The organism is Aerococcus vaginalis, assembly GCF_053762225.1.
In genome coordinates this window covers 57,672-452,297 of the sequence record NZ_JBSMYC010000001.1, presented here as the reverse complement: position 1 = coordinate 452,297, position 394,626 = coordinate 57,672, and the positions used below count along the sequence as shown (strand labels likewise).

Sequence of the window (394,626 nt, the reverse complement as noted above, 5' to 3'; positions counted from 1 at the left end):
AAGATGGTGAAGTTACTGACTTGGCTCGCTTGGCAGGACAAGCACAGTTAGACTACATCGATCGTGAACAGTACGAAGGTAATGCCTACGAAGATGGTGAAGTTACTGACTTGGCTCGCTTGGCAGGGCAAGCACAGTTAGACTACATCGATCGTAAACAATACGAAGGTAATGCCTACGAAGATGGTGAAGTTACTGACTTGGCTCGCTTGGCAGGGCAAGCACAGTTAGACTACATCGATCGTAAACAATACGAAGGTAATGCCTACGAAGATGGTGAAGTTACTGACTTAGCTCGCTTGGCAGCACAAGCCCAATTGAACTACTTGGATAGCTTAGAAAACAAAGCGCCATACGAAGGTAATGCTTACAAAGATGGTGAGGTTACTGACTTGGCTCGCTTGGCAGCGCAAGCACAGTTAGACTACATCGATCGTAAACAATACGAAGGTAATGCCTACGAAGATGGTGAAGTTACTGACTTAGCTCGCTTAGCAGCACAAGCCCAATTGAACTACTTGGATAGCTTAGAAAACAAAGCGCCATACGAAGGTAATGCTTACAAAGATGGTGAGGTTACTGACTTGGCTCGCTTGGCAGCGCAAGCCCAATTGAACTACTTGGATAGCTTAGAAAACAAAGCGCCATACGAAGGTAATGCTTACAAAGATGGTGAAGTTACTGACTTGGCTCGCTTAGCAGCACAAGCCCAATTGAACTACTTGGATAGCTTAGAAAACAAAGCGCCATACGAAGGTAATGCTTACAAAGATGGTGAAGTTACTGACTTGGCTCGCTTAGCAGCACAAGCCCAATTGAACTACTTAGACAGCTTAGAAAACAAAGCGCCATACGAAGGTAATGCTTACAAAGATGGTGAGGTTACTGACTTGGCTCACTTGGCAGCGCAAGCCCAATTGAACTACTTGGACAGCTTAGAAAACAAAGCGCCATACGAAGGTAATGCTTACAAAGATGGTGAGGTTACTGACTTGGCTCACTTGGCAGCGCAAGCACAACTGAACTACTTAGACAGCTTGGAAGATAAAGCACCGGTTGCTGATCATGTCGGGACTGGTGTTGTAGAAGCTGAGGAAAATGTTGACGCTACTATTCCAGGTGAAGCAGTTGCAACTGAAGCTTCCGCAACGTCGAGCTTGCCACAGACTGGTGTTGCGCTTGCAGGTTTAGGTCTCGGCTTGTTAATGACAGGGGCAGGTACTGCATTCGCATTCAAAAAGAGAAACTAATTGATGATTAGCGAATAAATTAATCCCAAAATGAATAATAAGAAAGTGTCATGTCTTCGGACGTGGCGCTTTTTTTTTGTTTTGAGGGTGGGACACTTTAAAACCGTGTGGAATATGCTATACTGTAAACTTTGTATGGGTTGTCATGTACTTTAAGTGATGCAAAGCATGTGAGGTTGTTGTCACAAGAACACTCATATGCTTTAAATAGCTCAGAATGTTATGAATTTGTATAAAATTTTGTTGTGACATCGTATGTTTAGGGTATAATAGAGCCCAAGTGTATCGGCACTGAAAGTAACCGGCGCAGATCCGCCATGGGAGGAATAAATATGAAGAAAGATCAAGTCGATCAGCCGAGCGAGACGAATAAGAAGTTGACATGGTCGAATGTGCTGATCGTTATTATGCTGTTTATTCATGCAGCGACGATGGCCATTGTCAGTATCCTAATGGGGGTTGTTATTGATGCCGCCACGAACAAGACGATGGACAAGTTTGTGCTATACATCGGCATTAGTGTTGCCTTAGTGATTATCGGGTTCTTAGCACAGACATGGGGTTACCGCCTCATTTATACCAATTCTGGTAAGAAATTATTAGCCGTCAAAAACAAGTTATTGAAGAAAGACTTAGTAAAAGACGGTTGGAAGAACGTGGACTACAGTACCAATTTGGATATTGTTTATGCGAACCGTTACGTTGCGATTTTCATGTCGATTGATATGGTGATTACGTTAATTCTGTCGATGTTCACGCTATTCTCTATCGATTGGCGTGCAGTGATTATTGGTGTGATTGGGGCGATGATTCCGCTCTTGTCACCACTGTTGACCCAGAAACGGATCCGCCAAAATGCCGATAATTTTGCGAAGAAATCACAACTCTTCCAGCGCTTTACTTATGAACATCTAAATATTAAAGATGAAATTAACCGTTATAACGTTGAAGATCGTGTGATTGATAAATACAAAGATAAGAGTGTGGTTCAGGAACAAGCGCGTTTCAAATTGGAAAATTTGATGTATTTTGCGCAGATTTTCAGTAGCGCGCTCGGGACAGTTTCAGTATTAGCTGTGTTATTATTGGCTGGACTGATGGTGTTCTCAGGTGCGCTATCCGTCGGGATGATGATTTCTGTGATGCAGTTGACTTCAAGTTTGGTCGCGCCAGTGATTCAGTTGTCGAATACCAAGGCGATATACGAATCTTCACGTCCGATCTTCAATAGTTTCCACTTCGATCAGGAGTACGAATTCAAAGCACCTGAAAAATTACCAAATGGGGACTTAGAAGTTAAGGATATTCACTTTGCGTATGATGAAGGCCCAGAACTCTTCGACGGCTTTACGAAGACCTTCGAACAGGGTAAGAAATACTTGATTCGTGGAGAATCGGGACGTGGAAAATCGACACTTGCAGGGATTATCGCTGGTGAAATTGAACCTGATCAGGGCGGCGTTTATTTCAGTGGCACGAAGATGAATCGCGAGAACATTAAGAATAGGAATATTGGGTACCAGAACCAAGCGAATAAAATCTTTACGGGAACGGTATTTGAAAATATTAACTTCTATCGTGGTTATGATCGCGACACCATTCAAGCGATGCGTGATAGCGTCCACTTGAAACCTGGAATTGATAAAACCGTTGAATTGAACCATGGTTTATCTGGTGGTGAGAAGACGCTGGTTGCCGTGTCTAGAGCTTTGATGGAATCACGCGACGTTATGATCTTCGACGAACCGACAACCGGTTTGAATGATGAATTATCAGAAATGATTACGAAGCGTATTCTTAACTTACCATCAACTGTCATCATGATTTCTCATATCAGTGATGATGAGTTCTCATCCCAATTCGACGAAGTCATTACATTAAAATAATTAGAATGAAAAGTGCTGTTAGTCAGCACTTTTTTTATGCGTTTTATAAATATTAAGAAAATTATAGACAAACAAAATATTTTTACATACAATAAATACATATAACGAATATATAGAATTGAGGGAGATACAATGAGCGAAACATTGGATCCAAAAACAATTGATTGGGATAGTTTAGGTTTTGACTATGTCAAAACAGACTATCGTTTCATCTCACGTTGGAAGGATGGCGAATGGGATGACGGTCAATTAACAAAAGATAGCCAAATCACACTGTCAGAAGCAGCAACGGTCATTCATTACGGTCAACACTGTTTCGAAGGATTAAAAGCCTATCGAACCAAGGATGGGGACATTCAATTATTCCGTCCAAATTTGAATGCTGAACGTATGGCAGAAAGTGCTGAACGTTTATTGATGCCTGCATTTCCTGAAGATAAGTTCATCGACGCAGTGAAAGCTGTGGTTCGTGCTAATCATGAATGGGTGCCGCCTTATGGGTCAGGTGCTTCTTTATACATTAGACCGTTTATGATTGGTGCAGGGGAAGAGTTAGGGTTACATCCAGCATCAGAGTATATCTTCGCGATTTACTGTTCCCCAGTCGGTCCTTACTTCAAAGGTGGTATGACACCAACACGCTTTATTGTGACTGAATACGATCGTGCTGCACCGCGTGGAACGGGCGCAAACAAGGTCGGCGGTAACTACGGTGCGAGCCTATTGCCGGGTGAGGAAGCCCACGCAGCAGGATTCAGTGATGCGTTGTATCTCGATGCAGCAACGCATACGAAGATTGAAGAGGTCGGTGCTGCTAACTTCTTCGCAATCACAAAGGATAACCAATTTATTACACCGAAATCACCATCAATTCTACCAAGTATTACGAAACGAAGCCTACTCGAATTAGCTGAAAAACGATTGGGGTTAGACGTCGCAGAAACCGATGTTTATATCGATCAGATTGATGAATTTGTTGAGGCGGGTGCAATGGGCACAGCGGCGGTTATCTCACCAATTGCTGGGGTGCAGTATAAAGGAGAGTACCACCCATTCTATTCTGAAACAGAAGTAGGTCCAATCAGCAAACGTCTCTACGGTGAATTATATGGTATTCAGAACGGTGATGTGGAAGCACCTGAAGGCTGGATTTATCCCGTTGAATTAGATCATTAATCATCAACCATAAGCACTTGTGGTAGTCATATCTGCCGCAGGTGTTTTTATCTATGCAGAGAAAAGTGCACAAAAAAACGTGATGCGCAAACATCACGTTTCTCATTGTATAATAGAAATCGTTATCGTGGACTAAGCCAATTGTTGGAGTAAGTCTGGACGGAATCCAAAAAATGGCTCAATATCATCTGTAACGACAACTGGAAGAGATTGGAATCCCATTTCCTTTACTTCGTTCAATGCTTCCTCAGATGCTGTAACATCAGAATCTACGAAATCGATGTTGTTGTCCGTTAAGAATTTTTTAGTAAAGTTACATTGCATGCAACCTGGTTTTGAATAAACTTTGACCATGTCAAACGACCTCCTCTTGTATTACCGAAAGTTTTCAGACACAATATATAGTGCCTCAACTGATATATACAATATATAGCGGTCATGACTAAATGTCAAGCACAAAATAGAGTGGTTAGTCTCAGAATGGAGGAGAATCATTGTGGTAGAGCGAATACCCTGGGATCAATATTTTTTAGCACAGAGTCTAATGTTGTCATTGCGAAGTACGTGTGAACGTCTGATGGTGGGGGCGGTTATCGTTCGTGATAATCGGATTATTGCGGGTGGATATAACGGTTCTGTATCCGGTGACGAGCATTGTATCGATGTCGGTTGTTATGTTGAAGATGGTCACTGCATGCGCACGATTCACGCTGAAATGAATGCCTTGTTGCAATGCGCAAAATTTGGCGCTTCAACTGATGGCGCTGAGATTTATGTTACACATCGTCCATGCCTGCAATGTACCAAGAGTTTGCTTCAAGCAGGTATTCAACGGATTACTTACCTCTATGACTATCATAATCATCCGTATGCCGAGAAATTGCTCAAACAACAGCGGGTGACGATTCAAAAAGGTGAAATTCCTGAGAATTTTTTCCAGATGTTTGAACAGATGCATAGCGCCAATGTGAAAAAAGAACTGGCAGAGCAGCAAGTAAGTAATAAACAGGATGAGCGTGACACTAAATGAAAAAGGAACCGTTAACACTAGTGCATTTTAAACAATGGCTCCCTGTACGTCCTGAGAACAGCTATAAAGGGGATTATGGTCGGGCACTGCTGATTGGTGGCAATCGACAAATGGGTGGTGCAGTACAAATGAATGCGCAAGCTGCCGTGTACGCAGGTTGTGGGCTCGTTACAGTAGCTAGTGATAAAGCTAACTTACCAGCAGTTCACGCCTCGCTTCCTGAGACGATGTTTATTGACTGGGATGATACTGAAGCGTTAGAACACGCGATTTATCAAAGCGAGATTATTGCGATCGGTTCTGGAATGACCCAGTCAGAGCAATGTTACTTTGATATTTTGATGGATACGTTATCAGAAGCGATGAGGCTTCAAACTTTAATTATCGATGCCGGGGCCATTCAAATGTATGGCGAGGTAATTAAAAAACGACCAGATCTTTTTATCGATCGACAGTTGAACATCGTCCTCACGCCACATTTGGGTGAATGGCGACAATTAACAGAGGGAAGCGTGGATAGCCGAGATCCAAAAGCTATTCAACGTTTTGTCGATCAGAGTCATGCGATTGTGGCACTCAAAGGCGCACCTACGCGGATATTTGCTCCAGACAAAGGGACCTATTATGAGAATATATACGGTAATCCAGGACAGGCTATCGGAGGTATGGGTGATACATTAGTCGGTGTCATTGTTGCGATGGTCGGTGTGATTGATGAACCATTTCATGCGGTGGCAGCGGGTGTATTACTACATAGTTATACAGCTGACCGTATCTATGATTCGCAGGCAATTGTGGTACCGACACGATTAGCACATGAATTACCACGGGCACTTAAACAAATTATTAAATAATTAGGAGTGAATGCTTTCGTCAGACGAGAGCATTTTTTGTTTGACGAATTTACACTGTAAGTGCAACGAATGCACAAAAAAAGAACCGCTACGAGAGCAGTTCTCTAATGCTTCTTAATTGAGATCTTCCTGTGCACGTGGTAATAATTGACCAAAATCTGTGTAGTAGGATGGATAAGCGAGATAGACAGTGATAACTGCTGAAATGGTAGCGACTGCCATCATCGCGAAGTAGAACATGATCTGATACATGATCGCTTCTTTCGGGAAGTTACCAACGAATAGAATGCCCGTCATCAATCCAGGTAAGATAACTAAACCGACTGTTTTGGTAGTATCAATTTGTGGTTGCAAACTGTTACGAATGGAATCGCGAATCACATTTTTTGAAGCTTGCTTGGTCGAAGCACCGAGCGCTAACTTTTCATTAATTTGCTGACGCTGGTTATCGATCGTCTGTGCCAAGTTAGTAAAACTGAGACCTGTGATGTTCATAGCTACACCAATCAACATACCATTCATTGGAATAACTTGGTTTGGCACGTAAACCATCGCATCGGTTAATACCAAGATAGCGAGGGATACGATACTACTACCGAAGACGGAAAGCATAGCAATTGCGAAGTGGCGTTTGATACCCTTGCCACGTTTTTGTGCTGTCCAGGCAGCGTTGATATCCATGATACCGACAATTACCGTCGTCAGTAACCAATTATCGACCTGGAAAACGAATATCAACAAGTAACCGACAATGGTTAGCTGTAGTGACATGCGGAAGATAGCAATCAAAATGTCCTTAATCAGTCCGAGGTCTTCTTTCCAGGAAATGATTAGGGAAATGACAACCAGTGAAAAAGTTGCCAGTAGGGACCAAAGATTAATCGTCATTGTTTCAGCCATTTACGGTTACCTCACTTTCCTCAGATGTTTTTGCTTCAGTTGATGCATCCAAAGCGGCATCATCTTCATCAAAATCAGGTACGGCACCTTCAGTGACTGTAATTGATCCGTCGCCATTGACCATGATCGTTTGTTTTGGATCAGTAATTTCTATCGCATGGTGCGCGATCCAAATTAGCGTTGTACCATTTTGATCGGCAAAATCTTGCAGAACTTTTTCTACAGCACGCTGATTTTTCTTGTCCAAAGCGGATGTAATTTCATCGAGCAATAACACTTGTGATGGGATGACAAGTGAACGGATCAACCCAACACGTTGACGTTCACCACCAGATAATGTGGAGATATCGGTATCGAGTGAAATGTTTTCCATGTTGAGTGCACGCATGAGATGATCAATCGCTTCGTCGTCGACCGCTTGCCCTCTAATCTCAAACGGGAAGTAGAGGTTTTCGCGAACGGTATGTCCAAATAATTGTGGGGTCTGCGTGACATAGGCGACACGCTGTCTAAGTTCACGATAATCGTAATCATAGAGCGGTTTGCCTTCGAATGTAATTTCCCCATCATCAAAACGTTGTAAGCCACAGAGAATTTTTAGTAGGATACTTTTACCACTACCGGAGTGCCCTTTAAGCGCTGTGTGCTGTCCCTGAGCAATGGAAAAATCGACATGATCATAGATCGTATGCTTGCCGAAGGTGAGACTCAGGTCTTTGACATTAAAAAGTTCTTTCATACCATGCGCTTCCTTTCTTTCTATTTATTTAGAACAATTCTATTTTAACAAAGTATACACAAAATACAATTAATCACTCGGATAAATACTATTTTCAGTGATTACCATATTTACTGATTGATCGTGTTTTTCGATCGGAATCTCAGAAACCATGAGTTCATCGAAATAGGGTAGGATCGAAAATGCTGAATACTTTGTCAACCAACGATCATAGAAACCACCGCCGTGCCCGAGACGCTGTCCGCTATGTGTACAGGTCACACACGGGACGATGACGATATCTACAGTGTGACTATCTATAATGTTATCAGGCGTAGCAATAGGTTCTTTGATATTAAAACTTCCGTACTGCCAACCGTCGTCCCTTTCCGGATAGGTACAAAGTATCATCTGATGTGATTTGATATCGCTGACCGGTAATACGACATGTTTTTGATGTTTTCTGGCAGACTGTATCAATGAAGCCGTATCGAATTCATATTCCAATGAATGAAACATAAAAATTGTTTTAGCTTCTTTCCAAGCAGATGATTCAAGAATTCTCTGAGTAATTTTTTTATTTGCTTTTTGATAATAGTCCGCAGATAATTGTGTTCGCTTGTTCAAAATCTGTTGTCGCAATATTTTTTTAGTCTCGTGAATGTTAGTCATAAAAACGCTCTCCTTAATCATTGTTCAGTGTATCAAAGGGCGTTGCGAGTGTCAGTGATCACGTGATACAAAAGAACGATCATGAAATAAAACAGTGCACAATGTACTATATCTAGTGGAGATATCGATTGTGAACTACTAAATATAGTTGACCGGTTATAAATGCGCTGATAGAATAAACACCAAGGGATGCCACTCATTATATATTAGTGAGTGGCAATACGTATGTTTATGGGAGGAGATCATTGTGTTACTCGTCTACATGTCCATTGTTGGCAATACACGGCGTTTTATCGAAAAGCTAGAGATGCCGAGTTTGGAGATTACTGAAGAGAACTGTTTTACAGAAGTCCATGAGCCATATATTATTGTGATTCCAACGTATGATATTGAAACCACAGATCCGATGAACGATTTTATTGAGACGGGTGCTAATCAGTCACTTTGTCGCGGTATCATTGGTGGCGGTAATCGTAATTTTGGTAAAGATTTATTCTGCTATACAGCGCAGGATATTGCTTTAGATTACGATGTGCCAGTTTTACATCGTTTCGAATTCATGGGATCATCAAATGACGTTAAAAAGGTAAAGGAGATTGTCAGACAAATTGAAAACACCGAAGCCACAGAAGCCTGATGAAATGACTTACTTCAAGCTGAATAATGAATTAAATATTCCGGTTGACAATAAAATACCGTTAGAAAAAGACAAGGAAGCGGTTCGCGCGTACTTCTTGGAACATGTGAATCCGAATACGGTCTTTTTTTATACCATTGAAGAAAAGATTAATTATTTATTAGATAATGACTACATCGAAGAAGAATTTATCAACAAGTATGACCGCCAGTTCGTTTACGATTTATTGCAGTCTACTTACGATAAAAAGTTCCGCTTCAAATCATTCATGGGTGCGCATAAATTCTATTCACAGTATGCACTGAAGACAGATGATGGCAAGCGTTATCTTGAACGTTACGAAGATCGTATAGTTTTCAATGCGTTATATTTCGCAGATGGTGATGAGAAACTAGCGACACAATTACGTGATGAAATGATTACGCAACGTTTCCAACCAGCGACACCAACATTCTTGAATGCTGGACGTAAGCGTCGGGGGGAAATGGTTAGTTGTTTCCTAGTACAGATGACAGATGATATGAACTCGATCGGACGTACCATTAACTCCGCGTTGCAGTTGTCTAAACGTGGTGGTGGTGTTGGTATTAACTTGAGCAACTTACGTGAATCTGGCGCACCAATTAAGAAAATCGCGAATGCCGCATCAGGTATCGTACCAGTCATGAAGTTATTTGAGGATTCGTTCAGCTATGCTAATCAATTAGGTCAACGTAATGGCGCAGGGGTTGTGTACTTGAACGCCTTCCATCCAGATGTCGTTAACTTCTTATCAACGAAGAAGGAAAACGCAGACGAGAAAATACGTGTCAAGACGTTATCCCTCGGTCTCGTTGTACCAGATAAATTCTATGAATTAGTTGCTAACGATGATGTGATGTATCTCTTTAGTCCGTATGATGTCGAACGTATTTACGGTAAGCCGTTCTCATACGTCAATATCACCGAAGAATACGAAAATATGGTCAACAATCCAGAGATCAAGAAATACCGCATCCAAGCGCGTGAATTGGAGAATGAAATTAGTCGTCTCCAGCAAGAATCTGGATACCCATACATCATTAATATTGATACGGTAAATGAAGCTAATCCAATCGATGGGACAGTGGTAATGTCTAATTTGTGTTCTGAAATTTTACAGACACAGACACCATCCACACTGAACGATCGTCAAGAATATGAAGTATTAGGGCGAGACATTAGTTGTAACTTAGGTTCAACGAATATGGTGAATATGGTACAAAGCCCTGATTTCGCAAAATCTATTGAAACATCAGTTCGCGCATTGACTTATGTTACAGATCACACGTCAATCGGTGCTGTACCATCCATCGAAAATGGTAATAAGTTGTCTCACTCTATCGGCCTCGGTGCGATGGGCTTGCATACCTTATTTGCACTTAATGAAATTCATTACGGATCTGATGAATCGATCGAGTTAACGGAAGCATACTTCTATGCGATGAACTACTGGTCACTCGTTGCTTCCAACAAAATCGCGGCAGAACGTAATGAAACATTCTACGACTTTGAAAACTCAGACTACGCTTCTGGTGAATACTTCGATCAAATGATTGAGGATATTCCAGAAATCACCTCTGATAAAGTCAAAGAAGTTTTGAAGAATGTGCCGTTGCCAACTGCTGAAGATTGGGAAGCGTTGAAGAAAGATGTTCAAGCACATGGGCTATACCATGCGTATCGTTTAGCTGTTGCACCGACTGGTAGCATCAGTTATGTCAATGAAACGAGCTCATCATTACAGCCGATCATTCGTCTAATTGAAGAACGTCAAGAGAAGAAAACGGGTAAGACTTACTATCCAGCGCCATATCTCTCAAACAAGACGATGCCGTACTATCAATCAGCCTATGACTTAGATATGCGTAAAGTCATTGATATTTATGCAGCTGCTCAGCGTTACGTTGATCAAGGAATGTCCATGACATTATTCATGCGTTCAGATATTCCAGAAGGATTGTATCCATGGAAGCAACCTGGAGAAACCAAGATGGATACGCGTGACTTAAATATCTTGCGTAACTATGCATGGAATCAGGGCGTGAAATCTATCTACTACATCCGTACCTTCACTGATGACGGTGATGAAGTCGGTAGTAACTACTGTGAGAGTTGTTCAATTTAATAGCTAAGCCATAAAAGGAGGAATTGTGCAGTGGATAAACCAAATAAAAAATTTCTGGAATTAAATGCTGAAGAAAAGGCTGCGCGCATTGATCAATGGAAGCGCGGACAATACAAGGCAATTAACTGGAACAATATTGAAGATGATATTGATAAACAAACTTGGGAAAAATTAACAAGTCAGTTCTGGTTGGATACACGCATCCCAGTATCTAACGACTTAGATGACTGGCGCATGCTATCAACAGAAGAGCGTCGTGTGGTCGATTTAGCGTTCGGTGGATTGACACTCTTAGATACTTTACAGTCGCAAGATGCGCTGAACATTTTGCGTCGTGATCACCGCTCGCCACAGGAAATCGGTGTCTACAACAATATCGAGTTTATGGAAACTGTCCATGCCAAATCGTACTCAACGATTTTCATTACGTTGAACTCAACGTCACGTATTAACGAGATTTTTGACTGGACGGATACGTATGAGAATTTGCAATATAAGGCGAACCGTATCAATGATATCTATCAGAACGGTTCAGCACTTCAGGCAAAAGCTGCTAACGTAATGTTAGAAACGTTCTTGTTCTATTCTGGGTTCTTCGCACCGTTGTGGTATCTCGGTAACAACAAATTGGAAAATGTAGCTGAAATTATTAAATTAATTATTCGTGACGAATCTGTTCATGGCACGTATATCGGCTACAAATTCCAGAAAGGGTATCTCGCATTAAGTGATAAAGAACGTGAGCAGATGAAACAGTGGGTCTTCAATACTGTTTACGAATTGTATGAAAATGAAGAGAAGTATGCACGATACATTTACGGCGAAGTCGGCTGGACAGATGAAGTGTTGACATTCTCTCGTTACAATGCGAATAAGGCTTTACAAAATCTTGGTTTTGATCCATTGTTCCCAGATACAGCGGAAGATGTTAACCCGATTGTTATGAATGGTATTTCAACGGGTACATCTAACCACGATTTCTTCTCTCAGGTTGGTAACGGATACTTGCTCGGTAATGTATCTGCGATGGCTGATGAAGACTACTCGACGTGGTCGATGTCTCAACGTAAAGAACAGCGTATGGCTTATCGCAAACGTAAAGCAGAAGAACGTGCGAAGAAAAATCACAAATAATCAATATACAAAAAAAGCAGGCGCCAAAACGACGCCTGTTTTTTTGTGTTAAGAAGAAGTTGTTTTTAATGAATAATCAGCACGTTCGTCTCTGCATGCATTAAGACATATTCAGAGACGGAACCGAGGATTAAACGTTTGACGCTACCTTTACCGGAAGCACCAATCACAATCATATCCACTTTATTCGTCTGTGCGAATTTTAGGATTTCTAAACGTGGATCACCATCAATCACATGAGTCGTCATGGTGATATCGCGATTGTCATCATATTTCGCAGCGATTGGACGGAGAAAATCTTCCGCATCTTGATGTAATTGATCGTGGAAATCTTGGAAATTGTAAGCTTTACTGTAGAATCCAAAGTTTTCAGTAACTGTTAACAAATCAAGATTGCTTTCCCACGCTTTACCGAGTGAGATACCAAGTCGTAGTGCGCGTTTTGATGGTTCAGATGCGTCGGAAGGGATGAGTATTTTCTTCGTAGCTTCTGGACTATGTCGAACAAGCAATACCGGGACAGGGGAGTGTCGTGCAACAAATTGGGCTACTGAGCCAACAACGACACGTTTGAAGGCACCTTTACCTGTCGCACCCATTACGACCATTTGATAATCGCCTTCATTAAGGAGATTGAGAATACCTTGACGTGCATCGCCAAATAGAATCTTATCTTCCGTTTCAATGTCAGGATAGATTTCCAGCGCACGTTTTTGGAAATCTTTTAGCAATTGCTCGCGTGCTTTGATCAGCGCATCACGTTCATCAGTAGTTAAAATATGCGCTAAACTTTCGTTTTCTCGAATAACGTTGAGAAAGATCAGCGATGCATCACAGGCTTTTGCTAAATGGGCGGCTTGTTCGCATGCATTAGCTGCTTGTTTTGAATCATCAATGGGCACTAAGATTTTATGAATAGTATCTAACATTGGAATCCCCTCCTATTCTTTAGGCTTAGTATACCAAATATATAAACCGCTTACAATATGTTTTCATCAGATTGATCGATTAAAAGAGTCCCGATAGCGGTTTAATTTTTGGTACAATGGACACAACGTATAGATACAAATTGAGGAGGATACCACCATGCAGGAAGGCACAACAATTTATTTTGTACGACACGGACGCACATTTCTTAATAAATATCATTGCATGCAAGGATGGTCAGATACACCATTGACCCCTGAAGGCGAAGAGGGCGTCATTCAAGCAGGTAAAGAAATGGCCAACTTATCTTTTGATGCGGTGTATACGAGTGACTTATCGCGTACCATGCGTACAGCGAAGTTATTATTGCAGGAAAATCGTGCAACGGATCCTAACATTAGGATTACGCAAATGCCAGAATTCCGCGAAGTTTTCTTTGGTAGCTTCGAGGGTAAGGACGATGTGTGGACATATGACTATGTCGCGAAGAAAAATGGTTATGAAAGTGCGGATGATATGCGCGCACAACTTAATCACGCGCAAATCGTTAATGCGATTCACCGTGCTGATCCATACCACGATGCAGAGACATTTAGTAACTTCTGGCATCGTGTGGAAAGTGGATTAATTCAGTTGATTCAACGTCATCGTGTGAATGAAGATAAAATTTTAGTTGTTTGTCACGGTGCCTGCATCAAATATATCCTCGAAAATATCATTCCAGAGCCGAATATCTCTAATAATTTACCAAATGCTGCGGTGTCTAAAGTGCGTTACCACGATGGTCAATTCCATTTAGACTACTTTGCGAAAATAAATAATTTTTTACCTGAAGGTTAGAATTATCTCATCACTCACGCATAATTGTAGAATATGCTATAGTAACTATACATCGATAAAGAGAGGATGCTTGTAATGATTGAAACAGTATTTACAGTTTACTGGGAAAATAAACGTGATGAAGTACGTAAAAAACATGGTACATTCAACACTGAAGAAGACGCAATGAACGGCATCAAAGCCTGGTGGGAACTTCAAAAAGAAGAATACGATCAAATTAAAACAGAACGTACGAATTCCGGTGCGCTAGAAATTCAATATCTCTCCCATGATAGTAACTACGTTTACCGTATTGAAGAAGAACCAAACGAAGGTACTTTGCCACCAACAACTTACAAATTGCGCTCTGAAAAAGAAATTCAAGCATTGCGTAAGAAAAATGATTTAGATGATGATTATTACTTATTCGACGAATTGGCAGAACCATACCGTGATCGTTTGATTGTTGCGATGAATGATAGTAACAAGGCGAGAAAATATGCCTACGATCAACGTGGTCGTATCATCAAAGAATTAGATTTGTAATTTTAATGAATCATACAATTAAAAAAGGACGTCTGAGAACGTCCTTTTTTGTGTTTTAGATCATATCGATAATTAGTTCAAAGATACCCAGTCGCCATCATTTGCGAAGATGATACGTTCAGCCAAGTTCGTCGAGTAATCGGCAATACGCTCGAGGTTAGCGGCAATGAACAAGTACTGTACACCGCTGCGCGTTAATTCAGGGTCATCCTTAATGGCTTGAATCGTGCAATCAGTAATATTCTTGTAGTAGCTGTCGATCATATCATCGTGATGCGCAATAACACGAGCATCATCAGCATCCATTTCAAGCAATGTTTTAACGAGTGCTTCTACCATATGAGAGACTTCGCTACCCATAGTTTGTAATTCTTTCTCGATCTTTTCATCCTGTTTGTGGTGGTTGATCGTTAGGCTAGCTTTACTGATGGAAACTGCGTGATCACCAATACGTTCCAAGTCGGCACTGGCTTTCAAGTAAGAAATTAATAAACGTAATTCGTAGGCTACAGGGGATTGCAGACCAACTGTACGGTGAAATTCCTGTTCGATATTCTTTTCGAGACGGTTAATTTCAATGTCACCAGTAATGACACTTTCAGCGAGTTGTGCATTATGTTTAGTTAGCGCCGTCATGGTGTCATTAATTGCTTCAGTCGTTTTATCTCCCATTTTAGAGAGGGTATCCGTCATATGTTCGATTTCTTTTTTAAATTGAACGCGTAATTCAGTTTTCATCAGCAGTCCTCCTACGTTATCATTAACAATCAATTCTTAATTCATATAATAATGTATCTTATGATTGGCTTCAACTGAACATTCACTTTCAGCGCTAATTATTGCAAAAAATTAAGAATTATTTTATGTTAAATATACAGAAAATTAAGAACAGGAGATGCGTGTGTATGACAAATGAAGAAGCACTAGAATTACTTAAAAAAGTTATTAATGTTGAAACTGTTGATGGTAATGAACGAAAAGTCGCAAAAATGTTAGCAGAAGTATTCGAAGCGCATGATATTCCTACTAAAGTTGTACCATTCACCGATGATCCTGATCGCGCACAATTAATCGCAACCATTGAAGGTAGCGAACCAGGTAAAACGATTGCGTTATCTGGACACATGGACGTTGTACCAGTAACCAAGAAAGCTTGGAAATATGAGCCATTTAACGCTATTGAAGATGATGGCATATTGTACGGTCGTGGTGCTGCCGATATGAAATCTGGTTTAATTGCACAAGTTGCATCATTGATCAATTTGAAAGAATCCGGTATTCCTTTCAAGGGAACGATTAAATTTATCGGCACCGATGCAGAAGAGGTTGGCCTTTTAGGTGCTTATGACCTTTCAGATAAAGGTTATGCTGATGGTATCGATGCTATGATTATTGGTGAGCAAACGAGTATGCATATCGCCCGCGCTAATAAAGGGGTCTTTGACTTCAAGATTCGTACAAGTGGTAAAGCAGCACATAGTTCTTCGCCAGAGTCCGGTGTCAATGCTATTGATAACTTATTATTGGCATTGAAAGCGATTAAAGAGAAATTAGAGATTACAGATGTTGAAGATGACATCTTAGGCAAAGCATCTATCAGTTTGAACCAAATTTCTGGTGGTGTCAGCAACAACGTAGTGCCTGATGAAGCTGAAGCTTTCATTGATATTCGTACTGTCGCTGGTCAAGACTCAGAAGTTTTACGTGAACGGATCAAAGCAATTCTTGACGAATTGAAAAAATTACATGATGGCTTCGACTATGAATATGAACAGGTGTACGATATTTTAGCTGTCGCAACACCTGATGATGATCCGTTGCTCGCGTCGACGCAAAAAGCGATGGCTAACCATGGATATGACGATGAGTTACTCTTTGTTAAAGGTGGAACGGATGCTTCTGCTTTCCGTACCGCTAACAAAGACTTCGGTATGGTGATTGTTGGCCCAGGTAACGCATTGAGTGCGCACCAGACGGACGAAAATGTTAAGGTTGAAGACTACTACAACGCTATTGAAGTATATCAAGAAATCGTCAAAGATTACTTAGGCATGGAAGAATAATCGATCGTTTGAATGAATACGTCAGCGAATAGCTGGCGTATTTTTTATTTGTAAATATACGATATATTCTTGCTCAATAAAGGTTAGAAAGGTATGATACGCAATAGAGTATTTGTATAGCGAAGGAGCGAGCTTATGATGGCGAGTTTGGAGACAAAATTTGTAGGTAAAACGTTTGAAAATCCATTCATGAACGCATCAGGTGTTCATTGTATGTCAGCTGAAGAATTAGATGAGTTAGCTGAATCAGCAGCAGGCACATTCATTATGAAGAGCGCAACGGCTGCAGCGCGTGAAGGTAATCCGACACCACGCTATCAAGATATCCCATACGGCAGTATTAACTCAATGGGGCTTCCAAATCATGGTGTGGACTTCTATTTGGATTATGCATCTAAATATCAGACAGCATACCCGGAAGCTGCACCAATTTTTTGCTCCATCTCAGGTATGGGAGGAGAAGAAAGCTTAGCCATTTTAGATAAAGTCGAAAAAAGTGATTTTGCTGGGATCACGGAATTAAACTTATCTTGTCCTAACGTGGTGGGTAAACCTCAGATTGCCTATGATTTTGAGACGACAGAACAGCTGCTCGACCAAGTGTTTGAAAAATTCACCAAACCGCTCGGGGTAAAGTTGCCGCCTTACTTTGATTTAGTGCACTTTGATCAAATGGCTGAAATTTTGAACAAATATTCAATCAAATATATTAACAGTATCAATAGTATTGGTAATGCATTATTCATTGATCCAATGACAGAAACAGTCGTCATTAAACCGAAAAAGGGATTTGGCGGTCTCAGTGACGAGTATGTTAAACCAACCGCGCTCGCTAACGTCCATGCGTTCTATCTTCGATTAAAATCTGATATTCAAATTATTGGGACAGGTGGTATTCAAACAGGACAAGATGCCTTGAACATCTATTAGCAGGCGCTTCCATGCTTCAGATTGGAACAGCGCTGCATCAAGAAGGGACAGAAATCTTCGCACGTGTGATTGATGAATTAGAAACCATTATGAGTGAAAAAGGCTATCAATCCATTGATGACTTCCGCGGAAAATTGAAACATATTGAAGGATAATCGCAGAATAGAAAAAATACCACTTGGGAGAGTGGCGTTTTTGTTTGAAATTAATTGAGAAACTGACAATTATAATTATAAGTGATAGGATAATTTTAATAATTTCTAGTGAAAAACGCACTTGTGGTGGAGTCGAACTAGTCCTATTAATCGCTTTACAGAGCCATTTTATAGACCGAAAACTTAAACAATGCAAAATTAATGCAAAATGTTTAAGCCATTAGCTCAGTAAAATTCTTTTCTATTTTTCCATTTTCTTTGTCTTCCATTTCGTCAATAATATGATCGTATACAGAGTAAGTGATTGAGATATCAGAGTGCCCTAAACGCTTACTAATGTATCTGATATTTAACCCTTTATATATCAATAACGAACAATGTGTGTGATGCAGAGCGTGCATAGTAACTGTTTTTATTCCTGCACGCTCACATGCTTTTCTTAGCGCTTTATATTACACCCCGTATTTGATATTGTGGGATTGCCTATGCTATCAATGAAAAGATAGACTGGATGTCGTTTTTGATTAGCTATCTTGTATTTTTGAAGCAGGCGTATAGTAACACTATCAACAACAATCGTACGAATTGATGAAAAAGTTTTTGTTTCTTTGATTTGCTTAGTGACCACGTGGTCGAACGACTTGTTCACTTTAATTGTTTTACTATCAAAATCAATGTCTTCCCACGTTAAAGCAAGGATTTCTGAAAAGCGCATACCGGTTGCCAATGCAATCAAAATCACATATCTTGATTCCCATGTTGGTTTTAACCTGTTATTGACTTCTGCAATTAATTTCTCAGTTTCGCTCGCATTAAGGAATTTTAGCTTTTCGTCCTTACCTTTTTTATTTCCTTTAACGGTTACCTTATAGGTCGGATCACTTTCGATCACTTTGTCATTGAAAGCATCTTGCAAACATGCTTTTGTATAATTATGAACTTTTTTAACGGTTGCATAGGCATGATTTTCTGCATACCAGTTGATAAATGCTTGATACTCATAACGGTCAATATCTTTAATTTTACTATCTTTAAAGTATAGCGAAGCAACACGTATTGCATTCTCGATCGCTTTATCGTTTCTAGAACTATAGCGGCCTTTCTTAAATACTTTGTACCATTCTTTCATATAAGAAACGAATACAGGATTGTAATTTATCCGTTCTCCTTTTGAAATTTTATCTTCTACCTTACGTGCAGCAATCTCAGCTTCTTTCTTTGTCCTAAAGCCGTTGCCGTTCTTTGTCCGGTACTTATCACCATCCTTGTAAGATATACGATACTGCCAACCGGTCTTTAATTTTTTAAAGCTAGCCATCTTTACCTCCTTATTCTAATAATGGTAGAATAAGGGCAGAGCCCTTCTACCATAGGGTCTTGCTTATGCCGTCACTCAAACTTTGGTCGGGGAGAGTGGTGGCTTTTTGTCTAACATCGAATAAAAAATTATGCTAGAATGAAACAAGGAGGGGATCATATGTATAAACAAGCAATTAGGCTTTTCAATCAAATGAAAAAAGATTTTGATAATCGAGAAAAGCAATATGAAAAAAATCGTTTAATCCATGATCGCCACACCGAGTCATTGCGAAAAGGATTTGATGAGCAAAAAGAAAGAGTTAAAAATAGACTTAATACTATCCAAAGTAAATAGCTACAGGTCTCGCTACATAGTCTCCTTTTTTGCTTAAGTTAAAATTATCCAGTAAAATATCCATCATTATAGTAGGGGCTGATGCTGCGATTGTTTCAACAGGTATTTCTTCAATCGTTCCGTCAGCTTTTTCTTTTATATAGCTATCTTTTCTCTGGTATAACTTTATAGCTAGGCAGTTAGCTTTCTTATCAGTTTCATTAAATAAAGTAAGACTAGCCTCATTTACTCTAAAATTTTCTTTAGGACATACCATCAAATAATTATTTATTTTAGCAAGACAACTATTAGGATAAAGTGCATCGCCTAATTTTCCAAAGTTTCTAACAATATCAAAATTAACCAGATTATTTGGATCGTCATTTTTAAGTTTTGAACGTAATTCTTTGATCTTGGTGTTAGCTATCTTTTTATCAAGTTTAGAATTCTTAATTCTATTAATCTGATTAGATAGATTTTGATTGTAAGAATGACTATCATCAAACATATCGATAACATCTCTATCCATAATGTGCTTGATACGATCAAAATTATACAATCTTAATGACCCATCTATTTCTTTAAAATCAATATTTAAATCTTCATTCTTTCTGATTTTATCTAAAAGAATATCTAAGGCGAAATCATCAAATGCAATCTCTTGGCTTTCCAAGTTGTTTTGATGATAAGAGTAACTATTACTACCTTTAACCATTTTTGAAGCTTTTGCATTGAATATGCCAGCTGATATTCCTGTTTCGAAAGAATTCCCATTTTCATCTGCCTGTTCTTCTATATTTCCAGTCTCTAATGAGCTGATCATTCGATTGATCAGCCCCTTATCAAACTGAGCTAAGAAAGAATTAATAAGCTTAGTATCTAAATAAATAATTTCTTTCATAATTATCACCTCAACGCAACTATACCAAAAGTTCACTATAAATTCGGTGCAAAAGAAAACACCCTTATCTACTAAGATAAGAGGTGTCTTCCTGGCCACATCCGTAGCTATTTAACTTCTCCCATCCTAATTAGAATTAAAGAAACTGTCAATTACATTAATCAAAAAGGAGAGCCCAAATAGACTCTACCTTCCTTGCTGGAAGCCCAGCATCTCAAAACGATTAACCATTACTATAACATGATCATCATTTGATTTAGAGGAATCTTTTTATTATCAATATCGTTTATAGATATCACCACGGTTATTAATTTCGATGACATCAATAACCGTTAATTGCTCATCATAAATCACACGAAAATTACCAACTCGCAATCGGAAATAGCCAGTATTACCTTTCATCTGCTTAACATCACCTTGCGGCAAATGATCGATAGCAGTCATTATACGCTTAGCTGTTTTAGGCGTTTGTTTCTTCAAAAACTTTAACGCCTGCTTGGATAAATTAACTTGCTTCATAGTCCGAGCTCTTTCATTGCCTGATCGAATGGAATACGTTCTTCGTCTTTTTCTTCTTCACTTAAGGTATCCCAACGATCAATTGCTTGCTGTTCTTGCGGTAGCGGTTCTTCTTCCCAAGAATTAATCATTGCTTCAACGACAGCGAGTTGTTCATCGGTGAGGTAATCAATCTTAATCTTTAACTGTTCCTTTGTAGACATGGTAAACCTCCTAAATACAATTCTTATACTACTCAGACTTTGGTCGGGGAGAGTGGTGGCTTTTTTATGTTATAGACTATTGCTCAATATCAAAACTGAAATCGATTTGTTCTCCTGATGGGTTGTATTCTTCATCATGTGGCGCATCAACAATATAACGGATGTTATTAACCGTTTCAGGGTCATCATCAAACAAGAATGTCACTTTGCCGCTTTTAGTTGCATTGCCGAAGAAGTCGCCACCAATTTCGTCAGAAGGGAAGATATCAGCTTCAATCTGACTGCCGTTATTAGTTACAATCGTCCCTTGATCAGGGTAGATACTTTCTGTGCTATCAGCATTATGAGTAACGTCCATTTCGAGCACTAAAGAAGTTACTTGGTCGCCTTCCACACCTAGCATTTGCTTAACGTCATCATTTGGCTTCAGTAAGGATAAACCAGCGCTCTTTAAGTTGATATCGAAGTTACCAGACGTCACCGTTTGATTGATATCTTGGATAGCATACAGGGTGGACTCACCAAACTGCGGATCATTTTCAGTTTCGCCAACTTTCATACCGTTATCGGCTGTTTTAACTTCTTCTTTTTCAGCTGCTTGCTGTTCTTGCTTAGGTTCAGCGTTATCAGACGGTTGCTCACTACTATTGCCACATGCACCTAACAACAGCGCAGACAAACCAACAAAAACTAATGCATTCTTCTTCATGATAATTCCTCCTAAAATCTAAAAATCAACTTTCATACTAACAGCTTTACCGACAATACGTGCTGGATGTTCAGCATCCACAACATACGGCTCATAAGCCTCATTGATAGCTTCTAATAATACATAATTACTGAACTTATGAACTTTCTTAAGGGTTGCCTCCTCATCACCGTTGACAAGCACCGCAGCAATCTCACCGTTCTCGACATCAGGCTGTGCATGACAGAGTACTTTTGAACCATCTGGTATTTTCGGTTCCATACTGTCACCTTTTGCATTTAAGTAGAAGAGGTCACCAGACGGCAACCCTTCATCTAACGTTGCTACATACTCATCAATGTTTTGTTCAGCAGTAATTGGCTCACCGCAAGCGATAGTACCGATGAGTGGGATGTTTCTGATTTTTGCTGGGTGGATGTTGGTAGGGATTGATAAATCAGTATGAACTAAATCATGCATTGTGACGTTAAAAAAATCAGCGAGTTTACTTAAGTGACCCGTTCGTGCTAAATTAGTTCCTCTTTCCCAATTAGTGACGGAAGTTGCACTTTTTAATCCTAAAAAAGTAGAAATATCTTTTTGCTCTAGTCCCCTTTTTTCTCTCAGGTATTTCAAATTAGAGCCGAAAAAAATATCGGATATTGTAATCACCTCCAAGTTAAAAATAACAATAACTGACTTACTAAGGACATATTACTACATAAATATAAGAAAATAAATAACAAAAATCAGTTTTTCTGATAAAAAACGTTTACATCAGTAAAACTGAGTTATATAATAAATATAGAAAGTTGAGAGGAGGGAAAAACATGAGTAAGAAAAATGGCAAAAATAAAAAGCCTGACATGATGCTTACAGTAGCTTTGGTCGTGATCTTCTCCCTACTAGAAATCATCAAAGACCTACTTGACATCATAATCAAGCTAATCGATCTACAATAGATCGGCAGGAGGGCTAGGCAACTAGCCTAGCTTTCCTGTACCTATTTTACCATTTTTTCATCTCATGTAACTACTATGAGAAAAGAAATAAGGCTTATCAATGGGCTACTCGTAACAATGATAGTTCTAAAAGCAATAACGATAGTTATTCAACTAATAAGCATGTTTAACTAGAAAGGAAGATAAGATATGCAACTAACTCTTGGGGCTTTAAGAGAAAATTACTCTGTAAATGGCAAAGAGGTTGCTAAAGCAGTAGGTATCTCATATCAAACACTACTCAAGTATGAGAGAGATAGTAGCAACATACCGATTAATTTATTAAATAAATTTTCACATATGTATGGAGTAAAAGCTGACGATATTTTTTAGGTAATAAATACGAATTAAAACGTAAATTTGGTGCTAAATGAATGAATTGCAACTATCAGACAACCTGAACCAGATTGAGATGGAAATCAACGGTTACAAAAATCTAGCAGATCAATCGATTTGGGAAATTGGCAGGCGTTTGAATCACGTCAAAGAGAACGATCTAGCGCATGGGCAATTTGGTAATGATTAGAACATATGGAAATCAGTGCCAGAGCAGCACAACAGTTCATGAAAATTGCTAGAGAAATACCAAATACGAAGACGTCTTCGCATTTAGGAAGCCAAATTTTATATGAAATTTCAACCTTACGTGACGACCAGAAACGCCAACAGCTCAAGCGAGCAGAAAATGACGATGCACCTACTGTGCGAGAACTCAAGCGCAAGAACCGCGAACAAGAACAACGGATCAAAGAGCTTGAAAATTGAGAACCAGAGAAGGAAGTTGTCGAGAAGCGCGTTGAAGTCGCACCTGATGACTATGAGCGACTCAAGCGTGAGAACCAATCTCTGAAGCTAGAGAATAGCACGCTTCAAGAAAAGGAGCGGATTGCACGTGAGGGCGCTGAGTACGTAGAAAGAGAACGAAATCGAATTCTCAAAGAGCGTGAAGCAATTAATAAGAAGTCTGAGGAGTACGACCAGCTGACGAAAGACATCGAGAGCTTAGAACGGTCAAAGAGTCGAGCACTGCAGCAAATCGCAGCGATTAAAGATTTTAGGAAATTCGAAGAAGACATCAACGAACTACTAGCGAAGCTGTCACCGCTGATTTATCAAGAAGCCCTCAGCGCACTAGACGCTAACGGCATCGACCGCCACCAATACGAGATGCTAGTCCGTAAGGTCGAAGACTGGTGTCATGACATGCACCAGAAACTGAATCGACTAGAAATTAAGGAAGCGGAAATTGTGGAATAAGGAGGAAAACGAAAATGAAGAAAAAAATGTTTTGGATTGCGGTTATTTTCATTATTAGCCACATTCATATCAAAAAAATACCGGTTCCTACGGTTAAGCAGGAACCGGATGGGACAAAAACCTATATAAATTTCAAGAAGAAACTAATCATTTGGTAATTGTCTCAGACGCGCGGTTACTAATGCGGCATCTCCAGCTACATCAGCGCAAACGGTAAGATAAGTCAGCAGACGCTTCAAGAGATTGCTTCTTTCATCGATGAGCAAAAAGAAAATGAACGCTTGCAGAAAGAGGAGAAAGAGAACGCACGCATGCAGCAAGATTTAGAACGAACTAACCGCATGAGCGATAATTATTTATTCAATGGTCAGGAGTCGTTAAATGATGAAGAATCAGAAACTGATGAACGACAATAGGAGATATTGGCAGCACAGACTGAATGAAGCGGAGAAACAGAGACAGAAGCGAGATGACCGCCTAGACCGCCAAATGCAACGCATGTACGACAAAGCTTATAGAAGAGACATTCAAAAGGAATTAGACGCGTTCTATGGGCGATATATGAAACGCACAGGGCTATCCGCTGAAGAGGTACGCAAAGCGGCGAAAGACTTAGACATCAAGGCGTTTGAAGAGCGCGCGAAGTACTATGTGGAGAACCGCGACTTCTCGCCAAGAGCAAACGCGGAACTGGCACTGTATAACTTCAAAATGCGTTATAACCAGTTGGAATTACTTCAAGCAAACCTAGACTTAACGCTGATTGAGCTAGGTGCAAAAGAAGAGTCAGCAATCAAGAAAGCGAAGCTAGAAGAAATTAGGCGGACGTACAAAGCGAACGCAGGGATCTTAGGTCTATCTGTACCATCAGAAGAACGGATGAAGCAAGTGGCGCAGAGTGCAATTAACAAGCTGTACTATGGCGCACACTTCTCTGAGCGTATCTGGGCAGGGCATATCAATCCACTGCGGAAGTATCTGAATGATCGCGTGTCACTCACCATCTTAGCGGGGCAGTCACCTGAGCTCTTAGCACGTGATTTAAAAAAACGATTTGATGTAACGACAAACGAAGCAAGGCGCTTAGCCGTTACTGAAGTTGGATTTATGGAAACGGAAGCACAGAAGCTGTCATATGTAGATGCAGGGTTCGAACGCTATGGGATACAACCTGAACCGAATGCTTGTCCGCAGTGTCGAGCGATTGTGGACGAGTGCGAAGCCGAGAGAAGATTTCTCGTTGCAGGAATGAATCCAGGACTCAACGCACCGCTATTTCATCCGTGGTGTCGCTGTGGGACGTATCCGATTGTGCCACGTGATGAACTTGATCAATTGATGGAAATGAAAATAGTAATAGAAAAATTAATCGAGAAACAGTAATAGATAAAAATTATATTGAATCTAATCGATTTAGAAGGCTGTTTGACAAATTGGGTGAGGATATTAATACCACTAGGACGATATATAATGCATCGAAAGATATGCTATATCATCGGTCTGGGACACAATTTGAAGATATAGCTATGATAGTTCCTAATGGTAGAAAATATTTAATACGTAAAGACTATAATCATAAGAGTCAAGCGATGCCAACTAAAAAAATAAAAGAGTTAGTTATCAAAAATCCTAAAGAAGTTATTGTCATTCATAATCACCCAAATAGTTCGATACCTAGTTATCCAGATTTAGTAAATGCTATTAATTACAAATATAAATACGGATTGGTTATAAGCCATGATGGCACATTGTATAGATATCGCCCTAATTACGTTAGATCTTTAAATGAATCTATATATAGGGCGCGGGTTGCTGATGTTGATGCTAGTGGATATAATGAAAAAGAGATGTTCCAGTTAATAGAAGCGTTAAAATATTTTGGTATCGATCTGGAGGTGTTCAAATGATTGATATGGAGAAGATAATTATCAAAAAATTAGGATTTGATCCATTTAATGATGGATTTAAAGAGGAAGAAATTATTCCATGGCTTCATGATGATCGAGAAAAGCTTAATCCTTTCTCAAAATTGACTAAAGAAGAGATTAATTTCTTTATTGATGAAAAAATCCGAAGAACACTTCTAGAAGAAGCGAATAGATAGATCAAAAATGGAAAGTTAAATGACTATATTACATTTTGTCGTGTGGCCGATAGTAATTGTCATTGCCTTACCATTTATTGGTGGCAGTTCTGGGATCGCCTGCGCACTATGGAAGACATTTCAGACAGAAACCAAGCGCTATTTTAAGCATAGGCGTTGATCCGATGTATCTCATGTGATTGACACGCATGTAAAAATTGAACACTGAAACTCAGGGCGGAAACGCCTTTTTATTTTGTCCAGACCTTGTGGAAGACACTAAAAGCTACATGAGATTCGTTGGAGGTATACAACGTAAAAAGCGTAAAGGTCGGAAGTACTTGAATGATCGCATATCACTCACTATCCTATTTGGTCAGTCATCTGAACTCTTAGCGCGTGACTTGAAAAAACGTTTTGATGTGACGATAAATGAAGCAAGGCGCTTAGCCGTTACTGAAGTCGGCTTCATGGAGACGGAAGTACAGAAGCTGTCGTATGTAGACGCAGTGCCGAGCGATTGTAGACGAGTGCGAAGCCGAGGGAGGATTTTTCGTTGCAGGAATGAACCCGGGGCTCAACGCACCGTTATTTCATCCGTGGTGTCGATGTGGAACGTATCCAATCGTACCACGTGATAAGGATTATGCTCCTGCGTCAGATGAAGATATTAATGAATTTCAACGTTTGAGCGATGAATTATATTCCAGTTTGTCTGGCATTGAAAAAAGCGCAATTGATAGTTATACTCATTTTGGTTATGAAGATATAAATACGTCGCTTATATCTGAGAAGGTTCAGGATAAAGCTCATATCATTGATAGAGTGATTGATAGGTATCAAATGCCTAAAAATATTATTTCTTATAGAAGCGAAGAATTAAGTTTCATAGCGGATAAAAAAATTAATGATGGTTTTAAAAGGGATGCATTTATATCTACTAGCTTGAAGAAAGATGTTGCAAAATGCTATTATTATGATAGTGAAAATAACAAAATTCCTGCTGTCATGTTAGAAATCAGGGTTCCGAATACAGCTAGTGCTATGTATATCGGTGATAATAGTTCATTTCCAGATAATGAATACGAACTATTAATAAATCGCAATACCACTTTTAGAGTCATTGATAAAAAAGAGCATAAGATAGTACTGGAGGTGCAAGAAAATGAAGATGGAAGATTTAGACATGAAATCTAGAAGACGCTTCCATTTCTTGAGGCATGTTCCTAATAATGTTAAGACTGATGAGCAGTGGAAAGAATATCTAAAGTACTACGAGATGATGGGGTGGGAGACGCCTGATCGCAATGAACCTAATAGACCGCTTAGCTACGGTAGACCTAAAAGAAAGAGAACTAAATTTCACTCAAAGATATAAGCAGGAACATCCTGCTTTTTTTGTATATTTTTATACAGTGATTAAATAATATAAGAGAATATATTAGAGGTGTTCAAATGAAAGATAAATTAAAGGACATTATCAAAAAGCTCGGATTTAATCCAATTACAATTAAAAGACAAAAAAGTAATAGTAATTCGTGGTTAAATGACGATACTGAAAAAGAGACTCCTTATGATAAATTAACAAAAGAAGAACTTGATTATATTGTTGAAGAAAGACTTAAATATATTGAGAGACAGGAAAAAAATAGATATTAGGTAAGGGGCGATTACATGACGCCATTCCAGTTTATAGGCTAGGCTTTACTGATAGCACTAATGATATTTATTGTTGGTATCAGTTTTAGCCTAGTCTATTTTATATACACGGCTATGAAAGAATTAGCCAATACATATTCTTACGAAATAAAGAAATTAGTGTCAGACAACAACAGGCGGTGACCCTATGTATCTCATGCTATTGACACACATGTAAAAACTGAACACTAAAACTCAAGGCGGAAACGCCTTTTTATTTTATCCAGACCTTGTGGAAGACACTACAAGCTACATGAGTATCGTTGGAGGTATGCAACGTAAAAAGCGTAAAGAAAGGAAAATTCATAATGGACGAAAACAAAGAATTGACTGTTGATACTCAGACGGAAGCTAGCACAGAAGAGCAAACAACCGATATTGACCGCAAACGGGCGTGGACAGTGAAGAGTCTAAATGGTGATGGAAGTATCAGTATCACAACTACAGCAACACCGAAAGCGGAGTACTTTATCTTAGACAAAGATATTGATCGGATCGAACCTGTAAAGAATGCTAGCGAGCCACAGAAACTCGCAGACAACGAGGTGCGGCTCGATGGGGTAGTGTACAAGATCGTTAAGAAATAGGTGAAGTCATTGCAAAATTAGTCGATGATATATAATATGGGAAGGAGAGGAAAGAGGGTGGGATACATGGTTCATATGAATTATCTGCCAGCAGTATCAAATCTGACATTGTATGCTAATGGTGAGCCAATAGATGGAGGGATCGTATTACACGATAACGATGAAGTTAATATTGATGTTAAGCTAACGTTATCTAACCTTTCATTTATTAAGCAACCGCAAGACGAAACCATTATCGAACCATTGTTTTTATATCTTATGCACTACACACAACGAGGTCAAAGAGATATTGTTTTGCATCATATTGAAGAGTATCCTTTAACTGTTGATAAACTCAGCCAAGATACAGTAGAGATCCAATACAATATTGGCAAATTCAATAAACCATTCATCTTCTCAGGTGAAGATTATGAATTTAAGTACGATTTAATTGAAAATATCCTTTTCTTTAAAGTCCTATGTTCTAAATCACGAATGGATTCTGATAACGAGATCATATTTGATAGCGACGCCCCGTTACTATTAAACATTAAAGTGCCAATGGTGATGCAAGATGGAAAATAAACAAAACAGAGATTTAACAGTGATAACTGGTAACGGTGGTGGAAACGATGGTGGTGGAAATCAGCCGGTTACACAGCGGGAATTCGATATATACAGAGAAAATGTTAATAATCAGTTCGACAGATTAAATGAAAAAATAGATAACTTAGATAAAAGATTGGATAAACGACTAGATAAAATGGATGAAACAAAGCGATGGGTTATCGCCTCCATTGTCCTTCCTATTGTTCTAGAAATGTTTAGATATTTTACTAAATAAAATTAATAGCGGTAGCTCCTTATTGTAGGGGTTACCGCTATTTTTTTGTGCTCATGCCGACGAAAAGAAAAACATATATAAAACGTTTTAAAACGCAAATTTGAGCTTCTAGTAATCATTTAAATTACAAACTATCTATATACATGTTAAGGTCTTCTAAAATTTTATCTTTAGGATATTTTTTCATTTCACTATCAAATTTCTTAAAGCCCATATCCTTAGCAGGATATTTTATACCATATGCTACAGAAAGTATATCTTTTCTAGGGCTCTTATCATGTAACGATTTAGCCTTATTTATCAATCTAATTCTCTCTTTTTTTTGTTCTTCTATAAGCTCTTTTCTATATTCTTCCCTTTGCTCTTCTATCCTCGCTTGTTCTTCGTAATATTCCGATAGACTTTCATAATAATTTTCACCTATCACGTTATGCATTGTTTTTAATATATCAAACGCCTCTTGAGGAACTAAAAAAGATTTTTTGTAACAATTTTTCATCCATTCTCTATTAGGAATCATTTTACGAAGATACCACTCTTCAATAATTCCCGCTAAATATACAATAAATCCTGGAGCACCAAATTTCGAAGAAGATTCTTTCGCAATCAAAGCATGCAAAATAGAATGCTCGATTAAATCGCAATAAACTAATCGCTCTTTTTTCTGATATTCGAATGGAATTTTATTTTTTTTACAAAAATCTTTATCTGATATTTTAAGCATTCTATTTTCATCTATGTGATGACAGTATAAACCGTCACTTGTTCTCGAAAAATTTCCTCTTGTAATATTTTTTATTTCGTTATTCATAAATCTTTTATATGATTTTTCTTTAAAATAATCATCTTGCGCTGAACCATACTTTTGAAGCAAAAAATCAACTGCTTCATCATAATTTTTCGATAACAAATCCTGATATTGTTTATAATTACCCATATACATCTACTCCTAATAAATATTTAATGATAAGCAACAACCCTTATTAATTTAACAAATGAAGAAAAATAAGCAAAGGGCGCACTTATACACGATTTTCAATCTTGTATATTTCTAACGAAATCGCGCACCAAAAAAACTTCGTTGTACTTGACGACTACCGCTTTTTTTTATTCCAAAATGACACGTAAATCGAGACGCTAAGTTTTGAATGGTACGAGTTCGTCTCATCATATCATCCGATATGAGACGATAGGGGAAGGATAAATAAAAAAGACAGCATGTGAATGCTGCCTTGAAGCCCTTATTTTTACCATGAAATAATGTACCGATAATGTACTGATTATTTATTTTCTATGATTTACTTTGACTTTCTAATTCTTGAAAACCGCTTAAAATCAACGTTTCTAGTTAACTTTAACTTTCTAAAATCTTTTAAAAACGCACTCGTGGGGAGTCGAACCCCAATTATGAGAACCGGAATCTCATGTGATATCCATTACACTACGAGTGCAGACTGCTACGTAAGCGATTATACATAAATTGTGCAGATATTGCAATCGCATGAGATATTCAATAATGTATACGCAATCATATCATTTGCAACTTTTGATCATCACTAGTAAGGTAAGCGTATACAAGGGGATGTTGTTGATATTTCCTTGTTGTGAACCAGAACGTCTGATCAGAGGAGGACATCATAATGTTTATTAGAAAATCCAAGTTACAGTATCATGCAAAACCGGAAAAAAGCAATCCGCTCCTTGCACGTCGTTTACAAGAAATGTTAGGCGGCCAATGGGGTGAAACGACAGGTATGTTGGCATACATGATGCAAGGGTGGAACTCAGTAGGTAATGAAAAATATAAGGACCTATTGTTAGACACCGCAACTGAAGAAATTGGTCATATGGAAATGCTTACCACAATGATCAACGACTTATTGCACGATGCACCAACAGATACGATTGAACAATTCGCTGCAAACAGTGATCCTTCTACTGCAGCTGTTTTAGCAGGTATGGATCCACAACACTTAATCGTTAGTGGGTTAGGTGCCACATTGAAGGACTCTAATGGTAATCCTTGGACAGCAAATTATGTAACATCTAGTGGTAATTTGCTTGCAGATATGCGTTTCAACGTCGTTCGTGAATCACAGGCACGTCTCCAAGTGAGTCGTAACTTCCTCTTGACGGAAGATAAAGGTGTTAAGGACATGCTCAGCTACTTAATGGCGCGTGAAACACAACACCAACTCCAATTCTTAAAAGCTTGCGAAGAATTAGAAGAGAAATATGGTCCAGTAGTGCCTCATGGTGTCAAAGACCTTCAAAAACAAGGTAAAAAATATACACACACCATCTACAACTACTCTGAAGGTGAAGCTTCTAAAGCCTTTGAAGGTGAAGTGGCACGTGATGGTGAAACCTTCGAATACAGTAGTGAACCATTGATGGAAGGTGGCGATGCGGACCTTACTGCATCTCCTGAAATCCTAAGAAACACACCGCCAGAAGATCCTAACACTGTTGTCGAAGAAGGACGCAAAATGTTAGAAGATCAATAATTGAGATAACGAGACTTTTGAATGGATGCTCATGTTTAACATCTCCTGTACTTGTTTGATAGGTGCAGGAGATTTTTTGTAAGAATAAAATAGTTTTATAGCAAGGGTGTTGACATTCCATCACATTAATATATAATTACTAATTGACACATTTAGGGGCTGTTATTGGATTCGACAGGCATGATTCGGAGTATAGCCACTGCTCGGAGGTTACGTCTTCGTCACGAACGTTACCTTAAATTTAATTGACGAAACTAGTCAATCTAACTTGGCTTTAGCTGCCTAGTCAGCTAAGTCAGATCTGCCTGGTATCGCCCATGTGTCAGTCGCAGGTCTTATTGCAGTGGGATACGTCTTCGGACTTCAATCCGGAGTCCGGGAAAGAGATTAATCGGATTCGCGAGCAAAAATGGTAAGTTTATCTACCTTTTGTGAGCTAAATCGAATCGGTAAACTATAGTGGTAAACGTTATACGATCCGACATGTTTGGACAGGGGTTCAAATCCCCTCAGCTCCATTTCAAGGTCATCAAAGTATGACCTTTTTATTTTGCTTTTTTATTTGTATTCCGCTTGGTTGAGCGGTTCCTATCAAATTTTATGAAAAATAAAGAGTCATAAAAAATCAGAGTTAATCAAAAGTTTTTGCATTCATTTTGCATTTTAATGCTCATAATTTGATGATATTTATAATGGATATATTAAAATTGTTACATGTAAAAACGCGATTATCTACAATCTTTGCACTAGAAATAGATGTAACGGTTAGTATTATATAAATTAGAAAACGGCAGCCTGACGCTGCCGTTTATATTAGTTTCATTTTATTGATCTTTTCGGTCCATAATAATCATCAAAAGATTAAAAGCTATTAATCCAAAAGCAAATAAATAAAACAAGATGCACATCTCCTACCATTTGTATTCATAAAAAGCATTAGTTATTGATTTTTCGTTTCTTTTTAAATGATAATCCCAAATCGATAAGTGCTAGTCCAGCGGAAATCGCTGCTAACACTAATAAAAATAGCATCTTGCGATATTCTTTCTTTTCTTCTATTTCCATACGCTCTTCAAGTGGACGTCTCATATAACTTCGTGTACGTATGTGATTGGACTGTCGTCTCATTATTTCATCTCATTTCTCAAATAAATTATTTATATATAGTATAGCGGATATATCTTCTCACTTCTAATCTGGATAATAATATATATTAAAAACGAACTTTTATAAACAATGTATACCTATTATTCACTATATGGTACAATAACCACATTGTTTAATCATTTTTAACGATAGAGTAAGGAAATTGCGTGAAGTGCTGAATGGATGGGATGTTGCCTTCAGACGAAAAAGCTTGAGCTTTGCGATAATTTCCCGCATCCGCTTGGCGTTAATTATAGTTATAATTTCGTTTAAGCGGAACTCTTAGAAAGGGAGTTCCGATATGAATAAATCAAACAACAATCGTTTTCGTTTCACACCATTGCAAATTGCACTGGTTGCTTTGTTTATGGCACTGAATATTGTGCTGACACGTTTTTCAATTCCACTTGGTCAGAATAACCGTATTAGTTTTGGTTTTCTATCTTCCGTATTATTAGGTTTTTTCTTTGGCCCTTGGGTTGCAGGTTTTGCGGTGGCAGGGAATGATTTATTGAAATCGTTTTTATTTGGTACATCCGGTGGCTTTTTCATTGGTTTTACACTGAATGCATTCCTCGGCGGGATGTTCTACGGATTGTTTTTACATCGTAAAGAAGTCAAGTGGTATCATATGGCACTGGCAGTACTCTGTAATTCAGTGATTACGAACATCATTCTCGGTACATTGTGGATTCATATCATGTATGGCACGCCGATCATTGCGTTACTTGTCACACGTGTACCTCAGAATATTATTATGGGTATCGCGCGTTTTGTGATCATGTTTGTGGTGATCAATATCTCGCAATTTAAATCTTATTTTGATAAGTATCGTACAATTTAATATTAAGAAATGATAACAAATAAAAATCCCAGCAGATGAATCTGTTGGGATTTTTTAGATTAGTTACGTGCTGCTTTCACTACAATTAACGCGACGGCAGCAATAGCGAGTAATGGTAATAGAATAGAGAAGAGGGATCCTGCACCGAAAAATAGGATAACGATAATCCCCAAAACAATGCGGTACCATCCAAATGGCTTGAAGTCATTCGTTTGGATGAAACGAAGTAAGAATTTGATGGTTACGACTGAAACTGCGAATGCGACCACACAGCCGACTGCCAGTAATACTAATTCGTAACCGGTGAAGCGAAAACCATTGAGGAATACGGCTTTGACAACACGTAGACCACTCGCACCAAACATGACGGGAATACTCATGAAGAAACTGAAATCAGCGGCAACTGGACGAGAAGTACCGAGGATCATCGCCCCGAGGATAGACGAACCAGAACGGGAAGTTCCTGGAACGATTGATAATGCTTGGAAGAAACCAATACCTAGAGCTCTACCATAGCTCAATTCTTTCATATTCTCGACGCGCATCGGCATTTGATGACGACGATTTTCGATAATGATGAAAAGTACCCCGTAAACGATTAATGCAGCAGCAACAACCCACGGCGACATGAGATTTTCATCCATCCAATCATCGAGAAGGAAGCCGAAGATGACCGCTGGAATACACCCAACAGCCACTTTGAACCATGTCTCCCAAGTATCTTTACGCTCTTCCTTTGTTTTAGAAGGAGAGAAGGGATTCAATCGATGGAAGTAGATGAGAATTACAGCGAGGATGGCGCCCAATTGAATGACGACGAGAAAAATGGCCCAAAATTCAGGACGGAAGTCAATATTAATGAGTTCCTCAAGTAAAATCATATGGCCCGTGCTGGAAATTGGTAGCCATTCGGTGATTCCTTCAACGATACCGAAGAGGATCATTTTAATGATGTCAATAATCATAAGCGATATGAGTATCCTTTCTATATTAATGGTTAAGATTTAGTGCCCCAGAATTGGTAATAATCTGTTTTCAATGCACCATTGTATATTTTACGCTTTTTAGTTGCTTTCATTTTATAAAATTTTTCAAAATCTGGATCGGCTGAAATGATATATTTACTCCAGGTTGGCATCTTGTTGTAGATGGTCCCCATTTCTGCATACAACTGATGCGCGTATTTCTGATCTTTGAGTCGCTCACCGTATGGCGGGTTGGCGATAATAATACCAAATTCCTTATCGGTTCTGAAGTCAGCAACTTGCATTTGCTTGAAGGTGATTTGATCGAGGACACCAGCTGCTTTCGCATTTTCTTGGGCAATAGCGACCATTTGCTGATCAATATCACAAGCAAGAATATCCATCTTGATATCGCGCTGAATAAAATCACGTGCTTCCTCGCGTACCAGATCAAATTCTTTAGAGAAAATATCCCAATCTTCAGCTAAGAAGTGGCGATTAAGACCAGGAGCGATGCGCATGCCTTTATGTGCGGCCTCGATAGCGATTGTGCCCGAACCTGTTGTTGGATCGTAGAGTGGACGATCCGGGAACCAAGTCGTGAGGTCGATAAGTGCTGCAGCGAGGTTTTCTTTGAGTGGCGCAGCACCTTTATTGACACGATATCCGCGTTTGAATAAGCTATCACCAGTCGTATCTAAGGTGATGGTTGCGACATCTTTATCAATACGAATATTAATAGGGTAAACCGCACCAGTCTCAGGTAAGAAACCCGTATGGTGGTAAAAGGCATTGAGACGATCGACAATAGCTTTTTTACCCATTTTCTGTACAGTAGGTACCGCATGAAGCTTAGATTTAACTGATTTTCCAGATACAGGGAATGAGGCATCCATCGGTAGGATTGTTTCCCATTCGAGTGACTTCACAAATTCATAAAGTTCGTCAAAACTGGTGACTTTGGCTTTGCCCATGACGATTTTGACGCGATCTGCTGTACGCAGCCAGAGATTTGTTCTAGCGATATCAGCTAATCCACCTTCAAAGAAAATTCGACCATTCGCATTTTTAGGGTGGTAACCCATTTTTTTCAGTTCGCGATTGACGGTGGATTCGATACCTGCAGCACAGGTAGCCACCAATTGAAAAGTTTGCACGTTGATACACCTCTTTAATCATTCTGATCATAAAATAAAAGGAGGTACTAAGACCTCCCACTGCCGCTGTAAATTTCTATAAGCCATGTTCTGTCTCCAAAATGCTTGGCAAAGTGCAATTTGGAGGGTAATCATCTGTCTGTCTGAGACAAATTGTTCAAACCTCAAAGGTTCGTTCATTTCCTACAATACTTTGAGTGCCCTTACCAATATGTTTAGGTTGCTCTCTCGAGGGGTTTACCGCGTTCCACTTCTATGGTTTCCCATAGAACTTCGTCACTGTGGCACTTTTCAGAGTTACTCGAGCATGGTATAAACTTTAGCTGTTTCACTCGCCATCAAGCCTTTGCTTATTGTTTCGCAAAGCACGAACACTACAGACATCTCAGTCTGTGAGAGCATGGACTTTCCTCAGGCAAGAAATATTGCCCGCGATTACCCGAAATCTACATGCACGCCGGTTATTATACACAATGTCTATAGGATTGAAAAGACTAACCGCGATAAATTTGTGTTTCTTCTGTACTGTCAGAAGCCGTATTGTCGTCCATTTCTAACTCAACCGTATCTTCTTTAACGTCAACGTCTTCAATGGTTTCTGTTGTTTCGCGATGATTAGTGACGCCGTAGACAGTCTTTTCTAAGCGTGCGAGTCGTTTAATAATATCGTAGTTTGTGGTTGATGCGACGCGCTGTTTATCGTCAGGATCAGCTGTATTGCCGGATTTGCTATGATCTAAGCGTTGTTTCAGACGTTCGTTTTGAGATTTTAAATAGGCGATTTCGCGATCATAAGATTCGTAGTCACGAATAACTAAGTTCAAGAATTCATCTACTTCCTGCGTATTGAACCCTCTGAGTGCAGGCTTAAATTCTTTTTGTAAAATATCTTTCGATGTTAAATTACGATTTGACATATGTACACCCCAATTAAAAGACTTTCATAAAAAACAGTATATCATATCGATTGCTAATTGCTGAATGGATATCCGTGACTTTGTGCAATTTTCTATCTCATGCGTTCATTACGAAAATAAGTTATACTAAAAGCGTTATGCATTAGAATGGAGGCGCACCATGCAAATTAATTTATATACTTATTTAGAAAAGAAAATGGCAAAAGAAATGTGGCAATCCGAATGGCGCATCATTGAGGATGAACGTCTGGAAGAAGTAACGGTGCAACTCTTTTTGCCTTTGGATGAGATACTAACTGAGGAAGAATTAGAAACTTTCGAGCAGCATTCAGCTGACACATTATCATCCTACTTGATCCAAGTACAATTCGGTCCAGTTGTAACCAATGAAGCTAATGCTGATGGTTACTATTATTTTTCTCCAGCAATGTACGATGGTGAATTTATGAAGACAAATATTGATGTTATTCTCGAAGGGTTACACCAATTGGAAATTTCAGCGACTTCACAATTACGTGATATCGCAAATGGGCGTAGTGAGTCGTTGTACTTACCATGGCCTGAAAAATTTGAAGCATCACGTCTCCATACGTTGAAGACAGCAGGACGTTTCGAAGCTATTCCTGTGAAAGGTCACGCCTAATGTTTGAACAATGCTATGAAGTGACAATCGCTACGACAACGCAGCAAGCAGAATTTGTGAGTGATCTGTTGATGGGGATGGGGTCATTGGGGGTATCAGAATCTACTGATGATACCGCCGTTTTCCCACAAAAATTATTAGCTTATTTCCCGGTAACAGAAACACCAGAAGAATTGCGAGCTAAGCTAACACAACAGCTCTCACAAGCGGGAGTAAATGTCAAAGATACAACACTATCTGTATCTATTATTGGTGAAATGGACTGGCAAAATCGTTGGAAAGATTATTATCACGCGCAAGATGTGATGCGCTGGTTAACGATTGTACCAGAATGGGAACATGTTGAATCTGAAGACCGTTTAACGATTTATCTCGATCCAGAGGTGACATTCGGCACTGGGTACCATCCGACGACACGTCTCGCTTTGGGATTCTTAGGTGATGAATTGATGCCAGATGATACGGTGATTGATGTTGGTACAGGTTCAGGTGTCCTCGCAATTATTGCGGATCTACTCGGCGCTTCACAGGTTTATGCGTTTGATAATGATCCAGCGTGCGAACAAGCTGTGGCGCATAATTTATCGCTCAATACCAGAGCAACACATACAACATTTGCCGTGAAGGATATGCTGCATGATGTATCTGAAACAGCAGATATTATTGTAGCCAATATTCTTTCAGAAGTTTTACTGCCCTTAATTCCACAAACTGTTGAGCATCTCAACCCTGATGGAAAGCTCATTCTATCTGGAATATATAAGGATCAGTATGAAAATATCCAAGCACAATTGACGGCATATCATTTCGAAATTGTAGAATCCAGAAAACGTGGCGAGTGGTATGCAGTACTCGCTATGCAATCAGAAGAAAAATAGTGTAATTGTTAAGATGATAGAATTGAGCTAAAATTATAAACAATATTAAACCAGAGATAAGGGGGAGTGCACAATGTCTGATATACCTAATAAAACTGAGGCTGAGGTACTCGAACGGTGTGCAGAATATATGACCGAAGAGAAGTTTGCGGTTGTGAAGAAAGCAGCGAAAGTAGCGAGTCGTGCGCATCGTGATCAACGCCGTAAATCAGGCGAACCTTATTATGTGCATCCTGTACAAGTTGCCGGTATTTTAGCGGATTTGAAGATGGATCATGAAACTGTAGCTTCAGGATTTTTGCATGATGTGGTTGAGGATACAGGATTTACACTAGATGACATTGAATTTCTCTTCAATCCAACCATTCGTCATATTGTTGATGGCGTGACAAAACTAGGTAAGGTAAAATATCGCTCAAAACAAGAACAGCAGGCGGAAAATCATCGTAAAATGCTGTTAGCGATGGCGAACGATCTACGCGTTATTATGGTAAAACTTGCCGATCGACTACATAACATGCGGACTTTACAATTTCACCGTCGTGAAAAACAGGTTGAAATTGCGACAGAAACATTAGAAATCTATGCACAGCTTGCCGATCGTTTGGGGATCAGCCAGATTAAATGGGAGCTTGAAGATACGTCGTTACGTTACATTAATCCCGAAGAGTACTATCGTATTGCGCATTTGATGAATTCTAGACGTGAAGATCGTGAACGTTTTATCGATCAGACGATTAGTGTCATGAAACAGTTTATCGATGAATCTGTCAGCGGCGACTATGATATCTATGGGCGACCAAAGCATATTTATTCTGTCTATAAGAAAATGAAAGGACAGAATAAGAGTTTCGAAGATATCTACGACTTGTTGGCTATTCGTGTATTAGTGCCAACATTGAAGGACTGTTACGCAGTGCTTGGCGTTGCACATACGCACTGGCGTCCACTGCCGAATCGCTTCAAAGATTATATCGCTATGCCAAAAGCAAACGGCTATCAGTCGCTTCATACAACAGTCCTGGGACCAAATGGAACACCTGTCGAAATTCAAATTCGTACGTTTGAAATGCATGAAGTTGCAGAATACGGCATTGCAGCGCATTGGGCGTACAAACAAGGAAAGACTGACAAAGTTGAAAAGGATGAACTTGCTTCACAACTTGAATGGTTCAACCAAATTGAAGATCTACAGTCGGATAGTACGAGCGCCACAGACTTTATGGAAAGTGTTAAAGAAGACATTTTCAAAGATAAAGTTTATGTATTTACGCCAAAAGGGGATGTCCACGAATTACCAGCGGGTTCGGTACCGCTAGACTTTGCGTATGCCATTCATTCCGAAGTGGGGAACAGTACAGTCGGTGCCAAAGTTAACGGTAAGATTGTGCCGCTATCCCATCAATTAAAGAATGGTGATATTGTCGAAGTCATGACTGCCAAAAATTCGGCAGGTCCGAGTCGTGACTGGGTACATTTAGTGGCTTCTAATAAGGCCAAGAATAAAATTCGTCGTTACTTCAAAGTCAAGGATCGCGAGAAGAATATTGAAATTGGGGAGCACGCGGTAGCCGCGCAGGTTAATGAGCTCGGCTTCTCTATGAGCGAAGTTTTAAATAAACGCACGCGTCAGGATTTACTCGCACGCTTTAACTTTAAAACGATGGAAGATCTGTATGCAGCAGTCGGTTTTAACGAATTATCAGCACATGCGGTGGCATATCGTTTGAAACGACTAGTGCGACCAGCCAAAGAAGAACCGGTGAAAGTTGCGGATGTTTCAGATAAGGCGACTGAAGCGGCGCAACGAGCACATCTCACGCGTGTCGAACCGATGCGCATCAAGCATAACAACGGTGTGATTGTCGAAGGTGTCGATAACTTACTATTCCGTCTAGCAAAGTGCTGTAGTCCGGTTCCGGGTGATGCGATCGTCGGTTATATTACTAAAGGACGTGGGATTACCGTTCATCGCCAGGATTGTCCGAATGTTCAAGGACAGGATGATGAAACCGAAGCACGCTTGCTCCCCGTTGATTGGGAAAACGAGGCGAACCATGATAATAAGAATTATGAAGTGGGTATTGAAATCAACGCCTTCGATCGTCATGAAATTGTGAATGATGTCCTCGAAGTAATGTCACCATTGACGGATCATGTGACAGGGATCAACGCAAATACAAATCATAAGACGAATACAGTAACGGTTAAGTTGCGTTTCTTCGTTCGGGATACCTCACAACTCGAACGTGTCATTGTGAAGCTCAAAGATATTCCAGATGTGGATCAAGTGAAACGTGTATAGAGGATAACTTAGTCAGGGAAGGAGAATCATTTTTGAAAGTTGTTGTACAGCGAGTCAGTGAAGCTTCTGTGTCGATTGATGATGAAGTCGTTGGTTCAATCGGTCGCGGATTTATGTTACTCGTTGGGGTTGGCCCTAACGATACTGAAGAAGATGTTAAATATGTTGCGCGTAAAGTCGCAAAGATGCGTGTCTTTACAGATGAGAATGATAAGATGAACTTGTCACTCGATCAAGTGGATGGAAAAGTACTATCTATTTCTCAATTCACACTTTTCGCAGATACGCGGAAAGGTAATCGCCCGAGCTTTACGGGGGCAGCAGATCCTGAACTTGGTGATAAACTGTACCAGGCGTTTAACCAAGAACTTAGAGAAGTTCATGGTTTAGCAGTCGAAACTGGTCAATTTGGTGCGGATATGCAAGTGTCTTTAGTTAATGACGGGCCAGTTACAATTATTGTGGATAGTGCTGATAAATAATAAAAGATAGACAAAAAAGAGCTTCGTCACAGCTGTGACGAAGCTCTTTTCATATATTTGTTATTCAGAGATATCACCTTGGTTATTAGGATATGTCTGAATGGCATTTGGGTCGGGTTCCAAGTCAACAGTTTCACTCGACGGATTTTCTGGATCGAGCTGTTCGAGTAAGCTATCGGTTTCTGAATTGAAGAAGATGGTTAAACCATCTGTGATAGATTTCGCAACGTGTTCATAGTAGCTGTCTTGAGTAAACACGGCAATGTCATTCAAGTTAGACATGTATCCAAGCTCAATTAACAATCCAGGCGTCTGTGAGTCACGGATAACTTGGAAGTCGCCAAATTTAATGCCCGTATTCGGCAACTGACCTTGTTCCATTAACTGTGCCTGTACAGCAATGGCTAATGGTGTTGAGTCATCGCCATACTGGTAGACGGTTGAGCCGCTCGCACTCTGGCTATTTTCTGCAGCATCGTAATGCAAACTAATGAATGCATCGGCGTTTTGTTGATTAGCAATAGCAGGTCGTTCAGATAAAGAAACAGTTTCATCACCATCGCGTGTCATAATCACTGTCGCTCCGGCTTTTTCCAATGCCTGCTGAACAGCTTGTGCCGTTTTGAGCGTGATATCTTTTTCATATAGTGATTCATCATCTGAAATGGCCCCTGGATCCTCGCCACCGTGACCAGGATCGAGCACAATCGTCTTGGAACGGAGTGTTGTTGTTGATTCGGCTTGTTTAGCAAGTGCTTGCATTGCTTCCGAATCACTAGTAGCTACCCAATTGGCAATATAACCAGTTGTGCCATCATCTGTTCTGACGTGGTAATAGGCGCCAGACTGCCCAAGATAAGCGAGTGGTTCCTTGCGTTTAGCTTCATAGACGATACTGCTACTGGTATCTGGTGCTTGACGAATATGTGCACCTTCTGCCTCAACGATTACCTGGTAGTCGTAGTCTTTCAGGAAATTACTGTCAAAAGATTCCGTCGTACCTTTAGTGACTGGTGGGGCAGGCACACTACCAGGTGTAATCTCAATCGTTTCCTGTTTAACCCAACCAAGACCAGAATCTAGCTGTAATTGTACCCAGCCGTTCTCTTGGAAGATAATATTGTATTTATCATTTTTCTTTACGTCCGATACTTTGTTAGAGGATTCATCAGCAGATTCATAAGCTGATGTCTCTTGAAGCATCGTTGCGAGATAGCCTGTACCGACTGGATTTTCAGTACGAATGGCTTGAATACTATCAGATAACCAATCCGCTAACCAACCCACACGACCGTCGTTTAGTAGAATTTTTTGCCAGCCATTCTGTGTGCTGACAATACGATAGTCTGTGCCTTTTTTTAGCTGAGACGCAATATCATATGAGATACCAGGACCTTTACGCATATTAACCACATCGGCAGTGATCGCTTGGGTACGATTATGTTCCGTTAACCAAATTGAACCCCCACCAATGAAGAAAAAAAGTGCCACAATCCCAAAATAACGCCACTGCGGAGGGATGTTTTTTAGAGTATTTATATAAGTTTTATCCTTTTTTTGATCTTTCATGAATCGGCTCCTCATCACCGCATAGTTAGTATTAGTTTAGCTGATTGTAGACATAAAATAAAGCAATTCAAAGGAATAGCGTGAGGAATTAGTGACAAACTATTGACTTAAAGATAAATATTCGCTAAAATTCTCATAAAATCTGGTTTTATCTGTTGACGGAGCAGTGTTTTCGTGTCTCTTTTACAGCGAGAATGGACGGTGCAAGCATTCAAGAGCACGAAAACAGAAAAGAACACTCTCGAGGAAGACAGGCAAAAGCTGTCTCGTTAATGCGCGTTAAGCATAGAGTACTGTTTTTACAGTTAAAACTAGGTGGTACCGCGAATGCAATCGCCCTTGTCCCGTATTTTCGGGATGAGGGCTTTTTTTGTTAAAGGGGGAAATCACATGATTCAAAGACCTAAAGGAACGACTGATATTCTGCCTGAAGAAGGTAAAAAATGGCAGTTTATTGAAAAGACAGCGCGCACTATTTTAGAGAACTATCGTTTTTTTGAAATTCGTACGCCAATTTTTGAAAGTTTCAAGTTGTTCAGTCGTGGTGTCGGCGAAACAACTGACGTAGTTACAAAAGAAATGTACGATTTTAACGACAAAGGGGATCGTCATATTGCACTACGTCCAGAAGGTACCGCACCGATTGTTAGAGCATATATCGAAAATAAATTATTTGGTCCTGAACATCCAACACCATATAAAGCTTATTATATAGGACCAATGTTCCGCTATGAACGACCACAAAGCGGTCGTCAACGTCAGTTCCACCAATTAGGTGTGGAAGTATTCAACGGTGAGGGAGCATGGACGGATGCTGAGACATTAGCGCTCGCATATGATTTACTTAAAGCTTTTGGGTTGAAAGACGTCAAATTAGTTATCAACTCACTCGGTAGTACAGAAGATCGTAAACGTTATCGTGAGGCGTTGATTGATTATCTAAAGCCACATGAAGCAGAACTCAGTGAGGATTCCAAACGTCGTTTCATCGATAATCCGTTGCGTGTACTAGATAGTAAGGAAGCAAAAGATCAAGAAATTGTTAAGGATGCGCCGAGTATTCTCGATTACTTGTCACCAGATTCTGAAGCGCGCTTCCAACTGGTGCAAGACCTGTTAACAAAGATCGGCATTCCATTTGAAATTGATGCCACCATGGTTCGCGGTCTTGACTACTATCAGGAAACGATTTTTGAATTTATGACGGAAGATCCGGTATTCGGTGCTGAAACTACTATTTGCGGTGGCGGGAATTATTCTGGATTAGTCAGTGAGTTATCTGACGGCAAAGTCGAAGCCCCAGGTTTTGGTTTTGCGATTGGATTAGAGCGTTTGATACTTCTGATGGATGCTCAGGGCGTTGAGATTCCTGAACAATTACCACTAAATGCTTACTTTGTAGCGATTGGTGATCAGGCTTTTGAGGCAACATTCGAATTAAGTCAGAAATTACGTCAGCAAGGTTTCAGTGTTGATCGTGATTTAACGAAACGCAAACCAGGTAAACAGTATCGAGAAGCTGATAAATTAGGTGCTGAACTAGCGATTACACTTGGTGATCAAGAAATTGAACAAAATATCGTAAGAGTGAAACGTCTATCTGATGGGATGGAGCAATCATTCCCAATGAATGAATTAGAAACTAACTTTAGTGAAATATATCAAAATATGATGGGAGAGAAGTAGTGTGGAACGCACAACATACTGTGGATTAATTAATGAAGAACACGTTGACCAAGAAGTCACCGTCAAAGGTTGGGTACAAAAGCGTCGCGACCTCGGTGGGGTTATCTTTGTTGACTTACGTGACCGTGAAGGTTTAGTACAAATTGTCTTTAACCGTGAATACATTGATGATCAATTCCAAGTAGCAGAAGAATTACGTTCTGAATTTGTTATTGAGGTAACGGGTAAGGTTGTTAACCGTGCCGAATCTGAAATCAACTCTAAATTACGTACGGGTCATTTCGAAATTATGGCAACTTCCTTAACAATTTTGAACCGTTCAAAAACACCGCCATTCCCGGTAGAAGATGACATCGATGTTAATGAAGATAAGCGTTTAGAATATCGTTACATTGATTTACGTCGTCCAAAAATGTTGAACAATTTATGGATGCGCTCAAAAGTGACCCATGCTGTCCGTCGTTACTTGGAAGGTAAAGGTTTCTTAGATATCGAAACACCGAACTTAACCAAATCAACGCCAGAAGGTGCACGTGACTTCCTCGTGCCTTCGCGTATCCATCCAGGTGAAACATATGCATTGCCACAATCGCCACAGTTGTTCAAACAGTTATTGATGGCTAGTGGTTTCGATCGCTACTACCAGATCGTTAAATGTTTCCGTGATGAAGACTTGCGTGGTGACCGTCAACCAGAATTTACGCAGATCGACTTAGAAACAACGTTCCTCGAAGAAGGCGATATTCGTGATATCGTTGAAGGTATGTTGAAATACGTTATGAAAGACGTAAAGGGTCTTGAATTTAATGATGCTTTCCCTGTGATGAGCTATGACGAAGCAATGGATCGTTACGGTTCAGATAAACCGGACACACGTTTCGGTATGGAATTGACCGATATTACAGACATCGTTGATGATTACTCATTCAAAGTCTTCAACATGGCAAAAGAAAATGGTGGTATCGTTAAAGGTATTAACGTTAAGGGTGCGGCAGATCAGTACTCACGTAAAGACCTTGATAGTTTGGCTGACTTTGTTGCTGACTTCGGCGGCAAAGGTGCGGCATGGATCAAAGTTTCTGATGAAGGATTGACTGGTCCAATCGGTAAATTCTTCCGCGACAACCCAGAACCATTGGTAGAGCGTTTGGATGCTGAAGCGGGCGACATTTTGATCTTCGCAGCAGATAAGAAAGCTATCGTTGAACGTTCATTAGGCGAAATTCGTTTGAAATTTGGTCGTGAATTAGGCTTGATGCCAAAAGATCAATTTAACTTCTTATGGGTTGTGGACTTCCCATTATTAGAATGGGACGAAGATGAAAAACGCTACACCGCAATGCACCATCCATTCACTATGCCTAAACGTGAAGATTTGGATAAATTAGAATCCAACCCAGGTGAAGTTTACGCGGCAGCTTATGACATCGTTTTGAACGGTTATGAAATCGGTGGTGGATCCATCCGTATTAACGAACGTGATATTCAGGAACGTATGTTTAAAGCACTTGGATTTACTAAGGAGAGTGCTGAAGAACAGTTCGGTTTCTTACTTCGTTCATTAGATTACGGTTTTCCACCACATGGCGGTTGTGCAATGGGGTTAGACCGTATCGTGATGTTGTTAGCAGGTGAAGATAACATTCGTCAAGTGATGGCATTCCCTAAGAATGGTCGAGCATTCGATCCATTGACAAGTGCGCCTAGTGAACCATCTGAAGGTCAATTAGCTGATTTGGGTCTTCAAACAATCGACTTAGATAAAGACTAAAATTATTAAGAAATTTCTAAAATAAGTGTCCACGATGATTCGCGGGCGCTTTTTTCGTTGTATGCGTTATCTTATTTGTATTGACAATGCTATAATTAATTTAAATATAGGGAATGGAGGAAATGATGATGACGACTATTTATGATTTTGATGTGAAGACAGAGACTGGTGAAAGCTATTCACTCGATAAATATCGTGGTGACGTGTTACTGATTGTCAATACCGCCACAAAGTGTGGCTTAGCACCACAATTTGAAGGTTTAGAAAAACTATACGAAGCCTATCGTGACCGTGGACTAACTGTCTTAGGATTTCCGTCTGATCAATTTATGCAAGAAGTAAAAGATGGCGAAGAAGCAGCAGCTATTTGTCGGACAACTTATGGTGTGAGCTTTCCAATGCATTCTGTTGAAAAAGTTAACGGTAAAGATGCCATGCCGTTGTTCAAGTACTTAACCTCAGAAGCACCAGGAAAACTAAACAAGAGTATTAAATGGAATTTTACTAAATTTTTAATTGATCGTGATGGTCGGATTGTAAAACGGTATGCGCCGGCCACTGCGCCTGAAAAAATTGTGAAGGATATTGAACCTTTATTAGCTGAAAGCGAGGCGTAGTAACATGAATCGGAAGCGTTGGTTACTTGTCGGTTTCGGTGTGATTGTTTTGATTTTGGGTGCGCTATTTAGTGGATGGCGAGAAGCCGAAAGTAATGCTTTTCAAAAAGCCATTAATCAAACAGTTAATGATGATCTCACTATTCGTGAAGGGAATATGGATCAAAAGGTTGTCGTTATTCCTATTCACGGTACCATCGCGTCGCAGAGTACTGGCGGATTCTTGGCAGATAACACTGCCTATGATCAACAACGCTTACTCGAGGGCATTGAGGCATTGAAAAGTGATTCATCTCTCGCAGGAATTATCCTAGAGGTAGATTCCGGTGGAGGCGAAGTATATGCCAGTGAAGAAATGTACGATGCGATAAGACAACTCAAGACAGAACGCGATGTGCCGGTGTATGTGAATATGAAATCTGTGGCGGCCAGCGGTGCTTATATGATTTCAATGGCTGGCGACAAACTATACGCACATCCTGAAACGTTGACGGGATCGATTGGAGTGATCCTCACACAACCGAATTACAGTGCATTAGCTGATAGAATCGGACTCTCTCAAAATATCTATAAATCAGGGAAAGTTAAGGATGCGGGGAACGCCTTCCGTGAACCGACTGACGAAGAAAAACAGATCTTCCAAGGAATTATTGATGAATCTTATGATAATTTTGTCAAGATTGTATCAAAAGGACGAAAAATGCCTGAAGCTGATGTGCGTCAATTGGCAGACGGCCGTGTATATACCGCAAAACAGGCAAAAGAAAATGGATTGGTAGATGAAATTGGCGATCAAAGTCAAGTCATTGATCAAATGATTAAAGATTTAGATCTAGATGCACCTAATGTCTCTTATATGCCGATGACTTCTAGCCAATGGGACAGTGTTGCTAATCTCTTTGGGCAAGCAGTAGAACGTCTAGGTCAGATTGTTTCACCATATGCGGAGAAAGAATCACCGCAGAATTTGAACAGATTGACACATCAATCTCATAGTCCGATTGTGTGGGCGATTTATGGAGGAGTGACAGAGTAATGGCACGTTCAGAATTATCGATTTCACATTGGCCACGCGGGATCTTCGGAGGCTTCTTTTCACGTGTGATTGCTTTCTGGATTGATAAGTTACTCATCGATGCTTTCCTATCTATTGTTATGTTTGCAGTGGATTTTATGTCGTTATCCAATGCCATGGCTAGTGGGATAGAGACCGTCTGCCAAGGGCTTATTGCTGTCACGTACTTTACATTGTTAACTTATTTAACAAATGGCTGGACGGTAGGTAAGGCAATTATGGGCTTACGTACAATTGCTTTAGATGCTGATCGGTTATCATTTAGCACCGCATTTGTTCGCGAAGGCATTGGAAAAATGATACTGATGCATTTTTCTTTTCTCGGTATCATCGTTCTATTCAGTGAACAACGTGAGAACTTTATGGATTTCTTTACCGACACTCGCGTAGTTTCAGAACATCGTCAAAAATTAGTGAAGCAATGGCAAACAATGAAAGAGGATTGATAATTAATGATCATAGGCTCACATGTTTCAATGAAAGGTAAAAAAATGCTATTGGGTGCTGTTGAAGAAGCAGCTTCATATGGTGAAACAGCGTTTATGATTTATACTGGTGCGCCTCAAAACACCAAACGTAAACCGATTGAAGATTTAATGATTGAACCAGGAAGAAAATTAATGGCCGAAAAAGGCATTGAATCGATCGTTATTCATGCGCCATACATTGTCAATCTCGCAAATCCAAATAAACCGGAGAACTTTGAATTTTATGTTTCATTTCTAAAAGATGAAATTAAGCGTGCGGAAGCTATCGGAGCCAAGCAAATTACTTTCCATCCAGGATCTCACGTGCAAACTTCGACTGAAGAAGGGATTAAGGCACTTGTAAAAGGATTAAATGCCGTATTAACAGGCGATGAGAAGGCTCAGATCGCGATTGAAACCATGTCTGGTAAAGGTTCTGAGATAGGTGTGCGTTTTGAAGAAATTGCTGCGATTATCGATGGGGTCACACATAATGAATCGCTGTCAGTCACAATGGATACCTGCCATATGAACGATGCGGGATATGACATCAAAGATCATTTTGATGACGTACTAGAGGAATTCGATCGTATTATTGGATTAGATCGTTTGAAAGTTATGCATATCAATGATTCGAAAAATCCACGTGGCGCTCATAAGGACCGCCATGCAAATGTTGGTGAGGGGACTATCGGTTTTGAGGCGCTAAATCGTATCGTGAATCATCCAGCGCTTAAAGATTGTCCGAAAATCTTAGAAACGCCGTGGGTTCAATATGACGATAATAAACGGCATAAGAAACCACCGTATAAACTTGAGATTGATATGTTCCGAAATAATCAATACAATCCAAACTTGATGTCAGAAATTAAAGAACAATAGATAACATAAGAAAACCTGCTCACTGAGATTTTACAATGAGCAGGTTTATTGATTTTAAAATTATAGTTCAGGACGTTTGAGATCTAGTAGTAAGGCGATTAATGTGGCGGTTTCTTCAATACTACGCTCAGCAACATTAATCACAGGACAGTTTAACTTGCGGTAGATTCCATCGGCATAACACAGTTCATTCGTAATGCGGTCTTCATTATTGTATTGTCCAGAGTCTTCTAAACCGAAAGCGCGCAACCGTTCTTTTCGATAACGGTTTAGCACTTCAGCATCAGTTGTCAGTCCCACAATCTTTTGTTTATCTACATTGAAAATTGCGTCGGGAATACGTGACTCGGGCAATAATGGTAAATTAGCGACTTTGTATCCTTGGAAAGCAAGATAGATACTGAGTGGTGTTTTACCTGTACGTGAGATACCGAGTAGGACGATGTCAGCTTCACCGAATCGATCGGGATTCTGGCCGTCATCATTCGCTACTGCAAATTCTAAACACTCAACGCGGCGATAATAGCTATTATCCAGTGGCGTCTTATTACCAGGTTGCTGTAGTGCGTGAATATTCGTTTGATCTTCGACGGTACGTATGACAGGTTGCATGACACTGGTATAAACAAGATCATAAGTTTCACAGAATGATTTCGCGAATTGATCAAATACTGGATCAACAAAACTTCCGAAAACATTTGCTTTTTGCTCGCGAGCTTCTTCTAATGCTGTTTTTAGTTGATGATGGTATTGAATAAATGTACAGTTCTTAACCTGAAAATGTACAGTAGGAAATTGCACCATGACACTATTCAAATAGTTTTGATTCAACTGGCCAGCCGCATCTGAGAGTAAGTAGTAAACAAGTGTAGCTTCGAACGGTTTATCATCGGGATGTTCATTTAAACTTGAATAATTACTACGCATGGCAATCGTCCTCCTTTTGTGACTAGTATAACAAAATTTCTATGAACATTATACGTTGATATAGAGATGCTTGACGTTTTTGATATAACGTACTATTCTCTCTATAAGCAGGTAAATAGGAATGCTTATGATTTATAAAAAGGATGTGACGATTCACATGACGGATTTTGTAAACGAATCGATGACAAAATTATCAAATAAAGGCTATAAGTACACACAACGGCGTGCTGATTTGTTAGCACTCTTTGACGAAGACGAGAATCGTTATTTCTCAGCAAAAGAAGTGCAACAACGCATTAAAGTTGTGTACCCAAAGATGAGTTTTGATACGATTTATCGTAACTTGAAGTTATTTACTGAAGAGCAAATGTTAGAAGAGACGGAATTTGATGGTGAAATGATGTTCCGTAAGCACTGTGATCCTGAAATTGGCCATCATCATCATTTTATCTGTCGCAATTGCGGCAAGGCATTACCGGTTGAAACATGTCCGCTCGATTTCTATGAACGTCAATTACCTGGTGTGCAAATTGAAGAACATCAATTTCAGTTGATCGGACTCTGTGCAGAGTGTGCAGTAAGTTAATCGTAATTTTTTGCACATTTCATAATCTTGATTGACGCAAGGAGCGAAAATCGCTATAATGTCCGTTGTACGTTTCTATGTGAAGAAACGATTGATATGCACGAGGGGAGGTAACACACATGGCTAAGACCGTTGTTCGTAAGAACGAATCCCTTGAAGATGCTTTAGGACGATTCAGACGACAAGTATCTCAATCAGGTACTTTACGAGAAGTACGTAAACGTGAATACTACGAAAAACCTTCAGTTCGTCGCAAGAAAAAATCTGAAGCTGCTCGTAAACGTAAGAGATAATGCGTGTTTGAATTGAGGAGAGAGTGGTATGACGTTAACTGAACGTTTGAATTCCGATCTCAAAGAAGCAATGAAAGCCAAGGATAAAAAGCGCCTAAGTGTTATCCGCATGCTCAAAGGAGCATTGCAGAAGAAAGAATTAGATAATGGTGGCGAATTGTCTGAAGCGGATGCTTTAGCAGTTATCGCTAAAGAACGTAAACAGCGTTTAGATTCAATTGAAGAATTTACATCTGCTGGCCGCAACGACTTGGCTGATGAAGCACGTCAAGAGATTGAAGTGGTTGAAGCGTATCTTCCCGAGCAATTATCTGAAGAGGAAATTGCGACTAAAGTACAAGAAATTATCGAAGAGTTAAACGCTGATTCTATGAAAGATTTCGGAAAAGTGATGGGTAAGGCAGCGGCCGCAACTAAAGGACGCGCTGACGGCAGTGTCGTTCAAAAAGTTGTGAAGCAACAACTCAATCACTAATCATAAGTTGAAATCATAGTAAAAATGATTGTTGATCACTGTATCTTCAATCATTTTTTTGTATCCAAAGATACCGATTATTGAAAAATAGGAGGTGACAATTGAGATGAAATGGAGTATCCCAACAAGATTAATTGAAGCAGGACGCCAGTTAGTTGACGAGCAAGCAATTAAACGGGTCATTCCGGATACTAATCGCCAGACATGGTATGCAGAAGTTTTCGATGAACAGTGGTTTTATGTTGGATTAGATGGCACAGCACGCGAAGAAGATCGCTGTCAGTGTGATATGTGGCAACAAAAAGGCTATTGTAAGCATACGGTTAGCGTGGAACTCTTCTTGAAGGAACACAAGGTGTCACGTCATCTGTCTGAAAAAACGAAAGATCCTTTTTACTATCCAGAAATACTCGGTCAGCAAACTATTGATGTTCATGCGCTCTATCGAAACTATGCAGAACGTTATGGTGTCGTTACTTTTGAAAATACTTTGCCGGAACAAATTAAACCATTAAAAATTAAAATTAATGTGAGTGATGAATCGTCTAATCATGCATTGTTATCAGATACCAAATTGTTGAATGCACATTTATGGATCAAGAGTGATCGTTGGTATGAAGTTAGTGATTGGCAGCTGTTTATGGATACCTTTATTCATGAGAAAAATTATTCACTGACACAACAGGGAGATAAAACAGTTTGGCTAGTTAAAGAAGCTTTCAGTCAGTCAGCTTATGCGTTGATTAGTGCGCTCGCATCTTTGTCAGGAGATCAGACATATACCTCAGGCAAAGAGCAACTATTGAATGCCTCAATGCTAGACTGTTTGCTTCAAAGTATTAAGGCAGATGAGCCGTATACTAATTGGTACCTTAACGATCAGGATGTTACACTCACTGTTCATGATTGCGATGATCGACCATTAATATTTGCGATTCAGTCATTAGATGCAGAACAGTGGCAAATTCAAATGGCGGATCAAGTGCATTTTTATCGTTATTACCATGCGATTGTTGTAAATGATGAATGGTATCCCATTACAGCGGATGACAGTTATTTTGATGCGATTCACAATCTCAATGAATTGTTTTATTTACATCAAAACCGCTTAGAAATGCCTGAGATGGCGTTCTTTCAATTCATATCCTATTTCGGTTTTGTGATGATGCAGCACACATTAATCAAAAATATCGTATCTGTGCCACTGGTAGAGCCGATCGAACCACTGACAGTTAGAGTTTCGGTAGATATTATCGATAAAACGCTCCATGTCAATTTACACTATGACTATGGTGACGTGACGGTTAATGATGATATTCAACAATCAATGGATCGTGTGTTGTTACGTGACATTGATGGCGAGATGACTGCAAAGGCTTTTTTAATCAAAGATGGATTTAATGAAGGGACTGAAAGTTTCTACAAAACCTATTCGTCATTACGACAATGTTTGATTGGATTGGAACATTTCTTGAAGCTTCGCCCGAGAGATTGGGTTGTGCAGTATTCAGAACGGTTATCGCAGTTAGGGAAACAAACGCTGACGGCTAGTATTCAAACGACTTCAAGCTTTTCCAATCGTTATTTGAATATTACCTTTGATGTTGAAGGCGTGACCGATCGGGATATTAATCGCATTCTTAAGGCTATTGCGGAAGACGATAATTATATTAGTTTGTCTGATGGCCGTATTATTTCAGTTGATCAATTAACAACGGATGATCAGCGCCATATGCTCAAAACGTTACAGGATGACTCAGAGCAATGGCAAAACGGTGATGCGGTGTTGACCTATCAAGCACTTAGTTATGCAGATACTTTAGGTCAGAGTGAGGCTTTCCAGGCGTTTTATCATGATATTACGCATTTTAAATCAGAAGATTATCAGCCACCTTCAACGTTGAGAGCAGCGTTAGCTGATTTTCAAAAGTATGCGGTGCAGTGGTTAAACATGTTATCTCGTTATGGTTTAGGCGGTATTTTGGCAGATGAGATGGGGTTAGGAAAGACTGTCCAGACCATTGCGTTTTTATTAGAGTATCGCGACAAAAATCCAGATGCCAAAGTGTTAATTGTTGCGCCAGCTTCCGTGCTTTACAACTGGAAACATGAGATTGAACGCTTCGCGCCTTCGCTGCAGTCTGTCATCATCGATGGCACACAAGAGATGCGCGAAACGCTGCGTCAAGCGCATCAAGAGGCCATTTGGATTGCTTCCTATCAGAGTTTTCGTAATGATCGTGAGATATATCATCAATCAAACTTTGATGTCTTAGTAATGGATGAAGCACAAGCATTAAAAAATCCTAGAACGCTACTTTATCAAGCGGTGGAGGGGCAGCCTGCAACGTTACGTATCGGCCTCTGTGGAACACCACTTGAAAACAATCTACAAGAGTTTTGGGCATTGATGCAGTCGGTATTACCAGGTTTATTCCCAGATACTAAAACATACAGCCAATTGTCGATTGACGACATTCGCTATATGAGTAGTCCATTTGTTTTGCGACGTACGAAAAAAGATGTGGCGTTACAATTGCCGGATAAAACGCAGTATGATCGTTATCTATCATTAAATAATGATCAGAAAACACGGTATCTTGCATATTTGGAAGATATCAAGCAACGTATCACGCAATCTGAACAATCGGGGCAACAAGCGATGTCTCAGTTAGAAATCTTATCAGCAATTACGCGCTTACGCCAAATTTGCTGTCATCCTAAATTAGTGGATGAAGATTATACAGGCGAATCCTCAAAATTTGAACATCTAAAACAATGGTTGTCTGAAGCATTGACTAATGACCGACATATATTGATCTTCTCTCAGTTTACAAAGATGCTGACATTGATTGCAGGTTATCTTGATGAAATAGGTGTGCCGTATTTTGAAATTACAGGTGAAACCAATAAAGAGATCAGACAGCAACAAGTGGATGCGTTCAATCGTGGCGAACGGAAGATTTTCTTGATTTCACTGCGAGCCGGCGGTGTTGGATTGAATTTAACCGGTGCTGATACCGTATTGTTATATGATTTATGGTGGAATCCATCGGTAGAAGAGCAAGCGATTGGACGTGCACATCGTATCGGACAGCAAAATGATGTCATGGTGTATCGTTTGATAACTGAAGGCACTATTGAAGAACGTATTGCTGAGCTCCAAGAGGAAAAACGACAACTTTTCCACCAATTATTGGATCAGTCAGATATTCGCGAAATGCCAAGTCTATCTATAGATGATTTGAAGTTTATTTTAGGAATGAAAAATTCACTATAAGAGTTGCAATCAAAGTCATGAATATAGTATGATAATCAAGTGTGCTTAGCACATAGATCACACCTCATGAATTGATCGAACGCGGTGCTCACTATTGAGTTGTTCGATTTTGAAATGAGGGCGGAAAAACCGAATGGAGGAATATTATGTCAGTAGTATCTATGAAACAATTATTAGAAGCTGGGGTTCACTTTGGACACCAGACACGTCGTTGGAACCCTAAGATGGCACCTTACATCTTCACAGAGCGTAACGGTATTTACATCATTGACTTACAACAAACTGTTAAGTTGATCGATCGTGCGTACAACTTTGTTCGTGAAACAGTTGCAGAAGGTGGATCTATCTTATTCGTTGGTACTAAGAAACAAGCACAACAAGCTATCCAAGAAGAAGCTGAACGTGCTGGTGAATTCTTCATCAACCACCGTTGGCTCGGTGGTACGCTGACCAACTGGGAAACAATCCAAAAACGTGTACAACGTATGAAAGACATTGACAAAATGGAAGAGGACGGAACTTTCGATGCATTGCCTAAGAAAGAAGTTCTTGATCTCATGAAAGAACGCGAAAAATTGGAATTAAACTTGGGTGGTATTTCCGATATGAAGGAACAACCAAGTGCTATCTTCGTTGTTGATCCTCGTAAAGAAGCGATCGCTATCAACGAAGCACGTAAATTGAACATTCCAGTTATCGCTATGGTCGACACTAACTGTGACCCAGATAACATTGATTACGTTATCCCTTCTAACGACGACGCAATCCGTGCCGTTCGTTTGATTACGAAGACATTGGCTGACGCTGCTTTAGAAGGTAAACAAGGCGATGAAGATCAACAAGTAGAGCAGACAGAAGAAGCTGTTTCTGATGCTGATCTTGAAAAAGTTGCTGCTAAATTATCTGGTGACTCAGCCGACAACGGTGAAGACGCAGAATAATAAGCCGATTGACAGTTGAGATGATACATAAATCATTGTATCATTGAATCACGGTGGTTTTGCCTGATAGGGACTTGGCGAAAAATGGCCGGTACTTATCAGGCATTTTTTATAACAGAATTAAGTAAATTAAACACTTTTGGGAGGAATTATAAGAATGGCAATCAGTGCAAAACAAGTAAAAGAATTGCGTGACCGTACCGGTGCCGGCATGATGGATGCTAAACGTGCATTGGAAGCAACAGATGGTGACATTGATAAAGCAATCGACCACTTGCGTGAAACAGGACAAGTAAAAGCTGAGAAAAAAGCAGGCCGTATTGCTGCTGAAGGTTTAGCTAAAGTTGTTGTTGAAGGTAATGACGCTGTTATTTTGGAAGTTAACTCTGAAACAGACTTCGTTGCTAAAAACGAAAAATTCCAAACAATGATCGATACTATTGCGCATGCATTGTTAGCTGACAAACCAGCATCTGTTGAAGAAGCATTGGAAAACGTTACTATTGAAGGTGACAAATTATCCGACTACATTACACAACAGATTTCTGTCATTGGTGAACACTTAGTATTACGTCGTTTCACGATCTTTGAAAAAGGCGACGACGAATTATTCGGTCAATACGTACATATGGGCGGTGCAAACGCAACATTGGTACAGTTGAAGACTGATAAGGAAGATGTAGCACGTAACGTTGCATTGCACGTTGGTGGTATTGCACCTAAATACGCTACAGAAGCTGATGTTCCAGAAGACGTTAAAGCACACGAACGTGAAGTGTTGACTCAAGAAACAATTAACGAAGGTAAACCAGAGAAGATTATTGACCGTATCGTTGATGGTCGTATGCACAAATTCTTCTCTCAAACAGTATTAGTTGACCAAGACTTCTTGATCGACGACAGCCAAACGGTTGGTGAATACCTCAAAGCAAACGACTCTGAAATCGTTGACTTCCGTCGTTACGCTGTTGGTGAAGGTATTGAAAAACGCCAGGAAGACTTCGCTGCTGAAGTTGAAGCACAGATGAAGAAATAATTTAGTCAGATTGAAGACTTATCTGATGGGATGAGGCTGATGAGGTTGGGAATTCCCAACCTTTTTGTTTAAGGAGAGAAGTATGTCAGAACAAGTTAAATATAAACGTGTGGTTATGAAATTAAGTGGTGAAGCACTAGCTGGTGAAAAAGGCTTTGGTATTGATCCACAAACCATGAAAAAAATTGCAAAAGAAGTCGAAGAAGTTCATGCATTAGGTGCAGAACTCGCGATTGTTGTCGGTGGCGGAAATATCTGGCGTGGGCGTACTGGTGAAGAAATTGGTATGGAACGCGCACAAGCTGACTACATGGGAATGCTTGCGACTATTATGAATGCGCTTGGCCTCCAAGATTCCTTAGAAAACCTCGGCGTTTCAACGCGTGTGCAAACAGCGATTGAAATGAGTGAAGTTGCAGAACCTTACATTCGTAGACGTGCGATTCGTCACTTAGAAAAGGGACGTGTGGTTATTTTTGCTGGTGGTACAGGTAATCCGTACTTCTCGACCGATACAACCGCTGCATTACGCGCCGCTGAAATCGATGCTGATGTGATTTTAATGGCGAAGAACGGTGTAGACGGTGTATACAGTGCTGATCCGAACATTGATAAAACTGCTGAAAAATATGAAGAGTTAACGCACTCCGATATCATTGAGAAGCATTTACAAGTCATGGATTCAACAGCTAGCTCATTGAGTATGGATAATGAAATTCCATTGGTTGTGTTTGACTTAAATACACCTGGTAATATTCGTCGTGTAATGCTTGGTGAAGAAATCGGAACCGTTGTGAAAGGATAATCAAAAATGTCAATGAAAGATACAATGAATGACACCAAACAACGTATGCAGAAGACAGAACAAAGTCTTCGTGATGAATTAGCACAGATTCGTGCAGGAGTGGCTAACGCTAGTTTATTAAACGGTGTAACTGTTGATTACTACGGTGCGCCAACGCCATTGAATCAGATTGCTTCTATTACGATTCCGGAAGCACGTATGTTGATGGTAACACCTTACGATAAGACCGCATTGTCTGCGATCGATCATGCCTTACAACAAGCAGACCTCGGTGTATCACCAACGAACGATGGTGATAAAATTCGTATCATTATTCCAGCTTTAACGAAAGAACGCCGTGAAGAATTAACAAAAGTTGTCGGTAAAGCTCTCGAAAAAGCAAAAGTAGCCGTTCGTCATATTCGTCGTGATGCGAATGACGCGATCAAAAAAGCGGAAAAAGCTAGCGAAATTACGGAAGATGACCGTCGTACTTATGAAGATGATATCCAGAAATTAACAGATAAAGCGATCGCTGACTTAGAAGAAATCGCTGAAACAAAAAATAACGAAATTCGTGAACACTAATTCATCTAGTCAAACGTCTGTAACAGAGAAGCGCTCTGTACAGGCGTTTTTATTATGCTTTTTGAATTTGATACCCTTTAAATAGGGTATTTTATTGTTGCAACGCGACAACTATACTATAATGAAAGGTAATGAATAAAAAGTTAACAAGAATAGAGAGGAATTTAGTTGATGAGGGAATTTGACCCACAAGGTGTTATCCCCAAGCACGTGGCCATCATTATGGATGGGAATGGGCGTTGGGCAACCGCCCGCCAGTTGAAACGTACGGACGGGCATCGTGAGGGACTGCAAGCAGTTCGCCGTGTCGCAACTGTCGCAGCAAAAATGGGAATTGAAGTACTTACCCTCTATGCATTTTCTACAGAAAATTGGAAGCGTCCAGTTTCAGAAGTACGCTTTTTGATGAACTTGCCGAAATATATGGAAGAAGAGGTTCTACCTGAACTGATTGAAAATAACGTTCAAGTGCGCATGATGGGGTTTACGACGGATATTCCTAAAAATACTTTAGAAGCTATACATCGTGCCGAACACTTAACGGTTGATAATGATGGTTTACTGTTAAATATTGCTTTTAATTACGGAGCAAGAGCAGAGATCGTTCAAGCTGTACAGAATATTGGACAGGAAATCGCACAGCAAAAGTTATCGCCAGCTCAAATCGATGAAGCACTCATTTCTAAACATTTAATGACTGCGGAATTAGGAGACAATAGTGATCCAGATTTCCTTATCCGTTCCAGTGGTGAAGTAAGATTGAGTAATTTCCTTTTGTGGCAACTCGCTTACTCGGAATTGTATTTCATAGACCGTTTTTGGCCTGATTTTGATCAGGAATTGTTTACGCACTGTATCGGCGAATTTCAGCATCGCAAGCGTCGTTTTGGCGGATTGACAGGATAGACCGATGAAGGGAGCATAGACAGATGACAGAACGTATCATCACAGCAATTGTTGCTGCAGCGATCTTCTTTCCGTTTGTAATTATCGGTGGCTTACCATTTGAGATCTTCGTTTGGGCTATTGCATCAATTGGATTTTTAGAGTTAATTCATATGATGGCTATTAAATGGCACAGTATCGAAGCGTTAATCGGCTATATCGTTATGATTTACAGTCTTTTTCCGTTTGGTGTGATTCAAATACATCACTTAGACAGTATGCCAACTTGGTTTTCCTATTTGAGTTTTTTGGCATTAGCTGCAGTAACTGTTTTTAAAGCAGATCAATTTACGTTTCCTAGAGCGGCAGCGCTTGGGAGTGGGGCAATGTATATCGGTATGGGATTCCGGTTTTTAATTGAAACACGTGACATTAGTCTGTCTAGTATTATCTTTATCTTATTTGTTTGTTTCGCTAACGATACATTCGCTTACTTTACAGGTGTGATGACTGGGAAACATAAATTGGCTCCTAAAATTTCGCCGAACAAAACAATCGAAGGCTCACTCGGTGGTATTGGAGGTGCTGTCGTGATTAGTATTATTTTGATGCTTATCCCATACTTTCATGATCCTTTCCCAACATTGACATTATTGCAGTTAGTGATTGTAACGATTGGGTTAGCGATTTTCGGACAGCTCGGCGATCTTCTAGAATCCGCCGTAAAACGTTACTATGATGTGAAGGATAGTGGACATTTATTACCGGGGCATGGCGGTATTTTAGATCGCTTTGATAACATGCTCTTAGTATTGCCAATGTTTCATTATCTATTAATGTTAGTGATTTAGTAGGAGTTAGTTATGAAAGCAATTATTATTTTCATTCTTATCTTCGGTATTTTAGTGATTTTTCACGAATTCGGTCATTTTATTATGGCTAAGCGTGCGGGAATTTTTGTTCGCGAATTTTCGATTGGTATGGGGCCGTTGCTTTTCCATTATGAGGGTGAAGAAACAACGTACAGTCTAAGGTTATTGCCACTCGGTGGTTATGTGCGGATGGCCGGTTTAGAAGAAAATAGTGAATATTTCACCCCAGGACAGCCGATCATCATTGGATTCAATGATGCGCATGAAATTGATCGCATATCTTTTGATGAAGATGAGGATATTGTGGATGGATTGCCAGTAGAGACGATCGAAGGTGATATGGATCAAGCATTTACATTAAAAGCGATTCCTTATGGTGAAACCGACCCTGTCACCTATACGATTAGTCATCAAGCGACGGTTATTGAATCGGACGGCAATATTGTGCGTGTTGCACCGCCAGAACGTCAATTTCAATCAGCAAAATTATTTGATCGACTATTAACAAATATTGCAGGACCTATTCAGAATTTTATTCTAGGAATTTTAGCCTTTGTGCTGATTGCTTTCTTGCAGGGTGGCGTTCCCTCAAATAGTAATACGCTAGGGAATATTCAGGCAGATTCCCCAGCACAAGCTGCAGGGTTAAAGGAGGGCGATCAGATCATCCAAGTTAATCAAACCACAGTCGATAGTTTTACAGCGATTCAACAAGAAATTCAAAAATATCCGAATCAAGAAGTGACGGTGACATTATCCGATAACCAAACAGTCACAGTAACGCCAAAAGCTCAAGAACTTTCTAACGGGGAGACGGTTGGTTTGATGGGGGCTGAGCGTACCATTGAACAAGGTTTTTGGAGCAAGATTAAATATGGCTTCACACAAGCTTGGACAATTATTACAGGTGTTATTGGTGTGATCGTTTCAATGTTTAAAACAGGATTTGATATCAATAATTTTGGTGGTCCTGTCTACATGTACCAAGCGACCACACAAGTCGCAGATATTGGCTTTACGGCAGTGTTATCCCTACTCGCCTACCTAAGTATCAATTTGGGTATGGTTAATATGTTGCCTTTCCCAGCACTTGATGGGGGGAAAGTCGTTCTTAATTTGATCGAATCCGTTCGTGGTAAGCCATTGAGCGCGAAAACAGAAGGTATGATCAATTTGGCAGGTGCTATTGGGATTTTGATCTTATTCATTGCCGTGACGTGGAACGATATTATGCGTTTCTTTTAGGTATTAAAGAAAGTGATATGTACAAGCACAAACAACAGTGAGGCATATCACTTTTTTCATTGCAGAGGAGAGTTCAGTAAACGAATGAAACAATCAGAAGAGCAATTATTTCAAGTTTTGATGACACAGCTAGGCTGGCAACCAGATGACCAAAATATGCAGAGTGGTCGCGTGGCCGATGTAACGATTCATACGCATTCCAGACGATATACGTTCCAATTGCGGTTTGAGAGACGACTCAGTGCGGCTCAAGCGAAACGTTTGATTCACGGGATTCAAAAGAAATTTTTAGGTATTGCGGCGACTGAAGTTGAACTCACTTATGAGGATGAGCGCTTCCCTACGGAAGAAGAATGGGAGGCTTATTGGCCACTGGTTGTTGAGCGTGAAGCTTTAAATGATGGCGTCGCTAAGCAATTATTGTGTCAGCAGCTGCCGACCATTGATCTAGAACAGCGCGCCATTACATTACGTGCTGAAAATCAACAAGTACAAGCAACGATTGAAAATCGCTATGCTCAATCTATAGTGTCAGGCTATCGCAAACTGGGCTTTCCAGATTTTCGTTTAAATGTCATTGTTGATACTGAGACGGTCAATGATCGCATGGAAAACTTTAACTCGCGTAAAGAAGCACTTGAAAAAGAGCAACAAGAAATTGCGAAAAAAGCGATTGAACGTCAAGAACAGCAAGCAAAAGAACCTGAAACGATTATCCCTGATAAAATCAATATCGGTCGTGATATTCCGAATGACACACCACTTCAACCGATGTCCTCTTTCAAGGAAGAGGAACGTGGTGTCATTATGGAAGGGGTCGTTTTTGAAGTTGAAGTCAAAGAGTTGAAGACAGGACGCTGTATCCTTAATGCTAAAATTTCAGACTATACGAGTGCGTTTAGTATTTCTAAATTCTCAAAAAATGATGAAGAAGTAGCTATATTCAAAGCAATTAAGACGGGAATGTGGCTGCGTGTACGCGGTGACATTCGTATGGATGACCGCTTCCTTAGAGATTTAGTACTCAATGTGTATGATCTTGAAGAAATCAGCAAAGACGTACGGCAGGATACGGCTGAAGAGAAACGTGTAGAATTACATTTACATACGAAGATGAGTGCGTTAGATGCGACGAATACCATTACCGATTATGTCGAACAAGCTAAAAAATGGGGAATGTCTGCGATAGCTTTAACAGATCACGGCGGAGTGCAAGCTTTTCCGGAGGCGAGCCGTGCTGCAAAAGCGAATGGCATCAAAGTATTGTATGGAATGGAAGCCAATGTGGTGGATGATGGTATTCCAATTGCCTACCAACCACAACACATCAATTTGGAAGATGCGACCTATGTTGTCTTCGACGTCGAAACGACAGGCTTATCGGCGATCTACGATAAAATTATCGAACTATCAGCCGTGAAAATGGAAAAGGGCAATGTGATTGATGAATTTAGTGAATTTATCAATCCTGGTCATCCTCTGTCAAAATTTACGACGGATTTAACAAGTATTACGGATGATATGGTTGCGGATGCCAGACCAGAAGAAGATATCATTAATGATTTCAGAAACTGGGCAGAGGGTACGATTCTTGTCGCTCACAATGCCACATTCGACATGGGCTTTTTAAACACAGCTTATCGTCGCTATGGCTTACCAGAAGCGGATAATGCGGTGATCGACACGTTAGAATTTGCACGCTTCCTTCATCCAGAATTTAAATCTTACCGCTTGAATACACTCGCTAAACATTACAAAGTCAATCTTGAACAACATCACCGTGCGATTTACGATGCAGAATCAACGGGGGCGTTGGCTTGGATCTTCGTTAATGAAGCGAAGGAAGATCATGGCTATCGCTATCACGATGAATTGAATAACGACCTCGGTCAAAATGATGCGTATAAAAACGGACGTCCTTTCCACGTCACCTTACTCGCAAAGGATCAAGAGGGATTAAAGGATATGTTCAAGCTCGTCAGTGCCTCGAACGTGAAATACTTCTATCGTGTGCCGCGTATTCCGAGATCTGTATTGAATAAATATCGAAAACATCTCCTCGTAGGTTCTGCATGTGCCGAAGGTGAAGTGTGGGAAGCCGCCATGCAAAAAGGAAAATCACAGGCGAGTGATAAAGCTAAAAAGTATGATTTTCTTGAGATTCAGCCTAAAGAAGTTTATCAGCCGTTGCTTGATAAGAATCTTGTACATAATGAACAAGAATTGGAAAAGATTATTAAAAATATCTTAGAGATTGGAAAAGATCTGGACATTCCAGTCGTTGCAACAGGTGATGTGCATTATCTCAACCCAGAAGATAAGATTTATCGCGAGATCTTGAAAAACTCAGATAAGAGTCATCCGCCGATGAAATCTTTCCCAGAAGCACACTTCAGAACAACTAATGAGATGCTAGAAGCTTTTAGCTTTTTAGGAGAGGAAACCGCACATCGTATTGTTATTGAAAACTCCCAAAAGATTGCGGATATGATCGATGAGATCGAACCAATCCATAATAAGTTATATACACCGCATATTAACGGTGCCGAGGAAGCAATTAGAGATGATTCTTACCAACGAGCTCATGATATTTATGGAGATGAACTGCCAGAAATTGTGAGTGAGCGTTTGGAACGTGAGCTCAAAAGTATTATTGGTAATGGGTTCTCTGTGATTTACTATATCGCGCAGAAACTGGTAGCTAAATCGAATGATGATGGCTATATCGTTGGTAGTCGCGGTTCTGTCGGGTCATCATTTGTGGCGACAATGTTAGGAATTACCGAAGTTAACCCACTGTCGCCGCACTATGTCTGCTTAAACTGTCATCACAGTGAATTTTTCACGCATGGTGAAATTGGTTCAGGGTTTGATTTACCGGATAAGAAGTGCCCGGAGTGTGGCGAACTGATGATGAAAGATGGGCATGAGATTCCATTCGAAACATTTTTAGGTTTCCATGGTGACAAGGTGCCGGATATCGATCTGAACTTCTCCGGGGAGTATCAAGCAGATGCGCACGAATATACCAAAGTCTTGTTCGGAGAAGATCATGTGTTTAAGGCTGGAACCATTTCAACAGTGGCTGAAAAAACAGCATATGGTTATGTACTTGGGTATGATCGCGATAATAACTTAAACTTACGCCCAGCCGAACGTGATTTTTATGCGAAAGGTGCGACAGGTGCAAAACGAACCACAGGACAGCATCCAGGAGGGATTATTGTTATTCCAGATGATATGGATGTTTTTGATTTTACTCCTGTACAGTATCCAGCTGATGAACAGAATGCCTCATGGCGGACCACGCATTTCGATTTCCATTCTATCCATGATAATGTGCTGAAGTTAGACTGTCTGGGCCACGATGATCCAACGGTTATTCGTAAATTGCAGGATCTTTCAGGCATTGCGCCGACAGCTATTCCGACCGATGATGCGGAAGTTTATAAGATTTTTAATGGTACGGATGCGTTGGGAGTGACGCCGGAACAGATTTTCTCTAAAACAGGAACATTTGGTATTCCAGAGTTTGGGACACGTTTTGTCCGTCAAATGTTAGAAGATACGCATCCGAGCACCTTTGCGGAACTCGTGCAAATTTCTGGGTTATCACATGGTACAGACGTATGGCTTGGGAACTCACAGGTGCTTGTGCGTGAAAAAGGTTTGGAATTGAAGGAAGTTATCGGGTGTCGTGACGATATCATGATGGACTTAATTCATATGGGCGTGCCGACGAGTGACTCTTTCCAAATCATGGAAAAAGTACGTAAGGGTAAAGGTTTATCAGAGGAACACCGTGCGATTATGAAGGAACATAATGTACCAGAATGGTTCATGTGGTCATGTACAAAGATTAAGTACATGTTCCCAAAGGCGCACGCTGCAGCATATGTTTTGAATGCGTTACGTGTGGCATGGTTTAAAGTACACAAACCACTTTACTATTACTGTGCGTACCTCAGTGTTCGTGCGTATGATTTCGATCTGCCGAACATGTCAGGGGGACTTGAGACATGTAAAGGGCGTCTAAAAGAGATTATGGCAAAAGGCAATGATGCGACGAAGAAAGAGCAGGATCTACAAATTGTGTTAGAACTTGTTAACGAAATGTGGGAGCGTGGCTATCGATTTGAAATGGTAGATCTCGAGAAATCCGATGCTGAAAGTTTTATCATTGATGAAGAAAATAAAGCATTGATTGCTCCGTTCCGCGCAATCCCAGGTCTCGGGACGAGTGTTGCACATCAAATTATTGCGGCACGCGAAGAATCACCATTCTTATCCAAAGAAGACCTCAAAAAACGTGCGCATGTATCACAGTCAACCATTGACTTCATGACACAGTATCATATGGTGGATAATTTGCCAGATGAGAACCAATTGAGCTTATTTGATATGTAATTAGTATATTATTTGAGGTTACTGCTAGCTTTCGTTATAGTAGTAATAGGTTATAAAGTAGGATTCGTACACGAGTATCAGGTACGAATCCTGCTTTTTTGTAGCAAGAATTAGAGAGGAGATCCATATGACGGAGAAAAATGTCATGTTAACCGCAATTGTTGACCGTGAAATTGGACGTGATGTCCTTAAGGTTGCACGTCAAAAAGGTGCAGTCGGCGCAACCAGTCTTCATGGACGTGGAGGGTTAGAAATGGCTGATGTCGATAACGCATTACACGTCCCAATTGATCCACAAAAAGATATTGTCGTAATGGTTGTTCCAGAAAGTCAAGCGTCCACGATTTCTAAAAGTATCTGCCAAGCATTAGATTTCGAAAAACCTGGTACAGGTATTATCTTCGGTGCGGAGGTTAACCAAGCAACTGGTTTGTATAACAAAGGGATTAGCGAAGAAATCGAGGAATTTTAATGCAACTACTTTACGATAAATTAAAAGAAACGATGACATCGGTACTTCCGATCGTCGTCATTGTGTTTCTCTTGTCACTCTTCATGGTTGACATTCCTGGCGATATGATGATTCGATTCATCATCGGCGCGGTATGTTTAATCCTCGGTTTGACCATTTTCTTACTCGGTATTGACGTTGGGATGACGCCAATCGGTGAAAAGATGGGGGAGTCAATCGTCAAAAGTTCGTCGATTAAATTTATACTGTTTCTGACTTTCCTGATTGGATTCAGTGTGACAGTTGCTGAACCAGATTTAGCTGTTCTCGGTGAACAAATTGCTGAGGCAACTGGAGGTATGTTATCAGCAGGATTGATTATTTCAGTTGTTGGTATCGGTGTCGGAGCTATGGTATCGATGGGGATGGTTCGTGTCTTAAAGGGGATCCCATTGAAATACTTCTATACAGCGACCTATGGATTGATCTTCGTCATCTGCCTACTCGCATCCACTGACTTTATTGCCATGGGATTTGACTCTTCAGGATCAACGACAGGTGCATTAACCACACCATTTATTTTGAGAATCGGTGCGAGTGCATCCGCATTGAAATCCGGCGAATCGTCTGAAAAAGACTCGTTCGGGCTAGTTGGGGCGATGAGTACAGGACCGATTATTGCGGTGATGCTGATGTCGCTGTTTGTGGCTACAGATCTGAGTGGTACAGGGTCCGCCTATGAATATACACAAGGCATTTTTGAACCATATATCAACTCATTTGGTCCAACCATTTTAGAAACATTATTATCGCTCGCACCGATTATGTTGATTTTTTGGGCGATGAATCACTTCTATTTCCATACCGAAAAGGAAGAACTTGGTGATATTCTCAAAGGGATCGCCTATACATTCATCGGTTTAGTGCTGTTCTTAACAGGAGTCAATCAGGGATTCTTTGATATGGGGCATTATCTTGGTGAGCAGTTATCTGAAGGGTTTGAGAATTGGCTACCTGTTGTCTCGGCAGTATTAGGATTTGTGGCTGTATTAGCTGAACCAGCTGTCCACGTTCTCGGAGATCAAGTTGAAGAAATTACAGGTGGTTTCATCAATCAGAAACTATTGATCGGCACCTTCTGTCTTTCTGTCGGCGTCGCTGGTGCGTTGGCCATGCTGAAGATCATGATTCCTGCGTTAGAACTCTGGCATTTTGTTCTCGCATTCTTTGGTTTATCACTTATCCTGACATACTTCGTAGATGATTTGTTCACAGGTATCGCATTTGATGCCGGTGGGGTAGCGTCAGGGCCAATGACAGCAACGTTTATTCTAGCATTCTCTCAGGGGGTTGCTGAATACTTACCACAAGCTGATGCGGTCAGAGATGGCTTCGGAATTATTGCGATGGTTGCAATGGTTCCAATTACCATGGTATTACTATTAGGATTAATCTTTACGATTAATATGAAAAAAGATGAACAAGCAAAAAATGAAACGGAGGCGGAATAATGGCAGAACAATCGTCATCATTAGTTGCCTTTATCGCAATTATCAAAAAAGGAATTACTGCAAAATTTGTTAAGCATCTGAAATCGGTGGACTTTCACGGAGCAACGGTGATTCAGGGTAAAGGCACCGTTGCCGATGCGTTTACTAACCGTTTAGGTGTCCACGATAGTAGTCGTGAAGTGGTAATTACGTTAATTGAGAAGAAATATGAAGAAAAAATTCATCAAGTTGCTGAAGAAAAATTTCATATTTCAGCAAAAGGTCACGGTATTCTCTTTTCTTTAGATGTTACCAGTTGTTATGGTAAGCGTGAGTACGACTACGCCTTCGATGATAGTGCTGAGCAAGAAGATCATCAATTACTCTGGACAATTGTTGACCGTAATCAAGGGGCTAAGGTTGTTAAGTTGGCGACTGAAGAGGGCGCAAGAGGTGCGACAGTACTGCATGGACGCGGTATAGGTGATAAGAATGCACGTAAGATTTTTAGTATTCCAATCGAATTGGAACGCGATATCGTGTTACAAGTGATTCCGTCTGATATGTTAGTTGATATTGCAGATCATATCGATACTGCTTTGTCGTTGAATACCCCAGGGCACGGCATTCAGTTCACAACACCGGTGAATGGGTCACTTGGTATCAGTAGTATTCATTCAGCGGATGAACACTTGTCTTGATATTGCACTTCACATAATAGTTTGATATGATTAGCTGAGAGAAGGCGAGAGGAGTGAGCGGAGACGCTCGCTCTTTTTATTGAAAACACAATGAGAGGGGTGTTGGGAATGTCAAAAATTACGGAAGCTGCTCAAACGGTGATTGAGCCGGAGCTTTCGGCGATGGGATTTGAATTATTTGATTTGCAGTTTGCCAAAGAAGGCGGTGATCATTATCTGAGAGTTTTCATTGATAATGACGCCGGTGTTACTTTAGATGACTGTGTGGCAGTGAGCGAACGTCTCTCTGTTGTACTCGATGAGAAACCAGATTTAATCCCGAGTGCTTATTTCTTAGAAGTGTCCTCACCTGGAGCAGAGCGTCCATTGAAAGATGACCGCGCACTTCAGAAAGCGATTGGCGATTGGGTGCATCTCAATTTCTATGCACAAATCGATGGGGTGAAGGAAGTCGAAGGGCGTTTGTTAGCCTATGATGACTCAACATACACCCTCGAAACAAAAGATAAAACACAACGTATTGAAAAGAGTTATGAACGTAAGAATGTGTCATTAATCCGATTAGCGATCGAATTTTAAGAGAAGGGGTTTAAAAACGGTGAGTAAGGAACTGGTCAACGCTTTTGATATTCTTCAAGAAGAAAAGAATATTTCAAAAGATACGATTATTGAGGCCGTAGAGTCTGCATTGATTTTTGCATACAAAAAGAATTACGACCAAGCACAAAACGTTGAAGTTTCATTTGATGAGAAAAAAGGCGAATTTAAAGTATACGCTGTCAAAGAAGTTGTCGATACAGTGATGGACTCCAATTTGGAAGTCTCATTAAAAGACGCTTTAGCCATTCACAGAGCCTATGAAATTGGCGATCATATTCATTTCGAAGTGACACCGAAGAACTTTGGGCGTTTAGCTGCACAAACTGCAAAACAAGTAATCACACAACGTTTACGTGAAGCAGAACGTGCGAAGATTTACGAAGAATATGTTGATTATGAAGACGACTTATTAACGGGTGTTGTAGAACGCCATGATCGTCGTTTTGTATATGTCAATTTAGGACGTATTGAAGCGGTATTGACACATGAAGGTCAAATTCCTGGTGAACAGTTTACGCAACATGAACGTATCCAGGTATACGTTGAACGTGTGGAAAACACGACAAAGGGACCACAAATCTATGTGAGTCGTACCCATCCGAATATTATCAAGCGTTTGTTCGAACAAGAAGTGCCAGAAATTTATGATGGTACTGTAGAAATCAAAGCCATTGCGCGTGAAGCTGGTGATCGTAGTAAGGTTGCAGTGTACTCGCATGATCCAAATATTGATGCGGTAGGTACTGCGGTAGGACAGAGAGGACAACGTGTTCAGACAGTTGTCAATGAGTTGCGTGGTGAAAATATGGATATCGTCGAATGGGACGAAGATCCAGAAATTTTCATTAGTCATGCTTTAAATCCAGCACAAGTTTTAGAAGCACATTTCGTACCGAACGAAAAATCAGTTGTCATTGTCGTGCCTGATGATCATTTATCGTTAGCAATTGGTCGTCGCGGTCAGAATGTTCGTCTAGCCGCTCGATTGACAGGATACAAGATTGATATTAAATCAGCGAGCGAATGGGAAACTTTCCAAGATTCACCAGAGTATGATGAATTGTTCGTGGTGATTGATGCTACAGCTACGGATGCAGAAGTTCAGTCCGATACAGAGGTGACTGAAACCTCACTGAATGATATTTCTCTGGATGAATTATTTGATGAATCTGCGGAAGAGAATACAGTTGATGAAGAGGCTTTGATTGATTCAACGGTTACTGATGAGGAAACATTAGATTAGGGGAGCGATCTCTAATGAAAAAACGCAAAATACCGATGCGAAAGTGTGTCGTAACGGGTGAACAGTATCCTAAGAAAGATCTCGTTCGCATCGTTCGTACACCAGAACAAGAGGTGGCGATTGATCCGACTGGAAAGATGAACGGTCGAGGGGCTTATATTGTAATGGAGCCTGAGGTTGTTAAAACCTCACAAAAGAAACATATTTTAGATCGTCATTTAAAAGTTCAAATTTCTGATGAGTTTTATCAGGAACTCTATGAATATGTTGATCACCAAAAGGCACGTAAAGAGATTATGCCATGAATGATCGACGTTTAAATTTATTAGGTTTAGCGCAAGTTGCAGGTGGTTTAGTGAGCGGTAACGATCAAGTCGTCGAAGCCTTGTTAAATCGACAAGCCAAACTTGTGATCATAGCATCTGATGCTTCAGAATCAACCAAAAAAGATTTTCGGTTGAAGTGCGAGCGACAGCATATCGTATTGAATGACGATTTTTCAACGATAGAATTGAGTCATGCGCTCGGAAAGAAACGTAAAGTCTGTGCATTGACAGATAGCGGTTTTTCACGATCGTTTTTAGAGAAGTCAAAGAATATTGAGGTATCAGATATGAATTAATGAGTGGGAAAGGTGATGTTATGTCCAAAAAGAGAATTTATAAATTTGCAAAAGAAAATAACATGTCAAGTAAGGAAATGCTAGACGCATTGCAGCGTGCTGGCTTTACCTATAAGAGTCATATGGCAATGATTGGGGATGAAGAGATGGATAAAGTAAAATCATTCATTCATCAAAATGGAACGCCTAAACAAGAAACTGCGCATGCAGAGAACAACAATCAATCATCTAAAAACAAAAATGCAGCGCACGGTGGTCAGAATAATAACGGACATTCACATCAATCACATGCAAACAATGGTAAAAAAACACATACAAATGGTTCTCACCAACAGAAAGATGCGGCTCACTCATCTAAAACGCAGGATAGCAATGACCATCGCCAAAACAAAAATAATCATAAGAAAAACAAGAAAAATCAAAATCACCAAGATAGCCACAAGGGTGGTAATCGTTCTGACAACAATGCGCAGAATAATAAATCAAATAACAAGAAGAAACGCAATAAAAAGGATAAAAAACAGCGTAACAAGCAAAAATTCAATCCTAACATGCGTAAAACTATTCACCGTGACCAACCGAAAGCTAACGGACCGAAAGAACTCCCAGACAAGATTGAATATACTGAAGGCATGACGGTTGCGGAATTAGCGAAGAAATTACACCGTTCACCTGCCGAAGTCGTTAAAAAATTATTCGGCATGGGTGTGATGGCAACGCAGAATGATTCACTTGAAAGTGATGCCATTGAATTAATTTTGGATGACTATGGCGTACAGGCTGAAGAAAAAGTCCAGATTGATGAAGCTGATTTCGATGTTTACTTCGAAGAAGCTGAGAATGCTGATGCTGATCAGAAAGATTCACGTCCACCAGTTGTGACGATCATGGGTCACGTTGACCATGGTAAAACGACTTTACTTGACTATTTACGTCAAGCCAATGTTGTTGAAGGTGAAGCGGGCGGAATTACTCAGCATATCGGTGCTTACCAGGTGCGCGTTGATGATGAACGTTTAGTAACATTCTTGGACACGCCAGGACATGAAGCCTTCACGACAATGCGTGCACGTGGTGCCGATGTTACTGACGTTGTTGTTATCGTCGTCGCTGCAGATGATGGTGTAATGCCTCAGACGATTGAAGCGATCAACCACGCCAAAGCAGCTGAAGTACCGATTATTGTGGCTGTGAATAAAATTGATAAACCAAATGCTAACCCAGATCGCGTGAAACAGGAATTAATGGAATATGAATTGATTCCTGAAGAATGGGGTGGCGATACTATCTTCGTTGAAATTTCAGCAAAATTCGGTCAAGGTATTGATGACTTGCTTGAAATGATTACGTTAGTATCCGATGTCCAAGAGCTTGAAGCGGTTCATGATCATCTCGCTATGGGATCTGTTATTGAAGCGCGTTTAGACCCACATCGTGGTTCTGTAGCTACAGTATTAGTTCAATACGGGACATTAAATCACGGTGATGCGATTGTTGCTGGGGATACTTTCGGACGTGTACGTACGATGACCAACGACCAGGGACGCCGTATCCAAACAGCTGGACCTTCAACGCCAGTAGAAATTACAGGTCTTCAGGAAGCACCATCTGCCGGTGACCGCTTTGTCATTGTTAAAGATGAAAAAACAGCGCGTGCGATCGGTAGTGAGCGTGCAATGCGTGCACAAGAAGCGCGCCGTAACCAGTCTACTAAGGTAACGCTCGACAACTTGTTTGATACCTTGCAAGAAGGTACGCTCAAGACAGTTAATATCGTCCTGAAAGCTGATGTTCAGGGATCGGTTGAAGCAATCAAAGGTTCGTTGAACAAAATTGATGTTGAGGGCGTTAAGGTGGATATCATCCATGCTGCTGTCGGGGCGATCAATGAAAGCGACGTTTCTTTGGCAAGTGCTTCCAATGCCATTATTGTTGGGTTTAACGTACGTCCAACAACGAATGCACGCCAAGAAGCAGAAACAACTGAGACTGATATCCGTACGTACAATATCATTTACGATTTGATTGAAGATATTGAACACGCGATGAAAGGACAATTAGAACCAACCTTCCGTGAAGAAGTAACAGGTGAAGTAACGATTCGTGAAACGTATAAAGTCTCTAAAGTCGGTACGATCGGCGGGGGTATCGTTAACGAAGGATACATCACCAACAAGAGTCAGATCCGCGTATACCGTGACAATGTGAAGATTTACGAAGGTGAATTAGCATCATTACGTCGTTACAAGGATGATGTGAAAGAAGTTAAAAAAGGTTACGAATGTGGTTTGACAATCCAAGATTATAACGACATCAAAGTCGATGACGTAATTGAAGCGTACCACATGGTTGAAGTGAAACAATAGGAGGCAGCTAATGGCCAAATATCGTGTAGAGCGTGTATCACAACAGATTATGCGTGAAGTAACAGATATTTTAATGCATGAGGTTAAGGATCCAGGCGTTAAGGATGTCACGATTACTGATGTACATTTAACGGGTGATTTACAAGATGCGACAGTTTACTACTCAACGCTGAACGATGATGAAGAATCGAAGCGTGCTGTAGCGGAATCTTTAGATAAGGTTAAAGGTCTCGTGCGTAGTAAGGTGGGCGAACGCATTCATATTTACAAAACCCCTGATATTCGTTTTGAACGTGACCAATCGATCGCTTACGGACAACGTATTGATGAATTATTAAATCAAATTCATAAAGATGACAATAATGAAGAATAGTTAGTTGATAGGATCAGCCATTGGCTGATCCTATTTTTTTGTATCAGATATAGTTCTATAGTTAAACTGTTTGACTTACAAACTACTTTAAGATACGATAACCACGTCATTGATTATTGATGAAAATAACAATCTATTGAGCAAGCGAGATATAGCGTATAGAAAGGTGGTTAGACGATGAGTGTCATGAAAGCAGACGAGATTATGACTTTGCTTCCAAATCGGTATCCGACATTATTTATTGATCGCGTTGATGAGTTGGTTCCAGGCGAATCGATTACTTGTGTGAAGAATGCATCAGTTAATGAGGAATTCTTTCAAGGGCATTTTCCTGATAATCCTGTAATGCCTGGTGTATTGATTATTGAAACACTTTCTCAGGCAGCATCAATTTTGATTTTAAAGACGGAAGATAACAGTCAAAAAGCCGTTTCACTACAGTCGGTGGATCGTGCCAAATTCCGCCATGTCGTATTGCCTGGCGATGTGTTGACTGTCAATGTAACAGTGCGGGAAGCAACAGCGGACACCGTGAAAGTTAACTGTGAAGGAACAGTTGATAATCAAACCGCGTGTTCCGCCGTATTAACGTTTGCGATTTCAGATAAGTAAGAGTGGAGAAAAGAGGACGGTTAGTGTGACGAAAAACGATTGGGAGCGGTGGAAAAGTTATACAGAAGTCAAACAATTATGGCTTGAAGTTTATGATCAAATGATCCGAACGGAAGAATATGCATTAAGGCATAGCCAATTCAATGACATCACACCGAAAGAGTTACATGTGATTCATGTGATTGGATTACACGGTGATAAACGTTCCACTGATGTCGCGAGACGCCTATCCGTGAGTAAGGGGACCCTAACAGCTAAATTAAATTCACTCGAACGAAAAGGTTACGTTGAACGCGTACACGATAAAAATGACCGTCGTGTAACTTTTCTAGCATTAACGAATAAGGGGCGATTATTGTATCGCGCACATAATGCGATACATAAAAAGATTATGACCCCTTATCTCAGAGGGCTTGATGACGATAATATTGCGAATATCAAAAACGCATTAATTGATGTCGAAAAAGTCATCAAAGAGGTTAGAGAGTAATTGCTCAGCAACGTTTATCTGAGCTTGCATTGTAAATCATTCTTGAACGGTTTGATATGAATGATTAAGAACAATATGTTATGGTAAACAACGTTGTCGCTTAGCGATAGCTAATTGTTAAAATAAAAATTTTTTGGAGGTATTTGTAATGACTAAAGAAGAAGTATACAGCAAGATTAAAACAATTTTGGTAGAAGAGTTAGACGTTGAAGAAGAAAAAGTTACACCAGACGTTAATATTCAAGAAGACTTAGAAATTGATAGTTTAGATCTCTTTGATGTGATTGATAGTTTAGAAGATGAATACGATATCGAAATTGATACTGATGAAAACGAAGATCTTCAAACATTGGATCAATTATCAGAATACGTTTTAACCCAAATTAATAACAAATAATGATCAAAAGCGATTGCCACATTCATTTTGAATTTTCTACGTGTGTGAATGCATAAACGTTTCAATTTGGATGTAGCGAGCGATTCAAAATTAGGAGAGTATTCAACCGTAATGGTGTTTGGGATACTCTCCTTTGTGCATATAACTCTTTTTTATTGAGAAATGCATCAGAAGACAAATTTTCTTAAAAAAGGAGTTGTGACATCAATCGTAAATGATGATAGCAAACGAACGGAAGAAGGGGAGTCATTGTGACTGAACAAAAAGTAGCCATTGTTACAGGTGGCGGAAAAGGAATCGGTTTAGCCGTTTCAAAACGTTTATTAGCTGATGGACACTTTGTTGTGATCAATTCCCATCATGAATTAAGTGACGAAGCTATTTCAGAACTGGCCGAATACGAAGGCTCATATACCAATATTTTGGGTAGTGTGACTGAAGAAGATGATGTCAAAAAAATTATCAATGAAACAACTGATAAGTATGGACGCATTGATATTTTGGTAAATAATGCAGGCATCACACGTGATATGCTATTCCCACGTATGAAATCAGAAGATTTTAAGGCGGTAATCGATACAAACTTGTTTGGTACTTTCTTAATGAGTAAATACGCCTTCAAAAAAATGCAACGTGCCCGTACTGGTGTCATTATTAGCCTTGCAAGTATTGTTGGGTTACACGGTAATATGGGACAAGCAAACTATGCAGCTAGTAAGGCTGGTGTCATTGGTTTGACAAAAACAATGGCCAGAGAAGGTGCGCGCCGTGGTGTTCGTGCAAATGCGATTGCCCCAGGTATGATTAAGACGCAAATGATTGAATCGATGAACGATAGACGTCAGCAAGAAATTTTGGATAATGTGCCATTGGGCCATTTTGGTACCCCAGAAAATATTGCAGATACGGTGGTATTTCTTGCTAATAACGATTACATCACAGGTCAAGTGATTACAGTAGATGGCGGCGTAACGATTTAGTAATTAAAGGAGTAGGTTATGAACAGAGTCGTAGTTACTGGTATGGGCGCAATTGGCGCAATTGGTAATGATAGAGAAACTTTTTTAAATAATTTGTTCGATTCGACAGTAGGTATTGATACCATCACTGCATTCGATGATTATGAAGAAACAGGTATCACGGTTGCTGCTGAGGTAAAGAATTTCGATCCAAGTGAACGACTCGATAAACGTGATGCGCGTCGTAATGATAAATTTATCAATTACGCTCTATATACCACTGCAGAAGCGTGGGAACAATCTGGTTTAACAGAGGATAGTGTAGCGCCCGAAGATCTCGGTGTGATGTGGGGATCCGGTATTGGTGGTTTACTAACTATCCAAGAACAGGTAACCAAGATGTTGAATAAAGGATCAAAACGCGTTTCACCATTCTTTATCCCTAATGCCATTATTAATATGGCTGCGGGTAAGTTATCCATCGCTTACAATGCAAAAAATACTTCACAAGGCATTGTTACTGCTTGTTCATCTGCGACAAATGCGATCGGGGATGCCTATGAATGGATCAAAGCAGGCAAAGCTAAAGTCATGATTACAGGAGGATCGGAAGCGCCGATCGGTAAAGCTGGCGTCGCTGGTTTCGCGGCATTAACAGCTTTGACAACTGAATCAGCCCCAACGAAAGCAGCGATTCCTTTTGATAAAAATCGTAGTGGTTTTGTAATGGGTGAAGGCTCGGGAACATTAATATTAGAAGATTACGAACATGCAAAAGCCCGTGGTGCCAATATTTTAGCGGAAATCACAGGTTATGGTTCAACGAGCGATGCTTATCATGTCACTGCACCGGATACTGAAGCAGCTGGTGCTAAACGCGCCATGGCGATGGCTGTTGAACAGTCAGGCGTATCATTGACAGATTATGACTACATCAATGCACACGGAACAAGCACACAGGCGAATGATAGTACCGAAGCACAGGGTATTCATGAATTATTTATAGATAATGATCATCTTCTTGTCAGCAGTACAAAAGGGATGATGGGACATGCCTTGGGAGCCGCTGGTGCATTGGAAGCTATTGCGACAATCGGTGCGCTTGTTCATCAGCAATTACCAGTCAATGTGGGCGTCAACGAGCAAGATGATGCCTGCCCAATCACACTCGTCAATGATGAAAATAAAAAATCTCCTGTTCGCTATGCGTTGAGTAACTCACTCGGTTTCGGTGGACATAATGCTGTGTTAGCTTTCAAGAAATATGAGGCATAACATGGAATTAAAAGATGTCAAAGAGTTATTGAAGACATTTGACCAATCAGATGCGATGGCGCTCGATTGGTCAGAGGGAGATTTTCAGATTCATTTAAGTAAACGTGAACAGAGCGATACTTTGATTTCAGGTGATACATTGCATCAAGCATCCGCTAGCGATTCGACAGCAGAGGTCGTTGAATCTGGTGCTTTAGAGCAACATGAAAAGACATCGGTAGTTGATGATCAGGAACTAGACACTGGTCAGATGATCAATTCGCCAATGGTTGGCTTGGTATACCTGTCACCATCACCAGATGATGCTACGTATAAAGCGATTGGTGACACCGTTGAAGTTGGCGATGTGCTATGTACCATTGAAGCGATGAAGATGTTTACAGAAGTAAAAAGTACTATAAAAGGCACATTAACAGAAATTCTCGTTTCAGATGGTGATATGGTGGAATATGACCAACCATTAATGAAAGTGAGTGAGACAAAGTGAGCATGACGTTTTCAGCAGAGGATTTACCACAGAAATATCCAATGCGAATGGTTGATGAGTTTTTAGAAGTAACACCAGGTAAAGGTGCTAAAGCAAAAAAAGTTGTTCAAGAAAATGATTACTTTTTAGCGGATACAGCTACAAATGATAAGGCACTTTTGCGTCCGGTAATCCTAGAAGCATTGGCACAAACTGGCGTTTCTGCGATTCTTTCCCTTCCTGAAAATCAAGAGAAGAATGTATTCTTCGGAGGGATTAAAAAAGCTGTATTTCATGATGATTTTAGAGTCGGTGATGAGCTGATTCTATCAGTCGAAATGCAAAAATTCCGTCACACAGTAGGGACAGGACACTGTACGGTCACGCGTGATGAAGAAATCATTTGTGAAGCGGATCTATCATTTATTATTGTTGATCAATAACGGAGTTATTAGATAAAAGGTGAAGTATGTTTAGCAAAGTATTAGTGGCTAATCGTGGTGAAATTGCTGTACAAATTATACGCGTGCTGCATGATATGGGTATTAAAGCTGTTGCAGTGTATTCAACAGCTGATCGCGACAGTTTATTTGTACGCTTGGCAGACGAGGCAATATGTGTTGGCGATGCATTGCCCAAAGATTCTTATTTGAATATGCAGAATATCTTGAGTGCTGCCGTGCTGACGGCCTGTGATGCCATTCATCCAGGTTATGGTTTCTTATCCGAAAATCCTAAATTTGCTGAACGATGTGCGGAAAGTCAGATAACTTTTATTGGTCCGGATGCTGAATTGATGGCTATTATGGGAGATAAGGCACGTGCGCGTGAGACTATGCAAGTAGCAGGTGTACCTGTAATTCCAGGGAGTGAGGGTGTAGTTCGTTCTGTAGCAGAGGCTGAGCAGATTGGGCATGCGATCGGTTTTCCATTATTGCTAAAGGCAGCGGCTGGCGGTGGTGGTAAGGGTATCCGTCGTGTTGAAGATATGTCAACGTTGAAAGTTGCATTCCAAGAAGCGCAACAAGAAGCATTGGTTTCTTTCGGCGACGATAGTATGTATATCGAAAAAGTCATCACACAAGCGAAGCATATTGAAGTGCAAGTTGTTGCAGATACTTTTAGTAACATTGTAACTTTGCCGGAACGCGATTGTTCAATGCAACGCAAACATCAAAAAGTCATTGAGGAATCGCCATGTTCACTCCTTACAGATGATGAACGTCAGCGATTAATGCAGACCGTTTCTCGTGCAGTAGCACATATTGGCTACACTAATACAGGAACATTTGAGTTTTTGATGGATGACACGCATCAGTTCTATTTTATGGAAATGAATACGAGACTTCAGGTGGAACACACGATATCTGAAGCCGTCACAGGCTTAGAATTGATTAAGGCACAACTATTAGTAGCAGCCGGGGAACCGTTACCATTTAAACAATCAGATATTCAACTGTCAGGTCATGCGATTGAATGTCGCTTAAATGCGGAGGATCCAGCACAAGATTTTATGCCGCAGCCGGGGAAGCTTCAGCATCTCTATTTCCCAGTTGGTACGCTCGGTGTACGTATTGATTCTGGGATTGTTGCTGGTGATGTGATTCAACCATTCTATGACTCAATGATTGCAAAATTAATTGTACACGGTGAGACGCGAGAAGAAGCCATTGCTAAGATGCAACGCGTACTCCAGGAAACGACGATCGATGGTGTGAAAACCAATAAAGCTTATCTTTCACAGCTATTGATGACCGATGATTTCCAGAATGGTCGTCACTTAACGACAACCATTGAGACACTAAAATCGTTACCTCTGTTAGTAGATAATGTAGATGTTTCATTGGATCATCAACAGTTACAAACGCAGATGAATCAAGTTCCTGATGAAATGATGACACGCTGTCCAAAATGTCACCAGGATTGTTTTACTAGAGAGCTAGGTAAATATAAAACCTGTCCTAACTGTGGTTACGGTTTTAGATTAACAGCCTACGAGCGTGCAGACTGGTTATTCGATAACTATCGAGTGATGGATGACGCGTTAACGGTACCTGAGCAGTTTTTAGAAGACGGTGCCTATCAGCAAAAAGTTGCTGTAGGCAAAGATAAGACAGCACTTAATGAAAGTGTCATGACAGGCATTGGAAGTATCGACGGTTTGTCAACAGCATTTGGGATTATGGATCCATTTTTTGTCATGGGAAGTTTAGGTAGCATGACAGGCGAAAAGATTACTCGATTGTTTGAAACGGCGACGGCTCAGCGTTTACCTGTCGTAATGTTCACCGCTTCTGGTGGTGCTCGCATGCAAGAAGGCATCCATTCACTGATGCAGATGGCAAAAACATCGCAAGCGGTGGCTAAGCATCACGAAGCAGGACTGTTTTATCTCGTTGTGCTTTGTGATCCGACCACTGGTGGTGTCACAGCAAGTTATGCCATGCAGGGGGACATTATTTTGGCTGAGGCGCAGGCACTAGTTGGTTTTGCGGGAAGACGTGTCATTGAACAAACGACACTCACCACACCACCTGATGACTTCCAATCTGCGGAAACCGTGTTGAAAAACGGCTTCATTGATGCTGTTCTTCCGAGAGAAGATATCCGTTCAGCAGTTGTGCAGTTGTTGCAATTTCATCACGAGAAAGAGGTGGCGATGGATGAGTAATCATGCGTATGATAAAGTGTGCGCAGCACGCAGCCGAGAGAAAATACAAACCCAAGCACTGATTCATCAATTAGTCGATCATTTCTTTGAGTTGCATGGTGATCGTGCGTACGCAGATGATCCTGCGGTTATTGGCGGTCTCGGTTATTTAAATGATCAACCATTGACAGTGATAGGCATTCAAAAAGGGCAAACACCAGCTGAAACGATTGAACGTCATGGTGGTAGCCCAACGCCTGCAGGTTATCGAAAAGCATTGCGATTAATGAAGCAAGCTGAGAAATTTCATCGTCCGGTACTCACGCTTATCAATACGCCCGGTGCGTGGTCTGATGCAGATGCGGAGTATAAAGGTGTGGGATCTGTTATCGCACAGTGCTTAAAAGAAGGTCTACGCTTAAGTGTACCTTACCTTACAATTATTGTGGGAGAAGCAGGTAGTGGCGGCGCGTTGGCATTGGCGTCAGGAGATCGTGTTTGGATGTTTGATGATAGTATCTACTCCGTGATCTCTCCAGAGGGATATGCGAGTATCCTTTTCAAAGATGCTTCGCGCGTTGAGGAGGCTGCCAGCACACTAAAATTAACACCGGAGGATTTACTCAAAGATCAAATCATTGAAAAGGTGATTCCTGAATATCATAATGGTGATGATTTTACTGTGCTGAAACAAGAAATAACAGAAGCATTACAGGAACTGGGACAGTTATCAGAAACAGAATTATTAACGCAGAGATATCAGCGATTTAGACGGTTTTAGTCAATTTTGAGGAGGACTGTAAATGAGTGGTTTTTTATCTGGAAAAACATTTGTAGTAATGGGTGTCGCTAATAAGAAAAGTATTGCATGGGGAGCTGTGCAGTCAATCTTAGCACAAGATGGTAAGGTTATTTTGACATATCAGAATGAACGTTTACTAAAGAGTTTGAAACGTTTTGTTCCAGAAGATATTCCGATGATTGAATGTGATGTCGCTGAAGATGAAAATATCGAGAAAGCTTTCAGTGAAATTAAAGATGAATATGGTAAGGTTGATGGTATTATGCATGCCATCGCGTTCGCTGATCGCGATACCTTAACACAGGGGCTCATTCATACGACCAAAGAAGGCTATAACTTAGCGCAGGATATCAGTGCTTATTCCTTCATCGCTGTGGCACGTTATGCACGTGAGATCTTGAATGAACATGGTAGTTTAGTGACCATGACGTTCTTCGGTTCCACACGCGCCATTCCGAACTACAACATGATGGGGGTTGCGAAGGCAGCACTCGAATCAAACGTTCGTTACCTCGCTTCGGAATTAGGACAGGAAGGTATCCGTGTTAATGCCATTTCAGCTGGTGCTGTGAAGACTTTAGCAATTACAGGAATCAAACAGCATAGTACGTTGCTGAAGGCTTCTGAAGAACGTACCATCGATAATAAAGGTGTCACGACAGAACAGATCGGTAATGTGGCGGCTTTCTTATTGAGTGATTTAGCAAGTGGTGTTACTGGTGACATTATTTATGTTGATAAGGGTGTACATTTAGTCTAATAACGGACGTCACATGCAGAAGGACACGGGACGGTGCGTTCCGTGTTTTTTATTTGTATATTATTCACGATAGTGGTTTTGAAAGTTATCGCAAACTATAATAAAATGGTGAAACGATACGGAGGGAACGAGATGGATGGAATCATTCCAGTGTGGAAAGAACGTGGTATGACGAGCCATGATGTAGTTTTTAAATTGCGTCGTATATTACATGAGAAAAAGATTGGTCATACGGGTACACTCGATCCAGATGTTGATGGTGTGCTGGTATGCTGTGTCGGTGAAGGGACCAAGTTAGTCTCATTGATGACTGATAAAGTGAAGGAATATGTCGGTGAGATTACGTTAGGGTTTAGTACTGATACTGAGGATGCAAGTGGTGAAATCATTGCGTCTGAACCATTGAATGTACCAGTATCTGATCAAACAATTCAATCACAGATGCAGACGCTAGTCGGTGAGATTACGCAGATTCCGCCCATGTACTCTGCCGTCAAAGTCAACGGACGCAGACTTTATGATTATGCACGCAATGGTGAAACAGTTGAACGCCCAAAGCGGCAGATTACTGTACATCAATTTGACAAGACTGATGTCTCGATCTTCGATTCATCAAAAGGCCGTCAGACATTTTCTTTTCATGTTGTGTGCGGTAAAGGGACATATGTTCGGACCTTGGCCACTGATTTAGGAAATAAATTAGGTATCCCAGCAACGATGACTCGTTTAACACGACAAGGGGTTAAACCGTTTGATGCAGCAGACTGCCTAACATTGGATGATATTTCAGACAAAATGGCGAACAATGATCGGTCGTTCCTTCACCCTGTTGAACAGGCGTTAGCCGATTATCCCGTTTGGCACGTTCCAGACTCGCTTGTGCGTTTAGTAGAAAATGGTGCAGTGCTACATAGACATCAATTACCAGACACTTTACCTGTTTGTGCATATATTGGTGAGCATCTCAAAGCGATCTATGATGTGCATCCGACGCAGGTAACAGAAGTTAAACCAGTTAAAATGTTTCGATAGTAGAAGGGAATTTCATGGAAACAATCAGATTACATCATCCGATTGATAAAAATGCGGTGAGTAGAGGCCCAATAGTCATGGCACTCGGATTCTTCGATGGCGTGCATCGTGGGCATCAAGCCGTCATCAAACGTGCGCGTCAGGAAGCATCGAAGCGAAATTTGCCGCTCGCTGTGATGACATTCGATGTATCACCTAAAACCATTTATCAAGAGATTAAACCAGAAGATATTAATTACTTAACGTTGCTGGAAGAAAAGCAACAGTTGATGAAAGAATTGGGTGTTGATATTTTCTATGTTGCTGAAATGACTAGTGCGTTTTCAGTGCAATCGCCCGAAGCGTTCGTGGACAATTATCTCGTTGATTTAGATGTCGTCGTCGCAGTGGCGGGTTTTGATTACACATACGGAAAGCGTACAATCGCTAATATGGAGACACTTCCCGAGTATGCGAAGGGACGATTTTCAGTTATTACAGTACCGCGTCAAACGATAGATCATGAGAAAATTGGCAGTACGCATATTAGACAACAGTTATTAGCGGGAGATGTTGATCAGGCAAAAGAAGCGTTGGGCTATCCTTATTTCTTCACGGGACGTGTAGTCAACGGAGAGCATCGCGGACGGACGTTGGGTTACCCGACTGCCAACTTATCGGTTCCCGAGAATACATTAATTCCTGATGTCGGTGTGTACACTGTTGAATGTGTATTAAATCATCAGGTCTATTGGGGGATGGCGTCGGTCGGTTATAATATTACGTTTAATGAACCACAACGCCAAACTGTTGAGATACATCTATTTGATTTTAATGAAGAAATATATGGCGAATATCTGAAAGTATACTGGCATCATTTCTTACGTGGTGAAGAAAAATTTGATAGTGCAGAGGCATTGATTGCGCAAATGCATAACGATCAAGCGAACAGTCTAGCTTATCGCGATGAATACAATTCAGATATGACGTAAATCAACCAATCGGTAACCTTGTGTTATCGATTTTTTATTGAGCAAATTTAGTCAAAAAATAGTTTGACTTTCATTGACATTAGTAAAGACGCATGATATAGTACAGACTGTTAGCAGTTGGAACTGGCAAGTGCTAAAAGAGGTGATTATATGTCATTGGAACGACGACATCAGGTTCTGAAAGGAATTATCGATGCTTATCAACGCAGCGGTCAACCTTCAGGATCAAAGTTCCTTAAAGAGCATTATCATATCTCTGCTAGTCCTGCGACCATTCGAAATGATATGGCTAAGCTCGAAAGTGCGCATCTCATAGAGAAGACGCACTCAAGTTCGGGGCGTGTGCCGACCGAAGCGGGATATCGTTATTATCTAAATCATATCGTTCCACAAATTGGTGGCTACATTGATTTAGAGATTGCGCCTAGCGATCGACAACGGCTGAACGAGATTTTTGCACAACCATATCTTGGATTGGCTGAAGTGATTCATCGCGCAACGATTGCGTTAGCAGAATTGACGAATTATGTGGCCATTTCGGTGGCACCGACACTGGATGATTACCATTTGTCTGCCTATCGTTTTGTGCCACTGACAGATCGTCAAGCTGTATTGATTTTAATGACCGAAGAAGGGACGGTTGAAAATCAAATTATCCATTTCCCAAGTAGTGTCAAAATGGCACAAGTAGAGGAAGTGGTTTATTGGATCAATCAGTCACTAGCTTCGAAGTCATTGACTGAGGCATTCGCAGAATTAAAGCAGATGATTGATCATGAACGAAAAGATCAAGCATTTGTTTATCCGTTCTTGAATCACTTGATTACTAAGTTATCAAGTCATCAGGTTGAGGTTCATGGCAAAACGGCTTTTCTCAGCTATCTTGTCAATCGTCAAGGGATACACCAGGCGATTGCCTTTGATCAACTATTGAAGAGCCGTGATGCGGTCATTCAGCTCATGCCAATGAATAAGTCTGGTATCCAATTTCGGATGGGTGATGAGATCGTTGGTGATGCATTGCAAGAAATGACGATCGCATCCCAGTTAGTCATCGAGGATGAATCTCCAGGTAAACAAGTCACGCTTGCCTTGATCGGACCTGAGAATATGTCTTATGTTCGAACTGCCCAGCTATTCAAAGCTGTTAAATATGAAATTAACCGATATCTTGAAAACTATTCATAATGAAAGGAGTGCATCAAGTGGCTAAAGACGAAGAAAAAGCAATGACTGAAGAAGAAGCAGTTGATGCAGAAATTGAAGCACAAGAAACTGTTGATTCAGAAGTTGACGAAACAAATGAAGAAACTGCGCGTATTGAGGCATTGGAAGATCAATTAAACCAAAAAGAAGATCAAGTGCTTCGCTTATCCGCAGAAATTAAAAATATGCAAGCACGTGCAGCTAAAGAACGTACACAATCTGCAAAATTTCGCTCACAATCACTTGCGAAGGAACTCTTACCAGTGATTGATAGCTTAGAAAAAGCATTAGAGATTGATGCAGCTGATGAAGCTTCAACACAACTCAAGCATGGTATTGAGTTGGTACATACTAACTTTTTAAAGGCGTTTGACGCTGAAGGGATCAAAGTGATTGATCCAGCTGGTGAAACTTTCGATCCAAATTATCATCAATCTGTCAGTTCAGTACCAGCAGATGATGATCATCCTGCTGACACGGTTGTTCAAGTCTATCAAAAAGGTTATGTCTTGAATGAACGTGTGCTACGTCCAGCGATGGTTATCATTGCGCAATAATTGGCACTGAATCGTTTAATTATTTTAAAGGTAAAGGAGCATACAAATAATGAGTAAAGTAATTGGTATTGACTTAGGGACTACAAACTCTGCTGTTGCCGTATTAGAAGGTGGCGAGCCGAAAATCATTCCTAACCCTGAAGGTAATCGTACAACGCCTTCTGTTGTTGCATTCAAAGAGGATGAAACACAAGTCGGAGAGGTGGCGAAACGTCAGGTTGTAACCAACCCTAACAGTGTAAGCTCAATTAAACGTCACATTGGTGATGACAATTACACTGTTGAAATTAAAGGTGAAACTTACAAACCGCAACAAATTTCAGCGATGATTCTTCAACACTTAAAAAGCTACGCTGAAGATTACCTCGGTGAAAAAGTGGATCATGCAGTGATTACTGTACCTGCTTACTTTAACGACTCTCAGCGTCAGGCGACAAAAGATGCAGGTAAAATTGCAGGTTTAGAAGTTGATCGTATCGTTAACGAACCAACTGCCGCTGCATTAGCTTATGGTTTAGATAAACAAGATCAAGACGAACAAATCTTAGTCTTCGACTTAGGTGGTGGTACGTTTGACGTTTCCATCCTTGAACTCGGTGACGGTGTCTTCGAAGTATTATCAACATCTGGTGACAACAAACTTGGTGGGGATGACTTCGACCAACGTATCGTTGATTACATGGTAAAAGACTTTAAAGATCAGAATAGTATTGATCTTTCTACCGATAAGATGGCAATGCAACGTTTGAAAGATGCTGCCGAAAAAGCGAAAAAAGACCTTTCTGGTGTAACCTCTACGGAAATTTCCTTGCCGTTCATTTCTGCAGGTGAAAGTGGTCCATTGCATTATGAAACTTCTCTTTCTCGTGCGAAATTTAATGAACTGACTAAGGATCTGGTTGAACGTACGACTAAGCCAGTGAAACAAGCATTATCTGATGCCGGTCTATCTAACACGGACATCAACCAGGTGATCTTAGTCGGTGGTTCAACACGTATTCCAGCTGTAGTTGACCATGTTAAAGAACTAACGGGTAAAGAACCTAACCGTTCTGTGAACCCAGACGAAGTTGTTGCTTTAGGTGCAGCTATTCAAGGTGGGGTTATCTCTGGTGATGTTAAGGACGTCGTATTGTTGGATGTTACGCCATTATCACTCGGTATCGAAACTATGGGTGGCGTGTTCACGAAGTTGATCGACCGCAATACCACAATTCCGACTTCAAAATCTCAAGTATTTTCTACCGCTGCTGATAATCAGCCAACCGTAGACATTCATGTCCTTCAAGGTGAACGTCCGATGGCAGCTGACAACAAGACGCTTGGTCGTTTCCAATTAACAGGCATCAACCCAGCGCCTCGTGGTGTACCTCAGATTGAAGTATCCTTCGATATTGACCGTAACGGTATCGTTAACGTTAGTGCCAAAGACCAAGGTACTGGTAAAGAACAATCTATTACGATCAAATCCAGCTCTGGATTATCAGATGACGAAATTGATCGCATGATGAAAGATGCTGAAGCGCATGCTGAGGAAGATGCAAAACGCAAAGAAGAAGCTGATCTCAAGAATGAAGTAGAACAGCTATTGCACCAGACAGACTCCACACTTAAGGATGTTGAAGGTAAAGCAGATGCCTCTGAAATCGAAAATGCGAAATCATTGAAAGATGAACTTCAAAAAGCCTTCGACGACAATGATGTTGATGCAATGAAAGAGAAGAAAGATTCTCTACTCGAAGTGCTTCAACAGTTGAGCGTGAAATTATACGAAGCGCAACAACAAGCACAAGATACATCAGCAGACACTAATGATGATGATGGTTCAGTTGACGGTGACTTTGAAGAAGTTAACGATGATGACGAATAATCATTTCAATTCGGTACAAATCGGTATTGAATGCTGAAATGTCAAGTGAATAACCCCGTCTCGTTGCAGACGGGGTTTTATTCCGCTAAGATAGCATATGTGCAATGAGGAGGACAGGTAAATGGCTGGTAATCAAGATTATTATGACATTTTAGGTGTCTCAAAGGATGCCTCACAACAAGAAATCAAGAAAGCCTACCGCAAACTTGCCAAAAAGTATCATCCAGACTTAAATGATTCTCCAGAAGCTGAACAGAAATACAAAGAGGTTAATGAAGCTTTTGAAGTATTGAGTGATGATCAAAAACGTCAGCAATATGATCGTTTTGGTTCAGCAGGTATGGGCGGTAACGGTGGTTTCGGTCAAGGAAACTATCAATCATACAGTTCAGGTGGTTTCGGCGGCTTTGAAGATATTTTCAATGATATGTTCGGTGGTGGATTTGGCGGCTTCGGCGGTCAACAACGTCGTAACCGTGCGCGTCGTGGTGAAGATTTACAATACACTGTGACATTAGAATTTGAAGAAGCCATTTTTGGTAAATCAACAAAAATTAAATATAAACGTGACGAAACATGCCATGTCTGTGACGGTGATGGTGCAAAACCGGGTACAGGAAAGACAACATGTTCACGTTGTGGCGGTTCGGGAATCATTCGTGAGACACGTCAAACGCCGCTCGGTCAAGTACAGACGCAAACCACATGTCCTGTCTGTGATGGTACAGGTGAAGAAATTAAAGATAAATGTACCAACTGCCAAGGCTCAGGTCATGAACGTAAAACCCATACGGTCAAAGTCAATATCCCTGCTGGTGTTGATGATGGTCAATCCATGCGTCTTTCAGGTCAAGGAAGTGCTGGAGAAAACGGTGGCGGCTACGGCGATTTATACGTGGTCTTCAAGATTAAGAAATCGGATCTCTACACGCGTGAAGGCCGCGATATTAAGATTGAGCTGCCGGTTAACTTTGCTCAGGCTGCTCTCGGCGATGAATTGGAAGTGCCTACTGTCTACGGTAAGGTCAATATGAAGATTCCGGCCGGGACACAATCGGGCGCTGTCATTCGTCTCAAAGGCAAAGGGGTTCCTGAAATTCATGGCGATCGTACGGGGGACCAGAGAGTAACGATTAAAATCATTACACCAAAGAAATTGAATAGTGAACAAAAAGAAGCGTTAAAAGCTTTCGCAAATGCATCCGGAGATAGTGTGACACCAGAAGAGAAAAATTTCTGGGATAAACTCAAAGATAAATTCACGAATTAACGAAAGTAGAGGTTCTAATCTGGCGACTTCGCCTTAGAACCTCTTTTTATTACTAAAGTATTGTTAGAAATATGGTACAATGACTAGATAGAGTAGCAGAAAGGAAGAACGTAAATGACCAACAGAGACGAATTATTGGATCGCCAACGCCGGATTCGTAACTTTTCGATCATTGCGCACATTGATCATGGGAAATCAACACTAGCTGATCGTATCTTGCAGAAGACAGGAACGATCTCGGAACGCGAAATGCATGACCAAATGCTTGATTCTATGGAATTGGAACAAGAGCGTGGGATTACCATTAAGTTGAACGCTGTCGAATTGAGATATAAAGCCAATGATGGGGAAGAATATATTTTCCATTTAATTGATACACCGGGACATGTCGACTTTGCGTATGAGGTGTCACGTAGTTTAGCAGCCTGTGAAGGGGCCATTTTAATTGTGGATGCTACGCAAGGTGTTGAAGCTCAAACGCTCGCCAATGCTTATCTCGCGGTAGACAATGACTTAGAGATTTTGCCAGTGATTAATAAAATTGATCTTCCATCTGCGCAACCTGAAGAAACACGATTAGAAATCGAAGATATTATCGGCATTGATGGTGAAAATGCACCATTAATCAGTGCTAAAACAGGTCAGGGAATCGATGAAGTACTTGAACAAATTGTTCAAACGTTCCCAGCACCATCGGGAGAGATCGATGATCCCTTACAGGCATTAATTTTCGACTCAGTGTACGACCCATATCGCGGTGTCGTGTTGAGTGTTCGTATTAAGAGCGGAATGGTGAAAGCGGGGGACCGCATTCAACTAATGAGTAACGGTAAGAAATTCGAAGTTACTGAAGTCGGGATTATGTCACCTAATGCGATTGTTCGCGATGAATTGATTGCGGGGGATGTTGGCTATATTACTGCGTCCATTAAAACCATTCAGGATACTAAGGTCGGTGATACTGTAACCAATGCTGATCGTCCCGCAGATAAACCGCTCCAAGGATATCGTCCGATGGTTCCAATGGTGTATTCCGGTCTCTATCCAGTAGATTCTAAAGACTACGGTGACTTACGCGAAGCGCTGGAAAAATTACAGCTTAACGACGCCTCATTGACTTTTGAAGCAGAAAGTTCGCAAGCATTAGGCTTCGGTTTTCGCTGTGGTTTCCTCGGTATGCTGCATATGGACGTCACACAGGAACGTTTGGAACGCGACTTTGGTATTAATTTGATTATCACAGCACCGAGTGTTATCTACCATGCTTACCAGACAGATGGCGAAATGGTGACGGTGACGAACCCTTCTGAGTTACCTGATAATACTTTAATTGATCATGTTGAAGAGCCGTACGTCAAAGCTGAAATCATGGTTCCGGAAGAATTTATCGGAAAAGTGATGGAATTAGCTCAGGAAAAACGTGGACAATTTGTGACGATTGAATACCTTGATGATGTGCGTGTGAATGTCATTTATGAAATGCCGTTATCAGAAGTTATCTATGACTTCTTCGATCGTTTGAAATCAGGTACCAGAGGTTATGCATCGCTCGATTATGAATTGATCGGTTACCGCACAAGTAACTTAGTTAAATTGGATGTAATGATTCACGGTGATGTTGTCGATGCACTGAGTGTGATTATCCACAAAGACTTTGCTTATCAACGCGGGCGTCAATTAACTGCTAAATTGAAGGAAGTTATTCCACGTCAGCAGTTTGAAATTCCAATTCAAGCAGCAATCGGGCATAAGATTATCGCGCGTTCTACCGTTAAAGCCTATCGTAAAGATGTTACTGCTAAGCTATACGGTGGGGACGTGACGCGTCGTCAAAAACTCTTGAACAAACAAAAAGAAGGTAAGAAACGTATGAAAGCCATCGGATCGGTTGAAGTGCCACAAGATGCCTTCTTAGCTGTTTTAAACATGGGTGAAGACGATAGTTCCAAATAACTTCTATAAAGAATTATCTCTAAAAGCATCTCGCGTGAGATGCTTTTTTATTGTACGTAATGTATGAACAATTTTGAATAAATTTACTTTGTGAAAATTGTTTAAACTTAATAATTTTAATGATAGAATTTTACTTTACGAATTCATTTACTCGAAAGGGGTAGAACCATGAATACCAAGCAGTTGCGATGGTATAACCTGATTTTTATTTCATTTACAGCTGTGTGGAGTATTGGGAATGTAGTCAATAACTATGCACAACAAGGCCTTCCAGTCGTCTTTTCCTGGATACTTGTAATGCTTCTCTACTTCATCCCATACACCATGGCGGTTGGACAACTCGGTTCAACGTTTAAAGGTGAAGGAGGTGGGGTATCCGCTTGGGTGCGTGCCACATCAAGCCGATGGATGGCTTACTTCGCTGCCTGGATTTTCTGGGTGATCAATATTCCGTATATCGCTCAGAAACCACAGATGATTCTAATTGCTTTAGGGTGGTTATTTACGGGAAATGGTAATTTAATCCACGATCTTCCTACGACAACACTTTCTTTGATGTCATTAGCGATCTTCTTAATTTTCTTATGGATATCTTCCAAAGGGGTCTCCGCATTAAAGATTATCGGTAGTATGGCAGGTACTAGCATGTTTATCATGTCTATTCTCTTCATTCTCATTACGGTGGCGGCACCTGGATTGACAGGGGCTCCGATTGAAACGGAAGGGATGAACCAGGTATCAACATACCTACCAACTTTTGATGTTAACTATTTCTCTACGCTGTCAATGATGACCTTTGCGTTGGCCGGGGTAGAAATGATTGCACCATACGTCAAGGATACAAAGAATTCTGAACGCGAATTTCCACTCGCCATGTTAGTGATGGCTGGTATGGTGATTGTGAGTGCAATCTTTGGTTCCGTTGCGATGGGGATACTGTTTGATGCAACAAATATTCCAAATGACTTAATGGCCAATGGTGCCTACGAAGCGTTTGATCGTCTCGGTAATTTCTACGGGGTCGGTAACCTATTTGTCATTTTTTATTCCATTGCGAATGCCTTATCTCAAAGCTCAGCATTAGCTTTGACTATCGATGCACCGTTAAAAGTTTTATTATCGGATGCGGATAGTGAATTTATTCCAAATAAATTAGCGAAAAAGAACAAGAAGGGTACACTAGTGAATGGTTACTGGCTGACAGGAATCCTTGTGTCATTGGTGACATTATTACCACTGTTTGGAATTAAGAATATGAATGAAGTCTACAATTGGTTGATGAATCTTAATTCGATTCTCACACCACTACCAGGATTGTTTGTATTCTTTGCTTATATGTTAATCAATAAGCACGCTGATCAATTTGATTCGAAATTTAAATTCATTAAAAATACTAAAATTGCTTATTTCGTTGGATTAGGCTGTTTCTTATTCTCTGCGTTTGCAGGAATTATGGGTATTCTGCCAAAAATTGAATTTCAATCCGATCCATCGGGTTGGATATTCCAATTATCGCTAAATATCCTTATGCCGCTTGCATTAGTCGGTTTAGGCTTTATTTTACCGATGATTGCGAAACGTACTAATAAAAAAGTAAACGCTTAGTGTGTGTAAACGTTATTGTATTAATTGCTGAATAAGCGTATGGTGAAAGTATCTTCTCTTACATATGAAGATACTTTTTTGCTTTAATGGCAACTGCCAAAGGAGGAATTGGCAATGGAAGTAAATAGTTTTGTTGCGTTAGAAGAAGCGCTATTGGCGCATGAAGATGTGATTTCAATTACACGTAGTATGACAGCAACACATAGTATCATTCTACCTCCGAATACAACACTCGAAGGCAAAGTACAAGAAAATGGTATGCGTCCATTACTTATGTTTGAACGCGGTGATGGGGTCGGTGTAACGGCCGATAACGAAATCAAAGATTTCGTTATCCAAACACCAATAACACAACGTGCCGTGTTTAATGCGGGTTATACTGAAAAACTGGGCCATTTTAAATTTAGTCATTTAATGGTGAGTGGTCAATTTTCATTTATTATGCGTGATATGAGTCAATCTGCAGATATTAAGATGGACGATGTACATGTTTTTGCTGCAGATACTCGCGGTTATCTAGAGCAACCTCAGAAGTACGGTGTGAATGTTCTGCAAGGGGCATTGACAATTTATAACTTTAATCCGGATCCAGAGAGTTTGATTACAGTATCAGCCACAAATATCGCTATCGGTGCTAAAGAAAACCCAGTCGTTGGTTCAGGTATCTTTATTGCTGGATTTGGTGATAAAGGTGGCCGCGTAGAAGTAGAACTGCTGGAAACCACAACGGTGTACAGTACGGGGTGCTTGCCAGCTGGTATCGCAGATATTATTACTGCAGCGGTCTTCATTGTAGATGGTGTACATGCCAAAGAAGTCATTCATACTGGTGAAACTGTCACTTACGGTGTAAATGACATGGTATTGGATGCATGGGGCATGGTTGACCACTGGTTAGCCAAAGATCGCGTCACTTCCTACGGTCCTTCTGGTATCGGTTTTGTTAACTTCGGAACAGTGAAGTTATTTGAAGCTGAGGCTCCAATTGAAACGTATGGTCTAGGCGCACGTGGTTACAATCAATACGATGGCACATTGAAAGAGGGACGCTTCCACGCTGTACGTACATTCGGTGATGGTTCAGTCGGTGTTCAGATTTCTAAACATGTTGGTAAGATCACTATTGATGGTGGTATTCATACCAAGGGTGGTGTCGGTAATTCTCTTGTTAAAGGTGTTAATATGGAATTACCTGCTTACGCTCTCAGTGTCAAAGATGGTGGTGACGCTGAAGCAATAGAAATCAAAGGTGATCTATCGACAGAAGGTGCGGAAGTAACGACCTTACACATTGAAGAGGGCGGCCATTTATCTTCCTTGGCGATAGATGGGCAGTTGCTCGCAGAAGGTGAACAAAGCCAACGTTACACAATCGAAGACGAATCACTCAAAGAGCAATTAAATATTGAATAATAGGCACTAAAAAGTAGAGATCGCTGGTATCAGCGGTCTTTATTTTTATAATAAAAACGAACGATATTTATTTTGATAAATAAAATGTTCTTTATTTAACTTATATAATAGATATATAACACTTTTATAAAAATAACGTTTGTTTTTATTTTTGTTTCTAGTATACTTGGTGTATCGAATCTCGTTGGATGTGGGATATAGATAAGGAGTATGCGCGAATGTTAACAGATATTGAAATTGCACAACAGAATCAAGGTTTACCCATTGAAGAAATTGCTAAACAGGTCGGGTTAACCCCGGCAGATATTAATCCATATGGACATAACAAGGCAAAAGTTAGCCAAGAAGCAATCAATAATCTTCAAGATAAGGAAAACGGTCATCTCATCCTAGTAACAGCGATGAACCCAACGCCAGCTGGTGAAGGAAAAACGACCACTTCCGTTGGGTTGTCGGATGCATTGTCGAAATTGGGTAAAAACACCATGGTGGCATTGCGTGAACCATCATTAGGACCAACGATGGGGTTAAAAGGTGGTGCAGCCGGTGGTGGTTATGCACAAGTTGTACCGATGGAAGATATCAATCTGCATTTTACCGGCGATATGCATGCTATTACGACTGTTAACAATTTGTTAGCAGCGATTATCGATAACCACATCAAACAAGGGAATGAATTGGATATTGATGTGCGTCGCATCACTTGGAAACGTGTGGTTGACTTAAATGACCGCGCACTTCGCGATGTTGTGATTGGCCTTGGAGGACCAGGTAACGGTTACCCGCGTGAAGATGGCTTTGATATCACTGTAGCCTCTGAAATTATGGCTATTCTCTGCCTCTCTAAAGATTTAGACGATATGCAAGAACGTTTCGGTAATATTGTGATCGGTCAAAACACTAAGCGTGAGTACATCAAAGCTAAAGAGCTCGGCTGTGAAGGGGCAATGACGATGTTAATGAAGGATGCAATCCTTCCTAACTTAGTACAAACGCTCGAACATACGCCAGCTTTAGTGCATGGCGGACCATTCGCAAATATTGCACATGGTTGTAACTCAGTTATTGCAACTCAGACAGCATTGAAACTTGCTGATTATGTTGTGACGGAAGCAGGATTTGGCGCAGATCTCGGCGGCGAAAAATTCATGGACATCAAGGTTCCACAGTTGAAGCAAGCGCCAGAAGCTGTGGTTATTGTTTCTACGATTCGTTCATTGAAGATGCACGGGGGAGTTTCTAAAGCAGAGGTCAACAACGGTGAAGAAAACATTGAAGCTGTTGAAGAAGGGGTTGAAAACCTCAAGAAGCATATCGAAACGATGCAATCCTATAACGTACCGGTTGTTGTGGCGTTGAACCACTTTACTCAGGATACGGACGCTGAAGTCGCAGTGGTAACTAAGGCCTGCGAAGAGCTTGGTGTTGAATTTGCTTTTAGTGATGTATGGGCAAATGGTGGCGATGGTGGTGTTGAACTCGCTGAAAAAGTATTAGCGGCTATCGATAACAACCAATCCAACTTCCATCCGATTGTCAGTGGAGAGATGACAGTCCAAGAAAAAATTGAAACCATCGCACAGACGGTTTACGGTGCATCTGGTGTAGAATTTTCAGCGAAAGCGATGAGACAATTGAAGAAATTTGAAGGGAATGGATGGGGACATTTGCCAGTATGTATGGCGAAGACACAATACTCATTGTCTGATGACGCAACATTGCTAGGTCGTCCGACTGACTTTAAGATCCATGTTCGCTCTCTAGAACCGAAAATTGGTGCCGGCTTTATTGTGGCTCTTACTGGTGATATTTTAACAATGCCTGGTTTGCCAAAACGTCCTGCAGCAATGAATATGGCTATTGATAGCGACGGAACGATTACAGGATTATTCTAAAAAACAGACAGTAATATGGATATAGGAGTGGCTGTAGGAAGCAGTCACTCTTTTTTTATTTATGCTTTAGATTATGTAACAGTTGTTGAATAGTTTAGGATACTTCCACTAAAATAGACAATGAATTTAACAAATGGAGTGAACAAATTTATGCGCGATTTCAAAGCAATCGGCTGGAATAAAACATACGGTGAACGTCAAATCTTAAAAGATGCGTCTTTTTTAATTCGTGAAGGAGAGCATATTGGTTTAGTTGGGCCGAATGGGGTTGGGAAAAGTACATTGTTGCAACTTATTAATGATATAGAACTCCTAGATAGCGGCGAAGTAAACTGTGCGGACGACTTTACTATCGGCTTAGTTGATCAAGAGACTGCCTTGGATCCAGAGCATTCAATTTTTGAGGCTGTTGCGACCGGTAATAGTCCTAAAATCAAAGCTGTGATTGAATATGAACAAGCGACCGCATTATTCAGTGCAAATAGTAATGATCCTAAAGCAGAGAAACGCTACAGTAAAGCAGAAGCTGAAATGACACGTACGGATGGCTGGCAACTCGATACAACGATTCGTACGATTTTGACGAAACTTGGTTTCTCCGATGTCTATCGTCAAGTAAGTACATTGAGTGGTGGTGAACGCAAGCGTGTCAGTCTTGCGAAAGTGTTGATCGATGAACCAGATTTATTGCTGCTAGATGAACCGACCAACCATATGGACTTCAAAATGGTCGATTGGCTAGAAAATTATTTGGCAACGTACAAGAAATCAGTAGTAGTTGTCACGCATGACCGCTATTTCTTGGATCGTATCAGCCATCATATTTTTGCCTTGCATAATGGTTATCTTAAACAATACGAAGGTAATTATCAGGATTATTTAGATAAATTGGTGATCGAACAGGAAATTGCTGATGCGACGCTCAAAAATAAGAAAAAACTTTATCAGCAAGAGCTGACATGGATGCGCCGTGGTGCGAAGGCACGAACAACGAAGCAACAGGCGCGTATTAATCGCTTTGAGAACTTAAAAGATGAAATCAAACAAGACAATACGGTGTCGCATCTCACCATCGATCTCGAGGAATCACGTCTGGGCGACAAGGTTATTCAGTTGAAAGATGTTTCGGTAGGGTATGATAAGCATCAACCGTTGATTCAATCAGTCGATCTTTTAATTCAAAAACGAGAAAAATTAGGTATCATTGGGGACAATGGTTTGGGGAAGACCACATTACTCAATACGATTTCTGGAGATCTCACGCCATTATCAGGCGAGGTAACGATTGGGGAAACTGTCAAAATGGCCTATTTCAAACAAATTCCAGAAGTCCTCCCCGAGGATAAGCGTGTGATTACTTATTTGGACGAAGTTGCTAAGGAATATCATTACGATGATGGCCGTCAAGTGAGCACATCGCAGTTGTTGGATCAATTTCTTTTTCCACGTGATCGACAAGGTGAATATATTTATAAACTGTCAGGTGGTGAGAAAAAGCGTCTATACTTGCTTCGTATTTTAATGCAGCGTCCGAACGTATTGTTATTAGATGAACCGACGAATGATTTGGATATTGAAACATTAAATATTCTGGAAGAGTATCTTGATAGCTTCAATGGTACGGTTATAACAGTCAGCCACGATCGTTATTTCCTAGATAAAGTGATTGACCGCTTGCTATATATTGATGCTAGTGGGCAGTGGCAACTCTTCTATGGTAATTATTCGCAATTTATGGCCTCGAAGAAAGAAGCAACGAAGACACAGCGTACGACTTCAGTCAAAAAAGCGGATGCTGTAACTGTTGATAATTCGGAACCTAAAAAGAAGAAAATGAATTATAAACAGAAAAAGGATTGGGAAGTGATCGAGGATCAGATTGCGGCGTTAGAAGAAGAGATCGCGCAAATTAAATCTGATATGGAAGCAAATGGCAATGATTACAGCAAGTTATCTGAGTTGCAATCAGAATTAGATAGCAAAGAAAACGATTTGCTTGAAAAGATGACTTACTGGGAAGAATTAAGTGAATTAGCGCGGTCTTAAATTGTTTCGTGTAGCATAGGGCCATGACAGAAAGGATATCAACATTATCAGTTAGTAGTAATCGCTCATTATTTAATATTCAATTGATTGATTATGTGTCTGATGGACTAATTAAAGCGCCAGTTGCAGTTTAGGAGGGAATAAAATGCTAATTGCTATATTTGCATATGATCAAAACCATATAATAGGAAATCAAAAACATTTGCCTTGGCACTTGCCGAATGATATGAAATTCTTCAAAGACCAAACAACAGGGCATCCATTGATCATGGGACGTACGACATTTGATGGTATGGGACGTAAACCATTACCTAATCGTCATAATATCGTTATTACACATCATCCTGAAGTGTATGCTAAGGAAATCGCAATGTACGACAATTTGGAAGTAGTAACGCGTTCAGAAGGTCTTGCAGATCGTTTTAAGGATACGACAGCATATATCAGCGGTGGTCGCCAAATCTTTGAAGCGTTGTGGGACGAAACAGATGAATTACGCATTACACACATTAATGGCACGTTTGAAGGGGATACATATTTTAACCCCAATTTAACTGGATTTGAATGTTATCAGGTGATTGAAGGTGTCGTTGATGAAAAAAATAAATACCCACACCGTTTTGAATTTTGGCGTCGGAAATTATGAGGGTGTAGCGAGATGTGCTATAATCGCTCAATATTTTAATACAGATAGAGAAGGGGCATAAGTGTGACTATTCCTTTTTATCAATTTATTCAGCGGTACCGTAATAGTAGCAAAGTCGTGGATCGCCGTGCTGAATTTGCGGAACTGGTGTATACAGATGGTGAATTCCCACGTTCAGAAACAGCATTCGATCCGATCAGTCGCCATATCGAGATGGACGATCGTTATATTCACTATGTTGATGTCTTTGATGATGTGTGGGACATATATAACCAATAAATAGAAAAGTGGTAACTAAGATGACAGATGTATCCGAAAATGAAATAGCAGAAGTCGAAAAAGACACTCCAAACTCTGAAAGAAAGTCTATCGTTTATAAACGTCGTGAGGGATTGCCGACATTCTTTTGGATTGTTTTATTAATCGTTAGTGTTTTATTGACTTTTAGTATCACAAATTATATAGCGACAGGGCGTCTGCCTTGGGAGTGGGGACATACGCAAAATGTATTGACCAATAACGATTTTAGAGATTTTCAACGCACTTATCGTTTACTTTCTTCTAATTATTACGGAGAGATTGATGATCAAAAGCTCATCAATCAAGGGATTGCTGGGATGACGGAGGCAGTTGACGACCCTTATACAGGATTCTATTTCGATAGTGATAGTGCTGCCCTTCAATCTTCTATTAATGCAAAGTTTGAAGGAATTGGCGCAACCGTACAAGAAAAAGACGGTAAAATTGTGGTTGTAAGTCCGGTCAAAGATTCCCCTGCTGAAAAAGCTGGTCTGAAACCTAATGATATTTTGTTATCTGTTGATGGCAAGCCGTTAGACAATGTTTCTACTGAAGAAGCGGTCAAGCATATTCGCGGCAAGGCCGGAACAACGGTAAAATTGGAAATTCAGCGCAGTGAGGAAATATTTAATGTCTCTGTTAAGCGTGCAGAAATTCCGATTGAGACTGTTCATAGTGCGATAGATGACAATGATTCAGAGGTCGCTGTCATTCAAATTACAACTTTTTCAGAAAATACTGCGGATGAATTTAAACGAGCTGTTGAAGCGATGCGACAATCGGGTGCTAAACGTTTTGTCGTTGACTTACGAGGTAATCCTGGCGGGTTACTGGCATCTGCATTACATATTGCTAATATGTTCTTAAAAGATGGTGAAACGATTGTCTCTGTGGTGGATAAGTATCAAAATAAGGAAACTTATCGAGCAGATGACGAACAATACGGAACGTTTAAAATCACTGAGCCAAGCGTTGTACTGGTCGATAAAGGAAGCGCCAGTGCGTCAGAGATTATTGCTGGGGCGTTACAGCAATCTGCGAATATACCGATTGTGGGGACACAGACATTCGGTAAAGGTACGGTTCAGAGCGTTATTCCTTATGAAGCCGATGAATCACGCGAACTAAAAGTAACGACAGCCCACTGGATGACGCCGAATGGTGAATGGATCAATGAAAAAGGAATTACTCCAGATCATCCGGCGATGGGCAACGATGAAGAGCTATGGCTTATTGATACCTCTCAAACTTATCAGCAGGGGGATCAATCCAAAGCGATCGAAAATATTAAAAAAATGTTTGCAACAATCGGTCGTTTGGACAGTAACGAAGTGAATGAGCAATTTGATGAATCATTAACAGCGGTTGTTCGTTCTTTCCAATCGGAGCAGGATTTAGAAGTATCGGGCACTATTGATGCTGATACAGCTAAGGCCATAATGCAAGCAGCTCAAAAAGCGCTCTTTGCGAATGATGAACAAACACAGCAAGCAATCGAAATATTAAATGCATCAGTCGGAGGCAACACTAATGAATAAAATGAAAGAATTTTTTACATCGTTTATCCTGCCAATGGTTATTACATTGCTCGTTTTCCTTGGTATCTGGCAGTTTGTCGGCGCGCCTGTAACGATAAGCGGTGCATCCATGGCGCCGACATTGCAGGACGGTGAACGCGTTTGGCTTAATAAGCTGGCAAACACCTATACGCATGGGGATATTATCGTGTTCGATGCACCAGACGGTTCTGGCGATGAATATATTAAGCGAGTGATCGGTGTTCCTGGTGATACGGTAGAGTATCAGGATGACACATTGTATGTTAATGGACAGGCAGTCGAAGAACCCTATTTAGAAGCACTTCGCTCAACTAACCCCAATGCACAGCTGATGCCGAATGAATCACTTGAAACCTTACCAACGACACAAGCTGAACGCGTGCCAGAAGGGAAGCTTTTTGTTTTGGGTGACAATCGCCCAATTTCCAAGGATGGCGAAGAATTTGGATTTATCGATCAATCGAGTGTTCAGGGGAATGTGCCATTGAGAATATGGCCACTGCGAAAAATCGGTGGTATTGAACCAGTTAGTCCAAATGAAATAGCAGTGGCACGATCACAACCTGCGTAAAATACTGGGAGGAGGATCTTTATGGCAGATATTCAATGGTATCCGGGACATATGGAAAAAGCTAAGCGCACGATTCAAAAGAATCTCTCATCGATTCAATTAGTCATTGAATTGGTTGATGCACGCTTACCACATAGCAGTCAGAATCCAATGCTAGAGGAATTAACTGAGAACAAATTACGTTTATTGGTACTTAATAAGGCTGATGCAGCTGATCCGGAGGTAACGGAGGATTGGTTGGACTATTATCAGTCGAACGGACAGGAGGCAATCGCTGTAAACAGTTTGAATACAAGTGACATGAAGCGATTCCGTAATAAGGTTAAACAAATGACAGCTCCTATTCGTGAACAATGGCAGCAAAAAGGGATGAAGCAATCAGTTGTCCGATTATTGATTATGGGTGTGCCGAATGTAGGAAAATCAACATTTATTAATCAATTAGTTCGCAAACGCATTGCCTCTGTCGGTAATCGCCCTGGGGTGACAAAAGGGGAACAATGGATTAAAATTGATCAGGATTTTGAATTATTGGATACACCAGGGATTCTTTGGCCAAAATTTGAAGATCAGAACGTTGCGAACCGTCTAGCACTTATGGGGGCAATTAAACCAGATCATTATTACAGTGATGATATTGCACTGTTCTCATTAGAGTATCTATATCAGTACTATGCAGATGCGTTGTTTGACCGTTATCCAATATCGGCGGATGATTTTTCAGTATCTTATCCAGAGGGATTGATGACTTTGACTGAAAAATTGGGCATGAAAGATGACTATGAACGTGCCTCAGAGCGCTTAATCCGTGATATTCAAAAAGGAAAATTAGGCCGTCTAACCCTCGAACATCCAGAAGATCTTGAGATTGATGAGGCTACTGATTATGTCGAATGATCAGTTAGCACATCTTTCTTTAAAGGCGCTTGATGAATGGGCACGGACGTTAGAAGTTCCAATTTCTGAAGCGATTATTGAAGAGCTTCAAAATGATCAACGCGCGGGTGCACAACGTCTGGCTAAGCGTCTGAGCAATCAAAACGCGCGATGGCAGGAAGAACAGTCAATGATTCAAAAATTGCAAGAGCCGGAAGAGATGCTACATCAGAGCGGTTATCATTGGATTGCAGGGACAGATGAAGTGGGGCGCGGTCCTTTGGCTGGTCCAGTGGTTGTCTGCGCGATAGTTTTTCCCGAGAAATTACCGCATATCTATCTTAATGATTCAAAGCAATTGTCTCATGCGAGACGTCAGGATATTGTTGCAGCGATCGAAGCAGAGGCGGAAGATATCTCAATTCAAGTGATTGATAATGAGATTATTGATAAAATTAATATCTTAGAAGCTTCACGATTGGGGATGACACGTGCTGTTCAAGCATTGCATCCCACACCTGATTATGTGATCACAGATGCGGTACATCTGCCACAAATTACTATCCCGCAGTCTAACCCTATTAAGGGCGATGCTACTTGCTATAGTGTAGCTGCAGCAAGTATCTACGCAAAAGAATATCGTGATCGGTTGATGTGTGAGTATGCTAAAGAGTACCCAGAGTATCATTTTGATCAGAATGCCGGCTATCCGACCAAAGAACATTTGACAGCTATTGAACGCTATGGCATTACGCCGATTCATCGCCGCAGTTTCGCACCGGTCAAAAAAATATTGGATAGACACTAATCGGACAATTTCTCTCGTATTTAATAAGCGAGAGGAGTTGTCTTTTTTGGAAACATTACATGATACGAGATGTTGGTTAATTTATTTATATGAGAGCGGATTGTTTACGCCAAAACAATTATATCAATTCTTGGAAGAACTTAAGTATACAGACTTAGTGCAAGCCGTTCATCATTTATTGGTGCGCACAAAACGGGAAGAGCTCTTTTATCGCTGGCAAGCGAAATATCCGAGACATCATTTTGAGGAATTATATCGCCTTAAACGCATCTACCCGTTAACGGTATTAGACGATGACTATCCCAAACGATTATTGGAGATTTATCAAGCACCACCCGTTTTATTTGTGCAAGGACATAAAGAGTGGTTACCTCTGCCATCACTCGCAGTGGTAGGGTGTCGGGAATGTACAGCTTATGGTAAGCCTTGCATTACGAAACTCATTCCAAAGCTTTCCAGACAATTGCCGATTGTGAGTGGGCTAGCGCGTGGTATTGATAGTCATGCACATCGTGCAGCCATTCACGCGGAGGGGAGAACTATAGCAGTGATTGGTACAGGACTCGCTAAAACGTATCCGAGTGAACATCGATCATTACAAGCGTATATCGCAGCAAATCACTGTCTGATCAGTCCGCTTCCTTACTACGCGGGCGTTAGGCGCTATCATTTTCCGTTTCGTAACCAAGTGATTGCGGGAATTTCAGTTGCGACATTGGTTATTGAAGCAAAACTACAGAGTGGCAGTTTGATTACCGCGAATTACGCTCTGCAATACAATCGGGAAGTGATGGCTGTTCCAGGTCGTTTGACAGATCTATATTCTGAGGGATGTAATGCATTAATTCAGGCAGGTGCTGCGACTATTAATCAGCCAGAAGACATCCTTCAGACACTAGAAAATCTTATTTTGAATTAGATGGTGACTGGGATGATAGTTGACAACTCAGTAAAAATAACCTAATATTTCCATCGTTTACATCAGTGCAACAACAATTTATGCTGAGAGGAAGTGTCAGCTATGGCAAAGAATTTAGTCATCGTGGAATCACCGACTAAAGCAAAGACCATCAGTAAATATCTCGGACGCTCATACAAAGTGATGGCTTCAAAAGGCCATCTGAGGGACTTACCGAAGAGTCGTATGGGTATTGCGATTGAAGATAATTATGAACCGGAATACATCACGATTCGTGGTAAAGGTCCAGTGATTAAAGAAATAAAAAAAGAAGCTAAAAAAGCAGATCATGTGTATCTCGCATCTGACCCGGATCGCGAAGGTGAAGCAATTGCTTATCATTTAGCTTACATTTTAGGGTTAGATCCTAATGATCCCATCCGTGTGACTTATAATGAGGTAACTAAAGACGCGGTTAAGGATGCGATTAAACACCCACGTGCAGTTAATCAACAGCTAGTGGATGCACAGCAAGCACGTCGTATTCTGGATCGACTTGTCGGTTATAATTTATCTCCAATGTTATGGAAGAAAGTCAAACGTGGCTTATCTGCTGGTCGTGTGCAATCTGTGACGCTCAAGATGATTATTGACCGTGAGAAAGAAATTAGAAATTTCAAACCGGAAGAATACTGGACGATTGATGGGAAATTCAAAAAAGGACGCCAACAATTTGAAGCAAATGCCTTACGCTTTAAAGGCAAGAAGTTGGATCTTAAAAATGAAAAACAGACGAATGAAGTACTAGATGCTTTAGATTCGGATGAATTTACGATTTCTAAGGTAGATGCTAGTGAACGCCGTCGTTACCCACAGAAGCCATTTACTACTTCTTCACTGCAACAAGAAGCGTCTAAGCACTTACGCTTCCGTACTGGAAAGACGATGATGATTGCACAGCAGTTGTACGAAGGGATTAAAATCAAATCTGGTTCATCTCAAGGGTTAATCACATACATGCGTACGGACTCTACACGTATCTCACAAGGTGCAGCTGAACAAGCAGCAGCAGTGATTACTGAGCAGTATGGTAAACAATATCTCGGTAGTCAAAAACAAGCGAAGGGTAAGCAGGGCATGCAGGATGCACATGAGGCCATTCGACCAACTGATCCCTCACGCTTGCCAAAAGATATCGAACAGTATCTGACAAAAGATCAATTTAAATTATACGCATTGATCTGGTCACGATTCATGGCTAGTCAAATGGCACCGGCAGTTTTCGATACGGTGAAAGCAGATATTGAGCAGAACGATGTGGTTTTCCGTGCAAACGGTTCAAAAATTAAATTTGATGGCTTCTTAAAGGTTTATTCCTACTCTAAGGATAAAGATAATATCTTACCTGAGCTTGAAGTCGGCGATACGGTAAAAAGTGTCAAAATTGACCCGAAACAACACTTTACCAATCCGCCAGCTCGCTATACGGAAGCCTCACTCATTAAAGCGTTAGAAGAATTGGGCGTTGGTCGTCCTTCGACTTACTCACCAACTGTTGAGACGTTACTGAAACGTTACTACGTGCGTTTAGAAGCGCGTCGTTTTGAACCAACAGATTTAGGAATGATTGTTAATGATTTGATTTCTGAATACTTCCCAGAGATTGTTGATCCTAAATTCACTGCAGAGATGGAGGATCAATTAGATAAAATCGAATCTACGGATGTTAAGTGGCAAGAAATCATTGATCGTTATTATCAACCATTTTCTAAAGAAGTTCAAAAAGCAGAAGAAAATATCGAGAAAGTCGAAATCAAAGATGAACCTGCTGGTTTCGACTGCGATGTGTGCGGTCATCCGATGGTGATTAAAGTTGGGCGTTACGGTAAATTCTACGCATGTAGTAATTTCCCTGATTGCCGTAATACGAAGCCGTTCGTTAAGGAAATTGGTGTGACTTGTCCAAAATGTGGAAAAGGACAGGTTGTTGAGCGTAAATCAAAGAAGAATCGTCTATTCTACGGTTGTGATCGTTATCCTGACTGTGATTTCATCAGTTGGGACAAACCTGTTGGTCGTAATTGTCCGAAATGTGAACACTTCCTCGTCGAGAAGAAAAAACGCGGTAGTAAACAAGTGATTTGTCCAAATGGCGATTACGAAGAAGCTGTACAGCGTGGAGATGACTAAAGGAGAAGAAGGAGTCGCTAGTTTAGCGATTTCTTTTTTATTTGTACGATAGTGTCATAATTGTACAGTTTTTAGTGTATAATGAGTCTTTTTTGAACAATTGGATGATAGTTAATTGTTCAGACATTTGATTGCTTATTATTATTTCCTGTGATAAAGTAGGTTTGTGGAGGAAGAAGAATGATATGTTAGAGGCTTATCATCGCTTTGAGAGTTACTTGAGAGACGAGAAACATTATAGCGAACAGACGATTATCGCTTATATGGCCGATCTCAAGCACTTTGGACAATTTATGGATAATGCAGGAATTTTATCATTTAATGATGTGACTTATCGAGATATTCGTCTGTATCTCGGAGAGCTTTATGAGAAACAGCTGTCTCGACACAGTATCGGTCGTCATTTGAGTAGTTTGCGTACTGCTTTTCAGTACTTTATGGATCAGCGGATGATTACTGATAATCCGTTTATCTATGTTAAGACAGCAAAAGCGGGTACACAATTACCGAGTTTCTTTTATGAGAGCGAGTTGCAGCCCATTTTTGATAGTTTTACCGAGCGTACACCGTTAGCTTTGAGAGATCGTGCGCTGTTTGAGTTTATGTATGCAACAGGTGCGCGTGTGAGTGAGTGTACAGGTTTAACACTTTCGGCGTTAGATATGACAACTGGTATTGTGTCTCTACACGGTAAAGGCAATAAGGATCGATATGTCCCGTTTGGCTCCTTTTGTCAGGATGCATTACACGACTATTTGGAAAACGGACGTCGTGAACTGACACAAGATGAGGAAGAACAACATGTCTTTCTTAATTATCGTGGTGAGCCATTGACGAGTCAGGGTATATCCTATATTCTGAATCAGATTATTAAGCGAAGTGCATCGAACTTATCGATTCATCCACATAAATTGCGTCATAGTTTTGCGACGCATTTATTGGATCATGGCGCAGATATTCGCACAGTCCAGGAATTGCTTGGACACAGTAGCTTATCAACCACGCAAATTTACACACATATTTCGAATGAATCGTTGCGGAAGAGCTATTTAGATGCTTTTCCGCGCGCTAAAAGACAGTAAATACAAGAATCGCAGCAGATAGAGAACGGAGTGAACGTATGGCAAACACGGAAGCATTGTTAGCAAAAATCCGACGTATTAACGAAGTGATTCGTGATGATAGTGTCAAAAATATTGAATTAGAAAAAGATTTTCCTTTCCAAAATTTAGTGTCATTTTTTGGTGAAATCATTGATTCTAATGTTTATTTGATTTCAGCAAAAGGACGCGTACTCGGCCACTATTCAGCATACTTATCATTGAATAGTGAACGTACGGAGGAAATGATCGAAGCAAGACAACTCGCCCCAGAGTATATCGATGGTCTGAGACACCTTGATGAAACAGAATCCAATATTGCGATTGACGATGATCGTACAGTCATTGCATTAGAAAAACGTGGAGAATCTCAGGGGATTACGACGATTATTCCGATCTACGGCGAAGATAAGAAGTTAGGCTATCTTTTGTTTGCACGTCCGGAACCAGAATTTACTACTGAAGACCTTATTCTAGCTGAATATGTTGGTACAGTATTAGCACTTGAAATGCAATTCTTGAACCAACAGATTGAAGAAAAAGCTGAGCACCAACAAAAATTAGTGGCCTCAGCTGTTCAATCGTTGAGTTTCTCTGAAATTGTAGCGTTACAAGCAATCTTCCGTCACGGCGACCAACCAAAATTCCGTATCACTGCTTCACGTATTGCTGAAGAAGAACAGATTACACGTTCTGTAATTGTTAACGCATTGCGTAAAATGGAATCTGCTGGGGTTCTCGTTTCTCATTCATTAGGTATGAAAGGAACATTCATCGATGCCTTGAATGAAGATAACTTTGCTGAAATTAAAAAGCAATTGAATAACTTCTAGTACGAATCGGTTCTACACCTAGAATGGAGGGGATAATGTTTATCTCCTCTTTTTTTGTGAGAAGACGCGGGATTCAGTACCGTTGATGATGCGTTTCAAATTATCCTTATGGCGAATGATAATTAACACCGTGATGACATAGACGATTACTCTAAAGATTAATGATGTTCCTGGGATAAAAGTTGCCATCAAGCTTGCGGCAATCAACGCAATAACGCTTGCCAGTGAAACCATTCGGCTCAAAAAGAGCACAACGAAAAATACACTAATCGCAGCAATTGCAAATAGTGGCGCGTAAGCGAAAGCGGCACCAAAACTTGTTGCAACGGCTTTGCCACCTTTAAATTTCAAGAAGAAAGAGAAGGTGTGTCCAAAAATTGCCGCAATCCCGAAAATCAATGGATTCCATGTGAAGATCGACAGTAGCTGTGCAATCCAAATAGCCAAACTACCTTTCATCATATCTAAAAAGAACACGAGAAAACCGCCAGCAGGACCGTAAACACGAAACGCATTGGTTGTACCGATATTACCGGATCCATAATCTCTCAGATCCTTGTGGTAAAATTTCTTACCGACAATCACACCGAAAGGAATGGAACCCATTAAATATGAAAAAATTACAAAAACAATATTTAGTAAAAATTGTGTCATGTGATAATAACCACCTTTAGTCATAATTCTGATAGTAGTATACCGTACTTCACAGAATTTAAGGAAAAATAATTGAGATTTTGCATTATGCGAATGAATTATTGTAGTATGTCAGAGAAACTATTCAAAGAGAGGAACAGCGAACAGTATGGTTCAACAATCGAATACGGAACAATATAACGAGAATTCGATTCAAATACTTGAAGGTTTAGATGCGGTGAAGAAACGTCCGGGAATGTACATCGGTTCAACCGATTCCCGTGGATTGCATCACCTTGTTTATGAAATCGTCGACAACTCTGTGGATGAGGCGCTTGCCGGTTATTGTGATCATATTAGTGTCACAATTGATAAAGACGGTGCGTGTATCGTTCAGGATAATGGTCGCGGGATGCCAATCGGGAAACATGCTACAGGACGTCCAACGGTTGAAGTCATCTTAACGGTACTTCATGCGGGTGGTAAATTCACAGAAAATGCCTATAAGACGTCTGGGGGGTTACACGGGGTTGGTTCCAGCGTTGTTAATGCGTTATCTAAAGAATTAGAAGTCGATGTCGTCCGTGATCATCAGCGTTACCAGCAAAGATTTGTGAATGGTGGCGAGCCTCAAAAACCGAAACATGCCAAAGTGAAAACCAATAAGACGGGAACCACCATTCGTTTCATTCCGGATGATAATGTTTTTGGCAATGCAAAATTTAATTCCGAATTGTTGATTGAACATTTACGTGAAGAAGCATTCTTGATCAAAGGATTGACCATTGATTTTAAAGACGAACGTGTTGAACCGATGATTGAAGAATCTTTCCATTATGACGAGGGGATTGTCGCTTTCGTTAAATACTTGAATGAGAATAAAGAAAGCTTGCACGAACCTTTATACTTCAGTGACAAAGATGAAGCGACAGGCATTGAAATGGAGACCTCTATTCAATATAACGATGGTTATTCTGAAACCATTCTATCCTTCGTCAATAATGTGCGTACACCGGATGGAGGGACGCATGAAACAGGATTGAAGACGGGAATTACCAAGGTGTTCAATGAATACGCCAGAAAGGTTAATCTGATTAAACCAAAAGAAAAGAACCTAGAAGGTAGCGATGTCCGTGAAGGTTTCACTGCTATTCTATCTTTGCGTATTCCTGAAGAAATCCTCCAATTTGAAGGCCAGGTTAAAGGAAAACTCGGAACGAAAGAGGCACGTTTTGCGGTTGAAAATCTGATTACCGAGCAATTAACGATTTACTTTACCGAAAATGGTGAAATGGCTCAGTCGCTCGTTCGCAAGTCATTACGTGCAAGAAAAGCGCGTGAAGCCGCACGTTTAGCGCGTGAACAGTCTCGTAAAGGGAAAAAAGGGCAGAAGCGAGATGTCCTATTATCGGGTAAATTAACGCCAGCTCAAGGCAAAAATGCTTCGCGTAATGAACTTTTCCTTGTCGAAGGAGACTCAGCCGGAGGATCAGCTAAACAGGGACGTGATCGTCGCTTCCAAGCAATTTTGCCGCTTCGAGGTAAAGTGCTCAATACAGAAAAAGCTGGGATTGAGGATATCCTAAAAAATGAAGAATTAAGTACGATTATCTATACGATCGGTGCAGGTGTTGGTGCTGACTTTAATCTAGAAGATGCCAATTACGATAAAATCATCATCATGACCGATGCGGATACGGACGGAGCACATATTCAGGTGCTATTATTAACATTCTTCTATCGTTACATGCGTCCGCTTGTCGAAGACGGTCGTGTCTATATTGCGATGCCACCTCTCTATAAAGTCAGCAGTAGTCGCGGTAAGAAAGCACGGACAACTTATGCGTGGACAGACGAAGAATTAAAAGAAGTTACTCAAAATGCAAACAAAGGGTACACATTGCAGCGATACAAAGGTCTCGGTGAAATGAACGCCGATCAGTTATGGGAAACGACAATGGATCCAGAAAATCGCACATTAATACGTGTGCAAGTTTCTGATCAGGCATTAACCGAAAACCGCGTGTCAGTATTAATGGGGAATAAAGTGGAACCACGTCGCGATTGGATTGAATCACATGTCCAATTTACGATGGATGAATCCGATAACTTGCTTGAAAAATCGGACGATGCCCAACTGACACAGACAGAAATACAAGCATCATTATGGGATGAGGGTGAATAGCTGTTGGCTACTGATATTCAAGAACTTAATTTAGAAGAAATTATGGGGGATCGTTTTGGACGATACTCCAAGTACATCATTCAAGATCGCGCGTTACCTGACATTCGCGATGGGTTAAAGCCTGTACAGCGTCGTATCCTATATGCGATGTTTATGGACAATAATACGGCTGAACGGCCATTTCGAAAATCAGCCAAAACAGTTGGTAATGTCATTGGTAATTACCATCCGCATGGCGATAGCTCGGTATACGATGCTATGATTCGTATGAGTCAATCGTGGAAGAATCGTGAACCGTTAATCGATATGCACGGAAACAATGGATCGTTAGACGGCGATCCAGCAGCCGCAATGCGTTATACGGAAGCGCGCTTGAGTCCTATCGCGATCGAATTATTGAACGATCTTAACAAAAAGACAGTCGATACCATTCTAAACTTCGATGATACCGAAGAAGAACCAACCGTATTACCATCTGCATTTCCTAATTTACTCGTTAATGGGGCACAGGGAATTTCAGCAGGTTATGCGACCGAAATTCCAACGCATAATCTGGGTGAGGTCATTGATGCGGTAATCTATTTAATTGATCATCCAACCGCAAAAGTCAGCACACTAATGAACTATTTACCAGGCCCCGATTTCCCAACTGGTGGTATCGTCCAAGGCAAAAAAGGTTTGGAAAAGGCCTATAAGACAGGTAAAGGACGTATTGTCATTCGCGCGCGTCATGAAGTAGAGAAATTACGTGGTGGTCGCGAACAGATTGTGATTACTGAAATTCCTTTTGCTGTTAATAAAGCTGAATTAGTACGCGAGATGGATCAATTGCGTTTGAATCGATCGATTGAAGGTGTTGCAGAAGTTCGTGATGAAACGGATCGTAACGGTTTGCGTATTGTGATTGAATTGAAGCGAAATGCGAATAAATCACAAATCATGCAGTACTATTACAAACATTCGAACCTTCAAATTAACTATCATTTCAACATGGTAGCGATCAATCATCGCCGCCCAGAGCAGGTTGGCTTAGTACCGATGCTATCTTCTTTTATTGAACATCGACGCGAAGTGGTTATTCGTCGTACGCGCTATGATTTAGATAAAGCCAAACATCGCTTGCACATTGTTGATGGGTTGATTCAGGCGATCTCAGCGTTAGATGAAGTAATTCGTATTATTCGTGCTAGCAATAATAAAAAGCAGGCAAAAGAGAATTTGATCGATGCTTTCCAATTCACAGAGATTCAAGCGGAAGCAATTGTGTCATTACAGTTGTATCGTTTAACCAATACAGATATTCAATCCTTGCAGGAAGAAAAGGAAACGTTGACACAGACGATCGCAGACTATGAAGCGTTGTTATCTGATGCCAAAATTCTTGAAAAACAGATCAAGAAAGAGTTACGTGATGTGAAGAAAAAATACGCCTCTGATCGTCTGACAACTATCGAAGATGAAATTCAGGAAATTAATATCAAGAAAGAGTTCTTAATTCCTGATGAGACAGTCTACGCAGCTGTAACAACGAATGGCTATATCAAACGTGTTAGTCAGCGCAGTTACATTTCATCTAACTTTGAGGATTTTGGTTTGCGTGAAGGCGACCACGTTCTGTATCTTTCAGAGCATTCCACGCTTGATAATCTGGTAATGGTCACTAATCGCGGAAATTATATCTTCCAACCTGTCTATGAAATCAATGATCTTAGATGGAAAGATCTCGGGGAACATATTTCACAGCGAATTAGTCTAGAGGATGACGAAAAGATTATTGCAGTATTTCCAGTCGAAAAAGATACTAAGGATGAGTTGCTATTAGCATCTAAAGCGGGACAAATTAAACGCTCCGCACTGAGTGAATGTCATGCTTTCAAAGGCTACAAACATAAGACTGCGCAGATCATGAAGCTTAGTGGCAGTCGCGATGAGCTCGTCGGCGTCTCTCGCGTGAAAGCAACGGATATGGACACTGAGGCAGAAGTATTATTGATTACACGATTTGGCTTTGCGTTGCGCTACACAATTGAAGAAATCAATACACTCGGTCTTAAAGCAAAAGGGGTTAAAGCAATTAACCTTAAAGACAAAGACTACGTCGTTGCGGCGTTGTATAATCCAAAACCATCTAGCAATGATCAGTGGTTGTTAATGACGCAACGCGGTAATATGAAGCGTATGCGTTGGGAAGAAGTGTCATTGTTGAAACGCGCAAAACGTGGATTAGTGGTACTCAAAGAACTGAAGGGTAGACCTCATCGTGTGACTAACGCATATCCTGTTGAACGTCTCGATCAGAATTATGAATTATACGGTGCGAACGGAGATCTCAAGATTATTCAATCACGTGATGTCCCAATCAATGAACGCTATAGTAATGGTAGCTCGATTATTGATGAGGAAAGTTTTGGTGAATTAATCGCTGTCACACCGTTGTTTAATCAGCCGGAAGATAAAAAATAACACATGTGATTACTACACGACTTAGTGTTGAATTGTGCTATACTTTGAGTAAATACGTAGAGAGAAGGAGATTATATGAGTAAAATTTTAGTCTTTGGTCATCAAAATCCAGATACAGATGCGATTACATGTTCAATTACTTATAGCCATTTATTGAATGAATTAGGAGAAACCGCTGAACCAGTTGCTTTGGGTGAAGTTAACAAGGAAACCGCGTATGCACTGAAGCAATTCGGCTTCGAAGCACCTCGTGTGATTGAAAAAGCGGGTGACGAAACAGATACGGTGGCATTGGTAGACCATAATGAGTTCCAACAGTCTGTAAGTGATATTAAAGATTTAACCATTCATTCTGTTGTTGATCACCACCGTATCGCTAATTTTGAAACGGCGCAACCTCTTTACTTTACCGCAAAGCCTTTAGGTTGCTGCCAGAGTGTTACCTACGGATTGTATGAACAATACAATGTTGAAGTAACACCAGAGATCGCTGGTTTAATGTTGTCAGGTTTAATTTCTGACTCATTGCTATTCTCATCACCAACGTGCACAGAATATGATAAAGAACTCGGTAAGAAATTAGCTGAGATTGCTGGCGTTGATAGTGAAGCTTACGGTACAGAAATGCTTAAAGCTGGCGCAAGCGTTGATGACAAGAGTGCGGAAATGATCGCAGAAGGTGACGCGAAATCCTTTACAATGGGTGACTACCAGATGCGTATTGGCCAGGTGAACGTTGTTGACGTTAATGATGTATTGGCACGCAAACAGGAAATGGTTGACGAGATGACATCACTATCTGCGGCTAATGGCTACGATGGTTTCTTGCTCATTGTGACTAACATCTTAACGAATGATTCAGAAGGATTGTTTGTCGGTAACGAAGCTATTATCCCTGGATTGGAAGAAGCTTTCGGTATAACCGTTTCTGATCAACAATTACCATTAAAGGGTGTTGTATCTCGTAAGAAACAGGTAGTACCACCATTAACAGACGCTTTAGCTAAATAATCAATAGGAAGCCAAACAGTACTGGATCAGTGCTGTTTTTTAATATGCAAATAAATTTATTTGACAAACGACTCAGTGAGGTCTATTTTTAATTGAGATCAATTCAAAAGTAAAGAAGGAAAACTTTATGACAAAAATTATTGAAATTCAGGACCTTCATAAATCATATGGTGAGATCGAAGCTGTCAAAGGTATTAATTTGCATGTCAATGCGGGAGATCTTTATGCGTTTCTCGGTCCGAATGGTGCCGGTAAAAGTACGACGATCGACATGATTTGTACATTCCTAACCCCAGATAGTGGACGTATTACTGTAAATGGACATGAAGTTGGTAAAGAGGATGCAGCAATTCGAGAGACAATTGGTGTCGTCTTCCAAGGAAGTGTCTTGGACGCTGAGCTAACCGTTGAGGAAAATCTATTATTGCGAGGACAACTCTATGGTTTAAGTAAACAGACATTAAAACATGCCGTTCAACAAGCGTTAGAACGCACACAGTCGAGTGAATTCAAAGACCAAAAATATGGACAACTTTCCGGTGGTCAACGACGTCGTGCAGATATTGCGCGGGCTTTAATTCATGATCCAAAAATTCTTTTCTTAGATGAACCAACGACAGGCTTAGATCCTAAAGCGCGTCAGATGGTTTGGCAGACAATTATGCAAATGAAAGCTGAGCAGGGGATGACAATTTTCTTAACGACACATTATATGGAAGAGGCTGCCAATGCTGACTTTATTACTATTATGGATCATGGTGCAATCATTGCTGATGGTACGCCGACAGCATTAAAAGACCAGTACGCGAAGAATGTGCTAAAACTATCTGGTAATTATCTGACAAAAATCACGCAACAGCTTGAAGCATTGGGTGTTCCATACGATATGCAAGTGGATCAGATTATCGTGAAATTGGATTATACAAAGGACGCGTTAAGTGTACTCGATCGGGTGCGTCAATATATCACCAGTTTTGAAGTAGTTAAAGGGTCGATGGATGATGTATTCCTGGAAATTACGGGAAGGGAGTTGAACTAATATGTGGTCATTAACTAAAAGACATTTAAAATTATTTTTTAGAGATAAATCAGCAGTATTCTTTTCAATTTTATCGAGTTTACTAATGATTGGTATTTATTTCCTGTTTTTAGGAGATAATCTCACTTCACAGTTCAGCGGACTCTCAGATGCGCGCGATATTATGGATAATTGGTTAATTGCTGGATTGCTGGCCATTACATCTCTTACTACGTCATTAAGCGTGTTCGGTATTAAAATTGACGATAATTTGAATGGAATTAACAAAGATTTTTATTCTGCGCCAGTATCAAAGACAGCTATTGCGGGTTCATATATCGCCAGTGCCTTTTTAATTAGTTTGATCATCACAGCGATTACTTTTATGCTCGGGGAAATTTTTGTTTTCTTCCGCGGAGGCGTCGTGATGAACTTCAAAGAACTGTTACTCGTTTTCATTATTGTTTTAATTGCTGACTTTACCAACTCTGCGTTGATGTTCTTTATTACTTCACTATTCGAAAGTCATGCAGCATTTGCAGCGGCATCGAGTACGATTGGAATGTTGATTGGTTTTGTTACGGGGATCTATATTCCGATCGGCTTCCTACCGAATTGGGTACAGTGGTTGATCAAATTATTCCCAACCTCACATGCAGCATCGCTATTGCGTCAGATTATGATGACGCGACCGATTGAAGAGAATCTTGGGACTACCGCTTCGCCAATTGTCGATCGTCTCTCAGAAACAATGGGGATGACATATCATTTTGGTGAGTATACGGTGTCTAATATCGTCAGTATTCTCACTTTGATTATTGTAGGAATGATTTGCTATGGACTTGGTGTTTGGAGTCTTAGCCGTAAACAAAAGAATTAATTGATTATTAAACAGTTGCCAGAGAATAAATTGGCAACTGTTTTTTTTATAAACGAAACACGAGCATTTTCAGTAAGTAAGCGTTATTATAATTAATAAGGGTTAGCACTCTATAAAAAGAAATGCTAATTTACCCTTGACTAATTTTGACTTACGCACTATACTTACTTTTAGTTAGTGATTAAGATTGCTTAACGCAATGAACAAGGAGGTTCATATAATGATTAAAACAGTATTAGTTAATGGTGCGAGTGGGGTACTCGGTTCACAGATTGCCTTACAAACAGCCGTTAGTGGTTTTGATGTCATTGTTTACGGTCGTTCAGATGGCAGTATCGAACGTGCTAAAACAAAGATGGAAAGTTACATTCCACGTTACAAAGATGAATCAAACGTTAGTCACGACGAAAAAGATGTTCAAAAAGCTTATGAAGAAAATGTCACTTTCTCAACAGATTTAGAAAAATCTGCTAAGGAAGCTGATTTGATTATTGAAGCTATCTTAGAAAAAGAAGAAGCAAAGAAAGATTTCTTTAAACAGTTATCTGAAATTGATATTCCAGAAGAAACAATCTTTGCAACAAATACATCTTCATTGCGTCCATCTAACTTCATGGAAGCAACGGGACGTACGGATCGTTTCTTAGCACTTCATTTCCAGAATGAAATTTGGAAACGTAACATTGCTGAAGTTATGGGAACATCCGAAACGAGTGATGATGTTGTGAAGACAATTGAACAGTTCGCTAAAGATATTGAAATGGATCCGATTGTTATGAAGAAAGAACAACCTGGATATATTAACAATACCGTATTTATTCCATTCGTTAATGAGAGTTTACGTCTCTTCGGTACTGGCGAAGCTACACCGTTCGACATTGACCGTGCATGGCTGAAAGCAACTGACAATCCGCAAAGTCCAGCACCGTTCTCCGCTATCGATATTGTTGGTTTTGGTACGCCACCAGCAATCGCAGAAGAGCTGGTCGAGAAAGACCCTTCACTTTCCGATGAAGATCGTCAAGGCTTAACTTATGCTGCGCGTTTCCTAAGAGATTCTATTCAATTGGGTCGCGGGGGTAAAGTTCAAGGTGAAGGTTTCTATCACTATGGTGACAATAAACCTGAGTTCTTGGATGATGACTTCTTGAAGGATTATCCAGACATCTCAATTGAAGATTACGGAACAGAGACTGGCGATGAAGATAAGGATAAAGCGATTTACCTCTTCACACGTGTTTCTACTGCTTTGATTTCTGGTGCATTAGAGCTTTACGCTATTGATGCAGCTGACGTTGAAGATATTGATAAAGTTTGGCGTTCTTCTTCACAATCAGACTTAGGTCCATTCGACTTAATCAAGAAGATTGGTGCGGATAAAGTCTACGACGTTCTAAGCAAATCATTCGCCGACATCAAAGACGATCCACAGAAAGAATTACACGATAAGATGCTTTATGCATTGAAAGAAAATAAGTTTTAGTTCAATAAATCTTCACTTTTAGCGCAAGTAGCATACAAGTAGCATATTAGATAAAAAGTTAATGAATTGAACTGAGGGAGGTTCATGCAATGATTAAAACAGTTTTAGTTAATGGTGCCAGTGGGGTACTAGGTTCACAGATCGCATTGCAGACAGCCGTTAGTGGGTTTGATGTTATTGTCTATGGCCGTTCTGATGGGAGTATCGAACGTGCCAAAGCGAAAATGGAGAGTTACATTCCACGCTACAAAGAGGAATCTAACGTCGATCATGATGATGAAGACGTTAAGAAAGCCTATGACGAAAATGTAACGTTCTCAACAGATTTAGAAGAAGCTGCAAAGCGTGCCGATTTAATTATCGAAGCAATCATGGAGAAGCAATCCGTAAAAGAAGCTTTCTTCAAGCAGTTATCTGAAATTGATATTCCAGAAGAAACGATCTTTGCGACAAATACATCATCCTTGCGACCATCTGATTTTATGGAGGCTACCGGACGCCCAGATCGATTCTTAGCATTGCATTTCCAGAATGAAATCTGGAACCATAATGTTGCAGAAGTTATGGCAACGTCTAAGACAAGCGATGACGTCGTAAAAACAGTGACTCAATTTGCAAAAGACATTGAGATGTATGCTGTGGTCATGAAGAAAGAACAGCCAGGGTATGTCATTAATACCTTGTTCATTCCGTTCCTCGAAGTCAGCTTGAATCTCTTTGGTCAAGGCAAAGCGCAGCCATTCGATATTGACCGTGCATGGATGAAGACCACTGGGACTTCTCATGGCCCATTCGCTTCGGTAGATACCGCAGGGTTTGGTACACCGGCACAAGTCATGCAAGCACGTATCGATAACAATCCGTCATTGACTGATGAACATCGCAAAGGCTCAGAGTACGTTATTCGTTTCTTGAATGACAACGTGAAATTGGGTCGTGCTGGTAAAGTTGCTGGTGAAGGCTTCTACCATTACAACGATACAACACCAGAATTCTTGAAGGGAGATTTCTTGGCTGATACGCCAGATATCTCTATTGAAGACTATGGTACGAAGACCGGCGACGAAGATAAGGATAAAGCAATTGCGCTTTACACGATTGTTGCTAGCAGTATCATCTACGGTGGATTAGAATTATTCGTTAAAGACGCTGCTGAGTTTGAAGATATTGATCGTGTATGGGAGATTGCCTTCGAAGTAGAATTCGGACCATTTAAGTTATTGAAACAGATTGGTACGGATAAGGTATACAAGGTATTAAGTCAATACTTCAACAGCATCAACAATGATCCAGAGAAGGAATTGCACGATAATATCCTTAAAGCATTAAAAGAAAACAACTTCTAGTAAACAATAATACATTGTTTTATTAGACAAAATTTTGGAAAATTAATTCCCGCATTTCCAAGTATGCACAACAATTTCAACTATCACTACCAATAACATGTAAATGTGTGCTCATCATTCATTAAGTGGCCGCCAAACGAAATTGGCGGCCACTTTTTCTTTATCTTTAAATAAATTAACAGTATAATCGTTTATTGGTATGTAAAAAAAAAAATCAATTTAAAGGAGCGAGAATCGTTGCAGCGTCGTCATATTTATCTCGGTTTAGTTCCGAGAATCATATTAGGAATTGTTATTGGTATTTTGATTGGACAATTGCCATTTATTAATGAGCCGATCATGCGCGGGTTGGTCACCTTATCTACAATGTTCAGCACGTTCTTAAGCTTTATTATCCCACTGATGATTATTGGTTTTGTTGTTAAGGGGATTGCTGAGCTGGCAGAAGGCGCCGGAAAGTTGCTTGGGTTAACTGCCATCATCTCTTATCTTTCTGGAACGCTTGCAGGGCTGTTTGCCTTCGTCGTCGTAACTAATTTGTTTCCCTATTTCATTACCCCAGAGGTTCAACAAAAAATTGTCGGTGTAGGAGAGGGTGTCGAGCCATTCTTTACGCTACCACTCGAACCGATGTTAGACGTTACTGCCGCGCTGGTATTCTCATTTATTATGGGACTCGGTATTTCTGTTTTTCGACGTAACAATCGCGGTAACGTTCTCTTTGAAGCGTTTGATGACTTTGGGAGTATTATTGTCAAAGTACTAGATACTATTATCGTACCATTGATGCCGTTCTATATTGGCATAAACTTTGCGAGCATGAGCTACAGTGGCACTGTATTCACCATTCTATCCGTATTCTGGAAAGTACTTTTAATCGGTATCTTGTTACAAACCCTCTATATTGGGGGTTTATTCATTGTTATGGGATTGTATGCTGGTAAGAATCCTTTTGTTCTAATGAAAAATCAAATTCCAGGGTATTTGGTTTCGCTCGGGACACAATCTTCAGCCGCTGCAATTCCTACTAATTTAGAGTGTGCCAGAAAAAATGGGGGATCAGAAATGATTCGTCAATTCGTTATTCCGTTATGTTCAACAATTCATCTTTCTGGTAGCATCATTACCATAACGACGAATGCTACTGCTGTTTTACTGTTATTTAACATTCCGGTAGATAACAAGGTCATGCTGGCGTTCGTATTTACATTAGGTATGGTAATGGTAGCTGCACCTGGTGCACCAGGTGGGGCAATTATGTCAGCTTTACCATTCTTGCCGATGGTGGGAATTACGACTGACGCCATGCAGCAGCTCATGATTTCATTACATATTGCGCAAGACAGCTTTGGTACAGCCGCCAATGTTTCCGGTGATAATGCAATCGCTGTGGCGGTCGACCGTGTATATGAGAAATACATCAAACCTAAAGAAAACCAAACGAAAGCTACAACCGTAGAAGAATAATTTTACTTAAAAAGCCTATCAGACATCGTAATTTGATATCTGATAGGCTTTTTCTTATAGTATGTATTCATTTTTAATCTTCCAAAGCATACTTTAGCCATTTGCTAGTCAATGTATTTGCATTGAGCATATCTTGAGGTCGACCTTCAAAAACGATTTGTCCACCATTTTTACCACCTTCAGGGCCCATTTCAACCACCCAATCACTGGCAACCAAGAAATCAAGATTATGTTCAATTAGAATGACAGTATTGCCTCTACCGACAAGACGATTGAATAGCTTCAATAAGTGATCGTTATCTTGCGGATGTAAACCACGCGAAGGTTCATCAAGAATATAAATTTCACCTTGATGTTGTAATTCGCTCGCCAATTTCAATCGCTGTAACTCACCACCGGATAAAGTACTAGTGGACTGACCGAGTGTTAAATAGGAGAGTCCAACATCATCTAATGCCTGAACTTTACGAACAATTTTATCTTGTTTGAAATAGTCTAAGCTATCTTCAACAGTGAGCTCAAGCATCTCAACAATATTCTTACCCTGGAAAGTATAAGAGAGCGCTTCGTCAGAGAAACGCGTGCCATGACACGCTTCACAGACCAATGTGACGGGATCTGCAAAGGCGGTATCTGGTTCAATATAACCTTTACCACCACAGACAGGACAAGCACCTTTAGAGTTAAAGCTGAAAAGGCCTGGTTCTTGATTATTCGCTTTAGCAAATTGCTTACGGATATCATCCATAATCCCCATGTAAGTTGCTAGAGTAGAGCGAGTAGAGATTCCTATACTTTTTTGACTCACAACAATCGCTTCTGGGTGTTGCTTAGCAAATTCGTCGATCATCAAAGAACTTTTTCCAGAGCCAGAAACGCCAGAAACCGTCATTAATACGTTCTTAGGAATATCCAGCGTGACATCTTTCAAGTTATGACTATTCGCATGTTCAATTGTAAAGTGATCAGTAATTTCGCGTGTATCTTCTTTCAGTTGACGGATTTCTTGTAATGCTTTTCCAGTAGGGGTATCACTTAAATGTGCTGCATCCCCTTGATAAATCACTTCACCACCGCGACTCCCAGCTTCTGGTCCCATTTCAACAATTTGATCGGCTTGTTTTATGATTTCTGTGTTATGTTCAACAGCAATCACGGTATTGTGCTGTTCTTTCAGTTTCATCAAAATATCTACTAATTGCGAAATCTCTTCAGGATGTAAACCAACACTCGGTTCGTCAAGAATATAGGTTTGATTATTTAAATTTGAGCCCAACTGACTAGCAATTTTTAATCGTTGTGCTTCACCACCGGAGAGTGTAGCTATTTTACGATCGAGTGTGAGATATCCGAGACGCATATTGATAATTTGTTCAATAATTGGGAGTGCTTGTTCAACGAGTGATACCCCGAACGGTTCATCAATTTGCTTCATTACATCGAGTAGATCAGTGAGTTCCATTTGATAGAAATCAGCGATGTTATATCCTAAAATTTTTGATTTGAGCACTTCAGGATTTAATCCTGTTCCTTGACATACAGGGCAGAGAGTGACTTTGCTCATCGATTTGACATCATCCTGATTGACCTCTTTAAGTTTAGAGATATCACGTTTGATGTATAGACGTTCAAAACGTGGGACTAAGCCGTCCCATTTACTCTGATGATCACCATTTTTAGTTTTAAATGGCATAATCACTTCTTTACCGTCAGGATCGCCATATAAGAATAATTCGCGTTTGTCTTTTGGCCAATCTTTAATTGGTGTATCAGGGTCAAATAAATCGCCAGTAATCATCCAACGACCTTGCCAACCAGCAGGAGAGAGCGGCTTAAATTGTACCGCATAATCTTTTAAACTCTTATTGAAATCCACGAGTTTATCGAGATCGGGTTCGATAACTTCACCATTTCCGTAACACCGCTTACATTTTCCAAACGAACTATTTGAAGAAAAATCAATTGCTTCACCGACATGCGGTTTACCAATTCGTGAAAAAATTAACCGAATCAATGGTCCGAGTTCCATATAACTCGCCACGTTTGATTGTTGATTTCCTTGAATCTGGCGTTGTTTAATCACAATCGCTGATGTTAAATTCTTCATTAAATCAGCTTCCAAATCAGCTTCCGGACGCTCATGTAGTTCCATATGACGTCTAAGATATTGTGAGTAATTTTTCTCCATCTGTCGTTGACTCTCAGCAGCTAGAATATCAAAGACTACGGAGCTTTTTCCGGAGCCAGATAATCCAGCAAATGCAATAATCTGTTCCTTAGGCAACGTCAGATCAATATTCTTTAAATTATTTTCGCGTAGGCCACGCAGAATAATTTCATCTGTCATTATCTAAAACCTTTCGTTTTGTTGTAAAACTGTTTTATCTTATTTATGGTATGACAGCCAAGAGAGGAGTGTCAAAAACGAGCTATTTAGTGGAATATTATTACTATTTTTTCTATTCAATTACTTTCAATAATGTATATTATGTAAACTAAAAGAAATGAAAAATGTAAGCAATCATTAAGCCTATAAATTCCTAGTATTTTTGTCCTCCAACCGCCCTCATTTGATTAATTACACTGATCAGCAATCATCGCTAACTTTTGGATATGTCTTTTGATGATGTTTTATCTTATTCTTCATCTAAATATATAAATAGCTATATCTGATATCACTATTTAAGCCATATCAATAAGTTTGCGCTGCATTTATACTTATCTTTAATTGCTGTTCATTAAATTAATATATTTTAACCAATAATATCTATATCGATATCATTTCATAGCTATAACGACTGTATATGCACCAATAACATCATACAGTGTCACTGTTGCGGCTATTTCCCGTAGTTTATAAGCTAAAACCTTGAGACAACCTCTTATTACTTATCGTGAACCTTTTTTATTACTTAAAGATTAAATTGGGTTCTATAGGTACAAAAAGTTGCATCTTTGCTAGCGCTAACTTACTATAAAGGATAAGGATTTAATATAAGAAGTTACAGTCGATATTTAGAAAGGATGATTAAATGAATATCCTCATGTTTATACTGGCAATAGGTCTAGCACTATTGGCTGGTAAGCTCATTCAGCAATTAAACCTTCCAGCGCTGTTAGGATGGTTGATTGCCGGCGTTATTGTTGGTCCAAATGTATTAAATATTCTCTCGGAATCAACAATGGACGCGAATTGGTATGGCATTTTAGAGACCATTGGACAGATGATCGTCGGTGTCATGATCGGTTCGAACCTAGAATGGAAGAAAATCAAAAAAGTTGGTGGCCAAATACTACAATTATCACTTTGGCATATCGCCATGATTTTCATTGTGGTAACTGCAGGATTCAGTGTTGTAGCAGTTATTAAAGGTGTGCCGTTGATCATGGCAGCAGCGTTTGGTTTGGTTGCTTTTGCCGTTGCGCCAGCACCAGTACTATCTATGATCAATGAGTACGAGACAGATGGGCCATTGACGCAAGCGACCATTCCAGCCAGTGTGATGAATACGACTTTGGGTGCGGTAATATTCTTCTCAATTACCTCAATCGTACAATCCGCATTCTCTGGTTCTGATGAGTCTATCTTGTTGACATTAGGACTAAAGTTAATTGTGCCGATTTTTGCAGGATTCCTTATCGGTTTCTTACTCGCAAAAACGACACCACACGCAATGAACAGTCGATTAGAGACCGTGATCTTTACGATCGTATTAATCGTGTACGGTGCGGTACTCATGTTCTTGGATCATAATGTTTATCCTGATCCAACGACCAACTTTATTATGGCGGGTGCAGGTTTTGCTGCAGGTTTCATTAACTTTACTGAAGATGAGCAGCAGGAGGATATCGGCGACTACTTCGATGACATTCAGACGCTAGGATTAGCCGTAGTTATTGTTTCACTCGCCGCCCCACTCGATCCAAGTTTATTGTTGACAGCAGGTATCTGGGCAGTCGTTTATGTTGTCTTGCGCTTTATTGGTTCTTGGCTCGGTGGTTTCATTGGTGGTAAAGCTGTGAAAGCCGATGAAAATGTTCAAAAATATGTTGGTATCACACTCACCCCACATTCTGGTATTTCACTCGTTCACAGTGGTGTGGCAGCAGAAGCGCTAAGTGCTGTTGTACCAGAATATGCCGTGTTGCTACGAACAATTATTCCTGCTGCTGCATTGATTAACGAAATTATTGCGATCCTTATTTCTAAGAAAGCATATGATTGGACTGGCGAAACGTCTGGTCATACGGACCAAGAAGATGACTTTATCGGTGCAAGCAGTTCGTACCACCGCGAATCACGCGCGACACGTGTGTACCAAAACAAACGTCACCCACATAGTCAACCTGTTCACTTTAAGAAACAACCATTCCAAACGAGCCCTGACGATGATTAATCTATAATAGTCATGAGAGGAAGGATATTATGACGAACAAGAATCCAAATATTGTATTAGTTTTTGCAGATGATTTAGGTATTGGTGATGTTTCTGCCTTTAATCCAGAAGCGCAATTCAAAACACCGAACATTGATAAGTTAGCAGAACGCGGTATGAAATTTACCGATTCTCACGCAACTTCCGCATTATGTACACCATCTCGTTACGGTTTATTGACCGGACGTTACAACTGGCGTTCCCGTCTGAAAAGTATCGTAGCTCCTGGTGATGCTCTGACGCTTATCGAAAAAGATCGTCGTACCCTTGCGCAACTACTCAAAGATAATGGCTACAATACAGCAGCTGTTGGTAAGTGGCATTTAGGTCTAGAATGGGAACTCACTGGTAATAGAGATTATGAAGCGTATGGTTTGGATCGTGAATCTAATGAAGCTAAAGCTGCAAAACTTCAAAAAGGTCGCGAATACTTTGGTAACTCTACTGGTGAATCTGCGGTTCGTGGGTTAGATATCGACTTTACAAAACCTATTCAATTTGGTCCAAATGAATATGGTTTTGACTATTTCTATGGAACACCAGCCTCCCTCGATCAAGGGCCATTCGTCATTATTGAAAATAACAAAGTATTAAGTACACCTGCTAATGTCATGGGAAATGCGAATATTTCGCGTGTGAAATCGGATACGATACGTTCAGTAGAAATGGCAGTAGCTGCACCAGAATTCAGTCCATATCATATTCCAGATATCATGCAGGATAAAACGATGGAAGTATTAGAAGATTTATCTGAAAAAGACGATCCGTTCTTCCTCTACTACCCTAACCACTTAGTACATGGCCCAATTATCCCACAGGAACGTTTCCGCGGTAAATCAGGTATTGGTGATTACGGTGACTTCGTATTGCAGTTGGATAGCTATGTCGGAGAGATGATTGATTTCTTGGATGAAAAAGGCATCTTTGATAATACGATCTTCATCTTTACGTCAGACAACGGCGTCAGCTCAATCATTGGACTCGATGAGTTGAAAGAAAAAGGTCATGATTCTAGCGCCGGTTATCGTGGACACAAGATGGAAATTTGGGAAGGTGGACACCGTGAACCAACCATCGTCTCCTACCCAGAGATGATTGATGCAGGCTCAACATCCAATCACATGGTATCGCACGCCGATTTCTATGCAACGATTGCTGAAATGTTAGGTGAAACTTATGGCGATGATGTCGCAGAGGATAGCTACTCTAACTATGCATTATGGCAAGGTAAGGATGAACCGGTTCGCCAAGATATTGTCTACTCCAGCGGTAACGGTGGCTTCTCCATTCGTCGCGATTTTTGGAAACTGATCCTAGTGACAGATGGTGGTGTCAATCGTGGCTATGAGCGTACACGTGAGTCTTATGAAGATACCTTTAAGCCAACTGAGTTATACGACTTGCGAGATGATATTAGCGAAACAAATAATATCATTGATGAACATCCTGACGTTGTCAAAGAACTGATGACGTCCTTGGGTGACTACATTAAAAATGGTCGTTCGACAGAAGGTACGAAGCAAGATAATGCACCGGATGAACCGACAGGCGATTGGGAACAGATCGTCTGGATGGATGGTTACGACGAGTATATTAAAGAATTGAATCAAAAGACAGACAAGTAATAAAAGCGAGTGAATGACATGACGAATGAAATGATTGCCCTACCTGGTGGAACATTCATGATGGGGACAGATAGCACTGTTGGCTTTGAAGCAGATCGTGAAAATCCGAGATTGCAGGTTACCGTGGAGCCTTTTGCGATTTCAAAATATACGATTACTAATGAAGAATTTTTACAGTTTTTCTTAGATACGGGTTATATCACAGATGCAGAACGCTTCGGTAGCTCAAATGTGTTTCACCTACTGTTAGATGAAGAAACGAAGCAAAATCTGACACCGATTAGTGAAGACTCCCCCTGGTGGTATGAAGTACCAGAAGCCAATTGGCGTAAACCTGAAGGTCCACATTCTGATATCTCTGATCGTATGGATCATCCAGTGATTCATGTCTCTTGGAATGATGCGAATGCCTATGCTGCCTGGGCTGGCAAACGTCTTCCAACTGAAGCGGAATGGGAATTTGCCGCACGTGGTGGTAAGGAGAACCTCACTTTTCCATGGGGCAATGAATTGGAACAGGATGGCAAATTTATGGCTAACACCTTCCAAGGAAAATTCCCCAATTACAATGCTGAATCAGACGGCTTCTTAGGGACTGCGCCTGTCCATCACTTCGAACCGAATGACTATGGTTTATATCAAGTGATTGGAAATGTATGGGAATGGTGTTTAAATCCAGGACGTATCCCATTGGAAACTTTCCAGCAGAAGAGTCGTGATGATTTTATTCGCGAAAATCATCAGTATAGTGAGGATTTATATGCGCTTAAAGGTGGCTCGTTCCTCTGTCATTGTTCCTACTGCCAGCGCTATCGTATCGCTGGACGAAATTCAAATACTGCGCTCTCCTCAACAAGCAACACCGGTTTTCGTGTGGTAGAGAGTTTATAGAATCAAAGTCAAAACACTTCTGAGTTATCAGAAGTGTTTTTTATTGAAAAAATTAATTTACAAGTCATAAAGTGTAGCTATTGATAGTTTTGTTTTAACAGTTAGCTGTATTACAGCAATTTTCAGAAAATTTATAAAAAGAGTTTAATTTTCCCTACGTATCTGTTAGAATAATCGTTGTCATTTATAATATAGGCAAAATATTCTGAAATTAGAGAGTTGAGGTAGCACAATGAAACGACGAGATATTTTTGTTGTTGGATTTATGTTGTTTGCTATGTTTTTTGGGGCTGGAAATTTGATTTTTCCTGTTGGTTTAGGATATGAGGCAGGAAATCACTATTTGACTGCAATTATTGGTTTCATGCTTACGGGGATTGGGCTCCCTCTTCTGACGATGATTGCAGGTAGTTTTGCGTCTAACGGATACCCTGCCATTCTGAAACAGATTAATCCGATTTTCTCAACAGTATTTTTAACAATTGTATATATCATGATTGGTCCATTTTCTGGAATTCCAAGAACAGCCTCAACTTCCTACGAGATGAGTGTTATACCTTTGATTGGTGATTTCGGACGTTGGCCACTATTTATTTTTTCTGTTATTTTCTTTGCGATTGTGTTGTTTCTTGCATTATCGCCTGATGACTTGTCAAATGCGATCGGAAAATACTTAACGCCTGCATTATTACTTACAATTGCGATTTTGATCATTCGCAGCATTATGATCTACCACACAAACGGTTCATCAGTAGCTGGCGAGAGATTTAACCAATCACCAGCAATGACAATTGGTTTTTCAGAAGGATACTTAACGATGGATTCAATCGCTGCTCTTGCTTTTACTTTAGTATTGAGTAGCACCATTAAACAGCTTGGCGTAACAGATAGAAAGCAAGCGTTCATCGGTTCGCTTTGGTCATCACTATTGGCTAGTGGCCTATTGGGTATTATCTATTTCTCATTGGGATGGGTTGGAAATCATACGAATGTCATGAATATCCCATCTGGTCAGAACGCAGGTACTTATTTACTTGTTAATGCAGCAACAGAAGGTTTTGGGTATATTGGTATGATTGTGCTAGGTCTAGTTGTTTTACTTGCGTGTATCACCACTGCTACCGGCTTAATTTCATCTGTTGCTAGTTATCTTCACGGGTTATTGCCACAATTGAGTTATCGCGGACTCGCAATAGGTATTACCGTTGTATCTTGCATCCTTGCTAATCTCGGATTAAATCAAATCCTTAAAATCAGCACACCAATGTTAGAGATTGTATATCCTATTACTATAACTATCGTATTTGCTCTATTAGTTTTGCGTTGGATACCTGGATCAAAATTAAGCATGCAATTGGCGATTGCTGTAGTAACAATCATTAGTATCTTATCCACACTCACGAGACATGGCATGCCAGGTTTCCAATGGTTGACAGCATTACCGTTATTTGAAATGCAGTTAGAGTGGCTGCCATTTATGATTATCGCATTTCTTATCGGTCATATTATTGGAGCCAAAGAGAATCAATTGTCTTTTAATTAATATTATCATGCAACGTGTATAGAGATATACACGTTTTTTTTGTATAATGAAGATATTGGTAGAACCGGATTAGATTGAGGTGTCAACTATGGAACAACGAACAATTGATACACATGCGCATTTATGGTCAGAGACGTATCTGGATAAACTAGAAGCACTCGGTGCACCGGATACAGCTGTAGCAAGGGATATCGGCGCTGGGTGTGATGAAGCATCCTTGAGGAAACGTTTCAAAATGATGGATGATGCGGGGGTGAAGCAGCAAATCCTCTCTGCTACCCCACAGGTTCCTCAATGGGGAGATGAAGCAGAAGCTTTTGAGCTTGCGCAATTCTTAAATGATGAATATGCATCGCTTTGTGAAACTTATTCCGAGCGTTTTGTGGCATATGCAGCTGTGCCACTTCCTTATGTTAAAGCGGCAATCAATGAAGCAAAGCGTGTCCTTTCTAAGCCTTACTTTAAGGGGATCGCCTTACCTACATTAGTTCGTAATGAAATCCCGCTAACAGATGATCGTTTTGCGCCATTTTTTAAAGCAATGAATCAGCTAGCAACAACAATCTATATCCACCCCACTGGCACTGGGGCACGCAGTCCTCTTGTGAATGATTTTGGGTTGGAATGGGTCGTTGGCGCGCCGATAGAAGATATGCTAGTCACGCTCCAATTACTTAAAGCTGATTTCCCAAAGAAGTATCCAAATCTTAAATTCCATATTGCACATTTAGGAGGCGGTATCAGCTTCCAATTACAACGTATTAAAGACAACTATACCGATTGGCAGGCATTTAGTGAAGATCCTATTGAAAATTTAAAGAAGCACTTTTGGTTTGATGCTGCTAATTTCTCGACGTTAGCACTCAAAAATATAGCAGATAACCTAGGAACAGATCACCTATTCATGGGTAGTGATTTTCCTTACTTTCAAGATGACAAATATGTGCGTGCAGCAACGTATATCTCAGACGCTGGATTCAATCATTCAGAAACACAAGCCATCCTATTTAACAATGCGAAAACTTTTTTCAAACTCGATTAATATGATCAATTGAATATTTACTAACTAGACTGATGGACAACAATAGCTCATCAGTTTTTTTATTTTACTATCTTCTATCATTCAGCAATTAAAAAAGAGAATGATTCGCACCATTCCCTCTTTACAGTTGTTATTAATAATAGATGATCAATTAGTTTCGAAATTAGATAATCTTGAAGTTTTCACCCAAGTCTTCAATGGTATTGCTCTTCATCATGTTAAAGTTGTAGTCTGCTAATTCTTCGATATCTTGTTTAATGAAATATGTTGCAGATTGGGCAACCATCAAGTTAATGTGGATTTCTTTATCCAAGGAATCGCCGTGAGATAAGAATACTACAACGGCTGGTTTGTGGTTGGCCGTCATGAAACCTAATTCCATGTTGCAACCTTCATCTTGTTCATCAACATCCATTAAGAACACACCTAAATCAGCAGTTCCCATACCATTACGGTCGTTTTGGTAAGTTTTTACTTGCCATTCGAAAGAACCGAACATTCCAGTGGTGTCATCGATGTCAACGTCCTTGTATTGGTTAGCCCATGGGTTGTAGATATTTCCGATTGTTGGGTTCTGTTCCAAGGCCTCAATCGCACGTTTGACCCACTCTGCCTGGTAGTCATTGTAGTTAGAACAGGCTAAATAAATGTCCATGTCATAGATACCTCAATTCTATAGAATAACCGAATTATAGCATAAATCGGAACATTAACAAAAAAATAGAACCGATAGTGAAAAATTTTTAGATAATCTTAGAAAGGTGATTGTAATTATAAAAATGAAGACTATAATCATGATGGATCGATTGATCTAATCTCCAGGTAAAGGTGGGATGATAATGGATAAAACGATTAACCGACTTTTTCAAATTGAACGTGAATCAGATGAAGTGGCTGTTCGCCTCTCTGAAGAAAAGAAAAAGTTGAAAGCCAAGTACGATGAGCGAAAAGCAGAATATCTCTCCTCTACGCGTCAACAATTAAATGCCAAACTCGATGAGATGAAGCATGATTTTGAAGTGGAACGACAGCATCGCGAAGCGGCCATTAATCAGAAATACGAAGAGAATGTTAATAGTATCGAACGTATCGTTGACGAAGACGAATATCGCTTTGTGGATCAATTCTTAGAAGGATTGATGAAGTTAGGAGTCGCTAGAGATGAATAGATATACTGCACTTAACACTAAGATTCGTGGAATGATCAGTCATCTATTAGAGGAAGAACAATGGGCGCAACTGCATCAAGCAGATTCTTTGCGTACGATTCACCAGATTCTTTCTAGTAATGCGACCTACCAAGAAGTCTTATCTTATTTGAATTCAGAGCGATTATCCGTACCACTGATGACAGAAGCGATTATTGAAGCGTTATTCATCGACTTTCATAAGATGTATCTCTTCGCTGATCAAGGACAAAGAGAAGCGTTCCGCATCTATGGCCTAACTATGGAATCAGATTTTATTCATCGTGTGATGAAATATAAGGAAGCTGGCCTGCCTTTGCGTTTGCTTCATCCGAAATATATTCATTATCTTGATCATCACGGCGGATTTGACACCACACAAGCGCTGTTGAGTTCTAATATTCAGCAATTAGTCCAAACATTTCAGGAAACTGATTTCTCAGCTTTTTTCGAAGAGACACGTGAATTATTTAATGAAGATAATTATAATCACCACCATTTCGAAGAATCTTTTGAACGTTACATCTATACATTAATCCTTAAAAAGATTAAGCAACGTTTGGAAGGCAGAGAACAAAAAGAAATGTTGAAGCTGTTTGGCACAAGAATCGATATTGATAATTTAGCGATTACCTATCGTTTGAAATTCTACTATGAGCTAACTGCTGACGAGATTCGTCCAGAGCTATTGCCTTATGGTGCTAAACTAAACGAATTAGTGATCGAAGGTTTATTGCAAGCGCCGGATTTACAGACGTACAATCGCTTGGTCCAAGATGCCGGCTACGGTGACTTAGTGGATCAAAATTCAGAACATATTATTTCTAGGAAGCAAGAGAACGAATGGCTTCAAAGTATTCAAGAACGTATGATCCGACAGATGCCGAATTCCCTATTCCCATCGATTAACTATCTTGAATACAAACGACAAAACGAAATCCTACCTTTGATTCGTATTATTGAGCATGTGGGATTCCATATTTCTTAATTATAGAAAGGAGTGTTAAATGTGATCACAAAAATGAGTGTCGTGAACATTATCGGTCCTAAAGACGACATCGATCGTATGGCAGATAAATATTTGAGACATTACGATTTCCATCCCGTCAATACGTTGAAGGAGTTATCCGGGGTAGAAACGTTAAAACCTTACACAAGTCCAAACCCATATGAACCCTATGAACAACGGATTGACAAGCTGCTGTCAGTTATAGAAGTGGACGATACAGTGCCAAGCGACATTGATGAATCGATGACATTTGACTACATCAAATCACTTGTGGACGGGACTGAACAACGACTGAAAACAGAATTAGATGAGCTTCATCAGGTGAATGAGCGACTGACTGAAGCTAGAGAAAAATACAACAGATATGAACCGTTCTCGGGAATTGATTATCCATTAGAACGTATTCTGCAGTTAAAACATATCAAATTCCGTTTTGGTCGTTTTACGTCAGATAACTTCTACAAATTTAAAAAATATATCAACGCAGATGTGCCATGTATCTTCATACCATCTAAGGAAGAGGATGACTATATTTATGGGGTGTACTTCACCCCTGAGGATATGCGTCAACACATCGACGCTCTCTTCTATTCATTGTCTTGGGAACGTATTCGTTTAGATGATGAGCATGGGACACTCGCCGAGATTGCATCACGTCAGAGTGCGATCATCAAGGAACTGCTGAAGCATGAAGATATGATCGATGGTTATCTCAGTCAATCGATTGCGCCGATTGCTGATAGATTATGTCAGGCAAAAGCTCGTCTTCAGGAATTATCACAGGCCTGGCAAATTCGTAAATATGCAGCAATTACCCGTAATGAATTTGAGAAGAAAGAAACACGCTATCTCATTATCGGGTGGATGTCGACAAATGATGCCCTTGCTTTAGCTGAGGATGTCAAAGATGACAAAGATGTAACGATCGTCATCGAAGATGATAAAGATAATCGTCATCTCAAACCACCAACGAAATTAAAGAATAATTTCCTATTCCGCCCTTTTGAGATGATCACTAAGATGTACGGTTCGCCTAACTATAACGAATGGGATCCGACAGCCTTAGTGGCGGTTTCATATTCTATCTTGTTCGGGGCAATGTTTGGTGATTTTGGTCATGGTATTTTGTTGTTACTACTCGGGATCTTCGGTTATCTCGTACCAAAGTTAAAAATGGCAAAACTTTTTGTACCAGTGGGTTTGAGTTCAATGATCTTCGGTTTACTATATGGCAGTATCTTCGGATTTGAAGAATTGATTCCTGCATTATGGCTCCGACCAGCTGAACATATGACAAATATCCCCTTCTTCGGAACATTAAATACGGTATTTATTGTGTCTGTTGTCTTTGGGATGTTCTTATTACTTGCTAGTATGTTCATTAATGTTATCGAACGTCTCAAACAAGGTGATACGCTCGAAGCAATCTTCAATAAAAATGGGCTGATGGGCATGATTTTCTACGGTGGTTTAGTATTCTTAGCGATTTTCTATATGGCGAGAAATCCACTACCAGGTACGATTTTCTTCTTGATACTGATTGCACTCAGTTTCTTGGCCATCGCATTCAATGAACAGATTATGCGTTTCATCGAGCGTCGTAAGGAAAAAGCAGAAGAAGCGGATGAGATCGGTATGCAACTCGTCACAGTATTCTTCGAGTCATTTGAAAATCTACTAACCTACTTCTCAAATACGATTTCATTCGTCCGTGTCGGCGCTTTTGCTATCAGTCACGGGATTATTATGAATGTGGTATTGATGTTTGCCAATGTGGAATCTGGCTCACCAAATTGGTTAGTTTTGATTCTCGGTAACTTGTTTGTTGTCGGATTTGAAGGACTTGTCGTCTTTATTCAGGTATTACGTTTGGAATACTATGAGTTATTCTCTCATTTCTTCCAAGGTGACGGCATTTCATTTAAGAGCTTATGGTCAGAAAATAAATAGAATGGAGTATATGATAATGAACTTTGATGTAATGATTCGCTTAACAATGATTGCTACTTTGGTATTGGGCTTTGTATTGCCATTTGGATATTACTTCCTAGGTAAGAAGAGCCGCAATCGCTATAAGAATGCATTAACTGCGAATGTTTTAGCCGTTTTTACGGGTGTGCTTATTTCTTTGATTTTAGCCTATCAACCTTCACTCGCCGCTGAAACTGCTGCTACAGACGGCTTTGCTAGTGGTATGGGATTCATTGCAGCAGCTTTGGCTACCGGTTTATCTTGTATCGGTGGTGGGGTTGCCGTTGCGTCTGCTGCCTCTTCCGCATTAGGAGCTATCTCTGAAGATAACTCTATCTTCGGTCGTTCATTGATCTTCGTTGGTCTTGCTGAAGGTATCGCCCTTTACGGTTTGATCATCTCCTTCTCCATCTTGGGTCGTCTCTAATGAAAAGTTTTGTTTTGACAGACCACGTGCGGACGTTAACGGGTATGCGTCTTGCTGGTGTTGGTGGTGAATACATCGAAAATAACGACCAATTTGAGAAAGCTTTTGAAAAAGCAATCAATGATTCATCTATCGGGATTTTGATGATCTCCGCACATCTCATCGAAGTACATCGTGAATTAGTGGATGATATACGTTTTAATCGTTCACAACCGTTAATTGTTGAAGCACCCGAAGATCAACAAGAAAGCAGTACATCCATTGCTGAAATTATCCAAAAGGCAATTGGATTATCGTTATAAGAGGAAGATTGATAATGAAAACAAGAGAAAAAATTGCGTTTTTTGAACAGAATATCCTCGAAAATGCTGAGAAGGATCTACGTGCACAATTAGATAACTATGAAGAACAGCTTCAGGCTGATTATCAAAAATTTGTTGAAGAAACGGATCAATCGAATAAAGAACGTTTCGAGTCAGAATCCAATACGATTCGAAAAGAAAACAACAAAATGTTATCTGAACTACAAATTCGCTACCAACGTGACCTCTATCTTAAGCGTTCGAAATTGAAGGATAAAATTATTGATCGCTTTAAAGAGCGTCTTAAGGAATACAAACAAACAACAGACTACAAAAAACAGTTATTAGCTATGGGTCAAAGTATTCAAGCACTCGCACAAGATGAACAATATGACTTATATATTGATCCGTCTGATGCAGCGCTATTATCAGAATGCGAAGCCGTTTTAGAACATCCGGTGATCATCTCTGACCGCCCCCTACTTGGTGGTATGCGTGGCGTACTTCGTAAACGTGATGTACTGATTGATGACTCATTCATTACATACTTGGAAGACTGGAGCCAGAATTTTGACATTATTGGAGGCGATGGGCATTGAGTCAAGTAGAAACCATTTATTCAATTAATGGACCAATCGTTAAGATCAAAGGTCAGACACGCTTATCAATGCAAGAACTGGTTTATGTTGGTAATGCGCATCTTGTTGGCGAAGTCATTAAGATTGACAGTCAGAGCACGACGATTCAAGTTTACGAAGAAACTGCTGGTATTAAACCTGGCGAACCAGTCATCGGGTCAGGCTCCCCATTGTCTGTCACGCTAGGACCAGGGATGCTAAATAATATTTATGATGGGATTCAACGTCCCTTAGAAAAAATATCTGAGAAAATGGGTTATCAGATTTTTCGTGGCGCACAAGTGAATCCACTTGATGTTGATAAAAAATGGCCTGTGAATTTCAAAGTTGCTGTGGGCGATCAAGTCCAAGGTGGTTCAATTGTTGCAGAAATTCCTGAAACGAATGCTATTATGCATCGCGTAATGATTCCGCCGCGTGTGATCGGTGAAGTCGTCGAGGTCATGCCTGAAGGTGAATACACTGTCGAAGAAACTATTATAAAAATTAAAACCTTCGATGGAACCATTTATGAAGTGAAACCGGCACAGCGTTGGGCGATTCGTACGCCGCGTCCAGTCATCAAACGTATGGAAGCCAATAAACCATTACTTACTGGACAGCGTATTATTGATACGGTCTTCCCTATTACTAAGGGAGGAACAGCAGCAATACCTGGTGGGTTCGGTACTGGTAAAACAACGATGCAACATCAAATTGCACGTTACGCGGAAGCGGACGTTATCGTCTATATTGGTTGTGGCGAACGTGGAAACGAAATGACTGAGGTGTTGGAAGACTTTAGTAAACTGATTGATCCACGTACAGGTGCTTCATTAATGGAACGTACCGTATTAATCGCAAATACATCCAATATGCCGGTAGCTGCACGTGAAGCATCTATCTATACTGGAATTACGATTGCGGAGTATTACCGCGATATGGGATATGATGTTGCGATCATGGCTGACTCTACATCGCGTTGGGCTGAAGCGTTGCGCGAGTTATCTGGTCGTTTGGAAGAAATGCCAGCTGAAGAAGGTTACCCTGCGTATCTAGCGAGTCGTATTGCTACCTTCTATGAACGTGCGGGTGAAATGATGACGCTAAATCATGATAGTGGCTCAGTTTCTATTATCGGTGCCGTATCACCTCAAGGTGGGGATTTCTCCGAACCCGTGACACAGAATACTAAACGTTTCGTCCGTTGCTTCTGGGGATTAGATGCAAACCTCGCTCACATGCGTCACTACCCTGCCATTAACTGGATGGAGAGTTACAGTCAATACGTGGATGACCTCTCGGGTTGGTTTGCAAAGAATGTAAGCGATCATTTTATCAATAATCGTGCGACAATGATGGCTCTTCTCCATGAAGAGGATGAATTGAATGAAGTTGTGAAATTGATCGGTGCTGATGTCTTACCTGAAAGTCAAAAATTAGTGCTTGAGATTGCACGTGTTCTGCGACTCGGTTTCTTACAGCAGAATACATTCCATGATATCGACTGTGCAGTCCCAATTGAAAAGCAAGACAAGATGCTCGAAACAATTATTTATCTCCACCAGCGTTGTAAACAGCTAGTACAATGGGGAATGCCAGTGAGCTACTTGAAGAAGTACACGATCTTCTCCGACGTGATTAATATGAAATATAATGTGCCGAATGATGATCTATCTGTTTTCGATGACTATAAACAAAATATCGATAACTTCTACGATCAAGCAATGGCAGAAAATGGTTAGAAAGGGGAATCAAAAATGGCTATAGAATATCTTGATCTACGTGCAATTGAAGGTCCCCTAGTAACCGTTGATGGTGTTAGAGGCGCTGCGTACGGTGATATTGTTCGTTTCCGTGTCAATCGTACAGAAGAAAAGCTCGGACAAATTATTACAATGGAGGGAGAGCGTGCCCTCGTTCAGGTGTTCGACCAAACGGCAGCTATGTCTCTGGATAATACGCATACAATCTTTACCGGTCATGGGATGGAAATCACCTTGAGTCCAGAAGTCTTAGGGCGTACGTTCGATGGTATCGGTCGTCCGATTGATGGCTTGGGTGCTATTCACTCTGATATCCATCGTGATGTTAATGGCGCCCCGTTGAATCCTGTCTCACGTATTTATCCACGTGACTACATTGAAACAGGATTCAGTGCGATTGATGGATTGACCACCCTGATTCGTGGTCAAAAATTACCTATCTTTTCTGGTGATGGTATGCCTCACAATGAGCTTGCCGCTGAGATCGTGAAGCAATCTAAACTTGGTGACAATGTCGAAGGTGAATTTGCGGTTGTCTTTGCGGCAATGGGTGTGAAGAATGACGTGGCCGATTTCTTCAGACATCAATTTGAAGAATCTGGCGCTATCGATCACGTATCGATGTTTATTAATACCGCAGATGATCCCGTGATGGAACGTCTGATTACACCACGAGTCGCATTAACAACAGCAGAATATCTTGCTTATGATTTAGGTTATCATGTCCTCGTCATATTGACGGATATGACGAGTTTCTGTGAAGCGTTGCGCGAAGTGTCCAATGCAAAACAAGAAATCCCTTCACGTAAAGGTTATCCAGGCTACCTTTACTCTGAGCTCGCTTCGATTTATGAACGCGCAGGGATCGTTAAGGGACATCAGGGATCTGTGACACAGATTCCGATTCTGACAATGCCGAACAACGATATTACCCATCCGATCCCTGACTTGACAGGTTACATTACTGAAGGTCAGATCGTATTAGATCGTGAACTCGAAGGTAAAAATATTTATCCGCCGATCAATGTGCTACCTTCCCTCTCTCGTTTGATGAAAGATGGAATCGGTGAAGGTTATACACGAGAAGATCACGATGCGGTTTCTAATCAATTGTTCTCTGCTTATTCTGGTGCACAGGAAGCGCGTAGTCTAGCTTCTGTTATCGGTGAAGAAGAACTCTCTGACTTAGATAAGAAGTACCTCACATTTGGCGAAGACTTCGAGCAAACCTTTGTCGGTCAGGGTTCAGATCATGCGCGTACGGTTCAAGAAACACTGGATTTGGGTTGGAAACTATTACGTCAATTCCCTAAAGAAGAATTGACACGAATGGATACCGCTATTCTCGATAAATATTACGATCAAATGCCGACAGAAGGTGAATAATCGTGCAAGTTAATCATGCGCCGACGAAAGGTAATCTACAACAAGTTCAAAAGTCGCTCAAATTATCTAAAAACGGCTATGAACTGATGGATCGCAAGCGAATGATTCTCGTTAACGAAATTTCAAGTTTGATGCAGGAAGCGCAGGCTGTTCAAGAAAAATTGGATGTTGCCATCAAAGAAGCCTATCAGACTTTAGATATTGCAGACGACGATATGGGATTGGTTCGAATGTATAATGCTGCATTAGACGTACCGATTGATGATACTGTACAAGTTCAGATTCGTAGTATTATGGGTACTGAAGTGCCAAATATTAAATATGATGAACAGCAGATAAAGCCAGCTTATGCATTATCAACCACAAGTGCTTATTTGGATAAAGCGCGTATTGCATTTGAAAAAGTTAAAACTTTACAATTTCAACTCGCGCAACTTGAAAATGCAGCCTATCGTTTAGCTGCGAACATCAAGAAAACGAAAAAGCGTGTTAATGCCTTGCAAAATATCACGCTCCCTGCACTTCAAAGTGTTGAAAAAGAAATTTCATCTGCGCTCGAAGAAAAAGAACGCGAAGAATTTATTCGTCTCAAAGTCGTTAAGCGTATCTTGAGTGAAAAAGCAGAATCATCAACGATCTAATTTATTGAAGGACTATCGCAATAAGGTAGTCCTTTTTATATACAAGTATACGAAGCGATAAATATGTTAAACTAATAACAATTGAACCAACATGGAGGTCTTTTCATGAAATTGATCTTAATTCGACATGGACAAAGTGAGTCAAATTTAAAATATTTATTTACTGGTTGGGCTGATCCAGCGCTGACACCTAAAGGCATTGCAGAAGCTAAACAAGCTGGAAGATTATTAAATGAACAGAATATCATCATTGATGAGGTTCATACGTCTCTCATGACACGTACGAATCAGACAACCTTTTACTTACTGCGCGAAATGGGTTGTCTATGGCTTCCAGTACATAAACACTGGCGCCTCAATGGCAGACATTACGGGAGCTTAGAAGGTCAAAACAAACAAGTCATGTCTGAAAAATATGGCGAAGACCAAATTATGTGTTGGCGTCGCAGCTATGATGCTGTACCACCGCAAATCGACTCACCCGATGATGATCGACGTTATCGTTCGTTGGATAGCCATTGTCTTCCGACTGGCGAAAGTCTCAAAGATACTCAGGCCCGTTTGTTGCCGTATCTGGAAGAGGCTATCTTTCCAACTTTGAAACACGGCCAAAATCTACTGATTGTAAGCCATGGTAACCTACTTCGCGCATTGACCATGATATTGGAAAATATTGCGCCGGAAGAAATCAATCAAATTGAGATCAATACGGCCGAACCGATTATCTATGATATGGATGAATCACTGCATATCCTCAATAAACAGAGTTATCATCGGTCATAACTGACTTGTGATAGATTTCTTATTGAACCTAGTCGCTGAATCGAGTAGAATAATAGCAGTGTTATTTAATGAGGTATTAATTTAAGGAGGAACGATTCTATGAAATTAGTCTTTGTCCGTCATGGTCAGAGTCAGTTGAATCTTGAAAATGTGTTCACTGGTTGGTTAGACCCACAATTGAGTGAAGATGGTATCAAGGAAGCAAAACACGCTGGTCAAGCATTAAAAGAAACTGGTATCAAATTTGATCAAGTACACACTTCTGTATTGACTCGTGCGTTGGAAACTTCTTTCTATGTATTAGATGAACTTGGTCAATTATACTTGCCAATCGAAAAAAGCTGGCGCTTGAATGAACGTCACTACGGTGGTTTGCAAGGTTTGAATAAGAAAGAAACTGCTGAAAAACACGGTGATGAACAAGTTCATATTTGGCGTCGTAGTTACGATGTTCGCCCTCCTCGTGGTGAAAACAACTTCGACCGTCGTTACGACAACTTGGATACCGACCGCTTGCTCCCTGGTGAATCCTTAAAGGACACTTTGGGACGTACTCTACCATACTGGGAAGACCACATTGCTCCAGACTTGAAACAAGGTAAGAACGTTTTAGTGGTTGCTCACGGTAACAGTTTGCGTTCATTAACTAAATACTTGGAAAAAATCTCTGATGAAGATATTCCAAACCACGAATTAGCTACCGGTCAACCAATCGTTTATGACATTGACGAAAACCTCAATGTGACAAACAAAGTCGTTTTAGACAAATAATTGTCATTCTACTGAGTTATAAATCTAATCTAAAAAGACAACGCTGCGCAGTTATTGTGTCGCGTTGTCTTTTCTTTTGTATTGGTTTTAATTCACTAGATTTTTAAACTGACTATTATACAAATCATAGTAAGCGCCGCGTCGGCGAAGAAGTGTGTCATGATCACCCTTTTCAACAATTTGACCATGTGACATCACTAGAATTGTCGTCGCATTTTGAATCGTCGAGAGACGATGGGCAACAACAAATGCCGTTTTGTCTTTCATCAAATCGTCAAAAGCGCGCTGGACTAAACTACTTGTCATCGTATCAAGGAAGCTCGTCGCTTCATCTAATATCAACATTTTCGGCTGTGTCAGGATAATACGTGCGATACAAATTAGCTGCTGCTGCCCTTCAGATAAGTTAATCGCATGATCACCAATGACTGTATCGTAGCCATCATCCAACTGTTTAATAAGTTTATGACAGTGGGCTTGTTTCGCTGCTTCAGCCACCTCTGCTCGTGAGGCGTTCGGCTTACCATAACGAATATTGTCAAAGATCGTTCCGTTGAATAACCAGGCATCTTGAAGAACCATTCCAAATAAACTGCGTAAATAATCGCGCGACATCGCTGTTGTGCGCACACCATCGATCACTATCTCTCCACGATCGACCTCGTAGAAACGTAGTAATAAGTTGATCAACGTCGTTTTTCCAGCGCCTGTTTCACCAACGATAGCAACCGTATCCCCAGCATTAACATCCAAATTGAAATCTTCAATAAGCGGTTGATCGCTAGAATAACTAAATGCAAGATCTCTAATACTAATTTGGCCCTCGAGCGTGTCAATCGTCTGCGTATTTGATGATTCAACAAGCGGTTCATTGGCTAAGAACTCAAAGATACGTTCAGCCGCAGATAATGCATTTTGCATTTCATTGAGTACATTTGAAATTTCATTAAACGGTTTCATGTATTGATTGGCATAGGTCAAAAAACTCGTAAATGCACCGATAGACAAGCTCCCAGAAATTACAGCCAGACCCCCAGAAATACCAACTGTAAAGTATACGAAGCTATTCGCTACACGCGTCGTAGGATTAATCAATGCTCCTGCAAATTGTTGTTTAACCCCACTTTCATCTTCTCTTGCATTAATAGCTTCAAATTTTTGTAAACTAGCTTCTTCGAATCCCATTACTTTACTCAGCAATTGATTGGACGCCATCTCAGAAATAAAGCTACTCATCTCACCACGAATCGTCATTTGTTCATTAAAGTAACGATAAGTTCGGTTGGAGATAACATTCGCTAAAACGATCGATAATGGTGTTAGTAGCACCACAAGTGCTCCGATCCAGAAATTCAACCATAACATCATGATTAGAATACAGATAATCATACCGATACCTGAGAACAAGCTTAAAAACGATTGCTGGAGACCCGTTCCAATGCTTTCAACATCATTAATCGCTCGTGCAACAATATCACCCGGTGCATACTGATCGAGTGTACTTAATGGTAAATGGTGCATACGTTTGAATACCGCTGTTCGCAAATCATTCGTCACACGATACGTTAAACGATTCGTTAATTCGTTTTGGAAAAATTCAGCAACTGAAGATACTATTGCCAATAGCAATAAATATTGAATAGCTACCCAAACACTTGAAAAGTTAACGGCATTGACACCAACAATCTGATTAACCGCTTGACCGATAATGATCGGAATCAATACTTGTGCGACGACCATTATTAAGGACGACACTAAGATACTTAAAGTCAACCATGGATAATGTAGACAGTAAGCGACTAATTGTTTAAACGTTTGACGGCGCATCGAATGCCTCCTCTCCAGCTGGGAATTGTGATTGATACAATTCTTGATATGTTTCATTCTCTTTTAATAAGTCCTCATGCGTACCTATAGCATCAATCTTTCCATTCAACATTACGATAATGCGATCCATTGATTGTAAGGATGAAATCCGTTGCGAGACAACAATTAATGTCGTTGGTAATGCGAATAATGATTGGTATAGTCTCTGCTCCGTTGCATAATCCAACGCACTGGCCGAATCGTCGAGTATCGTTAGTGGTGCCTTTTTGACTAACGCACGCGCAATAGTCAATCGTTGGCGCTGACCACCAGAAAAGTTAGTCCCCGCCTCAGCCACTTTAGTCTCTAATTGCTTAGGGGATGACTGAATAAAGTCAGCTGCCTGTGCCGCTGTCAGCGCTCTCCATATTTGTTTATCTGTAATTTTTTCATGTCCCATCTGCATATTTTCACGCACTGTACCACGCAATAATGTTGTTTTTTGCGGAACATAAGCAATTTGCTTACGGAGTTTGTTCAATGGCCAATCTTTAATATCTACACCATTAATCCGTAACTGACCGCTATGCGTTTCAAATAATCGCATGATTAAAGCGACCAATGTTGATTTACCGGAGCCAGTACCACCGATAATACCGATACGTTCACCTGGGGTCACGTCAAATTGAATATCTTCGAGTACATCCTTTTTCCCATAACCAAATGAAATATTATCAAATGATAATGCTATACCTTTATCAGAAGTAGTTATCAAGGAGTCAACTGATTGATGATCTGTAATCGTAGGTTCTAACGCTAGAAAAGTATCAATCCGTTTCTGACCGGCAAAACCGCGACTCATGATGGTAATCACGTTGACGAGAATTTGTAGTGATTGCATAATAATATTCATATAATTAACGAGTGCGACAACTTCTCCTTGTAAAAATTGTCCATCATTAACTAATCCTGAGCCAAACCATAAAATACCACCGATAGCGATATTAACGAGCATCGAACTCATCGGCATAGCTGCCGCTTGCCAACGCCCAGCAGCGGTCTGCTTATGCATCAATTGATCATTATTATATTCAAATTGCCGCATTTCTTGATGTTGGTTGGCAAAGGCGCGAATCACACGAATACCACTGATATTTTCACGTAAACGCTTCGAGAGATGATCTAACTTTGCTTGGATACGCGCATAGTATCGGTTAGTCACCAATGTGACTATCGTTAGTAAGACAGCGATTATTAATGCTGTAACAATAAAGATTGGCGCTAAGTCTGCACTTACCTTTATCGCTAAAATAATAGCACCTACTAATAGAATCGGTGCACGACTGACCAATCTTAAAGCCCTCGCCACAGCATCTTGAATATTAATCGTATCGTTCGTCATCATCGTTGTAATCTTTGATGGCGTAAAATGCTGGATTTGACGGAGATCTAACCGCAACATATGTTCATAGATTAATTGACGAATTTCAGTTCCAGATTTTTGTGCCACAAGTGAAGCATTCCACTGACAAATCAATGCGAAGATATAACCGATGATAGGCAGAATGATCAACAAACTCCCTTTTAGCCAGACGCCTGTCACATCGCCAGTTTTTACACTGTTATCAATCAGACTCGCCATGACTAAGGGAATCAATAACTCGAGAATCGATTCTGTGGTCTTCGATAGGAAGGCGAGACTCGCTCTCTTTTTATTTTTAAGTAATATATCTCTAACTTTCACATATAATCCTCCAACTCTATCCTCCTATCATACCTGTTCGTTTAAAAAAATAAAAATTGCATACATAAAAAGCTTTCGCGAACGTGCGAAAGCTTCTCTGTTAATCTTTACTTAGTGAATAAAAAACGATTGCTTTGCTTTTTTTCAAAATGATAGTTAAAGAACATTTCAATAGCCTGTACCATATAAGCGGGATCTTCTACCCCTGCGGTCTCATAGGCAGAATGCATGGCTAATTGCGGCAGACCAACATCAACGGTATTGATGGACGCTTGTCGCATCATCAGATTTCCGAGTGTAGACCCTCCACGTTTATCTGAACGGTTAGAGAAGTATTGTACGGGAACATTGGCTTGTTCGCATAACCATTTAAAGACAGCAATACTCTGCGCATCAGAAGTGTAATGTTGTTCAGCATTTGACTTCACAACAATTCCTTGATTCAAGTATGAACGATCTGTGTCATCATGCAACTCTGGATGATTTGGATGCACAGCATGTGCATTATCAGCACTGACCATGAAGCCATTTGCTAATGCACGGAAGTAATCCTCCATCGAGCCACCAAGTGTGTAAATCAGTCGTTTCAAAACATCTGGTGCAAATGTCGATAATGCGCCTTGTTTTGTTCCCGAACCGACTTCTTCATTATCAAATAACAAATATACATTAATATTTTGTTCATTATGACCTCGGATGAACCCCTCAAAAGTCGTATAAGCAGACATGAGATTATCGAGTTGGCGACTTGAAAAGAACTCATTTGATATTCCCCAAATTGTGCCAGGAGTGCGATTATACAATGAAAGATCCGTTCCTAAAATTTGTTCAGGAGTGACACCCGCTTCGTCTGCCAGTAATTGATTGAATCGTTCCTCATCATTATCGCCATGTAATCCCAATAATGGTACGAGATCAATATGTGGCTGGTAATTATGGCCACCTGCCTGATCACGCAATAAGTGAATCGCTACATTAGGAATAGTTAACAAATCACGATCAATATTTACGAGACGACTTTCAACACCTTGGTCAGTTTTAACAATTATTCGACCGGCGAGCGATAATGGGCGGTCTAACCAGCTAGATACAATCGCGCCGCCATAATTCTCAGTATTTAATCGTAAATAATGCTCGTCTGGTATAATTTTATTGTTTTTGAGACGGAAAGTCGGCGAATCACTATGACTAGCTACCATTTGGAACGTGGGTGTTTCAACATTTTCCCCGATCTTTACAGCAATCAGACTAGAATCGTTACGTGTAACAAAGTAATTACCACCTCGTGAGACATCCCACGCTTCACCTTCAAAAAGTTCTTGAAAACCTTCTGATTTCAGACGCTGTTTAATTTGATCCACTGCATGGAATGCGGATGGACTGTGTTGAATAAAATCCATTAATTGTTCTGCTGTTTTTTGCATTGTATTTCCCCCTATTCTACAAGGTATAATTAAAACCAAGACTCCTCAATCCGCATATCGCTTAGATTTTCGTTATAACTGATCATCTGCCATTCACCATTATGATACGTCATGCGACCGACACCGCCATTTTGGACACTTTCATAAGCAATATCGCTCGGAAACATGACTGTGTAGAATGTACGAATCATCATCCCATGAGACACGACAAGGACATCATCATTTGATTCATCATGTGCCTCAGCAATCGCTGTCATTGCCGAGATAATTCGTTTGGTAAACATTTCAAAGTCTTCAGCTTCACCTTTTGGATCGTAGTGAAGAATGCTATTGATATATGCCGATAATTCATCTTTAGGCGTTTCGTATGGATACACACCTGACTGCGCGTAATTATCCAGCAATTCTTTCATTGCTGGGCCAAAAGCACCCTGATTGGTACCGAATGATACTTCACGTAAATCCTTTTTTATTATGAGTTCATCTGGCGATAAGAACTCGTTTTTATTCAAAATATGTCTTGCTGTCTCCGAAGCGCGACTTAAATCACTCGAATAAGCCGCACGGAAAGGGACATGACGTAACTTCTCACCGTCAGAGTCTGCAACCGCAATCCCCGCGTCTGTAAGCCCTGAATCTGCCCATCCCTGTACAATTTGAGCGCGATTTGCTGTTGTCTGTCCATGCCGTACTAAATAAATCGTTGCTGTCATTATTTGACCTCCCTCATCATTCATATTATACCGAGTGAATCCTAATAATTAAAGAAAGCGTTAATTTTTATTGAATTTGTGCCACAGTTACCAATCTATGTTAAGATAACGACTATCCTAGTAAGAGAAAGGAGTCATTTACTCATGTCTAGACATTATTCACTATTAGCTTCACTATCAATTGGGATGTTATTAGTTTCAGGTTGTGCTTCGAGTCAGTCAAATGATGAACCGATGTATGCATCCAAACCAGAAACAACGATCCAATCTGAAGATAAACAATCAGCTGATGATAAGGATAAAACATCGGCCGCAAATGACGAAGCAACAGTCGATAATGATGATAGCCAAATTGAAAACGAAACACCACAAGTAGAAACTGTTGACACACTTATCGAAGATGTGACGGTTGAAGGTGCAACTTGGGCAGAACAAACTGAAACAGTTAATAGTCAACTAAACACTAATGATTTAGCAACCATTCGTAGTGAAATCGAAACGACAAAAGCAACACCAGACTTAAATGCAGAGCGTACTGTAGAAACGACTGCATCATCTGAAGACGATGATTCTGAAACGACCAATCAACCTCAGGATAGCGCAGAATCTACAGTTAACGAGCAGGAAACTGTCCCTGAGCAAACCGCCAATCGTTTGATTATTGCGAAAGTGAACGGTTTGGATATTCATGCATTGGATCAATACAGTGATGCTGAAATTTTAGCAGCTAGACAAGCTGCTGAAGCAATTGGTTCGGATGCTGGTTATTCTTACCAGTACTTACAAAACAATCACTAGGAAACTAATCGTCTGAATATCAAAAAAAGTCATCGCAGATTGCGATGACTTTTCTATTATCGTGATATTTCATTCATCTTCAACTGGTTCATCCCATATGGAGAAATCTGGTCCTTTAGGGATAACTTCACTACGGAATAAACGTTTACCTGTTTTTCCAGTGAAGAAGCCCTTCTGAATTTCGTGGAAATCAGTACTATCTTTGAATGCTGGCATTTGGTATAGACGACGTGCGTAACGCCATAAGTTTGGATAATCCGTTAAGCGCGCCTTATTGAGTTTACCAGTTAACGCAAATGCTGCATCGAAACGTGCGAGTGGCGTATACAAAATCACATCAGCTAACGTCAGTTGATCATTAACTAGGAATTGATGATCTGCAAAGAATTCATCAAGTTTCTCGAAGGTGTTAAATAATGTATCGTAAGCCTCATCATATACAGCTTGATCTGTGGCGCCCGATGCGTGTTCCATTGCCATCAATACATTTTCGACATAGTAATCCATTGCCTCATCAATATCATCACGCAAAGCTTCTGGATAGAGATCCGGTGCATCATCTGGTGCAATTTCTTTAAATCGGGTTGCTAAATCACGCGCAATATCCATTGATTCTTGGTTAACTACATTTCCTGTCTCTGTATCTACAAGAATAGGAACAGAATATGGACCATTGTAATCAGGATCTGTATTGTGGTAAATTTCAGTAATATCCTCAGCACCCAATACGGCTTCTTTGCCACCTTCTTGTTCTGAGAATGACCAGTACTCTGTTGTTTTGTTACTGTTCGTTAAACCTTCTGAGATCACATCATCTAACTTCATCAAACGACGAACGATCGTGGTACGGTGGCCGAATGGACAGGTGTAAGCAGAAATCAAGCGGTAACGATTAGCTTCAACTGGATAATCGAAATCTTTTTCATATACTGTAGCCATAGTATAGACTCCTTTCCTAAACGTTTAAATATCTATATCTCTATTATACGGCATCGTAAATTAAATTGCGAAAATCGCCTTTTACAAAAAATTAACTGTTTTTATAAAATCATGGTATAATATACTTATCTTAAACATGTTATATAATATAACATACAAAGGAGGATACCCTTATGATGACTATTCATATGAATATCATCCAAACAACTGGGTTCGCGGTAATTATTGCTGCCATTGGTGCACTTATCCAACGCCGCGTGTCAATTCTTCGACGATTGACAATTCCAGCACCAGTTGTCGGTGGTGTAATATTTGCTATCGTTCATACGATTTTGCGTATGACTGGCGTCCTACAATTTGAGTTTGATCAAACACTCCAAGAATTTTTCCAGACATTGTTCTTTACAACTGTAGGATTTACAGCCAGTGTTCAAATGCTAAAAAGTAGTGGTTCGCAAGCAACGAAGATGTTAATATTAACAATTATTTTGATTGTTTGTCAGAACTTGTTAGCTATTGGAATGTCTAAAGTTGTCAATATCCCCCCACTGCTTGGGATATTGATGGGCTCATCATCCATGGTCGGTGGTCCTGGGACGACAGGAGCTGTCGCACCATCAATTGCTGAGTTGGGCTATAATTCAGCGCTCACCGTTGGATTCGCAGCAGCAACATTTGGTATTGCTGCAGGATCTCTGATCGGTGGCCCATTTGCCACCTGGAAGATTAATTCCAAAAATGTTGAAACTAGTGGCGAAGCAATCGATGAAAATCAATTTAAAGATAATATCGATGCGCTCGATGGTTCCAATGACAAAATTTCTGGTTCACATTTGATTAGTATGTTCATGCTGATTTTAGCGGTAACTTTCTTCGGCACATATTTAACGCAGTTCTTTAACTATTTGTTATCACATGTTATCTCAGCTGTACAGTTACCTAGCTATCTCGGCGCATCGCTTTTAGCATTTGCTATCCGTAACATTTCCGATAAAACACCGAAGTTTACGATTCAAATGGATGAAATGAACACGATCTCTTCACTCGTGCTTAAAATTTTCTTAGCCATCGCACTGTTAAACTTACAGTTATGGGAATTAACAAATATAGGTATTCCAATGTTGATTATTCTGTTCACGCAGGTGCTCTTCATTTTCCTATTTGCGAACTTTGTAGTGATTCCGATTTTCGGTCTGAACTATGACTCCATCGTTACTACTACAGGATTGCTAGGTTACGGCTTAGGTGCATCCTACAATGCCGTAGCCAGTATGAGTGAGGTGACGCATCGTTACGGTAATGCATCCACATCAGCGATTATTATTCCGTTAGCGACGTCCATTTTCTGTGACTTCGTCAACGTAGTTGTGATTTACTCATTCATCGGTTTCATTCAGTAATTGATAATCGAAAAAAGACGGTTTCATCCGTCTTTTTTATTTGCTTAAATTTTTGATTGAATTTGCTGATTGATTGTTTCATAAAGTCTATCTGCTAATGCGATGATCTCTGATTTATCATGATCAATCATTGACAGATAATGCACTTTAAGCTGCGAATCTTTGATAGATTGAATATTGATGTAAAGATTTGTAACACTGGATAAATAAGCCGAACGTAGCATTTGTATGCCTACCGCAACATCACTGATAATCTGCGGATGAACGGACGGGAGAATCCGCTCAGAAAGATGTAAGACAGCAATGGCATACTGATATAGTAAGATTTGTGGTTCAATCGCTACTAATGTCGTTTTTTGAACGGCTTGTGTGCGTTGCTGACGCTCATTAGTTGTCGTTTTAGGCAAGCGATAAGCTTTTGATAGCGATTGAAAAGCTTCTACATCGTCATCAATTAATTCGAGAAATGTCTGTTGATGGCTTTCCAATTCATCGATTAGTGATTGCTCTTCAACGGTTATTTTATTTTTCAAAGAAATACGTACAGCCATTAAGATGCTACTAACACCTAAAGCAGCATTTAATGCCGCCGCAGCTCCACCGCCAGGCGTTGGACTGTCAGAACCTAATTCGTCCATAAATTGCGTAATTTTAGCGTTTCTCATCTATTAACTCCTTTACACGATAAATAAAAAAGATTGCCCCTTAAACAGAACAATCTTTTTTGTTTCTATTATTTACGCTTGTTTCTCGTCAAGAATACCGTGGCTATCTGTTTCATTCACATCAACACGGCCAATCTTAGCGCCTAATTTACGTAACTTACCTTCAATATCGTGATAACCACGATCGAGATATTGTAAGTTCGTCACACGTGTAGTACCTTCAGCGCGTAAACCTGCGATGATCAACGCTGCAGCAGCGCGTAAATCAGTCGCTTCAACAATCGTACCTTGCAAGTCGGTTGGCCCTTCAATCGTTGCAGTATCACCAGATACTGAGAACTTCGCATTCATACGGCGGAGCTCTTCTAAATGCATAAAGCGGTTTTCAAATACCGTTTCTTTCATTTTAGAAGTACCATCCGCTAAGATTTGCAAAATAGTCATCTGGGACTGCAAATCAGTTGGGAAACCTGGGTATGGCAAGGTCTTCACATCAACCGGTTTAATTGTTTCAGGGCCAATTACACGAATACCATTTTTCTCATCAATAACTTCAGCGCCTATTTCACGTAGTTTAGAGATTAACGGTAGGTTGTGTTCTGCAATCGCATCTTCTACAAAAACATCACCTTGAGTCGCTGCAGCAGCGATCATGAATGTTCCAGCTTCAATACGATCAGGAATAACAGCGTGATCTACACCGTGTAATTTCTTGACACCCTCAACATGAATTTCATCTGTCCCAGCGCCTGAAATTTTAGCACCCATTTGATTTAAGAAGTTCGCTAAATCAACAATTTCAGGTTCTCTGGCCACATTTTCAATAATGGTTGTGCCTTTAGCAAGTGTTGCAGCCATCAAGATGTTTTCTGTGGCACCTACACTTGGGAAATCCAAATAAATATGCGCACCACGTAATTCATCAGCAAACGCTTCAACGTAGCCGTATTCAGTGTTTACAGTTGCACCGAGTGCTTCGAAACCTTTCGTATGCAAATCAATTGGTCGAGAACCAATGGCACATCCACCAGGCATGGCCACTTTCACATGACCAAAGCGAGCTAATAATGGTCCCATTACCACAATAGATGCACGCATCTTGCTAACATATTCAAATGGCGCATCAGTCGTTAGATCACCCGTCGCATCAGTAATAATTGTGTTTTCTTCCTCATTGAATGACACATCAACGCCTAAGTGTTCTAAGACATGATTCATCAAATAGACGTCGGAGAAAAGCGGCGCATTACTGATACGGTTTGTACCTTCTGATGCGAGAAGACTGGCTGCCTGAAGCGGCAATACAGCATTCTTTGCACCATCAACAGTTACTGTACCTTTAAGACGCTGACCGCCTTGTACCATCATCTGTTTTGTCATCTTTTTGATTCACCTTTCATTCTGAACTGTAAGATTACAGTGTTCCGAATAAACGATCCCCAGCATCACCTAAACCAGGTAAGATATACCAATCTTCATTCAAACGTTCATCGAGCGCAGCAGTATAAATATCAACTTCTGGATAACGTTCTTGCATTGCTTTCACGCCTTCTGGTGCGGAAACTAAGCATAAGAATTTAATGTTTTCTGGTTTCACATTGCGTTTAACTAATGCATCGATAGCGAGTAATGCACTACCACCTGTCGCTAACATTGGGTCAACGACAAAGACTTGACGTTCATCAATATCTGCTGGCATTTTGAAGAAGTATTCTTGCGGTTCTGCAGTTTCTTCATCACGGAACATACCGATATGTCCAACTTTTGCAGCAGGAACGAGTGTTAACATACCGTCAACCATACCGATACCAGCACGCAAAATTGGAGCAATCGCTAATTTCTTCCCTGCAATCATCTTTTGTTTGGTCGTTGTCATCGGTGTTTTAACCGTGACTTCCTCGAGAGGTAAATCAGAAGTTGCTTCATATCCAATAAATAGTGTAATTTCGTTAACTAATGCTCTAAATTCTTTAGAACCTAAATTTTCATCACGAAGTAACGCAATTTTATGCTGTACTAACGGATGATCAATAACATGTAATTCTCCCATGACTTACCCCTTATCTTTTCAATACAATAATAGACAAAAATTTTTCACATTCGATTTATTTCCACTATCGGAAATAGAATAACATGAAACAACCATTTTATTCAAGGATAGTATTGAATAAAATGGTTGTTCACTGACTACAAAACGCGTAACGACGCGGTTTTATATACTTACTTTTTTATAGTGGATGCTGCTTTCAGCAAGCGATTGCGGTATGCTTGATTTTCTTCTGTATCTGGCAATAATTCAATAATTAGCGTTGTGATTTCAGAACTATCATCAAACGCACGCAGAGCTGCAAACAATTGATGCGTAGCGCTAGTCGCATCTTTTCCCAGTGAAAACATTTGATATGCGGGATCAATATGAGATAACACTGCATCCGTTGCTGCGACAGCTGTTGTCTGTGCACTATGCTGTTTAACTTCTTGTGCTATCCCCTGATGTTCGATTGCGATAACCTCAAGATCAGGACTATAATGGCGATATTTCATCCCAGGTGCTTTGGGCGTCTCATCAACACCTAAGACTTTGCGTTTTGATGAAATATGTATACCTGGAACAGCAGATTCAATCATTGCCTTTGTGTAGTATCCAGGTCGTAAAATATAAATTCCATCTGGATCGCTTAAATCAATGACCGTAGATTCAACACCAATACGTGTCGGGGCGCTATTTAACACACCAGCAATTTTGCCATTAAAATCATGCATTACATGATCTACCGTCGTCGGACTCGGCTTACCCGAGAGATTGGCAGAAGGACCTACCAAGGGAAATTCAGTCGCTTCAATGAGCTTCAATGTTAATGGATGATCAGGCATACGCAAACCAACCGTATCGAGGCCACCGGTTACTGTAGGATTGAACATCCCTGCTTTAACAGGTAACACCATTGTTAGTGGTCCTGGCCACAATTTATCAGCTAATTGTTCAACAAGTTGCAATCGGTCTTTAGAAATATCACCGATATATTCTCGCCACGCTTCTTTACTATGAATATGAACGATTAACGGATTATCAGAAGGTCTTCCTTTAACTTTATATACATTTTTTACCGCTTCTTCATTATTGGCAATGGCACCTAAACCAAAAACTGTCTCAGTTGGGAAAGCAATTAATTCCCCTCTTTGTAATTGTTCAGCCGCCTGGTCTATATTTTTCTCGGTATAAATTTTCGTCATTCTTATCACGTCCTATCAATAGCTTCTAGCGTTACAAATCGTTCAATACCTTCATAATCTTTAATAATACTAACTTTATAATGTGGATACACTGTTTGCATATGCGATGCAATCGTTCTTGCCTGTCGGTAACCACATTCAGCCATAAAGAATCCATTCGGTCGCAGAAGATGACGCAATTTTGGAATTAATCGCTCATAGATTGCATAGCCTAAATCATCAGCAAAAAGTGCCAGATGCGGTTCATATTTAATGACATCCGTCCCCATCACATCCGTTTCAGTAGCCGCAATATATGGCGGATTAGTTACGATAATATCGAATGTTTCGCCTAATATCGGTTGATCGAGATCGCCTTCTAGAAAACGAATTGATAGATCGTGCTTTTTAGCGTTCATTTTCGCAACAGTTAAAGCATCGACGCTGATATCTGTCGCCGTAACTTGTAATGTCGGCACTTCATGTTTAAGCGCAATAGCGATCGCACCGCTCCCGGTACCGATATCTAATACCTGCGCGTCACTAGGAAGTTTACCAGAATCAATGTTTTTGATAATAGTCTCAATAATTCCCTCTGTTTCTTGGCGTGGAATGAGCACATCTTCTGTGACTTTTAGCGGCAATCCATAAAACCAAGCTATTTGAGAGACATACTGGTAGGGATAATCATCTAATGCGATACGCTTAATTCCATTGATAAACAGATCTAAAATATCTTCTGGAACCATTTTTTCACTATTAGTGAGTCTATCATTCAGCGACCACTGCATTAAGTCATCCATTAAAAATTGTGCAATCACACTATCTTTATGATTTTGCTTTAGAAAAAGGGAAGCTGTTTGAATAGCTTCCCCGAACGTTTGATTAGATATTGTCATTATTCAATGCCTCTAATTTCTTCGTTTGATCCGCCAAAACGAGCGCATCAACAATGGCATCTAATTCACCCGATACAATGCGATCTAATTTCTGGATCGTTAAACCGATACGATGATCAGTCACACGGTTTTGTGGGTAATTGTAAGTTCGGATACGTTCTGAACGGTCCCCAGTCCCTACTAAATCTTTACGTTCATTTTCATACTGTTCTTCATTCTGTGATTCATAGTAATCATACACACGCGCACGCAAAATCATCATTGCTTTTTCACGGTTTTGTTGCTGTGAACGTTGATCCTGCATGGCAACAACAATTCCTGTAGGCTCGTGCGTTAAACGAACGGCTGAACTTGTTTTATTGATGTGCTGTCCACCGGCACCACTTGAACGATAAACATCTGTACGAATATCTGATTCATCAATTTCATAATCGATCGCTTCAAACTCTGGCATTACTACTACTGTAGCAGTTGATGTATGCACTCGTCCTTGCGATTCCGTTTTCGGTACACGCTGCACACGATGTGCACCACTCTCAAACTTAAGCTTGGAGAATACTTTTTCACCGGATATACTAATAATGATTTCTTTGTATCCTCCGACATCATTTTGGGATGCTGAAATGACCTCCACACGCCAGCCCTGTGATTCGGCATAACGTGAATACATATTATATAGATCAGCGGCAAAGAGTTGCGCTTCATCCCCACCAGCAGCACCACGAATTTCCATAATGATATTCTTATCATCATTAGAATCAGTTGGAATCATCAAACGCTTAATATCTTCCTTGAGCGTTTCTTCTTCAGATTCGAGTTCGCTTAGCTCCATCTTTGCGAGTTCGCGCATTTCATCATCTGAGTCGTTATCGTTTAAGATTTCTTTAGCGCCGTTGATTTGTTCTTCGACATCACGATAATGCTTGAATGCGTCTACCTTAGGTCTAAGATCAGCTTCTTCACGTGATAAATCACGGAAACGTTTTTGATCACTGATAACATCCGGATCACTTAACATTTCTGCGACTTCTTGGTAACGAGCCACAAATGTATCAATTTGTTCATCAATATTTAACATTTATTTTTTTCTTCCTCCATATTAGCCGGATAACTGTTCAGATGTTATTCATCGAACGGTGGATGATAGTAATGTTTACGACAAACGGGATAATAAGCTTCATTCCCACCCGTTTGTATCTGTTCACCTTCATATACAGGCTTACCGTCATTCATTCGTAGGTTCATAATTGCTTTGCGACCACAAAACCAACAAATTGTTTTAACTTCTTCAATCTTTTCTGCAAGTGTCAATAGCGCTTCGGACCCTTCGAAAAGTTCATTACGAAAATCATTCTTTAATCCAAAAGCCATGACCGGGATATCTAATTCATCAACCACACGTGCACAGGCTTCTACCTGATGTTTGGGCAGGAATTGTGCTTCATCGACAAGGACACAGTATACTTTCTCTTCTTCGTTAGCGCGCTTGACGATATTAAAGATATCTGTCTGACTATCAATTTCAATCGCTTTTCGTGATTCACCAACACGACTTTCAATCATGCCAGCTGCACTGCGATCATCGATAATACTTTTCATTGTAAGGACGCGCTTGTCTTGTTCTTCATAGTTGTGTGCAACTTTAATAATTTCAAACGTCTTTCCACTATTCATTGCACCATATCGGAAAAATAACTGTGCCATGATGACCTCCCCTTTTACTTAACAATTATTAATCTTAGCCAAGGGTTCTGCGGTTGTCAATCTTACAATAAGTTGTGCTAAAATGTAGTGTATTGATAGGAAAGGAGGTTCCCGATGAGTTTAAAGGGTACCTTAGCTAAAAACGTCGCTCAGCTATCGCAATCAATGCTTAAAAAATATGCAGGCGGTGGCTCGAGCTTTCCCGGTAAAATTGCCGAAAAAATTGACCCTGAGATTCTTGGTGAATTAGGCAAAAACTATGATGTAGTTATTATTACCGGTACGAATGGGAAGACGATGACGACTTCTCTTACTGTGAATATTCTGAAACAGAAATTTCAGCATGTATTAACGAATGATACTGGATCTAACCTCAAACAAGGAATTATTGCAACATTTGTTGGCGATAATATCCCTGAGTTAGGCGACGAGAATGAACGTCCAATCGCTGTACTTGAAGTCGATGAAGCGACTGTTCGTCACATCACTAAATACATCCAGCCAAAATTAATTGTGGCTACGAATATCTTTAGAGATCAGATGGATCGCTATGGTGAAATTTATACGATTTTTGATTTCATTAAAGAAGGGGCAGCGTTAACCCCAGAAACACCGTTGTTGTTAAATGGCGATGCGGCGATCTTTAATGACACATCGATCGATAATCCAATGTTCTACTTTGGTTTTACCAATGACGATTTAGAGACAGATAAGCGTGCACATTACAATACCGATAATGTGTTATGCCCTGTATGTCATCATTTATTGCATTACCACGCAATCACATACAGTAATCTTGGGGACTACTTCTGTCCGAATTGCGGATTCAAGCGTCCATCCTTGGCCTACCAAGTCACTGATATCAAAGAATTGACACCTGATTCCTCAATGTTTGATTTGAACGGTGCGACTTACCAGCTGCCAGTTGCAGGTACATACAATATTTATAATGCTTTAGCAGCTTTCTCAATAGGCAAATTCTTTGGATTATCTGACGAAGATATTCGCGAAGGCTTCCGTTCTGCAAGTCGTGTCTTCGGTCGACAGGAAGTCATTGCTATTGATGGCAAAGTGGTTCGAATCAATCTCATTAAGAATCCTGTTGGTTTCAACCAAATCACTGAGATCATTAAATTACAGGAGGATGCATATACAATGATCACCCTACTTAATGATCAACCGGCTGATGGTCAAGATGTCAGCTGGATTTGGGATTCTGATTTTGAATCTCTTGCTCAAATGCCAGAAAATACACGTCAAATTATTGGTGGTCAACGTCGTGAAGCGTTGAAACAGCGCCTATTAGTGGCTGGATTCAAACCAGAGACGATGTACACTGTTAATTCGATGGATGGGGTTATCCATGCGATTCAAGAGGCCCCAACAGAAACTGTCAATATTTTAACGACTTATACAGCAATGCTTGCACTACGTAAAACATTAGCTGAAAAAGGTTATGTGAAGGAGCGAATGCACGCATGACATTAAGAATTTGCCACCTATATGGCGATTTAATGAACACGTACGGCGATAATGGAAATTTATTAATGCTCGAGTATCTAGCCAAACAACGTGCTGGCTCAGTCACCACTGAACTTGTTTCTTTGGAAGAAGACTTCGATCCCGAGCGTTACGATCTTGTTTTCTTCGGTGGTGGTCAAGATTTCGAACAAACCGTTGTTGCTAAGGATCTCGTCAATAAAGCCGATGGTATCAAAGCATACATTGAAAACGATGGTGTTGTCCTAGCAATCTGTGGTGGTTTCCAATTATTAGGAGAACAATACGAAACGATTGGCGGAATGACATTAAAAGGTGTTGGTGCAATCGACTACTATACGACGAGTCAGAAACAGCGCTTAATTGGTGATTTATCCATCTATAATCAGCGTTTTGATCAAACTTATCACGGCTATGAAAACCATGCGGGGCGTACTTACCTCGGTAAAGATGTCCAACCGCTCGGCCGTGTAACTGCTGGATATGGTAATAATGGCGAAGATCTCACAGAAGGTGTCATGTATAAGAATACCTTTGGATCATATTTCCATGGCCCATTAATTGTCAGAAATCCATCACTCGGTGAACAGATTATCGATCTCGCCATGAAAAATTAATGAGACGAAATGAAAAACCCGCTAACGCGGGTTTTTTGCTATCTTATATAAATTTTCTAATCGTTATCACTTGGTGTTTCAGCAATAGTTTCGTTTTGTCTTTTCTCTCGCTGCGCATTCTCGTCGAACGGAAAAATTTCCTGACCATTCTCATCTTCATACAATCCAGATACATCATGATACCAGCGGAAAATATAAATGAAAATCACCTTTAATACCGCGTAAATTGGAATGATGAAAATGATACCTGGAACGCCCCACATATTACCCCCAGCAATTAACAAAAGCATAATTACAACTGGATGAATATGTAAATTAGATCCCAAAACGAGTGGTGAAATAATACGGCTTTCAATACTCTGTTCAATCGCAAATACTAGTAAGACTTTAACAAGCATTAACGGACTATCAACCACTGCAACGATAATCGCAGGTACCATCCCAATAAATGATCCGAGATATGGAATAACATTCAAAAGACCAGCACTCACACCAATGATTAATCCGAAATCAAGACCAATAATGGTATAACCGATCACAAACATAATAGTAACAGCTACCGCAACAAGAATCTGCCCTCTAATGTAACCAGATACCTGATTATTCATATCACTCAACATATCCAGAGTCGTTTTGCGAATTTTCACTGGGATGAACGGCGCCACTGTCTTTTTGATTTTGGGTGCATCTTTCAGCATATAAAACAGGATAATCGGCGCTGTTAATAATGCAACGGCTATCTGTGTCACAACGCCCAAAATCGATGTCAAACTACTCCATGTATTGTTAAATAATCGGCTCCAATTCCAGTTTAAATTGTAAACATAGTTAAATATCTTATCGAAGTTTAATTGAATATCTGAGAAGATATTCTTTGGTAGATAATTGATTAACTGTTCTTGATAAGTCGCCCAAATATCTCCCCACTGCAACAGGAAATCTTTAGCCTGCTCAACGATAACCGGTATCCAAGCCACAAAAAGACTAATTAAAATCGCTAACAAAGCCAATACAAACCATGTACCGTAGATTCGTTTGATACCTTTTCGCTCTAAAAAATTCACGATTGGAACGGTCAAATAGTATAAAACCGAACCGAGGACGATTGGCAGCAAGATCGTCTTAATAAATCGCCAAAGTGGATTAATAAAGACATTTACCTTTGTCAGCAACAACAATAATAAACAGACGAGTATCGCAACCGTCAGCATTAATACATAACGGCTATTTAATACTTTTGTGAAACGATCACCCAATAATATACGCGCTTCAGTTTGTCTACGACGTTCAGGTCTTTCTTTCATTCGTTTCCCTCCCTTAGCTAAAGTTCATATACCAACCTACCACACTTTGTAGCCAATGGATATTAAGTTTCCACTAAATCTGCAGCTTGATGGATACTTCATAATTCACTATGATGAAAGGTGAAAATGTAATCAGAAAGGACAATGACTATGGAAACACTCTACCTCGGAGGCTATACGCGCTCCGAAAATAAAGGTATACACACGTTGGAGTTAATGGACGACGGCACGTTTGGTAATCATCGCCTTATTATCGAAGAATCCAATCCAACATACTTTGTGCTATCTCGTGATCAAAAACATCTTTTTACATTGAGTCAATCAAATGATCAACCAGGTGTAGCACATTACCAAAAAAAGGATACCCACTTTGAATTTGTCGATCGCGTGGCGTTTTTAAACGCTAATGGCTGTTACTTGGCATTAGATGAGGAACGCCAGCTTATCTATACAGCAAACTACCACGACGGTAAGCTCGCAGTAATTAAAATTGAAGCTGATGGTACATTGACTTTAATGAATATTACTTCCCATCTGGGACATGGTGCTACAGAACGTCAGGAAAGTGCACACTGTCACTTCATTGATCTAACGCCTGACGGTTATTTGATCAGTTGTGATCTCGGTACTGATGAAGTATCAACATATGAATTGACAGCGGATAACAATCTTCAACTCAAAGATACCTATCATGCTGAAGCTGGCACCGGTGCACGGCACCTTACTTTCCATCCTGATGGGCGTATTGCTTACGTCATCGGAGAATTGTCAAATACTATCGATGTATGTGACTATGCGGACGGGCATCTCACCCTTATTGAAAGACATAGTACGATTGACGCTACTGAGCAATTCGCGGGCTCAGCAGCCATTCGTGTCTCATCCGATGGACAATTCCTATACACTTCCACGCGCGGTACGGATGAATTGACTATCTTTGCTATTTCAGAAGATGGTGCTCATCTCTCTCGTATCCAAAATATCAGTACAGGTGGACAATCACCGCGTGACTTCAATTTTAATCAGAATGAAGATTTCATAATCGTTGGTCACCAGGATTCCGCAAATATTACGTTGTTCGAACGCGATAAGCAATCAGGCACATTAACCGCACTGCCAGCCCACGCTGCTATACCAGAAATTGTTTGTATTAAACACAGTTAATTTCCTATAAATGCACTAAAAAGACCGAGAGATAATCTACAACTCTCGGTCTTTCTTGAGCGAAATAAGGAAGTGAATTTCACAAAACTATTTGTGGTTGTACTATCTACAGTTAAATACTAGAGACGTGCATCAATCTCTTGCTTGATACTAAACACCAGATGTTCAAAATCATCAGATAAATCAAGCGTTTCACCTCGATAGTCACGAATTAATAATGTATGGAAGAAGTCAATCACAGCGAAACTCATGAATGTCTCTTCATCCATAAATGGGTAAATATAAGCACAGAACAATCCCCACTCGAGAAGTAATGCCTCATGTGCTATGGGATCATTCTCAAATTTTTCACCAATGTATTGTACGCCCGATCGATAGTATGATGTATTAGTTAAAGGAAGTAAATCAACGGTACTAATGGAACGTCTATCGTTCTTGTAGTCGACAAACGTCAGTAGTTTATCAGTATGATTGAATTGTAAAAAATCAGCTATCAAGTCTGAGCGAACAATGAAATCCAGTGATGGGTTCTCCAATGCCTTCTCAACCACCTGCTGTTGATCATCAGATGGTAATTGTTTAACACGATTGAGATATTGATTCTGTTCTGACAATGATAGACGTTGTAAATACGGTGCCATTGTCATAAGATCCAAAAAGTCTGCTGATTGAAAGCGACCAGTATTCACAATTTCTGGACTGTCATTATTCAGTAGAATTGTTTCAATATCTTCTGGTAACGGATTTTCTAAATTGTCAACATCATATGTACAGATTAATGACTCATAACCTTTTAACACAGATTCAAAGCGTTGAATGTCTTCTTCTGTACCCGACAGCAGTGCATCAATCAGAGCGAGTGCATCCGCAACTGCCCCATTCACCAGCAGTTCACGAATGAACCGATTTTGAAAAATATCTAATTGATTCTTTTGAATATAAGCTTCTTTGACCGCCATTAACAAAGAAGCGCAATTATCAAAGTCCTCACTTAGATAATACTTTACAGCGTTCTGAATTGATACGTCGTATTCTTGAGCGTTTCGCGCTTGTATCATTAGGAAACTCCTATAAATACATTTACATCTAGTTAAGCGAATGACTAGATGTTATACAGCACATTACTTGTTCTCGTCAACATATTTGACAAGGTCTTCGATGGTGTGCAATTCTGTTTCATCTTCATCAATTGTCACACCAAATGTATCTTCAATATCATTTAAAATTTGAAAAAGATCCAGACTATCCGCTTCTAAATCTTCTGCTGGACGAGTCGTCATCGTGATCTTTTCTTTATCGATATCGAGTTGTGAACTGATCATTTCGCGAATCTTTTCAAATGTATTCATTCAAACGGCTCCCTTCTAAATCCGTGCTTATTTATCCTCTTCGGTTTCTTTTTTACCGGCTTCAACAAAGTTATCGATGTCTTTAAAGTTTACTGCTGTACGCTCTTCAAGAACATCTAACATTGCTTTATCCGATTGATCCCAAAAGATTTTAACAATCGCCGAATTGTTTAATAATTTTTCGATTTCACCGACGATTTTGTAGTCTCTAAAGGTAAATTGAATGACATCGCCGACTTCTGGTCGAACGTTCTCTTTCACAGTTTTGATGACTTCAACCGCTTCATCGTATGGGATATCGAGCAATGTTGCAATACGTGACTTACTCGTCCCTCTGCGAAGTTCGGTTTCTACCAAATTCTGTGTTTTCTTATCAATCTTTTTACTTGCTTTACTTTTACTCACAAGATCACCTGAAATCCTCTCTATAATACTTGATACTGAGCAGTTTGACTAGTGTTAACCCTTTAACTTAACACTTTCTTAAACTATTTTTTCTTTGCTTGATGCTTTCTCAACTCTTCTTCCGGATCATATTTATAGTTCGGATCTAGCAATTTATCCATTTTATCAAACGCTTCAGCTATTTGCGCATTAATCGCTTTGTTATCGTCATGCGTCATACGTCTTTTATCCGGAAGTTCGATTGGCGCACCGATCGCTAATTTCACTCGATGCGAACGTTTGCGTGATACGAGTCCTTTAACTGTGAGCGGTCCTTGATACACAACTGGCAAAATAGGCACACGTGCTAATCGCGCCAATGTTACAGCACCATCTTTTATTTCTGTCGAGAAACGTGACCCAGTTGGAAAAATGCCTAGATGATGCTCACCGTTTTTAATTTCCTTCACTATTCGTTTCATCAACTTACGATCAGGGTGTTCGCGATCAATTAAGAACACGCCACCGCCATCTTCCATTAGAAATTGTGTGAGCTTATTTGTTGCCAATTCTTTCTTAGCGACAAATCGCACTTTCGGCTGATGAAAGTTAATACCGATCATCACAGGATCCAACCACGTGCGGTGCGGTGCAACCACAATATATTTTTGATCCGGTTGATATGCTTTGTAGGCTTCATCAACCTCTATAATCATCTTACCATTAAAAATACGCAAACCTACTCTAATTAAAAATGAGAGTATAACGTATAACCACATATCTCATTTCTTCCCTTCTATAAACTCACGAGAAATTAATGTGAGAAAGACTGTAATTGATACATGGTGCGATAGTAACCATCATGTGCCAATAATTCATCATGCGTCCCTGACTCAATGATGTGACCATGCTTCAATACATAGATTCTATCTGCATCTTTGATTGTTGACAATCGGTGAGCAATCATAATCGTTGTTCGACCACGACGCAGATTTTCCAATCCTGATTGAATACGTTGCTCTGTTTCTGTATCAATATTAGCGGTTGCTTCATCAAGAATCAAAATCTTAGGTTCACGCAAAATTGTTCGAGAAAAGCTAATGAGTTGCTTTTCACCCGTTGAGAATGCTTTCCCGCCCTCGATAACTTTAGAATCATAGCCATTCTCTAAGCTACAGATAAATTGATCAGCATGTGCAAATCTCGCCGCTGCATCTACTTGATTCATTGGATAGTCCCCGTGCAATCGGATATTGTCTGCGACGTTGCCATAGAACATAAAACTGTCTTGAAGTACCAGACCAATGCTTTTACGAATATTATCCATGGAAATATCCCGAATATCTTGTCTATCAATTTGCACATCTCCAGAATGATATTCGTAGAATCGCATTAATACATTGATAATCGAGCTCTTTCCAGACCCAGTCTGTCCAACAAAAGCAATAGTTTCGCCGGGATTCGCAACAACATTGATGTCATGAAGCACATCGTTCTTACCATCATATGAGAAATTCAAATGTTTAATTTCTACTTTACCTTCTGTAATTTCCCCTGAAGCATCAGGATTAGACTCTGGGGCATGAACATCTTCACGCATCATTAAATTACGGACACGAGAACCAGATACTAAACCATCCTGATAGATACTCAAGCTATCTAGCATCGCACCAATTGGCGCAAAGAATGATTTAGAATAGGAAACAAAGGCGTACAGAATACCGACGTCCCACGCAGCGTTCGATAGAACTTGAATACCAAAGTAATGCAGTACTACGGTTAAGGCAATTGTTTCTAAAAAATTCACAGCCGGTTGTAAGAGTAAGGCATTCATCGCGAACATACGCTTACGCCATTTGACGTAAGTCTGGTTCACTTCATCAAACTCTTCAGCCATTCGTTTCTCTTGGCCAAACTGTTGAATGATCCCCATTCCTGAAATGCTTTCACTGAGCTTAGCATTCAAACGACTGAGTGCCTCGCGCATTTTACTATACACAATCGTACTAAGTTTTTGATAAATATATACCAGGATCAATACTGCTGGCATGAAGGCAACAAATATCCATGCCATTGATTTATTTAGTGAGAACATCGCAATCGCAATCGCGACCACGTTACCAACATTCTCAACAACGACCAAGAATACACGCCAAAATTCGACAATGGTTTCAGTATCATTGGTGACACGTGATACCACCGTCCCATTCGGCACCTGATCGAAATAACGCATTCCAAAATGAATCAATCGATCGTATAGTTCCTGTCTAAGCCCCGCAACGGATTGTTGGCTTGCTAATAGGAACAAATAATCTTTGTAGTACATAATCACACTGTCAATTGTCATTAGTACAAAGTATAAGCCAACCGTCCAAGCTGTTACTTGGAAAGAAACATTCCCAGCTGCCAACTCACCGTCGATGTAATTTTTAATGATTACTGGTAAATACGCCACAATCGCTGCATTAGCTAATGTAAAAACTAATGACAACACAAATTTCAACCAGTATGGTTTGGCATAGGAGAACAAAAACTTCAGAATTTGATTTTGTTCAGAAAGTGAAAACTTAATTGAACGTGATGATTTTTCCATCATTAGTCCCCCTTCCCTTGTATCTTCTGTTCAAGCTGCTGTTGCTCAAACATATCATGATACCAACCGTTATTATTCGTGAGTATCTCATGTGTGCCGCGTTCGGCAATTTTTCCATTATCAACAACAACAATTTCATCTGCATGCATAATTGAACTTAAGCGATGCGCAGCAATAATTGTTGTACGATCCTGACGTACTTCCTTTAAGTTTGCAAGAATTTCAGATTCTGTCTTTGCGTCAACTGCTGATAGCGAATCATCTAAGATCAAAATCTCTGGATCTAATGCCAACGCACGCGCCAAGGCGATACGTTGTTTCTGACCACCAGATAATGACACACCGCGTTCCCCTACTTCGGTATCGTAACCTTCTGGGAAATTAATGATATCTTCATCAATATCTGCAATGCGCGCATAATAGCGAACATCTTCTTCTGTCAAATCCGGACGACCGAAACGAATATTTTCACGAATCGTTGTCGAGAAGAGGAAATTATCCTGCGGTACATAACCAATAGATTGTGACAAGCTATCACTTGCATATTGGCGCACATCAATATCATCGTATGTGATATCGCCTTGATAATTATCATATTCATGCATCAACAATTTAAAAATTGAACTCTTACCCGAACCAGTACGTCCAGCAATTCCCAATGTCTCCCCGGCATTCAATTGGAAATGAACATCCGAAAGGTTCTGCTCATCACCATCTGGATATTGGAAAGATTTAATATCGAATGAGATATTTCCTTTGAGTCGTTTCAGCACTGGATGCTTAGGCTGTTCAATGTGAGAAACTTCATCGAGCAATTCTGAAATACGATCATACGATGCATTCCCACGCTGTAACGTATTCACTAAACGTCCGAGCGCGATAAATGGCCATTGCATCATTCCTAAATAGCTAAAGAATGAAATTAACTGTCCAATAGTTAATTCATTACCAGAAATGAGATGCGTACCGAAGATAATAGCGATACAGTAAGTCAATCCCATAATCCATTTAATCATTGGTAAATTAATCGCATCTACCTTATAAACTTCTTTATTGGCCGCGACAACTTGTTCGGTCTCACGTTTAAAGTCACGATTATCATCGGCTTCTTCACCAAATGATTTGATAACTTTTACCCCACCGACACTTTCTTGAACATGATTATTCATATCAGAAAAAGCTGCTAGTGCTTTACTGTAACGGCGATTGACAACTTTTCCGATAATTTGCGTAATTAGCATCAACAATGGCAACGGCAAAATAGTTAACAACGTTAAACGCCAATCGATCAATAAGATCATACTAAGCAGCGTAACCCCACCTTGAGAGAAAGTATCTGCAATTGATATGATCCCACCACCAGCAACGAACTTCAAAGCATTTAAATCATTCGTCGCATGAGCCATCAGATCACCAGTACGATATTTATGGTAGAACTGACTATCCATCTTCGTAAAATGGTCAAACAAACGATTTCTGAGGATCGACTCCAACAATGTTGAATTGCCAAAAATCGCATTACGCCAAATAAAACGCAAACCATACATCATGACCGCAAGCACGACAATTAATATCACTTCTATTAATAATAGTTGTCTTGTGAGCACACCAGCGATCACTTGGTCAGTCACTTGTCCGACAATGTATGGCACGGCTGCATTAAAAATAGCCGTCAGAAATAAACACAGCACAGCTATCCCATACGTCTTCCATCGTAATTTGAAAAACCAGGATAGCTTTTTCAAGATATCAAACATAATGGCCTTCCTTTCATTGTCCAAGAATAAAAAGAAAAGACCGGTATCACTACCAGCCTTAATCAAAAGACTCTATTTTTTATTAACCATTCGCATTGATTTAACAATTTGTTGCACTTTTTTCTCGGATGGTTTTTGTCCCATTTGAGCCATCATTACACGAATCATGTCAGGTGAAATTGGTGGATTCTCTTGGAAGTAATTCATAATGTATTTACGTGCGATAAAGAATCCTAAAATCATTCCAACAATCAAGGCAATAATAACAACAAAGATCCATGCACCTGTTGTCATACTATCTACTCCTCTTCTGTCTAAAGATTATCAGTGTTCATGATACTAAAAAAATACCTATTTAACAATATCTATCACGCCTTGCTCTCCCATTCCGAATGCAACTGATCAACTACGGATTGGAAGGTAGAAGGTAGCTCACTCTCAATCACGAGCGGTTCACCAGTAATCGGATGTTCAAAAGCTAATCGATAGGCGTAGAGTAACTGACCCTTGTTTGAGAAGAAACGCGGCTGATATTCTGTTGCATACAACGGATCATCGCAAATCGGATGATTGATATAACGCGTATGTACACGGATCTGGTGCGTACGCCCTGTTTCTAATTGGAAAGCCAGTAACGATAATCCTTCCTGATATTGTTTTAAGACTTCAAAATGTGTTACAGCCGGTTTGCCCGAAGGTATTGCTTTGAAACGTAAGCGTTGCTTTGGATCTCTTCCGATTGGTGCATCGATGGTCCCATTAGTTTCAGTAAAAGTGCCATAAACAAGCCCTAGATAGGTACGTTGTACTTCGTGATATTTAAATTGCTGAATTAATTCATGATATGCTTTGTCAGATTTTGCGATAACCATTAATCCACCAGTATCCTTATCTAATCGATGAACGATACCCGGTCGAAAAGTTTCAATACCGACTGGTAACGAAAAATGATTGGTTTCAGCATAACCAAGCAAGTCATTCACTAATGTTTCATTATCATGTTCTTCAGACGGATGAACGACCTGACCTTGACGTTTGTTCACTACTAACAAATATTCATCTTCATAACGGATATCGAGCGACTGGTGTGTCGCAATTAATGGTGCATTCTCTTTCGCTGTCTCATCGAAAACTAAAGTAATCACATCGCCCACCTGAATTTGAACACTCGGTTTCACTTTTTCATGATTAACTGTCAAGTTGCCCGCTTTGATGGCTTTTTTGATCTGACTACGACTCAAATCAGTCCATTCATTTGAAAGATACTGATCGAGACGTTGAGTGTCAGCTATTGAGACTGTATGTGTACGTTGTTTCATTAATGTATCTCACCATCTTTTCCAAGTAACAGACTGATTAGCAGTAGAATGACACCGCACGTAATCGCAATATCTGCCACATTAAAGATAGGAAAATCAATAAATTCGGTCTTAAACATATCCACCACGTATCCAAGACACATACGATCAATAAAATTACCGATAGCACCTGCAATGATCAATGCTAAACTAAGTGAATACCATCGCTCTTCAATCGTTTGTGTATGAAGCATCCATAGTAAACAGCCAACGACTACAACTGTTACGATGAAAAAGAACCACATTTTCCCTTCAAAAATACCCCAAGCAGCACCGTGATTTTGGATATGGAATAACGATAACACACCTGGAATTAGGGGTTGTCCACTACCAACAGGAAATTGATGAACGGTCAACCATTTCACTAACTGATCGAGACCGATGATAGCGATCATCACGATATAATAAATCCACATATACCATTACGCCTCCTTTGCACCATTTTTTGCTAAACGATCAGCATATTCATTATAGTATATTCCTTCGTGCGCAGGCACTTTAACAAATTCAATTGCGATGCGCTGCGCCGCTTTCTGCATATATTCATGATATGACTGCGTATATTCATTATTGCGTTTCCATTCACCCTTCGCCCATGCGCGAATACCTTTGTAGTCATAAAAGAGTGTAATTTTCTTCATACGATTCTTTATCGCATCTTGAACCGCACGCATTGCAGCAGACATCTCCCCTGCAACATTACGTAACTCTACAAGCGCTTTATCTTTACTTCCACCATTAAAAGCATGCTGGCGATCAGAATAAATCAGGACACCACCGTAACCGTAAGCCTTTTGATCGGCAATAAAGCTACCATCAATAAATGCCCAGCACTCATTCTCAGGTGGTATATCACCTTTATCTGGTATCTCTGCATTGACATTACCTGCTGCTAAATACTGTTCAGCTTCTTTTACTGTTTTAAATGATTTATATTCTGCTTCCTTGTAATGCATGATTTGTTTTTGACATTCTGACCATGTGCGATAGATTCCTGGATTGCGACCAATACGCACCGCATAAAATTTTTGTTTTGTTCCCATAAACTCACCTATAAAAAAGAGCCGTGTCAAATTACACAGCTCATTATCTTTTCTATTCTAAGCGGGTAACGAGAATCGAACTCGCGACGATAGCTTGGGAAGCTATAGTTTTACCACTAAACTATACCCGCAACATTAACGACAGAGAATATTATAGCACTTTTTATTTGAATGCGCCACCCTGCCGTTAAAAATGATTAAAGGTCTAATCTATCTGTTGGATAATCAAACGCTTCGAGTGTATCGAGTGAAATGAGAACATTGTGTGTGACTTTTCTCTGTAAAGCACTCTCTAATGCCTGATGATAGATAGATAGCTGTAGCTTATAGCGTTTCAACAATTGATTACGTACCTTTTCTCTGTCTAACTTACCCATGTGATCGGTTTTATAATCAAAAAGCCATACTTCATCATGATCAATGAAGAATCCATCAATAATACCGTGGATAATCATGCGATCGTCCTCAGCCATTTTCTTCCCCATCTGATTCGTCCATTTCGCATACTGCTCCGCTGCGATGCTCAATGTGAACGGCTGCTCACGATACAACCTAGACACATTATCAGAAATACGTCGTCCCATTTCGTTTTCCATAAAGAATCGTGAAAGCTTCTCAAAGTCAGACTTAGTATAAATATTTTCTCGCACTTCATTCGAAGCTACTAATTCTTGTGCCAGTTGATAGAAATCCGCGTAATTCGGTGCTTTGCCTTCTTCCAAGGCGATTTTTTGCATAAGTAAGTGAACGGCTGTACCGTGTTCTGCTGCACTACGCTCTTTTTCAATTTTTTTGAATTCAGGTTCCGACCAGTCTTTACTTAAATATTCTCCGCTCGTCACACTATCCGTTTGTTCCTGTGTCTTATCTTTCTTCCCACTATTTATCCATTCCTGCTCTTTCGTCATATGTGGGTCATCAAACCGCAATGATTGGCGTTTTAAATCACTCACGGAGCCATTACTATCCATTGTTGTGGCTGAGTCGTATGGATAATTAAATGTTATCGGAGAGTATTTAATTATCTGTTTAGTCGATGATACAGAGGACTGCTGATTATCAACGGTAGAGTCAACATTTTCTTTAGAGATTTCTCGATGAACCTCTAATGTAGCAAAAGATGTACCATCAGATTTAAGTTCATAGATAGCATCCTCTTCTTTCAGAGACAAGTATGGTTTGAGTGCTGCCACAATCCAGCCCCAGTTGTTCCCTGCCGCCAATCGTTCACTTTTTGAGAGAATTGGCGTATCATCCGTGGGCGTCATATCCATACTCTTTGCCGCCGAGACAATGATTAATTTCTGCTCCGCACGTGTCAACGCCACATAGAGTTTACGCATCTCTTCAGAATAACTCTGCTTTTTCTCATCGAGTTTTGCCATTTCAAAGATCAATGAATCAATGACTCGAATGTTCTTTCGATCAAACCAACGGAAGCCCAAACCGTATTTCTCACTGACAATGTATGGTGATTGCTGATAATCCTGTTTATTGAAACCGTGGGACGCATCAAAGTAAATGACAACAGGATATTCTAAACCCTTACTGCTATGAACTGTCATTAATTCCACAGAATTACTGTTTGGATTGAGATCTTGAGGCGTTTCAATATCCTTCTTTTGACGAGAAATCTCTTCGATGTAACGCACGAATTGGAATAATCCTCGTTGCCCCTGTTGCTCAAAATCATTCGCCAATTGGATCAAACCGTACAAATTGCTGCGGCGCTGTTCACTATGTGATTGTGAACTGACCGTTACTAAGTACTCTGTGTCACGATAAATACGCCACAACAGCTCGCTCAAACTTGCCGTTCGTTGGTATGTCCGCCAACTATTCAATTGTTTAAAAAATGACTTAAGAGCGTCAGCAATCTCTTTATCTTCTGTTCCGAGATTGTCTTGCTTCTTGTTCATTTTACAGTTAAACAAATTCACCGCACTGAAAAATGGCTGTCCCTTTGTAGAGGAAAAGTCATCCTTTTCATTTTCAGGTGTGTAATTATCACCAAATGAACGAATTCGTGCTAATTCTGGTTCTTTAAGGCCTACAATTGGTGAACGCAAGACAGCAGTGAGCGGAATATCCTGATTCGGATTGTCCACTAACTTAAGTATTGAAACCATAGTCATAATTTCAGTTCGCGTAAAGTAATCTTCACGCTTATCTTGATGAATCGGAATACCATACTGATTAAATACGTTTTCAATCTCGCTATAACTGCCACGCGTATTTGTCAGAATCGCAATATCTGAATATTGAACAGCTTTCTCTTGTCCAGGAAATGTTTGACCAATCAATGATTGAATACGTTGTGCTGTAATATGTGCTTGTCGTTCAACTTTAGATAACTTCTCTTTTTTCTTTGATTCTTCTGATTGATCATCTGTTTTTTCTGATTTATCTTCCTCTTTCTCTGATTGATCAACCACGTGAATCTCTGGAAGAAATGGTTCAAGCGGTTCAGCTGTCTTACCAGACTCTAAATTCGCTTTTGAGTAGTCAATACCTCCCAATTCATCATCCATCAAACGATTAAAAATCATATTTACAAAATTTAATACTTCTGGACGACTTCGGAAATTCTTCTGTAATTCGATTAATTGACTTGAATTCTCATGACTCTGATAATCATGATGCTTTTCGCGGAACAAATCTGGATTAGAGTATCGGAAACGATAAATACTTTGTTTCAAGTCCCCTACCATGAAGCGATATTGATGTTTATCATCTTCACCGATTAATTTCAGAATCTGTTCCTGCAAATCATTCACATCTTGATACTCATCGATAAGAACCTCATCGATACGTTCATGATAGTAATCGCGCGCTTCATAGTTTCCATCATCATTAGTAGCATTTAGAATTTCCAACGCCTTCAATTCAATACCCGCAAAATCTAGCACATTTTTTTCAGCCATTGCTTCATCAATTTTCTCAAGGAACGTTTGAACGAGTAATATTAAGCGATCTGCAATGACACCCACCTGTTTGATAATTTCATCTAGTATTTCAGGTGAAAAACCGAAGAATTTGTCGTACTTCTTTTTGATTTTATTATCATAAATTTTATTAATACGCTTAATTTCTTCTTTGAAGTTTTCGAAATCTTCTTTATATTCCTCTTTATCTGTTGGTCCCTTAAAAGAGTTTAGCCTTATCTTATTAGGTTTATGATTATGAAGTATTGCATAATCTAGCTTTCCCTCATGGTACGATCTACATAGCTGTTGGTTATCACCCATAGACAGAATTTCTTCATTTTTACTACGCGCTTCTGTATCGAAGATATCTGGAATAGCAACATTCTGATACTGTTTCGTAACCGCTTCTAGTTCTTCAATAAAGCGACCAATAATATCATTCTTAACAACAGTTGATTCTACGAATGGTTGGTATGCATAACTATCAGATAAATGTTCTAGCCATTGATTAGGATTAGCATGTGATCGCGCTTTATCAAATAGCGAGATAATCATTTGATATAGCCTATCACTACTATGTTGTCGGCCATCACTAAAATTTTTAGCGACGGTTTCGTACGCTACCCTTAAAGGATCATTTTCTTCTCGCGAGAGTGCATCTGAAACTAATTTTTCCCACACATCTTGCTTGAGTAACACTAATTCTGTTTGATCACTCAACAGTCGATAGTTAGGATCTAACCCAATGAGATAATAGAATTGATTCACAATTTGTCGACAAAAAGCATCGATAGTTTGAATATTTACGATCGGTAATAACCCTAATTGTTCTTGTAAAAAACGACGCGTCTCATAGTCAGTTTCATTACTAATTGCCTCTTGCAGTGCTTTTTCGAGACGTTCTTTCATTTCTTTAGCTGCTGATTCGGTAAAAGTAACCACGACTAATCGATCAAGTGAAATACGATTCTCTTTATCACCGGTTAAAATTTTTTGGATAATACGCTCAATTAATACACGCGTTTTTCCTGAACCTGCTGAGGCTGAAACGAGCACATTACCAACTTGACGATGTGCTTTAGGAACATTTCCAGACACTATTGCTTGTTGCTGTTCTTCTGTAAATGACATCTTTCCAGGTTGATTACTCATTGTCATCCTCCTCTTTTTCTTTTGACTGCTCTTTCTTTAGAAAGTCCTTTAGAATATCCTCATTGCTTTCATCACATGGTGAGCGTTTTTCGATATGATCTTCAGTTGGATCATATCGTGAAATTGATTGATAGTCTGTTAACGATGGCAGGAGTGCTGTATAGTTATCAAACGTTAATGGTGATAATTCAATGTCCCCCTCCATAATACTATCGACTGTTTGCGCAATACGGTCATTGACAATTTGTCTAAGACTACTAAATTGTTTTTCCGTCAATCCTTTTTTGTCATTTGTGTAAAATACGCTATCCTTTTTAAGCTTTATATGATAAATGGTGTCTAACGGTACCGTAGATTTAATGTGAGGAACCTGACCGCTCCTTTCATCTTTAAGAATATATCCCTTAAAGCGTGCATTTGTAGATTTATCAGTAATTACTTCCTCTGTATTTATATCTTTTTTATACTCATCATCATTCGTTATTTGAATATCTTTGCTAATTAAATTACTGATTTCTTGATAGAAGAATCCTATTGGCAATATTTTTTTCTTATCGTCTTCTAATTTCTCCCATTCCTGTACAAAATATGTAAACAACTGCAAACTACTACCATCCATTAATTTGGATAACTTCAAATTATTAGAGTTATCAGATGACTTATAATCAATTACCTGAAAACCTAATGCATCTTTGTTTGTCTGGGTATCTTTTGCTAAATTGAATTGATCGACACGATCGATTTTTCCTCTTAATTGATATTGATTACCCTTAGACGACGTTTTAACTTCAGTCTCAAAGTTTTGCTCGGTTTCGATATTGGAAATGTTCAACGCCTGTAATCGCAACGTTTCATAGCGGGCAAGCAGTTTCAGTGTATCGTCTAACTGCTGACGTCTGAAATTAAAATCTTTATGGTCTTCAGTACGTTTAAAGACTTCAAATTCCTCAACAGTTTCCTTCAATACATCGATCATTTTCGCTTCATCAACTTTTGGCCAGACTTTGAAGTAAAGTTCCAAAACCCTATGGAAGTAATTCCCAGTCTGTAGTTGATCTACCTCAAAGCGTTGACGCTCTTTGAGTTTCAATCCATAGCGCAAGAAATAACTGAAAGGATCTTTATTAAATAACTCTAGCTGTGAAATAGAGAATTTCGGTACTTCACCGTAAAGTGCTTTGGCACCTTCTTGACCTAAATTAGTAAATGTATTTTCAAGTTCTGACCGATCAAGTAATTTTTCATTCAGCGTTTTTTCTTCGGTTTCATTTTCATTCTTAACTTTCTGATCTGCAACTTTTTGCCAGTTTTCTGGTAATTTATCAAATTGCTGCTGTTTAATCGCTAATTGCTGAAGCTGCTCATTACCATTTCCTAATATCCATTCACTCTCGCAGTCAACCGGCTGTTCGACATGCAATGTGGCTTCCATTTCAAAATTATCCAACAGCAATGCTAAAAATGGTGAGACTTTTTCATTTTTACTTGACGAATTATATGGATAGCTTAAAATCAAACGCTCAGTGGCAGATGTTAATAACTGATAGAATGTGAATTTTTCGTTGTTATATTGTTGCTGCGCATTTGGATCTAAGAAATGCAATTCCTTTCCAAATTGTGCCATTGTCCCTTCTGCAGTCATCGCTTGATTCAACCAGTCACGAGTCGTTTCATCGAGTAATGACTTACGTGTCATCGTTTGTGGGAGCGCTTGATCCGTCATTCCTAAAATGATACTGAATTTTCGAGGAACAATCGAAGCATCCTTATACTCCGCAATACGTACACTATCCAACGTTGGTGGCACCATACGATAATAATTATTTTCGAATGCTGATAACAAGACTGAAAAGAAACTTTCAGGATCAAATGTTTTCTCACCAAATAACAGGACATATTCATCTAATGTCTGCACAAAACGATTCCATACTTGTTCTTGTCGATTAGCGCGTTCGATAGCCTCTTGATCATCTTGTTTTTTAAGATAAATTTCCCATTTTTGCATGCAAATCATTGGACGATTATCTTTTGTCATGAAATCATAAAAATCTGAAACAGCTTCTCTCACAGTAGGTTTATCTTTCCAACCGTCGAACAATGCTTGAATCGGTTGATAAATGCCATTTCTAAATTGAATAATGGTGCTATCTTCGGTGAACTTAATCGCTTCTTCATAACCGTCAAAATACCAGTGTTCTTTCTCTGACCACCATAATCTTCCTTGATAGTCTTTCGCTAATACGATATTTTCAACGCGATCCAGTATCCTTCTAAAGGATGGCACAGCTTCTTCTTTAGAATTTTGTGTGTCGCTCCCCTGTTCATTATCACGATATGCGAGAGGAACCTTAAATAGCTCTGTCTTCAACATGCTGAAGACATCTTCATACCGCCAATTATATTTATAAACGTTATATAACGAGGATAGAAAACGTGTGAGCGGATGCTTCGCCATCGATTCTGGACGATCAATATAGTAAGGAATACCATTCTGCTTCAGCGATTCAACCAGTAAAGATTGATAGTGGTCAAAATCACCAACAAAAATTTGAAAGTCTTTGTAGCGATAATCCCTTTCTCCCTCGCTAACTTCATGGTAGATAGCACTGGCCGCTTGATCGGCTTCCACACGTACAGATTCACTTTGCCAAACATCTACCGCTGTCTTGACACTGTTTTTTTGTTCTGCAATTAAATGATTATGGCTGAAATTTTGTTCACGCCACCACTGCTCTAAAGTCTGAATCCCTTTAGCATACGAACTTTCTTCAGTATCTCCGTGGAACGATTCGATAGTCGCTTGATACGGTAATAGTTGTGAAAGTTGATGATAAATGTAGTGAGCACCTGTAAAGACGGATAGTGTGGGATCATAATCTTCTTGATTGATATCTTTACTCTCTGCTAATAGCGATAGTATGACGGTATGCGTTTGCTCAATCAATGCTTTAACGACGCTGTATTCACTAGCTTTAAAGTAATCAAATCCATCGATCACAATCATCGTATGAGATAGATCCGTCTGTTCAATTACTTTGACTAGGTCTTCGTAAATATTGACATCTTGTAATTTTTGATTCTTTAGATAGGCATTGTATTCTTTATATATATCAAGAATCTCTTCCAATTTTCGATATTCATTGCGCTTGAATGTGCTATTTTCAATCGTTTCGTCATCCGCTTTGAGTTGTACTAACAGATATTTCAGATACTCTTCCGTCATATTACCACGGTCAAATTCCGCAAATAATTCATAGAGTTGTTCTTGGAAACTCAAGTATTGGCGTTCTTTTTGAAAAGCTGTTAAACCGCCTTCCAGTTCTTCCAAAACTTTTTTGATAACCATAGTTAGACCGATTTTAGAGATGGTTTCTTTGTTCTTGATGCCTAGGTACCATGCCATACGCTTAAAACTGAACACTTGAAGGCGCATAATCCCCATAGTGTTTCCTGAAATATTATTCGTCTGTAATGCCTCTAATTGATTCAGTACTTCAAACTCCATAGTGAGCTGTTGATTATCTGGCACGATATAGAACACTTGACGATTGAGATCTTCCGATAAAAATTGTTTCACCGCTTGAATGACAGATGATCGTTTCGTCTGTGCCGCTGTTTCTAAATTTAAAACAAGACTCATAAGCCCTCCTCAACTAAAAAGAAAAACACCGCTCCCTAAAAGAAGCGATGTCTATTGTGACCGCTCAATTAAAATTGCTCATAATCTTTTGCTAAAGATGCAATGCGAACAATAATTTCTGCCATCTTCATCATCGTTTCGAGTGATACATATTCAAAACGTGCATGCATATTTTCGCCACCTGCGAATAAGTTTGGCGTCGGTAAGCCACGGAAAGTCAAAATTGAACCATCTGTACCACCACGAACGGGTTGAATATTTGGTGTCACACCTGCTACTTCATAGCCTTTTTCTGCTAGTGTCACTGGACGCATGTCTTGTTCGAGAATTTCACGCATATTGCGGTATTGATCAATGATTTCGATATCAATCACTTTCTGTGGATATTTGTCGTTGATAATTTCTGCAATTTTAGCCATCTGGTGTTTACGGTATTCGAAAACATGCGAATCATGATCACGAATAATGTAAGCCATCGATGCTTCATCTGAATTACCAGTAATACCATCGAGGAAGTAGAATCCTTCGCGTCCTTCAGTATGTTCTGGACGATCAAATGCGGAAATGGCATTGTGGAATTCAATCGCCACTTGTAAGGCGTTAATCATAATGTTTTTAGCTTCAGATGGGTGGACACTCTTACCCGTAATCTTCAAATCTGCCTGTGCTGCATTGAAGGTTTCATATTCTAAATCACCGAGTGGACCGCCATCAACGGTAAAAGCAAAATCGGCACCAAAGCGTTCTACATCAAAGCGCGTCGCACCCATACCGATTTCTTCATCTGGACCAAATGCCACCTTAATATCACCATGTTTAATTTCTGGATGATCAATTAAATAAGCGATTGCTGTCATGATTTCTGCAATCCCTGATTTATCATCAGCACCTAATAACGTGCGTCCATCCGTTGTAATTAATGTCTGCCCCTTGTATTTATTTAATGATGGGAAATCTTCAGGTGATAATTCATAGCCAGAATCTGACAACGGGATTACGCCGCCATCATAATTCTCAATAACTTGTGGCTGAACATTGTCAGCATTGAAATCTGCGGTGTCACGATGTGCAAAGAAGCCAATTGTTGGGTAATTGTTTCCCGTATCATTGGCAGACAATGTTGCTGTGACATAACTATCGGCTTCGTTATAGTAAACATCATCTAATCCCAGTGTGTTTAATTCGTCCTCTAGTTGGTGTGCGAATTCCACCTGGTTTTGAGAAGATGGAATCTGATCTGCATTTTCTGGATTAGAACGCGTGTTAACCTTAACGTAACGTAAAAAACGTTCGAGTAATGCTTCTGAAGATAGCTGAATATCCATAATACGTAAACTTCCTTTCGATACTTTTAATAATGATTAGTCACTAAATAAATTGAAATGGATCCGTGTTGAGCTCACTTTCAATCACTTCAACAGAGCGATCGTCTTGCTGAGATAGCCATCCGTCAATCAGCGATTTTAAGTGTGGTTTGCAGACACTCTCCATATGATGACCAGGATCAATGACTGATAGACCTGACGCTAGCATATCGTGTGCTGTATGGTAATAGACATCTCCAGTAATATAGATATCTGCTTCCTTGGCTAATGCCTGCTGATAGAAACTACCACCATCGCCGCCTAAGACAGCCACACGTTGGATTGGTTTATCCATATCATCAGCGACTACGCGTAATCCTGCTAATCCATGTACTGATTTAATCTTCTCTGCAAATGCACATACGGTCATCGATTCAGAAAGATTTCCGATACGTCCCATACCGACCAATTCACCGTTTGCATTTTCAACAGCCGGAGATTTAGGAACAAGCACTTCCGTGTCTTCAATCCCATACAATGCTGCGAGCCAATCATTCATCCCACCTGGGGCATTATCGAGGTTAGTGTGTGCACTATAAACACTAATACGATGACGAATAATCTCGGCATACATCTGCTGCTGTGGATCGTGTTCTGTCAATGTTTTCGGCTGACGGAAAATTACTGGATGATGCGAGAAAATAAAATCGCATTCTTTATCAATAGCTTCTTGCACCACCTCTGGACGCACATCGAGTGTTACGAGTATGCGATGAACTTCTCGATCAAAGCGACCGAAGTGTAAACCAATAGGATCACCATCTTCCGACCAAGATTGCGGACAAAATGATTCAAAAGCATCAACAATCTCTTTAACAGTTGTCATGAGTTCTCCTTTCCAAAATCAAAATGCCGTTCTATCATCTCCGCATATGCACGTTGTTTCTCACCTGACGCTGGATGATTGCTGGCACCGATACGTGATAGAATTTTTTTTGTTTTTTGATATTCGCGTTCCCAATACTGTTGATAGATATCAGGATCATTTTCGGCTGTAAAATGTCCAAGTAACAATTCATCTGCTTCATAACGCCATCCCTCATCAGTTGGTGTCGCATGGATCATTTCGTAGTATTTACCACCATCATATACCATGCCTTCATCTAGCACTGTATAATCATGATTCATCAGCCATTCTCTAACCAATGATGCTTTTCGGTTAGGCTGTAGAATTAATTTTGCTTCTTTTGGTAGTAAGGATTGCGCTAACGCACGGTCGAGAATCGCAGCGATTAATTCACCACCCATTCCCGCCATAACTGCAACATCGATCTCATCCTCAGTCGTCAGCACTTCAAACCCATCACCAAGGCGTACTTCAATCGTATCATCAAAGCCCTCAGTATGTACTTCCTCAACACTGCGCTGATAGGGACCTTCAGTAATTTCCCCCGCAATACCGTGCGCTAGTCGCTGTTGTTTCGCAAGATGCACAGGGAGATAAGCGTGATCGGAGCCAATATCTAAGAGATGCGATCCTGGTTGCACCCAATCTGCCAAGCGTTGTAATCGTTTAGATAAATGATTTGCGTCCACTATTCTCTCTGACTCCTTACTCATATACTCTATTCTAGTTTATCATATTTATCTTGGTAATCCGATGTCAATTTAGCAGTAATGACTCTACTTTAATTTCTCATACTTAAGCGTTTCTCAATTTTTAAGCGTTTACTTCTTTAATAAATAGGAATTATACTTATTCTCCTTAAGAAGAGATATCGATGTCATTTAATATATTTTAAATCGAATTATAGGAGAATATTTATGATATCCAAAAGGCAGAAATTGAATCGATGGCAATCATTAATTGCTCAATCACTCGAAAATCCGGATATCCAACAAATTTACTCTTTACAAACTTGTTTACGGTGTGTATAATAATTCTTGTTGTTCGTCACGAATAACTTATTCGCCGGCTTAGCTCAGTTGGTAGAGCATCGCATTCGTAACGCGGAGGTCGTAGGTTCAAGTCCTATAGCCGGCATCACAAACGCCCATTGGTCAAGGGGTTAAGACGCAGCGTTCTCAGCGCTGAATCATGGGTTCGAATCCCATATGGGTGATTTTTTATGCCCATAGAAAATGAAAGTTAACTAGAAACGTTGATTTTAAGCGGTTTTTAAGAATTAGAAAATCAAAGTAAATCATAGAAAATCAAAACATTTTGCATTATCAAACAGTAGAACTAAGGGCTTCAAGGCAGCATTCACATGCTGTCTTTTTTATTTATCCCTCCCCTATCGTCTCATATCGGATAATACGATGAGACGATAGTCGTGATAGTATATAGCAAAATTTTCTGGATATTTTTGAAAACATTTAACTACGTAACCTTGGTGATTTATAATGTATAGATGAGATAATATTGAAAAGACATAGATCATATATGATAAGGCACATAAAATAAAAATAGCTTTAGGATTATCCAAATCGTAATTCTAGTCTTAACGATAATATCCCAAGCTATTAACTTAATAAATGCGATAGTTAATTAATCACAATCGAGAGGAGCCATTGATCCTCTCGCTTCTTTATTGTATATAAAATTAGGAGGCTATTCAAATGAAATTAGAAACTAAGTTAGAAATTATTAAAATTGTATTGTTGGTTATTGTACTGATTTTAAGTTTATTAAATTTATTTATTGGTGGATAAGATGGATATAATCCAAGGATTAAAGTAACAGATTAATACCCTGCTAAAAAGCAATGAGTCAGCACATAGTATCGGAAAAAAGACTGGTGTTGATGCATCTCAAATCCAGCAATTACAATCTGGAAATAGAGATTTAGAGAAATACAGTTTACTACCGTTGAGAAATTATATAAATATGCTAAGACATCTAGAAAATAATAATCATTACACATAAAAACAGCACAGTAGCGAAGACTGTGCTGTTTTCAATTAGTTGTCTAAAGCCGCTTTTTTTAATTCCTGATACGAGCTAAAGTCAGTATGCTGATCAATGTAATGATCCAATATCTTCATATCCTCCGGTGTAAGATCAGCTTCATATTGTCTTAGTTCCACTGGTGATTTTAATACAAAATCTGTATATGTCCCAAAAGATGTATGATTTTGAATGAATTCTGGCGTCAATGGCAATGAAGATAGACTCTGGTCATCTTCAGCCTCATAATCATCTGCCACCTGTTCAGGTTGGATCAGTCGATCAAAAATATCTTCAACAGATTGTTGTTCACGACTATTAAAACGGAATCCCATAGTATCCCCCTTCATTTCTAAATAAAAAAATTAGTCGCCATTACAGCAACTAATTTTAAGAACTTTCATTTAAAAAATCAATTAACTATCTTCTAAGAAATCACGCAATTGTTTCAAACGACTTGGATGGCGTAGCTTACGCAATGCTTTTGCTTCAATCTGACGAATACGTTCGCGCGTTACACCAAATTGTTTACCGACCTGTTCCAATGTCTTAGTTTGACCATCATGCAAACCGAAACGCAAACGTAATACATTTTCTTCACGGTCAGTTAACGTTTCTAATACTTCATCGAGCTGTTCTTTTAATAATTCAGCATTCGTGTAGTCATCCGGTCGTGTCGCTTCTTGATCTTCGATAAAGTCTCCAAGATGTGAGTCATCTTCTTCACCGATTGGCGTTTCTAGTGAAACTGGTTCCTGTGAAATCTTCATGATATTACGGACTTTTTCCGTTGGTAAGTCCATTTCAGCGCCGATTTCTTCTGGAATTGGTTCACGACCTAGATCTTGAAGTAACTGGCGTTGTACGCGAACCAGTTTATTAATGGTTTCGACCATATGTACTGGAATACGAATGGTGCGTGCCTGATCGGCGATTGAGCGCGTAATTGCCTGACGAATCCACCATGTCGCATATGTCGAGAACTTGAAACCTTTCGTATAGTCGAATTTCTCGACAGCTTTCATGAGCCCCATGTTGCCTTCTTGGATCAAATCTAGGAAACTCATCCCACGTCCGACGTAACGCTTGGCAATAGATACGACTAAACGTAAGTTGGCCTCAGCCAATTCTTGTTTCGCTTCTGGATCGCCCTCTTCGATACGTTTAGCGAGTGCCACCTCTTGCTCAGCAGTTAATAAGTCAACCTGACCAATTTCCTTTAAGTACATACGTACCGGATCACTTGTATTGATCATCTTCGCCGCTGTTGGGTTAGCTGCTTTGTGCTCAGCAACCACTTTGTGTGACTCTGTCTGATCCGTATTCTCTTCTTTTGCTACGATTTTAGAGACGTCAGCGACATCTGAACTATCAACTGTTTCAACATCGTCTTCAACGTTTTTAATTTCTTCACGTTGGAGCTGGCGGTTTGTCGGGCCACCATTCTCATCAACAACTGCGACTCCGCCATCTTCAAATTGATCAATCAATTGATCCATCTGTTTATCGTCTAATGCGTAAGGCTGAGCAATTTTATCACTCAATTCACTGTAGCGGATGGAACCGAGCAATTTTTTTTCTTTGAGCAATTTTTCTTTCGCTTGTTTCAGCGTTAGACGTTTACCTTTATTATCGGTTTCTGCCAAGACGATAACCTCCTGTATTATGTCTTACCTACTTGTTCTTCAAACGACGCAAATTATCGATACGTTGACGATTCAACGCCTGCATTTCTGCAAAGTCATTAATCTTCTGTGCCTGAGCTATCTTTTCTTTTAGTTGATCATTTTGTTTTTGTATGTCTGGTACAACCGTTAGTTTTCTAATCAAATCATCAATCTCACGTGTGGTCCACTCTGGTGGCAATTCCAAATTAATGATCTGCAAAAAGCATTGACGTGCTTGTTCACTACGCAATTCATTATAAAACACTGAAGTATCAATAACTTGTAATTCTTGACTAGTTATCTGATCTACTAATAGTAAATAAATCGTTTCAAGCGCTTCAGTTTCAAAGTCAATAAATTGCGTTGATCCTTCAATATATTGCCACACTTCCGGATGATAAATCAACCGGTTCAGCAGCTGCATTCCTACCAACTCACCCACTGTCAATGCTTTAGTATCCTCACTCGTGAGTGTTTCTTGGATATAATTATCAGAAGATGGCTCATTCCAGCGCGATGAATGTTGTTTCTTCAGTAATTCCAGTTGCCCAGCGAGTACATCTGTTGCAATGCCTGTATCCTCGCTTAATGTATTGATTTGAATACTTTCAACCAACTCTGAAGCATTCTCTGCAATCTTTGAAAGCATCTCTTGAATATAACGCAACTTCTCTTCGTCATTATTCAATGAATAAATCTGCTGATAGTATACGCGATAAAATTGCATCGGTGATAACCGCTGCGCATTCAAAAATTGCTGAAAACGATCTGTGCCATGGCGTTGAATAAATTCATCAGGATCGAGTCCTTCAGGAAACAGCACAATCGTTAATTCTTGCTTTGATGCATGTTGTTGGAAATGCTCAACAGCACGTTTTGTGGCTTTAAAGCCCGGTTGATCGCCATCATAGGCTAATACAATTTTCGGGGTGCGCTTCGATAAAATCATGACTTGATTATCAGTGAGAGAAGTCCCCAATGAAGCTACCCCATTCATAGTCCCTGCTTCATAAGCGCTAATCACATCCATGAATCCTTCGAAAAGGATCAGTTCTTTTTTTGCTTTTTGTTTTGCTTGATCCAAATTGAATAGGAAGCGATTTTTTTGAAAAATCGCAGTTTCAGGACTATTTAAGTACTTCGCACGTTGCTGTGTGTCTTCTGTCCATACACGCCCAGAAAATCCTACTGTATCGCCATATTCATTACGTAGGGGAAAAGCGATACGACTCGCAAAACGATCGCGCGTTGGATAGTCATCCAAAAAGATACCACTCGAACGTAATTCTTCATCTGTAAACTCTTTATTTTTTAGATAGCGATAGGTCATTCCATGATCAGCTGGTGATAGACCAATATTGAAAATTTCAATGGTTTCTTGACTTAAACCACGCTGTCTAAGATAAGCTAATGCCGGTTCTCCCACTTTAGTTGTGGTGAGCACGTAGTGATAGAAATTAGCCGCTTCTTCATGGACCTTAATGAGCCGGAGATCTTGGGCTTTATATTGTTGTTTTTCTTGAATACTATCAAAATCAAAAGCTACGGAAGCATTCCCCATATCAGCTACTTTTTGAACGGCATCTTTAAAACCAACGCCTTCTTTTTCCATTAAGAAACTAAAGACATTACCACCACGACCGCAACTGAAACATTTAAAAAACTGTTTCTCTGGTTCGATGGTAAAAGATGGCGTGCGTTCATCGTGGAATGGACATAAACCGACATAGTTTTTACCACGTTTTGTTAAATCAACGTAATGACTAATAATATCAACGATATCTACTTGATTTTTGATATCATCGATGACTTGTTCTGGAATTCGATTCGCCAACTCTACCAGCTCCAATTATTGATTATTCCGTGAATTCACCATTCAGAACAGCTGTAATAATTTCCCATGCCTCATCTAATCCCTGTTTCTCCTTAGATGACACAGGTAAAATCTGGTCCACACTCACAAGTCCTAATGTATCTTTGATTAACTGCAATTGTTTCTGATGTTGGTTGCGCTTAACTTTATCTGATTTTGTTGCAATCACAAAGTACGGTACTTCTTCTTCATTAAGTTGATCAACCATCATTATATCTTCTTTGCTCGGCTGATGTCTAAAGTCAACTAATACGAGTGTCAATACCAAGTTTTCGCGCTCAGCAAAGTATTTATCCATCTGAACTTTCCAACGTTGACGTTCTTTTTTGCTAATTTTGGCATATCCATATCCAGGCATATCAACGAAGTACCACGCATTATCGACGTCGAAATAGTTCAATTGCTGGGTCTTTCCCGGTTTACTCGATGTTCTAGCTAATGCTTTACGATTAAATAATGCATTAATGAAACTACTTTTACCAACATTTGAGCGACCGCACAGCGTGACTTCAGGTTTATCAGGCACTGGATATTGTGTTTCTGATGCTGCACTTAATAGAAACGTTGGTGTATGTTGTTTAGGTATCATAGCTTCTCCTTAAGTAAGAGTCAGCGGCAAACACTATTCAGAGAGTTCTTTTCCCTCTTTATCCAACAATGTTGGTTTAGCATCATCCGTAATAACCGCTGCTTCAACCACAACTTTAGAAATATCTTCGCGACTCGGAATATCAAACATAATATCGAGCATCGCATTTTCAATAATAGAACGTAGACCACGCGCACCCGTACGGCGTTCCATCGCTTTTGTTGCGATAGCTTCTAATGCTTCATCAGTAAAGCTGAGTTCCACATCATCCATCGCAAGCAAGGCTGCATACTGTTTAACCAATGCATTCTTAGGTTCTTTAAGAATATGAACTAAGTCCTCCGACGTTAACTCATCCAACGTAGCAGTAATTGGCAGACGACCAATAAATTCTGGAATTAAGCCGAAGCGTTGTAAGTCCTCTGGAATAACATTAGCACCTGTAATGCGTTCACCTTCAGTATCTGCTTTCTGTCCAAAGCCAATCACATTCTTACCAACACGTTCTTTGATAATTTCTTCAATACCATCGAATGCCCCACCAACGATGAATAATATATTTGTCGTGTCAATCTGAATCATTTCCTGCTGTGGGTGTTTACGACCACCTTGAGGCGGCACATTCGCTTGCGTACCTTCGAGAATCTTCAACAGCGCTTGCTGTACGCCTTCACCACTGACATCACGTGTAATTGATACATTTTCAGCTTTAGATGCAATCTTATCAATTTCATCGATATAAACGATTCCGTGTTCTGCTTTTTCCACGTCAAAATCAGCGGCTTGTAGTAACTTCAACAACACATTTTCAACGTCTTCACCCACATAACCTGATTCTGTTAATGTGGTAGCATCTGAAATAGCAAATGGCACTTGAAGGATACGCGCTAATGTTTGTGCAAGATAGGTTTTACCAGATCCAGTTGGTCCAACGAGAAGGATATTACTCTTCTGTAATTCTACGGGATCCTCTTCATTTTGATTGTATTGGCCACTAATACGTTTATAGTGATTATAAACGGCCACAGATAACGTCTTCTTAGCCATATCTTGACCAATAACATAATCATCAAGTATTTTTCGAATTTCTTTAGGTGTTGGCAATTCGATCATTGTATCGTCTGAAGTTGAACGATTTTTTTCGTCCTCTTCAATAATGCGGCTACACAATGCGACACATTCATTACAAATGTATACATCTGGTCCTGCAATAATTTTATCGACTTGATCCTGTGATTTTCCACAAAACGAACAATGCAACTTTGTTTGCTCTTCTACCATGATAGCCTCCATCTCTAAATTCTTGTTTATTCTGGCAAAAACGGCTATTAAAGTCAATCTAACATGCTGCTACAGCGGGATATAAAAAAGCACTCGCAGGCAGCAAGTGCTTTCGTATCTTACAGACAACTCATGCTATCAGCAAATAATTAGTCTGCTTCTACAGCTGAATCAGTAATGATAGCCATTGCTTTCTTCAAGCTAATGTCATGTTTCAACATGTCTTCAGTCACTACTTTAGAAACTTGTTCAGCTTCCATGTCGTAAGCTTTAGCGAGATCATCAATTTCGCTCTGAATTTCTTCTTCAGTAGCATCCAAATCTTCAGCTTCACGGATAGCTTCTAACAACAAGTCTGTCTTCACGCGAACATCTGCATCTTCAGAGAATTCTTCGCGTAATTTTTCACGGGAAGAACCAGTGATGTTGAAGAACATTTCTTCAGAGATGCCTTGACGTTGCATTTCGTTGAGGTAGTGATCCACTTGGCGGTCGATTTCTTCATCGATCATTGCTTGCGGTACGTCGCCAAATTCTGCATTGTCGATCGCTTTACGGATAGCTGCTTCTTCAACTGCTTCTTTTGCTGCAGCTTCTTTACGTTCAGCAATTTCTTTGCGGTATTTTTCACGCAATTCGTCTAATGTTTCAACTTCTTCATCAACATCTTTTGCGAATTCATCGTCTAATTCTGGCGTGATTTTTTCTTTAACTTCGTGAACAGTTACTTTGAATTCAACTGCTTGACCAGCTAAATCTTCCGCTTGGTAATCTTCTGGGAAAGTTACGTCGAGCGTTTTTTCATCGCCTTCAGAAGCGCCAACCAATTGTTCTTCGAAACCAGGTACGAATGAACCGGAACCTAATTCTAAGGAGAAGTTTTCAGCAGAACCGTTGTCGAAAGCTTCGCCATCTTTGTAACCAACAAAGTCAATGACAACTGTATCGCCTTCTGCTGCTGCGCCTTCTTTAACAGCTAATTCAGCCAAGTTGCTCTGTGCATCTTCAATACGTTTTTCAACGTCTTCTTCAGCAACGTCACGATCTTGTTTAGGAACTTCTAATCCTTTGTATTCACCAAGTGTAACTTCTGGTTTCAATGCAACATGTGCAAGTAATTTCCAATCTTTACCTGGTTCCACTTGTTCAATATCAAATTGTGGACGACCAACTAATTTGTCTTCGTCAAGTTCAGATTCTTTGATTGCTTCTGGGAAAGCTGTTGGCAATACAAAGTTAATGGCATCTTCATAAAGTGCCTGTTCACCAAACATTTTCACGAAAACATTGTAGCTGATTTTACCTTTACGGAAGCCTGGAACGCTAACGCTGTTTTTCACGCGTTTGTAAGCACGTTTTAATGCTTTCTGAGCTTCTTCTTGGCTTACAGTAAAATGTAAAGTACCTTCATTTTTATTCTTTTCTTCGTAAGTTACAGTCATTAATCATTCTCCTACCTTGTTATTTTCTTGACTCAGCTTATAAAAAGCCGTTAACACTCGAACACTATACTATAATCTCCGGTTACTGTCCATCCCAAGCCGTGAAATAACGACTTTTAGTGTTATTTAACGTCGTTGTCCCTGTGGCTGACGCGGTGGCATTCCTCCACCATTATTAGCAGGTGGTGCAGTATTCTGATTCTGGTTAGGGGCTGTTGGCGTATTGCCATTACCACTATTACCCGTTGGCGATTGCGGTGCTACTTGCCCTTCGCCTTCAGCTGGTGTGTTATTCGGTTCATCCGTCTCAGGAATTTCATCTGGCTGTTCTTCTGTCTCAGACGACTCTTCCTGGACGTCGGTATCTGGTGTCACAGTGTTCTGATTAGTATTGTAATTATTATAGTTATTGTCACCCTGTTGGTTTGTAGTGTTCTGAGAGGTCGAGCGACGTTCATTCGTTGCTTGACCATAACCACGTGACATTAATTGTTGATACAGTTCATCATTAACCAAATCAGTTGTCGTATTGCCACCACTAGACTGCGAAATACGCAAAGGATTTGACCCAGTAATCAAGTTTACTTGATGAACACTATCTGGTTGTTGCCAGTCATCTTGATGACTACCATTCGTGATGAATTCCATCAAGTTTTGATATAACGCTCGTGCGATGCTTTGATCACTCAATGTCAAGTAGCCATCCGATGAATATGGACTATCGTATCCGACCCAGATCGCAATGGCATAATCCGTGGTAAATCCAGCCATCCAGGAGTCTGGAGAACCATCGCTTGGAATGCCGTACTGTGCGAGCTCACCATCTGTATAGTTTGTCGTACCCGTTTTACCCGCTTGAATAATATTTGGATTGGCATTTGATGCCGCAAGTCCACCTGGTTTAAATGTGCCTTTCAAGACATCAGTTAGCATATATGCCGTTGAATCTTTCATCGCACGATGACTATCACGGCTCACTTCAACTTTTTCACCAGCTTTGGTTACAAAGTAATCCACTGCACGCGGTTGATTATATTCACCGTAATTACCAATTGTTGCATAGGCAGCACTTAAACCTAACGGCGTGACTTCACCACCAAGCGCATTCGATTCATAAATACCAGCATCACCATTTAAATGGATATTCATCTTAGCTAAGAAATCATTAACGTTTTGAGGATCAGACGCCTGGATCATCTTCAATGCTGGGATATTACGCGAGCGAACCAGTGCTTCACGTAGTGTGAGCGTCCCCATATAGCGACCTTCGTAGTTCTTAATTTCAGTCCCATCACTATAGGAATGTGGTTCATCTTCGACAGTCTGCCCCGGACTGTAATTCAGGAATTCAAATACTGGTCCATAAGCCGTTAATGGTTTCATTGTCGAACCAATCGAACGATTCAATTCTGTTGCGCGGTTAAAGCCTAATTGTGCTTCCTGATTACGTCCACCAAATAATGCCGCAATATTACCTGTCTTCGTATCAAGGATCGATACAGCTGATTGCATTGCACCGTTAGGGAAGTAGACACCATTAGCATCATTCACTGTTTCATATAAGTGACGTTGGATATCCATATTGAGATGCGTATGAATTTCTAATCCATCTTCGAAAATGTTATACCCAGCATCTTGAACATCTTTGATGACTTGCTTGACATAGGCATCAACCATACGATTGTTCGTTCTACCCTCTTCTTGTAGTTCTTCAAGAGGTTGCAAGCCTTCATCAATCGGTTCATTCTTCGCTTCTTGATATTCACTTTCTGAGATCTTTTCATTATCTAGCATTGCACCTAGAACGAGATCACGACGTTCTTTAGCATTTTCTGGGTTAACGTACGGGTTATACTCGTTAGGAGCTTGTGGCATACCAGCTAATAATGCCACTTGAGCAAGTGACAGCTCATTTAGCGGTTTACCATAATACATTTCAGCAGCCGTTCCGATACCGTACACACCATTTGCCATGTAAACCTTGTTCAAGTAATACTCAAAAATTTGCTGCTTCGAGTACTCTTGTTCAATCTGACGGGCCAGATGCATTTCCTGAACCTTACGCTTATAGGTTCGATCTTCTTCCTTAGTAGAGAAAACCGATAGCTTCACTAATTGCTGTGTCAGCGTCGATCCGCCTTGTGCAATACCTCCCGCACGCAAGTTGGCAAGGAATGACGAAAAAATGCGGCGTAAATCAATACCATTGTGATCCAAGAAGCGACGATCTTCAATTGAAGTCACCGCATCGAATGCTTGTTGCGAGATTTGATCAGAATCGATAATAATCTGCTCATTCTGTGTGGTCTTATATACTTCCTCGCCAGATTGATCATAAACGACAGAAGCAACTGAACCCTCAAGATCACGCTTAGTAATTTCCGGACTATCGCTAATCCAAGATACGGCGATCGCTGTTCCTGTGACGCCCACAGCCAACATCACAAGTAGTGCACCGATCAACACCATCTTTAAAACACTATGTGATTCATGGGCATGATCTGGTTGATTCCCTGATTGCTTTCCACTTTGGTATTGTTGTCGTGCACCATTAGTCATCTTGGGATTCGATCCAGATGTGCGACGTTTACGATTCGTTTGTGACGACTGATGACGTCGCTTGGGTGTTTGATGTTGATTATCATTTTTGTCCAAATGATTCACTTCCTCTACATTGCAATTGTTTAATATATTGATCAACCGCTGGCAGATAGTCGATATCCGGAAAAGCACCTATTGCAATCGAAATACCATCCGAACGAATGGCATCAATCGGTATTGATGCGCGCCCTTCCTTTCGGCAATAACGCCACCAGTAGGTTTGTAATGCGTCAAACGGGTATAAATAGGCTTCGTTCAAATGCGAAAACAGCATAATCACAAAACAAATTCCCCCTTGATCCTGGCATGCTTTCATGTGTTGGATCTGATGCTCATGAAAATTACTCAGCGGGAAACGTGTAACCTCTGCCGTTTGCTTCGCTTCAAAATCGAGATAATGACCGTTATATACACCATTGTAGTCAGTAGTAGAAGGTTGACGATAATAGGCTTCCTTAATTTTTGCCTTCGCGCGTTTCGGATAGTCGACAGAAACCACTTGTATCGGTGTCGGTTTCTTATAGATAACCGCACGCTCTCGAGCGAGGTACCACTCATTTGAATGATTTAACATCGTCTCTAATCGCATACCACGGTGAGCCTGTGTCTCATGTTTTCGTGATGCTGCGACTGATTCAGATGTTATTTTACGATGATAATTTCTACCATCCGGATACCGCATATCGTTCCCCCCATTTAATATTAATTACGTTCCATTATAGCAAATTATATGAAGATAAGCATTAACACCGCTAGCTATTAATACTTAAAAATTTATAAATTTTTAAGTATTAATAGCTAATCACTTAACTGCCAATTGATGGGTTCTTGTCCTTTTTCCTCCAGTAGCTGATTTGTTTTTGAGAACGGTCGAGAACCAAAAAAACCGCGGTAAGCGGATAATGGACTCGGGTGAGGGGATGTCAGTACCGCATGTTTGGATTGATCAATCAACGTCATCTTTTTTCGTGCTGCAGCTCCCCATAAAATAAAAACCACACAATGGTCAATATTGTTTAACTCGCGAATCGCGTAATCAGTGACCGCTTCCCAGCCTCTTCCACGATGAGAATTTGCTTGTCCAGCCCTCACTGTAAGTACACTGTTCAAAAGTAAAACGCCCTGTTCTGCCCACTCGCTAAGATTCCCATGGTTAACAGGTTTAAAATTAATGTCAGTTTCTAATTCTTTATAAATATTTTGAAGAGATGGCGGCACCTTAACACCACGTTGAACCGAGAAACTTAGACCGTGCGCCTGATTAGGGCCATGGTATGGATCCTGACCAAGAATAACCACCTTCACTTGATCGAACGGCGTTAGCTTAAACGCTTCATAGATATGCCACATGTCAGGATAAATCGTCCGGTCGTGGTATTCATTTTTTAGGAAATCATGGAGCTGTTGGTAGCCTTTTGAATCAAACACAGGTTGAAGATGTGCTTGCCATTCATTAGGAATAAATTCATGTGTCACAATAACGCCTACCTTCTATACCTAATATATTCACTATATCATCATTTGAGTGTGGGTTCATCAGTTCAGAAATGACGTTATTATCATTTCGTGTTAAACTAATCACAAATGTTGTTGTCGCTAATTGATGATTATATTGTTGAGGTGAATTGAACAAATGAAACTGCCGTGGAATAAACGAAAAAAACGTATTCTCTTTGTTTGTTTAGCAAACATTTGTCGTTCACCTTTAGCTGAAAATTTACTGGAAGATGCATTAAAAAAACACCATCTCCATCGTCAAGTCAGCGTCGACTCTGCTGCCATTGAAAACTGGGGTGTTGGAAGACCGATGGACAAGACATTGCAGTCATTTCTATCCGAGGATGACATCGCCATTAAGAAACATCGCTGTCGTCCATTAACAGAAAAAGATGGTGAGCGTTTTGATTATATTATTGCTTTCGATACATTGACACTGAATGCTTCAAAGCTACGTGTTGGTGAGACCAATGCATCAAAAGTATCATTATTCTCTTCATATCAAGAAAACCCTGAGCAATCAACAATTATTGATCCGATTGAAACACGCGATTTCAAACAATGCTACCATGATATCAAGGAGGGAATTCCTGACATTATCACTGAAATTGAAAAAGTTCTCAAAACCTAAACTAGTAAACGAGGGAGACAATATCGATCAATTGTGTTACGACAGCAAACGCCATATCACGAACTTCATCCGTTGGTTCTCGGTGGTCTGGGATCATAATTGTTTCCGTACCTGAACGATAGCCGGCCTCCACACCTTGGAATGAGTCTTCAATAATAAACGCTTCTGACGCATCGACGTCCGCAACCTCTAATGCACGATTAAAGATTCCTGGATGTGGTTTAGAGTGTGACACATGATCACCAGCAACGATCCCCTCAAAGCGGTCAATAATTTTAACGTCGTTTGATAGGATACGGCGAACAACATCTTCTGTCGATGATGAAGCGACAAATAAGCGCAATCCTTGATCCGCCAACGCATCCAATGTTTCAATCAATGTTGGTTTTGGCTCTACACCCTGCTCAATCTTTTGGAAGTAAAGCTCACGCGCACGGTCAATCACTTTTTTGGCAATCTCATCATTTTGGATTTTCTTACCTAGACGTTTTTCATTCTCTGCTACTTTTCCACCTGCATAGTTATTGAAATATTCATGCTCAGACATGGAAACGTTATATTCTTCGCAAGCTTGACTCAAACTTAGAAAATACGGATATTCTGAATCAATCATCGTACCGTCCATATCAAAAATAACAACTTTCTTTTTCATTAGATGCATCGTCCTTCCCTCTTTTTCGACAACTATCCCATCAATGCGCTTTAAAATCAAGAGATAGCTGTTATTTATTCTTCTTTCCTCTATTGTTATTAGCTTGTTTGCGTTATCATTTATGATATATGAAATATTTTGACAGATTAAGGAGAGACTTATGAAAGAACGTATCGGACTGATTGATATCGGATCAAATAGTATCCGTCTCGTGATTTTTCAAATTTTTGATAACTTTACCATGAAAGTACTTCAAAATATCAAAGTTCCTGCGCGTATTTTTCAATATTTAGATGATGATAATGTCATGTCAGAAAAAGGAATTACTGTACTCTGTGATGTACTCTCTGGGTTAGTCAAAGAGGCTGAACTATTTGAAACAGATCGCATTCTCGCAAAAGGTACAGCTGCCATTCGTCAGGCAAACAATCGGGACGCTATTGTTAATACCGTCAAGGATAATATTGGACTAACGATTGATGTCGTGCCTGGTGAACAAGAAGCCTACTACGGTGTCAATGCTGTTTTCCATTCGTTATCACTAGCAGACGGCATTACACTCGATATCGGCGGTGGTAGTAGTGAAGTGACGCTATTTCGTGATAAGGAAATTATTGAATCATATAGTTTCCCGTTTGGTGCCGTCACGCTAAAGGACAAATTCTTTGCAGGCAAAAACCATAATGATAAAGAAGCTATTGAGAATACAAGACAATTTATTCGTGAAGCTTTCGATAAGCATCCCTTTATGAAAAAAGCTGAATTACCATTAATCGGTATCGGTGGTGCCGCACGTAATCTTGTCCGTGTCTATCAGAATAACATCGATTATCCTCTAGCTGGACTACACAATTTTGAAATGAAACGGGATGCGCTTGATACTGTATTTAATCGCTTCATGGAAGCCTCTTCTCAAAAAGAAATGAAAAAAATCGACGGCCTAAGTAGCGATCGCGCGGATATCATCGTCCCTGCGATGCTTGTTTACCTCGAACTTTATAACTACATCAAAGCACCTTTCTTCCGTTTCAGCCAACGTGGATTACGTGAAGGGATCATTTTTGACTATGTTCAGAATAAATATCCTGATGCTTATGATATTAAACATATCGCTCGACAAACGATCGAGCGTTTACCTGCTGTGTATCATTTCAATACTAGCATTGCTGCACAACGCATGGTGCTCGCCACAAAACTCTATCACGCCTTAAATGAGGAAGATCAATTAACGTTGAAAGCGTCCGAGCAAAAACTCCTTGCTTACGGTGCATTCTGCTATCACATCGGTGAAATGGTTGAAACCAATAGTGCTTCACAACATACGTTCTATCTCCTGTCGAATACTAATTTAGACGGTTTCACTCACCATGAGCGTGTCGCGTTGAGTTTAATCGCTAGTTACAAAAATCGTTCCTTATTTAAAACCTACCTCTCTTTATTTAAAGATTGGTTCCCTGATAAGGAAATGAAACTGATTCAAACTCTCGGTAGTATTGTTAAATTCGCCAACTGTTTGAACGGCTCTAATCAAGCAATGATACAAACGATCGATTTCGTTCATCAAAAAAACACGTTAATTTTACGTATTTTTTACAAAGGAAAGCTATTATCGGAAGTGAACCAATGCGAAAACCAGAAGAAACATATCGAGCGTATCGTTGGCGAAGATATTCATTTGGAATTTATTAACCAAAAAGATTATACCCGCGTTTGATTACTCTAAATTGAAAGGGAGTTTTTTGAATGACAGAAAATCAGAGTCCTGATCTCAATAATCCTGATTTCTATGAAAATCGCGAAATTTCTTGGCTGTCTTTTAATTTACATGTTATTAAAGAGGCTGAAGATGACCTGAATCCATTACTTGAACGTCTAGGATTCGTTGCAATTGGCAGTTCGAATTTGGATGAATTTATGATGGTGCGTGTCGCCGGTCTACAGGATCAGAAACGTTATGAGCCTAAAGCCCGCGATACCAAGAAGCAATGGTCAGCTGATCAACAATTGGAGGCTATTGCCGAGAAAAACCATCAAATTGTGGATTATCAATATGAAGTATTTAATCGTCTGGTTGAAGAATGTCGTGAAAACAATATCTTTTTTGAAGACGATCAAATTCTGTCAGGAGAAGCGCGACAAAATCTCAAGCGCTACTTCTCTGAAGAGATTTATCCAACATTAACCCCACTAGGCGTTGATGCGTATCGCCCGTTCCCAAGTCTCGGTAATAAAATTACCAATGTATTCGTTAATTTAGAACGAGATGGACAAGAAGAAATTGCGATTGTACCTATTCCAGCGCTCGTTGAACGTTATTTCTATCTTCAAGACGGCGATAAACATATTCTCATTGATGTATATGAAGTCATTGAACATTTTATTACCGCCCTATTTGACGGCTACAACGTGACAAGTACTTTTCTCTTTAGAGTAACACGTAACGCTGATATGGCACTCAATGAGGAAGGCGCTGAAGATTTACTCGTTTCAATTGAAGACTTCCTGATTAAACGTAAAAAAGGACAAGCGGTTCGTTTAGAAATTGATACACGTCATTCAAAACGCGAGTTATTAGCCAAAGATGTTCAGTGGCTCGTTCAAAACTTAGAGCTCTCACCACGCGACGTCTACGCGATTAATGGACCACTCGACCTCACAGCACTTAACGAAGCAAAGAACAAATTAGAAGATGCTTTTCCTAAGCTCACCTATAAACCTTTCCACTCTGTCTATCCACCAGAGCTTAAAAATATGGGGGTATTTGACTATATTAAAAAACATGATTTGTTCCTATTCCACCCATATGATTCCTTCCAGCCGGTTGTAGACTTCATCGTAGATGCAGCAGATGATCCAAATACGATTGCGATTAAACAAACGCTCTATCGCGTGTCCTCTAATTCACCAATCGTCAAAGCGTTAATTCGTGCTGCTGAAAAAGGCAAACAAGTCACTGTCTTAGTTGAATTAAAAGCACGCTTTGATGAACAAAATAACGTCGAATGGGCAAAACAACTAGAGGAAGCCGGTTGCCAGGTTATCTATGGTAAAAATATGCTGAAGACACACAGCAAAATCACACTTATCATCAAGCGTGAACGAGGTGCACTGAGACGTTATGTCCACCTCGGTACAGGAAATTACAACGATAAGACGGCCAAACTTTATACGGATAATAGTCTTTTGACGAGTGATCCTGAGATTACTGAAGATGCGACAAACTTCTTTAACTATCTGAGTGGCTATTCCGATCAGCCAAAATATCATAAGTTGTTTGTTTCGCCAGACAATATTCGTATTAATTACTTGAAGGCAATTGACCAAGAAATTGAAAATCAAAAACAATACGGTAACGGCCATATTATCGCGAAGATGAACTCATTAACCAGTAAAGGTATCATCAAAGCACTGTATCGCGCGAGCCAAGCAGGTGTTAAAATCGATCTTATTGTTCGTGGTATTTGTTGCTTGGTTCCGGGTATTGAAGGAATCAGCAATAATATTCGAGTGATTAGCGTCATCGGCCGCTTCTTAGAGCATAGCCGTGTGTATTACTTCTACAATAATGGTAACACTAAGGTTTACTTGTCGAGCGCTGATTTAATGACTCGTAACTTAGATCATCGCGTCGAAATTGCATTTCCGGTGGATAATCCAGCGATTCATCAACGTGTCATTGATATTTTGGATACCTACCTCTCCGATAACATCAAAGCACGTTACAAAAAACCGGATAACACCTATGACTATGTCTCCAATACCGATAAAGCATTAAATGCTCAGGAATTCTTTATCACACGCGCCAAATCACGTGTCCCAGATATTCTTCCTAAGACATCTGATGATACTTCTGCACGCTGGTGGCAAAAATTATTAAATCGTGGCCATAAATAATTTACAAATCTACTGATTGCAAAGAAAAAAGGGATCTTGTTCATTTTTGACAAGATCCCTTTTTAATTAATACTCTGTCTATTTGATAGTCGTTTTCAGGTTTGTCTCTTCTTCTTTCACCCACGTGGTGTCATGCTCAACACCTATCCCTTTCTGTTTCAACGTATAGTTAACATTTTCAGAAAGTAATTGATAAATGATAGAAGTGATTGGCACACTCAGTAGCATACCGACAATACCAAATAACGCACCAAATACTGTGACGGTCAGCAATGTCCAAGTGGTTGGAAGTCCAACACCTTTGCCGACAACATGTGGATAGATTAAGTTACCTTCAATTTGTTGGACTACAATAATAAAGACGATGAACCATACACCACCCCAGAAATTCTGAGCACTGATCAAGATAGCGCCAAGACCACCACCGATAAACGCCCCATAGATTGGGATAAAAGCTGATGCGCCGGTTACTACTGATACAGATAGTGCGTATGGAAAACCGAAAATGAGCATACCAACATAAGTCAGTAACCCCAAGGCAATCGCTTCGAAGAATTCGCCGCTCACAAAGTTTTTAAATGTCGTATTTGAGACCTTTCCTAAACTAGTCACAAAATTAGCCCAGCGTAGTGGGAATATGGCATAAACAAATTTCTTGAGTTGACGAACAGTCGTTTCCTTCGCAAACAATAGTGATAACGCAAACACAAATGCGATCACAATATCAAATACAAGCCCGAATAATCCAAATGTCACACCAAATAGTGACTGTAGCGTGAAGCTAGCAAAGTTAAAGGCATTGTTCAACAACCCTCTCACATAACTTTGAATTTGCTCTGGCGTAATATTGATACTCATAATCGCCCGAACAAACTGTGGATGATTATTAATTTCTGCATTAATCCAATTTGCCAAGCGATAGATGCGATCAGGAACGATACTAACAAATTGTGTTAACGTATCTCTTAAATCTGGAATGACCAAGAACATCATTAAATAAATTCCCAACACAAAGAGTAATAGCGAAATTAAAATACTGACGGGACGCACCCAACCGGCTGTTTTGCCTAGCCATTTCGCCATTAAATTTTCAAAAAACTGTGATGGAATACTTAACAAGAAAGCCATCGTAATACCAATAATAAATGGTCTAAATACTCCTAGCAATAATTGCAATAGATCTGTGACACCTTGGAGATATATCACACCCATGATAAAGAGCACGATAACGATCACGATAGCGAAGAACTTCTTAAAGTCAAATCGCTTATTCATCAAAGATCCTCCTTTCATTGACTAATACTTTTTGATCCATAGAGAATCAACATAATGATTCTCCTGCTTATGAATTAGGATTTCTGCACGATTACGTGTTGGAAGAATAAATTGTTCCAAATTAGGAAGGTTGATATTCTCCCAAACCCCTGAGATATATTCATCCTGTGCCTCAGAGGACATATTTCCCATTTCATAGTAGTAATTATCAGGATCATCAGCAGATTCGTCAATTAAAAATTTCGATCTTTTTTTGAACCAGCGTTCAATATTTTTTGTATCCGCATCCACATAAATTGTCACATCAGAGAAATCGCCCACAAAGAAATTCGCATCCTCGGTCATCTGTAACGCATTAATTCCCTCAATAATTAATACTTGTGGGGCGGTCAGCACTTCATACTCACCAGGAATAATGTCGTATTGCTCATGCGAATATTTTGGAACTTTAATATCGCTCTGATTATTCTTTACTTCCAACAAGAATTGACGCAAGCGATCCATGTTATAACTTTCAGGAAAGCCTTTGCGATCAAGGATATTATGTTCCTCTAAATATTTGGTTGGATACAAAAAACCATCCGTCGTAATCAGATCAACATTAATATTCGGTAACAATTGCGAAAGCACTTCACGGAGCAAACGAGCCGTTGTACTCTTTCCAACGGCTACACTTCCTGAAATACCAATAATAAATGGCGGAAAGTTTCCCTCAATCCCTAACAAATGATTGCGGTCTTGAATGCGACGAAAATAATGCGAGCGATAAAGCAACAATAACCGTGCAAGTGGCTCATAAATTTCCTTCGCATCTGTTAGGGTTAAATGATCGTTAACTGATACCAAATTCTGTAGCTGTGATTCTGTCAGATGCCACTCTGGCTCCATCCGACGTTCCTGCAGATAATGGTTCCATTCCATACGATTGACAATATAATACTTATCCGTTTCTTTCATAGTTGTCTGAATTCCAGATAGGAATTACTCCTCTTCATTTTTTGCAATGAAATGATAAATTGGCTGTTCCTTTTCTTCATCAAAATCAACTTCTAAGTCATAGCCATTAAAGAACCAATCATCGTTTTTATCTGTAAAGAAACGGATACCATCAACCGTATTTTCGCCTAATAGCTCATCATGCGGTTCTTCAACGCGAAGTGCTACAGACAATCCTTCGTGTACTTCTGTTTTACCGTAGACTTTAGAAGTAAAACGCACACTCTGTCCTTCACCTAATCCCATTTCATCTTTAAAAAATTTCATCGCTGCTTCAGTTAGTGAAATATTCATTATTTATTTTCCCCTTCCATATAGCTGTCTAAAACGTTTTATTCTCTACTATTATATCGATAAGTATAAGAAACTCAACGTTTTGTAACTATATTGACTTCACAATGATTTGTCAACAGACCTTATTTATAATAATTCTAATTTATGCTATAATATCTCTGGAGGAGGTAATAAAGATGTCAAATAAAGCAAAGCTCGGAAGCATCGGTGTCATTGCTCTATTATCGCTATTTTTTGAGTTTGTCCTCGGTAGACCATCGTGGGCATTCATATTGATTGCAATCGCTGGTGGTTTACTCGCCTTTTCAATGTTTTTGGAAATGATCCAAACACTCAAGGAAGGTCGCTACGGTGTCGACTTACTAGCGATCACAGCAATTGTTTCCACATTGATTGTTCGCGAGTACTGGGCATCATTGATGATTTTGTTAATGTTGATCGGTGGTGAAACTCTCGAAGATTACGCTGCTAATCGTGCGAGTCGTGAATTGAAGTCATTGATTGAACGTGCGCCAACACGTACCAAACGTCTAACCAATGGTAATTGGGAAGATATTGCTATCCAAGAAGTACGTATTGGTGATCGCTTACTCGTTCGCCCTAACGAAATCATTCCAGTCGACGGGACAATGACTTCAGGTCATGCCTTTATTGATGAATCATCTATTACAGGTGAATCGAAACCTGCTGAAAAAACACCAGGTGATCAACTATTATCTGGGGCTATTAATGATGATAAACCAATGGAAATGGTTGCTGATAAATTACCAGAGGATAGTCAGTACCAGGCCTTAGTTCGTTTGGTTAAAGAATCTACAGACCGTCCCGCTAAATTTGTCCGTATGGCTGACCGTTATGCGGTACCATTTACATTAATCGCTTATATTATCGGTGGTTTTGCGTGGTTTATCAGTAAAGACCCTGTCCGTTTCGCACAAGTTATGGTTGTGGCGTCCCCTTGTCCATTGATTTTAGCTGCACCAATTTCAATGATCGGTGGTATGAGTCGTTGTAGTCGTCACGGTATGATTGTTAAGAGTGGTGAAACACTCGAGAAGATGGAACAGGCCAAGACCGTAGCCTTTGATAAGACAGGTACTTTAACACAAGGAATTCTAGCGGTTGATCAAATTCACGTTGATAATTCTGAGTTGTCTGAAGCTGACTTTATTCAATTGGTCGCTGGTATGGAACAATCATCCATGCACGTCATTGCGCGTTCTGTCACTGATTACACAAGCATCCATAAGATCAAACCTTTAAGCATTAGCGATGTTAGTGAAGTCACAGGCGCTGGGCTCATCGGTCACTACGATGGTAGAGAAATTAAACTAGGTAAAGCATCATTTGCCGGTTACACCTCAAATGATACATACGATACTGCCCTCTACGTCAGCATCGATGATCAGCCAACTGGATGGGTAACCTTTGAAGATGTGGTTCGTGATGAATCGCGTGAAGTTATCAATACATTACGTCAAAACGGTATCAACAAAGTCGTTATGCTGACAGGTGACCGTCAAGAAACTGCTGGTCGTATTGGTCAAGCATTACAAGTTGATGAAGTTTACGCACAGTTACTTCCACAAGATAAAATTGCATTCTTGAAAAATTTAGATAGCGAGGAACGTCCAGCATGTATGGTCGGAGACGGTGTCAACGATGCCCCAGCTTTAGCCATTGCTGATGTTGGGATTGCCATGGGTGCTCACGGTGCAACCGCAGCGAGCGAAAGTGCTGACGCTGTAATTCTTCGTGATGATTTATCTGGATTGAATCAACTCTCTAAGATCTCCAAACAAACGATGAGTATCGCCCGTCAATCAGTATGGATTGGTATCATCGTCTGCTTGGTATTGATGGTTATCGCTGCTACCGGTATCATTCCAGCATTTATCGGTGCAATGTTCCAGGAGATGGTAGACTTGATTTCCATCTTGTGGTCAGTTCGTTCACTATCTGACCGCTAATTTTCATCGTTTTCGTCGTACAGTTATGGTACACTTAGTTAATCATAACTAGAGAGGAAGTAACTGATGGAAGAAAAACATTATAAGCAGCAATCCGTGTTTATGAATCAAGATATCCTAGACTCATGGTCTTACCGTGTGACTAGTGCCGTGTTCAACGCTGTCACACACGGTATAGGGTTGATCTTAGCGATTATTGCAACCATATTCTTAGTCATGAAGGGTGTACAGACTGGCGGCTCACTGGAAATTGTCGCCTACCTGATTTACGGTTTATCGATGTGTTTACTGTATTTCAATTCAATGATGTATCACAGTCTATCGTTCACCGCTGTTGCCCCACTCTTCAAGTTTTTTGATCATTCGAGTATCTACTTCCTGATTGCAGGAACCTATACACCGTTCACCCTAATTGCCATTCAAGGTGCACTCGGTTGGACCGTATTCATTCTAGAATGGGTACTTGCACTGACGGGTTTCATCGGTGAAATCACAGGTTCAGCTTTCATTAAAAAATACTCACTTTGGTTTTACTTAGGTATGGGATGGCTCGCTATCATCACGCTAATTCCGTTGATTCGTAATGTCGCGCTTCCCGGATTAATCTATCTGGTTATCGGCGGCATCCTTTACTCGATTGGGACCTACTTCTATAAATATGATGATAAAGTGGCTTATTATCATGTGCTATGGCATATCTTTGTCATGCTAGCGAGTGCAAGTATGTTCGTAGCCATTTTCTTCTATCTCTAGTACTTCAGCTATTAAATTAATCTTAAAATGCGTTAAGTTTTAAACTTAGCGCTTTTTTTGTGAAAGCATCCGTTTTCTTTCATATCGTATGTTGAGATTCTCTGCTACGGTTTGTTAGAATATGATCATTCTTTAGAGGAGGGATAGTATGTCATCAATTGTTGATTCTACCCATCGCGGTAAACAACTTTTCTGGATTACTTTAGGTGTATTTTTTGTAAACTTTGGAATGTATTATTTCCTACTACCAGATAATATCGCTGGTGGGGGGGCTGCAGGTATTGCCATGGTCCTAACTAACTTCCTACCTGTTCCCTTCTCAGTTGTGAACTTAGTGATTAATGCAGTATTGCTAGTCTTGGGTTTTATATTTATTGGAAAATCATTTGGTGGCTGGACACTCTATGCAACAGTACTCGGTACAGGATTGATGCCATTATTTGACCTCATCTATCCGATGACACAACCGTTCACCGATAATTTACTGCTCAATATGATTGTCGGTAATGCTATCTGTGCATTTGGTGTTGGTTGGGTGTTTAATGCAAGTGCTTCGACCGGTGGAGTTGATATCGTTGCCAATATTATTAAAAAGTATACCAATAATCGTTTAACGTTTAGTCAGGCATCCGTGGCAACAAATACAGCGATTTTAGCCGTAACTTTTACGACATTTGGATTAGAACGAGGATTAATCGCAACCATCGGGATGTTTTTCCAAGCATCACTATTGAACCGTATTATCTTTGGTGGCGAAGGACGCTTCTCAATTACGATTATGACATCAAAAGTTGAGGAAATTAATCAATATATTATTAATACCTTAGATCGTTCAACAACGCTGTATCATGCTGAGGGTGGCTTCCAACGACAGCCACGTTTAGTGATTAATTCCATTGTGGATGGACGTCAATTAATTAAGCTTAAACGTTTTGTCCGTGAAACAGATCCTTACGCATTCTTCTATATGTCTACTATCCACGATATCGCTGGTTTAGGTTTTACTTGGAGTCCAAATATTCCGAGTGCAATGAATCAGGGCGATAGCGAAAAACGCAAAAAACAACGTAAACGCGCATTACGCCTTGAAAAAGATGAACGCAATGCTAAACAAAATCAACCTCAGGATCAGCTAACGCCGCGCAGCAAAAAACGTCAACAAATGCATAAACAATCTGATGGAAATACAAATATGACTAATAGTCATTCATCTAGACGTCCATAGTTTGAAGGCCTATAGGCGAACACTTGGATTGCTTGATTAATGCCCATAGCTACAGTAAAATTAAAAGACGAGAAACGAGGATTTTGGGAGCATGATGTGCGACTCATTACAACAAACTATTGAGACATTCATTCGTCACCGTTACCCTGACTGCTGCGTTGAACATCACGCAACAATCACTAGTACGAATGATCGCTGTTTTGAACTTCTTGAAGAAGAATATCAAACAGTCGTCGTACTAGCTGATCATCAGACAAATGGCAGAGGGCGAATGGGACGCTCATTTTTCTCACCGACATCTGGTATTTACCTGACTGTCGGTTTTTTAGTCAAAGACAATCTAGAGCAGTTATCGCACTTGACAGCACATGCTGCGGTAGCTGTTCTGCAAATGGTTGACCAAGTGACTAAAACGACTAATGCTCAGATCAAATGGGTGAACGATATCTATCTTCATCACCGCAAAATTGCTGGTATTCTAGTACAAACAGAACAAAGCCAACAATCACCTGAGAATTGGAAGGTTATCATCGGTATAGGCATCAATTTGGTAGCACCAGAGGAAGATTTTCCTGAAGACTTACAGACAAAAGCTGGCGCCCTATTCGATAACACTATCAATGATAAACAAAAAACAGACTGCGTTATCACGTTACTGGCGGCATTCGATGAATGGTTGGATTTGGATTCCACCCTCAATATGGAGGCACTTAATATTTATCGTGAGCGACAACTATTATCTGATAAAGTTGTAAATTATCAGTATGATCGCAAAGAGTATACTGGTCGCGTGATTGGTATTGATGAACACTTTCGATTAATCATCCAATCAGAGACTGGTCTACTGCATACCCTAGATTCTGGCGAAGTCCATATTTTAAATTGGCAATAATGATTTAAAAACACGTTTGATAAAAAGGAGTTATATATGATTTATAAAGTACTATATCAAGAAAACGCAAATGAACCTGCGATTCGCGAAAACACACAAGCGCTCTACATCGAAGGCGAAACGATTCGCGAAGTTAGACAAAAAATTAACGCCCACAGCTCTGTACTTATTGAAAACATCTTCCCGCTTGATGAAGCACACCTTGCATATGAACAGCAGTCTGAAGATTTTCATTTAACGGAGTATGATGATTAATGGCATGGGATGTAAAAAATAACGAAACAGCCGTTTTTGCTATCGGTGGATTAGGCGAAATCGGTAAAAATATGTACGCCGTCCAGTTCCAAGATGAAATCATCGTGATGGACGCTGGGGTTAAATTCCCAGAAGATGAGTTGTTGGGGATTGACTATGTCATCTCAGATTATCACTACCTTATTGAAAATAAGGATCGTGTCAAAGGTGTATTCATCACTCATGGTCACGAAGATCATATTGGTGGCATTCCCTTCTTGTTAAAACAAGTTAATTTACCGATTTATGCGGGGAAGCTATCGCTTGCCCTGATCCGAGGTAAATTGGAAGAACACGGCTTACTGCGTCAGACTGAACTTCATGAAGTCGATGAGGATTCTGTGATTTCTTTTGATAAAACCTCAGTGAGTTTCTTCCGTGTGACACACAGTATTCCAGACCCTGTCGGTATCGTCGTTAAAACGCCAAGCGCTCGTATTGCCTTTACTGGTGACTACAAGTTTGACTTTACACCAGTTGGTAAGACAGCAGACTTGCATAAGATGGCACGTCTCGGTGAAGAAGGTATTACCCTTTTACTCGGTGATTCTACGAACTCTGAGGTGCCTGGCTTTACTAAATCTGAACATGTCGTCGGTGAGGCTTTAGAAGAAATCATCTCTAATATTAAAGACCGTGTGATTTTTGCGTCGTTCGCATCGAATATCTCGCGTTTACGCGAAGCAGTAAGTATCGCACGTCGTAACGGTCGAAAAGTGGTTGTTTTTGGACGATCGATGGAGAACGCGTTCAAAAACGCCAGTGAAATTGGTTATTTCGATTTCCCAGAAGATACCTTTATCGATAAGAGTGAAATCAACCGCTATTCGGATGATGAAATTATGGTCATGTGTACGGGGTCTCAAGGTGAACCACTAGCTGCCCTAAGCCGTATTGCGAACGGTACGCATCGTTATGTATCTATTCATCCAACTGATACGATTGTCTTTTCTAGTTCACCTATTCCAGGAAACTATCGTGCCGTTAATAATCTAATCAATCGGTTATTAGAATCCGGTGCAGATGTTATTCATGGAAAGATCAACGACGTTCATACTTCCGGACACGGTGCGCAGGAAGAACAAAAGTTGATGCTTCGTCTATTAAAACCTAAATACTTTATGCCCGTTCACGGTGAATATCGCATGTTGAGTATTCAAGCAGAAACAGCTGAGATGGTCGGTGTGCCTCGCGAAAATACCTTTATTTGTGGTAATGGCGACGTTCTCGCCGTGACAGAAGATTCTTGTCGTCACGCCGGACATATTCCAGCAAGTGATGTCTACGTGGATGGTAAAGGTATCGGTGATATTGGAAACATCGTCTTGAAGGACCGTAAACACCTCTCTGAGGACGGCATCGTCATTGTGGTTGTATCGGTTGACTTCAATAACCACGAGCTTGTCACAGGTCCTGATATCATCTCACGCGGCTTTATTTATATGCGTGAATCCGAGGTATTAATTAAAAATGCTCAAAAAGTTATCCAGACTGCTGTGATTGGCCAGTTAAATTCTGGCAAACCAGTCTCTGATAAAATCTTACGTGATTGTATGCAGAATGCATTGGGACCTTTCTTATACAAACGTACCAAACGTCAACCGATGATTTTACCAGTTGTAATGTCCCTATAATTGAAACGAAAAAGAGGCACACATGAGTGAAGTAAAACTCATGTGTGCCTCTTTTTGTATATACTTCTATAGTTATATTCTAAGCCGTTTCTACTGCATCAATATGAACAGTGAATTTTCCACCTGGTGTTTCAATATCAACATCTTCACCGACTTTACGTCCAATTAATGCTTTAGCGATTGGTGACTCATTAGAAATGCGTCCACTCATTGGATCAGCTTCTGCTTTACCAACGATTTCGTATTCTTCCTCATCACCATCTGGAACTTCAGAAAAACGTACGCGTTTCCCTAAGCTGACAGTATCTTTTTCGATTGATTCTGGATCAACAATCTGTGCGTAGCGAATCATACGCTCTAATGTTGAGATGCGTCCTTCAATGAAGGACTGTTCATCTTTTGCTGCTTCGTATTCGGAGTTTTCAGATAAGTCCCCGTAACTACGCGCGATCTTGATACGATTCACAACTTCTTTACGCTTATTAATTTTGAGATCTTCTAATTCTTCTTCTAATCGTTGTTTACCTTCAACGGTCATTGGATAACTTTCTTCTGTCATCGCTAATTCCCCTTTTAGTTATATTTATTTAAAATTGAATGAACTTACTTACACTATCACGGTTATCCCAATAATTCAAGACGATACCGTGCGATATCTTACTCTTGGTTTGGTTGCTGCTGATTGAGATTAGCATCTTCTTCAGAAACATAATTGTCAACTTTTTCCATATGTTCCTCGTAAGTCTTGGAATAGTATACCTGTCCCGTCTTCAAATCTGCAACAAAGTAAAGATAATCATTGGCTTCAGGTTTCAATGCTGCTTCGATACTTTCTTCACTCGGTGAATTGAATGGTCCTGGTCCTAAGCCAGTATTCTGGTAGAGATTATATGGTGAATCGGTTTGTGTCTCTTCAATCGTGACATATGTCGAATGCGTGCGGTTAGCATAATTGACCGTAATATCTGATTGAATTGGCATGTCCTGTTCAAGACGATTTCTGAATACACCAGAAATTAAACGACGATCTTCACCTGTCCCAGCTTCTGCTTCAATGAGAGAAGCTAATGTCAAGAGATCATGTAATGACATATCGGATTGTGCAATGTATCCCTCGTACTTCTGACGAACTTGATCCATTGCAGCAACCATCATCTCAATTACAGACTCCGGCGTATCTTTTTCCGTTAATGAATACGTTGATGGGAAGAGATAACCCTCTAATTTATAGCGAACATCCGCATCCTCAACAACGCCTTCCATTAACTGCGGATAGGCTTCGCTCAAGCGTGTCACAAATGCATTGTCATTCATCAATTCTAGCATCTGCTCTTCAGTTACATTGAATTGCGCGGCTAAAATACCAGCAATATCTTCAACATTAGAACCTTCCGGAACTGTCACACGACCAACAACTTCATCACCACTGTATCCCTCATTCAGTTGTTGCTTAACATCTGGGAAACCGCTTGAGGTTGTAAAGTGATAGCGACCACTACGGATATTATCCCCGCCACCGGTCAAGCGCAAGTACGCTTTAAATAATGTGCTGTTGAAGACAACGTCGTTATCCTCCAAAATATTCGCTACATCCGTTTGTGACGCACCTTCTGGAATCATGACTTCAACTTCTTTTTCTTCGCCAAAGCCGCCCGTTGCAATGACAAAGGTAAACATGCTACCCAATAAAAGTAATAGTAAGAATAGCGAGAGAATCAGCCACTTCACCCAGCGACGTTTTTTCTTCTTTCGTGGTTCAGGCTTTGCTGTCTGATGTTCATGAATCGATTCTTGTGACTCATATTCAAATTCATTGTGCGACGTATGCGCTTTTGACTGTGGTTGGTATTCGTCCTTTTTACGATGTGCCTCTACTTCTGGTTGATGCGACGCTGCTTTAGACGATGGTTTACTATCAGATGGTTGCATCACAACCGGTTTACGTTTCTTTTTAGGTTTTGACTGCTGATCGTGTATTTCAGAACGACGCGGAGTGCGATTCATCTCACGTTTTTCTTCCTCACGTCTCTGCTCCGCCATACGACGGCGTCGAGCAGCCATTCGGCGTCGTTTTTCCTCTTCGGTCAATGGCCGACGTCGTTTGCGTGGTTCATTCTGTTGATCTCTTGACATTCTCTTGCTTTCCCTCCCTCATGATACGAAAGAGAAAGGGAAGATAGAATACCTTGCATTCTAATTCCCTTTCTCATTACTAGAGCGCTGTGCGCAACTATTTACATGTTATTGCATATCTGGATCTGATAAGAAGGTATTTAGTACTTCCTCAATCATATCCCACTCTTCGTCACTTTCAATTTCTTCAAGTGAGCCAATTTCTTCTGATTCATTTTCAGAGGTATATGCATAAGCTTCAACACTTACTTCTTCCTCATCTGACTCGTCTTCTGGAACGATCAATACATAGGAACGATCATAATCATCAGAATGGAAAGTAAACAAGATGTGATATGCTTTCTCGTTACCTTCTTCATCTACTAATGTAATCATATCTTCTTCTGACATAATAACCTCATTTCACACAAGTGTTCAAAGAACTACATACTTATACGATCAAGATAGTTCTGCAAAATTAATACCGCAGCCAGCTTATCGATGACTTTTTTTCGCTTTTTGCGGCTAATATCCGCAGACTCAACAAGCATTCGCTCTGCTTGAACCGTAGTTAAACGTTCATCTTGATAATCAACTGGTAAATGGAAATGCGCTTCAACCATTTCCCCATATTTTCTGGATGCCTCTGCGCGAGGACCTTCTGTATTATTCATGTTTTTCGGTAGACCAATAACTACACGTTCAACACGATATTCATCGAGCAACACTTTGAGACGATCAAGTCCAAATTGCTCCGCTTCCTCATCGATTGGAATAATCTCAACGCCCTGAGCAGTCCATCCAAACGGATCACTGACAGCAACACCGACCGTGCGTGATCCGACATCTAGCCCCATAATTCTCATTGATTATCCGTCTTAGAGTGTTTCATATAGGATTCAATGAGTTCTTCAAGTATCTCATCGCGTTCATGGTAACGAATTAAATTACGTGCATGATTGTGGCGTGGAATGTACGCAGGATCTCCTGAGAGCAAGTAGCCGACAATCTGATTGACTGGATTGTATCCTTTCTCAATCAGTGCACCATAGACAATATCAAGTGTTTCCTTGATATCTTTGCCTTTGTTGTCATCGAAATGAAATAATACTGTTTCGTCTTTGGCACTCATTGTGTCACCTCCAAAAATGACATAAAACTGACCATATTGTATACAATGGCGATTAGAATAACAACAAACCGCTGTTTTTTTACCAAAAATTAATTTTCTTGTAATACAACCGAAACCATTTCAAGTGCTTTAGCGATACCAGCCGGATTCTTACCACCTGCTTGTGCTAAATTCGGACGGCCACCACCACCACCGTTAATTTCTTTGGCGAGTGATTTGATCAAGTCACCTGCTTTCATGCCTGCAGCGACCGCTTTGTCAGAAAGTGCAACTAATAAGTTAGCTTTATCACCCGATCCTGTTGCCAGCACTAAGACATCAGATGGTGATTTCTGTTTCCATTCATCGGAGACCTTACGTAAATCATCCATCGTACGGTTGTCCAGCTGTTCAGCAATAAACGTCCAGTCACCCGCTGTCTGTACATGGTCAAATAATTCTGTAGCAGAAGCTTGATTCATCTTTTGATGAAGTGATTCAATTTCTGAACGTAGCTGACGGATCTCTTCATTTTGAGAAGACAAACGTCCTAAGATATTATCTACCGATGTCGCTTTCATAGCATCAGCAACTTCATGTAACAATTTATCATGTGCTTTAAGATAATCCTGTGCGCCTTTTGAAGTCAATGCTTCAATACGTTTTACACCAGAACCAACACTTGAAATCTGAGTAATGATAAATTGTCCGATTTCAGCAGTGTTTTGAACATGGGTACCACCACAGAGCTCGACAGACCAGTCAGAGACACTAACCATGCGTAACTTGTCTCCGAGCTTGTCATATTTATCACCGAATAAGGCCATCGCACCTTTATCTTTGGCTTCTTCAATCGTTGTTAATTCGGTAACCACTGGAATCTGTTCATAAATCTTGTCATTAACAATTGCCTCAATTTGAGCAACAGCTTCGGAAGAAATCTGTCCGAAGTATGTAAAGTCAAAGCGCAAGTAATTTTCGTCTAATAGAGATCCCGCCTGGTTAACCTCATCTCCTAACACATCCTTTAACGCCTGATGTAAGAGGTGTGTGGCTGTATGATTCTTACGAATAAATTGACGACGCTTGCGATCGATAACCAATTTAACTGCATCGTGCATAGCTAACGGTCGTACCGTTTCGATCGTATGTAAGTTCTGATCATTTGGTGCATGTTGCACATCGATGACATGACCGATTAATTCGCCGTCCATCGTGTAGACATCACCTGTGTCACCAACCTGTCCACCACGTTCACCATAGAACGGTGTACGGTCAGCAATAAAGTAAGCTTTTTCGCCAGCTGGTACTGCTTCAACCATTTCATCATTATGGATCAAAGCAACAATTTCGGCGTCTGCAGAATCTTCAGTGTAACCGGTAAAGATACTTTGAACGTGAATATCACCGAGCACTGTTGATTGAACGGCTAAACCGCCAACCTTTTCACGTGCATTACGTGCGCGTTGTCTTTGTTCATCCATCGATGCGTTGAAGCCTTCGTGATCTACCGTAAATCCGTCATCTTCGAGTAATTCTTCCGTCAATTCTAATGGGAAACCGTAAGTATCAAACAATTGGAAAGCTGAAGCCCCATCAAGTACCGTTTCATTAGTTGCTTTTAATGCTGCCATTTTTTCACGAAGGATCTTCTCACCTTCAGAAATTGTACTGTGGAAGCGTTCCTCTTCATCTTTGAGTACTTCAAGAATTAGCGCTTTATTGTCACGTATTTCTGGATAGAAATCACCCATGATATCCGTAATGATCGGTAATAATTTCCCTAAGAATGCCCCTTTGATACCAAGCTTACGACCGTGCATCACTGCGCGACGAATCAAACGACGCAGAACGTAGCCTGCCCCTTCATTTGAAGGTAATGCATGATCTCCTATAGCAAAAATAACTGCACGTGTGTGATCCGCAATTACTTTGAAAGAAACATTCGTTTTAGCATCATCACCGTATGACACGCCGTCTGCCAATTTTTCAATTTCTTTAATAATTGGCATAAACAGGTCTGTTTCAAAGTTTGTTTCGGTCTCCTGCATGACACTAGCGATACGTTCTAGTCCCATACCAGTATCAATATTTTTATGTTTCAAATCAACATATGTATCATCTGGCATATGATTCCATTGTGAGAAAACGATATTCCAAATTTCTAAGTAACGGGCATTTTCTCCACCAGGGAACATTTCTGGATCATCATTTGGAAGATCTTGGAATTTTTCTCCGCGGTCAAAGAAAATTTCTGTATCCGGACCACTCGGACCTGCACCGAGGTCCCAGATATTATCCTCTAATGGGACAAAGTGATCCTCAGAGAGTTCAGTCACTTTTTGCCAGATTTGGTGTGTGGTTTCATCATCTGGATAGTACGTCATGTAGAGGCGTTCACTATCCAAATTCAACCATTCTTCTCCGGTTAAGAATTCCCAAGCCCATGGCAACATTTCTTCTTTGAAGTACTCACCGATGGACCAGTTTCCTAACATTTCAAACAATGTTTGGTGACGTGCGGTATGACCGACGTTTTCAATATCATTGGTACGAATACATTTTTGCGCATTAGCAATACGTGGATTTTCTGGTACCTGAGAACCATCTAAGAATGGTTTAATTGCTGCTACCCCAGAGTTAATCCAAAGTAAGGTAGGGTCATTTTTAGGAACGAGTGAGGCACTCTCAAAAATATCATGATCTTTGCTTTCCCAAAATTTTAACCATAATGTTCTAATTCGATTGCTCGATAGTGCCTGCATACTGCTGTTCCTCCATACGTTTTAATAGTTTTAAATAACTGTCTATAATTATTTAGCCAATGCTTAAATTATATCTAAGTGATTTTCAAGCGTCAATTATCGCATCAATTGTGTTGTCGCATTTTTCAGCTTCCACACCGAGTTCGGTAAATTTATCCTCAATGTTTAATTTTTTCTTGATATCTTCAATCAATTCGACCATACGTTCAACACCTTCTTCAGTGTCATAAGTTGTATGATCAACGATTCCTGCCATTCGTGCATAACGCTTAGCGGTCTCTTCTTGGCCTGTCGTTTCATAACGCCCCATACCGGCATTAAACTGAACAATATCAGATAACAGTAAGCTGTTAATACGCCCATGAACGAGTTTCAAACGCGCGCCCATGGAATGAGAGATTCCGTGAACAGCACCTAAGCCCGCTTTAATGAATACCAGGCTAGCGATCGCAGATGCATGAAGCATCTTACGACGAGCATCCAAGTCGTCTGGATTTTCAACTACTTTCGGTAAGTTTTCCAATACCAATGGCACGGCCTTCTCCGCCCATGGATCAGTGAATGTGGCGTGACCACGGAACGCTGGATCCATGGATGCAGCAACGTAAGCCTCTAAGGCATGCGTGAGAACGCCCATCCCTGAATTGATTGTAGTTGCTTCCGGCATGGATACCGTTAATTCTGGTAGTAAGTACGCCTTGTCTGGTTGGTAATCGTCATCCAATTGCGGCATCTTTAATCCGGTATCGTCATCTGTAGCAACAGCTAAGTCATTCACTTCAGAACCCGTACCGCTTGTCGTTGGGATAGCGATAAAATCACCATCGAATGCAGCATCTACCTTCATACCTTTCGCAGCGTCCATTGCAGAACCACCACTGAGTGCAAAAATCACACTTGGTTCAAGTTCTTTAATCTTTTCTGCCCCCTTCGCAATAATGCTCAACGGTGGATCAGATTTTACTTCATTAAAGACATGAACTTCGTTGTTAGATTCTGCCACTTTTACGAGTTTTTGTGCACCATCAGGATCCGCACCATGACGGCTAGTAATGATCACGATGCGTTCATCTGAGTAGTTTTTAAATTCTTCAAATACTTCTTCTTCAAAGAAAATCTCTGTTGGGAGGTATAGTGGTTTCATTCTTGTTTGACCTCCTCTTTTGAATAGCACTTTCGTATTTCTAGCAATCGCAATTGCTATGTCTAAAACTATAGGAGGAAAATCAACACTCGTCAAAACTGAACTTTTTGTCAGTATGGCAAAACCCTATCATATCAAGGTATAATCACAATCACTTATCTCCGTTAGTCGCTAATGGTATACTCTACCCTGCGATTTGTATTGTTAGTTCCCATAAGGAGGGAGACTCATGTCATTTTTCTATCGAAATAAAGAATTCTTTACCGAAATTGGTCTGGCACTGTGTGCTATCAGTGGTAAAGTCAAACCAGCGATTCTCTATGAACTCTTACAAGAATCCCCTTTGCGGCTCAGTGAAATCGAACGCAAGCTACCTGATATCAATCAGCGTATGCTCATTCGTCAGATCAAAGAACTCGAAGCGGATGGATTGATTAAACGAACGGAATACCCTGTTGTGCCTCCAAAGGTTGACTACCAATTAACAGATTTAGGTGAGACGTTACGTGCATCGCTTGAATCACTTCATCAGTGGGCGCATACCTACTATGAACAATGAAAGACAAAGGTATCGAATCTGAATGGCAAATAGATTAATCAAAAAAGGATACAGCGTCAGTTGTGACGTTGTATCCTTTTTACTATGCTTTCGATTACTCACTAACTATTTTTTGCGTTTAAGTGCAAAAGCAGAACCTGCAGCAGTCATTAATAGACCGAGTGATAAACCAGCCGTTGCAACACTTGTTTGTGGTAATTGTGATGTTGCTTCAGTTGCTTTAACAGACTCAGACTTAGCTGATTCGCCTGTCTCAGTTTCAGTTTGAGCTACATTGTTATCTTTCTTAGCCTCTTCAACGTGAGCTGTTAAGCGGTCGATCCATTCCGCTTTAACTTCTGATCCTTCAGTTTGTTCGTCTAATTTTTCTTCGACGATCTCGTCAGGAAAGATGTCATCCGCCCATTCGGCGTTTTGTTATACAGTTGGTTCCGGTGTTGGAGTTTCGTTGTTATTATCTTCATCAGGAATTTCCTGATCTTCGGTATCTTCTGAGAAATCAATTTGTTCTTCTGTTAATTCGCTAATAACAGCGTGTCCTAATTCATAAAGAACTTGGAAAACACCATCTCCAACTGCTGGTGTCATATTATAGGATGTGCCATCAGGATTTTCTTTTTGAACTTGCTTCGTTGCTTTTGCGAAGAATTCCTCGAATTTTTCAATAGTTGATATAGAGACTTTGTCATTTGCATCACCTTGATAGTGTCGTGCAAAATCAATTAAGTCCATAGCCACTAAGTTATTCTTAGCATAAGCTGATGCAGCATCAATCCACGCTTTTGAATCATCGTAGAAACCTTTAACTTTAATGTTTTGGAGCGTTTCAGGCAATTTCGCAATTAATTCAAGATGTTCACGTAAATTAGTGGCTGATTGTTGATATTGCGCTTCATCAGGATTCTGCAAGACAGTCTTGTACGCATTCACAAAAGCTGAGAGTACTGGCGCACGCCAATCTTCCTCTTCAAAATCAACTTCATCATAGAACTTATCATATGGTTGCCAACTTAAGTTCAAGTCTACAAAGGCAGCAACACTCTTCTGCAATTCGACATCTTGACCAGCGATTTCAATAATTGTTTCGTTCAAACCTTGAATTGGGTCGTACGTTGTTGGTGCCCAGGTGTAATCAGCATAGGACTTAATCCCTGGCCATGAAGCATACGGTTCAACCATTGGGTTCGCAGTGAAACCATCTGTCAATCCCCCTAATTCTGCTGCACGACCGAAAATTGGACGCATAAATAAGCGATTGCTTGCCTGGTCATTTACTGGATAATTATCCCATAGGAAGACATGATCAGAACCATATGATTTCTTAGCTGCTTCAATTTGTTCTGGGGTAATTTCTGTCGCAAAGACACCCATACCTGTCCATTGGATACGAATATCTTTATTTAGATATTTAGTCATACCTGTACGATATGGCGACTCTGAAGTTCCTGCATAGTCTGTTGGAACAAACCAGAGATCTGGCAAGTTATGCCCCTGGATATATTCCTCTTGTAGTCGGTTCAAGTATTCTGTTTGAGCTTGTGCATATTTTCTGCTGATTTTATATGTAATGTTTTTCCCATATTTCTCAGCATCTTTACCTTTTAGTGGAACGTCCCAAAGGTCATCAAGTGCGATGTAGAATTGCGTAACCCCTAGTGCACGCAATTGGTCGAATTTCTGAACGGTAATTTGATAATCTTCGTCTGAAGTATATTCAATATCTTTTCCTGGCGATAATACATAAACGAAATCCACATGATTCTTACGTGCGGAGTCGATCAAGGATTTTAATTTTTCTTGTTCTTCTTCTGGGTAAAGATCTCTCTATTTATCTCTCAAGTAAGGGTCATTCTTTGGAAAGTAAATGTATGTATTCATACCATGTTTACCCATGAATTCGAACATATCTTTACGCGCTTCATCGGACCATGGTTTACCGTAAAATCCTTCGATAACTCCACGAATTGGCATTTCTGGTGATTCAACACGGGATTCTTCAGTAATCTGTCCGTATTCGATCTTGTTCAGGATATCGTTAGCACCGTAGAACAAACCGTCCGCATCTTTACCGACAACGGATAGATTTAATTTCTCCCCATCTTTGACGATATTAACCGTATATCCCTGATCATTCGTTTCGATCGTTTCGTCAACCGTGAAAGAAGCCTCACCGAAATGTTCATCAAAGATCGGTTGTTTTGATTCAAAGAATTCCTTATCTGTCTCTTCAACATCAACAACTTCATCCGTGATTTCTTCCTCAGTTGCTTCTGTTTCTTCCGCTGCTGGTGCTACTTCTTCAGCATCAGATGCAGCATACAAAGCAGCTGTTGGCACTTCTGGTTCTTCAGCTTCTTCTGGTGTTACCTCAGCTTCTTCCTGCTCTGGAAGAACAACAGATGCCATTTCAGTTGCTTCTGTTTCTGTTGATACAAATTCACTCACAACTGGTGTCGTTGCTGCTGTTTCCTCCGCTAAAACTGCCGGTGCTTCTAGCGATAAACCGATTAATCCCCCTAGTGTCACACTAGAAATACCAAATCCTACACGTGTTAATGTACGATATTTCTGATCCCTTCCACATACCCCTCTGTAAATATTGTGCAATATTTTTCAAAATCAATATATATCATATTTTTGTAACGCTTTCAATATGGTAAAAAAGAAAAACGCGCATCCTAAGACACGCGTTCAATTGTATTGTCTGCTGTTGTTTTATTCTTTCGATAAGAAACATATAAATTCCAAGCTGTATATAATACGATGCCGGCAATCAACCATTTCAACCAGTATGTTGGAATTGATGTGACGAATTTGGAACCGAGCAGTACACCGGGAATACCACCGATAAAGATACCCATAGCGACTAATCGATTATAAGCACCAGACTTAATAATTGGGATACTAGAGACCGGTTGGATAAAGGCACATGCACAATACATGATGGGAAATGCAGCAGTTGGGGCCATGCCCAAACTGTATAGCAATACCATACACGGCGCAAATAGCCCCACACTAAAGTTCATCGCAATCCCTAAGAAGAAGATAACCACCATCGCAAAGATGAGTGCGCCCCCTTCCAACCCAATCGCTGTTCCACCAATAGGAATTAAGCCTAGTTGTCCGATAACAATAAGGAATGACACAATGGTTAATGAAATTGCCATTAATATTTGTACGGTGGACTCAGAAACCTTTGTCAAAAATTTGGCACCAATATAAGCACCAATGGTTGATGGGATAACCAAACTCACTAAGGTTAGCGCCGAAACATCAACAGAGCGGATATAGACAATTGCACCGATTGCTGCAATTGCAGATGTTCCTACCATCATCGAACCCGGCAGCTCGCGATCAGGGACCATACGTGTAGTCTTTAAAATCGCTGACAATGTCCCAAAACTACCGATGCCGATCGCATCACCGAATAAGGCGATAAATCCTGAAATACCAGATTTTGCTGCTGTTTTCTTTTCTTTGGGATCTACTAACTTTCCCTGTGACCGACGATAATCTACGAGCTGTATCCATGCTTGCACCACTAACACAATGATCATCGTCAATATTACAAACCATTTGAACATATCTAACCGCTCTCTATCTCATTAAACTATTTGTAACAATCGTCTAGCAATATCGATGACACTACCAGTTGGCCAGTAGATATTAGATATTGCGTATGAGAATGTTGTCCGCATTCCCGTCATCACAAACTGTATTCCCACATGAACCGCTACAGTCACTAACATGACTGTAAATACCAACTTTTGTATGCGCCACAATTTATCATAGAAACGATATTCTTGATGCGGTACACGCACTACATGATCGAGTAGATATTTTGAAATGTAAAACGCTGCGACATAAATGATGGCGATAAATAAATTAAATTTGAAAAAGATCCCAACAATCAATGCGACCGTTGCAATCAATACTGAAGCACGTGCTCCCCACAAAGCGATATCACTATTAGCTGATAAAACAGGTTCTGTTGTTTCATTCTCTTGATAATACCCTTGTTCATGAATAGATTGGCGTTGATATTCACGATCATTCGGCACACGATGTTCTCTGTGTGACATCCGTCTTTTGCCTGCACGTTGCTTATTATCTGTATCTGTTGTCTGTGCTTTGCTGTATGTTTTAGTATGCGCTTCAGATTGTCCACGTAATGGTTGCGACTCTCGCGTTTCCTCAACCGTTTGCTGTTCTGATGTTTTCTGTGTCGATTGTGGTAAACGTTGACCACATTCCATACAAAATTTCTGCGGTGGAATAAATTGGGTTCCACAGTTCGGACAATACTTTATCTGTTTTTCAGTCATGGTCTTGCCCCTCTTTCTTCATTAATTGCTGAATAATTATATCACGATGATAATAATAAAAAAGTATAAAGTTGGTTTCTTTACATTTAATTAAACAGATAACTAAAAAACACCCGATGTTTAAATCATCGAGTGCCTCAGTCGTTATTATTATTCGCTAATCAATTAGTCAATATATACCTTTTCATGTCTATTCAACCAACCATAACCGACACCGATGATTAATCCACCACCGACAAAGTTACCAATAAAAACAATTAACCAGTTCAATAGCGCACCACCAAGAGTTAAGCCGGCTTCCCCAGCAAGTCCGCTAAAGTAGGTCAATGGGAATAATACAAAGTTAGCAATAACGTGCTCATCGCCCAATACAGCAAACATGAAGACTATAAAGATAATTGACCATGCACGACCATCACCATTAATCATTCTGTTTGACGCAACAATTGCGGTAGTCACAGCGACATTAGCAAAAATCCCCTCAAAAAATAATGTGATTGGTGTTTTTGCCATCTTTCCACTAACCGTTTGTACTAAGAAGTGATCTGCTGACAAATTTTGAAATGCAGTAGTCTGAGACATAATCCAAGTGAAAATTAAAGCCCCAACCAAATTAAATATAGTACACGTTAAAACAATCTTAACAGCTTTACTTACAGAAATATATTTTTGTTTAACTCCCATAGACATAAACATCATATTTGCTGTTGTTAATTCAGCAGCCATATAAACAATAATTACCAAGGCCCAAGCAAATAAGAAGGCAAAAAACATTTTTCCGAGACCAGGTGCGATATCGTTACCAACCTGAGCAATAGTCAGAGCAGCAGAAGTACCTAAGGTCAAAAATAGTGTTGCTAAAATACTTCGATAAGCAAACTTTGCAAAATGATTTGTAATTAAATCATCTTTTTTAGCAACAGCTTCTTTGCACACAACGCCAAACGTTCCTAATTTTTCAATTTTATTTTCTGGATTTATTATCATAATTTCCTCCACACTTCCAATCTAATCTCTGAATAAAAATAACACATAATTACTATATCATAGTAACTCCAAAAAATTAAGCGCTTTATTAACTTTTTTTGAGATTTCATAGCGCTTCAAAAATCATAAGGCGTAATCCCTTCCATCCCTATCATAGGACTGATCATTCCGCCACTAACCAATGCTGGGGTTAACACCTTTGAATAGTTATTATCATTTTGTGATAATTGTCCTTCATCGCTCGATTTATAAGCCTTTTCATGATTTTTAGTTTCTTGATTCTTAGTGGGCGCAACGTCATCCAATACATCAAGAATTAGGTGATAGAGTTGTGTATGTCGTTGATTTCCTTGATTTTGAATCGCTGTCTGGAACGCCTGTGGGTCACCGCATAAAATGAGTGATTGGCGTGTACGTGTAACGGCTGTATACAACAGATTACGCTGCAACATACGTCGGAACTGACGTACCAATGGAATAATCACAATTGGAAATTCACTTCCTTGTGATTTATGAATCGAAATACTATACGCCAAAGACAGCTGATTCCATTCTGAACGCAAATAAGTGATTTCTTTATCTTCATACGCTACGACAATTTCATCGCTTTTTGTCTCGGTCTCTTTTGCATAGAAGATCGCAATAATCTGCCCTAAATCACCGTTAAAAACACCTTTTTCTGCATCATTTTGCAGCTGTAACACTTTATCATTGACGCGGAACACCGTATCAAATGCTGTCACTTCACGACGTTTCTGGCTATTAGGATTTAAACGCGCCTGCATCACCTCATTAATGCGATCAATCCCTGATTCTCCTTTATACATCGGCGCAAGCACCTGAATATCTTTGATATCGTACCCCGCCTTGAGCGCTTTCTGTGCGATATTAGCCACGAGATTAGGGATATCTGTCGTCTGAATGTGGAAGAATGAGCGATCTTTCTGATTCTCTGTCAGGTTCAGCGGTACCTTGCCATTCTTAATATCATGTGCGAGATAAGTAATGGTAGATCCATCATTTTGTCTGAAGATCTCATCTAATTCGCGCGATGGAATTTTTCCAGTTCGTAAAAAATCAGCGAGCACTTGCCCGGGACCAACTGATGGCAACTGATCCTGATCACCGACAAAAATCACTTGCATATCTTCCGGGATGTTAGAGAGGAGTTGATGACAGAGCCATGTATCAATCATTGACATCTCGTCAACAACTAATAATTTACCGTCTAACATTTCGCCATAAATGCGAAAACTGTCATGTTCATCGCGGCTATCACTATCTTCTTCTCCCGTCAGATGTAATAATCGATGAATCGTGTAGGCGGGAATGCCGGTAAGTTCTGTCATTCGTTTGGCTGCTCGTCCGGTCGGTGCGGCCATCAATATCGGAAATTCATCTGCTTCAGTCGATGTTAGATCAATATCATGAATCTCAGAATAAATATGTACGATAGCGTTTAATACTGTTGTCTTACCCGTTCCTGGCCCGCCGGTTAAAATATACGTATTATTCTGTAAGGCTTCTTTGATCGCTGTACGCTGCGCTGTGCCGTATTTCAATCCGGTGGTTTCTTCTACAGCTTTGATCTCAGCATTAAGATCTGCACCATCTAATTCTGGTTGATAATGACTATTGATGCGTTGTTCAATTGCTCGCGCAATACTATGTTCAGCTGCATACAAACTTGACATCGCCACTATATCTTCAGTTAAGAAGATTTGATTAGTGTCTGATAGATGCTCGAGAACAATGGTGAGTTGCTGCTCAGGAATTGTGGGTTCCCTGCCATTATTTGTTAGTAATTCATCCAAAGCGTGCAATAATAATGCACGCGACATATATGTATCACCACTCTGAAAGGAATAGTTATTAAGTAAGTAATGGATCGCACCGCTAATACGTGCCTCACTATCACGCGCAAGCCCTTGATCGAGTGCTATTCGATCAATACGACGGAAGCTAAATTCTTTAAAATCAGTAATCAAACGATAAGGATCTTCCCGAATCATATCAATCGTATCTTCAGCGTACTTGGCATAAATCTTTGCTGCCACTTGATTAGAGAAACCCATTTCATTGAGCTGTAGCTGAATAGCCTGGCTTCCGTTGCTATGCTTCAATTTTTCAACGAGCATGGTCTGCTTATTGGAAGTTAATCCCTTAATAGACTTCAAAGCCTCTGGATCATTAATAATCTTATCAATAGCTGAAATCCCTAAATGATCAACAATCCGCTTGGCTAGCGTTTTTCCGATGCCAGGAAATTCTTCACCAGATAGATAATTAATCACACCTTCAGTTGTTGTAGCACGATAACGCTGATACTGATTCACTTTAAATTGAATACCGTAGCGCGGATGATTCACCATATCACCAAAAAATTGATACGTTGCGCTCTCTTCCAATTCTAAAAAAATACCAGTGACCACAATTGATTTTTCCGAATACAATGTATTCGTTTCACTAATACTAATTTTAGCAACGTGATAATAGTTATCGGGATTTGAAAAGAAAATCGCTTTGACTTCTCCGACAAAATAGTCTTTTGTGTCTTCCACTACTGCCCCTCCTCTCTGAGTAAATGATATTACATATAGAAAAGAGCCTAAAATAAGGCTCTATCGTTAATCTTTTTATTGATATTGGCAGACTTGATCATCTTTATAAGCACGGTCGATGATCCCGCCACCGAGACATTCTGAGTCGTTGTAGAATACCACAGCTTGTCCTGGCGTAATCGCACGAACAGGTTCTTTGAAATCAACACGTGCAGTCCCGTCACCGTTCAATGTCACATGAACGGTGACATCCTGCTGGCGATAACGGAATTTAGCTGTGCAGTCGAATTCTGTCTCCGTCCAATTTTCACTAGTAAATGAAATCTCACTAGCTTCTAAGTAATCGGAATACAGTGCTGGATGGTGGTACCCCTGACCAACATACAATTCATTTTTGGCTTGATCTTTACCAATAACGAACCATGGTTCATTATCTGTGCCGTTCACACCGCCGATACCGAGACCACGGCGCTGTCCGATAGTGTAGTACATCAAGCCTTCATGTGTGCCTATCTCTTGACCATCATCAGTAATCATTTTACCCGGTTGTGCTGGTAAATAATTTGATAGGAACTCCTTGAAGTTACGTTCACCAATGAAGCAAACACCGGTCGAATCTTTCTTTTTAGCGGTTGATAAGTTCGCTTCTTCCGCAATTTTACGGACATCTTTTTTCTCTAAATGCCCAATTGGGAACAAGGCTTGCTTCAATTGTTTTTGTGACAGCTGACTCAAGAAGTAAGTCTGATCTTTATTGTCGTCTGCACCACGTAACATATGCACGTTACCATCGTCATCTGTCTCAGTCTGCGCGTAGTGTCCCATCGCGATGTAATCAGCACCTAAGTTCATGGCGTAATCTAAGAAAGCTTTGAACTTAATTTCCTTGTTACACATCACATCTGGATTCGGCGTACGATCTTTTTTGTATTCATCGAGGAAATATTTAAAAACTGTATTCCAGTAACGTTCCTCAAAGTTTACAGAATAGTACGGAATGCCGATAGTTTCGCAGACATCGCGAACATCTTTGTAGTCTTCCGTGGCGGTACAGACCCCATTTTCATCTGTATCGTCCCAGTTCTTCATGAACAAGCCAATCACATCATAGCCTTGTTCTTTCAATAACAATGCACTTACACTTGAATCGACACCACCACTCATGCCGACTACGACACGCGATTTCTTTGTTTCTACCACAACATCACCATCTTTCCATCAAAATTATACGATTGAAGGTCGTACATTTTGTTGTGTAGAACTATTGCTAAAGTAGCAACGGAGGGTATTATAACGAGAATTCGCGTCAGTGACAACTTATTCATTAACTTGTGCTAACACGTTCTGTTCAATCAGATAGTTCAACGCATAAGTTAACGGTTCGATAAAGTCAGCAAATTCATCATTATTGTAAACATCAATGGCTTTAAAGCCCTTCTCAGTAGTCACTGAAATATCCAAACCATCTAATGTTTTATTGACTTTAATAATCAATGTAATGGCGCGCGGATCATCGAAAGAAGGACGAACTTGATGTTTTAATTGATAATTACGTGCCGCAGTTTCAACAAAATTATTATCACGCAAAGTGAATTTTTTACAGTTTTCGTTGATCTGATATTTAACTGGTGAGCCTTTCGGTGCAGCAGTCGGTTTAAATCCCATAAAACGCTCTCCTCTTTTCTAATTTAATTAATTTCTTCAAAAACATCTAATGCACGATTAAGCATCGCCTCTGTGGTTTGTTCTCCAAACGAAACACGTAAACTTTCCTTGATTCGTGGACTATCAGAGCCATACATATCAACCAACACACGGCTCGGTTCCAAACTACCAGCCGTACATGCAGATCCGGCAGATAGATAGATGTGATGCAAATCCATTTGAATCAATACTTGGTCACTGGGATGTCCTGGCCAGTAAATATTCAAAATATGTGGCAATTCTGCGTCAGATGGTCCATTAATTTCGAATTCGAGTCCGCGCTTCTCAGCCTCCGTCAAGAAATACTGTCGCAACTGTAACAGTTTGGCTGTATGTGTTTCCCCATTTTCTAAGAACCATTCAATGGCAGTTCCCATCCCAACAATTGCCGGAACATTTTCAGTCCCTGCACGATGTTGATTTTCCTGATCACCGCCAGGAATAAATGGTTTGAAGTGTTGTTTAGCCTTTCTATAATAAAGAAAGCCAATGCCTTTCGGTCCATACAATTTGTGAGCAGATAGCGATAAGGCATCAATATGATACTTTTCTACATCAATCGGTACATTCATATAAGTCTGTACGGTATCTGTGTGGAAGAAAACATCGGCGTCATCGCACAAATCGCCAATCGCTTGCAGATCTTGCAAGGAACCAACTTCATTATTACCAGCCATAATTGACACCATAATCGTTTGTGGTGTCATCGCTTCTTTCAATTCTTCAAGAGAAATATGACCTTCTGTATCAACACTCAGTGTAATAATTTCAAATCCTTCTGAGGCCAATTGCTTCATCGTTTTGTAAACACTGGAATGCTCAATCGCTGTCGTAATGATTTGATTGCCTTGATCCTTAAGTCGATGCGCTGTTTGTAATAACGCACTGTCATTTGCTTCAGTCCCACCACTTGTAAAAATGATATCTTCGCGATCCGCATTCAATGTACCTGCGATTAAACGACGCACATTCTCGATTTTTTGTCTTGAACTGCGACCAATGGTATAGGTTGTTGAGGCATTACCGTAATCTTCTTTCATTGATTGTGTCATTGCTTCAATGACTACATCACTCATCGGTGTCGTTGCGGCATAATCTAAATAGATTCCCGCATCTGCTGTTGTCATTCGACTGTCATTCCTTTCTCTGGAAACAGAAACGCAAGCAAGGCTTTAGTCAGCGGTCTACCCTTACCTTCTTCTGGGTACATATGCATCATCATCATAGGATTAAAATTACTTTCAATGATGGCATAATTTGTTTCGCCATACTTCGCATTTGCTGGTTGGTGGCGATCTGTAATAATAATATCCAATCCCGTGACCGCTACACCTAATGCGCTTGTTGCTTCTCTAGCAATATCGAGATAACTCTCATCCATATCATCTGTCACATCAATCGACGTACCGCCTGTACTGATATTAGAATTATCACGCAGACGCACACGCTCTCCCTTTGGTAAGACTGTTTCTAAGGTAACTCCTTGCCGTTTCAATGTTTCCTGTTCTGTTTTACCTTTTTCAATAAGCGTTAACGGTGTGTAGTGACTCTCACCACGTAATGGTGAGTCATTTTTTTGATCAATCAATGCTGAAATCGTATGCTCCCCATCGCCAACCACAGTTGCTGGGACACGGTTTAAGACAGCGAGCACCTTATCATTCATTACAAAGAAACGATATTCAGTACCAGACACATAACGCTCTAATAGTACACTATCATCTGATTCAAACGCTTCATCAATCGCTGCGTTCAGTTCATCCGCAGTTGGCTCATCCGTGAATATCGAAATACCGATCCCATAATTGGTCGATTTCGGTTTAACAACAGTGGGCTGTCCAACGAAGTAATTAATAACCGCTTCGCGCGACTCATCACGATTCAAAATTGATGATTCTGGTACCACAAAACCATTTTCAGCTAATAGCTGTTTGGTCACTGGCTTGTCCGCTTGGAGATAATGGGAAATATAACTGTCTTTGGAGGTAATATTTCCTTGGCGTACATATTCTTGATGCCCTTTGTAGGTTAATCTCAAAAATTGATCCTGGCGATCGAGAATCTCAATGTCAATTCCCTGCGCAATAGCATCAGCGATGAGTAACTGTGTCGATAGCTCCATATCATGGAACGCTCCCAGTGCATATGGACGCGCCGTCGCTTCAGCAAGGAATTCTTCAGCCAAGCCTTCGCCTTTTTCGAGCCACGCTTCAACAGTTGGTGTATCCTCAAGCGTCTGTGCTGCTGGCGTTAACTCTGGATGTGTCATGCGTTCTAGCAATTTTGTAACAATACGAACAATCTCGGCATCTGCCTCAAGTGCGTTAACAAAGTCCAGCATCCCTTCAAGGATTTGTACACCTTCAGCTTCAAACGCCGTATGCGTAGTAGCCACCTCTTCAGCTACAACAATTTCGCGGCGCATTCCTTCCTGAACTTCTGCATCACTTGCATCTTCAGCCATATATAGCATATACAGTGCAAAGTACTTCATGAATGCCACTTGTTCAGCAGTGATCCCTGTAAATGATTCTCCCTGGATATCAAACATACGCATTTCGATATATTTAATACCATTCTCAATTAACGCTTTAGAATCTTTACCACCACGTAAGCGAACGGACGCATAATTTTCCATTTCTGCACTGAGTCGTCCAGCTTCAATGTTTTCAGACAAGCTGTCGTGATAGGCCTCTAAGGAATCATAAGAGATTCTGACATCCTTTGAATTATGATACCCATAACGTGAATTACGAATACTACGCACCGGATGATCAAAGCCATCTGTTGACTCACGGTAGAAACTCTGATCCGTTAACGGTGAATTACCGAATAGATAAACAATCAGCCATTGATATTTCAAAATGTTACGCGCCATTTTAAGATACAAATCATCCTGAAATTCTTTTTGAGATTGTTCAGGTTGTAAGGTATGGTAGGCTTGTTCAATAAATTTAGTGTGAAGCCCAAAGTTAAAGTGCAAACCACTGATCGTCTGCAATTTCTTACCATAAACTTCTGCTAAATATGAGCGATAGCTACCTGCCGCTTCACTGTCGCCAAATGAAGCAAGATCAATCTCGTCTTCTGAGTGAATAACCGGTGGCATGCTGTAAGGCCACATGCGTTCATCGTTTTCTAAATGACGCAATGCCACGCGATGGATGCTATCGAGCCAGTCCATCAATTCACTGACAGAATACACGGGAGGCGTCACTAGTTCTAATTGTGACTCTGCAAAATCACGTTGAATGATGTGATTTGCTCTTGTGCTATCAACAGTCGTAGGATGCACGGTTTGGGCGAGCGATCCATCCGGTGTAATCCGGTGATCCTCACGTTCCACTCCTAACGATGCTTTTTGGAACCACAAACGATTGTGCGGATCCAAAACGTAGGATTGAAACTTATTCATAATGATTCCTCCTCAGTAACTTTTAGTCATTATTCCGATTAATCATAACACGATATGACACTTTTTTCTTTAAAGTTGCATAAATTGCCCTGGAACTCTCTATAATTCATACATATGCTATAATAACTGCGCATGTGAAATATAGAAAGGATGGGGACGAGATGAACATTAACGAACCGCTCGCTTATCTAATGCGACCACGAACAATCGATGAAGTGATTGGCCAGTCGCATCTGATCGGCCCTAATAAAATCATTCGTCGTATGGTCACAGCTAAAAAATTGACATCGATGATCCTCTATGGTCCGCCAGGCACAGGTAAAACAAGTATCGCTAGTGCGATTGCTGGATCTACTGATATGGCTTTCAGACAATTAAATGCGGCCACTGATACAAAAAAAGATCTACAAGCTGTTATCGAAGAAGGCAAATTTTCATCTGGCGTTGTGTTATTGCTCGATGAAATTCACCGTTTAGATAAGACAAAACAGGACTTTCTCCTGCCACATTTAGAAAGTGGCACAGTTATTCTTATTGGTGCAACAACGGAGAATCCCTATATCAATATCAATCCTGCGATTCGTTCGCGCACGCAGATCTTTCAAGTTAAAGAATTGACTGAGGAAGATATTATGTATGGCGTTAAGCGCGCTTTAGAAGATACAGAACGTGGATTGGGCGCATATCATGTCCAATTAGACGAAGATGCACTTAAACACTTTGCACACGCATCTAACGGCGATCTCCGCAGTGCACTCAACGCCTTGGAATTAGCTGTATTGAGTACAGAGGTTGATACTGATGAGCGTATTCATATTACGTTAGATGTCGCCGAAGAATCATTGCAGATGAAAGCTTTCGATTATGATTCGGATGGCGATCAACATTATGACGTGATTTCAGCTTTCCAAAAAAGTTTACGAGGTAGCGATGTCAACGCCGCATTGCATTACGCCGCTCGTTTGATTGAAGCGGGTGATCTTCCTTCCCTGCATCGTCGTCTTATGGTCTGTGCCTATGAAGATGTTGGATTAGCGAATCCCCAAGCGGTTGCACGTACGGTTCTTGCGGTTCAAGCTTCAGAAAAAATAGGTCTTCCAGAAGCCCGCATTCCGCTTGCCAATGCCATCATTGATATCGCCCTATCACCTAAATCCAACTCTGCAATCAGTGCGATTGATGCTGCTTTGGGTGATGTTCGCTCAGGTCGAAGCGGTCAAATTCCCGATTATCTCAAAGACGCACACTATAAAGGTGCAAAAGATCTCGGACACGGTAAGGGCTATCGATTCCCGCACAACTATCCGGGACATTGGGTTGATCAGGAGTACTTGCCCGAAACTTTACGCGATCAACGCTATTTCCAAGCGGCTGATACCGGAAATTATGAAAAAGCATTAGAAAATCAACGCCGTCAGCATGAAGCGCAGAAAAAACGTTAATCAGCTGAAGTAAGGAGAAAATCAAATGTTAAATGACTATCCATATATTATGGCACCTGTCGATGGTTCGGCAGAAGCAGAACGTGCACTCAAAAAGGCCGTGCAGCTCGCTCGAGTGAATCAATCACAGTTATTGATTGTCTATGTTCAAGATAATACAGAGACGACTGAACTAACGCGTCGTATGAAACAAATGAAAGAATTACTCGAAAGTTATTCAGCGTATGCCAAAAAACAACATGTAGAAGTCGTCCAAATTCGCACTATTGAAGGTTCACCTAAACAACAAATCGCTAAAATAATCCCTGAATCAGAGTCGATTAATTTAATTGTTATTGGGGCTACAGGACGAAATGCTTTCGAACGTTTGATGTTAGGTTCCATTACAGAGTATGTCGTTCGAACAGCGCCTTGTGATGTCCTTGTGGTTAGACCATCTACTAAATAATTATCTCCATATAAAAAGCTCCCTCGCAATTTACATGCCAGGGAGCTTTCCTTATATCTTTAATTATTCACTAATGTTTCCTAGACGTACTGTATCTTCAACAATGACTTTTTCTTCATCTGTTGGGATCACTAATACTTTTACTTTAGAATCTTCGGAAGAGATGATTCCTTCATCAACAGTTTCATTGAGTTGTTGATCCACTTCGATGCCCAATGCTTCCATGTTGTCAGTAACACCTTTACGGAAGCGATGAGAGTTTTCGCCGACACCTGCTGTAAATACCAATACATCCGCACCATTCATTTCAGCGAAGTATTGACCGATGTAACGTTTGATAGATTGGTAGTAAATCTTCAACGTCATCTGTGCACGTTCGTTACCTTCATCAGCAGCCTGTTCAACATCACGCATATCGCTAGAGATACCGGATAAACCAAGCAACCCGGATTCCTGGTTCAAAATACGAACCATTTCATTGTAGTCGATACCTTCTTTATCCATGATGTATTGAAGTAATGAAGGGTCAACATCACCAGAACGCGTACCCATTACGACACCAGCAAGTGGAGAGAATCCCATCGACGTGTCAACCGATTTACCACCTTCAACGGCAGTTACAGAAGCGCCGTTACCGATGTGTGCAGTGATCAATTTCAAGGATTCAACAGATTCACCTAAAATTTCAGCCGCACGTTCAGCAACATATTTGTGTGACGTACCATGTGCGCCATAGCGACGTGCTTGGTGTTCTTCGTAGTATTTGTAAGGTACACCATAGAGGTAAGATTCTTCTGGCATATTTGCGTGGAATGACGTATCGAATACACCGACAGTTGGTTTACCTGGCAATACTTTACGGAAAGCACGGATTACTTTAGCTTCTGCTGGATTGTGCAACGGTGCGAAATCAGCTAAAGATTCAACCTGCTTGATTTCTTCTTCTTCAAGCAAAGCAGAATCTTTGAAAAGTTCCCCACCGGCAACGATACGGTGACCTGAACCAGAAATTTCATCAAAGTTTTCAATAATACCGAGTGCTTTGATTTTTTCTAATAAGTATTCAGTTGCTTGCTCGTGTGTATCGATATCTTTTACTTCTTCAAATTTTTCACCATTGTATTTAATTTTAATATTTGAAGCCCCAATCCCAATACGGTCAATTAAACCAGAACTAATAACCTCTTCTTCTGGCAATTGGTAAATAGAGAATTTCATACTGGATGATCCAGCGTTAACAGCAAAAACTTTTGACATTACATGTTCTCCCTTCGTCATTTCGTTTTATCGCTTTCATTCATTTGTGCACTCATTTTATCACAATTAATATACGGTTTCATACCCCAACGATTGAATTTTTTTCACAAAAAAAGAGCGAAGTCCATAGATCTCGCTCTTTTCCCAGACAAGGGTTGATACTGTTCACATCAATATCAACCAAGCGCTTAACTACTTCCTGTAGCGGCAAAATTGCCCACGCTCTCTGTGACCTCACATAGACTTACTGTTATGCTATGTTATGTCGCCTCATCGCAGGAAATATATTATCAAATTTTATTGTACGGGTCAATTTGAATAAATAGATTAAACACTCATATTATCGTTTTTAATACCTAATTAAAAAATTCAAAAAAAGTGTAGACAAACATCATCCATTCGTGCTAGAATACTTATTGTTGTTGAATAAAAGACATTTAATACGCGGTCATGGCGGAATCGGCAGACGCGCTAGCTTGAGGGGCTAGTGGGAAATTTTCCCGTGGAGGTTCAAGTCCTCTTGGCCGCATTGTTGGGCTGTTTCACTAACTTTGAGGTGTGGAACGGCTTTTTTATTGGATTTTTAGCCTTCGATTTTCAAATATTATTGCTATTTTCTGGCGTTTATTCGTGAGGTTTTCGCCATGTTCCGACGTTTTTTGAACAAACTTCCGTATGACTTTAGAACAATACACGCCTTTAAATGGACGTGTTTTTTATGTTTTTTTTCGCTAAACATTGATATATCGCTATTTATAGATAGCTTTGCCTCACTCTTGCGGCCCTTCTCCCTTCACGTATCTTGTTTAATTATGATCTATCCATCCAGAATTCTATATCCGTTCAAGAAATATGCTCCTCACAGCAACGTATTTGTACGACGAATTTACACTGTAAGTGCAACGAATGCATAAAAAAGACCCATAGTTTTCTGATAAAGAGGAACAACAATATCTATCAGTATATACAACACTAACGAATAGAAGTAAAGAGAAAAGAGAAACAAAAAGATTATGGATCTTTATAAAAAGGGTATGAGTATAAAAGGTACTGCTAGAGGACTAGGCCTAAGTAAAAATACAGTGAAGAAGGTAATTAGCCACAACCAATAAAAGCGAGTGTGTAAGGTATACCCTATGTAGTCATTTTTATAGTAAAATATGATTAAGAAAACTTTTAAAGGGCTATATATGAGATATGATGATAACTGGGAGCCGACTCCCTTATGGAAAAAACTGGTCTTAACCATTTTTGGTATGCTACTAGGTGCTGTGATTGCCTTGGCAATGTATCTTAATTAGTGGACTTCTTGAATTTCGCCCCAATTTACATATGCGAATTTCAAAAAGTCTTCTGCTTAAAAAAGAGAATATCAATCTGAAAAAAGCTGATTCTTGCTCGTCAAGTATCAGCTTTTTACTTGTTTTCTATATGTAATGCTAGCTCTAGTTGCTCTACTTGAGGTTGATTTTCTGTTTGCGAGATTGTATCTTCCTTATCTATTTCAATATAATTGTATCTCACATCATAAAATCTTTTAGCTATGGTTTTTATAGCTACTTCAGAACTATCTATACCTATCCATTTCCTACCTAGTTCTTGAGCTGCAAGTAGTGTTGAGCCACTACCAGCAAAACAATCAAGTATAACAGAGCTTTTCTTAGAAGATTGCTGAATGATCATTTTAAGCATTTCTTTATTTTTTTCTGTAGGATATAAAGGGTTAGATGGGTCTTTATACTCCCAAATATCTTGCATTTTCTTTCCTTTATGTCCGTCAGCGTAGTTCTTTAGTCGTGGGTTACCTGTAGAAGACCACTCAATCAAACCTGCTTCATTTAGCTCTGTTAGCTTGTCTGGATGGTATCTCCAATGCCTTCCCTCTGGTGGAGTAATGCCATTCCACTCCATTCCTGTAGTTCCATTTTGAGTTTCCCCAGGTGCATGGATAGGAACTGTCGTATATCTTCCTAATTTATCGACTTTTTCAAATCTTTTTTCTATTTCTTCTTCTGTAAGCGGAATTTTTATATTATTAAAAATATTCTTCTTATAGTTCTTAGAATAGAATAAAATCATATCTTTATAATTTCCGTAAGCTTTTCTTCCGAAATTTTTAGGGTTCGATTTTATCCTAGATATATCATTTTTGAAGTTTTCCCCACCAAAAATTTCGTCCATTATTATTTTTACATAATGTCCCATTTTACCATCTATATGAAGATATATAGATCCTTCCTCTGATAAAAGTTCTCTTAATAAGATAAGTCTTTCCCTTAAAAACTCTATATATTCTTCTTTTTTTAGGTTATCAGAGTAAGCCACCTCACCATTAGAAGCATTGCTTATGGTAGAACTTCTTCCCTCTGATACAGTAAAAACTCTATTAGTATTATAAGGTGGATCGATGTATATTAAGTCGATTTTTGACTTATACTGTTTTAAAAGTTTGGATAAAGCTATAAAATTATCCCCTTTTATTAAAGTCGATTGCTTTTCATCTAAAGAAAAAGCTTCAAATGTACCTGCTTTTTTTAATATATCATTTTCATTTTTTTTGTTCTTATATTGTAAAAACATATCTATCCTTATAAGCTATATAAATAGTCCCTAAGCAATACTGCTGAAATTATAACCTCATCATCTTTAAAACCTTCTGTAATTTTTTTATACATTTTGTGTTTTCCTGGAATATATAATACTCCATCAAGTATTGAAATAACTTTTACATTATTATCAGTTTTTTTCATTTCATACCTCATAGTAGAAACAGCATCTTCAAATTGTGCGTTTTGGTGTCCACCAAAGTCAGTTAGAAATTTTGCTTCGCCTAAAATATAGGTATTGTTAAACTTCCCTATGAAATCTAAGCCTTTATCCCTTGCATACCCTAAATGTTCGCTAGCAAATTTAGCCATTGCAGCGTCGTTGGTATTGTAAATTATATTGTCATTTGAGTTTAAAAACTTCTCAGGATCTTTTGTAACTTCACAACCCAAAGTCCTACTGTTTATCCAATTTTCAAAAAGAGGACCGATTTGCCTATTAGTTTCTTTAGGCGCACTTGTTTTTTCTATAATTTCATCGATTCCCATTTCATAAAGTAGTCCTGTTAGTCTGGCCACCGTATTAGGGTTTCTTTCAATAGCTGTTTTATCCCTTTTAAGGTAAGCGACATAAGAGTCTTTAATAGGAAATACCTTTTGTTTTAGTAAAATTTTTACAAGTTCTTTATCATTCCTAGAATTAAATGCTCTTTCTAGATTTTCAATAGTTTTAGGAGATAACTCTCGCCTTAAATTAACCAACATCGGATATACTTTATATAATAAGTCAAGATAATTTCTTTGGTTTGCCAATTCTATACTTTTTTCAGTCCAGTAATTCATATTCTTATCCTCTTTTTCTTTCTCGAAATATTTTTTCCATTGTACTCGGTATGTTCCAGATCGATCACTTCCCAACCACCATACTTGTCAATATACTGCCTTTTAAGCTCATGATACTCTTCATCGTTTACATCTATAGTATCATACTCACTATAGTAATAAAAAGCCTTGCTGACTTCTTCAAACTCGCCTGAATCTTCATCATAGATTCAATTATATTTTTCTTCTGGTACAGCATTATCTATAACTTTACGCCTGTCTTCAGAAAGCCGCTACTAGGCAATCTTCCAAATTCCCTCTTGTCTTTTTAGCTGCTTTATTTTCCAATCTCTAATTGCTTTTTGATAAAGTCTTATTTCTCTTTTTTCAGCTCTTATAAGTTCTTTTTCCTTTACTGTTAGCTCTACTGTATAAGAATGATGTAGAGAGACGTGGAAAATTCGCAATTTCGAATACGATCGTCGATCGCCCACAAGCAGCTAATCGTCGAGAACGGCTCGGCGATTGGGAGGCAGATACAGTCGCTGGAAAAACAGGTAAAGCTTGCTTAGTGACACTGACCGACGACCGACCGCAAGGGTCGTTATTTACTCTGTAAACGTGTGCCTAAAAAGACGTCTAAACATATTTCTGAAGCGATCGTTGAGTTATTAAAAAACCGGCCACTTGAAACAATTACACCTGATCGTGGGAAAGAATTTAGTCGTCATCGTGAAATATCTAAGCAACTCTCTCTAGTAGAATTCTATTTCCCATTACCACATCACCCTTGGCAACGTGGAACGAATGAGAATATAAATGGTCTACTGCGCGAATATTTCCCAAAGACAACAGATATTAATCAATCAGATAATTACATCGCTGAAAAAGTCAGAGAAATTAATCTTCGTCCCTGTAAATGCCTGAATTGGAAAACACTATATGAGGTCTATCATTCTCAGTCGTTGCATTTGACTTGATAATTCGTCACATTAAAAAACCGAGAAATCAACATAACTGTCAATTTCTCGGTAAGCTATTAAATGATACTAGCTGATTAATCCGATTCTTTATCTAAGAATTCAATAATTCTTGGTGCAATGTCTTCAGCGTTGTGTAATGGCAAAAAGTGCGCACCATCTTCAACACCAAATGTTTCAAATTCACCCTCAACATAGGTATCAGATTTCTTAATCTGTTCTGGTGTTAATGAGAGGTCCTTATCACCGTAAATGGCTAAAACATCGGATTCAATGGTTCCGACCGTTGTCATAATATCCTCACTGTATTCAGGATTCAAGTTTGCACGGTAGATGTTCATTGTTGATGTCAAACGGCCATCACGTTTCAAGTCAGGCAACCAGTATTCATCGAAACCATCAGCACCGAAGTAAGTCTTAAATAATGACCAATCATCAGCAAAGAATAATTGTTCAGCTAAGTGATTGTCATTCAAAATCAAAAGCACGTACCATGCTTTGGTTAATTGACTAAAACCGCCATCTAAGTATGACGATGGATGACCAACACTCAGTGCTATAAAGGATTTGATGTCTTCCTTGTAACGATCTGCAAAGAACCAGGAAGCCACCGCACCCCAGTCATGACCCATTAAGTGTACCTTACCTACATTTAATTCTTTTAAGAATAAATGTAGGATTTCAGTTAAACGATCCAAACGCATCATTTCTAAATCTGGAATTTCACTTTCACCAAAACCTGGAAGATCGATGCGAATCGTACGGTACCCTGCGTCATTCAAAAGTGGATATAACTCGCGCCATGTCTTCAATGAATCTGGGAAACCATGAATCATGAAAACCAGTTCGCCACTTTCTGGTCCGTCAATTTCGTAATTAATATCGATACCTTTAATTGTTTTAACTGACATATCAATAACTTCCTTTCCTTTTATACTCACTGAATAGTACAGCGTGATCGTCGGTAAGTCAAAGAAAGAACATCACTATTTAGCGATCAATTCATTATTATCGTTATTACATGATTGTGAACATATTTGTCATTGAAACCTATTTCCATTTGTTTACAGATAACGGTTACATCATATATTGTAAAACGTTTAGAAACTATGAGATGATGGAGGATTTATTAGAATGAGAATTGAAAAAAATGTTCCAGATAAATACATCATGGCATACCAAGGCGGCATTGCTGTTGGGAAATCTGATATGATTGCTTTCCCTGAATCTACTGAAGATGTACAGGAAATCGTTAAACGTGCAAACGAAGAAGATGCTAAAATTGTGCCGATCGGTTCACAGACTGGTTTAGCAAAGGCATCCTATCCAAATAATGGCTCTTGGTTGATTAGCACGAGTGAAATGAATAAGATCCTTTCATTTGATGAAGAAACGCTGACATTGAATGTACAAGCCGGTGTTCGTCTACAAGATGTTATCGACTATCTGGCAGACACCGATTACTTCTACGCACCAGATCCTGGGCAAAAACGTGCTACAATCGGTGGTAATGTAAACACGAATGCTGGGGGAATGCGTGCCGTTCGCTACGGAGTAACGCGCGACAATATTCGTGGCTTTGATGTGGTATTGGCTAATGGTGAAACAATCCATTGTGGTAGTTTGAATAATAAAGATGCTTCAGGTTATGACTTGAAAGATTTATTCATCGGGTCAGAAGGTACTTTAGGGATTATTACTGAACTCCAATTAAAAGTGATTCCTCGCCCACGCTATGAAAAATCTATTCTCATCGGCTACAACAATGTGACTGAATCTGCACCTACAGTGGGCAACGTGCTTAAATCCACCCTACGCCCTGTAGCCATCGAATTATTAGAAGCGAACGGTGTCAAATTTTCAGAAGAATATATTAGCGAAAAAATTCCAGAAATTGCTGGTGGGGCTCAGATCCTTGTCACTTTAGCTGGTAGTAGCAAGAAGGATATTGATGATCAAATTGACGAATTGCTAAGCATTGCTACAGCAAACAATGCGATCGAGCATAAAGTCCTAGAGGACGAAGAACATGTCAGAACATGGAAGGTTCGTGACAATATTCTTACGGGTATTGCTGCAGCCGGAACTTGGAAAATGTACGACCCTTGTGTACCAACGAATCACTTTACCGATTTAGTTGCTGATGCGAAGAAGCTCGGTGAAGAATTAAATATCGACAGTGCCTTCTTCGGTCATGCCGGAGATGGTAATATCCACATCTGTGTGCTCCAACACGATTATTCTGATGAAGAATGGAAAGAATTATTAAGGACGTATGAAGATCGTCTCTACGATATGATTCGTGATTTTGGTGGTTTACCATCAGCTGAACATGCGATTGGTCGCGAGAAAAAACCATATTTCAAACGTTTCCACAACCAAGCTTACTTCGATGTACTATTAGCTGTTAAACATGCCTTAGATCCTAAGAACATGCTTAACCCAGGTGTAACGTACACGGATGACTAATATAGCAATTCAGTAATAGCAAATGAAAAGGACACTGAAAAAACAGTGTCCTTTTTGTTTACTTTCTTATTTGCGCTATTAATCAAAGTTATTCAACTGGTTGAAGCTATCAAGATGGTAGTGACCATCTTGATAGCGTACGATTGAGACACTCCCATTATCTAAAAATGTATCGAGCGAAAACTCCGGAATTAGCTCATGCAACATATTGCGAATCGTCATGCCGTGACTAACGATCAAGATATTCTGATCGGTTTCACGATGGCGCTGTGTGACTTCAATCAGGCCTTTTTCAACACGTGCCCAGAAGGTTAAGAAATCCTCAGCTTCGTGTTCAGGATCGATATCATGAAACCCATCTACCTGCCGACGAACCCGCTCATTGTCTGTCATTAACGCCGGATTAAAATGTGCACTAATGTATGTCGCCATATCGGCCCATATTGGTTCTGCATCTAATCCTTCCAGACTACCGAAATATTCCTCACGAAATTCCGGTAGCTGCTGTATCGAAATATCATCGGCTGTTGCAACGTTATGTGCAAGTATAATCTTCGCTGTTGCTACTGTTCGACTCAAATCACTCGTATATACGGCTGAAAATGGTACGTATTGCAATGCCTCACCCATTTTTGCGAGGGATTGTTTGCCTTCTTCCGTCAGCAACGCATCTGACCAGCCTTGCATACGATTATAGCGATTTAAGATCGTCTCACCGTGACGCATAAAATATAATTTGACACCTTTTGACATGGGCGCCCCCTTTCTTATCCTTGACTAATAATTCTTTAGCGCGCGATCAACCGAACGTTTCATATCGCGTTCTTTTAACGTTTGACGTTTGTCATACTGTTTCTTCCCTTTACCAATACCAATCAATACTTTAGCGTAACCGCGTTTAATATACATTTTCAATGGTACTAAGGTATAGCCCGTCTCCTGTGCTTTTTTGTCTAATTTTTTAATTTCACGTTTTTTTAATAGCAGTTTGCGCTGGCGCATTGGGTCGGCGTTAAAGATATTCCCTTCTTTGAACGGACTGATATGCATACCATACAGCCAAACTTCATTATCTTCAACGCGCGCAAAACCATCTTTGAGATTAACTTTGCCATTGCGCACTGATTTGATTTCAGTACCCGTCAGCACAATTCCTGCTTCGATTGTTTCTTCAATGGTAAAATCGTGTCGCGCCTTACGATTCGTCGCGACAACATTATCCTGTGTATGTGATTTTGCCATTTAATTCATCTCCTCTAATGTTTGCGTCTCGGTTTACCACCTTTACGCTGCGAAGAGTGGTTTGAACGCTGTCCATGTTGGTTACGTCCATGTCCACCTCTGGAACCATGCTTCCCTGTTCCTTTTTGATTAGCATGGCCGTGATTATTTGAGCGTTTGTGGTTAGATGGCGCATTGCCGTTTTCGTCGACCAATTGGAAATCAATCTGGCGAGACTCTGGATCCGCATCGATTAATTTCACTTTGATTGGTTCTCCAATGCGATAGATTTTACCTGTACGTTCACCAATTAAGAGTAAGTGATCTTGATCGAAGTTAAAGTAGTCTTCTTTTAATGTTGAAATATGAATTAATCCTTCAACTGTATTCTCTAACTCGACGAACATTCCAAAACCAGTGATGGAAGAAATAATTGCATCGAATGTTTCACCAATTTTATCGACCATGAATTCACTCTTCTTCATACTGTCAACTTCACGTTCGGCATCGATACTGCGGCGTTCCATCGTTGATGAGTGCTCTGCATTCTCTGCAATCTGTTCTGCCCATTTCTCCTGTGTATCATTATCAGGAACCTCTGTGAGATATTTGCGGATCAGACGATGAACCGTCAAGTCCGGATAACGACGAATTGGCGATGTGAAATGCGTATAGTCTGGTGCAGCCAACCCATAGTGTCCGAGTGGATCTACGGCGTATTTTGCTTGCTGCATGCTACGCAACATCATCATTTGAATAACTGGTTTAACCGGCTTTCCTTCAACATCCGCTAGCGTCTTTTGTAAATCCTTAGGCATTACTTTGCCATCCGTACTAGGGATATTCACACCTAATGCCTGTGCAAAAATCTTGAAGTCTTTGATACGATCCTCTTCAGGATGTTCATGAACACGATACATCATTGGCAGGTGACGTTTGGTATATTCACGAGCAACTGTCTCATTGGCCGCCAGCATAAATGACTCGATCATTCGTTCTGCGACACCACGGTCACGCACTTTAATATCGATCGGATGCCCCTCATCGTCAACAATAATCTTAGCTTCCGGTCTATCAAAATCAATAGCACCGCGACGATGACGCATCTGTTCTAAACGGCGATGCAATTCAGCCATATTATGCAATAAATCAACAATATCACTGTATTTCTCCGATAAAGCTGGATCAGCTTTTTCAACGATCGCATTAACATCATCATAGGTCATACGGTGATCAGAACGGATCAAACTTGGGCCAATCTTATAATCGAGAATATGACCAGAATCATTAATTTCCATCACACAACTCATTGCGAGGCGCTCTTGCCCTTCATTCAAAGAACAAATACCGTTCGACAAACGCTGTGGTAGCATTGGGACGACACGGTCGGTCAAATATACACTGGTGCCTCGCTCATAAGCTTCCTGATCAATGCCGCTACCTTCAGTGACATAATAGGAGACATCAGCAATATGGACACCGAGTTGATAATTCCCATTAGTTAGCATATTCAACGACACCGCATCGTCCAAGTCTTTGGATTCTGCCCCATCAATAGTAATGGTCATTTCATCGCGATAATCCGTACGTCCTTCACGGTCCTGATCGGTAATGTCTTCTGGTACGAGATTTGCTTCCTTTTGAACATCTTCTGGAAACTCGCTCGGAATATCGAACATCGATAATACGGCTAAAATGTCAGAACCTGGCGCATCTTTTGAGCCGATAATTTTATTAACGACCGCCTCGACACGCAATGGTTGATCGCTGTTCGGGAACTTATTGATATCACAAACTACAATCTCACCATTGACAGGATGTAATCCCTCCGCAGAGATGAAACATTCCATATTCTCGCAGCCTTTGTTTAGTGGACGAACCGTACCAATAAAACCTGTTTCACGTTTTGTGCGATCATCAAGTAAGGTAAATTCACCAGTCAATCGCGTATTTTTACGTTCAACAATAGCGACAATCTGTCCTGCAGGGTTAACGTTTTTTACATCATCGCCCTCTTTTTTGACTAGGACTTTGACGGTATCCTGGTTCATAGCACCGAACGTGTCGAATTTACCAACAAAAATATCGTTCTCTGATTCTTCGACACGAACGAAACCGAAACCTTTTTTATTCTGTCGGAAAGAGCCTTCTAATGTCTGTCCCGTTAATGGTAGATGCATCGTGCCAGCGCCACTAATGACAATTTCACGATCATTATCCATTGCTGCTACAAGACGTGCTAATCGTGTATATTCCTGACTCTCCTTCATTTGAAGGTGTTCGCTCAGTTGATGTAATGTTACGGGTTCATCCTGTTCGGAAAGGTATTGAATAATTTTTTGTCTAATTTCTTTATTTTCCACGATTTCACTTCCACTCACATTGCGCTAAAAAACTTAGCAAATCTTCTTGAAGTTGTCTGTGTGCACTTCCCACCGTCATGGCATGCTTACTTTCTGGATAGCGGTGGTGAGTAACGGGCACTTGGCCATCGAGTGTATCAGCAATTTCATCCACAATATCTGGATCTACCATCTCATCTTCACCCGCTGACGCTACGAAATACGGCTGTACCAAACGATGCAGATCTGTCTGAAGCGCATTAGTACATTCTGTAATCCGTTTTAATGATTCTAAGACACGCGGACGGAAAGATTCCAACTTCTCTTCCATCTCGTCATTATCGACTTTTTGTTGCTTCATCTGCATACGTGCAATTTCAATGAATCCCTCTGGCACATTGCTGTCAGCAGCATCGTGCTGCATGATTGGTGAACTGAAATTTCCGCCTGCAACTAAATTTGAATCATCAATTAACAGACGTGTGGCGATCATACCTCCGAGCGACAAACCAAACACAGCGATGCCATCCACATCATCCATCGCACGTAATTCTTCGACAGCTGCCTTGGCATCAGTAATCCATTCCTCTGGTGTAGCATCGAGGACATCACCGATATTACCTGTGCCATGTCCCGTAAAGTTAATCGCTTTGACAGTATATCCTGCACGGTTTAATGCTTTTGCTACTAAATTATGATCTACGCAGTTACTTGCGAAAGCATGAAGCAAAAGGACTGCGTGATGATTTTCACCTTTTAATGTAAATGGTGACATATTATTCCCCTCTCAAAAATAAAGCTCGGAAACTATTCCGAGCTGCATCGATTCTATACGGCTAATTTTGCTAATATCAGTGCTACAATCATAAATACTAAACCGAGAACACGAATCACTCGATCCATCGCTGCCTCAAAGCCTCTTGCTTTGCGTCGGCCACCGAGCGCTTGAGTTGAACCGGTAATATTGGCAGATGAGCTATTCTTCGATGGTTGAACAGCAACCGCTAATATCAATAGCACTGCTAATACGATAATGGTAATCGTTAATATTTCTTGCATGCTCTAATCCTCACTCCAGTCGAATCACTATCAAATTCTAACATACCGGCTCAGTAGACTCAATCATTACTGTGCCATTACGTTATCCTTTATAAGAAACAATCCAGCGTTTAATCAGATATATCGATAAACAGTCTATCCCAATAATCATCAATGCGCATAAAGCGAAAAAATACTCTGGCAAGATACGAATAATGGGATCCGTTACTGGGTTAAATAACCAATCATTATTATTAAATAACAAGTGATGAAAGGCGACGAACCATGTATTGAAATTAAATAAGGCGAGTATTGCGATCATTATTGGCGCAACCATTAGACTGCTCAATAAATACTGAGTGGTCATAGTCACATAGCGCTGTCGCCAATGCTTCACTAAAACATAAATGATCGGTGTTAATATCACGAAAACAATCAAAGCAATCATAAATAACTGTTTGACTTCCGCAAAGTGTGAAAGTGCTGATTGACTGCTCGGAAAGTCTGGCATTTCAAGTGTAGAGCGCCAGGGTAACACGAGATACCAAAGCATCTCCATATAATTGCTAAACATTACCCCAAACGACCATGGTAAACTTTGACTATCTCCGCTCAGCCATAAGGATAACGCCCATAATAGCGGTGAGACAACGATCGTTATAAATAGCCCCAACAACAGTGCCCATAGCCCGAGTGATAGTGCTTTAGCGGTGTTCATCAGCACACGCTGCATTATTTTTGCCACCAGGCGCTGAGCGCCTCGTAATCTTTGAAGACATGTGTCGGTTCAATACCTAACGTTTGAATGTCTTCTCGTGAATTGACACCTGTTTCAATCATCAATGTCTGAATGTTACTATTAATTCCAGCTTGAATATCTGTCTTTAAATTATCGCCGAGTAACATCGCTTCGTCTTTTAAAATTCCGAGGCGATCTAATGCCCCCTGGATAAAATTCTTCGACGGTTTCCCACAATTAATGTAGTCAACACCGCTTGTGGTCTTCAATAGTTCCCCAATTGAACCATTTCCTGGTAAAAATCCGTCTGCGGAAGGTAACTGTAAATCGGGATTAGTCAATAAGTAGGTGGCTCCTGATTGTAACGCCAATCCTGCCTGTGACAGCGTGCCATATGATGAATTAAAATCCATCCCTACCACGACGAAATCTTCATGTTTGGTTGTTTCTTTACGATTAACGGTCATTCCAGCATTTATCAACGTTTCATTGAGGTAGTCACTGCCGACTAGGAAAACTTCTGTGTCATCAATAGCTTTGTCTTCAGATTTGAGTATTTCCTTTGCGGTGAATAGTGTCGCATCAACGCTCGTATAGATGATATCTGCCGAAACGTGGATATCATGTTTCGTTGCTAAAGCTTCTTGAACTTCTTCAGGGCTACGCGATGCATTATTTGTCACAAATAGGAAAGGTGTCCCTTCGTCTTGTAACTGACGGATAAAATCAGCTGCACCTGGAATACGTGCATCGCCACGATAAATCGTACCATCCAAATCAATCAATAATGCTGTCATAACTTTATGATTCCTTCCTATCTAATGGATCTTAAAGGCTTGATGCTTATTATAATCTTTTGAGCGTCGTTTTTGACGTTTGCCTTTGTTGTATTTCTTCTGATAATTGCCATCATCATATTTATCATGGTATTTAAACTTCGGTTTACCATGTGACTTATGCTGTTTCTTTTTCTTCTTTTTATTATAGTTCTTACGTTTATGCGCTTTTTTCTTATTCTTTTCTTTGATCGATTCACTCTGCGCGATACGTTCATCGTTATCTCGTTCATGTTTCAATACAAAATACTCGCAGCCAAAGCTACAGTATTCTGTTAAGTAATCCTCAAGATAACGAATATCTTTATCAATCGGTGTGTCCGGTTGATTACCTTCATAAAATCCCTTCAATCGCAATTGACCGCCACTCCAATCGCCGACAAGGTAATCGTAGACATCAAACAGTGAGACGTAACGTTCGGAGAGATCCTCCAGTGAGAGCGCCTCTTGACTAGTAGCAGTCAAAATTGAGAAATATTGATCCTCAATATTCAAATGTTTATCATCACGCATTTTGACATGTGCTTTCGTATAATGCGTGGCTGTTGATGATTCAGTGCTCACACTATTCCCCCTTTACGGTTTGATGATGAATATATTGACCTAGAACGTCACGTAAAAATAGATCGCTCCAGATTTTTCCTGGTGTCTGATGCAACACGCTGAAAAACGGCAAAAACGTGAGATGGTCGACCGTTACCAGTCGATACATACGAGTAGGTACAATTGTATTTTCAGTGATTGGATCAGAAAACATTAACTCTCCGAATACATTACCACGGAACCCCAGACCAATAATCTGTTGATACTGCAGATCATCATGTAGCGTCTGCACAGCAGGCATGAGATTATTCAATAGTTGTTCACCACTAACTTCCAATTCAATCAGTCGCATCGGATGTGGCAAACAATCATGCAGCATCTGTCGATTAATTTCGCCCTTAGGTAAGGATGTTAAAAATAACCCAGAATGCAATAGAGCAATATCTGCACCTGTTTCTTTTTTGATTGCATGGACAGTGTATTGCTGTAGCAGATTTAATTTTGTTTCGTTATTTTTTAGCGCTTTATCTATCTCACCCACGACAGATTGTACTAATTTTTGATCCCCTTTTGCATGCCACGAAGCGACAATTTCAGCTTCGTCAGGGACAGCTGGTAAATCCTTTAGTGGTAATAATACTTCCGAGAGTGCTTGATCCCGAGACCCATGTAAGAAGTCATCGTAATCAATTGTTAGATGCCCGAGATAGGTGCCAAATTTCCCGCCACCTGTCAATAAAGTATCATTGATCCACTCACCATTTTCAAGCGTATGATGCGTATGCGAACCAAAGATGACATCGATTTCTGAGAATTTCTGTGCTAGACGTTCATCCTCTTTAATTCCTAAATGACTCAAAAATAGAATCATATCTGGGTGTTCCTGGTTTTTAATATCCGTTAACACATCTGTAATTGTCTCATCAATGGCAGTTTGATCCCATCCCAGAACATCATAAGAGAGCGGATAAATAGCGGTGAGACCAAATACCGCAACCTTTATGCCTGTTGGTAATATCAGGATATGATACTTTTCAGTAAACGCTGGGCGTTCCTGTGTTTGATGGTCAAATAAGTTACTCAATACAACGGGAAACTCAGCATCATCATATAAATGAACTAATTCATCATGAGATAGTCCGATGCCTTCATTATTCCCAATCGTCGCAGCGTCGATGGGCAATTCATTCAGTAATTGCACCATATTTTTACCCTTTTCAGCTTCTGTCCATGATTCAAAACGGTCCATACAGTCACCGAGATCAAAAAAAAGCACATCATCTCCCTGCGCTATCAGTCGCTCTTTTTCGTGCTGATAGTAGTCCTGAACGCGTGGCCAATAATCGAGATGTGAATGCCAATCATTGGTATGAAAAATATGTATCTGATGACTCAAGAATGACCATCCTTCGGACAACTATAATCTATTCTGTGATGCGTGACTCAGCAGCAGTCTTATAGAATACTGCATCAATAATGTAAAAGCGAATCATCATTCCGATAGTAAAGACTACCATTAGCACAGAGCCGATGACCAATACAAGATTTGGTAACCACTGATTAATATTTCCGAGTATGCCACCTAGTAATGCTGTCATACCGAAAACAATAAGATTCCCTGCGACTAATTGCAAAACAAGTACTAACTCTAAACCAATATACTTCAATACATGTCCTTTGATCGTATTAAAAGCAGAACGAATCACTTCAAAAGTGCCAAGATTCATTTTATCTTTTAAGACAAAATCCGTAAATGCCATAATTGCATTTAACCAAATTGAACTGACTATGATCGCAGCTGCCATTAAGATAGCAAAAATCAATACGATCCCCGCACCTATCTCCACATTGCCACTGATCAATAAGGTTGGACCACCAACTAGCCCAAAAATGATCGTACCAATAATCACGGGCAAACTCACAATGATCCCCTTAACCAGTACAACTAAAACATTTCGAACAGGATGTTCAGTGATTGGTGCAAAAAATGTTTTAATATTGAAAGGCTCCTTATTAGCGAGATTTAAAAAATTCCATTTGAATCCCATGCCAATGAATAAGCGTGGTAATCCTCTCAATAGTAAAAAGATAATGACACTTAACGTTTGAGTAAACAGGCTATCAAAGTCACTGATCATCGATCCTGTAGTAATCACTAAAAAACCGCTAAACATTGATTGAATAACAATCAATAGTAAAAACATCAAGACACTTTTTGACACGACAGATCCCCATTCATCTTTTAGGATACGGTCGGCGGTATGACGAATTTCATTATTCTTCAACATGATGTTCACCTCTCATAAACACTTGGAAACGAGTTATCATATTTATTGTAGGCACTATCAATCGATCGTGTCAATCAATTAGACAATACAAAAAACGCGACCACATATTAATTGTAGCCGCGTTCGTATTAGTCATTATGGACTAACTTTTAAAAATGTTTATTGCTTATTTGTTTAAGTTGTAGAATGATTTCACACCATCATACTGTGCATTTTCAGCCAATTCATCTTCGATACGGAGTAATTGGTTGTATTTAGCAATACGGTCAGTACGTGATAATGAACCAGTCTTAATCTGACCAGCGTTTGTAGCTACTGCGATGTCAGCAATTGTTGCATCTTCAGTTTCACCAGAACGGTGTGAAACAACTGCAGTGTAGCCAGCGCGTTTAGCCATTTCGATAGCATTGAATGTTTCAGTCAATGTACCGATTTGGTTAACCTTGATCAAGATAGAGTTAGAAACGCCTTTTTCGATACCGTCAGCCAAACGTTTAGTGTTAGTTACGAACAAGTCGTCACCAACCAATTGTACTTTGTCGCCTAAGCGGTCAGTTAAAACTTTCCAGCCTTCCCAGTCATCTTCGTCCATACCGTCTTCGATAGTGATTAATGGGAATTTTTCAACGAGAGAAGCGATGTAGTCTACTTGTTCTTCAGCAGAACGTTTAGGAGCGTCAGCACCTTCGAACTTGCTGTAGTCGTAAACACCGTTTTCGTAGAATTCAGAAGCTGCAATGTCCAAACCTAAGAAGATATCTTCACCTGGTTTGTATCCAGCAGTTTCGATAGCTTTAACGATTGTTGCCAATGCGTCATCAGCACTGTCAAATGCAGGTGCGAAACCACCTTCGTCACCGACAGCAGTTTCTAAACCACGTTCAGATAATAATTTCTTCAATGTGTGGAAAGTTTCAGCACCCCAACGTAATGCTTCTTTGAATGAAGGTGCGCCTGCAGGAACGATCATGAATTCCTGGAAAGCGATAGGTGCGTCAGAGTGAGAACCACCGTTAACGATGTTCATCATTGGTGTTGGCAATACTTTAGCGTTGAAACCACCGAGGTAGTTGTAAAGTGGCAAGCCAACTTCTTCAGCAGCTGCACGAGCAACAGCTAAAGATACACCCAAGATAGCGTTCGCACCGAGTTTACCTTTGTTTTCAGTACCGTCCAATTCAATCATTGTTTGGTCGATCAAAGCTTGTTCAGTAACTTCTAAACCGATAACAGCATCAGCGATTTGTTCGTTAACGTTATCAACAGCTTTGGTAACACCTTTACCCATGTAGCGGTCTTTGTCACCATCACGAAGTTCTACAGCTTCGTATTGTCCAGTAGAAGCTCCAGAAGGAACCATACCGCGACCGAAAGCACCTGTTTCAGTAAGAACTTCAACTTCGATTGTTGGGTTACCACGGGAGTCTAAAACTTCGCGTGCGTAAACATCTGTAATTAATGACATATTAGCTATTTTCCTCCTAAATGTTTATTTCAGTGAATTTTCTTATTCAGCAGCATTAACCAAAGCAGTGAAGCTGTCTACTTCAAGACTAGCGCCACCAACTAAAGCGCCGTCAATGTTTTCCTGTACGAGAATATCATCAACAGTAGCTGGTTTAACAGAACCACCGTAAAGAATGCGAGTTTCTTCTGCAACATCAGCGCTGTAGATATCAGCAACAACTTCACGAATTGCTGCACAAATTTCTTCAGCATCTTCTGGAGAAGCACTCTTACCAGTTCCAATTGCCCAGATTGGTTCGTAGGCAATAACAGCTTCTTTAGCTTGTTCTTCTGATAAACCTTCTAAAGCTGCACGGATTTGGCCAGAGATAAATTCTTTCGCTTCGCCTGCTTCACGTTGTTCTAAGGTTTCACCACAGCAGATGATTGGTGTTGCACCTTCAGCAAAAATAGCTTTAGCTTTCTTGTTGATATCTTCATCCGTTTCACCGAAGCCTTGACGACGTTCAGAGTGACCGATAATGATGTAGTCAACACCGAGATCAGCTAATGCTTCTGGACTTGTTTCACCAGTGAAAGCACCGCTCTTTTCAAAGTAAGCGTTCTGTGCTCCAACCTTGATTTGGGTATCTTTTGTTTCTTCAACAAGGTGTTGGACAAACAATGTTGGTGGGCAAACTAATACTTCAGCTTTCTTTTCAGAATCAAGTGCTTCTTTTAAGCCGCTGATGAAGTCATGTGCTTCAGCAGCGTTTTTGTTCATTTTCCAATTGCCGGCAATTAATACACGACGCATAAATTGTCCTCCTTCAAGTGACTATCAAGTGACTATTTATTAGATAATGCAGCGACACCAGGTAATTCTTTGCCTTCCAAGAATTGCATAGATGCGCCCCCACCAGTTGAAATGTGAGAGAATTTATCAGCAAATCCGGAATTCTTAGCAGCAGATGCAGAGTCCCCACCACCAACGATAGAGATAGCATCAGAATCTGCGATCGCTTTGCAGACACCGTTAGTACCTTTTGCAAAAGCGTTCATTTCGAATACACCCATTGGTCCGTTCCAAACGACAGTCTTCGCGTCATCCAAGATTTCCTTGAATGCCTCAACAGTAGCTGGACCACAGTCCAACCCTTCCCAGTCATCTGGAATTTCGTTAATAGCAACAACTTTAGTATTAGCGTCTTCAGAGAAGTCATCAGCTACTACAATATCGCTTGGTAATACTAATTTGTCACCTGCACGTTCTAACAATTCTTTAGCTAATGGGATCTTATCTTCTTCAAGCAAGGATTTACCGATACCGTAGCCTTGAGCTTTAAGGAAGGTATAAGCCATCCCACCACCAATTAAGACTTTATCAGCTTTTTGGAGTAATGATTCGATCACATCAATCTTGTCAGAAACTTTTGCACCACCTAAAATGGCAACGAATGGACGTTCTGGGTCATTAACTGCATCACCCAAGAATTTCAATTCTTTTTCTAACAAGAAACCTGCAACAGCTTCATCGATATTTTCAGAAATACCAACATTAGAAGCGTGTGCACGGTGAGCGGTACCGAAAGCATCATTGACGAAAACGTCACCTAAAGATGCCCAGTATTTACCTAATTCAGGGTCATTGCCTGATTCTTTCTTATCATCGATGTCTTCAAAACGTGTGTTCTCAAACAAGAGAACTTCACCTTCGCTAAGTTCATCGATTGCGTTTTCAAGTGCTTCACCACGTGTTTCTGGCACAAAACGTACCTCTTGACCGAGAAGTTCAGACAAGTGTTCTGCAACGGGTGCCATACTCTTGCCTTCTTTGTCTTCTTCTGTTTTCACACGACCTAAGTGTGAGAAGAGAATCAATTTACCTTCGTGATCTAATACGTATTTGATGGTTGGTAACGCTTGTACCATACGGTTGTCATCGCCAACAGCTCCATCTTTCATTGGGACGTTGAAGTCCACACGCATTAACACTTTTTTGCCTTTTAATTCAATATCTTCAATGGTTTTCTTAGCCATTAAAAGACAACCTCCTTCAGATGTGATCTATCTGTTCTACAAAAAAAGCGAGAAGCGCGAAGCTTCCCGCTTTTCGTTGTGTGTCAAGCTATCTTATCGAAATTAAGCTTGTGAACCGAATTCTTCAAGCGTACGAACCATGTTCGCAGTGAATCCAGATTCGTTGTCGTACCAAGCAGCAACTTCAACTAATTGAGTACCGTCATCAGCTGTCAATACAGTTGTTTGGGTAGCGTCGAAGATAGAACCAACTTGAGTACTGATTACATCAGAAGAAACGATTTCGTCTTCAGTGTAAGCAAATGCTTCGTTAGCATATTTCTTAACAGCTGCGTTGATTTCTTCAGCAGTTAAGTCTTGTTTACCTAATACACAGTAGAAGGTACAAATAGAACCAGTAATTGTAGGTACACGGAATGCTGCACCGTCAACTTTACCGTTTACGCTAGGGATAACTTTACCAGTTGCTTTAGCGGCACCAGTAGAAGCTGGGATAATGTTGGCAGCACCTGCACGGTTTTTACGTCCACCTGGTTTGTCCTGAAGTGCTTGGGTAGAAGTGTAAGAGTGGATAGTTGACATGTTACCAACTTTAACACCGAATTCTTTTTCCAAAGCGTTAACTACTGGAGCCAAGCAGTTTGTAGTACATGAAGCTGCAGAGATGATCTTGTCATCAGCAGTGATGATGTCGTTGTTAACACCGTAAACGATAGTCTTAGTTACATCATCTTTAGCTGGAGCAGAGATCAAGACTTTCTTAGCACCTGCGTCTAAGTGAGCTTGAGATTTTTCAGCTGAAGTGTAGAAACCAGTTGATTCCAACACGATGTCAATGTCCAAGTCTCCCCATGGGCAGTTAGCAGCATCGCGTTCTGCGAATACTTTAACTTCTTTGCCGTCTACAACTAAAGCGTCATCTTTAGCTTCGATGTCGTGTTCGAAACGTCCGTGAGCTGTGTCATATTTCAACAAGTAAGCTAAGTCTTCTGGAGCGGTCAAGTCGTTGATTGCAACAACTTCGATGTCGCTAGAAACTTCAGTAATACGACGGAATGCCAAGCGTCCGATACGTCCAAAACCATTGATTGCTACTCTAACCATGAATGAATTTCCTCCTTAAGAAAATTAACATGCAATAAACATTTTATTTTAGATGGGTCTCCCCATTTAAAACCGATTGAGCGCACGTTTCATCGATAAAAATTACCGATTGTGGCGGTGCGAGCCGTAAATAAGCAGCCAAGGCATCAGCTTTTTCCTGACCGACTGCCACTAGAATAGGTAATGCAACTGACTGCAAGTCCTCTAAATGCATCCCAATTCTAGGAATACTGTATAGGATATTACCCTGCTTGTCAAAGAAACTACCGAACACCTCACCAACCGCATTTTGCTGGGTGATCTCTTCAATAACTGACGTTGACAAGTGACGTCGTGATGCCATCTGATGTGCATCACCAACACCATAGAGTACAACATCTGAGCGTTTCAGTAATTGTAGTGTTTCCCCGATTGCAGGTTCACGCTCTAACACTTTAACGCTCTCTTCACTCATCATTTCTGGGCTATATAACACGTGTGCCTGACCGTTCAAACAGTCTGCTAATCGTTCTGTGATTGTATTAGCCTGTATATCAGTCGTTTCCGGCAAACCACCACGTGCTGCGACGACGTCAAACGTGCGATTCTGTCGCAATAAATCTCCAGAAATTTTTGAGACCATTTGACTGAGTGTTGTCCCACCAGCCACAGCGATCGTGCAGTGCCCAGCATCGAGCATCCGATCCATATATCTAGACACTGCAATCCCCATCTGTGACCAAATACCTACCGCATCTGAAGCATCACTAGAAATTACATAAAATTCAGAGTGATCGAATCGTTGACGGCAAGCCTGCTCGAGACGATGATTTGTCATTTGAGAACCTGAATCGAAGAGCACTAACTCAGCGACTAGCTGGCGACCACTCTCCGTAATCGTCATGCCGTTGACTGTAACTGAAATTAGCCCCTGCTTCTTCAATAGGTCGATATCCTTCCTGAGCGGACGCTCCGTCACTTCAAGCATTTCTGCAAGTAACTTACGTCCAATTGGGCCGTATCGAATCACTGTTTGAAGAACCTTCATTCGCCGTTGATAGGCTGCCGATAACTCCGGCACAATCGTTGTTAGATTTTCAAAATCCGCATTCATTCTATCACTCTCTGTAATGTCGTGGGCAGATGTTGTCCTATAGGTCATTTTTTGACCAGCAGTGTGAAAATTTTTTGAAGAGTCGAAGCTCCTCTCATTCACACGTTTAGTATATCAACTCTTGTTCAGAGTTGCAAGTTTTTTCACGAAAAAACGCGCATTGCACATGCAACACGCGTTTGATGAAGATCAATTAGTTTTCTTTTAATTCACTATTATTAACCATGATGTGGTCAATAATACCGTATTCCTTGGCTTCTTCTGCCGTTAGCCAGTGGTCACGATCGGTATCCTTTTCAACTTCTTCTATAGATTTACCCGTGGATTCAGAAATAATACGGTGTAAGTTCTTCTTCGTTTTTAGGATATGCTCTGCTGCGATTTCAATTTCTGTCGCCTGACCTTGTGCACCGCCCAATGGTTGGTGGATGAGTACTTCTGAATTAGGTAATGCATAGCGTTTACCCTTAGTACCAGCCATTAAGAAAATAGATCCCATCGATGCGGCCATACCTGTTACGATAGTTACAACATCAGAATTAATGAATTGCATCGTATCGTAAATGGCCAAGCCAGCTGTTACTGATCCACCTGGGGAGTTAATGTAGAGATAAATATCTTTATCTGGAGATTGGGCATCTAGGAATAGTAACTGTGCAATAATTGAGTTAGCGAGGTCATCATTAACTTCGCCACTCAACATAATAATACGGTCTTTTAATAAACGTGAGTAAATGTCATAAGCACGTTCCCCACGAGATGATTGTTCAATAACTGTTGGAACTAAATTCATCGGTTATTCCTCCTTAAATCGATTACTACATGAGTTAGTATAGCTAATTAGTCAATAATGGTCAAATAATATTGATTAATCCTTTAATTTTCTTTTTGCTTTTGCCATTTTGTGACCTCTTCTCGAAAATCGCTGATTAAGTATAAAGAGCCGTAACATAGCAACAAGTCATCGGATTGCAAATGCGTCATTGCTTGCTCAAATGCTGTCGACACAGAATCACAGACATGCACAGGACGATCAGAATAAGCACTAATTTTTTCCTTTAATATGCTAGGATCTAGGCTGCGCGGTAAATCCTGAACTGATAGTACATAATACTCATCAATCAGCGGCGCCATCTGCGGTATCATATCATCAATAGCTTTTTCCTTCATCGTAGCAGTCACACCAATAATGCGCCTATCACTGTAATATTGTTTCAAAGTGTGCACCAAAGCTTCGATACCCTGAGGATTATGTGCACCATCAACAATAATCAACGGCTGTTCATTCACGCACTCCATACGTCCCGGCCAACGCGTGTTGCGAATACCAGTATGAATATGCTCAGAAGAAATATCAAAAATCCCCTTCTCATTCAATAATTGTAATGTCTCAATTGCTGTAAGCGCATTGATGATCTGATGATCGCCCAATAAGTTTAATTGGAGCTCAGATAGTTCTTTATAGTCAAAGGTTTGGCCAGCAACCGTTTGCGCATGAATCGTTAACTGCTCATGATCCGGGACAATATATTCCGATTGATGAGATTCAGCTGTCGTACGGATAACATGCATCACCTCTTCATCCTGTGGGTAACACACAACGGGTACGTGCGACTTGATAATGCCTGCTTTTTGTTCAGCAATGGCTTCAATCGTCTCACCTAAAATTTCCATATGGTCGTATCCAATGTGTGTAATAACCGAAACTAACGGTTGATCGATAACATTTGTTGCATCGAGTAATCCCCCAAGACCGACTTCTATAATCGCAACATCCACTTGCTTGCGATAGAAATACCAAAATGCCAAAACAGTGAACCACTCAAACTCACTGAGTTGTACATTTTCTGGTACTAATTGTTCACGCATTTCATCAGAGTAGCGTGCAATATCTGCATCAGAAATATATGTTTCATTAATACGTATACGTTCATTGAATTCATAGAGCGATGGTGATGTAAAAAGTCCAACACGATAGCCAGCATTTTCCAAAACCGTCTGCATCATTTTAGCGGTCGATCCTTTACCATTTGTTCCTGCAATGTGAATTGTTTTGATACGGTTTTGCGGTTCACCTAAAATATCGCACGCACGACGAATCTCTGTCATCCCTTGGCGTTGTTCCGGGTGATCTGGAATATTCATCGCTTTAACTGCTGTATCATAATCCATAAGCTACTGCCTACCTCCACTCTAAATTTTGTACTCCTTAACTAACACTTTGTCATTATAATACAATTTTAATTGGTTTTTTACGTATTTTCTGCTACAATACCCAAGATGATAGATAAGAAATCTTGTAGGGGAGTAACCAGCAGTTATGCTGCGATAGTATCAACAATAACATGCAGTTTTTACTGCTGGTACTATCTGAAAAGGTAAGACCTGCGATATCCGATCGGTGGGTATCGCAGGTCATTTTTTATCTTAAATCTAAATTTGTATATAAGGAAAAGGAGTGATGTGGAATGGCAACAGAATCGTCTAATGAAAAGTATTTTACCGTTGAAGCTGATGCTGCATTGAAGGCCTTCGATGTTACTGAAGAGGGTCTATCTAGTAGTGAAGTCGAGCAACGTAAAGAAAAATACGGGACTAATGAGATTCAAGAAGGCGAAACGCGTTCTACCTTCCAGAAATTCATCGATCAGTTTAAAGATGCGATGATTATCATCTTATTAATCGCCGCTGCACTATCCGTTGTTTTAGAAGGACTTCATGGGTTAGTTGACGCAATCGTTATTTTAATCGTTGTTATTATCAATGCGGTATTGGGGGTTATCCAAGAAAACCGTGCAGAAGATGCGATTAATTCATTACGTGAGATGTCATCACCTAAAGCAAAAGTAAGACGTGATGGTGACACTAAGTCAATTGACTCTAGAAATATTGTACCTGGTGATATCGTGGTGTTAGAAGCTGGGGATATTGTACCAGCAGATATGCGTTTGATTACATCTAATTCACTACAAGTTGAAGAAGCTGCATTGACCGGTGAATCTGTACCAGTCGACAAAGATACTAACGTTGTTGATGCTGAGGCTGGTATCGGTGACCGTATTAATATGGCATTCTCTTCAACAAACGTGACATACGGTCGTGGTATCGGTGTAGTAACCGCTACGGGTATGGATACCGAAGTCGGTAATATCGCTACGATGATTGAAAACTCTGAAGAGAAACAAACACCACTACAGCGTGATATGGCACGTTTGACCCGCTTCTTAACATGGGCGATCGTGATCATCTCCGTCGTAATCTTCGGTATCGGTGTATTGGAAGGTCGCGAATGGATTAGTATGTTATTGACTGCTATTTCCGTTGCAGTGGCTGCTTTACCAGAAGGTTTACCAGCCATCTCTACGATTATCTTGGCTTTGGGTACGCAAAAAATGGCTGACCGCAATGCCCTGGTACGTAAATTACCAGCTGTTGAAACGCTCGGTGGTACACAGGTCATTGCCTCAGACAAAACAGGTACCCTAACACAGAACAAGATGACCATCGAAAAAGTTTACTACAATGGTGAACTTCACGATGCGAACGAAGATATTGATTTCGATGAACCAATCTTCAAAATTATGAACTTCGCAAACGATACAACCATAAGTAACGACGGTTCATTAGCTGGTGACCCAACAGAAACAGCAATGATCCAATTCGGTATTGATAAAGGCTTTGACCTCAAAGCTGCGCTCGATGAACGCCCACGTGTTGGCGAGATCGCTTTCGATTCTGCGCGTAAAATGTCAACAACGATTCACCCAGCGAAAGCTGAAGATGAATCTAACGGTAAGTTCGTTGTCATGACAAAAGGTGCGCCGGATGTCCTACTCGACAACTGTACGCAGTACTACCACAACGGTAAGGTTGAGCCTTTGACAGATGACGTCCGTGACCAAATCTTGAAACAAAATGAAGAGTTGGCACAGGACGCTTTCCGCGTGTTAGCAATGGCATTTAAGTTCATCCCTGAAGAAAAAGATAAGTACATCTCCGAAGAGGAAGAACGCGACTTGATCTTTGCAGGTATGGTTGGGGAAATCGACCCTGAACGTCCAGAAGCTAAAGATGCCATCGCGCAAGCAAACAGTGCAGGTATTCGCGTGGTAATGATTACTGGGGACCACCCTGTGACAGCTTTTGCGATTGCTAAACGTCTCGGTATTGCTGAAGAAAGCGACGCCTTTGAAGACGTTGTTATGACAGGTAAAGAACTCGATAAACTTTCTGACGAAGAGCTTCAAGAACGCGTGGCTGAATATAAAGTTTACGCACGTGTCGCACCTGAGCACAAAGTTCGTATCGTTAAAGCATGGCAGTCTGACAAACACAACAAGATTGTAGCCATGACTGGTGACGGTGTTAACGACGCGCCATCCTTGAAGCAAGCTGATATCGGTATCGGTATGGGTATCACGGGTACAGAAGTATCTAAAGGTGCTTCCGATATGGTCTTAGCGGATGATAACTTTGCAACTATCGTTACTGCTGTTGAAGAAGGACGTAAAGTCTTCTCCAATATCCAAAAAGCTGTGCAATACCTATTATCTGCTAACTTAGGTGAGGTATTGACAATCGGTGTTGCAACATTGATCGGTTGGGAAATTTTGGAACCAATTCATATTTTATGGATTAACTTGGTAACTGATACGTTCCCTGCAATTGCTCTCGGACTTGAAAAAGCTGAAAATGATGTGATGGAACATGAACCTCGCGGACAGAAAACTAACCTTCTATCTCGAGGTGTTATGCCAAGTATCTTCTATCAAGGATTGTACGAAGGTGGTATTACTCTCTTCGTTTACTGGTTCGCCCTCAACATTTTAAATGTCGAAATGATTGATGGTATCTATCCTGACGCTGAAGCAATGGCCTTTATGACCCTATGTTTCATTCAGTTAGTCCACGCTTTCAACTGTAAGTCTGTGTTTAAGTCATTGTTTGCGAAGAATCCATTCGACAACAAGTCATTTAACATTGGTATTGTAGTTTCTACATTACTCTTGTTAGTGACTGTGTTTGTACCTGGTATCAACGATATCTTTGGTACAAACCATCTCATTGATGACCCAATGGCTGGTAAAATGTGGTTAGTTATTATTCTTTCTGCCGCATCTATCCTGGTATACGTCGAAGTGATTAAATGGATTATGCGTGCTTCTGGCTACGCTGAACGTGCTGAACATTAATAATTAATAGTTAAATACTGAGATAAAAGAAAATGCGAGAAGAGCTGATGACTCCTCTCGCATTTTTTGTATGTTTTTTATCTTTCGTTATATTAGCGCATCGTAACAAATTCTTCACTGCTGGTTGGATGAATTGCAATAGTACGGTCAAAGTCCGCTTTCGTTGCGCCCATCTGAATCGCTACAGCGAAGCCTTCAATCATTTCAGCGACATCGCTACCGATGCCCCAGAGTCCAACGACACGTTCATCTTCACCGACCGTAACAAGCTTCATAATCGTCTGCTCACGATGATCACCTAAGCCGGTACGCATTGTTGTAAAGCGACTACGATAGACTTTAATTGGTTGGTCGGCATATTTCTCACGCGCCTGTTCTTCACTCAATCCAACTTTACCAATTTCTGGGTGCGTGAAGAGTACAGTTGGTACACCTTCATAATCCACACGGAAAGGTTCAGCATCATTAAATAGTTCATCCGCCAACGTACGTCCCGCTTTAATAGCGACTGGGGTCAAGTCAGCTTTACCGATAATATCCCCTAAGGCATAAACACCTTCAACGTTCGTACGGTGATACGCATTAACTTTCACGTGACCGCATTCCGTTAACTCCACATCTGTATTTTCAATACCGATTCGATCTGTATTTGGTCGACGTCCAACGGCATACAAGACCCGTTCGGCATCGACGCTGTCACCTTCTTCAAATGCGACGGTGTAGCCTTTATCTTGTTGTTTAATGCTGGACACATTGTGGTTCTTCAAGATATGAATACCAGCACCTTCCATATGCTCAACCAATTTCTCAATAATTTCTTGATCGAAACTACGCATTGGTAAGTCATGGCGAATAACTAAGGTCGTATCAACACCAAGCCCATTTAACAAGCCGGCAATTTCCAACGCCACATAACCTGCACCGACTAATACCACAGATTCTGGTAAGTCCTCCCACGTAAAGAAATCATCAGAAGTCTCTACATACTCAATTCCTTCCTCATCTGGCAAGGCAATATGTGAACCAGCTGTGATGGCGATATGTGGTGCTGTATAAGTCTCATCTCCGACACGAAGCGTATGATTATCTACAAATTCAGCATGACCTTTCAAAAATTCAGTACCGCGGGATTCAAAACCATTAAAATATGATTGATGCGTACGTGCAATATATGCTTCACGATTCTTCTTCATTACATGATAGTCAAAGCCATCAATAGTGGATGTAATCCCGAAATCTGCAGCGTATAAACGCGTATTATTTATCAATTGTGAACCAAACCAAGCAATCTTTTTAGGAACACAACCACGGTTTACACATGTCCCACCGACTGCATCTTCCTCAATAATTAATGACTTTGCGCCATATTCAGCAGCACGGTTAGCAGAGGCAATTCCCCCACTCCCGCCGCCGATAACGATAAAATCATATGTCTTCATATATTTCACCTCGCTCCTAGTGTAACACATTTTCATTCAATAATTTTCAAGAGAAGTTTTCACAATCATTTCTTAATATTCCTTGAAAATTATCAAAAACACTTTGCCGATTCACTAAAAATCGAGTAAAGTAGATAGGACCGATTATTTTTACGCAAAAGGTGGCTAATTGTTTCATGGAACCAAAATTGTCGTGGCATTTACAGCATATCTTGCTGATCTTATTATTAATTGGGTTAATGCTACCCTTTTATATGGGATTGATCATTTTTTTGGTTATCTTAGCGATCCTATTCTTTTCACATATGCTCTCAGACAGTTTGCTGCCTGAACAACCACTCGAAACCATTCTCTGGTTATTTATTTTCTATAGTTTGGTCATCGCGATTATTAATTTGAATGCGGCCGGTGTGCTTGTTTCACTCGCTGTACTCGTTGCGATGATATTTTTCAATTACTATACGAAAAATGTACGGCCGTCCTTTCTAGAAACGCTAATCGATTTCCTCGTTGGCGCTAGTATGCTGCTATCCGTATTTGCAATACTTGAGTACCTAAAGGTTATTCCGCAGTGGAACTATACATTCATCTCTGAAGCTTTAGCACGTACATGGAGTAATCGTTCCGAAGCAACCTTTTTTAATCCGAATTACTACGCAATGATGCTGGAATTTTTCCTAACCGCTATCATTTATCGTTTTGTCGAATCCAAGAATAAAAAGCATAAACTCGCTTATCTACTAATTGGTAGTCTAAACGTGACAGCAGTGTTACTGACTGGTAGCCGAACACCATTCATGGTCATCCCAGTCGTCATGTTCATCTTCCTATACATTACTGGATATAAGAAGCAAGCGATCGGCGGTGTCGGTGCTGTCGCACTGCTACTTGTGATTGCTGGTATCCTCGGTTACTTGCCACGTATTGATAGTATTGAATGGGCGCTCGCCGATCGTATAAGTATCTGGATCAATGCCTTACGAGGTATTCGCGATAATTTTTGGTTTGGCCAAGGATTCATGCCATATATGCATTTATCAACGTATTATGGTTATCCTTTCAAACCCCATTCTCATAATCTCTATCTTGAGATCTTATTGAGTTTTGGTGTCATCGGTTCATCCCTATTCGCCATGCCAGTTGTACATATGACTCGCTTAATTAATGCGCTACGTGCCTATCCGACACTCAGGCCACAGCTCGCACTCTATTGTAGTATGATCGCTTGCGTGCTTGTGCACGGAATTATGGATGTGCCTATTCTATGGTTCCAAACAGGCTTCGTCTTCTTATTTGTCATTCTCACCGCACCGAACGTGTATCGCTATGCCAGTACACATCAACTCGGTGATGACCCCTATCCATTACGTCACTTAGATGAGTGATCAACTAACCAAAAAAGGCTCCTGCAATCAGCGCAGGAGCCTTTTCTGTGTTGTTTGTATTGTTTTTGTTGTTAGGTTTGTTAAGTATTTGTTGTGTTGTTATGAGTGATAGATATTAGTTATTATTGGTCATTCGCATTAGACAAAGGTTTAAACTTCCAATCCTTCACTTCTGGGAGGTCTTCGCCATATTCACGGATATATTTACGGTGTTTAGCAAGCAGTGCTGCTTGTTCATCGATAAAAGCTTGCTCTTCTGAACCGTAGATAATTTCCGCTGCCTGTTTTGCTAAGTGGAAACGATCTAATTCATTAAGTACACGCATATCGAAAGGCGTTGTAATATCCCCTTCTTCTAAGTAGCCGTGAACGTATAATGAACGATTGTGGCGCTTGAAGAACGCTAATTTGATCATGTCCGTGTAACCGTGGAAACTAAAGATTACAGGGACATCAGCAGTAAAGAATTTATCGAACGTTTCATCATCAAGACCACGTGGGTCGTCAGATGGATGACGCAATTTCAATACATCCTGAACATAGATATAACGGATCTTCAAATCTGGGAATGCTGCGTTCAAAATTTGAATCGCTGCGAGAGCTTCCATATTTGATTCCACACCTGATGCAGCGAAAACAATGTCTGGTTTTTCACCATTATCGGTAGATGCCCAATCGACCACCATCAAACCGTCTTTAGCTAGCTGTTCAGCTTCTTCAATAGAATAGAATTGTGGACGTAAATGTTTAGAACCAACGACTAAGTTGATACGTTGCTTCGTATCTAAGACATTTTCTTTCATCAAGGCAAGCATCGTATTGGTATCTGCTGGCAAGTATTCACGAATGAATTTCGGCTGCTTCTCAGATAAGTGTGTCAAGATACCTGGATCCTGATGCGTGTAGCCATTGTGATCCTGTTGGAACGCATACGATGTTGAGATCAAGTTCAACGCATTGTACGGTTGACGCCATTCCAATTCGTCAGACTGACGCATAAATTTGAAATGCTGCGTAATCATTGAGTCAACGACACGTAAGAATGATTCGTATGAATCAAAGATACCGTAACGTCCTGTCATCGTATATGTTTCCAACAAACCTTCTGCTTGGTGTTCAGAAAGCTGTGAGTCAATGACACGACCTTCTGAACTGATGTTAGAATCGTAATCTGCTTTGATACCTTCTAACCATTGACGTTGTGTGACACGCCATACTGCACTCAAGCGGTTAGAGTCATTTTCGTCTGGTGAGAACATACGGAAGTTGTCCGGATTTGCTTCAATAACTTTTGCGAAGTACTCACCCAGCGATGTCATGTCGGAGTTATCCACTTTACCACGTTCAGAGACATCGATAGCTAAATCTTTCCAGTCTGGTAAAACCAATGGCTTAGGATCGATTCCACCATTAACAAGTGGGTTCATCGCCATACGTTTGGTGCCTTGCGGTGCAATTGATGTCAAAATTTCTTTTGGACGGCCCTCAGCATCAAATAATTCTTCTGGACGGTATGATTTCAACCATGCTTCTAATTCTTCTGCACGTCCAAAGTCATTTTCAGAAACGGCAATCGGCACTTGGTGTGCACGGTAACCACCTTCAATACGTTCATGATCACTACCTTTAGGACCTGTCCATCCTTTAGGTGTGCGTAATACCAATACTGGCCAATGTGGCATCGTCTGTTCAGAAGCTGGTTTCTTAGTCGCTTCTTCTTTGATGGATTGAATTTCTTCAACAATCTTGTCCATCGTTTCCGCCATGATCGGGTGAATTTTCTCTGGATCTTCACCTTCAACGAAGTATGGTTTCCATCCTAAGCCTTCAAGGTAAAGACGTAATTCTTCATCAGATTTACGTGTAAAAATGGTTGGGTTCGCAATTTTAGCACCGTTCAAGTTCCAAATTGGTAATACAACCCCGTCGTTTACCGGATTCAGTAAAACGTTGATCAACCAACCAGCTTGAAGTGGACCACTTTCAGACTCACCGTCACCGATCACCGCTGCTGCAATTTGATCTGGATGATCGAGCACTGCCCCCGCAGCATGACTCAAGACGTAACCGAGTTCCCCACCTTCGTGAATTGAACCCGGTGTTTGAGCTGTTGCGTGTGATCCAATACCTCCTGGGAATGAGAAGTGCTTATTGAACTTGTTCAATCCCGCTTCATCCTGCGTATATTCAGGGTAACGTTCAGTGTAAGAGCCATCTAAGTAAGAATTCGCAACCATTACCTGGCCACCGTGACCTGGGCCTTCAAAGTAAGACATATTGAGGTCGTATTTATTGATGACACGGTTCAAATGGGCATAGATAAAGTTCTGGTTAGCGAGCGTCCCCCAGTGACCAATCGGATTTCTTTTTACATCGGATGGTTGTAATGGACGTTTTAATAGTGCATTATCTTTTAAATACATTTCGGTAACGCCCAAAAAGTTAGCGGCGCGCCACCAAGCATCAACTTGTTTTAAGTATTCTTCAGAATCAAAATTCATCATGACTGATCCCTCCCAAATTTCAGTTCACTAGTATTGTAATGGAATTTTTGTAATTTGTCAAAGCTGTTGTCAAATGTTAAAAATCTATTTGTTAATAATCTGTTCTGCAATGGTGTTGGTGGTAACGATGGTCTTTACCAAATGATTATCCAAAGCGATACGTACAGCTTCTGCTTTTTCGTCGCCGTATACAACCGTCATTACGTTCCCAATCGCTTGAATATCTTCCAATGTCATGCCAAGCACGGAGCGATTGACATCATTATCGAGCTCTTGCCCGTTTTGATCGTAAAAGCGTGAATTAATAACACCTCGCGCTCCCTGCGCTTGCAATTGTGCGTACTGTTCATCATTAATGTAACCAATGCGGCGCATATTCTGCTCCTGAGCTAATGATGATAAACCGACTAAAGCGAGATCTACATGTTTACCCTCTTCAAGGACGCGCTGAATCGCATGATTACCAGCTAGCTCATTGAGGATCCCTTGATTAGAAACCAGTGCCGGCGCATAAAGATACTTCGCCTTGCAGCGCATTTTACGAGCCAGATCGTAAGACAGCTGATTGGACTGTATATCGAAATAATCATCACTCAGTCCCCCAATTAAAGAAATCACCTCAGCTTCTGGGCAATTCACATATGGAAAAGCATCTACCATATGTCTGAGTGAGTTCCCCCAAGAGATACCGATATGTTGATAATCAGCAATGATGTGTTTTAGGTACAACGCCGCCTGTTGACTCACGCGTTTTTTAATATCTTCTGATTTCAGATCGCTCGTATCCACTACCACCGCTTCTTTCAAGCCAAACTGGTGCTCAAGTTGACGCTCAAGATGGGCTGTATAAATCGATTCGCTCTTGATAATTACTTCAATCACACCACGTTCGCGCGCATCTTTTAAATACTTGGCAATTAATGAGCGTGAAACGCCACGCGCCTTAGCAATCGCTGCTTGTGTCATCCCTTCTTCATAGTACATTGAGGCAATTTTAATTAATTCATGATCTGATACTGACATATGCTTCCTTTCTCTTCCCGTCAAAAAAAGGTCGACACCACCGTCGACCTTTAGTTATTCCAATCGTTACATGAGATTACCAGATAACCACACGTTTTTCAGGTGCTAAGTACATTTGATCACCTGGTTGCACATCAAATACTTCATAGAAAGCATCCATATTCTGCGGCTGTTTGTTCGCACGCCAGTAAGCAGGTGCATGCACGTCCACATTCAATAACATATCCTGATATTCTGGACGCATCTTGCTGCACCATACTTTTGCCCAATTGATAAAGAATGCTTGGGCATCACGTTCATCTTCACTCATCGCACGCCATGCTGCATTTAATCCACCAGCATCTGCAATATTTTCAGAAACCGTTAATTTACCATTCACTTGGCCATCACCGAGTGGCAAGCCTTCAAACTCTTGAATCATGGCTTCAGATTTTTTGCGGAAGACCTTATAGTCATTATCCGTCCACCAATTGTTCAGGTTACCATGTTCATCAAACTGCGCACCGTTATTATCAAAAGCGTGTGAGATTTCGTGACCGATCACTGCACCGATACCACCGAAGTTTTCACTCGCAGACTGTTCGAGACTGTAGAATGGTGCTTGTAGAATCGCAGCTGGGAAACAGATTAAGTTGCCGCTTGGATTGTAATAAGCGTTAACCATTTCTGCACTCATTCCCCATTCTGTTGGGTCTACTTTATCGTGCCAACGATCGAAATCACGGCGGATGAATAGCGCATTAAAGCGACGCGTATTCTCATAAAGCGAAGCTTCTTCATCAACAGTAAGACGATGATAAACTTCGGGTGCATCATCTGGATAACCGATCAGAATATCCATGGCATTCAATTTAACAATGGCTTTTTCGATAGTATCTTCTGACAACCATTCGTTAGAAGAAAGACGTGTCTTATATACCTCAATCATGGCTTTCACCATTTCTTCAACGTCTTTTCTCGCTTCTGGACCAAAGTACTTCTTACCGTAGTAACATCCGATCACTTGATCATATACGGTGGTTGTTAAATTAAAGGCATTCTTAATCTGTGATGGTGCTTCAGGACTACCGGAGAGCGTTAAATCAAAACGAGCCCCCGCTTGACGTAATTCTTCCGAAAGCATGCCAGATGCTCCGCTGATGAGGTTAACTAATAACCAACCTTTTAGTGCTTCAAAATGTTCTGGTATCAAGATCTCATTGAAGCGTTCAAAGTATTCAGGTGTTGAAATCACAACTTTTTCTGGCTTGTCACCCACTAAATCTTCAAATAACTGTGTGAAAGACAAATGTTTAGCGTAATCTTCAACTTCATCCAAAGTGCGTGGGTTGTACATTTTCACATAGTCAGCCATATCTTCGTGACTGCGTGTACGTGGCCAGATGAAACCATCAAATTCGATCGCTTTCTGAACCCAAAGACCGGCATCCGTAGTGGTAAATCCGGCAAGCTTCAGTAATTCAGTCATACATTGACGGTAAACGTCTAGTAATTGATCGCCCTTTGGATTATTGTAGAAGTTTTTGTCCGGCAAAATCGTTGATGGCTGTGACAGCATTAATTCATAGATTTCGGTGTTTTTCATATCTGGCTGTACACCAATATCGAATGGTACGGATTTTCCAGCGAGTACAGCATCTTTAGCGTATGATTGGAAATCTTCAATACTATTCAATGCAATAATTTTATCCATTTCAGCTTGGAGTGGTTCAGCACCCTCGGCATTGCGACGCTCGAAGTCTTGCGCTAGCTGATAGAACTTCGTCATTTCACGTTGATCATCATTTTCTGGTGCAATGTCACCCTTCGCAAATTTTTCAAGATCCGCCATCAATAATTCTTCAATATTGTCACGCAGTTCATGAAAACCTCCGGCTGCTGGTTTATCGTCAGGAATTACTGCCTGTTCGATCCATTCACCGTTAACCGCTTGGTATAAATCTTCTCGAATTGCTTCATGATTAATTTCTGTCATTCGTAACACTCCACTCTACTGTAAAGTAATGATTAATACGTATCATATCATAGAAAACAATATAATGATACAATTCTGACATTTTATAAAAACTGGCGAACTTTCGCATTAATATGCGTCTCCGACCAATTGGATAATTTGCGCATATTTTTCGTCACGGGACGCTCCAATAATTGTTTTTCTGATAAGCCGTCGTTGAACTTGATCGATAAAACAAAACCTACACACAACATGTTCATAATAATGGCGGACCCACCTTGCGAAATGAATGGTAGCGGAATACCCGTTAACGGCAAGAGACCAATGGACATGCCGACATTTTCAATAATATGAAAAGCAAACATCACAGCAATGGCTGTCACACCAGTAATCCAGAAACTATCGTACGTATCGTATGCAATAGAAAGCATCTGGAACAAGAGTACAAAGAACATTAATAGAACTGCACTGGCGCCAATGAACCCGAAGTTTTCACCGATTGTGGCAAAAATCATATCAGACTCACGCACAGGTACGTACACTTCAAAATTACCGAGCCCCTTCCCAAAGAATTGACCAGAACCAATCGCTTTTAAACTCTGACTCAACTGGTAACTTTCCTGACGTGTATTGTCGAAAGGACGTAACCAAGAATCGATACGTGCAAATTGATAATCTTTAAATCCTAAGTAGTACAAAACTTCACGATCATAAATCACGAAGAATAGTAATAGCCCAAAGATAACAATTAAAGTGACAGCAATCGGCAAAATAATACGCCAATTGACACCGGAAATGAAGACACAGCCTGTATACATAACGAGAAAGACGAGCGTCGTCCCTAAATCGCCTTGAAGGATCACTAACGCCATTGGGAGTAGTGTCCATAGCGTAAGTTTCCCGATAAATTTAAGATCCCATTTCACTTGCCACTTCACCGAATGATCGACGTATGCTTGCGTCCCACAGTCATCCATATATTGATCAACTAACCTTGCCATCATTAATAAATAGAGAAACTTAACAATTTCAGAGGGTTGGAACGTAAAACTACCGATAGCAAACCAACTTTTAGCCCCCGTATAAGCCGCCATTGTTCGACTGTAGAAAAATAAAACGAGAATGAGCAGTAACATTCCGAACGCGTAACCGATCGGTGCTAGTTGGTACCACGTTTTCTTATCCAATAGCATGGCTAATAACGCAAACCCTGTACCAAACGCAAACCAAACAAATTGTAAAAGTGTTTGTCGCCATGACGCATTCCCGTTGTAGAGGAAAGTCGTCGAAAAAATAGATACGAGACTAACCAGCATGAGTAAACCGACCGTAATTAAAACCGTTTTATCTAAACGTTCATGCTTGCGTAAGCCTGTATTTTTTCCACGAACGCCCCGCATTTCGCGTTCACGTTTCATCGATTATCCCTCCCATACATTTGATGATCTACCGCAGCGTCAACAGAACCTTTCAGTCGATGTTCCGCATATACTGGATTGAAATGCTTAGAATCTGTAAAGCGATGTGTTGTGCGATTTTTGCGGAAGAAATCTTGATAATGGTCTACACGGTAATAAATAACGTTAACGATAGCACCGATGATAATGACAATCCCATTCAAGAAAAGATATAACATCAAACTGATAAAGATTCCTAGCGTCGTATTGCTGACGTTTGAACCACCAAGAAAACGCACGAATACTCCAAATAGCATACTCAAAAGAAGTGATAGTACGGCAGCAACAGCAGCTCCCGCAAAACTATAGCGAAACTTTCGATAAACATTCGGAATGAACCAGTAAATGAATGTAAACATAAATAACAACGTGACAAACATCATTGGCAACTGTAAAGAAAGTATATTTCCAATGAGATTAACTAATGTGCCCGATAAACGAAGGTAATTATCTAGCCATATAAAGATCGTTTCCCCAAAGATATATACCACACCGATCGCACCAACAGCGGCTACCAATAGCACAGTTACTAAGAAAGAAAACAAACGGACGACAATCGGATTACCAACACTTGGCTTCTGATACACACGATTCATTGTCCGTTGCAACGCGGAAAAACCGGCGGACGCCGACCAGATTGCTAAAACCAATGAAATAGAAATCGCTCCAGTGCTCACCGTTTCTAGATAACTGGAAAAAATTGGTAACAGTAGTGGCTCAACTTGATCTGGCACGAATTCTGTCAAGATATTCAATAACACTTGGTGATCAAATGGGAGCAACGGAATAATACTCGCCAATAACAATAAAATTGGTAATAAAGATAACAGTGAATAATATGCTAATTCAGCAGCACTTGAACCTACTGCAGCATCTTGGAATGTTTTCATAACAATTGGAACATAGCGTTCCATTTTTTGCTTATTCATCAATGCGAAACACCTTTCTTGCACAAATTCACCGTTAATCATAGCTTAATGACACGGTATTTTTCAACAATAACAAAAATGTTCCTAGCACCTTTCATAGTACTAGGAACATTTGTTACCCCATTTTATAAATTATTCCACTGTCCCGTCAGAAGATCTTTTTCTTTAAGTGATTCCGTTGATAAATCATATTGGAAAAGACCAACTAAATTAGCTATCGATTGGCCGTTAGGTGCATCGCGACGTACCTCAACTTGTAAAGTATTCTCATCAACCGTATTGACTGAGAAGTAATACCCGGGTGAACGATACATATTATTCGTTGACTGGTGCACCTTCGCTAAAACTTGTTCAACAAGCTGTTGATCAACCGCCCCGTTACCGACTGATGCACTATTTTGATCTGTTGGTGCAGTCGATGATGGTTCTTCATTCACATCGGCTTTGGCTGTTTGATGAGATGTGGACTGCTCCGACACTTCTTGCATAGCCTCACTGTCTGCCGACGATATCGCTTCACCATTCTGTATAGGTTGATCGACAGATTGATGCGTTTCTACTTCACTTTCAGAAGATGATATCGACTGCGTAGTCGGTGCAGATTGATAAGATACTTGTGCTTCATTGCTATTACTACAACCAGAAATGATTAACAGTGTCCCCAAACCCACTGTCAATGCTGAATTCATTAAACGCATGATTCCCCTCCGCACATTTTAATTTTCGCGGTAATCATACCATATTTACAAGCCTATATGGGCGGTATTTACGGTTTTAATAAACCTTTAATAATTACCATATACTGTTAGCGATTCACCCAGTCAATCTTGAATTTTGCAAAAACTTTATGATCATTACGGAACTGATGATCAGTCGTGAATACACCATCTTTTTCTTCTAGATCAGTACGTTCAATTCGCACGGGCTCACCATCTAAAATCTCATGTTCATATTTGATAACGATTCGGCGATAAGCGTATTTTTCATGCCATACTAATCCCATTTCATCGAGTAACCAGCGACCGTAAACCGCATTCCCAACGTGACCGTTACTATCAAGATCTGCATAACGCGTTTGCCGTGCTTCCGAATGTGTTGGCTCAATTTTCTTCGGTAGTTTCACGACATCTTTATTACGCCCAACATATTGTGTTTGGTACGCCTCAATATAGTTTTCAGGCACACGTACAATTTTACGTTTATCTTTATCTACTAATGTGTAAGTCGTCTCTACATGAACAATCTCTTCACCAGCTTCATTGACTACGGAGTATGAACGGTAACAGAAATAATGATTATAGCCCCATATTTCAGTGTTAACCGTAATATGATCATCTAAAGTCGGCAATTCCTTAACTTGAATATCGTGCTGTGTCACGACCCATAAATAGTTTTGATATATTTCGCTATCCATCGCAATGTGTGTGTTGTTGTGCATCGTTGACGTCGCCGTTAGCATTGCCAATAAAGCATCCAGACGCCATTCATTAAAACGATCACACATTGAATAATCAATCGTATAACTCTGTGAAAAAATCTCAGCCATTTTTTCTATACCCTCACTTATCCATCGCCTTTTCTTGTTCATTCTATCACTCGGTTAGCATGACTTCAAAATATGCGTTCAAAAAAAGCAACGCCGAAACGTTGCTTTTCATCATTATATTTATTACGCGTTTTATTCGTAACGTTTTGCACGTTGTTCATGCATTGAGTTAACAGAGAAGTTAACACCCAACGTACCACCGAATGTTGATAACGCTGCACCAATAATTAAACCAACGAATACCCAAATGAAACCTTTTGAGATCGTATTGGTTGCTTCGTTAGCACCGGCTTTGGCGTTGTTTGCTAAACGGTCAATGTCTGCTTGAAGCTGAGTAGCTGTTTCACTCAATTGTTGAGAAGCCGTTTGGATACCGTTACGTAATCCCTCAGCAGCTGTTTGATAACCTTCAACTAAGTTATCTGTAGCCTGTGTTGCTTCATCCGGTGTCATCGTCGTGTTTTGAGCGATTGCGTTAGCGACTGCATCACGATCTACAGATTCAGCAATATTCTCGACACGTTCTTCTAATTGCGATTGTGTCTCTGAAATAATAGTGTCGGCGTTCTCTGGATTAACGAGAATATCCTTAGCCGCCTGACCGATATCAGACGTTGCACCATCCATTTGATCAGATAAGTATTCCGGTTGTAATTCTGGGATATCAGTTGTCACCAAAACTTGGTTGACCTGTTCTGTCAATGAATCAATATCTTCCTGGTTGACGGAGATGTTGTCAGAAACTGCACTGATACCATTAGATACCGCATTAGAAGCGGTTTGTGCAACGGAACCAACTGCTTGGCCCCCAACGTTCAACACTGTACCAGCTGCGGAAAGTGCAGACATCGTTAACCAACCGAGTAAAACAACAAAAGCAATTAAACTAGTGCCCCATGTTAAGAATCCGTGTAAGTGACCAGCGCGACGAGCAGTAGCACCAGCGATAAAACCAGCACCTAAGAAAGCCAAGATAAATTCAACCACTAGCCAAATCGCTTGCCACATACCAATACCTTCGAAAGCGTTAGGTTGCGTTGGATTAAATTGTCCGAAACCTAACGCAGAACCTACCATTGAGAGCGTAATAAGCAGCGCAATGAACGTCACTACACCTGCAAATACCGCACCCCATGACAAGCTGCGACCAGCTTCATCACGCGTGTAATCTGCATGCATCATAATAATTCCTCCTATATACGTTTAATAAAAGATACCAACACACTCACTGTACCTGTTTTGTATTTGATATTCAAGCAAGTACTTCCTTAGCGATGCGCGATTTAACTTCCCTGTACGGTACCTACCTTTTGAATGATCGGAGGAATACCATTAATTATAAAATCACTGTGATTCCAGCTGCTGCAATAATGAGAACCAACCCAATAATCGTAATTCCCATTTCTTTCTTGGTCTTTTCTTCACCTAAGAACCAAATACCTGTCAATGTTGCGAGCACAACAGAAGTCTGTGACAAAATAAATCCAGTTGCTAAACCGTTCATATCTGGCTGTGCAGAAATTAAGTAGGTTAACGCTGCAAAAGCGAAGAAGAAACCTGGCAGAATGTGTTTGTAGGATGTGACTTCTTTTAATGCTAATGGTTCATGATTTTTTATATTAACGAGCAAGACATATCCTAACGCGCCGAGAACCATTCCCATTGATTGCGGTAAGAATGCTTGCATACCACTGATGCTGCTAGCCTGCGGTGCAGCAGAGTATCCCCAGTAACCAATCACACCAACCGCAAGAAGCATGACAGCTTTTTTGAGGTTATCAGCATTCTGTTGTGAGCGTGTATCTTCCGTCCAAACCGTCATCGATGCCCCAACGATAATCAGCACTAAAGCGAGCGTCCCCAGTAATTTTGCAGTAATTCCTGGCCAGTTACCTAATGCAATTACACCCCATAATGCGTTAGCAATTAATTGGAAGGCAGTTGTAATTGGCATCGCACGTGAGGACCCAACCAAAGTAAATGATTGGAACGTAATACTTTGTGCAATCGCCCAACTCATTCCAGAAATAATCGATAGGAACAGGTCCAATCCTGTTGGCAAGTTAATATCTGCGACCAGGTTAAATACAATCGCAAAGATCAATGTTCCAAGTGTGGATCCTAAAATTTGATTAGCAGGACGGCCACCAATTTTCGCTGCAATGGTTGGGTAGAACCCCCAGCCGATTACCGGACCGAGACCGATTAGAAGCGCTGTTAAATTCACTATTATTCCCCTTTCTGATTCCTTGATATTAGAATATTACGCCACTTTCTAGCAAGATGTTAGCATACGGCGTCATTTCTCCAGTACGGATAAATGCATGCGTATCTTTCAATGATGCCTTCATTTCAGTATGTGGAATAAAAGTAATCGGCATATCTGGCAAACGCTTTTTAATATTTTCAAGCATTTCGGGGTTTTCGGTTTTAATTTCTTCAGCTAAAAAGATGCGCTGAACTTCGAGTTCTTCGAGCACATTGTTCAATACATCCATGAAGCTCGGAATACCATTATCGACCGCCAAATCAATCTTTTCAGTTCCCATCGGTACAGGCATCCCTGCATCACCGATGCTCAATGTGTCAAAGTGTCCCATCTGTGCAATCACACGGGAAATATCTGAGTTGATCACTTTACTTTTCTTCATAGTATCTCTCCTCTATTCGTCAGTTAATTCTTTTTGATACGGAATGGATGGTTGTGCACCGTAACGTTGCACGGTAAGTGATGATGCTTTATTGCCGTATTTAATCGCTGTCTTCAAATTACTAAAGTCTTTTTCTAAGACACTCACCATTGCACCGATAAACGTATCACCAGCAGCTGTCGTATCAACAGCAGACACTTTAAAGGCTGGCACAATACCACTTTCTCCGTCTGCTAATGAATAGAAAGCACCTTTACTACCGATTGTAATAATAACGACTTGAACACCTAAACTGTGAAGGGCATCTGCCGCTTCCTGCAAGCTATCTTCATCATTTACGGTGATACCAGTTAAAATTTCTGTTTCTGTTTCATTCGGAATAATAATATCTGTCACACGTAATAGTTCCTCAGGCACTTCTTCTAGTGCAGGAGCAGGATTTAAAATCGTTTTTACCCCTGTTTCATGTGCCAGTGAGAAAGCTTTAATCGTACTATCCAAAGCACTCTCAAATTGTGCAACGACAAAGTCACTCTCTTGAATTAAATGCTTGTACTGTTCGACATCTTCTGGTGTAAAAGCAGTATTAGCACCCGAGTGGATCATAATGCTGTTTTCTCCTTGATCGTCAACAGTAATGTATGCACGGCCTGTCGCTTGCTTCTCTAAAGTCTGTACACCTGTCAGATCAATCCCTTCATCGAGAAGTAAATCTTTCAACATATCACCTGCTGAATCATTACCAACAGCACCGATGAAGCGTGTATTGGCACCTGAACGTTGTGCAGCAACTGCCTGGTTAGCACCTTTACCACCACCTGCAGAAAAAATCTCTTCTGTATGGATAGTTTCACCTGGTTTTGGCATATATTTCACACGAATGGTGCGGTCAAAATTGATACTCCCAATTACCGTAATGGTATTCATAATGTATACTCCATTCTAATTTAATAGTTATAAACAAGGAGATTAATATAGCATAGTGGGAATGCGGTTTCAACGAAAACTCAAAAGATTATTAATTGTGATTAGCTAGATTATTCGTACAATAAGCTAATATCTTGACTTTCAAATTCTTTTTTGCTAGAGTAACAGTTGTGTGAATTACTCGAGGTAGCTCAGTTGGATAGAGCAACGGTCTTCTAAACCGTCGGTCGCGGGTTCGAATCCCACTCTCGAGATGATAGTTGATTAAGCATCGTAGCTTCCTTGCTGCGGTGCTTTTTTATTTTATGAAATATAAATAAAAAAGAAGCAAATCAATTTTGCCTCTCTTCAATCGATTTATTCATGTATTTTATCCCAAACAGGTAAATACTGACCTTTACCAACTTCTTCTAATTTTTCGGCTACATCATCAGCTTGATAGAGCGATACAATTTTTTGATAAGTCGTATTACCTTTATCTTCTGGTCTTACTGCAATTAAATTGAAACGATCTTTAGGAATTTCATCAATATATTCAATATCACTATATATGGCATCATCAATAGATAATCCTGCATCTACAGCGAATTGTCCACCAATATTTGCAACATCAACATCCTGAAGCATTGCGGGCGCTTGTGGTGAATCCACAGCAACAAATTGAATATGTCGAGGATTTTCAATAATATCGTCTGTCGATGCCTGCAACCCTTTACCCTCTTCTATTTTAATTAATCCAAGTTTTTCAAACGCCAGTAGTGCACGACCTTGGATCGACGGTTCTTTAGGAATCAATGCTTTTCCATATGAAGGGATATCTGTAACATCATCCAATTTATCCGAAAAAATATAGAGTGGTGTAATGAAAGTTAAACCAATTGATTGTAAATTTTCATCATGTCCCTTGTTCCACTCATCAAGATACTGACCATGCTGGAAAGCATTCATGTCAACAGATCCATCCGCTAGCGCAATATTCGGCTGAACGTAATCATTCATTTTAATAACCTGTAAATCAATCCCCTCTTTTTGGGCCTTTTCTGCTACATAGTTCCATACCGTAGCTTCTCCATCACCCACTACAGCAACTTTAACTTCCTCAGGTTGTTGAACTGATTTCAGTGCACCACATCCTGTTAGCAATAACAAACTGATAGCAACCAAACCTAAAAATTTTTTTACGTTTTTCAAAATCATCACACCTTTCACAGCAATGAATAGAGTGTAATCTATTTTTAATCAAAAACACGCATTAATAACGATAATGCGTGTTCGTTTATAACTATCAATCATTTATTAACAGCTGATGAACCAGCTCATCCGAACAATAAGCAATCAAGTGATAATTATTTGTAGTTTCATCATAGTCCATCGTATCGATATAGACACGATCCGAGAATGACAGCCATTGCCCTATATCTTTAGCATCAACCGATTGATCAATTGTGGTGTATTGTTTCTTTAATTGTTCAACAATCAACTGATTTAATCTCTCTAAATCTTCTGGTTGCTTAGCTGATATCTTGAGCGATTCTGGTTGCACACGCAAGATATCGGTAGATTCTGAGACTTGATCCATCTTATTATAGATATAACACTTTGGAATATGACCAATTGCCATATCGTTTAAAATATCATCGATTACTTCTTGATGACGATCAGCATATGGACTAGAGGCATCAATGACAATGAGCAACAAATCCACAGCCATACTCTCTTCCAATGTTGAATGAAACGCATCGATTAACATTGGTGGTAGATCTTGAATCACACCGACCGTATCTGTGAGCGATAATTTAAAATGATTTTCTAATGCATAGGTTCGTGTGAGCGGTGATAGTGTCGCAAACAATTCATCCTTCTCATAAGTCTCCGCCTGCGCTAATCCATTGATGATGGTTGATTTACCAGCATTGGTATAACCGAATAATCCAACTCTAAACAATTGACTATCTTCACGTTTTTTACGATTTAATATACGATTAGCTGCTACTTGCTTCAGCGCTTTTTCAATCTGATTGATTTCATTGCGAATCACACGGCGATCCGTTTCCAGCTTTGTTTCTCCTGGTCCACGCGTCCCAATTCCCCCACCGAGTCTCGAGAGAACATTACCTAGTCCCTGAATACGAGGTAGTAAATATTTCTTCTGAGCGAGCGCCACTTGCAATTTAGCTTCTTTAGTACGTGCATGCATGGAGAAAATATCTAAAATCAGCTGAATACGGTCGATGACAGAGACACCCAGCAGTTCTTGTAAGTTACGATTCTGAGATGGACTTAACGATTGATAAAAAATCACTAATTCACTATCTGTCGCTTGAATGCGTCGTTTAATTTCCTGTACTTTTCCACTACCAACTAAAGATTTTGGATCCATTTGGTCGCGTTTTTGGATGATAGTCTCAACGACTTCACCACCAGCAGTTTGAACTAATTGTTCAAATTCTTCCTGCTGCATCGCTGCGCGTTCTGAATCAACGGGTGTCTGTAAGACGTTAACGAGAATCACACGTTCCTTCATCAAGTATCAACCTCCTGTCCCTGAGCTAAGAATCCTTGTATATCTTTTAATAGCTGCTGCTCTGCGTCTGGATATTGTACCAAATCGTAGCGATGTCCTTGCGGCAGTCGGTGACGTAGCCAAGTCAGTTGGCGTTTCGCATAACGACGCGAATGTGTCTTTAATATCTCCACACCCTCTTCCAAAGACTGTTCACCTCTGAGATAAGGGAATAACTCCTTATACCCAATGGCCTGTAGCGATTGATGATCCGGCGCGATAGGCTGGTCGAGTAACCAACGCGCTTCATCTAATAAACCATCATTAATCATTAACGAAACACGTTGATTGATACGCTGATAAAGCAACTCGCGATCCGTATTCAAAACAATTAAATGATAGTCATAAAGCGCCGGTCTATCATGCTTATCCTCAGACTGATCCGATAGCTTATGATCCGTGAATGTCGCTACTTCAAGCGCACGAATAACACGTCGAACATTATTTGGGTGAATGTTTTCTGCAGATTTCGGATCAATTTCCTGTAGTTTGTGATGAAGTGCCTCAACACCTTGGGTATCCGCGAATTGCTGCATTTCTTTCCGAAATACAGGATGCGGTGCATCTTTACCAAGTTGAAATCCAAATAACAAACTTTCGAGATAAAGCCCTGAGCCTCCCACAATAATAGGCACCTTCCCACGTGAGACAATAGCTTCAATCCTCTCTCTCACCTCAGGAATAAATGTTGAGACTGTTGACGCTTTCGTAAGCGGATGATAATTGAAAAGGTGATGCGGTACCGCCTTTTTTTCTTCAGGTGTAGGTGCTGCCGTCCCAATCGTCAAACCTTCATAAATTTGCATCGAATCGACATTGACCACTTCTCCAGAAAATTTTTGTGCGATCTTAATACCTGTTGCCGTCTTTCCAACTGCTGTAGGGCCTGCAATGACAATAATTTTGATTTTTTCTGATGACACGCCCTCATCCTTTCAATTGTCGACGTTCAGCCTCAGCTTGTTTCAACTGTTCTCTAGCTGCCACACGACTAACATCTGTAATCTGTTCTCCTGATTGCATACGCGCAATCTGTGTCACACGCTCGTCCTCAGTTAATTGTTTAATTTGTGTGGACGTACGTTCATCGTTCGCGATTTTGGTAATAAGCAATTGATAGTCTGCAATCGCAGCAACTTGTGCCAAATGACTGATACACAACACTTGTGATCCCTCTGAAATCAAGTACATCTTATGTGCCATCGCTTTGGCCACACGCCCGCTAACACCAGTATCGACCTCATCAAAGATAATTGCTGTGCCGCCTTTAGACATCTGAAAAATCGTTTTAATGGCTAACATAATACGAGACATTTCCCCACCACTAGCGATTTTATGCAGCGGTTTAAACGGTTCTCCTTGGTTAGCTGATAGATAAAATATCACATTGTCTTTGCCACCTTTAGTGAATGCTTTAGTTTCTTCAAAATTCACTTTAAAGTGCGCATGCTCCATGTAAAGATCCTGTAACTGCTGATCAATCGCTTCACTGAGTGTTTTTGCGATGTCTTTACGTTTTTGATGTAAGGCGATCGCTGTCTCTTTCATTTCAGAAATCTGCGCCTTTAGCTGGCGATTCAAATCATCGGACCGCTGTTCTTGATGCGTCAGATCATCCATTTCTTTGCGCGCTTGTTCAGCATACTTTAAAATCTCTTCTTCCGTACTACCGTATTTGCGCTTGAGATTTTGAATCACATTAAGTCGCAACTCAATTTGGTTGAGTCGCTCTGGATCATATGATAGTTCCTCTAAAGCATGATTGATATCCGAAGCCAATCCCTCAATCCCATAATAGAGACCTTCAGATTGTTGATAGAATTTCTGATAATTGTCATCAATTGTTTCAATATCACTCAATGATGAGACTGTCTCACTCAATGCATCATAAGCATTACTTGATGATTGCATGAGTGCATTACTCGAGGCTGTCAATGCTTGAACAACGCGTTCATAATTCTTTAATTGTGTGCGCTCATTGACTAATCGCTCTTCTTCACCCACTTCAAGTTGTTCTTTTTCGATATCATCAATTTGGAATTGCAATAAGTCCATTCGTTGTGCGGTTTCTTGATCATTTAAGGTCAATTGATTTAATTGCTGTTTCAAATCTCGATATCTCGCATACTGCTCTTGATAAACATCAAGCAGTGGTTGAATCTCAGCGGAATCATAGCTATCTAATAATGACAGATGCCATTTAGGATCCATTAATGTCTGATGCTCATTTTGACCATGAATATCAACAATATACTTGCCGAGTTGCCGTAATGCGGTGACAGTCAGAGAGACACCATTGACTTTAACGGTATTACGTCCATTACGCTCTACTTTACGCATAATTTGGATCTGCTGATCATCGAATGGGATATGCCAGTTAGCCATTAATGCCTCTGCTTCTGGATCAATATGTGGCATGAAAAACATACCGGTAAGTAGGAAGTAATCTTCACCATATCGAATATAATCGGCAGATCCTCTACCACCGATCAACAATCCCACCGCATCAATAATAATCGATTTACCGGCACCAGTTTCACCAGTTAAAACCGTCATTCCATCCTCAAAATCAACAGATAATTGATCAATAATCGCAAAATTTTCAATTCTAAGATTCTGAAGCAACTGGCTCTCCTCCTTGTCACATCACCTATTTAAAATGCGCATGCGCTTCATCAACAACCGCTCTGATCGAAATTGTATCGGAAAGTTGTCCTTTCTCTGATTCAGCGCGTCTGAAATAACCTAAAAATTCAATATTCCCTGTTCCACCAGTGATTGGTGAATAGGTTAAATCTAAGACATCAAATCCTGAATTTATTGCATACTCAAAAGTCTGTGTGATCACTTCAGTATGAATTTTCTTATCATGCACGATGCCTTTTTTACCAACTTTATCGCGTCCCGCTTCAAACTGTGGCTTAATCAAAGCAACTACCGGTGCATCTGCAGGGACAATCGTCTTTAGTGGTGGGAAAATCATCGACAAACTAATAAACGACACATCCGTCACAGCCATATCTGGTTGACCTGCTGTAAAATCTTCAGGCTGACTATAGCGGAAATTCGTTTGCTCCATAACCGTGACTCTCGGATCGTTTCGTAACTTCCACACTAATTGATTAGTCCCCACATCTAACGCGTAGCAGTGGACCGCGCCTCCTTGCAAGGCAACGTCCGTAAAGCCCCCAGTCGAAGAACCGATGTCTAAAACGTTATGCCCCTCGATATCGATATTAAAGCTCTTTAATGCTTTTTCTAATTTCAAACCACCACGGGAAACGTAAGGCAACGGATTACCTTTTTGATGCAATTCATGATCTACTGTAATCTTCTGTCCCGGTTTATCGAGACGCTGTTGATTTTGGTCATAAATTTCACCTGCCATAATCAAGCGCTTTGCTTTTTCTCTCGAGTCTGTAATGTCTTGTGCAACAACAAGTACATCGACACGTTCTTTCTGCAAAGGTTATCCCTCCTCTCTCAAGTACTTTATCTTATAATGCGAGATATTCTAAGAAACCTTTCACTAATTCAAGATCAAAATCTGGATATTCCTCCGCAATACTACCTAAGCAATGGCGACACGCTTTAATTTTTTCTGACAATGCTTCTTTAGCACCTTCAACGCCGAGAATACCTGGATAAGTATTTTTTTCTAAATCTGCGTCACTGTGCGCCTGCTTACCGCGTGCTTCATCTGTCCACAAGACTTCTTGAAGATCATTATGAATCTGGTAAGCTACACCATAATGTGTTGCGAATTCTAAACACTGTTGCTGAATTTTGTCAGAAGCCTCAGCAAGTATTGCTGCTGATAGAATGCTGAAGCTGATCAATTCGCCTGTTTTGTAATGATGTAGTGCTTCTAATTGATCACGCGCAATCGTTGTCCCTCCTAACATAATATCTTGCATCTGCCCTTCAACCATTCCATCTGGCCCAGAAGCCTCAGCAAGCATATGAATTAGCTGCACTTTATTTTCTGGAGTAATATCTTTCACATCTGAGATATATTGGAATGCATAAGTTAATAGAGCATCGCCAGCAAGAATAGCCGTAGCTTCATCATACTTCTTGTGTACACTCAACTCACCACGACGGTAATCATCATTATCCATTGCTGGCAAGTCATCATGAATCAGAGAATACGTGTGCACATACTCGATAGCTGGCGAAAAACGCAGAGCTGTATCAAAATCCCCACCGAGCGCTTGAGTAAACGCTAAAGTTAACAATGGACGAACATGTTTGCCACCTGTGGATAATGCGTAATCCATTGCTTCTTTTAATTTTGTATTTTCTAGTCTGAATGGACGACGACATTCTTGTTCAATAGCATACATGTATTTTTCTCTGAAAGCTTCTAATTTCATTTTGGCTTACTCCGATCTTTGTTGTGGGTCACGGTCAAAATTTTCAAGTTCATCATTATCATTGATCAGCTGTGTGACCTTATTTTCAGCTTTTTCAAGGGTATCGTTACAATAAGCAACTAATTTTACGCCTTCTTGAAATTCCTGCATAGATTCTTGAAGTGATAATTTCCCACTCTGTAGACGATTAATGATTGTTTCAATGCGTGTTAGGGCATCTTCTAAAGCTAACTGTTTCTGTTCTTCAGCCATGATCTTCTCCTTTAGATTTCAGGTTTAGGAAACTTTTCTAAAATTTCTGTGCGTACACTCCCATCAGAAAAAGTCACATTCAATTGCTCGCCGACAGCCAGATCTTGACTTTTTACGACAGGTTTACCTTCATGAGTGGCATAAGCATAACCATTTCCAAGACGTTTCAGCGGTGAGAGAAGATCTAATTGATTCGATGCATTTTGTAAACGATGTGTCATCGCTGTCAAGTGTGATGTCATCGCATAGTTTAACTTCTGTTCATCGCTCGCTAAACGATTTCTAAATCGGTATAGTCGTTCTTTCGGATCGTTCTGCCGTAACTGCTCTGTGAGTTGTGTCAGATGTTTTTGCTGTTTCTGAATCGATCGATTCATTGCGTCTTGTAGACGTCCTTCGATGATACTAACGTGTTGATAACGCTCATCAAATAAGCGTTTAGGTGATTGGAACACTGTTGTACGTTTTAAGGCATCTAATTGCTCGCGATAACGTTTCAGTATCACTTGTTGACGTTGGAACAATAATTGCCGATCGCGTTGAATTTGTAACAACACGTCCGAAAGGTTTGGTGTCGCTAATTCTGCAGCTGCGGTTGGCGTTGCTGCTCGTTGGTCCGCCACATAATCAATTAATGTTGTATCTGTTTCGTGACCAACACTCGTAATAACGGGGGTCTTCATCGCAGCGACTGTACGCGCCAGTCGCTCATCATTGAATCCCCATAAGTCCTCAATTGAGCCCCCACCACGTCCGACAATCACAGTGTCGTAGTGTCCATCATCTTCAACCCGTTTTAGGTTGTGTGTCAAACTCGATGCAGCACGCTCCCCTTGCACAACTGTTGGATACAAAACTAGCTGTACTTTGGGATAGCGACGATGAACAGTTGTCATGATATCTTCAATAACAGCTCCGGATTGTGAAGTTAACACCGCAATTCGTTTCGGAAACTTTGGAATAGACTGTTTAGGCAGATCAAATAATCCTTCATTCCGCAGTTTCTTTTTTAGTTGTTCATACGCCGCATAAAGCGCACCAATTCCGTCTGGTTGGATACTCTCCACAGCTATCTGATACTGTCCGCGCGCTTCATATACCGAAACATGGCCAGTCACGAGGACTTTCATGCCTTCCTCTAAATCAAATGATAAGCGCCTAAATATCGAAGGAAAAATCGTTGCTGTAATCTCCGATTGCTCATCTTTAATCTGAAAAAACTGTGTTCTTCCTGGTCGTGGATGGTAGTTAGAGATCTCTCCTGTCAAGAAAACTTTTTCTAAATAGGGATCACGATCGAATTTCGCCTTGATGTAACGCGTCAATTGCGTGACAGATAAATATTCTTTTTCAGCCATGACCTCGCTCCAATCGTTCGACTAATTGATCAATCATCATCACATTCGTCACAGGCCCAACACCACCAGGAACGGGAGACAGCGCACCAGCTACCTCTTCAACTCCTGAGGTAGCAACATCGCCTTGAATCTTGCCTTGATCATCGTAAGTTGTTCCAATATCAATGACGGTCGCTCCCGATTTAATCATATCGCCAGTTATTAATCCTGGATGGCCGGCTGCAACGCAGAGGATATCGGCTTGCCGCGTGATTGATTTTAAATCTTCAGATTTTGAATGTGCGATAGTCACCGTCGCATCATCATTGAGAAGTAATAAGCTGAGCGCTTTACCAACGAGTGGACTGCGACCAATGACAACCGCATGTTTTCCAGCTATCGGAATGCGATAGTGCTTTAGTAAGGCAATGACTGCACGCGGCGTATTAGGAATTAAACCGCTATGCTGAGCCATTAAACAACCTAAATTTTCGTGAATCTGACCATCAATGTCTTTGTCAACTGCAATATGATTAATAATCACTTCCTGATCGAGGGAATCCGGTAGTGGTAAACCGATCATAATTCCATGTACTGACTGATCGTTATTGAGCGATTCTATTTGTTGAATAACATCCGCTGTCGTTACCTCTGAAGAAAAACTCAGCAGTTCATAACTCATTCCTAAATTGTTAGCTAGCCTTGCATTATTTTTAAAGTAATGTTTACTTGGCGTATCATCCGCGCAATATAAACCAACAACTTTTGGAAAGATTCCTTGTTGATTTAATTTAGCAATTCGTATTTTAAGCGATTCTTTTAGTACATTTACTAATGGTTTTCCGAGTAACTCTTCAGCCATTATTTTTCTCCTTAAACAAAAAGGATTGACGGTGTTACAACGCACTATCAATCCTCCTATACATTATCCAAATTATATTTCTTCAATCATTTTTGACAATACACCATTGATGAATCGACGTGAACGCTGATCACTATATAACTTGCATAATGTTAATGCCTGATCGACAGCTACAACATTGGGAACTTTGCTCTCTGATTCATAATGAATCTCATAAGCAGCAATTTCTAAAATCAAACGATTCACACGCTCGAGACGGTTTACTGACCATTTTCCTTCTATGAAACGATCGAGAGCTTCATCGATTTTTTCACGATTTGTTTCCACTCCCATCACCAATGTTTCAAGATATTCAGGTACTGAATGATCATCATTTGATCTAATATCATAAAGCGTCGATGTGATCTGGTTTGCTTCAACGTCTTCAACACGTTCTGCCGAAACTTGCGGTACATCTTTCGCATCTTCAACAGTACTAAAAGTTACCATTGGCTGGAATAGTTCCGTATTTTCAGTAACAAACGCGAAGGTATCATCTATGCTTTTTTCTGTGTTATACCAGCGCTGGTATAATGTGAGCAATGCAATCTCACGAACTTGTGCTAAACCTAATGCCATGCATCCACCCACTATCTAACCGGCACGATCAACAATAATATCTTCGACATAAATACGAATCTCATCGATTGTAACTTCTGTCATTTCCTGAATTTGTTCAAACAAAAATTCTTGTAATTTAATAATTGTCTGTGGAATATCTGGACGATAGTAGGCATCAATAATTACGTCGAGAACTAATGCGCCCTCTTCTTCATGCAACATGACACCACGATCATATCCTAAGAAGCCAGAAATTGTTGAACGATACCAACCAACTGGCGCTAATTCAGAAAAACGCTTAATGGCTTCGAGAGCAATCGTTTCAATCACGTCTGGAGAAATGCGTACACTTCCAAGATCATCATGATTTACCAATGCTTCTGTTGCTTCTAATTTGGCCATCAGTATCTCTCCTCTCTGTTTTTTCTACTTCACACTAGGCACGAGAAATGTAGGCACCGTCTGTGGTATTAACAACTAATTTGTCACCTTCATCAACAAAGAAAGGTACATTAACAACAAGTCCCGTTTCCATTGTTGCAGGTTTAGTACCACCTGATGCGGTATTACCTTTAATGCCCGGTTCAGTTTCCTTAACAGTCAATTCAACCGTCTTTGGTAATTCAAGTCCGATAACTTCGCCTTCGTATGTGATAACACTAACGATCATGTTTTCGAGTAAGTAGTTCAATTCGTCTTTGATTACTGAACCATCAATTTCTATCTGTTCGTAAGTTTCGGTATTCATGAAGACATGTGAATCACCAGCAGCGTAAAGATATTGCATTTCGCTGTTTTCGATATGTGCGGTTTCTACTTTTTCCCCTGCACGCCATGTCTTTTCAGTTACTGCACCTGAGCGAAGATTTTTCAATTTGGAGCGGACAAATGCGCTACCCTTTCCCGGTTTAACGTGTTGGAACTCTATCACGCGATAGATATTGCCTTTATCTTGAATTGTTAAACCATTTTTAAAATCATTTGTCGTAATCATATAAAAATTCCTCCTAAATTGTGCCTTCGCACGTCTGATACCATTATACCAACGTTAAGAAAACTGTAAACAATTCTTATGTAGAATTATTTATACACCCATAATTTTTCACAATAGCGCTAGTGTTGATATCACATTCCGATTATAATTCGATAAATTCTCTCGAAGATTGCGTTAAAGAGCGGCAACCATTCTCTGTAAAGAGCAAATCATCCTCAATACGGACGCCACCTAAACCTGGGATATAAATACCGGGTTCATCTGTGATTAATTGATTCACCTTGAAAACATCCTCGCTACGCAGATTAGCGTTCGGCGACTCATGAATTTCTAGACCAATACTGTGACCCAAAGAGTGACCGAATTGATCGCCGTAGCCAGTAGATTCGATATAGTCTCTAGCAATATGTTCGAGTTCCTTACCCATCATACCTGGTTTTGCTTGATCCTGCACGCGTTGGTTTGCTTCCTTAACAATTTGATAAACTTCTTTTAGTTGATTAGGTACAGTTCCCATTGCGAAAGTACGTGTCATATCCGAAACATAGCCATCGTAGTAACAGCCGAAGTCGATCGTTACGATTTCATTATTTTGGATCTTTTTGCGACTCGCAACACCGTGCGGCATGGCAGAACGATACCCTGAAGCAACAATTGTTTCAAAAGATACCTTCGTGGCACCCAGACTCCGCATTTTGAAGTCCAAAGTATTCGCAACTTCAATTTCGGTCATTCCTGGTTTGATACAACCGAGAATATATTGAAAGGCTTCATCCGCAATCTCACAGGCACACGTGATTTTTGCAATTTCATCATCGTCTTTTGTCTGACGTAATAACTCAATCATCCCGGACGATGGCACCAGTTCCTGAGTTAATTCTGCTTCTAGTCGATCATATTCCGAAACTGTAAGTGAATCGTCTTCATAACCGAGACGGTTGATTGGATGGTTCGATAATAATTCTCGAATCAAGCGGATTGCTGAATCATGTGCAGTATTTCGCCCGTAGACCATCACTTCAAAATCTATTGCTTCTTCATTGGCTTGTTCAACATAACGAAAATCAGTAATCAAATAAGCCTTCTCTAAAGTAATGACCAACCATGTTTCATCACCAGTGAATCCGCTGAGATAGCGGACATTGAAAGGATTGGACACATAATAAGCGCCTAGTCCCTCTTCTTGCATTTGCATACGCAATTGTTCAACTCTTCGATTCATGATTTCCCCCAATTCTTTATTAACACCTCCCATTGTACCAGATTTAACGGCTTTCATTCATCTTTGATCACGTAATCGCTAATTGATAGGAAATTCAAAGCGATAATATTGTGCTTCATCATTCAAATAGACATGGCAGATGAGTTGTTTATTCATTATCTGTAACTGACTTTTACCTAAATTAAATGCGTATTCTGCCCGCTGTGATTCTTTATCCACTAACAGCTGCAGTTGTTTTTGTAATACCGACTGTTCTTGTTCTAATTTTTTCAGTTGTTCTTCATACACTTTTTGAACAGCTAATGATTGATTATCTATCTGTTTTGGTGCTTTTAGATCCTTTTCGCTCGTCTCATCCGTGATTGCATTATCGATTGCATTGTCCTGTTCCACTTTTAATTTCTGTTGCTCCTCCTGATAGACTTGATAGTCCTTTTTTAAATTTTGAAATGCTTCTTTATTCTCTAACTGTTGTTTTTCTATTAATTGTTGTCTTTTCGTCTCTTTAACCTGTCCTTCTCGAAACAGTTGTAAGCTACGATCTGCAATAGCTTGCGCAACCATACCATCAGATAATGTTTTCAGATTACGACGTTGGCTTAGATAGATAGTATTAGTTGCTGTGAATAAAATGCCCATGATAAGCAGCAATGTCAGCGTATAGAATAGAATACTTCCCTGTTTATATTTTATATGCATCGGTCGCTACCCTCTATCGCCTTCAAGCAAACTATAAAATACACATTGCTTCTGTTTATCATTGTGGAAATCACATATCATTTTGACACTATTTGAAGATTCAGGTGTCATTTTGACCGATTCAATATGTTTTAACAGCGGTTGGTGGCCACTATAACGCACGCGTCGTCGTAACATGCCACCATGTTGATTGTGATAATATTCAATCACTACATCACCGATTCCTTCGACATGATATATGACAGAGTGACTATTAATCTTTTTAATCGTTGCCTGACGGATCTCACGATCAACTTGTAAGATAAAATTCGCCCAGTCATCATCGGTTTCTTGCGTCAGTTGTTCATAATAATCGATTCCGAAGTTCATCGCTTAGACGAGACCGATCTGTAACAATGAGAATATCGCCAATGTGAGAACCATCTCGATCATGGTAAATCCTGTACGCATGCGATTACTCAACATTTGTCGGGACATCACTACCTCCTTCACTTAGTAAGACGAGTGACATCGTGTCATCACCACGAACAACCTCTTGTAACAGTTGTTCATTTTGTTCGAGGTGTATCCTATCAGTGTGAAGTTGTTCAAGCTGATGCGTCATATTATCAAACCAAATCATCATGAATAATGCGAACAAATTCATACTAATTATGGCTTCAAGTAAGGACATACCACGACGATGCTTTATAAAAGATTTAATCCACCGTAACAACATATTGCCCTCCTAACTGAAACGTCAGATAGTAACGATTGTTATCGGCATAAAATGTCACTGTTTTAGGGTCAACATGGCCACTACTCGCGTGAATTTGCACCTTGTGGGAGCGATCTGTCGTTAACTCATTGGGAAGTAACAACTCCTCAAAGCTGTCCTCGCGACTTATTCCTCTACGATAGTAACGTACCCGATCTTTATTGAAGACCACATAATAATTGACGCCTTCCGCGACTGCTTGATAATAAACTCGTTCGTATTGTTGAGCGAGCATCTGCAATGTCGTATTAATCGTTAGATTTTTTCGTTTCTGTTCGCCTTGCACGATTGTTATTGTCAGCAGCAATCCTATAATAAACAGGACAATGATTGTAGATAATAGCGTAAAACCGCTACGTAGGAATTGTCGATGCTTTATCATAGCCTAACGTTTCACACGTTGGTAAGCAGTGACTTGATCTTGCGTTAAGTAGCCTTCTTGAACTAATGTATTGGCATCAACAGCATCAACATTTTTATCCATCTTATATAGTGCCTCTTCTGTTTCATATGTTTTTACGACCGCCGCATCCGCTTTATCTTGTGCTTTGTTTGCATTTGGGATAACAATCGATAACAACAACGCGATAATAAAGAGAACAATAACCATCTCGATCAAGGTGAATCCTTTTTTATTTTTTGGAAGACGTGCTTTTAAAAAAATAATGATTTTTTCTAACATTATATTTCTCCTATCATATTAAACATTGGTAACATCATCGATAAATAAACACTGACCACTATTAAAGCGATCCCTATGAATAAAACATTTTGAAATAATTTAATTTGTTTCTTGATAAGTATTTGCCAGCGACTGAAGCATCGTTCACTGTATAAACGCAATTTAATTGCTAGTTCATTCAATAGTTCCCCTTGACTCACAATCGCCGGAAATTCTTCGGTAAATAGTTGACTCGTTGCCAAACTTTCCGTCAGTGGTATACCTGCTTCATAGTTAATCAGTAATTGTTGACCAAACGCCGCTAGAAAAGGCACTTCTTTTTGATTTGAAAAATTCATCATGATCTGATTTGCAGAGTATCCAAGTGCAAATAACCCACTAAATTCTCGACTAAACAAAAAAGTATGATAAAGCATCAAACTTTTACCAAATAGTGGCACCTTTGACTGCCACTGTACCCATCGCAAAGGGTCAGTGCGTTCTTTTATGATATACATCAACAGTACTATCCCACTGATCACACCTAATAGAAGCAGTAATAACTGCGGTAGATGCTCTAATCCAAACAACAGTACAGATAAAATGACAGAGCCATTGCGACCACGCATTTGTATCAATTGCGGCAGCAAAAATGTGCGTAATCCAAAGAGTAATCCCAATAACATCAAAGATAGAAAAATGGGATACATCAGGATCTGACGTAGTTTTTGCTTCTGTGCCGATAAGTAAGCGAGATAGTCCGCAATCATTGCGAGCTGTTTTGGGAAATTTCCCATTGTTTCAGCCATCTGAATACGGAATTTAATCATCGCTTCAATTTTCATGTGTTTGACCACCTCATAAAATGGATATCCAGAAGCAAGCTCATTTGCCATCGCTTCAAAAGTCTCTTGTTGTTTTGGATAAACTTGTTTCAAGAAAATCATGACCTGCAGTAATTGAAATCCCTCAGCTAATAATTCAGCGATATATTTCAGTACTTCAGCTTGAAACGCCGGCTGCCAAACGGTCACAATTTCATAATTCTTTAATTTCTTCCAATCGATAGCTCTGACAGGTATCTTGAGTGATGAGACCATCTCGATACACCTCCTCTAATTGCTGATTCAATCGCTTGACACTTGCAGGAACCTGTTTCGTCAACAAGTAACTAGAGATTTCAGCACTGTTCATCAACTCAAATAGTGGTAATACTTCATCAGCTTTTTTTCGGTAATAAGCGCTGTGACGTCACTAATAGTAATGTTTGTAATAATTGTTCACTACTGATACCTAATTCCTTCAACCGCCCCATCACACCGATACTATCTCGCGCATGTACTGTGGCTAACACTAAGTGCCCCGTCAATGCTGCGCGAATAACCATACGTGCCGTTTCTTCATCTCGAATTTCACCAATCATCAAAATATCTGGATGATGACGTAAACTTGCACGAATGACACGTTCATAAGTCACCCCTGCGCGTTCATTAATCGCCACTTGTAGAAATTTTGGATGTTTAATTTCTACTGGATCTTCCATCGTAATGATATTTCTCGGTTGTTCGGCATAGAGTGCGTGTAACAGTTGGTAAATGGTCGTCGTCTTTCCGGAGCTTACAGGTCCCGAAAAAATCATTAATCCACTCTTTCGATGTGCAGCCGTCCACAGTCGATTGACCACTGACTCAGAAAGATTATGAAACGGTTTATCAAAAGTCATCTGTGGGTACAGCAAGCGGATAACTAGCGATTCTTGCATAAGATAATTGGCAATGGTTGACAATCGTAACTCCACAGTAGCTGTATCCGCAAAGGTATAAACCAAACTGCCATCTTGCAGTAAGCGTCGTTCACCAACATCCATATTGGCTACGAACTTGATATAACGCAGCCAACGCTCACCCTCTTCGAGTGGGTAATTGCCCTTGGGATATAATTTGCCGCCAACACGATAATAGACACCATATGTGCCATCTTCTGGAATTACATGAATATCATCTGCATGTACATCATATGCCCCCTTTATCAATTGATCTGTCCATTCTTTCATTCGCTTCTCCCCCTCTCTCTATTTATTAAATACGGCATACTTTTTTTATTTTTGCGTCACTTTTCTAGAAAAATAAAAAATCGGAGAGAAAATTTCTCTCCGATCTGATATCATCCAATAATTATTGATTAACGAACAAATGCCAAAGCACCCATTGGATCCCATGGGTCGAGTTCGATAGGATCTGCTGAAAATTCCTGGCGTTGTGCTTCAGTTACATATTGTTCTGGTACAGTGATTTGGTATACATATTCGTCAAACCATGCATCACTCATCGAGAAGATACCGTCGTCACCAACTTTTTTACCCCAGCTGTTTTCTACTTGCCAGGTCATCGGTTTCCCATCTTCATCCAAATCAACACCTGTCAATACCATAGCGTGCGTTAACATGCTGACACCGTAGTCGAGACGTTGCGCTTTATCGAGTTTGAATGATTCACCTAAGGTATCTTCGTAATTGTATATGTCTGCATCCATGATACCCAATTGACGTTCAGATTGTTTGCCGACATCGCAACCGAACCATACCGGATGTCCAGACTTAATCGCGCTGATCGCTGCTTGCTTGACATCGTCAATTTCTAAGTTTAAGTATTTAATCGCTGGTTCTTCAGCAATCGTTCCTAAGTATTGAACCGTATAGGTCTTGTGGTATGGTTTATCTGCTGTTGGCGCGTTGATCAAGCTAACCATATTCGCAAGATCAAAACCGACATATTTCTTGAAGAATTCCTGTGGCGTGATGTCTGTCATGCGATGGAAGTTATCATCTTTATCACGGTAACTGTAGTCGAAGGTTTCAGGCACTTCACCTAATGTCTTCACTAATAAGCTATAGACGAAGTATAATTGTTCATCTTTTTTCGCTTCGAGTTCTTTTTCATCGGCGCCGTTTTCGTGCATTGTACGCAATTCAAAAGCGAATTCGCGTAACTTGTTTGTCAAATGCTCGTTCAGTTCACCCGTATTTGATGAGTGGTAGGTTTCAGGCATGATTTCTTTAGGTACAACACCATATTTGTTCAAAATACCTGCAAACATTGCCCACTGACCACCATCTTGTACAGGATCCTGCAATAAATGCCAGATCAAGCGTGATTCACGTGGTTCATTAACCGTTTCAATAATGCTGTTCAAGAAGAAGTTTGATTTTTCAAGTTTATCCCAGAATAATGGATAAGCCTGCGAGAATTCAAAATTCTTAACGTTCAAACGTTCCATCGTTTCAACACGTGCGGTATTCAGTGCTGAGAACATCCAGCAACGACCACTACGTTTTTGGTCAGTAATTTCCCCACGTTTTGTTTGTTCAGAGAAACTGAATGTGTGGTGACGTTTTACTTCATAGTTGACACTGGATTTGTTGATACCGACTTCTGCCATCGCGTGACGAACAGCCTGGCTCTTCGGATCATTGTTAAATTTTTCTTTATAACTATTGAGTAATTCTTTGCTAATCATACCTATTCCTCCTCAGCACATCATTACATTAAAGGATCCCAAACCTCCAATAAAATTGGATCTTGTTTACTCTGTTCAATGACTTCCTCTGGTAAATATTGTTTAGCAACTGCAAGTTCGTAAACATACTCATCGAAGAATGAATCCGACATGGAGAAAATACCTTTCTTGCCGTTCTTTTCGCCCCATGAGTTTTCCACTTTCCAAGTCAACGGCTTACCATCGTCATCGAGATCAACCCCAACTAATGTCATGGCATGGTTGTTTGTCGACATGCGGTATTCTAGTCGTTGCCCTTTATCCAAATGAACAGAGGCTCCTAATGTTTCTTCGTAATTATAAATATCTGGATCGAGAATCCCGAGCGTGCGATGACTCATTGTCGATACATCACACGTGAACCATAAGGCACGGCCATCTTTGATTGAAGCGATGGCTGCATCTTTTAGAATTTCGATCGGTACATTGACCATCTTCAATGGCTCTGCTTCATGAACAGAGGCCAAGTAGTTGAAGGAATAATTTTCACCATAATGACGACCAGCCATTGGTGCATTAATTAAATCAACCATTTCATCTAAATCAACACCTACGTAATCATTGAAAAATTCCTGTGGCGTCACATTTGAAATACGATGGAAGTTATCATCTTTATCACGATAACTGTAATCAAACGTTTCCGGCACTTCACCGAAAGCTTTTACGAGCACCGTATAAACGAAGTATAATTGTTCGTCCTTCTTCTGGTTGATCGTTGCTTCATCTGCACCATCTGCGACAAGTTGACGCAATTCAACCGCAAACTGACGCAAGAAATTGCTCAATACACGATTAACAATCGTTGTATTCTCAGAGTTTGCAGTTTCAGGCATGATCTCTGCTGGCACATTCCCATATTTTTTCAAAATACCAGTCGCAAATTCCCAATAGCCACCATCATCGAGGCCACTTTCGAGTAAGAAAGTCACGGTTCGATCACTGGTTGGGCGATCTGCAGTCGCAATGATATTTTCCAAGAACGTATTGCTCTTCTCTAATTTGTCGAAGAACAAAGTATAAGTTTTGGAGAAATCAAATGATTCTAAATTTAATTTTTCCATTGTTTGCACTCGTGAAGAGTTCAATGTCGCAAACATCCAACAACGACCACTTTGTTTCTGATTGGTTATGACGCCACTCTTTGTTTCATCAGAAAATGAGAACGTATGGTGACGTTTGATGTCCAAATCGATGCTTGATTTGTTAATACCGACTTCAGCAATCGCATGACCAGCAGCACGTGTATCATCCTCTTGATACTGTGCTTTAAATTGTTTTAATAATTCTTGATCAATCATTAGACCACCCTTTCCTCATGCAGTCATATGATCTGCAGGTATTATAATTCTACAGCGGCGTAAACGTTCTGAACGTCATCGTCGTCTTCTAATTTATCGATCAAAGTCTGTAATTTTTCTTTATCTTCGTCGGAAACTTCTAAAGTATTCTTCGGTACCATGATTAATTCAGAAGTTGCTAATTCAAAGCCTTGTTCTTTTAATGCGTCACGGACCGCACCGAAGTCAGTTGCTGCAGAATAGATTTCGAATGCTTCATCAGAAGTTTCCAAGTCTTCCGCACCTGCTTCTAATACGGTCATTAACATGTCGTCTTCATCCGTGTCGAGTCCTTCACGTTCAATAGCGAGATAACCTTTACGGTCGAACATGTAAGCGACAGATCCGGATTCACCGAGATTTCCGCCATTTTTGTTAAAGATATTACGCACATTCGTCAATGTACGGTTAGTGTTATCTGTCAATGTTTCAACATAAATAGCTACCCCAGCTGGACCATAACCTTCGTATGATACTTCATCATAGTTTTCGGTACTATTCTTGTTGCTACCTTTGTCGACAGCACGTTTCACGTTTGATTTCGGCATGTTGGCAGATTTTGCTTTGTCCATAACCATACGTAATGCGGGGTTCGATTCTGGATCAGGACCTCCATTTTTTACAGCCATGTAAATTTCACGCGAAAGTTTTTGGAAAACTTTTGCACGTTTGGCATCTTCTGCACCTTTAGTATTCTTAATTTTGCTCCATTTATTATGTCCTGACACGACATATCCCCCTCTTTCACAGATTATAATCACCGTCATATTGTAGCAAAGTTATGAAATCGTTACAACTTGACAGCTACGTTCTCATACTACGCTTTAACCGGAATCATGACAGTTAATGCCTGTTGATGCACCGAAATATCTGCCGGCAGCGTTGGACCTTCATCCCCATCAACGTTCATCTGTGAAGCATTTTCGTCAGATTGATCTTCAATCTTAACTGCTTTTGTCTTAAAGGCAGTGACTTCGTCTGCTGAGAGCACCTCACGATTAACAAAGGCCTTCAGTAAATGATTCCAATTTGAAATTTTCAAATTATCTTTCGCTGCCAAGAAATATAGGTAACCGTCATCATTCTTTGCACCATTCACAAGATTTTCAATGCGTCCTACCGTATGACCGATAGAAATCATCATTAAATGTGTTTTTACCGTCTCATCAAATTCATCACTTTGAATATGATATTGTTTCGGAGACTTCGTAATTAATGCTCTAGCAGCATCTTTAATATATGCAAAGTAGCCGAGTAGATTTTTGGATTGATCATCTGTTTCCATAACCGCTTCTGCCAAAGAGCCAAGTGCAATGACATCAATGAAGTAACGATCATTGACCTGACCGACATCAATCGCGTGCCAATCATTTTGTTGTTTTAATTCTTCCAGTGCACGTTTCGGGTCAGGATTAAGACCGATATTACGCGCTAAATCGTTCGCTGTCCCCAATGGTAAAAAACCAAATTTTGGTGATTGCTCACTTTTCATAATACCGTTAACTGCTTCACTGACACTACCATCACCACCGAGTACAAAGACAAGCTCAGCACCTGCATCGCCTGCTTCTTTTGTTAATGATTCGATAGTTTTTTCGGGTGTGGATTCAACGACATCGACAGTTGTCGCGAACGTTTGTAAAAAAGTTTCCACATCCTCTTTTAGCTGTTTAGCTTCACCACTTCCAGCAACTGGATTAACAATTAAACATGCTTTCTCCATTATATTCACCTTGATTCCATATCTGTTTTGATTAGTTTCTATGATACACCACTAAATAGAAAAAGAGTCGAATAATCGACCCTTTTCGCTATCTTTATTGGTTTTTTATCATTACTTCGTTGTTTCACGATACGTAATTTCGTACGGTAAGTTGATGGTTTCAATCGTTTCATCCTCTTCATTGTTATCCATCATCTTCGTTAACGCACGCATCGCCACAGCACCGATATCGTACACAGGTGGTTCAATCGATGAGATTTGCGGACGAAGCATCTGTGTTAAACGCGTGTTGTTTGCTGTAATTAGTGAGAAATCATCCGGAACAGAAACGTTCGCATCACGCTGTGCATTTAAGATACCTACAGCTAATTCGTCATCGATAACAATACATGCATCAATACCGTCCGCATGCAATTGTTCACCGATTGCGTAACCCGATTTGTAATTTAATTTTTCGGCGTTGTACGTAATCACTGTTAAGCCTTCTGCTTCATCAATCGCTTGTTTATAGCCAGAAAAGCGTTCAGAATGCGGCGTATTAGTCGTGGATTCTAAACCGACAAAGGCGATACTCTGACGACCTTCATCAACCAGATGTTTGGTTGCTTCATAGAAAGCTTGACGACTGTTAATCTGTACACGCATGAATTCGTCATCTGAATCGTATACATTCGTTAGAACCATTGGTGTACCTGCACGACGTACCTCTGTTGCGATACGTTCATCAACTGTTTCACCAATGTAAACTAAACCATCGACTTGACGTGATAGAATATTGGAAAGGACACCGCGGCGCGATTCCTCCATCGACTCAGACGTCGCTAAGACGATATTATATTTATACATCGAAGCGATATCATTGATTCCCTGTGCTAATCCAGCGTAATATGTATTGGTGATATCTGGAATTAATACCCCAACAGAGCGTGTTTTCTTGCTTGCTAAGCCACGTGCAACAGCATTTGGATGGTAATCCAGTCGTTTGATAACTTCCATGACTTTATCACGCGTGACTGGTTTGACGTTCGTGTTGCCGTTAACGACGCGAGAGACGGTTGCCATGGAGACACCTGCCTCACGGGCAACGTCATAAATTGTAACATTTTGCTTTTTCATCTTTTGATCTCCCTTCAAACCCTAACAGTAGGAAGATACCATTTTCACTCAAAATTTGCAACCGTTTACCGCCCTATATTATTAAGTTTTCATTAAATTTTTCATTATTTTTCTTATGTCACGTAAAAAGAACCAAAGCACGATACTTTGGTTCCTTACGCTAAATTAATGCTTTAAGGCATCAATCATTATTTTTTGGCTTCTTTTTTGATTTCTTTACCAGTTTCTTTGGCTGCGTCTTTGACATCTTTAGCAGCATCTTTTACTTCTTTACCAGCTTCTTTGGTAGAGTGTTTAGCTTCTTCACGTTTGATGTCAGCTTTAGCTTCTTGAACTTCAGCTTCTGCTGTACCTTTAACGTCTTTAGCAGCTTTCTTAGCTTCTTCTTTAGTTGCTTCAAAAGCAGCACCTGCCTTGTCTTTAGCAACTTCAGCTTCGGCTTTCACTTCCTTACCTTTTTCTTTCAAGTTCACGCGAATGTCTTCAGCTGAATCCAATGCTTGGTCATACAATGCGCTACCTTTTTCAACAGCTAAATCAGCGTAGTCCAAAGCAGTTTCTTTTGCTTCGTGTGCTTTCTTTTGAATGTCGTGACGCAATTCATCACCGGACTTTGGTGCAAATAATAAAGCTGCTGCAGAAGCAGTCACACCACCGACAATGGCACCTAATAAGAATGAACTGAAGCTTCCTTCGTTTTTACTCATAATATATCCAACCTTTCTTCAACTTAATATACAAACTAACAACAACGATAAACTATGCTTTGAATGCTTTAACCTTTGAACGCTTTTGCGTTTGACGAAGCAAATGTTTCTTCTTCAATCCTTCAGCAGTTGATGACGCGCGCTCAGTAGGACTGACTTCTCGCGCTTGCGTTTCAGCCGTCATCTCAGCACTTACGGGTTTCACCTCATCATCAGCACTATCGCTACCTAAATCTTCGGCTTTGTTGCCGACCTTTTTAGCAAGCGTACGTGCAGAAGCATTGATATCTGAAACAGAATCGCCTAAATCGCCGACTGCTTCAAACAACGGATCAACGGTTCCTAATTTACCATTGATATCATCCATCAACTGGTTTGTCTTGTTCAATAATCCTTGCGCTTCAACCGACAGTCCGTCAGCATCACGACGTAAAACAGCGAGCATTTGGTTCGCTTCATCTACTGTACGTGTCACTTCCTTTACTGTCGTGGTGAGCTGTCTGAGGAAAATAATCAAGAATACCACTAAAGCACCAAAAGCAATGGCAGCAATCAGACCCGCTACCTGACCTAATGTCATAGCACTATCACTCCCCTACAATCAGTTTAGGCACATGATACCATATCTATTACTTCTTTTGAAAGCAAAACCATTATTTTATTGCGGTTTTCTTCGCTTTTGTCACTGATTTTTTTCTGTTAGTATTAATCAAGCAGTTTTTTGAATAGGGAGGGCTTTATGTTAGAAACGATTAAAAATTACTTTCGCAACGCTATTAATTGGGAAGAGATCTTAACGAACTTACTTGATAATTCCATTCGGATCATTATTTCCGTTATTGTATTGACTGTTTTATACAATATAGCTTTGCGATTAACCAATCTGTATTTCAAACACAACATGAAATCTAAAGCTGCGTTACCGAGAAAACGTACTTTACGTTCATTAACGCGCAACATTATCTCGTACACTTACTACTTCTTGATGGGATACACCCTGCTCGCTATTCTCGGCGTGCCAGTTGCAACACTGCTCGCTGGTGCTGGGGTAGCCAGTTTAGCCATTGGTTTTGGTGCACAAGGTTTAGTTAGCGATACCGTTAACGGGTTCTTCATCCTACTCGAGCAACAATTTGATGTTGGTGATTGGGTAAAAATTAGTGGCGTTGAAGGTACCGTGAAGCAAGTTGGTCTCAAGACGACAGTCGTGGAAGATTTTGATGGTAGCATCTACTACATCCCGAATCGAAACATCGATGTAGTGACTAATAGTTCCAGAAACCCACGTCGTATCGATATCGATCTTTCTTACTATGCCGATACCGATAAAGCACGGTATGCAGCAATCGTCAAAGAGCGTTTAACCACTTTGATGGCGGATGATGAATACCTCAAAGATAATACGCCAATTATTCTCGGTGTCACTCGCAATAGTCGCGATGAATTAGTTTATCGTATCCGTTTATGGATCGATGGCGAATATGAACCGGAAGAACAAGCACGATACACAGAAAGCTTACATGAAGCACTGGCACAGGCTGGTATTGAAATGCCAGAGGGTGAATTCAGTCACGTACGCTACGCTAACTTCAAAGAAATTGCCGGCGATGAGCAACCCGTCGATCCAAATATTAAATAATGGCATCAAGTAAAACGCGCAACCACTGATATGGTGGTCGCGCGTTTTTTTTTTGATAATTAACTTTGGATATACTCTGGATGGTTAATGTACCAAGACACAGTTTCTCGTAAACCTTCATCGAATGATACAGTAGGCTCCCACCCTAACGTTTGGATTTTACGATTATCAATGCGATAGCTCCGATCATGTCCTGGTCGATCTGAAACAGTGGTTAATAGATTCTCAGGTTTATCTAAAATACTGAGAATTTGTTTTGCCATTGTTCGATTATTGCGTCGGTTATTGGTAGCAATATTGTAAATCTCACCCACCTTACCTTTTTGTCTGACTAAGTCAATGGCTCGGCAGTTATCCTTTACATGTAACCAATCACGCTCTTGTAGCCCGTCGCCATAGATGGGAACAGGTTCATCCGAGAGTGCGTGAGCGATCACGGTCGGGATAAATTTTTCATGATGTTGATGGCTACCATAGTTATTACTCGAACGTGTGATAAGCGTTGGTAACTGATAAGTGCGATGATAGGCTTGAACCATCAAATCAGCCGATGCTTTAGCTGCAGCGTACGGTGAACTGGGAACTAATGCTGCATGCTCTGTGGCAGGCGTCAGGTAGTCATTCCCATCACCGTACACTTCATCCGTGGAAATCTGTATGAAGCGTTTTCCCTGATAACCGTTTTTTAGCTTCGAACAATACTCACGAAAAGCATCCAATAATGTCGATACGCCAACAATGTTAGTCTGCACGAAAGGTGAACTGTCAGAAATACTCCGGTCCACATGTGACTCTGCTGCCAAATTAACCACGTGATCAATTTTATACATTTTCATAACTTCTAACACTAATGAGCGATCCGTAATATTTCCGGCAATAAATTCATGCCGTGGATCTACCATCGCATTAAAGATATTCTCAAAGTTCGATGCATAGGTCATCGCATCTAAAGTGATGACACGTGTATCTTCCGCTGTCCTTAAGAGTGTTTGAATATAGTGGCTACCAATAAAACCCAAGCCACCAGTCACGAGAATATTCAATCGAATTCTCCTTTCAAAAAAGCATCCGATCAGATGATCGGATGCTTTGATTGTTTGTTAGTATTTATTGACGTTTAAATTATAGAGAAGAGCCGTTGTATACGACACCACGACTAGTATCCAATGTGACTAATTGGTCATCGTGAAGTTTTTCAGTTGCATCTTCAGCACCGATGATTGCTGGTGTACCGGAGTTAACACTGACAACAGCAGCGTGTCCAGTCAACCCACCTTTTTCAACAATAACACCGGCAGCTTTTTCGAAGACTTCATTCCATTTTTCGTTAGTGTCTTTTGTAACGATAACGGTTTGTTCCGTAGCAGAAGCTAATGCTGTTTCAGGATCATCAGCAATCAAAACATGTCCAACGACGTGACGGTTACCGATACCGGCACCCTTCAATAATTCTTCACCAACTGTTTGAATACGCATAATGTTTGTCATGCCTGTTTCACCAACTGGTACACCAGCAGCGATTAAGATATGATCACCATCTGTCGCAAAACCATTTTCTTTAGCGACATGTGTTGCTAAAGCCATCATTTCGTCGGTGTCTTTTGGACGATCAACAACGAAAGGAATGATCCCACGAGACATCAATAATTTGTGCGCAGAACTTTCAGAGAAGGTTAATGCCAAGATGTCTGCGTCTGGACGGTATTTAGAAATCAAACGTGCTGTGTAACCTGATTCAGTCGCAGCAACGATTGTTTTTACACCCATGTTACGTGCAGTGTGCGCAATAGATTGTGCAACTGCTTCAGAAACGTCAGTTTGGTTGAATTCTTTCAATTTCTTAACTGCTAAGCCGTATTCTTGCGCTTCATTTTCCATTGCTAAAGCGATACGGTTCATCGTTTGAACAGCGTTTACTGGGTATTTACCGGCTGCTGTTTCACCAGAAAGCATAATTGCGTCTGTACCATCAAAAATCGCATTGGCAACGTCGGAAGCCTCAGCACGTGTTGGGCGAGGGTTACGTTCCATAGAGTCCAACATCTGAGTTGCTGTAATAACCGGTTTACCCGCTTCATTACATTTACGGATCATTTCTTTTTGGTAGATAGGAACCATTTCAGCAGGTACTTCAACCCCTAAGTCCCCACGAGCAACCATCATACCGTCAGAAGCCGTCAAAATTGTATCGAGGTTGTCAACTCCTTCTTGGCTTTCAATCTTAGGCAAGATCTTAACGTCTAAGTGACCAGTTTCTTCTAAGATCTTACGGATTTCCATCACGTCTTCTGCTTTTCTGACGAAGGAAGCAGCGATGTAGTCAATTCCCTGTTCAAGACCGAAACGAATGTCATCGGCATCTTTTTCAGTGATACCTGGAAGATTAATGGATACGCCTGGAACGTTAACACCCTTTTTGTCTTTGATGATACCGCTGTTAACTACTTCAGTAATGATGCAGTCATCAGCTTTGTCAACGCCTGTTACACGAAGTTCAACTAAACCATCGTCGATCAAGATAGTGCTACCAACTTCGACATCATTGATCAATTCCGTGTAAGTCACAGAAAATTGTGTTGAGTCACCTTCAACTTCGTGCATGTAAACACGAACCGTTGAGCCTTCTTCTAAGAAGACAGGTTGGTGATCTTTCATATCGTTGGTACGGATTTCTGGCCCCTTAGTGTCCAACATAATCGCAATACGTTCACCCAACTTCTCTTCGACTTCGTGAACATTCTTGAAACGTTGTAAATGCTCTTCGTGAGAACCGTGTGAGAAGTTAAAGCGAGCAACGTTCATCCCTGCCTGTTTTAAAGCAGTTAGGGTTTCGACACTTTCAGATGCCGGACCAATCGTACATACAATTTTTGTTTTCTTATGCATTTCCAAACTCCTGTTCCATAATTCACTATATTATTGACACGTCTATATTATACTAATTCGACTTATTTGTCTTGGTCATTTCCTGCCCAGAATGAAATTTCCTGGTTCAACTGTTCTAACTGATCGTTCAAGTCAGCGTGATCATCTTTGGTGCTGAGCGCTTCATCAATCGGTGTGTAAACTGGTTTATTATCGCGAATACCGAAGCAGACGCCACCTTTACCAGATTCGACGTAAGCTGCTGCTTGGTGACCCAATACAGAGGCGATCATACGGTCTTTTGCACTTGGTGCACCACCACGTTGAACGTGTCCCAAAGTGATCGAACGTACGTGATAATCTGTTGGGTACTCGTTCATTTTTTCTTCGAATTCTGTTGCTTTCATTACACCTTCAGCGAGAACGATGAGGTGGTGTTTTTTACCGCGTGCATAACCATTATCGATGGAAGCTGTCACTTCATCCATGTCGAAGTTCGCTTCTGGAATGATAATCTGGTCGGCACCAACACCGATACCTGACCATAACGCAATATCACCCGCATTACGTCCCATCACTTCAACAACGAAGGTACGCGCATGACTACGTGCGGTATCACGCAATTTGTCCAATGATTCCAAAGCGGTGTTACATGCGGTATCAAAACCGATCGTGTAGTCAGTACCAGCGATGTCATTATCGATTGTTCCTGGTACACCGACTGTTGGGAAACCTAAACGCGTTAACGCCTGCGCACCGTGATAAGAACCATCACCACCGATAACAACTAAACCATCAATATTGTTTTTCTTTAATTGCTCAACAGCTTTTTCCTGTCCTTCGCGTTCAGCAAATTCTGGATAACGTGCAGTGTAAAGCATGGTACCACCGCGAGAAGAAATGTTGGATACGTCATGCGCTGTCAATGGACGCATGTTACCTTCTGCTAATCCTTTGAATCCATACCATACACCCCATGGTTCATTACCATCGAAGATAATTTTACGGACGATAGCGCGGATAGCGGCGTTCATTCCTGGTGCGTCGCCTCCACTTGTCAAAACAGCAATTCTCTTTTTCGTCATATATTCAACACACCTTTCATGTTTTCATTGCTATTATAGCACGAGAAATTTAACGTTAAAGTCTTCTCTGTGAAAAAAGTTATTTAATTTTTACATTTTCACTGCCGTAAATTTTCTGCAGCGTTTTCATTACTTGTGGATGGTTTGATAGCCGATATTTCGTTGATAGGCGGTAACTTTGCTGTTCTTCCTGCATCCACATCGTGATCGGCGTCTGCCCCGGATATCGCTGTATGAGTGTTAATAATTCAGATTTATACGCCGTTGCTTGTGAACGATTACGCACCCTAATCGCATAATATTGCGCTTGCGTTTTTTGTTGATTTTTCGCTTGTTTCAACTGATCAATGAGTTGTTCAGATAATGGTACCATTTTAGATACCACCATCTGTAAATGATCATCACGCATTTCAGTTTTACCAATCACGCAGACTTTTTCACCCTCGTGCAGTACACTTGCCGCGTGGAGATACGTCTCTGTAAACAATGTCAATGACACACTTCCCGTATCATCATTCAATTTGGCAAATGCCATTGGACGATTGCGTTTGGTTTGAATTCGTTTGATACCTGATAATTCACCAATAACCTTAACGCGTTGGCGATTAGCAGAGAGTCTATCGATCATGGTTAACTGCCCCGTGCGATAATACGGTTCATAAGCTTCAAATGGCTTTGTCTTGATCGCTTGCCCCAATGTTTCAATTTCACCAGCAACAAGTTCAGACGCGGGATACTCCGGTTGATCCTCTAATTTTGGCATGTAATCGGCCGCCTGCTCTCCAAACAAATTGGGAGAAAGCATCTCAGCAGATGAAGAATCATCACCAAACATTTCCGCATAGTGACAGACTTTTTCGATATTGTTCTCGAGTAAAGCGCGTCTTGAAAATCCGAAGTCATCCAGGGCACCCGCTTTAACGAGTGGCGCTAGTACCTCTACTTTTGCCAATCGTTTAGGTAAACGAATGATAAAGTCATTTAAATCACAAAAAGCACCGTTTTGTTCGCGTTCAGAAACAATTGCTGTCGCTGTTGAATACGGTACACCGCGAATATCTCCTAATCCGAGCTGTAATGTCTCTTTGTTGATTGTTTGAATTTGAGCGTAACTGTGTTGCACACTCGGCGCCTTGACAGTTATGCCACTGAGCATTGCTTCTTTGAGGAGACCGACACCTTTTTTCTCGAATGAGCGATGACTCTTGATATTTCCGTAATAGAAAGATGTCGGATAATGTACTTTTAACCAAGCAAGCTCATAAGCGAGATATGAATAGGCGAAAGCATGCGATTTATTAAACCCATATTCCGCAAACTCATTAATATATTGGAAAATTTTGAGTGCCTTAGCTTCTGAAAAACCATTCGCTAGACTCCCTTGAACGAAGCGATCACGCTGATGCGCCATCTCTCTAGCATCCTTTTTGCTCATGGCGCGTCGCAAAATATCCGCTTCACCTAATGTAAATCCAGCAATGCGCTGTGCAACCTGCATGACCTGTTCCTGATAAACCATAATGCCGTATGTGTTCTCTAGGATATCTGCCACTGCATCATCTGGATAAGCGACTGGTTCTCTGCCATGTTTTCTGGCAATGTAATGATCGATCTGCTTCATCGGTCCCGGACGAAAGAGTGCATTCACCGCTGCAATATCATTCATTGTGGTCGGTTGCAGACGACGCAGTGTATTTCGAATACCTGCTGATTCGAATTGGAATACGCCATCGGTTTCTGCTTGTTGAAAAATGCGATAAACCTCTTGATCTTCCTGATCAAATTGCTCAGGATCAAGTGATTGGCGACTGATGCGCTCCGCATCGCGTACTGCATCATCCAAAATGGTTAAATTGATCAGACTCAAAAAGTCCATTTTTAACAATCCAAGCCCTTCGACATCATCTTTTGCAAATTGCGACTGATGAATTGTATCACTATTCGCATGTTGCAGAGGGACGTATTCAGTCAATGGGGCATCACTGATAATGACCCCCGCTGCATGGGTAGAGATATTTCTCGGTAGTTGTTCAATAGTCTGCGCGGTTTGCAGCCATAGTTTACCGTACGGATGCGCAGCAATTAATTGTTGCAACGTGGGTGAATTTTTGAGATTCGTTGAAATCGAATCCGATGATGAAATCACCGCTTTTGTCCACTGGCTCACAGTCTTTGGCGTTTCTCCAATCATACGTCCAACATCTTTCAGAGCTGATTTCGCCTTAAATGTGCCAAACGTCGAAATCTGCGCGACATGATCTGCACCATATTTTTGATAAACGTAATGGACAATATCGTTACGACGATTATCCGGGAAATCTAAATCAATATCTGGCATGTTCTGCCGTTCAGGATTCAAAAAACGCTCAAACAGTAAGTGATTAGCAATGGGATCGACTCCTGTAATACCTAGCGAATAAGAAACTAATGACCCAGCAGCGGAACCACGTCCTGGTCCCGTACGAATTTTATGCTTTTTCGCATAATCGATCACATCCCAAACGATCAGGAAATAATCGTCGAATCCCATGTTGTGGATCGTCTGCAACTCATGGTCTAAACGTTCACTATAAACTTCTGGGAGAGCATCACTATCCGTCACTTGTAAGCGACGCTTCAATCCTAAAATGGCTTGTTTCCTTAGATAAGTCGCCGCTGTCTCGTCAGTTGGAACAGGAAACTTCGGTAATAGTTGACGTTTCCCTGGCATATCAAAATACCAGTTATCCACAATATCATCTAAACGTTTCACATAGTCAGAAAGCCCTGCCTTTTGATACATTTCCTCGAATTCCTGAGACGTGTGTAAATAATTCGGATTAGATTGCTGTTGGATACTGTCGATATTTTCAATCGGTTGATTGTTATTGAGTGCTTGTAATACCCGTAATGCGAAATAGTCTATTGATTGGCCATAGGCGATATACGGTAATGCGACTAATGGCAAACGATGATCTTCGGCGATTTGTTTCAGTGTATCGATATGATTGAGATCTTCGGCAAACGGACTGACACCGAGATATAATTGATCATCCTGAAACGATGTGCGCCATTGCTCGGCAAGACGTGCGGCATGTGTCGGATCCGCATGCTTTAACGCATTAATAATCGGACTGTAGCGCGCACCAAAAATAATGATCCAATCCCGATGATTATTCTCATCTGTGATAAAATCGATGATCTCATGGCGGTCCACTTTTTCTGATTGATTGATCAGCGTACTTAATCCCATCAAGCGCTGATAGCCCGTATAGGAGCGCGCATAAATAATGAATTGTTCATTTTCATCGGGACGTTCGGCACTAGGCAATGTTACGGTCAAACCGATCAGCGGTGTTAATCCTTTCGCTTTAGCTGCACGATAGAATGTTAATGCACCGTATAGCACACCATTATCTGCCAATCCGATCGTGTGATAACCCATATCCTCCGCAAGTGAGACATATTGTTCAATCGATAGCGGACTATCTAACAATGAATAACAACTGTTCACATGCAACGGCACCATAGTTTTTTCCCCATTTCTATCTTAAAATAAAAAGCCGACATCTTTTGTCGACTTTTACTATACACTAATTCAATTCTTCTGGCAGTGGGATGCCGAGGTGTTGATAGGCTTTCGGCGTGGCACAACGTCCTCTCGGTGTACGAATCAAGAAACCATTCTGAAGTAAGTATGGTTCATACATATCCTCTAGCGTTTCCTTATCCTCTGAGAGGTTAGCTGCGAGCGTTTTGATGCCGACTGGACCACCATGATAATTATCAATCATCGTCTGTAATAAGCGACGATCCAATTCATCGAGGCCTGAACCATCGATTTGAAGAATACCTAATGCTTTCTGTGCGATGGTTTGATCGATCGGTTCATCCGGTCGCAATACTTGTTGGAAATCGCGAACACGCCTTAGAATGCGATTTGCAATACGTGGCGTCCCACGTGAGCGACGTCCAATCTCATTTGCCGCTTCGTCATCCATCTCGATATCCAACACCTGACAACTACGCGCGATAATCGTCATTAACTCATCCGTTGTATAGTAACGCATTCTGGAAACAATACCGAAGCGATCTCTAAGCGGTGCGGATAATGAACCTGCGCGAGTTGTGGCACCAACTAATGTAAACGGCGGTAAATCGAACTGTACAGCATGCGCGCCACTATCTTGTCCAATAATAATATCCACTCGAAAATCTTCCATCGCACTGTACAACATCTCTTCTACCGTGCGTGGAAGACGATGGATTTCATCGATGAATAGCACATCACCCGGCGTTAATTCATTCAATAATGCGAGTAAATCACCATTCTTTTCAATCGCTGGGCCACTCGTTGCACGTAAATTGACACCCATCTCATTTGCAATAATATTCGCGAGCGTTGTCTTACCGAGCCCTGGTGGACCATAGAGGAGCACATGATCTAACGGTTCCTCGCGCTGACGCGCAGCTTCAATATATATGATCATCTCATTCTTGAGTTCTTCCTGACCAATATATTCTGCGAGACGCTTTGGACGTAGCGATAGCTCATAAGCCATTTCTTCTGGAAAAGCTTCTGCTGACTGCTCTCTTTCTTGATTCACGTGTCCACCTCCTCTGATTAGTCACTGACAACGAAGTGTAATGCAATACGAATAGCCTCTTCGATCGTTGTTGCTTCGCTGAAATCAGCTTTCTTAATAATCCGTGCGATCTGTTTCGTGCTATAGCCGAGGCTCTCTAATGCCGCAGCTAACTCTTCCTCATACGGGAGTATCGTCTCAGCAGTTGCTGATGCTGATGTTTTGATGACTGCACCTTCAGAATCTGGGACATCGAGTTTGCCCTCGAGATCGAGCACAATCTGCTGTGCGGTTTTTTTACCGACACCCGGGAACTTCGTCAAGAATTGACTATCGCCTGCGTTGATGGCATTGACCAACCCTTCATGATCATCCAATGCTAAAATCGACAATGCACTTGCCGGCCCAATCCCTTTGACGCTGGTCAAATGTAGAAAGAGTTGTTTCTCAGCCTTCGTTTTAAATCCATAGAGACGAATAAGTTCCTGACTGACAGAAAGATACAACCAGACTTTTACTTCCTGGCCGAGATGATCAGATAGTCGGTAGGGATTCCCCATTAAGACACGATAACCGATCCCCTGCGCTTCAACGATCAGCGCATCACTTTCAATCGAAACAAGTTTGCCTGTAATAAATTCGTACATGTGCTACTGATTAATCGACATCGACGTATTTTTTGTAGTCGCTGTATCCTGCGTCATCCATTTCTGCTAATGGAATGAATTTCAACGCTGCAGAGTTAATGCAGTAACGTAAACCACCTGTCTCTTGTGGACCGTCGTTGAAGACGTGTCCTAAGTGAGAATCTGCACTCTGACTACGTACTTCTGTTCTCACCATACCGTGTGTCGTGTCTGTTTGTTCGCTTACTTCACGCGCTTCGATAGGTTGAGTGAACGCTGGCCAACCACAGCCTGCATCGTATTTATCGGCACTTGAGAATAGTGGTTTGCCATCAACAATATCTACATAGATGCCTTTTTCGAAATGTTCATCGTATTCGTTAGCGAATGGACGTTCTGTTGCTGCATTCTGAGTGACTTCATATTGTTCTTTGGTTAATTCTTTGAGTCGTTTTTCTTTTTCTTCTTTATTCATTTGCAATCACCTTTCTAATTACTTTTACTCAGTGTATACCATTTCATCCATCAATGTAAATGACGATGCTTTTGTGGCACATGCGTATCTTGAATACGTTTGAACTGTCTTTCGATATCGTGTTTTGGAAATTTGATTAACACAGGGCGTCCGTGCGGGCAGTTATAGGGATTCTCACAAAATGCCAAATCATGGATCAATTGTTTCGCACTCTGCGCATCCAAATAGTGATTAGCCTTGATCGATAATCGGCAACTCATCATAATCGCTGTTGCTTCACGAAATTCATTGACTGATGCTTCTGAATCAGATAGTGCGAGCTCAATCAGATCTTCGATATCCCGTTCCAAATGTTCCTCAGACATCCATGTTGGATGCTGATTGACGATGAAACTATTCTGTCCAAATACTTCCAAATCGATCCCCATATCGTGTAATTGTGGGATGAGTGCCTTCACCGCATCAACGTCGGACGTCGGATATTCCAAGACAATCGGTACAAGTAACTGCTGTTGGTCAACACCGTAACTACCGATTGCTTCTCGGAAATACTCATATTTAATACGTTCCTGCGCGGCATGTTGATCAATCAAATATGCATTCTCGCCATCCGAAGCAACCAAATATGTTGCCATGAGTTGTCCAACATAATCCAATTCTGGAAAGGAGGCTTTTCGCTCGGTTTGTTTAGGGTTAAATAACGACCGATCATTCTCTTCTTGCACGACATCTTTCGAAGCATATGCAGCCTTTTCATCATTAATTCTCTCCGAATAATTGGTTGGCTGTTTCTCTATCTCCTCATTGTGGTGCGATACCGTCATTTCAAGTGACTCTTTTGATGAGGTCTCTACTTTTGGTGAATACCACCGTTCAATATCAAGCGTCGTCTGTGTTGGTTTCTCTGTCCTAATACTTAATACTGATTCTTCAGTCTCTGGTTCACTCTGATCAACCGATGGAATGCGTTGGATCTCACTCAACGTCTCATCAATCGCTGTGCGAATCGCTTTCTCGAGTTCATCTTCCTTACTGATACGCACTTCTTGTTTCGTTGGATGCACGTTCACGTCGAGTAATTTGGGATCGAGAGTAATATGTAATACCGCAATAGGATAACGTCCAACCATTAATTTTGAGCCGTACCCACGGATAATCGCTTGTGATAAGACGTAATTCTTAATGTAACGTCCATTCAAATAGATCGATAGATACTTCTTAGAGGCACGCGTTAGAGACGGCTTAGAGATCACACCTTCGATCGAAAAATCTAATGATTCAGATTCAATCGCAACCGTCTCACGCGCCTGTTTGAAGCCATAAGCCCCCGCAATAACCTCAGGCAAGCGTCCTTTCCCATTCGTTGCTAACAACTGTTTCCCCTCATGTGAATATTCGAAACGGATCTGTGGGTGCCCCATCGCTTCACGTGTCACAATATCTGTAATATGTGAGAGTTCTGTCGTCAAACTCTTGACATACTTCAAACGTGCCGGCGTATTGTAGAACAAATTTTCTACGAGGACACTCGTACCCTGTCTGAGATGTGTTTGATGATGTTCTTCAATTTCGCCACCAATGGCTGAAACGAGTGTGCCTTCTTCACCATTACTCGTTTCAATCGTCATTTCAGAAACTGAGGCGATCGAAGGAATCGCTTCACCACGAAAACCAAGTGTTTTGACTTTAAAGAGATCACGCGTATTCGTAATTTTACTGGTTGCATGACGTTTAAAACACAGCAAGGCATCTTTGTGTGACATACCGATACCGTTATCCGTCACTCGAATAGCTTTCATCCCGGCATTTTCAACCGTGATTGTGATAACCGTGGCATTGGCGTCAATCGCGTTCTCGATCAGTTCCTTAACCACTGACGCTGGACGCTCTACGACTTCCCCAGCCGCAATTTGATTGGCGACATTCGGATCGAGCTCTCGGATTGCCATCTATTAGTCCTCCTTTAGCTTTTTCTGCCACTGATCGATCATTTCCCAAGCCTGTCTTGGCGTTAGATCGTCGAGATCCACGGCATCAATCGCATCAATAATATCGGTTTGTCGTGGATCCGCCTGTGTTTCTTGAACGATTGGGAATAGTGCTTGCTGACCGGCCGCTTGCGTGACATTTTCAGTTTCTAAATCTGTTAAAATCTGCTGCGCATTATCGAGTAAACTCTTCGGCATGCCCGCTAATTTTGCAACGTGAATCCCATAGCTCTTGTCTGTAGCACCTGCTAAAACGCGATGCAGGAAAACGACCTCTCCGTTCTCCTCGCTCGCACCGACATGCACATTCTGAAGACCTGGTAGTTTTGTTTCTAACGCTGTTAGTTCATGATAATGCGTGGAGAACAGAACTTTTGCTGCGATGTGTTGATCAAGATATTCGAGAATCGCCTGCGCTAAAGCGATACCATCGTAAGTTGATGTCCCACGACCGATTTCATCGAATAACAATAAACTGCGATCGGTCGCATTCTTCAGAGCCTGGTTAGCTTCCATCATTTCAACCATAAAAGTACTCTGACCGGCTTGTAAGTCATCCGATGCGCCAATACGCGTGAATATTTTATCGAAAATCGGTAGCTGTACAGTCTTCGCAGGAACGAAACATCCCATCTGAGCGAGAACTACGGTTAATCCCAATTGACGCATGTATGTCGATTTACCAGACATATTTGGTCCCGTAATCAATAGAATATGCGTATCTTGATCCATCTCGAAATCATTTGGCACAAAAGCTTCACGACCAATCGTTTCTTCCACTACAGGGTGGCGACTCTCTTTAATCTTCAGCGTCTGTTGATTCATCGCAAATACTGGACGCACGAACTGCTGATCTTCACTAATCGCCGCTAAGCCCTGAAGCACATCAACTTCAGCTACAGCCTGCGCGAGCGCTTGTAGACTTTCTTTGTAAGTGTTGACCTGTTCTCTCACCTGTACAAATAACTGATATTCGAGTTGCTCGGCATGTTCTTCCGCTTCTAAGATCTGCTGTTCCATTTCTTTGAGTTCCGGTGTAATAAAACGTTCCGCATTCGTCAGTGTCTGCTTACGTTCGTACTTACCTTCTGGCAGATACTGCAAATTACCTTTTGAAATTTCAATATAGTAACCGAAGACTTTGTTGTAGCCGATCTTGAGATTTTTAATGCCAGTGGCTTCGCGCTCCGATGCCTGTAGTTGGGCGAGCCACTCGTGACCGTGAGCCATCGTTTCACGGTACTGATCCAAAATTTCATCGAACCCAGAATTAATGACATCGCCATCGGTCAGCGAAGTCCCCGCATTTGGATTAATCGCGCGCGTAATCAAATCAACGACTTCAGGTAACGCCTGAATGCGTGACGTAATACCTTCCCAAACGTTATCGTCCATATCACCAAGGTTGGAAATAATACGCGGCACCTGTTCGAGTGAATGTTTGAGCTGCAGTAAATCTCGTGCATTAACGCTATGCATGGATACTTTAGCGACCAAGCGCTCTAGATCATAAACGCCACTCAACTCTTCCGTAATACTCTCGCGTTCGAAGAAATGATCGATTAATGCTTCCACTGCATCCAAGCGTCGTTCAATCTCCGATTCAATAATCAACGGACGATCCAACCAGCGTTTGAGTAAACGTCCGCCCATCGCTGTCTTCGTCCGATCAATAAAGTGTAATAATCCACCTGACCGCTGATTAGTACGAATAGAGGCGGTCAATTCGAGATTGCGTTTCGCAAAATAATCCATCTGTAAATAATGATTGACCTCATAATGCGTCGCTTTCTGCCAGTGATTGACGAGCTGTAATTGTGTCGCATAACTATAGCTTAATAAAAGCTGTAAGACTTCACGTTCTGAAGCATCTGTAATGTCTTCTAGTAATTTTGTCATCTGTTCTGATTGCTCGGGATAATCCTCTACCTGATGAATTGAACTGATGAACGGGCTCACCTGCTGCAATGTTTCTTCGAGATCATCAGATAATGATTCTTCAACGACGATCTCCTTCGGTTGCAACTGTGCGAATTCCGTTTTTAATACCGAAGCATCCGACACCGTTGTCACAGCTAATTCCCCAGTAGAGATATCTGCATACGCTAATGCGAATTGCTGAGCGATCGGCAATAAGGCAACGAGGTAGTTATTTTCTTTTTGTTGACTACCATCACGCATATAAGTCCCCGGTGTAATCACTCGAATCACATCGCGCTCCACCATCCCCTTCGTCAATTTAGGGTCTTGCATCTGTTCTGCAATCGCTACTTTATACCCTTGATCAACCAATGTCTTGATATACTCTGAAGCCGAATGATGTGGCACACCACACATTGGCACAGGATTCTCTGAATTCTTATTGCGACTTGTCAAAGTAATTTCTAAAATCTGTGCAGCTTTGACGGCATCTTCATTAAACATTTCATAAAAATCGCCTAAACGAAAGAATAAAAAGGCATCCGGATATTTTTCTTTAAGCGCCTGATATTGTTCCATCATTGGCGTAACATTCTTCTTAGACAAACAGCTGCCCTCTTTCTAATAAGTTTACTGTCCAGTTTAGCACAAAAAAATCGTGCGTTTCATATCGCAAAAACGCACGATTTCGAGATTTGGAATGTTCAGGATTGCTAGCATGTTAGTGATTAAACGAGTTGTTTAGCTTCCGCCATAGATACAATGACTGTTTCACCATTTACGGTCACTTCCCATTGGCCATGTGCTAATTTAACGTCGCTTGTTGATACACCGTATTTCGAAGCAACCGCAGCTTTCAACTCGTCATTCGTTGGTTCTGCTTTTGGTGCAGGAGCTGCTGGTTGTTCTGCTACAGGTGCCGGTTCAGCAGGGGCTTCCGGTTGTTTTGATTCTTCAGCTGGCGCTTCTTCTTTAGCTTCATCTTTCTGATCGACCTTATCTTTCTTATCTTTCAATGATTTATCGTCAGATTCTTTGGCTGGTTTGTTTGGATCAAAGATTGGGAAGTCTACCTGGTTACTGTTCTTCTTGTCATCTTTCTTATCTGTTGATTGCTCAGACTTATCTTCCTTGTCTTTATTCTTTTCTTGTTCCGCTTTGACAGCGTCAGCAACTTTCTTAGCTGCTTTCAATTCAGAATCAGACAATTTAGTGAATGGAATATCACGCAAGCCACCCTTAGCACGTGGAACGGTGTAGGAATCCTTGTAGATGTGTGCTTGTGGATCACGGATATCTTCCGCATCAAAGATATAACCATCGTTTGTAGCGTAGCGCCCTGCTTTGCGCGCTTGCTTGACTTCGTCGATATCATGAACGATTTGCCAGTTCTTCATACCGTTACGTTTATCTTTAGGTGTTACCCCAACGATGTACTTCAAGTCATCTGTTGCGGTTGGTTTTTTCTCTTCATGACCTTCGCTCGTCCAAGCATCTGGGCGAACATCAGGATGTTGCATGAGGTACTTAACCGTCGCAATTTGTTCTTTCGTCATATCCTTGTAGAATGCGATGTGGATATGATCGATGTGCGGAATGATGAAACGGTCACCCAAGTCGATGGTTGCATTTTCGGCATGCATAGGAATTTCGTCAAGGTTGACGTACAATCCTGGTTCAAGTTCATCGCCTTTAGGTGCAACAACATCGTATTTATAGTTACCATCTTTAAGTTCAGCAACTTTTAATTCCGCAAAAGCACGTTGCGTGTTATCTAATGATTCTGCATCGTACGTGTATTCTTTGCCGTTGACACGTGTCACAAATTTACCGTTCTTCTTACCGATAACTTTTTCAACATCAAATGCCGGTTTTTCGTCTTTATCTGACGCTACATTGTTACTGTTATCAGTTTGTGGGTTATTTTCTACTGGACGGTCGTTTTGCGGTTTGTTGTTACTTGGTTTAGAAGTAATGGTTTCGCCTTGGACATTAACTTTCTTATTGTTTTCCTTGATCCAATCTGCAACCTGATCTAATTCGCTCTGTTCCAACTCGCCATAACCGAAGTAGTGGTAGTGATCACCGTGACTCGCAGTAACCCCTTTGTTATCAACCTCTACGATAGAATCTTTGGAGAAAGTGTAACCATCATCAGTAACGTAAGGTTTACCATCGACACCTTTACCATACGCAGGAATCTTCTTACCTAAGAAGTTGTGCGTTGCTTCAGAGGAATTGCTACTTGAACCGTCATTTTCTGGTTTGTTATGGGATGGTTTCGCAGCTGGTTTCTCTTCTGCCGGTTTATTCACAGGTTTATCTGCAGGTTTGCTTTGTCCCTTGTCGCTGTTGGATGGCTTGTTCGCAGGTTTCTTGTTGTTAGAAGCACTGTTATTATTCTTGTTGCCGCTCTGCTTCTTGCTGATATCACCTTGGGACGGAATCTTTTGTCCTTTAGCTTTGGCGTTCAACGCCGCATCAGCTGCTTCGATTTCCTCACGCGTTAATTGGTTAAACGGAATAATGTGGAAGTGGTCACCGTGAGGGATCACGTAACCGAAGCTGTTACTTTCCGTTACCTCGCGCGGGTCAAAGACTAAACCATCTTTTTCAACATGGCGTTTACTCTGCGGTAATTTGTACCAGGCATCCATCTTTTTCTCTAAATCAGACAAGTTAGCGTTTGAAGATGATGCGCTAGAACCACTATTTCCTTTGTTAGCAGATGAGTTGCTAGAACTTCCGCCACGGTTTGCGGAACCGCCACCGTGATTAGTAGAAGAACCTGAATTGCTGTTTCCACCACGGTGAATCACATTACCATTTTTATCTTTAACGGTTGTCGCACCAGCTGCGATACTACCACCGTTACCGCCACGATTAGCGGATGTTGCAGTCGCTACACTGCCACCTTTGCTACCGCCACCGTTGAGGTAAGCCTGCGCAGCGGCACGTTCTGCTGGCGATAGGTCAGCTTTCGGTACGAAGTGGAAGTGGTCACCATGCGCAACAATGTAGGCGTCACCGGTATCTTGAACGATACTTCCTGGCGTGAAGACATAACCGTCATCTGTGGTATAACGTCCTTGTGCATTGCGGTGTCCCGATCCAGAGAAGATGCTACCGGATTTTCCACCCTTAGCACCACCTTTTTCACCAGATACTTTTGCACGTTGTTCAAGAATTTCTTCTTTTGTGCGAATAACATCTCGAACAGAAGCATCGTTAGGGTTCTTCAAGTAGAGGTAGTACTGGCCGTTAACTTTAATGATGAAACCAGCTTTATGCTCACTTACAATATCCGATTGTTTTAACGTATAGTTAGGATCATTCATGATCAATTCTTCACTGATCAATGCATCAAATGGTACTTTACCACTGTAGTAGTGGAAGTGGTCCCCATGGGAAGTCACGTACCCTTCATCTGTAATTTTTACGACAATTTGTTCGGCATCAATACCTTCTTCGTCGTTTAACTTTTTGGTCTGCTCAGCGGCCGTGCCACCTTTTTCGTTTGCAGCCACTTGCTCAACACCATCAATATACTTAATCCCATCTTCGTTCTTTGATTGATATTCAGCAATCGCAAAACCAGATCCTAATAATAAGGCAATGGATAATCCCCCAGCTGCCCAAGCTTTTTTATTTTTGAAATCCACGCATGTACGCTCCCTTCCTTGCACTTAGTAATGCGTAACGTGATTATTTATTTTCTTTGTAGAGATAGTATTCACCATCAACTTTAATAATGTAGCCGTCTTTGTTTTCGCTTATGACATCATCTTCGCTGAATTGGTAGTTATCATCGTTCATGACTAATTTGTCATCAACGTCCGCATCGAATGGCACTTTACCATTGAATTGGTGAAAGTGGTCTCCGTGTAAAGTGGCATAGCCATCATCCGTAATTTTTACAACGGTTTGTGGTTCATCACTGTGTTCATGGTCATGATCATGTTCTTCACCCTCGTGTTCATGGTCGTGATCATGTTCTTCACTCTCATGTTCATGATCATGGTCGTGTTCTTCACCTTCATGTTCATGCTCGTGATCATGTGCTGCAGTCTCTTCGTCAGTACCTTCAACGTTCTGCACATCACTTTCACTGCCATTCTGCGCTTGGTCGTTGTTCATCGTGCCACAACCAGCCAATGTTAATAGTGCGACTGATAAACTCCCTGCTGCTAATCCTTTTTTAGTGAAAATCATGTTATGATCTCTCCTCCAAATCTGATGCAATAGCGTCTAATGTTTTATCTAAGTTGTCTAAGTAGCTGTCACTATTTCCTGGATCTGCTTCCAGTGGATCTAACGTCTTCACTTCCGCACCTGTTGCATCCGCAATCACTTCTGCCTTTTTACTAGAAGTCTGCGGTTCAGCGAAAATCGTCTTAACATTGTTTTCTTCTGCAAATTCAGAAATCTCAGCAATACGGCGTGGGCTTGGTTCTTCTTCTTCAACCCCAGAAATTCCCAACTGTTTCAAATCGTAACGGTTAGCAATATAAGCAAATGCGGTGTGTTGCGTTACAAAGGTACGTTCTTTAACGTCTTTGAAACGTTTTGCGTATTTTTCATCGATTTGTTTTGCCTTATCTCGGAATTTCTTCGCATTGTCGAGGTAAGTTTGTTTATTTTCTGGATCAATCTCACCTAACTTATCTGCGATAATTCCCGCTTCCTGTGCGATAGATTCTGGATCTAACCAAGAATGTGGATCATACAAGGCTTTTTCATCGATACCGTCTGTTGCTTCGATATCTTCAAGACCTTCAACTCTTTGTAATTCTAAACCGTCTGTACCCTCGATGACGTTAACGTTAGATGATTCAAAGTTCTCTTTTAAATTCTTTGTCCAACTTTCTAACGTACGTGAATGATAAATAAAGACATCCGCATCACTAATCGCTTTAATATCAGCTGCAGATGGTTCATAAGAATGAATACCATTTTTTGAGCCAATCATACGAACGTCATTATTATCTCCTGCAATTTCTTGCGTCATTTCGTAGATTGGATAGAAACTCGTAACGATTGATAATCCCTTCTTCTCAGAAGCCGAACCATTGCCACCACGGGCACATGCTCCTAAAAACAAGACACCAACCATTACGACAGCCATCAGCATACGACGCCAATTTTTCTTCATCTTTTCAACCCCAACTTTCTGTAAATCGTAATGATTTTTATTTACCTAACAAAATTAGCAAACCGCTGTAGGGATGTCAATAGATTTCGTCAAATAAATCGTTATGATTACGAAAAAAACTTTAAAAACATAAAAAAAGTACCGCTGACTGCGATACTCCCTTAAATTTATTCGTGATTAATGCTGTTTGAAAATATAATAACGGTCAAAGTAACTCGTCACCTGCTTTGATCGCATCCAGGAATAAACCAACATGATCAGCGCGCCAATTGTATTCCAGAAAAAATCACCCATGGTATCCATTAATGCTTCACGTCCGACAAACTGTTCACCACCGAATGCCATATAGCGCTGGAGGTTCATATCGAGCAGATGGTCCCAACTAAACTCCCAGAACTCCCAAGCGATACCACAGATACCTGCAAATGCAAAACCAAATAGTAGATATGCGCCGACTAATGATCCGCTATTAGAGACTGATTTCATCAAACGAGTGAACACCGCGTAGCCAACCATTGTGAGGATGATCGGACTGACCGCATGAAGAATTTTGTCCCAAAAGGAAATGCGATTATACAAATCCCACCCTGTACCGATAAATACTGAAGTTAATAGGAAAAGTAAGTAGCCCCAAACAATTGTATCCGACACTTCGATCTTAAAAAATCGTTCGGCGATTTGTGGGATAAATACCAAAGTCATCCCGGCGACCGTTTCGACAATAATGGTTAATTGATGTGAGACACTTGCCTCTCCCCTAAAAAGCAAAATGCTGTTGTAAATAATATTAATAAGTCCCAGCCCGATCAACGCGTACTGGAGCCATTGCTTCTTCATTAATGGACCTTTCTATTCAGCAGCTTCGAAACGGTCTTCGATCGCATCAAGCAGTTCGTCAACGTTATTCGCAACTTTACCGTTCGCTTTAATCAAACCAATTACGTACAAATTAATGTAAGCAAACTGATTCTCCGCAATGTCATTTTGTAGGATTGCGATTTTTTCTGCATTATCTGTACCTTCTTGACGGCTGTCTGTCCACAAACCGAAAACAGGGATGCCTTTACCTGCCGCATAACCGATCTCCGCACAGCGTCCCTGACCGCTCTCAATACCGTCTAAAATCACGAAAAGAAACTCACACGCATCTAAACGCTCGTTGTCAGCCGTTGCAATTTGGATCGAATCCGCAAATTTACTCTTGTCATTAATATCTGTATTTTCCTGAGGAAGATATAGATCAATTTCTGGAAAACGTGCACGAATTTTTTTCGCAACCTTCTCATTGTAGTCTCGTTCCATTTCACTAAAAATACCGCTCGCAAGATATGCTTTCATTCCATCGTCCCACTTTCTATAAGATATGAACTCAGTGTATCATATGCCCTGTCCGAATTAATATGGAAGATTTCATGGCTTGTTAAAACTTGCATTTGAGTATCTTTTTCGATACAATAACTGTTGCACTTGAGGAGACGTAGCGAAGAGGCCGTAACGCGCTTGACTCGAAATCAAGTTGTCGGTAACCCCGGCACGTGGGTTCGAATCCCACCGTCTCCGTAGTTGAGCTATTTCACTAATTTTAAGTTCAAAATAGCTTAAAATCAGTAGTTTTATAAATTTTAGGTTCACAATGATATTACTTGATGTCGCCTGTTATTCGTCAGGTTCTAGCAGTCAATAGCCGCGAGCTATCGGGGCTCTAGCACACCTCTTAACGGAGGTGTTTTTTTATGCCCATTTTTCGTATACATAGCTAAACGAAATAAAAATGCCCCCATGCATATACATGAGGGCATCTACTCTATTCTTAGTCTAGTATCTAGCCGTTCATCACAATCATGACTTCGACACTCTTTGGATCAATGATTAGACATTCGTTAAGGCAACTTTGTTTAAAGGAATGTTCCGTACGTGGATCACTAGAAACTAAGCGAGTAGCGATATCACGACCGACCGCAGATTTCTGACGCAACAAGCCGGTGTTGATCGTTAAGTGAATGAACAATGACTTATCTTCATTATCGAAACCGAATGTGACTTCATTCTCATCACGGTTGACACACCAGGATTCTTCATTAAAGGTTACTTTAGTCATTAATTCATCAAAGGATGACGCAAAAGCTTTTACACCAGCTTCAGTTAATTCGATTCTACCACTTGAACGGTCACTGTTAATCCAATCTGCAATAGTCATGTTAATCGCTCCTATTTCTCTTTTAAAAATAATTCGCATTACGCTATGGTTACTAAGTTAGTGATTTTTCAATCAAATCTTCACTATTAATTAAATAGCTCTACAAAAGTATTTCAATTAATTTTCTTTAAGATTTAAGCGCCTATCTCTTAACTACATGTGTATATTATCACATAAATTTATATAATAAAAGTGCACAAATTAAACTTTTCACATATAGTAAACGTTTTCTAAAAATACTGATATCATGGGAATCGCATGAGATTAATAATGAAAACCATTCCCAAAAAAATTTAAAAAATTTTTATGTAAGGGGTTTTATTTAGAGTAATTGAGAACACATTCACAAAAAGTCACCTCCCCGGACATGGAGAGGTGGCTATAAGAACTCTATTATTCCTTGTATATGCTCTGTTACGCTAATATTTTCTTGATCAATTCATATTCTCTTTTCAAATCACTATTAAAATTCATTCCGACTATTCCTGGTTCTGTTTGTTCGCAGACATCCAATAAATAATCTTCCATATACTGAGCAACACTCGGATTCTCATCTGCCAGCTTTGCATAATTATACACTATATAATCTTCGATATAACTAGACATTTCATGTTCATTTGTTTGATTGGGATCAGAGATATAAGTTTTAATAGCCAACATTAATTCAGTGATCATCAGGTATCTCCCCTCTATCATCTGTTAACATGTTATTAATCTCTTCATAGGCCACTGTCAATTCATTATAGAATTCTGTACCTTCTAGTCCCGGTTCAGTCTTTTCGCAGATATCTATTAAATCATCATTCATGGATCGCGCAATGATTCTGTTTTCTGCTTCTATGAATTCGTAATAATCAACTACATAATTTTCAATAATTGTTGCCATACCATATTCTGTCTGAGATGATGGATTCTATATATAAGCTTTTATCTTAGCCATTAAGTGCTCAATTTTCATGAAAGCACCTCTCTTTCAATATCTCCTGCGATGTCTAGCGTTAGCCCTCTTCTCCAAATCAATTTCTTTTTGAATTGCACCACTCTCATCACTAAGGACTTCAAAAATACCACCAGGGGATGAACCATCAGCTGGTGCTGGATTTGCGAAACTATACAGATAATCCTCATCTGAATCATCGACTACCGCAAGATCGCCATTGTTTTGTCTAACAATGTTGTAAACTTTCCCATCTGTTAGGCCCTCTACGCCAAATGTCTCACCGTGATATTTAACCTGTCCAACCAATTCTAGCGGAATCTCCTTATCCAATTCGCACTGATAAACCATAATCCTCATCGCTATATTCCCTCCTTCAAAGCTGCCATGGTGTCGTATTCTTCTCTGAAAATTGCTTTTTGTTGTTCAGTAAGTTTGTCGTAGTCTGACCAGAAATTATAGATTGTTTTGCGATCAAAACTAAAAAGAAAAGGTCCTCTTGTCGAAGGTATTTCATGAATCGTCCATATCTCGTCATCTATGTTCTCTTTATAAAAATCAGCGTACCCATCTAAATGACATTCAGCGAACACACCATCCGGACCGATGTAATAAATATCGTCTTCACTGACATGTGGATTTTCAATCATCATTCTGTCCTTCTTTCATCTGGTTTAGGTTTCTCAGTGACACTAGCTTTTAATGCGGCGAGTGTTGATTCCTCTTTTTTAAAAATTTCCCACTCCGACGCTGTCAGTTCTTGGGGGCAATCGGCGAAGAAATTGAAAAAACGCTTTTTATCAAAAGTGAATATATATTCTCCAATACGATCATAATTATCTACCCACCAAATCTTGTCATTATTTTCGTTCTGATATAACTCATATTTACTATAATCTTCAACATTATCGTTCTTCATCAATCATTTCCTCTACATATGCTGGAGTGGTGATAGTACTATCTATGACACTCCCATTATATATTTAAAATTTTGTTTATGCGAAAAATTCTCTAAATTATTCCAAACTTTACTTTCATATGCGATACAATTATAATTAGATAAAACAAAGGGCGGGCACAATACCCACCCCTGTTTAATTGAGTCCGCTAGAATTTGAACACAATTTTCCACTCAAATGTGATCATTAATAGGTTATTTGGACTTTAATTTTGTGCGCCACCTTGAGTGGCTTTTTTTATTTCAATTATTATATAATTCATGTACTAGCACTGACATTTAAGAATTGAGGCGAAAAGACATGAAAATCATGGTCTATCAATCAGAATTTGATAAAGAAATCCCACTAGAATTCGTTGGTAAAGTGAAGTACCACGGGGAAACCTTTCTTGATGGCTTTACAGATGGCAAGATTTATTCAGTGGTTCACCAAGAGAATGGTGACTTAGCAGTTGTTGATGACTCCGAAGAAGACTATTTATATAGCTTTGCGAATCCAGCACCAGCTGATGGTTCATCGCCAGGTGGTACATTCGAAATTATCAGTGATGAGAACGGCGAAATTCAAAGACGAATTGATTTAGAAAAACGCTGGTTATAAGTAGCGAACCGACGCTTCAAGGTAATTAGTTGTATCAATAAGGAAAAAGAAAAGCAGCTAAACTTTACAGAAAGAATAAAGATTAACCGCTAGTGAATATAAATTGAGAGCACAGATAGTGAATTCATTCCCTAAAAATGTTTTTATTACTTAATGATTTCTATGGATTTTATATCATCTTTATAAAGTCCTATAGGATTATTATAATGTGGATCATCAATTACAATACATTCTCTGTTTGTATCATCATCTTCTGGGTAAATATAATCACCAATGATCCCTTTAAAAATATTATTTCTTTTGGTTCGAATAACTACTTTTTCCCCATCATATTCAATGAGATTCATTACTGTCTCACTTATCAATATTGTTTAAACGTTATATCTAATGTATCGTGATTAACTAAAACCCATGTGATGTATTCAGACCACTTATCTAAAGATCTTTTCCTCATAAACATTTGTTCAAACAAATCTGCATCTTCTACAGGTACTAACCAACAACACATATCATCTACGATCATATCATCTGTTTCAATTTCGTTACCTTCACTAAAATCTAAGAAAAAAACTTTATTTTCTTTGGCAGCTGTTTTCTGAACCAAATCGAAAAAATGCTCAAATTTTTCGCCTTCTTGCGTTCTCAATCCTAACACTATTAACTCCTTCTTTTATATAAAAAGACAATAACGATCGCAACAACTACCTTGCTCGTGAGAAATCACCCCCGCATACGCGGGAAAGACTAAAATTCAATTTGACGCAATACTTGTTTTGCTTCTTCAGACGGTTTTTCTGGTAAGCGATCAGCCAATAGATGACTTTCGACAATCAGTGATGCTTCTTGGTCGCCGTGTGAAACATCGACATCGTTATAGATGACCCTTTTGCCGTTGCGTCAGTCTTTGGATAGATTGTTCCTGCTTTAACGACCTTTTCTGATCCATCATCAGACTCTTTCACTGTCGTAATAAAGGCTGTAACTGTTGCTGATTTTAAGAAGTTCGGTTGAGTTGATAATTCCTCTGGTTTACCAATGTATGCCATGTTAATTCTTCCTTTCTATCCCCAATTGGATTTAATCTGTGCATTTTTGTGACTATCTGCATTGCGTGATTGTGCTTCACGTGCACCAAATGACACTGCTTGGTCAGAGTTACGTGGGACTTTAGGTGTTTTCCCTTTTAAGAATTCCGTTCGAATGTCTTCGTATATCTTTTTGAAGACGTCAATCGTCTGATCAACGGCTTTCTTTGTTGCTTCGCTATCATCATCTTTGATTAAGACTTCGAGCACCTCGTCAGGCACTGGGTAGTCCATCTTAGCGTCTGCAACTTGCGACTGTGCTTGTTCGAGCATTTGTTGGTGCGCTTCCTTGGCACGGTAAGCTTCGAGCTCTTGCTCTGCACGTTCGAGCTTCTCTTTCTTGTTCAAACTTTCATACTCTTTCGCTTTCTGCGCTTTGTCCGCTTGCTCTTTAGCGTGCTTTTGACCTGCTTCGAAGGCAGTTTCTTTTTCACGCTTCACACGGTCAGCAACGATACGGTCGACATCTGCCTGAGTGAATGTCTTTTCTTCTTTCTCTTCCGTTTCAGTGACTTCAGTTTCTTGATTGGTTTCCTCAACGGTTTCTGTCTCTGGATCTTCAATCACATGTTGCTCAATCAAGTCTTTTTTCATAGTTACAACCCCTTTTTATACGTGTTGTTTCACGAGATACCTTGTAGCTTTTAACGTCATCAACATGTTTTGGACAAAATAAAAAGGCGTTTCCGCCTTTGTTATCCTTTATTGAAGTAACGATTAACTTCATGTCTGCATGTAGCAAATAGCATGTATCCGATACCTGTGCTAATACCGATGAGTGGTAGAGCGACAACGGCAACGATGATATAACCGATGACTTGAAGCATGAGATCACTCCTTAAATTTGGGTATAAGAAAACCACTTAGGGTTTCTAAGTGGTTATTAAAGTAATTCTTTAATTTTATGGTAAGCTTCTTCTAATTCATCACGAAATTCTGTGCCTTCGAGTCCTGGTTCTGTTTTTTCGCAGATATCTATAAGATCATCATTCATATAGCGAGCGACAATTGCATTTTCTTTTTCTATTTCTTCATAGTTATCAACAGCATATCTTTCAATAAATGACGCCATCCCATATTCAGAATTTGATGAAGGATCTTTTATATATTCATCGATTTTTTTCATTAATTGATTAATCATCTTTGATCTTCCTCCACTCTTTCTTTGGATTTTTTGGTTCTATGACTGATACAATATCACCTGTATCTGCATTTTCAACTAGATATACCTTGTTAGCTACTGGATGAATAAATCTTTTATTGTTAACTTGCACATATTTAGGTTTACTCTTAGCTGCGCTTATTAACGCGCTATCACTCAACCCATTCTCATTTTTACCCCTATCAATTACTCGAGCTAAAGAATGATATGAAAATTCAACATCATGATCATATGCACACTTATAAAAATTAATAGTTTTTTCTTTGAATGCTTGAGACCAGTTATTCATAGAAATCTTTCCTAGAATTAATTCATCATAAGGCTTATCGCTTACTTTTATTTTGCCACTTCTATCCGCTTTTATCGATGCCTTCATCATTTGTTTTTCATATTGCTCCTTAGTAGGAAAGTGACTACTATCTGGCGCGATAAAGCCGTGGCAGTTTGGGTGGAACGGCGGACAAGGATCACACCCGCATACGCGGGAAAGACGCAATGAATTTATCTAAAAACGAAGAGCTAATGGGATCACCCCCGCATACGCGGGAAAGACTTATCCAGTCCCGCATTGATAAAATCAAGAATGGGATCACCCCCGCATACGCGGGAAAGACTTTGGGTTGGTGATCGAAACGCTTCCGTCTCCGGGATCACCCCCGCATACGCGGGAAAGACCAAGCAGAGGCATTAGATGATATTGATGGATGGGGATCACCCCCGCATACGCGGGAAAGACTAAAAAAAGGAGGTATGAACGATGTTTTACTTAGGATCACCCCCGCATACGCGGGAAAGACAAATCACAGAGAGTGGCACGCGAACAGTCAAGGGGATCACCCCCGCATACGCGGGAAAGACGAAATAGCATCCGATTAGACGGTGACACCATCAGGATCACCCCCGCATACGCGGGAAAGACACTTCGATGTTTTCATCAGAGTAAACAAGTGTGGGATCACCCCCGCATACGCGGGAAAGACTAATGACTAATGGTTTTATCAAAAGGTAATTTAGGATCACCCCCGCATACGCGGGAAAGACTGGTCAGTACCACCTAAGTGCTGAGATACGGCAGGATCACCCCCGCATACGCGGGAAAGACCCCGACCATTACCGAGCAAACACGGTCAAATAGGGATCACCCCCGCATACGCGGGAAAGACGAAAAAAAAGAAATTAATAATAGTGATTTTCAAGGATCACCCCCGCATACGCGGGAAAGACAAGGTCATTACCGCTATTGTCAGGGTCACCATAGGATCACCCCCGCATACGCGGGAAAGACAACAGGAAATCTCCGCAACAACCTACATGGCAGGGATCACCCCCGCATACGCGGGAAAGACCATGTTGAGATTGTTGATTCGCCTAGGAATATGGGATCACCCCCGCATACGCGGGAAAGACAGTGATCGATATCTTGATTTAACAACTCACGGGGGATCACCCCCGCATACGCGGGAAAGACAACGCTTTTGGAATTAAAATGACCTGCGTAATAGGATCACCCCCGCATACGCGGGAAAGACATATTGACGATCACGACATCGCAAAACGTGATAGGATCACCCCCGCATACGCGGGAAAGACATCAAGGCTTAAAAAATGCCTTACAAAAAATTAGGATCACCCCCGCATACGCGGGAAAGACTTAGAAGAACTGGGTATTCATAGTAAACGAGAAGGATCACCCCCGCATACGCGGGAAAGACCTGGAGCAATATCTTCTACCCATTCTTCAACGAGGATCACCCCCGCATACGCGGGAAAGACCATCAAGACTGGTAACTACTCGCTTATCGTTCGGGATCACCCCCGCATACGCGGGAAAGACCGTTTTGATAGTTTCCAGCTTTACCATTTTTAAGGATCACCCCCGCATACGCGGGAAAGACGCTGACGCTAATTCTTTAGTGATTGGTGCAGGGGGATCACCCCCGCATACGCGGGAAAGACGATAAGGAGCGGACGATCCAAAATGTTGATCAGGGATCACCCCCGCATACGCGGGAAAGACTCGATCATTACAGTGAAGAATTGGCGGAAATTAGGATCACCCCCGCATACGCGGGAAAGACAACGATTTCCTAACGGCACGTCAATAACTGCCGGGATCACCCCCGCATACGCGGGAAAGACATATTGATGGTCCAGTAGCCTATAAACTAGATGGGATCACCCCCGCATACGCGGGAAAGACCCATTATCCATGAGTAACCATGAAAAGTGATAAGGATCACCCCCGCATACGCGGGAAAGACTGGGAAAACTATGCTAAAACGATGCATTTCCTAGGATCACCCCCGCATACGCGGGAAAGACACTAAAAGAATGTACTCACATCAACGTTTCTTTTTCAGTAATTGCTGAAATAACTTCACTTTTGTCGACAATTGATAAATCAATTGCGCATATGGTAAAGCACGATGTGGTACCTTCTCATTGATCCCATAAGCCTCAAGCACCGTATCCAATTTATAATTTCCAAGAAACATTTGCTCTTTCTTCGCAAATGAATATAAATCGTATCTCGTATTTTTTAATGATTCCCGTCCCATCAACTTCAACTGATGATTAATAAAATCTAAATCAAAATCTACGCGATAACCAACAATTATTCGATCCCCTATAAATTCAAGTAACTGATCTAAAGCATCTGCAATAAAGATCCCTGTTGCAGATAACATTGTATCATCAATACCTGTCAACTGTATAATGGTCTGTGATAATTTATCTGGACATTGAACCAAGATCGATAATGTTTCACATTCTCCGCTATTAGTTGCTTTGACAGCACCAATTTCTATAATGTGATCCGTTTCGGCATCCAAACCACTTGTTTCTAAGTCAATAACCACATATTCCTTAGATTTATTGGTAACAGATTGTGATGATGACGAAAATTTTCGGGCATTATGTGCTTTTGCTGCTCGGCTAAAATATTTAGGTAACTTGATTGCTGACGTATCATTTTTCCGGATTCGGACAAGCGGAATACCTTCACAGTCAACAACTTGGCGCATCGTATTCAATGTTACAAATTCGTATCCAAGTTCATTATTTGTGCTATAACTGAGCGTGGCTTCACCCACACCTGTTGCCTTTGAAACACGTTCCCATAAATGTTCTCGAATGCGTCGATTAAAATTACCGATATATACGCCCGTCGCAATTTCGCTCATCCACTTACTTAGATCACCTCTAAGAGATGGAGGTACATTTTTAAGTGTGATCACTGTCAATGGCATAATCATCACCTATCCTACTGATAATTAACGCCACTTTTAACAAGTTGTTCTTTATCATCCCAGAGCGATAAAACATCTGCAGTCATTTCCTCATCTGCTGCGACATCCATTAAATATTGCAGATCTTTAACCATACGCGAAATAATTTTATTATTTGCGAAAGCATCGCGCATACGTCGACGCGTAATGCCACCAATGTCATCTTCCTCACCAAATTCAGAAGCCACATCAAAAGCAATAGGAATAGAAAGTTCCGCTTTATATAAATCTGCAAAGTCATAAACAAAAGAGCGGTCGTTACCGACATGCACAAATCCGAGTCCAGGACTCATACCGATAGCAACAATAACAGATTCGCATAAACCATATAGGCAGTAATGTGCCGCTGTTAGTGCACGGTTGACAATATCTGCATTAGAGAAATCATCTGGATCATACTCACGCTTATACCATGCAACACCTGTCCGTTTTGATTCTTCACGATAGACCGCACGCACGCGGGCACCTTCTTTTCCTCGTAATTGTTGCATGGTATAATTCGACACATCATCTTCTGTAAAACGCATTTGATACATCTTACGCGCAACCGCTAATCGCGAGCGCTGATTAGCAAACAATAGCGCTTGTTTTTCAAGTAAATGTGAAGAACGCGCGAGTGTCCGGCCATGCGCATATTGACGCACACCGTGTTCACCTACCCAAACGACCGACGTGCCCATCTCTCCAATCAATTCCATCGCACGATGACTAATATCTGTTCCGGGACCGAGTAGCAGCACACTCACGATTGCAATCGGTAATAGTATCTTTCCCTCTTCTTGAAGAATAGTGAGCGCTGAATCTTCTCTTGAAATCTTTGCATGTTCTATGTAAATAAATGAAATACGATCCTCAATCCGCGGTAATGCTTGTCGCTCAACCTTATAGATATACGCATTATCTTTCATTTTCTACTCCGGAATAATTGTCATTAATCCACAACCGTATGCTTTTTTCTTTCCGAATCCTTGCGTCAATGTCTTATTAAATTGTTCAATATCACTGATGGTAAGCATTCCTTCATAAGTTACTTTGCTAACCTTGACGGCATTACTACCTTTTTTCAGAGGGACAAATTCGCGATGCGTCACTGTAAAGTCGTATTCATTCAATGTGAAACCATTTTTCTCTGCACGATCGAGCAAAAAGTGCCTTTGTTGATCAATCGTAACGTGAGGAAGTACTTGCCCACGAGTCTCGCCATCAATAAATTTCGACATAACCGGATTCAATGTAACTTTGAAACGCGCACGCATTCCTTCTGATAATTGAGACAGGAACGCATCGTATGATTTAATCATGACAGTATCTGCGACACCACACTCACTCATTACTTCTTCATCTGGTCGTGACTTACTCACAATGAGTAAATAATAGTTTCCCTGTAATTTATCGATGCGCCATAGTTTTCGCGAGCGTTCGCCACGCTGCATTTCATCCGGGAAACAATGCTCTACCCAACTGTGAAAAACTTCGAGATTAGTGAGCTTTCTGATTTTTCGATGATCTAAAACATCAATCATGACACGTGATAAATACATACTTACTCACCCTCCAACTGTGTAAATGGATCATGTTCAGGTAATACCTGCTGTTCGCCTGAATTAATACTTGCTACGGGTACATGTAGTATCGCTTCTCTACGTGCTTTGAATTGCCGGTGTTTCTGTGAGAAAGATACGACATTATCACGTCTGATCTGATAATTACGTAATTCCTCAACCGGGAGTAACGCTGAATCTATATATGCTTCTAAATATTGTACCTGTCGATTCCTATCTTTATACCAGTCAGCTGCTTGCCACGGATAGTTTCGCAAGTTTTCTTCGATACTTTGGTCGTTCATTTCTAAATAAAAATCATAATTAATTGGTGCTGAACGTCGACCGAGAAACAGTTGAAAGTATGGATGTTTCAAAGCATCAGAAATTTTAATCATCAATTCCTCATCTTCATGACTAATAGCCACGAGAAATATTGCGTCTGATAGGTAATAGCGATTAGTTACAAACGTGTCAACTTGAGTGGCACTTTTCTTTTTTCTCCCTTTTGCAATGTGATAATCTCTGACTAAATATCCTGATTGATCAATTCTGACACCAACGTGTAATGTTTTGAGTTCGTCAATTTTATGTTGTTCTTCTCTTCGATAACCTAAAGATGCTGCAATCATACCGATAACAGCACTTTTAGAGGGATACGGATCAGTATCACGCGTATCATAGTACGAAGATGTGCCCCAAGACTGCAACGGTCCTGAGAACTTCAATAGCAACGTCGACATAGCTATTCACCCTCAATTTCATTGAGTAGACTGGTTAATTTTTCTCCTAAATCATTGCATAGATTAGATAAATTCATCGCTTCAGAAATATCCTGGCTATCATCAGATACATCAACGGTCGTTAGATACGTTCCAAATACTGGTGTTTCAACAAATTTTTGCGTTGCTGTCATTTCTGCAAATAAACGTTCAATCGATTCTGAAACGTAACCTTCACGAGATTTAACTGGTGATTCGAATGCTGAAACTAAACTAATTGGTCGATCAGAACGTAAAGTAACAAGTAATAATTGCGGGAGTGTTTGATTAGCAAAGCTATTTACCTTCCCTGTTGGCAATGAATTAGAGAAGGATTCTACAAATAATTTAAGCGTATCTACTGTATCCTGCTTATTACCTAATTGCTGTGCTAGCTCATGAACAGCAACATTCGCATAGCGGTATAACGTTGGCGCATTAAATTCTAGCGTTGAAACCATTCCAGCACCTGATGATTCTTCAGATTTTAAATCATCTACAGCAGTGAAGAAGTCAAATTCACTTTGAATAGAATGTGTTGAAATCGCATGTGCAACTTGTGACGATGCATCCGTATTCAATATCGGTGCATCTGCAGCCATTCGTCCGAATAAGGCAATATCTATCGATAGATTGTCGTTCAATAGTTCCTGCAATTCAGCTTTATCAAAATTCCCTTCAATAGCTTTCTCTGCTAATGCTTCTGCTTGTTGATCAGACATAAAAAATAGTGCTTTGGCAATTTTATCACCAGTCTTTTTATCCTTAGTTGTTTTAATTCCAGCACCATTGATCGCTTTATCTGCTAAAGCCATTGCTTTATCACGATCCATGCTACTGTCTTTTTCCATAATCTTTTCAGCGATATAACGTACAATCTGAACGGTTCTAACACCCAAGTTTTTCTGTAAACTGTTATCATAGAAATAGGAACGCATCGCACGTTTCCAACTTTGAGAGGATACACGCGCGCGCTGTACGCCACCGTATTGTACCGACTTTGGGCTTCCAACATCATCACGGTTAATATTGGAAGGTGGTAATGTTTGGATCGCATGTACGTCTAAATATAATCTGTCTTGTGTCATTTTATTTTTCCTCCTCTTTTGCGCTGAGTGCATAGTAGTAACTCTTAGCCCACGATAGTTTCACTTGGGATGTTTCTTGACTCTCGAATTCCCAAAGCAATTGGTATAAATCGCGCGCTAACTTCGCATAGTCAATCTTCACTTCAGAACGTTTCATTAAATTAATCATCTGTCTGAGATAGTATACAAATCGTTCAAAACTGCTAGATGACATCAGTATCGTAAACCGACGATCGAGTGCCTTTTGATTATCAGCTGTTCTAAACGCTCTCACAGCACTACCAAAATTATGATAATTTTCTTGCTCTGATAGCATGACACTCTCAGAAATCCCTTGTTGATGCAGTGCGTAAAGTTGAACAGCTATAATAACTGCTGTTTCTTCTCTGGTTAATCCTTGATGATACGATAAACTATCTTCTGGTAAATACTGTAATAAAAATCCCCACATATCAATCGTTTGATTCAAAGGACGTCCTGCTGAACGTCTCAATTCAGCTAGTGCCTTTTTACCAGAAAGTGTGGATTTCATATCATCCAAACGTTCAATAATAGCTTTAGTACTACCATATACTGTTGATGATTTTGATTTATTCAATGCAGCCTACCTCCCTGCTAATAATTTTTTAACTTGGTGTCTATAAATGTTATATGATGTGATCGTGTTCATCGTATATTTGCCTTGTTCATGTAATTGATAATCTCGTGTAGATAGGTGATTCATCAATTTTTTTGATTCTTTTTCAGCGTATTCTGCTAGTACGTTATACCAATCTTGAATTTTATCTTCTTTATCATCGTTGTACTGAATAGATTGTACCCATTGTCTGAACGGCTGATCAATTATAGAAAAGAATGATTCAAGATATCGATTGACTACATCAGCTTTCGCTTCTACACCATGGATCAGCAAGATATTTGTTACAAAGTGTTTGTAATAGCCGTTGATAACTTTTTTAGTAATATCAACCGTATCTATAATTCTTGGCATCCATCCACTTTCTTCAATATCCACTAATACTAGTTGGTTCAATTGAAGATAATCATATAACTCGTTCGTGGGCATCCATGATGTTGCATTGCCATCATCTTCAACACTGATAGTATTCAAACCTACACGATAATCTTTTGAAATTTTTGAGCGCAGATTATGTTGCCACTTAATAATACCTGGTTTTCGCTGCATTTTTGATCCATCCGAATGCATGAGTAACGAGAATGAGCGCCACATCGATTGGTGATGTTTTTGTTTGATAGGCGTATATTCTTCATCTCTATTACTTTTCCACATCGTCATTGGTTCAACGAATAAATCTTTATGATCGACTTCAGGAATTTTTAAACACTCGATCGTGAATTTTTGATTTTCTTGAAATTTTTGATCAACCAAGGCTGCACGACTCCAATTTGTATAGAGCTCTGCAATATTGTCCGGTTGTTGATTAGCATACAGTCGCTTAATCACTTCTGTTGCACTATATTCCCAACACGGTCGTTGTATATTACGTGTGCTTTGATCATCAGGATGAACTAGGCTTAAATTCAACATTAAAGTATCAAATACGCTATCTCCAGAAAGAAAAATTCCACCAATATCATATACCCAGCCTTTTGAATATTTTCCATCATATTCATCCATGGGATACTTCTTTTTATCAAATGTGCCAAAATAGCCTTGAAGCATCAGATACCATCTCACACTTTCACCAATAGTCATGCTGTCTTTTTGAGCATCCTCTTTAGGAGAAAACAGTCGAAGTTTATTATTACTCTCGGAAATCAAACGATTGACGATTTTACCATCAATTGTAGAAGTCTTTGCATCGATATCGGATAATGGTGTCTGATAGAATGGATATTCTTCATCAAAGAAAAAGAAACGATCATTCCAAGTTTCAAGATAATCATAAAGAATTGCTGGAAATTGTTTTTCATTCCATAACTGTTGCCATGTTTCTAATAAAGCATCACTATAATCCTCTTCATCATCTTCATCGACAGCTTCTACGGGAATCATACGGTCCCCCATTTCAACCTCATCGTATATGTCACCTTCAAAGTTATAACGTGAGAAAACAGTGTGTAGAATGGCTAAGAGCATACGTAACATCACAAAATCTTGCGCAGAGCTATCACCAGCTAATTGTTGGTACTCTTGAGCATGTTGGAAAAGAGTTGTAATCGATACATCCTCTACTTCACCATCACTAATTTTTATTACTGGAATCCAAGGTTCATCCAATAAATTAAATCGTGACATCGTCTTCACTCCTTTCTAATTTTTCGAATAGTAAACCGATATCTTGATTATACTTTAATTTATAGCCGTTGAGTACGGTTTCATAGTCATTATTTAATGGTAGTGCAAGACTTCCTTTTAACCAAGATAGCTGTTGCCAATTTGCAAAATGACGTCGATTAATTATTTCCAACTCCTCAATTGTTTGATCAATCATATAAGGTTTAGCTAACACTGTCGGCAATCGCAAGGTTTGTTTCGCTAATTCTTTGGCATACATGTCAATACGATTTGAAATATTTTCTGACTTACCAATCATTCGGTATTTTCCAGAGTCATCTACTTCAATAGGAATAACTTCAATTGTTTCTTCAGAATCACGCACTTGTGCATATGCTTTTTCGTCTGTATTGATATCTTTACTCTCTGTCAACCATCCAAGCATTGATTTCTTAATAGATGGTCGCTTGATGGCATATGCTTTTGCTTTTTGTTTTTGTAGATCAATCGCATTCTGATATTCTTGATACATCGTCGAAAATTGTTGTTGCAATTCTTTATCATCGTAAGTTTGTCTAACTAGATAAGAAATGTCACTCGGTAAGTTGATTTTATCTGGTAACAGCGTTTGTGTGGCAGCAAGCAGATATTCACCGTAAATTGCTTGAGACCCCGATTCAAATTCGTAATTCTCTGAAGTTCCTAATACATAAGTCATTGGTTTCTGATATTTTTCAGGTCTCTCAATCGTATGACGGTGTAGTCGTCCGATACGCTGAATCAGTAAATCCATTGGACATAGATCCGTAATTAGTACATCGAAATCAATATCTAGCGACTGTTCAATCACTTGTGTCCCAATAATAATTTTGTGCTCAGGTCGTTTCGCATGTTTACCGATCATTTTGAGTAATTCCGCTTCTTTTTGTTGTCGATCTGTCGCAATATATTGAGAATGAAGCAGGTAGACGTTCTCTTCACCAAAACGCTCTGCGCACTGTTGATAGAGTTGTTGCGATCGCTTAACTGTATTAACAATAACTCCCACTACACCTTCAGATGTCATCATTTCATCAAGGTGACCGAAAAGCTTCTCCTCTGACAGTCTTTTAATATTTACGCTTTTATTTTTTGAAGTAGGTTTCAGTGCAACCTGTTGTATAGTTTCTCCTTCAGTATACGTAATCACAGGATATGCGATACTTTCTAACCGTTCTTTTTCAATGGCACTTTTTTCAATCGCTTGACGTTTACGATGATAACTACCATATAAATAATGAGCGATTAACTCCTGACGTCCACTCGGCGGAAGTGTGGCGGAGAGTAAAATCACTGGCACACGATAAGCCCCCATCCACTCCAACGCGCGATAAAGATAAACATTCATATAAGCGTCATAGGCGTGCACTTCATCAATTACGACAACTTTCTGACTGAATCCAAGATGTCGCATGGCAAGGTGTTTCTGTTTTAATGCCGCAAGTAAGAATTGATCGACAGTCCCCACAATAAAGCGTTCGAGCACACCTGTTTTCCGTCCACTAAACCATTGATTCGTAATGACTTCTGCTTCAGTATCTTCTGAGATATGATGACTTTCAGGTAGCGATGCGTAATCATCATTCAACATGGCTTTACCATGCATGAGTTGAATGGATTTCGCATTACCGAATAGCTCTGGCACACGTTCTAACCACTCTTCGAGTCTTTTGAATATACCATTAGACGTCGCTTGTGTCGGTAATCCGAAAAATAAACCTTCACGATGCGTCTTCTCTGCTAGAAGTTCTACACCTGCTAATGCCGCTTCTGTCTTACCAATTCCCATAGGTGCTTCCAGAATATATAACCCCGGCTCACTTGTTTGTTGAATCGTCTCTGCAAAAATCTTCTGTACTTCTCTCGGCTGGAAACCAAAGCGCTCTTGGAATAGTTCGCTAACGGTTACTATGTCGCTAAAATCCCAATCAAATGAAACGTCCGCATACCAAGACGACCATCCTTGTTGTATACGTTGGTTTTGATCTTGAACTTCTTGCTGTTCGATTGAGATTAATGGGAAATATCTGTCATTACTGGCTATCCAGTCAGCAACAATAAGTAAGCCGGAGATCAATACTTGTCCATATTGATTAATTTCAGGCAGTTCTTCAACACTAGAAAATCCACAGGAAGATAATGCCCATTCAATAATTTCTCTTTGTGATTGATCCCATAGTTGATAAATTTCTGATTGTTTATTTTCAGATTGATAATAATGTTTGAGATATGAAGTTTGTATCTCTACCGCTGTTTCAGTAGCTGGAACGCCATGATGCGCGCCGATAATCGTACTAACACTACGATTGATACCGTAATTTTCAAGTAGCCATTGTCCCGCTACTGCGTGTTTTGTTTCTTGCGTACTATATAAATTTAATTCATTTAATCCTTCGAATCCATAATGCGCTAATCGATCCATTAGCACATTATCCAATTCGGTTGGTGAGGTGTGTCGATAAACGATTTTCTTTTGAAATACTGGGGTTGCTTTTCCGAGGTCGTGCGTAGCACCAATAAATTGGATCGTACGCAGTGCCTCATTCTCTGATATATCCCCCATCGCATGTACTAATAATTGCCGCTGTCCTTCATTCAACCACTGATTAAATAAGGCACCAATCACATTTTTAGTATCTAGTAGATGCTGATGTAATGATAACCACTGAAAACCGTGTACATCTGATTTTTTTGCCCAAAAAGCTTTAAAAATTTCACTCATAATGATCTCCTATAAATGCTGTTCAGCTATATCAATTATACTATATTTGTGATTTTTCATACAATTATTCTATCCATAAAAAAACACCCCACCACAAGTTCAGCTTCTTCGCTGTCTTGTGATGGGGTATTAATCATTAATCTGCAATTTCAATATTTAAAATTTCCACATTTAAGGTATCTTCAGGTAACTCAATTTCGACTTTATCACCGATACGCTTATCCATTAATGCCTTAGCAATCGGTGATTCATCCGAGATAATTCCTGCCGCTGGATCGGCTTCAATCTTGCCTAGAATTTTGTACTGTTCTTCGTCACCATCTGGCAGTTCTTTGAACGTCACTGTTGTCCCAAATTCAACTTTTTCAGCTTTTGGTTCTTGACCACTTTCAATAATTTCAACATTATCCAAGGTCAATTCTAATTCTTTGATCTGGTCCTCAGTATATTTCAGTTCATCTTTGGCCAATGTAAAATCTGAGTTGATCGGAATATCACTGTTTCCGCGCGCATTTTTCATACGTTCGAGTAATTCTTTCGTGCGTACATTCTTTAGATAATCTAATTTTTCTTCGGCTTTTTGTTTTCCTTCAGCCGTCATTTGATTTTTAGTTGCCATAATTTCCTCCATCTGCGTCGTAAGAAAAAAGGAAACTTCACTAATTAGAAGTTCCCTCTTTAAGTGATTCGATATTAAGCTATGCGATTACTTCGCGTAATCTGTAGCACGTACCTCTCGAATTACCGTTACTTTAATCTGACCTGGGTATTCCAATGACTCTTCAATCTTCTGAGAGATGTCGTGAGATAATTTGGTTGTTTCCAGATCATCTAATTTATTAGGTTCAACCATCACGCGAATTTCGCGTCCCGCTTGAATCGCAAATGCATTAGATACGCCATCATATGACGTCGCAATTTCTTCCAGATTGTGCAAGCGTTGAATGTAGTTTTCAAACGACTCACTACGAGCACCAGGTCGTGCAGCGGATAGACCGTCTGCAATCTGTACGATTTCAGCGATGACCGAAGTCTTCGGTATATCATCGTGATGACTCGCAATGGCATTGACAACGATTGGTTTCTCGCCGTATTTACGTGCGAGTTCTGTCCCAATCTGAACATGTGTCCCTTCGACTTCATGATCGACTGCTTTCCCAATATCATGCAGCAATCCTGCACGACGCGCGAGACGTTCATTCTCACCAAGTTCAACAGCGATCGTACCAGCTAGACGTGCAACCTCGAGACTGTGCTTGAGGACGTTTTGACCGTAACTCGTACGATATTTCAGACGACCGACTAATTTAATCAGGTCTGGATTCATATCATGAATACCGAGTTCAAAAATCGCTTCCTCACCAGCATCACGAATCTGTGAATCCATCGCTTTACGCGCACGTTCCACAGCTTCTTCAATCTTCGCAGGATGAATACGTCCATCCTTAATCAAGCTATCCAAAGCTAATCGTGCAATTTCACGTCTGATTGGATCGAAACCGCTCAGTACGACCGTCTCTGGTGTATCATCAATAATCAAATCAATACCCGTTAACGCCTCAATCGTCTTGATGTTTCGTCCATCTTTACCGATAATTCGACCCTTCATATCATCATTTGGTAAATCGATATGTGTCGTCGATGTATCTTGAACCGTATCCACACCATTGGTTTGAATAGCTTCCAAAATAATGCTCTGCGCAAGCTTTTCAGCTTTTTCGCGATACATCGTTTCTACATCGCGCAGTTTAATCGCAATTTCTTTGGAAAGTTTTTCCTCTGTTTCTGAGAGAATCAAATCTTTGGCTTGTTGTTCAGTCATCATCGCTACACGCTCAACTTCAGCTTGACGTGCATCAATTAGATCCAGAGCAGCCTGCTCTTTCTCCTTCAGGTTGTTCGAACGATCAGTCAATGATTGTTCTTTGGCAGCTAGATTGGCTTCCTTGGCAGCAATCGCATCTTCACGATGATCTAAGTTAGTTTCACGATGAAAGACACGTTCTTCCTTCTGCTTGATTTCCTGACGCTGTTCCGTCAGATCCTTTTCGATCCGATTGCGATATTCTTGTACTTGCTCTTTAGCATTAACGAGCACTTCTTTGCTATGTGCTTCGGCTTTGCTATTGGCATCACGAAGAATATCATCAGCTGTTTGATGCGCAGCTCTGAGCTTTTCTTGCTCTTGGGCTTGTCCGCGAGTGATTCCTGAACGATTTCCGAACAGAAAACCGGCAATTAAAGCAACGATAACGAAGGCAACAGCTAAAAATAAAGGCATTTTATCACCTCCGTCTATCGAAATTTCTATATATATATTTTTCCAAGCAATAAACAACGTTGTACATCACGTACAATCATTAATTTTATAGGCTTATGTCACAATTGTCAATTATTCATGGTTGACGGGCACGCTGTGTTTTGGTAAATTAATCAATTAAAAACCGCGTTCTCACGCGGTTTTGTCTGTTATTTACGTTAATCTTCGTCGTTGAATAGATCCATTGTTTCATCATCGATACTATCTGTTTCAACGGCTTCTGAAGCTTCTGCATTTGCATTAGCTTCGCCTTCTTCAGCTAATGCTTTTAATTCTTCTTCTGATAATTTACCGTTTGGACCAAAGCCGTAGTGTTTACGTACATCACGGTCCACTGCTTCAAAGATCTCTGGATTTTCCTTAAGGAAGGCTTTCGCGTTTTCACGCCCCTGTCCGATACGTTCATCTCCATAAGAGTACCAGGAACCACTCTTCGAAATGATATCCAAATCACTTGCTAAGTCGACCAATTCACCCTCTTGTGAGATCCCTTGACCGTACATGATATCGACTTCTGCCGTTTTGAACGGTGGTGCGACCTTATTTTTAACAACTTTGATACGTGTGCGGTTACCAATCACTTCTTTACTCTCTTTGATTTGTTCACCACGACGTACATCTAAACGCACAGTAGAGTAGAATTTCAACGCACGACCACCAGGTGTTGTTTCTGGATTACCAAACATCACACCCACTTTTTCACGAATCTGGTTAATAAAGAGACAGATCGTTTTAGTCTTATTGATAGATCCGGATAATTTACGGAGTGCCTGAGACATCAAACGTGCCTGAAGCCCAACGTGCGAATCCCCAATCTCACCTTCAATTTCCATACGTGGCACTAAAGCAGCCACTGAGTCGACAACGACAATATCAATCGCACCAGATGCCACCAACGCATCTGCAATTTCCAACCCTTGTTCTCCTGTATCTGGCTGAGAGAGTAACAAGTTATCAATATCCACACCAAGTGCTTGCGCATATTCTGGATCCAAAGCATTTTCAGCATCAATAAACGCTGCCGTACCGCCCTGTTTTTGAACTTCTGCTACTGCATGTAACGCGACTGTTGTTTTACCAGATGATTCTGGTCCGTAAATTTCAACGATACGCCCACGTGGATAGCCACCTACACCGAGCGCAATATCGAGGGCGAGTGAACCACTTGGAACGGCAGATACTTTTGTATTTGCCGATTCGCCCATCTTCATAATTGCGCCCTTACCAAAGTTACGTTCGATTTTCTTCAACGCTTCGTTTAACGCTTTTTCGCGATCATTATTCTGTGTGTCTTTTTTCTTAGCCATCGCTTTTCTCCTTTATTCATTAAATGTGTCGTGCAACAAATCAAACATCGAAAGGTTGATCACGCGTTCGCGAATATCATTGCGCGAACCGTGTAATTGATAGTGTTTTACTTTTGTTTCTTCTCCTTCAACGGCTAATCCAACATAAACGCTGCCCACTGGTTGTCCCTCCACCTGATCTGGGCCAGCAACACCAGTATAACTAAGTGCCAGCGTGGAGCCTAACTGTTGACGCGCCCCTTCTGCGAGTTTCTTAGCGCATTCTTCACTGACCATACCATGCTGTTCAATAATGTTAGGGTCAACATGCCCCACATTTATTTTAGCTTCCGCATCATAGCAGACGAGGCTGCCTCGGAGTACTGAGGAAGCACCTGGGATTTCTGCGAGTTTAGCCGCAGCTAATCCGCCTGTTAGACTTTCAGCGAAGCCGACTGTCTGATGTTCATCACGCAGTTTCTCCAGCAAGGTTTCTGGAATATTTTTCTTCCATCCGGTACTGAAGAAATGATTGCTCAAACGTTCTTTCAGAATATCACCGATACGATCAATCGCTTCATGATTGCTAGCTTCGGATTCACCGAGCGCTGTAACACGAACCGTTACCGCTTCTTTTGACGCATAAATCGCTAAGGTTGGATTCGTTTGATTGTCAATCAAATCATCAATCTGTTGGGCCAGGTCCGCTTCGCCGATCGCATAGTAATTATAGTATTCAGATGTCAGCACTTTATCTGTATGTATACGCTCAGCGAGATACGGCTTGACACTCTCAGTGAACATCACCATCAATTCTTTGGGAAAACCTGGTAGAAAAATATAATCATGATCATTCTTATGGAGGGCTGTACCAACTGCTAGTCCCACCGGATTGTGGAAAGATTGGCCATTCTTAAACGTTAGTGCCTGACGTTTCTGATTCTCTGTCACTTCACGCCCACGTTTATTGAGCCATGTCGTTAGGTCACTGAGACACTCCTCATCATGCACTAGCGGCTCATTAAGATGTTCAGCAATCGTCTGTTTCGTCAAGTCATCACGTGTAGGGCCGATACCGCCAGAATAAATAATGACATCACTGCGGGCTTCCGCCTGTTCTGTCACTTGTGTTAGCCGTTCAGGATTATCGCCAATCACCGTTTCAATATAGTGATCAATCCCTAATTCGTTTAATTGTGCTGCCAGAAATGGAGCATTCGTATTAACAATCTGTCCCATCAACATTTCGGTTCCGACAGCAATAATTTCCGCTCTCATCTTGAATGCTCCTATCTATTAAATACGTTGTGTTTGATTAAAATGCGTCTTCTAAAAGTCCGTTAATGCGGCACGATTTTTCCAGAAGTAATCGACCATTGACACGACCGTCATCACTACCGCGATATAGAACAAAATCTGTCCGATAGAGAATGGTAGATTACCAAATGGAAAGTCATCGATCAATAGAAAAATTACCGCAAACATCTGACTAACCGTTTTGACCTTACCAGGCCAAGCAGCAGCCATGACATTACCTCCACCTGCAAGCAACAGACGCAATCCTGTCACGGCCAATTCACGCATGACAATGATACCGACCGCCCATGCTGGGATGATGCCATTTGCAGTCAACTCGATCATCGCCGTAACAACTAACATCTTATCAGCGAGTGGATCAGCAAACTTACCGAAGTCGGTCACGAGATGGTCGCGACGCGCGATATAGCCGTCTAACCAATCTGTAAAGCTTGCCACCGCAAAAACAATACATGAGGCAATCATCCACCACGAGGTCTGACTGCCAAACAATAACACACTGCCACTATCCGTATGCGTAGCAATCTCCATTAATAGGATGAATAACGGGATCATAAAAATTCGAAAAACAGTCAGCTTATTAGGTAAATTCATGGTTTTGCCTCCATCTCATACACTCATCATGACATAAATCATCACGCTTGTCTGTCATTTAGATTATCGGTTTCTGGTTTCTCAGTAATATTGACCTTACGTGGTTTTGAGCCATCCTGTGGGCCAACAATATTTCGTGCTTCCATATCTTCGATCATTCGTGCCGCGCGGTTATAACCGATACGGAAACGGCGCTGCAACATTGAAATCGAAATCGTCTCGCGCGTCTTCACGAATGCCAAGGCATCATTCCACAAGTCATCGAGATCATCACTGTGATCATCCGTCTTCGGTTCCTCTGGCTTCATCGTTTCCACATAATGCGCTTCCTGTTGATCTTTCACGAAATCAACCACACGAGCCACTTCATCATCTGCGATATATGCCCCCTGAACACGAATAGGTTTGCCTTCACCCATCGGCAAGTACAACATGTCACCGCGTCCGAGTAATTTTTCCGCACCGTTTTGATCGATGATTGTCCGTGAATCCGTACCACTTGACACTGCGAAACCGATGCGTGATGGTACGTTTGCTTTGATGATACCGGTAATGACGTCTACCGATGGCCGTTGTGTTGCTAAAATCATATGAATCCCTGCAGCACGTGCCATCTGTGCTAAACGCGTGATAGCTGCTTCGACTTCTTTAGAAGCAACCATCATCAAATCTGCCAATTCATCAACAATAACGACAATATACGGCAAAATCGGCACGGCCGGTTTCCCCTTCACATTCTGTCTGCGAATATAATTATTATAGGCATCGATATTACGCTGACCTGCATCAGCAAATAATTCGTAACGTCGTTCCATTTCTTCAACAACCTTGTTTAACGCCCCAGCCGCTTTGCGTGGATTCGTCACAACAGGTGTTAAAAGATGCGGAATCCCATTGTATACAGTCAATTCTACTTTTTTCGGGTCGATCATCATCATTTTTACTTCATTCGGTTTGGCGCGAAGTAATAAATTGACAATCATGCCGTTAATCGCTACAGATTTACCTGATCCAGTTGATCCCGCCACTAATAAGTGCGGTAATTTCGTGAGGTTGGTCGTAATAATATTTCCACTAATATCGCGTCCCAAAGCCACTTCTAATAATTTGTTGCTTTCCGGCGCATTCTCCACAATATCTCTGAAAGATACCACACTAACCGTCTGATTCGGTACTTCAATCCCGATCACACTCTTACCTGGAATCGGCGCTTCGATTCGAATATCTTTAGCTGCCAATGCGAGCGCAATGTCATCCGACAGATTAGTAATCTTCGAGACTTTCGTACCGACTGCCGGTTGAATTTCGTATTTTGTTACGGATGGACCGAGATTCGCTTTGGTGACTTTTGCATCGACGTTGAAGCTCTTTAATGTGCGTTCAAGTTTCTTGATGTTTTCTTTAATCACGCGGTATTCACCGCTCTGATCCGTATGCTTAGCTGGATCAAGCAGTGACACATCTGGTAATTCATAGTCTTCGTTCTCTAATTCCAAGACTTCCATATTAATATCATCAGTCGTATGATCTTCTTCGTGCGTCTCTTCTACATCATCGACTAACGGTTGCGGTTGTGACTGATTGGTTTGTACCAGAGACTGTGGCGACGTCGGTCCTACAATAGGAACTTCCTCCGGCATTGGTGGCATGTCAGTCTCATCAGGAATCGGCGACAATTCCGGTTCCATTGCTACTTTTGCCTGCGAGCGATGTGGTTCTGATCGCCGACGTTGCTGTCTCGGTTTAGGTTTAGACTGCGAACGTTTTTTGAGCGCCTGTTGATGAGCGACTAATTGCTTTGAGGTCTGTACAACCGCACGCTCACTGTAGGACATGCTTTGCGTCCATAACCAGCGAAAAGTATTAATAAAGTCTTCAAGTTGTAGCCCAAAAATCCATGCGACCCACCACACAATCGCTAAAATAATGACGATATAAGTGCCGAGCTGACTCACTAAGAAATGTGCTAATTGATAGAGTAGCGCACCAATCAAACCGCCACCGACTGCCGCATCAAAACGCCCAAAGAAACCGAGTCGCACACTCTGCCAAGTGATTTTCACGACGGAGAGAGCTTCGACGGCTGCGATTGATTCATACTGAACGGCATGAATCGATAGTAAAACAATCGGTAGTAAATAAACCACAGCACGTACGAGTCTGGGAAATAGTGATTGCTTAGCGTCCTTGAGTAGGATATAGCCACTATATGCAATGAGTAATAGTGCTATCACAAAATATAACTCACCGACAACACCACGCAATAAGGCGTTGATTAATGTCCCGATAAATCCCAATTGGAATAAGCCAATGATGGCAAGGATTAAACTGACAACAGCGACCACTTCAATCGTCGGTGTTGTTTTCTTTTTTGTTCGTTTAGTGCTTCGTTTTTTTCGTTTATTAGCCACGCACACTCCTCCTTCTATCGGTCATCAAGGATAACCTTACCATCCGCTAATTATAGCTTACTAGCGCCTTTTTTTAAATATTGGTCTTTGACTTGCTAACACTATTGTTCTTCCGTTAAACTGGTAGTGATATTGTCTACAATGAATAAGAGGGATGAAAGATGTTAACCACTACTTTTCGTATTAATGGGCGCGTGCAGGGTGTTGGTTTCCGCTACACGACAGCAATGACTGCACAGATGCTCGGACTCACCGGAACCGTTAAAAATGAAGCGGACGGCGCAGTAACGATTGTATTACAGGCTTCTGAATCGGATCGCGAAGAATTCCTTGATACCCTGAAATCAGAGGCAAAACGCGGTTTCGCTATTATCGATACCATTGAGCGTGTCGATGAATCTGACGAAGAGACGTTGTCTTCATTTAGAATTATTCATTAATAGACGATAGGATTTCAAAGTAAGGATGTGTCTTTTTGGCAAACACAAAATCGAATAAACGTTTGCAATTTTTCGGTCTTATCGCCGCAATCATGCCGATACTCGCCGGATGTGTGAATGTAAGAAATACAGATGGCTTCATGTATCGTCTGATCGTTCCACCGATCAATTGGCTGATTGAAACGTTCGCAAATTTCTTCAATGGTAATTATGGCATTGCCCTTATTCTTGTCGTGTGTATCGTGCGTTTAGTACTGACACCCTTGATGCTCGGTTCTCAGAAAGCTAGCATTCGTCAAACGATTATTATGAAGAAGTTCAAACCACAGATGGATAGCTTCAGTCAACGTTTGAAAGAAGCACAGCAAGCGCAGGATCAAGAAACCATGATGCAGTTACAACGTGAACAGATGTCATTCTTCCAACAGGTTGGACTTAACCCGCTCGGTTCACTGAAATCAGGTTGTTTACCGCTATTAATTCAGTTCCCAATCATTACGGGACTTTATGCAGCGGTCTACAATAACGCAAACATCAGTAGCTACGTCTTCATGGGTATTCGACTCGGTGATCGCAGTATTCTGATCGGTATTTTGACTATGGCAGTTTACATCGCTCAGAGTTTCGTTTCTGTCATGTCTGTACCAAAAGAACAGCGACGTATGATGGCTGGAACAATGTTCATGATGCCTTTAATGGCTCTCTTCTTCATGTTCTCATCTCCAGCTGGGTTAATGCTTTACTTCTTGACCTCAGCGATTTGGTCCGTCTTCCAGATGCTTTGGACAACGTACGTTTATCGTCCGCGTCTTCAAAAGAAAGTCGAAGCAGAAATCGATGCACAAAATATCGACTTCCCGGATGCAGAAACCACCGCACGTCCACGTCGTAACGTGACAAACTCAGTATCCGATGTCGATCAACAAAAGAGTCGTGCCCGTCAATTAAACGACCAGAAACGTAATAAAAAATAGATTACATAGCCTAAATAAAAAGAGACCAAGAATCATCTTGGTCTTTTTTTTGAACACATTTAATCAATTGTCAGGGTACGCATCACATAGCCGATATTTCGAATCGTCGTAATATAGCTGTGCGGTGCATCGGGTGTATCAAGTTTGCGACGCAGTTTTTGGATGTATGACTCCAATACTTTCGTTTCAACTTCATCCGGATAACCCCATATCCATCGAATTAATTCACGACGTTTCAAGACGATATCAACATGCCCCATTAACGTCGCCAGCAATTGAAATTCACGATCAGATAAGTCGATGAAATGATCGCCCTGTCTAACCGTAAACGTCACCTGATTGAGCTCGATGTCCTTGAAGCGCAAGATATTGGCATCAACATCATGACACGGCACCGATTCCCAATGAATGCGACGCAATAATGCCCGTGCATAGGCCAATATCTCTTCGCTCGAAGTACGACGTAAGAAGCATGCATCAGCACCACAATCGAGCGCAGCGACAATCTCTGACGGTGAAAATTGCTTAGCTGTCATGATAATCGGTGTACGACTGACAAGACAAATGCGACGGCAGATTTCCAAACCGCTAATCCCAATCATACCGTAATCAACGATAATGAGTTGCCAATTCTCTTAATAGATTTGTTCCATCACTGCTAATCCGTGATCGACACGTACGACATCGTAACCGTCTGTTTGTAACTCCGATTTCAAAAATTCACCGTACAACGCATCCGTAATGGCGACTAAGGCACGCCCACGTCTAATTGATAAATTGTGTCCTTCTCTAGAATACAAAAGGTTCATATAATACCAGCCTTCTTAGTCAATCTGCGTCTCTTTCGCATCTTGCCATAAGAAGTGATAGGTCCCTTCTTTGTCTGTGCGTTGGTAGGTGTGGGCACCGAAGTAATCACGTTGCGCTTGAATCAAGTTAGCTGGCAGGACTTCAGAGCGGTAGCTGTCGTAGTAAGCAATAGCGCCCGCAAAACCAGATACAGGTACACCAGCCATCATTGCCTTAGCCGTGACTTCGCGCGCAGCATCTTGGTATTCTTTAACAACTTTGACAAAGAAGTCATCTAAGAGAATATTCTCGAGTTCTGGATTACGGTCGTATGCTGCCATGATTTCTTCCAAGAAATCGGCACGAATGATACATCCGGCACGGAAAATACGTGCGATTTCACGGTAATTGAGATTCCAGTTGTATTCCTTACTGGCTTCGCGATATTCGACAAATCCTTGGGCATAGCTCATGATCTTGGAGAAGTATAATGCACGACGGATTTTTTCAACGAAGTCTTGCTTGTCATCATCTGTACCATCGAAGGTGTTCATCTCTGAACCTAAGATTGCTGCAGCACGTTGACGTTCATCACGCAATGCAGAGATGAAACGTGCGTAAACCGCATCAGTAATGGTTGGTAATGGAATACCCAAATCTAAAGCTTCCTGAGATGTCCATTTACCAGTACCTTTGTTGCCAGCCGCGTCAACGATCACATCGACCATTGGCTTGCCGGTTTCTGGATCACGTTGTTTTAAAATGGCAGCTGTAATCTCAATGAGGTAGCTACGCAATTCACCTTGGTTCCATTCGTCAAAGTATGCTGCAATGTCTTCGACAGGTAGATTGAGGTAATGACGCATTAGTGCATAAGCCTCAGCAATTAATTGCATATCTCCATATTCAATCCCATTGTGCACCATCTTCACGAAGTGACCCGCACCATTTTCACCAATGTAGGTCACACACGGTTCACCATCAGAGGCTTTGGCCGCGATAGCTTCCAAAATTGGTGCCACTTCATCGTAGGCAGCTTTCGCACCACCCGGCATCAATGCTGGGCCGTGAAGGGCACCTTCTTCCCCACCGGATACACCCATTCCAATAAAGTGAATGCCTGACTGTGCGAGTCGCTCGTTACGACGAACCGTATCCTTAAAGTAGGTATTCCCACCATCAATGAGGATGTCACCTTCATCCAATAACGGTAATAATTGATCAATGGTACCATCAGTCGGTGCGCCCGCCTTCACCATCAAGACAATACGACGTGGACGTTCGATACTTGCAACAAAAGCTTCGATGTCTTCGATTGCGAGTAAGTTCTTATCAGGATTTTCAGAGACGACGGCTTCCGCCTTGCTGTAGGTACGGTTATAGAGTGCTACGGTATAACCGCGACTTTCAATATTCAGTGCGAGGTTTCTCCCCATCACTGCCATTCCTACAACACCAATATTCGCCTTGCTCATGCTGTTTCCCCCTTATGTGAAGTACTTTCTAATCACATCATACCAAAAAAAATTCAGAAATAGAATGACATTATGCTATACTGAATACAACTTACAGGAAAGCGAGGGATTGGATGGCAGTCACAGAGGAAGAAAAACAAGCACGTAATAAAGCCTACGAAAAAGCTGCAAAACGTAAAGCGCGCCGCGAACGTTTCGGTAAATTCTTTACATTTATCATGTTATTTGCGATGCTTGCTGGTGTCATTATCAGTTTAGCAATGGCGTTAATTACTTACTTCGGCTAGTCGCCCTCAATAACTTCTGCAAACAAAAAAGCATCTCTCACCAGCACATTGACTATCAATGCCCTGTGGAATGAGTGATGCTTTTTCATTAATTATAATAAGTCTTTAAATTCAGAAGCGACGGTTTCTGCTTCTGTATTTTCTGGTTGAATTTTTTCTATCTTGATCCCTTCAACACAGCGAGTAACTAGTTCATCAATCGCTAAACGCTCTTCGTATTTTTCAATCTTGTCCATATGCGGACGCGTCTTAGGAGACGGTGGCGCAAATACCGTACAGCAATCTTCATACGGTAAAATCGATAAATCGAAAGTATCGATCGCTTTTGCGACATCAATGATTTCTAATTTATCCATCGTTAACGCCGGACGTAAGATCGGTGTACTCGTCACATTATTGATCGCAAACATACTTTCTAATGATTGCGAAGCCACCTGTCCGACCGATTCACCCGTGATGATACCGAAACCGTGGAAATCTTCGCGGATTTTATCTGCAACGCGGAACATCATACGACGTGTAATGGTCATTAAATAGTTAGCAGGTACTTTTTCTTTAATTTCTTCCTGAATTTCTGTGAATGGTACCTCGATAAAGTTCAACCATCCACCACCGAAGCGTGTCAATTTCTGCGTTAGATCTTTAGCTTTCTGCAAAGCTTGCGGACTCGTGTAAGGTGGCGAAGCGAAGTGAACAATCGTCGGACGAATCCCACGTTTCATTGCGAGATAACCAGCGACTGGTGAATCGATTCCCCCTGACAACATCAACATTGCTGGCGCTGTACTACCGACTGGTAAACCACCTGCACCTTCAATCCAATCCAAGCTGAGTAATAAATCATCAAAACGAACTTTTACTCGAACGGTTAGATCAGGATCGATCATCTGTACCTTGAGCTTTGGGAAGCATTCGGCAAGATAGCCACCGAGCTGTTGGTTGATGTCCTGCGTATCCATCGCATAGTTATGATCGGAACGTGACGTCGCGACTTTAAAGCTTTGGATATAATCATCTTCTGCTAGACGTTTGGCGACAATTTCTCGAGCAACAGCTTTGACTTCTTCGAAATCGCGCGATACTTCGTAGGCTGGACTGTAACTTTGAATACCGAAAACATCCTTCAAACGATCTAATGCGATGTCTTCCGGTGCATCATTTAAATCGATGAAGATAAAGTCATTGTACGGACTGACTTTAATTTCAGGATAATCCGCTAATTGTTTACGAATATTACGGGCAAGCTGATGCGTAAAGCGTTTCTTATTGCTTCCTTTTACAGACAACTCTCCGTAACGAACCATAATCGTTTTCTTCATTAAATCCCCTCTCGATTATTGAATCTTAGCAAATTTCTCAAGTAATTGTTGATAGACAGCGATAAATTCATCCGCTTCCTCAAGAGTATTTTGTGAGCCAAAGCTAAGACGAATGGCACATCTTGACCACGTCCCATCAACACCCATCGCGCGCAATGTACTTGCGGACTGATCGACTTTTCGACTCGAGCAAGCACTCGTTGTCGATACAAAGATATCATGATCTTCTAACGCATGAACAGCCACTTCACCACGTACACCTTTCAATGCAAAACAGAGCACATGCGGTGAACCATGATTTTCAGGTGAAAAAATCTGTATCTTATCCCCCTGCGCTTTGAGGAATTGACGAATACGTGTTTGAATCTCGCGTTGCGTTTTATTCTCAATCTCCGCCTGCTCCAAGCTCATTCGTAGCGCTTTAGCCGTAGCGACTATCCCGGCTAAGTTTTCAGTCGTACTACGCATGCCACGCTCTTGGCCACCACCATCGATCAATGGCTGGATGTGTCGGTTAGCTTTTTTATAGAGAATACCGACACCGCGTGGACCATTAAACTTATGCGCGGAGAAGCTCATTAGATCCACACGTGAATGAATCAATGGCTGTTCAAAACGACCAACACTTTGTACACCATCCACATGAAAATGAATCGTCGGATGCTGTTCTAAAACTTCAGCTAATGCTTCGATCGGTTGAATCGCACCGATTTCATTATTAATTGCCATTACCGTAACCAAGACGGTTTCTGGCTTAATCGCAGCTTCCAAGTCTTTCGCACTGACGCGTCCTTCACGATCGACAGGGAGCGTGGTAACTTCAACACCCTGCTGTTCAAGATGTTCAAGCGTTTCTCGTACAGAGGGATGTTCAACCGCTGATGTAATCACATGGTGTCCTTTATGTACTTTTTCGAGTAACGTGCCCTTAATCGCCCAGTTATTCGACTCTGAACCACCACTCGTAAAGAATATCTCCTGCGGTTCAGCACCGAGTAATTCTGCAACCTGTCGTCTGGCAGTCTCAAGTAATTGATGCGCCTGATTACCTAAGTGATGTAAACTCGATGGATTTCCAAAGTAACGTGTCATCGTCTGCATCATCGCTTCGGCCGCATCATCAAAAATTGGCGTTGTTGCACTGTTGTCAAAATATATCACACAAAACCTCTTCTCTAAAAATAAAAATGAGGTTGATCAATAACCTCATTCTTATACTTTAATTTCTATTTTAGCACGAAACGCTAAAATCTAAAGATTCCCGCGTTCCTTATCTTCGTAATACCATTGTTCCACGTGTTTTGAAGCACCTGGTTCTACCGCATCAATCGCTTCGGATACTGTTTGGTAGGCAGACTGGTAATCGAATTCATCATAATAGTAATGGTTAGCTTCCTGAATCGCCTGATTGATCTCTGGATTCTCAGAACGGAAACGATTCGCATATTGAATGCAATTTTCAGTCAAGATCGCGTGATCCAAGATGATTTCTGTTTGTTCAGATAACGTATCGAGCTGTGTATCAATCTTTGTCATGATTTCAGTCATCGTACGAATATCTAATTTCACACGGTTCATCTTATGTTCGATGTCGTCAACCATATCCTGTGTTTCAAAGAATAAGTCGAGATAGTCATCAGATAACCCCGGCAAATTGAAGCGTTCAATGCGACGCTGCATATTTCTGAGTTCAAGATCCGCAGTGTACAACTCGTCGCGCATTTCTTTTTCACGAGATTTCAAGTGACTCATGGACGAAATAATGTGAGACTGCCCTTTTTCAACAGAAGATAGCACCTTGTACGCATCTTCCATGCGTTTCTTCATCTCACTGTAAGCGATGGTACGTGCACCAAGTTGTTCATTACTACGATCGATTTTTTGTTGTTCATTTTTGATCTCACTCGAGAATTCACGAATCTTACCGATCTCGTTATCATGAAGTACATAACTCTGAGAAATGCGATCTGCTTCCAACTGGCTGTAGTGATTGCTTTGAGAAACTTGATCGAATTGCTTCTGCAACTTGCCTTGATTTTTATCGACGTAATCGCGTGCGGCAATTTCGTCTTCCATCAATTGATACGTATGATCAATCTGTGATTCACAGATCTTCATCAAGTTCTTCGCTTCATTCAAGTCACCAGCTAACACTGCATTGTAGGCATTAGTGATGTCTTGCGCTACTTTATCAATATTTTCAGCGACGTTGACCCCTTTAGGGAATTGGAATTCTTCCTCTTTGAGGCGCTGGTATCCCTGTTTAATATCTTCCAGCTGTTCATTATATTCATTCTCGATCTTGTCCAATGCATCTGGAATTTGAGACATCATCTTATCTAAAGCGTCAATATCGGCATTGATTTGATGCAATTCTTCATCCGCGCCCATGAAGTCGCCGTCATTCATCAAGGCATTGTATTTCGTAAAATCGAGTTCGACATAGGAGAGGTGTTTCTCCAACATATCGATCGCTTCACCATAAGCATAACCATGAGCGAGTAACTGTTTGCGAATAGCTGCATAACGTTCATATGTCTTGTTGTGGTAGGCTTCGTTTTCACCTTCCAAAGCTAAGATATCACTCAATGCATCATTGATCTCCCGTACTTCGACTTCAGTTTCTTCCAATAATTCTTCGGCACTATCAATCTGTTGGCGTGCTTTAACGAGACTAAATTTATCTGCCTGATTCTGTGCCGAAACTAGCGACGACTCAATCTCTGGTAATTTGTACTGTTTAATCGTCTCCCACTTCGAGCGCTGTGTATCATACAGGCGTCGCGTATTTCCGGAAACATGTTTATTCTTAATTTGATATAACTTATCCGGAACAGGAATGGCTAAGATATCTTGTTTTTTGTCATCCAGCGTTTGGATGTTCTCGCCGTAACGATGCCCTAAATAATACAACAGTCCGTAGACAATCAGCACCAATACGATACCTACAATAAGTGTAATAATAATCGGCACGCTGAATCCTCCATTCAACCTAAATTTATGGATTAAACCATATAAGCTCTACTATTTTATCACAAAGGGACACATCACGGGGGATAAATTCCAAGGAATAGCCCGCATTTGTGCCGATTAATAGCCTAAGATTAACGTTACGAGCTCTTCTGGTCGAAGCCCCTTAATATAGTGATCGAGATCGATCGTATTTAACTTATTAATCAACTGATCGCGTTGGACGGTACAATCGATCAATGCATCCTCAACATCAGCAATTTCACCCTCGCCGAAAAAGTCACCAAAAATGCGAATATGCGCGATTTTGCCATGATCAATCTCAATACTGATATCGAGTGTGCCCGCATCAAAGCGCCCATCATTGTTGAAAGCATAGCGCGGCGATGCACCAAAGTTCCAATCCCAGTTACCGTATTTTTCAGCGTAGAGTTGGTCGATTGCTTCCCAATCTTGGTCCGTCAATTCGTAACGTTTCGCTTCTGACAGATCATTAACTTGCAAGAAATGTTTCAGCATCAATTCTTCAAAATCGTCCACGGAAATATCCTGATATTTCGGCGCAAGATACGGACGGATGCCGCCGACACGCTTACGTACCGACTTCACGCCCTTTGAAGCAATTTTCTTCTTGTTCGGACGCAGCGCCTTTTCCATTGTTTCACCATCAATATCCATTAATAGTGAATAGCCTGCATACAAGCGGCCGTTCACGATCGTCTGCGCTGAACCAGACACTTTTTGACCTTCAATTTCTAAGTCATTACGCCCACGTTGCTGTACTTGTTTGGCGCCTAGTGCTTGGAGTCCAGAGATTGCTGGGTCATAGATACGTTTGAAATTTTCACTCACTGTCCCCGGATTAGACAAAATAAAAATAAAGTTTGCTTCGCCCATATCCATGTAAATGGCACCGCCACCAGTATCGCGGCGAACAACCGGCAGATTGTGTGATTCCACATAATCGACGTTAATTTCTTCGATCGTATTCTGGAACTTTCCAATCTGAACTGCTGGATCACAACGATATGGCATGATGATATCTTCCCCCGGGAAAATATGATTCAACACATAAACTTGTGTCGCCATCTGCATGCCCATGTTTCTGACTGGTTTGCCATCGCGTTTGATTTCAATTAAATACATCTTTTTCCCTCCAAATTAACACTGATACTATCATAGCACTGTATCCCTTTCCATTAAACTGAGGGATACGCGATAGCTATTTAGTCATCAGCGAAACCATTCTGTGTACTTAATTGTTTGAACCAACGCCCCGATTTTTTTATCGTACGCTTTTGCGTTTCAAGATCGAGAGAAACGAGACCGTAGCGGTTCTTGTAGGCGTTGAGCCATGACCAGCAGTCGATAAACGTCCACATCATATAGCCTTTACAGTTGGCACCGTCTTGGATCGCACGGTGCAACCAGCGCAGATGGTCTTTTACGAAATCGATACGGTAATCGTCCTGAATCTCACCGTCTTTGAGGAAGCGCTCTTCATCTTCCACCCCCATACCATTCTCCGTCAACAACCACGGAATGTTATCGTAGTTTTCCTTCAGATTTTCGGCAATGTCATAAATGCCCTGTTCGTAAATTTCCCAACCACGATACGGATTAACTTTCGCAGTCGGTAACTGGAACGGTTCGTAATAATAATCGGGTGTGAATGGGGCTTCTGGATTCGGCACATATTTTGGCGCTTGCACGCGTAACGGCTGGTAATAGTTCACACCTAAGAAATCAACCGTGTTTTCCAAAATATCCGTTAATTCTTCAGCAGTAGTTTCTGGCATCAACTTGTGCTTCTCAGCAATTTCTCGAAGTTCTGTTGGATATTTACCTTTGACGGATGGATCGAGGAAACTACGGGCTTGGAATAGCTCTGCCACTCGTGCTGCTTTGAGATCGCCTGGCTGATTACTTCTCGGATAAGCTGGTGTCAAATTGATAATGATCCCAATCCGTTTAGATTCGTCCAACTCGTGCAATGCCTTGACGGCTCGCGAACTGGCAAGCTGTGTATTATAAGCCACCTGAAAAGCCTTCTTCGCATCAATCGTCCCTGGCAAATGATAAAAATTAAAGTATCCCATCTCTACCGGCACAATCGGTTCATTAAATGTTGTCCACTCATCGACATATTCTCCAAACAACTCAAAACATTGTTTGGCGTAGTTGACAAACGCATCGACGGTTTCTTTACTCTCCCAACCGCCTTTTTCATAAAGTGCGTAAGGTAAATCAAAGTGATAAAGGTTAACCATTAAATGAATACCTTTATCATGAATACGTTTAAATACTTTTTGATAGAAAGCAACTGCTTCCTCATTTACTTCACCAACACCGTCCGGAATTAAACGCGCCCATTGGATAGACGTACGAAAAACAGTCTGCCCCGTTGCTTCTAGGAGTTCGATATCCTCTTCCCAATTTTCGTAGAAAGTGGATGCGTGTTCCGGACCAACCTGATTAAAGAATTTATCGGGAGCGGTACGGTACCAGTAATCCCAAATATTCTCACCTTTTCCGTCGCCTGAGATGTAACCTTCTGTTTGTGGTGCTGATGTGGACGTCCCCCACAAAAAACCTTCTGGAAATTGATACATAATTGCCTCCTATTTAGCCAAGATAATCTGTAGCGCGAGCTGACAAAATGTCATATTCGCCCAACTGAACCATTCTCTCGTATACTGCGTTGGATCATCAACATGAATCCCTTCGTGACATTGACCAGTATCCCCATCATTATCACAAACTAATTGCAATTTTTCTCGTTTCACGGCAGTATCCGGGTACGTGATCCCTTCCATCAATAAACTAATCGCCCAGACATAATTTTCCGGTGTATGCTCGCTACCGATACCAGCGAGTGCTTTGCCCTTATAGTAGTATGGATTATCCTCACTCAAGATAAACGCACGTGTGTGTTGATAGTCGCTATTCTCAAAGTCAATATCCGAAATAAATGGCAATGATAATAGACTCGGTACATTGGCGTCATCGATCAATGCCGCATTCCCTAGACCATCCACTTCATAGGCGTAGCCGCGTTCACCAGTCGGTAATATCACAAAAGCGTATTGTTCAAGTCCCGATTGAATATCATCAATCAGTTTATCTGTCCGCGCTTTTAAAGTGTCATCTGTAATATGTGGCGCCATCCCCTTGAGTACATAGTGCGCATAAATATTATCTGGAATGTGATAGCCATATTGGCTCGCATTATCACTCGGTCGGAATCCGTTCCAGATTAATCCTGTCTCTCTCACTGGTAAGCCGCGACCCCCTTCGCCGTACAATGCATCATTTTCCGGTGCATTTTCGCGAATAAAGAAATATGGTGACTCCGCATGCTTCTGTTCTGTCTCAAATACGGTCAAAATTTCCGCATAAGCTTCCCAGAATAAATCATCGAAGAGTCCCTCGACATGCTTGTCCTGAAGTTTCATCGCTAATAGTAACGGCGCGCATAATGAATCAATCTCATATTTACGTTCCCATACCCAATCAGACGTCGGTTGATCACTTTGATCGTCATCATCCCAATGTGCACCGTTAGCTGTGATATTGAAGGCATTGGCGTACGGATCAATCAATACATACTTGAGTTCACGTTGTAAGACACCACGCAGAATTGAGGCTAATTCTGGGATCTCATCGATCAGGGACACATAGGGAAGCACCTGAAATGTCGCATCACGGAGCCACATCGCCGGGATATCCCCTGTAGTCACAAAATAAGTACCATCTTCCATTTGCTGAGTAGCTTTTTCCAATGTATCCGGTAGCAATTCACGGAAACGTTGATTGAGAACCTGAGAACCAAGGTCTTGCTTTTTAGCCCATGCCTTTAATTGATAGATGGCTTGTTGTTGTTCGTTTGTCATCTTTTTCCTCCTTAACAAAAAATACTCCGCGATAACACGGAGTATTCTTCACTATCATGCATTCTCTAATGCTTAAAATCGATACCGTATGTACGAATCTCTCCTGGCTTAAAGCTTTCGAGTGCGTATTCAGATAAATCGCTACCTAGTAATTCTAACTTGTCGTGATTTAAATTCATTGAGCAAAGTGTGGCATCTTTAGCGAAACACAAAGTTCCTGCTGTATCTACCTCGTGTTTATGCGGATTGTACACTCGAACAATGCTGTCGACTTTATCAGAGATACCTGTCACCAGTGATACGACCAATTGATCAGAATCTAGCTGGAATAACGGATGATGCGCCAGCGGTTGTGGCAAGTTATTAATCATAAAGTAGCGCAATGGATCCGTGAAACGATCGATGGTCTGATTCTGATAGAACAAGCCATCTGTCACTAACGCATGATGTGCATTCTGCAATACAACAGGATCGAAGGCTGCTTCAAGACGAATACCACCGATCATCTCACGATGCCCAAGCAATTGACTATCAGGTGTTTCCACATAACGATTAACCAACCCCGAAGCGTCTCCGAGACGACGTGTGAGATCTGGGCGACCGAGATAGCCAACAGAGCGGAACATCGTGATCGCAAGTTCACTGAAATGATCACCGATCAATTGTCCAACTTTTTCACCACAGCCGATAAAGCTGACACTGTGTTTATCATCATGTGTATTCATGAAGTGAAGGAATGGACGTAGGGCAGTTGGTTCTTCAACGTAGCCAATTTCACGCCAGTCGTTGAGATGAGAATCTTCGACTGGACGTTCAATAATACCGAACGGCGTATCCGTTACACTGTGCGTCGCCTGAATTGGTGTATGCATCACAAGGCGTAGACGATGGTCTTTGACGGTATTATCGACGTTCAAACGGTAACCGATTGTCGCATCTGCTTTTTTCAATATTAGTGTTAATTCGTAAGGTAGCTCTTGATCGGCCACATGCTGACGTCGCGCGTCGAGGTCTTTAGGTAGACGCCAAGTTCCCATAAGTGTGAGACGACTTTCTAATTCACCGCTTACCGCGTTAACTTTAGCATCATCGAAATTCAAGTTGATAATCCAATCGTCATACGCCGGTGAAAAGTCGTAATTATCACCTTCGTCACCACCGTCTTCAAAAGTAATAAAGTTTTCGTAAGTCGTATCCGTCTGCTTATCACGGACAACCACTTGATGATCCTGTACGCTGATATGGTAGTAATCATTTTCGATAGCTGTCGTTTCTTCACTGTCAATTGCTGAGTGTTTCGTCTCATCAATCGTGAAACCAACCCAATCTAATGATGGAATCGTTGTCTGTACAGCAAGTGTCGTGCGGTAATATGGTTCTGGCGTCTGTTTTGACGGATCATGGCGAACAACCGCTGCATCTTCTTCTGTCTGTTCAATCACTTGATATGACACCGTCTGACCTTCACTATCACGCAATTCAAATGTTGGTGATTTGGTCGATACTTTGAATGTCCACACGCGCTCAATAGCTGTGGATAGTGTATTGTAGCCAACGACATCGAAGTATTCTGCACCAGATGTTAATTTGCGTAATAAATAGTCGCGCAAGCTTTCAGCTAGCTGTAACGCCACTTGACCGCGTTGGAAAATATCTTGGTTCGTGATATCTGAGTTACAACCACCAGAAGAATCATGCGCTTGTCCCTGAGCAACCGTCTTCCAGATTTCAGAAACAATTCCTGATTCGGTTTCAATCCCTTGAACCTTGGCAATCGCCATCAATGGTTCAACCACAAATGTCGTCAGATTTTCCAACTCATCGTAGAGCTTCTTGAGATCTGCTCTTGAAGAATAGATCCCACGGTGAATCTTCGAGAAGGAAGCGTCCACAAACTCGCCGTCGAATGTCGGTAAACCTTCTTCTTCACGTAACTGTTGGAAGAAAGCCGGATAGTGACTTTCAGTCAAATGATATGGCAAGTCACTGTCGTTTACCTGTTCGATACGTTCCTGTAAGTTAAAGTCGACTGCACGTTGATCACCACCGACTGGTAAGACGTGCACAGTTGAATCAGTATCTGTCGTTATGCGATCAAACATTGGTTTCTGGTCATCAGATTCAACGAGATCCGTCCCAGCATAATACCCGTTTTGGATATTCGCGACGAGGACTTTAGATTCGTCTTCACTCGTCCAGTAGAAATAGCGCGCGTCTTTTTCTTTAGGACGGCCGCGCCAAAATAAGGCGTTTTCGATACCGAAGCCGTTATAAATCTTCGGCATATCCTGTCCCTGTCCGAATGAATCTGGTAAATACCCTACCATCATCGTGTCACCGAGCGCTCGAGACTGTTCAAATCCTAGTTGCAAATTATGAACAATCGATTCGCCTGAGGTCACCATTTCGTCAATCTGCGTGTACCACGGACCGACAAAAAGACGACCGGATTTAACAAATTTTTCAAAAATCGGACGTTTGTCTGGATGTGTCTCCAAATAGTCGTCCACAATCGCCATTGCACCATCAAGTAAGTAATAGCGCAATTGATTGGTTTCTAACGCATGTAACACTTCTTGCATGTGGTAGGCGAATTGAACACGTGCATGTTGACGTGTAAAGTACCATTCAAAATCCCAATGTGTATGTGCAATAACGTGTACTTGATCCATTTAACTGCTTCACTCCTCTATCTCTAACAATCTCTTAGCGATTAAACGATTGCTTCACCCGTTTTATTTTCTTCAGCAACTTGTTCTTGTTGAACTTTACGTTCGTTACGCAAGTGAATCATAACGAATGGTGCGTAGAGAAGTACATCCAATATAACCAATACAGCAGTTAATACTACTGGACTTAAGTGGAAAGCACCTAATACCCAAGTACTGATGAAGATTGGTTCGTTACCAGCGTTTTGAACAACTAATGGTACAACCCATCCGAGGTTAGTTACGATGTATGCAATCACAGCGTTAGCGATTGGCACAATAATCCAAGGAATCAACATAATTGGGTTCAATACGATTGGTAACCCGAAGATGATTGGTTCGTTAATACCGAAACATCCTGGGATTAAACCTAATTTCGCAACTTCGCGTTCTTTGTCACCTTTACGGGTTAAGATCAACATTGCAATTAACAAACCGAATGTAGCACCGGAACCACCGATCATCGCATAAACGTTGGTCATAGTATTAGGTGCGATCGTTACATCAGCGAAGTTTTGTGTTTCAGCGAATTTAGAAACGTTTTCTAAGAAGAGTGGCAACCAGAAAGCACCGACAATACCCCATACGATGTTGAAACCGTGCAATCCGAGGAACCATAAGATTTGTTCTGCAAGAATAACGATAATAATAGCTGGTAAACCTGTACCGACAGATGTTAATGGTGTAACTAAGAATGTTTGAACTAATTCACTTAATGATGCGAATCCCATTGTTTCAATAGCGATACGAACAACACCAAAGATAAGTAATACTCCGGTCATTGGAATTAATGCGAAGAAGGAGTCGAAGACGTTCTGTGGCACGCTATCTGGCATCTTGATCGTTAATTTAGTACGGCTGAATAAGGAGAATAAGTACACAGAAACCATACCAATAACTAGCCCAGTAAACATACCTTCATAGTTGAAGAATGATGGTGCATAACCTTCAACAACTTCTAATGTGGTATCTGAAAAGTTGATGTTGTTTGGTACCATCACGAAGTAGGCAGCTAACGCGAGTAATGTCGCAATAATTTTGTTCATGTTCTTGTTTTCAGGACGTTGCGCTAATTCGTTAGCGTAAGAATAAGCACTAGAAAGTACAACGATAACACCGATAATACCTAACGTCGCAAGTCCTAAGTTACCGAATAAGCCAGAAACCTTTTCAAGGAATCCACCTTCCCAACCTTGATTGGCAATCAATGTATTCAACTGCATGGAAATCAAGTTGGAGAAGGAACCGATAACTGTGAATGGGATCGTACGTACGAACGCATTCTTGATGGCTTGGAGTACAGAGTTACCCTGCACCCAGCCGGCCGCCTTTAAGAGCGGCTCTTGCATTGCTTCAACATTAAAACTCATGAGTGACATCCCTTTCTATACTAAAGTGGTTACAAAATATGATAAAAAAATTTATCCTCAATTAATAGCTAGGCTTGATGTGTGAATCGATAAGCAGCGCCAATCAGATTCGCATCATTGCCATACTGCGCAGCGCGTACTGTTGGTACTACAGGTAATTCTTCTGGATAGTTATTCACCAATTCTTCAATCGCTTGATCTAACTGACGAATAAATTCCGGATTCTTTGAAACCCCGCCACCAATAATCACTGCTTCTGGATCGATGATGTACTGCAGATTGAAAATCATCTGAGCCAAAGCCTGATACATCTTATCAGTTTCCTGAATAGCAATCGCGTCACCTTGAGCGATACGTGCAAGCAATTCCTGACCGGAAACTTCCTCGCCGGTCTGCTTCGCGTAGCGCTCCGTCGCGTGAAACATCGTTGCTCGTCGACTCAATAATTCATTATTTTCGTCGATAGTGTAACCAAATTCGCCACCGAGCAGATGGCTACCAGGCATAACTTCTCGGTTTAATACCACCGTTCCGCCAACTCCCGTACCAATGACCATGAATGCGATATTCGATAATTCTTTGGCTGCACCACTCGTTACTTCTGCGAGCGCTGCACAATTCGCATCGTTTTCAATAGATATGGGTAAGCCGAGCTGTTCTTCTAGAGCTTGTCGAATTGGAAAATGATGGATATACGGTAATGCGCTAATTCCACCAATGACACCTGTAGAAGCCTCATAGGACCCTGGCATACTGAAGGCTACACCTTCGATTGGATGTGTGTGGTTGAGATCATTAACGATTGTTGTCACGATTTGATAAAAATCATCGAGTGTTTGCGGTGTCGGTGTTTGCAACTGATCGGTTAATTGACCAGTCGCAGAATCATAATAACCATATTTAATTGCTGTGCCACCGACATCGATGGCTGCGAGTGCGACCATTGTTACACCTCTCTCTATGCATTTTCATCAAGTTTGCGATAGAGATCAACAATTTCTTTCGCAAGATCTTTGAACGTAACACCTGTCATTAAATGATCCTGACCGTGTACCATCAGCAAGGAAACACCCTCATTGTTACCTTGTGCTTCCTCAGCTAACATCGCACTTTGCTTATGATGAGCTTCGAGCAACGCTTCTTCAGCCGCTTTGATTTTTTCATCTGCAAGGTCAAAGTTGCCTTCCTTTGCTGCTTGAATAGCTTCTATCGATGCACTCTTACCTTCACCACCATAGATGATCAGGCTCATAATGCTTTGTAGCTTTTCTTCGTCCACTGAAATTACCCTTTCATCAATTCTTCTGCGTAGTCGAGAACCTTATCGCCCTTCATCATGCCGTAGTCTGCGATTGGAATAACGCCAACTGGGATGCCTTTAGGTTCCAATTTTGATTTGAAGTCTTTCTCCATGAAACGAACTTGAGGTCCCAACAACAACACGTCAATCTTCTGACTGGCGATGCGGTCTTCAGCTTCTGCTGAAGCTACAGCGAAAATTTCAGCGTCTACGCCTTTTGCTTCTGCAGCTTTCTGCATCTTTGCAACCAACATACTCGTACTCATACCTGCGGCACAAGCTAACATAATGACTTTCTCAGCCATAATTATGAATCTCCCTTCAGCGTTACAGTAAACGCTAACATTTTTGTGCATAAATAAAGTTCCAAACAAATGATCATTTATTTGAAACTTCTTCACGTGAATTATTCTAATGGAAACCGTTTTCTTTTTCAAGGGGTACGGCTTGTACTTTTTCATATATTTTCAAACAATTTTTAAAGTTATTAAACACTTTACTGGGCTGCGCGTTCAGCAAGGTATAAACAACCTGTAATTCCCGCATTGTCACCAAGCGCCGGTGTTTCAATATAATTTTCAATCGACGGAATGGTTGAGTAATCGTTGAGCTTCTCAGTCACTTTTGCTTTAATCTTTGGCAAGAGCTGCGGTTGTTTCATGACACCGCCACCGAGCACTATCTTCTCGGGCGACAGCGTTAAACTGAATGTCACACAGGCTTGAGCGATATAGTCTGACACAAACTCCCAGTTCGCATCGTCTGCTTCAAGGTCATTCCCTGATTGACCGGTACGCACACGAATGGCGCTACCGCTCGCTAACCCTTCGAGACACTGATCGTGATGATACGGACACCAGCCTTCTGTCGGATCATCAAGATCTTTTGCAATCAGAATATGACCCATCTCTGGATGAGTATAACCTTCCAACAGTTGGTCATCCACAACGTAACCGCCGCCGACGCCCGTACCAATTGTCAGGTACAAACAAGATTTAGTATCAACAGCTGCCCCTGCACGATATTCACCATACGCAGCAACATTCACGTCTGTGGTCCATACCATTGGGATATCGAATACCGCTTTCAAAGCACCGAGGAAGTTGTAATTTTTCCAGGCGAGCTTCGGCGTCGATGTAATATAGCCGCATGTTTCTGAGTCTTTAGTGACATCGATCGGACCGAATGAACCGATGCATAGACTTTCAAGCGTATACTGTTTGAAGAAGTCAATTACTTTCTTGAGTGTTGCTTCGGGCTCCTCAGTAGGAAATTGCACACGTTCAACAATTTCTCCATTTTCTTTTCCGACAGCACAAACAAACTTTGTGCCGCCTGCTTCAATTGCTCCGTACATGTCTTTCTCCTTCTATTAAGTTATTTATTTTTGCGGCATGAAAATGCGAAGATGCTACCTGCACTTGAGAAGATCACACCGAGTAGTAACGCACCTGTCGCTGTGCCTGTCTGTGGTAATTGCGGTGTCGTCAACATTTCACGATTTGCGTCGACCATTTCCTGTTCAGGTTCGGACTCAGTAGATAGTGATGCCGTTTCACCAGATGATACCATTGGCGTAGTCGCTAAGTTCTCTTGAGTCGAGACCACAGTATCCGTGGCGACTTCATCTGAAATTATCTCATCAACTACCGTGCCAATCATGCTATCATCCATTTGTTCTGAATCTAATGGCATCTCTTCAATCGTTGGTGCATGACTATCAATCACCGTATCGACAATAATTTCTGGGTTCACTTCTTCATCATCTGTCTGATCAATTGATATATCAGTATCTTCCTCTAATTGCTCATGGCTCCCGATGACTACATCTTCAACAATTACATCATTGAGATCAGGATGATTCTGCGTATCTTCATCAGGAATAGCGATATTATCTGATGTATCATCTGAGTCATTATCTTCAACATCCGTCTCTTGTTCCTCTTCAGTATCATCTACTGTCGGTTGATCATCAGACGTTGGATGATCTGAGTCATCTTCAATGACATCATCGCCAACCGTATCATCTTCTTCAGGTATATCGACTGGTTCGTCACCATAGATCAATGCTAACACATTGCTTGGTTCCATTCCTTCTGCGGTTGCCTGATAGAAGACGTAGTATTGATCTTCTGGTAACTCGATATCTGTAAATGTGGCATAGCCATTTTCATCAACGATCGCTGTCGCAATCTCTTCAGCTACTGTTTGTGTTTCTTTATCGAATTGACGGTATAAGGTTACTGTCGTCTCTGGTTCACCATGTGTCAAACGAACGGCATAGTGATTATCTTCTGATAAAGCCACAACTTCCTGACCTGCCATTGGTAAGTTCTTCGTTTCATTATTGACCGTTTCGTACATCTTCCAATTGTAGATACGCACGCCACCCCAAGGCGAACCGTTATCGGCAGCTAAGATGTTTAACTTCCATTTTTTCGCAGTAATCGGTTGATCCAAAATAATATCTGTCACATCGTCACGATTATCACGTACTTCAGAAGCAACGATCCATTCGTCTTTCTCCTCATCGTAATACTCCAAGTTGAAGTCTTTAGTGTTCATCAATTTCTTCTCAACATCTTCACCGCCGGCACCCGCATGGTCGATGTGATATTGAACGACGGTCTTGGATTCGTCAAAGGTCACAATAGCTTCTGCTGTTGAGCCGTCATAAAACCATTTGTCTGATGTACTTGTGATTGTCCCTGTCAACATATTTTCCGGTTTTTCAGAGTTCTCACCGCGATCGGCATCGATTTCCTGCACCTCAAGCATAATATTTTTAGGCTCGGCTTGCGGTTCTGTCGTTGCTGTTACGGGTAATCCCCAGTGAATCGTTGCAAGTGTTGGCTCAGAGTGCGCGCCATCTTTACCAATAGCGATAACGGCAATACGTTGCGTCGTCCCTTCAAAGTCATCACTGCGCGTCAAGAAAGGTAGATAGATCGTACTGTTCGTTGAAGCATTCACAAATCCCCATTCACCATTATTCTCTTGATAAACTTCATAGGTATCTGCAGCATCGACTGGTGTGACTTGAATAATCGCTTCAGCTTCCTGTGCACTAAATAATCGTTGATCGTGAACGGTTACTGTTTCAGGTTTTTCTAACGATGTACCTTCACTATCAGTGATCGCTAGCTGACCTAGATTGATCGTATAATCATCTACCCCCTGTTCTGAGGTTATACGTAATTTCAATGCATAGATGGTTTCATCCTTAAGATCAGAAAGATCAATAGTAGATGTCACCCATCCGTCACCCGTTTCGAGTTCAAAGTAGTGCATGGACTCTTCTTGATAATCCGGTGTAGTCGCTACACCCAAGGCGAGTGTCGCACCTGGTGTGGACTGATGAGTAATGGATATGCTCGTACTTTCTGTTGGTTTGAAGTTTGTCGCATAGAGCATCATGTCGCTCTGTGCTCCCGCGCCAAGTTTGCCAGTGAATTGTAGTGAGGCACCACCGTGGAAGGCGTGATCGAAATCGTACTGTCCTTTCATTTCAGCATTCTCACTAGTAATCCAGTAGCGCCAAGTCGGCATAATAGTCTGTACACTACGAGATGCCCATTCGCGATCAGAGACTTTTTCACCATTAACGAACCAATATTTACCATGTCCTGGATTAAAACTGGTATAGAATTTTGGCGCAGTAATGACGGTTTTATCCACGACAAAACGGGAGATCCCTGACCATTCATCATCATGTGACCCATCTTCTTTTGTTGGATCGCCTGTATGTCCCGTCCAGAAAATATCTTCCTGGTTGTGGTAGTCGATACCATCCGAAGCAAAACCACGTACAGAATCTGGAACGAATAAACCGAGCGAGAGTTTTAGCTTGCCATCTTCATCAACAATCAATGACGTCTTCTGATTCGTTTGGTAGGCACCGCCTTTTTGTAATTCCAATCCAGCATAGGCGTCAAACGGATCACGACCGACTTCTTTCATCGTTTCAACCGTCGTCTCAATCTTATCTTCCGTTCGCCAATCGAAGTTCATAAAGAAATGATCAACGACGGGTTCACCATCTTGCGTCGCTTCTACAAAGCTGTCATTGTATGAGCTAACGCCGTTCACATAATGTCTGAGCCCACTATTCGTCATGGAATCGTACCAGGCAAAGGCAATATTTTTACCATTTTGCTTACCGAGTGCCTTAGCATCTGACATAAAGGAAATAAACTCAGCAGAGTAATTGCGATCACCACCGAATGGTAGAATTGTTTCTTGGTTAATAAAGTATCCGTTAAAACCGTAGAAGTCAGCGATATCAATTAATTTTTTAGCGGATTTGAAGTGGCCATCTTCATCTTTTTCAAGGAAGCGATCGACAATATCTACATCTTCCTGTGCTTCTGACCAGTTAAAGAAAATTGTACCGTAGATCGGCACACCATTTTTATGCGACACATCAATCATTTCAACAGGTGGAATCATTTGTTCCCAGGCTACCATTTGATCGAGATATTGCCAGTAGTCAAACGCATAAACATTCATGCCATCTTTACTACCACCTGCTGCAGAATAACCGTCAGATTTGGTGTCGAGATAAGCTAAAGAAATTACCTTGGCTTCTGACGAGCTGACACCGTTAATCGACTCACCCTTTTCACGATCAGCTAACGGTACGGTACTCTGATAAATCGCTTCTGAATCGTCAGTCGGATGTTCCCAATCCATAAAATTATCCGGTGTGATATTTGGACCTTGAGGGATAATAGAAAGCAGTCGATCAGCATCATGAACTTTCTCAAATAACTGATCAATTTCTGCCGAATCATCACTCTCTACCGATTCATCCACTTCATTTTCTTCTTCATCCATTTCATTCTCATCTGCATCGGCTGTAACGTCTACCACAGAAGAGTCGCTCTCAGTATCCTCGGATGATGATTCTTGCACTGCGTTGTCTTCAACGAATTCGTCAGCTAATGTATCATCTGAAATATCTTCGGATAGTTCTGTATCTGCCGTATGCTGCTCACCGTCACTAGTTGTTAATAATTGTCCAACCGCACTGTCTGTATTTGGTTCGAGCGTGTGCTCTGCAGCTAATGCCTGTGCACGACCTAAACTTAATAATGCTAAAGAACTCCCAGCGAGTACACCCCATTTGAGAGATTGTTTCGGATGATTTCTCACAATATTCACCTCTCATAATTTTAGAAAACGTTTTACTAAAGCGTATTCATTTTACAGTCTAGTGAAAATAAATTCAAACGTTTTCACCTATTACATAAAAATTTATGGTTAGACATGAAAATAGCGGGCATATATTGACTTACGAGATACACCTTGATATGATGGAGAGCGTGTAAAATAATGCAGCAGAGTTGAAGCAAGCTCGTCAACAGTTCTCCCACACGTGGTGAATCTAGTACCCGCGGCTGCATTTGGGGAACGTTATTGGTCGAACTGCACGAATGCGATCAGCTCGTTATTATTTTACTCCAAACTAAATTTATGGAGGAAGATGTCACATGTCACGTTACACAGGTTCAACTTGGAAAAAATCACGTCGTTACGGCGTTTCAATCTCAGGTACAGGTAAGGAATTAGCTAACCGTCCTTACGCACCAGGTCAACACGGTCCTAACCAACGCCGCAAGAGCTTGAGCGAATACGGTTTGCAATTACAGGAAAAACAAAAATTACGTTTCATCTACGGCATGAACGAAAAACAATTCCACACATTGTTTAACAAAGCTGCTAAGATGACTGAAGGTACAATTGGTGAAAACTTCTTGACCTTGCTCGAACAACGTTTGGACAACGTTGTCTTCCGTTTAGGTTTAGCTTCTACTCGTCGTCAAGCACGTCAGTTAGTTAACCACGGCCACATCTTAGTTGATGGTCAACGCGTAGATATTCCTTCTTACCATGTTGAAGTTGGACAAGTCATCAGCGTTCGTGAAAAATCTAAGAACCTTCAAATCATTAAAGACTCTGTTGAAGGTTTGTACGGACACGTACCTTACGTTCAATTTGACGATGAAAAATTAGAAGGTTCACTTAGCCGTTTACCACAACGTGATGAAATGAACCAAGAAATTGACGAATCCTTGGTCGTTGAATACTACAACCAGGTATAATCAATTTTCAAATCTTTATACACGAAAAGAACCGGCAACTGCCGGTTCTTTTTTATGCCCTGGATAATGTTAATTGTGGTTTGAAATGTAAGGCGATCAACGCCCCGATCATAATCATCGCTAATATGAGCCAACCTGATAATGAGAAATTTGCAATAGGTGTCAATAATGCACCAGCGTTGCAGCCGTGCGCTAGTCGCGTACCAATCCCCATCACTACACCACCTAGCGCATAACTTGGAAGTTCATGTCGATCAAATTTTAATCCAGATTTAAATGTTTCGATAAACTGTCCCGAGGTTAGTAAATAAATTGTGGTTCCCATCAACGTACCGATATTTTGGACACTATTCGCATCACTCAGTAGCGGCTGTGTAAAGAATTCAATTTCTTTATGTGCGTAGCCTGCAACCTGTTCAGGTGGGAGGCCAATATGAACGAGTCCCTTCCCAAACCACATCCCGTAAGGCGTCGCCGCTTGCCAGCCACCGCGTGTTGTCCACATCATTATTGAACAGACCAGTGCCACGAGCATCACGCCGAGTGTTAATGACCATTCCTCTTTGAACAGTTGCTGATACAGTTGATGTGAACGTTGCTCTCGATCGTTTCGTAAAGAAAAAATAGGTTCTAATCGGGATTGACCGAATTTACGCTTATGATATTGAATCACGACACCTGCGAAACCGAGACATAGTAGTCCGGTGAGTAATAAACCACCGAAATAACCACTGAGCTTAGAGGCAAATAAATCAGGAAAGTAAATGCCTGGATGCGCGGCACTCGACTGGATCCAACTCTGTGTCACAAAATCGGCGTCTTCTTCAAACGGAAAAGCGAGCCAGATACCGAGACCAAAAAACGGCAGCGTGATGATAGCCTTGGGAAAATTGGTCGCGAGATTCATCAAAATGGTTGTTGAACAAAAGGCGGTTAATGTCATACCAAAACCAAACAGTAAACCACCGAGTACTAAGCCACCATTAATCGGATGGATCAGCAGTTGCCAATTAGCTGGCACAAAGGCAACGACGACCATCGTACCCACTGCAGCTAAGAAAAACAATAATAATAAATTCAAAAATGATTGTGGTGTTTTCTTTTCATAGGCACTCGTAATCATCCCCACAAATCCTATCGATGAACGACTCATGATATAACCGAGTATCGTACCTAGGATCAATTGCCAGTATGTACCGTACTGATTCAAAAATAACCCACTAACGAAGATAACAAAAGCGACCAGTAGCCAACCGATCGCTCGTTCATAAGTTGCAGTTCTCATGGTGTCATCTCGATTAATCTAATGCTTCTAGAAAATGACGAATCACAGAGGCACCGATTTTCCCTGTTTCAGCGACAAACTGATCGAATAAAATATTCGCGTCCTGTGAGGCGGTGTCTGATACAACACGCACACATAGGAATGGGATAGCCATACGATAGCAGACCTGCCCAATCGCTGTCGATTCCATTTCGACACATTTGGCATCTGCAAAGTTTTCACGCATCTGTTTGACTTTCGCTGGGTCAGCAATAAAACTATCGCCGCTCAAAATCGTTCCTTCTACAATCGTCGTATCTGGTAATTGGTCAAGCAATACGTGTTTCAATTGTTTGTGATACATAGTGGCATTCGGATAGGTTTCCGGCATGCCATCGACCTGACCGAGAGCATTACCAAAAGGTGTGGCATCCACATCATGATACTGGGTTTGATTGGCAAGTACGACATCACCAACTTTTAATCCGGGATCAACAGCCCCCGCTGTCCCATTATTGATAATGAGATCAGGAGACATGGTCCCGAGCAACGTCGCTGTCATCGCAGCATTGACTTTGCCGACACCACATTTGGCAATAATGATCTCGTGATCAGCATATGCCCCTTGCCAATACTCAATACCATAAAGCTCGTGCGCCTCTAGCCCATCGATGTGTGTTAAGTAATCATCGAGTTCCTTTTGCAAGGCGGAAATAATTGCGATTCTCATACCTATCCTCCTAGAAGTAAAGTGCCACAATCGTCAATAGCAATATCCCAATAATTAAAACGATAATTCCGACCGTCAAATAACGATCAAGATTGCTACGCTCTATTTGCCAGAACGACTGATCATCAATCGATGAATTGGTCTTCGGTGTCTTCTTTTGTTTTGTTGTTGGATTGGTAGCTTTTGACAAGCTATCTGCTCTATTTGATCTTGATGTTGAAGGATGCCATGCTTGACGTGCTGCAGTTCGTGGTATCGTTGTACGCTTTGGCTGATCTTTTTTCACCGCTGCATCATTCAATGAGAACATTTTTGTTGCTTGACTATCATCTTCCTGTTTTGTGGTTGATTTTGTTTGTTTGCGATCGGCGCTCTGTTTATCCTCTTTCCACCCGAGCACATTTCCTAAACGATTCTCCACACGTTCACGGTCTTTACGACGACGGTAGGATTCACGTGTGCTTGGATTCTTTTGTTCATTACTCACCGATGCACCTCCTCTACTGCTGCAATTGTTGTTTCATATAGGATACCGCATAAATCGTCTTTGCGTCACAAATTTCTCCAGATTTAATGGCTTCTTCACATTCAGTTAAGGTTAGCCACTCTGTTTCCAAATGTTCATCTGCGTCTTGCGCTTTTGGATTTTCAACTTGATGCAGACCTTTAGCGGTATACAACTGCAAGTATTCATCGAGATAACCAGGTGTTGCATAGAATCCGACGAGACGTTCCCAATGATCGGCTGATAGTTGCATTTCTTCTTCAAACTCACGTTTGGCAGCCACATCCCAATCCTCATTCTCATCAACGAGACCGGCTGGAATTTCTAAAATCGCTTGTTCAATGGCTTTGCGATACTGTCTCACCATTGCGATACGCCCTTCATCATCAATAGCAACAATCGCCACAGCGGGGCCATGATGAATAATTTCACGCATACTCAAATTACCATTTTGTAATTCCACTTGGTGGGTCTCAAGTGTCACGAGTTTTCCTTCAAAAATCGTCTCTTTTTTGATGGTTTTCTCACCGAATTCCATACGTCTATTCTCTCCTTTTCAAAAAAAGCGAAGGATTTCCCTCCGCTCTTACGTTCATTAGATTAGTCAATATTGTCGAGTGATGGTACAACACCGATACCGACAGAACCTAATCCTGTATATACACCGATAACTGGTGTGATGAACCCTTTACGATCATCTAATCTTTTCACTTGTTCATCAATTAAATTACTCATTGTTTCAAATTTATCTGGTGCATCACCATGAGCGATGATCACATGGACATCATTTTGGAATTTTTCAGCACGTTCTTGCACTAATGTTGCGGCACGCTTCAGCGCACGTTTAACGGTACGGATTTTTTCCAAAATAACGATCTCACCCTTCTCATTGATCGTCAAGATCGGACAAATCTTTAATGCTTTACCGAGCAATTTAACGGGTGTACTCAAACGTCCCGTTTTTGCAAGATAATCAAGGTTGTCCACGATGACGAAAACACGCGTGTGATCGATTATCCAGTTCATCTTACGATTGATCTCTTCTTCATCATCGCCAGCTTCAATCAGATCCAGTGTCTGTTTCACCATACGTTCGTTCACATAGCTGACTGCATGTGTATCGTAAACGTAGGTTTTGATGCCTTTTTCTTCCATTTCACTAGCGATCATGTGAGCAGTTTGATTAGCACCGCTCAATGCATGTGGCATCGTAAAGAAGAAAACGGTATCGTAGCCTTCTTCGATAAGTTTGTCATAAACTTCATAGTATTGGTTTAAACTTGGCTGTGACGTTTTTGGAATCCCTGGTTCTTCATGCAATTCATCGTAAAATTTGCGAATGCCAGGCTCATCGTTGCTATCTAATAATTCTTTACCATTCGAAAAACGAACACTAAAAGTCACTTCAAAGACATTCTCTAAACGGGAAATGTCTTCGCTGAGTGTTGCTGTACTATCGGTAACAATCGCTGCTTTCATGCGCATCTTCCTTTCTAAAATCGGTATTATACGCTTGGTCACTGTCTGATATTTTATCAAACTTTGAGAACAATAGTGCACTGAAGCGCTGAATTTCATGATCTTTTAATCTTTTTAGGTTCACCCAATGCGTTGTAAATTGACCGCCTGTAACCCTTTTTCTCCCTGAGCAATCTCAAAAGCAATCGCCTGTCCAGGACGCAAGGTTCTAAACTCAGAAAGTTCTATCGCACGACGATGAAAGAAAATTTCGTGATCAGTCATTTCTGTTTCGTACTTGATATAACCGAACCCTTTCTGTTCATCGTAACGTTGAACGGTTCCTTCTAACATTTTAGTCCTCCGCTTCTAAAGCTTCAGGGAAATCATTAATAACGATATCTGCACAACGTTGGCAAAGCATTGGTGCTGCTTCGATCGTACCAACAGATGGTAGCGTCTTACGGCAACGTTCACAGACTTCGCCTTCTGCTGGTGATACCATTAGCTTAAATCCTTCAAATTCATCCGATTCAGCTGGTGCATCGGTAAAGTCCTTGATTTCTAATTGCGATACCATTAAGTATGTATCCAATTTTTCACCAACTTGATCGAGCATTTGTTTCGTTTCACCATCCGCATAGATAGATAACTTCGCAGATAGTGATTTACCGATAATCTTCTGATTACGTGCTTCTTCTAACGATTTGTTGACGTTCTGACGGAATGCCAAGAAGGCTGGCCACAAGCTGTAAAGTTCATCATGATTTGCATACGTCTCAGCTTCTGGGAAGTTCGCCAACTGTACATACTCTTCAGCTTCATCGAGATATTGCCAAATTTCTTCGGTCGTGTGTACCAAGATCGGTGTTAACAGAATCGTTAGATCACGAGCGGCTTTGTACATTACCGTCTGCATGTTACGACGCGCTGGATCGTCTTTGCGTTCAATATAAACGACGTCCTTAGAATAATCAATGTAGAAGCTGGACATCGTGATCGTCAAGAAGTTCAAAATGCTATGTACCACTGTATTGAAATCATAGTGGTTGTAAGCGTCGATCACTTTTTGGTTCACACGATTCAGTTCGTTCATGATGAATTGGTCGATTGGTTCTAAATCGTCATAAGCCACTGCATGTTTCGCTGGTTCAAAGTCCGAAATATTGCTCAACATGAAACGAATCGTATTACGGATCTTACGATAAGATTCCGCCACCTGCCCTAAGATTTCATCAGAAATACGCACATCGTACTGTGTATCGACAGATGCTACCCACAAACGTAAAATTTCTGCACCACGTTGTTTCGCCACATCATTGGGTGAGACAGTATTACCGATGGATTTACTCATCTTACGACCTTCACCGTCATTCACGAATCCTTGTGATAGGACTTCACGGTAAGGGGCTTGATCGTTAACCGCAATCGATGTCAACAGACTAGAGTTGAACCAACCACGATATTGGTCAGAACCTTCTAGGTAAAGGTCTGCTGGGAAAGATAAGTTTTCGCGGGAGCCCAATACCCCAGCGTGTGAAGATCCAGAGTCGAACCAAACATCCATGATGTCTTTTTCTTTAGTGAATTCACCATTTGGAGACGCTGGATGTGTGAATCCTTCTGGTAATAAGTCCTTCGCTTCGCGTTCGAACCAGACATTAGAACCATATTCTTCAAATAAGTCAGCCACGTGATTGATTGTTTCTTCCGTCATAATTGGTGTACCATCTTCAGCATAGAAGATTGGTAATGGGACACCCCATACACGCTGACGAGAAATGACCCAATCGCCACGTCCTTGGATCATGTTGTAAATACGACGTTGGCCGGATGGGTGCCACCAGTGAACTTCATCATTGATAGCCGTTAGCGTACGTTCACGAATTTTATCTACAGAGCAGAACCACTGCGGTGTCGCACGGAAGATCACTGGTTTCTTCGTACGCCAGTCGTGTGGATAACTATGCATGAAGGTTGATTCATGTAATAAGGCACCTTTTTCTTTTAAGAGTTCGAGTGACTTCTCATTACCTTTTGCATAGAACAAACCTTCAAATCCTGGTGCTTCTTCGGTGAAGTGTCCTTGTTCGTTAATCGGTGAAAGGATTGGCAAATCATATTCCATACCGATCGTGTAGTCATCGTCACCGTGACCAGGTGCAGTGTGAACTAATCCGGTACCATCTTCGGCGGTGACATGACGTCCGCACATCACGAGGGACTCACGATCGTAGAATGGATGTTTCGCCACCATACGATCCATTTCACGACCGAAGATGTGTTGAACGACTTCGTAATCTTCCCATCCTAACGTTTCGCTGACCTTTTCAAGAAGTTCAGAAGCAACCACGTAGTGATGACCATTAACCGCAACCACGCTGTAATCGAAATCTGGATGAACAGAGATCCCTAAGTTAGATGGGATGGTCCAAGGTGTTGTTGTCCAGATGACAAGTTCGCTATCTTCAGGTAACAAGCCTTTACCATCTTTGAGTGGGAAAGCGACATAGATCGCATAGGATTCAACGTCCTTATACTCTACTTCAGCTTCCGCCAATGTTGATTCACTGGATGGTGACCAGTAGACTGGCTTGTTCCCTTGGTAAATCAAACCTGCGGCAACCATTTTGCCGAAGACGCGGATTTCTTGTGCTTCAAATTCCTTGTCGAGTGAGAGGTAAGGATGTTCCCATTCTCCGGCAACACCGAGACGTTTAAAGTCTTCACGTTGTTGTGCGACTTGTTCCTTGGCGTATCCTGCACAGATCTTGCGGAATTCAGCCACTGACATTTGCTTGCGATCAACACCGGAATTCGTAACCGCTTGTTCAATAGGCAAACCGTGCGTATCCCAACCAGGAATGTATGGCGCATAGTAACCTTGCATCGCTTTGGAGCGGACGATGATGTCTTTAGAAATCTTGTTCATCGCATGGCCAATGTGGATATTCCCGTTAGCGTACGGAGGACCGTCGTGCAGGATGAAGGTGTCATGTCCTTCGTTCTGTTTCAAACGACGTTCATAGACTTTATTTTCTTCCCATTCTTTTTGACGTTCTGGTTCTTTTGTCGGTAATTTCCCGCGCATTGGAAATTTTGTTTTACCGAGGTTTAAGGTTTCTTTCATTTTCATGGCATTCATCCTTTCAATTCAAAACAAAAAGAGATCTCACCCAATAAGGGACGAGATCTCCGTGGTACCACCCATAATTCACAATCGCATGATTGCCTCAGAGCGTTAACGCCGCCAACGTTGAAGTTTACTCCATTGTTCAACCTCAAGACGCAGCAGATGATAAGTCGTCTAGCAAAGCATCCGATTCTCAGCAATTATCGGCTCTCTGTTGTACTTTGTGGGTAGATACTCGTGTTCTGCATTTCTTTACTAAAAAGAATAGACTAAATTTCAAAATATTGCAATCATTACTCGTCAGAAGCACCAGTTTCAGTGTCAGAAGTTGGCGATATTACTTCATGTGCCATCGTTTCTTCCTTATTTTCTTCCGATTCGAACATCACTTCCTCAGCCGAATCGCTCGCCTGTGCGTCAGATGCAGCAGTCTCTTCTACTGCATTCTCAGTTTCTTCAGTCGTTTCCGAAGCAGCATCCACTGATGGCTGCGCGTCTTCAGCTGTCATTGGCTGTTCAGGAATTGGGTTTCTGGATAGACGAACTTGATAGCGTTGTTCGTTCTCTTCAAACATCTGCTCTTGTTTCTTCGCTTTATCCTGAGCTTCAAAATGTTTTTGGTAGATCGCTTCCGTATTACCTTCTTTGATTGGCAGCGTACCTCCCTGCAAGAAACTATCCAATGCTGGTGTATCGACTGGATCAACTGGTTGATCTTGGAAGAGTTTTTCCCAACGTTCATCTTCGAGTGTTGTCTTTGCAGAATCGACTAACGCCTTCATTTGATGAATATAGGTACGACTGACATCTTTTAATGATTCGGTTTCTTGCTTAATACGTGTCGCCTGGTCAGCGGACGTCTGCAAAATCTGCTGTCCTTGCTGTTGCGCTTGTGCGATGATTTCATTCGCTTCAGCAATGGCTTCTGCTTTTAAGCGATCGGCAGCCTGCTGTGCCACAACAATCGAGCGGTTTAACGTCGCTTCTTTCTCACGAAATTCATCGATGACTTGGTTGGCTTCATACAATTGTTGTTGAACATATTGATTCGAAGCGTCCATCTGATTCATTTGTTCAGCAACTTCTTTGAGGTAGCTCTGAACTTCGTCTTTATCGAAACCTTTAATCTTTGATTTAAATGTTTTCTGTTTAATTTCTTCTGATAGCATGAGCGACTCCTTTACTGACTTTTGATCACACTGTACTGCATATGATAATTACCGCGTGCGGTCTTTCTACCCTTCTCATCGAGTCGGATGCGACCATATCGTCTGACAGAAATTATATCATATTCATTCACAGAACGATCAGGCGCTGTCGTTTCCGCCCAATTAATCGTTACTGCACCACCGTCAACCATTGCTTTAGCACGTCCTCTAGAAACATGAAAAGCTTCCGCAATAACAGCATCCAATCGAAATGAACTAACTGTTGATGATAAATGCTTCCAATCATCCGGTACAGGTAGTGCTTCATCGAGCGGTACTTCATAGAGAGTAACACCATCGCGACCGATGCGCGTGAGTGTTTGTATCAATAATCCCGCTTGTTTTTGATCAACTGCCAACTGCCAATGCCATTCGCCTTGCGCATCCTGTTGATGAATAATATCACCGACACGATTGCGTTGAATGCCTTGGCCGAGCAACGTGCCGAGAATACGTCCATGGCTGAGTGACGCAAATTTATCCGAATAACGAATTTCTAATAGCGCCATTTCAAAGTCATTCAGTTCCGATTCCACATATGGTGGAATGAACAGCATACGCTGGCGTTCTGCACCATCAAAGCCACCGAACGATTGGATACTGAAATCATCTGTATGCCCGACTACAGTTCTCACAATATATTGTTCTCTAGGATTGAGAAACGGCGTCAGAATCAATTGATAACGGTCCACCACACGTTCTTTCCAATCCATGACTTTAGCGATAAATTCGTGTTCGTCAGTACCAAAGTGTTGATAAATTTCATCATTCACGAAATCGAATCACCCTAACTTCTATCTATGTGAAAAGAGAGAACCCACACGATGTGAAGATTCTCTCTTTAGTTTTATTGTTCAATTCACCAGTCAATGCGTCTGTTAAACCAGTACCCACAGTCCACGTGATGCCAGTTCTAAGAGTAGAATCGCAAACATTGGACTGAAACTAATACCGAAAATCGGCGGGATAAACTGATCGAAAACACTTAAGTATGGCTCAACCAAACGTCCTAGTAATCGTCCCAATCCTGATTGCGGCGCACCGGGAATCCATGTGAGCAATACATAAACTACGATCAGTAAGTTATAGATATGAATTAGACGCTGGATGATGAGCACTAATGGCAGCATATGATACTCCTATCTCAAAAAGTTACTGCTGCGATAACTCACAGCATGATCGTCACGATCGTTAATAATTAACGACGACGTTTTCTGAAGAATGGTGGTGTATCAACTTCATCGTCAGAAGCAACATTATCGAAGTCGCGACGTGGACGATCGTAGTCGCTGTCACGTTCTGAGCTGTAGCTGTGTGGATCGTAGCTTTCTGGCTGTGAAGGACGACGCCATTCATCATCTTGACGACGACGTGGTTCTTCATAACGCGGGCTTTCTTGTTTACGTTCGAATTTATCTGGCTCGTTGCTGTAACGGCTAGGTGCTGCTTTCGGTTTGCGTTCAGCTTTTGAAGAATGGAAAGCAGAGGAGTTACCCTGGCGTTGTGCTTTGCTTGCTTTTTTCTCGTCATCGATACCTGTCGCAATGACAGTAACAACCACTTCATCGCCTAATTCTTCATTAACGGTTGTACCGAAGATGATATTTACTTCATCTGAAGATTCAGCAGCCACAATATCCGCAGCATCCTGTGCTTCGAACAAGGTCATGTCTTCACCACCAGCGATGTTCAACAAGATTTGTTCTGCACCATCGATAGATACTTCTAACAATGGTGAAGAGATCGCACGTTTAGTTGCTTCAGCGGTACGGTTTTCACCACCAGCTTGACCGATACCCATCAATGCAGTCCCCTGGTCAGCCATTACAGTACGAACGTCCGCAAAGTCCAAGTTAACGAAACCTGGTGATGTAATTAAGTCGGAGATACCTTGTACCCCTTGACGCAATACGTTGTCAGCTTCACCAAATGCTTCACGCATTGGCGTCTTCTTGTCAACGATTTCTAAGAGGCGATCGTTAGCAATCGTTACCAAAGTATCTACATTTTCTTTAAGTTTAGCGATACCTTCGTAGGCCTGTTTACCACGTTTTGGTCCTTCAAATGAGAACGGACGAGTAACCACACCGACAGTCAATGCACTGATGTCATTTTTAGCGATGCTAGCAACGAGAGGTGCGGCACCTGTACCAGTACCCCCCCCCATTCCGGCAGTAACAAAGACTAAGTCTGCACCTTCTAATGCTTCGCGAATTTGGTCTTCACTTTCTTCAGCAGCTTTTTGACCAACTTCTGGACGCGCACCAGCACCGAGCCCTTTTGTTACTTTAGGCCCGAGGTGAATTTTTGTTTCAGCTTTGGAGTGGTTCAAAGCCTGTGTATCAGTGTTAGCAACAATAAATTCAACACCACGAACGCCTTCCTCGATCATACGGTTAACGGCGTTGTTACCACCGCCACCGACACCGATGACTTTGATCACTGCATTCGTGTATTCTTCTGTTTGATTTTCAAATTCCATATCCATTAATTATCCTCCCAAAAGTTTAAAACGCCCTAACTGAACATATCATTGAACATTTGTTTGATATGATCCCAAACGCCTTCAGATGGTTCATCGATATCGTCATCCGATGCCTTTGGAGATGTTGACATTGGTTGTTCATCGATTTCTGGTTTTCGACTACGAGGCGTCTCAGAAACCGGTGCTTCCTGACGCGATTGCGCTGGACGCGGATTACGTGGTGATTGCGTCGTCTTCGCTCTTGGCGTTGACTGAGGTTTCGTCGCTTGTGTTGTACGATCCGCTTGTTCAGTCATCAAATAAATTTCTGGCATGCGACACGCATAAGCCACTAACCCGTACGCTGTTGTGAAGGCTGGTGTTCTCAAACCAACCTGATCAGGAATGTAGAGTGTCGCTTCATGCTCAAAGATTTCCTCTACCAAGTCCATTGTGCCAGGTAAGAGACTCGCTCCACCAGTCACAATAAAACCACCTGGTAAATCAAAGGCTTCAACCTGATCAAGCGGCGCTTTTAGCGCATTGAATGTTTGCTGTAAACGCGCCTCGATGATTTCAGCTAGATAATGTTCATCGCTTTGTTCAGCTTCACGTCGACCGATCATGTCAACTGGGAAGCTTTCATTTGGACTGGTATCATCAGCCTTAGCGTAACCGTACTCGCGTTTCAAACGTTCTGCATTCTCAACGCCAGTATTTAATACTGTCGCAATGTCTTTTGTGACATTGCTACCACCTTCTTGATCAACATACGCAAATTTTAACTGATTATCGTGCATAACGCTAGCGGTGGTCTGGCCGCCCCCCATATTAATGAGGATCGTTCCAACTTCACGTTCATCCGCTGTCATTGCCACACTGGCATCGGCTAATGGTTGAACAACCAGATTAGAAACGGTTAATCCTGCACGTTCAACACATAAACGAATGTTATGAATGATTGTTTTTGGTCCGGTAATCATATCCGCGTAAAGTTCGAGGCGAACCCCCGTCATACCGCGCGGATCTTGAATACCTGGGAAGCCATCGACAACAAATTCTTCAGGAATAATCGAAATAACTTCACGATCTTGTGGAATTGAACGCACACGTGCTGCGGCTAGCACATCACGGATCTCATTGTCAGTAACTTCGCGATTTTCGTTATTGACAGCGATCATACCATAGCACGGTTCAATACTGATTTGATTGCCCGGGACTCCTACCACTACATGGTCAATTGTTACGTTTGCTTTTTGTTCCGCTTCTTGAATAGCGCGCGTAATCGCTTGTACGGTCTTGTCAATATCGACAATCACGCCGCGATTGAGGCCATCTGAACGTTCACTGCCTGTACCGATCACGTTTAATCGTTGATTGGCATACTCAGCAACAACAACTTTAACAGAAGTGGTTCCAATATCTAGCCCGACATAAGTCTGTGATTGACCCATAAATTGAAACCTCCATATTTTAATCTATACTTATATCCATATTAATTTCATTTTAGCATAACCCATGCCCTATTAAAAAATTTTTTCAACAATTATGGCCGATTATTCGCTGTTTCAGCCATTTATTATTCAGAACTTACCTGATTATTACGATCAGTGGTATCTTCTGTCGCAGACATTGGTGTTTCTGTATTGATATCTGCCGTATCTGAGGATGATTGCGCATCGGATTGGACTGCTGATGTTTCCGAGGAGGCTGTCTCTCCTGTTGTCGCCTCTTCCTCTGGTTCAGGAGGCGTATTCTGTTTTTGATAAGCCTCCTTCTCTTCATTTGTCGCATATGGATTATTCAATGGTGTTAGTGGTTCAAAGTAAATCCCTACCTCCATATCAATCAAACCTGATTCATCCTTCAACTCTTTGATAATACTTGGGTAGTAATTTAACTTTTCCGCAAAATCTGTAATACTGCTCACCACGATATTACCATCGCTCATCTCTAAAGCGATACGATCTGGATGTGTTTCATCCTCGATATTGGTGATTCGCTTAATTTTCTGACGCACATCGTCAGGTACTTTAGGCAAGGCTTCAGCGAGTCGCTCAACTTGTCCATTCGCAAAAGTTTCCAGTAGCGGTAGTTGATCGAAATGCTTCTTTGCATCGATGGACAACACTTTTTGATTTTCAAATACCGGATACAATTTTCCATTCACATAAACTTTAGCCACCGGTTGATATTCTTGTACCTGAATGGTGACCTCCCGTCCATCACGCTGCAAGGTCGCATTTTTGATATTGGAATGTTTTCCCTGAAGCGATTGGTTAACCGCATTCGTTGATGTCATCGCGTCTAAGATAGACATTTGGTCATTTAATCCAGAATCCTTCAATACCGTCTCTGCAGAGACCAGTTGATTACCACTGACAGCTAGTGAGGATAAGCGACTGAGTGGTGACACCCATAGTCCAAACCCAACACTCAGCGCGAGAAATAACATGAGATAGCCCAACATCTGTCCCGAAAAAACGCGCGGAGGCTGTGTTGCTACCGGTTTATGCTGATTATTATGACGGCTGTTTCTCGTTTGATTCTTTCGAACCGGCTTCCCTTGACGTGGTTTTGAAGTATTTTTCGCCTGTGTACTATACGACTCCGCACGTTGCCGTTTTTGTGCGTGTCTGCGCTTCGATTGTTCCGATTGATTCAACGCATCAAGTTGTGCACGTAATCGATCTGAAGCGGATGCTGGTTGTTTTGACATTCGTGGAGAGCTTTGATTGCGCTGTGGTCTCGGCCGTGACGGTGCTTTAGCTCTCGTTTCGCTTTTATTCGCTTGTGGCTTCGCACGTCGTCGTGTGGGGTTCGGTGCCTGTGTCGTCTTTTGACGTTTTTGATAACGTTTGGACTCTTGATTCCAATCAACCATAGCTACGCCCTCCTTTCACGTACTACCTATTCGCGATAACTTCCTCTAATACTTGATACAAACGATCTGCTGCATCAGGAACACCCATCGCCTCAGCATTATCGCTCATCGTTTTACGATATTCTTCATCTGTCATTAATTTTGTGATCTGATCCATTAATCGATCTTCCGTTAAGTTAGATTCCACGATCATCTCGGCCGCCTGATTAGCTACCAGACTTTCCGCATTTCGTTGTTGATGATTATGTGTCACATTTGGACTTGGAATCAAGATACTCGGTTTACCGAGTGCCGTCAATTCTGTCAGTGTGGTCGCACCACTTCGTGCAATAACACAATCTACCGCATTTAACACTTCTGGCATATTATCAATATATGGTGTTAACTTCACGTGATTATATTCTACAATCTGCGGATATTGTTCAGTAAATTCTTCGTAATAGATATCACCAGTTACAATTAAGGTCTGGAAAGCACTCTGTTCTAATGGCGACAGTAGTGACATAATGACTTCGTTGATGCGCTGAGCACCACGCGAACCACCAAAAACAAGTAACGTTGGTTTATCATTCGACAGTCCATATGCGGTTAAGTCTGCTTTTTCCTGGATCGTTGCCACTTCCTGCGCACGCGGATTACCAGTGTAGACAATTTTTTGCTGATATTTATCGAAATCTTTCATTACGCTCTCAAAACTCACAGCGATTTTATCGACATAACGTGCTAGGAATTTGTTCGTCAATCCTGCGATACTGTTCTGCTCGTGAATAATCGTTGGAATGCCCATACGAGAGGCGGCATAGAGTACTGGTGCACAAACGTACCCACCTGTTCCGATCACTGCATCTGGATTAAATTCTTTAATTAGTTGCTTCGCCTTTTGAACACTCGACAACATGTACCAAACTGTACGCATGTTGTCCAATGACAAAGAGCGCTTAATCCCTTGAATACGTACGGTTTTAAAATCAATACCGGCTTTAGGTACTAAGGTTGCTTCCAAACCCTTTTCCGTACCGATATAGAGAATTTCTGTATCTGGATCTTGTTTTTGGATGGCGCGAATTAATGCGAGTGATGGATAGATATGGCCACCCGTTCCGCCACCTGAAAAGACTAATCGCATGTATTGTTTCCTTTCTCATTCGCTAACTTCTCGACTGCCTGAATAAAACGATCACCACGCACTTCAAAGTTTGGATATTGATCCCAGCTAGCACTGGCCGGTGATAGCAGAATCGTATCCCCCGGTTCGCTATTTTCATAAGCAATCGCTACGGTATCTTCAATCCATTCACCATATTCGACAACTGGAATTCCCGCTTGTTCGGCAAGCTTGGCAAATTTTTCGCTCGTTTCTCCAGTCGTCACGACAGTTTTCACGTGATTGAGTGCGGGTAATAAATCGTCGATCGGCAAGTGACGTTCCAACCCACCGGCAATCCAAATCACAGGCGTATCAAAACTGTGCAATGCGGTGAGCGTTGCTTCATCGTTGGTTGCTTTAGAATCATTGTAGAAGCGTCGCCCATTAATCGTCGTTACAAACTGAATACGATGCTTGACACCAGAAAATGTTTCTAACACCTGACGAATAGCGTCGTTATCAATATTGGCACATTTAGCAATGGCAATCGCATTCAAGGCATTCTGGACGTTGTGATCTCCCGGTAATTGCAACTGCTGGCGTGAAATGACCGATTCATCACGCCACATAAGTTGTTCATTCGCGCGATCATACCAGGCACCGTCATATTCTGGATGTTCAATAGAAACTGGAATAATCTGCGCCTTCGTTTCAGTACGTTTTTCCCAAAGTTCAGTTTGATCTGCATTGAGTACGAGATAGTCGTCCGCTGTTTGATTTGCAGTGATCTGCCATTTTGCCTCGAGATAGCCAGCGATAGAGCCGTGATAATCGAGATGTGTGGGTGACAAATTCACAAAAGCAGCGATGTGCGGATGGAATTCTCGTGTTCCCTGCAATTGAAAACTCGATACTTCCCAGACTAATTCATCACTAGCCGTTGCATCGAGGGCATGATCAAAAACAGGGATACCGATGTTCCCTCCAAGATGCGTGACGCCGTCCTTATAGCCGATTTTGAATATCTGATCAACGAGCGAGGTTGTCGTTGTTTTACCGTTTGATCCCGTAATTGCAATGAGTTCGGCCTGTGTTAACTGTGACGCTAATTCAATATCAGTGATAATCGGTAATTGCTGCTGTTCCGCCTTTACAATTAACGGATGGGTATAATTAATACCAGGACTTTTAATTAAAATATCCGAAGAACTGAGCACTTCATCGGATAGCAAGGTTTCAGAATAAAACTGAACATTGTATCTATCACAGAGTGCAATGAGGTCCTCACTCAATGGTGAAGGATTGTCCTCATAAACGATCACTTGCTTCACTAATGGTGCAAGGTGTGTCAACGTACTCTGTCCGGTTTTCCCCATACCGAATAAGATGATTTGCCATTCTTTAATGTCTGAGACATTGATTGTCATTTGTAGACTACCTTCTCTCTAAAATGTAACCCACAATACGGTCATCATAGTTACAACCAGAGTAACTAACCAGAAGACGATATCAATTTTCCATTCGGACCAACCACTCATTTCAAAATGGTGGTGAATTGGCGTCATTTTAAACACGCGACGGCCCGTACGTTTGAAGACTGCGACCTGGATCATGACACTTGCGGTTTCCATTACATAAACCATACCGATAAATAGTAAGGAAAGTGGATGGTTTAATAATAGACTGATGATAGCAAGTACCCCACCGATTGCGAGTGAGCCAACATCCCCCATGAAGATGGACGCTGGTTTACGATTGAAGGCCAAGAAGGCGAGTAAACCGCCGATCAATTCAAGACACATCAAAGCGATACCGTTAGCGTCTTGCATCTTCGCAATCCAGTAGTAACCGAGTAAGCTGATAATCCCGTTACCTGCTGCGAGACCGTCGATACCATCTGTTAAGTTGAAGGCGTTGGAGAATCCCGTCAACCAAAAAATAGTAAATACAGCAATGATTAGCGTTGAACTAAACGTTAATCCGAATGGCAATGCGAGTTCTGTCACTTGACCGGTAAATACTGCGATCAATGCGATGGCAGTACTGAGTACTAATTGCAGAATAAATTTTTGACCGGAAGTTAACCCTTCATTGCGATGACGGAAAATCTTTAAACCGTCATCCAAGAAGCCGATCACTGCAAATCCCAATAATCCAAACGCAACGGTTAATAGTTGCTTGTAATCAGCAGCGGTATCAGTGAACCATAAGCCGGAGACCACGGCGACGAGCAATGCAGAAACGATAAAGACCGTCCCTCCCATGGTCGGCGTCCCGCTCTTTTGCTCGTGCCACTTCGGACCGATTTCTAAAATTTCCTGTCCGAATTGACGCTTATGCATAAAACGGATAAAAAATGGCAATCCAATTGCCGTAACTGCTGCGCTGATTATCAAGGAGATCATTTACTTTGCATTTCCTTTCTGATTACTGTGTTAATTGAAATGTGACCTGATTATTATTTCTAAGGGATGTGCCTGGCGCAATATCTTGGCCATTGACGTTACCATCACCTTCAAAAGTGGCTTTCATGCCAAGCAACTGTGCTAAATTCTCTGCATCTGATCGAGACAATCCAGTAAAGTCTGGCATCTCTAGTGGTCCACTCGTTATGAGATAGACGGTCGACCCATTAGAAACAGAAGTGCCCGCTTTTGGATACTGATCAACTACCGAATCACCACTACCGATAGTCACCGACTGAAGACCGTCTACAGCGGCGATAGCTTGCTCCGCCTCTGCGACATTGCTATTTGACACATCCGGTACTTGATGTTTGGACTGATTGTTCTGTTGATCTAACTTGGTGTACTCTAAGGCACGTGTCACGAATGGCACGAAGACATCGGCCATCTGTGTATGTGGGTATAGCCCATCACGATAGTGCATCTTACGCGTTGAAAGATAGAAGATAAATCGAGGGTTTTCCGCAGGCGCAAAACCAACGACAGAATGAATGTAATCATCCGGCAGATAACCACCGTTCTCCTCATCATAGATCTCTGCTGTACCCGTTTTGGCCGCAATCTGTGTACCTTCGATATTAAACATCTTACCACTTCCCTCATCGCTGCTGACAACACTGGTCAGATACTTGAGGGTGAGTTCCGCCGTTTTCGGTGAAATTGGCGCACTGACTTCTTCAGGTTCTTGGAATTGGATATTACCTTTATCATCTTGATAACGATCAACATAATGGAGACGCATCATCTTTCCACCATTCGCAATCGCTGTAAATCCTTGCATTAATTGCCATGGTGTCACACGAACTCCCTGACCGAATCCGGTGTTCACACGTTCCACACTAGTGTCGTATGTCATATAGCCATTATCTTCATTGGCTAAGCCAGATTGCGGTGACTGGGTGAGACCAAACTCAAGCATGTAGTTTTTCCACTTCTCATAACCCATTTCCTGCACTAACTCTACCATCAAGACGTTACTCGAGTGAGCTAGACCTTCGAGTTGCGTAATCTCGCCCCAACCGACCTTGTTGTAGTCGCGGATGACTGTGCCATCGACATCTATCGCACCTGACATAAATTTCGCAGTCGGATTAAATATGCCTTCTTCAATCGCTGCAGCAATCGTAAAGACTTTCATCGTCGATCCTGGCTCAAATGATTTCTCCACTAAAAGGTTCTGCCACATATCTTCTAAGCCTTCGCGCGTTTGTGGATTAAATGTCGGTCGTTGCGTGGCTGCCATAATTTTACCTGTTGACGGTTCCACCATCATGGCAGTGAGATCTTCTAAATCGGAATTTTCCTCGAGTTGATCCACAAGTGTTTCCAAATAGGACTGTAAACGTGAATCGATCGTTGTATACACATCCTGACCATCAACTGGTTCTTGGGTCGTCGCATCACTACCACCAGCACCACCGCCAGGAAGACGAAGCCCATCTTTACCGGTTAATGTTTCATTGAGTGCTTTTTCAATGCCCATTTGTCCGACTAAACGATTATGCCCGTCTTCTTCATCACCACTGTAAGAAGCATAACCGATCAGATGTGAGGCAAATTTTCCATTTGGATACGTACGTGCAGGCTGCTCTGAAAAGTCGATACCCTGTAACTCTTCATTCTTAATGGCTAACATTTCAGCATAACTGAGGTTGCTTCCGGCGTCACCGAATTCCACTTGCTTCGCACCTGGTGTATTTAATCGATCGAGGATGTCTTCTTTATCCATATTGATGTGCTTACTAAGTTTTTCAGCGGTTTCTTCTTTTTTCTCAGGTGGTACGTGAATTGGTGGTGCGCCCTCCTCCGACCATTCCGTCGTTAAGGTCGCTTGCAACGTATAGGATGAAGCATCTATAGCCAGCGGTTCCCCACCGATATCGTAAATCGTTCCGCGTTCTGCAGGCAAAATACTATTTACTGCAGTTCGTTGTTCTGCGCGTTGTACGAGATCGTAGCCGCTAGCGCGTCCACCAACCATAATATAGAAAAAACGCCCGATAAATACGAGCATGATAAAAGCAGAAACAATCGTAAACAGGCGAATCACTTGTTTACGATTGTCCTTCATTTTTTGAGGTTTCTTCATTGACTAACATTCCTTATATTCTCTTCATGCACTTCGAGACCATTTTCCTCAGCAATTTTGATTAAACGATCATAGTTACTGAGTTCATTCACTTGTTGTTCGGCATGCATCTTGTCTTCTTGAATATCTGAAAGTTCTAATTGTAAATTTTCGAGACTCTTTGATTGTGTCACAAAATTGGCGCGTGACGCAATTAACAGTACTAATGTTGCGGCAAATAATACAAAAGCCGTCAACAAAAACATCAACCACTGCTTAGAAACAGCGCTCGCTTTTTTAGCAACTGTTTTCGTTTTAGAAGGCGATGTTTGTTTAACTTTTGGTGCAACCTGTTCAACAGGTGCTGCATAGTGTTTTAAGGTCTTTTTGTTGGTATTTAAAGCGTAGATTCCCATGATATTGTTCTCCTGATCGCTGGTTACTGAGATACACGCTCCACAGCACGGCACTTGGCACTGTGCGAACGCTGATTTTGTTCAATTTCTTCGTCATCAGGAATAATCGGCTTACGCGTTAGCAAGCGGAAATCTGGTTGTGGCAACTGAGATGGCAGCAATGGCACATTCGCCGGCACTTCTGGCGGTGTCGTCACTTCTTTGAAAATATTTTTGACGAGACGATCCTCGAGCGATTGGAAGCTAATCACTACCACACGACCATCGACGGCGATGGCTTTCAATGCTTGATCGAGAGAATCCTCAATTGCACCTAATTCATCGTTTACAGCAATGCGCACTGCTTGAAAGACGCGTTTCGCAGGATGACCACCCGTACGACGTTTCGCTGCCGGGATTCCTTCCTTGATCAGATCAACCAGTTCATCTGTAGTCTTAATACGATGATCATCACGTGCGCGCTCGATCGCACGCGCGATTTGTTTAGCAAATGGTTCTTCACCGTAGCGTTTAAAAATGCGCACTAAATCTTCAAAGGCCCATTCATTAATAATTTCCTCTGCCGTTAAAGACTGTTCACGATTCATACGCATATCTAACGGTGCTTCAAAACGATAAGTAAAGCCACGCGCAATATCATCTAATTGTGGTGAAGAGACACCGAGATCGTAGAGCACACCATCAACGTGCGGAATGGCTAGCTCTTCAAGCGCCTGAGCCATTTCACGGAAATTACGATGTGCGAGAATCAAGCGACCAGCTGCAATCTCTTCCGCAAAATGTGCTTTAGCGTAATTAATTGCTTCATCATCCTGATCAAACGCAATCACTCTGCCATCTGCATCAAGACGTTTCAAGATTTCAGTCGTATGACCGCCACGTCCGAGCGTCGCATCAATATAGGTGCCCTGTGGATCAATATTCAATAATTCAACTGCTCGTTCACGTAGGACACTCGTATGTTTATAGGTTTCTGTCATGACTCATCTATCCTAACTGGTCTGTATCAAATAAATCTTCTGCGATACTTTCAAAATTATCTGCCATCGTTTCAGTCGCTGTCATCCAAGCATTTTCATCCCAGATCTCAATGCGATCACTGACACCGATTATTCGACATTCTTTTGTAATTTTTGCAAAGTTAATAAGGGGATCAGGGATATTAATACGACCCTGTTTATCAAAAGAGACTTCTGAGGCTGCTGAATAGAAGAAACGCACAAAGGCACGTGCATTTTTCTTCGCTAGTGATAGTTGTTTTAATTTTTCTTGAAGTTGTTGCCATACATCCGGTGCATAGCCAAAAATACAACCATCGAGGCCTCGAGTAATAATTAAACGGTCTCCGAGATCTTCTCGAAATTTAGCAGGAATAATCAAACGTCCTTTAGTATCAATATTATGTTTGTATTCGCCGATCAACATCAAGAATCACCCGCCCCTCATAACAACGAGTTTACCATAATCCACCACTTTCCACCATAAAATCCCACAAGAAATCCACCTAAACGACACAAAAAAACGACTCACGTTTACGATTACCTAAATCGCAAACGAAAGTCGTTTTTCAAGCAATGATTAACGCTGATTAACTAAGGAAAAACACTTGAACGATACGCCAAATAATCAATCCTACCGCAAACAGTGCTGAGAAGATGAACAGCTGATTAAATAATGTGCGGAACATCTTTTGAATACGGATAACTTGCACTGATTTAGCATATTGTCGAATGACGTAAATCACTCCCAACAAGGCAAAAACTAAACCGACTGCTGGCAGTAATGAGTAGTGTAAGATCTGTTTCGAATTGTAATGTATCACCAGCCACAAAAAGGGTTGCGCGATATCGATCGGTACAAAATTAAATGTTCGAATCGACTTGAGTATCGGTCGCAACTGTAATGCGACGATTAATGCAACCAATGGTAGCACATCGATAACAACTTCCATTATAATCGCTAACACGACCTTACACCTCTTTCCTAAAACATTCTCTTTATTCCCTAGATACAAAAAAGCCGGAACACAAAGTTCCGGAATTATGAGAAGAAACTATGCGTCAGCTTCTTCTGCGTTTTTGTCTGCAAAAACATCGCGGCCATCGTAGAAGCCACAGTTAGCGCAAACGTGGTGTGGTTTAACGTACTCACCACAGTTTGAGCATTGTACCATTCCAGGTACTGTTAACTTCTTGTGAGTGCGACGTAGACGTTTTCTTTGTTTTGAAGTTTTACGTTTTGGTACTGCCATTGATCTTCACCTCCAACAAGTCTAATTATCTTCATCATTGGCATCATCTGACGAGAAGTAATCTTTCAGAACAGCAAATCGTGGGTCGACTTCTTCACTTTTACGGTGATGATAGTCATCCTCGGTCATGGCCTGCCAGGAATGTCCTTCTGGCATGTCACCCGTCTGTTCTTCTTCGGTCGTCAAACGCACCATTGGCAGATGCGTCAAGATATTATCAACTAAAATATCATCAAGGGACAACGTGTCATCCTCTAACGAAATAGCTACTACACTCTCATCATCTTTGATATCTGTCTGACTCTGAGGGAAGAAGTAGCGTTCATTGATTGCAAAAGTCAATGGTACGTCTACTGGTGCCAATGAGCGCGTTGAAGGCAACGTTACACTAATTGCCACAGTAGCTTGGAACAACACTGTCCCTTCCTCATACAACAGCATCCCTTGAACACGCGCATTTGAAGCATCCATTATTTCATCATCACGCGACTTCAATAATGAAGTAACTTCTACCTCAGGATCGATGAACATCGGTTCCTGGGCATCGCGCATTAAATCATCGATTGTCCACTGCATGATTTGACCACCTCTAAGCAACACGAAAGATTATACCGACTACACTATCATTTGTCAATGAATTATCCTATCTTACCATCCATTGTATCATGGAATCAATAACGGTACACGTCCAAAATTTTGTTCACCCGCTTTGGGATTTAAGAGTGTCTGATAGACCCGATCTGCACGCAACCACAACGGCCAGCGACGCACCGTTTCTTTGGACACGCGATTAACTAGCTGGTAATTGAAATGAACTATATCCCGCTGTGCTTTGAGATAGGCACGTCCCTCATGGTTAGCACCGAGTAAAAATAACGGTTGTTCCTCCTGCATTGCAGTAAAAGCCTCAGACTCATGAATGCCGAGCCCTAACATCACTAATGCACGCTGGACACGTCCAATTGTCCACTGTCGATTGGTTACATCTTCGAGAAAACCGTGATAGGTGCTATGTTTCTTCGCTGCGCGTATCAACACATGTTCAATACCTTCATACATTTGATAGTGGTTTGCTAATGTTTGTAGTGGTTGACTCAGCAGTAAATACCTCAAGTAAGGATACCACGTTTCCAAAGTCGGCAATCCGTCTTGTCGACCTAGTTTTTCAACTAACGCAGGTGGCATCACTCGCTCGAGTGGTGATAGCCCCTCTTGTGTTTGGCGGTTTAGATGTTTTCGAATCGCTGTGCTACTCGTATATGACACGCCCTCATGAATCGCTTCAGTATGATGCGTGGCAACATGTCTAGCAATTGGCACTAACGTCAGTGGATGGCCAGCCTCCGCATTCGCTTTAGCGTAAGCAAAAGCTAAGAGCGTATTTCCACCTTCTGAGAAATTAATAGATAACGCTCCAAGTTCAGGTACACGCTCAGGGAGAGACTCTAACGTTTGCAAACGATCTTGACCGCGATTCGTCTGTCCGTCTACTGCTGCTTGAAACTGTGCCTCCCAGTTTGGATGGGCCACTACCCAATCTGCCAACTGCTCATAATCTGAAAATTTATCCGTTTCGACGCCAAACGCTAAATACTGGCACCCTAGCGCACTCGCTTCATTGACTGCACCCTTGGCAAAATAATCAGCAGGCTGACTCGCAAACCAGACGGGAAGTTCATAAATCAAATCATAGCCGTTATAAAGTGCGGTCTCTGCACGTGTCCATTTATCCGTAATGGCCGGTTCACCGCGTTGAACAAAATTACCACTCATCACAGCCACAATCGTCGCTTCGGGTAATTGTTGATTAATCTGTTCTGCCAGATACTTGTGGCCATTGTGGAATGGATTCCACTCACAAATTACGGCACAGCCAGGCATTATTCGTTATCAGGTGCATCGAGCAACGACTGAATGTCAACAGTCTCTGCATCCGCCCATAATTTCTCAAGGCTGTATGTCTCACGTGCTTCTTTAGTAAAGACGTGTACGATAACATCGATCGCATCGATCAACACCCAGTCATCCGCGTGCTTACCTTCAACGGCTTTAATGTCGTAGCCATTCTTTTCAATACTTTCAGCAATTGCATCAACCAGTGATTTCACCTGACGTGCATTGCGTGCGGTTAAAATCACGAAGTAATCGGAAAGTGGCGTCATTTTCTTAACATCAAGCGCTTTGATATCTTCACCGAGACGATCATCTGCTGCTTTGACAATAGTTTCCATTAAATCTTTTGGTGTGTGTGCCATCTGCATTATCCTTTCTGGTGTGTCTGATGCCAGTGATTATACACATCAAACGTCTGTGGATATACTGGCTTCTCTGTTTCAATTAAATGTGTAAGTTCATGTTTCAACTTAAATGCGACCGCTGCATCGAGCGATTGATCCGCCAGTCGACGAACATCATCAGCACCCGGGAAATCACGTTCGGGCTCAATATAATCAGCCAACGCAACGATTTTTGCTGTCGATGTCCAATTAAATGAGCCGACCGTGTGATTAAAGATCGCCCAATAAATTTCATCATCGTGCAACCCGAGTTTACGCTGTGCCTTCATTGCTGCAAGCGGTCCGTGCCAAATCGAGCGTCCCCACTTTTTCCACTCAGGATCGTAGTCTGGGTGATCGCTATATTTTTCAAGATCGGCGAGTTGATGTTCTTTGGCATAGTCGTGCAGTAAACCAGCGATTGCCGCGCGTTCCACATCTTCATGATGCTTTTCAGCTAATTGGATAGCTGTTTCTTCAACGCGTAAACAATGCTTGAAGCGTTCCCTAGAAAGTTTTTTCTCGACTTCTCTAACGAGTTCTTCGCGCGTACAGTCGATTAACCCCTTTTGATAACTGATACTAGTCACGATACAATCCTTCTTTCATCATGAATTCTTCTACCGTATCCGGAACAAGATAGCGCACGCTCTGGCCATCCTGAATCATTTGTCGAATTTTGGACGAACTGATATCAATCATTGGTACATCAACCGTCATGACTGGATAGGGCGTTTCTAATGTGTACCCCGGGCGCTTAACACCGACAAACTGAATCAGGTCGACCAATTCATCAATTTTTGACCATTTCGGTAAATATTCCACCATATCCGCGCCGATAATGAAATAGAACTGAATATCTGGATAGCGTTCCTTCAAACGACGAACCGTGTCGATTGTATAACTCTTCCCTTGGCGTTCAATTTCATCTGTTTCAACAACAAACGACGGATTACTATTGAGTGCGAGACACAGCATGGCTAGACGATAGCGACTATCAATCGCTTCCTTATGGTCAACGTGTGGCGGTTCATAATCCGGCATAAACCAGATTTCATCTAATCCCAGCTTATCACGAACCTGCTCGGCAATAATGAGATGGCCGTTGTGCACGGGATTAAACGTACCACCGAGAATGCCGACACGTTTCTTACTATCCTCTTGTTTCGTCTGCGTTTCTGTTTCAACCGCGGTACTGTGCACCTGTTTTGCTGTTGTCATTATTTCGCCTTCAAACGTTTGACTTCATAGGATACTTCGCGATTTTCTTCGAGAGAAGATGGACGATAGATACTCAGTGTATGACCGATATGATTTGTCCATTCTGCATTGAGCTGCTCTTTCAAAATTTGTTCAGCTTCTTTATCTGCAATTGACGCATTTTGAAGGATGGAAATCTTAACGAGTTCACGCTTGTCGAGTGCGTCGTTTAATTGATTAACGAATTCATCCGTAATATTTGATTTTCCTAATTGAAAGAGTGCTTTTTCTTCTTGCGCACGGCGTCTGAGAAAACTTTTTTGTTTATTGTTCATCATTCATCCTCCTTCGCTAAATTAATGGGGCGCGTTTGAATACATCCACGCCTTTTGGCACACGGACCTGCAACTGTCCAGGCTGTGAAACTTTGATCCATCCCAATCCTGAAATCGCAATATCACATGGTTCATCAATCGTGTAATGTTTCGTATTACGCTTAATCTCATCTGTTAATTCTGCTTTTGTTGGTGGTGATAACAATTCACCGACGTGTTTCGCATAGAAATCATCCGCACCTTCGAGTTTGCGTCTATGGATATTTAACGCATTCGAAGCATAAACCGTCAGGCTCTGACGCTCACCGCTCACATAATCGAGTTGCGCCAATCCACCGATAAATAACGTTTGCTCTGGGTTTAACTGATAAATTCTTGGTCGTACTTCATTTGTCGGCAAAATCTGTTTCAATGTTTTGTGTGACATGCCGACCGTCATCTGCCCCTTGTGGATAATCCCCGGGGTATCGATCAAGGCACTTTCATCATCGAATGGAATTTCAATAATATCGAGCGTAGTTCCTGGATATTGGCTTGTTGTGATCACTTCTCCCTGAATCCCACGACTCTTGATCAAGGCATTAATTAACGTCGATTTACCGACATTTGCGACACCGACGACATAGACGTCACGTCCATGACGCGCCTTATCGATTGCTTGATAGAGCTCATCAACACCTAAATTCTTAGCTGCACCTGTAAATAGCACATCACGTACGTGAACACCTTGATCGCTCAAAATCTTTTGAATGCGATGTTTCAAACGATTACGATTAATTTCTTTCGGTAATAAATCCACTTTATTCGCAACGATGATCAGCTCATTATTACCGATGATACGTTGAATTCCGGGAATAATAGACCCAGCGATATCAAAAATATCAATCACATTGACGACTAACGCTTGCGTATCTGAAATGCCATTCAAAATGGCTGTAAATTCCTCTTCAGTCGTTTCAATACTCTCTAATTGATTATAGTGACGCAATTTGAAACAGCGCTGACAATACAGTGCGTTATTCTCTAGCCCTTTTTTTACAACGGATTTTGGTGTATAACCACGTGCATTTTTATCTTCTGATTGAATTTCTGCACCACAGCCGATGCAGTAAATTGGTTCATCATTCATTCGTATCTTGCCACCCCCAATTTGGATCCTTTTTCTTGAAATGACGGACGAGTTTGCGCTCGAACCATCGATTGATTTTAGTATAAATATTATCTGTTTCAGTAACCGGTCTAACGAAAATACTCTCCATACCGAAACGATTGGCAAGTAACACATCCGTCAACAGCTGATCACCAACAAAGACAGCCGAATCCACATCGACATTAAAGCGTTCAATCAGGCGTTTCATACCTTTCTTGAGCGGTTTACGCGCATCCCCTTGATATACGAGTCCAGCTTGTTCCGCAACACGTTTCACACGTTCGCCGTGATTATTGGATAGGATGATAATGGTAATTCCTGCGGCGTGCAAGTCTTCTGCCCACTGTTTCAGCTCCTCAGTCGCATCCATCACATTCCAAGGCAACAGCGTATTATCTAAATCCGTAATCACCGTATGGATACCCTTTTCCTTAAGCAACTCTGGTGTCAATGTATACACAGATGACATAAATCCTGTGGGTTGAAATTTTTCAAGCATTCACGCACTCCTCTATTATCATTTATGGTTTATTCTATCATACGTCGCTAAACGTTCCTTGACATAGTAGCTGTCGCCAGCGTAAGGTTCAGCGCCTTTTCTCGTTTTCATGACGGTTTCGTTACCTTTACCTGCAAATAATAATACTGTTTGTGACGATTCAGATTCTGCCCAATCAAATAATTGATGAATCGCAGAATCCCGATCCGTTTCAATGATTGCTTCCTGACCGTTTTTCTCGACGATTGCTTTCATTTCGGCTGCAATCGCCTCTGGATCTTCGCTACCTGGATCATCACTCGTAAAGATGATTTGATCAGCATACTGCGCGGCAGCTTCCGCCAGCCCTTTACGTCGACTAATCGCTTTATCGCCAGTCGCACCGACCACCAGCCCAATCTTCGCTTTTGGATATAATTCTTTGGCTGTTTCAAATAGTGCGGTTAAACTGAGCTGATTATGTGCAAAGTCGATAATGGTTTGAATGTGGCCATCTGCGGAATCATAATGTTCCATACGTCCGGGAATCTGTACATCTGTGACAGCCTGTGCCATCACTTCTGCAGTTACCCCATAGTCTGAGGCGATTGCCATCGCAACGAGTGCATTCAAAATATTAAATGAACCGCTGATCTTGATCTGACAATTGAACGGCTCACCGATACCGTGAACGGTGAAACGATAACCTGTTCCTGCCGGTTCGCAGTCGGTCGCATAGATATCCGCTGTAGTATCATCGATAGCTACCGTAACAATCTTTTCAATCGTATCGCTGTTTTGTGCAGCCACCAATACTTGGTCATAATGATCCGTTGCTTTATTGAGGACCGCCAATTTTCCTTGATTAAAAATCTTTAATTTGCTTTCAAAGTAATCCTCGAACGTTGGATGTTCTAATGGACTGATATGATCCTCTGAAATGTTTAAGAAAGCCACTGCGTCAAACACTACACCGTATGTACGATGATATTTCAAGGCTTGACTCGATACTTCCATCGTCATAAATGGTACTGCTGCTCGACGCGCTTCATCGAGATATTGATATAGCGGCAAAGCTTCCGGTGTGGTAAGCACCGCCTGTTCATCACGCACGCCCGTTACCACACGCGTCGAAGAAATCAAACCGGACAATGGCTGTTCTTGCTTTTCACTCCATACATCCATGATTGCCTTCAGGAAGCTTGAACTCGTCGTTTTGCCTTTCGTCCCTGTGATACCGGCTGTATAAAACGCTTGATAGGGCTGTTTATAGAAGGCGTTAGAAACAATGGCCATAGCACGACGAATATCGGAAACAATAATACCTGGGATAGCAACATCATATGCTGTCTCTGAGAGATAGTAAGCTGCGCCATTCACAATCGCCTGATTCAGATACTCAACTTTGAAGCGATTCCCTTTACAAAAGAAAAGACTTCTCGGACGATTATTTCTAGAATCATAAGATAGTGATGAAATCTCATCGTCGTCCCCGAAGCGATCGGTTGTTTTGAGTAAATCTGCTGCGTTTAATTGTTCAATCACTGTTTGAATCCGCATATTGCTCCCCTTTTTATTTCAGAAAAAAAGCCGGGTATCCCTACCGCGACTCTTAAACATTCCATGATTAATTGATCTTACTGAATCA

367 protein-coding genes, 6 tRNA genes, 2 other RNA genes, 7 pseudogenes, 1 CRISPR repeat array and 1 riboswitch (1 of these 384 cut by a window edge) are annotated in these 394,626 nt (G+C 40.8%); of the genes and pseudogenes, 149 read left to right on the top strand and 233 right to left on the bottom strand.

The features are described from left to right. The 3 genes from ACWOEX_RS02190 to ACWOEX_RS02180 all read left to right on the top strand — a co-directional run. On the top strand, positions 1-1,250 hold a 1,250-nt coding region (locus ACWOEX_RS02190; RefSeq protein WP_455297634.1), incomplete at its 5' end, for a hypothetical protein. 332 nt (positions 1,251-1,582) lie between these two features. After that, positions 1,583-3,136 carry an ATP-binding cassette domain-containing protein gene (locus tag ACWOEX_RS02185; protein WP_455297633.1) on the top strand — a complete coding sequence of 518 codons (1,554 nt, stop codon included), beginning with the start codon at positions 1,583-1,585 and terminating at the stop codon, positions 3,134-3,136. Positions 3,137-3,268: 132 nt separating this feature from the next. Then, a complete protein-coding gene (locus ACWOEX_RS02180) occupies positions 3,269-4,312 on the top strand; it encodes a branched-chain amino acid aminotransferase (protein ID WP_455297632.1) in 1,044 nt (347 codons plus the stop codon). Between the two features lie 132 nt (positions 4,313-4,444). Here ACWOEX_RS02180 and nrdH read toward each other — a convergent pair whose 3' ends face one another. Beyond that, the gene (nrdH, locus tag ACWOEX_RS02175; protein ID WP_455297631.1) at positions 4,445-4,666 is read right to left on the bottom strand and encodes a glutaredoxin-like protein NrdH; all 222 of its coding nucleotides are present in this window, start codon (positions 4,664-4,666) and stop codon (positions 4,445-4,447) included. A 139-nt stretch (positions 4,667-4,805) separates the two neighbouring features. Here nrdH and ACWOEX_RS02170 point away from each other — a divergent pair, with 139 nt between their 5' ends. Beyond that, entirely contained in the window at positions 4,806-5,342 is a 537-nt protein-coding gene (locus ACWOEX_RS02170; RefSeq protein WP_455297659.1) for a ComE operon protein 2, read from the top strand. Then, positions 5,339-6,196, top strand: a complete 858-nt coding sequence (locus ACWOEX_RS02165; protein ID WP_455297630.1) for an NAD(P)H-hydrate dehydratase — start codon at positions 5,339-5,341, stop codon at positions 6,194-6,196. The genes ACWOEX_RS02170 and ACWOEX_RS02165 overlap by 4 nt, the downstream gene beginning before the upstream one ends. 114 nt (positions 6,197-6,310) lie before the next feature. On the opposite strand, the gene ACWOEX_RS02160 is transcribed toward ACWOEX_RS02165, so the two are convergent. The 3 genes from ACWOEX_RS02160 to ACWOEX_RS02150 all read right to left on the bottom strand — a co-directional run bounded on the left by ACWOEX_RS02160 (position 6,311) and on the right by ACWOEX_RS02150 (position 8,486). Further along, complete coding sequence (locus ACWOEX_RS02160) at positions 6,311-7,096, bottom strand: ABC transporter permease (RefSeq protein WP_455297629.1); 786 nt, start codon at positions 7,094-7,096, stop codon at positions 6,311-6,313. After that, the gene (locus ACWOEX_RS02155; protein ID WP_455297627.1) at positions 7,089-7,835 is read right to left on the bottom strand and encodes an ABC transporter ATP-binding protein; all 747 of its coding nucleotides are present in this window, start codon (positions 7,833-7,835) and stop codon (positions 7,089-7,091) included. The genes ACWOEX_RS02160 and ACWOEX_RS02155 overlap by 8 nt, the downstream gene beginning before the upstream one ends. A gap of 69 nt (positions 7,836-7,904) precedes the next feature. Beyond that, positions 7,905-8,486, bottom strand: coding sequence for a 5-formyltetrahydrofolate cyclo-ligase (locus ACWOEX_RS02150; RefSeq protein WP_455297626.1), 582 nt, complete (start codon positions 8,484-8,486; stop codon positions 7,905-7,907). A gap of 262 nt (positions 8,487-8,748) precedes the next feature. Here ACWOEX_RS02150 and nrdI point away from each other — a divergent pair, with 262 nt between their 5' ends. The 3 genes from nrdI (at position 8,749) to nrdF (ending at position 12,403) form a co-directional block, all read left to right on the top strand. Continuing rightward, entirely contained in the window at positions 8,749-9,123 is a 375-nt protein-coding gene (gene nrdI, locus ACWOEX_RS02145) for a class Ib ribonucleoside-diphosphate reductase assembly flavoprotein NrdI (protein ID WP_455297658.1), read from the top strand. Positions 9,124-9,127: 4 nt separating this feature from the next. Next, positions 9,128-11,269: a class 1b ribonucleoside-diphosphate reductase subunit alpha gene (nrdE, locus tag ACWOEX_RS02140; RefSeq protein WP_455297657.1), complete on the top strand. Its 2,142-nt coding sequence runs from the start codon at positions 9,128-9,130 to the stop codon at positions 11,267-11,269. A gap of 87 nt (positions 11,270-11,356) precedes the next feature. After that, a complete protein-coding gene (gene nrdF, locus ACWOEX_RS02135) occupies positions 11,357-12,403 on the top strand; it encodes a class 1b ribonucleoside-diphosphate reductase subunit beta (protein WP_455297656.1) in 1,047 nt (348 codons plus the stop codon). Positions 12,404-12,468: 65 nt separating this feature from the next. On the opposite strand, the gene ACWOEX_RS02130 is transcribed toward nrdF, so the two are convergent. After that, complete coding sequence (locus tag ACWOEX_RS02130) at positions 12,469-13,332, bottom strand: universal stress protein (RefSeq protein WP_455297624.1); 864 nt, start codon at positions 13,330-13,332, stop codon at positions 12,469-12,471. A gap of 157 nt (positions 13,333-13,489) precedes the next feature. Between ACWOEX_RS02130 and ACWOEX_RS02125 the strand changes: the two genes are divergently transcribed. Next, positions 13,490-14,170, top strand: a complete 681-nt coding sequence (locus ACWOEX_RS02125) for a histidine phosphatase family protein (protein WP_455297623.1) — start codon at positions 13,490-13,492, stop codon at positions 14,168-14,170. Between the two features lie 75 nt (positions 14,171-14,245). Beyond that, complete coding sequence (locus tag ACWOEX_RS02120; protein WP_455297622.1) at positions 14,246-14,695, top strand: hypothetical protein; 450 nt, start codon at positions 14,246-14,248, stop codon at positions 14,693-14,695. 72 nt (positions 14,696-14,767) lie between these two features. Here ACWOEX_RS02120 and phoU read toward each other — a convergent pair whose 3' ends face one another. Next, complete coding sequence (phoU, locus tag ACWOEX_RS02115; protein WP_455297620.1) at positions 14,768-15,433, bottom strand: phosphate signaling complex protein PhoU; 666 nt, start codon at positions 15,431-15,433, stop codon at positions 14,768-14,770. A 167-nt stretch (positions 15,434-15,600) separates the two neighbouring features. Between phoU and ACWOEX_RS02110 the strand changes: the two genes are divergently transcribed. Next, complete coding sequence (locus ACWOEX_RS02110; protein ID WP_455297619.1) at positions 15,601-16,758, top strand: ArgE/DapE family deacylase; 1,158 nt, start codon at positions 15,601-15,603, stop codon at positions 16,756-16,758. A 138-nt stretch (positions 16,759-16,896) separates the two neighbouring features. Next, a pseudogene (locus ACWOEX_RS02105) lies at positions 16,897-17,843 on the top strand (dihydroorotate oxidase). A 212-nt stretch (positions 17,844-18,055) separates the two neighbouring features. Here ACWOEX_RS02105 and ACWOEX_RS02100 read toward each other — a convergent pair. Together ACWOEX_RS02100 and ACWOEX_RS02095 are read right to left on the bottom strand one after the other, a co-directional pair. Then, positions 18,056-18,244: a tyrosine-type recombinase/integrase gene (locus tag ACWOEX_RS02100; protein WP_455297618.1), complete on the bottom strand. Its 189-nt coding sequence runs from the start codon at positions 18,242-18,244 to the stop codon at positions 18,056-18,058. 38 nt (positions 18,245-18,282) lie between these two features. Further along, positions 18,283-19,161 carry a tyrosine-type recombinase/integrase gene (locus tag ACWOEX_RS02095; RefSeq protein WP_455297616.1) on the bottom strand — a complete coding sequence of 293 codons (879 nt, stop codon included), beginning with the start codon at positions 19,159-19,161 and terminating at the stop codon, positions 18,283-18,285. 159 nt (positions 19,162-19,320) lie between these two features. Here ACWOEX_RS02095 and ACWOEX_RS02090 point away from each other — a divergent pair, with 159 nt between their 5' ends. Then, positions 19,321-19,497 (top strand): hypothetical protein, encoded by a 177-nt coding sequence (locus ACWOEX_RS02090; RefSeq protein WP_455297614.1) that lies wholly within the window; start codon positions 19,321-19,323, stop codon positions 19,495-19,497. On the opposite strand, the gene ACWOEX_RS02085 is transcribed toward ACWOEX_RS02090, so the two are convergent. The 6 genes and pseudogenes from ACWOEX_RS02085 to ACWOEX_RS02060 all read right to left on the bottom strand — a co-directional run. Then, complete coding sequence (locus ACWOEX_RS02085; RefSeq protein WP_455297613.1) at positions 19,481-20,377, bottom strand: DUF6414 family protein; 897 nt, start codon at positions 20,375-20,377, stop codon at positions 19,481-19,483. The genes ACWOEX_RS02090 and ACWOEX_RS02085 overlap by 17 nt on opposite strands. A 276-nt stretch (positions 20,378-20,653) precedes the next feature. Beyond that, complete coding sequence (locus ACWOEX_RS02080; protein ID WP_455297612.1) at positions 20,654-20,896, bottom strand: type II toxin-antitoxin system RelE family toxin; 243 nt, start codon at positions 20,894-20,896, stop codon at positions 20,654-20,656. After that, the gene (locus tag ACWOEX_RS02075) at positions 20,893-21,099 is read right to left on the bottom strand and encodes a hypothetical protein (protein ID WP_455297611.1); all 207 of its coding nucleotides are present in this window, start codon (positions 21,097-21,099) and stop codon (positions 20,893-20,895) included. The genes ACWOEX_RS02080 and ACWOEX_RS02075 overlap by 4 nt, the downstream gene beginning before the upstream one ends. 76 nt (positions 21,100-21,175) lie before the next feature. Further along, entirely contained in the window at positions 21,176-21,808 is a 633-nt protein-coding gene (locus tag ACWOEX_RS02070) for a hypothetical protein (RefSeq protein WP_455297610.1), read from the bottom strand. An 18-nt stretch (positions 21,809-21,826) separates the two neighbouring features. Beyond that, entirely contained in the window at positions 21,827-22,267 is a 441-nt protein-coding gene (locus tag ACWOEX_RS02065) for a LexA family protein (RefSeq protein ID WP_455297655.1), read from the bottom strand. Between the two features lie 3 nt (positions 22,268-22,270). Continuing rightward, a pseudogene (locus ACWOEX_RS02060) lies at positions 22,271-22,459 on the bottom strand (helix-turn-helix domain-containing protein); the annotation flags it as partial. A gap of 158 nt (positions 22,460-22,617) precedes the next feature. On the opposite strand from ACWOEX_RS02060, the gene ACWOEX_RS02055 reads away from it, so the two are divergent. From ACWOEX_RS02055 to ACWOEX_RS01995, 13 genes are all read left to right on the top strand, one after another. Then, positions 22,618-22,749 carry a hypothetical protein gene (locus ACWOEX_RS02055; protein WP_455297609.1) on the top strand — a complete coding sequence of 44 codons (132 nt, stop codon included), beginning with the start codon at positions 22,618-22,620 and terminating at the stop codon, positions 22,747-22,749. A 189-nt stretch (positions 22,750-22,938) separates the two neighbouring features. Beyond that, positions 22,939-23,121 (top strand): helix-turn-helix transcriptional regulator, encoded by a 183-nt coding sequence (locus ACWOEX_RS02050; protein WP_455297608.1) that lies wholly within the window; start codon positions 22,939-22,941, stop codon positions 23,119-23,121. A 37-nt stretch (positions 23,122-23,158) separates the two neighbouring features. Then, positions 23,159-23,314, top strand: a complete 156-nt coding sequence (locus ACWOEX_RS02045) for a hypothetical protein (protein WP_455297607.1) — start codon at positions 23,159-23,161, stop codon at positions 23,312-23,314. Between the two features lie 5 nt (positions 23,315-23,319). Further along, entirely contained in the window at positions 23,320-23,553 is a 234-nt protein-coding gene (locus ACWOEX_RS02040) for a hypothetical protein (RefSeq protein ID WP_455297605.1), read from the top strand. A 506-nt stretch (positions 23,554-24,059) separates the two neighbouring features. Further along, positions 24,060-24,203 (top strand): hypothetical protein, encoded by a 144-nt coding sequence (locus ACWOEX_RS02035; RefSeq protein ID WP_455297603.1) that lies wholly within the window; start codon positions 24,060-24,062, stop codon positions 24,201-24,203. A 223-nt stretch (positions 24,204-24,426) separates the two neighbouring features. Then, entirely contained in the window at positions 24,427-25,428 is a 1,002-nt protein-coding gene (locus ACWOEX_RS02030) for a minor capsid protein (RefSeq protein WP_455297602.1), read from the top strand. Positions 25,429-25,634: 206 nt separating this feature from the next. Beyond that, a complete protein-coding gene (locus ACWOEX_RS02025) occupies positions 25,635-25,952 on the top strand; it encodes a hypothetical protein (protein ID WP_455297600.1) in 318 nt (105 codons plus the stop codon). Continuing rightward, on the top strand, positions 25,949-26,149 hold the full coding sequence (locus ACWOEX_RS02020; protein ID WP_455297598.1) for a hypothetical protein: 201 nt from the start codon (positions 25,949-25,951) through the stop codon (positions 26,147-26,149). Before ACWOEX_RS02025 ends, ACWOEX_RS02020 begins: the two co-directional genes overlap by 4 nt. A gap of 543 nt (positions 26,150-26,692) precedes the next feature. Further along, on the top strand, positions 26,693-27,325 hold the full coding sequence (locus tag ACWOEX_RS02015; RefSeq protein WP_455297597.1) for an ADP-ribosyltransferase: 633 nt from the start codon (positions 26,693-26,695) through the stop codon (positions 27,323-27,325). A 258-nt stretch (positions 27,326-27,583) separates the two neighbouring features. Then, positions 27,584-27,787: a hypothetical protein gene (locus ACWOEX_RS02010; protein ID WP_455297595.1), complete on the top strand. Its 204-nt coding sequence runs from the start codon at positions 27,584-27,586 to the stop codon at positions 27,785-27,787. Between the two features lie 347 nt (positions 27,788-28,134). Continuing rightward, the gene (locus ACWOEX_RS02005) at positions 28,135-28,413 is read left to right on the top strand and encodes a hypothetical protein (protein ID WP_455297594.1); all 279 of its coding nucleotides are present in this window, start codon (positions 28,135-28,137) and stop codon (positions 28,411-28,413) included. A 66-nt stretch (positions 28,414-28,479) separates the two neighbouring features. Next, complete coding sequence (locus ACWOEX_RS02000) at positions 28,480-28,977, top strand: hypothetical protein (RefSeq protein ID WP_455297593.1); 498 nt, start codon at positions 28,480-28,482, stop codon at positions 28,975-28,977. Beyond that, positions 28,967-29,236 (top strand): hypothetical protein, encoded by a 270-nt coding sequence (locus ACWOEX_RS01995; protein ID WP_455297592.1) that lies wholly within the window; start codon positions 28,967-28,969, stop codon positions 29,234-29,236. The genes ACWOEX_RS02000 and ACWOEX_RS01995 overlap by 11 nt, the downstream gene beginning before the upstream one ends. 124 nt (positions 29,237-29,360) lie before the next feature. On the opposite strand, the gene ACWOEX_RS01990 is transcribed toward ACWOEX_RS01995, so the two are convergent. Next, a complete protein-coding gene (locus ACWOEX_RS01990; protein ID WP_455297591.1) occupies positions 29,361-30,173 on the bottom strand; it encodes a hypothetical protein in 813 nt (270 codons plus the stop codon). Positions 30,174-30,876: 703 nt separating this feature from the next. On the opposite strand from ACWOEX_RS01990, the gene ACWOEX_RS01985 reads away from it, so the two are divergent. Further along, entirely contained in the window at positions 30,877-31,743 is an 867-nt protein-coding gene (locus ACWOEX_RS01985) for a manganese catalase family protein (RefSeq protein WP_455297590.1), read from the top strand. Positions 31,744-31,898: 155 nt separating this feature from the next. Continuing rightward, positions 31,899-32,264, top strand: a transfer-messenger RNA (tmRNA) gene (gene ssrA / locus ACWOEX_RS01980). Positions 32,265-32,679: 415 nt separating this feature from the next. Here the strand turns inward: ssrA and ACWOEX_RS01975 are convergent. Next, complete coding sequence (locus ACWOEX_RS01975) at positions 32,680-32,832, bottom strand: hypothetical protein (RefSeq protein ID WP_455297588.1); 153 nt, start codon at positions 32,830-32,832, stop codon at positions 32,680-32,682. 205 nt (positions 32,833-33,037) lie between these two features. After that, positions 33,038-33,135: riboswitch (THF riboswitch) on the top strand. Positions 33,136-33,190: 55 nt separating this feature from the next. Between ACWOEX_RS01975 and ACWOEX_RS01970 the strand changes: the two genes are divergently transcribed. Continuing rightward, positions 33,191-33,733, top strand: coding sequence for a folate family ECF transporter S component (locus ACWOEX_RS01970; RefSeq protein WP_455297587.1), 543 nt, complete (start codon positions 33,191-33,193; stop codon positions 33,731-33,733). Positions 33,734-33,888: 155 nt separating this feature from the next. Here the strand turns inward: ACWOEX_RS01970 and ACWOEX_RS01965 are convergent. The 4 genes and pseudogenes from ACWOEX_RS01965 to gpsB all read right to left on the bottom strand — a co-directional run. Beyond that, positions 33,889-34,698: pseudogene (locus ACWOEX_RS01965) on the bottom strand (undecaprenyl-diphosphate phosphatase); the annotation flags it as partial. 32 nt (positions 34,699-34,730) lie between these two features. Next, on the bottom strand, positions 34,731-35,855 hold the full coding sequence (locus tag ACWOEX_RS01960) for a THUMP domain-containing class I SAM-dependent RNA methyltransferase (RefSeq protein ID WP_455297586.1): 1,125 nt from the start codon (positions 35,853-35,855) through the stop codon (positions 34,731-34,733). Between the two features lie 74 nt (positions 35,856-35,929). After that, an RNA gene (rnpB, locus tag ACWOEX_RS01955) (RNase P RNA component class B) lies at positions 35,930-36,302 on the bottom strand. Between the two features lie 47 nt (positions 36,303-36,349). Further along, entirely contained in the window at positions 36,350-36,772 is a 423-nt protein-coding gene (gpsB, locus tag ACWOEX_RS01950; protein ID WP_455297585.1) for a cell division regulator GpsB, read from the bottom strand. A gap of 160 nt (positions 36,773-36,932) precedes the next feature. Between gpsB and ACWOEX_RS01945 the strand changes: the two genes are divergently transcribed. The 4 genes from ACWOEX_RS01945 (at position 36,933) to dtd (ending at position 41,080) form a co-directional block, all read left to right on the top strand. After that, positions 36,933-37,415: a hypothetical protein gene (locus ACWOEX_RS01945; RefSeq protein ID WP_455297584.1), complete on the top strand. Its 483-nt coding sequence runs from the start codon at positions 36,933-36,935 to the stop codon at positions 37,413-37,415. Then, positions 37,415-38,293, top strand: a complete 879-nt coding sequence (gene prmA, locus ACWOEX_RS01940; protein ID WP_455297583.1) for a 50S ribosomal protein L11 methyltransferase — start codon at positions 37,415-37,417, stop codon at positions 38,291-38,293. Before ACWOEX_RS01945 ends, prmA begins: the two co-directional genes overlap by 1 nt. 73 nt (positions 38,294-38,366) lie before the next feature. Continuing rightward, the gene (locus ACWOEX_RS01935) at positions 38,367-40,598 is read left to right on the top strand and encodes a RelA/SpoT family protein (RefSeq protein WP_455297581.1); all 2,232 of its coding nucleotides are present in this window, start codon (positions 38,367-38,369) and stop codon (positions 40,596-40,598) included. A 32-nt stretch (positions 40,599-40,630) separates the two neighbouring features. Further along, the gene (gene dtd / locus ACWOEX_RS01930; RefSeq protein WP_455297579.1) at positions 40,631-41,080 is read left to right on the top strand and encodes a D-aminoacyl-tRNA deacylase; all 450 of its coding nucleotides are present in this window, start codon (positions 40,631-40,633) and stop codon (positions 41,078-41,080) included. A gap of 60 nt (positions 41,081-41,140) precedes the next feature. On the opposite strand, the gene ACWOEX_RS01925 is transcribed toward dtd, so the two are convergent. Further along, positions 41,141-42,649 carry an N-acetylmuramoyl-L-alanine amidase gene (locus ACWOEX_RS01925; protein WP_455297577.1) on the bottom strand — a complete coding sequence of 503 codons (1,509 nt, stop codon included), beginning with the start codon at positions 42,647-42,649 and terminating at the stop codon, positions 41,141-41,143. A 390-nt stretch (positions 42,650-43,039) separates the two neighbouring features. Here ACWOEX_RS01925 and hisS point away from each other — a divergent pair, with 390 nt between their 5' ends. From hisS to ACWOEX_RS01895, 6 genes are all read left to right on the top strand, one after another. Next, the gene (gene hisS, locus ACWOEX_RS01920; RefSeq protein WP_455297575.1) at positions 43,040-44,335 is read left to right on the top strand and encodes a histidine--tRNA ligase; all 1,296 of its coding nucleotides are present in this window, start codon (positions 43,040-43,042) and stop codon (positions 44,333-44,335) included. 1 nt (position 44,336) lies between these two features. Next, the gene (aspS, locus tag ACWOEX_RS01915; protein WP_455297574.1) at positions 44,337-46,106 is read left to right on the top strand and encodes an aspartate--tRNA ligase; all 1,770 of its coding nucleotides are present in this window, start codon (positions 44,337-44,339) and stop codon (positions 46,104-46,106) included. Between the two features lie 128 nt (positions 46,107-46,234). Then, entirely contained in the window at positions 46,235-46,723 is a 489-nt protein-coding gene (locus tag ACWOEX_RS01910; RefSeq protein WP_455297573.1) for a glutathione peroxidase, read from the top strand. Between the two features lie 4 nt (positions 46,724-46,727). Beyond that, positions 46,728-47,759 (top strand): signal peptide peptidase SppA, encoded by a 1,032-nt coding sequence (sppA, locus tag ACWOEX_RS01905; protein ID WP_455297572.1) that lies wholly within the window; start codon positions 46,728-46,730, stop codon positions 47,757-47,759. Further along, positions 47,759-48,244: an RDD family protein gene (locus ACWOEX_RS01900; RefSeq protein ID WP_455297571.1), complete on the top strand. Its 486-nt coding sequence runs from the start codon at positions 47,759-47,761 to the stop codon at positions 48,242-48,244. Before sppA ends, ACWOEX_RS01900 begins: the two co-directional genes overlap by 1 nt. A gap of 6 nt (positions 48,245-48,250) precedes the next feature. Next, a complete protein-coding gene (locus ACWOEX_RS01895; RefSeq protein WP_455297570.1) occupies positions 48,251-49,147 on the top strand; it encodes a deoxyribonuclease IV in 897 nt (298 codons plus the stop codon). A gap of 60 nt (positions 49,148-49,207) precedes the next feature. Here ACWOEX_RS01895 and ACWOEX_RS01890 read toward each other — a convergent pair whose 3' ends face one another. After that, complete coding sequence (locus ACWOEX_RS01890; RefSeq protein ID WP_455297569.1) at positions 49,208-50,074, bottom strand: pyruvate, water dikinase regulatory protein; 867 nt, start codon at positions 50,072-50,074, stop codon at positions 49,208-49,210. Positions 50,075-50,231: 157 nt separating this feature from the next. Here ACWOEX_RS01890 and ACWOEX_RS01885 point away from each other — a divergent pair, with 157 nt between their 5' ends. From ACWOEX_RS01885 to ACWOEX_RS01625, 53 genes and pseudogenes are all read left to right on the top strand, one after another. Further along, the gene (locus ACWOEX_RS01885; RefSeq protein ID WP_455297568.1) at positions 50,232-50,660 is read left to right on the top strand and encodes a Fur family transcriptional regulator; all 429 of its coding nucleotides are present in this window, start codon (positions 50,232-50,234) and stop codon (positions 50,658-50,660) included. Positions 50,661-50,779: 119 nt separating this feature from the next. Next, complete coding sequence (rpsU, locus tag ACWOEX_RS01880) at positions 50,780-50,953, top strand: 30S ribosomal protein S21 (RefSeq protein WP_455297567.1); 174 nt, start codon at positions 50,780-50,782, stop codon at positions 50,951-50,953. Between the two features lie 28 nt (positions 50,954-50,981). Then, positions 50,982-51,428 (top strand): GatB/YqeY domain-containing protein, encoded by a 447-nt coding sequence (locus ACWOEX_RS01875; RefSeq protein ID WP_455297566.1) that lies wholly within the window; start codon positions 50,982-50,984, stop codon positions 51,426-51,428. A 106-nt stretch (positions 51,429-51,534) separates the two neighbouring features. Further along, on the top strand, positions 51,535-54,708 hold the full coding sequence (locus tag ACWOEX_RS01870) for an SNF2-related protein (protein WP_455297565.1): 3,174 nt from the start codon (positions 51,535-51,537) through the stop codon (positions 54,706-54,708). Between the two features lie 146 nt (positions 54,709-54,854). Next, the gene (gene rpsB / locus ACWOEX_RS01865) at positions 54,855-55,649 is read left to right on the top strand and encodes a 30S ribosomal protein S2 (protein ID WP_455297564.1); all 795 of its coding nucleotides are present in this window, start codon (positions 54,855-54,857) and stop codon (positions 55,647-55,649) included. Positions 55,650-55,806: 157 nt separating this feature from the next. Continuing rightward, entirely contained in the window at positions 55,807-56,685 is an 879-nt protein-coding gene (gene tsf, locus ACWOEX_RS01860) for a translation elongation factor Ts (RefSeq protein ID WP_455297563.1), read from the top strand. Positions 56,686-56,767: 82 nt separating this feature from the next. Then, entirely contained in the window at positions 56,768-57,490 is a 723-nt protein-coding gene (gene pyrH / locus ACWOEX_RS01855) for a UMP kinase (RefSeq protein WP_455297562.1), read from the top strand. A 6-nt stretch (positions 57,491-57,496) separates the two neighbouring features. Then, entirely contained in the window at positions 57,497-58,057 is a 561-nt protein-coding gene (frr, locus tag ACWOEX_RS01850; protein ID WP_455297560.1) for a ribosome recycling factor, read from the top strand. A 171-nt stretch (positions 58,058-58,228) separates the two neighbouring features. Next, positions 58,229-58,963, top strand: coding sequence for an isoprenyl transferase (locus tag ACWOEX_RS01845; RefSeq protein ID WP_455297559.1), 735 nt, complete (start codon positions 58,229-58,231; stop codon positions 58,961-58,963). 23 nt (positions 58,964-58,986) lie between these two features. Next, positions 58,987-59,793, top strand: a complete 807-nt coding sequence (locus ACWOEX_RS01840) for a phosphatidate cytidylyltransferase (protein WP_455297558.1) — start codon at positions 58,987-58,989, stop codon at positions 59,791-59,793. A 12-nt stretch (positions 59,794-59,805) separates the two neighbouring features. Further along, positions 59,806-61,059, top strand: coding sequence for an RIP metalloprotease RseP (gene rseP, locus ACWOEX_RS01835; RefSeq protein ID WP_455297557.1), 1,254 nt, complete (start codon positions 59,806-59,808; stop codon positions 61,057-61,059). 84 nt (positions 61,060-61,143) lie between these two features. Then, positions 61,144-65,466, top strand: coding sequence for a PolC-type DNA polymerase III (locus ACWOEX_RS01830; RefSeq protein ID WP_455297556.1), 4,323 nt, complete (start codon positions 61,144-61,146; stop codon positions 65,464-65,466). A gap of 127 nt (positions 65,467-65,593) precedes the next feature. Beyond that, the gene (locus tag ACWOEX_RS01825) at positions 65,594-65,938 is read left to right on the top strand and encodes a hypothetical protein (protein WP_455297555.1); all 345 of its coding nucleotides are present in this window, start codon (positions 65,594-65,596) and stop codon (positions 65,936-65,938) included. Beyond that, positions 65,938-67,428, top strand: coding sequence for a DUF1538 domain-containing protein (locus ACWOEX_RS01820; protein WP_455297554.1), 1,491 nt, complete (start codon positions 65,938-65,940; stop codon positions 67,426-67,428). Before ACWOEX_RS01825 ends, ACWOEX_RS01820 begins: the two co-directional genes overlap by 1 nt. Then, a complete protein-coding gene (locus ACWOEX_RS01815) occupies positions 67,428-68,108 on the top strand; it encodes a P-II family nitrogen regulator (RefSeq protein ID WP_455297553.1) in 681 nt (226 codons plus the stop codon). Before ACWOEX_RS01820 ends, ACWOEX_RS01815 begins: the two co-directional genes overlap by 1 nt. A gap of 108 nt (positions 68,109-68,216) precedes the next feature. Further along, positions 68,217-68,687, top strand: a complete 471-nt coding sequence (rimP, locus tag ACWOEX_RS01810) for a ribosome maturation factor RimP (RefSeq protein ID WP_455297552.1) — start codon at positions 68,217-68,219, stop codon at positions 68,685-68,687. A 19-nt stretch (positions 68,688-68,706) separates the two neighbouring features. Further along, positions 68,707-69,951 (top strand): transcription termination factor NusA, encoded by a 1,245-nt coding sequence (gene nusA, locus ACWOEX_RS01805; RefSeq protein WP_455297550.1) that lies wholly within the window; start codon positions 68,707-68,709, stop codon positions 69,949-69,951. A 14-nt stretch (positions 69,952-69,965) separates the two neighbouring features. After that, complete coding sequence (rnpM, locus tag ACWOEX_RS01800; RefSeq protein ID WP_455297548.1) at positions 69,966-70,256, top strand: RNase P modulator RnpM; 291 nt, start codon at positions 69,966-69,968, stop codon at positions 70,254-70,256. Beyond that, the gene (locus tag ACWOEX_RS01795; protein WP_455297546.1) at positions 70,253-70,573 is read left to right on the top strand and encodes a L7Ae/L30e/S12e/Gadd45 family ribosomal protein; all 321 of its coding nucleotides are present in this window, start codon (positions 70,253-70,255) and stop codon (positions 70,571-70,573) included. Before rnpM ends, ACWOEX_RS01795 begins: the two co-directional genes overlap by 4 nt. A 20-nt stretch (positions 70,574-70,593) precedes the next feature. Continuing rightward, positions 70,594-72,939 carry a translation initiation factor IF-2 gene (gene infB / locus ACWOEX_RS01790; protein ID WP_455297545.1) on the top strand — a complete coding sequence of 782 codons (2,346 nt, stop codon included), beginning with the start codon at positions 70,594-70,596 and terminating at the stop codon, positions 72,937-72,939. Positions 72,940-72,949: 10 nt separating this feature from the next. Next, complete coding sequence (rbfA, locus tag ACWOEX_RS01785; protein ID WP_455297544.1) at positions 72,950-73,312, top strand: 30S ribosome-binding factor RbfA; 363 nt, start codon at positions 72,950-72,952, stop codon at positions 73,310-73,312. Positions 73,313-73,489: 177 nt separating this feature from the next. After that, complete coding sequence (fabZ, locus tag ACWOEX_RS01780; RefSeq protein ID WP_455297543.1) at positions 73,490-73,924, top strand: 3-hydroxyacyl-ACP dehydratase FabZ; 435 nt, start codon at positions 73,490-73,492, stop codon at positions 73,922-73,924. Between the two features lie 25 nt (positions 73,925-73,949). Then, complete coding sequence (locus ACWOEX_RS01775) at positions 73,950-74,414, top strand: MarR family winged helix-turn-helix transcriptional regulator (protein WP_455297542.1); 465 nt, start codon at positions 73,950-73,952, stop codon at positions 74,412-74,414. A gap of 148 nt (positions 74,415-74,562) precedes the next feature. Continuing rightward, the gene (locus ACWOEX_RS01770; protein WP_455297541.1) at positions 74,563-74,811 is read left to right on the top strand and encodes an acyl carrier protein; all 249 of its coding nucleotides are present in this window, start codon (positions 74,563-74,565) and stop codon (positions 74,809-74,811) included. Between the two features lie 248 nt (positions 74,812-75,059). Beyond that, the gene (gene fabG, locus ACWOEX_RS01765) at positions 75,060-75,791 is read left to right on the top strand and encodes a 3-oxoacyl-ACP reductase FabG (protein ID WP_455297653.1); all 732 of its coding nucleotides are present in this window, start codon (positions 75,060-75,062) and stop codon (positions 75,789-75,791) included. An 18-nt stretch (positions 75,792-75,809) separates the two neighbouring features. Then, the gene (gene fabF / locus ACWOEX_RS01760; RefSeq protein WP_455297540.1) at positions 75,810-77,045 is read left to right on the top strand and encodes a beta-ketoacyl-ACP synthase II; all 1,236 of its coding nucleotides are present in this window, start codon (positions 75,810-75,812) and stop codon (positions 77,043-77,045) included. Position 77,046: 1 nt separating this feature from the next. Continuing rightward, complete coding sequence (accB, locus tag ACWOEX_RS01755) at positions 77,047-77,532, top strand: acetyl-CoA carboxylase biotin carboxyl carrier protein (protein WP_455297539.1); 486 nt, start codon at positions 77,047-77,049, stop codon at positions 77,530-77,532. A gap of 41 nt (positions 77,533-77,573) precedes the next feature. Next, entirely contained in the window at positions 77,574-77,954 is a 381-nt protein-coding gene (locus ACWOEX_RS01750) for a 3-hydroxyacyl-ACP dehydratase FabZ family protein (RefSeq protein ID WP_455297538.1), read from the top strand. Positions 77,955-77,980: 26 nt separating this feature from the next. Then, positions 77,981-79,309: pseudogene (locus ACWOEX_RS01745) on the top strand (acetyl-CoA carboxylase biotin carboxylase subunit); the annotation flags it as partial. A gap of 72 nt (positions 79,310-79,381) precedes the next feature. Beyond that, positions 79,382-80,182, top strand: coding sequence for an acetyl-CoA carboxylase carboxyltransferase subunit beta (locus ACWOEX_RS01740; RefSeq protein WP_455297651.1), 801 nt, complete (start codon positions 79,382-79,384; stop codon positions 80,180-80,182). After that, complete coding sequence (gene accA / locus ACWOEX_RS01735) at positions 80,175-80,942, top strand: carboxyltransferase subunit alpha (RefSeq protein ID WP_455297537.1); 768 nt, start codon at positions 80,175-80,177, stop codon at positions 80,940-80,942. The genes ACWOEX_RS01740 and accA overlap by 8 nt, the downstream gene beginning before the upstream one ends. 22 nt (positions 80,943-80,964) lie before the next feature. Continuing rightward, positions 80,965-81,723, top strand: a complete 759-nt coding sequence (gene fabI, locus ACWOEX_RS01730; protein WP_455297536.1) for an enoyl-ACP reductase FabI — start codon at positions 80,965-80,967, stop codon at positions 81,721-81,723. 132 nt (positions 81,724-81,855) lie between these two features. Next, entirely contained in the window at positions 81,856-82,755 is a 900-nt protein-coding gene (gene truB, locus ACWOEX_RS01725) for a tRNA pseudouridine(55) synthase TruB (protein WP_455297535.1), read from the top strand. A 14-nt stretch (positions 82,756-82,769) separates the two neighbouring features. After that, positions 82,770-83,726 (top strand): riboflavin biosynthesis protein RibF, encoded by a 957-nt coding sequence (gene ribF / locus ACWOEX_RS01720; RefSeq protein WP_455297534.1) that lies wholly within the window; start codon positions 82,770-82,772, stop codon positions 83,724-83,726. Positions 83,727-83,876: 150 nt separating this feature from the next. Continuing rightward, complete coding sequence (hrcA, locus tag ACWOEX_RS01715) at positions 83,877-84,914, top strand: heat-inducible transcriptional repressor HrcA (RefSeq protein ID WP_455297533.1); 1,038 nt, start codon at positions 83,877-83,879, stop codon at positions 84,912-84,914. A gap of 17 nt (positions 84,915-84,931) precedes the next feature. Continuing rightward, on the top strand, positions 84,932-85,489 hold the full coding sequence (gene grpE / locus ACWOEX_RS01710) for a nucleotide exchange factor GrpE (RefSeq protein WP_455297532.1): 558 nt from the start codon (positions 84,932-84,934) through the stop codon (positions 85,487-85,489). 49 nt (positions 85,490-85,538) lie between these two features. Next, positions 85,539-87,359, top strand: a complete 1,821-nt coding sequence (dnaK, locus tag ACWOEX_RS01705; protein WP_455297531.1) for a molecular chaperone DnaK — start codon at positions 85,539-85,541, stop codon at positions 87,357-87,359. A 121-nt stretch (positions 87,360-87,480) separates the two neighbouring features. Continuing rightward, a complete protein-coding gene (gene dnaJ, locus ACWOEX_RS01700; protein ID WP_455297530.1) occupies positions 87,481-88,629 on the top strand; it encodes a molecular chaperone DnaJ in 1,149 nt (382 codons plus the stop codon). A 114-nt stretch (positions 88,630-88,743) separates the two neighbouring features. Next, entirely contained in the window at positions 88,744-90,582 is a 1,839-nt protein-coding gene (gene lepA / locus ACWOEX_RS01695) for a translation elongation factor 4 (RefSeq protein ID WP_455297529.1), read from the top strand. Between the two features lie 168 nt (positions 90,583-90,750). After that, positions 90,751-92,187, top strand: coding sequence for an APC family permease (locus ACWOEX_RS01690; RefSeq protein ID WP_455297528.1), 1,437 nt, complete (start codon positions 90,751-90,753; stop codon positions 92,185-92,187). Between the two features lie 114 nt (positions 92,188-92,301). Next, a complete protein-coding gene (locus tag ACWOEX_RS01685) occupies positions 92,302-93,600 on the top strand; it encodes a hypothetical protein (protein WP_455297527.1) in 1,299 nt (432 codons plus the stop codon). A gap of 218 nt (positions 93,601-93,818) precedes the next feature. Continuing rightward, the gene (locus ACWOEX_RS01680) at positions 93,819-95,495 is read left to right on the top strand and encodes a formate--tetrahydrofolate ligase (RefSeq protein WP_455297526.1); all 1,677 of its coding nucleotides are present in this window, start codon (positions 93,819-93,821) and stop codon (positions 95,493-95,495) included. Between the two features lie 150 nt (positions 95,496-95,645). After that, the gene (locus tag ACWOEX_RS01675; protein ID WP_455297525.1) at positions 95,646-97,541 is read left to right on the top strand and encodes an ABC-F family ATP-binding cassette domain-containing protein; all 1,896 of its coding nucleotides are present in this window, start codon (positions 95,646-95,648) and stop codon (positions 97,539-97,541) included. A gap of 145 nt (positions 97,542-97,686) precedes the next feature. Then, complete coding sequence (locus ACWOEX_RS01670; protein WP_455297524.1) at positions 97,687-98,187, top strand: dihydrofolate reductase; 501 nt, start codon at positions 97,687-97,689, stop codon at positions 98,185-98,187. Between the two features lie 63 nt (positions 98,188-98,250). Next, positions 98,251-98,466, top strand: a complete 216-nt coding sequence (locus ACWOEX_RS01665) for a YozE family protein (RefSeq protein WP_455297523.1) — start codon at positions 98,251-98,253, stop codon at positions 98,464-98,466. 20 nt (positions 98,467-98,486) lie between these two features. Further along, complete coding sequence (locus tag ACWOEX_RS01660) at positions 98,487-100,025, top strand: S41 family peptidase (RefSeq protein ID WP_455297522.1); 1,539 nt, start codon at positions 98,487-98,489, stop codon at positions 100,023-100,025. Then, on the top strand, positions 100,018-100,617 hold the full coding sequence (gene lepB / locus ACWOEX_RS01655; RefSeq protein ID WP_455297521.1) for a signal peptidase I: 600 nt from the start codon (positions 100,018-100,020) through the stop codon (positions 100,615-100,617). The genes ACWOEX_RS01660 and lepB overlap by 8 nt, the downstream gene beginning before the upstream one ends. 21 nt (positions 100,618-100,638) lie before the next feature. Then, positions 100,639-101,514 (top strand): ribosome biogenesis GTPase YlqF, encoded by an 876-nt coding sequence (ylqF, locus tag ACWOEX_RS01650; protein ID WP_455297520.1) that lies wholly within the window; start codon positions 100,639-100,641, stop codon positions 101,512-101,514. Then, the gene (locus tag ACWOEX_RS01645; RefSeq protein WP_455297519.1) at positions 101,504-102,301 is read left to right on the top strand and encodes a ribonuclease HII; all 798 of its coding nucleotides are present in this window, start codon (positions 101,504-101,506) and stop codon (positions 102,299-102,301) included. The genes ylqF and ACWOEX_RS01645 overlap by 11 nt, the downstream gene beginning before the upstream one ends. 46 nt (positions 102,302-102,347) lie before the next feature. After that, complete coding sequence (dprA, locus tag ACWOEX_RS01640; RefSeq protein ID WP_455297518.1) at positions 102,348-103,220, top strand: DNA-processing protein DprA; 873 nt, start codon at positions 102,348-102,350, stop codon at positions 103,218-103,220. Positions 103,221-103,322: 102 nt separating this feature from the next. Beyond that, positions 103,323-105,389 (top strand): type I DNA topoisomerase, encoded by a 2,067-nt coding sequence (topA, locus tag ACWOEX_RS01635; RefSeq protein ID WP_455297517.1) that lies wholly within the window; start codon positions 103,323-103,325, stop codon positions 105,387-105,389. Positions 105,390-105,574: 185 nt separating this feature from the next. After that, the gene (gene xerC, locus ACWOEX_RS01630; RefSeq protein ID WP_455297516.1) at positions 105,575-106,471 is read left to right on the top strand and encodes a tyrosine recombinase XerC; all 897 of its coding nucleotides are present in this window, start codon (positions 105,575-105,577) and stop codon (positions 106,469-106,471) included. 38 nt (positions 106,472-106,509) lie between these two features. After that, positions 106,510-107,322: a GTP-sensing pleiotropic transcriptional regulator CodY gene (locus ACWOEX_RS01625; protein WP_455297515.1), complete on the top strand. Its 813-nt coding sequence runs from the start codon at positions 106,510-106,512 to the stop codon at positions 107,320-107,322. A gap of 39 nt (positions 107,323-107,361) precedes the next feature. Here the strand turns inward: ACWOEX_RS01625 and plsY are convergent, their stop codons facing one another. Beyond that, positions 107,362-107,976: a glycerol-3-phosphate 1-O-acyltransferase PlsY gene (gene plsY, locus ACWOEX_RS01620; RefSeq protein WP_455297514.1), complete on the bottom strand. Its 615-nt coding sequence runs from the start codon at positions 107,974-107,976 to the stop codon at positions 107,362-107,364. A 148-nt stretch (positions 107,977-108,124) separates the two neighbouring features. On the opposite strand from plsY, the gene parE reads away from it, so the two are divergent. The 8 genes from parE to ACWOEX_RS01580 all read left to right on the top strand — a co-directional run bounded on the left by parE (position 108,125) and on the right by ACWOEX_RS01580 (position 119,808). Next, positions 108,125-110,140 carry a DNA topoisomerase IV subunit B gene (gene parE / locus ACWOEX_RS01615; protein WP_455297513.1) on the top strand — a complete coding sequence of 672 codons (2,016 nt, stop codon included), beginning with the start codon at positions 108,125-108,127 and terminating at the stop codon, positions 110,138-110,140. 3 nt (positions 110,141-110,143) lie between these two features. Further along, on the top strand, positions 110,144-112,603 hold the full coding sequence (gene parC / locus ACWOEX_RS01610) for a DNA topoisomerase IV subunit A (RefSeq protein ID WP_455297512.1): 2,460 nt from the start codon (positions 110,144-110,146) through the stop codon (positions 112,601-112,603). Between the two features lie 75 nt (positions 112,604-112,678). Beyond that, entirely contained in the window at positions 112,679-113,614 is a 936-nt protein-coding gene (locus ACWOEX_RS01605) for a manganese-dependent inorganic pyrophosphatase (protein WP_455297511.1), read from the top strand. 127 nt (positions 113,615-113,741) lie between these two features. After that, the gene (locus ACWOEX_RS01600) at positions 113,742-114,653 is read left to right on the top strand and encodes an ABC transporter ATP-binding protein (protein ID WP_455297510.1); all 912 of its coding nucleotides are present in this window, start codon (positions 113,742-113,744) and stop codon (positions 114,651-114,653) included. Between the two features lies 1 nt (position 114,654). Beyond that, entirely contained in the window at positions 114,655-115,512 is an 858-nt protein-coding gene (locus tag ACWOEX_RS01595; RefSeq protein WP_455297509.1) for an ABC transporter permease, read from the top strand. Positions 115,513-115,732: 220 nt separating this feature from the next. Then, entirely contained in the window at positions 115,733-116,995 is a 1,263-nt protein-coding gene (locus ACWOEX_RS01590) for a 3-hydroxyacyl-CoA dehydrogenase NAD-binding domain-containing protein (RefSeq protein ID WP_455297508.1), read from the top strand. An 89-nt stretch (positions 116,996-117,084) separates the two neighbouring features. Then, entirely contained in the window at positions 117,085-118,341 is a 1,257-nt protein-coding gene (locus ACWOEX_RS01585; RefSeq protein ID WP_455297507.1) for a 3-hydroxyacyl-CoA dehydrogenase, read from the top strand. A 237-nt stretch (positions 118,342-118,578) separates the two neighbouring features. Further along, on the top strand, positions 118,579-119,808 hold the full coding sequence (locus ACWOEX_RS01580) for a dicarboxylate/amino acid:cation symporter (RefSeq protein ID WP_455297506.1): 1,230 nt from the start codon (positions 118,579-118,581) through the stop codon (positions 119,806-119,808). A 73-nt stretch (positions 119,809-119,881) separates the two neighbouring features. Here the strand turns inward: ACWOEX_RS01580 and ACWOEX_RS01575 are convergent, their stop codons facing one another. Then, complete coding sequence (locus ACWOEX_RS01575) at positions 119,882-122,155, bottom strand: ATP-binding cassette domain-containing protein (RefSeq protein WP_455297505.1); 2,274 nt, start codon at positions 122,153-122,155, stop codon at positions 119,882-119,884. Positions 122,156-122,840: 685 nt separating this feature from the next. On the opposite strand from ACWOEX_RS01575, the gene ACWOEX_RS01570 reads away from it, so the two are divergent. The 5 genes from ACWOEX_RS01570 (at position 122,841) to ACWOEX_RS01550 (ending at position 129,345) form a co-directional block, all read left to right on the top strand. Further along, a complete protein-coding gene (locus ACWOEX_RS01570; RefSeq protein ID WP_455297504.1) occupies positions 122,841-124,205 on the top strand; it encodes a cation:proton antiporter in 1,365 nt (454 codons plus the stop codon). A gap of 29 nt (positions 124,206-124,234) precedes the next feature. Then, entirely contained in the window at positions 124,235-125,869 is a 1,635-nt protein-coding gene (locus ACWOEX_RS01565) for a sulfatase family protein (protein WP_455297503.1), read from the top strand. A 30-nt stretch (positions 125,870-125,899) separates the two neighbouring features. After that, positions 125,900-126,760: a formylglycine-generating enzyme family protein gene (locus ACWOEX_RS01560; protein ID WP_455297649.1), complete on the top strand. Its 861-nt coding sequence runs from the start codon at positions 125,900-125,902 to the stop codon at positions 126,758-126,760. Between the two features lie 232 nt (positions 126,761-126,992). Continuing rightward, the gene (brnQ, locus tag ACWOEX_RS01555; protein WP_455297502.1) at positions 126,993-128,303 is read left to right on the top strand and encodes a branched-chain amino acid transport system II carrier protein; all 1,311 of its coding nucleotides are present in this window, start codon (positions 126,993-126,995) and stop codon (positions 128,301-128,303) included. 88 nt (positions 128,304-128,391) lie between these two features. Further along, a complete protein-coding gene (locus tag ACWOEX_RS01550) occupies positions 128,392-129,345 on the top strand; it encodes an amidohydrolase family protein (protein ID WP_455297501.1) in 954 nt (317 codons plus the stop codon). A 163-nt stretch (positions 129,346-129,508) separates the two neighbouring features. Here ACWOEX_RS01550 and ACWOEX_RS01545 read toward each other — a convergent pair whose 3' ends face one another. Beyond that, positions 129,509-130,000: a nucleoside 2-deoxyribosyltransferase gene (locus ACWOEX_RS01545; RefSeq protein WP_455297500.1), complete on the bottom strand. Its 492-nt coding sequence runs from the start codon at positions 129,998-130,000 to the stop codon at positions 129,509-129,511. Between the two features lie 184 nt (positions 130,001-130,184). On the opposite strand from ACWOEX_RS01545, the gene ACWOEX_RS01540 reads away from it, so the two are divergent. The 11 genes from ACWOEX_RS01540 (at position 130,185) to gpmA (ending at position 140,205) form a co-directional block, all read left to right on the top strand. Continuing rightward, entirely contained in the window at positions 130,185-130,514 is a 330-nt protein-coding gene (locus tag ACWOEX_RS01540; RefSeq protein ID WP_455297499.1) for a hypothetical protein, read from the top strand. Then, complete coding sequence (locus tag ACWOEX_RS01535) at positions 130,507-131,520, top strand: V0D/AC39 family V-type ATPase subunit (RefSeq protein ID WP_455297498.1); 1,014 nt, start codon at positions 130,507-130,509, stop codon at positions 131,518-131,520. The genes ACWOEX_RS01540 and ACWOEX_RS01535 overlap by 8 nt, the downstream gene beginning before the upstream one ends. Before the next feature lie 21 nt (positions 131,521-131,541). Further along, entirely contained in the window at positions 131,542-133,491 is a 1,950-nt protein-coding gene (locus ACWOEX_RS01530) for a V-type ATP synthase subunit I (RefSeq protein WP_455297497.1), read from the top strand. Positions 133,492-133,507: 16 nt separating this feature from the next. Continuing rightward, on the top strand, positions 133,508-133,939 hold the full coding sequence (locus ACWOEX_RS01525) for an ATP synthase subunit C (protein ID WP_455297496.1): 432 nt from the start codon (positions 133,508-133,510) through the stop codon (positions 133,937-133,939). Then, the gene (locus ACWOEX_RS01520; protein ID WP_455297495.1) at positions 133,939-134,241 is read left to right on the top strand and encodes a V-type ATP synthase subunit F; all 303 of its coding nucleotides are present in this window, start codon (positions 133,939-133,941) and stop codon (positions 134,239-134,241) included. The genes ACWOEX_RS01525 and ACWOEX_RS01520 overlap by 1 nt, the downstream gene beginning before the upstream one ends. Positions 134,242-134,255: 14 nt before the next feature. Continuing rightward, complete coding sequence (locus tag ACWOEX_RS01515) at positions 134,256-134,840, top strand: hypothetical protein (RefSeq protein ID WP_455297494.1); 585 nt, start codon at positions 134,256-134,258, stop codon at positions 134,838-134,840. After that, on the top strand, positions 134,837-136,603 hold the full coding sequence (locus ACWOEX_RS01510; RefSeq protein ID WP_455297493.1) for a V-type ATP synthase subunit A: 1,767 nt from the start codon (positions 134,837-134,839) through the stop codon (positions 136,601-136,603). The genes ACWOEX_RS01515 and ACWOEX_RS01510 overlap by 4 nt, the downstream gene beginning before the upstream one ends. 15 nt (positions 136,604-136,618) lie before the next feature. Continuing rightward, positions 136,619-138,010: a V-type ATP synthase subunit B gene (locus tag ACWOEX_RS01505; protein WP_455297492.1), complete on the top strand. Its 1,392-nt coding sequence runs from the start codon at positions 136,619-136,621 to the stop codon at positions 138,008-138,010. 2 nt (positions 138,011-138,012) lie between these two features. Further along, entirely contained in the window at positions 138,013-138,651 is a 639-nt protein-coding gene (locus tag ACWOEX_RS01500; protein WP_455297491.1) for a V-type ATP synthase subunit D, read from the top strand. Positions 138,652-138,756: 105 nt separating this feature from the next. Beyond that, positions 138,757-139,434, top strand: coding sequence for a 2,3-bisphosphoglycerate-dependent phosphoglycerate mutase (locus tag ACWOEX_RS01495; RefSeq protein WP_455297490.1), 678 nt, complete (start codon positions 138,757-138,759; stop codon positions 139,432-139,434). A 99-nt stretch (positions 139,435-139,533) separates the two neighbouring features. Further along, positions 139,534-140,205 carry a 2,3-diphosphoglycerate-dependent phosphoglycerate mutase gene (gene gpmA, locus ACWOEX_RS01490; protein ID WP_455297489.1) on the top strand — a complete coding sequence of 224 codons (672 nt, stop codon included), beginning with the start codon at positions 139,534-139,536 and terminating at the stop codon, positions 140,203-140,205. Positions 140,206-140,292: 87 nt separating this feature from the next. Here gpmA and ACWOEX_RS01485 read toward each other — a convergent pair whose 3' ends face one another. The 4 genes from ACWOEX_RS01485 to ACWOEX_RS01470 all read right to left on the bottom strand — a co-directional run bounded on the left by ACWOEX_RS01485 (position 140,293) and on the right by ACWOEX_RS01470 (position 145,892). Next, on the bottom strand, positions 140,293-142,032 hold the full coding sequence (locus tag ACWOEX_RS01485; protein ID WP_455297488.1) for an ABC transporter ATP-binding protein: 1,740 nt from the start codon (positions 142,030-142,032) through the stop codon (positions 140,293-140,295). Further along, positions 142,013-143,755: an ABC transporter ATP-binding protein gene (locus ACWOEX_RS01480; RefSeq protein WP_455297487.1), complete on the bottom strand. Its 1,743-nt coding sequence runs from the start codon at positions 143,753-143,755 to the stop codon at positions 142,013-142,015. The genes ACWOEX_RS01485 and ACWOEX_RS01480 overlap by 20 nt, the downstream gene beginning before the upstream one ends. Before the next feature lie 107 nt (positions 143,756-143,862). Then, entirely contained in the window at positions 143,863-145,179 is a 1,317-nt protein-coding gene (locus ACWOEX_RS01475; protein WP_455297486.1) for a M18 family aminopeptidase, read from the bottom strand. 29 nt (positions 145,180-145,208) lie between these two features. Then, entirely contained in the window at positions 145,209-145,892 is a 684-nt protein-coding gene (locus tag ACWOEX_RS01470; protein WP_455297485.1) for a histidine phosphatase family protein, read from the bottom strand. A gap of 144 nt (positions 145,893-146,036) precedes the next feature. On the opposite strand from ACWOEX_RS01470, the gene ACWOEX_RS01465 reads away from it, so the two are divergent. Then, positions 146,037-146,690, top strand: coding sequence for a hypothetical protein (locus ACWOEX_RS01465; RefSeq protein WP_455297484.1), 654 nt, complete (start codon positions 146,037-146,039; stop codon positions 146,688-146,690). Positions 146,691-146,759: 69 nt separating this feature from the next. Here ACWOEX_RS01465 and ACWOEX_RS01460 read toward each other — a convergent pair whose 3' ends face one another. Continuing rightward, on the bottom strand, positions 146,760-147,629 hold the full coding sequence (locus ACWOEX_RS01460; RefSeq protein WP_455297483.1) for a glutathione S-transferase C-terminal domain-containing protein: 870 nt from the start codon (positions 147,627-147,629) through the stop codon (positions 146,760-146,762). 173 nt (positions 147,630-147,802) lie between these two features. On the opposite strand from ACWOEX_RS01460, the gene ACWOEX_RS01455 reads away from it, so the two are divergent. Continuing rightward, positions 147,803-149,029: a sodium/glutamate symporter gene (locus ACWOEX_RS01455; RefSeq protein WP_455297482.1), complete on the top strand. Its 1,227-nt coding sequence runs from the start codon at positions 147,803-147,805 to the stop codon at positions 149,027-149,029. A gap of 44 nt (positions 149,030-149,073) precedes the next feature. Here ACWOEX_RS01455 and ACWOEX_RS01450 read toward each other — a convergent pair whose 3' ends face one another. From ACWOEX_RS01450 to ACWOEX_RS01420, 7 genes are all read right to left on the bottom strand, one after another. Continuing rightward, positions 149,074-149,694 carry a cyclodeaminase/cyclohydrolase family protein gene (locus tag ACWOEX_RS01450; RefSeq protein WP_455297481.1) on the bottom strand — a complete coding sequence of 207 codons (621 nt, stop codon included), beginning with the start codon at positions 149,692-149,694 and terminating at the stop codon, positions 149,074-149,076. A gap of 72 nt (positions 149,695-149,766) precedes the next feature. Further along, positions 149,767-151,074, bottom strand: coding sequence for a UDP-N-acetylglucosamine 1-carboxyvinyltransferase (gene murA, locus ACWOEX_RS01445; protein WP_455297480.1), 1,308 nt, complete (start codon positions 151,072-151,074; stop codon positions 149,767-149,769). Positions 151,075-151,108: 34 nt separating this feature from the next. Further along, positions 151,109-151,744: a uracil phosphoribosyltransferase gene (gene upp / locus ACWOEX_RS01440; RefSeq protein WP_455297479.1), complete on the bottom strand. Its 636-nt coding sequence runs from the start codon at positions 151,742-151,744 to the stop codon at positions 151,109-151,111. 170 nt (positions 151,745-151,914) lie between these two features. Further along, a complete protein-coding gene (locus ACWOEX_RS01435; RefSeq protein ID WP_455297478.1) occupies positions 151,915-152,928 on the bottom strand; it encodes an L-threonylcarbamoyladenylate synthase in 1,014 nt (337 codons plus the stop codon). A gap of 5 nt (positions 152,929-152,933) precedes the next feature. After that, positions 152,934-153,806, bottom strand: a complete 873-nt coding sequence (gene prmC / locus ACWOEX_RS01430) for a peptide chain release factor N(5)-glutamine methyltransferase (protein WP_455297477.1) — start codon at positions 153,804-153,806, stop codon at positions 152,934-152,936. Then, positions 153,793-154,884, bottom strand: coding sequence for a peptide chain release factor 1 (prfA, locus tag ACWOEX_RS01425; RefSeq protein ID WP_455297476.1), 1,092 nt, complete (start codon positions 154,882-154,884; stop codon positions 153,793-153,795). The genes prmC and prfA overlap by 14 nt, the downstream gene beginning before the upstream one ends. 44 nt (positions 154,885-154,928) lie before the next feature. Further along, positions 154,929-155,510, bottom strand: coding sequence for a thymidine kinase (locus ACWOEX_RS01420; protein WP_455297475.1), 582 nt, complete (start codon positions 155,508-155,510; stop codon positions 154,929-154,931). Between the two features lie 114 nt (positions 155,511-155,624). Between ACWOEX_RS01420 and ACWOEX_RS01415 the strand changes: the two genes are divergently transcribed. Continuing rightward, positions 155,625-156,992: a MurT ligase domain-containing protein gene (locus ACWOEX_RS01415; protein WP_455297474.1), complete on the top strand. Its 1,368-nt coding sequence runs from the start codon at positions 155,625-155,627 to the stop codon at positions 156,990-156,992. Then, positions 156,989-157,627, top strand: a complete 639-nt coding sequence (locus tag ACWOEX_RS01410; protein WP_455297473.1) for a type 1 glutamine amidotransferase — start codon at positions 156,989-156,991, stop codon at positions 157,625-157,627. Before ACWOEX_RS01415 ends, ACWOEX_RS01410 begins: the two co-directional genes overlap by 4 nt. Before the next feature lie 56 nt (positions 157,628-157,683). Here ACWOEX_RS01410 and ACWOEX_RS01405 read toward each other — a convergent pair whose 3' ends face one another. Next, positions 157,684-158,931: an AI-2E family transporter gene (locus ACWOEX_RS01405; RefSeq protein WP_455297472.1), complete on the bottom strand. Its 1,248-nt coding sequence runs from the start codon at positions 158,929-158,931 to the stop codon at positions 157,684-157,686. A 144-nt stretch (positions 158,932-159,075) separates the two neighbouring features. Between ACWOEX_RS01405 and ACWOEX_RS01400 the strand changes: the two genes are divergently transcribed. Further along, on the top strand, positions 159,076-160,095 hold the full coding sequence (locus ACWOEX_RS01400; protein WP_455297471.1) for a lactonase family protein: 1,020 nt from the start codon (positions 159,076-159,078) through the stop codon (positions 160,093-160,095). Between the two features lie 119 nt (positions 160,096-160,214). On the opposite strand, the gene ACWOEX_RS01395 is transcribed toward ACWOEX_RS01400, so the two are convergent. From ACWOEX_RS01395 to ACWOEX_RS01320, 16 genes are all read right to left on the bottom strand, one after another. Beyond that, complete coding sequence (locus tag ACWOEX_RS01395; protein ID WP_455297470.1) at positions 160,215-161,153, bottom strand: hypothetical protein; 939 nt, start codon at positions 161,151-161,153, stop codon at positions 160,215-160,217. A 63-nt stretch (positions 161,154-161,216) separates the two neighbouring features. Then, positions 161,217-161,444, bottom strand: coding sequence for an acyl carrier protein (locus ACWOEX_RS01390; protein ID WP_455297469.1), 228 nt, complete (start codon positions 161,442-161,444; stop codon positions 161,217-161,219). A gap of 27 nt (positions 161,445-161,471) precedes the next feature. Next, entirely contained in the window at positions 161,472-161,849 is a 378-nt protein-coding gene (locus ACWOEX_RS01385) for a DUF2187 family protein (RefSeq protein ID WP_455297468.1), read from the bottom strand. A gap of 83 nt (positions 161,850-161,932) precedes the next feature. Further along, the gene (locus ACWOEX_RS01380) at positions 161,933-162,607 is read right to left on the bottom strand and encodes a lysophospholipid acyltransferase family protein (RefSeq protein ID WP_455297467.1); all 675 of its coding nucleotides are present in this window, start codon (positions 162,605-162,607) and stop codon (positions 161,933-161,935) included. A 35-nt stretch (positions 162,608-162,642) separates the two neighbouring features. Further along, positions 162,643-164,421 carry an ABC transporter ATP-binding protein gene (locus ACWOEX_RS01375; RefSeq protein ID WP_455297647.1) on the bottom strand — a complete coding sequence of 593 codons (1,779 nt, stop codon included), beginning with the start codon at positions 164,419-164,421 and terminating at the stop codon, positions 162,643-162,645. 2 nt (positions 164,422-164,423) lie between these two features. Then, the gene (locus ACWOEX_RS01370; RefSeq protein WP_455297466.1) at positions 164,424-166,178 is read right to left on the bottom strand and encodes an ABC transporter ATP-binding protein; all 1,755 of its coding nucleotides are present in this window, start codon (positions 166,176-166,178) and stop codon (positions 164,424-164,426) included. Between the two features lie 72 nt (positions 166,179-166,250). Next, on the bottom strand, positions 166,251-166,472 hold the full coding sequence (locus tag ACWOEX_RS01365; RefSeq protein ID WP_455297465.1) for a YneF family protein: 222 nt from the start codon (positions 166,470-166,472) through the stop codon (positions 166,251-166,253). 74 nt (positions 166,473-166,546) lie between these two features. Beyond that, positions 166,547-167,497, bottom strand: coding sequence for an RluA family pseudouridine synthase (locus ACWOEX_RS01360; protein WP_455297464.1), 951 nt, complete (start codon positions 167,495-167,497; stop codon positions 166,547-166,549). Next, on the bottom strand, positions 167,497-167,952 hold the full coding sequence (gene lspA / locus ACWOEX_RS01355) for a signal peptidase II (protein WP_455297463.1): 456 nt from the start codon (positions 167,950-167,952) through the stop codon (positions 167,497-167,499). Before lspA ends, ACWOEX_RS01360 begins: the two co-directional genes overlap by 1 nt. 6 nt (positions 167,953-167,958) lie before the next feature. Further along, complete coding sequence (locus ACWOEX_RS01350; RefSeq protein ID WP_455297462.1) at positions 167,959-168,579, bottom strand: ribonuclease H1 domain-containing protein; 621 nt, start codon at positions 168,577-168,579, stop codon at positions 167,959-167,961. Between the two features lie 60 nt (positions 168,580-168,639). Then, a tRNA-Gly gene (locus ACWOEX_RS01345) sits at positions 168,640-168,710 on the bottom strand. A 66-nt stretch (positions 168,711-168,776) separates the two neighbouring features. Continuing rightward, positions 168,777-172,658 carry a helicase-exonuclease AddAB subunit AddA gene (gene addA / locus ACWOEX_RS01340; protein ID WP_455297461.1) on the bottom strand — a complete coding sequence of 1,294 codons (3,882 nt, stop codon included), beginning with the start codon at positions 172,656-172,658 and terminating at the stop codon, positions 168,777-168,779. Further along, positions 172,651-176,298, bottom strand: a complete 3,648-nt coding sequence (locus ACWOEX_RS01335) for a PD-(D/E)XK nuclease family protein (RefSeq protein WP_455297460.1) — start codon at positions 176,296-176,298, stop codon at positions 172,651-172,653. The genes addA and ACWOEX_RS01335 overlap by 8 nt, the downstream gene beginning before the upstream one ends. A gap of 68 nt (positions 176,299-176,366) precedes the next feature. After that, positions 176,367-177,623, bottom strand: a complete 1,257-nt coding sequence (gene pepT / locus ACWOEX_RS01330; RefSeq protein ID WP_455297459.1) for a peptidase T — start codon at positions 177,621-177,623, stop codon at positions 176,367-176,369. Positions 177,624-177,666: 43 nt separating this feature from the next. Beyond that, positions 177,667-178,488: a Nif3-like dinuclear metal center hexameric protein gene (locus ACWOEX_RS01325; protein ID WP_455297458.1), complete on the bottom strand. Its 822-nt coding sequence runs from the start codon at positions 178,486-178,488 to the stop codon at positions 177,667-177,669. Further along, positions 178,485-179,198 (bottom strand): tRNA (adenine(22)-N(1))-methyltransferase, encoded by a 714-nt coding sequence (locus tag ACWOEX_RS01320; protein WP_455297457.1) that lies wholly within the window; start codon positions 179,196-179,198, stop codon positions 178,485-178,487. Before ACWOEX_RS01320 ends, ACWOEX_RS01325 begins: the two co-directional genes overlap by 4 nt. 375 nt (positions 179,199-179,573) lie before the next feature. On the opposite strand from ACWOEX_RS01320, the gene ACWOEX_RS01315 reads away from it, so the two are divergent. Then, a tRNA-Thr gene (locus tag ACWOEX_RS01315) sits at positions 179,574-179,646 on the top strand. Between the two features lie 7 nt (positions 179,647-179,653). Next, a tRNA-Glu gene (locus ACWOEX_RS01310) sits at positions 179,654-179,725 on the top strand. A gap of 841 nt (positions 179,726-180,566) precedes the next feature. Here ACWOEX_RS01310 and ACWOEX_RS01305 read toward each other — a convergent pair. The 9 genes from ACWOEX_RS01305 to ACWOEX_RS01265 all read right to left on the bottom strand — a co-directional run bounded on the left by ACWOEX_RS01305 (position 180,567) and on the right by ACWOEX_RS01265 (position 191,481). Continuing rightward, on the bottom strand, positions 180,567-180,887 hold the full coding sequence (locus tag ACWOEX_RS01305; RefSeq protein WP_455297456.1) for a hypothetical protein: 321 nt from the start codon (positions 180,885-180,887) through the stop codon (positions 180,567-180,569). 81 nt (positions 180,888-180,968) lie between these two features. Next, positions 180,969-182,198, bottom strand: coding sequence for an RNA polymerase sigma factor RpoD (rpoD, locus tag ACWOEX_RS01300; protein ID WP_455297455.1), 1,230 nt, complete (start codon positions 182,196-182,198; stop codon positions 180,969-180,971). Between the two features lie 28 nt (positions 182,199-182,226). After that, positions 182,227-184,053, bottom strand: coding sequence for a DNA primase (dnaG, locus tag ACWOEX_RS01295; protein ID WP_455297454.1), 1,827 nt, complete (start codon positions 184,051-184,053; stop codon positions 182,227-182,229). 22 nt (positions 184,054-184,075) lie between these two features. After that, a complete protein-coding gene (gene yihA, locus ACWOEX_RS01290; RefSeq protein ID WP_455297453.1) occupies positions 184,076-184,681 on the bottom strand; it encodes a ribosome biogenesis GTP-binding protein YihA/YsxC in 606 nt (201 codons plus the stop codon). Positions 184,682-184,714: 33 nt separating this feature from the next. Further along, a complete protein-coding gene (gene clpX / locus ACWOEX_RS01285; protein ID WP_455297452.1) occupies positions 184,715-185,962 on the bottom strand; it encodes an ATP-dependent Clp protease ATP-binding subunit ClpX in 1,248 nt (415 codons plus the stop codon). 149 nt (positions 185,963-186,111) lie between these two features. Continuing rightward, on the bottom strand, positions 186,112-187,404 hold the full coding sequence (gene tig, locus ACWOEX_RS01280; RefSeq protein ID WP_455297451.1) for a trigger factor: 1,293 nt from the start codon (positions 187,402-187,404) through the stop codon (positions 186,112-186,114). A 126-nt stretch (positions 187,405-187,530) separates the two neighbouring features. Further along, entirely contained in the window at positions 187,531-190,059 is a 2,529-nt protein-coding gene (locus tag ACWOEX_RS01275) for a transglycosylase domain-containing protein (RefSeq protein ID WP_455297450.1), read from the bottom strand. After that, complete coding sequence (gene recU, locus ACWOEX_RS01270; protein ID WP_455297449.1) at positions 190,046-190,687, bottom strand: Holliday junction resolvase RecU; 642 nt, start codon at positions 190,685-190,687, stop codon at positions 190,046-190,048. Before recU ends, ACWOEX_RS01275 begins: the two co-directional genes overlap by 14 nt. A gap of 116 nt (positions 190,688-190,803) precedes the next feature. Then, a complete protein-coding gene (locus ACWOEX_RS01265; protein WP_455297448.1) occupies positions 190,804-191,481 on the bottom strand; it encodes a uracil-DNA glycosylase in 678 nt (225 codons plus the stop codon). A gap of 157 nt (positions 191,482-191,638) precedes the next feature. Here ACWOEX_RS01265 and ACWOEX_RS01260 point away from each other — a divergent pair, with 157 nt between their 5' ends. Beyond that, the gene (locus ACWOEX_RS01260; RefSeq protein ID WP_455297447.1) at positions 191,639-192,133 is read left to right on the top strand and encodes a low molecular weight protein-tyrosine-phosphatase; all 495 of its coding nucleotides are present in this window, start codon (positions 191,639-191,641) and stop codon (positions 192,131-192,133) included. Between the two features lies 1 nt (position 192,134). On the opposite strand, the gene ACWOEX_RS01255 is transcribed toward ACWOEX_RS01260, so the two are convergent. After that, on the bottom strand, positions 192,135-192,785 hold the full coding sequence (locus ACWOEX_RS01255; protein ID WP_455297446.1) for an HAD family hydrolase: 651 nt from the start codon (positions 192,783-192,785) through the stop codon (positions 192,135-192,137). 160 nt (positions 192,786-192,945) lie between these two features. Between ACWOEX_RS01255 and ACWOEX_RS01250 the strand changes: the two genes are divergently transcribed. After that, positions 192,946-194,499 carry a Ppx/GppA phosphatase family protein gene (locus ACWOEX_RS01250; protein WP_455297445.1) on the top strand — a complete coding sequence of 518 codons (1,554 nt, stop codon included), beginning with the start codon at positions 192,946-192,948 and terminating at the stop codon, positions 194,497-194,499. A gap of 29 nt (positions 194,500-194,528) precedes the next feature. Continuing rightward, on the top strand, positions 194,529-196,679 hold the full coding sequence (locus ACWOEX_RS01245) for an RNA degradosome polyphosphate kinase (RefSeq protein ID WP_455297444.1): 2,151 nt from the start codon (positions 194,529-194,531) through the stop codon (positions 196,677-196,679). Between the two features lie 78 nt (positions 196,680-196,757). Here the strand turns inward: ACWOEX_RS01245 and ACWOEX_RS01240 are convergent, their stop codons facing one another. The 3 genes from ACWOEX_RS01240 to ACWOEX_RS01230 are packed head-to-tail and all read right to left on the bottom strand — an operon-like array spanning position 196,758 to position 199,244. Further along, positions 196,758-197,954 carry an AI-2E family transporter gene (locus ACWOEX_RS01240; RefSeq protein WP_455297443.1) on the bottom strand — a complete coding sequence of 399 codons (1,197 nt, stop codon included), beginning with the start codon at positions 197,952-197,954 and terminating at the stop codon, positions 196,758-196,760. Between the two features lie 21 nt (positions 197,955-197,975). Then, complete coding sequence (coaA, locus tag ACWOEX_RS01235) at positions 197,976-198,911, bottom strand: type I pantothenate kinase (RefSeq protein WP_455297442.1); 936 nt, start codon at positions 198,909-198,911, stop codon at positions 197,976-197,978. A gap of 24 nt (positions 198,912-198,935) precedes the next feature. Continuing rightward, entirely contained in the window at positions 198,936-199,244 is a 309-nt protein-coding gene (locus tag ACWOEX_RS01230) for a HesB/YadR/YfhF family protein (protein WP_455297441.1), read from the bottom strand. Positions 199,245-199,420: 176 nt separating this feature from the next. Between ACWOEX_RS01230 and ACWOEX_RS01225 the strand changes: the two genes are divergently transcribed. From ACWOEX_RS01225 to rnjA, 6 genes are all read left to right on the top strand, one after another. Then, on the top strand, positions 199,421-201,214 hold the full coding sequence (locus ACWOEX_RS01225; RefSeq protein WP_455297440.1) for a heavy metal translocating P-type ATPase: 1,794 nt from the start codon (positions 199,421-199,423) through the stop codon (positions 201,212-201,214). A 66-nt stretch (positions 201,215-201,280) separates the two neighbouring features. Further along, on the top strand, positions 201,281-201,967 hold the full coding sequence (gene trhA / locus ACWOEX_RS01220; RefSeq protein ID WP_455297439.1) for a PAQR family membrane homeostasis protein TrhA: 687 nt from the start codon (positions 201,281-201,283) through the stop codon (positions 201,965-201,967). Between the two features lie 148 nt (positions 201,968-202,115). Then, positions 202,116-203,192, top strand: coding sequence for a YitT family protein (locus ACWOEX_RS01215; RefSeq protein ID WP_455297438.1), 1,077 nt, complete (start codon positions 202,116-202,118; stop codon positions 203,190-203,192). 91 nt (positions 203,193-203,283) lie between these two features. Further along, on the top strand, positions 203,284-204,084 hold the full coding sequence (locus tag ACWOEX_RS01210) for a biotin--[acetyl-CoA-carboxylase] ligase (protein WP_455297437.1): 801 nt from the start codon (positions 203,284-203,286) through the stop codon (positions 204,082-204,084). Between the two features lie 36 nt (positions 204,085-204,120). Then, positions 204,121-204,339 (top strand): DNA-dependent RNA polymerase subunit epsilon, encoded by a 219-nt coding sequence (locus ACWOEX_RS01205; RefSeq protein ID WP_455297436.1) that lies wholly within the window; start codon positions 204,121-204,123, stop codon positions 204,337-204,339. Next, positions 204,339-206,012 carry a ribonuclease J1 gene (gene rnjA / locus ACWOEX_RS01200; RefSeq protein WP_455297435.1) on the top strand — a complete coding sequence of 558 codons (1,674 nt, stop codon included), beginning with the start codon at positions 204,339-204,341 and terminating at the stop codon, positions 206,010-206,012. The genes ACWOEX_RS01205 and rnjA overlap by 1 nt, the downstream gene beginning before the upstream one ends. Before the next feature lie 79 nt (positions 206,013-206,091). Here rnjA and greA read toward each other — a convergent pair whose 3' ends face one another. From greA to ACWOEX_RS01165, 7 genes are all read right to left on the bottom strand, one after another. Next, complete coding sequence (greA, locus tag ACWOEX_RS01195) at positions 206,092-206,571, bottom strand: transcription elongation factor GreA (RefSeq protein WP_455297434.1); 480 nt, start codon at positions 206,569-206,571, stop codon at positions 206,092-206,094. A gap of 98 nt (positions 206,572-206,669) precedes the next feature. Beyond that, positions 206,670-208,145: an endolytic transglycosylase MltG gene (gene mltG / locus ACWOEX_RS01190; RefSeq protein WP_455297433.1), complete on the bottom strand. Its 1,476-nt coding sequence runs from the start codon at positions 208,143-208,145 to the stop codon at positions 206,670-206,672. A gap of 108 nt (positions 208,146-208,253) precedes the next feature. Next, positions 208,254-208,538 (bottom strand): DUF1292 domain-containing protein, encoded by a 285-nt coding sequence (locus ACWOEX_RS01185; RefSeq protein ID WP_455297646.1) that lies wholly within the window; start codon positions 208,536-208,538, stop codon positions 208,254-208,256. A 29-nt stretch (positions 208,539-208,567) separates the two neighbouring features. Then, a complete protein-coding gene (gene ruvX, locus ACWOEX_RS01180; protein ID WP_455297432.1) occupies positions 208,568-208,990 on the bottom strand; it encodes a Holliday junction resolvase RuvX in 423 nt (140 codons plus the stop codon). Beyond that, on the bottom strand, positions 208,987-209,256 hold the full coding sequence (locus ACWOEX_RS01175; protein WP_455297431.1) for an IreB family regulatory phosphoprotein: 270 nt from the start codon (positions 209,254-209,256) through the stop codon (positions 208,987-208,989). The genes ruvX and ACWOEX_RS01175 overlap by 4 nt, the downstream gene beginning before the upstream one ends. Before the next feature lie 89 nt (positions 209,257-209,345). After that, entirely contained in the window at positions 209,346-212,000 is a 2,655-nt protein-coding gene (alaS, locus tag ACWOEX_RS01170) for an alanine--tRNA ligase (RefSeq protein ID WP_455297430.1), read from the bottom strand. Between the two features lie 85 nt (positions 212,001-212,085). Continuing rightward, positions 212,086-213,144, bottom strand: coding sequence for an iron-containing alcohol dehydrogenase (locus ACWOEX_RS01165; RefSeq protein ID WP_455297429.1), 1,059 nt, complete (start codon positions 213,142-213,144; stop codon positions 212,086-212,088). Between the two features lie 229 nt (positions 213,145-213,373). Here ACWOEX_RS01165 and ACWOEX_RS01160 point away from each other — a divergent pair, with 229 nt between their 5' ends. Beyond that, a complete protein-coding gene (locus ACWOEX_RS01160; protein WP_455297428.1) occupies positions 213,374-213,703 on the top strand; it encodes a winged helix-turn-helix transcriptional regulator in 330 nt (109 codons plus the stop codon). Positions 213,704-214,120: 417 nt separating this feature from the next. Here ACWOEX_RS01160 and ACWOEX_RS01155 read toward each other — a convergent pair. The 9 genes and pseudogenes from ACWOEX_RS01155 to gshAB form a co-directional block, all read right to left on the bottom strand. Continuing rightward, positions 214,121-216,109: pseudogene (locus tag ACWOEX_RS01155) on the bottom strand (protein O-GlcNAcase). Positions 216,110-216,381: 272 nt separating this feature from the next. After that, entirely contained in the window at positions 216,382-217,287 is a 906-nt protein-coding gene (locus ACWOEX_RS01150; protein WP_455297427.1) for a TSUP family transporter, read from the bottom strand. Positions 217,288-217,308: 21 nt separating this feature from the next. Then, positions 217,309-218,028, bottom strand: a complete 720-nt coding sequence (locus ACWOEX_RS01145) for a hypothetical protein (RefSeq protein ID WP_455297426.1) — start codon at positions 218,026-218,028, stop codon at positions 217,309-217,311. Between the two features lie 165 nt (positions 218,029-218,193). Continuing rightward, positions 218,194-219,015 carry a formate/nitrite transporter family protein gene (locus tag ACWOEX_RS01140; protein WP_455297425.1) on the bottom strand — a complete coding sequence of 274 codons (822 nt, stop codon included), beginning with the start codon at positions 219,013-219,015 and terminating at the stop codon, positions 218,194-218,196. A gap of 116 nt (positions 219,016-219,131) precedes the next feature. Continuing rightward, positions 219,132-221,576: an SF1B family DNA helicase RecD2 gene (gene recD2, locus ACWOEX_RS01135; RefSeq protein ID WP_455297424.1), complete on the bottom strand. Its 2,445-nt coding sequence runs from the start codon at positions 221,574-221,576 to the stop codon at positions 219,132-219,134. A 75-nt stretch (positions 221,577-221,651) separates the two neighbouring features. Further along, entirely contained in the window at positions 221,652-222,776 is a 1,125-nt protein-coding gene (mnmA, locus tag ACWOEX_RS01130) for a tRNA 2-thiouridine(34) synthase MnmA (RefSeq protein WP_455297423.1), read from the bottom strand. A 117-nt stretch (positions 222,777-222,893) separates the two neighbouring features. After that, positions 222,894-223,241 (bottom strand): hypothetical protein, encoded by a 348-nt coding sequence (locus tag ACWOEX_RS01125; RefSeq protein ID WP_455297422.1) that lies wholly within the window; start codon positions 223,239-223,241, stop codon positions 222,894-222,896. A gap of 23 nt (positions 223,242-223,264) precedes the next feature. Beyond that, positions 223,265-224,407, bottom strand: coding sequence for a cysteine desulfurase family protein (locus ACWOEX_RS01120; RefSeq protein ID WP_455297421.1), 1,143 nt, complete (start codon positions 224,405-224,407; stop codon positions 223,265-223,267). After that, the gene (gene gshAB, locus ACWOEX_RS01115) at positions 224,404-226,695 is read right to left on the bottom strand and encodes a bifunctional glutamate--cysteine ligase GshA/glutathione synthetase GshB (RefSeq protein ID WP_455297420.1); all 2,292 of its coding nucleotides are present in this window, start codon (positions 226,693-226,695) and stop codon (positions 224,404-224,406) included. The genes ACWOEX_RS01120 and gshAB overlap by 4 nt, the downstream gene beginning before the upstream one ends. Positions 226,696-226,862: 167 nt before the next feature. Here gshAB and ACWOEX_RS01110 point away from each other — a divergent pair, with 167 nt between their 5' ends. Together ACWOEX_RS01110 and ACWOEX_RS01105 are read left to right on the top strand one after the other, a co-directional pair. Next, positions 226,863-228,137: a replication-associated recombination protein A gene (locus tag ACWOEX_RS01110; RefSeq protein WP_455297645.1), complete on the top strand. Its 1,275-nt coding sequence runs from the start codon at positions 226,863-226,865 to the stop codon at positions 228,135-228,137. A gap of 25 nt (positions 228,138-228,162) precedes the next feature. Beyond that, positions 228,163-228,585: a universal stress protein gene (locus ACWOEX_RS01105; protein WP_455297419.1), complete on the top strand. Its 423-nt coding sequence runs from the start codon at positions 228,163-228,165 to the stop codon at positions 228,583-228,585. 63 nt (positions 228,586-228,648) lie between these two features. On the opposite strand, the gene ACWOEX_RS01100 is transcribed toward ACWOEX_RS01105, so the two are convergent. Then, positions 228,649-229,842 (bottom strand): acetate/propionate family kinase, encoded by a 1,194-nt coding sequence (locus ACWOEX_RS01100; RefSeq protein ID WP_455297418.1) that lies wholly within the window; start codon positions 229,840-229,842, stop codon positions 228,649-228,651. A gap of 444 nt (positions 229,843-230,286) precedes the next feature. Between ACWOEX_RS01100 and ACWOEX_RS01095 the strand changes: the two genes are divergently transcribed. Both ACWOEX_RS01095 and ACWOEX_RS01090 read left to right on the top strand, forming a co-directional pair. Then, positions 230,287-230,371 (top strand) — tRNA-Leu (locus ACWOEX_RS01095). Positions 230,372-230,843: 472 nt separating this feature from the next. After that, positions 230,844-230,954, top strand: a pseudogene (locus tag ACWOEX_RS01090) (helix-turn-helix domain-containing protein); the annotation flags it as partial. A gap of 304 nt (positions 230,955-231,258) precedes the next feature. On the opposite strand, the gene ACWOEX_RS01085 reads toward ACWOEX_RS01090, so the two are convergent. Further along, positions 231,259-232,422, bottom strand: a complete 1,164-nt coding sequence (locus ACWOEX_RS01085; protein WP_455297417.1) for a site-specific DNA-methyltransferase — start codon at positions 232,420-232,422, stop codon at positions 231,259-231,261. An 8-nt stretch (positions 232,423-232,430) separates the two neighbouring features. Beyond that, positions 232,431-233,231 (bottom strand): hypothetical protein, encoded by an 801-nt coding sequence (locus tag ACWOEX_RS01080; RefSeq protein ID WP_455297416.1) that lies wholly within the window; start codon positions 233,229-233,231, stop codon positions 232,431-232,433. 412 nt (positions 233,232-233,643) lie between these two features. Here ACWOEX_RS01080 and ACWOEX_RS01075 point away from each other — a divergent pair. Then, positions 233,644-234,190, top strand: a pseudogene (locus tag ACWOEX_RS01075) (IS30 family transposase); the annotation flags it as partial. Positions 234,191-234,267: 77 nt separating this feature from the next. Here the strand turns inward: ACWOEX_RS01075 and ACWOEX_RS01070 are convergent. After that, positions 234,268-235,101, bottom strand: coding sequence for an alpha/beta fold hydrolase (locus tag ACWOEX_RS01070; RefSeq protein ID WP_455297415.1), 834 nt, complete (start codon positions 235,099-235,101; stop codon positions 234,268-234,270). A 223-nt stretch (positions 235,102-235,324) separates the two neighbouring features. On the opposite strand from ACWOEX_RS01070, the gene ACWOEX_RS01065 reads away from it, so the two are divergent. After that, positions 235,325-236,659, top strand: coding sequence for an FAD-binding oxidoreductase (locus ACWOEX_RS01065; protein WP_455297414.1), 1,335 nt, complete (start codon positions 235,325-235,327; stop codon positions 236,657-236,659). Between the two features lie 78 nt (positions 236,660-236,737). On the opposite strand, the gene ACWOEX_RS01060 is transcribed toward ACWOEX_RS01065, so the two are convergent. The 17 genes from ACWOEX_RS01060 to ACWOEX_RS00980 all read right to left on the bottom strand — a co-directional run bounded on the left by ACWOEX_RS01060 (position 236,738) and on the right by ACWOEX_RS00980 (position 253,521). Further along, positions 236,738-237,412, bottom strand: coding sequence for a histidine phosphatase family protein (locus ACWOEX_RS01060; RefSeq protein ID WP_455297413.1), 675 nt, complete (start codon positions 237,410-237,412; stop codon positions 236,738-236,740). A 24-nt stretch (positions 237,413-237,436) separates the two neighbouring features. Continuing rightward, positions 237,437-237,901 carry an SsrA-binding protein SmpB gene (gene smpB, locus ACWOEX_RS01055; protein ID WP_455297412.1) on the bottom strand — a complete coding sequence of 155 codons (465 nt, stop codon included), beginning with the start codon at positions 237,899-237,901 and terminating at the stop codon, positions 237,437-237,439. A 14-nt stretch (positions 237,902-237,915) separates the two neighbouring features. Then, positions 237,916-240,243: a ribonuclease R gene (rnr, locus tag ACWOEX_RS01050; RefSeq protein ID WP_455297411.1), complete on the bottom strand. Its 2,328-nt coding sequence runs from the start codon at positions 240,241-240,243 to the stop codon at positions 237,916-237,918. 4 nt (positions 240,244-240,247) lie between these two features. Further along, positions 240,248-240,997: an alpha/beta hydrolase gene (locus ACWOEX_RS01045; RefSeq protein WP_455297410.1), complete on the bottom strand. Its 750-nt coding sequence runs from the start codon at positions 240,995-240,997 to the stop codon at positions 240,248-240,250. Between the two features lie 53 nt (positions 240,998-241,050). Next, positions 241,051-241,281 (bottom strand): preprotein translocase subunit SecG, encoded by a 231-nt coding sequence (secG, locus tag ACWOEX_RS01040; RefSeq protein ID WP_455297409.1) that lies wholly within the window; start codon positions 241,279-241,281, stop codon positions 241,051-241,053. An 82-nt stretch (positions 241,282-241,363) separates the two neighbouring features. Further along, positions 241,364-242,005 carry a TIGR01906 family membrane protein gene (locus tag ACWOEX_RS01035; RefSeq protein ID WP_455297408.1) on the bottom strand — a complete coding sequence of 214 codons (642 nt, stop codon included), beginning with the start codon at positions 242,003-242,005 and terminating at the stop codon, positions 241,364-241,366. After that, entirely contained in the window at positions 241,993-242,796 is an 804-nt protein-coding gene (locus ACWOEX_RS01030; RefSeq protein WP_455297407.1) for an HAD-IIA family hydrolase, read from the bottom strand. Before ACWOEX_RS01030 ends, ACWOEX_RS01035 begins: the two co-directional genes overlap by 13 nt. 21 nt (positions 242,797-242,817) lie before the next feature. Further along, positions 242,818-243,399: a YutD-like domain-containing protein gene (locus tag ACWOEX_RS01025; protein WP_455297406.1), complete on the bottom strand. Its 582-nt coding sequence runs from the start codon at positions 243,397-243,399 to the stop codon at positions 242,818-242,820. Between the two features lies 1 nt (position 243,400). Next, positions 243,401-244,774, bottom strand: coding sequence for a bifunctional metallophosphatase/5'-nucleotidase (locus ACWOEX_RS01020; protein ID WP_455297405.1), 1,374 nt, complete (start codon positions 244,772-244,774; stop codon positions 243,401-243,403). A gap of 28 nt (positions 244,775-244,802) precedes the next feature. Then, positions 244,803-245,666 carry a DUF975 family protein gene (locus ACWOEX_RS01015; protein ID WP_455297404.1) on the bottom strand — a complete coding sequence of 288 codons (864 nt, stop codon included), beginning with the start codon at positions 245,664-245,666 and terminating at the stop codon, positions 244,803-244,805. Positions 245,667-245,832: 166 nt separating this feature from the next. Next, positions 245,833-247,131 carry a phosphopyruvate hydratase gene (gene eno / locus ACWOEX_RS01010; protein ID WP_455297403.1) on the bottom strand — a complete coding sequence of 433 codons (1,299 nt, stop codon included), beginning with the start codon at positions 247,129-247,131 and terminating at the stop codon, positions 245,833-245,835. A 42-nt stretch (positions 247,132-247,173) separates the two neighbouring features. Further along, positions 247,174-247,929: a triose-phosphate isomerase gene (gene tpiA, locus ACWOEX_RS01005; RefSeq protein WP_455297402.1), complete on the bottom strand. Its 756-nt coding sequence runs from the start codon at positions 247,927-247,929 to the stop codon at positions 247,174-247,176. A gap of 32 nt (positions 247,930-247,961) precedes the next feature. Continuing rightward, the gene (locus ACWOEX_RS01000) at positions 247,962-249,152 is read right to left on the bottom strand and encodes a phosphoglycerate kinase (RefSeq protein ID WP_455297401.1); all 1,191 of its coding nucleotides are present in this window, start codon (positions 249,150-249,152) and stop codon (positions 247,962-247,964) included. 102 nt (positions 249,153-249,254) lie between these two features. Beyond that, complete coding sequence (gene gap / locus ACWOEX_RS00995) at positions 249,255-250,256, bottom strand: type I glyceraldehyde-3-phosphate dehydrogenase (RefSeq protein ID WP_455297400.1); 1,002 nt, start codon at positions 250,254-250,256, stop codon at positions 249,255-249,257. Positions 250,257-250,299: 43 nt separating this feature from the next. Next, the gene (locus ACWOEX_RS00990; protein ID WP_455297399.1) at positions 250,300-251,349 is read right to left on the bottom strand and encodes a sugar-binding transcriptional regulator; all 1,050 of its coding nucleotides are present in this window, start codon (positions 251,347-251,349) and stop codon (positions 250,300-250,302) included. A gap of 193 nt (positions 251,350-251,542) precedes the next feature. Further along, entirely contained in the window at positions 251,543-252,142 is a 600-nt protein-coding gene (clpP, locus tag ACWOEX_RS00985) for an ATP-dependent Clp endopeptidase proteolytic subunit ClpP (protein ID WP_455297398.1), read from the bottom strand. An 83-nt stretch (positions 252,143-252,225) separates the two neighbouring features. Further along, complete coding sequence (locus tag ACWOEX_RS00980; protein WP_455297397.1) at positions 252,226-253,521, bottom strand: bifunctional folylpolyglutamate synthase/dihydrofolate synthase; 1,296 nt, start codon at positions 253,519-253,521, stop codon at positions 252,226-252,228. Between the two features lie 296 nt (positions 253,522-253,817). Here ACWOEX_RS00980 and ACWOEX_RS00975 point away from each other — a divergent pair, with 296 nt between their 5' ends. Next, positions 253,818-256,541, top strand: coding sequence for a cation-translocating P-type ATPase (locus tag ACWOEX_RS00975; protein WP_455297396.1), 2,724 nt, complete (start codon positions 253,818-253,820; stop codon positions 256,539-256,541). 92 nt (positions 256,542-256,633) lie between these two features. On the opposite strand, the gene gorA is transcribed toward ACWOEX_RS00975, so the two are convergent. Continuing rightward, positions 256,634-257,980, bottom strand: coding sequence for a glutathione-disulfide reductase (gorA, locus tag ACWOEX_RS00970; protein ID WP_455297395.1), 1,347 nt, complete (start codon positions 257,978-257,980; stop codon positions 256,634-256,636). 176 nt (positions 257,981-258,156) lie between these two features. Between gorA and ACWOEX_RS00965 the strand changes: the two genes are divergently transcribed. Further along, complete coding sequence (locus ACWOEX_RS00965) at positions 258,157-259,365, top strand: O-antigen ligase family protein (protein WP_455297394.1); 1,209 nt, start codon at positions 258,157-258,159, stop codon at positions 259,363-259,365. Between the two features lie 122 nt (positions 259,366-259,487). On the opposite strand, the gene ACWOEX_RS00960 is transcribed toward ACWOEX_RS00965, so the two are convergent. The 11 genes from ACWOEX_RS00960 to rbsK form a co-directional block, all read right to left on the bottom strand. Next, positions 259,488-261,866: a phosphoketolase family protein gene (locus tag ACWOEX_RS00960; RefSeq protein WP_455297644.1), complete on the bottom strand. Its 2,379-nt coding sequence runs from the start codon at positions 261,864-261,866 to the stop codon at positions 259,488-259,490. Between the two features lie 87 nt (positions 261,867-261,953). Then, on the bottom strand, positions 261,954-262,892 hold the full coding sequence (locus tag ACWOEX_RS00955; RefSeq protein ID WP_455297393.1) for a sugar-binding transcriptional regulator: 939 nt from the start codon (positions 262,890-262,892) through the stop codon (positions 261,954-261,956). 76 nt (positions 262,893-262,968) lie between these two features. Then, positions 262,969-264,867 (bottom strand): M13 family metallopeptidase, encoded by a 1,899-nt coding sequence (locus ACWOEX_RS00950; protein WP_455297392.1) that lies wholly within the window; start codon positions 264,865-264,867, stop codon positions 262,969-262,971. Between the two features lie 83 nt (positions 264,868-264,950). Next, positions 264,951-266,264: an FtsW/RodA/SpoVE family cell cycle protein gene (locus tag ACWOEX_RS00945; RefSeq protein WP_455297391.1), complete on the bottom strand. Its 1,314-nt coding sequence runs from the start codon at positions 266,262-266,264 to the stop codon at positions 264,951-264,953. Beyond that, complete coding sequence (locus ACWOEX_RS00940) at positions 266,261-267,232, bottom strand: YihY/virulence factor BrkB family protein (protein WP_455297390.1); 972 nt, start codon at positions 267,230-267,232, stop codon at positions 266,261-266,263. The genes ACWOEX_RS00945 and ACWOEX_RS00940 overlap by 4 nt, the downstream gene beginning before the upstream one ends. Positions 267,233-267,357: 125 nt before the next feature. After that, on the bottom strand, positions 267,358-267,930 hold the full coding sequence (locus ACWOEX_RS00935) for a hypothetical protein (RefSeq protein WP_455297389.1): 573 nt from the start codon (positions 267,928-267,930) through the stop codon (positions 267,358-267,360). 107 nt (positions 267,931-268,037) lie between these two features. Next, positions 268,038-268,778, bottom strand: coding sequence for an acyl-[acyl-carrier-protein] thioesterase (locus tag ACWOEX_RS00930; protein WP_455297388.1), 741 nt, complete (start codon positions 268,776-268,778; stop codon positions 268,038-268,040). A gap of 132 nt (positions 268,779-268,910) precedes the next feature. Continuing rightward, positions 268,911-269,960 carry a hypothetical protein gene (locus tag ACWOEX_RS00925; RefSeq protein WP_455297387.1) on the bottom strand — a complete coding sequence of 350 codons (1,050 nt, stop codon included), beginning with the start codon at positions 269,958-269,960 and terminating at the stop codon, positions 268,911-268,913. A 154-nt stretch (positions 269,961-270,114) separates the two neighbouring features. Then, positions 270,115-271,005 carry a ribose/proton symporter RbsU gene (gene rbsU, locus ACWOEX_RS00920; protein WP_455297386.1) on the bottom strand — a complete coding sequence of 297 codons (891 nt, stop codon included), beginning with the start codon at positions 271,003-271,005 and terminating at the stop codon, positions 270,115-270,117. Between the two features lie 28 nt (positions 271,006-271,033). After that, a complete protein-coding gene (gene rbsD / locus ACWOEX_RS00915; RefSeq protein ID WP_455297385.1) occupies positions 271,034-271,429 on the bottom strand; it encodes a D-ribose pyranase in 396 nt (131 codons plus the stop codon). A 12-nt stretch (positions 271,430-271,441) separates the two neighbouring features. Beyond that, a complete protein-coding gene (gene rbsK, locus ACWOEX_RS00910; protein ID WP_455297384.1) occupies positions 271,442-272,356 on the bottom strand; it encodes a ribokinase in 915 nt (304 codons plus the stop codon). Between the two features lie 180 nt (positions 272,357-272,536). Here rbsK and ACWOEX_RS00905 point away from each other — a divergent pair. Further along, positions 272,537-272,610, top strand: a tRNA-Arg gene (locus ACWOEX_RS00905). A 103-nt stretch (positions 272,611-272,713) separates the two neighbouring features. Here the strand turns inward: ACWOEX_RS00905 and ACWOEX_RS00900 are convergent. The 28 genes from ACWOEX_RS00900 to ACWOEX_RS00765 form a co-directional block, all read right to left on the bottom strand. Continuing rightward, positions 272,714-273,547, bottom strand: a complete 834-nt coding sequence (locus tag ACWOEX_RS00900; protein ID WP_455297383.1) for a MetQ/NlpA family ABC transporter substrate-binding protein — start codon at positions 273,545-273,547, stop codon at positions 272,714-272,716. A 94-nt stretch (positions 273,548-273,641) separates the two neighbouring features. After that, positions 273,642-274,880, bottom strand: coding sequence for a GTPase HflX (gene hflX / locus ACWOEX_RS00895; protein ID WP_455297642.1), 1,239 nt, complete (start codon positions 274,878-274,880; stop codon positions 273,642-273,644). Beyond that, positions 274,880-275,842, bottom strand: coding sequence for a tRNA (adenosine(37)-N6)-dimethylallyltransferase MiaA (gene miaA / locus ACWOEX_RS00890; RefSeq protein WP_455297382.1), 963 nt, complete (start codon positions 275,840-275,842; stop codon positions 274,880-274,882). The genes hflX and miaA overlap by 1 nt, the downstream gene beginning before the upstream one ends. A 4-nt stretch (positions 275,843-275,846) precedes the next feature. Then, entirely contained in the window at positions 275,847-277,544 is a 1,698-nt protein-coding gene (recN, locus tag ACWOEX_RS00885; RefSeq protein ID WP_455297381.1) for a DNA repair protein RecN, read from the bottom strand. Positions 277,545-277,569: 25 nt separating this feature from the next. Beyond that, on the bottom strand, positions 277,570-278,385 hold the full coding sequence (locus tag ACWOEX_RS00880) for a TlyA family RNA methyltransferase (RefSeq protein WP_455297380.1): 816 nt from the start codon (positions 278,383-278,385) through the stop codon (positions 277,570-277,572). A 31-nt stretch (positions 278,386-278,416) separates the two neighbouring features. Next, entirely contained in the window at positions 278,417-279,295 is an 879-nt protein-coding gene (locus ACWOEX_RS00875; RefSeq protein ID WP_455297379.1) for a polyprenyl synthetase family protein, read from the bottom strand. Positions 279,296-279,301: 6 nt separating this feature from the next. Further along, positions 279,302-279,547 (bottom strand): exodeoxyribonuclease VII small subunit, encoded by a 246-nt coding sequence (xseB, locus tag ACWOEX_RS00870; protein ID WP_455297378.1) that lies wholly within the window; start codon positions 279,545-279,547, stop codon positions 279,302-279,304. 11 nt (positions 279,548-279,558) lie between these two features. Further along, on the bottom strand, positions 279,559-280,905 hold the full coding sequence (gene xseA, locus ACWOEX_RS00865; RefSeq protein ID WP_455297377.1) for an exodeoxyribonuclease VII large subunit: 1,347 nt from the start codon (positions 280,903-280,905) through the stop codon (positions 279,559-279,561). Further along, positions 280,898-281,746, bottom strand: a complete 849-nt coding sequence (locus tag ACWOEX_RS00860; protein WP_455297376.1) for a bifunctional 5,10-methylenetetrahydrofolate dehydrogenase/5,10-methenyltetrahydrofolate cyclohydrolase — start codon at positions 281,744-281,746, stop codon at positions 280,898-280,900. Before ACWOEX_RS00860 ends, xseA begins: the two co-directional genes overlap by 8 nt. 72 nt (positions 281,747-281,818) lie before the next feature. Then, entirely contained in the window at positions 281,819-282,364 is a 546-nt protein-coding gene (gene nusB / locus ACWOEX_RS00855; protein ID WP_455297375.1) for a transcription antitermination factor NusB, read from the bottom strand. A 15-nt stretch (positions 282,365-282,379) separates the two neighbouring features. Beyond that, on the bottom strand, positions 282,380-282,748 hold the full coding sequence (locus ACWOEX_RS00850) for an Asp23/Gls24 family envelope stress response protein (protein ID WP_455297374.1): 369 nt from the start codon (positions 282,746-282,748) through the stop codon (positions 282,380-282,382). A gap of 34 nt (positions 282,749-282,782) precedes the next feature. After that, a complete protein-coding gene (gene efp / locus ACWOEX_RS00845; RefSeq protein WP_455297373.1) occupies positions 282,783-283,340 on the bottom strand; it encodes an elongation factor P in 558 nt (185 codons plus the stop codon). Between the two features lie 142 nt (positions 283,341-283,482). Further along, positions 283,483-284,562: an aminopeptidase P family protein gene (locus ACWOEX_RS00840; protein ID WP_455297372.1), complete on the bottom strand. Its 1,080-nt coding sequence runs from the start codon at positions 284,560-284,562 to the stop codon at positions 283,483-283,485. A 78-nt stretch (positions 284,563-284,640) separates the two neighbouring features. Then, positions 284,641-285,261: a hypothetical protein gene (locus ACWOEX_RS00835; RefSeq protein ID WP_455297371.1), complete on the bottom strand. Its 621-nt coding sequence runs from the start codon at positions 285,259-285,261 to the stop codon at positions 284,641-284,643. Positions 285,262-285,267: 6 nt separating this feature from the next. Next, on the bottom strand, positions 285,268-285,630 hold the full coding sequence (locus tag ACWOEX_RS00830) for a ComGF family competence protein (protein WP_455297370.1): 363 nt from the start codon (positions 285,628-285,630) through the stop codon (positions 285,268-285,270). A gap of 3 nt (positions 285,631-285,633) precedes the next feature. Further along, positions 285,634-285,738 carry a prepilin-type N-terminal cleavage/methylation domain-containing protein gene (locus ACWOEX_RS00825; protein ID WP_455297369.1) on the bottom strand — a complete coding sequence of 35 codons (105 nt, stop codon included), beginning with the start codon at positions 285,736-285,738 and terminating at the stop codon, positions 285,634-285,636. Further along, positions 285,716-285,979, bottom strand: a complete 264-nt coding sequence (locus ACWOEX_RS00820; RefSeq protein WP_455297368.1) for a hypothetical protein — start codon at positions 285,977-285,979, stop codon at positions 285,716-285,718. The genes ACWOEX_RS00825 and ACWOEX_RS00820 overlap by 23 nt, the downstream gene beginning before the upstream one ends. Beyond that, on the bottom strand, positions 285,960-286,304 hold the full coding sequence (locus tag ACWOEX_RS00815) for a hypothetical protein (protein ID WP_455297367.1): 345 nt from the start codon (positions 286,302-286,304) through the stop codon (positions 285,960-285,962). Before ACWOEX_RS00815 ends, ACWOEX_RS00820 begins: the two co-directional genes overlap by 20 nt. A gap of 99 nt (positions 286,305-286,403) precedes the next feature. Continuing rightward, positions 286,404-286,700, bottom strand: a complete 297-nt coding sequence (locus tag ACWOEX_RS00810; protein WP_455297366.1) for a competence type IV pilus major pilin ComGC — start codon at positions 286,698-286,700, stop codon at positions 286,404-286,406. After that, positions 286,700-287,779 (bottom strand): competence type IV pilus assembly protein ComGB, encoded by a 1,080-nt coding sequence (gene comGB, locus ACWOEX_RS00805; protein ID WP_455297365.1) that lies wholly within the window; start codon positions 287,777-287,779, stop codon positions 286,700-286,702. Before comGB ends, ACWOEX_RS00810 begins: the two co-directional genes overlap by 1 nt. 119 nt (positions 287,780-287,898) lie before the next feature. Next, complete coding sequence (comGA, locus tag ACWOEX_RS00800) at positions 287,899-288,732, bottom strand: competence type IV pilus ATPase ComGA (protein WP_455297364.1); 834 nt, start codon at positions 288,730-288,732, stop codon at positions 287,899-287,901. Positions 288,733-288,860: 128 nt separating this feature from the next. Then, positions 288,861-290,195, bottom strand: a complete 1,335-nt coding sequence (locus ACWOEX_RS00795) for an aminopeptidase C (protein WP_455297363.1) — start codon at positions 290,193-290,195, stop codon at positions 288,861-288,863. Positions 290,196-290,218: 23 nt separating this feature from the next. Then, on the bottom strand, positions 290,219-291,532 hold the full coding sequence (locus ACWOEX_RS00790; RefSeq protein WP_455297362.1) for an aminopeptidase C: 1,314 nt from the start codon (positions 291,530-291,532) through the stop codon (positions 290,219-290,221). 41 nt (positions 291,533-291,573) lie between these two features. Then, positions 291,574-292,299 carry a YebC/PmpR family DNA-binding transcriptional regulator gene (locus ACWOEX_RS00785; protein WP_455297361.1) on the bottom strand — a complete coding sequence of 242 codons (726 nt, stop codon included), beginning with the start codon at positions 292,297-292,299 and terminating at the stop codon, positions 291,574-291,576. Positions 292,300-292,388: 89 nt separating this feature from the next. Beyond that, positions 292,389-293,294 (bottom strand): diacylglycerol/lipid kinase family protein, encoded by a 906-nt coding sequence (locus ACWOEX_RS00780; RefSeq protein WP_455297360.1) that lies wholly within the window; start codon positions 293,292-293,294, stop codon positions 292,389-292,391. 111 nt (positions 293,295-293,405) lie between these two features. Beyond that, positions 293,406-294,410, bottom strand: a complete 1,005-nt coding sequence (locus ACWOEX_RS00775) for a substrate-binding domain-containing protein (RefSeq protein WP_455297359.1) — start codon at positions 294,408-294,410, stop codon at positions 293,406-293,408. Positions 294,411-294,598: 188 nt separating this feature from the next. Beyond that, positions 294,599-295,117: a YtxH domain-containing protein gene (locus ACWOEX_RS00770; RefSeq protein WP_455297358.1), complete on the bottom strand. Its 519-nt coding sequence runs from the start codon at positions 295,115-295,117 to the stop codon at positions 294,599-294,601. Between the two features lie 52 nt (positions 295,118-295,169). Continuing rightward, positions 295,170-295,697: a DUF948 domain-containing protein gene (locus ACWOEX_RS00765; RefSeq protein WP_455297357.1), complete on the bottom strand. Its 528-nt coding sequence runs from the start codon at positions 295,695-295,697 to the stop codon at positions 295,170-295,172. A gap of 159 nt (positions 295,698-295,856) precedes the next feature. Between ACWOEX_RS00765 and ACWOEX_RS00760 the strand changes: the two genes are divergently transcribed. Then, on the top strand, positions 295,857-296,756 hold the full coding sequence (locus ACWOEX_RS00760; protein ID WP_455297356.1) for a mechanosensitive ion channel family protein: 900 nt from the start codon (positions 295,857-295,859) through the stop codon (positions 296,754-296,756). A 59-nt stretch (positions 296,757-296,815) separates the two neighbouring features. Here the strand turns inward: ACWOEX_RS00760 and rfbB are convergent, their stop codons facing one another. The 14 genes from rfbB to ACWOEX_RS00690 form a co-directional block, all read right to left on the bottom strand. Beyond that, positions 296,816-297,799 carry a dTDP-glucose 4,6-dehydratase gene (gene rfbB, locus ACWOEX_RS00755; RefSeq protein ID WP_455297355.1) on the bottom strand — a complete coding sequence of 328 codons (984 nt, stop codon included), beginning with the start codon at positions 297,797-297,799 and terminating at the stop codon, positions 296,816-296,818. A 79-nt stretch (positions 297,800-297,878) separates the two neighbouring features. After that, complete coding sequence (pyk, locus tag ACWOEX_RS00750) at positions 297,879-299,642, bottom strand: pyruvate kinase (RefSeq protein ID WP_455297354.1); 1,764 nt, start codon at positions 299,640-299,642, stop codon at positions 297,879-297,881. Between the two features lie 62 nt (positions 299,643-299,704). Next, positions 299,705-300,706 (bottom strand): 6-phosphofructokinase, encoded by a 1,002-nt coding sequence (pfkA, locus tag ACWOEX_RS00745; protein WP_455297353.1) that lies wholly within the window; start codon positions 300,704-300,706, stop codon positions 299,705-299,707. Between the two features lie 79 nt (positions 300,707-300,785). After that, a complete protein-coding gene (locus tag ACWOEX_RS00740) occupies positions 300,786-304,214 on the bottom strand; it encodes a DNA polymerase III subunit alpha (protein ID WP_455297352.1) in 3,429 nt (1,142 codons plus the stop codon). Between the two features lie 64 nt (positions 304,215-304,278). Beyond that, entirely contained in the window at positions 304,279-305,247 is a 969-nt protein-coding gene (gene ruvB, locus ACWOEX_RS00735; protein ID WP_455297641.1) for a Holliday junction branch migration DNA helicase RuvB, read from the bottom strand. Positions 305,248-305,309: 62 nt separating this feature from the next. Further along, positions 305,310-305,918, bottom strand: coding sequence for a Holliday junction branch migration protein RuvA (ruvA, locus tag ACWOEX_RS00730; protein WP_455297351.1), 609 nt, complete (start codon positions 305,916-305,918; stop codon positions 305,310-305,312). A 10-nt stretch (positions 305,919-305,928) separates the two neighbouring features. Further along, on the bottom strand, positions 305,929-306,372 hold the full coding sequence (msrB, locus tag ACWOEX_RS00725) for a peptide-methionine (R)-S-oxide reductase MsrB (RefSeq protein WP_455297350.1): 444 nt from the start codon (positions 306,370-306,372) through the stop codon (positions 305,929-305,931). A gap of 50 nt (positions 306,373-306,422) precedes the next feature. Further along, positions 306,423-308,321, bottom strand: a complete 1,899-nt coding sequence (gene mutL / locus ACWOEX_RS00720; RefSeq protein ID WP_455297349.1) for a DNA mismatch repair endonuclease MutL — start codon at positions 308,319-308,321, stop codon at positions 306,423-306,425. Between the two features lie 3 nt (positions 308,322-308,324). After that, positions 308,325-310,862: a DNA mismatch repair protein MutS gene (mutS, locus tag ACWOEX_RS00715; RefSeq protein WP_455297640.1), complete on the bottom strand. Its 2,538-nt coding sequence runs from the start codon at positions 310,860-310,862 to the stop codon at positions 308,325-308,327. Between the two features lie 146 nt (positions 310,863-311,008). Further along, complete coding sequence (locus ACWOEX_RS00710) at positions 311,009-313,942, bottom strand: pneumococcal-type histidine triad protein (protein WP_455297348.1); 2,934 nt, start codon at positions 313,940-313,942, stop codon at positions 311,009-311,011. 43 nt (positions 313,943-313,985) lie between these two features. Further along, positions 313,986-314,492: a pneumococcal-type histidine triad protein gene (locus tag ACWOEX_RS00705; RefSeq protein WP_455297347.1), complete on the bottom strand. Its 507-nt coding sequence runs from the start codon at positions 314,490-314,492 to the stop codon at positions 313,986-313,988. 1 nt (position 314,493) lies between these two features. Further along, positions 314,494-315,432 (bottom strand): metal ABC transporter substrate-binding protein, encoded by a 939-nt coding sequence (locus tag ACWOEX_RS00700; RefSeq protein ID WP_455297346.1) that lies wholly within the window; start codon positions 315,430-315,432, stop codon positions 314,494-314,496. A gap of 177 nt (positions 315,433-315,609) precedes the next feature. Continuing rightward, a complete protein-coding gene (locus ACWOEX_RS00695; protein ID WP_455297345.1) occupies positions 315,610-316,269 on the bottom strand; it encodes a hypothetical protein in 660 nt (219 codons plus the stop codon). Between the two features lie 12 nt (positions 316,270-316,281). Then, on the bottom strand, positions 316,282-316,770 hold the full coding sequence (locus tag ACWOEX_RS00690) for a nucleoside 2-deoxyribosyltransferase (RefSeq protein WP_455297344.1): 489 nt from the start codon (positions 316,768-316,770) through the stop codon (positions 316,282-316,284). Positions 316,771-316,903: 133 nt separating this feature from the next. Between ACWOEX_RS00690 and ACWOEX_RS00685 the strand changes: the two genes are divergently transcribed. After that, positions 316,904-316,992, top strand: a tRNA-Ser gene (locus ACWOEX_RS00685). A gap of 262 nt (positions 316,993-317,254) precedes the next feature. Here ACWOEX_RS00685 and ACWOEX_RS00680 read toward each other — a convergent pair. The 6 genes from ACWOEX_RS00680 to ACWOEX_RS00655 form a co-directional block, all read right to left on the bottom strand. Then, positions 317,255-317,629: a hypothetical protein gene (locus ACWOEX_RS00680; protein WP_455297343.1), complete on the bottom strand. Its 375-nt coding sequence runs from the start codon at positions 317,627-317,629 to the stop codon at positions 317,255-317,257. Positions 317,630-318,043: 414 nt separating this feature from the next. Next, positions 318,044-318,304, bottom strand: coding sequence for a hypothetical protein (locus tag ACWOEX_RS00675; RefSeq protein ID WP_455297342.1), 261 nt, complete (start codon positions 318,302-318,304; stop codon positions 318,044-318,046). After that, entirely contained in the window at positions 318,294-318,515 is a 222-nt protein-coding gene (locus ACWOEX_RS00670; protein WP_455297341.1) for a hypothetical protein, read from the bottom strand. Before ACWOEX_RS00670 ends, ACWOEX_RS00675 begins: the two co-directional genes overlap by 11 nt. An 87-nt stretch (positions 318,516-318,602) precedes the next feature. Further along, positions 318,603-318,926, bottom strand: coding sequence for a hypothetical protein (locus ACWOEX_RS00665; protein WP_455297340.1), 324 nt, complete (start codon positions 318,924-318,926; stop codon positions 318,603-318,605). Between the two features lie 2 nt (positions 318,927-318,928). Beyond that, complete coding sequence (locus ACWOEX_RS00660; RefSeq protein ID WP_455297339.1) at positions 318,929-319,219, bottom strand: DUF7675 family protein; 291 nt, start codon at positions 319,217-319,219, stop codon at positions 318,929-318,931. Then, entirely contained in the window at positions 319,216-319,485 is a 270-nt protein-coding gene (locus tag ACWOEX_RS00655; protein WP_455297338.1) for a DUF7675 family protein, read from the bottom strand. The genes ACWOEX_RS00660 and ACWOEX_RS00655 overlap by 4 nt, the downstream gene beginning before the upstream one ends. Positions 319,486-319,825: 340 nt before the next feature. Between ACWOEX_RS00655 and ACWOEX_RS00650 the strand changes: the two genes are divergently transcribed. Continuing rightward, complete coding sequence (locus ACWOEX_RS00650; RefSeq protein ID WP_455297337.1) at positions 319,826-320,125, top strand: hypothetical protein; 300 nt, start codon at positions 319,826-319,828, stop codon at positions 320,123-320,125. A 146-nt stretch (positions 320,126-320,271) separates the two neighbouring features. Here ACWOEX_RS00650 and ACWOEX_RS00645 read toward each other — a convergent pair whose 3' ends face one another. The 21 genes from ACWOEX_RS00645 to ACWOEX_RS00545 all read right to left on the bottom strand — a co-directional run bounded on the left by ACWOEX_RS00645 (position 320,272) and on the right by ACWOEX_RS00545 (position 341,977). After that, positions 320,272-320,472: a hypothetical protein gene (locus ACWOEX_RS00645; RefSeq protein WP_455297336.1), complete on the bottom strand. Its 201-nt coding sequence runs from the start codon at positions 320,470-320,472 to the stop codon at positions 320,272-320,274. A 14-nt stretch (positions 320,473-320,486) separates the two neighbouring features. Next, entirely contained in the window at positions 320,487-320,780 is a 294-nt protein-coding gene (locus ACWOEX_RS00640) for a hypothetical protein (protein WP_455297335.1), read from the bottom strand. 175 nt (positions 320,781-320,955) lie between these two features. After that, entirely contained in the window at positions 320,956-321,171 is a 216-nt protein-coding gene (locus tag ACWOEX_RS00635) for a hypothetical protein (protein ID WP_455297334.1), read from the bottom strand. Between the two features lie 15 nt (positions 321,172-321,186). Continuing rightward, the gene (locus ACWOEX_RS00630; protein ID WP_455297333.1) at positions 321,187-321,804 is read right to left on the bottom strand and encodes a capsid assembly scaffolding protein Gp46 family protein; all 618 of its coding nucleotides are present in this window, start codon (positions 321,802-321,804) and stop codon (positions 321,187-321,189) included. A gap of 101 nt (positions 321,805-321,905) precedes the next feature. After that, positions 321,906-322,037: a hypothetical protein gene (locus ACWOEX_RS00625; protein WP_455297332.1), complete on the bottom strand. Its 132-nt coding sequence runs from the start codon at positions 322,035-322,037 to the stop codon at positions 321,906-321,908. Between the two features lie 56 nt (positions 322,038-322,093). Continuing rightward, the gene (locus tag ACWOEX_RS00620) at positions 322,094-322,351 is read right to left on the bottom strand and encodes a hypothetical protein (RefSeq protein WP_455297331.1); all 258 of its coding nucleotides are present in this window, start codon (positions 322,349-322,351) and stop codon (positions 322,094-322,096) included. Beyond that, positions 322,344-322,751, bottom strand: a complete 408-nt coding sequence (locus tag ACWOEX_RS00615) for a hypothetical protein (protein ID WP_455297330.1) — start codon at positions 322,749-322,751, stop codon at positions 322,344-322,346. The genes ACWOEX_RS00620 and ACWOEX_RS00615 overlap by 8 nt, the downstream gene beginning before the upstream one ends. Positions 322,752-322,836: 85 nt before the next feature. Beyond that, positions 322,837-324,694: a CRISPR direct-repeat array (repeat unit 28 nt; unit sequence GGATCACCCCCGCATACGCGGGAAAGAC). Between the two features lie 20 nt (positions 324,695-324,714). After that, a complete protein-coding gene (cas2e, locus tag ACWOEX_RS00610; protein ID WP_455297329.1) occupies positions 324,715-325,626 on the bottom strand; it encodes a type I-E CRISPR-associated endoribonuclease Cas2e in 912 nt (303 codons plus the stop codon). An 8-nt stretch (positions 325,627-325,634) separates the two neighbouring features. Then, positions 325,635-326,567: a type I-E CRISPR-associated endonuclease Cas1e gene (gene cas1e, locus ACWOEX_RS00605; protein WP_455297328.1), complete on the bottom strand. Its 933-nt coding sequence runs from the start codon at positions 326,565-326,567 to the stop codon at positions 325,635-325,637. 3 nt (positions 326,568-326,570) lie between these two features. After that, entirely contained in the window at positions 326,571-327,200 is a 630-nt protein-coding gene (gene cas6e / locus ACWOEX_RS00600) for a type I-E CRISPR-associated protein Cas6/Cse3/CasE (protein WP_455297327.1), read from the bottom strand. A gap of 2 nt (positions 327,201-327,202) precedes the next feature. After that, positions 327,203-327,943 (bottom strand): type I-E CRISPR-associated protein Cas5/CasD, encoded by a 741-nt coding sequence (gene cas5e / locus ACWOEX_RS00595; protein WP_455297326.1) that lies wholly within the window; start codon positions 327,941-327,943, stop codon positions 327,203-327,205. Between the two features lie 2 nt (positions 327,944-327,945). After that, positions 327,946-329,049, bottom strand: coding sequence for a type I-E CRISPR-associated protein Cas7/Cse4/CasC (cas7e, locus tag ACWOEX_RS00590; protein WP_455297325.1), 1,104 nt, complete (start codon positions 329,047-329,049; stop codon positions 327,946-327,948). 1 nt (position 329,050) lies between these two features. After that, the gene (gene casB / locus ACWOEX_RS00585) at positions 329,051-329,647 is read right to left on the bottom strand and encodes a type I-E CRISPR-associated protein Cse2/CasB (protein WP_455297324.1); all 597 of its coding nucleotides are present in this window, start codon (positions 329,645-329,647) and stop codon (positions 329,051-329,053) included. Positions 329,648-329,653: 6 nt separating this feature from the next. Beyond that, a complete protein-coding gene (locus tag ACWOEX_RS00580) occupies positions 329,654-331,309 on the bottom strand; it encodes a type I-E CRISPR-associated protein Cse1/CasA (protein ID WP_455297323.1) in 1,656 nt (551 codons plus the stop codon). Then, positions 331,296-334,049 (bottom strand): CRISPR-associated helicase Cas3', encoded by a 2,754-nt coding sequence (gene cas3 / locus ACWOEX_RS00575; RefSeq protein ID WP_455297322.1) that lies wholly within the window; start codon positions 334,047-334,049, stop codon positions 331,296-331,298. Before cas3 ends, ACWOEX_RS00580 begins: the two co-directional genes overlap by 14 nt. Before the next feature lie 136 nt (positions 334,050-334,185). Continuing rightward, complete coding sequence (locus ACWOEX_RS00570; RefSeq protein ID WP_455297321.1) at positions 334,186-334,668, bottom strand: GreA/GreB family elongation factor; 483 nt, start codon at positions 334,666-334,668, stop codon at positions 334,186-334,188. Between the two features lie 87 nt (positions 334,669-334,755). Next, positions 334,756-336,330: a ribonuclease Y gene (gene rny, locus ACWOEX_RS00565; protein WP_455297320.1), complete on the bottom strand. Its 1,575-nt coding sequence runs from the start codon at positions 336,328-336,330 to the stop codon at positions 334,756-334,758. 197 nt (positions 336,331-336,527) lie between these two features. After that, complete coding sequence (gene recA, locus ACWOEX_RS00560; RefSeq protein WP_455297319.1) at positions 336,528-337,676, bottom strand: recombinase RecA; 1,149 nt, start codon at positions 337,674-337,676, stop codon at positions 336,528-336,530. A gap of 12 nt (positions 337,677-337,688) precedes the next feature. Beyond that, the gene (locus ACWOEX_RS00555; protein WP_455297318.1) at positions 337,689-338,933 is read right to left on the bottom strand and encodes a competence/damage-inducible protein A; all 1,245 of its coding nucleotides are present in this window, start codon (positions 338,931-338,933) and stop codon (positions 337,689-337,691) included. Between the two features lie 51 nt (positions 338,934-338,984). Next, on the bottom strand, positions 338,985-339,566 hold the full coding sequence (pgsA, locus tag ACWOEX_RS00550) for a CDP-diacylglycerol--glycerol-3-phosphate 3-phosphatidyltransferase (RefSeq protein ID WP_455297317.1): 582 nt from the start codon (positions 339,564-339,566) through the stop codon (positions 338,985-338,987). Between the two features lie 41 nt (positions 339,567-339,607). Then, a complete protein-coding gene (locus ACWOEX_RS00545) occupies positions 339,608-341,977 on the bottom strand; it encodes a DNA translocase FtsK (protein WP_455297316.1) in 2,370 nt (789 codons plus the stop codon). Between the two features lie 161 nt (positions 341,978-342,138). On the opposite strand from ACWOEX_RS00545, the gene ACWOEX_RS00540 reads away from it, so the two are divergent. Next, positions 342,139-342,417: an acylphosphatase gene (locus tag ACWOEX_RS00540; RefSeq protein WP_455297315.1), complete on the top strand. Its 279-nt coding sequence runs from the start codon at positions 342,139-342,141 to the stop codon at positions 342,415-342,417. A 35-nt stretch (positions 342,418-342,452) separates the two neighbouring features. Continuing rightward, positions 342,453-343,391 carry a membrane protein insertase YidC gene (yidC, locus tag ACWOEX_RS00535; protein ID WP_455297314.1) on the top strand — a complete coding sequence of 313 codons (939 nt, stop codon included), beginning with the start codon at positions 342,453-342,455 and terminating at the stop codon, positions 343,389-343,391. A gap of 59 nt (positions 343,392-343,450) precedes the next feature. Here yidC and ACWOEX_RS00530 read toward each other — a convergent pair whose 3' ends face one another. The 3 genes from ACWOEX_RS00530 to gndA are packed head-to-tail and all read right to left on the bottom strand — an operon-like array spanning position 343,451 to position 345,655. Next, positions 343,451-344,008, bottom strand: a complete 558-nt coding sequence (locus ACWOEX_RS00530) for a response regulator transcription factor (protein ID WP_455297638.1) — start codon at positions 344,006-344,008, stop codon at positions 343,451-343,453. Positions 344,009-344,026: 18 nt separating this feature from the next. Beyond that, a complete protein-coding gene (locus ACWOEX_RS00525; RefSeq protein ID WP_455297313.1) occupies positions 344,027-344,200 on the bottom strand; it encodes a hypothetical protein in 174 nt (57 codons plus the stop codon). A 15-nt stretch (positions 344,201-344,215) separates the two neighbouring features. Continuing rightward, complete coding sequence (gene gndA / locus ACWOEX_RS00520) at positions 344,216-345,655, bottom strand: NADP-dependent phosphogluconate dehydrogenase (protein ID WP_455297312.1); 1,440 nt, start codon at positions 345,653-345,655, stop codon at positions 344,216-344,218. A 113-nt stretch (positions 345,656-345,768) separates the two neighbouring features. Between gndA and ACWOEX_RS00515 the strand changes: the two genes are divergently transcribed. After that, the gene (locus tag ACWOEX_RS00515) at positions 345,769-345,942 is read left to right on the top strand and encodes a MerR family transcriptional regulator (protein ID WP_455297311.1); all 174 of its coding nucleotides are present in this window, start codon (positions 345,769-345,771) and stop codon (positions 345,940-345,942) included. A 92-nt stretch (positions 345,943-346,034) separates the two neighbouring features. Here ACWOEX_RS00515 and thiI read toward each other — a convergent pair whose 3' ends face one another. The 13 genes from thiI to ACWOEX_RS00450 all read right to left on the bottom strand — a co-directional run bounded on the left by thiI (position 346,035) and on the right by ACWOEX_RS00450 (position 364,656). After that, positions 346,035-347,261, bottom strand: coding sequence for a tRNA uracil 4-sulfurtransferase ThiI (thiI, locus tag ACWOEX_RS00510; RefSeq protein WP_455297310.1), 1,227 nt, complete (start codon positions 347,259-347,261; stop codon positions 346,035-346,037). 15 nt (positions 347,262-347,276) lie between these two features. Next, positions 347,277-348,422, bottom strand: a complete 1,146-nt coding sequence (locus tag ACWOEX_RS00505) for a cysteine desulfurase family protein (protein ID WP_455297309.1) — start codon at positions 348,420-348,422, stop codon at positions 347,277-347,279. A 90-nt stretch (positions 348,423-348,512) separates the two neighbouring features. Further along, positions 348,513-350,234, bottom strand: coding sequence for a septation ring formation regulator EzrA (locus tag ACWOEX_RS00500; RefSeq protein WP_455297308.1), 1,722 nt, complete (start codon positions 350,232-350,234; stop codon positions 348,513-348,515). Between the two features lie 117 nt (positions 350,235-350,351). Next, positions 350,352-351,377, bottom strand: a complete 1,026-nt coding sequence (locus tag ACWOEX_RS00495; RefSeq protein WP_455297307.1) for a lipoate--protein ligase — start codon at positions 351,375-351,377, stop codon at positions 350,352-350,354. Between the two features lie 80 nt (positions 351,378-351,457). Continuing rightward, positions 351,458-352,843, bottom strand: a complete 1,386-nt coding sequence (locus ACWOEX_RS00490; protein ID WP_455297306.1) for a glycoside hydrolase family 1 protein — start codon at positions 352,841-352,843, stop codon at positions 351,458-351,460. Between the two features lie 9 nt (positions 352,844-352,852). Beyond that, positions 352,853-354,124, bottom strand: a complete 1,272-nt coding sequence (locus ACWOEX_RS00485; protein WP_455297305.1) for a glycoside hydrolase family 125 protein — start codon at positions 354,122-354,124, stop codon at positions 352,853-352,855. 65 nt (positions 354,125-354,189) lie between these two features. Further along, the gene (locus tag ACWOEX_RS00480) at positions 354,190-356,796 is read right to left on the bottom strand and encodes a glycoside hydrolase family 38 N-terminal domain-containing protein (RefSeq protein ID WP_455297304.1); all 2,607 of its coding nucleotides are present in this window, start codon (positions 356,794-356,796) and stop codon (positions 354,190-354,192) included. 41 nt (positions 356,797-356,837) lie between these two features. Beyond that, positions 356,838-358,202 carry a PTS sugar transporter subunit IIC gene (locus tag ACWOEX_RS00475; protein WP_455297303.1) on the bottom strand — a complete coding sequence of 455 codons (1,365 nt, stop codon included), beginning with the start codon at positions 358,200-358,202 and terminating at the stop codon, positions 356,838-356,840. Between the two features lie 68 nt (positions 358,203-358,270). Then, positions 358,271-359,146 carry an ROK family protein gene (locus tag ACWOEX_RS00470; RefSeq protein WP_455297302.1) on the bottom strand — a complete coding sequence of 292 codons (876 nt, stop codon included), beginning with the start codon at positions 359,144-359,146 and terminating at the stop codon, positions 358,271-358,273. Between the two features lie 14 nt (positions 359,147-359,160). Further along, entirely contained in the window at positions 359,161-359,454 is a 294-nt protein-coding gene (locus tag ACWOEX_RS00465) for a PTS lactose/cellobiose transporter subunit IIA (protein WP_455297637.1), read from the bottom strand. Between the two features lie 32 nt (positions 359,455-359,486). Continuing rightward, on the bottom strand, positions 359,487-359,807 hold the full coding sequence (locus ACWOEX_RS00460; protein ID WP_455297301.1) for a PTS sugar transporter subunit IIB: 321 nt from the start codon (positions 359,805-359,807) through the stop codon (positions 359,487-359,489). Between the two features lie 191 nt (positions 359,808-359,998). Next, a complete protein-coding gene (locus ACWOEX_RS00455; RefSeq protein ID WP_455297300.1) occupies positions 359,999-360,859 on the bottom strand; it encodes an ROK family protein in 861 nt (286 codons plus the stop codon). A gap of 20 nt (positions 360,860-360,879) precedes the next feature. Next, complete coding sequence (locus tag ACWOEX_RS00450) at positions 360,880-364,656, bottom strand: endo-beta-N-acetylglucosaminidase (protein WP_455297299.1); 3,777 nt, start codon at positions 364,654-364,656, stop codon at positions 360,880-360,882. A 338-nt stretch (positions 364,657-364,994) separates the two neighbouring features. On the opposite strand from ACWOEX_RS00450, the gene rpsD reads away from it, so the two are divergent. Further along, the gene (gene rpsD / locus ACWOEX_RS00445; RefSeq protein ID WP_455297298.1) at positions 364,995-365,606 is read left to right on the top strand and encodes a 30S ribosomal protein S4; all 612 of its coding nucleotides are present in this window, start codon (positions 364,995-364,997) and stop codon (positions 365,604-365,606) included. A 52-nt stretch (positions 365,607-365,658) separates the two neighbouring features. Here the strand turns inward: rpsD and ACWOEX_RS00440 are convergent, their stop codons facing one another. The 32 genes from ACWOEX_RS00440 to ACWOEX_RS00285 form a co-directional block, all read right to left on the bottom strand. Beyond that, positions 365,659-366,891: a YeeE/YedE thiosulfate transporter family protein gene (locus tag ACWOEX_RS00440; RefSeq protein ID WP_455297297.1), complete on the bottom strand. Its 1,233-nt coding sequence runs from the start codon at positions 366,889-366,891 to the stop codon at positions 365,659-365,661. 13 nt (positions 366,892-366,904) lie between these two features. Next, a complete protein-coding gene (locus ACWOEX_RS00435) occupies positions 366,905-367,600 on the bottom strand; it encodes a 5'-methylthioadenosine/adenosylhomocysteine nucleosidase (protein ID WP_455297296.1) in 696 nt (231 codons plus the stop codon). A gap of 10 nt (positions 367,601-367,610) precedes the next feature. Continuing rightward, positions 367,611-368,087, bottom strand: coding sequence for a hypothetical protein (locus ACWOEX_RS00430; protein WP_455297295.1), 477 nt, complete (start codon positions 368,085-368,087; stop codon positions 367,611-367,613). 13 nt (positions 368,088-368,100) lie between these two features. Beyond that, positions 368,101-368,643 (bottom strand): NUDIX hydrolase, encoded by a 543-nt coding sequence (locus ACWOEX_RS00425; RefSeq protein ID WP_455297294.1) that lies wholly within the window; start codon positions 368,641-368,643, stop codon positions 368,101-368,103. A gap of 62 nt (positions 368,644-368,705) precedes the next feature. Beyond that, the gene (locus tag ACWOEX_RS00420) at positions 368,706-369,584 is read right to left on the bottom strand and encodes a DegV family protein (protein WP_455297293.1); all 879 of its coding nucleotides are present in this window, start codon (positions 369,582-369,584) and stop codon (positions 368,706-368,708) included. A 120-nt stretch (positions 369,585-369,704) separates the two neighbouring features. After that, entirely contained in the window at positions 369,705-369,917 is a 213-nt protein-coding gene (locus tag ACWOEX_RS00415; protein ID WP_455297292.1) for a cold-shock protein, read from the bottom strand. Position 369,918: 1 nt separating this feature from the next. Further along, positions 369,919-372,699, bottom strand: coding sequence for an isoleucine--tRNA ligase (gene ileS, locus ACWOEX_RS00410; protein ID WP_455297291.1), 2,781 nt, complete (start codon positions 372,697-372,699; stop codon positions 369,919-369,921). A 290-nt stretch (positions 372,700-372,989) separates the two neighbouring features. Then, positions 372,990-373,865 carry a DivIVA domain-containing protein gene (locus ACWOEX_RS00405; protein WP_455297290.1) on the bottom strand — a complete coding sequence of 292 codons (876 nt, stop codon included), beginning with the start codon at positions 373,863-373,865 and terminating at the stop codon, positions 372,990-372,992. 11 nt (positions 373,866-373,876) lie between these two features. After that, complete coding sequence (locus tag ACWOEX_RS00400; protein ID WP_455297289.1) at positions 373,877-374,677, bottom strand: YlmH family RNA-binding protein; 801 nt, start codon at positions 374,675-374,677, stop codon at positions 373,877-373,879. A gap of 105 nt (positions 374,678-374,782) precedes the next feature. After that, complete coding sequence (locus ACWOEX_RS00395; protein ID WP_455297288.1) at positions 374,783-375,034, bottom strand: YggT family protein; 252 nt, start codon at positions 375,032-375,034, stop codon at positions 374,783-374,785. Positions 375,035-375,102: 68 nt separating this feature from the next. Further along, complete coding sequence (gene ftsZ, locus ACWOEX_RS00390; RefSeq protein WP_455297287.1) at positions 375,103-376,392, bottom strand: cell division protein FtsZ; 1,290 nt, start codon at positions 376,390-376,392, stop codon at positions 375,103-375,105. Between the two features lie 29 nt (positions 376,393-376,421). Continuing rightward, positions 376,422-377,822 (bottom strand): cell division protein FtsA, encoded by a 1,401-nt coding sequence (gene ftsA / locus ACWOEX_RS00385; protein ID WP_455297286.1) that lies wholly within the window; start codon positions 377,820-377,822, stop codon positions 376,422-376,424. 125 nt (positions 377,823-377,947) lie between these two features. After that, positions 377,948-379,252 (bottom strand): FtsQ-type POTRA domain-containing protein, encoded by a 1,305-nt coding sequence (locus ACWOEX_RS00380; RefSeq protein WP_455297285.1) that lies wholly within the window; start codon positions 379,250-379,252, stop codon positions 377,948-377,950. A gap of 22 nt (positions 379,253-379,274) precedes the next feature. After that, positions 379,275-380,378, bottom strand: a complete 1,104-nt coding sequence (murG, locus tag ACWOEX_RS00375; protein WP_455297284.1) for an undecaprenyldiphospho-muramoylpentapeptide beta-N-acetylglucosaminyltransferase — start codon at positions 380,376-380,378, stop codon at positions 379,275-379,277. Beyond that, positions 380,369-381,766, bottom strand: a complete 1,398-nt coding sequence (murD, locus tag ACWOEX_RS00370; protein WP_455297283.1) for a UDP-N-acetylmuramoyl-L-alanine--D-glutamate ligase — start codon at positions 381,764-381,766, stop codon at positions 380,369-380,371. The genes murG and murD overlap by 10 nt, the downstream gene beginning before the upstream one ends. 18 nt (positions 381,767-381,784) lie before the next feature. After that, the gene (gene mraY, locus ACWOEX_RS00365; protein WP_455297282.1) at positions 381,785-382,744 is read right to left on the bottom strand and encodes a phospho-N-acetylmuramoyl-pentapeptide-transferase; all 960 of its coding nucleotides are present in this window, start codon (positions 382,742-382,744) and stop codon (positions 381,785-381,787) included. Positions 382,745-382,766: 22 nt separating this feature from the next. Further along, positions 382,767-384,893, bottom strand: coding sequence for a penicillin-binding transpeptidase domain-containing protein (locus tag ACWOEX_RS00360; RefSeq protein ID WP_455297281.1), 2,127 nt, complete (start codon positions 384,891-384,893; stop codon positions 382,767-382,769). After that, positions 384,890-385,288, bottom strand: a complete 399-nt coding sequence (locus ACWOEX_RS00355; protein ID WP_455297280.1) for a hypothetical protein — start codon at positions 385,286-385,288, stop codon at positions 384,890-384,892. The genes ACWOEX_RS00360 and ACWOEX_RS00355 overlap by 4 nt, the downstream gene beginning before the upstream one ends. A 23-nt stretch (positions 385,289-385,311) precedes the next feature. Then, on the bottom strand, positions 385,312-386,268 hold the full coding sequence (gene rsmH / locus ACWOEX_RS00350; RefSeq protein WP_455297279.1) for a 16S rRNA (cytosine(1402)-N(4))-methyltransferase RsmH: 957 nt from the start codon (positions 386,266-386,268) through the stop codon (positions 385,312-385,314). A 7-nt stretch (positions 386,269-386,275) separates the two neighbouring features. After that, positions 386,276-386,713, bottom strand: a complete 438-nt coding sequence (gene mraZ / locus ACWOEX_RS00345; RefSeq protein WP_455297278.1) for a division/cell wall cluster transcriptional repressor MraZ — start codon at positions 386,711-386,713, stop codon at positions 386,276-386,278. Between the two features lie 163 nt (positions 386,714-386,876). Further along, complete coding sequence (locus tag ACWOEX_RS00340; protein ID WP_455297277.1) at positions 386,877-387,254, bottom strand: DUF3397 family protein; 378 nt, start codon at positions 387,252-387,254, stop codon at positions 386,877-386,879. An 87-nt stretch (positions 387,255-387,341) separates the two neighbouring features. Further along, positions 387,342-387,539 (bottom strand): 50S ribosomal protein L32, encoded by a 198-nt coding sequence (rpmF, locus tag ACWOEX_RS00335; RefSeq protein ID WP_455297276.1) that lies wholly within the window; start codon positions 387,537-387,539, stop codon positions 387,342-387,344. Between the two features lie 21 nt (positions 387,540-387,560). Continuing rightward, complete coding sequence (locus tag ACWOEX_RS00330) at positions 387,561-388,115, bottom strand: YceD family protein (protein WP_455297275.1); 555 nt, start codon at positions 388,113-388,115, stop codon at positions 387,561-387,563. 87 nt (positions 388,116-388,202) lie between these two features. After that, on the bottom strand, positions 388,203-389,420 hold the full coding sequence (locus ACWOEX_RS00325; RefSeq protein ID WP_455297274.1) for a nucleotidyltransferase family protein: 1,218 nt from the start codon (positions 389,418-389,420) through the stop codon (positions 388,203-388,205). Continuing rightward, positions 389,420-389,794: a ribosome silencing factor gene (gene rsfS / locus ACWOEX_RS00320; RefSeq protein WP_455297273.1), complete on the bottom strand. Its 375-nt coding sequence runs from the start codon at positions 389,792-389,794 to the stop codon at positions 389,420-389,422. Before rsfS ends, ACWOEX_RS00325 begins: the two co-directional genes overlap by 1 nt. Positions 389,795-389,799: 5 nt before the next feature. Beyond that, positions 389,800-390,405: a bis(5'-nucleosyl)-tetraphosphatase (symmetrical) YqeK gene (gene yqeK / locus ACWOEX_RS00315; protein ID WP_455297272.1), complete on the bottom strand. Its 606-nt coding sequence runs from the start codon at positions 390,403-390,405 to the stop codon at positions 389,800-389,802. Continuing rightward, positions 390,398-391,036 carry a nicotinate-nucleotide adenylyltransferase gene (locus ACWOEX_RS00310; RefSeq protein ID WP_455297271.1) on the bottom strand — a complete coding sequence of 213 codons (639 nt, stop codon included), beginning with the start codon at positions 391,034-391,036 and terminating at the stop codon, positions 390,398-390,400. Before ACWOEX_RS00310 ends, yqeK begins: the two co-directional genes overlap by 8 nt. Beyond that, complete coding sequence (locus ACWOEX_RS00305; protein ID WP_455297270.1) at positions 391,036-391,353, bottom strand: YhbY family RNA-binding protein; 318 nt, start codon at positions 391,351-391,353, stop codon at positions 391,036-391,038. Before ACWOEX_RS00305 ends, ACWOEX_RS00310 begins: the two co-directional genes overlap by 1 nt. Before the next feature lie 13 nt (positions 391,354-391,366). Then, positions 391,367-392,479, bottom strand: a complete 1,113-nt coding sequence (gene yqeH / locus ACWOEX_RS00300; protein WP_455297269.1) for a ribosome biogenesis GTPase YqeH — start codon at positions 392,477-392,479, stop codon at positions 391,367-391,369. Then, on the bottom strand, positions 392,472-392,999 hold the full coding sequence (locus ACWOEX_RS00295) for a YqeG family HAD IIIA-type phosphatase (protein ID WP_455297268.1): 528 nt from the start codon (positions 392,997-392,999) through the stop codon (positions 392,472-392,474). The genes yqeH and ACWOEX_RS00295 overlap by 8 nt, the downstream gene beginning before the upstream one ends. An 18-nt stretch (positions 393,000-393,017) precedes the next feature. Further along, a complete protein-coding gene (locus ACWOEX_RS00290) occupies positions 393,018-394,538 on the bottom strand; it encodes a Mur ligase family protein (protein ID WP_455297267.1) in 1,521 nt (506 codons plus the stop codon). 77 nt (positions 394,539-394,615) lie between these two features. Beyond that, positions 394,616-394,626 carry the 3' portion of a YkuJ family protein gene (locus ACWOEX_RS00285; protein WP_455297266.1) on the bottom strand. 217 nt of this gene lie beyond the right edge of the window, so the window shows 11 of its 228 coding nt (coding positions 218-228); its start codon lies beyond the right edge, outside the window; the stop codon is at positions 394,616-394,618.

Bases quoted from the DNA above. Each gene is read 5' to 3' on its own strand.
- ACWOEX_RS02185 (WP_455297633.1), top strand. From the start codon at position 1,583: ATGAAGAAAGATCAAGTCGATCAGCCGAGCGAGACGAATAAGAAGTTG.
- ACWOEX_RS02180 (WP_455297632.1), top strand. From the start codon at position 3,269: ATGAGCGAAACATTGGATCCAAAAACAATTGATTGGGATAGTTTAGGT.
- nrdH (WP_455297631.1), bottom strand. From the start codon at position 4,666: ATGGTCAAAGTTTATTCAAAACCAGGTTGCATGCAATGTAACTTTACT.
- ACWOEX_RS02165 (WP_455297630.1), top strand. From the start codon at position 5,339: ATGAAAAAGGAACCGTTAACACTAGTGCATTTTAAACAATGGCTCCCT.
- ACWOEX_RS02160 (WP_455297629.1), bottom strand. From the start codon at position 7,096: ATGGCTGAAACAATGACGATTAATCTTTGGTCCCTACTGGCAACTTTT.
- ACWOEX_RS02155 (WP_455297627.1), bottom strand. From the start codon at position 7,835: ATGAAAGAACTTTTTAATGTCAAAGACCTGAGTCTCACCTTCGGCAAG.
- ACWOEX_RS02150 (WP_455297626.1), bottom strand. From the start codon at position 8,486: ATGACTAACATTCACGAGACTAAAAAAATATTGCGACAACAGATTTTG.
- nrdI (WP_455297658.1), top strand. From the start codon at position 8,749: ATGTCCATTGTTGGCAATACACGGCGTTTTATCGAAAAGCTAGAGATG.
- nrdE (WP_455297657.1), top strand. From the start codon at position 9,128: ATGACTTACTTCAAGCTGAATAATGAATTAAATATTCCGGTTGACAAT.
- ACWOEX_RS02130 (WP_455297624.1), bottom strand. From the start codon at position 13,332: ATGTTAGATACTATTCATAAAATCTTAGTGCCCATTGATGATTCAAAA.
- ACWOEX_RS02125 (WP_455297623.1), top strand. From the start codon at position 13,490: ATGCAGGAAGGCACAACAATTTATTTTGTACGACACGGACGCACATTT.
- ACWOEX_RS02120 (WP_455297622.1), top strand. From the start codon at position 14,246: ATGATTGAAACAGTATTTACAGTTTACTGGGAAAATAAACGTGATGAA.
- phoU (WP_455297620.1), bottom strand. From the start codon at position 15,433: ATGAAAACTGAATTACGCGTTCAATTTAAAAAAGAAATCGAACATATG.
- ACWOEX_RS02110 (WP_455297619.1), top strand. From the start codon at position 15,601: ATGACAAATGAAGAAGCACTAGAATTACTTAAAAAAGTTATTAATGTT.
- ACWOEX_RS02100 (WP_455297618.1), bottom strand. From the start codon at position 18,244: ATGCACGCTCTGCATCACACACATTGTTCGTTATTGATATATAAAGGG.
- ACWOEX_RS02095 (WP_455297616.1), bottom strand. From the start codon at position 19,161: ATGGCTAGCTTTAAAAAATTAAAGACCGGTTGGCAGTATCGTATATCT.
- ACWOEX_RS02090 (WP_455297614.1), top strand. From the start codon at position 19,321: ATGTATAAACAAGCAATTAGGCTTTTCAATCAAATGAAAAAAGATTTT.
- ACWOEX_RS02085 (WP_455297613.1), bottom strand. From the start codon at position 20,377: ATGAAAGAAATTATTTATTTAGATACTAAGCTTATTAATTCTTTCTTA.
- ACWOEX_RS02080 (WP_455297612.1), bottom strand. From the start codon at position 20,896: ATGAAGCAAGTTAATTTATCCAAGCAGGCGTTAAAGTTTTTGAAGAAA.
- ACWOEX_RS02075 (WP_455297611.1), bottom strand. From the start codon at position 21,099: ATGTCTACAAAGGAACAGTTAAAGATTAAGATTGATTACCTCACCGAT.
- ACWOEX_RS02070 (WP_455297610.1), bottom strand. From the start codon at position 21,808: ATGAAGAAGAATGCATTAGTTTTTGTTGGTTTGTCTGCGCTGTTGTTA.
- ACWOEX_RS02065 (WP_455297655.1), bottom strand. From the start codon at position 22,267: ATGCATGATTTAGTTCATACTGATTTATCAATCCCTACCAACATCCAC.
- ACWOEX_RS02055 (WP_455297609.1), top strand. From the start codon at position 22,618: ATGAGTAAGAAAAATGGCAAAAATAAAAAGCCTGACATGATGCTTACA.
- ACWOEX_RS02050 (WP_455297608.1), top strand. From the start codon at position 22,939: ATGCAACTAACTCTTGGGGCTTTAAGAGAAAATTACTCTGTAAATGGC.
- ACWOEX_RS02045 (WP_455297607.1), top strand. From the start codon at position 23,159: ATGAATGAATTGCAACTATCAGACAACCTGAACCAGATTGAGATGGAA.
- ACWOEX_RS02040 (WP_455297605.1), top strand. From the start codon at position 23,320: ATGGAAATCAGTGCCAGAGCAGCACAACAGTTCATGAAAATTGCTAGA.
- ACWOEX_RS02035 (WP_455297603.1), top strand. From the start codon at position 24,060: ATGAAGAAAAAAATGTTTTGGATTGCGGTTATTTTCATTATTAGCCAC.
- ACWOEX_RS02030 (WP_455297602.1), top strand. From the start codon at position 24,427: ATGATGAAGAATCAGAAACTGATGAACGACAATAGGAGATATTGGCAG.
- ACWOEX_RS02025 (WP_455297600.1), top strand. From the start codon at position 25,635: ATGCCAACTAAAAAAATAAAAGAGTTAGTTATCAAAAATCCTAAAGAA.
- ACWOEX_RS02020 (WP_455297598.1), top strand. From the start codon at position 25,949: ATGATTGATATGGAGAAGATAATTATCAAAAAATTAGGATTTGATCCA.
- ACWOEX_RS02015 (WP_455297597.1), top strand. From the start codon at position 26,693: ATGAACCCGGGGCTCAACGCACCGTTATTTCATCCGTGGTGTCGATGT.
- ACWOEX_RS02010 (WP_455297595.1), top strand. From the start codon at position 27,584: ATGAAAGATAAATTAAAGGACATTATCAAAAAGCTCGGATTTAATCCA.
- ACWOEX_RS02005 (WP_455297594.1), top strand. From the start codon at position 28,135: ATGGACGAAAACAAAGAATTGACTGTTGATACTCAGACGGAAGCTAGC.
- ACWOEX_RS02000 (WP_455297593.1), top strand. From the start codon at position 28,480: ATGGTTCATATGAATTATCTGCCAGCAGTATCAAATCTGACATTGTAT.
- ACWOEX_RS01995 (WP_455297592.1), top strand. From the start codon at position 28,967: ATGGAAAATAAACAAAACAGAGATTTAACAGTGATAACTGGTAACGGT.
- ACWOEX_RS01990 (WP_455297591.1), bottom strand. From the start codon at position 30,173: ATGGGTAATTATAAACAATATCAGGATTTGTTATCGAAAAATTATGAT.
- ACWOEX_RS01985 (WP_455297590.1), top strand. From the start codon at position 30,877: ATGTTTATTAGAAAATCCAAGTTACAGTATCATGCAAAACCGGAAAAA.
- ACWOEX_RS01975 (WP_455297588.1), bottom strand. From the start codon at position 32,832: ATGAGACGTCCACTTGAAGAGCGTATGGAAATAGAAGAAAAGAAAGAA.
- ACWOEX_RS01970 (WP_455297587.1), top strand. From the start codon at position 33,191: ATGAATAAATCAAACAACAATCGTTTTCGTTTCACACCATTGCAAATT.
- gpsB (WP_455297585.1), bottom strand. From the start codon at position 36,772: ATGTCAAATCGTAATTTAACATCGAAAGATATTTTACAAAAAGAATTT.
- ACWOEX_RS01945 (WP_455297584.1), top strand. From the start codon at position 36,933: ATGCAAATTAATTTATATACTTATTTAGAAAAGAAAATGGCAAAAGAA.
- prmA (WP_455297583.1), top strand. From the start codon at position 37,415: ATGTTTGAACAATGCTATGAAGTGACAATCGCTACGACAACGCAGCAA.
- ACWOEX_RS01935 (WP_455297581.1), top strand. From the start codon at position 38,367: ATGTCTGATATACCTAATAAAACTGAGGCTGAGGTACTCGAACGGTGT.
- ACWOEX_RS01925 (WP_455297577.1), bottom strand. From the start codon at position 42,649: ATGAAAGATCAAAAAAAGGATAAAACTTATATAAATACTCTAAAAAAC.
- hisS (WP_455297575.1), top strand. From the start codon at position 43,040: ATGATTCAAAGACCTAAAGGAACGACTGATATTCTGCCTGAAGAAGGT.
- ACWOEX_RS01910 (WP_455297573.1), top strand. From the start codon at position 46,235: ATGACGACTATTTATGATTTTGATGTGAAGACAGAGACTGGTGAAAGC.
- sppA (WP_455297572.1), top strand. From the start codon at position 46,728: ATGAATCGGAAGCGTTGGTTACTTGTCGGTTTCGGTGTGATTGTTTTG.
- ACWOEX_RS01900 (WP_455297571.1), top strand. From the start codon at position 47,759: ATGGCACGTTCAGAATTATCGATTTCACATTGGCCACGCGGGATCTTC.
- ACWOEX_RS01895 (WP_455297570.1), top strand. From the start codon at position 48,251: ATGATCATAGGCTCACATGTTTCAATGAAAGGTAAAAAAATGCTATTG.
- ACWOEX_RS01890 (WP_455297569.1), bottom strand. From the start codon at position 50,074: ATGCGTAGTAATTATTCAAGTTTAAATGAACATCCCGATGATAAACCG.
- ACWOEX_RS01885 (WP_455297568.1), top strand. From the start codon at position 50,232: ATGACGGATTTTGTAAACGAATCGATGACAAAATTATCAAATAAAGGC.
- rpsU (WP_455297567.1), top strand. From the start codon at position 50,780: ATGGCTAAGACCGTTGTTCGTAAGAACGAATCCCTTGAAGATGCTTTA.
- ACWOEX_RS01875 (WP_455297566.1), top strand. From the start codon at position 50,982: ATGACGTTAACTGAACGTTTGAATTCCGATCTCAAAGAAGCAATGAAA.
- ACWOEX_RS01870 (WP_455297565.1), top strand. From the start codon at position 51,535: ATGAAATGGAGTATCCCAACAAGATTAATTGAAGCAGGACGCCAGTTA.
- rpsB (WP_455297564.1), top strand. From the start codon at position 54,855: ATGTCAGTAGTATCTATGAAACAATTATTAGAAGCTGGGGTTCACTTT.
- tsf (WP_455297563.1), top strand. From the start codon at position 55,807: ATGGCAATCAGTGCAAAACAAGTAAAAGAATTGCGTGACCGTACCGGT.
- pyrH (WP_455297562.1), top strand. From the start codon at position 56,768: ATGTCAGAACAAGTTAAATATAAACGTGTGGTTATGAAATTAAGTGGT.
- frr (WP_455297560.1), top strand. From the start codon at position 57,497: ATGTCAATGAAAGATACAATGAATGACACCAAACAACGTATGCAGAAG.
- ACWOEX_RS01845 (WP_455297559.1), top strand. From the start codon at position 58,229: ATGAGGGAATTTGACCCACAAGGTGTTATCCCCAAGCACGTGGCCATC.
- ACWOEX_RS01840 (WP_455297558.1), top strand. From the start codon at position 58,987: ATGACAGAACGTATCATCACAGCAATTGTTGCTGCAGCGATCTTCTTT.
- rseP (WP_455297557.1), top strand. From the start codon at position 59,806: ATGAAAGCAATTATTATTTTCATTCTTATCTTCGGTATTTTAGTGATT.
- ACWOEX_RS01830 (WP_455297556.1), top strand. From the start codon at position 61,144: ATGAAACAATCAGAAGAGCAATTATTTCAAGTTTTGATGACACAGCTA.
- ACWOEX_RS01825 (WP_455297555.1), top strand. From the start codon at position 65,594: ATGACGGAGAAAAATGTCATGTTAACCGCAATTGTTGACCGTGAAATT.
- ACWOEX_RS01820 (WP_455297554.1), top strand. From the start codon at position 65,938: ATGCAACTACTTTACGATAAATTAAAAGAAACGATGACATCGGTACTT.
- ACWOEX_RS01815 (WP_455297553.1), top strand. From the start codon at position 67,428: ATGGCAGAACAATCGTCATCATTAGTTGCCTTTATCGCAATTATCAAA.
- rimP (WP_455297552.1), top strand. From the start codon at position 68,217: ATGTCAAAAATTACGGAAGCTGCTCAAACGGTGATTGAGCCGGAGCTT.
- rnpM (WP_455297548.1), top strand. From the start codon at position 69,966: ATGAAAAAACGCAAAATACCGATGCGAAAGTGTGTCGTAACGGGTGAA.
- ACWOEX_RS01795 (WP_455297546.1), top strand. From the start codon at position 70,253: ATGAATGATCGACGTTTAAATTTATTAGGTTTAGCGCAAGTTGCAGGT.
- infB (WP_455297545.1), top strand. From the start codon at position 70,594: ATGTCCAAAAAGAGAATTTATAAATTTGCAAAAGAAAATAACATGTCA.
- rbfA (WP_455297544.1), top strand. From the start codon at position 72,950: ATGGCCAAATATCGTGTAGAGCGTGTATCACAACAGATTATGCGTGAA.
- fabZ (WP_455297543.1), top strand. From the start codon at position 73,490: ATGAGTGTCATGAAAGCAGACGAGATTATGACTTTGCTTCCAAATCGG.
- ACWOEX_RS01770 (WP_455297541.1), top strand. From the start codon at position 74,563: ATGACTAAAGAAGAAGTATACAGCAAGATTAAAACAATTTTGGTAGAA.
- fabF (WP_455297540.1), top strand. From the start codon at position 75,810: ATGAACAGAGTCGTAGTTACTGGTATGGGCGCAATTGGCGCAATTGGT.
- accB (WP_455297539.1), top strand. From the start codon at position 77,047: ATGGAATTAAAAGATGTCAAAGAGTTATTGAAGACATTTGACCAATCA.
- ACWOEX_RS01750 (WP_455297538.1), top strand. From the start codon at position 77,574: ATGCGAATGGTTGATGAGTTTTTAGAAGTAACACCAGGTAAAGGTGCT.
- ACWOEX_RS01740 (WP_455297651.1), top strand. From the start codon at position 79,382: ATGAATCAAGTTCCTGATGAAATGATGACACGCTGTCCAAAATGTCAC.
- accA (WP_455297537.1), top strand. From the start codon at position 80,175: ATGAGTAATCATGCGTATGATAAAGTGTGCGCAGCACGCAGCCGAGAG.
- fabI (WP_455297536.1), top strand. From the start codon at position 80,965: ATGAGTGGTTTTTTATCTGGAAAAACATTTGTAGTAATGGGTGTCGCT.
- truB (WP_455297535.1), top strand. From the start codon at position 81,856: ATGGATGGAATCATTCCAGTGTGGAAAGAACGTGGTATGACGAGCCAT.
- ribF (WP_455297534.1), top strand. From the start codon at position 82,770: ATGGAAACAATCAGATTACATCATCCGATTGATAAAAATGCGGTGAGT.
- hrcA (WP_455297533.1), top strand. From the start codon at position 83,877: ATGTCATTGGAACGACGACATCAGGTTCTGAAAGGAATTATCGATGCT.
- dnaK (WP_455297531.1), top strand. From the start codon at position 85,539: ATGAGTAAAGTAATTGGTATTGACTTAGGGACTACAAACTCTGCTGTT.
- dnaJ (WP_455297530.1), top strand. From the start codon at position 87,481: ATGGCTGGTAATCAAGATTATTATGACATTTTAGGTGTCTCAAAGGAT.
- lepA (WP_455297529.1), top strand. From the start codon at position 88,744: ATGACCAACAGAGACGAATTATTGGATCGCCAACGCCGGATTCGTAAC.
- ACWOEX_RS01690 (WP_455297528.1), top strand. From the start codon at position 90,751: ATGAATACCAAGCAGTTGCGATGGTATAACCTGATTTTTATTTCATTT.
- ACWOEX_RS01685 (WP_455297527.1), top strand. From the start codon at position 92,302: ATGGAAGTAAATAGTTTTGTTGCGTTAGAAGAAGCGCTATTGGCGCAT.
- ACWOEX_RS01680 (WP_455297526.1), top strand. From the start codon at position 93,819: ATGTTAACAGATATTGAAATTGCACAACAGAATCAAGGTTTACCCATT.
- ACWOEX_RS01675 (WP_455297525.1), top strand. From the start codon at position 95,646: ATGCGCGATTTCAAAGCAATCGGCTGGAATAAAACATACGGTGAACGT.
- ACWOEX_RS01670 (WP_455297524.1), top strand. From the start codon at position 97,687: ATGCTAATTGCTATATTTGCATATGATCAAAACCATATAATAGGAAAT.
- ACWOEX_RS01660 (WP_455297522.1), top strand. From the start codon at position 98,487: ATGACAGATGTATCCGAAAATGAAATAGCAGAAGTCGAAAAAGACACT.
- lepB (WP_455297521.1), top strand. From the start codon at position 100,018: ATGAATAAAATGAAAGAATTTTTTACATCGTTTATCCTGCCAATGGTT.
- ylqF (WP_455297520.1), top strand. From the start codon at position 100,639: ATGGCAGATATTCAATGGTATCCGGGACATATGGAAAAAGCTAAGCGC.
- ACWOEX_RS01645 (WP_455297519.1), top strand. From the start codon at position 101,504: ATGTCGAATGATCAGTTAGCACATCTTTCTTTAAAGGCGCTTGATGAA.
- topA (WP_455297517.1), top strand. From the start codon at position 103,323: ATGGCAAAGAATTTAGTCATCGTGGAATCACCGACTAAAGCAAAGACC.
- xerC (WP_455297516.1), top strand. From the start codon at position 105,575: ATGTTAGAGGCTTATCATCGCTTTGAGAGTTACTTGAGAGACGAGAAA.
- ACWOEX_RS01625 (WP_455297515.1), top strand. From the start codon at position 106,510: ATGGCAAACACGGAAGCATTGTTAGCAAAAATCCGACGTATTAACGAA.
- plsY (WP_455297514.1), bottom strand. From the start codon at position 107,976: ATGACACAATTTTTACTAAATATTGTTTTTGTAATTTTTTCATATTTA.
- parE (WP_455297513.1), top strand. From the start codon at position 108,125: ATGGTTCAACAATCGAATACGGAACAATATAACGAGAATTCGATTCAA.
- ACWOEX_RS01605 (WP_455297511.1), top strand. From the start codon at position 112,679: ATGAGTAAAATTTTAGTCTTTGGTCATCAAAATCCAGATACAGATGCG.
- ACWOEX_RS01600 (WP_455297510.1), top strand. From the start codon at position 113,742: ATGACAAAAATTATTGAAATTCAGGACCTTCATAAATCATATGGTGAG.
- ACWOEX_RS01595 (WP_455297509.1), top strand. From the start codon at position 114,655: ATGTGGTCATTAACTAAAAGACATTTAAAATTATTTTTTAGAGATAAA.
- ACWOEX_RS01590 (WP_455297508.1), top strand. From the start codon at position 115,733: ATGATTAAAACAGTATTAGTTAATGGTGCGAGTGGGGTACTCGGTTCA.
- ACWOEX_RS01585 (WP_455297507.1), top strand. From the start codon at position 117,085: ATGATTAAAACAGTTTTAGTTAATGGTGCCAGTGGGGTACTAGGTTCA.
- ACWOEX_RS01575 (WP_455297505.1), bottom strand. From the start codon at position 122,155: ATGACAGATGAAATTATTCTGCGTGGCCTACGCGAAAATAATTTAAAG.
- ACWOEX_RS01570 (WP_455297504.1), top strand. From the start codon at position 122,841: ATGAATATCCTCATGTTTATACTGGCAATAGGTCTAGCACTATTGGCT.
- ACWOEX_RS01565 (WP_455297503.1), top strand. From the start codon at position 124,235: ATGACGAACAAGAATCCAAATATTGTATTAGTTTTTGCAGATGATTTA.
- ACWOEX_RS01560 (WP_455297649.1), top strand. From the start codon at position 125,900: ATGATTGCCCTACCTGGTGGAACATTCATGATGGGGACAGATAGCACT.
- brnQ (WP_455297502.1), top strand. From the start codon at position 126,993: ATGAAACGACGAGATATTTTTGTTGTTGGATTTATGTTGTTTGCTATG.
- ACWOEX_RS01550 (WP_455297501.1), top strand. From the start codon at position 128,392: ATGGAACAACGAACAATTGATACACATGCGCATTTATGGTCAGAGACG.
- ACWOEX_RS01545 (WP_455297500.1), bottom strand. From the start codon at position 130,000: ATGGACATTTATTTAGCCTGTTCTAACTACAATGACTACCAGGCAGAG.
- ACWOEX_RS01540 (WP_455297499.1), top strand. From the start codon at position 130,185: ATGGATAAAACGATTAACCGACTTTTTCAAATTGAACGTGAATCAGAT.
- ACWOEX_RS01535 (WP_455297498.1), top strand. From the start codon at position 130,507: ATGAATAGATATACTGCACTTAACACTAAGATTCGTGGAATGATCAGT.
- ACWOEX_RS01525 (WP_455297496.1), top strand. From the start codon at position 133,508: ATGAACTTTGATGTAATGATTCGCTTAACAATGATTGCTACTTTGGTA.
- ACWOEX_RS01520 (WP_455297495.1), top strand. From the start codon at position 133,939: ATGAAAAGTTTTGTTTTGACAGACCACGTGCGGACGTTAACGGGTATG.
- ACWOEX_RS01515 (WP_455297494.1), top strand. From the start codon at position 134,256: ATGAAAACAAGAGAAAAAATTGCGTTTTTTGAACAGAATATCCTCGAA.
- ACWOEX_RS01505 (WP_455297492.1), top strand. From the start codon at position 136,619: ATGGCTATAGAATATCTTGATCTACGTGCAATTGAAGGTCCCCTAGTA.
- ACWOEX_RS01495 (WP_455297490.1), top strand. From the start codon at position 138,757: ATGAAATTGATCTTAATTCGACATGGACAAAGTGAGTCAAATTTAAAA.
- gpmA (WP_455297489.1), top strand. From the start codon at position 139,534: ATGAAATTAGTCTTTGTCCGTCATGGTCAGAGTCAGTTGAATCTTGAA.
- ACWOEX_RS01485 (WP_455297488.1), bottom strand. From the start codon at position 142,032: ATGCGCCGTCAAACGTTTAAACAATTAGTCGCTTACTGTCTACATTAT.
- ACWOEX_RS01475 (WP_455297486.1), bottom strand. From the start codon at position 145,179: ATGCAAAAAACAGCAGAACAATTAATGGATTTTATTCAACACAGTCCA.
- ACWOEX_RS01470 (WP_455297485.1), bottom strand. From the start codon at position 145,892: ATGACAGCAACGATTTATTTAGTACGGCATGGACAGACAACAGCAAAT.
- ACWOEX_RS01465 (WP_455297484.1), top strand. From the start codon at position 146,037: ATGTCTAGACATTATTCACTATTAGCTTCACTATCAATTGGGATGTTA.
- ACWOEX_RS01460 (WP_455297483.1), bottom strand. From the start codon at position 147,629: ATGGCTACAGTATATGAAAAAGATTTCGATTATCCAGTTGAAGCTAAT.
- ACWOEX_RS01455 (WP_455297482.1), top strand. From the start codon at position 147,803: ATGATGACTATTCATATGAATATCATCCAAACAACTGGGTTCGCGGTA.
- ACWOEX_RS01450 (WP_455297481.1), bottom strand. From the start codon at position 149,694: ATGAGAAACGCTAAAATTACGCAATTTATGGACGAATTAGGTTCTGAC.
- murA (WP_455297480.1), bottom strand. From the start codon at position 151,074: ATGACAAAACAGATGATGGTACAAGGCGGTCAGCGTCTTAAAGGTACA.
- upp (WP_455297479.1), bottom strand. From the start codon at position 151,744: ATGGGAGAATTACATGTTATTGATCATCCGTTAGTACAGCATAAAATT.
- ACWOEX_RS01435 (WP_455297478.1), bottom strand. From the start codon at position 152,928: ATGACGAAAATTTATACCGAGAAAAATATAGACCAGGCGGCTGAACAA.
- prmC (WP_455297477.1), bottom strand. From the start codon at position 153,806: ATGACAATATCTAATCAAACGTTCGGGGAAGCTATTCAAACAGCTTCC.
- prfA (WP_455297476.1), bottom strand. From the start codon at position 154,884: ATGTTAAATATTGATGAACAAATTGATACATTTGTGGCTCGTTACCAA.
- ACWOEX_RS01420 (WP_455297475.1), bottom strand. From the start codon at position 155,510: ATGGCACAGTTATTTTTCCGATATGGTGCAATGAATAGTGGAAAGACG.
- ACWOEX_RS01415 (WP_455297474.1), top strand. From the start codon at position 155,625: ATGAGTTTAAAGGGTACCTTAGCTAAAAACGTCGCTCAGCTATCGCAA.
- ACWOEX_RS01410 (WP_455297473.1), top strand. From the start codon at position 156,989: ATGACATTAAGAATTTGCCACCTATATGGCGATTTAATGAACACGTAC.
- ACWOEX_RS01405 (WP_455297472.1), bottom strand. From the start codon at position 158,931: ATGAAAGAAAGACCTGAACGTCGTAGACAAACTGAAGCGCGTATATTA.
- ACWOEX_RS01400 (WP_455297471.1), top strand. From the start codon at position 159,076: ATGACTATGGAAACACTCTACCTCGGAGGCTATACGCGCTCCGAAAAT.
- ACWOEX_RS01395 (WP_455297470.1), bottom strand. From the start codon at position 161,153: ATGATACAAGCGCGAAACGCTCAAGAATACGACGTATCAATTCAGAAC.
- ACWOEX_RS01390 (WP_455297469.1), bottom strand. From the start codon at position 161,444: ATGAATACATTTGAAAAGATTCGCGAAATGATCAGTTCACAACTCGAT.
- ACWOEX_RS01380 (WP_455297467.1), bottom strand. From the start codon at position 162,607: ATGTGGTTATACGTTATACTCTCATTTTTAATTAGAGTAGGTTTGCGT.
- ACWOEX_RS01375 (WP_455297647.1), bottom strand. From the start codon at position 164,421: ATGGAAAAATCATCACGTTCAATTAAGTTTTCACTTTCTGAACAAAAT.
- ACWOEX_RS01370 (WP_455297466.1), bottom strand. From the start codon at position 166,178: ATGTTTGATATCTTGAAAAAGCTATCCTGGTTTTTCAAATTACGATGG.
- ACWOEX_RS01365 (WP_455297465.1), bottom strand. From the start codon at position 166,472: ATGACAACAGGTGCATGGATCTTTGTTGTTATTATTGCCTTGATTGTT.
- ACWOEX_RS01360 (WP_455297464.1), bottom strand. From the start codon at position 167,497: ATGAAACAACGTACACATACAGTCTCAATAGCTGACACTCAACGTCTC.
- lspA (WP_455297463.1), bottom strand. From the start codon at position 167,952: ATGTGGATTTATTATATCGTGATGATCGCTATCATCGGTCTCGATCAG.
- ACWOEX_RS01350 (WP_455297462.1), bottom strand. From the start codon at position 168,579: ATGGGAACAAAACAAAAATTTTATGCGGTGCGTATTGGTCGCAATCCA.
- addA (WP_455297461.1), bottom strand. From the start codon at position 172,658: ATGAGTAATCAACCTGGAAAGATGTCATTTACAGAAGAACAGCAACAA.
- ACWOEX_RS01335 (WP_455297460.1), bottom strand. From the start codon at position 176,298: ATGAGTCTTGTTTTAAATTTAGAAACAGCGGCACAGACGAAACGATCA.
- pepT (WP_455297459.1), bottom strand. From the start codon at position 177,623: ATGGATATTCAGCTATCTTCAGAAGCATTACTCGAACGTTTTTTACGT.
- ACWOEX_RS01325 (WP_455297458.1), bottom strand. From the start codon at position 178,488: ATGACAACTGTTAAAGAGATTGTTGATGCTTTTGAATCATTTTGTCCG.
- ACWOEX_RS01305 (WP_455297456.1), bottom strand. From the start codon at position 180,887: ATGGGATTCCGTTTTAATAGTCGTGAACAACAATCTGTTGAAGATATT.
- yihA (WP_455297453.1), bottom strand. From the start codon at position 184,681: ATGATACCTAAACAACATACACCAACGTTTCTATTAAGTGCAGCATCA.
- clpX (WP_455297452.1), bottom strand. From the start codon at position 185,962: ATGGTAGAAGAGCAAACAAAGTTGCATTGTTCGTTTTGTGGAAAATCA.
- tig (WP_455297451.1), bottom strand. From the start codon at position 187,404: ATGACTGTAACTTACGAAGAAAAGAATAAAAATGAAGGTACTTTACAT.
- recU (WP_455297449.1), bottom strand. From the start codon at position 190,687: ATGCGGTATCCGGATGGTAGAAATTATCATCGTAAAATAACATCTGAA.
- ACWOEX_RS01260 (WP_455297447.1), top strand. From the start codon at position 191,639: ATGAAACTGCCGTGGAATAAACGAAAAAAACGTATTCTCTTTGTTTGT.
- ACWOEX_RS01255 (WP_455297446.1), bottom strand. From the start codon at position 192,785: ATGAAAAAGAAAGTTGTTATTTTTGATATGGACGGTACGATGATTGAT.
- ACWOEX_RS01250 (WP_455297445.1), top strand. From the start codon at position 192,946: ATGAAAGAACGTATCGGACTGATTGATATCGGATCAAATAGTATCCGT.
- ACWOEX_RS01245 (WP_455297444.1), top strand. From the start codon at position 194,529: ATGACAGAAAATCAGAGTCCTGATCTCAATAATCCTGATTTCTATGAA.
- ACWOEX_RS01240 (WP_455297443.1), bottom strand. From the start codon at position 197,954: ATGAATAAGCGATTTGACTTTAAGAAGTTCTTCGCTATCGTGATCGTT.
- coaA (WP_455297442.1), bottom strand. From the start codon at position 198,911: ATGAAAGAAACGGATAAGTATTATATTGTCAATCGTATGGAATGGAAC.
- ACWOEX_RS01230 (WP_455297441.1), bottom strand. From the start codon at position 199,244: ATGAATATTTCACTAACTGAAGCAGCGATGAAATTTTTTAAAGATGAA.
- ACWOEX_RS01225 (WP_455297440.1), top strand. From the start codon at position 199,421: ATGTCAAATAAAGCAAAGCTCGGAAGCATCGGTGTCATTGCTCTATTA.
- trhA (WP_455297439.1), top strand. From the start codon at position 201,281: ATGGAAGAAAAACATTATAAGCAGCAATCCGTGTTTATGAATCAAGAT.
- ACWOEX_RS01215 (WP_455297438.1), top strand. From the start codon at position 202,116: ATGTCATCAATTGTTGATTCTACCCATCGCGGTAAACAACTTTTCTGG.
- ACWOEX_RS01210 (WP_455297437.1), top strand. From the start codon at position 203,284: ATGATGTGCGACTCATTACAACAAACTATTGAGACATTCATTCGTCAC.
- ACWOEX_RS01205 (WP_455297436.1), top strand. From the start codon at position 204,121: ATGATTTATAAAGTACTATATCAAGAAAACGCAAATGAACCTGCGATT.
- rnjA (WP_455297435.1), top strand. From the start codon at position 204,339: ATGGCATGGGATGTAAAAAATAACGAAACAGCCGTTTTTGCTATCGGT.
- greA (WP_455297434.1), bottom strand. From the start codon at position 206,571: ATGACAGAAGAAAGTTATCCAATGACCGTTGAAGGTAAACAACGATTA.
- mltG (WP_455297433.1), bottom strand. From the start codon at position 208,145: ATGTCAAGAGATCAACAGAATGAACCACGCAAACGACGTCGGCCATTG.
- ruvX (WP_455297432.1), bottom strand. From the start codon at position 208,990: ATGAGAATTATGGGGCTAGATGTCGGATCACGCACGGTCGGTGTTGCT.
- ACWOEX_RS01175 (WP_455297431.1), bottom strand. From the start codon at position 209,256: ATGAGTGCCAAAGACGAAACAGTATTATTTCATTTCGATGACAACAAA.
- alaS (WP_455297430.1), bottom strand. From the start codon at position 212,000: ATGCAGGCACTATCGAGCAATCGAATTAGAACATTATGGTTAAAATTT.
- ACWOEX_RS01165 (WP_455297429.1), bottom strand. From the start codon at position 213,144: ATGAAACCACTATACCTCCCAACAGAGATTTTCTTTGAAGAAGAAGTA.
- ACWOEX_RS01160 (WP_455297428.1), top strand. From the start codon at position 213,374: ATGTCATTTTTCTATCGAAATAAAGAATTCTTTACCGAAATTGGTCTG.
- ACWOEX_RS01150 (WP_455297427.1), bottom strand. From the start codon at position 217,287: ATGTTCAAATGGTTTGTAATATTGACGATGATCATTGTGTTAGTGGTG.
- ACWOEX_RS01145 (WP_455297426.1), bottom strand. From the start codon at position 218,028: ATGACTGAAAAACAGATAAAGTATTGTCCGAACTGTGGAACCCAATTT.
- ACWOEX_RS01140 (WP_455297425.1), bottom strand. From the start codon at position 219,015: ATGATAATAAATCCAGAAAATAAAATTGAAAAATTAGGAACGTTTGGC.
- ACWOEX_RS01125 (WP_455297422.1), bottom strand. From the start codon at position 223,241: ATGGGATTTAAACCGACTGCTGCACCGAAAGGCTCACCAGTTAAATAT.
- ACWOEX_RS01120 (WP_455297421.1), bottom strand. From the start codon at position 224,407: ATGACAACAGCAGATGCGGGAATCTATTTAGATTATGCCGCAACGACA.
- gshAB (WP_455297420.1), bottom strand. From the start codon at position 226,695: ATGAATAAGTTTCAATCCTACGTTTTGGATCCGCACAATCGTTTGTGG.
- ACWOEX_RS01105 (WP_455297419.1), top strand. From the start codon at position 228,163: ATGTTAAATGACTATCCATATATTATGGCACCTGTCGATGGTTCGGCA.
- ACWOEX_RS01100 (WP_455297418.1), bottom strand. From the start codon at position 229,842: ATGTCAAAAGTTTTTGCTGTTAACGCTGGATCATCCAGTATGAAATTC.
- ACWOEX_RS01085 (WP_455297417.1), bottom strand. From the start codon at position 232,422: ATGTTTTTACAATATAAGAACAAAAAAAATGAAAATGATATATTAAAA.
- ACWOEX_RS01080 (WP_455297416.1), bottom strand. From the start codon at position 233,231: ATGAATTACTGGACTGAAAAAAGTATAGAATTGGCAAACCAAAGAAAT.
- ACWOEX_RS01070 (WP_455297415.1), bottom strand. From the start codon at position 235,101: ATGTCAGTTAAAACAATTAAAGGTATCGATATTAATTACGAAATTGAC.
- ACWOEX_RS01065 (WP_455297414.1), top strand. From the start codon at position 235,325: ATGAGAATTGAAAAAAATGTTCCAGATAAATACATCATGGCATACCAA.
- ACWOEX_RS01060 (WP_455297413.1), bottom strand. From the start codon at position 237,412: ATGTCAAAAGGTGTCAAATTATATTTTATGCGTCACGGTGAGACGATC.
- smpB (WP_455297412.1), bottom strand. From the start codon at position 237,901: ATGGCAAAATCACATACACAGGATAATGTTGTCGCGACGAATCGTAAG.
- ACWOEX_RS01045 (WP_455297410.1), bottom strand. From the start codon at position 240,997: ATGTCACCATTTACATTAAAAGGTGAAAATCATCACGCAGTCCTTTTG.
- secG (WP_455297409.1), bottom strand. From the start codon at position 241,281: ATGCAAGAAATATTAACGATTACCATTATCGTATTAGCAGTGCTATTG.
- ACWOEX_RS01030 (WP_455297407.1), bottom strand. From the start codon at position 242,796: ATGACAGCATTATTGATTGATTTGGATGGTACGATTTATCGTGGCGAT.
- ACWOEX_RS01015 (WP_455297404.1), bottom strand. From the start codon at position 245,666: ATGTTGAAGAATAATGAAATTCGTCATACCGCCGACCGTATCCTAAAA.
- eno (WP_455297403.1), bottom strand. From the start codon at position 247,131: ATGTCATTAATTACAGATGTTTACGCACGCGAAGTTTTAGACTCCCGT.
- tpiA (WP_455297402.1), bottom strand. From the start codon at position 247,929: ATGCGTCGTGTATTAATTGCCGGCAATTGGAAAATGAACAAAAACGCT.
- ACWOEX_RS01000 (WP_455297401.1), bottom strand. From the start codon at position 249,152: ATGGCTAAGAAAACCATTGAAGATATTGAATTAAAAGGCAAAAAAGTG.
- gap (WP_455297400.1), bottom strand. From the start codon at position 250,256: ATGGTTAGAGTAGCAATCAATGGTTTTGGACGTATCGGACGCTTGGCA.
- ACWOEX_RS00990 (WP_455297399.1), bottom strand. From the start codon at position 251,349: ATGAATGCGGATTTTGAAAATCTAACAACGATTGTGCCGGAGTTATCG.
- clpP (WP_455297398.1), bottom strand. From the start codon at position 252,142: ATGAATTTAGTTCCAACAGTTATTGAACAATCATCTCGTGGGGAACGT.
- ACWOEX_RS00980 (WP_455297397.1), bottom strand. From the start codon at position 253,521: ATGGATTATGATACAGCAGTTAAAGCGATGAATATTCCAGATCACCCG.
- ACWOEX_RS00975 (WP_455297396.1), top strand. From the start codon at position 253,818: ATGGCAACAGAATCGTCTAATGAAAAGTATTTTACCGTTGAAGCTGAT.
- gorA (WP_455297395.1), bottom strand. From the start codon at position 257,980: ATGAAGACATATGATTTTATCGTTATCGGCGGCGGGAGTGGGGGAATT.
- ACWOEX_RS00965 (WP_455297394.1), top strand. From the start codon at position 258,157: ATGGAACCAAAATTGTCGTGGCATTTACAGCATATCTTGCTGATCTTA.
- ACWOEX_RS00960 (WP_455297644.1), bottom strand. From the start codon at position 261,866: ATGAATTTTGATTCTGAAGAATACTTAAAACAAGTTGATGCTTGGTGG.
- ACWOEX_RS00955 (WP_455297393.1), bottom strand. From the start codon at position 262,892: ATGTCAGTATCAGATCATGAATTAATTAAAATTGCCTCAATGTACTAT.
- ACWOEX_RS00950 (WP_455297392.1), bottom strand. From the start codon at position 264,867: ATGACAGAAATTAATCATGAAGCAATTCGAGAAGATTTATACCAAGCG.
- ACWOEX_RS00945 (WP_455297391.1), bottom strand. From the start codon at position 266,264: ATGAAACGTGAACGCGAAATGCGGGGCGTTCGTGGAAAAAATACAGGC.
- ACWOEX_RS00940 (WP_455297390.1), bottom strand. From the start codon at position 267,232: ATGAATAAGCAAAAAATGGAACGCTATGTTCCAATTGTTATGAAAACA.
- ACWOEX_RS00935 (WP_455297389.1), bottom strand. From the start codon at position 267,930: ATGCGTTTAATGAATTCAGCATTGACAGTGGGTTTGGGGACACTGTTA.
- ACWOEX_RS00930 (WP_455297388.1), bottom strand. From the start codon at position 268,778: ATGGCTGAGATTTTTTCACAGAGTTATACGATTGATTATTCAATGTGT.
- ACWOEX_RS00925 (WP_455297387.1), bottom strand. From the start codon at position 269,960: ATGATGCATGCAGATTACACGCGTGATGAAGCTGGTCGCAGCTTGTCA.
- rbsD (WP_455297385.1), bottom strand. From the start codon at position 271,429: ATGAAGAAAAGTAAAGTGATCAACTCAGATATTTCCCGTGTGATTGCA.
- rbsK (WP_455297384.1), bottom strand. From the start codon at position 272,356: ATGAATACCATTACGGTAATTGGGAGTATCAATTTTGACCGCACCATT.
- hflX (WP_455297642.1), bottom strand. From the start codon at position 274,880: ATGAAGGAACGTGTGATTCTCGTTAACGTCTTACAGACACCCGTTGAT.
- ACWOEX_RS00875 (WP_455297379.1), bottom strand. From the start codon at position 279,295: ATGAAATTAGAAGCTTTCAGAGAAAAATACATGTATGCTATTGAACAA.
- xseB (WP_455297378.1), bottom strand. From the start codon at position 279,547: ATGGCTGAAGAACAGAAACAGTTAGCTTTAGAAGATGCCCTAACACGC.
- xseA (WP_455297377.1), bottom strand. From the start codon at position 280,905: ATGGCTGAAAAAGAATATTTATCTGTCACGCAATTGACGCGTTACATC.
- ACWOEX_RS00860 (WP_455297376.1), bottom strand. From the start codon at position 281,746: ATGGCTGAAGAGTTACTCGGAAAACCATTAGTAAATGTACTAAAAGAA.
- nusB (WP_455297375.1), bottom strand. From the start codon at position 282,364: ATGGCATTAGGTTTAGCACAAGTTCGTGAGATTGCATTGCTCACATTA.
- ACWOEX_RS00850 (WP_455297374.1), bottom strand. From the start codon at position 282,748: ATGGCCAAATTAGAAGCAACAGAAGCATTGGTAAATCATGATGATCTT.
- efp (WP_455297373.1), bottom strand. From the start codon at position 283,340: ATGATTACGACAAATGATTTTAAAAATGGTTTAACAATTCAAGATAAA.
- ACWOEX_RS00840 (WP_455297372.1), bottom strand. From the start codon at position 284,562: ATGAATCGAAGAGTTGAACAATTGCGTATGCAAATGCAAGAAGAGGGA.
- ACWOEX_RS00835 (WP_455297371.1), bottom strand. From the start codon at position 285,261: ATGCATATAAAATATAAACAGGGAAGTATTCTATTCTATACGCTGACA.
- ACWOEX_RS00830 (WP_455297370.1), bottom strand. From the start codon at position 285,630: ATGAACTTCGGAATCGATTATTATGAACAACTGACGCAAGAAACCGAT.
- ACWOEX_RS00825 (WP_455297369.1), bottom strand. From the start codon at position 285,738: ATGTCCCGACAAATGTTGAGTAATCGCATGCGTACAGGATTTACCATG.
- ACWOEX_RS00820 (WP_455297368.1), bottom strand. From the start codon at position 285,979: ATGTTGTTACGGTGGATTAAATCTTTTATAAAGCATCGTCGTGGTATG.
- ACWOEX_RS00810 (WP_455297366.1), bottom strand. From the start codon at position 286,700: ATGTTAGAAAAAATCATTATTTTTTTAAAAGCACGTCTTCCAAAAAAT.
- comGB (WP_455297365.1), bottom strand. From the start codon at position 287,779: ATGGTCTCATCACTCAAGATACCTGTCAGAGCTATCGATTGGAAGAAA.
- comGA (WP_455297364.1), bottom strand. From the start codon at position 288,732: ATGAAAGAATGGACAGATCAATTGATAAAGGGGGCATATGATGTACAT.
- ACWOEX_RS00795 (WP_455297363.1), bottom strand. From the start codon at position 290,195: ATGATTAGCAAAGAATTACTCAATAGTTATAAAGAAAAATTTAACAAT.
- ACWOEX_RS00790 (WP_455297362.1), bottom strand. From the start codon at position 291,532: ATGATTGATCAAGAATTATTAAAACAATTTAAAGCACAGTATCAAGAG.
- ACWOEX_RS00780 (WP_455297360.1), bottom strand. From the start codon at position 293,294: ATGGAGAAAGCATGTTTAATTGTTAATCCAGTTGCTGGAAGTGGTGAA.
- ACWOEX_RS00775 (WP_455297359.1), bottom strand. From the start codon at position 294,410: ATGAAAAAGCAAAATGTTACAATTTATGACGTTGCCCGTGAGGCAGGT.
- ACWOEX_RS00770 (WP_455297358.1), bottom strand. From the start codon at position 295,117: ATGAGTAAAAACGAAGGAAGCTTCAGTTCATTCTTATTAGGTGCCATT.
- ACWOEX_RS00765 (WP_455297357.1), bottom strand. From the start codon at position 295,697: ATGACATTAGGTCAGGTAGCGGGTCTGATTGCTGCCATTGCTTTTGGT.
- ACWOEX_RS00760 (WP_455297356.1), top strand. From the start codon at position 295,857: ATGTTAGAAACGATTAAAAATTACTTTCGCAACGCTATTAATTGGGAA.
- pyk (WP_455297354.1), bottom strand. From the start codon at position 299,642: ATGCATAAGAAAACAAAAATTGTATGTACGATTGGTCCGGCATCTGAA.
- pfkA (WP_455297353.1), bottom strand. From the start codon at position 300,706: ATGACGAAAAAGAGAATTGCTGTTTTGACAAGTGGAGGCGACGCACCA.
- ACWOEX_RS00740 (WP_455297352.1), bottom strand. From the start codon at position 304,214: ATGGTGCCGTTGCATGTGAACAGTTGTTATTCATTGTTAGATAGTCCG.
- ruvB (WP_455297641.1), bottom strand. From the start codon at position 305,247: ATGGCTTATGAGCTATCGCTACGTCCAAAGCGTCTCGCAGAATATATT.
- ruvA (WP_455297351.1), bottom strand. From the start codon at position 305,918: ATGTACGAATTTATTACAGGCAAACTTGTTTCGATTGAAAGTGATGCG.
- msrB (WP_455297350.1), bottom strand. From the start codon at position 306,372: ATGAATAAAGAAGAAAAAGAAAAACGACTCAAAGAATTAACCAAAGAA.
- mutL (WP_455297349.1), bottom strand. From the start codon at position 308,321: ATGGCAATCCGAGAGCTCGATCCGAATGTCGCCAATCAAATTGCGGCT.
- mutS (WP_455297640.1), bottom strand. From the start codon at position 310,862: ATGATGGAACAATATCAGGCGCTTAAAGAAAAATATCCGGATGCCTTT.
- ACWOEX_RS00705 (WP_455297347.1), bottom strand. From the start codon at position 314,492: ATGATTTTCACTAAAAAAGGATTAGCAGCAGGGAGTTTATCAGTCGCA.
- ACWOEX_RS00700 (WP_455297346.1), bottom strand. From the start codon at position 315,432: ATGAAGAAAAATTGGCGTCGTATGCTGATGGCTGTCGTAATGGTTGGT.
- ACWOEX_RS00695 (WP_455297345.1), bottom strand. From the start codon at position 316,269: ATGAAGAAGCAATGGCTCCAGTACGCGTTGATCGGGCTGGGACTTATT.
- ACWOEX_RS00690 (WP_455297344.1), bottom strand. From the start codon at position 316,770: ATGAAAGCATATCTTGCGAGCGGTATTTTTAGTGAAATGGAACGAGAC.
- ACWOEX_RS00680 (WP_455297343.1), bottom strand. From the start codon at position 317,629: ATGACTATTGCAGATTGGATTAACAGTGACCGTTCAAGTGGTAGAATC.
- ACWOEX_RS00675 (WP_455297342.1), bottom strand. From the start codon at position 318,304: ATGATCACTGAATTAATGTTGGCTATTAAAACTTATATCTCTGATCCC.
- ACWOEX_RS00670 (WP_455297341.1), bottom strand. From the start codon at position 318,515: ATGGCAACAATTATTGAAAATTATGTAGTTGATTATTACGAATTCATA.
- ACWOEX_RS00665 (WP_455297340.1), bottom strand. From the start codon at position 318,926: ATGAGGATTATGGTTTATCAGTGCGAATTGGATAAGGAGATTCCGCTA.
- ACWOEX_RS00660 (WP_455297339.1), bottom strand. From the start codon at position 319,219: ATGATGATTGAAAATCCACATGTCAGTGAAGACGATATTTATTACATC.
- ACWOEX_RS00655 (WP_455297338.1), bottom strand. From the start codon at position 319,485: ATGAAGAACGATAATGTTGAAGATTATAGTAAATATGAGTTATATCAG.
- ACWOEX_RS00650 (WP_455297337.1), top strand. From the start codon at position 319,826: ATGAAAATCATGGTCTATCAATCAGAATTTGATAAAGAAATCCCACTA.
- ACWOEX_RS00645 (WP_455297336.1), bottom strand. From the start codon at position 320,472: ATGAATCTCATTGAATATGATGGGGAAAAAGTAGTTATTCGAACCAAA.
- ACWOEX_RS00635 (WP_455297334.1), bottom strand. From the start codon at position 321,171: ATGGCATACATTGGTAAACCAGAGGAATTATCAACTCAACCGAACTTC.
- ACWOEX_RS00630 (WP_455297333.1), bottom strand. From the start codon at position 321,804: ATGAAAAAAGACTTGATTGAGCAACATGTGATTGAAGATCCAGAGACA.
- ACWOEX_RS00625 (WP_455297332.1), bottom strand. From the start codon at position 322,037: ATGCTTCAAGTCATCGGTTATATCATCGTTGCCGTTGTCGCTCTACCA.
- ACWOEX_RS00620 (WP_455297331.1), bottom strand. From the start codon at position 322,351: ATGATTAATCAATTAATGAAAAAAATCGATGAATATATAAAAGATCCT.
- ACWOEX_RS00615 (WP_455297330.1), bottom strand. From the start codon at position 322,751: ATGATGAAGGCATCGATAAAAGCGGATAGAAGTGGCAAAATAAAAGTA.
- cas2e (WP_455297329.1), bottom strand. From the start codon at position 325,626: ATGATTATGCCATTGACAGTGATCACACTTAAAAATGTACCTCCATCT.
- cas1e (WP_455297328.1), bottom strand. From the start codon at position 326,567: ATGAAAGATAATGCGTATATCTATAAGGTTGAGCGACAAGCATTACCG.
- cas6e (WP_455297327.1), bottom strand. From the start codon at position 327,200: ATGTATTTATCACGTGTCATGATTGATGTTTTAGATCATCGAAAAATC.
- cas5e (WP_455297326.1), bottom strand. From the start codon at position 327,943: ATGTCGACGTTGCTATTGAAGTTCTCAGGACCGTTGCAGTCTTGGGGC.
- cas7e (WP_455297325.1), bottom strand. From the start codon at position 329,049: ATGACACAAGACAGATTATATTTAGACGTACATGCGATCCAAACATTA.
- ACWOEX_RS00580 (WP_455297323.1), bottom strand. From the start codon at position 331,309: ATGTCACGATTTAATTTATTGGATGAACCTTGGATTCCAGTAATAAAA.
- cas3 (WP_455297322.1), bottom strand. From the start codon at position 334,049: ATGAGTGAAATTTTTAAAGCTTTTTGGGCAAAAAAATCAGATGTACAC.
- ACWOEX_RS00570 (WP_455297321.1), bottom strand. From the start codon at position 334,668: ATGGCAACTAAAAATCAAATGACGGCTGAAGGAAAACAAAAAGCCGAA.
- rny (WP_455297320.1), bottom strand. From the start codon at position 336,330: ATGCCTTTATTTTTAGCTGTTGCCTTCGTTATCGTTGCTTTAATTGCC.
- recA (WP_455297319.1), bottom strand. From the start codon at position 337,676: ATGGCTAAGAAAAAAGACACACAGAATAATGATCGCGAAAAAGCGTTA.
- ACWOEX_RS00555 (WP_455297318.1), bottom strand. From the start codon at position 338,933: ATGAGAGCGGAAATTATTGCTGTCGGAACCGAAATGTTGATGGGACAG.
- pgsA (WP_455297317.1), bottom strand. From the start codon at position 339,566: ATGAATTTACCTAATAAGCTGACTGTTTTTCGAATTTTTATGATCCCG.
- ACWOEX_RS00540 (WP_455297315.1), top strand. From the start codon at position 342,139: ATGTTAACCACTACTTTTCGTATTAATGGGCGCGTGCAGGGTGTTGGT.
- ACWOEX_RS00525 (WP_455297313.1), bottom strand. From the start codon at position 344,200: ATGAACCTTTTGTATTCTAGAGAAGGACACAATTTATCAATTAGACGT.
- gndA (WP_455297312.1), bottom strand. From the start codon at position 345,655: ATGAGCAAGGCGAATATTGGTGTTGTAGGAATGGCAGTGATGGGGAGA.
- ACWOEX_RS00515 (WP_455297311.1), top strand. From the start codon at position 345,769: ATGGCAGTCACAGAGGAAGAAAAACAAGCACGTAATAAAGCCTACGAA.
- thiI (WP_455297310.1), bottom strand. From the start codon at position 347,261: ATGAAGAAAACGATTATGGTTCGTTACGGAGAGTTGTCTGTAAAAGGA.
- ACWOEX_RS00495 (WP_455297307.1), bottom strand. From the start codon at position 351,377: ATGTATTTAATTGAAATCAAACGCGATGGCAAACCAGTCAGAAACATG.
- ACWOEX_RS00490 (WP_455297306.1), bottom strand. From the start codon at position 352,843: ATGTATCAATTTCCAGAAGGTTTTTTGTGGGGGACGTCCACATCAGCA.
- ACWOEX_RS00485 (WP_455297305.1), bottom strand. From the start codon at position 354,124: ATGACAAACGAACAACAACAAGCCATCTATCAATTAAAGGCATGGGCT.
- ACWOEX_RS00480 (WP_455297304.1), bottom strand. From the start codon at position 356,796: ATGGATCAAGTACACGTTATTGCACATACACATTGGGATTTTGAATGG.
- ACWOEX_RS00475 (WP_455297303.1), bottom strand. From the start codon at position 358,202: ATGAGTTTTAATGTTGAAGCAATGCAAGAGCCGCTCTTAAAGGCGGCC.
- ACWOEX_RS00470 (WP_455297302.1), bottom strand. From the start codon at position 359,146: ATGGTCGCACTCGCAGCCATCGATGTCGGTGGCACAGCAATTAAATAT.
- ACWOEX_RS00465 (WP_455297637.1), bottom strand. From the start codon at position 359,454: ATGAGCCTGATCATCTATGGTGGTGAAGGTAAGAGTGCATCGATAGAA.
- ACWOEX_RS00460 (WP_455297301.1), bottom strand. From the start codon at position 359,807: ATGGCTGAGAAAGTCATTATGTTAGCTTGTGCCGCAGGTATGAGTACG.
- ACWOEX_RS00455 (WP_455297300.1), bottom strand. From the start codon at position 360,859: ATGTACGGAGCAATTGAAGCAGGCGGCACAAAGTTTGTTTGTGCTGTC.
- rpsD (WP_455297298.1), top strand. From the start codon at position 364,995: ATGTCACGTTACACAGGTTCAACTTGGAAAAAATCACGTCGTTACGGC.
- ACWOEX_RS00440 (WP_455297297.1), bottom strand. From the start codon at position 366,891: ATGAGAACTGCAACTTATGAACGAGCGATCGGTTGGCTACTGGTCGCT.
- ACWOEX_RS00435 (WP_455297296.1), bottom strand. From the start codon at position 367,600: ATGAGAATCGCAATTATTTCCGCCTTGCAAAAGGAACTCGATGATTAC.
- ACWOEX_RS00425 (WP_455297294.1), bottom strand. From the start codon at position 368,643: ATGGAATTCGGTGAGAAAACCATCAAAAAAGAGACGATTTTTGAAGGA.
- ACWOEX_RS00420 (WP_455297293.1), bottom strand. From the start codon at position 369,584: ATGAAAGCAGCGATTGTTACCGATAGTACAGCAACACTCAGCGAAGAC.
- ACWOEX_RS00415 (WP_455297292.1), bottom strand. From the start codon at position 369,917: ATGTTAGAAGGAACCGTTCAACGTTACGATGAACAGAAAGGGTTCGGT.
- ileS (WP_455297291.1), bottom strand. From the start codon at position 372,699: ATGAAAATGAAAGAAACCTTAAACCTCGGTAAAACAAAATTTCCAATG.
- ACWOEX_RS00405 (WP_455297290.1), bottom strand. From the start codon at position 373,865: ATGCTATCAGAAGAAATTAAACAGAAAACATTTAAATCAAAGATTAAA.
- ACWOEX_RS00395 (WP_455297288.1), bottom strand. From the start codon at position 375,034: ATGCTGCCATTAGTGCTCATCATCCAGCGTCTAATTCATATCTATAAC.
- ftsZ (WP_455297287.1), bottom strand. From the start codon at position 376,392: ATGGATATGGAATTTGAAAATCAAACAGAAGAATACACGAATGCAGTG.
- ftsA (WP_455297286.1), bottom strand. From the start codon at position 377,822: ATGGGTCAATCACAGACTTATGTCGGGCTAGATATTGGAACCACTTCT.
- ACWOEX_RS00380 (WP_455297285.1), bottom strand. From the start codon at position 379,252: ATGGTTGATTGGAATCAAGAGTCCAAACGTTATCAAAAACGTCAAAAG.
- murG (WP_455297284.1), bottom strand. From the start codon at position 380,378: ATGCGATTAGTCTTTTCAGGTGGCGGAACGGGTGGCCATATCTATCCA.
- murD (WP_455297283.1), bottom strand. From the start codon at position 381,766: ATGACAATCAATGTCTCAGACATTAAAGAATGGCAAATCATCTTATTC.
- mraY (WP_455297282.1), bottom strand. From the start codon at position 382,744: ATGATCTCCTTGATAATCAGCGCAGCAGTTACGGCAATTGGATTGCCA.
- ACWOEX_RS00360 (WP_455297281.1), bottom strand. From the start codon at position 384,893: ATGAAGAAACCTCAAAAAATGAAGGACAATCGTAAACAAGTGATTCGC.
- ACWOEX_RS00355 (WP_455297280.1), bottom strand. From the start codon at position 385,288: ATGGGAATCTACGCTTTAAATACCAACAAAAAGACCTTAAAACACTAT.
- rsmH (WP_455297279.1), bottom strand. From the start codon at position 386,268: ATGACAGAAACCTATAAACATACGAGTGTCCTACGTGAACGAGCAGTT.
- mraZ (WP_455297278.1), bottom strand. From the start codon at position 386,713: ATGTTGATCGGCGAATACAAACATAATATTGATACTAAAGGACGTTTG.
- rpmF (WP_455297276.1), bottom strand. From the start codon at position 387,539: ATGGCAGTACCAAAACGTAAAACTTCAAAACAAAGAAAACGTCTACGT.
- ACWOEX_RS00330 (WP_455297275.1), bottom strand. From the start codon at position 388,115: ATGCAGTGGACAATCGATGATTTAATGCGCGATGCCCAGGAACCGATG.
- ACWOEX_RS00325 (WP_455297274.1), bottom strand. From the start codon at position 389,420: ATGCCTGGCTGTGCCGTAATTTGTGAGTGGAATCCATTCCACAATGGC.
- rsfS (WP_455297273.1), bottom strand. From the start codon at position 389,794: ATGGCACACACACCAAAAGATTTAATGGAAACTATTGTCAAAGCAGCA.
- ACWOEX_RS00310 (WP_455297271.1), bottom strand. From the start codon at position 391,036: ATGACAACAGCAAAACAGGTGCACAGTACCGCGGTTGAAACAGAAACG.
- ACWOEX_RS00305 (WP_455297270.1), bottom strand. From the start codon at position 391,353: ATGATGAACAATAAACAAAAAAGTTTTCTCAGACGCCGTGCGCAAGAA.
- yqeH (WP_455297269.1), bottom strand. From the start codon at position 392,479: ATGAATGATGAACCAATTTACTGCATCGGCTGTGGTGCAGAAATTCAA.
- ACWOEX_RS00295 (WP_455297268.1), bottom strand. From the start codon at position 392,999: ATGCTTGAAAAATTTCAACCCACAGGATTTATGTCATCTGTGTATACA.
- ACWOEX_RS00290 (WP_455297267.1), bottom strand. From the start codon at position 394,538: ATGCGGATTCAAACAGTGATTGAACAATTAAACGCAGCAGATTTACTC.